We start from the raw sequence: 461373 nt of genomic DNA, 5'->3' as shown, positions 1-461373 counted from the left end.
CACCTTGACGTGCACCGGGACGCCGCCGTTCGCCTTCAGCGCACGCAGGGCGAGCAGATGCATGATGAGGCCGCCCTTGCAGTCGGCGCTGCCGCGTCCGTACCAGCGGCCGTCGCGCTCGGTCAGCTCGAACGGCGGCGTCGCCCAGGCCGCCTCGTCCAGCGGCGGCTGCACGTCGTAGTGCGCGTACAGCAGGACCGTCTTCGCGCCCTCGGGCCCGGGCAGGAAGCCGTACACCGACTGCGTACCGTCCGGGGTGTCGAGCAGTGCCACGTCCTGGAAGTCCTCGGCACGCAGCGCGTCGGCGACCCAGTTCGCGGCGCCCTCGCTCTCGCTCTTGGGATATTGGTCGAAGTCCGCCACCGACTTGAAGGCCACCAGCTCGGTGAGCTCCGCCTTCGCCCGGGGCATGAGCGAGGCGACGGTCTCGGCGACCGGATTCGACGACATGGGCACGCTCCTTGTGGGTGCGACGTTGTACTTCTGTGTACAGGTGATCGTGTGGCGCGTACGCGCGTACTGGTGTGCAGAGCGCATACGCTGCCGATCCTCCCACAGTGGCCTGCGGCGATGCCCGCCGTAGGATGCGGGGGACACGTGCGGCAGACGGCTGGACTGGGAGCAGTAGACCATCGTGAGCAGCGAGAACTCTTCGGCGGACGACGGGCAGCGGGTGTGGGACGTCGTCGTGGTCGGCGCGGGGCCCGCCGGGGCCTCGGCCGCCTATGCGGCAGCGGTCGCGGGACGTAGCGTCCTGCTGCTGGAGAAGGCGGAGCTGCCCCGTTACAAGACGTGCGGCGGCGGCATCATCGGTCCCTCGCGCGACGCGCTGCCGCCCGGCTTCGAGCTGCCGCTCCAGGACCGGGTGCACGCGGTCACGTTCTCGCTGGACGGCCGCTTCGTGCGCACCCGCCGCTCCAAGCAGATGCTGTTCGGTCTGATCAACCGGCCCGAGTTCGACCAGCAGCTCGTCGAGCAGGCCCAGAAGGCGGGCGCCGAGCTGCGCACGGGAGTAACGGTCTCGCGCGTCGAACAGCACGGGTCGGCCGTACCGGACCGGCGCACCGTCGCGGTGGTGTTGCAGGGTGGCGAGACCGTGCTGGCGCGGGCGGTCGTCGGCGCCGACGGCAGCGCCAGCCGGATAGGGGCGCACGTCGGCGTGAAGCTCGACCAGGTCGATCTCGGCCTGGAGGTGGAGATCCCGGTGCCGGAGACGGTCGCCGAGGACTGGCAGGGACGAGTTCTCATCGACTGGGGGCCCATGCCGGGCAGCTACGGGTGGGTGTTCCCGAAGGGGGACACGCTCACCGTCGGCGTGATCTCCGCGCGCGGCGAAGGCGCCGCCACCAAGCGGTACTTGGAGGACTTCATCGCCCGCCTCGGGCTCGCCGGCTTCGAACCGGCCATCTCCTCCGGCCATTTGACGCGCTGCCGCGCCGACGATTCGCCGCTGTCGCGCGGCCGGGTGCTGGTGTGCGGCGACGCGGCGGGACTGCTCGAACCCTGGACCCGTGAGGGCATCTCCTTCGCACTGCGCTCCGGACGGCTCGCGGGGGAGTGGGCGGTACGGATCGCCGAGGCGCACGACGCGGTGGACACCCGGCGCCAGGCGCTGAACTACGCCTTCGCGATCAAGGCTGGACTCGGCGTCGAGATGAGTGTCGGCAAGCGTCTGCTGACCGTCTTCGAGCGCCGGCCGGGCATGTTCCACGCGGCGATCACCAGCTTCAGGCCCGCCTGGAAGGCCTTCACGGGGATCACGCGCGGTTCGACCTCGCTCGGCGAGCTCGTCCGCACCCATCCGATGGCCGGGCGCGCCCTGACCGCGCTCGACCGATAGGGCGGACGGGCCCGTCCGCCGGGGTCACGGCTTGACCGTGATCCGGAACACCGGGTGGTCGGGGGCGATGCGTCGCAGCTCCTCGTTCGACGAGTCGGGGCCGACGCCGTTGAAGAAGACACCGACCTCGGCCTTCCAGCGCTTGAGGTAGGCACGCAGCAGCGGGGCCTTGTCGTCGTCGGCGATCTCGGTCGCGGTGAACGCGTCCACGTTCTTGCCGAGTCGCAGCTCGCCCCCTCCCGCGGCCCGCATGTTGTGCGTCCACTGGACATGGCCACGGGGGGCGACCAGGTACTGCTGCCCGTCCACGGTGAGCAGATTGACCGGGGTCGTGCGCCACTCGCCACTCTTGCGGCCGCGCACGGCCAGGACCCGGGAGCCCCAGACGCTGATGCCGCGGCGGGTCATCCAGGCGACCGCTCGGTTGAAGACGTTCACGGTGAACCAACCTGGCTTCTGGACGTGAGTGGACATGGTGACCCCCATCGATTGAGAGAGCGCCGCTCCGTTTTGTGAGCACTGCTCTCGCTTGAGAGCAGTCTGCACGAGATCGGTGATCCAAATCAAGAGCAGTGCTCTCGAATTAGTTCGGTGCTCTCGTTTGTGTGCACTGCTCTGGAAACGTGGCACACTGCCCCGCATGAGTACCGCACGAGGGGCACGGGCCCGAGCCAGGATCGAGGTCACCGCGGCCATCAAGGACGAGGCGCGCAGACAGCTCGCGGCGGAGGGTGCCGCCAAGCTCTCGCTGCGGGCCGTGGCCCGTGAGCTCGGCATGGTCTCCTCCGCGCTGTACCGCTACTTCCCCAGCCGTGACGACCTGTTGACCGCGCTCATCATCGACGCGTACGACTCCCTCGGCGAGGCCGCGGAGTCGGCGCACGCCGAAGTCGCCGACGCCGGTACCCGGGAGCGCTGGATCGCGGTGTGCGTGGCGGCGCGCCGGTGGGCGCTGGAGCATCCGCACGAGTACGCGCTGATCTACGGTTCGCCCGTGCCCGGGTACACCGCGCCGGAGACGACCATCCCGGCCGCTTCCCGTGTGGGCGTGCTCATGATCGGCATCGTCCGCGACGCGCATCAGGGGCAGGGGGTGGCCCGTCCGCCGTTGCCCACCGACCTGAAGGCCGAGGCGCAGCGGATGACCGCCGAGCTCGCCCCCGGACTTCCGCCCGAGGTGGTCACGGCGCTCGTGGCCGCGTGGGCGCAGCTCTACGGGCTGATCGGCTTCGAGCTGTTCGGGCAGTTCAACCGGGTCGTGGAGGACCGCGAAACGTTCTTCCGGCACGCGGCGGATCAACTCGCCCACGGTGTGGGACTGGTCTACCCCCGGCCGACCGGCATGACCGCGACCAACGGCGCCAACGGCAGGGGGTCGGGTTCCGGCAGGGCGAACGGCGCCTGAACGCCGGGACGGGCCTCGCCGCCCGCCGGCGTGCGCCAGCAAGCCCGGCGGTACTCCGCGGGGAGTACGCCTGATCACCTCGCCCGGCGGACGCCTCGGACGCCCTGTCCCGTCTAGCGTGGCGGTCATGGAAGAGCAGCGCACTCCCCGGTCCCCGGCGTGGGGCGGTCCACCCCCGTGGTGGCGGCACGGGCCGCCCGGGTGGAGCCGCTGGGACGACGAGGAGCGCGGTGCCCACTGGCCGTGGCGCTCCACGCTGCTGCTGACCGCCTTCGTGCTCATCGGCTCCAATTTCGCGGCCCACTCGCAGGGGGGCGACCGCGCTCACCTGGACTTCTTCGCGCGGGCACTGCTGCTGGTGGGGTCCGGCCTGCTGCTGTGGCGGCAGCGGCAGCCGGTGCTCGTGGCCTTCGGCACGGCCGCCGTCGCCATGGTCTATCTGGGCGCCGGATATCCGTACGGGCCCGTCTTCCTCCTGGTCGCCATGGGCTGCTTCAGTGCGGTCGTCGCCGGGCACCGCAGAGCCGCCTGGACTGCGGTCGGGATGTTCTGGGTCGGGCATGTGCTGGTGGGGCACTGGCTCTACCGGTGGCTGCCGCCCGCGGGGGACCAGCCCGCCTCCTGGGGGCAGGAGGGCATCATCGCCACCTGGATCGTGGCGATCGTGGCGCTGTCGGAACTGGTCCGTGTACGCCGTGAACAGTGGGCCCGCGAGCGTGCCGAGCGTGCGCAGTCCGCCAAGCGGCGCGCCGACGAGGAGCGGCTGCGGATCGCCCGCGAGCTGCACGACGTGCTGGCGCACAGCATCTCGGTCATCAACGTGCAGGCGGGCGTCGGCCTCGCGCTGCTCGACTCGGACCCCGAGCAGGCGCGCACGGCGCTCACCACCATCAAGGCGGCCAGCAAGGAGGCGCTCGGCGAGGTCCGCCAGGTGCTCGACACACTGCGTGCGCCGGGGGAGGCGCCGCGCGCGCCCGCGCCCGGACTCGACCGGCTCCCCGAACTCGTCGAACAGGCGGCGGGTGCTGGCCTGACGGTCGACATCGAGGGTGAGGTCCCGACGCTTCCGCCCGGCACCGATCTGGCGGCTTTCCGTATCGTCCAGGAGGCGCTCACCAATGTCGTCCGGCACTCGGGATCGCGGCACGCGCGCGTGCGGCTCGCATCCGCGGAGGGCGCGCTGCGGCTGCGCATCGACGACGACGGCCCCGCGACCGGCGCGGACGCGGGCGGCAGTGGCAACGGGCTCGCCGGAATGCGGGAGCGGGCCGCGGCCCTGGGTGGCACGATCGAGGCGGGCCCGCGCGACGACGGAGGCTTCCGTGTGCTGGCCGTACTGCCGTTGAGGGTCAAGGAGGACCGGTGATCCGCGTACTGCTCGCAGACGACCAGTCATTGGTCAGGGCAGGCTTCAAGGCGCTGCTCGACGCGCAGCCGGACATCGAGGTGGCCGGCGAGGCGGCCGACGGCGAGGAGGCGTTGCGCAAGGTGCGCGAACTGCGTCCCGACGTCGTGCTGATGGACATCCGGATGCCCCTGCTCGACGGCCTCGCCGCGACCCGCCGCGTCACCGACGACGCCGATCTGAAGGACGTCAAGGTGGTCATGCTCACCACCTTCGAGCTGGACGAGTACGTCTTCGAGGCGATCCGCTCCGGAGCTTCCGGGTTCCTGGTCAAGGACACCGAGCCGGAGGAACTCCTGCGCGCGGTCCGGGCGGTGGTGGAGGGCGACGCCCTGCTCTCCCCCGGGGTGACGCGCCGGCTGATCGCCGAGTTCGCGGCCCGCTCCAAGGAGCCCGCGGCCGCCGCCTCCCTCGCCGAACTCACCGAGCGGGAACGGGAGGTGATGGCCCTGGTGGGTATCGGCCTCTCGAACGACGAGATCGCCCGCCGCCTGGTCGTCAGCCCGCTCACGGCGAAGACCCATGTAAGCCGCACGATGGTCAAGCTGGGCGCCCGCGACCGGGCTCAACTGGTCGTTCTCGCCTATGAGTCGGGGTTGGTGCGGCCGGGCTGGCTGGGCTGAGCCGCGCCCGCACGTCCGAAGCGAATCAGCACGGTGGCTACCCGTAGGACGAAGAGCACGGCGGCGAGGGTGGCCCCGGCGGCGACCAGCGTCCGCACCGCGGCGCCCGACAGATCGAGGAACAGCGCCGGTCCGGTCACCACCCCGAACCCGATCGCCGCCACGAACGCCGCGCTGAACAGGGCGTATCCGATCTCGACGGTGACCGCGTCCCGCTGGGCCTGGGTGCGCCGTTTCCTGGTGCCGCTCATCCGTTCCAGGTCCCCGTCGTTCTCCATCCGTCGAGTCAAACAGGCGTGCGCCCGGCGGGGCAAGGTCCCCCGCCGGGCGCACTCTGGAGGCGTTCCCCCTAGTCGCGGACCGCGACGCGTTCCGCTTCCGCCTCCTCCTGGAGGGACTTGGCGACGACGATGGACTGCTGCGGACGCCGTGTCCGCAGGCCCGGCAGGGTGATCAGCAGACCCGCGAGGGCGATGCCGGTCACCACGATCAGGCCGGGCCGGTAGCTGTCGAGGACGGCCTGTGGCGAGGAGCCCTCGGAGGAGTTCGCGGTCACGACCGCCGTCACCACGGCCAGGAAGATCGCGCCGCCCACCTGGACCGAGGTGTTGAGCAGACCCGACACCATGCCCTGCTCGTGGTCGTCCACGCCGTTGGTGGCCTGGATGTTGAGCGAGGGGAAGACCAGCGCGCAGGCCGCGCCGATCAGCAGCATCGTCGGCAGGATGACCGCCGCGTACACGGGGTCGAGGTCGACGCGCAGGAAGAGGGCGTACCCGACGACCATCAGGGCGAAGCCCACCGCGATGAGCCGCGGGGTCCCGAACCGGTCGACCACGGCCCCCACCTTCGTGGAGGACAGCGCCACCAGCGCCCCGGCCGGCAGGAAGGCGAGCGCGGTGTGCAGGGCCGACCAGCCCAGCAGCGACTGCATGTACAGGGTCACCAGGAACTGGAATCCGACGTACGAGCCGAAGAACGCCATCGCGCCGAGCTGGGCGCGGATCTGGCTGCCGGAGCGGAGCACTCCGAGGCGGATCAGCGGGCTCGGGCTGCGCCGCTCGACGGTCACGAAGACCGTGAGCAGTACGGCGACGGCGAGGAAGGAGAGCAGAGTGCGGGCCGAGCCCCAGCCGACCTCGGGTGCCTGGACGACGGTGAAGACGAGCAGCAGCATCGAGGCGGTACCGATGATGGCGCCGGGGATGTCGTAACCGCGGTGGTCCTTCTCGCGCTCGCTGCGCGGGATGAGCTTCAGACCCGCGAGCAGCGCGATGACCGCGATGGGTGCGGGCAGCAGCATGGTCAGCCGCCAGCTCGCCTCGGTGAGCAGGCCGGACAGGACGAGGCCCATGGAGAAGCCGGTGGCCGCGCAGGTGGTGTAGATCGACAGCGCGCGGTTGCGCAGCGGGCCCTCGGCGAAGGTCGTGGTGATGATCGACAGGCCCGCGGGGGCGGTGAACGCCGCGCTCAGGCCCTTGATGAAGCGGCTGGCGATCAGCAGCGGACCGGAGTCGACGAGTCCGCCGAGCAGCGAGGCGAGCGCGAAGACGCCCAGGGCCACCAGGAAGACCTGGCGGCGGCCCAGCAGGTCGGCGGTGCGTCCGCCGAGGAGGAGGAGTCCGCCGTATCCCAGGATGTAGCCGCTGACGATCCATTGGAGCGTCGAGGTGGAGAGATCGAGTTCGGAGCCGATGGACGGCAGGGCGACGCCGACCATCGACACGTCCAGCGCGTCCAGGAACATCGCGGCGCAGAGCACCAGCAGGGTGCCCCACAGCCGGGGGGTCCAGCGTCCCTGGGACGCGGGGTGGGTGAGCGGAGAGGTCATGACCCAGAGACTACATGCGCATGCATTCAATGCAAATGCATTTAATTCCGATGCAACAAAGCCGATTCTTTGCTACGGTGCGCCCATGGCGGCGAAGAAGGCCGAGCAAGGGCTCGTGAACCAGTGGCGCGACATCCTCGCGGTGCATGCGCGCACCCTCTGCGAGCTCGACCGCGAACTGCATCGACACGGCCTCGGCGCCAGCGACTTCGAGGTTCTCGACGTACTGGCTGAGGGCACCGCGTCGGACGGCGGAGCTTCGTACCGCGTCCAGGAGATCTCCGAGCGGGTCCATCTGAGCCAGAGCGCCCTGTCGCGGCTGATCGGCCGACTGGAGAAGGACGGTCTGGTGACGCGCGGCATGTGCGCGGAGGACCGCCGGGGCGTGCGGGTGTGCCTCACGCCGAAGGGGCGCGAGCTGCACGGCGAGGTGCTGCCGGTGCAGCGCGCGGTGCTGACGCGGATGCTGGCGGGCGGCCCGGCCACCGCCTCCGAGTGAGCCCGGCCACCGCCTCCGAGTGAGGGGACCCGGCCCGCTCAGCTCCAGGTGATCCCCGACTTCTCCCGCCACAGCGTGGCGAGCGAGGCGTCACCGGTCACGCCGGGGAACGGCGTTCGGTTCCAGAGCGCCAGGTAGATCCGCGCGGCCGGTCCGGCCAGCTCGCAGTCCGCGTCGCCTCGCTCGTCCCGGCCGCTGACCGGCGGCTGCGCCGACAGCCGTACGGTCCACACCGCGTCCGTATCCGTGGCCCGCACCCGCAGGACGTGCGGCTCATCCGTGCGTACCCTGCTCCTCGAGCGGGCGTGGAACCCGCGCAGCAGTTCCTCGATCCCGTCCACCGCGAAATCCGTCGCCACAGCGGTCGGCTCCCCGCCGAGCGCCGACTCTGCGTCGACCCTGTGCACGGTCGTCTCATGGGCCTGCCGCCGCGCCCAGAACGCGAGCGGGGAGGGCGCGGGCAGAAAACTCCAGCACTCCACGTCGGGCGAGGCGCCGGCGAGGGTGTCGACGAGCCGCCGGTGGCCCTCCCGGAACCAGCCCAGGAGCTCATCACCGTCGAGATCCGGCAGGCCGCCGTCGGGGTGGTACGAGGTGTACCCCTCGGCGACGTACGCGGTGGCCCACCGGTGCACCATCCCCGTGTGCCGCACCAGATCCCGCACCTGCCAGCCCGGGCAGGTCGCCGCCTTGGCGTCGACCCCCGCCTCCTCGGCCGCCGCGGTCAGCAACTGGCCCTCCCTGTCCAGGGTTTCCACGAACTCCGCGATCTCCATGCGGAGAGTGTGCCGGATGAAGTGCGGTCCAGGGCAAGGTGTGCGATGAGCGCGTCCTGGTTCCGGCCCGGGCGCGCGCATCCGCACGCTGGAAGCCGGGAGAGCTAGTACGCCGCCCGGAGAATCCCGAGGACCTGCTCCTCGGTGGGCTGCAGAGGCGCGTTGCGGGTGACCGCGTCCGCGAGCGTGCCGGTCGTGATCGGGCGCAACATGTCGGGGCGGACGCCCAGCTCGCGCAACGGCCGCTTGATGCCGATCGTGCCGGAGATCTCGCGTACGGCCTCGATCGCGGCCCGCGGCCAGTCGCCGTCGGCGGGCGGGGCGAGCCGCAGGGCGCGGGCGGTCTGCTCGTACGCGTCCTGGGCGGCCGGGGCGCTGAACTCCAGGACCTCTTCGAGTACGGCGGCGAGGGCGACGCCGTGCGGGGTGCCGGTGTGGGCCGTGAGCGCGTGGCCCGGTCTTCGAGGCGCTCCACATGGGTGACAACGCGGTCGCGGCGCTGCTCGTCTACTCCTTCACGGCTGTGGCGGGCGTGACGACGGGCTGCCTGGTCGTGGACCGCATCGGGCGGCGCAGGCTGCTGATCCCGCCGTTCTGGATCACGGCGGGCTGCCTGGGCCTGGTGGCGGTGTGGCCGTCCTCCACGCCGGTCATCGTCGGCGGCTTCCTGTTCTTCATCTTCCTCAACGCCGCCTCCAGCGCGCGGACCGCCGTCTACCCGCTGGAGGTGTTCCCCACCTCGCTGCGCACCACAGGCGTCGGCTTCGCGAGGGCGATGAGCAGGGTGGGCGCCGCCATCGGCACCTTCCTGCTGCCGATGGGCCTGGACCGCTTCGGCGCGGAGTTCGTCCTCCTCGTCGGCGCGGGCGTGTTGGCCCTCGGCGGCCTGGTGTCACAGCTGCTGGCACCGGAGACCACTGACATGGACCTCGCCAGGGCCGCGCGCATCGCGCGCGAGGGTGCGTCCTGAGCGGTGGGCCACGTGTCCGGCGAGCGGGAACTCGGCGGCGTAACGGCGCGTGCTGTCAGCTCGCCGTTGCCCGCCGTGTCCCGTATCCGATGACGGCGGCGACCGCCGCCAGCGCCGCGACGCTGGTGAGGGCGGCGGGCAGGGAGAACCAGTCCGCCATGAACCCGATGGCGGGCGGTCCGAGGAGCATGCCGCCGTAGCCGAGGGTGGACGCGGTCGCGACGCCGCTGGGGCCGGCCAGTGCGCCGGCGCGTTCGACGGCGACCGGGAAGATGTTGGCGAGCCCGAGGCCCGTGATCGCGAAGCCGAGCAGAGCCGCCCACACCGAGGGGGCGAGGGCGCCGAGCAGCATGCCGACCGCGGCCGTGGTGCCGCCCGCCACCACGGTCCGGGTCCGCCCGAGGCGTTCCAGGAGAGTCGTTCCGCTGAGCCGGCCGACGGTCATGGCGAGGGCGAAGCACGAGTAGCCGGCGGCCGCGATGCCCGGGTGGGCGTTCAGATCCTGCTCCAGATGCAGCGCGCCCCAGTCGGCCAGGGCTCCTTCGCCGTACGCCGTGCAGAGGGCGATCAGGCCGAAGACGGTGACCAGTCCACGGGTGCGGGCGTCCAGTCGACGCGGGACAGGCTCCTCCTGCGGCATGCGATCCGGCGGGGCCGGGGGCTCGTGCCGCAGCAGGGAGCGTCCCGCGGCGGCGGTCACCAGCAGGCCGATCAGGCTGAGGCCGAGCAGATGGCGGGTCGGGGACAGGGACCCCGCGACCAGCCCGCCGAGCCCCGCGCCGATCATGCCGCCCAGGCTGAAGGCGCCGTGGAAGCTGGGCATGATCGGCCGCCGCAGTGCGGCCACCAGATCGACGGCGGCGCTGTTGAAGGCGACATTGATCCCGCCGTATGCGCTGCCGAAGATCAGCAGTACGGCGCCGAGGGCCAGTACGGAGTGCGTGAGCGGGGGCAGGGCGACACTGAGCGAGAGCAGGATGCCGCAGATCACGGTCATCTGGTGGCTGCCGTAGCGGCGGCAAAGCCGGCCGGTGAGGGTCATGGTGATCACCGCGCCGGCTGAGACGCCGAGGAGGGCGAGGCCGAGGGCGCTGGCGGAGGCGCCGGTCTGTTCCTTGATGGCGGGGATGCGGACGACCCAGCCGGCGAAGAGGAAGCCGTCGAGGGCGAAGAAGACGGTGAGGGCGATGCGGAGTCGGGTGAGGTCGCTGCGGTTGCCCGGCACGACGTTGTGCGTTCGGGATTTGTTTATTAGCGGCACAAAGTCAGGCTAGGGGGAGTGCCGGACCGAGGCAAGGCCGTTGGTGGGGGCCGAAGGTGCAGTGTGCGCGGTCGGCAGTCGGTGGGGCGCGTTCTGTATGAGGCTGTCGTCGACTAGTTGATCGGTGCCTCGGCTACCACGGAATGCACTGACCATCAACGCAAATGTGCGGTGACAGTCTCCGTGTCGATCTTGTCGATGGCTGCATCCTGAGATGACGCGACGGCGTCGTGTCTGCACGTCGAGAAGGGCCCGGAGCTCGGTAACTGCCTCTTCGTGCCTACCTTGCCGAGCCAGCGTCCGGCCGCGTGTTGACCAGGGGTCATTCGACATCCGTTCCGGGTGGACCTGGAGGTGCCCTTCGTGAAAATGGTCGGCTTCGAGTCTCTGACCCGCCCCCCGGGCCTCGCGTCAGTTGCCTCTGGTGACCTCGGACCCGCTCGGGAGCGGCAGATTGCGCAGATAGAACTGGGCGAGGTCGTCCCACATCCGACGCTCTGCGGCGGGCTCCCGCGCGACCTCGAGCTCCAGATGACGCGGCAGTTGGTGGCGGTGGAGATCGAAGACGACGGCGACCTCCTGGCCGTAGGCGGTCGCCGCCTGGAGGGACGCGCGGTACGCGCCCCAGGCCAGCGGCCAGGCCAGGAGGGTGAGGACGACCAGCGGTCCGTGGCCGCCCACGACAAGGAGGGCGACGGGCCAGACCGTGCCGAAGGCCATGGCCAGGCCGAGCAGGGTGACCGTGGAGTCGAGGGCGGTGCGCGCGGCGGCGACCCGGGCGGCGGCCTCGGCCGGGAGCAGCGGCAAGAGCCGGGGCCAGATGACCACCGCGTCGATTCCGTACCGTTCCAGCGGATAGAACTCGACGGCGCGCAGGCGGTTGCCGAGAGCCGTGGGCAGACAGCTGTCGGCCAGGCGCGACCGGGGCGGAAAGGACGTCAGGAGATGGGTGGCCAGGGCGGAGGCTCTGAGGTGGGCTGCTGCCGCGTGCAGCTCCGCCACCCGCTGCCAGTGCGCCTCTGCCGTCCGCCGGTGCCGCTCGGTACGGCGCTCGCGCAGGCTGCGCGGCAGCGCCGTCTCCGGCCAGTAGCCCTCCATGAGCCGCAGGAACGGAACGTGGAAGAGGGCCAGAAGATACGCCGCGCCCACCAGGCCGAGCAGGATCCACAGGGCCGCGAGTAGTTGTCCGGACGCGCTGTAAAGCTGCCAGGCCCTGAGCGCGTCGCCCGGTGTGCTGCCGGTGGCGGCGAGTGCGACACCGCCCGAGGCGCCCGCGGCGATGAGCACGGGAAGCAGGACGGCGAGCAGGAAGCGGGAGCCGAGGACCCGTTCGGCGCCGCCAAGTCCGACTTCGAGGAGGGTGTTCACCTGGCCGTCCGGACCATCAGGTCGCCGTGGCTGCAGCGGGGCGGGGACCCCGGGTCGTAGTAGTCGACGGCCTGCTCCTCGCCGTGTTCGGCGCAGCGGAAGAGCAGCGTGGTGAGGGACTGCCCGGGCAGTCCTGACGGTGCCCAGGCGTCGCGGTCCGGCGCGGTGTCCTCCGGCGGTGTGTCCGGCGCTGTGTCAGGGGGCTCCGGGCGGTGTTCTGCCTCGCTCATCGCCGTGCTCTCCTCTTCGGGGTTCATCACAGTCCGCCCAGGATGGTAAAGGCGCCCCAGAGGCCCGGGTGGGCGAATTTCGGGTCCGCGAGGAGCGCCAGCTGGGCGCTGCGCACCGCCGTGCCCACCTCCGTGCCAGGCCGGGCGAGTTCGCCGTAGAGGACGGAGTTGAAGGCGAGTGCGGCGTCGTCGCGTACGGGCCACGGCGGCGCGACGACAGTCTCCGCTCCGGCCGCGAGGAACGACGCGGCCAGGCCCTCGCCCTCGCCCCCGAGATGGCGGCGTTCTGCGCCGGCCCGGCAACCGCTGAGGTTCACCAGTCGGGGGGCGGCATCGGCAGTGGCGACTTCGAAGGCGAAGAGCGGCCGGTCGGCGAGCAGGATGCGGGCCATGTTCGGGTGCGTGGGATCGAAGGCCGCGTGTCCGGCGAGATGCAGCACGTCGCAGGATTCGATCGCCTTGCGCACCGCCGTGACGGTGGCCTTGTCGTCGTGGAGTGCGACGGCCGTGGGAAACGCCCCGCGTACGGCGTCGGCTTCGGTATTCAGCGTCAGGAGTTCGGGCAGGAGTTCGTACCCCGGCCGCTTGACCGTGGCTACGAGGGCACGAAGCGCGTCGCCCTCTTCGGCCGCCGCTGTTCGGCGCCGCCGTTTCGCGAATGGCGAAAGCCGTTCTCCGGCCGACCCGAGCAGTCCGAGCGACGGCAGCGACCGCACTTGGGCGCTGGCCACCAGGGGCTTCCCGCGGAAAGGGGCGGCGTGGAACGGAAAGTCGGCGAGCGGGCCCTGGGCCGTGACGAAGACGCAGGACGCGACAGTCAGGAGGTCGGCCACGGGTGCCAGGAGGGCCTGGCCGAGCCGGTGCACGGTCTTGGGTTCGCTGCGGCGTACGCATTCCTCGAGCGCGAGCGCGACCAACTCCTCCATCTGGTCGGCGGGCAGGTCGGCCTTCCGTGACACCACGGTACCGTCGGCGATCGCGAGGACGATGATCTCGTTCTCCGACGACTGCGCGTATGCCAGGGCGAGTTCGCGAGGCCCCACGGCCTGGGGGATGGCGCGCGTCAGGTCCGCCACGGTCAGAGGCGTCCGCGCCGTGCCGCTGTGCGTGCCGTGCAAGAGCGCGTCCCGCGCCTCCAGGAGGATGCGCGCGCGATCGTCGTGCACGGTCAGCATCCCGCCGTCGCCCGCCACCGCGGCCCGCGTGGCCATGCGCGCGAGTGCGTGGATCTCCTCGTCCACAGGGCGCAGCGCTTGGGGCGCGGGTCCTTCGGGACGCTGTGGTCGGCGGGTGGCCATCGCGGCGAGCATGCCGACGGCGAGGTCGGAGCGGCCGATGTACAGGGCGGCGCCGGTGGCCTTCCCGAAGAGTTCGACGCTGTTTTCCAGATAGTGGATACGCCCGGGCAGGGTGGCCGTGTCGAGGTCGGCGAAGCGGGCGTCGACTGCGCGGACGAACTCCTCGACCGCCTCCGTGTTCCGGTCCTGCAGGAGCCGGAGCTCGCCGGTGGTGACGAGGAGGTCGAACTGATCGCCGCTGCCCGCCTCTTGGCGCCAGTCGGCGAGCGCGGACTCGGCCTCGTCGAGGAACCCGATCTTCATCAGGGCCCGCACGCGCCGATAGTGCAGGGTCTGGGTGATGAAGACGTGCCCCAGAGCCGGTTGCGCGGTCGACTGGGTACCGGTGAGGCTGTGGCCGATCCGCTGCCCGGCCTCGGCGTGCAGGAGCGACTGCTCGAACAGCCCGATCGAGCCCATGACGAGAGCGAGCCGGGCGTGGGCGGCGCGCAGTCCGTGCCCGTCGCCCTCCTCCTCGAGCAGCGTGCGGCCGCGTTCGTACGCCGCCAGGGCGTCCGGACTTCTGCGGCAGCGCTCAAGGGCCCTGCCCAACTCCAGGTAGGCGCGCCCTTCGTGGCGGCGCAGCCCCTTGCCGCGGAAGGCGTCGAGGGCCGACAGGGTGAGCCGCAGATAGCGCCTGGGGTCGGCGTCGGCGCGCTGGGGATTGCCGCCGAGCGCGGCGAGCACCTGCGCCCCGAACGCCGGAGTCTCGCTGTGCCGGCCGAGGGGATCCACCGCCTCCCAGGCGGCGGCGAAGATGAGCTCGAAGGTCATGGTCGAGCCCACCCCCGAGTCCCGTATGAAGTCCGTCGGGACCAGGAGCGCCGGCTCCACCATGAAGGGCAGGGTAAGTGTCCCCTCCCCCAGGTGCACCATCGCGAACTCCTCTTTACCCTTGCCGGTGGCGAAGAATTCGTCAAAGACCGTCTGAGGCTCCTGTGGCCCGGTGTTCATCGCGCACCCCCGTGCAGTCTCAGATACTCGGCGGTCTCGTGAGCCAGCTCGGCCTGTGCGGTGGCGCCGTTCATCTTCAGGATGGCCGAGAGCGCCATCCACAGGGTCGCGTCGGTCTCCAGCCACATCACGTCGGAGAGCGCGAGTTCTCTGAGTGCGGCGAAGTCCCCTGTCTTGAAGGCCGCTTGGCGCCGGTAGCCCCGTGCCACCAGCTCTGCCTCGTCCGGCATCGTTTCGTTCACCAGGCGGTGCAGAAGTTCCTTGTGCAGGCCCGTGGGGTCGCCCGGCCAGCCTTGGAGGGCCAGGACGGCGGCCACGTGTTCGCGATGGCCCAGGGGGACGGCCCGCCGGGCAAGGTCGAGCACGCGTAGCAGGTGCTCGGCCGCCCCTGCCGGAGCGGGGGCCCGTACGACGACGGAGAATGCCAGCTCCGGCCGGTCAAGGAGGCTGTAGCAGTACGAGAGCACATGTGCGGCAAGCCCTCTCACGTGGGCTTCGGGGTCGAGCGCCATCACCTGAGCGGCCTCGGCGGCGAGTCGGTCGGGCGGCACATCGGTCACCATGCCGTACACGGCGGCCGCGGTGGCCAGGTGCGTCAGATGCTCGCGCAGGCTCTCTTCATAAGTGTGCCGGTCGATGGCGTCGTTGCCCGCGGCCCCGAACTCGGCCGCACGCAGCCAGCGCGCGCCCCGGTCCGCTTCCCGGCGCAGCAGTGCCCGGGCCTCGCCCGGTGCCAGGCGGGCGGCCTGTGCACGGACGGCGGCGGCGTCGAGACTCAGGCTCTCCTCAAGGGGCTCGCAGGGCCCGTCGGCGAGCGCCGCCGCGAGTTTCGACTCGATGACCAGAGACTCGAACTCGTAACTGCTCTCGGCACGGGTCGTGAAACCGCCCGGCTCTTCCCGCATGGATGCAGCGTACCCATGAACTCAGCTTTGAGTAGGAGGAGTTGCGACCATCTGGCGGAGCGTGGCGCGTCCGGTCGGCCTCCGAGGAGCGCAAGCCCGTCCCTTCGCAAGCCCCCCCGTGACCGTGGTCTGCGGCGTGCTGCTGTCACTGAGCGTCGCCCTGCCCCCGGCTCTCCGGCGACAACAAGCTGCGCGACCATGATCCACCAAGAAAGATCATTCTTTGCGGGCGGGCCTGACGCCGTCCAGGAGCGTCGCGATGGGTGCCGTCGCTCAGGGGCAGCCGCCAGACATCGTTGACCGCCCGTCCTGGGACGGCTGCGCCGCGGCCACATCTGCGACGGTGCCGTCAGTCCGCGAGCGCGGACCGCGCCGTTCGCCCCGGCGCCGGCGTCGTCTCACACACGCCACAGCAATGCCGGCGACGGCTGAAAGAGCGGATCAGGAGCCGCGAGCCCTCTCAAGGTCAGTGGGTCGCCGAGTGGCGTCCGGGTCGACACCGCCGCACCGCCCGACGAGCCGTCGTGCTCCGCTCCGCACAGGGACAAGTCCAGGACGCGACGAGCGCGGGTGGCAGCAGGCCGGTCTTCATGACCGGTCATCGAGGACATCGTGGGCTTTACGGGCCGCGTCGTTGTTCCAGCGGAGCTGTTCCTCGAGCTTCGTTCCGTTCTTGGCGATGAGCTGGTTCTGGATGCGTATGTCGACGGCGTGCACCGTGCGGACGTAGCCGGTCTGCCGCTTGCAGCGGGCGTCGGCGGTCGCGGTCTTCTTCTCGAGGGCGGACGGTTCGTCGGGGTCGTGCTGCGGCCCGCTCAGCCTTTCCTCGAGTTCTTGACGCCGGCGGTCGCTACCGATCTCGGCGTCCTTGGGGGTGGCGTAGTCGTAACCCGCTTTCCGCATACAGGCCGACCACGCCTTGTCCGCCTCTTTCCAGGCGGGGTCCCGCATGCCCTGCTGGAGGCTCTTGGCCTCCAGATCCAGGACCGGATCCTTCCGGTCCTGGCGATTCATCCCGTAGATCGCGCGGTCCGCTTCACCGAGACAGCCGCGCTTCGGAATGCGGTGGCCATGGACGGTCTTCGGATCGTCCCCGACGAACTCGCCGGTGAGCGCGAGGTACTGGGGGAGGGTCCACTTCTTCTCCGGGTAGCGGCGCTGATAGTCGGCCTGCACCGCGTGATACCCGTACCGCGTGGCCTGCTCGGGGTCCTGGATGCCGTAGCGGAAGTCGTCCGAGGCATACAGGACGGCCATCAGCACGCCCGTGCCGGCGGGGCGTTGGGGCCAGGCGGGTACGGGGTCGGTGTCGAGGGTTTTCAGGCTGGCGAACCCGAGGCGTGCCATGCACTCTTTGGCGAGTGTCCACCGGGCCTTGCCGACCGTGGTGCCGTCGTCGTCGGACATGTCGTACGCGGCCAACGGCAGGAACCTCGGGTCGTCCGACGAGGTGGGCCGCGCGTGGGATGTGGGAACGTCGGCCTGGTGCCCGCACGCCGTGAGGGCGAGTGCTGAGGCGAGAACAAGTAAGAGGGGGGTGGCTCTGCGCATCCGGTCAGCTCATCAGGCTCCGCGGAACTCGACTGTGGTGGAGGCCATAGTTCCGGGTCACAGCCGCGTCACGTCCGGCTCCCATCACCGAGGCGCGCCGACGGGTCAGCCCTCGGCGCGGACCGGCCGCTCGTCCCGGTCGGCCTCGCCCTGCGCCTGAGCCTGCGTGCCCTGCACCGGACGGCCTGTGCCCGGCGCAGGCCCTGCGCACGGTGACTGTCCAGCCCGCCCGCGTCTTCGGCGTCGACCGCGGCCTTGGCACTGTCGAGGAAGGCCGGCTCGTCGACCTGACCGTCGTCGACGGCGATCCGCTGATGCGAAGGGAGGGCTGTTGTGACGGCCAAGGAGTCCAGGTTTCCCGACCCAGGCAAGTGCTCCGGCCGAGGGGGACGGCGTCACGGGGTCATCAGGTCAATCGTCCGGGACTCTTGACTCGGAATGTGTCAGCCGTGATTCTCGTCGCATAACTTGCACCGGTCATGACAATCCGGGAGGGGCTGTCTTCGGACCCCGCCGGCCTGCTCGTTGACCGCGTCATCCCCGCCGACCGAGGGATGTGTAGTGACCGTGGATCGAAGCTCGTACCGCAGGCGCAAGGACGTCACTCTTGTGTCGCTGCTCATCCTCGTGCTGGCCATGGCCCTCGGCCCCACGCCGAGTTCGGCGGCCGGCAACGACTGGTGGACTCCGACCGCACGCCCCACCCCGGACTCCCAGATCGACGTCACCGGCGAGCCGTTCACGGGCACCAACGCCGAAGGAGAGGTGCGCGGCTTCGTCGACGCCCACGACCACCTCTTTGCCAACGAGGCCTTCGGCGGGCGACTCATCTGCGGCAAGACGTTCTCCGAGGCCGGGATCGCCGACGCGCTCAAGGACTGTCCCGAGCACTACCCCGACGGTTCGCTCGCGGTCTTCGACTTCATCACCAAGGGCGGTGACGGCCGACACGACCCGGTCGGCTGGCCCACGTTCAAGGACTGGCCCGCGCACGACTCGCTGACCCATCAGCAGAACTACTACGCCTGGGTGGAACGGGCCTGGCGCGGCGGCCAGCGGGTGCTCGTCAACGACCTCGTCACCAACGGTGTGATCTGCTCGGTGTACTTCTTCAAGGACCGCAGCTGCGACGAGATGACGTCGATCCGACTCCAGGCGAAGCTGACGTACGACCTGCAGGCGTACGTCGACAAGATGTACGGCGGTACGGGCAAGGGATGGTTCCGGATCGTCACTGACAGCGCGCAGGCCCGCGAGGTCATCAAGCAGGGCAAACTGGCGGTCATCCTGGGCGTCGAGACCTCCGAGCCGTTCGGCTGCAAGCAGGTCCTGGACATTGCCCAGTGCAGCAAGGCCGACATCGACGCAGGGCTGGACGAGCTGTACGCGCTGGGCGTGCGCAGCATGTTTCTGTGCCACAAGTTCGACAACGCCCTGTGCGGGGTCCGCTTCGACGAGGGTGCGCTCGGAACGGCCATCAACGTCGGGCAGTTCCTGTCGACCGGCACTTTCTGGAAGACGGAGAAGTGCACGGGCCCGCAGCACGACAACCCCATCAACGGAGCCACGGCGTCCGAGGCCGCGGAGAAACTCCCGGCGGGCGTGAAGGTCCCCTCGTACGACAGCGACGCCCAGTGCAACACCCGCGGTCTCACCGACCTCGGTGAGTACGCCGTGCGCGGCATGATGAAACGCAAGATGATGCTGGAGATCGACCATATGAGCGTCAAGGCCGTCGGCCGCGCGCTCGACATCTTCGAGGCCGAGTCGTATCCCGGCGTGATTTCCTCGCACAGCTGGATGGATCTGAACTGGACCGAGCGGGTCTACGGCCTCGGCGGCTTCGTCGCCCAGTACATGCACGGCTCGGAGGGATTCGTGGCCGAGGCTAACCGCACGAAGGCGCTGCGGGACAAGTACGACGTCGGCTACGGCTACGGCACGGACATGAACGGTGTCGGCGGCTGGCCGGGGCCCCGGGGCGCGGACGCCCCCAACAAGGTCACGTACCCCTTCCGCAGCGTCGACGGCGGCTCTGTCATCGACAGGCAGACCACCGGCGAGCGCACCTGGGACCTGAACACCGACGGAGCCGCCCACTACGGCCTCGTGCCGGACTGGATCGAGGACATCCGGCTCGTCGGCGGACAGGACGTGGTGAACGACCTCTTCCGGGGCGCCGAGTCCTACCTCGACACGTGGGGCGCGGCCGAGAAGCACCAGGCCGGAGTCAACATCGCCAAGGGCGCGGCGGTCACCGCCAGTTCGGCGGAGTGGAACCCGTTCACGAGCTACGCACCCAGCCGGGCCGTGGACGGCACACGGGACACCCGCTGGGCCAGCGACTGGAGCGACGACCAGTGGCTGCGAATCGACCTCGGCTCCACGCACCTGGTCGGGCGCGTCACGCTCGACTGGGAGCGTGCGTACGGGAAGTCGTACCGCATCGAACTTTCATCCGACGGATTGAACTGGCAGACCGCCTGGTCCACGACGTCCGGCGACGGCGGCCTGGACACGGCCCAGTTCACCGGCACACCGGCCCGCTACGTCCGTATCCACGGCCTGGAACGTGGCACCGACTGGGGATACTCGCTCTACGAAGTGGGCGTCCACAGCAGCTGAGCTGCGGCACGAGTACGAAGGACACGCAGATGGCACGGATGCCGCTGGCCGAACGGCGCCGGCAGCTGACGGAAGCGGCGATCAGGGCGATGGCCCGGGACGGCGTCGCCAAGACGACGACCCGGTCCATCGCCGCCGAGGCGAGTGTGTCCCTGAGCGTCTTCCACTACTGCTTCGATTCCAAGCAGGCCCTGGTCGAGTCCGTCATCACGACCCTCACCGACCACTCCGTGACCGTGGTGAAGGACGCACTGCGAACCAGGGCCACGCTCGAGGAGACGGTCCGGGCCGGCTTCCAGGCGTACTGGGACCACGTCCGCGCCCACCCCGACGAGCACATGCTCACCTACGAACTGACGCAATACGCCTTGCGCCAGCCGGGATTCGAGCATCTGGCCCGACGGCAGTACGAGCTGTACAGCGACGCTTACGCCGCTCTGATCGACCAGTTGACCCGGAACATGAACCTCCAACTCCGCGTGCCCGTCTCGGTGCTGGCCCGCTATCTGGCTGCCATGACCGACGGCCTGACCCTCAACTACCTCGTGCTCGGTGACGAGTCCGCCTGGACCGAAATCCTGGACACGCTCATCGCCCACATCGCCGGCCTGGTACACGACGACGTGCACCGGGCTTGGCCCATGCCTTGACGTGTGCTTGGCGAAGTGGCTACACGGGAGCGCTCCCATTGCTTCTTCCTGCACATCGGCGTTGGCCGCCTGCTCGAAGGCAACAGCAACGGCTTCAGCCGGCAGGATTCGAGCCTGCGGCACCCCTGACATAGTTAACAAAAGGGATTTTTTTCGCACGGCAGATCTGGGGTCGATACATGAGCCGGAACGAGGAGCACTCCGAAGGGGAGGGGCCATTCACAACCCGGCTGACCTGGCGCCTCGTGGATGGCGGCACTGCGGTCTGGGAGTCCCGTCCGGCGCGCAAGCGTGGCCTGGTCACCGTACGCGCCGCGGGCGAGCCGGAGTTCCGTTCCCGGCGAGCCGACAGCGTATCGGTTGGCCGCCTGCGCAGGCTGAATGACGTTGCTGCGAGTGCGTTCACCGTTGGCGGGGCCCTTTTCGCCCTCGGGGCCGGAGCCGCTCAGTTCGGCCCGGGCGACGCGACGAGCGCCTGGATCTATTTCGCCGGCGGCCTTTTCTTCAACACCGGCGGCTACGCGTCGCTGCTTCAGGCGATCAATGCTCCTCGCCGGGACAGCGAAGCCGGCTCGCGGGCGGCACGGCGCTGGAGATGGTGGAGCTACGAGCCCACCCGGATCGACTGGCTCAGTACCTTTTTGCTGTTCGCGGGAACGCTGGTGTTCGGCATCAATCTGCTGAATTCTTTCCTTCAGGGACTCTCGCTCCACCAGGTGAACAGACTCATCTGGGCCCCCGACATGGTCGGGTGCATCCTGTTTCTGATTTCGGGGCACCTTGCGCTGGTCGAGGTCTGCCATGGCCGGCCAGGCGTCCGTGCCCGCGACCTCGGCTGGTGGATCGTCGCGATCAATCAGTTCGGGTCCTTGTTCTTCCTGGGTTCGGCGCTGGCTGCCTTCACACGTCCCGCCACCGGAAGCGTTGTGAATGCCGCCATCGCCAACTGGGGCACCCTTACAGGGGCGTTGTGCTTCTCGGTCGGAGGCGTGCTCCAATTCTTCGAACGCCCCTGAGCGAGCCGCGGGACAAGATCCGGACGGCTGCCAGATGGACGGCGGCCTGGGCGAGGGATTGCGCCTCCGCGCTGCGGGGTCGAAGCGGCACGGCATCCGCCGCAGAAACCCGACGTGCGTCCACTCGGTGATTGTCGGAAGATCGCAGACATCGACCGCGTCACTGCACCGCGTCTCATCCGAATGCCGCAGCGGAAACCGCATCACCCATCTGGCCGACCTGACGTGCCGTCGGCTGCCGCACCGGGAAGCCTAGGATCCGCCACTAGAGAGAGGGGCGTCGCCTACCCCTGCCTGGCATCGGCGGGCCCACCTCATGATCGGAGGAGACGGGATGCTGCACCGCGCCGGCAGGACCTCCTGGAAGCGCTTTGCCGCCGTTCTCGTCCCGAGTGTCATGGCCGCCGCGGCCCTCGGTATCGGCATGGCGCAAGGAGCACTGGCCGCGTCGTTCTTCATCTCCGGCCAGAAGTTCCAGGTGGCCCTGGGCACTCTGGACGTCCGTGGTCTGAGCATCTACGGCATGGTGGACGTGACCAGGAAGGGCACCCTCGTGCCGGTCGTGGTCACCGGGGCCGGCCGTGCGGAGATCAGCGAGCTGTGCCAGTCCGTGGTGGTCCCGATCCCGGTCCTTGGCCCGTACACGCTGAGGGTCACCGGCGGCGAACGGAACCGGGTCGAGGCGAAGAACTTGTTCCTCGACGCGACATCCTTGTCGAGCAGACAGGCGAATTTCGACGACCTCGACATCGGTGTGGCGGCGGGAGCGGTCAGCAAGGGCCCGATCAGCCGGGAGGACAGGAACTCCCGGTTCTTCGATCCCAACGGCTTTGCTCAGCAGGCGGATTCGGCCTCCCTGAGCGACGTGCGCTTCACTACGGTCGCAGTCTCGGCCGCCACGTTCAACGTTCCGGACCTCGATGTGCGGCTCAAACAAGGCCGCCACGAGTGCTTCTGACCTATCAGCGCGGAGCACGCACCCTTCCGCGCCCGCTCGCCGCACCCTCCCGCCCGCCGCACATCATGGAAAGCCCACGTGTTCTTCGAACTCTTCGGCAGACGCCGGAACTTGCGCGTCGCTGACACCGGCGCCCGACGGGGATTCAGGACCTGGCGGGACGAACGTCCCTTCTGGGCAGGACTGTTCACCTTCGCGGCGGGCCTGCCCATCATCTACTTTCCGTACGCGCACTTGAACTTCGGCGCCATCCCACTGGCACTGTCGACCTCCGCCGGCGCGGGTTCGTTGATCATCGGGGTTCTACTCGTGGTCCTGGGCATCTCTCTGTGGTTCCACCAGCAGGTGCGCGTGTTCGCAGGGATCACGGCCATTCTGCTTGCCCTCATCTCGTTTCCCGTCGCCAATTTCGGGGGTCTCTTCATCGGGTTGATTTCCGGCCTGATCGGCGGATCCCTCGCCTGTGCCTGGGTTCCTCCGACGGTCGCCGCCGAGTCGCAGCCCGCGGTGAACCGTGCATCAACGACCCTCCCCGCTGGTGAGGACCACGGTGGCAAGTGACGACCTGACCGGTTGTGCGGCAAGCGGGCCGGAGTCCGAGCCCTGCCATCTGAGCAGTGCGGTGCAGAGCCGCTTGGCCGGCCAGCTGCTGCGGCCCCTCGCCTGCGCGCTGGCAGTGGCCGCCCTGTCCTTGGTCCTACAGCTCGCCACACCAGCGGCCTCGAGGGCGTTGCTCGCCCCTGGCGGCATCCGCACCTCCAAGGCGCCGGCAGGTGTCGGCACGCCGGTCGACCAGCTGCCGGCCCGCCCGGCGAACGTCCCCTGGGTGCTGCGCGCCGACAGACTCGTGCTCCACGGCAGTACCTTCCGCGGCGTGGTCACCGTCCGGACTGCGGCCGGGTCCAAGCGGGTGCTGAAGTTCACCGCACGGTCGATGGACTTCGGCGACCTCGACCTGACGGCGGGCCGCGGCCGCGCGGCGATGCGTCTGCGGGCCAAGCCCGCCACCACATCTACGGTCAAGGGCAAGGACGTGGTGACTCTGTACACCCAGAAGCTGTCCGGCACGCTCGTCGGACTGGGCGGGGCTGCGCTCCCGGCGGACCGCAGCGTCACCGTCACGCCCGACGCGCTGCCCCCGTGGCTCTCCCACCCCCCTGTTCCCACCCGCACAGTCACCTTCGAGAACGTGACCGTTTCACAGGTCACCCAGCTCAGCGGCGACATGTCCATCACCGGGCCGGCGCTCAGCGCCGCGGCCGGGTGACCAGCGCAAATCCGCTGCCTGCGGAATACGGAAGCGTCGAGCGACGAAGCTCAGCGCGTACGACACGGACGAGGCACACGTCCGGCTCTGCCTGGTGCTGATCCTCGCTGTCAGGCGTGCTCCGGGCACGGGTCCGCCATCGCGGTACGGATGGCCGCCGCCACCTCGGGCAGGGCCCAGTACGCCGAGTGCGTCCACAGGCCCGCACTGGCCGTGTGCGGCAACGGCACGTCCCACGGGACGGCCTCGCCGTGCAGCCGGAAGACACAGGACGCGGCGAAGGCGAGGACGTCGAGGGGCTGCCAGAGATTGGTCCAACGCCCCAGCGACGGGGGGAGCCCCACCAGGCCTTGGGGGTCGTACGGCAGAAGTTTGCCGCCACGCGGATCGCGGAGGTGGACGTAGGCGGCCTGGGAGCCGAACGTCACCAACGACGAGGTCCACAGGGGCTCCCGTGCCGTGGCCATGTCGACCGCGATGACACCGCCGAGGCTGTGCGCCACCAGCCGCACCGGCCGGTCCGCGGACCGGCCAAGGGACGGGTCCACGGCGTCGATCCGCTCCCGCACCCGGGCGTGAATGGCCGGGCGATGCCGCTGGTACACCAGCACGTCACGAGGAACCGGGTGGCGCCCGGGCCGAAGCGGGTCCGCAACGAGTGCTGCACTCGCTCGGCGACCGCCTGCATCGCCGCCCCGGCCACCTGGTCGAGGCCCCGAAGGCGCCGCCGTACCAGCGAGCCGAGCCTCGTCCGGGCCGAGCCGTCGTCACCCCGCAGTCCGGCCCAGGCGGATTCCTCGCCGGCGTCGAGGACGGCCTCAGCCAGGGCGGTCGCCGTCGCGGTCAGCAGGCCGGGCTCGCCGGTCAGCCGCAGCCGGCGGGTTTCGGCCCAGTGGTCGTCGAGGGCGTCGAGTACGTCCTGCGGATCGGGTCCCTCCGCCGCGCGCAGTCCGCCCGCGGCGGACTCGTCCCGGAGCCTGCTGCGCACCGTGTCGCGCAGCAGGGCCGGTGGTTGCCCGGGTGCGTCCGGCCCCTGCCGCACCCCTGCGGCGTCGATGGGGTCGAGCAGGGTGGCCAGGAGCGTGCGGACCACGTCGGGCGGCAGGCCCGGCAGCGGTTCGGCCGCCGTGTCGTGGTCACAACACGGTCCCGTGCGTGGGAGACGATGCCGAAACCCTTGTGCCGCGCAATAGAACCACCGTGCGCATGTCCCACTGTATGGCCGCGTCCGCGTCAGTCGCCGACGCCGCACGACGGCTCCGGTCACGTGTGCTTCAGCGCCCCATCCACAGTAGGGGCGCGCGAGTTGCCTCCGCAGCGAAGTTGACCGGAAGGGCGAGGGCAGGGTGTTGGCCGTCGGGCCGGTCGCCTGACCGGGCCTCGCAGATCGCGAACCACATCAGGATTGGCGCCGATCGCCCCCGCAAGGGGAGCTGCCGTCGGAACTGCTGTCAAGATTCCTCATCGGCACCACCGGCCAGTTGGTCCGCCAGGCAGGCGAGGTACAGAGCCATGGTGGTTCGGTGCTCACGCAGCGGGCGGCCGGTGATCTGCCCGATCTTGTTCATTCGGTAGATGACCGTGTTGCGGTGGATGTGCAGGGCTGCGGCGGCCCGGACGAGGTTGAAGCCGTTCTCGCACCAGGCGGTGATCGTGTCGCGGAGCGCCGGCCAGTCCGCCTGGGCGCGCAGGTCGGCCGTGGTGAGCTCGAGCAGGCGGCTGCGTGCGGGCTGCCCCACCGCCGCCAGGAGTTGGTGGACCCGCAGATCGGTGATGACGTGGACGGAGGAACCGCCCGTCAGCCGGGCGCCGAGGCGTCGTGGGACTGTGCACCGCGTACTACCTCGCCGAGGCGGGCCTTCCGGTCGAGGTTGTCGAGCGGCGCGGCCTGGGCTCCGGGGCGTCCCGGGGCAACGCCGGCTGGATCTGCCTCAGCCATTCGACACCGGTCCCGGCACCGGGCGTGGTGCGCTACGCGCTCGGCTCCCTGGGCCGCCCGGATTCGCCCCTGTACCTACGACCCCTGCCCGATCCCGCGTTCGTACGCTGGCTGTGGCGGTTCTGGCGCAGCAGCACACCGGCCGCCTTCCGACGCGGCTACGCGGCGATCGCCGAGCTGAACCGCACCACCTTCGAGCTCTTCGACGGCCTGCGCGCGGCCGGGGTCGAAACGACCCTGACCCGTCCCAGCATGGTGCACGCCTTCCTGTCACCGGCCGCGGCCCGTCACCACCTCGTGCTCCAACGGGAGATGGCGGACGGCCGCTACCCGATGCCAGACGAGGTCATCACGGGCGACGAGGCCCGCCTGCTGGACGACGCGCTGTCCCCGCGGGTGCGCGCGGCGTACCTGGTCGAGGGAGAGGGCGTGGTCGACCCCGAGGCGTTCGCCCGCGGGCTCGGTGAGGCACTGGCCGCATCCGGGGTGAAGATCCACGAGGATATGGAGGTCATCGGGTTCCGTGCCACCGAGGGTCGCGTCACCGCGCTGCGCACCGCACAGGGCGAGATTCCCTGTGCGGCCGCCGTCATCGCGGCGGGCATGCGCTCCGCACGCCTGCTGAGCTCGCTGGGTCAGCCGCTGCCGCTCCAGGCCGGCAAGGGCTACAGCTTCTCGGTGGCCCTGGACCCGGCGCCCCGGCACACTCTGTACTTCGGCGAACGCCGGGCCGTCGCCTCACCGATCGGCAACACCACACGGATCGGCGGCACGATGGAGCTGAGCGGCAACAACAACCGCCTCGACTGGCGCCGCGTCGTTGCCGTCGCGCTCGCCAGTCGGCACTACCTGGGCCACTGGTTCGACGACCCGGACGACCTCGTCGGCCTGATCCGCGATCCCTGGGTCGGAGGACGACCCTTCCTGCCCGACGGGCTCCCGGTCATCGACCGCGTACCGGGATACGGCAACGCCTTCGCGGCCACCGGGCACGGCATGCTCGGCGTCACTCTGGGGCCGGTCACCGGCCGCAAACTCACCGAATACGTCCGCACCGGCCGCCGCCCGGAGGCCCTTGCACCGTTCCGCTTCGACCGACAGCGTCGGTGAGCCGACCTGCGAACTGAGGCCGTCGGCCTGCACCCGGCGGATCCCAGGTAGTCGTAGCGCCGTTGATTCCTACCAGGTTGCTGTGAATTCGTGAGGCGTTTGAACACTGCCGGGCCGGTTTCCGTATGGGGCGAGGGGATTTTCATGCCAGTCGGCCACGAGGCGCAGGAGTACTTCCTTGAGACGCAGCAAGCGCAGACGCCCTACGGGCGCACGGCGCGCGACCTTTGCAGCGGTCGCGCTGATGTTGGGCGGCGGAGGGCTGGTGGCGGTGAACGTCTACGCTTCCGCGACCGAGAGCGGCTCGGGCAGCGATTCGGTCCAGCAGCCGAACCAGAGCGGGAGCGGTCAGCTTCCGGCGTCGGGAACGGTCACGATCGACTGCCCGGACGTCGGCCAGAAACTGACCAAAGTGCCCAGCGCGGCGAAGTCGCAGGTGGACGGGGAGCTGGCGACGCTCGACAAGCAGATCACCGAGGCGTACACCCGGCTGGCCGTGACGCGGCAGGCGCAGGCGAATGACGCGAACTACGTCCAGAACGCCATCCTCGGGCCGCTCAAGGACAAGCGAACCGAGGTCATCGGCCGGATCGAGGCCGATTACCAGCAGGTGGGCGGCACCGCACCGGACGCGATCGACGGCCTTGCGACCTGTACGGCGATGCCGGCCGACCCGGCGCAGAACGCCTCCGGTGGTCAGAGCGACAACGGGCAGCAGAACGACGGCCAGCAGAACGACGGCCAGCAGAACAACGGCAGTCAGGTCACCGGTGGTCCCGTCGCCTCGGATTTCGTCGACATCACGAAGGTCGCGCCGAACGTCCCGGCCAAGCCGGGCACGACCGGCGACGCCTCGACCGGTACGTTCACCACGCTGTGCGGTGTGAACGAGAACGGGAACCACAACACCGACAACGTGATCGTTGCTCCCGGCGTGGCCAACGGCGCGCACCACCTGCACGACTACGTCGGCAACCAGAAGGTCAACGCGTTCTCCAGCAACGACACTTTCCTTCAGGGCGGAACCAGCTGCCAGGACAAGAACGACCTGTCGTCCTACTACTGGCCGGTGGTTCGTGTCCAGGACGGTACGCAGGACTTCGACCAGAACGCCGACGGCGGTGGCAAAGAAGGGAACGTCGGCAAGATCCTTGTGGCGAAGCAGGCGCAGATCGAGTACGTCGGCAGCCCGACCGGCAAGGTCGTCGCGATGCCGCAGTTCCTGCGCATCATCACCGGTGACGCGAAGGCCTTCACCAACGGCCCGGGCAACGCCAACGCGCATTGGAGCTGCACCGGCTTCGAGAACAAGGTGCAGCTGACGGACAAGTACCCGATCTGCCCGCAGGGCAGCGATGTGGTGCGGACCTTCGCCTTCCAGAGCTGCTGGGACGGCCAGAACATCGACAGCGCCAACCACCGCACGCACGTAGCGTTCGCCGACGCCAACGGCAACTGCGCGGGCGGTTTCAAGGCGATCCCGCAGCTGACGATGCGTCTGGTGTACAGCGTGCCGCAGCCGGTCATCGAGAACGGCCAGGTGAAGAACGCCTACGCGGTGGACGGCTTCCCGGAGCAGCTGCACAAGCCGATCACCGACCACGACGACTTCATCAGCGTGATGACCGGGAACCTGATGAACCAGGTGGTCGACTGCATCAACTCCGGTCGTGACTGCGGCGCCGGTGCCGGTGAGCAGCCGCAGGACACGCCGTCACCATCTCCTGACGCCTCGTCCGGCGCCGGCGCCAGTGCCGACCCCGGTAACTCCGGTGGCGAGCAGTCGGCGCAACCCCCCACCACGTCGCCGGGCACGGCACCTTCGGCCGGCGGCGGCGGGGTCGGCGGCGACGAGGGTTCGACTCCCAAGGTCTCTGCCACTCCCAAGGTCTCTGCCACACCCAAGACCTACGCGACGTCCTCAGCCGCCGGGACCGATGCGGCCGTTCAGCCGCAGACCGGCTCGGACGACGAAGACAGCAGCGGGGCGGCCGTCGGCACTCAGACGCCGGCCGCCGGCGGGGACGCTCCGTCAGCCGGGTCGCAGACGGAGCCTCAGGCGGTCACGGGCGGGCTGGCCGAGACCGGCACGACCCTCTGGCCGGCCGCGGCCGGAACGGTTCTCATGATCATGGGCCTGCTGTTCCTGCTCCGTACCAGGCGACGTTTCTGACGTAGCTCCTCTCGGTGCCCAGGAGGCAGGCCGGCTGACGCCGGCGACCGGAGCCCGCCCCGTCGACGGGGCGGGCTCCGGTCGTCACGGTGGAGTGCGCGCCGCGACGACCTGGCGCAGGCGGCCCGCCGGCTCTTTGCGCGCGCCGATGCGTTTCTTGGGCAGGACACGGTACGGAAGTCCGCTTCCGTACACGTTCGCCCTCTCGGATGTCGGTGCACGGTTCGCAGGCTCTACCTGCCCCGCCCGGAGCCCCGCACAGCCTGAGGAGAACTCCATGACCCGACGTCATCTCCGCCCCGCTCGTACCGTCACGACCGCTGCCATCGCGCTCGGCGCGGTCGGCGCACTCACTGCGACGGCCGCCGCGCCCGCTTCGGCGCACGTACCCGCGCAGGCACACCCGGTGGCCCGGCACGTCCTGCTGCTGTCCATCGACGGCATGCACCAGTCCGACCTGGCCTGGTACATCGCCCGCCACCCCCACTCGGCGCTCGCCCGGCTCACCGCCGGCGGTGTCGAGTACACCCACGCGAGAACCACGATCCCCTCCGACTCGTTCCCCGGCATGGTCGGCCAGCTCACGGGCGGCAACCCGAGCACCACGGGCGTCTACTACGACGACACGTACAACTCCGCCCTCCTCCCGGCCGGCACGACGACCTGCGCCGGTGCCAAGCCGGGCGCGGAGGTCGACCTCACCGAGGACCTCGACGAGAACAGTGACTCCCTCGACGCGGGCCAGGGGCTGAGCGGCCTGCCCGGCAGCATCCTGAAGATGACCGGCAACCCCGCAAGCCTCATCGACCCGTCGAAGCTGCCCGTCGACCCGAAGACCTGCACGCCGGTCTACCCGCACGCGTACCTGAAGGTGAACACAGTCTTCAACGTGGTCCGCAAGGCCGGGCTGCGGACCGCGTGGTCCGACAAGCATGCCGCGTACGACATCCTCAACGGCCCTTCGGGCGACGGCATCCAGGACCTTTTCGCGCCCGAGATCAACAGCGCGGCCGTCGGCTACCCGGCGGGCGACGACTGGACGAAGGACAACGCGGCGACCGAGCAGTACGACGGCTACAAGGTGCAGGCTGTCCTCAACCAGATCGATGGCTACGACCACGGCCGCACTCACCAGGTCGGAACCCCCGCCGTCTTCGGCATGAACTTCCAGTCCGTCTCGACCGCCCAGAAACTGCCCGTCTCCGACGGGCTGACGGGCGGTTACCTGGCGAAGGGGGTGCCCGGCCCGCTGCTGGCGCAGAACCTCGCCTTCGTCGACCGGCAGGTCGGCGCGTTCCTCGCCGAACTGCACAAGCGGAACCTGGACGGCAGCACCACGGTCATCCTGTCCGCCAAGCACGGCCAGTCGCCCACCGACCCGAAGGCGTTGACCCGTATCGACGACGGCACCCTGCTCGACGGCCTCAACGCCGCCTGGAAGGGGGCCCACCCGGGCTCCGGTGACCTGGTCGCGCACGCCGTGGACGACGATGCCATGCTCGTCTGGCTCAGCGACCGCTCCGAGACCGCCACCGACTTCGCCAAGGCGTACCTGCTCGCGCAATCAGGCAATGGCAACGGCATCGACGGCAGCACGAAGGCCTTCACGGCGAGCGGCCTGAAGACCCTGTACGCCGGTGCGGGCGCCGCTCGGTACTTCCACGCCCGGCCGGGCGACTCCCGAGTGCCCGACCTGGTCGGCATCACCCAGTACGGCGTCGTCTACACCGGCGGCAAGGGCAAGATCGCCGAGCACGGTGGTGCCCACGCCGACGACCTCGACGTCCCGCTCGTCGTCGTCGGCGCCGCCACCCCGCACGGCGTGCGCGTCGGCGGAGCGGTGCGTACCACGCAGATCGCTCCGACCATCCTGCGGCTGCTCGGGCTCGACGCGCAGGCCCTGGACGCCGTACGCATCGAGCGAACCCAGGCGCTCCCGGTGCGCTGACACGCCCCTCGGCATCCACCTCGCGGTGCGCGATGGGTACGGCAACGGGTTCTTGGTAGCTCCGGGCCGGTCAGGAGGTCATCCGCCGCCTGACCGGTGCGGTGCCTGCCGGGTCAGCCCGCGGTCACGTCGACGTAGTCGCCAGTGGCGTTGGCGGATCCGGTCGTGCTGGTCCCGGCGAAGCTCCAGCGCCAGTAGCCGTCCACGGAGGCGGTCGCGGTGGCCGTGACCGCGCCGTCGGCACCGCTGGTCACCGTCTTCACGGTGGTGTAAGTGGTGGTGCCCGCCTTGCGGAACTGCAACTTCACGGACTGGCCGGCGTATCCGCCGTAGGTGCCGTTGTTCCAGTTGGCGCGGCTCAGGGCGCCCTTGACGGTGATGACCTCGCCCGCGGCCACCGGCTCGGGGGAGGCGTTGGCGGTGAGCTTGGCGGCACGCTTCATCCGGAAGGTGCCCGCGCTGTCCTTCTGGACGAAGTCGAAGTCGTTGGCGTCGACGGACGTCCAGACGTGCCAGGTACCGGCGTTGGAGTTGATGAGGGTCGCATTGGGGTCGATGGTGATGCTGGCGGTGCAGGTGGACGCGGTGACGCTGCCGGGGACAGGGGTGCAGGTCAGCGGAGTGTCGGAACCGGGTCCCGCGAATCCGTCGGGGTTGTCGAACGGGCCGTGGTAGAGCCATCCGTAGGCTTCTTTGATCCCCGAGTCGTCACTGGCGGTGATGCTGAGTGTGACCGTCTTCTTCTCGGTGGCGCCGACCACGACCGAGTTGCCGTTGTTGACGAGGACCTGGATGACCTGGGTGTCCCCTTGGCCGGCGTCGGCGTCGGCGGTCGTCACGGCGAGGGCGGACAGGGCCAGCGCGCCCGACAGGACAACGGCAGCAGAACGTATGAACATATGTCCTCATAGAGAAGAGTTGTCCGCCCGAAAACAGGGCAGGAGTCGAAACTGATCGAATAGTAGTGATCCGACCGTTCCCTCAACTGCCGTTTCCGTCACTTGGGCAGGCACTCGTCCCACGCATGGCACCTCCCGCGAGACCGGCGCCCGATGCTGATGCCGAGTGCCGGCGGTACGGGAAGGGAGCCTGACCGGCGTTTCACCCGCCGGGTGCCGCATGGCGCTGCGAGCGCAGCGTCTCCAGGAGGCGGAGCCAGATCTCGCTGGCCGTGGGATAGCTGGGCACGACATGCCACAGGGTGGCCAGGGGGACCCGTCCCACGATCGCCGTGGTCGCCGAGTGCACGAGTTCGGCGATGCCGGCCCCGACGAACGTCGCCCCCACCAGCACATCGCCGGCACGGTCGATCACGAGTTTGGCCCGGCCGCGGTAGTCGGCGCGCATGACGTACGTTCCGGCGAGCGCGCCGAGGTCGTACTCGACGACCTCGACATCGATCCCCGCCTCCCGCGCCTGCTGCTCGGTCGCGCCGGCGCTGCCGACCTCGGGGGTGGTGAAGACGACTTGGGGCAGTCCGATGTGTCCCGCCGCGGCGGACGGCAGGTCGGCCGAGCCGTCGGCTCGTGCCGCGATGACCTCTCCGGCGATCCGTGCCTGGTATTTGCCCATGTGGGTAAGGAGCGCGCGGCCGCACACGTCGCCGATGGCGTACAGCCAGGTGCCTGCCGCGCCCCGCACACACTGGTGGTCATCGACGCCGAGGTACCCACCGGGTGACAGGCCGACGGTTTCCAGGCCGATGTCGTCGGTGTTCGGGGTACGCCCGGTGGCCACGACGACCTCGTCGGCCGCGATGACCGTGCCGTCGTCGAGGGTCACACGCACCTCACCGCCGTGTACTTGACCCTGGCCCGTGTCACGGGCGTCGGACCGCTGCACGCGGGACATGGTGCGTCCGGTCTGCAGCCGCACACCACCGTCCCTCAGCTCCGCACCGACGAGCTCCCCCGCGAACGGTTCGTACCGGGCCAGCAGCCACTCGCCACGATGGACGATCGTCGCCTCGGCGGCTCCCAGCCCACGCAGCCAGGTTGCGGCCTCGCAGGCGACTACGCCGCCGCCCAGGACGACCACCCGACGTGGCACTTCACGCATCGTGGTCACATCACGTGAGGTCCACGCCAGCGCGTCACGCAATCCCGGGACATCCGGTACGGCCGGCGAGGAACCGGTGTCGATGACCACGGCATGCCTGGCCGTCAGCGTCCTGGTCGAACCGTCTGGCCGGCTCACCGCGACCGTCCGTTCACCGGCCAGTCGCCCATAGCCGCGCACCACGTCGATCGCGTTGTTCAGAGCCCATGTCACCTGGGAGGTGTCGTCCAGTCCGTTGATCACGCGGTCGCGCCGGGCGAGTACCTCGGCGGGGTTCAGCCGTGTCGACACTCCTGACAGGTGGGCGGCCGCATCCACCACCTCCACCGGCCGGAGCAACGCCTTGCTGGGCATGCATGCCCAGTACGAGCACTCACCGCCCAGCAGACTGTTCTCCACGAGCACCGAGGACAGGCCGGAGAACTGGCTCGCGTACTGGGCGGCGTTCTCACCCGCGGCAGCGCCGCCGAGCACGATGACGTCCCACTCCGAGCGGTCCGGGTCCACGGCTGCGATCATGAGATCCTCCCCAATCGCCCGTCCGCCGAGGCGGCGGTATGCGGAATGTGGTGAAAGCACGCGCCGCGGGGGACAGCGGCGTGCGGTGATGGGAGCGTCGGCGGATCGTGCGGCGCTGCGACCTGAGGCCAGCCTATGGGCCGCGGAGCTTTGTCGCTCGGCGGTGAGTGTCGGTGGCCTCGTTGGTGAGGTCACCGTCAGTGACCGCGCGGGGCCGCCCGATCCGTCGTGGCGCAGCTGGAACGGCGTCCGCGGGCCGGATGCCGTGCGGCGCCGTGCGGTCGGGTCCCGATCCGGGCGGACTTCCGGTGTCCCAGCGCGCGGATGAGCGGGTCCTGATCCGGGCCGACTTCCGGTGTCCCAGCGCGGGGATGGGCGTCTGCCCCGCGTGGTGCGCGGGCAGACACCCATTCGCCTTATGGGTGAGTCCTGCCAACTACCCTGATCCGCCAGGGCTTTCCATGGTGCCCACGGCGTCGGCGACGGGGAGGCGCCCGGTCCTTACGAGGCTCAGCGGCCCGGCAGTCGCGTCGTGATCTCTTGGAACACCCAGCCGTTGCCGTCCGGGTCGCTGAACGAGGCGAACGAGGCGTAGCTGCGGCGTTCCGGGTCCGGGCCGGACACCCGTCCCTCGGTCCCCGCGCGGTGGAACACTCCGCCCGCGTCGTGGAACACCTCGCTCACCTCGACGCCGCGGTCGGCGAGCTCGGCCCGGGCCGCCTCGATGTCGGAGACGACGAGGTGCAGGCCCTCGACAGATCCTGGTGCGGCCGAGGTGAGTCCGGTGCCGAAGATGACCGAGGCGGGCGAGTCGGGCGGGGTGAACTGCACGACCCTGAAGTCCTCACCCGTGGCGAAGTCGGCGTCGAGCCGCCATCCAAGTTCGGAGTAGAAGTCCTTGGCCCGGTCGACGTCGGTGACCGGTACCACCACGACCTCGAGTCTCATGTCCACCATTGATTGCTCCTGTCCTTGGTGCCGAGCGGCCTCTGTCCACGGCGTCGGCTTGCTGCTTTTGGCACCACAGCTATACCCGTGAACGGCGCCGACCCACGGTCGGCGCCGACCTGTCCGCCGACCTGTCCGCCGGGCTGCCGACGGCAATGACGACGTCTCAGATGTCCTGGCATATCCAAGAGTTAATGGGCCATTAGGACACAAGCGGTGTGAAGGGGTTGTCGAGGTGCCGATCATCTTGTCATGAACCTGCGGTCCGACGGACGGATCGCAGCCTCATGGAGGTGTGGGATGCACCGCAGACTCGCCACCGCTCTTTCCGCCTCAACCCTGGCGCTCATCACCGTCGCCGCCACCGCCACGGCCGCCGACGCCGCTCCCGCCGACAAACCCCAGGTCCTCTCGAGCTGGACCCAGACCAGCGCGTCGAGCTACAACCTCTGGGCCGCCGCCCGCGCGAACCAGGCTGCCTGGTCCACGTACGCGTTCGACTGGTCCACCGACTACTGCTCCTCCTCGCCGGACAACCCGTTCGGTTTCCCCTTCGCCATGTCCTGTGCCCGCCACGACTTCGGCTACCGCAACTACAAGGCCGCGGGCTCTTTCAACGCCAACAAGTCCCGCCTCGACAGCGCCTTCTACGAGGACCTCAAGCGCGTCTGCGCCAACTACAGCGGCGGGACCAAGTCCGCCTGCGACAGCACGGCGTGGACGTACTACCAGGCCGTGAAGGTCTTCGGCTGAGAGATCGTCGGCCGAGTGGGTGAGAGCGAAGGGCGGACCGGCCGCGCGCCCGTCGGCGGGCCGCCCCTCGCGCTCCCGTACGACTCGTCGGTATGACGCGCCCCGACCGGGTGTGCGGCGCCGCCTGGATGGCGTCCCACACCCGGTCAGGGCCCAACGGCCGACGAACACGTGAGGCCCTTCTCGGCCGGGCGGACGATGCCGGACAGATCGTGCGCGCTCACGCTGTTGCGGTCGCCGACCGAGCGGCCGAGGGCGTGGTGCGGCCACAGCCCCGCCGCCACCCGGCGGGTGCGCTCGCCCCATTCGCGGGCCGGGACACCGCTGGACTTGAAGTGGTTGAGGGCGAATCCACCGGAGTGGATCCGGAGCAGGCAGAAGCCGCCGGGATACTCCTTGGCGGCGCCGACCTCCTGCATCGTGACGTGCGGGGCCTGCGCCAGGACCGTGCGCTTGTTGCGGTGGGTGTGGCCCGCGTGGTGAAGGAAGACGCCGGGGGCCCCGGCATAGGCGTCGAGGATGGAGCGCGCCTCGCGTCGGTCGAGGCGCTGTCCGCCGGTCACGGGGAACACGGAGTCCCGCACGGTCAGCGGATGGTGGCCGAACACCAGCGTGGGCTGGTCCTTGTGTTCCTTCAACCGGGCCCGGAACCAGGAGAGTTGCTCGGCGCCCAGTCCACCGGAGTCGGCGCCGTTGCCATCCTTCTTGTAGGTGTCCAGCCCGATGATGCGCAGCCCGCCGAGGTCGCGGGCGAAGTACGCGGGACCGTCGCCGCCGAGGAACTCTTCGCGGAAGGCATCTGCGCAACTGACCACGCGGGAACCGCGGTTGTTGTGCGCGGGCCGGTCGTGGTTCCCGCGGACGACGAAGTAGTCCCGGCCATGGGCGCCGAAACCGTCCAGGATTCGCTTGGCCTCGGCCAAGTCCCGCGGCGAACCACCGGCCGAGATGTCGCCCGCGGCCAGCAGCACATCGGCGCCGCGCCGGCGGGCCTCCTCGACCAGGGCCAGGCTCATGACCTCCGGATACGGCGCGCGCCCCGGCTCCTGCGACACCCCGCGCATCAGGGGCACGCCCGCCATCAGGCCGGCGGTGGTCTCCCCGAGGTGCAGGTCATTGCAGAGCGCGATCGACAGCACGTGCCGCCCCGGAGGGGGCGGCGGTGTGGTGAAGGAGTACGGACCTCCACTCGAGCCCAGACCGTGGAGGCTGGTGCCGACGGCGTTGCCGCGGACCAGGTGCAACGGCGTGGGCGTCGCGGGCACGCCCCGCGAAAGGGCACGGTAGTAGTAGGTCTGCCCCGGCTCCAGGTCCGTGAGCTCCACGTGGTGATGCGCGGTGGGCCGGTCCTCCGCCGCGCTGCGGTTGAGCCGGGCGGGATGAGTGCCGTAGACGACCTCACCCTCCGTGGTCGCGGGGAGCATGTGGCCCAGGCCGTCCCCGGTGCCGGGCACTCCGGTGTACCAGGTGATGACGGCGTGGTCCTCGGCGAGGGTGACCAGTTCCAGATGGACGGCAGCGAGGGTGTCGGGGTGACGGCGCGGGTTCGGCGTACCGGGTCGTGCAGGGCTTCGGCAGCGGCCCGCAACAGAGCGGGAGCGAGCAGGGCACCGGAGCGGAGGATCTCGCAAGGAGCGGGTAGGGACGACAGGGCGGCGAGGGGAGCGGAGAAGCAGCAGCGCATGCCCGCCACATGCCCGCGCGCCGTTAACGGCGGCGGTGGTGCCGACGGCGGCCCCAGGTATGGAACGCGACATCTCCCTGTGGCCGCCGACCTGTCGGATGGGTCCCTGATCCCCGGCGCTCTCGTCCGCATGACGACCGGCCCAGGCCGGGCACGTGCACCATCGGGCCATCAGGTGAGGACCAGCCGTTGTGCGGAAGCGGCGCAGACCGCCTCGGCACCGCCACGGGCGGCACCTCGGCGGACGGTGTGAACGGTGCTTCGTGGGGTACTCGCGACGGACGAGGAGAACGGTGCCGACCGGCATCCCCGTGATGCGAGGGAGCGGAGGCAATGCAGTTCCGTGACCGCGGGCAGGCAGGGCGGGAGCTGGGGGAGCATCTGCGCGTCCTGCAGGAGAAGGGCACCCTTCCCGATCCAGTGGTCCTCGCCCTGCCCCGTGGCGGGGTCGCGGTCGCCCGGGAGGTCGCGCGGGCGCTGGAAGCCCCGCTGGACGTGCTCGTCGTACGCAAGATCGGGGCCCCGTTCCAGGAGGAGTACGGCATCGGAGCGATCGCGGGCGACGATCCTCCCCTCTTCGACAAGCGGGCCCTGGACCGGCTGGGGCTGAGTGAGGAATCCCTCGCGGAGGTGGTCGAACGCGAGCGCGAGGAACTGCGCCGCCGCGAGGAGCGCTACCGACAGGGCCGGCCCGCCCCACAGCTGCGCGGCCGGACCGTGATCCTCGTCGACGACGGACTGGCGACCGGTTCGACGGCACGCGCCGCGTTGCGTGCCGTACGCCGCCAGGCGCCCGAGCGCGTGATCCTGGCCGTTCCCGTCTGCTCGCCGCGAGGGGCCGACTCGATGCGGGAAGAGGCCGACGACGTGGTCTGCCTGTTCCGGCCGAGCTCGTTCATGGCTGTCGGCGAGTGGTACGAGGACTTCGCGCAGTTGACGGATGACGATGTGCTCGAGGCGCTGCACGGTGGGCGGTGAGCGGGCGAAACGGCCCGGGCGGCGGCAACGCCGGGACACCGAGAAGCGCGCGCCACAGCCACGCTTCACGGGCCGCTTCCCGGCGCGTGTGCCGTGGTACAGGGCGCCGCCGAGAGCGTGCCGTCGGGCTCCAAGGTGATGCGCACACCGTCGCTGATGCGGTCGAGGGTGGCGCGCAGCCAGGCGCGGTCCTCCTCCGGCGCTGGCTCCAGCCGCATGCGCCGGGCCCGCAGAGGCACCATGCGCAGGCCGGTCAGGCGGCCCGTGTCCGCCGCCACCGTGACGAGGTAGGCGATCCGGAGGTCGTCGCGGAACTCCTCGTAGCCGGAGATGCCCTCGTAGTCGTCGACGAAGTCGCCGCAGCCATGGAGGATCAGCCGATCGCGGTAAACCTCCAGGGGGCGGGGGTGGTGCGAGGAGTGCCCGTGGACGAGGTCGACGCCGCCGTCCACCAGGGCGTGTGCGAAGCGGATCTGCTCCCGGGGAACGCGATAGCCCCAGTTGGACCCCCAGTGCACGGACACGACCGCGATGTCGCCCGCCAGCTTCACCTGCCGCACACGCCGGACCACCGCTGCGGCCGAGCCGGCCGACAGGTCGGGAACGTAGGCGACGCCGGACAGATCGGCGCTCGCCGCCCAGCCGGGCGGGATGCCGCTGGACGGCATCCCTAGGGCGACGACCAGCACGCGGCCGCCGGTAGGGACGGGGACGGCCACGGGCGCCCACGCCTCGTCGGCGTTCCGCCCCGCGCCCGCTGTTCGCAGGCCCGCGCGGGCCAGCGAGTCCAGCGTCTCCTCCAGGCCCGCGCGGCCGAAGTCCAGGACGTGGTTGTTGGCCAGGACGCAGATGTCGGGCCGGATCACCGTGAGAGCGGGCAGGTTGGCCGGGTGCATGCGGTAGTGGACGGCCTTGCCCGGCGCGAACGCGTCACCGCGCGTCACGGCCGTCTCCAGATTCACCATCCGGACATCCGGGGCGGCCGCCTCCAGCAACCGCAGCGCGTCACCCCACGGCCAGGACGGATCGACCGGGACCGGAATCGGGCCGTTGAGGGACTCCGCCATGCGCACGTACGACCCGGCGTCCCGGACGTAGTCCTCCCGCAGGGCGGGATCACCGGGCCGCGCCAGGATCTGATCGACACCGCGTCCGAGCATCACATCACCGCAGACGAACAGCGTCACCGCGCCGCCGGTCATGCCTCCACTCTAGGAGCCGTCCCCGCACCGAGATCTCGCGTACCGGCCGACGCTGCGCCCGTCGCATCGAGGATCCGGGCGCCGGGGCGATAGGGAAGTGTCTGGTGGGGTACCCCGGACATGGGGATGCCGGGCACGGGAGGCTGCCGTGGAACTGGTCGAGGAACGTCCCCACCGCTTCCGCATCGACCCGCGGGGTCAGATGCGGGTGCCTGGGGTGGTGTTCGCGTCCCGGGCGCTGCTCAGGGACGCCGAGAAATCGTTGGAGCAGGTCGTCCATGTGGCCACGCTGCCGGGCATCGTCGCCGCGTCCTACGCCATGCCGGACATCCACTGGGGCTACGGCTTCCCGATCGGCGGGGTGGCCGCGACCGACGTGGACGACGGCGGTGTCGTCTCGCCCGGCGGAGTCGGCTTCGACATCTCCTGCGGGGTACGGCTGCTGGTCGCCGACCTGGACCGGCGGGCGCTCGCGCCGGCGCTGCACGCGGTCATGGACGGTCTGGACCGGTCGATCCCGCGTGGCGCGGGACCCGGCGGGGTGTGGCGGTCGATCGGTCCCGGACAGTTGGAGCGGATCCTCCAGGGCGGCTCCCGGTACGCCGTGGCGGAGGGGTACGGCGAGGAACGCGACCTCAGGCGGTGCGAGGACGGCGGAGCGGTCGCCGACGCCGATGTGGGCCAGGTGAGCGAGCGGGCGAGGGAGCGGGGGCTGGGGCAGGTCGGCAGCCTGGGCTCCGCCAATCACTTTCTCGAGGTGCAGCGGGTCGACGAGGTGTACGACGAGCGGGCCGCCGCCGCGTTCGGGCTCGCCGTCGGCCAGGTGTGCGTGATGATCCACTGCGGATCGCGCGGCCTCGGCCACCAGATCTGCACCGATCACGTTCGGGCGATGGACCGCGCCATGTCCCGCTATGGCATCACCGTCCCCGACCGGCAGCTGGCCTGCACCCCGGTCGAATCGCCGGAGGGGCAGGCCTACCTGGGCGCGATGGCCGCCGCGGCCAACTATGGTCGCGCCAACCGCCAGTTGCTGTCGGACGCGGCCCGCCGGGTCTTCCGCCGCGCCGCGGGCGCCCGACTCTCGCTGGTGTACGACGTGTCCCACAACCTCGCCAAGATCGAGACCCATCCGGTGGCCGGAGCGCCGCGCCTGCTGTGCGTTCACCGCAAGGGCGCCACCCGCGCGTTCCCGCCCGGGCATGCCGACCTCCCGGAGGACCTGCGCGAGGTGGGCCAGCCGGTGCTGATCCCCGGAACCATGGGCACGGCCTCGTACGTGCTGGTCGGCGTTCCCGGCGGTGACGCGTTCTTCTCCACCTGCCACGGCGCGGGCAGGGTCATGAGCCGGCACCAGGCCGCGCGTGCGACCAGCGGGAAGGAGCTGCGGGCGCGTTTGGAGGCCCAGGGCATCGCAGTGCGCCCGCGGTCGTTGCGCGGTCTGTCGGAGGAGACCCCGGAGGCGTACAAGGACGTCGGCGCGGTGGTGGCGGCGAGCGAGGGCGCCGGGCTGTGCCGAACGGTCGCCCGGCTGGTCCCGCTGGGCGTGGTGAAGGGCTGAGGCCTCGGCGCGGGCCTCCACTCCCGCGGGCACGCCCGCCCGCACCGCGCGGGCACACCCTCCCGCTCCGGTCGCACGCGTCCGCCCGAACGCCTGACTCCCATGCCTCATACGTCGCCGGACCGCATGCTCACCCGTCGCCCGACGGACGCCTCACACGTCGACGGTCACCGCGCAGGACCAGCCGTACGGGTCGGGTCCGATGCGCAGTTCGTGCCAGGAGACGCCCTTGGGCACGGCACCGATGATCTCCACATCTGCCAGGTCGGCCAACGCCAGTCGTACATCGAGACAGCCGTCGACTGTGTCCGCCTCCACGTCGACAGCCACCATGCCGGGCACCTCGAGGCGGAAGATGACCTCGTCGAGCAGCGCGGTGAGCAGGTCGTCGTCACTGACCTTCGCCAGCCGGACGTGCTGCACGGCTGTGGGCCGCGCCGTCGTCACGTCGGCGAAGCACTCCACCATCCCCAGCACCGCCTCCACCAGGCAGCGCTCCCGGCTCGCTCCCCACGCTTCGATCCGCATATCGGCCGTGTGCGGCAGCGCCCGGTGGCCGCTGCCGCCCTGGCGCCGCAGCCGGATGTCGTCGTCCGTGTCACCGACCATGCCCACCACCTCCGGCGGCCCTGAGCCGTGGTGCCTCGTGCGGACACGGGTACCCGTGAGGCGCCGAGCCATACGACGACGGGCGGCTCAGTGTCCGCTCCGCTCATGAGCGATCGATATCCAGCGTATGGGGTACGCGGTGGGAAGGAACTCCGAACAGCGGCCCCAGGACCGTACGACGCGAGGAAGAAGACGACGGTCATGATTTCCCAGTCGGTCGTGGTGCCCGTCGGCGGCGAGTCGCTCGCGGGCGATGTCATGGTGCCGGACTCGGCCCGGGCGGTGGTGCTGTTCGCGCACGGCAGCGGCAGCTCCCGGCACAGCCCCCGCAACCGGATGGTCGCCGAACACCTGCGCATTGCCGGACTCGGCACCGTGCTGATGGACCTGCTCACCGAACGCGAGGACCGCGAGGACGCCTGGACGCGGGAGCACCGCTTCGACATCCCGCTCCTCGGAAGCCGCGTGGCCGGAGTGATCGACTGGCTGGCGGGGCAGTCCGACACCGGGGGACTGCCCGTGATCCTGTTCGGCGCCAGCACCGGAGCGGCAGCGGCTCTGGTGGCCGCGGCGGAGCGGCCGGACCGGGTTCTGACCGTGGTGTCGCGAGGCGGCCGGCCGGACCTGGCGGGCGATGCCCTGCCCCGCGTAGCGGCCCCCGTCCTGCTCATCGTCGGTGGCCGGGACCGGGAGGTACTACGGCTGAACCAGGAGGCGGCCCAGCGGTTGCGGGTCCCGCACTCGCTGCGCGTGGTGCCCGGTGCCACCCACCTGTTCGAGGAGCCCGGCGCACTGGAGGAGGCCGCCGACGCGGCCAGGGAGTGGTGCGAGGACCACCTCGGGTGATCCGTGCCTACCCTGGAGGTGTGGCTCGGCCCAACGACGAGGTCGCCGCGCTGCTCCACGAATACGCGGACCTGATCTCGATCACCGGAGGAGACGCGTTCAAGGCACGTGTCTACGAGAAGGCTGCCCGGGCGATCGGCGGCCACCACGCCGATGTGTCCACACTCGACGTCAAGGGCCTCCAGCAGATCCCCGGCGTCGGTAAGTCGATCGCGGAGAAGGTCGTCGAGTACTTCCGCAGCGGCAAAGTGGCCGCGGTCGAGGAACTGCGGGCGAAAATCCCCGCAGGTGTCCGGCGCCTCACGGCCATCCCCACGCTCGGCCCGAAGAAGGCGCTGACGCTGTACGAGGAACTGGGCATCTCCTCGATCGATGAACTGGTCGATGCCATCCACGAAGAGAAGCTGCGCGATCTGAAGGGCTTCGGACCCAGGACGGAGGAGAACATCCTCCACGGCGTCGCGCTCCTGCAGGCCTCCGGAGACCGGGCCCTGCTCGACGTCGCCATGGACCTGGCCGAGGACATCGTCTCCGAACTGTCCAGGGTGACCGGTTGCCGGCGGTGCACGTACGCCGGATCGCTGCGCCGCGTCCGCGAGACGATCGGCGACATCGACATCCTCGCCGCGGCGAGCGAATCGGCACCGATCATGCGGGCGTTCACCGAGCTGCCGTACGCCACGGAGGTCATCGCGCGGGGCGAGACCAAGACGTCCATCCGTACCAGCAAGGGCCTGGCCGTCGATCTGCGTGTCGTACCGCCGGACTCCTGGGGAGCGGCCCTGCAGTACTTCACCGGCTCGAAGGCGCACAACATCCGCACCCGGGAACTGGCCGTCCACCAGGGGCTCAAGCTCTCCGAGTACGGACTGTTCGACGTCGAGAGCGGGGAGAAGATCGTTTCCGAGACTGAGGAGGCGGTGTACGCGCGGCTCGGCCTGCCGTGGATCCCGCCACCGCTGCGTGAGGACCGCGGAGAGATCGAGGCCGGGCTGCGGGGCGAGTTGCCCGACCTGGTGACGGAGGCGGACCTCCGGGGCGACCTGCACACGCACACCGACCTCACCGACGGCCTCGCCCCGCTCGAGGAGATGATCGCCGCGGCCGCCGAGCGCGGCTACGCGTACTACGCGATCACCGATCACGGACCGAACCTGTACATGCAGCGGATGACCGACGAACGGATGCTGGCCCAGCGCGAACGCGTACAGGAGCTCGACGGCACGTACGGCACACACGGCAGGAGCGGCGGCATGCGGCTGCTGCACGGCGTGGAGCTGAACATCGACCCGGACGGCCAGGTGGACTGGCCGGGGGAGTTCCTGGCCGGCTTCGACCTGTGCGTGGCCTCGGTGCACTCGCACTTCAACCAGGGGCGCGCGGAGCTGACCCGCCGCATCGTACGTGCCTGCGAGAACCCGTACGTCAACATCATCGGCCACCCGACCACCCGCATCCTCGGCAAGCGGCCGGCCATCGACGTCGACCTCGACGCGGTCTTCGCCGCCTGCGCGCGCACCGGCACGGCCCTGGAGATCAACGCCCATCCGCACCGGCTCGACCTGCGCGACGAGGACATCCTGCGGGCCAGGCGGCACGGGGTGAAGTTCGCCATCGACAGCGACGCCCACTCCGTCCTCGACCTGGCCGCCATGCGGTACGGCGTGGGGACGGCGCAGCGTGGCTGGCTGACCAAGGACGACGTGATCAACACCTGGCCCCGGACCCGGTTGTCGCGCTTCCTGCACAAGGGGCGGGCGAAGCGGCGCGCCGCGGCGTGACAGGGTTCCGGCCGCCGCCGGGCATGTCGGCGTCCGGGTGTCCAGCTCCAGGGTGGACACCCGGACCGTGAATGCCGGAAGGAGCCTTCCGGCCGACGGGCAGCCCGCTGCCGGGCGCTACCGCCTCCTTGCCCGAGGCGGTAGCGCCCGGCGAACCGCGGCCGTCAGCGCGCGCCGGTCCAGTTGTGGGCGACGTCCACCACGACACGGTCGTTCAACTGCAGTACCCGGAAGGGCAGTCGGGCTCGGACCCCGAGCCCGATCTGCGTCTCGCCCTCGAAGCTGCCCGCGAACCGAGTGTCCCTGAAGGTGCGGTACCCGGTGAGGTCCACGCCCGGCAGGGGGCGACCCGCCCGCCCGGGGTAGGTGGGTGTGCCGGTCTCGGGGTCGTAGCCGGGCGCGGCCACGCGCACCTCGAGGACGGCTCCGCCGCCGACAGGTATGAGGCGACCCGACCCGTCCTGGTAGAGATGGCCGACATACCTGACCGAGTAGCCGAGGCCGTCGCTGCCGCCGCCGGGGATGTCGAAGACCATCCGGTCGTAGCAGGCGTGTCGGCCGGTCCTGATGTCCGTCAGTGGCGCCGTCGTGGTGGAGGCGCTCGTCTTGTCGAGGCTGCCCCAACCGGTGGGGCACGCCGTGGCCTGCGCGGTGGTGAGCGAGGCGGCGTCGGCCGGTACCGCCGCCATCCCCAGCGCAGCGCCCATGAGCACCAGCGTCATCCATGTTTTTCTGATTCGTCTCACTGTGTCCCCCAAGACAGCTATGTGACTGGTATCGGCTGAGACAAGTGAGTTGGCCGAAAGGTTGCGTTATTTCTGACCGGATTGAACCTGATGCGTGTGAGCGGCACGGCTTGATCGGGCCAGGAGTGAGGAGGGGGCCTGGAGCGAGGAGGGGGCCACGGGGCCGGCAATTCCTTACGCTCGCTGAATTCACCTCCGGCGGCGCACGCCCTCATCCGCCGATCCTGCCCGGCGGCAGCGGAGAGAAGTGGGCACCGCCACCGCATCAGTGAGTTGTGCCACTACGGCATGGGCGGCCATGCGACGAAGTGACGGCCATTCCGGCAGGTGCCCGGGGCACTTCCGCAGGCCGCATGGGGGGCAGGGCATCGGCGGACCCGGGTCGTGGCTCCATAACGGGGCGTCAGATTTCCCAATTCCTCTTTGAATACCCAGGGTTACCTCTGAGTAGCGGAAAGAACTTGCTATCGTGCTACTCGTTGGTAGCAAGCTGAACGGGGGTCACGAGGAGCCGGCGTACGCATCGCTGCTGCTCCTCGGACGGGTTGGCCGGGATGGACGGCCTGGCAAGGGGGCCAGGCGTCCACGGCTTCAGCGCGCAGGCGTTACCCGGCCTTCGAACTCCAGTTTCCCTCGCCCATTGACCGAACAGGTGAGACTCGTCATATGGCTCGTTCCCTGGTCGATTTGCTGACCGCGCATGCCTCGCAACAGCCCGACCGGACCGCCTACCGCTATCTCGTCACGGGTGACTGTGACGGAGAGATCCAGGACATCTCGTACGGGCGTCTGGCAAGCCGGTCCCGAGCCGTCGCCGCCTGGCTGCAGGAGCGCGGCCTAGCCGGTTCTCGCGCCATGCTGCTGTACCCGCCCGGCCTCGAGTTCATCTGCGGCTACCTGGGCTGCCTTTCGGCCGGAGTCGTCGCCGTGCCGGGCGTGCCCCCGCAGGGGCGCTCGCAGAACCATCGCGCGCTGATCCGTATGAAGCGCCTGATAGCCGACGCGGACGCCACGGTGATCCTGGGCGGCCGTGAGGTGATCGCCGCCCTGAGCGCCATGGCGGAACATTTGCCCGAACTGGACGGCATCACCTGCGTCGCCACCGAGGACATCCCCGACGAGGCGGCCGACTCCTGGCACGAACCCGACCTCACCGCCGATTCGGTCGCCTTCCTCCAGTACACCTCCGGGTCCACCTCGGCCCCGCGCGGTGTGATGGTGACCCACGGGAACCTGCTGGACAATGAGCGGGTCATCACCGAGCGGATGGGCCACACCCCGGAAACGATCGCGGAGTACGACCACGAACTGTTCGTCAGCTGGCTGCCCGTGTACCACGACATGGGTCTCATAGGCCCCGTCCTGAACACGGTCTACCTCGGCGTGACCGCCACGCTCTTCTCACCCCTGCACTTCCTGCAGCAGCCCCAGCGCTGGCTGACCGCCCTCAGCCGCTACCGCCCGCACACCAGCGGCGGCCCCAACTTCGCGTACGAGCTGTGCCTGAAGCACGCCACGCCCGACCTCCTCGACGGGCTCGACCTGAGCCGGTGGAAGGTCGCCTTCAACGGCGCCGAACCGGTGCGGGCCGCCACCTTGCGGCGGTTCACGGAGACCTTCGGTGAGGCCGGCTTCCGCCGCGAGGCCCTCTACCCCTGCTACGGCCTCGCCGAGGCCACCCTGATGGTCACCGGCAGCTCGGTGCAGGCCCCGCCCACCCTGATCGAGGCCGCCGAGACCGGACCGCACGCCGGTGCGGCGGACGCGGCGGCGGTCAGTTCCGGGCGCCCGGGCCCCGGCACGACCGTGGTGATCGCCGACCCCGAGCGGCAGGAGGAACTGCCCGAGGGCGAGGTCGGCGAGATCTGGGTCGGCGGCGCGAGCGTCGCCAAGGGCTACTGGCGCAACGCCCTCGCCACCCGCGAGACCTTCCGGGCCACCCTCAAGGACCGCGAGGGCCGCTTCCTGCGGTCCGGCGACCTCGGATTCCTGCGTGACGGCGAACTGTTCGTCACTGGCCGTCTGAAGGACCTGATGGTCATCGACGGACGCAACCACTACCCGCAGGACCTGGAGCTGTCCGCCGAGTTGTCCCACTGGGCGCTGCGGCCCGGCTGTACCGCGGCGTTCTCTGTGGACGGCGGAGTCACCGGCGAGCAGCCCGTCGTCGTCGCCGAGACAGCCCCGGAGGCGGCGGGCGAGAGCGAGAAGATCACCGACCTGATCCGCAGCGCGATCGGCGAGGCGCACGGCCTGGCGCTGCGCGACGTGGTGCTGGTCCACCCGGGCACCATCCCCAAGACGTCCAGCGGGAAGATCCAGCGCCGCGCCTCCCGGGCGGCGTACCTCGACGGCACCCTCTCGGTGGTCGGCGCGCCCGCCACGAGATGACGTCACCCGCTGCCGTTCGGCGCGCGTCCGCGCCGACGGCAGCGCGACGGTCGTACCGGCCGTACGCCGCTTCCTCGGTCGTGCGTTGCCCGAAATGCGCCCTACGTCGCCCGAATCCGCCGTACGTCGGCCCCAACGGCCGTACACCTACCCGGCGTACCCGCCGCATCGGCCGTACGGAATCCGCCTGAGCCCGAGTTCACGAGGACACCTGTCTAGATGCCTGCGAACGAGATGCCCGCGAACGAGACCCCGAAGCAGTTCCCCGAGATGTCGGTCACGACTTCCGAGGGAGCGCGGGACTGGCTGGCGTCGGCCGTCGCCGAAGCGGCCGGGCTCGACCCGATGGCCGTCGACCCGGAGCGGCCGATCGCCGAATTCGGCCTGGGATCAAGGCAGTTGGTGACACTGGCGGCAAATCTCTCCGAGCGGATCGGACGGCCGCTGGAGCCTTCTCTCGTCTTCGACCACCCCACGATCGCAGCGATCAGCGAGGCGGTCTTCGGTGAGCGGACCGCCGGTGCGGTGGCGGCGGACCCGGCGCCGGCCGACACGCCCGTGCGGGCCGACGACGACATCGCGATCATCTCCCTGGCCTGCCGCTTCCCCGGCGGCGCCGACGACCCCGAGGCACTGTGGCGGCTGCTGGCCACGGGCGAGGACGCCATCGCCGAGGTGCCCGCGGGCCGTTGGGACACCCAAGGGCTCTACGACCCCGACCCGGAGGCCACCGGCAAGGCGTACACCCTGCGCGGCGGGTTCCTCTCCGACATCGAACGCTTCGACGCGCCCTTCTTCGGGATCTCGCCGCGCGAGGCCGCGGCCATGGACCCCCAGCAGCGGCTCCTGCTGCAGACCAGCTGGGAGACGTTCGAGCGCGCCGGGATCGTCCCTCAAGCGCTGAACGGCAGCTCCACGGGCGTCTACATCGGCCTGTACGACAGCGGGTACCTGGCCTCGGCCGGACTGGGGCAGCTCGACGGGCACGTCGGCACGGGCTCGGCGTCCAGCGTGGCCTCCGGGCGCATCGCCTACACCCTCGGCCTCCAGGGCCCGGCGGTGACCGTCGACACCGCCTGCTCCTCCTCCCTCGTCGCCCTGCACCTGGCGGCGCGGGCGCTGGCGAGCGGCGAGTGCGACCTCGCGCTGGCGGGCGGCGCGACGCTGCTCGTGACGCCGCGCGGGCACGTCGAGTTCAGCCGGCTGCGCGGGCTGTCACCGTCCGGGCGGTGCAGCCCGTTCTCGGCCGACGCGGACGGTGTGGTGTGGGCCGAGGGGTGCGGTCTGGTGCTGCTCAAACGGCTCGCGGACGCGCGCCGGGACGGCGACCGGGTCCTCGCGGTCGTCAAGGGGTCCGCGATCAACCAGGACGGGCGCAGCCAGGGCCTCAGTGCCCCCAACGGCCCCGCTCAGGAGCGGGTGTTGCGTGCCGCCCTCGACGCCGCGGGGCTCCGGCCGGACGACCTGGACTACGTCGAGGCGCACGGCACGGGCACGCGGCTCGGCGACCCCATCGAGGGGCGGGCGCTGGCAGCCGTCTTCGGACCGGGACGCCCCGCCGACCGGCCGCTCGGCGTCGGTTCCCTGAAGTCCAACATCGGTCACACACAGGCCGCGGCGGGCATCGGCGGCGTCATCAAGACGGTGCTGGCATTCGGCCACGAACTGCTCCCGGCCTCGCTGCACGCCGAGACTCCGACCGAGCACGTCGACTGGGCGGACAGCGGCCTTCGCGTGCACCGCAGCGCCCGGGCGTGGCCGCGGGACGACCACCGGGTGCGGCGGGCCGGGGTGAGCGCGTTCGGGATCAGCGGCACGAACGCGCACGTGGTGCTGGAGGAGGCGCCGGAGGACCTGGCACGGTCGGTCGCCGAGCGGCGGCCCGCCCAGCAGTTGACCGCTGGGTGGCCGAAGGCCGGGCCGAGGCGGGCCGAAGCGCGGGCGGCCGAGCCGGGGCAACTGGAACAGCAGATGGCCGAGGCGGAGCACCCCGAACAGCTGCCCGCCGAACCGCGGCGAGCCGAAGAGCGGACCGGCGAGCCGAAGCACTCCGAACGGCCCGAGACCGAACAGCCGCAGCTCGAACAGTCGCAGGTCGAACGGTCGCAGACCGAGCAGCCGCGGACCGAAGAGCCCACCGCCGGGCTGCCCGCGAAGACCCTCTTCCCGCTCTCCGCCCGCACCCTCCCCGCCCTCCGGGGACAGGCTGGCCGCCTCGCCGAAGCGCTCGCGGCACGGCCGCAGTTGCCGTTGTCAGGCGTGGCAGCGACGCTGGCCCATCACCGTACGCACTTCGAGCAGCGAGCCGTCGTCCAAGCGGCCGGCCGCGACGAATTGCTCACCGCGCTGCAGGGTCTCATCGAGGGACAGCCCGACGCCGACCTGACCGCAGGTCCCCAACAGGCCTTCCCCGCAGGCAAGTTGGCCTTCGTCTTTCCCGGTCAGGGCTCCCAGTGGACCGGCATGGCCCGGGATCTGCTCGACAGCTCCCCGGTGTTCGCGGACGAACTGGACCGCTGCGACGCCGCCCTGCGCCCGTTCACCACCTGGTCGGTGGCGGCCGTTCTGCGCGGCGACACGGGCGTCCCGTCCCTGGACCGCGTGGACGTCGTCCAGCCGGTCCTCTTCGCCGTGATGGTGTCCCTGGCCGCGGTGTGGCGGGCCCGGGGCGTACGCCCGGACGCCGTGATCGGGCACAGCCAGGGCGAGGTCGCCGCGGCCTGTGTCGCCGGGGCGCTCAGCCTCAACGACGCGGCCGCCGTGGTCGCCCTGCGCAGCCAGGCCCTGACCGAGCTGTCCGGCTCCGGCACCATGGCGGTCGTCGCCCTGCCGCACACCGAGGTCGAGGCGCGCCTCGCCGCATACGACGGCCGGGTCTCGGTCGCCGCCGTGAACAGCGGCCGGTCGACGGTGATCGCCGGTGACGTGGAGCCGTTGGAGGCCCTGCTCGCCGACCTCGACCGGCAGCAGGTGTTCGCCCGCCGCCTCGACGTCGACTACGCCTCCCACAGCGCCCAGGTCGAGCCGGTCCGCACGACGATCCTCGACGAACTGGACGGCGTCGTCACCTGCCCGGCCTCCGTCGCCTGGTATTCGACCGTCACCGGCGAGCAGGTCACCGAGGAGCTGGAAGCCGACTACTGGTACACCAACCTCCGCGCACCCGTCCGCTTCGGGCCCACCGTGGAGCGTATGACGGCCGACGGATACCGCCACTTCGTCGAACTCAGCCCCCACCCGTCCCTGCTCACCGCACTCCGCACCGTCGCCGAAGAGGCCGGCCACGACGACCTGGCAGCCGTCGGATCGCTCCGCCGCGACGAGGACGGGCCCGCCTGCCTGGACCGCGCCGCCGCCGAACTGCACGTCCACGGACGCAAGATCGACTGGCGCCGCCTGGTCGCCGACGCCGAACCGGCGGACCTGCCGACGTACGCCTGGGACCCGCAGCGCTACTGGATCGAGCCCGAGTCCGCCGTCGGCGCCTCCGGCCTCTTCGACCGTTCCGCGCACCCGCTGCTCGGCATCCAGCTGCAGTCCGCGGACGAGACCCGCTGGACCTTCCGCAACGAGTGGTCCCCGGCCACCGCCGACTGGCTGCCCGACCACACCGTCTTCGGACGGACCGTGGTGTCGGGCACCACTCTGATGGAGTTGTGCCGCGCCGCGCTGACCGCGGCCCGCCCGGACGATCCGGGTGACGTCACCGACCTGCTGCTCCTCGCGCCGCTGACCCTGCCCGAGTCCGGCACGGCCGAGGTGTCCGTCGAGGTGGTCACCGCCGGTCCAGTACCGGAGATCACCGTGCACAGCCGTCCGCGGGGAGGGGAGGCCGCGGGCTGGACCCTGCACGCCACCGCGTCGGCGGCCGAGTCCGCCCCGGTGACGGCCGGGCAGCCGCCGCGGTGGCCGGAGGCCGCCGAACCGGCCTGGAGCGAGGAGACGTACGAGCGGCTCACCGGGCTCGGCCTCGGCTACGGCCCGGCCTTCCAGGGCGTACGGTCGGCTGTCGCGACGGGCGACGGCGAACTGCTGGCCCGGCTCTCGCTGCCGGCCGTGGCCCGCGAGGCGGCCGACCCGTACCCGGTCCACCCGGCGCTGCTGGACGCCGCGCTGCACGTGACCGCGGCGTTCGACGCGTCCGACGGCCGGGTGCTGCTGCCGGTCGCGCTGGGCCGCTGCGTCCTGCCGCCCGGCGGCGCGACCGAACTCACCGCGCTCGTACGGCGGTCGGGCGGCACCGGAACGGATCTCACCCTGGACGTGACGCTGTGGGACGCGGACGGTCTCCCGGCGGGCCGACTGGAAGGCGTACGCCTGCGGGCCGCGGATCCTGGCGACCTGAACGGCGTCTCGGAGAACGGCAGGCACCTGTACGAGGTGGCGTGGACGGCCGCGCCCGAGACGCCCGCCGGGGCGCCGGGCACCGAGTGGGCCGTCGACGGCGACCGCTCGGACCCCGAGGTCGTTGCAGCCCTGCGAGGCCTTGAGGCGGCGGGGATCCAGGTGTGCGAGACGGGCACCGACGTCCTTGTACGGTTCTGGCCGTGCCCGGCACTGGACGCCGAACCAGCCGCCGCAGCACAGGAGTTGGCGGCCACGGCACTGGCCGAGCTGCAAGCCCTGATCGCGCTCCCGGAGGGCGGGGCGCCGGCCCGGACCGTTTGGGTGACCCGCGGCGCGGTCGCGGCCGGCGACCGGGACACGGTGCCCGGTCTGGCCCAGTCGGTGCTGTGGGGCCTGGCTCGCGGCGCCCGCACCGAACACCCGGACCTCGGGCTGACCCTGCTCGACCTCGACGGCACCGAGCCCGCAGGCGCTCTGCCGGCCGCCGTCGCATACACCGACGAGCCCGAACTCGCCTGCCGGGCAGGCGCGTTGCTCGTCCCGCGACTGGTGCGCGCCCGTGCCGCGGACGCGCTGCGGATCCCGGCCGGGGACCACTACGAGCTGGCCGGCCTCCCGGCGGAGCCGACACTGCGTGCGGTGGCGGCCCAGGCCGCCGTGGCCCCCGGCCAGGTGCGGATCCAGGTGCACGCGCTCGCGGTGCGCCCCAACTCGGCCTCGGTCCCCGGTGGCGAGACGCTGTGCGCCGGTGTGCTCACCGAGGTCGGCGCCGATGCCGAGGGATTCGCCCCCGGTCTGCGGGTCGTCGCCCTCGCCGAGAGCACGCCCGGCTCCGAGGCGCTCGCCGACGCGAGGCTGGTCGCGGTGCTCCCGGACGACGTTCCGTTCACCGCCGCGGCCGCCCTGCCCCTCGTCCTCACTGACACGGCGGACCGTGAACAGCTCGGTGCGGCCCTGCGCGCGGCCGCCGACGCCGGGCAGCCGCGTCCTGCGCACACCCGAACCCTTCCCGTCACGGCTGCCCGCGAGGCGATACGCCGGGGGATCGCGTCCGGCGGCCCCGTCGTCCTCGACCTGGCCGGCCGCCCCACCCCGGTGCCCACCGACGGTACGGTGCTGATCACCGGAGGTCTGGGTGCGGTGGGCCGGCACATCGCCCGGCTCCTCGTCGAACACGGCGTCCCACGGCTGCTGCTGACGTCCCGCCAGGGGCCGGGCGACCCACGTACCGCCGAGGTCACCGCGGAACTGACCGCGCTCGGCGCCGAGGTCGAGGTGGTGGCGTGCGACATCGCGGACGCGGCGGCCATGGCCGGCGTACTCGGCCGGATCGGCGACGAGTTGCCGCTGCGCGGTGTGGTGCACTGCGCCGGCATCCTGGCCGACGGGGTGGTCGCCGAGCTGACGCCCGAACGCCTCGCGCAGGTGTTGCGCCCCAAGGTCGACGGCGCCGCCCACCTGCACCGGCTCACCGCCGACACGCCGCTCGACCTCTTCCTGCTGATCTCCTCGGCCGCCGGCGTCGTCGGCAACGCGGGCCAGAGCAACTACGCCGCGGCCAACGCTTTCCTCGACCAACTGGCCCACCACCGAAGGTCCTTGGGCCTGCCCGGCGTCTCGGTCTCCTTCGGTGCCTGGGCGGGCGAGGGCCTCGCCGCCGAACGCGCCGACCTGGCGCGGATGGCCCGCCTCGGCCACCGCGCGCTCACCCCCGACCAGGGCCGCGACCTCGTCGAACTCTCCCTGCGTCGCGGCGCACCGCACCTGGTCGCCTGGGCTCTGGACCTGCCCCGCCTGCGCGACAACCCGGCCACCACCGGCGGTACTTCCGCGGCCCTGTGGCGCTCGCTGCTGCCCGCGCCCCGCACCGGCCGGGACGGCGGCGACGGACTGGCCGACCGCCTGGCCCGGCTGCCGGAGGCCGAACGCGCCGAACGCGTCCTGGCCCTCGTCCGGGAGGAGGCCTCCCGCGCCCTCGGCCTGCGCTCGGCGGAGACGGTCCGCCCCGACCAGCCGCTGCGCGAACTCGGCATGGACTCGGTGACAGCGGTCGAACTCCGCAACCGCATCGGCACCCGCATCGGCGCCAAGCTCCCCGCCACCCTGCTGTTCGACCACCCCACCCCGACCAGGCTCGCCGAATACCTGCTGGCCACCGCTCTCGCGACGGGCGGCCGTACGACCAGCCGGACCGCCCCCGACACGCAGCCGACCCGTACGGCGGTGTCCGCGTCCGACGAGCCGGTGGCCCTGGTGGCCATGGCATGCCGCCTGCCCGGAGGCGTGAGCGATCCTGACGGCCTGTGGCACCTGGTGGCCCAGGGCCGAGACGCGGTCGGTCCGTTCCCGGCGGGACGCTGGGACGTGGAGTCGCTGTACGACCCCGACCCGGAGGCCCTGGGCAAGTCGTACGCCCGGGAAGGCGGCTTCCTGGAAGACCTCGAGTCCTTCGACGCGGGCTTCTTCGGGATCACTCCGAAGGAAGCGGCAGCCATGGACCCGCAGCAGCGCTTGCTGCTGGAGACGGCGTGGGAGGTGCTGGAGCGCGCCGGGATCGTCCCCGCCGAGCTGGCGGGGAGCACCACCGGTGTCTACGTCGGCATGTTCGGCAGCGACTACCTGTCGGGCTCCCGGCTCGACCAGCTGGACGGATACGTCGGTACGGGGTCGGCGCTGAGCGTGGCCTCCGGCCGGCTGGCGTACGTGCTGGGGCTGGGCGGCCCGGCGTTGACGGTGGACACGGCGTGCTCGTCGTCGCTGGTGGCGCTGCACCTGGCGGCGCAGGCGCTGCGGTCCGGCGAGTGCGACCTGGCGCTCGCCGGTGGCGTGACGCTGATGGTCACGCCGGGGACCTTCGTGGAGTTCAGCCGTCTGCGGGGGTTGTCCCCGACCGGCCGCTGCCGCTCTTTCTCGGACGGCGCCGACGGTGCCATCTGGGCCGAGGGCGCGGGCATGGTCGTACTGAAGCGGCTGAGCGACGCGCGGCGTGACGGTGACGAGGTGCTGGCCGTGCTGCGCGGCACGGCCGTCAACCAGGACGGCCGCAGCCAGGGGCTGTCCGCGCCGAACGGTCCGGCTCAGGAGCAGGTGATCCGGCGGGCGCTGGAGCTGTCCGGGCTCGGGCCGGCCGACATCGACTACGTCGAGGCGCACGGGACGGGCACGACGCTGGGCGACCCGATCGAGGCGAACGCCCTGTCGCAGGTCTTCGGTGACTCGCGTCCGCCCGGCCGCCCGTTGTATCTGGGATCGCTGAAGTCCAACATCGGGCACGCGCAGGCCGCTTCGGGCGTGCTCGGGCTGATGAAGGTGGTGCAGTCACTGCGCCGGGAGACCCTGCCGCGCACCCTGCACGCCGACACGCCCAGTCGCCACGTCGACTGGGACGGCAGCGGGCTCCAGCTGCTGCAGGAGCCGGTCGCCTGGCCGTCGTCGCAGGAGCGCACACGGCGGGCCGGCGTGAGCGCCTTCGGGATCAGCGGAACCAACGCGCATCTGATCGTGGAGGAGGCGCCGCCGGTCGAGGCGGAGCCCGAGGGCGAACTCCCGCCCGGGAAGCGGCTCTTCGTCCTGTCCGGGCGGAGTGGGACCGCGGTCCGGGGGCAGGCCGCCCGGCTGGCCGAGCACCTGAGCGACGACCCCGCCGCCCTGCCGGACATCGCCCACTCCCTCGCGCGGCACCGCAGCCACTTCGAGCGGCGCGCCGCGATCGTGGCGGGTGACCCGAATGAACTGCGCGCCGTGCTGGACGCGTTGGCGACCGGACGGAAACCGCTGGCGCCGCAGCGCGAGGAAGGGTCGGGCAAGGTGGCCTTCGTCTTCGCCGGGCACGGCGGTCAATGGCCGGGCATGGGCCTGGAGTTGATGGCCGGCTCCGAGCCCTTCCGGGAGGAGCTGGCCCGCGTCGACGAGGCGGTTCGGCGGCACGTCGGCTGGTCGGTGCTCAACGTGCTGCGGGCGCCGGAGGAGTTCTCCCCGCTCGACCGGACCGAGTACCTGCAACCGGTGCTGTTCGCGGTCAACGCGGCGCTGGCCGCCGCCTGGCGTGCGCTCGGCATCGCCCCGGACGCCGTGGTGGGGCACAGTCTGGGCGAGATCGCCGCCGCGTACAGCGTGGGCGCCCTCACCCTGGACGAGGCCGTGACGGTGGTGACCGGGCGCGCCCAGGCGGTCGTACCGTTGGTCGGGCAGGGCGGAATGCTGGCCGTGGAGCTGCCGCGCACGGAGGTCGAGAAGCTGCTCGCCCCGTACCCGGACCGGCTGTTCGTCGCCGCGGTCAACAGCGCGAATTCCACGGCCGTTTCCGGCGAGGCCGACGCGCTGGCCGAGCTGCGGCAGCACCTGGAGGAGCGGGCGATCCCCATCCGGCGGCTCTCGACGGCGTTCGCTTCGCACACCCCGTTGATGGACCCGCTCCGCGAGGAGCTCCTCGACCGCTTCTCCGGCGTCCGGGGTACGCGGACGCCGACCCCGCTGTACTCGGCGGTGCTGGCCGAACCCGTGCCCGGCGACCGGCTGGATGCCGAGTACTGGTTCGCCAACCTCGGGCAACCCGTCCGTTTCGCGGACGCGATCCGACGGATGCTGGACGACGGATACCGCTACTTCGTGGAGCTGAGCCCGCATCCCTCGCTCATTCCGTCGATCGAGGCGGTCGCCGCCGAGGCCGGGATCGACGCGGTGGGCGTCGGCTCGCTGCGCCGGCAGCAGGACGGGCGCGACGTTCTGCTGCGCAGGCTGGGGGAGTTGTACGAGGCCGGGCACACACCCGACTGGCCGGTGGTGTTCCCGGAGGGCCGCCGGGTCGACCTTCCCACGTACGCCTTCGCTCGTGAACGCCACTGGCTCGCGCCCGCCCCGGCCACCGCGTCGGGCGCGTCGCCGCTCCTCGGCATGCACATCGAGGCGAGCGACGAGCCCGAACGGCACATCTTCCAGAGCGACATCGACCTGCGCGACAGCCGTTTCGGCTATCTCACGGACCACCGGGTCACCGGCGAGGTCTGGCTGCCCGGCGCCGCCTTCCTCGGCATGGCCCTGGAGGGCGCGTCCACGCTCCACGACGGCGGCGAAGTGCGACTGGCCGACGTCAGGTTCATCCAGCCGCTGCGGCTTGACGCGGACCGACCTGTACGGCTGCAACTCGTCCTGCGGCCCGCCGAGGACGGTTTCAGGGACTTCACGATCGCTTCGGCGGCCGCGGGGGAGCGCGGTACGCGGTGGGAGCGGCACGCCGTCGGACGGGTCGCCGTCGATGCTGTGGAACCCGTGGCCGATGCGCGGTTCGCAGCGCTGCGCGAGCAGTGCACGGAAGAGGTCGACCTGGCGGGCGTCTACGGCCGACTCGCCACCCTCGGCATCGACTACGGACCCGCCTTCCGCGGCCTCGAGGCGGGCCACCGCGCGAACTCCGCGGCGCTCGGCCGGCTGGCCGACAAACCGGCCGCCGGCCACCTGCTGCACCCCGCGGTCCTCGACGCCGCGTTCCACGTGGCGGCCCTGCCGGGCAACGCGCCCGAGGGCCGCGCGTTCGTGCCCGCCGGGGTCGGCCGGCTCCGGTTCACCGGACTGCGCACCACCCCCGCGTGGGTGACCTGCGCACTGCGGTCCGTGGAGGGCGACACGGCGACTTTGGACCTGTGGCTCTGGGACGAGAACGAACAACTGGTCCTGGAGGCGGAGGAGTTCGAACTGGCCGCGCTCTCCCCGCTGGACGGCGCGCTCTTCGAGACCGGCTGGCAGCCCCGCCCGGAGGCGCACGAGCGGCCTGCGGAGGGCAGTTGGCTGATCCTGGCGGACGAGACGGGGGTGGCCGTCGAACTCACCGAGCGTCTGGGCTCGTCGGTGCCGCATGTGATCGCTCGCAGGGGCGAGGAGTTCGGCCTGGAGGCCCCGGGCCGGTACGTCCTCGACCCGACCGATCCGCGGCACCTGGCCCGGCTCTTCGACGAGGCGTTCACGGACGGGCTGCCCGAGCGAGTGGTCCAGCTGTCCGCGCTCGACGCCCCGGCGATCGGGGATGCCCGGACGGCCGAGGAGGCGGCACGGCTGTGCTGCCTGAGCACCCTGCACCTGGTGCGGACGCTCGCCGACCGCCCGCAGGGCCGGGCTCCCCGCCTGTTCGTGGTCGCACGGGGCAGCCAGGCCGCCGGTGACAGTGCGCAGGTGACGCACCCTCAGCAGGCCCTCGCCTGGGGCTTCGGTCTCGCGGTGGCCCAGGAGTACCCGGAGCTGTCGACCACACTGATCGACCTGCCGGTCACCGACGGCGTCGACGAGCTGTGGACCCAGCTGCGGCACGCCGACGAGGAACGGCTGGTCGCGCTGCGGGAGTCGGGCCGCCTGGTGCCGCGACTGGTCCGGACCCGCCCGGACGACGGCGGGCACGCCGAGATCACCCCGGACGGCGTCCACCTGATCACCGGCGGTCTGGGCGGCCTCGGACGCGTCGTCGCCGAACGGCTGGTGCGTCGCGGCGCCCGCCGACTGGCCCTGATGAGCAGGGGTACGCCCGACGCGGACACCGCCGGGTGGATCAAGGGTCTCCAAGAGCGCGGTGTGACCGTGCACGTGGCCCGCGCCGACGTCGCCGACCGGGACGGTCTGACGGCCGCACTGGACGCTGTACGACGTGCAGCCGGGCCCATCGCCGCAGTCGTCCACGCTGCCGGCGTCCTCGACGACGCCACCGTGGCGAACCTGACGGACGAACGCGTCCTGCGCGTCCTCGCCCCCAAGGTGCTGGGCACCGCGCTGCTCACGGAGCTGATTCCGGAAGCCGGGAACCTGGTCCTCTTCGCCTCGGCGGCAGGCCTCCTCGGCTCGGCCGGGCAGAGCCCGTACTCGGCGGCGAACGCCTTCCTCGACGCCTGGGCACACCACCTCGCCCGGGCCGACCGGCGGGCGCTGAGCCTGGACTGGGGCGCCTGGGAGGGCGTTGGCATGGTCGCCGAGTCCGGCACCCGGGCCGCCGAGACCAGCCGGTCGGGACTGGTCGCGTTCTCCCCGCAGGACGGCGGCGAACTGTTCGATCGGGTGCTGACCACCTCCCGCCGCCAGCTCGCGCCCATCGCCCTGGACTGGGAGATGCTGGCGCTCGACCCGGACGCGGCGCGCACCCGTCCGATCCTGGGCGACCTCGTCGCCGTCCCGGTGGGTACGGCGGACTCCGACGGCCTCGTCAAGAAGGTGTTCGCCGCGACGACAGAGCAGGACCGCGCTGAGTGGCTCGAAGCGTACGTACGGGCCAGGGTCGGCGAGGTCTCCGGAGGTGTCGTGGACGTCTTCGCGACCTCGGCCCTGAAGGAACTGGGCCTGGACTCCCTGATGCTCGTGCGACTGCGCAACGCCTTCGCCCGCGAGCTGGGCGTGGAGCTGCCCGCCGCCGCCGTGTTCTCGGCGTCCGACATCCGCGGCCTCGCACGCACCCTGGGCGAGGCGCTCCCCGAGCGGAACACCCAAACGCAGGGGGAGGAGCAGCCCCAGGTCGCCGTCGAGGTGCCCGAGAGCGAACTGCGGCCCGCCACCCGCGATGTCGTACGGCTGCTGCGCAGCGCCCAGCCCGGCATGCCGGACGCGGCGCACGGCGTCGGCCTGGCGGTACGGCTCGTCACACCGACCACCCGAGAGTCGCTCACCGACATCCTCACCCGGCTCGCCGGACGGCACGCGGCCCTGCGCACGGCGATCGTCAACGGTGCCGAAGGCGGGCGGCAGTTGCGGGTGGAGCGGGAGCCGGCGCAGCCGGTCCTGACCTGGACGACCGCCGAGGGCGAACTCGACGCTGCCGAGGGGCTGCGTCAGCTGCTGGAGCCGCCGTTCGACCTGGCGAACCCGCCGCTGTGGCGGTTCGAGCTGCTCGACGGCGGTGCGCGGGGCCAGATCCTGGTGTTCGGCGCGCACCACGCGGTGAGCGATCTGCAGTCGCTGCTGCTGGTGGCGGGGGAGATCGACGCCGAGCTGTCCGGTACCTCGCTCGGCGGCGCCGTCACCAACCGCGACATCCATCTGCTGATCGAGGCCCAGCGGACCGGCGATACCCCCGGTGCGGGCGCGGGCGCCGGTGCCGGCGCGGCCGAGTGGCGCGAGGCCTTCCACGGCAGCGCGCGTCTCGACCTGACACTCGCCCGGCCGCGCCCGGCGGCGCGTTCCTACCGCTCCGGCAGTGTGACCGTGGCGATTCCCGACGGGCTCATGGAGCGGGTCTCGGCGGCCGCGAGCGGGCTCGCCATCACGCCCGCCGCCTTCTGCCTCGGCACCCTGACCGTGCTCCTGGCGCGGAAGCGGGAGCGGGAGCGGTTCGTGCTCGCCGTACCCGTGGACACGCGCATCCACGCCGACGCGTACGACGCGGTGGGCTTCTTCGGAGTTCCGGTGCCGTTCCCGGCCGAGGCCCGGCCCGGCGAGCGGATCGAGGAGGTGCTGCGCCGCACCGACGGTCGACTCGACCGGGTCCTCGCCAAGGGCGCCATGTTCTCGGACGTGCTGTCGACGCTGGCCGAGCAGGGGCTGTACCGCGCCAACGCGCCGCTGGTGGAGGTGTACTTCAACTACGTACGCTCCTCGGCGGGCCGTCTCACCCACCTTGAGGTGCTGCCGGCCGGGACGGGCTACACCGACCTCGACCTGATGATCACCATGACCCCGGACGCGGGCCGGATCCGCCTCGACCACAACCTCGACATCCTGGACGCGGCGACCTCCACCGAACTGGGGGAGGAGTTCCTGCGGCTGCTCGCGGAGGCGGTCGAGGATCCGACTGCGGCGGTCCGTACGACGGTCGAGGATCCGACGGTGGCGGTCCCTACGACGGTCGAGACCGCCCCGGTCGCGGCCGAAGCCTCAGCCGTCGATGAGCCCGCTGCCTCCCCGCGCGGCTCGCTGGCCCTGGCCGCCACCTTCGCCCTCGGCAACTTGCCGCCGCTCTGCGAGGCGGCGGCCGACGAGGGGGCGCAGGACGGCGGTCTGACGGTCGCGGAAGCCCCTTACCACCAGGTACTCGCCGCCCTGCGCGACCCCGCCGGCGTCTTCGCCGACCCCACCACGGCGGTGGGCGTGGTGCTGTTGCGGGCGGTGGACCTGGAACGGTTCGGCCCAGTGGACGACGCGCTGCTCGCCGAGCTGCGCACCGAGTACCCGGCGGCGCTGCGGGCCCTGTCCGAACGGACCCGCAAGCCGCTGATCGTCGGTTTCCTGCCGTCCGTACGGGAGGAGGAGCGGCTCGCGCGCTGGGAGCGGGAGATCGCCGCCGAACTGGCCGAGTCGCCCGGCATCGCGGTGCTCCGCCCCCACGACTGGACCCGCCGCCACGTCGTCGAGGAACCCTTCGACGAGCGCACCGAGCGGCTGGCGCACCTCCCCTTCACCCCGCGCTTCCAGGCGGCGGTGGCGCTGCGGCTGGCCGAGGTCGTACGAGCGGTTCGGCGGCCCGCGCCGAAGGTGATCGCGGTGGACGGCGACGAGACCCTGTGGGGCGGGGTCGCCGGGGAGATCGGACCGGAGGCGGTGGACCTGACCGGTCCGCGCGCCCTGCTGGCGCGGAGGCTGCTGCAGTGGCGTGCCGCGGGCGCGCTGCTGGCGCTGGTCAGCAACAACGACGAGGACACCGTCCGGGCCGTTCTGGATCGCCCCGAAAGCCTGCTGAAGGCGGAGCACTTCAGCGTGCTCTCCGCCACCTGGGGCCCCAAATCGGGCCGCCTGGCCGAGGCGGCGCGCACGCTCAACCTCGGTCTTGACAGCTTCCTGTTCCTGGACGACAACCCGGTCGAGATCGGGGGAGTGCGGTCGGCGTTGCCGCAGGTGCTGTCGGTGACCTGCCCGCCGACGGCCGAACTGGAGGAGTTCCTGGGCCGGTTGTGGCCGCTGGTCCCGGCGGCGGCGACGGCCGAGGACGCGCTGCGGGCGGGGTTCTACGCCCAGGAGCGGGAACGGGACGCCGTGCGCGAACAGGCCGGTTTCGAGGAGTTCCTCGCCCAGTTGGAACTGAACGTCGACATCCGGGCCCTGTCCGAGGCCGATGTCCAGCGGGCGGATCAACTCGTCCGCCGTACGAACCAGTTCACCCTCCGCGCCAGGTCGGCCGACGGCGGCGACGTCGCCCGGTGGCGGGAGCGCGGTGAGGTGTGGACGGCCGCGGCACGGGACCGCTTCGGCGACTACGGCCAGATCGGCCTGCTCGCCGTCCGCCCGGACGGCGACCAACTCGACGTACTGGCCTGGCTGATGAGCTGCCGGGCGCTCGGTCGAGGCGTCGAGGAACGCCTGTTGCAGTGGCTGGCCGACCGCGCGGACGAGCTGGGCTGCGCCAAGGTCCGGCTGACGGCGGAGCGCACCCCGCGCAACGTACCGGCTCGTCGGCTGCTCGCCGCGCTCGGCGGCGGGGACCAGGACGACGAGCGCCTGGAGAGCGTGGTCACACCGGAACACCTCCGGGCATTCCGTTCCTGGCAGCGCCAGTGACCGGCCGGGTTCGGTCGGCGGCAGCAGTGAGCGAGAGGACGAGGCACAACGTGAAGGGCTCTCATGCGTGATGTGAACGAGGACGCGTCGGCGTACGCCGACGGACAGCGGGCGACCGGCGAGTCGATCGAGCGGGGCGGCGGCGGACTCGGCGTGGACGCCCTGCTGGCAAGGGTCAGGTCGGCGGCCTCGCCCGGGCCGACGGGCCGCGGGGCGGACTCCGCCTCGCGGGAGTCGGCCGGCGTCGTCACGGACGATGCCTCGCTGGAGGCGGTCGGTGTCGTTACGGATGCTGTCTCGCTGGAGGCGGTCGGGGACTTCACGGACGCTGTCTCTCCCGTGTCGGCCGGCGACGGCGGGGACGCTGCCGTGTCCGAGCCGGCGGGCAGCGCGGCGGACTCCGCCGTGCTCGGGCGGGCCGTGACCGGTACGCACTCCGCCGGCCCCTCACCCTCCCAACCGACCGGTACCCGTGCGGACTTCACCCCACCCCGGCCGACCGGCGGCGCGCCGGATCCGGTTGACGGTGCCGCCGTGCCCCGGGACGTGGACGGCCTCGCCGCGGCCATCGCCGCCGCGGCGGGCCCCTTTCTGCCCGACGGGCACTTGTCGCCCGGCACCGACTTCTTCGACGCCGGGGGCTCCTCCGTCGGCGCCGTGGAACTGGTCGCGGAACTGGAACGTGCGCTGGGCATGGAGATCGGCCTGGACGACGTGTTCGCCGATGCCCGACCGCGCAGCCTCGCCCAGCGTTGGCTGTCGACCAGTGGGGGCACGGCCGCCCCGTCGGACACGAGTACATCGGCAGCCCCCGCGCCCGCGGCGACCCGGGCCATGGCCGAGTCGGGAACCCCGGCGCCGTACATCGTGTCGGAAATCCCGACGGTCGGGCCCCCGTCCGTCCGCGCGGCCACCGCGACCGGCACCTCGCCGGCCCCGGGCACCCTCCCCCTGTCGGCCCCGAGCACCCTCCCGATCCCGTCCCCCCGGATCCCACCCGCGGTGGCGACCACCGTCCGGCCCGGCAGCGGCGACACTCCGTACGGCACAGCCCGCCGCGAGGACCTCGACCAGGTCCTGGCCGACCTCGCCCTCGCGGACCGTCTGCCCTGGACCGCCTCGCCCGAGCCGCTGCCGCCCCGCCGGATCCTGCTGACCGGCGCCACCGGCTTCCTCGGCAGCCATATGCTCCTCGATCTGCTGCGGCACAGCGATGCCCATGTCTACTGCCTGGTCCGCGCGGCCGACGAGAAGGCGGCCGTCGCCCGGCTCGGCGAGGCGTTGAAGAGCTACCAGCTGCCGTGGTCTTCGGAGATCCGCCGCCGGGTGACCGTGCTTCCCGGCGACATCCGGCGCCCGCGCCTGGGCCTGTCCGACGACCTGTGGAACACGCTCGCCCACGAGCTGGACAGCGTCGTCGGAGTGGCGGCGGCCGTGGACTTCCTGCGCGGCTACCAGTCGCTGCGCCAGAGCAACGTCATCGGCTCGCTGACCCTCGCCGAACTCGCCGCGACGGGCCGGCCCAAGCCGCTGCACCACATCTCCTCCATCGCGGTCTTCAACGAGGTCGGCATCGGCTCTATGGGAGAGGACGACCCGCTCGCCCACGTCGATCGCCTCATAGCCGGGTACGACCAGTCGAAGTGGGCCGCCGAAGTCGCACTCCGCCGGGCCCGCGACCACGGTCTGATCGTCACGGCGATGCGCCCGGGCGGCATCGGCGGTCACACCAAGACAGGCGCCTACAACCCGCAGGACCTGAGCAGCGGCCTCATCTCGGCCTTCGGCCGCTTCCGCACCGTGCCCGCCTTCCGCTACCTGAACGCGGCCCCGGTGGACTGGGTGAGCCGGGTGGCGGTCGGCGTCATCTGCGAACCCGACGCCTGGGGCTACGACTACAACCTGACCGGTGTGCCCAACACCCTCGACGACGTCGTACGGGACATGGCGTTCGGCGGCATGCACGTACGCGTACAGGACTGGGACGAGTGGCGCACGGACACCCTGGCCCGTCTGGAGGCCGAGCCCGTGCCCGAACTCGCCTTCCTTGCCCGGGTGTTGCAGAGCCCCACCGCCCTCAAGCTGTGCGAGGCGACCCTCAAGGGCCCGGCGGCCGACGCCGACCGCACGGCCGCGCTCGTCCAGGCGCTCGGGCTCCGGCCGGCCGCCCGCTATGACGCCCAGGCCCAGCTGAAGACGTTCGAGCGGCTCGCCCAGGACGGTCTGGCCCGGCTGCCGCACAAGGACGACCAGCCCTACCTGTGGTTCTCGGAGACGACCGAGGGAGGCGTCGGCCCGGTCGGCGCCCCCGCCGACACCCCCTGCTCGATGGCGCTCACCCTCTCCATCGCGAGCATGTACCAGTTGGTGAAGGACCGCCGGGTGGACGTCAGCGGCGAGCTGATGTGCGCGGCGGTGCACCCCGAACCCCTGGTCGTGGAGCGCGGCGACGTCTGGATCCGCCCCGAGGAGGGCATCCCGCAGCAGCACGGCCTGCGGCATCAACTCCTGTACTACCGGCTGCGGTTGCGCGATGCCGACGGCGGGTTCTGGTGGCTGGAGGGCCGCAAGTACGCCCGGGCCCGCCGGGACGTGTGGCGGCAGACCCGCGCCCTGACCGTGGAGATTGGCCGCGAGGGTGAACCGGCAACCCTGGCGGGCGAGGTCGTCGTGCCCGCCGACAGCTACGTACGCGACCAGATCGACGGCATCAGGGTCGACCCGCGCCTGACCGGCCAGGAGAAGCGGGCCGCCAAGCTCACCTGGCTCGCCTGGTTCGGTCTGGAGATGGGCCGCGGCCTGCTCGGCCCCTTCACCCGGGCCGCCGCGGACCTCCTCGACCTGCGCCGCACCCCGACCCTCACGGAGCACAACCGATGATCTTCAGGACGACCACCGCTTCCCGGACCAGGCCGGCGCTCCGCAGGGTCAGGACCACCACTGCCCTGCGCCCGCTCCACCACCGCCTCGACCCGGCGGCCGTCGAGGAGATCCCCTTCCGGGCGAGCGACGGCGTCCGGCTCGGCCTCACCCGAGTCGACAGCGGCGAGACGGACCGGCCCGCCGTGCTGCTCCTGCACGGACACACCGCGTCCGCCGACATGTTCCTGCTGCCGGAGACCCGCAACCTGGTCGACGTCCTGCTCGACGACGGATACGAGCCGTGGCTGCTCGACTGGCGGGGCAGCTGCCGGCTGCCGTACAACGAAACCGGCCAGCAGTACACCTACGACGACGTCGCCCTGTACGACATCCCCGAGGCCGTCGCCCACATCCGCGGGCGCATCGGAGACCGGCCACTGTTCGTCGTCGCCCACTGCATCGGCTCCCTCGCTCTCTCGCTGAGCATGACGGCGGGGCTGGTGCCGGGCCTCGCGGGCGTGGTGTCCCAGGGAGTGTTCCTCACGCCGAAGCTCGCCGGCCGCACGTCGCTGCGGATGTCGGTGGCCGGGGAGCTGCTGAAGACCCGGATCGACCACATCCCGGTCGACTTCCGCAAGGTGGGCCTCTGGTCCAAGTACACGCCGCTGTTCGCGCTGGCCTCCCGGAAGGCGGACTGCCCCGATCCGACCTGCCAGATCCTGCACAACTCGGCGTGGGGCACGGGCGCCTCCCTGTTCGTGCACGAGCACCTGTCCGGGACCACCCACAACCGGCTCGCGGAGCTGCTGGGCCCCGCGCCGCTGTGGATCCTGCCGCATCTGCGTCGCATCGAACTGGCCCGCAGCGTGGTCCGCTGGCACGACACCGACCACCGCTACCGGGCACTGCCGCCCAACGCCCTGGACGCGGCCGCCCGCATCGACACCCCCGTCCTGCTGCTCGCGGGCAGCGAGAACGGCCTGTGGCTGGACTCCCAGAAGCTCTGCCACGAGGTACTCGCCCACCGGCAGCCCCAGTTGGACGTCGAGTACACCGAGATTCCCGGGTACGGCCACCTCGACACGTTCCTCGGCCGGGGTGCGGCCCTCGACGTATTCGGGCACATCCTCGATTTCCTCGGCAAACGACAGTGACGGCAGCCCGGGCGGGCGGCTACCGTACCCGTCAGTAACCGGACCGCACCGCAGGAGGCGCCCCATGCCGCAGCTCGAAGTCGACGGCGCAGCACTGACGTACGACGACGAGGGCCCCCGCGACGGCGACGGTGTGCCCTTGGTGTTCATCCACGGCTGGACGGCCAACCGGCACCGCTGGGACCACCAGCTGGCGCACTTCTCCCCGAAGCGCCGGGTGATACGCCTCGACCTGCGCGGACACGGCGAGAGCAGTGGGGCGGGGGTGCGCACGATCGAGGAGCTGGCGAGGGACGTTCTCGCCCTCCTCGACCACCTGAAGGTCGAGCGGTTCGTCCTGGTCGGCCACTCGATGGGCGGGATGATCTCGCAGACCATCGCCCTCTCCCATCCCGAGCGGGTGGAGCGCATGGCGCTGGTGAACTCGATCAGCCGTATGACCTACAGCCGGGGGCGGGGCCTGCTGATGGGGGTCTCCACGCTGGTGCCGTTCAAGCTGTTCGTCGCCGCCAACATCCAGCGGGCCTTCGCCCCCGGCTACCCGCGCGAGGAGATCCGGGAGTACGTGCGTGCCTCCGCGGACACTCCGCGGGAGGTGGTCATGACGCTCTACGGCGCCATGCGGGCCTTCGACGTCCTCGACCGGGTCGGCGAGATCAGTACGCCCACCCTGCTGGTGCACGGCTACCACGACATCCAGCTGCCCGTCTCGCAGATGCTGCGCATGGCGAAGGCCTACCCGGACGCCGTGGTGCGGATCGTGGACGCCGGCCACGAACTGCCGGTGGAGAAGCCGGCGGAACTGACCTCGGCACTCGACTGGTTCGTGACCGACCGGGTCTGAGGCGCCCGGCCGCCGGGCCGCTGCCGAAGCCGTCGACCCCGCCGGGGAGGGCTGCGATCCGCCCCCTGATCGAGGTCGGCGGCCGGCGTTTCCCGCCCGCCGAGTCACATGGTCCGTCCAGCGTTCCTGCCGTTCCCTCGTGCGGTCGAGCCAGTCCTGGAAGCCGACTTCGCCCCGGCACGAAATGGGCCTACAGCAACACGAACTACGTGGTGGTCGGCCTGATCGTTCAGAAGGTCACGGGCCGCCCCTCGCCGAAGAGATCGACCGGCGCGTCATCAAACGCATCGGATTGCGCCACACCTACTTTCCCGCCCCCGGCGAGGTGGCGATCCGGGAGCGCCATCCCAGGGGTTACTACCAGGGAGGCGGGGATCGACGTCCGGCCGATCCTGCGAGAGGTCGCGGAACTCTCCAGCCGGGACGACAAGTACGGCATGGGGTCGATGCGGGACATCCTCCTCCGCGCAGCGCGATGACGCGCTCTCGCAGCCATAGCGACCAGCCCGGTGGGTCCCACACCACGGTGAGGAGCCCAAGGAAGTGCAGCAGTGCACGGAGCTGTAGCAGCTGCTCGTAAGCTTCCTCACGCAGCTGGCTGAGGAACGACGCGTGTACCACGAGCAGCACTGGCCGACCCTGGACGGAGCTGACCGCCGCGAAACAGGCCTCGTCCGGGGAGGGTTCTCTCGGTTGCTGTCACTTGATGGGCCTTGCTTCGCGGCGGCGTGATCCTGCCAGTCAGCCGGCCGCAGCCGTCCCCAGCTGTTCGCGGTGCGCCCGGGCCGTGGCCATCAGCCCGTCGAGTGTGTCCCTGGTCCGCACGAGGTCGGCTATGTGCGTGGAGAGCCGCTCGCGCTCCAGCGCCATCCGCTCCAGCGCAGAGTCGGAGTTCTCCTCGCTGGGCGCGTCGACGCAGGGCAGTAGCTCGGCGATGGTGCGGCTGGACAGGCCCGCAGCGTACAACCGCTGGATGAACGCGACCCGCTCGACCTCGCTGTCCGTGTAGTGCCGCTGCCCGCTAGGACTGCGGGTGCTGGTGAGCAGCCCCTGCTCCTCGTAGTAGCGCACGGACCGGACACTGACCCCGGCCCGTGACGCCAGCTCTCCGATCCGCACAAAGCCCTCCCGGCTGCGTTCTGCGTCACAGACACTTGCCTCTGACGTCAGTGTGAGGTTTTAGCGTAGCCGTCGTGCCCGAGGCGCGGGCACGGCGGACCGCGAAGGAGTCCTGACATGACGACCCTTTTCACCAGCTACCGGCTCGGCGGCCTCACGCTGCCCAACCGGATGGTCATGGCCCCGATGACCCGGGTCCGGGCCGCCGTCGGCGGCCTGGCGACGCCGTCGATGGCGACCTACTACGCCCAGCGCGCCACGGCCGGGTTGATCGTGAGCGAGGGGGTGCAGCCGAGCGCCATCGGGCAGTCCAACCCGGGTACACCGGGACTGCACACCGACGAGCAGGTCGAGGCATGGCGCCCCGTGACCGACGCCGTCCACGCCAACGGCGGACGGATCTTCGCCCAGCTCATGCATGGCGGCCGGGTGTCACATTCCGACACCACCGGCCTGCAGCCGGTCGCGCCCTCGGCCGTCCCTGCCGTCGGCGACGTGTTCACCCCGACCGGGCTCCAGCCCGCTCCGACGCCGCGCGCGCTGGACACCGCCGAAGTGCCCGAGCACGCGCAGTCCTACGCCCGGGCCGCCCGCCGCGCCATCGACGCGGGCTTCGACGGCGTGGAACTGCACGGCGCCAACGGCTACCTGATCTCGCAGTTCCTCTCGTCCAACGCCAACGTGCGCACGGACCGCTACGGAGGCCCGATCGCCAACCGGATCAGGTTCGCCGTCGAAGCGGCCGCCGCCACCGTCGAGGCCGTCGGCGGAGCCAGGACCGGCATCCGGCTCTCACCGGGCGGAACCTTCTGGGGAGTCGAGGACACCGACGTCCGCGAGCTCTACACCGCGCTGTTGACCGAATTGGCCCCCCTCGGGCTGGCATACGTGCACCTCGAAGCCACCGCCGACGAAGAGGTGCTCGTCGCCCTGCGCCGGGCGTGGCCGGGCACCCTCGTCATGAACCCCGTGCTTCCGATGGGACCGAAGCAGACCAGCCGGGACGACGCCGACCACTGGCTCGGCCTGGGCGCCGATCTCATCAGCTTCGGCCGCGCCTTCCTCGCCAACCCCGACCTGGTCGAGCGGCTGCGGGGCGGGCTTCCGATCGCCCCCGTCGACGAGGCCACGTACTACCAGGGCGGTGACGCGGGCTACCTGACCTACTCGGCCCACCAGTACGCGGCTTGACTCCGAGCTGCGGCGAGCGAGCGAAACCAGCGCTGGCGGGAGTGCTCAGCCGTGCTCACGAGCACCCCCGCCAGCTGCCCCAGCCCGGTACGCACGAGCGTGCAACACGTCGGCCAGCACCGGTACCGAGACGTCAGAGGCGCCACCCGCACCAGCGACACAGACCTTCGAACGCGCACGATGGTCGTCGACGACTTGGGCGTTGGGAAGGCGTTGATCACCGGTGAGTTTTGGCCCCACTTGGCGGTGGTTGTGAGGCTTCCCGGGCGGATCTGACTGGCGTGGCAGGTGTGTTGCAGTGCATCGTGCGGTGGTGAATGGATCTGCCTTTGCCGAGCATGAAGACCGTTGGATCTTGGGTCTTCGGGGCCTGGATGTCACCAGGATCAGCGTCGACTATCAGCTGTCGCTTCTGCTGGGGTCGGATACCTGGGTTGTTCTGGAAGGTCCGTGCCGGCTGTCGCAGGGGCCTGCTGCAGGGGACGGTCCGCAGGAGATGCTGGATCCGGGGCAGCAGGATGTGGCCGCGGCGCTGGCCTTGTTCGGTGCCAAGGTCGTGTCGGCAGTGGCCTTCAAGGCAGGCTCGCTGCGGATGGTCTTCGACAACGGGCTGCATCTCCATTGCCGGGCCGACCCGTCGTTGGAAGCCTGGCAGGTGACAGGGCCGGGAGACTGGCGGCTTGTGTCGTTGCCGAGTGGGGATCTTGCGGTGTGGTCCGGCGCCGAGGCGGCCGGAAGGGACGAAGAACGCTGTCTGGCCCGCCGAGAAACACAGCGGACGGACAATCCGCATGTCCTGGTCACCCGCCAGACCAGGTCCGGCCAGGGACCGGCATCCACCGCCTAAGTCAGCCACGTCCTCGACGACTGCGGCTCCCCCCCCGCGTGATCCGATGCACTCGGCTCCTCGACCTGGTCAACACCATGGACCCCAAGCTCGTCGCGGTCGCCTTCGGCATGGACCCCGAAGCCACCATGATCTATCTCGCAGACCGCGTCGATGCCGGCCGTCTGCCATCAGCAGCAACAAAACCGACTGGGTGAGACGTCCGCTGACCAGCACAATGCCGTGGTGACCCTCTTCTCCTGCCCGCAATGTCATCGGACGCTGACCGGCGAACTCCGAGAAGTACCGCTGCCGCCACTGGTCACCCAGGACAAGCCCGGAGACCGCTTCCTCCCACCCCGAATGCCCCGCGGAACGTTCGCCGTCAGCACCGAGATAAGCGGGTTCGTACTTCATCCCGACGATGTCCACGGCACGACGCTGCATACCGACCCGGGGCGCCTCGCCGGATGCTGTCGACTCGACGGGCTTGACGGTCCCAACCTCGTGTGCGAGCAGTGTGGGGCCGAAGTGGCGACCCGCCAGTCCGACTGCTGGTCTCAGCAGCAGGTGATCCTCGCCCTGGACCAAATCGCCAGCAGCAGCGAGAGCTCATCCTCGAACCCGTGAAATTTCGGCGCCACCTGACACAGGTTCGCAGGAACTTGTGCGCTTTGGAGAAGGGCTCGTTGGAGGCGACGGCGACGCTGTTCTTCTCCTCACGTTCGGTCAGGACCTGGAAGAGGAACTTTCGTTGCCTGCTTTCCGGTGAATCCGTGAGCCGCGCCCTACCCGATTCCAAGGCCAGAGTCCGATCTTCGTACGCTGGGTGGCGATGCCATCCCGGGATGTAGGCGGCCATGCCGCACGATTCGATCGCCTGGTTGGGCGGAGCCTGCTACTGAAGGTCGTGCTCTTCGTTGCCGCGCTCGTTACGGCAGTCAGCACGTTGGCGACTGCCGTGGTGACGATCATTGAATGGAACAAGTCACGGGAGGACTGGAGACCAGCCGAGTACGCGAAGTTGGGCAACCTGCGGGCAGGTCAGACACTTGAGCATTTCCGAGTAGTGCTTGGCCCTCCGCTCTACCGGGAAACGGCGCGGGGCTCCGAATTCTCGTACAGCACCTTCCGGCCGAAGGCCGACTACTGGGTTGATGTCGTCAGCAACGCGGATCAGGTGAGCGTGGCGTTCGCCGTCACTTCGTGTAGCGAACGCTTTCAACCTGCCTTCCAGAACAGGAGCGTGACCGGACCCATTGTTCTGCAGCAGACCCGGTTCACCGATGTTCCTGAGAACCGGGAAGCGCAAGTCAAGGCGTATGACGGAATGACCTCGTCCAGCTATGCCTTCCTTGTCCTCAGTCTGGGCAACCCCTCCAGCTACCGATCCGTGGCTTGGGGGGTCAACGACACCTGTGCTGCGCTGGCTGGCCGGGATGAGGAACAACGGCTTCGTCCGTGGGCGGACTGGTCCGGGAGGAATCAGCCCAGGGGTGAGATCAACCGACCCTGGAGCGAGTTCAGCACCTCCGAGCGCGAGTACCTGGGGCGCGCAGCGGTCAACACATACGCAGAAACCAGCCCGTTCACGGAGATCGCCAAGGTCTATCCGCGGCAGGTCGGTGTTGACCGGATCGTGGTCCGTCCGTAGGCCAGCCAGTTGCCGGCCTGGCAGGCAGCTGCCGCCCAAACGTGCGGGTAACGCAGGCTCCGCAAGGTGCCCACCGGACCCCTGATGGCGGCTCTCGTCCGGCCTTTTCCGGTCGTTGCCGCCGGGTCAACGCTTGCCGCGGATGGCGCGGATGACTTCTGCCACAGCGTGCAGGACGGCCGCGCGGTGCTGGGAATCGGTGCCGTTTATGGCGAAACGCGCGACCAACAGGGCAGTGACGGTCAGAATTGTCACTGCGACCAGGCTGGCCACGATCGCAATGGTGAGCGGGTCCATGAGTTGTCCTCCTCCGCGGCGCTGCACCCGGGCGGTGCGGCGCCGGAGACGGGACAGATCAGAATGAGCGTCGCTTTCTGCGTGTACCGGACTGGCCGGATGGAATCCGTGAACCCGCGGGTCGAGGGAGTGCTGGGGGATGGATGGCCGGACGCGCCGGACGGACACCGGACGCTCGACCAAGGGGGAGAGGTCCATGCGGGACGGCATCCAATCGCTGGGACAAGCGGCGCTGGCTGGGGAACTTGCCAAGTCAGTGGCGTGACCTGCGGAGCATTCTTGTTGGCGCTCTTGATCGCCTGTGCCCGCGTCCTGCCGCCACGCAGAGCCCTCACTTCCAGGACCACGGTGAGCGATTGGATCAACGGAAAGACTCCGCCGAGGGACTTCGATCGGTTATGGGCCCTGGTTGGGGTGTTGCGGGAGTGGGCAGGTGCCCCGGCTGAGACAACTCGACCAGGCAGGGACGCGCGTGCGGCTGCACAGCTGCGCTGGAAGATCCTGTGGGAGCAGGCTCAGCCCAGCGCGGAGTCTGCCAACGATCCGACGCCGCAGCGTGGTGCTGGTCGTTTGGGAGCATCGGTCGCTGATGCAGATCCGGTCGGCCACCTGGAGGTACACCCCGCCATCGACGTCAGTCACCCGGTGGACGACAGCCAAGCCGGCCCGCTTCCGGCATACGTGGAGCGTGAACACGACCACAGGCTGTCCGCGGAGCCGGATCAGGCACAGCAACGCAGCCGACTGGTGGTGCTGGTTGCGGATTCCTCGACCGGCAAGACCCGGGCGCTGTGGGAGGCCATCCGTCAGTTGCCTGCGGGGTGGCGGGTGTGGCGGCCTGTCGATCGAGCCTCTCTCCTGGACGGCCTGAAGCGGCAGCGGTCCATGGCGCGCACCGCGTACTGTGGCTCAACGAACTGCAACGCTACCTGAACACCCCGCAAGCCTCTGAGCTGGGTGAGCAGGCCGCCGCTGCCCTGACTGATTTACTCCACGCCGCTGGCCGCGGGCCCGCTCTCATTGTGGGAACCCTGTGGCGCGACCCGCTGACAACCCTCAGCTCCCCTTCCGAGGGCGGCGATTCGCACCAGCGCGCCCGAGCACTGCTGCGCTCGGGCACGGTCATCCCGGTCGCGGAAGAGTTCGACGAAGCGGCGCTGGTCGACCTGCGCCGCCTGGCCGAGCACGATGCGCGCCTGGCCGAGGCCCTGGACAAAGGCGGGACACGCATCACCCAGTACCTGGCCGGCGCCCAGGAACTGCTCAAACTCTATGCCCGAGCCCCCGTTGAGGCCCTTGCTGTGTTGGACGCGGCCGCCGACGTCCGCCGCCTCGGCGTCAGCGAGCTCCTCCCGGAGGAGTTCTTGCATACCGCTGCGGCCGCTTACCTCAACCCTGATCACTGGCGTACCCAGGACGACCACTGGCGCGCCACCTGGTTCGCCCGCGCCCTCACCTATACCGGTCAGCCAAGCCATGGGATCCCCGGCCCCCTGACCCGCGAACTCCCTCTGCCTGGGGGCCCTGCACTCGCCCTGCCCGTGTATCGGCTAGCCGACTGCCTTGCTCAAGATAGGGCTAGAGCGCGACGGCAAAAGGTCCCCCCAGAGGGCTTCTGGACTGCTGCCGCAGACCATCTACACGGCCCTGAAGATCTCACTTCGCTCGGCCAGGCCGCCCGGTCTCGGCTGCGGCTGCGTCACGCCGATCTCCTCTACCGCCGTGCGGCTGATGCCGGGGACGTTCGGCCTCCAGCCCGTATCTGCGTTTCCAGGGAATCTCCGATTCCCTGGAAACTCTCAAAACCCGCCCAAATCCCGCACCCACAAAAATACCTGACATCCCCTCAATTCAAACCTCAACACTCCACATTCATACCGCTTTTCGTGCCGGAGGTGCGCAGTTTATGAATTAAGGCCGGAGGCCAAATACTCCAGCCGTAGATCGTTATGTGCCCTGGTCTTGGGGCTGTCTGTCACTGGCGGAAACTCAGGTGGCCTCAGCGCACGATCTGGGTAGAGTCGGGCAATGCCCGAGCTGAAGCGGCTGCATGCCGGCCACGCCCCGGCGGTCCTGGCCTTCGAGCTGGCGAACCGCACCTACTTCGCTGCCTCGATCTCCGACCGCGGCGACGACTTCTTCGACCAGTTCACCGACCGGTACAACGCCTCGCTGGCCGAGCAGGAGGCCGGCATCTGCGCCTTCTACGTGCTCGTCGCCGAGGACGGCTCGGTACTCGGCAGGTTCAACCTGTACGACTTGGAGGACGGCACTGCCAGACTCGGCTACCGGGTCGCGGAGCGGGTCGCCGGCCGCGGCGTGGCGACCGCGACCGTCCGGGAGCTGTGCCGGATGGCGACAGCGATGCACGGTCTGCGCACACTGCGGGCGGCCACCTCCCACGACAACGCCGCGTCCCAGAAAGTCTTGGCCAAGGCCGGGTTCGTCTCGGTTGGCCCTGCCACCCCGGCCGATCTCGGCGGCAAGTCAGGCACTTGGTACCAGCGCGACCTCCAGCCATAGACCTTGATCTTGCTCGTGGGTCGGCTGCGGGAAGGCTGCGGCCACCGCTGATCATCGGTGTGTGAAGACTAACGATCTTGCGATGGCCGCAGGTCACAGCGGGGACCCTGCTCGCTGGCAGGAAGCGTTCGAGGGCCTGATGAGCCGGATAGCCGGCCGGTTCGTCCGGGTTGAACCCCGGCGTCGGGTACGGGATCTGATGCTGGGGCTGCTGTCGGACCTGCCACGCAAAAACTGTTGGAGCATCGCCGAGTGGGCCGGAGAGGCCACCCCGAACGGCATGCAGAACCTGCTCGGCCGGGCCCGATGGGATGCCGACGCCGTGCGCGATGACGTGCGCGAGTTCGTCCTGGGGCATCTACACGACGAGGGTGCAGTGCTGGTGGTCGACGAGACCGGGGACGTGAAGAAGGGCACGCACACCGTCGGCGTCCAGCGCCAGTACACCGGCACCGCCGGGAGGATCGGAAACGCGCAAGTCGCTGTCTACCTCGTCTACGCGGGACTGCGCGGGCACGCGGCGGTGGACCGGGAGCTGTGCATACCGCACTCCTGGACGCGCGACCCAGATCGCTGCCGAGCCGCGGGCGTGGACGAGGACACCGTCTTCGCGACCAAGCCGGAGCTGGCCGCCCGCATGATCGGCCGATTTCTCGATGCCGGGCACCGCGCCGGCTGGGTCGCGGCAGACGAGGTCTACGGCGGCAACCCAAAGTTGTGCTCCGCGCTGGAAGAGCGCCAGGTCGGCTACGTGCTCGCCGTCGCCTGCTGACATGAAGCCACCACCGGCGCGGGGAAGTTCCGCGCGGATGCCCTGGCCGCGAAGGTGCCCAAGCGGGCCTGGCAGAAGCTGTCGGCCGGGGCCGGTGCCAAGGGGCACCGCTTCTACGACTGGGCGGTCATCGATCTGGCCGAACCCCGCCCCGGCAGCCGCCAGCTGCTGATCCGCCGCGACCGCACCACCGGTGAACTCGCCTACTACCGCTGCTTCTCACTCGACCCGGCGCCCCTGAACACCCTGGTCCGCGTCGCTGGATCAAGGTGGCGGGTGGAGGAGACCTTCCAGTCCGGAAAGGGCCTGGCCGGACTCGACGAGCACCAAGTCCGCCGCTACACCTCCTGGTCCCGCTGGGTCACCCTGGCCATGCTCGCTCACGCCTTCCTCGCCGTTGTCCGCGTCGACGAACACGCCCGGCGCCCCGCACCTGACGGACTTATCCCGCTCACCTGCAACGAGATCCAGCGACTGTTCATCACCTTGGTCGTCCGGCCCGTGCGCGAGGTAGCCCACCGGCTCGCCTGGTCCGCCTGGCGACGCCGCCACCAGGCCCGAGCCCAAGCCAGCCATTACCGACGACAAGCCGCGAATCAGACATGAAGATCACGATTTACGGCTGGAGTACTAATTCATAAATCCCCGATCCCCCTGTCCACCCGATCGCTGAACCACCTCGCCGACCTGATCCGCACCCACCGCCACCAGCGACGATCCCGCTGGCGCCGACTCGACCCCGGCCGGCAGGCCCTGCTCGCCCTGGCCCACCTGCGCAACGGCGACACCCTCTGGCAGCCGGATTCCAGGTCGGGGTTGCCACCGCCTGGCGCTATATCCGCGGGGCGATCACCTTGCTCGCCGCGACCGCCAACGACCTGCACCAGGCGATGACCAGGATCCAGCTGTTGGCCTACGTCATCCTCGACAGCACGCTGATCCCGATCGACCGCGTGCACGATCAGAAGCCGTACTACTCCGGAAAACACCGACGGCACGGGATAAACGTGCAGCTAATCGCGGATGCGGCCGGAAAATCTTGACCAAGCTGCGCTGCACCCCTCGCGGACGACCGCAATGGTGCAGGCCATCCTCGTTCTCCACACGTCGAAAACCCGACCTACCAAGGATGAGAAACGCTCAGCCATGCCGACCGACCCTAGTGATGAGTTTTCGCGCCCGCACCCGTCACACCTACGACGGGACACGACGAGGCGGAAGGATGACGTGATGAGTGCGGACACGCGGCTTGAGGAGCTGGGCGTGAGCGGTCTGGGCGAGAGCGGGCTGGGCGAGGTCGACGAGCCGGCGTTCTCGGGGCTGGCGGAGCGGCACCGGCGGGAGCTGCACGTGCACTGTTACCGGATGCTCGGGTCGTTCGAGGACGCCGAGGACACCGTGCAGGAAACGTTCCTCCGTGCCTGGCGGCGGCGGGAGACCTTCGAGGGGCGGTCGACGTTCCGGGCCTGGCTGTACGGGATCGCCACCAACGCCTGCCTGGATCTGCTCGCCAAGTGCCGTCCGGAGCCTGCGACCGGCGGCGAGGTGCTGTGGCTGCAGCCTTACCCGGACCGGCTGCTCGACGAGCTGCCCGCGGGCGACGCGGACGAGCCGGAGACCGTCGCCGTCGCGCGGGAGACGATCGAGCTGGCGTACCTGGTCGCAGTCCAGCACCTCGCACCGCGCCCGCGGGCCGTGCTGATCCTGCGGGACGTGCTCGGCTGGCCGGCGAAGGACGTCGCGGAGCTCCTCGGGGACTCCGTCAACTCCGTGAACAGCGCGCTGCAGCGGGCCCGCGCGGGCATGCGGGACCACCTGCCCGCCGAGCGGCAGGACTGGACCGGCGGCGAACAGGACGCCGGGACGCGCGAGCTGGTGCGCCGCTTCACCGACGCGAGCGTCGCCAAGGACGTCGACGGTCTCGCTGCCATGCTGCGGGACGACGTCCGCTGCTCGATGCCGCCCACCCCGGGCCTGTACGTCGGCCGCGACACGGTGGTGAACAACTGGGTCGAGGACGGGTTCGAGGACCTGGGGCGCCTGCGCTGCGTCCTCACATCGGTGAACCGGCAGCCCGCCCTCGCCTTCTACCTCTGGCGGGAGCAGGAGGACGCGTACCTGCCGCTGACGATTGACGTCCTGCGCATCACCGGCGGGGCGATCACCGAGATCGTCATCTTCCACGACGACCAGTTCCCGCGGCTCGGGCTGCCGGAGCGCCTGCCGGCCGACGGCACGGAGTAGTCCCGGTGTGGACGCTCGCGCTGCGCGGTGGCGCGCGTGTCGCGGTGGTCGCGGCGCAGTGGTGCGACGCGTTCGGCGTCGTCACCCACGGGCGGGTGCAGCTGGAGCTGCACGACGGCGAGCCCGGGCCGGTCCTCGGACGCGACGCCGGGTTCTGGCTCCGCGGCACCGGCGTCCGCGCCCTGCGGAACCCCGGCCGTCGCACGGCGAGGGTGCGCATCGTCACCCCCAGGACCAGGACCGTCACATGTCAGTCAACACCCCGTACGCAAGTTACCGAATGATGGAGGAACGACATGAACAGCATGAATGACACCGGGGTCGTCGCAGGCCCGGCATCGGGCCAGACCAGCCACACTCACCGACTCCGCGGGCTCGCCGGCACCGGCTTCATTGCCACGCTCGCAGCGATGGTGGCCACCACCCTCGCCGCGGCGCTTGCCCAGGCCGTTGGCGTCGACTTCGAGGTCCCCGATGGTGGCGAGACGATCCCGTTGTCCGGGTTCGCCGTGGTGACCGGCTTCTTCTCGGTCGTGGGCATCGTCATTGCCGTCGCTCTTCTTCGTTGGAGCGCTCGCCCCGCCGAGCGATTCGTGTGGACGGCAGTGTCGCTGACCGCGATCTCGTTGGTCCCGCCCCTCCTCTCCGGGGCAAACACCGCCACCACCACCGCCCTCCTCGGGCTACACCTCGTCCCTGCGACGGTGATGATCCCCACCCTGGCGCTGAGCCTCCGCACCCGGACCGATTGACGATCCCGCAACGGGACAATGCGCGGCGCAAGGGCGTGCGCGAGCGCACTAACGCCCTCTCTCGGGCCGACGTCAGGCTCAAGCCGCGCCAGGACGCGCTCGCAGCCGAGCCCTGACACCTACGCCTGAGGGAGGCTGCCACGCCGTAGCCGGCGAGGCAGGGAACGCTGTTTGTGACGTGGGAGGTTGGAAAAGGCTCACTCTTGGGCGGGCGTGCGGTGATCGACGCGTCGGGCGATCAGGCTGCTTGAGGAGAGCTCAGTAGCTCTCTCCAAGGCGGCGGCACCACGCCGAAGAACTCCAGCGCAGCCGACAGCGGAAGAGGCGATCGCAGGCGAAGGCGCGGGTGGCCGGGCACGACATTCGTGTCGTGCCCGGCCACCCATCGGTGCCGGGGCACCAGACAGTTTCCAGCCCCACCGCCGCGTCCATGGCCGGCGTGTCGCCGACACAGCCTCGAGACGGGATGCGCCGATGGGGGCAATGGGCTCAGGACGTGTGGGCGTCCGGCTTCACCGTCTGCTCCGTGGGCGGGGAGTCGCCTTCGGAGGCATCGAGTTCGTGCATCCGGCGATGGATGGCCTCACGCAGGCTCATGCCACCGGGCCCCTTGGGGGCAACGGCGGCCGATTCTGACGCTGGTCCGGCCGTGAGGCGATCGATCACCGCATGCAGGTGGTCGGCGCGGTCCTCGCTGCCCTTCTTCTCGTCTGCCACAGCGCACCTCCTTCCCGGGCGGTCCGAGTGTGCTCGTCCTACTCATTGTCGTGCTCGCCGCCTTCCCAGGCGCCTTCGATGACGGGGCCGGCCTGCAATTCGTCGATCTGGATGCGCCACGCGTCGGCGCGGGACGTGGTGGACTCCTTCGCCGCGGCGTTCAGGGTGCGGGCGGCGGCGAAGCGATCGGACTGCGGGCCGCTGGTGGCGACGCGCTTGATCGTGCCTGTGCGGGAGTCGATGGCCGAGCGCAGGCTGCCCGCGCGGGCCGTCAGACGGCCCAGGTTGCGGAAACGGGGCTGGTCGGTGTCGAACCAGATCTGCTGCCACCAGTGGTCGGTGACCGGGTCGTGCCAGCTGATGTAGCCGCCGGGCAGGATCTTCCGGGGGCCGTCCAGATTGCCGGTGAAGCTGTAGCGCACACCGGGGGCGGCGACCGGGTCGTAGAAGTGCGGGGTGAAGAAGTCCGACACCAGCAGGCCGTTGATGGTGTAGCCGTTTTCCGGCGCCTCCGACGGGTCCGCGACTTCCACCAGGAACTCCACCACGCCCTGGTCCGCTTTGGGGGACTGCCCCGCGACCAGACGACTGCCGCCGGGGTCGCCAAGCATTTCCAGCATTTCGTGGCTGGCGGTCAGCGACCAGCTGTCGCTGTACTCGATCAGTGAGAACGGCTGGCCGTTGTTGTCGAGGTGGACGCCGGCTGCTCCGGACTGCTGAATGTCATCGCGGACGATCATGGGCCAGTAGCCGACCGGAACGTCCTTGAGTCTGTCGAAGGCGTCAATGGTGGCGGGGATCTTCCAGATCGGGTCGAAGTCTCGGGTGGCCTGTTTCTGCAGTGCGGCGGCGACCCGGGTGAGCTGGGACGGGGTGATCTGGTCGGTCTCGGACACCAGGGCAATGTGGGTGACGAGCATGCCGGGCTCCTGTTCTGTCGGGACGGACACGCGATGCCGTTGCGGCGGGCGGGAAGGCGCCGGGCCAAAGCAGTGGCTGGGGCGGCTGATGGCCGTAGTCGAGGGGAAGGTCGGCACCACTCAACAGGCAAGATGGCTTGACGTCACTACCCGCTTACTGAATGTTTCGGTCGATCGCCCACGCGGAGTAGCGGCTCGGTATGCATCCGTTCGACGTCGGCCAGGTCCACGCCGCGTATGCGTCACAACCGCACGATGATCAGCGCGGTGTCGTCGGTGACGCCCCCGGGCGGGAGCAGCTCGTGGAGGACGGCGTCCGCGAGGCTCTCGGGGTCGGCGTCCTTGTGGCGGACCAGGGAAGTGGCGAGGCGGTCGAGTCCGGTGTCGATGTCCTCGCCGCGCCGTTCGATCAGGCCGTCGGTGTACAGCACGATGGTGGCGCCGTCGGTGAACGCGGTGGCGGCCTGTGGCCTCGGGATCGGGTCGGGGTGGGCGTCGAGCGGCGGGTCGGTGGCCTGGTCGAGGTACTCCACGCGACCGTCGGCGTGGACCAGCGCGGGCGGGGGGTGGCCGGCGCTGCTGTAGGTGATGGTGCGGTGGTCGAAGTCGATGAAGGTGGTGACCGCGGTGGCCGATTCGGCGCCGTCGACCACATGGGCATAGCGTCCCAGGACGTCCAGGGCCTGAGCGGGGCCTTCGGCGACTCGGGAGGCGGCGGTGAGCGCGCTGCGCAGCTGGCCCATGACGCCGGCTGCCTCCAGACCGTGTCCGACCACGTCGCCCACGGCCACGCCGATGCGGTTGCCGCCCACCAGGTCGACCAGGTCGTACCAGTCCCCACACACGTTCAGTGAGCCGACCGCGGGTCGGTAGCGTACGGCAATCCGGCGGTGTCCCAGCTGACGAGGTGCCGGCAGCATCGCCTCCTGCAGGGCCAGCGCCACCTCGCGCTCGCGGGCGTGAGACTGGCGCAGACGTTCGTTGACCTCCTGCAGTTCGCGGGCGCGCGTGTACAGGTCTGCCTCCAGCACACGGGCCCGGCTTCCGCTGGGGCCGCCGCGGGCCCGGATCAGTTCGGTGACCTCCTCGACGCGGTGCACCAGCAGCACCACTTTCCCGTCCGGGCCGTGCACGGGCGCGTTGATGGGGCTCCAGAAGCGTTGCTCCCACTGCCCGGGCTGCTCGACGGATTCGACGTCGTACCGCTGCAGGGCCATTGCGTCGCGTTCGCCGGTGGCCGCCACTCGGCGCAGCGAGGCCTCCAAGTTGCGCATGCCCGTCGCGGTGGGGTCGTTCGGGTTGTCCGGGAAGACCTCGAACAGGTAGCGGCCGATCAGCTGCTCCCGTGTACGCCCGGACATGCGCAGGAATTCCTCGTTGGCGTCCGCGTACACGAGCTGGGGCGTCAGCAGCGCCACCATGCCGGGCAGGGTCCGGAACACCGCCGCGTAGTCGATGCCCGCGTCCGTCATGGTGCCGCCACCTCGTAGCCGATTTTGCACATTTTCTCATGATTCCCGCGGCGGGAGATGGTGTCCGAGCGGCGTCGCGGGCCCACAGGCGTCCGCTTGGCGCGGTCAGGGGGGTAGGCCGATGGCGCCTGAGGAGGCGCAGGCCGCAGGCAACCCGGCGGTGAACCGAGTTGTCGCCCTACACCGTGATCGCGGTACCCGGCGGCGCGGGTGTGAACCGAGTTGTCAGCCGTCACACGGCGACAACACTCACCCCCGCCTCCTCGAACCGCCGCACCGTCTCCGGCCCCACCGCCGCGTCCGTGACCAGCGTGTCCACCGACTCCGCCGCGCAGATCCGGGCGAAGGCGCGCTGTCCCAGCTTGCTGGAGTCGGCGGCGACGATCACGCGCTCGGCGCGCTCGCACAGGAGACGGTTGATCGCGGCCTCGGCCTCGTCGTGGGCGGCCGCGCCATGCGTGGCGTCGAAGGCGACCACGCCGAGCACGGCGACGTCGATGGTGATCTGGCCCAGCACGCCGTCCGCGAGCGGACCGATGAGCTCGTACGACTGCGGGCGTGCGACCCCACCCGTCACCACGATCTTGAACTGGGGGCGCACGGCGAGCTCGTTGGCAATGTTCAGCGCGTTCGTGACGACGGTCAGCGCGGGTGAGCCGGATGCCAGATCGGGGCGTACGGCCAGGGCGCGGGCCACCTCGGTGGTCGTGGTGCCGCCGGTCAGGCCCACCGCCTCGCCCGGGGCGATCAGGTCGGCCACCGCCTTCGCGATGCGATGTTTCTCGGAGGCGTGGCGGGCGGTCTTGTAACGCAGGGGTAGTTCGTACGAGACGCCGTGGACGACCGCGCCACCCCGGGTGCGCACGAGCATCTGCTGCTCGGCGAGCTGGTCGAAGTCGCGCCGGATCGTCGCGGCCGACACCTCGAGCTGGGCCGCGGCCTCCTCGACATCCAACCGGCCCCGTTCCACCAGCAGTTCCAGCAGCACCTTCCAGCGGGCGTCGCGCGACATCCGCACACTCCATTCCTCGATCTTCCGCGACCTTAGCGCACCGCGCTCCCAGCGGAATGCTTGATTGTGTTCGAAAGTTCGCTATATCTTGCAGGAACAAGCATCAGTGGGAGGGGTACGGCATGACCCATGTCGAGAACGAGCTGAAGAGTCAGCCCGAGTGCTGGAGCCGCGCCGCCGAGCAGGCCGCCGCGCACGGAGCCGCGCTGCCCGCGGCGGGGGAGCGCGTCGCGATCGTGGGGTGCGGCACCTCGTTCTTCATGGCGCAGTCCGTGGCCGCGCTGCGCGAGCAGGCCGGACAGGGCGAGACGGACGCCTTCGCCGCGTCGGAGTTCCCGCACGGCCGCTCGTACGACCGCGTCGTCGCCCTGACCCGCTCCGGCACCACCACCGAGGTACTCGAACTCCTCGGGCACCTTCGGGGACGTACGCGTACGACCGCCATCACCGCCGACCCCGAGACCCCCGTAATGGGGTCCGCGGACGACATCGTCGTGCTCGACTTCGCCGACGAGCGGTCCGTGGTGCAGACGCGGTTCGCGACCACCGCGCTCACGCTGCTCCGGGCCCATCTCGATCTGCACACCGACGCCGTCGTGGCCGACGCACGCACCGCGCTGGAGACTCCGCTGCCCGAGGGGCTGGTCGACTGCACACAGTTCACCTTTCTCGGCCGCGGCTGGACCGTCGGGCTCGCCAACGAGGCCGGGCTCAAGATGCGTGAGGCCTCGCTCGCCTGGACCGAGGCCTACCCGGCGATGGAGTACCGGCACGGCCCCATCAGCATCACTACCCGGGGCACCGCCACCTGGATGCTTGGCGAGGCGCCCGAAGGGCTGGCGGAACAGGTGCGGGAGACCGGCGGGTTGTGGGTGGCGGGTGCTCTTGATCCGCTCGCCGAACTCGTCCGCGCCCAGCGGCTGGCGGTCGCCGTCGCCGCGGCACGCGGGCTGGACCCCGACCAGCCGCGCCACCTCACCCGCTCGGTGATCCTCAGCCCGACGGCCCACTGAACCGGCTCGACCACCCGCCGAGAAGGAGGAGTTGTGCCCCTCGCAGCAACCGGTGACCTTGTCGTCGCGGCCGCCGAGGCGCGGACCGCCGTCGCCGCGTTCAACATCATCACCCTCGAACACGTCGAGGCCGTCATCGCCGGAGCCGAGTCCGTCGACGCTCCCGTCGTTCTCCAGGTCAGCGAGAACGCGGTGAAGTTCCGCTATGGACGGCTGCTTCCGCTGGCCCGCGCCGCGACCGCTGCGGCCGAACGCGCCTCGGTGCCCGTCGCGTTGCACCTCGACCACGTCCAGAGCGACGATCTGCTGAGGCAGGCGCCCGGCGCCGGCTTCAGTTCCGTCATGTACGACGCGGCACGGCTGCCGTACCAGGAGAATCTCGCCGCCACCCGCGCCGCCGCCGACTGGGCGCACGCCCAAGGCCTGTGGATCGAAGCCGAGTTGGGAGAAGTCGGTGGCAAGGAAGGGCCGGGCGGGCAAGGGAGGTCGGCCGAGCCACCGCTCGACGCGCACGCCCCCGGCGCCCGCACCGACCCCGCCGAGGCCCGCGCCTTCGTGGCCGACTCCGGTGTGGACGCCCTGGCCGTCGCGATCGGCAGCTCGCACGCGATGACCACGCGCACCGCCACCCTCGATCACGACCTCCTCAAGCGATTGACGGCGACGCTGGGCGTGCCGCTCGTCCTGCACGGCTCCTCCGGAGTGCCCGACGACGAGCTGGCGGCGGCCGTCGCGGGCGGCATCGCAAAGGTCAACGTCGGCACCGCGCTGAACATCGCGATGACCGGCGCCATCCGGGAATTTCTCGCCGCCCACCCCGAGGCGGTGGACTCCCGGAAGTACCTCAGCGTGGGGCGGGAGGCGATGGCACGGGCGGTGGCACGGCTCATCGGCGTACTGCGGGGCTGACCTCAGGCGGCCCCGGCCCCGTCCCCGGCCCCGTCCCCGGCCCCGGCCCGGGCCCCTGTCTCGGTCTCGGTCCCTGTCTCGGTCTCGGTCTCGGTCTCGACCAGCCTCTCGAAGAAGAACTCGTGCTTGAGGAACGACACGTCGTACTCGCGCCCTGGATACGGCGGGATGAGCTGCGCCGCCTGGAACAGCCGCCAGCCGTCCTCCAGGGCATGCACGCCGGACTTGTACGGGGGTTTGTCACTGTCCCCGGTCGTGGGGGACGTACGGCCGGTGCCGTCGTAGACCGACCAGCCCACCACGTCCGAGTCCAGGGCGGAGTTGCCGAGGTAGAGAACCAGGACTTGCTGACGGATGCTCATACCGAGTCCCCCTGAGGGCGGTTGGAGACCCGGGTCACCCAGTGGTCCAGGTCGAAGGTGTCGTCCCCGGTGAGCGCGCGCCACATCAGGACGCGGTTGTAGATCTCTAGCCGGCCGGTGGCGGGCTCGTACCAGGGGAAGGTGGTGGACAGTTCCTCGGCGATCCGAGGGTCCCCGAGGTCCGAGGTGTCCCACAGCCGCCGCTGCCGCACCGTCGGATTGAAGCGGATCTTGAACATATAGCGGACCGTGTCGCTGTCGTTGCGCCGGCCGCCGTGCCACAGCCCATGGTGCAGAAACACCACGGTGCCGGCCGGGCAGACCATCCGGCTCTGCCCGCGCAGGTTCTGGTAGCGCCCGGTGTCCGACTCGTTGGTGCGCCGCAGATGACTGCCCGGCACGCTCAAGGTGCCGCCCATGTCAAGGGTGACGTCCTGCGGGTAGTACATCAACTGGACGTCGAAGGCGTCGGTGCGCACATCGATGATCGCGTCGCCGTGCAGCGGCTGCGCCCGTCCCTCGCGGGGCTCGCGAAGGTGCACGGCGTGATGGTCGACGGTGGGGTCGGGTCCGACGAGACTACTCAATGCCCCTGCCACCATCGGGAGTTCGAGGAGCCGACGGGCGAAGGAACCCTCCGGGTAGGCGTCCCGCACAGGGCTCCCGTACGGCACATCGGGCATGCCCCGGCTCAGCACCTCCATCCCCTCGGCGTTCATCTCCGGCGGCACCACGGCGTCCAGCCGCAGCGAGCCGTGGGCCACGAAGTGCGCCATCCGCGCCGAACTCAGCAGTGGGCTGCCGGTCGTGTGCTCCAACGTGTTGGTCATGCGCCCCAACGTAGGGCGGACCCGCAGGTCGACACGTTGGCCCCGCTCACCACTGCTGGTAGTTTTTCACCATGCGGGAGACCGAGCTGCACCTGGGCGAGCCACCCGCCGTCGTCAACATCGGCGTCGGCGTGCACGGCGTCGCGAGCTCCACGGACGTCTTCCGGCTGCCGGAGCTGTGGCAGCTGCACCTCTACCAGTACGACGCCGAGCTGACCGTCGACGGTACGGCGCACCTCATCCGCCCCGGCCGGGTGAGCCTCGTACCGCCCGGCACCACGGTCCGCTATCGCTACCAGGGCCGTTCCGAACACCTCTATGCCCATCTGCGCATCGCCCCGGTCGGCCCGCCCCGCACCGTCCCCGTCATGCAGGACGCGGGACCCGAACTCCCCACCCTCTCCGATCTGTTGCTCCATGCGATCGCGGCGGCTCCCGGCGCGCCCGAGCGCACTCGGGCGGAGATCTGGACCGCGCTGTGGCGCCTCGCCCATCTCACCCCGCCCGCCGTGACGAGCCCGGGCCCCCACCCAGCGGTCGGCACGGCGATCGCCCACATCGAGGCCCACCTCGCCGCCCCGCTCGCCATCCCCGACATCGCCCGCGCCGCCGGGGTCTCCCACAACCACCTCACCCGGCTCTTCCGCACCGAGACGGGCACCACGGTCGTGGCCTACATCCGCCGCCGCAGACTCGAGCGCGCCCACCACCTGCTGCGCGCCTCGACGCTCTCCATCCCGGCGGTGGCCGCCGCAGTCGGCATCCCCGACCTGCAGGCCTTCAACAAGGCGTGCCGCCGCGAACTCGGAGCCGCACCGCGCGTACTGCGCGGCGCTACTTCTTGACCGCCCTGAGAATCACGAACTTCGCGTCGCCGGCGACGAGTTCACTGTTGCCGAAGAGGCGGCGCAGCTTCAGGTGATAGCCGAGGTGACGATTGCCGATCACCCACAGCTCGCCACCCGGCCGCAGCGCGCGCCGTGCCCCCGAGAACATCCGCCAGGCCGTCGTGTCCGTCGTCGCCTGGTGCGAGTGGAACGGCGGATTGTTGAGGACGAGGTCGACGCTTGCGGCGGGGACGCCCGACAGCCCGTCATCGACACGGAACTCCGCGCTCCCCTCGGCGTTCGCCCGGTAGGTCGCCTCCGCCGAGGCCACGGCCTGGTACGACTCGTCGACGAACAACACCTCGGCCTCGGGGTTGGCCAGCGCGATCGCCGTACCGACGACCCCGTTTCCGCAGCCCAGATCCACGACCCGCTCGGCGCCGCGGCTGCGCGGAAGGTGCTGGAGGAAGAAACGGGTGCCGATGTCGAGACGGTCGGCGCAGAAGACGCCCGCGTGATTGACGACGGTGCGGCCGGAGACCGGACCGATGCCGTCGGGGAGCTGGTAGCTGTACGGCCACGGGTTGGTGTCCCGCGCGATGCCCGGGTAGGGGGTGCAGAAGATGAGCCGGGCCTTCTTCTCGGCCAGTGAGGTGCGGGTCGGCCCGAGGATGCGCTCGAAGAGCTTGAGCGTAGAGGTGTGGATCTCCTTGACCATTCCGGTGCCGACGACGACCGTCCCCTCGTGCACACCGGGCGCCACCCGGTGCAGCTGGTCCTCCAGCAGGGCGAGGCTCTTGGGCACCCGGACGAGCAGCACGTCGATACGGTCGGGAGGGGTGTCCTGCGTGGTGAGGAGGCGTACCGCCGTCTCCTCGGCACCGGCTCGCGCCAGGTTCGCCCGAGTGGCCTCGTGCGCGAGGAAGGAGTCGGTGATCTGCGTCGGCCGGTGTGCCGACAGCGCCGTGGCGAGCGCGCCCCAGCGGTCGCCGACGATCACGACCGATCCGGTCAGGGGGGTCCCGCTCTCCGCGAGGTGCCGCAGCAGATACGTGTCGGCGGCGTCCCAGGCACGCAGCTGCTCGCGCGGGTCTTCGGGGAAGCGGGCGAGCGCGTACTCGCCCCAGGGTGTGCTCATACGGTCGTTCATCGTGGCTCAAGGCTAAGCGACCCCGGGGAGGCTCGAGCACGCCCCCACGCCGCCCGCATTCTCCGGTGCCGCCCGACCGAGCCGCAGCTCAGCCTCGGTCGGGGCGGGTGCGCGAGGATGGAACCATGTCGACGGACGCGGAACTGTTCCCCCGGAGCCGGACGGAGGTCGCGCCCGACGCGGTGCATGTCCCGGACTGGCTGGACGCCGACCGCCAGCGGGAGCTCCTGGAGGCCTGCCGCGCCTGGGCCCGTCCACCGGCCGGCCTGCGCACGGTGCGCACCCCCGGCGGCGGCACGATGACGGCCCGGCAGGTCTGCCTGGGCTGGCACTGGTACCCGTACCGGTACGCCCGCACGGTCGCCGACGGCGACGGCGCCCCCGTGAAACGCTTCCCGTGGCTGGACGATCTCGGCCGACGCGCGGTCACGGACGCCCTCGGAGCCCCAGCTGCGACAGCGGCGTACGACATCGCGCTGATCAACTTCTACGACGCCGACGCCCGCATGGGCATGCACCGCGACAGCGACGAGAAGTCGGACGCGCCGGTGGTGTCCCTGAGCCTCGGCGACACCTGCGTCTTCCGGTTCGGGAACACGCAGACCCGCGCGCGGCCGTACACGGATGTCGAGCTGCGCAGCGGCGATCTCTTCGTGTTCGGCGGGGCGTCGCGGCTCGCCTATCACGGGGTGCCGCGGGTGTACGCGGGAACGGCACCGCCGGAGTTGGGGCTCACCGGCCGGCTCAATGTCACTCTGCGGGTCAGCGGCTTCCAGAGCCTGTGCGGCGAATCGGGCGCCGGCCCACCGGACGAGCGGATCATGGGAGACTCGCCCTCATGAACGGCAAGGCGGGCCCCCGGGCGACGGGGGAAGGGAACACGCGGACGCGGCTGGACCGGGGGCGCGGGGCGCTCGGACCCGCGCTGGAGCTCGTGCACACCGGGCGTGCGCCGACGCGTGCCGTGCTCACCGCCGAGCTGGGAGTCACCCGGGCGACGGCGGGCGCCGTGGCCGCGGAGCTGGAGGCGCTGGGGCTGATCCGCGTCGACGCGCGGCCCGGGGCGGCAGCGGGTTCGCAGGGGCGGCCCTCGCACCGCCTTGAGGTCGCCGAGGAGGGGCCCGTCGCGCTCGCCGCGCAGGTGCACGCCGACGGTTTCCGCGCCGCGTTGGTCGGCCTCGGCGGCCGGATCGTCGCGACCGCGCCCGGCTGCGAGACCGTCGACGCCGATCCGGCGAAGGTGCTCGGCTCGGTCGTCGAGGCCGGCGCCGAGCTGCTCCGCGAGACCGGGCGGCGCTGCGTGGGCGCCGGACTTGCCGTGCCGTCCGCCGTCGCCGAACCCGAGGGGCTCGCGCTCAACCCGCTGCACCTGGCCTGGCCCGCGGGCGCCCCCGTACGCCAGATCTTCGCCGAGCGGGTGCGCGCGGCCGGCATCCAGGGGCCCGCGTTCGCGGCCAACGACGTGAACCTCGCCGCTCTCGCCGAGCACCGCCACGGCGCGGGCCGCGGCTCCCGTGACCTGCTGTGCGTGGCCACGGGGCACCGGGGCGTCGGTGGCGCGCTCGTGCTCGACGGGCGGCTGCACACCGGCAGTTCGGGGCTCGCCCTCGAAGTCGGCCACCTCACCGTCAACCCCGAAGGTCGTCCCTGCTACTGCGGCAGCCGCGGCTGTCTCGACGTCGAGGCCGATCCGCTGGCCTTCCTCACCGCGGCGGGCCGCGACCCCGGCCCCGAGGTGTCGCTGCTCCAGCAGGCCAACGACCTGATCCGCGGTCAGTACGCCGACCCGGGCGTCCGCATGGCCACCGAGGCGCTGATCGACCGTCTGGGCCTCGGACTCGCCGGCCTCGTCAACATCCTCAACCCGGACCGGATCATCCTGGGCGGGCTGCACCGCACCCTGCTCGACGCCGACCCGGATCGGCTGCGCGCCGTCGTCGCCGACCGCAGCCTGTGGGGGCAGAGCGGCGGCGTACCGATCCTCGCCTGCACGCTGGATCACAACAGCCTTGTGGGGGCGGCCGAGTTGGCGTGGCAGCCGGTGCTCGACGACCCGCCGGCGGCGCTGGCCGAGGTCTGAGAAGTCACGGACCTGTCAGACTCCACAGCGCCGCGACGAGCGGTCGTCGCAGGTCGGTCCGGGGCACACCCCGCGCGGGACCTGATCGCCGAGATCTACGACGAGGTCGCCGACGGCACCGAGCTGCGCAGTGTGATTCTGGCCGAACGGCGGCTCGGCGCCCGCCCGATGGAGATCTCGGTGGCCTAACGCCATGCGACGGCGAAGGCGCGCCCGGGATTCTCGATGAGGATGCGGTCCACCAGCTCCTTGCCCAGGGCGACTTCGAGCCGCGGGCGCACCCGGCGGAGCAGATACGGCATCCCGGGGCCGCCGTTGACCGAGCGGGCCGCGGCGGTCGTCGTGTCGCCGCCGAGGAGCAGCCGGTGGCCGAAACCGGCGTCGGCGAGCGCGCGTACGGCGTCGGGCATGCGCCAGTCGGTGGCGTGGTGGGCGCGCGAGGGACCGTCGAAGGCGAGATGGGCGCCCGTCTCGGCGGCCTCGCGCTGCATCGTGAAGTCGGGTGAGCGGTTGAGGTGGCCCAGGACCACCCGGTGCGGTGGCACGCCCAACTCGCCGCACAGCAGGTCGAGCACGTCGAGGGCGCCCGTACCCAGCTCCAGGTGGACGGCGATCGGCGCTCCGGTGGCGTGGTGGGCCTCGGCGGCGGCGGTCATCGTCCAGCGGGCGTGCGCGTCCAGGGCATGGAAGCCGCCCGCGACCTTGATCAGTCCGGCTCGCACCCCGGACGTGCCGATCCCCGCCGTCAGCTCGGACACGAACACCTCGGCCAGCCTTCCGCGCAGCTCGGTGAGCAACTCCGGGGTGTAATGCGCCGCTTGGTGGAGTCCGGTCGCGGCGATCACGTGGACGCCGGTGTCGCGGGCGAGCGGCGGCAGGTCCGCGGCGCGCCTGCCCAGGCCGTACGGCGTCCACTGCACCACACTGGTGCCGCCCTGCGCGCGGAACGCGGCCAGTTCGGCCCGCGCGGCGGACGCGTCGCGCAGTCCCTGGCCGGGGAGTTGGGGGCTGGCGAAGAACAGGTGGTCGTGCGCGTCGCACACACCCAGCTCCTCGGGCAGGACGTCCCGGAGGACCGTACGAACCGTGTTCACCACTGCCTGCCTCGCGGCAGCCGGTCGCGTTCGGGCGCCGACATGTGCAGGACCCGGAAGACCTCACCCGAAGCCTTGGGGGAGTCGTGGTCCCAGAGGGAGAAGTGCACCAGCTCCCAGTGCCGCGGATCGACGGCGGCGGCCGTGCAGACCGCGCCGTCCAGCGCGGCCAGCCGCCGGGCCTCGCGCCCGGCCTCCTCCATCACCTCGGACAGCTCCACTCCTTCGGGAACGGGCTGCCGCAGCCGCACCGCGACCTTGGCGGGCGAGCCGGCGGCGCCGCCCTCCTCGTACGCGAGACCGGTCCAGTGCTGCACCACGGGTCGCCCGAAGTCGTTGACGAGCCCCTGGAACGCGCCGCCCCACAGGAAGGAGTTCATGCCCTCCGCCGTGTTCCACAGGTAGAACGGCGCGTACTGGTTGACCGGCGAACCGTCCACCCCGCGCTCACGCATCAGGTATGTCTTGAATCCGAGCCCGTCCCAGTCGTCGAGCAGGTGCCCGATCCGGGAGACACGCGCGCGGACGATGTTCATGTCGTAGTCGGCGGGGAAGGTGAGCTCGTACTGCATGGCGTGCATATGGATGTCCTTCCTCGGGCTTCGTCACGCTTCCGCAGGCGGAACACGTGTCGATGTGAGCAGCGCGAGCAGTCCGCGAACTCCTGTGTCGAAGGCGGCCGGTGACCCGGACGCGCGGGCCAGCACATAGCCGCCCTGGACGGTTGCGAGGATGGTCGCGGCGATCTCCTCCGCGTCGAGCGCGGGCGCGAACTCGCCCCGCTGCTTGCCCTCTTCGACGATTCCGGCGAGGCGCTCGCGCAGCCAGTCGAGCGTCTCGTCGACGGGCGCGCGCAGTTCGTCGCTCGCGATGACCTCCGGGTCCATCGTCAGCCGCCCGACGGGGCAGCCGCGCAGCACGTCACGCTCACGGCGCAGATACGCCTCGATGCGCTCGTACGGCGATCCGGGCGCGCTCAGTACGCCCTCGGCAGTAGCGCGCAGTTCCTCGGCGGTGCGGCGGATCGCGGCGAGGGCCAGATCGGGCTTGCCCTTGAAGTGGTGGTACATGCTGCCCTGCCCCGCGCCGGCGTGCTGCTGGATCGCCTTGGGGCTGGTGCCCACGTAACCGCGCTCCCACAACAGCTCGCGGGTGGACTCGATCAGTCGGTCCGGAGTGCTCATGCAGGCACTGTACATACCAGTAGGTACAGAAGTCGAGGTCCTCAGGGAGCAGCCCGGGACGCCCGGCGTACTCCCACGGAGGTACGGGAACGGCCGCTGGCCGTACGACGACTGAGACCCCCTCCCGGAGCCAATCTCGAAGCATCGCAACAGATTCCACCGAGGAGATGACTCACCATGCAGACCCTGGCGAACTGGGACGGCGGCCCCGGCCCGTGGATCCTGTTCTTCCCGCTGATCTGGGCCGCCGTCGTGATCGGCGTCGTGACGGTCCTGCGCCGCACCGGCCGGATCGGCCGCCGCGGTCCGTGGCGCGCGATGGGCGGCTTCGGCCCCGACGGCGGCCCCCGCCCGACGGGTGACTCGCCGATCGCCGTGCTCGGCCGCCGCTTCGCCTCCGGAGAGATCGACGAGGACGAGTACTGGCGCCGGCTCTCCGTCCTGGACGAGCAGTTCGGGCGTACGGGCAAGGGGGGAACGGCATGACCACCGCGACCACGACGCGTCATGCCGCGGGTGTCACCGACGCCGTCAAGGTGTACGGCAGCGGAGACACCGCCGTGAGGGCCCTGGACGGGGTGAGCGTCGGCTTTCCGGCCGGTCGCTTCACCGCGATCATGGGGCCCTCGGGCTCCGGCAAGTCCACCCTGATGCACTGCGCGGCCGGCCTGGACACGCTCACCTCCGGAGCCGCGTACATCGGCGACACCGAACTGGGCACGCTCGACGACCGCCGACTGACGCTGCTGCGCCGCGACCGCATCGGCTTTGTCTTCCAGGCGTTCAACCTGGTCCCGACGCTGACCGTCGCGGAGAACATCACGCTGCCGATGGACCTCGCCGGATCCAAGGGCTCACACGACTGGATCGACGCGCTCGTCGACGTCGTGGGCCTGCGCGACCGGCTCCACCACCGCCCCAGCGAGCTCTCCGGCGGACAGCAGCAACGCGTCGCCGTGGCGCGGGCGTTCGCCGGACAGCCCGATGTCGTCTTCGCCGACGAACCCACCGGCAATCTCGACTCCCGCTCCGGCGAGGAGGTCCTGAACCTCCTCGGCCGGGCGGTGCGCCAGATGGACCGTACGGTCGTCATGGTCACCCACGACCCGGTGGCTGCCGCGCACGCCGACGAGGTCGTCTTCCTCGCCGACGGACGCCTCGTGGACCGGATGGAATCCCCGACGGCCGAGAAGGTCCTGGACCGGATGAAGGCCTTCGACGGCAAGGGGGCGCCGAAATGAACGCCTCGGTTCGCATCAGCGTCTCCTCCCTGCGCGCCCACAAACGACGCTTCGCCGGTACGTTCCTGGCGGTGCTCCTCGGCGTCGCCTTCCTGGCCGGAACGCTGGTCATGGGCGACACGCTGCGAGCCAGCTTCGACACGATGTTCGGCAATGCGACGAAGGGCACCGACGTCGTCGTCCGCAGCGCCGACACCATCACCACGCCCGGCGAGAGCCAGGGCGTGCGCCGGCCCGTCTCCACCGACCTGTTGAAGACGATCGAGCAGACCCCCGGCGTCGCGGCCGCCGCGCCCGACATCCAGGGCGCGGGCCAGCTCGTCGGCTCCAACGGCAAGCCCATCGGCGGCCAGGGCCCGCCCACCCTCGCGGGCAACTGGATCGAGGATCCCCGGCTCAACGCGTACCGACTCGCCGAAGGCCGCGTCCCGTCGAAGTCCGGCGAGGTCGTCGTGAACAGGGGCGCCGCCAAGAAGGGCGACCTGAAGATCGGCGACACGACGACCCTGCGCACACCCGATCCCGTCAAGGTGACCATCGTGGGCCTCGCGACCTTCGGTGGCGAGGACGGCATGGCACAGGTGACGTTCACCGGAATGACGCAGGCCGACGCCGAGAAGTACCTCACCGCGAAGCCCGGCGAGGCCGCGAGCATCCGGGTGCGGGCCGGCCCCGGTGTCGGCCAGCAGCAGCTTGTCTCCGACCTGACTCCCGTCCTGCCCAAGGGAGTCGAGGCCATCACCGGCCAGGAGTCGGCACAGGAGAACACCGACATGATCTCCAGCCAGTTCCTGACCATCTTCACGACCTTCCTGCTCGTCTTCTCGGGCATTGCGCTGCTCGTCGCCACCTTCTCCATCCACAACACCTTCGCGATCGTCGTCGCCCAGCGCACCCGCGAGAACGCTCTGTTGCGCGCCCTCGGCGCCTCCCGCCGTCAGGTCACCGTCTCGACGCTCGTCGAGGCGAGCGTCGTCGCCGCGACCGCTTCGGCCGCGGGTCTCGCGGGCGGCATCGGCATCGCGGCAGGACTGCAGGCGCTCTTCCCGGCCATCGGATTCCCGTTCCCCGAGGGCAACTTGGTGATCAGCGGCCTGTCCATGCTGCTGCCGCTGGTGGTCGGCGTCGTGGTCTGCCTCGGCTCCGCGCTGGTGCCCGCCGTGCGCGCCGGACGCACCGCCCCGCTGGCCGCGCTCCGCGAGACGGCCGTCGACCAGTCCGGGGCCTCGCGCGGGCGTGCGATCGTCGGCGGCGGCCTGGCCGCACTGGCGGTCGGCATCACCCTGACCGGCGTACTGGCGAATCCGTCCTTGTGGCTCGCCGGGCTCGGCGCCGTGCTCGCCCTCGCCGCCTTCGTGGTCCTCGGCCCCGTCGCGTCCTCGACAGCCGTACGCGTCCTCGGCGGCCCTCTCGACAAGCTGCGCGGTGTCACGGGCGGGCTCGCCCGGCGCAACGCGCTGCGCAGCCCTAAGCGGACCGCCGCCACCGCGAGCGCCCTGATGATCGGCGTGGCCGTCGTCTCGCTGTTCACGGTCTTCGGCGCCTCGCTTAAGGCCACCATGGACCAGACGGTCTCCCGGTCCTTCGCGGGCGACGTCGCCGTCAGCACCCCGTCGTTCGGCGCGGGCGGCAGCGGGCTCAGCCCGAAGCTGGCCCCCGCGATCGCGCGGCAGCCGACTGTCGAGAACGCCGTCGGCCTGGGCCGCGGTGTCGCCGAAGTCGACGGCAAGGGACGGGCGTTGACCGTTACCGACCCGGTGACCCTCGGCAAGGTCTTCGACCTCGGCGACGTACAGGGCTCGCTCGACAATCTGGGCGCCGACGGCATCGCCATCACCAAGACGGAGGCCGACAAGCAGCACCTCAAGACCGGCGACACGGCCCAACTCGCCTTCACCGACGGCAAGAAGCAGAACTTCACCGTCCGCGCGGTCTACGGCCAGTCGGAACTCGCCGGCGACTACGTCATCACCCGAGCCGCCTGGGCCCCGCACCGTACCCAGGACTCCGACACGCTCGTCGCCGTCTCCTTCAAGGACGGTGTGAGCACCGCCGACGGCAAGGCCGCGGTGCAGAAGATCGCGGAACAGTACGGCAACCCGGAAGTGCAGACCCGCGACGAATACGCGCAGTCCTCGGCCGGCGGTATCGACATGATGCTGACCCTGGTCTACGCGCTGCTCGCCCTCGCCGTGCTCATCGCCCTGCTGGGTATCGCCAACACGCTCACGCTCGCGATCCACGAGCGCACTCGTGAACTCGGTCTGCTGCGGGCCGTCGGACAGACCCGGGCGCAGCTGCGCGCCATGGTCCGCTGGGAGTCGGTGCTGGTGGCCGCCTTCGGCACGGCGGGCGGGCTCGCCCTGGGCGGCTTCCTCGGCTGGGTGCTCGTCAAGGCCTCCGACGGCGCCTCGGACAGCGCCTTCGCCTTCGCGGTGCCGCCCGCGCAGCTCGTCGTGGTGGCGCTGGTGGGCCTCGCGGCCGGGGCCCTCGCGGGACTGCGCCCGGCCCGGCGGGCGGCACGCCTGGATGTGCTGCGCGCCATCGCCACCGAGTGAGCCGCAAAGGGACGTACGCCGTTCGCCCTTGAGTGGCGTGCGAGGCGGTGGTCACCGCCCGGTCAGCCGGCAACGGCGGACCGGGCGGGAGCGTGTTCCGGCCTGAGGCCGTCGCGCCCGTCGGGGGGTTGCCTGCGCGTGGTCTCGCGGGCCGTGTCGTACGGCGGGAGGGCGGGCGCCGTCACCACGGGCGTCGATGCCGGAAGCGTGAACCACACGACCTTGCCCGACTCGCCGTCGGGACGCACGCCCCAGCTCTCGCTCACCGCGGCGATCATCGCGAGGCCGCGTCCGCCGGTGGAGGTGGGGTCCACTTCCCGCACCTCGGGAAGGCGGGGGTCGTGGTCGTGCACCGAGACCGTGAGCCGGTCGAGCAGCAGCTCGATCTCCACGGTGCACATCTTGTCCGGCTGGGCGTGCCGGTGGACGTTGGTCAGCAGCTCGGTCACGCCGAGCGCGGCCCGGTCTATCAAGGGGTCCAGATGCCAGTAGCGCAACTGCGCAGAGACGATTCTGCGGACCTGGCCGATCCGCGACGGCAGGGCTTGGAGCTCCACCGTGCAATGCCTGCTTGGCTGGCTGATCACGGCTGCGACTCCCCGAATTGAGGTCCGGAAGAAGGCGGAGATCGGATCCAGCAGAGTGGCTGAGTGGAACGGCCGCCTGCTGTCGTGGCCGGCGGGCTGGTTCGCAGCGTTATCGCCGGTAAACCCAGAGTGACGTGAGACCAGCGTGACGCAGGGGGTGCGGTCCTGCAACTCGCGGCGCTTTCGCTGCTGCGGCCGCGCTTTCGCCGTTTCGCCCCCTGGCGTGGCGTATGGCTCCGGCCGACCGTGCCCCGCTGCCTGGCGTCTGGGCGTCAGCTGTTGTGTCCCGCTCGCTGCCTGGCCTATGGCTTCAGACGTTGCGCCCAGCTACCTCGCCTACCGCCTCAGGCGCCGCGCCCCGCCGCCTTGCGTACCGCCTCGATGAACCGGCGCGCCGAGGGCGGACCCGGTTTCCCGGGCGCGGGATCGTGTTCGCCGAGGGTGAGGGAGTAGCGCGTGCCGTTGACGTCCGCCAACGCCCGGTCGTCGTGGGCGAACCAGGGCTTCGACGCGCGCACCGCCTGCACCGGTGCGCTGTCGATCTCGCTGCCGTAACTGGTGAGCAATTGCAGCCTGCCGTCGCTGATCCGGACCTGGCCGGCCCGGGTGAGCGAGCGCAGCCTCTTTCCGATCCGCACGCCCGTGGCCGTGAACTCCGGCTCCGCCATGATGCCCCGCCCCCTTGTGCGCTTCGGCTGTGCTCCGTCGTGATCCCGCGTCGGGCCCTGGTCCAGTGTGCACCCGCTCCGACCGCCCGCCCGCGTGATCGCGATGTGGTCGGCACACGGGACACGTCCCGTGCGGTGCAGTCTGCCTGCAGGCGGCGAGGAGCACCAGTGCGCATGACGAGGTGGCGGTCCCGGTGGGAGCACACGCCCGGATGCGCCCCCGGCGCCTCGACGAGCCGTTCCCCAGGGCTGCCTTTGGGCCGCTCAAAGGTGTGTTTATGCAGGTGAGAAGCGTGCGGAAGGTGTTTATGATCGAGGCGTCCGACCAAGTGAACCGGCGTCGGCGTGATGCGTAAGGAGCCCCGCCGTGAGCACTCCCCAACAGACCCGGACCGGCGAAACCCTCGATGTCGACCACAGCGACGCGGAGTACCGGGCCTGGCTCAAAGAAGCCGTCCGCAAGGTCCAGGCCGACGCCAACCGCTCGGCCGACACGCATCTGCTGCGCTTCCCGCTGCCCGAGAAGTGGGGCATCGACCTGTACCTGAAGGACGAGTCGACCCACCCCACCGGCAGCCTCAAGCACCGCCTCGCCCGCTCCCTCTTCCTGTACGGGCTCTGCAATGGCTGGATCCGGCCGGGCTGCCCCGTCATCGAGGCGTCCAGCGGCTCGACGGCCGTCTCCGAGGCCTACTTCGCCAAGCTCATCGGCGTGCCCTTCATCGCGGTCATGCCGCGCACGACGAGCGCCGAGAAGTGCCGCCTGATCGAGTTCCACGGCGGGCAGTGCCACTTCGTGGACGACTCGCGCAAGATGTACGAGGAGTCCGCCGTCCTCGCGGTCGAGACCGGCGGCCACTACATGGACCAGTTCACCTACGCGGAACGGGCCACGGACTGGCGCGGAAACAACAACATCGCCGAATCCATCTTCCGCCAGCTGGAGTTGGAGCGTTTCCCGGAACCCGCGTGGATCGTCGCCACGGCCGGCACCGGCGGCACCTCGGCGACCCTCGCGCGCTACGTCCACTACATGCAGTACGACACCCGCATCTGCGTCGCCGACCCGGACAATTCCTGTTTCTTCGAGGGCTGGACCACCGGCGATCCGGACGTCACCTGTGACTGCGGCTCGCGCATCGAGGGCATCGGCCGGCCGCGCATGGAGCCGAGCTTCGTACCCGGCGCCATCGACCGGATGATGAAGGTGCCGGACGCGGCGAGCGTCGCCGCGGTACGTGCCCTGGAACAGGCCATCGGCCGCAAGGCGGGCGGCTCGACCGGCACCAGCCTGTGGAGCGCGCTGAAGATCGTCGCCGAGATGGTGGCCCAGGGGCGTACGGGAAGCGTGGTGACGCTGCTCTGCGACCCCGGGGACCGCTATCTCGACAAGTACTACTCGGACACGTGGCTGGCCGAACAGGGCCTGGACATCGCGCCGTACACGGCGGCGATCACCTCGCTGCTGGAGACCGGGGTGTGGCCGGACTAGAGCCCAAGGGCTCCAGCCCAAAGCCCAAAGGCCGAAGCCCAAAGGCCGAAGCCCAAAGGCCGAAGCCCAAAGGCCGAAGCCCAAAGGCCGAAGCCTAAGGCCCAGGGTCGAAGTCCCGGCACGGCTTCAGGCCGGCGTAGACGCCAGTCGTCGGTCCAGTGCCGTCACCGCGTCGCGGAAGGCGCGGCCCAGACCCGCACGACCGAGTTTGAGGGCCGCCCGGAAGAGGGCGGACCCGTCGGCGGCGAAGGTCCACTGCACCCGAGTGCCCGTCCCGTCGGGCGTGAGCCGCCACTCCTCGACCAGGGCCCGGGCTCCGGGCGCGTTCGTGACGTCCACCCGGTACGCGTACACCTCGGAAGCCCTGGCCACCAGGACCGTCTCCTCGAATCGCGTGCCGCCCCTGAGCCGGACCTCGCGCCCGGCGCCGTCCTGGGTCGGCCGGGCGAGCGTCACGGCCGAGAACCACTCGCTCCAGCCGGACACGTCCTCGGCGAGTGAGCGGAAGACCGCACCGGGAGGGGCGGTCACCACCCGTGCGAAGACCAGACGCAGCGGAGCGTTCCCGACGAAGTCGGTTCCCACCGGACGCAGACGGCGTGCCATGAACGAAACCCCCTTGCGGGAACGGCGTCCCGGGTGGCAGCGGGCGATGACCAGGGCGTGCCCGCACCACGGGCGGCGCGATCGGCGTCACCGGCGGCGCGGAGCAGCGTCACCATAGCTGGCGGACCGTCAGATGTCTGTACCGTCTCCGGGCTCGCCTGCCACCACCAGGCGCCTCAGGTGTTCCGAGATCTCCACGCGGGCCTCGGCCGGCAGTCCGGCGTCGGTGACCAGGGTGTCGACCTGTTCGAGCGCGGCGAACGAACTCAGGCCCACCGTGCCCCACTTGGTGTGGTCGGCGACCACGACGACACGGCGCGCGGACTGCACGAGCCGCCGGTTGGTCTCGGCCTCCGCCAGGTTCGGCGTCGACAGGCCCGCCTCCACCGATATCCCGTGCACGCCGAGGAAGAGCACATCGAAATGGAGCGCCGCGATGGCCTGATCGGCGACGGGCCCGACGAGGGAGTCGGACGGCGTACGCACCCCACCGGTCAGGACGACCGTGGCGGCACCCTGCCGCTGGCCCGAGGTGCGCTGCGCGGAGTGGAACACGTCCGCCACGCGCACCGAGTTGGTGACCACGGTCAGGTCCGGGACGTCCAGGAGCTGATGGGCCAACGCGTACGTCGTCGTACCGCCCGAGAGCGCGATCGCCGAGCCCGGAGCGACCAACTCGGCGGCGGCGCGCGCGATGTCCTCCTTGGCGGTCAGCTCCAGACCCGACTTGGCCTCGAAGCCCGGCTCGTGCGTACTCGCCTCGACCACCGGCACCGCGCCGCCGTGCACCTTCTCCACGGCGCCCTGACGGGCGAGGGCGTCGAGGTCGCGGCGGACCGTCATGTCGGAGACGCCGAGCTTCCGGGTCAGTTCATTCACGCGCACGCCACCGCGGCGGCGCACCTCGTCCAGGATCAGTGCGCGGCGCTGCTCCGCGAGGAGGTTCTGATTCTCACTCACGTCCGCTCCGGTCCCTTCGCCACTGGCTGCCCGATACTCCGTCCGAACCCACTCCCACGTGGACATTCTCCTTGTCCGAGGTCCTGAGGACGCCCCATCCTCGCACGGGTCACCGACAGTCGCGCCACCGCGCCGCACAGACACCGGGCCCCTCCCGCGACCGTCACTGTCACACGTATCGGGGAGATTCCGTGACTACGGGTGCGCACACCCCTCGGAGTGGAGATCATTGTGCCTGCACATGACACACGCCACACACGGCACGGGGGAAGTGCAGAACAGTGGAACGTGCACGGGAACATGCCTCGACGGGGGAGCTCGACAACCCCGCACAGCGGCCCGAAGGGGCCGAGACCGCCCTTGAACTCCTGGTCCACGGGGTCGGCGGGGCCACACCGGAGGAGATGCTCAACGATCCACGGACGGTCCGGATCACCGGCGACGCGACGGCGGCCGTCTTCCGGCGCGCCGACGACGCCGACGCGGAGCAGCGTCCCGACGACTACCGGGGCAAACCGGTGCGCGAGGCCTACGTGTGGTGCAACCTCACCTCCGGCAACAGCGCCCGCGCCCTGTGGCTGCTCCTGCTGCCCTTCATGGTGGTCAACCTCGCGCACTGGATGCGCCCACCCACCCGCGGCCGGAAACGGACGGTCCGCCTGTACGGCCTGCTCGTCCGCCTCGCCGGGCTCACCCTCACCGTGCTGCTGGTCGCCGCCGCCTGCGAGGTCGCCCTCGACCTGACCGCCTGGCAGTGCGCGGGCACGCGCGCGTGCGCCCAGGAGCACTCCTGGCTGGGGTTCCTCTCACGGGACGTGTCCGGCGGCTGGTGGAGTCAGCCGGGCCGGCGCCTCGCCCTGGCCTGCCTGGTGCCCGCCGCGCTGACCGGGCTCCTGTGGTACCTGTCCCACCGCACCTGGAGCGCGTACGAGTCGCAGCAGCCGATGTCCCGCAGAGCCGAGCCCGACGAGGAGACCGGCCGCACCGGGCTCGGTCGGCCCGGGTTCTGGTACGGGCGCCGGCTGGTGGCCCGGCTGCGCGCGGCGCACACGGCCGCGGGCTTTCTGACAGTCGCCGCGGCGGTCGGTACCTCCGCGGCCCACTACGACCGTGTCTCCGGCGGCCCCGCCGTACTCGACACGCTGGGACGGCTCCTGGACGCAACCCTTGTCGTGGGCACAGCCGTTGTGCTGTGGGTGGTGTGCCGCAGTGACCGCAGCGAGAACCGGTTGGACCAGGAACTGGACCAGACCCTCGTGCGCTGGCTGCCCGTGGGCTCCATCGCCCTGCTCGCCCTGACCCTGGTGTACGCCGGGTGGTCGCGCCCGGACTGGCGCTCGACGGGGCGGCTGCCCGGCGACATGACGTTCGGCGGCATCGCCCTCGTCCAGGGCCTGCTTGTCATCGTGCTCGGCGTGGTGGCCCGCATCCTGTACCGCACCCGTCCCGACACGCGCACCGCGATGCGCGGCCTCGCCGGTCCCGCCGTCGCGATGCTCGCCTGTGCGCTGGGCGGCGTGATGTCCGGCGGGGTGTCCCAGCGCGTCGCAGACTGGCTGGGCGGCACCCGGGGCTCGCTCCCGGGCCCGCCCGTCCTGCTGACCTGGCAGGCCTCCGTGATCCCCCCGCTGCTCGTCGTGCTCGCCGTCCTCGTCGGCTGGCTGGCCCGGCGCTCCTGGCAGCTGCGCAACCGGGAGATGGACACCGTGGAGCTCGATTACAAGGGAGAGCCCAAGGACACCGCCCGCACACGCCGCATCGCGAGCACGCGCGCGATGGCCGCCCTCACTGACCGGGCACCCCGCATGGTCGGCGTCATCTCGTCCGTCACACTCCTCCTGGGCGCCGGAGCCCTGGCGGGCGCCCTGACGACCGAGGAGCCCCCTGGCGAGGCCGCGCGGGGGGCGTACGCCGTCGTCCAGGGCGCCGCCGAGACCGCGCAGGCGCTCGGGTCCTGGCTGATCGGCTTCGGCTTCATACTGTTCGTCACCTGGGGCCGCCGCGCCTACAAGGACCCTGCCGCCCGTCGCACCATCGGCATCCTCTGGGACGTCGGCACGTTCTGGCCGCGCGCCGCCCACCCCTTCGCGCCACCCTGCTACGCCGAGCGCGCTGTGCCCGACCTGACCTGGCGCATGGCCACCTGGATCCGCGCCACCGGCGGACGACTCGTGCTGTCCGGGCACTCCCAGGGCAGCGTCCTTGCGGCCGCCGCGGCCTGGCAGTTGAAGCCGTCGGTACGCAAACGGATCGCGCTGCTCACGTACGGCTCACCCCTGGAGCGTCTGTACGGGCGCTGGTTCCCTGCCCACTTCGGCCCGGCCGCCCTCACCTCGCTGCACCGCGAGGTCGACTGCTGGCGCAATCTGTACCGCCTGACCGACCCCATCGGCGGACCCGTACGGCTGCCCGGCGACTGCGGCCCCCAGGTGGACCGCGAGCCCCTCAAGGATCCGCTCGCCTACGGCCGGACCGAGCGGGAGCCGCTGCCCGCGCCGATTCTCGGCCACTCCGAGTATCAGGCGGACCCGGCCTTCGCGGACGAACGCGAAATGCTGCTGGCACGACTGAGGCCGGACGTCCCGGCCCCCCGCGCACAGGACGACGACGGCGGCGTGCTCGAGAGCGGCTGACCGTCGGGCGTGCTCCAGGCCGGCGCTGTCCAGTGGTGCTCTTCAGGGCAGCTGCCCTGAGACGCGACTCAGGGCAGCTCCGGCAGGTCCTCCGCATAGAGCAGCGTGAGGTCGTCCGTGCTCGGCTCGGCCAGCTGGGCGACCCGCCCCGCGTGCCGCTCGACCATCGCCTCGAAGGTCTGCCGCGCGGTGCGGCCGTTGCCGAACGCGGGACCCTTCGGGATCGCCGTGAAGTACTTCAGCAGCGCCTCGGCCGCGCCCTGTGCCAGCCGGTACTCGTGCTCCTCGGCCTGCTGCTCCACGATCCGCAGCAGCTCCTCGGGCACGTAGTCGCTGAAGGTGATGGTCCGTGAGAAGCGCGATGCCACACCGGGGTTGACCGAAAGGAACCGCTCCATCTCGGCCGTGTAGCCCGCGACGATGACGACCACGGCCTCCCGGTGGTCCTCCATCAGCTTCACCAGCGTGTCGATGGCCTCGCGCCCGAAATCGCGTCCCGAGTCCTCCGGCGACAGCGCGTACGCCTCGTCGATGAACAGCACACCGCCGCGCGCCCGGTCGAAGGCCTCCTGGGTGCGGATCGCCGTGGAGCCGATGTGCTCGCCGACCAGGTCCACCCGGGACACCTCGACGAGATGGCCCTTCTCCAGGACGCCGAGCGAGGCGAGGATCTCGCCGTACAGCCGGGCGACCGTCGTCTTGCCGGTGCCGGGGGAGCCCGTGAAGACCAGATGGCGCCGGACGGAGGCCGCCTTGAGGCCCGCCTGCTGCCGGCGGCGGCCCACCTCGATCATGTCGGTGAGGGCCCGCACCTCGCGCTTGACGCTCTCCAGGCCCACCAGCGCGTCGAGTTCCCCGAGGACGGCCTTCGACGTGCGCGCCAGTGGCACCGGCTCCGTGGCGGCGACGAGGGGCTCCTGCTCGGTGGTGCGCTGACCGGGGATCGCACCCAGCAGGCTGGGCGACGGGCTCGACGTCTGTACGGCGGTCTCGTGCGCCGGGGAACGCAGGCCGGCGCTCTCGTCGCTCGTACAGTCCTCCACGACCGGGCCGCCGCCCGAGCCGTGCGCGCCGCCGTCGGCGAACTCGTAACCCCCGCGGGCACACCGCTCCGTACGGCACTTCTTCAGCGCCGCGCGGCAGCCGTCGATGACGTGGAAGCCGTAGCCCCCGCTGTCGTTCACCCGGCAGTTGAGGAAGCTGCCGCGGCCCCCCGCCGACACGTAGAAGCCCGCCTCGGCCGGGGAAGTGACCGTGCAGCGCTCGATGGTGGGATCGGCGCCCTTGGTGACGATCACACCGGTCTGCGTGCCGTCCACGGTGCAGCCGGACAGGGTGCCGCCGCTGCCGTGGTCACGGAACCAGGCGCCGGTCGCGGCGTCCCGGATACGGCAGTCGTCCAGCTGCGCGGTCGCGCCGTCGCTCACCGAGACTGCCGTGTTGCGCACTTGGGAGAGATCGCTGTCGACGACGTCCACGCGTGAACCGCGGTCGAGGACGAACAGGGCGTCCGGGACGTCGTGCACGCGGCACGAGTCGAGTACCGCGGTCGCGCCGTCGCTGACCCACACCGCGGGGTAGTCGCCGGTGCTGTCGAAGATCTCGCACTGGTTGGCGTCCACGCGCGTGCCCGGGTCCCAGACCGACAGACCATTGCGTCCGAACTGCCGCACGCTCGTGCGCGTCAGCGTGAGCACCGAGCGCGAGCGCAGATCGACCGCGTTCTCCGGGATGTCGTGGATACGGCAGTCGGCGAGCGTGAGCACCGCGTCGGTGTCGAGCGTGACGCCGTCGGCGGTCGTACGGTGCACATCGCAGTCGGTGAGATGAGCCGTGGCCCGCCCGGTGATCTGCACCCCGGAGCCCTTGACCTCGTACACCTCGCAGCCGACCGCCTCCAGGGACGAGCCCTCACCGGTCGCCGAAAGCCCCGCGCCGGAGGTGTGGTGCACCCGGCAGCGCTCCAGGCGCGGATGGGCGCCCCCGCGCACCGCGACGCCGGACTGACCGGCCGCGACGACCTCGCACTCCTCGAACACCCCACCGCCGCCGTCGAGTACGGCGATGCCGATGCCGGCCGGGTTGTCGACGGTGCAACGGCGCACGGTGGGTCGGGCGTCGCCGCGTACCTCGATCCCGGCCGCGGACCGCGTGACGATCCGCACGTCCAGGAGCTCCGCAGTGCCTTCCTCGATGAGCAGCGCGGGCGCCGCCGAGTCCTGGCCCTCCACGTGCAGGTCCTGGACCACGGCCGAGGCGCGCACGGTCAGCGGCACCCCGTCCACCGGCGCGATGCGCACGGAGCCGGGGGAGCCCTCGGGGCCGCGCAGCGTCACCGCGCGCTGCACCACCAGGTTCTCCCGGTAGGTGCCGGGAGCGACGGTGAGCACATCGCCGTCTGCCGCGGCCTCCAGGGCGGCGGCCAGCGATGCGTACTCTCCCGTGCGGCGCCGCCACCGCGAGGTGCCGGTGTGCGTCACCTGGACCGTGCCCTGTGCCATGGCGCTGTTGTGCCCCCACCTCGTCGTACGCGGGTCCTGCGAGGCCGTACTGAAAGCCCGTCGGGATCAAGGACAGCCTCTCACGGCGGTGCCGAACAGTTCGGCCGGTCCACCGTAGCGTGCGCGGGGACGCCGGGTTGACCGGAGCGGGAAGGCCGTCAACTGCCGGTGCCGGTCCTGCCCCAGTCGGGACCCGCCTTGTCCCAGGCCTGGTCCCAACGGGCGTACCGCCGACGGACCATGCGCCAGACGATCAGCCGCCTGCCGCCCTCGACGAGCCCCGCGGACATCAGGGCCGCGCCGAATCCGGCCAGCACGGCGTGCGTCGTCGCGGTGGCGCTGTCCAGCGGGCGGCCGACTATTCGGCCGTGCAGGTCGGTCCAGATCGTGAAGTGGTCCCCGTGGTGCGGGGACTTGAGGTCGGCTATGACCGTGCCGTGACGCGCGGTGCCGTCCGGTGCCGTCCAGTCGGCGAGGACGCGGCTGTGGGCGTCCCGTGCGGAGGAGGTCTCCGGGTCGGGATTCAGCGGGCCGCGGGACAGCTTCTTGACGACCGTGGCCGCCACCTCGTGGCGGCTCTGCCGCTGGTCCCGCACGGACTGCTGCAACGCGTCCTGGGCCGCGGTCCCGATGAGCGAGCCGATGACGGGAGCGGCGACGAGGACGAGCAGCACGGCCGCCAGGGCCAGCCAGGCCTCGACCAGATCGGTCGTGCGGCGCAGCGGATTGTGCCGCCAGCGCCAGAGTCCGCTGATAGCTCGCACCGTCCCGCACCCCCTCCCGCGTCCGTGATAACCCGCAGCGGAGCCGTCCACGCGAGAGGCCGGGGAAGAGAGAGCGAAATCACCCTTCCCCCGGACCTCTCATGAACTTCTCACGAAGGCTCAACGATCGTGCCCGGGGCCCGGGTTCCCTCCTCGCGCGCACATTCCCGCGACTCGATTTGCGCGGGCTATTCGAGGACGGTGACCGGGTCGCCGACGCGCACCGTGCCGGGGGACTCGGGCACCAGATTCTGCCCGAAGACCAACTGGCCGCCGAAGCGGCGGTGGCGCCCGAGGGTGCGCAGGGGCTCCTTGCCGCGCTCGGCGGTTGTCTGGACGGTGGTGGTCACGACGCAGCGGCCGCACATCTTGGTGACGCGGAAGGTGACCTCGCCGATGGCGATCCGGGACCAGTCGTCCTCGGCCCACGGGGCCGTGCCGGACACGACCGCGTTCGGCCGGAAACGGTTCATCGGGAGCGGACCCTCATGGGCGTGGTCGCCTTGCGCGATCAAGGAGTTGAGGGCCCCCAGCGAGGCGAGTGTGGTGACGAGCAGCGGATAGCCGTCGGCGAAGCTGACGGTCTCGCCCGGGCGCGCGAAGTCCGGGTCGACGGGCCGGCGTGTGGCGGGATCGTCCATGTGGACGAGGCGTACCTCGGCGCCCAGATAGTCGCTGCACCAGTCGTGCGCGACGGCGTCGGCGAGGACGGCTTCCACCTTGTCCCCGAAGATGTCGAGCGTGGTCGTGCCGATCGGCTCGGGCACGGGAACGCTCAGCGGCTCACGGCCCTGTGCGGACAGCCGGACGCCGCCGCCGGGCAGCAGCTCGGCGGCGGCCAGTGCCAGACGTGGCTGCTGGCGCTGCGTGACGACCTTTCCCCCGTCGTCGATCAGTACCCAGCGTCGGTCTCCGGCCAGCCCCCAGGGCTCCACGACGGCCTCCCGGGGCGACTGACCCCGGAACGCCTTGACCGGATGGACATGGATCGAGTGCAGCTCCGCGTTCCCCATGACCGCCATGGTGCCAGCAGGCACCGACAATCCGGCGCGAATTGCTCAGTAGCCCCGGTACTGCTGGTTGTTGTACGGGTCCTGGTAGGGAGCCGGAGCGGGACGGGGAGCCGCGGGGCGCATCGCCTCGTAGCCGGTCCCCATCGGACGCTGCTGCTGCGGCTGGGCGCCCGGATAACCGCGCGGTCCCGCAGCCTGCTGGGGGATGTACGGCGCGGGGGCCTGCTGCAGCGGCGCGGGCTGCTGGGCCTGCGGGTAGCCGTACGAGGGAGCCTGGTGGTGGGAGGGCCCGGCCGGCAGGGCGGGAAGTGCCGACGGGAGCGCGGGCAGATGGCTGCCCGTGTCGTACGCGGCGGGAACCCGGATCGGAGCGATCTGGGGGGTGCCCCGCTCCGCGACAAGGGAGTCGTAGATCGGGGTGTCGGGAAAGAAGGACGGCGCGGAGTAGTAACCGCCGCCATAGGTGGAGCGGGGGGAGGTCATGGCACATAAGTTAAGCCCACGATGTGCTGGTTGGGGAGACCGATAAGAGGGTTGTTTTCCGTGTCGGCAGTGACGCGGGATCCCCAATGCGAGCGAACTCGGCAAAAAAGGACGCCAAGCGGCGCTCGGATCGTGTAAAGGCCGAGTTCCTGGCGGGTTACCGGCGGTTGACCACGGATCTTCCTGTGCGGGTCATGGGAGTTCGGTGGGTCGAAGGATTAGGTTTGGCGGTAACGGAGCCGGCGGTCTGCCCGAGGTGCGGCCAGGCGCGGAGACACGTGATGGGGGCGTACATGTCAATGCCTAAGGGATCGAATGTTCCCGTGCCGACGACCGCACTGCGCGTCGAATTGGGCTGGCGTTCAGGACCGGGGGTGCCCGACGCGGATGCCTCGGCACTGTTGCTGGTGTCCGGAAAGGTCCGCTCGGACGGCGACTTCGTCTTCTACAACCAGCCGGCGCACTCCTCCGGTGCCGTGCGGCACGAGGGCAAGCGGGACGTGGGCGGTCAGGTGACTGACGCGCTGCTCGTCGACCTCGCGCGCGTGGAGCCCGCCATCGAGACCGTGGTGCTGGCCGCCTCCGCGGACGGCGGCACCTTCGGGCGGGTTCCCGGGCTGTACATCCGGGTGCTCGACGCGCAGAAGGGCACGGAGGTCGCGCGTTACGACAGCGCCGACGCGACCGTCGAGACCGCCTTCGTGCTCGGCGAGTTCTACCGGCGCCAGGGTGCCTGGAAATTCCGCGCCGTCGGGCAGGGCTACAGCAGCGGACTCGAAGGACTGGCCACGGACTACGGGATCACGGTGGACGAGCCGCAGCACGCGGCCCCGCCCGCCGCCGCACCGCCAGCGCCCGGCAGCCGTGTGCAGAGTCCGCCGCCCGTGGCTCCGCCCGTGACCATGCCACCCCCGGTCGCGCCGCCGGTCACGATGCCGCCACCCCCGATGGCTCCGCCACCCGCCCCGCCCGCGGTACCTGCCGCTCCGGTACGCCTCTCCAAGGTGACGCTCACCAAGGAGGCCCCCTCGGTCTCGCTCACCAAACAGGGCGGCACCTCCGGCACGATGCGCGTGAACCTCAACTGGCAGGTGCGCAAGCAGTTCTCCGGGTGGGGCAGCAAGCGGGGCCGGGCCGTCGCGATGCACGCGGACCTCGACCTCGACCTGTGCGCCCTGTACGAGCTGTCCGACGGCCGCAAGGGCGTCGTCCAGGCACTCGGCAACGCCTTCGGGGCGCTGCACCAGCCGCCTTACATCCATCTGGACGGGGACGACCGCACCGGCGCCGTGGCCAGTGGCGAGAACCTGTCCATCAATCTCGACCACAAACAGAGCTTCCGGCGCATCCTCATATTCGTGACCATCTACGAAGGAGCGCGTTCCTTCGCCGACCTGCACGCCACGGTCACCCTCCAACCGCTCGGCGGCGCGCCGGTCGACTTCTCTCTCGACGAGTGCACGGTGCCCTCGACCGTCTGCGCCCTCGCCCTCATCACCAACAACGGCGGCGACCTGGTCGTCCAGCGCGAGGCCCGCTACCTGGTCCCCGAGCGCGGCGTGAGCCCGCAGCGCACCGTCGACTACGCCTACGGGTGGGGCATGAACTGGACCCCCGGCAGGAAGTGATCGATCAGCTCTCGTCGAGGGCGGTGTCGGGGCGCGCGTAGGTGCGGCCCTTCCAGGCCGCGCCGCGCCCCCTGTAGTGCTGCACCGCCGAATCGACTGTCATGAGGAGGTACAAGAACGCGGTGACCGGCAACAGCGGGGCCGGCCACAGTGGCTGCCGGTAGTAGCGGAGCATCGGCAGATACGTGGCCGTCATCAGCAGCCACGCGAACCCTCCGGCGATCGCTGCCCAGACGTTCCCCACGGCAAGGCCCGCCACGAGAGTGACGGGCGGAACCAGGTACACCACGGCCAGGCCGGCGACGGTGCCGGCGAGCAGCAGCGGGTTGTGCCGCAGCTGGGCGTACGCGCTGCGCGAGACCATCCGCCACAGGTCGTGGAGCCGTGGATACGGCCGCACGCTGTCCACGCCCTCGGCGAGCCCCAGCCAGATGTGGCCGCCGCCGCGTTTGACCGCCCGGGCGAGCGCCACGTCGTCGATCACGGCGTGCCGGATCGCGTCCGGGATCCGCGCCCGCTCGGCGGCGTCGGCACGGAGCAGGACGCAGCCGCCCGCCGCGGCCGCCGTACGCGAGCCCTTCACCGCGATCCACCGGAAGGGATAGAGCTGTGCGAAGAAGTAGACGAACGCCGGCACGACGAGCCGCTCCCACACGCTCTCCACGCGCAACCGGGCCATCTGCGAGACGAGGTCGAAGTCACCGGTGCGCGCGGCCGCCACCAACTCCCGCAGGCTGTCGGCGTCATGGGCGATGTCCGCGTCCGTCAGCAGCAGATATTCGGGTCCACGCGCGCGTGCCAGGCCGATTCCGTGGCGTACGGCCCAGAGTTTGCCCGTCCAGCCCGCGGGCGGCTCCCCGGGCGAGTCGACGGTGAGCGGCAGGCCGCCGTGGGTGCGAGCGAGCTCACGGGCGAGTTCTGCGGTGCCGTCGGAGCTTCCGTCGTCGACGAGGAAGACCTCGGCCCGCCCCGGATAGTCCTGTGCGAGGAGCGACGGCAGGCTCGCGGGCAGAACAGCGGCCTCGTCCCGCGCCGGTACGACGACACAGACGGACGGCCAGTCGTCCGGATCCCGACGCGGTGGCAGCCGCACATCGGTACGCCAGAAAAAGCCCTGGCCGAGCAGCAGCCACAGCCACGCGGCCAGTGATCCCACAGCGGTCCACACAACGGCGCTCACCCGCCGCAGTCTGCCCCACCCCGGCCGGCCGTTGGGGCGGATCGTCTATGGTGACCGGGTGAAGATCGCGCTCATGGACTCCGGAATCGGACTGCTCGCTGCTGCCGCCGCGGTACGTCGACTGCGGCCCGACGCCGATCTCGTGCTCTCCTCGGACCCCGGCAGCATGCCCTGGGGCCCGCGCACGCCGGAGGACGTCACCGCACGCGCCCTCGCCGTCGCCGAGGCCGCCGCGCAGCATCGGCCGGACGCGCTGATCGTCGCCTGCAACACCGCCTCCGTGCGCGCCCTGCCGGCGCTGCGCGCCCGTCTGGAGCCGGAGGTGCCCGTGATCGGCACTGTTCCGGCGATCAAGCCGGCCGCGGCGGGCGGCGGACCCGTGGCGATCTGGGCCACACCGGCCACCACCGGCAGCCCCTATCAGCGAGGACTCATCCGCGAGTTCGCGGACGGAGTGACCGTCACCGAGGTGGCCTGCCCCGGGCTCGCCGACGCCGTGGAACACGCGGATCAGGCGGCCATCGACGCAGCGATCGCCGCGGCCGCGGAGCGCACCCCTGAGGATGTGAGGGCCGTCGTCCTGGGCTGTACCCATTACGAGCTGGTCGCCGAGCGTATCCGCGCGGCCGTGCAGCAGCCCGGCCTTCCGCCGCTCGTCCTGCATGGGTCCGCGGGTGCGGTCGCCGCTCAGGCGCTGCGCAGGATCGGCGAGCTCCCGGACCCCGAGGCTCCCGCCGCCTCCGCCGTCACGGTGCTCCTCAGCGGCCGCGAGGCCGCGCTGCCGGCGACCGCGCTGGAGTACGAGGAAGGCCGCCTCCTGTCGGCGGTCAGCGCGGCACGCCGACCGACGGTCACCGCCGGTCAGCACGCGGACGCCCTCCGTACGGCAGCCGCCCACCCGGAGGAGTAACGCTCCGCGACACAGTGCCCGCGGTGCGGAACCTGAGTAGTCTCATTGGTATGAGGGACCACCCCCACGGCGAAAGCACGCACCCGGAGATCTGGACCGGGCGTGCGACCAACCGCGTCCAATGGCTGCCCGCACTCGGCGGTGCCGCCTGTCTGGCGCTCGGTATCGAGCTGGCCGTCGACTCCGTATGGACGTCGGGCACGGCTCCGCTCGTCATGTCCGTGGTCGGATGCATCGCGGCCGGACTGCTGATCCTGTTCGGCACGCTCGCGTTCGTGCACGTCGCCGTGAAGGTCGACAAGGACTGCGTCGAGGTGCGCTGCGGCCACATCGGTCTGCCGCGCCGCCGCATTCCGCTCTCCAACGTCGTGGGTGCCGACTTCGAGCCCCGTGTCACTCCCCGCCAGTGGGGCGGCTGGGGCTACCGCTGGCGGCCCGAGAAGGGGACCGCCGTCATCGTCCGGCGCGGCGAGGGCGTGGTGCTGCGACTTGGCGACGGCCATACGTTCACGATCACGGTGGACAACGCGGAGGCGGCGGTACGGATCATCCGTGACCGTCTGCGCCCGGCCACTCCCGGCACTGTGATCTGACCCGGGTCGGCCCGCCTGGCGCACCGCGCTTCACGGCTCCAGGTGGTTGCCGCGGGGGCGCTCCATGGTGTCCATGACGTTCTCGGGGTCCTCGTCGGCCAGCGGCCGTGCCGTGGCGAGCCCCGCGAGCAGTCCCGCCCCGGCGGTCACCGTGGTGAAGCTCAGCGCGTTGCCGATCGACGCGATGGCGGCCAGCGCGGTCAGCGCCGCGCCCGCCGTCAGCGCGATCGGCGTGGGGCGCGGAGTGCGCCACAGCGCGTACAGGACCCAGCAGAACGCCGCCGCGAGCAGTGCCACGCCGATCAAGCCCTGCTCGGCTGCCTGCTGCAGGGGCGCGGAGTGGGGCTTGCCGTCGGGCATCAGTGTTTGTGCGACCGTCGGGCTGAGCTCTCCGTAGCGTCCGGGACCGACGCCCAGCGCCGGATCCTGGCGGGCCAGACGGAGCGCGTCGTGCCAGAGCAGGACCCGGTGCTGAGTCAGCTGTCCCTCCAAAGAGGCGGTCAGGCCGTCGGGCAGCGCGTCCTCGGCGATCGCCCAGGCCGTTCCGGTCACCGCCGCCGCGGTGAGCGCCAGTCCCGCGAGCCCCAGTGCGCGGTGGCGCATACGGGAGGCGGCCACCGAACACAGCAGGACCCCGGCGCAGGTGACGAACCCCGTGGTCGACCCCAGCACCGCCGCGGTCACTGTGACCCCGGCGGCCAGCAGCCGCAGCGTGAGGCGCAGCGCGGGCGGGCGGGCCGCCCAGGCCGCACAGCACGCGGCGCCGGTGGAGAGTGTCAGCAGGGCCGCCGTGGCGCCCGTGTGACCGAGCTGCAAGGTGATCTGCGGGCCGGGAGTGGCGATCGCGAGGCCGAGTCCGGCAAGCGCGCCGGCGCAGGGCGCGGCGACTGGCAGGAGCGCCCCGAATATCCGCCCCGAGGCGTATCCGGCTGCCACCGCGAGTACCGCCAGCAGTACGCCCTCGGGCCTGCCGTCGTGCGCGGCTGCCGTGATCAAGGACCAGACGGCGCAGGCCGCGAGCACGATCACGCCCGCGGCGTCCGAAGCGTTGCGTCTCTCGCCCGCGGCCGCCGAATCGGCCGTGGACGTCATCCCCGTGGACCCCACCCCGCCGCCCCCTGTGTATGACGGGCCCCGGTCGTCGTGGCCGCATCGGGCCGCACGTCAGAGGCTCGGGCACACCGTAACGGGTGATGCGCCGGTTTGTGGACATGTTGCGCAGGAACGTTGCCGCAACCGCACGCGGAGCGACCTGCCGGCAGCCATTCGCCCACCCGGGCCGACGAGACCGTGCTGTCGGCTCCAAGGTCACGCGCCGTACACTCCCCGAGTGACCGCCACCGCAACCACCGTAGACGAGCCGGACCAGCTCGAACCCCAGGCCGCACCCGCCTCGCGCGCTGCCGGACTGGCGCGGCGTCTCGTTCCGGCCGCCGCCGCGGCGCTCTCCGGAGTACTGCTGTACGTCAGCTTTCCGCCACGGACCGTGTCGTGGCTGGCCCTGCCGGCCTTCGCGGTCTTCGCATGGGTCCTGCGCGGCCGCACCTGGAAGGCGGGTCTCGGGCTCGGCTATCTGTTCGGCCTCGGGTTCCTGCTGCCGCTGCTCGTGTGGACCGGTGTCGAGGTCGGCTTCGGGCCGTGGCTGGCTCTCGTCGCTGTGGAGGCGGTGTACATAGCGCTGGTCGGTGCGGGGATCACGCTCGTCTCCCGGCTGCCCGCGTGGCCGCTGTGGGCGGCCGCGGTGTGGATCGCGGGCGAGGCGGCACGCGCGCGTGCGCCGTTCGGCGGCTTCCCCTGGGGAAAGATCGCCTTCGGACAGGCCGACGGAGTCTTCCTTCCGCTCGCCGCCGTGGGCGGCACCCCGGTGCTCGGCTTCGCGGTCGCGCTCTGCGGCTTCGGGTTGTACGAGATCGTGCGCCTGGTCGTCGAAGGCCGCCGAACGCGTGTCGTCCGGCGAGGCGCCGCCGCGGTGGCGCTGCTCAGTGTGGTCGTGCCGGTGGCGGGGGCGCTCGCGGCGCGGACGCTGGTGAGTGACAAGGCAGAGAACGGGACAGCGACCGTCGCGGTCATCCAGGGCAACGTGCCGCGTGCGGGGCTCGAGTTCAACGCCCAGCGGCGCGCGGTTCTCGACTACCACGCGCGGGAGACCGAGCGGCTGGCCGCCGAGGTCAAGGCGGGCAAGGTCGCCCAGCCGGACTTCGTGCTGTGGCCGGAGAACTCCTCCGACATCGACCCGTTCACCAACGCCGACGCGCGCGCTGTGATCGACAGTGCGGCCAGGGCGATCGGTGCCCCCATCTCGGTGGGCGGTGTCGTCGAGCGGGACGGCAAGCTCTACAACGAGCAGATCCTGTGGGACCCGGTGAAGGGGCCGACCGACACCTACGACAAGCGGCAGGTCCAGCCCTTCGGGGAGTACCTCCCGATGCGGTCGCTGCTCGGGGCGATCAACAAGAACTGGACCAGCATGGTCCGTCAGGACTTCAGCCGGGGCACCGAGCCGGGCGTGTTCACGATGGACGGCGCCAAGGTCGGCCTGGTCACCTGCTACGAGGCCGCCTTCGACTGGGCGGTGCGCTCCGAGATCACCGACGGTGCGCAGCTGATCTCCGTGCCGAGCAACAACGCGACCTTCGACCGCAGCGAGATGACCTACCAGCAGCTCGCGATGTCCCGCGTCCGCGCCGTGGAACACAGCCGCACCGTCACGGTTCCGGTGACGAGCGGCGTCAGCGCCGTGATCATGCCGGACGGGAAGATCACCCAGAAGACCGGGATGTTCGTGGCCGACTCGCTGGTCCAGAAGGTGCCGCTGCGCTCCTCCGAGACCCCTGCCACCAAGCTCGGCATCCTCCCCGAGATGGCCCTGCTGCTGGTCGCGGCGGGCGGGCTCGGCTGGGCGGTGGCGACGACGGTGCGTGGACGTCGGAACACCGGCAGGTAGGCGCGCAGGACGGGGGTTCTGGGACCGCCGGGGTAACGGAGCAGGGCCGTTAGGGTCGAGTCATGGCTACTCCTGACTTCATTCGCACGATCCGGGCCTCCGCGGGCCATCAGCTTCTCTGGCTCCCCGGCGTGAGCACGGTCGTGTTCGACGACGAGGGCAGAGTGCTGCTGGGGCAGCGCTCGGACAATGGTCGGTGGGCGCTGATCTCCGGTATCCCGGATCCTGGTGAGCAGCCCGCGGCCTGTGCGGTGCGCGAGGTGTACGAGGAGACCGCCGTACGCTGCGAAGCCGAGCGGGTCGTTCTTGTCGAAGCCGGGGAACAGGTCACGTTCGACAACGGTGACGTCTGCCAGTTCATGGACACCACGTTCCGGTGCCGGGCCGTCGGCGGCGAAGCCCGCGTCAACGACGACGAGTCGCTGCAGGTCGGTTGGTTCGACGTGGACGCTCTGCCGGAGCTGAGCGAGCACGCACTCTTCCGGATCAAACAGGCGCTGTCCGATGCACCCACATGGTTCGCACCCATGGCCAGAGGGTGAAGTGTGTGCGGTGACCACATCGGTTGGGGCGCGGGCCCTGCTTAGGGTCGAGGCATGACCGCGCCCAGCGCCCTCCCGGGCCCCAACGCCCCCGCACCAGACCTCGGCGGCCGCACCGCCCTTGTCACCGGCGCCGCAGGCGGCATCGGCCGCGCCTGCGCGCTGCGGCTCGCCGCCGCCGGCGCCAAGGTGAGAGCGGTCGACCGGGACGCCACGGGCCTGGACGCGCTGGCCGAACAGGCCCAAGGCCTGGCGGGTACCGTCGAGCCGCACGTCCTCGACCTCACCGACCTCGACGCGGCGGAGCAGGTGGCCGCGGGCACTGACGTCCTCGTGAACAATGCCGGGCTCCAGTTGGTGCGCCCTATCGAGGAGTTCCCGCCGGACGTCTTCCACACCGTGCTGACCGTGATGCTGGAGGCGCCGTTCCGGCTCATCCGCGGAGCGCTGCCCCATATGTACGGGCAGGGCTGGGGCCGTATCGTCAATGTCTCGTCGGTCCATGGGCTGCGAGCCTCGGCGTTCAAATCGGCGTATGTGGCCGCGAAACATGGCCTTGAGGGGCTCTCGAAAGCCGCCGCCCTCGAAGGCGCGCCCCATGGAGTCACCTCGAATTGTGTGAACCCCGCCTATGTGCGCACTCCACTGGTCGAGAAGCAGCTCGCCGACCAGGCGCAGGCGCACGGGATCCCCGAGGAGCGCGTCCTGGCCGAAGTGTTGCTGCAGGACAGCGCGGTCAAGCGGCTCATCGAGCCGGCGGAGGTGGCGGAGGCGGTGGCCTATCTCTGCGGTCCGCAGGCGGCCTTCATCACCGGTACGTCCCTGGTGCTGGACGGGGGCTGGACCGCGCACTGATCCGGAGCCGAACCGGAGTCTGGGCATGAGTTGTCCACAGGTCCTCCGGTGCCGGCCCGCCGATGCGTAATCCTGTGAGCATGTCCCGCGATCACGTGCAATCCGCCGAGCGCTCCGCCGACAGCGCCGAGGCGCCGTTTCTGGAACTCCTGGCCAGAGGCGCGTCCGCCGACGCGTACGAGCAGCCCGTGCTGCTCGCCCGCGCTGAGGGCCGGCCGCCCGAGCGCATCGCAGCGCTCGAACAGGCAAAGCTGCTCGCCCTGCGGGTGCGCTCGGAGATAGAGGGACGGCGCCGTCGTGAGGCCGAGCTGTCCGCGCTGTTCGAGACCGCGCACGACCTGGCAGGTCTGCGCGACCTCGACGCCGTACTGCAGGCGATCGTGCAGCGGGCCCGGTCACTGCTCGGCACGGACGTCGCGTATCTGAGTCTGAACGACGAGGCCAGGGGCGACACCTATATGCGGGTCACGGAGGGCTCGGTCGCCGCGCGCTTCCAGCAGTTGCGGCTCGGCATGGGGGAGGGGCTGGGCGGACTCGTCGCGCAGACCGCCCGCCCCTATGTCACCGACGACTACTTCAAGGACGAGCGCTTCCAGCACACCCGGACCATCGACTCGGGCGTACGGGACGAAGGGCTCGTGGCGATTCTCGGGGTGCCGCTGATGATCGGGCCCCAGGTCATCGGGGTGCTGTTCGCGGCGGACCGTCGCGCGCGGGTCTTCGAGCGGGAGCAGATCGCCCTCCTCGGCTCGTTCGCGGCGCTGGCCGCGGCGGCCATCGACACGGCGAACTGGCTCACGGAGACCCGCTCGGCCCTCGACCGGCTGGGCCGTGCCAATGAGATCATCCGGGATCGCAGCGGGGTGATCGAGCGTGCCTCGGACGTCCACGACCGGCTGGCCGAGCTCGTGCTGCGCGGCGGCGGGGTGCACGATGTGGCCGCCGCCGTCTCCGAAGTCCTCGCCGGCACCGTCGAGTTCGCCGAATCGGGCGACGCGCCGACCGCCGCGGTGGAGACATCCCGCACCGAGGGCCACGCCGTGCGACACGGTGACGACTGGGTCGCCGCGGTGGCCGCCGGAGGTGAACTGCTCGGCGCGCTGGTGGTGCGCGGGCATCCGTGCCTCGACCCTGTCGACCAGCGCACCCTGGAACGGGCCGCGATGGTCACATCGCTGCTCCTGCTCGCCAGACGCTCGGCCGCCGAGGCCGAACAACGCGTCCGCGGCGAGCTGCTGGACGACCTGCTGGAGGCCCGCGACCGCGATCCACGCCTGCTGCGTGAGCGGGCCGCCCGCCTGCACGCCGACCTCGACGGACCTCATGTGGTGCTGGCCGCCCGGCTCGACGCCGCGGCCGCGGACGCCGACCAGGAGGCAGCCGCCCGCAGACGCCTGTGGTCCGCCGCCTCCCACCTCGCCGCCACCCGGCACGGGCTGGCCGCCGCCCGCGACGGCGGCACGGTCCTGCTGCTCCCCCTCGCGCCCGGCGATACCGCGACGAACCTGGCCCGTCGTACGGCCAAGCACCTCGGCACCGCGGTGCACGAGGGGGTCACCGTCGGTGCCTCCGCGCCCCTCGAGCAGCTCGCCGCCCGCCCGGACGCCGTGGCCGCCGCGTACGCGGAGGGCCAGCGCTGCCTGGACGCCCTGCGGCTGCTCGGCCGCGCCGGAGACGGTGCGGCCGCGGAGGACTTCGGCTTCCTGGGACTGCTGCTCGCCGGGGACCGGGACATCTCCGGCTTCGTCGAGCGCACCATCGGCCGCGTCGTGGCGTACGACGAACGGCGCGGCACCGATCTGCTGCGCACCCTGGACGCGTACTTCGCGTGCGGCATGAGCCCGGCGCGCACCAAGGACGACCTGCATGTGCATGTGAACACGGTGGCGCAGCGGCTGGAGCGGGTCGGACGGCTGCTCGGGGACGACTGGCAGAGTCCGGCCCGTGCGCTGGAGATCCAACTCGCCCTGCGGCTGCACCGATTGTCCTCGGCCGCACCGCACTGACCCCCGCACGCGTCATCCGCGTACGGGGGCCATGAAGGGGCGACCAGGGGATCAGGCGGCGCGCGCGTCCACGGTCGGTGCTGCCGCCGGCCGTTCGTCGGTCGGGGACTCGACCTCCGCCAGGTCGCGGTGGCGTGTCTCCTTGGCGACTCCCACCGCGATCAGGGTCAGGACGGCCGCCGCGATCACGTACAGGGCGATCGGTGTGGAGCTGCCGTAGTCGGCGAGCAGGGCGGTCGCGATCAGGGGTGCGGGCGCGCCCGCCGCGACCGAGGCGAACTGGGCACCGATGGAGGCGCCCGAATAACGCATGCGGGTCGCGAACATCTCGGAGAAGAAGGCGGCTTGGGGCGCGTACATCGCGCCGTGCAGGACCAGACCGACGGTGATGGCGAGCACCAGATTTCCGAAGCCGCCGGTGTCGATGAGGGAGAAGAACGGGAACATCCACAGGCCGACTCCGGCGGCGCCCAGCAGATAGACGGGCCGGCGGCCGATCCGGTCCGAGAGCGCGCCCCAGGCCGGAATGACGGCGAAGTGCACGGCGGACGCGATGAGCACCGCGTTGAGCGCCGTCTGCTTCGAGACGCCGGCCGACGTGGTGGCGTACACGAGGATGAAGGCGGTGATCACGTAGTAGCTGATGTTCTCCGCCATGCGGGCGCCCATCGCGACGAGTACGTCACGCCAGTGGTGGCGCAGCACGGAGACCAGCGGCAGCTTCTCGGCCTCCGCGCCCTGCCCGTCCCGTGTGGCCGCACGGGCCTCGGCCTGCGCCAACGCCTGCTTGAACACGGGCGATTCATCGACAGAAAGACGTATCCACAAACCGACGATCACCAGGACGCCCGAGAGCAGGAACGGGATGCGCCAGCCCCAGGAGCCGAACGCGTCGTCCGACACCGTGGCCGTCAGCAGCGAGAGCACACCGGTCGCCAGGAGCTGCCCCGCGGGCGCCCCGGTCTGCGGCCAGGAGGCCCAGAACCCGCGTCGCTTGGCGTCGCCGTGCTCGGACACCAGCAGGACGGCGCCGCCCCACTCGCCGCCCAGGGCGAAACCCTGCACCAGCCGCAGCGTGGTCAGTAGCACGGGGGCGGCCACCCCGACGGTCGCGTACGTGGGGAGCAGGCCGATCGCGAACGTCGCCGCGCCCATCAGCAGCAGGCTCAGCACCAGCAGCTTCTTGCGGCCCAGCCGGTCGCCGTAGTGCCCGAAGACGAGTGCACCCAGAGGCCGGGCAGCGAACCCCACCGCGTACGTCAGGAACGACAGCAACGTGCCGACGAGCGGGTCGGATTCCGGGAAGAACAGCTTGTTGAACACGAGGGCGGCGGCCGAGCCGTAGAGGAAGAAGTCGTACCACTCGATGGTGGTGCCGATGAGGCTCGCGGCCACAATGCGCTTGAGACTGGCGGGCGTTGGGGGAGCGGTTGCTGCGGAGGCCATGTGCGCCACTTCCTCGTGGTCGGTGGGGACGGTACGTGTCGGCACACGGTAGGAAGCCACAGGTCAGGCGCACATGTAGTGGGACAACATAGTTCAGGGGCGGAGTGTGCGTGCGGCCCCCATGCCTCCGTTCTGAAGCCAGAGCCAAGGGCTTCCACGACGGAGGCAACGAGTGGTGTCTGCGATGCGTCATGCGGGGCGATTCGACGGACGTCCGCCCGCGGGTTCAGGTCTCCGGGACCGTGTCGGGCAGGCCGAGTGCGGCGGAGCAGTGGCGCCAGATGGCCGTGAGAGCCGTCTCCAGGGTGACGGTGGGGTCGCGGAGCATCAGCCGGATTCCGTAGCCGTCGCTCAGGGAGAGGAGGAGCGTACTGAGTTCGTCGATGTCGGTCGGGGTGAACTCACCGGACGCGATGCCCCGCCGCACCGCGTCGGCCACCCACTCGTGGAGTTGGGCGTACAGGTCCACCGCGAACTGCCGTGTCGTCTCGTCGCGCAGCGCTCGTAGCCACAGCTCGTGCCACAGCCGCCAGTCCTGGTGCAGTTGGGGGTCCGTCGGCAGCAGACTGCGGAGAATGCGGGCGAGGGTGACGGCGGCCGGCATGGACTCCGCGTCGCGCTCCACGTCCACGGCCGTGTTGGCGGCCGGGTCGAGCAGGCCCGGCTGCCGGACGGCCGCACCGTCCAGCTGGGCGGCGAAGTGGTGGGCCGCGCGCACACCGCCTACCTCGAACTCGCCGAAGAACACAAGGACCTGCCCGCCGCCTCCGGAGCCACACTGCGTCTGGTCGATCCCGCCACCGGGCAGACCGGCGGCAGGGCCCCGGGGTCCGGCGCCGAGGACGTCGACGTGGCGTGCCGGGCGGCCCGGGACGCCTCAAACGGCTCCACCTCGAACTCGGCGGCAACGCACCCGTGGTGGTGCACGACGACGCCGATCTCGACGACACCGTGGAGCAGTTGTCGGCGCTTGCGTTCTACAACGCGGGCCAGGACTGCACGGCCGCCACGAGGATCCTGGTCCACCACCGTGTTCACGACGCCTTTCTGGAGGCGTTCGCCCGCCGGGCAGCGCTCCAGGCGCCCGGCGGCCCCCAGGAAGCGGACGCCGACTTCGGTCCCCTCAACAGTTCCGCCCAACTCCACACCGTGCGAGGTCTGTTGGCCCGACTGCCGGCGAACGCCGAGGTCGTCACGGGGGGGAGCCGCCCTGACCCGCTCCGGATTCTTCCATCAGCCCACCGTCGTCGCCGGGGTGCGACAGGAGGACGGAGATCGTGCAGAGCGAGGTGTTCGGGCCGGTGGTGACCGTCCAGTCGTGCGCCGACGAGGCCGACGCCTTCCGCATGGCCAACGGGGTGCCGCAAGGGCTCGCCGCAAGTGTCTGGACACGTGACCACGACCGGGCGATGCGCGCGGGCCGCGCCCTGCACACGGGGATCGTGTGGGTCAACGCCCACGGGACCACGGTGTCGGAGATGCCGCACGGCGGTGTACGCCACTCCGGCCACGGCAGCGACCTCTCCCTCACCGGCCTGCTCGACTACACCCAGGTCAAGCACGCCTCGAACCCTGTCCCCATCGACATCGTCGTCCCCTACGCCCCTGCCGCCGTCACCGAACTCGGTGGGGTCCCTGAAGTGGAGGCCCGGATCCGCTACGGCGTGAGCCAGATCAACAAGGCCTTCGCCACCACCAATGTGCCGGCCAGCCTGCACGTGGTGCACTCCTACCAGACGCTGCCGTCGGGCGTGCCCAACGAGAACGCCAGCACCATCCTCAGCAAGCTCGAGAGTCCTTTGGACGCGAACCTCGGCGTCCCGGCCCGCATGAATCGGGAGCTCTACGGCGCCGACCTGGTGGCTCTGCTCGCCTCCATCCCCAGCCAGAACAGCTCCGGCTCGGCCAGTTTGCCGGTGCCCGTGACCTCGGGGACCAGTGAGAGGGCCTACTCCGTCACGAGCGTCCTGTCCGTGAAGGACTGGGACAACCTCGGACACGAGATCGGTCACAACCTGGGCATGCGGCACGACCGTCAGACGGTGACCAACAACGGTGAAACGGCGCCGGGCGCGAACGACACCAACTTCGGCTGGATCACCGGCGACAAGAAGTACCACACGCTCATGGCCTACAACACGCCCTGCCGGCCCACCTGCAAGGTCATCAACCAGTACTCCAACATCGACAACACGGTCGGCGGTCAGGCCCTCGGCGACGCGAAGAACAACAACGCCGCCATCGCGAAGCTCGCCACACCCATCGTGTCCGAATACCGCGCCTCGAAGGTGACCAACCGGCACAAGCTCAACATGTCCATCGCCCCGGAGGGCGGCGGCACCATCACGGTGAGCGAATTCGGCCCCTACGACCCCCTCACGCAGGTGACACTCACCGCCCATCCCGCTCCCGGCTTCGCGTTCGCGGGCTGGGAGGTCGACGGCGTGGAGCACACCGACACCGGCGCGGAGTACCAGATCACCATGGACGAAGACCGCAGCGTCATCGCGCGCTTCAACGAGGTGTGACCGCACGCCCCTCCCGTCCCCGACCGGCGGGTGCCGTAGAACCGGCCGTCGGCCGTGCCCAGCACGGCCGACGGCCCACACGCGGCTCCGCTTCGGCCGCTGCCACCCCCGAGACCCGAATCCCTGGAAAGTAGTCCGTCGTTTTTTTCCGGGAGACGCCATCCAATTCCGTCTTTGACGCGTATCTCCTGCGAGGGAAAATTCAGCGGGAGGAATGCAATGGCGATCTTCAGCGATCTCTTTCCTGCCAAACACCGCGACCACCGGAACGATTCGACCTCGAGGCACGACGACAACTCGATGAGGCGGCACCGCCGCCATCGTCGTGACTCCTCCGACGATCACAAGTCTGGTCACGGCGGTCACGGCGGTCACGGCCACTGAGGACTGAGCGGACCGGGGCCCGGAGGACCCGGTCCGCTCCGTCGTCCAGCCACGACGGACCCTTGCCATGGTGCGTATCCCGCGGCACGTTCTGCGGCGTCTGCTGTCGGTGGGCGAGGATGCCGATGCCGTGGTGGCGGCCGCGCCACCCGTTCCCCCGCGCGAGGTGTTCCGGCGCTTCTGGCCCTACACGCGCGGTCGCCGGCGTTGGCTGGTCCCTCTCGTCCTGTTCAGCCTGATCGGGCCCCTCGTCGACGCGGCCGAACTGTGGCTCTTCAAGGTCGTGGTGGACGACGTACTCGTCCCGCGAGATCTGAAACCCTTCCTCTGGATCGCGCCGACCTACCTGGGGCTCATCGTCGGCTCCGGCCTACTGGGGTTCGCCGACGACATGACCTCCACGTGGGTCAGCGAGCGTTTCCTGCTGGCCTTGCGCTCCGACGTGTTCCGGCACGTCCAGGGACTGTCCCTCGGATTCTTCGAACGGCGGCGGCTCGGAGACGTGCTGTCGCGTGTCACGGGTGACGTGGACGCCGTCGAGACGTTCCTGCTCTCGGGTGTCGCGGACGCGCTCTACCAGGTGATCCGGCTGGGCGTCTTCCTCGGTCTTCTCCTCTACCTCCAATGGGACCTGACGCTCCTCGCGCTCGTCATCGTGCCGCTGTTCTGGCGCGCCGCCCGCCACTTCACCCGGCTGATCAAGCAGACGTCGCGGGAACGCCGGCGTCGCAGCGGTTCGCTCAGCGCGGTCGCCGAGGAGTCGTTGGGCAACGTGGCCCTGGTCCAGGCGTACAACCGGCAGAGCTGGGAGCAGCGCCGCTTCGAGCGGGAGAGCGTCGGCAAGTTCCGCGCCGCGATGGCGTCGGCGCGGATCCGAGCCGTCTACCGACCGCTCGTCGAGATCATCGAGGTGTCCGGCGCCCTCGCCGTCATGGGGCTCGGCACCTGGAAACTGGCGCAGGGCCAGCTCACGCTGGGCGGACTTCTGGTTTTCCTGGCGCTGATCGGCAAGCTCTACAGCCCGATCCGCGACCTCTCCCGCCTCGGCAGCAGCTTCTACGCCGCGTCGGCCTCCGCGGAACGGATCATCGAGCTGCTGGACCAGCGCCCCCAGGTCGTCGAGGCCGCCGATGCCCGACGGATCGGCCGAGCGCGGGGCGACGTCGAGTTCGACGGCGTGTCCTTCCGCTATCCCGGTACGGCGCGCTGGGCGCTGTCCGGTGTGTCGTTCCACGTCGCCCCCGGCGAGACCCTGGCGCTGGTCGGGGCCAGCGGGGCCGGCAAGTCCACGGTCGCGAAGCTGCAGCTCCGTTTCTACGACCCCGAGCAGGGCGCGGTCCGTCTCGACGGGCGCGATCTGCGGGAGATGTTCCTGTCGGACGTGCGGGAGAGCGTCGCGGTCGTGCTGCAGGAGACGCTCGTATTCCACGGCACGGTGCGCGAGAACATCGCCTACGGCCGACCCGAGGCGACGGAGGCGGAGATCGTCGCGGCGGCGCGCGCCGCGGACGCCCACGAGTTCATCCAGCTGCTCCCCGAGGGTTACGACACGATGGTCGGCCAGCGCGGTCGGACGCTGTCCGGCGGCCAGCGCCAGCGCCTGGCGATAGCGCGCGCGATGATCAGGGACGCGCCCGTACTGCTCCTGGACGAACCGACCACCGGCCTCGACGTGCAGTCGGGCCGCAGGATCATGGACCCGCTGCGCCGCCTCATGGCCGGGCGGACGACCCTCGTCATCTCGCACAACCTGCTCACCGTCCGTGACGCCACCCGGATCGTGGTGCTCGACCGCGGCCGGGTCGTCGAGTCCGGTCCCCACGACGACCTGCTCGTGCAGGGCGGGACGTATGCCCGGCTCCACCGGCTGCACTCCGTGGCCGGTCCCGCGCAGGCGGGCTCCTCGTCATCGGGAACGGTGCTGTCATGACCGAACTACAGGCAGGTTCGGCCCCGCCCCTGGCACCGGGCACCCGTCCGGTTCCAGGCTACGAGATCCTGGGGCACCTGGCGCGCACGGGATGGCTGGACCTCTACGACTCGTGGAGCGAGGAACGGGCCTGTCGATGCGTCATCAAGGTGCTGCGTCCGGACCGCCGCGACGATGCGCGACTGCGTGCTCGACTGCTGCGGGAGGGCCGGTGGCTGCGGACCTTCGCCCATCCGCACCTGGTCCGCGCGTACGAGACCTTCGAGTCGCCCGAGCCGCTCGTCGTCCTGGAGACGCTGACCGGGGAGACGCTGTCCCACCTCATCGATCGGTTGCGGCGCCGGCCGGCCGCCGCCGACGTGGCACTGCTCGGTGTGCAGCTGTGTTCCGCGATCCACTACCTGCATGGTCAGGGCGTGCTGCATCTGGACCTCAAGCCGTCCAACGTCGTGGTGGACCGCGGCCATGCGAAGGTGCTCGACCTCAGCGTGGCGCGGCCGCCCGGGATCGCTCCTCCCGGGGTGGGCACGTTCTGCTACCTCTCACCGGAGCAGGCGCGTGGCGGACGGCTGTCGGCCGCGGCCGACGTGTGGGGCATCGGCATCACGTTGTACGAGGTGGCCGTCGGTGACCTCCCGTTCGACTGCGGCGAGATCGCGGATGAGCCCTACGACACGAGGGCCGCGGCGGCGGAGGACGACAGCGCGGCAGGGGGCCCGGACGACTGGTATCCGCAGCTGGAGGCACGCGCCCCGCCGGTCGCCTCGCGGCGGCGCCTGCCACCGGCTCTCGCCGCGACCATCGACGGCTGCCTGCGGGACGATCCCTCGGCCCGGCCGGCGGTCCCCGAGCTGGCCGCAGCCCTCGGCGCGATGTTTCCGGGCCGGTTGCACCGCCTTGCGCCCACCTGAGGTCCGGTACGTCGCCCTCGCGCGCCGCGCCATCTGCATCGGGGCCTGCCGGGTTATGCCACCTCGGGCTTGTCGAAGTGGGCCGTGGCAAGCACGGTGCCGTCGGGCGACGTCAGCCGTGCGCCGGAGAGCGTCGAGGGGTCGACGGGGGCCGGACCACCCCAGAAGCCATAGCCCTCATGCAAGGTGAAGGTGCCGACGCGAACCATGGTGCCGTCGCTGCGCTCCAGCATGCAGGAGATCTTGCCACTGTACGGATGGCCGGCTACGGCAAGGTTGACAGTCATGTAGATCCAGCCCGGAGATCCGGGGTGGGCATAGACGTCACCGGTCGGCCTGCCGGGGGCCTGGGCCGAGGTCAGTCCGCCCTCCAACAGGCCCGCCTCGTTCTCGGCGGACTGGGAAGAGCCGGCCGTGACCTCCTCGATCACGGTGCCGACCGTCCAGCCGCCGAACCCGACGGCGAGTACGAGCGCGGCCGCGGCCGAGGCGGCGCGCAGGCGCACCCGGCTGCCGAGGCCCATGCGGGGGATGCCGGACCCGCGGGCCTGCGGGCGCCCCTCGCGCGCCGACGCCGCCTGCGTCAGCGCCTGCGTCACCCGGGTCTCGAAGCCGACCGGCGGCTCGCTGCCCGGCAGCAACCCGATCAGCCCGTCGCCCGCGAGGGTCAGCTGCTCGATGTACTCCCGGCAGTCCGCACAGTGGTCCAGATGGGCGACCGCGCCGGCCCGCTCGCGGCCGGGCAGCACACCGAGAGCCAGCTCGGCGCCGAGCTCCCGCAGCTTCTCGCAGGTCACGTCACTGGACATCATTGCCTCGCTTCGGAGACGCGAGCGTGGTCCGCAGCTTTCCCATCGCCGTCCTGATCCGCGTCTTGGCGGTGCCCAACGGGATCTTCTCCCGGTCGGCGATCTGCTGGGCCGTCATTCCGTAGATACCTGCCATCACCAGGGCACGGCCCTGTTCACGTGGCAGCTCCGCCATGGCGGCCCGCAGCCGGGAGGACGCCTCGTCGGCCAGCGCGTGCTGCTCGGGGGTCTCGCTGACGACGCCCAGGATGGCGTCGAGGTCTTCGGGGGCCACCGGTTCCGGCCGCCGCGAGCGGACGGTGTCGATGGCCAGATTGTGGGCGATGGTCGTCAGCCAGGTCGTCACCGAACCGCGGCGCGAGTCGTACATCTGCGCATGACGCCATGCACGCTCGAACGTCTGCTGGGTGATGTCCTCGGCGAGCTGTGGATCCCCGATGACGGCGATGGCCACACCGAAGACCGTGTGCTGGAACCTTCGTACGAAGGTAACGGCGAGCTCCGGGTCACCGGTGGCCAGTCCGGACAGCAGCGCCTCGTCCGGAAGGCGGCCCACCGATAGCCGGAACCCTTGCATATCCGTATATACGGTGCGCCCGCGCCAGGAGATTGCCCGCCCTTTGCGGAAGCTCATGTTCCGATTCTTCTCGCTTCGAAGCGCGGTGCGCGATCGGACCAAGGTGCCCACGGGAGCGTCGCTCGGCGGCCTGAAGCGTGATCGCTGGCTGTGGCCTGGTCGAACACCGCGGATGGGTCGTCAGTCGGCGGTCCAGCCCGGGATCGTCAGCAGCAGCTGCTCGGCGACGCGGAACAGTGCCGCGTCATCGGGCGGCACATCGTCCTGGCGCCAGATGACGACCTCGAAGGAGCCGCCACCGTCCTTCGCGCTCCTGGCGACCAGCAGGCCGCGGGCGATGCCGCCGGGGCCGGTGTCGCCCTTGCTGCCGTTGAAGGTGAGGGCGATGGTCCGGTCCGAGTAGAGGACCGCCGGGTGCCCCAGGACCGTTTTCGTCTCCGGGGCCCTGCCCAGGTAGTCGACCGTCTGGCCGGCCGGGAGACGGTCGTAGGAGGCCGAAAGCTTCACATTCCACCCAGTACGCCTGCGACCAGCACGACCGCCGCGGCGGCCTGGGCCCCCCGCACTCGCGCCCTTCTCGGATTCGGCGAAACCGTCGGCCATGTCCCCAGGCCCGTTCGCACCGGATGCGCGCCGGGGGAGCCTAACGGGTGATCGTTTCGCGGGGAAACGGGAATCGCGCTGCCGAACCACCTGGTCCGCAGGACAGTGGCGGGCCGGAGGACAGCCGCCCGTGCCCGTCGCCGAGAGGATCGACGCCCTAGGCTGCCACCCGGCACCGGCACCGACCCCAGGAGCGCACACCGTGTTCGACCCCGCACCGGAGTACCCGTACCCCGACGGTCACCGACCGGACGAGGCGCCCGCACCGCACGCACTGCTCGAGCCCGTGCTCGGCCTCTTGGGCTCCTGGTACGGCCGGGGTCAGGGCGGGTACCCGACGCTCACCGGGGACTTCACGTACGCGCAGGAAGTGACCTTCAGCCACGACGGCCGCCCCTTCCTGCGCTACGAGGCCCGGGCCTGGCTGCTCGACGCTGATGACGCACCGCTGCGTCCGTCGGCCCGTGAGAGCGGCTGGTGGCGGCTTCAGCCCGACGGCCGCGTGGAGGCGCTGATCACTCAGCCCACCGGCATCGCGGAGATCATGGTCGGCCGTGCGAGCGACGGCACGGTCGATCTGTCCAGCCACGAGGTGGCCCTCGCCCCCACGGCCAAGAAGGTCGACGCCACACGGCGCCGCTACGCGCTGACCGACGACACGCTCACGTTCAGCCATGACCTCGAGGCGGTCGGTCAGCCGATGCAGCACCATCTTTCGGCACGGCTGCGACGCGGGGGACATACCTCATCGGGCGTGTCGTAGCCGGTCGAGCACCTGAGTCGACGGTGTCGCTTGCACGCAGGCCCGAATCTGCCGCATATCGACAGTCGCAAGCGGTGCATTCTCATGCAGCGGCGATATCGGCCCACCGGGTGAACCCGCCGCAGTGGACATGTATGCCGTGCCGAGTCGCCAGTGCGTGGACGATCTCCTCGCCGCGGCCGTGCTCGTCGGGGTCGATTCCCGCGGGCGAATGCCCGAGCGGCAGCGCAGGTCCCGCATCGGTGACTTCGATGCGCAGGGTGCCGACCCCGTCGCCGCGGACCCACGACAGTCGAAGCTTCGCCGGGGGCACGGCGTGGACGATCGCGTTGGTGACCAGCTCCGTCACCACCAGGAGTGAGTCCTCGACGATCTCCGGGCACACGTTCCAGTCGGCGAGGAGTACCCTCACCCGTCGGCGTACCACCGAGACGGCCTCGGTGACGTGTGGCAGCGGGCAGACGTGTTCGACTGCCTCCCGAAGCATCGCATTGAGCTGTACCGCCATGTGCTCTCCTCCGGTGACCGCTGTCGGCCGGATGCCGGGGCTCAGCGCGTTGCCGGGCCTCCGAGCAAGCTAGGGAGCGAAACGAGGCCGGTCAATGAATAGCGGTCGGCATTACCGAACGACTACGGTCATTCGGTGGTGAAGTTGGCTACCTGCACGTAAAGCGGACCCACCCCGGCGGTAATAGGCTCGTGTCATGGCCGGCCCAGTCCAGTCGATCGAACGGGCGGCGGCGATCCTGCGTCTGCTCGCCGGTGGGCCCCGTCGGCTCGGGCTCGGCGAGGTGGCGGCCTCGCTCGGGCTCGCGAAGGGCACCGCCCACGGCATTCTGCGCACCCTCCAGCACGTGGATTTCGTGGAGCAGGACGCGGCGACCGGAAAGTACCAGCTAGGGGCGGCCCTGCTGCACCTCGGCACCAGCTACCTCGACGTCAATGAGCTGCGGTCGCGCTCGATCAACTGGGCCGACGCACTCGCCGCCCGTAGTGGGGAAGCGGTCCGCCTGGGCACCCCCTTGGAGGGCAACGTCCTCGTCGTCCACCATGTGTTCCGGCCGGACGACACGCTGCAGACCCTGGACGTGGGTTCGTTCCTGCCACTCCACGCCTCCTCGCTCGGCAAGGTTCTGCTGGCCTTCGGGACCGCGCCCCTCGAGCCGGCCCTGGCAGCCGGGCTGGAGGCTTACACCCGGCACACCCTGGTCGTCCCGGAGCAACTCACCCGGGCGCTCGCCGAGATCCGGGAGCTCGGATGGGCCGCCGAGGTCCAGGAAATGAGCATGGGCGAAGCCGGCGTTGCCTCGCCGATCCGCGGGCACGGCGGCCTCGTGGTGGGCGCCATCAGCCTGTCCGGCCCGGTGGAGAGGATCTGCGACGGCCAGGGCCGTCCCCGGCCGAGCCTGATCACCCTGCTCCGTGAGGCCGCACGGGCGATCTCCAGAGACCTGGGAGCAGCTCGCTGGTAAACCCCCGCCTCCTCGACACATCGGAAGGCAGATCCGATCATGGTTGAACGGTATGTGATGTCCATCGACCAGGGCACCAACTCCACTCGATGCATTCTGTTCGACCACCATGGGCGGCTGGTGTCGGTCGCCCAACGAGAGCATCAGCAGCACTTCCCCCGGCCCGGCTGGGTCGAGCACGACGCCGTCGAGATCTGGCGCAATCTGCAGCGCATCGTGCCCGAGGCCCTGTCCGATGCCGGTGTCGGCGCGGGAGAGATCGCCGCCATCGGTATCGCCAACCAGCGGGAGACGACGGTGCTCTGGGACCGGCGGACGGGTACGCCGGTGGGCAGGGCGATCGTCTGGCAGGACACCCGCACCGGACCGCTCGTCGAGGACCTGAGACAGCAACCCGGAGACGAGTTCTTCCTCGAACGTTGCAGTCTGCCCCCCTCGACCTACTTCTCGGCGCCGCGGATCCGCTGGCTGTTCGACCATGTCCAGGGGCTGGATCAGCGCGCCCAGGACGGCGAGGTGCTGTTCGGCACCATGGAGAGCTGGCTGATCTGGAACCTCACCGGAGGTACGGACGGCGGCCTGCACATCACCGACGCCACCAACGCCAGTCGCACCATGCTGATGAACATCCGCACGCTCACGTGGGACGAGGAGCTTCTGGCGTTCTTCGGGGTTCCGCGCCCCATGCTGCCCGAGATCCGGTCCTCGGCCGAGGGCTACGGCGATGCCCGCTCGGTCCTCCCGGGCGTCCGTATCGCGGCCGCCCTCGGTGATCAGCAAGCCGCCCTGTTCGGCCAGACCTGTTTCTCCCCGGGCGAGGCGAAGTGCACCTACGGAACGGGCAGCTTCCTGCTGCTCAACACCGGTACCGATGTCGTGCGGTCCCGGCACGGACTCCTCACGACCGTCGCCTACAAGATCGGGGACCAGCCCCCGGTCTACGCCCTGGAAGGTTCGATAGCCGTCACCGGCTCGCTGGTCCAGTGGTTCCGTGACCGTCTGGGACTGATCAGCAGCGCCCCGGAGATCGAGACGCTCGCGCGGACGGTCGAGGACAACGGCGGTTGCTACATCGTCCCCGCGTTCTCGGGTCTCTTCGCACCCCACTGGCGCAGCGACGCACGCGGTGTCATCGTCGGCCTCACCTCGTACATCACCAAGGGACACCTGGCCCGAGCCGTCCTGGAGGCCACCGGCTGGCAGACGCGAGAGGTCGTCGACGCCATGAACGCCGACTTCTCGGTCGCCCTGAAGCAGCTCAAGGTGGACGGCGGGATGACAGCGGACAACCTGCTCATGCAGTTCGTGGCCGACGTGCTCGACGTGCCCGTGGTGCGGCCCATGGTCTCCGAGACTGTCTCCCTCGGCGCCGCCTACGCCGCGGGCCTCGCCGCCGGGTACTGGCCGGATCTGGAAGTCCTGCGCCGTAACTGGCACCGGGCCGGCCAATGGCTGCCGGACATGGACCCCGAGCGGCGTGAGTCGGAATACGACAACTGGCACCGAGCCGTCGAGCGTTCGCTGGGGTGGATCAAACCGCCGAGGTCCACCTGATTCCCGGCGGCACCCGTGGTGCCCAGTGCCTGTTGGCGCGTCGCTGGTTCGAGCTCCACCGCACGCCCGCGTACGCGTCGTGGATCACTCAGGACGAGCCGTGCTGCGGGGAGTCGCAACGGCGCTGCCGCCAACGCGCCGTCCTCTGCTCATTCGACCGGCTCACTAGGTCCTACGATCCTGGAACTGAGGGTGCTGTTTGCGACTGCGGTCGCCGTTCTTCGGGTCCAGCCGTCGGCCCCACCGCGCGGGGGGCGTGGGGGAGGCTGCCCAGAGACCGGGGGTCACCTCGTCCGATTTGAGCACGTCTTCGCCGTAGAGATCGTGCAGCCAGTTGGTCTGGTAGATGGTGTCGAGATAGCGCTCGCCGAGATCCGGGGCGACGGCCACGGCGGTGACTTCGCGGTCGTCATGCCGGGCCAGCCAGTCCATGGCGCCGCTGACCACCGTGCCGGTGGAGCCGCCGAACAGGAATCCGCGCCTGGCCAGACGATGGCAGGCACGAATGGTGTCCGCCTCCTCGACCCGGATCACCTCATCCACGTAGGACTCGTCGAGCAGTGGCGGGCGCATGCTCATCCCCAGGCCGGGGATCATCCGGCGTCCCGGGGTGCCGCCGAAGGCCACCGAGCCGACGCTGTCCAGTGCGATGATCCGTACGGGCCGGTGCCACTCCCGGAAGTAGCGCGCACAGCCCATCAGGGTCCCGGCGGTGCCGGTCCCGAGGAACAGCACGTCCAGCTTCGGGAACTGGCGGGCGATCTCCGGCGCCGTCTTGCGGAAGTGCGCCTTCCAGTTGCTCGGATTCGTGTACTGGCTGAGCCACACGTACCGGTCGTCGGAGGCGCACAGCGCGCGGACGTACTCGATCCGCGCTCCGAGGAAGCCGCCGTTGGCCTCCTGGCCCGCAATGATGTGCACCTGACTGCCCAGGGCTTCCATCATCATCCTGGTCGACAGGTTGCAGCGGGAGTCCGTCACGCACAGGAACCGGTAGCCCTTGCTCGCAGCGATCATGCTCAGAGCCACACCGAGGTTTCCGGACGAGGACTCGACCAGGATCGAATCCGGCTTCAGGAGTCCATCCCGCTCCGCGGTCTCCACCATCTCGGTCGCGGCCTTCAACTTGATCGAGCCGGCGAAGTTGAAGCCCTCACACTTCAGGAAGAGTGCCTGCCCGAAGATCGACCGAAGGTCGACATAGAGGGCCTCTTCGTTGAAATCGTGGGGAACGGATATGACGGGCACGATGGTCTCCTCTATCTGGAGCAGAGCGCTTTCGGAACGTCCGTCCGACCGTGAGCGGGCTTCTCGCTTCGGGGGCGGGAGCCCGTGTCCAACCGGGCCGGAGGAGGCCCTGCATCAGTGGCCGCTGTCTCGTCTGCTCTGACCGGCAGCGACTTGACCGGTGACTCTCCTGGGATCAGCCCTGGACAAGCCTCTTGGACTCTCGGCCGGCTCATCCGTACCGGCTCAGTTCGTGGAAGAAGTCGTCGACGACGTGCAACTCCCCGCAGCGGACAACTTCGTCGTAGACGTGTTTGCCGACCGCCAGGTCGAGCACCCCGAGGCCGAAGGGCGAGAACACCACCGGCCGGTCCGGCGGCACCGTCACCCGCCCGGCCAGCACGTCGTCCAACGTGCCGTGCAGGAAGTCCCGGTTGCCCGTGAGCTGCTCGGCCAGATGCGGCGAGGTGTTGGCCTTGAGGCAGTGCTCGATGTCATCGACGATGTTGGTCGAGGCGAGCAGGATCTCCGGCGCGAGGTCGCGCAGCGACACGTGCAGCACCAGCGGGTTGTGCGCGAACCAGGACAGGTCGCTGACATGCGGCTCACCGGCGACGGTGGCGAAGACCACCAGGTCGCTGTTTCGGATCAGCTGCTCGGCGCTGTCGTGCACGGTGATCCGGGCGGTGGCGCCCGACTGCTCCAGGTAGCACCGGAAACCTGCCGCGCTGTCGGAGGACAGGTCGTGGACGCCGATGTCGTCGAAGGACCAGCCGGTGCCTGCCAGGAAGGTGTGGATGTAGCGGGCGATCAAGCCCACTCCGAAGAACCCGACGCGCGTCGGGCGGGGCCGGTCGCGGCTGAGCCAGTCGGCCGCAGCTGCCGCCGACGCGGCCGTCCTGGTGGCGCTGATGATCGAGCTTTCCAGACAGGCGAACGGGTAGCCGGTGTCATGGTCGTTGAGGATCAGCACGGCCGATGCCCTCGGGATCCCGGCCTTCACGTTCTCCGGGAAGCTGGAGATCCACTTCAGGCCGTCCACCCGTACGTCTCCGCCGATCGAGGCGGGCAACGCGATGATCCGGGAGGACGGGCGGTCGGGGAAGCGCAGGAAGTACGACGGTGGGTTGACCGAATCACCGGCGCCGTGCACCCGGTAGGTGGCCTCGACCAACTCCACGATCTGTTTCTCGCGCCCCTGCAGTGCGCGCTGGACCTGGGCACCGGAGATCACCGCGAACGGCGGCACGGTCGGCGGCGCTGCCATCGCGGACTTCGTCGCGGCGGAATCGATGGTGGTCATCTCGCGGTCACCTCCACGGTCGGCGAGCAGTCGGCCAGACGCACCGGGTCGGCCAGGGCGACGAGCACTTCGCGCGGACCCTCGAAGGGCTCCCTGCTGTGCGCGGTGCGGACGTTGTCGACGAGCATCAGGTCGCCGGCCTGCCACGGCTCGCGTGCGGTGTTCGCCTCGTAGACGCTGTTGAGCAGCTGCACGACGTCCTCGCCGATGGGGTCGCCGTTGCCGAAGCGGGTATTGAACGGCAGCCCGTCGGAGCCGTAGACGTCCACCAGGTACTCGCGCACCTCGGGGGCCATCGTCCACTCGTTGAGGAACGCGATCTGGTTGAACCAGCAGCGTCGGCCGGTGCCCGGGTGACGCACCACGGCGCTGCGACGCTGTGTGGTGCGCAGTCCGCCGTCGGGCTGCCACTCGAACGTGATCGCGTTGGCGCGGCAGTAGCTCTCGACCGCGTCACGGTCCTCGGTGCCGAACGCCTCGGCGACGGACGCCCCGATCTCGTCGTTGTAGCTGCGGGTGAGCAGCCAGCCCTCCCGCTCGAACCGCCCGGTCAACTCGGCGGGCAGCGCGTCGAGTACGGCCGTCGCGTCGGCCACCGCGGTCGCCCCGCCGACGGTGGGCGCGCCCAGACACGCGAACATCATCAGGCCGGGGAACTCGAGCGTGTAGCTCAGTTCGTGGTGCATGCACATCGGCTGGTTCGGCGGCCATTTCGACGAGGAGTACACGCCGTCGGAGTAGGTCTGGCGGGGCGTGAAGGCCTCCTTCTCGGCCATCAGCCCGGTGGCCAGCTTCGAGAAGACGGCGCCGGTTCCGGCCGCGTCGCGCAGCCCGAGGCCGCGGACCATGATCGATCCGTGCTCGGCGACGACAGCGCGCAGCGCGTCCCGATGCTCGGCCGCCCAACTCGGCGCGCCACCGGCGGCCTCGACCCGCAGGAGCGGAGGTTTGCCGGGTATGAGTTCCACGTCGACCAGCGACGCCGTGGACAGGGACGACATCTCGATTCCTTTCCGTTGCCACTCAGGAAGAAGCGAACAATGGGGCGGCGTGCAGCACGGCCTGTGCCGCCTCGGTCGGACGGGTGCGCAGGAAGTAGTGGCCGCCATCGGCGAGTTCGTGCAGGTCGACCTGCTCGGCCAGGAGCTGCCAGTCGCGGTACCGGCGCCGGTGGTCCGCCGTGCTCGGGTCGTCGGCGGCGACGACCACGGTGACCGGCGCGGACAGCTTCAGCGCCGGTGGACTGTCCAGGGCGTCGGCGAAATAGCCGTGCGCGGACACACAGTCGTGCCGGTAGGCGGCACCGACGTGCTCGGCGTGCCGCGCATCCAGCTCACCGAGCTCGGTGTACCCGCCGTCCGCGCTCAGCTTCGCAGCGATCCCGGCATTGCTTCGCGCGGTCAGTTCCGTGATGGTCGCGCGCCGTTCGGCAGCATTGCCGAGCAACTGCGCGCCAAGAAACACCCGTTGGACATCCACTCCGCTCTCCCGCAGCTTTCCGGCCGCCTCCAGGGCCAACGCGGTGCCCGAGGAGTGGCCCCACAGCAGGACCCTGGTCAGACCACGCCGGGTGATCTCGTCGACGACCTGCTCGACCACCTGTGTCATCGGCGCGAACGGCTCGCGATCGGCGGCCACGTCATGACCCGGCAGCTCGACGGCGTAGACCGCAGGCCCGCCGCCCTGCAGTGCCCCGGCCATCGGCTGGAAGTTCACCGCGTTGCCGCCGGCGTAGGGGAAGCACACCAGGGCAGCTGCCTGCGTCCCGTCCGATGCCGACAGTTGCTGAAGCAGCCCGGAGCGCCGCGCGGACCCGCCGTCGACCGGACCGGGGCGCGGCTTGGACCTGCCGTCGACCAGCACGGCCAGGTCGGCGAGGACTGGATGGCCGGTGACGTCCTTGAGGGACACCGCACGGTCCAGGGTGATCGCCAGCTTCACTGCCGACAGCGACGTGCCGCCGCGGTCGAAGAAGTGGTCCCGCCGTCCGATCTGGCTCTGCGGGATGCCGAGCACCTTTGCCCATGCGGCCGCCAACTGCTGTTCGGTCGGCGTATGCGGCGCGCGGAAGTCGTCCTGGACGACGTCGAGTTCGCCGGCGAGCGCCCGCAAGGCCTTCCTGTCGATCTTGCTGTTGGCCGTCAGCGGCAGACTTTCCCGCCAGTGGAAGGCCGACGGGACCATGTACTCGGGCAGCGACTCACCGAGCCGGTCCGTCAGGACGTCGGCCTCGAGTGCCCGCGGGCCGGAGTAGAACGCCACCAAGTGCTTGCTCTGGTCCGCCCGTTCGGCGACCACCACCGCGCCGTCGCGCACACCGGGCACCCGCAGCAGGGTGTTCTCGATCTCGCCGATCTCGATCCGGAAGCCACGAATCTTTACCTGGGTGTCCCGGCGGCCGAGGAACTCCAACTTGCCCTCGGGCTGCCAGCGCCCGTAGTCGCCGCCCCGGTAGAGCCGGGCGCCCTGATGGTGCGGATCGGCCAGGTAGGCCTGCCGGGTGCGCTCGGGGTCGTTGATGTATCCGCGGCCGACGCAGACGCCGGAGAAGACGATCAGACCGGGGGCGCCGAGCGGCACCGGGTTCAGGTGCTCGTCGACGACGTAGACGCGCACGTTGTTGACCGCGGGACCCAGCAGTACCCGGTCTCCGGCGGGCACGCGGTCCATGACCTCGTGGTTGGTGTCGTCCGAGGTCTCGGTCAGCCCGTAGGCGTTGACCAGCTTGATCCCGGGCTGGGCGGCGAACCAGCGCTGCGTGAGCTCCTTCTTCAGCGCCTCGCCGGTGACCGACACACACCGCAGGTCCGGCAGCTCGCGGGGGTGCTGCTGCAGACAGGACACGACGACGTCCAGATAGGAGGGGACGACCTGGAGGACGGCGACGCGGCCGTCAACGACCTTGTCGACGAACCGCTGGACGTCGAGGATCACCTCCTGCTCCACCAGCAGAGTCCGTCCGCCGACCAGGAGCGCGGACACCAGTTGCCACAGTGAGATGTCGAAGCATTGGGGGGCGGTCTGGGCGACCACCTGTCCCTCGCCGATCTCCAAGTCGTCGATCTTGGCGTAGAGATGGTTGAGCATGCCCGCGTGCTCGCACATCGCGCCCTTGGGCTCTCCGGTGGAGCCCGAGGTGAAGTAGATGTAGGCGAGCTGGTCCGGCGCGACATCGGTGCCCAGATCACCATCGGCGTGATCCTCCTGGTAGGCCGCGTCGATGAACACCGTCCGGATCCCGGGCAGCGAGTCGAGCGCGTGGTCGAGGGTGGCGGTGCTGCCGGGTTCCGTCAGCACGAGGGCGCACTCGGCACGAGAGAGCGTGGTGGCGATGCGACCGGCCGGGAAATGCGGCTCGATGGGCAGGTACACGCCTCCGGCCTTGAAGACCGCCAGGACCGCGGCCAGCCAGTCCAGGTTGCGCTCGGTCACCACCGCGACCACGCCCTCGCGGCGCAGCTCTCGCGCCAGCAGCGCGCGTGCCAGCCGATTGGCGCGGGAGTTGAGCTCGCGGTAGGTCCACTGCCGCTCGCCGTGTACGGCCGCGATGGCGTCCGGCTGCTCCCTCACCCGCTGCTCGAAGAGTTCGTGCACCCGGCGATCGGGCAGCTCCCGGCGTGGTCCGGCGAGCCCTTCGAGCTGGAAGTGGAGCTCCTCGGCGGAGAGCAGGCTCTGCCGCCCGTGCGCGGCATCCGGATCGGCGGCGATCAGCGCGAGCGCGGTGACGTGATAACCGGCGATCCTGGCAGCGCAGTCGGCGTCGAGCACGTCTGTCCGGTACCGCAGTCGCAGCACGAGCCGGCCGCCGTGGTGCGAGAACCCCACCCACAGCACGCTGTCCTCGGGCAGGTCGCCCTCGACGCCGCTCGGATCGAACACGACCTCGAACGGTGGATCGGTGAGGCCCAGCTCGCGCCTGAGATCCTCGACCGGAAAATCCTTGTGCGACAGGAGTTCCGACGCGACTCGACGGGTGTTGAGCAGGAGCGCCCGCCACGAATCGGGTTCGGTCGTCAGCCGGCAGGGCAACGGCCGGTCGCCCTCGGCGGGGACGTAGCCGGACACGACCTCGCGCTCACCGGACAGCGCGGCCAGCACCTTGGCGTGCGCGGCCAGCAGCACCGAGTCGAGCGGCACCGCCAGGTCCTCCGCGAGCCGGCGCAACGGCCCTACGACGTCTTGAGGGACCATCGCCTTGTGGTCGACGACGCCCGTCACCGGATGGGGCGTCCACCGCGGTATGGCGGTGAATCCACCGGCGACGAGCTCACCGCGCCAGAACTCCCGGTCGGCTTCCACTTGCACTCCCATCGAATCCTTCCCCCACCACTCACGGTCGCCGCGGCGCTGTGGGCCGCCCTTCAGGGCGGCGCTGTAGTCGTCGCCGCTGTCTCGGCTGATCTGCGGGTCGGCCATGTTCATCAACCGGTCGGGGGTGTTGGCCGAGACGGTTGCGCCGCGTCTCCCTGGACGAGTGCGGCAGGCCGATGGGGGGCATCCCGCATCTCCGCGGCGGGGTTTCCGCCCCATCGAGCGTTCCCCGGGACTTCCTCGCCTTTCATGAGGAAGGAGTCGGAGGCGAGCACTGAGCCGTCGCCCATCGTCACGCCGTAGTGGACGTGGGCGCCGACACCAAGGGTGCAGCCGACGCCGATCGTGCTGTGGTCGGACTTGAAGGTGCCGTCCTCCTGCGAGTGGCACTGGATCTTGCTTCCCGCGTTGAGCGTGGAATCGCTTCCGATGGTGGTGAGCGTTCGCTCCGTCAAATAGCAGCCGTCATCGAACACCCTGCTGCCGAGCCGAACACCCAGCATCCGCCAGATCACGTTTTTGAAAGGGGTGCCGTTGAAGACGTTGAGGTATTCGTCAGGCACCTTCCAGAGGCGCTCGTGCCACCAGAAGTACGGGTCGTAGATGGAACACAACTGCGGTCGCAGCGCACGGAATGCCGCGATGCCGCGCTCCACGAGTACGAAGTACACGGGGGTGAACACAAGACTGAACACGAGGAAGGCGCCGATCAGTACATGCCCGAAGGAATCGTAGACATCGACGTCCGCGAGGGCGACCACCGTGATCACGAAGAAGTAAAGCCATCGCACGAGCAGGAAGAGAGCCATCGAGCGGATGTTGTAGCGGTTCTTTGCGGAGAGGTTGCGGCGAAACTCTTCGCCGTTCCGGAGATGGTCGAACCGGGAGTCGCGCTCAACCGACCGGGGAATCTCGAAGCACGGTGAGCCGAGCAGACCCACCCCCTCGCGTACCTCGCCGTCGAGAGGAATCATCACCTTTGTTGCGAGGAGACAGTTTTCGCCCGTCCTGGCCCCGGAGGGATAGGCGATGTTGTTCCCGATGAAGTTGCGTGGCCCGATCGAGGTCCGGGAAACCCGGAAGGACGTACTCGAGAATTCGGCATTGACGATGGAGAGCCCGTCGGCGACCATCGTTCCGCTGCCGACAGAAACCAGATACGGCGTCTCGTGCTGCACTTCCGTGCCGAAGTTCGACCCGGTCTGCTCGACCTGGGACAAGTCGTATCCGAGGCCGCGCAAATAGTGGACGATGTAGGAGCTGTCACCGAACAGCCATTTGAAGAACTTTATGTTGGTCATGCGCCCGATCGCCCGGTGCGTCGAGTAATGAAGCCCGTACAGCGGATAGACCTTGTCCGGCTTGACGACGACGTTCAGCAGGCGCGGAACGGTGAACAGTACAGCCAGGCCCACGAATACAAAGCCGAAGAACAGCACGAAGGACAGGATCAGCGCGTCGACGTAGAGAGCCGGCGATGTGAACCCCACCGAGCCCGGGCCCAGCCGGTTGTGCAGCGCCGGAACCAGGTTGAACAGCATGTACGCGCCCCCGACAGTCAGCGGCACGTACAGGAGGAACAGTTGAAGCACGGTGACGAGGCCGAATCCGGCCCGGCGCAGCGTGCCGCACTTGGCCGGGTCGATCGTCAGGTAGTCATGCTCCGTGGGCTGTGCCGGGGATCCGTGCCAGCGCCCGCCGTCCGGGACCGCCTGGCCGCTGTACAGCGTGGACGTGTGGCCGAGTTGCGCCCCGTCGCCCATGGAGGTGTCGATGTCGAGCACGGTCTTCTCGCCGATGAACACGTCCCGGCCAAGGGTGACCCTGCCGGTCTGGATACGGCCGGCGTGCGCCCGGTAGCAGTGGAAGAACGAGTCCTTGCGGATCACCGTGCCGGCGCCGATCGTCAACAGGTCGGGGCAGACCGGGACATGGCGGGAGAGGATCGTGACCCCCTTGCCGATCCGTGCGCCCAGGGCTCGCAGATACAGCGCGTACAGGGGATTGCCGACGAAGAAAATCATCGGGTTGGCGTGGATCAGCACCTTGACGGTCCAGAAGCGCAGATACGTAAGCCCCCAGACCGGGAACTCAGCCGATTTCCACCGGCCGACGAGGAGCCATTTGGCCACGATCGGGAAGGTGCAGAGACCGATGAAGCCGACGCCGCCGAAGACGATCGATCGCAGGTAGATGTCGATCAAATCCGAAGCGGCGGAGACCCATGTGTAGCCTCGGTCGGCAACAAATCCGGCGAGGAAGGAATATCCCAGGAAAAGCAGGAACTGCGCCGTTCCGCAGAGGACATACCGTGGCATGCTGGCCGGTGTCACCACCTCGGCCGGTGCCGGGGCCGACGACTCGTCAGGGGCGGGCGCGGCGTCCGTGAGTCCCGTCGCCAGGCTTCGGATTGTCGGGTGCCGGTAGATGTCCTTCATCGATGCCGATGGGAGGTCTGCCCGTTTCCTGACCCGTGCACAGAATTGGGCCATCACCAACGAGTTGGCGCCGAGGTCGTCGAAGAAGTGGCTGTCGACCGACACCCGCTCGACGGATATGACGTCGGCCAGCACCTCTGCGAGGTCTCTCTCGATGCCGGTCCTCGACCCGGTGTGCCTGCGTTTGTCGATCGCAGATTCATTGGGCCCGGGTGTCAGGACTTCGACGGACTTCTCCTCCATGCGCGCTCCTTGAGGAACTTTCGAGCGCCATCGGCCACTACGGTCGGCGCCCTGTACTCGCGCTTTTCGATGTCCGGAGCGAGCTATCCGGAAGTCATGAGTTCGGGATCTGTTTTCGGGTTCCAAAACCGTGTTAAGTCTCCAATGCCCACCGTCGGGCTGCCACTCGAACTCGATCGCGTTGGCCCGGCAGTGGCTCTCGACGGTGCCAGGGGCGGACCCCAGGCACAGGCAGCGGGGAGCGCTCACCGCCCGATTCACTCCTCATCCGCGATCCCGCCCCGCGGGACGGCGACTTGCTGCGCACGGGTCGCGCCCTACTGCATACGAGTGGCGTGTGCCTGAACCGGAAGGAAGCGTGTGGTGGCTGCGGAGCCCCTCGACTCGGCTCGGCCGGCACCGCCGGACCGTGCCCCGTCACCGCGCGGAGGGGCGCGCCGCGCGTGCTGGCGGCGCGCCTGCCGTAGCCGATGAGCGCACCACGTCCACATCGCTCGCCCGGACGTAGGCGAGCCGGTGGCCGAGCTGGATCTCGTAGTACTGCTCCCGGCCCTTCACCACCGGGTTGGGGGTGTCGCCGAAGGTCGACCTGTCGATGTAGGAACCGGCGAGGCGGGCCTGTGTCACGTACCGCTGCCCCGCGAGGAGGCTGTACGGGAGCGGCGACTCGGTCTGCTCCGGTACGTCGTCCGGGTAGGCGTCGTCCTCCGGGAGGGCACGCCCGAACACGGGGATCTCGCTCAAGCCGGCCTTCGGAGTCACCATCCGGCCGCTCGCACCGACGGCGGTCGGGTGCTTCTTCGGGTTTTTGAACCACGCTTTGTGGCCCTGGTACCAGATCGCCGTCCAGTCGCCGCTGCGATCGGCGACCGCGAAGGTCTGGCCGGCGGAGACCCGCGACCCCAGGTCGTTGACGTCCTCCGTGGAGTCTTCACCGTCCGGGCGCCGGCCCGGGTCCTGGATCAGCGGGGCTTTCTCGTCCGGCTCGGTGTACAGGCGGACGGCGCTGGAGCCGTGCGGCGCACACAGCACCCCACTCTTGGTGCACCCCGTGAACGGCGGCTTGTGGGTGGCGAAGTCCGGCAGCACGGTCACCATGTCGTTGTTCGATCCGGCCGTGGCACGCAGGGGCGCGCCGAGGAGGTCGAAGTAGTGCCGCCAGTCCCAGAAGGGGCCGGGGTCGTCGTGCATGTCGGGGATGGAGTCGGTGGTCGGGGACGGGACGTTGTCGTGGCCGAAGATGTGCTGCCGGTCGAGCGGGATGTCGTACTTCTTCGCCAGGTAACGCACCAGTCGGGCCGAAGCCCGGTACATCTGTTCCGAGTACCAGGTGTGCGGCTGCCTGAGGAATCCCTCGTGCTCGATGCCGATCGAGCGCGCGTTCACGAACTGGTTCCCGGAGTGCCAGGCCATGTCCTTGGTCCGGATGTGCTGGGTGATGTGACCGTCCTTGGAGCGGATCGAGTAGTGCCAGGACGCCTCCCTCGGATCCTGCACGGTCAGGAGCATGGACGCGAGCGACGCCTCGGTGTCGTGGATGACGATGTACTCGATCTTCTGGTCCCTGGGCCGGTCGGCCAGGTCGTGATTGCCATAACTGCCGTCGTCGATCTCGACGTACGGCGCGCTGAGCCAGGAGCAGTGCAGCTCCGCCGGGCACTCGACGTCCTTCGACCGCGCCGCGTCCGTCGGGGAGCTGCGGGGGCGCACGCCGGGGCTGGCGGGGAGGGTGAGGTGCTGCCCCGCGTCGGTGGTGCGGTGCGCGCCCTGCCGGATCAGTGTGAAGACGTCGTTGGCGTATGTCGCGGCCGACGCGGCGTCGTCCGTACCCGGGAACTCCGCCACCGCCTCCCACCAGTCCGCCGGGTCGGCGCTGAGCGGCTTGCCGAGCCGTCGTTGCGTCGCCGCCAGGAGCGCCGCGCCGCCGCGCACGTTGGCGGCGGCGTCCGTCCGCAGCCGCTTCACCGGGGCCCCGATCAGGCGGGCGGCCCGTCGCAGGTCCGCCGGCTCCTCGAAGCCGCTGTCCGACGGATTCGCATCGAGCGAGGACGACGGACCCGCCGCCACCGCGTCCGGCCGAGCGCTGCCGCGAGGCGGCGTCGCCGGGGCCTGGCGGGTGTCCACCAGGTGCATCGGGCCGTAGCCGCCGACGACGCTCGGGGCGCCGGAATGGGAGTCCCACCGCGACTGCAGGTAGGACACGCCCATGAGCACGCTTTGCGGCACGTGGTACTCGTCCGCGGCGGCAGTGAAAGCTTTCTGCAGGCGTTGGTCGGCTGCCACGTCGACGAAGGCCGGCGGGCCGAGCAGCAGGGGCAGCAGGAGTGCCGCCGATGCGGTCACGCACACGATTCGGCGGCACCCGCATACGGTCGCGCGGGGGGTACGGGGGACGACAGGTTTTCTCATTGCAAGGGTCTCCAACCATGCTCGTCGCAACCAGGACAAAGGAGTTGCCCTTCACGCCACCCCTCGTACGCTTCCGTGCCCGTCACGCCACGTCGCGCCAAGCGTCACCGAGGTGGACCAGCCGCACGGCACAGGCCACCCGGTCGGCGGCAGCGCGTCCGCTCCGGCGGGACCGCGGCGCACGGCCCCCTACCGTGTGTCGAACGGCCCCCTACCGTGTGCCGCGCGCCGCCACCTGCGGTGTGACGGCTCAGTCCTGGACCGGGTCCACCTGCCAGTCGGGGTGCCCCGGCATGGGTGGGGTGTGCGCCCCGTACAGCCAGGGGGTCAGAAACGGCTTCAGGTCCTGGCCGGCGACCTCGGACGCGAGCGCGGCGAACTCCCGGGTGCCGGCGGCCCGGCCCCGGTACTTCGTCACCCACGACCGCTCGATGCGGTCGAAGGTCTCCTCGCCGACTTTCTCCCTCAGGGCGTAGAGCACCAGCGCCGAGCCGTCGTACCGCATCTGCTTGAAGAGGGTCGGCTCGGTGGGTTCGGCGGGCGCTCCGGCGTCGTGGCGCCACTGGTCGTGCTGCTCGTACGCCGCTCGCATCGCCTCCTCGATGGCGGCGCCGCCGTGTGTGTCGGAGTACAGACGTTCGTAGAAGCGGGCGTGCCCCTCGCTCAGCCACAGGTCGGACCAGCGCCGGATGGCGACGCTGTCGCCGGTCCAGTGGTGGGTCAGTTCGTGTACGAGGTTGCGCTCGGCGTCGACTCGATCGCCCAGCAGGTCGGCCTTCGGCACGACGGACAGTGACTGTGTCTCCAGCGCTACGGACAGGTCGGTGTCCCCGACCAGCACCCCGTAGCGGCGAAAGGGGTACGGGCCGAGCCGCCGTTCCAGCCAGGCCAGGTGCTCGGCGGTGAGCGAGCGGTACTCCTGGGTGTCGGTGACCAGGCCGTCCGGGACCACGTCCCGGACGGGCAGCCCGCGCGGGCCGGTGCTGTCGACGAACGCGAGCTTCCCGATCGCCAGTTGGACCAGCTGCGCCGCGACCGGCTGCTCGGAGTCGTATGTCCACCGGACCCGTCCGTCGGGTCGCCGGACGCGCTCGACGAGCCGGCCGTTGGCCACTGCGGTGAGGCCGGGTGGGGTGGTGATGCGGAAGGTGACCGGCGCCCGCAGGCTCGGGTGGTCGTTCGCCGGGAAGATCATCTTGGCGCCGTTGGGCTGTGCGTAGAGCACGGTGCCGTCGGACGTGGGCACCCAGCCGTAGTCCTGGATCGCGTCGCCGCGGTGCCGTTGCTGGGTCGGGTCGGCGGTGTAGGAGATCCGCACGGTGAAGCTGCCGCCGTGGGGGATCGGCTTCGCGGGAGTGACGACGAGCTCGTCGCCGTCGCGCACGACGGTCGCCGGCACGTCGTCGACGGTGACCGTGTGCAGCGTGTTGCCCGCGAAGTCGAGGTCGAAGCGGGACAGTGCCTGCGTGGCGGTGGCGCTGATGGTGGCAGTCGCGTCGAACGGCGTCCTGGGTGCCCGCCAGTCGAAGGCGAGGGTGTAGTGGCGGACCGTGTAGCCGCCGTTGCCGTCGAGTGGCAGGAGCGGGTCGCCGATGCCCGCGGCGCCGGGGGACGGGGCCTCGCCGGGCGAGGCGACGGAGGGGCCGGGCGCGGGGGAGTGGTGGCCCCCGTGGGGGAGGCTGCCGACGATGACGGCGGCACCGGTGGTCCCGACGGCAATGGTGAGGGTGAGGGCGAGGGCCGTGCGTCGGGCGGGGAGGCCACGGCGGGGACGGCGCCTCAGGGACCTCGTGAACGACGCCTTCACCGGAGGAACCGCTGGGCGTCGCGGGATGCGATCGGTCGGCGCACGCGGCGGCCGGTCGTTTGACGGGCGGGGCTCCCGGTCGTACGGCTCACTCGGCTGCCGGCGGTCGTGATCTCCATGGCCGCACTATGCCAGCAAGAGATCATTATCATGAGGTATGTCCGCATATCGCCCGCTCGTATGGGCGAGAGGGTGGGTGCGCGGCGTCGGCCGACCCGTATCAGCGCACCGGATTTGAGCGTTCCGGTCCTCGTGGGTCAGAGCGCGCCGTTGGGCTCGGCGACGCCGGGCAGCGCCTGCTGGGTCCAGATCGTCTTGCCCGAAGGCGTGTAACGGGTGCCCCAAGCCTGTGCCAGCTGCGCGGTGATGAACAGGCCGCGTCCGCCCTCGTCGACCGTGCCGGCGTGGCGCAGGCGCGGTGCGGCCGAGCCGGCGTCCCGCACCTCGCAGGTCAGAGTGCGGTCATGGATCAGGCGGAGCTCGATCGGCGGGCTTCCGTATCTCACGGCGTTGGTGACGAGCTCGCTGACGATGAGCTCGGTGTTGAAGGCGGTCTCGTCGTCCACGCCCCACGCGGCGAGCTGGCGGCCGGTACGACGCCGGGCATCGGCCACGGCCGCGGGATCGGCGTCGAGTGGCCACGCGGCGAACTGGTCAGGGGGGAAGGACCGGGTGCGCGCGACGATCACCGCGGCATCGCCGGCGCCCAGATCTGCCGGGAGTCCGTAGACGAAGGCGTCGCAGAGCTCTTGGAGCGGACGGTCGTGGTAGTCCGGCGCCAACGACAACGGTTTTGCGGTTCCGGCGAGATACGAGGTGAGCAGCGGATCACTGGTGAACACCAGGACGCTGCCGTCCGGCACCTCGACGTCGACTGCTGCGAAGGGCGCGCCTTCCGTCGTGCCCAGCCGCGGCCCGGCCGGTGTACCGCAGCCGGTGACCGTGCGGTCGGGGCGCACGACGAGGGGGGCCAGGTGGCCGGCTGCGGCCATCGCGCACGTCCCGGTCAGGGGGTCGTGCACCGCGTATACGCAGTCGGCCGTGAGCGTTTCGCGCCGTAGCGGATCGCCGAGCGGGAGATGGGCGCGTTCGGCGGCGAGCTGGCCCGCTATGTCGTGCAGTCGGGCGAGGAGTTCGTCGGGGGTGAGGTCGAAGGCCGACAGGGAGCGTACGACGGTGCGCAGTTGCCCCATGGTCGCGGCCGCGTGCAGACCGTGTCCCGTCACGTTGCCGACGACGAGGGCGGTGCGGGCGCTGGACAGGGCGATGGTGTCGTACCAGGCGCCGGGATCGGCGCCGGTGACGGACAGGTAGGCGGTCTCCAGCGACGCGTGGGTTTCCGGGCGACGGGGCAGCAGCCGACGCTGGACCGTGGCGGCGACCGTGTGCTCCCTCGTGTAGCGCCGCGCGTTGTCGATGCACAACGCCGTGTGCGTGGCCAGCTCGACCGCGAGCTCCCGGTCGTCCTCGTCGAAGGGGTGCGAGTCTCCGGTGCGATACAGACTGACGACGCCGAGGGCCGCGTCGCGCAACGCCAACGGAACCACGAGGAGGGAACGGGCTCCCGACGAGTGGATCGCCTCAGCGCGCGGGGGATCGACGGCCAGCCACGGGTCGGTCGGATGGAGCGCGACCACGCGCGGACGCAGGTCGGCCAGGGCCTGGGTGAAGGGCGTCGGAGCCGGCAGGCGGCGCACATCCCCCACCGGATGAGCCTGCGGCGGCCGCGCACGGTCGCTGCGGAACGCGGTGCGCATCAGGGGCGTGCCCGTGGGCAGCGGGGCCAGCGGCGGGTCGTCGCCTCGGATCACGGCGTCCACCACCTCCACGATGGCGATATCGGCGAACGCGGGTACCACGCTCGCGACGAGCTCCTCGCCGGTGACGGCCGGATCCAGGGTGCGTCCCACGTGGCGGCGCACCGCGTCGAGCACCCGGGTGCGGGTGCGGGCCTGCTCCCGTTCGGTGACGTCGATCGCGGTGAGCGCCATGCCGAGCACCGATCTGCGCGGGTTCTCCAGGCGCAGCGCGCTGATCTCGAAGTGGCACTCCTGCGACGGGTTCACGATGAGACGCGCCCGGACGATGTGCTGCAGCAGAGGGACTCCGGTCTCCAGCACCTCGCGCAGCAACGTCTCCATGTCGGCGTCGTCGACGATGTCGCAGACCTCAGAGACCGGGCGCCCGATCAGGGCGTCGAAGTCAGCGCAGGGCATGGTGGGGGTGGCGGTGTTGACCCGTACCACCCGCAGATCGGTGTCCAGTAGGAGGAGCCCGATCGGTGACTGGGTGAAGAGCGCCTCCAGCATCGAGGTCGCCGTCTCGTCCGCTCGCCGGCCGGGATCGCTGTGCGCCAAGGGGACCACCTCCGAGCTCCGTCCTGCGCACCACTGCCCCATATCCCGGGCGTGCTTCCAGCGTGCTTCGGGGTCGGCGCGATCGCACCCGCAGAGCGCCGGGGCGGGAGGGCGCGTCGGCTGAGCAGGGGCCCTCCCGCAGACCCGCGGGAGGCGCACGGCGGGCGCCAATCGGCCCTCGGCTGGGGCCACTGGGTCCTGTGTGGCGCGCGTATACGCAAGAACGCTGGGATGCTGAGTGCAGGAGCGCTGCCCATGACCTGACGAACAGTGGTGGTGAGCGCCATGACTGGGCTGCAGGACAACGGTCCGGAATCGGCCACACCGCGCGCCGATCCCCAGGGCGACCCGTTTCTTCGCACGCGGTTCGCCGTACCCAAGCGCCCCGCGACGTTCCTGCGGCGCGAGCGGTTGGTCAAGCACCTCGACCAGGCTCTGCTGACCCCGTTGACCATGGTCAACGGAGCCGCGGGAGCGGGCAAGACCCTGCTGGTCGCCGACTGGGCCGCGGGGCGGGACCGGCCCGTCGCCTGGCTCACCACCGAGGCCTCGGACCAGGGGTGCGGAATTTTCTGGGCATACCTGCTCCAGGCTCTGCGCGCCTCCGGTGTGCCGCTGCCCGCCGAGGTCGGCTTCCCCGCGGACGCGAACCGCGTGGACCACACCCTGCTGGCACGGCTCGCCGCCGACCTGAGCACCCGGGACGGGCCCCAGATCGTGGTGCTCGACGAATACGACAGGGTGACCGACCCGGAGATCGCGGAGCAGCTGGAGTTCGTCCTGCACCACGCGGGACGGGGCCTGAGCCTGATCCTCGTCACCCGCACGGAACCCCTGCTGCCCCTGCACCGTTACCGGGCGGCCGGCGACATGACGGAGATCAGGAACGCGGAGCTGGCGTTCACTCCCGAGGAAGCGGCCACGCTGCTGGAACGGCACGGGCTGCGCCTTCCGGTGCAAGCCGCTCGCTCGCTCGTGGAACGCACCCGGGGATGGGCCGCCGGACTACGGCTGTGCGCCCTCGCCGCGCAGGAGAGGCCGGATCCGGAGACGTATCTGAAGGAGTTCGAGGCCGACCGCACCACGGTCGCCGACTTCCTGCTGGCGGAAGTGCTCAAGCGGCAGTCCCCCGAGACACAGGACCTGCTGCTGCGGGTCAGCGTCCTCGAGCGCTTCTGTCCGGAGCTCGCGAACGCGCTGACGGAGCGCACCGACGCCGGGGCCATCCTGGCCGGGCTGCACCGCGAGAACGCGTTCGTCGAGCACCTCGGGCATGCCTGGTACCGCCTCCACCCGCTGTTCCGGGAGATCCTCCGTGCCCATCTGCAGGTGCGGTCTCCCGGCCTGGAGCCCGAACTGCACCGGCGCGCCGCGACATGGCTGCGGCGCTCCGGATCCCTCGCGGAGACGCTCGGCCACGGTGCCGCGGCGGGCGACTGGGAGTTCACCGCAGGTGCCCTCGTCGACGACCTCGCCATCGGTCAGCTCTTCACCGGCCTGCACAGCGACGACCTGGCCGGGCTGTTCTCACGGATGGAGCCCGAGGCCACGAGCACCGCCACGGACCTCGTCCGCGCGGCCCGTGAGCTGTCCCGGTGCGACCTCGACCGGGGCCTGGCCCATCTGCGACACGCCGAACAGAGCCTGGCCGAGGAGCGGACGTCGACGGGCGACGATTCACCCGGCCTGGCAGCGGCCCGGCTGAGCTGTGCCCTGCTGGAAGCCCTGGCGGCCCGCCTGACGGGTTCGCCCGGAAGGGCGGAGAGTGCCGCGGAGGCGGCCGAGAGACTCCAGGAGGAGGTGCCCACCCACCTGCTGGACGAACATCCCGAACTCGCCGCACTCCTGCTGACCCACCTGGGCTCGACGCGGCTGTGGGCCGGGCGCTTCGAGGACGCACGTGCCGCCCTGACCACGGCGGCCGCCTGCTCCGGGGGCGCTTCGACCGCGCTTCCGCGCGAGGAGTCCCTGGGCCACCTGGCCCTGATCGACTACCTGAACGGCTGGCTCGGCAGAGCGGAGCGCAAGGCCCAGGCGGCGATGACGGAGACGGAACGGTTCAGCCTGCCGCAGGCATCCGGCTCCGGCATCGAGCTGCTGGTCCTGGCGGCCGTGGCCGTCGACCGCAACGAACTGAGGCAGGCTCAGGCCCTCCTCGACACGGCGGCCGACTCACACCACGCGATGCGGGACCCGGTGATGGTGGCGGGCCGGGCCATCGCGACCGCGCGTCTGCTGCTGGCCCGCGGCGACACGCACGCCGCGCTCGAGGCGGCGGAACCGGCCGTGGCCGCCGACGTGGTCTCCCCCTGGGCGCAGGGGCAAACGGCTCTGGTGGCCTCCGCCGCGCACCTGGCAGACGGCCGGCCGGAGACGGCAGCCGAGCTGCTGCGGGCGGTGCCCGACGACCAGCCCGCGTGTGTCGTGGGGGCAGCACGGGCCCAGCTCGCCGCGGGCAGACCCGTCGAGGCGATGGAGCTGCTCGACAGAGTGCGGCCCGAGGGCCGCATCGGCCCCGCGGTGACCGTCCGGGCCTCGCTGGTACGGGCTCAGGCCGCCGACGGGGCGGGGGACTCCGCCACCTCGCGCAGGCTCGTCGCGCAGGCCCTGCACGAGGCACGCCGTGAGCGACTGCGGCGTCCCTTCCTGGAAGCCGGACCGTGGATCCGACCTCTGCTGGGCACGGTGTCCCTGCGAGAGCTGGCCACGGGCTGGCTCACACCCGGTACGCCGTCACCCGGTGGGCTGCCCCGGCCCGAGGGCCCGCCACCGACGCCCGTGGTGGAGGAGCTGAGCGGACGCGAGCGCGATGTGCTGGAACGGCTGGCCCAGATGATGTCGACGGAGGAGATCGCCGCCGATCTGTATGTGTCGGTGAACACGGTCAAGACCCACCTCAAGAGCGTCTACCGAAAGCTTGCGGTGAACCGGCGCCACGACGCGGTGCGCCGCGCGCGCGAGCTGCGGCTCCTGCCACCGCGACCGTGAAGGGGCCGCTGAGGGCTATGGAGGGCCGGGTCCATGACGAGTGGTCGCGCCCGTCCAACTCGCCCGTGGTGGGTGAGGCGCCGGGTGACTTCTTCGGATGCGATGGTGCTGCCGGCACGGTAGGTGCCGGCCGCTGCCCGGCCGACTCCGCCGGTGTCCCGGGCCTACTCGGCGAGGTGGACACCGTGACGCACTGGCGGGCGCTGATCGTCCTGGGCACCGCCCAGTTCCTGATGGTCCTCGACACGTCCGTCATGAACGTGTCCATCAGCCAACTGGTCGAGGACTTCGACACCGAGGTCACCGCCATCCAGGCCGTCATCACGCTGTACGCGCTGGTCATGGCGGCATTCATGATCATCGGCGGCAGGCTCGGGGACATCTTCGGACGGCGTCGTCTCTTCCTGCTCGGCCTCGTCGTCTACGGCACGGGTTCGGCCCTGACCGCGGTGGCTCCCACGCTGTGGGTCCTCACGCTGGGCTGGTCGGTCATCGAAGGACTTGGTGCGGCGATGGTGCTGCCCGCCATGGCGGCCCTCGTGGCAGAGTCCTACCGCGGTCGGGACCGGGCCGTCGCCTACGGCGTCATCGGCGGACTCGCCGGGGCCGGGATCGCCGTCGGCCCGCTGCTGGGCGGCTGGGTGACGACCTACCTCACCTGGCGGCTGGTGTTCGCCGGTGAAGTCGTGGTCGTCGTGGCCGTCCTGTGCTTCCACCGGGTGATCACGGAGGCGCCCCGGACCGGTCCGCGCCCCCGGCTGGACGGGGTCGGCGCCGCACTCTCGGCGGTCGGGCTGGCGCTGGGCGTGCTCGGTGTGCTGCAGAGCAGCTCGTGGGGATGGGTGCAGCCCCGCAACCCGCCCTTCACCGTCCTGGGCTTCGCGCCGACGCTGTTCGTCGTCGGCGCCGGGGTGGCCATGCTGGCCGTCTTCGTGCACTGGGAGAGACGGCGGGACGCTCGCGGCGCCGAGCCCCTGGTGCATCTGCCCCTGCTGCACAAGCCCGCGCTGCGATCCGGGCTGATGTCGCTGCTGAGCCAGAACCTCATCCTGCTGGGACTGTTCTTCACCATCCCGCTGTACTTGCAGGTGGTTCAGGGCTTCGACGCCTTCCAGACGGGGCTGCGGCTGCTCCCGGTGTCCGTCACCATGCTCGCGGCCTCGATGGTCGCCGCCCGGCTGGGGCGGGTGGCCGGACCGCGCCGAGTGGTCCGACTGGCACTCGCGACCCTGGCCGCCGCCATCGTGTGGCTGCTGGCCACCATCGACCCGGTCATCGACGACACGCAGTTCGCCGGAGCCATGGCCCTGCTCGGCGTGGGCATGGGCCTGCTGGCCTCGCAGTTGGGCAACGTCGTCCAGTCCAGCGTGGGAGAGGAGGAACGCAGCGAGGTCGGCGGGCTGCAGTTCACCGCCCAGAACCTCGGCTCCGCGCTGGGCACCGCGCTCATCGGATCGATCCTCATCGGCGCCCTGGCCCACGCCTTCACCACGCACGTGGAGGACCACCCGAGGCTGTCGGAGGAAACCCGCCGGCAGACCGGTATCGCCCTCGAAGCCGGGATCACCTTCGTCCCCACCGAGCAGGTGCGCTCGGCGGCCGAACAAGCAGGGCTGCCGCGGTCCGAGGCCGACGTCCTCGCGGACTCGTACGCGTCGGCGCAGCTCGACGGCCTGAGGGCGGCGATCCTCGCCACCGGGGCAATCACGCTCGCCAGTTTCCTGGTCACGCCGAATCTGCCGACGCGGGCCGGCGCTCCGAGGCAACCCGGCGGCACCCCGGCCGACGCGCTGGGCTCGCCCCGCTGACTTCGAGGGAGGCCACGATGTCCGAGACCGAGCATGTCTCGGCGCGAGCGCGCACCGTCGAGAGGCGGACCCATGCCGACTACACCGGTGGCGTCTACGGATCCATGCTCGCCGCCTCGGTGGTGGTGGGCGCCGGCACCCTGGGTGCGTTCGCGCGCCTGGAGCTGGTGCTGCTGCTGTTGCTCACCGGCGTGGTGTACTGGATCGCGCATGTGCACGCTCAGCTGTTCGGGGCACGCTTGGCACAGCAGAGCCTGGATCGCCGGACCGTGCTGCATGTGTGCCGCGACGAGTGGCCGATCGTCAAGGCCGCCGTCCCGCCGGCCGCCGCCGTGGCCGTCAGCCCTCTCCTGGGCCTCGACGTACCGGGCGCTCTCTGGCTGGCGCTCATGGTCGCGGTGGCGGGCCAGGTGGGCTGGTCGGCGGCCGCGGCACGACGGTCCGGGGCCTCATGGCGCCTGGTGGTGGTCGCCGCCTCGGTGAATTTGCTGCTTGGTCTGCTGATCATCTCGTTCAAGCTCTTCCTGCAGCATTGACGCAGGTGGAGAGCGTGCCGGGCGACGTATCACCTCTAGGGGGTGAGGCCGGGCGGTGCGCCGCGGCGGAGGATCGCAGGGAAGGGGTGCAGCCCGCCGGTCCCAGGACACCCGGGGGAGAGCAGCTCATGCGCTACGAGATCCGCGTCGAAGGACACATGTCGGAGACGCTGACCAGTGCCTTCCCGGAGCTGGACCACGTGGTGATGTCCGGACAGACAATCCTGTTCGGTTCCGTCGTCGACGAGGCGCACCTGTACGGGCTGCTGGCCCGCTGTCAGTCGCTGGGACTACGGGTCCTGGAGATGCGCCAGCTGCCGGAGTGACGCTCCCGTCGCTGCGGGGGCTCCCTCAGGGGCTCTCCGCATGGATCCTGCCGGAGCGGACGGCGGCGCCCAGCGCCTCGAAGTCCCGCTCGTTCCGGTCGGCGTAGGCCTGGGCGAACCCGGTGAGCGCACGGTCGAAGCGGTCGCTCCCGCCCAGGTAGGCGGCGATGGCGACGGGGTCGCCGGAGCGCGCGTGGGCCCGCGCCAGACAGGCCCCGCACAGCTGCGCGAACAGGCGGAGCAGGCCGGGTTCCATGGTGTCCGGCCGCGCGATGCCCTTCCAGTCCCGCAGCTGGCGAACGTAGAAGTCCCGGCCCTGACCGTCGAAGCCCACGACGTGGGTCCAGCCGAGGAAGATGTCACTGGTCGTCTGGATCAGCCGCTGTCCCGCCACCACACGGCGGCCCTGGTTGTCGTAGCGGTCGCCGTCCGTGTGAGGGGCGAGGACCGACTCCTGTGCCTCCTTGGCCTGCAGTAGCAGGGGGTCGGTGTCGTCCCTGCCGAGCAGGAGCAGGATCCAGCAGCGTGTTCCGACGCTGCCGACGCCGACCACCTTCCGGGCCATGTCGACCAGGCGGTAGTGGCGCAGCAGGTGCCGGCGCTCGGACGACAGCGTCCGCGCATACCCGTCCAGGATGGTCCGGAGCTGCTTCTCCTCCTCGGAGGGGTCGGTCAGCAGATCCCGGAGGCGGGTGATGAGCGGTGGGTCCGGTGCGATCTGCCGGCCCTCGGCCGTGACCCGGGTGAGCTTCTCGAAGGCCTGGAGGTGGGTGCGCGTGCGGGCTCGCGCCGTCGCCTCGGCGGTACGGTGCCTGGCCTCCTTGCTCATCGACGAGGCCAGCAGCTCCCGCATGCGGTCGGCGTCGTCCTGCGCGTACCAGATGTCCAGGGTGCGCATGGCGGCGAACTCCCGCATCCGCTCGCGGTAGGCCTGCACGCAGGTCCGCACCGCGCCGTTCTGTTCCTCGAGCGAGAAGCCGTTGGCCCGGCCCGCGATCGCGAAGCTGGCCGCCAGACGCTTGACATCCCATTCGAACGGCCCGGCCAGGGTCTCGTCGAAGTCATTGATGTCGAAGACCAAATGACGCTCGGGCGAGGCCAATAGCCGGAAGTTGAGCAGGTGGGCATCCCCGCAGAGCTGCGCGGTCAGTCCGGTGTTCGGGAGGGGCCCGAGGTCCGAGGCTATGATCGCTGCCGCGCCTCGGTAGAAGCGGAACGGGGACTCGAGCATGCGGCCGTAGCGGATCGGTACCAACTCGGGCAGTCGCGTGGCCGATTGACGCTCAATCACCTCAATGGGGTCGGGCCGTTCCCGCTCCGCGTCGAACCGGCTGTGGTTCGAACGCGGGGCGCGCGTGCGCGCGCTCCTGCCGTGCGCCGCCCTCTCGGCCGGTGACAGGGAGGCCCTGATTGCGTTCGGCGTGGCCATGGAAACCTCCTGGACTGCCGTCCTCGTACCGAGGAGCCCTACTCCGGCGGTGGTTCCCGGCCCTGGCGCAGCAGCACCGCCCGGATCGCGTTCGAGAGCACCCGTGCGGCGACGCCCACGAGCAGCAGTCCGCCGGTCATCTGAAGCATCGTCACCACCCGACCCGTCTGGGAACGGGCGGTGATGTCGCCGAACCCGGCGGTGCTGAACGTGGTCAGCGCGAAGTACGGGGTTCGCGCGAGGGACATGGCCGTCGCCCGGAGTCCCGGGCCCGGTCGTCTGCGACAGGTCGCGCGCCCCGACCGGGTGGGCCCTGTCCGCGTAGCCGCTGGATCGTTCATCTCGTGTCTCTTCGTCCGGACCGCAGTACGCCGGGGCAGGTCTTTCCGCACCACCTCATCGCCCCGGCGGTGCGTACGGATCACCCGCCCGGGGTGACCCGGTGACCGGCGGTCGGCGGGACGCTGGCTCAGTGAGATCCCCACACACCGCCCCGTCGGCGGTCCGGGAGCGATCCGCTCGATCGCGCGAGGAGGAGCCATGACCGTGTCGCGTGATCCGGCACCGCGTACCGGACCGGAACACATGCCCGGCGGGGCGGCCCCCGGGCAGGCCGGAGACCCCGCGGAAGTGCTGGGGGAACTCGGGCGCTCGTGGACGTGGATCCTGGGTTCCGCGGTCGCCACGCTCGTGCCCGGCATCCTGGTACTGGTCTGGCCGGACGAGACCCTGCACGTCCTTGCGGTCCTCATCGGCCTGTATCTGCTCGTCATCGGAGCATTCCGGTTCGTCGCGGCCTTCGGCCGGGACGAACTCGGCCAACGGCTGCCCGGGCTGCTCCTCGCGGTGCTGTACGTCCTGGCCGGGGTGCTCTGCCTGAGGAACCCGTTGCAGACCATCGCCGCGCTCTCGTTGATCGTCGGGATCGTCTGGCTGGTGTCCGGGATCCTCGCCCTCTACGGAGCCATCGCCGCCAAGGACCTGCCCCACCGGGGCTTCGTCATCGGCGCCGCGGTGATCGCCATCCTCGCGGGGATCGTGGTACTGGCCCTGCCCACCGAGTCGGCCCGGGCGCTGACGCGGCTGCTCGGTCTGTGGCTCGTCCTGCTCGGCCTGGTCGAGGTCGTGGTCGCGTTCGCATGGCGGGCCGCACTCCGCAGGTCCGGGGTCGCGGAGCCGCAAGGCAGCGGCGGGACAACCTGAGGGACGAGCACCACCAGTGAGCCATGGTCGGGAAAACCGCTCACCCGCCTCGGGTGAGGCCGCCCGGTCCTTGCCGTGGGCACGCTGAAGACCGCACAGAACGGCTGCCGGGCCGAAGCCCGGGACGGAGGAGAGACATGAGCGCGCAGATGTACCTCGCGTACGACTATCCGCTGCTGAGCGTCTTCTGGTCCATGCTGTGGTTCTTCCTGTGGATCATGTGGTTCATCCTGCTCTTCCGCGTCATCGTCGACATCTTCCGGGACGACAAGCTGAACGGTTGGGCCAAGGCCGGCTGGCTGCTGTTCGTCATCGTCGTGCCCTTCCTGGGTGTCCTGGTCTACGTGATCGCCCGTGGCAAGAACATGGGCCAGCGGGAGGTGGCGCAGGCCCGCGCGCAGCAGGAGGCCTTCGACAGCTACGTCCGGGAGACCGCCAAGGCCGGCACCGGCGGGCCCAGCAGCGCCGACCAACTCGCCAAGCTGTCCGAGATCCGCGCTCGCGGAGACATCACGGACGAGGAGTTCCGCAGGGCGAAGGAACTGGTTCTGAGCGAATCCGGCCCGTCGCAACGCGCCGGCACCTCCACCTCCGGTGGCTGAGAGCACCGCACCAGACTGAAACGAGGCAGCACGATGACCGCGACTCACACCACGCACGCGCACCCGGCCAAGCGGCACTGGGCCGAAGGCCTGACGGCTTTCGCAGCCGTCATGCTCATGATCGCAGGCGTACTCGACCTCCTCAGGGGCGTCATGGCGATCGCTCAGGACGACGTCTTCGTCACGACACGCAACTACGTATTCGCGTTCGATCTCACCGGCTGGGGCTGGGTCCACCTCATTCTGGGCGCCGTCGCCGTGATCGTCAGTCTCGGACTCTTCCAGACGGCGATGTGGGCGCGCGTGGCCGGGGTGGTCATCGCCGGATTCATCATCATCGCCAACTTCCTCTCCCTGCCATACTCCCCGGTCTGGTCGATCGTGATGATCGCTTTCTCGGGGTTCGTCATCTGGGCCCTGTGCGTGGCCCGGGAGGACGGGTCCGCCAGGCCCGTCCAGTGAGAACGGCAGCAGCCGAAACCGCGCTGAGGGCGCCACGTGGGACGACACAGCACGGAGGCGAGCGGGCCGGGAGGCCACTCCGCGGCAGCCGTCGGTGAGGGTCGTGCCGGGTGGGCGCGGCTGGCACTGCTCGCCCTGCTGACGAGCGTCCTGGTGGCGCTCGTCGCGGCCGGTCTGCGGAGCGTGCTCTGGGCGCTGGTCGGCATCGCCGGACTGGCCCTCGCCGCCGTCGGGGTGTGGTGGACTCTCGCCCACACCGGTGTGGTGCGGGTGGCGGGAGTGGTCCTGTCCCTGACCGCGCCGGTCACGGTCCTGGCGGTGTACGCCGCGTACGACATGCTGGGGCCGGCCCTTGTGTCGCTGGCCCTGTGGGTGCTGGCCATGGCGGCTGCGCGGATCTCCGTGGCGCCGGGACAGATCCATTCCGCACGCGAGCGTGAACCCGCCGAGGCACCCCGCCATCCCTGGATCCTGATGAATCCGCACTCCGGCGGCGGCAAAGTGGGACGCTTCGATCTGGTCGACAAGGCGCGGGCGGCGGGCGCCCGTGTCGTGCTGCTCGGCGCCGGCGGGCAGGACGTGGCCGAACTGGCCCGGCAGGCCGTGGCCGACGGAGCCGACCTGCTGGCGGTGGCGGGCGGGGACGGCACCCAGGCCCTGGTGGCCGAGGTGGCGGCGCGGCACGACCTGCCCTTCCTGGTGATCCCCGCGGGCACCCGCAACCACTTCGCCCTCGACCTCGGCCTCGACCGCGACGATCCGGCAACGGGTCTGGACGCCCTGGCCGACGGCGTCGAACTCCGCGTCGACCTCGGGTTCGCCGCCGACCGGGTGTTCGTCAACAATGCCTCCTTCGGAACGTACGCGGCCGTGGTCGGCGACCCCGCCTACCGCGACGCGAAAATGCAGACGACTTTGCAGGCGCTGCCGGGACTCCTCACCGGCCCCGAAGCGCCCAGGCTGCGGATGCGGGCCGACGCCGCGCGCGCCGAAGGGCTGCAGGCGCTACTGGTCAGCAACAACCCCTATCTACGCGCCGTCGACTCGGCCCACCCGGGTCGCCGGGAGCGGCTGGACTCCGGACTGCTCGGCGTGCTGTGCGTGCGGGTCGAGAACGCCGCGCAGGCGGCGCGGATGGTGCGCGGCGCCCGTTCCGCGGGCCTCCTGCGGCTTGCCGCTCAGGAGGTGGTCGTCGAAGCGGACACGGACACCGTCCCGGCCGGCATCGACGGGGAGCACGTGCTCCTGCCGGCACCTGTGGTGTGCCGGATCGCCCCAGGGGCGCTGCGGGTCCTGCGTGCCGCGCAACCGCCCGGGTACACCCCCGAGCAGACCCGCGGCCGACTGGCAACGCGTCACGCGGCTCGCGCTGGGCCCGCTGGCTCGCGGCAGGAGACGGTCCCCGGCAGCGGCCTGACGCGCAGGCGCCGTCGCGGCACTTCGCGCCCGGCGGGACATCACCCTTCGTGGCGGAGGGGGAGGACCAGCAACGGTTTCCCCCTCTCCGGACCGTGCCCGGCGCTGGTCGTGCGGAGCAAGTCCCGGCCGGGGGCTGAGGTACTTCACCAAGCTGGGCATCGTGCCGGCCGTGGCGATCGACCAGATGCGTGCCGCGATCGAGCTGCTCGAGAACGTCAAGGCCGGGACCGACGCCTGCACCATCGCCAAGCGGCACCGGGAGTTCGTCTGCACGCACCTGGGCGTGCCCATCGGCGGGAGCTGGACGCGGTGGCGCGCATCGAGGCGTCGATGTACCCGTGGCTCATGGGATCGGGGGCGTCGTGACGGGTGCGTCGTTCGTGGCGTTGGCGCAGCGGCGGGCCAGGTGCGCGAAGGCCTTCTTGAGCTCGGCCGGGCCGACGACCTCGAAGTCGGCGTCGAACCTGCCGATGGCGGCGGCCAGACCGGGCCACGACCAGGAACCCAGGACGAGCCGGCAGCGGTTCGGGCCGAGCTCCTCGACAACTCCGTCCCGGGTGTACGCGGACACGACGGCGGCGGGCAGGCAGAGGATCACCTCGCCGCGGCAGGGCCAGTCGTCAGAGCCGTCGGAGCCCCGGAACCTGCCGGCCACGAAGGCGGCCACCTCACCTCCGGGCAGTTCACGCGGGGTGAAGCGGGGCCCTGCAGGGGTGCGCGGGGTGATCCGATCGGCACGGAAGGTGCGCCAGTCCTCGCGGTCGAGGTCCCAGGCGACGAGGTACCAGCGCCCGCCCCAGGCGACGAGGTGGTGAGGCTGTACCCGGCGTGGCGGCGTCTCGGCGTTGTCCTGACCGGCTCCCGGTGGGGACGCGGGGGAGTAGTCGAAGCGCAGCACCTCGCGGGCGTGGACGGCGGCGCCGAGCGTCATGAGCACGCTGCTGTCGACCTGCGGGTCCGGCTCGGTCGAGGGCCGCTCGACGGCGGTGACCTGAAGGGTGTCGATGCGGCGGCGCAGCCGGGCGGGCATCACCTGCCGGACCGTGGTCAGCGCGCGCACGGCGGCTTCCCCGATGCCGGCGCCGGTGGTGGTGGCGAGTTGGAGTGCGACGGCGAGGGCGACGGCCTGCTCGTCATCGAACAGCAGCGGCGGAAGTTCGGTGCCGGCATCGAGCCGGTACCCGCCGTCGGGGCCCTTGATCGCCGCGATGGGGTAGCCGAGTTCGCGCAGGCGGTCCACATCGCGGCGCACGGTGCGCGGGCTGACCTCCAGCCGCTCGGCAAGCAGCGCCCCCGGCCAGTCCCGGCGCGCCTGCAGCAGCGAGAGCAGTGACAGCAGCCGCGCTGAAGTCTTCTGCATGATCCCCATACTGCCCGAAGAAGCGGCCACAACCTGTCCGCTTCTGCTGCGACTGTGGCGACCGAGCAGGAAACGATGACTCGAAAGACAGGAAGCCGATCATGTCTGTCAACACTGTGACCCACCTGAACTTCCGGGGTGACGCCCGCGCGGCACTGGCGTTCTACCAGTCCGTGTTCGACGGGGACGCGGCCGTGGTCACGTACAAGGACGCCGGGAACGTCCAGGACCCGTCCGAGGCGGACCAGGTGATGTGGGGCCAGGTGTCCGCCGGCAACGGGTTCCGCGTGATGGCCTGCGACGTGCCCGCGCACCTGCCGTGGAACCAGGGCGAGAACGCGTTCTTCGTCTCGCTCCGCGGCGACACGGCCGAGGAGATCACCGCGTACTGGGAGAAGCTCTCCGAAGGCGCGACAGTCCTGCAGCCGCTGGGTCCCGCGCAGTGGGCGCCCCTCTACGGAATGCTGCGGGACCGGTTCGGCGTCACCTGGGCCGTGGACGTCGTCGGCGAGTACGAAGCGTCCTGACCACCAGAGCCCGGGCGGTGGTCATCCGCCGCCCGGCCGCCGCCGGACGACCGACACGCGGCTCGAAGCCAAGGACTCAGCAGTGATGATGCGCGCACGGGGCCGGACCGGAATCCAGGTCAGCCCCTACGGACTGGGCACCATGATGTTCGGCCGGGCGGACAGGCCGGACCGATGACCGTTATCGGCACCCGGGCGCTGGGCCGGGCGACGCTCGCCCGGCAGTTGCTGCTCGATCGCGCCGACGTCCCGGTCCTCGACGCCGTCGCGCACCTCGGCGGTCTGCAGGCGCAGGAACCGCAGGAACCCTTCGTCGGGCTCTGGTCGCGGCTGCGCGCGTTCGACCCGGCGGCGCTCTCGGACCTGCTGACCGGGCGGCGCGTGGTGCGGACCCACCTCATGCGCCGCACCGTCCACCTCGTCACCGCCGACGACGCGCTGGCCTGGCGGGCCCGCCACGACACCATGCTGCGCCAACGGGTGCTCGGGAACTACCGTCGCGAGCTCGACGGGGTGGACCTCGACGAGCTCGCCGCGGCGGGCCGGGCGGTGATGGCCGACGACGAGCCCCGCTCGATGACCGGGCTCGCGCGGGCGGTCGCCGAGCGCTGGCCGACGCCGGGGCCGCGGGCACTGGGTGAAATGCTTGTCGCCGCCCTCGTCCCGGTGGCGCAACTGCCGCCGCGCGGGCTCTGGCGCACGAGGGCAGGAGTGCGCAATGTCCTGCTCTCCTCATGGCTGGGCCGCGAGATCGACCCGCCCTCCCGGGACGGCACCGATCCGGTCGGCGAAGTGTTGGTACGGCGCTATCTGGCCGCGTTCGGCCCGGCCGCCTCGGCCGACCTGCGCGCCTGGTGCGGCCTCGCCGGACTGCCGGCCGCGGTCGCCGCGATACGCGAGGAGCTGGTCGGCTTCCGTGACGAGCGAGGCCGGGAACTCCTCGACCTACCCGACGCGCCGCGCCCCGACCCCGACACCCCCACCCCGGTACGGTTCCTGCCCGCCTTCGACAACGCGATCCTCGGCTACCACGACCGCAGCCGGATCATCGACGACGCCCACCGCGGCCTGTCGGTCGCCGGGGCCCGCGTCGTCCTGGTCGACGGGCGGGTCGCCGCGACCTGGACCGTCGAGTCCGGCACCGTGACGGTCACCCCACTGCGCCGCTTCTCCCGCGCCGAGCGCACCAGCGTCGCCGAGCAGGGGCGGGAACTGGCGTCGTTCCTCTCCGACCATGACAGCCGGCGCATCCGGGTCGCCGCGTCTCCCTCCTGAGCGACGCACCCGTGACCTGCTTGCGCTGAGTACGGGACCGAGTGGCGCGCTCCGGTTCACGCTGGTGAAGGGCCTGGAGGGGATCGGTGTCAGCCGGGCTTCTCGCCGGTCTCGCAGATCTGGCGGGCGATCGCGCGCAGCTTGATGTTGTGGTCCTGCGACGCCTTCTTGAGCAGCTTGAAGGCCGTGTCCTCGGTCAGTCCGTACCGCTCCATGAGGATGCCCATGGCCTCGCCGATCTCGTGACGGGTCTCCAGGGCGTGGCCGAGCTGCTGATGGGTACGGGCCGCGGAGAAGGCCACGGCCGCGTGAGAGGCGAGGATCCAGCCGGCCCGGCGAGCGGCCTCGTCGAAGGTCCGCGGCCGCCGGGAGTACAGGTTGAGCGCGCCGAGCTCGTCGTCCTCGGTGAAGAGGAGAATTCCCATCATGCTCCCCATGCCCAGTTTCCTCAGCTCGAGGGCGAAGTGGGACCAGCGCTCATTCGGCTGGTCCAAGTCCTCGATGGCATAGACCTGCTGACGGTCCGTCACGGCGTCGAAGCACGGGCCTTCGGCCAGATCCTGCTGGATCCGGTCCGCGCGGCGCACCACATCGCTCGTCGCCGCGAGGGCCTGCACCTCACCTCGTCGCACGGTGAGAATGCCGGCGTCGTCGCATCCGTTGATCAGAACCGTCGCATGATCCACGATGCGGTCCAATGTGTCCTGGACCGAGTCCTGGGCGAGCAGATCCCGCGCCATTTCCGCGAGGGCGACGGCGAATTGCTCCCAGACCTCGCCGTCCTCGTGCGACATGTGCCACCTGCTTATTCGTTGAAGCGCCCGCGCCGCTCATGCTCGGTTCCATCTTGCCACCCTCGCGTCCTCACCGCGCCGAACAGGCACCCTCGGGCGCCGTGCCCGCGCATCGCCACCCCGTGTTCTTTCATGTTCAAGCAGTGTGATCACGCACAGACGCCGCCCTCTGTCGGTGGGCTCCGGGGAGTGCTCCGGGAGGGCTCGACCGCGTTGTCAGTGGCCTCCGGAACAATGACCTTGCAGCGAGAACGTCACCGCTCCCGGCGGTACGCGATCGAACCCGTCCGTAGAAAGGCCCGCCCGCACATGACGCCCCCTCTCCACCGCCGCCGCGTGCCGCGAGCCCTGGACGGAGTCCGCTGACGATGCTCCGAGTCCTCCCACGCACACCCGCTCCACTCGGCCCCGGCGGTTCCGAGGTTCTGCGTCTCATCACCGTGCAGCGCGTTTCCGTCTGTCTCATCGTGCACGCCAACGGCCGCCGCCGGTACGGCTACTGGCAACCCTTCAGTTCCCGTGCCGGGCGGGGAGGTTGTTATGTGGCTCTGTCCACCGACGAGTGCGACGCGCTGCATGCGGCGGGGCGAATCGTGCTGGGGGACCCGGTGGTCGATCCTGCGAAGACCACGTACCCGGTGCGCCTCGCCGTGCGGGGTGCACAGGCCCCGGCAAGTGCATCCCGGCCGGCCCTCACGGCCTGAGCTCATCAGCGGCGCGGCCCGGGACCGTCGCCTGGGCAGCAGCGGGCCCGCCGCCAGAGCACGGCGGGCCCTGCACCATGGGTCATCGTGAGTGGCGGAAAATTTCCTTCATCTTTTCCTTGGCCTGGCGGGTGTCACCCTTCACCTGCTCCGCCTTGCCTTCGGCAGTCAGACGCTCGTCGCCGACAGTACGCCCGGCGGCCTCTTTGGCCCTGCCCTTGGCCTGCTCCGTCTTGGCCCGTGCCTTCTGGTTCCTGGCCACTGCGGATCACGTCCTCACTGCTTCGACTGTGCCGTCTACGACTACGACTGACCGGGAAAAACCAGTCCAAACCGACCGGTCACGATCGGTGCACGGTGCGCAAGATTCGTCACAGTCCGTGACGGTGCCGGACGGGGTTCAGGGGTTCAGGCACCAGTCCACGAGCGGGGCGATGCTGTCGTCAACCTGATGGTCATCGGTCGTGGTCACCGCGGCCGTGCAGAAGTATCTGACCTCCCCGAACTCCAGCTCCATGGCCTGGACAAGATTGTGCAGGCCCAGCTTCTCGCGCAGCCAGTCGCGGGCGCGGACGCTGTCGTGGAGGCGGTCCGGGGCCAGACCGTGCTCGGCCAGCAGGTCGGTCTTGCTGATCGCCACGGCGAGGCGGCAGTTGTGCAGCGGGGTTTTCATCGCGCGTTCGGTCTGGACCGAGGGGCTGAACACCGCCTCCGGTGAGACCGAGGAGGCGAGGGTGCGGTCCAACAGACCTTCCGGTGACGGCTCCAGCCGGGTCCATTTACAACGGCGCCGGAGGATCCCGTACGTACCGGGCCGGATGTCCTCGTGCCGGCGGCGACAGGTCTCACTCGGACACTCGTACGTCGGGTAGGGGACGCGCTGGTAGCAGTGCGGACGCAGCATCCCGGTGACGACCGGCTTACGCCCGCCTCGTCTCTCCGCGCGAGCCCCTCAGTTGTTCCAGCTCTCGTCGTACGGGTCGTGCGGAGTCGTGACCGGCCTGGCCCCGCTGACGTCGAGGAACGGGATGATGCCGCCGTTGACGGGATCCTTGGTGCGTTTGCCGGTGTAGGTGCCGGTGACCTCGAGCCAGGTGTCCGGTTGGAGAACGGGCGGAATCCGTCCGGTCAGGCCGACCTTGACGGGTTGGGCATCCGCGGCGCAGCAGTTGAGGGCCATGCGGACGAGATAGGGCGTACCGGCGCGGTCGAGGGCGACGAAGCCGGTGATCCTGATCCGCCGGTCGCCGAGGGAGCGACCGTGTCCGTAGGCCGCGCGGCCGGCGTAGTCGACGAGGCTGAGCGGGACGGGGTCGCCGGCGGGGAGGGCGGGGTAGCCGAAGGGCGCCTGCAGGGCCGTACCAGTGCGCATGGCGCTGTAGGAGCCCAGGGCGGGCGGTGCGACCAGGATCAGGGCGAGCAGGGGGAGGATGAGGAGCCAGGAGATACGCGGTTCGCGGTGGGCGTGACCGTCCCCGTCCCCGTCCTCGCTGTGCCCGCCCTGGTCGTCTCTGTGGTCAACCTCGGGTTGGCTCTGCTTGGTCGTGCGCGCCCCGCGCAACTCGTACCAGACCGTGGCGAACGCCGCGACGATCAGCACAGCCCCCGCCCCGAGCAGCAGGGGCTGCAACCCGGCCTTGACGTACCGCAGGTAGAGATCCGTGGCACCGGCGTGCAGCACCGCCGCGCCGACCAGGAAGAGCACGGCCGCCTGCGCCTGCCGGTTCACAGCAGCACCGCCCCGACCAGGACCGACATGAGAATCGCCAGGGCGAAGGTGGCGGGAGCGAACCGCAGCGCGAACCCGCGGCCGAACGTGCCGACCTGCATGGCGAACAGCTTCAGGTCGATCATCGGTCCGACGACGAGGAACGCCAGCCGGGCGGTGAGCGAGAACTGGGACAGCGACGCGACCACGAACGCGTCGGCCTCGGAGCAGATCGACAACAGCACGGCGAGAACCGCCAGGGCGAGCACCGACACCACGGGGTTGCCGGCCGCGGCGTGCAGCCAGCTTGCCGGTACGACGGCCTTGAGTGTGGCCGCGGCCATCGCGCCCACGACGAGGAAGCCGCCGGCGTGCATCACGTCGTGCCGTACGGACCCCCAGAACGCCGCCCCCTTGCCGAGGCCCTCGTGCGCCGGGCGGGCCGGTGGGCGCAGCCAGTCGGTGCGGCCGAGGCGTTGCCACAGCCAGCCCATCGCGCAGGCCACCAGCAGACTCGCCACGAACCGGGCGAGAACCATCTCCGGATCGCGCGGGAACGCCACGGCCGTGGCGGTCAGCACGATCGGATTGATGGCCGGGGCGGACAACAGGAACGCCAGCGCCGCGGCGGGCGTGACGCCCCGGCGTACCAGTGCCCCGGCCACCGGCACGGAGGCGCACTCGCAGCCGGGCAGGACCGCCCCGGCCATCCCGGCCACCGGCACCGCCAGGGCGGGCCTGCTCGGCAGCGCGCGGGCGAAGAACGACGGCGGGACGAACACCGCGATGACCGCCGACAGCAGCACCCCGAGGACGAGGAAGGGCAGCGCCTGGATCACCACCGCCACGAACACGGTCATCCAGCTCTGCATCACCGGCGCGGCCAGCGCCCGGCGGACCGGCCCCTGTGCCGCGACCACCAGGAGCAGCAGCATGGTCAGGACGAGGGGGGAGTTGATCTGCCAACCGCGCCGGCCCTGCCGGTCATTCGCGTCGCGGTGGTCAACCGGGGGCGGGGCCGCCTTGGTGATGGTCACGGGTGAGGTACCTCCGGTAGGGAAGGGCTCGGTGGCTGGTGCCCCTCGACCTTGAGTACGCCGGTTCGGGCACAGCTTCTCACCGCGTGCCCCGACCTTTGCCAGCCGGTTCCCTGTTCGTCGGCGCACCTTGAAGGTTCGCCCTCGTACCTTGAAGGTCCGGAGTGGTCGACCTACGCTCCACTGAACACGTCTGGACGGGTAGGTCGACGATGGCGGACTCACCGGACTCCCTCGACAACAGACCCGCGGGCCGCCGGCTCCAGGTGGAGACGCATGGGCTCGACGTGATCGCGGACGCCGAGCGCAAAGGCACTCCGCGGACGCTGTTCTGGCCCTGGTTCGGGGCCAATGTCTCCATCCTGGGGCTCAGTTACGGCGCCTTCGCGCTCGGCTTCGGCATCTCCTTCGGGCAGGCGCTGGCCGCCGGGGTGATCGGCATCGTCTTCTCCTTCCTCCTGTGCGGCTTCATCGCGGTGGCGGGCAAGCGCGGCTCCGCCCCGACGATGGTGCTCAGCAGGGCGGCGTACGGCGTACGAGGCAATCGGCTGCCCTCGGTGATCTCGTGGATGCTGACCGTCGGCTGGGAGACCGTGCTCACGGCGCTCGCGACCCTGGCCACCGCGACGGTCTTCGGGCGGCTCGGCTGGGGCGGCGGCACCGAGACCAAGGTGGTCGCCCTGATCCTGGTCGGCGCGCTGATCGTGGTCGGCGGAGTGATGGGCTTCGACCTGATCATGCGGCTGCAGACCGTGATCACCGTCGTCACCGGTGTACTCACGATCGTGTACATCGCGCTGGTCGCCGACCACATCCACTGGCACACCGTGAGCGCCGTACCGGCGGGCTCCGCGCAGGAGTTCATCGGCGCGCTGGTCTTCATGATGACCGGCTTCGGACTGGGTTGGGTGAACGCGGCCGCCGACTACTCGCGCTATCTGCCGCGCTCCTCCTCCAGCCGGGGCGTGATCGGCTGGACCGCCTTCGGCGCCTCGGTGGCGCCGCTGCTCCTGCTGGTCTTCGGGCTGCTTCTCGCGGGCTCCTCCGGCGACCTCAGCAAGGCCATCGCCCTTGACCCGATCGGCGCCCTGACCACCATCCTGCCCTCGTGGTTCCTGGTCCCCTTCGCCGTGGTGGCCGTGCTCGGTCTGGTCGGCGGCGCGGTCCTGGACATCTACTCGTCCGGCCTTGCGCTGCTGTCCGCCGGTCTGCGCGTACCGCGCTATCTCGCGGCGTTCGCCGACGGAGTCGTGATGATCGCGGGCTCGGTCTACATCGTCTTCCTCACCGATAACTTCCTCGGCCAGTTCATCGGCTTCCTCACCACGCTGGGCGTCCCCGTCGCCGCCTGGTGCGGGGTCATACTGGCCGACCTGGCGATGCGCCGCCGCGATTACGACGAGGGAGATCTGTTCCGTACCGGCGGCCGGTACGGCGACGTCCCGCTCCAGCCGCTGTTGCTCACCCTTGCCGCCACCGCGCTCGGCTGGGGCCTGGTCACCAACTCGGCCGCGAGCTGGCTGGAGTGGCAGGGCTATCTGCTCGACCCGTTCGGACTCGGCGGCAAGACGGGAGCCTGGGCATACGCCAACCTCGGCGTCCTGGTCGCGCTCGCCCTCGGCTTCCTCGGCACACTGGCCCTCGGCCTTGGCCGCGTGTGCGCCCAGGAGCGACAGGACGCGAGCCCGACGGCGAGCGAGGAGGTGCTGAACGCATGAGTGCTGAGCACACGCCCCCCGACCGTCCTGAGCACACGCCCCCCGACCGTACTGAGCCGACGCGCACCGAGCGCACAAGTGCCGCCACACCGCGCGGCCTGCTCAGCGTCATCGACATGCAACGCGTGTTCGCCGAACCCGACAGCCCCTGGGCGACCCCGCGTTTCGACGAAGCCGCGGCAGGCGTACGACGATTGCTGCCGGCGTTCGGCGACCGCGTCACCTTCACCCGCTTCCTCGCCCCCGAAAAGCCCGTCGGGGCCTGGCGCGCGTACTACGGCCAGTGGCCCTTCGCACTGCAGCCGCCAAAGGCCCGCGTGTGGGAGCTGACGGACGAATTCGCGGCGCGCGCGACGCACTTGGTGGACGCCACCACCTTCGGCAAGTGGACCCCCGAACTGGCCGATCGCGTCGGCGTCGAAGGACGTCTGGTCCTGGCCGGAGTCAGCACGGACTGCTGCGTGCTGTCCACGGCGCTCGCCGCCGCCGACGCCGGAGTCGAGGTGCTGGTCACGGCCGACGCCTGCGCGGGCGTCGACGACGACTCGCACGCCAAGGCCCTCCATGTGATGGACCTGTACCGACCGTTGATCCGCGTCGTAACCGTGGATGAGGTGCTCGCGGGGGATCCGTCCTGACCGTGGTCCGGCTCAAGCACCAGCAGATCGCTGAGGTGCTCGCCAAGGGGATCCGCAGCGGACACCTTCCGGAGGGGGAGCAGTTGCCGGGCGAGCACGCCCTCGCCCAGCGCTTCGGTGTCAGCCGCACCACGGCGTGGGCCGCGCTCGCCGAGCTGAACGAGGCGGGGCTGATGGCCACCCGCACGGGCAAGGGCTCGTACGTCCTTTTCGACGGCCGCCCGCTGGAAGACCGGCTCGGCTGGGCGCACGCCCTGGCCGTCCAGGGCATCGATACGCGGGTGCGGACGCTCGCCGTCGAGGAAGCCCAAGGCGAGGAGCTGACCGGTCAACTCGACCTGAACACGGCCATGTTGAGCGCCGCTCGGCCCTGGTGCGCACGGGCCCCGACGGCCGTCCGCTGGACGACCGGCTCGGCTGGGCGCATGCCCTGGCCGTCCAGGGCATCGACACGCGGGTGCGGACGCTCGCCGTCGAGGAAGCCCAAGGCGAGGAGCTGACCGGTCAACTCGACCTGAACACGGCCATGTTGAGCGCCGCTCGGCCCTGGTGCGCAGGGGCCTCGACGGCTGCCTGCTGCACCACGACGGCGCGCTCGACGCGATCCCCGGTTTGACCGGCCGGGCCATCGACCTCAACGGCGCGGGCGACGCGCACACGGGGGTCTTCATGGCCGGCCCGCGGGCTGACCCCGGCCGCCGCGCCGCGCCGACGAGTCGGCCGCGATGGCCGTCATCGCGGCCGGGCCCGCGACCGCGCCCGACACGGACGCCCTCGACGCGTTCCCGCGTCAGTCGCGGCCCGCGCCCCGATAGAGGTCCAGCTCTCCGTCCAGCTCGACCGCGAGCACGGTGGCGTACGCGTCGAGTTCCTCCGGGGCCGGCGCGTCGATCCAGGTCACGCCAGGAACCGCGTCCAGGCCGCCGGTGATGTGGTGGTCCAGTTCGGTGCCCGTGCCGAGGACGGACACCCGCCGTACCGCGTTGCGCAGTCCGCGGATCGAGATCGACTCGCGCGGTGCGTCGAAGCACATCAGGTAGAGCGTGCGCCGGTCGGCGGACAGGGTGCTGGGGCCGTAGTGGTGTCCGGCGGGCAGCCCGGCGACCGTCCCGTACACGGCGTCGGCGTGCTTCGCGATCCACGCGCCGAGTCCCTCGACGCGTTCGACCTGCTCCTCGGGGATCGTCCCGTCCTCCCGGGGGCCGACTCCGAGCAGCAGATTGCCGCCCATCCCGATCGTCTCCGTGAAGTAGCGCACGAGCTGGCGCACCGACTTGAAGTCGCGGTCCTTCGGCCGGTAGCTCCACGAGTCGTTCACGGTCAGGCACAGTTCCCAGGGGCCGTCCGGGGCCCGGAGCGGGACGCCCTGCTCGGGAGTGGCGTAGTCGCCGTAACTGAGCATGCGGGCGTTGAGGACGGTGTCCGGATTGCCCGTGCGGATCAGCTCGGCGAGTTCGCGCATCCGCCACTGCTCCTCGGTGCGCTCCCACTCGCCGTCGAACCAGAGCAGGTCCGGGCGGAAGCGGTCGACGAGTTCGCCGACCTGGCCGTCGCGGTAGGCCAGGTAGCGCTCCCAGGCCGCCGGGTCCTCCTTGCCGGGCTCGGCGTGGGAGTACGGGCTCGGAGGCTCGTCGCCGGGTTCGACGTGCCTGATGCTCGGGTAGTCGGGGTGGTTCCAGTCGGAGTGCGAGTAGTAGAGGCCGACCTTCAGTCCCCGCTCGCGCAGAGCCTCCGCGAATCCGCTGACCAGGTCACGGCCGGCCGGTGTGTGCCGGACGACGTTCAGGTCGCCGTGGGCGGTGTCCCACAGAGCGACGCCGTCGTGGTGCTTGGTGGTCAGCACCGCGTACTGGGCGCCGACACGGGCGAAGAGCTCGGCCCAGGCCTGCGGGTCGTAGTGCGACGCAGTGAAGCCGTCGAGCTGTTTCATGTATTGCTCGTGCGAGACCTCGCCCGTGTAGAAGGACCAGGACTCGGCCCAACCGTCGACGGCGTAGATGCCGTAGTGGATGAAGATGCCCAGCTTGGCATCGGTGAACCAGGGTTGCATCGGCATCCACTCAAGCTAGGCGCCGGCACTCGCTCCGCGCGTGGGCGCCGGTCACCACTACTGGTTCGTTTTCACCCTGCGCCCCGGTCGCTGTGCGATCCCCGGTAGGCGTGTGGGGCCCGGACTTCGAGGAGCCGGGACCCACCACTCTCACGTCAGATGCGGTCGGCCGCGATCAGCAGGTACTGGAAGCTGCCCTCCTTGTACGCGGTCAGCGGCCGCGACCGACTCGGCCTGCCGTCGGACGGCATCCCGCTGCTGCCCTGAATCGAACACGAGGAATGTCCCGGCTGAGGACGGGTACGCGACGGACGTTGCGCCCGGGAACGATGGTGTCCCGGGTGGCCCGTCCGCCACTACCCGGGAATCTGCCATGGACACACCCTTGAACGACCACTACCGGCCCACGGGCGCGACACCGGCTCAGGAGGCCTTGAACGCGCTCGTCGAGAACACGGAGGACATCGCCGCCCTCGACACGCTGGCCGGCAGCGACGTGCTGGTCCCCGTGCCCGACGATGCCGATGAGGAGGCCGCCGCCGACCCCACGGCCGTGGCGCTGCCCGTCCTGGACCAGCCGGGCGGCGAGCAGGTGGTGCCGGTGTTCACATCGGAGCTGGAGATGGCCGAGCTGCTCCCGTTCGTCTCCCGGTACCGCCTGGTGCCGCTCGGCGCGCTGGCCTCCCAGTGGCCTTCCGGCGACCTGTCCCTCACGATCGACGCCAGCTCGCCGCACGGTCTGACGCTCAGTTCCGAGGGCGTACGCACCCTGTTGGCCCGGCCGCAGATCTGACGGCCGCCCGTTCTCACGCGTGACGGGGATGAACGGCGCCGACGCCGCTCATCCCCCGGCGCCCCGAGGGTCCCCCGGCGCCCCGAGGGCCGCCGTGATCACAAACCAGGTGTCCGTTGCACTGAAGTCGCTCCGCAATACGAGGCCGCTGTCCGGAAACCGCAGCCGATGAGGCGCCTCGGCGGCCGACCGCCGCCCATCTGGCAATGCGATGCCCGGCCAGGGCGCGCCGCCTGTCCCTCCGGTCCCGTCCGTCGCCGTCGATGCGGGCGCTACGGAGCCACCACGTCGAGGGGACACGTCCCCGAGGCGAGCACCACCGCCTGAAGCGGAACCCCTCCGGCGTGACAATGACCCCATGAATTGGATCTCCGGCGTGGCCGGCGGACTGCTCCTGGCGCTGGTTCTCGTCAGCATCCTGCGCACCCTCGTCGTGCCCCGCGGGCTCTACTCCACGCTGGTGATCCGCTGGTGGCGCTCGCTGCGTCTCCTGCTGCGTCTCGCCGCTCCCGGCGGCAGCTACCACGAGCACGACCGCGCGCAGACCTGGCTGGCCCCGCTCATGCTGATCGGCATGCTCGCGAGCTGGCTCGGCGGCGCACTGCTCGGATTCGGACTGGTGCTGCACGCCGTGTCCACGCTGTCCTGGACCCAGTCCGTCAGGGAGGCCGGTTCCAGCCTCTTCACCCTCGGCTTCGCCAGCGGCGACCGACTGCACCTGTCCGCCGTGGACTTCCTGGCGGCGGCCACCGGACCGGTGGTGATCGCGTTGCAGATCGCATACCTGCCCACCCTGTACGCCGCCTACAACCGCCGCGAACTGGAGGTGACCCTCCTCCAGGCACGCGCCGGCGAACCCGCCTGGGGTCCGGAGATCCTCGCCCGGCAGTGGCTGGTCGACACCGAGACCGCGCTGCCCGAGCTGTACCGCGCCTGGGAGCGGCTCGCCTCGGACATCGGCGAGAGCCACTCCACGTACCCGATCCTGCTGGCGTTCCGTTCGCCGCGGCCCTACCGCAGTTGGATCGTCGGCCTGGTCGCCGTCATGGACGCGGCGGCCATGCAGCTGGCGCTCACCCCGAACAGCGCCCCGCCCGAGGCACGCCTGGTGCTGCGCGCGGGCTTCACCGCGCTGCGCGACATCGCCCGCTCACTGCGCTTCGAGTTCGACGAGGACCCCAGTCCCGAGACGCCGATCCAGCTGTCCTTCCTGGAGTTCGAGGCGGCCGTGGCGATGGTGGAGGGGGCGGGCTTCCCCGCCGAGCTGACCGCGAAGCAGGCCTGGCCGCACTTCCACGGCTGGCGGGTCAACTACGAGAGGGTCGCGTACGAGTTGTGCCGTCGTGGCGACGCGGTCCCCGCGCTGTGGACGGGTCCGCGGGACTTCGCCACCAGCCCGATCCCTCCCCAGCGGCCGAAGGACCGGCGCCCGGACGAAGGTCGTCCGGAACTGCCCCCATCCGCCGGGTAGTTCGGCCCGTCCTGGAGGGAAGATCCCCGTGAGGGTCCGATACGGAGGGGTGGGGTTCTGTTGAAAGTCGTCCTGCTGGGCACGGCCGCCGGTGGCGGCTTCCCTCAGTGGAACTGCGCCTGCGCGCTGTGCGCGGCCGCCCGCGACGGAAAGCTGCCGGCGCGGACACAGGAGTGCGTCGCCGTCAGCGGCAACTCCCGCGACTGGTGGCTGCTCAACGCCTCACCCGACATCCGTACGCAGCTGACCGGCACGCCCACGCTCGCACCCGGGCCGGGGCCCAGGGACACCCCGGTACGCGGCGTGCTCCTTACCGACGCCGAGGCCGACCATGTCATGGGGCTGACCATTCTGCGGGGCGGCGCGGGACTCAAGGTCTATGCCGCGCCTCCCGTCCTCGCCACGCTCGCCCCGCTGCGCGCCATGCTCGACCGCTACGCCCCTTGGGAGTGGACGGACAGCCTGACCGAGGGCGGGTTCGTGCTGGCCGGCGGTCTGGTCGTGACTGCGCACCCGGTCGGCTCCAAGGCTCCGAAGTACGTCTCCGGGCCCGCCGCGGACGCCCGCTGGGTGACGGCGTACCGGATCGAGGACCTGGCCACCGGGGGAGTGCTTGTCTACGCGCCCTGCCTGGGCAGTTGGACCCCCGTACTGGACGCACTGCTCACCACGGCGACCTGCGCGCTGCTCGACGGCACCTTCTACGCGGCCGACGAGATGGGCACGGCGGTGCGGGCCGCGGGTGGCCAGGCCGGGATGCCGTCCAACGGGCAGGCCGCGATGGGGCACCTTCCCGTCTCGGGCGCCCACGGCAGCCTGGCCGCGCTGGCCCGGCATCCCGGCCCGCGCCGGATCTACACCCACCTCAACAACACGAACCCGCTGCTCGATCAGGCTTCGGACGCGCGTGCGCGGGTGACCGGGAGCGGGGTCGAAGTCCTGCCGGACGGCGCGGAGTTCATGGTCTAGCGGGCGGCTCTAGCCGTTCAACGTGCGGTCCAGGACGGCGCGTTGCAGGGGGAGTACCTCGGAGTGCAGGTCGCGACCCTTGTCGGTGAGCGCGACCCATACTCCGCGGCGGTCTTCCTGGCAGACGGTGCGCTCCACCAGGCCGTCCTTCTCCAGTCGGCCGATGAGGCGGGACAGGGCGCTCTGGCTGAGATGGACCTGGCCCGCGATGTTCTGCACCCGGCAGTGCTCGCCCGACTCGGCGGCCGTGGCCGAGGCGAGGATGTCCAGGACCTCGAAGTCACTGGCTCCGAGGCCGTGCGGATGCAGCGCGCGGTCGATCCCGCACATCGTGCGCGCGTGCACCGAGAGGATCTCTCGCCACTGGTCTTCGAGGAGGGATCCGGGCGTCTTCGCTGCCATAACTGAACGGTAACAGAGATCCGGCCAGTCATTGAACGTGCAACTAGTTCGGATGTCTTCAGGGGGCTGTCGCCCGGTCGCCCTACTCGGCGGAGGGATCCTGGAGGAGCCCGATGAGGTTGCCGTCCGCGTCCTTGACCGAGGCGATGAGCCTGCCGCCGCCCACGTCCTGGACGTCCTGCAGCGACTCGGCCCCGGCGTCGAGCAGGGCCGAGAAGGTTCCCCTGATGTCGGCGACGTGCCAGTAGGGAACGGGCCCGGTCATCCCCTTGGCATGACCGTTGGGGTCCAGCCCGACATCCTGGCCCGCGTCCTTGAACCCGACGTAGTACGGCTCATCCGCGTACGGCTCCACGCCCAGCAGCGTGCTGAACAGCGCCTTTGTCTGTGCGAGGTCCTTGACGGGATAGATGATGGTCTTGAGTCCGGCGGTCATGGAGACTCCTCCGTGATGCTGCTCAGTGCGTGCGATGTTCCTGTCGCGCCGACGGCTTTCTCGTCGACGCATTCACGCTAGGGCGGGGAAGCATCGGCCGGCTTCTCGAATCCTGACCGGTCGGGAAGTGCGCCCACCGGGCGATGTCCTCGTGCTCGCGGCCGATGGCGTACTCGATCATGTCGAGGGATCCCTGAGCGGCGCAGATACGGGAGCGGAGGGCCTCGACCTCCGCGCGGAGGATGGTGGCCGGGTGGCCGGGTGGCCGGGTGGCCGGGTGGCCGCGTTGCCGGGGCGCCGACGGGCTTCGGTGCGCCCTGCCCGTGGCCGACGTGGGTGCGGCGGCGATGGTGCCGCGCTCTCCGAGGGGGCGCGACACCGGTGCCGTGTCGCCCGAGGGAAACGAACCGGAACCCGCCCCGCGGCCGGGCAGGTCCTGGATCACCCGGCCGCGGCGGGGGGCGCACCGCGGGTCCGTCAGGTCGACTCGCGCCGCACCAGCTCCGTCGGCAGGATCACCGCCGCCGGGTCCTCGCCCCCTATCTGGGCGAGCAGCACCCGCACCATCTCGGCGCTGATGCGGTCCCAGGGCTGGCGGATCGCGCTGAGGGCCGGCGTGGACGCGGTCGCGGCGGGGGAGTCGTCGAAGCCGCCGACGGCCACTGCGGCGGCACCGAGCAGCGCACCGACCTGCCGGTCTCCAGCAGCGGATGGATACACCTCGTCGTGCCCATCGCGGTGGCCAACAACCAGTGCACGATCAGCATTTACTCCGACGCCAACGCGGGAAACTGGATCAACGTCGACGACCTGACGTTCACCCCGGGCACGACCGGGCAGTCCGTCAAGGGCTCCGACATCTCCTCACTCGCCAAGAGCGAGGCCCTCGGCCGGGTCTACCGGACCAGCTCGGGCGCGACGGGCGACGCGCTCACCATCCTCAAGTCCTCCGGCATGAACTACGCCCGTCTCAAGGTGTGGGTGAACCCGGCCGACGGCTACAACAACAAGGCGCGCGTCCTGGCGATGGCCAAGCGCATCAAGGCGCAGGGCATGAAGCTCCTGGTCGACTTCCACTACTCGGACACCTGGGCCGACCCGGGCGCCCAGACCAAGCCGGCCGCCTGGGCCGGGCACTCGTACAACCAGTTGAAGACTGACGTCTACAACCACACTTACGACGTGCTGAACGCGCTGAAGGCGCAGGGCACCACGGCCGACATGGTGCAGAACGGCAACGAGATCAACGGCGGCATGCTGTGGTCCGAGGGCTCCACGGACAACTGGTCGCAGCTCGCCGGACTGCTGAACTCCGGCTACAGCGCGGCCAAGGCGGTCTCCTCGTCCACCGTCGTGGCGCTGCACCTCGCCAAGGGCGGCGACCTGACGGGCACCCGCTGGTGGTTCGACAACGCGGTCGCGATCGGTGTGGACTTCGACGCCATCGGCCTGTCGTACTACGGCTACTGGCACGGCTCGCTCTACGACTTCCAGACCACCCTGGACGACGCGGCGACCCGCTACAGCAAGCATGTCTTCGTCGCCGAGACGGCCTACCCCTTCCGTCTGGACAGCGACGACTCGCTCGTCAACCAGATCGACACGACCGGTGAGCTGGTCTCCGGCTACCCGGCCTCGACAGCTGGGCAGACCGCCTGGCTGCGGGACGTGATGAACATCGTGGAGGCCGTCCCGAACGGCCGGGGTCTCGGTGTCTTCTACTGGGAGGCCACCTGGACGGCGGTCACCGGCAACGGCTGGGATCCGACCGATGCCGCGTCGGGCAACGGCTGGGAGAACCAGGCCCTGTTCGGCTTCGACGACAAGGCGCTTCCGGCCATGTCGGTGTTCAGTCACCGCTGAGCCCCTGAGGGCCCGGCTGCCGCGACAGCCGGGCCCGGGGCCGTTCGGCCCGCTGAGCTCTACCCGTTCGGCCCCGGCCAGGGTCGCGGAAGACCGTGCGTGCCGCCCCGGGCTGCGGGACAGTAGCGGGAGACCGCCGGTTCGGAGGGGGACGAGATGCTGAAGGTTCCCGTCAGTGTGCAACGCCTGGACATACTGGAGTGGCTGCGGGACCCCGCCGCGCACTTCCCACCGCAGCGCTACGGCGACCTCGTCGAGGACGGTGTCAGCCCGGAGGCCCTCGCCGCCAAGCTCGGTGTGAGCCGCGCCGTGGCGCGCACGCATCTCGACCTGCTCACCGGGGTCGGTCTGCTGCGGGCCAAGAAGATCAGACGCCGGACCTTCTACCGACGCGACGAATGGCGGATCGCCGAGGTCGCGCACTTCTTCGAGAAGGGCTGGTAGCGGCGTGGCCCACCGGCCGCAGGAGGTACCCATGGTTCACTCGCGCGCCACCGCCCGCCCCACCCCGCTCGTAGCCAGGCGCCTCGTCCCGCTCGACGGCCGCGGCCCCGAGGACGTGGTGGCCGACTCCCGGGGCCGGGTGCTGACCGGCCTGGAGGACGGCCGCATCGTGCGCGTGGAGGGACTCGGCGATCCGGACCGCACCCGCGTCCGGGTGCTCGCGGAGACGGGCGGCAGGCCCTTGGGTCTGGAACTCCTCCCGGACGAGGGCCTGTTGGTCTGCGACGCCCGGCGTGGACTGCTGCGGATCGGGCTCGACGACGGCATCGTGCGCGTCCTCGCCGACACGGTGGCCGGTGAACCGCTGCGCTTCTGCAGCAACGTGGTCGCGCTGACGGACGGAACGCTCTACTTCACCGTCTCCAGCCGGAGTTACCCCTTGGAGCAGTGGATCGGCGACCTCGTCGAGCACACCGGAACCGGCCGCCTGCTGCGCCTCACGCCGGGGGAGAAGGAACCCGAAGTGCTCCTGGAGAGGCTGCAGTTCGCCAACGGACTCGCACCCGCGGCGGACGAGTCCTTCCTCGTTGTCGCGGAGACGGGCGAGCGGCGCCTCACCCGCTACTGGCTCGCCGGGCCGAAACAGGGCCGCGGCGAGACCTTCCTGGCCGATCTGCCCGGTCAGCCCGACAACCTCTGGCGCGCCCCCGACGGACCGATCTGGGTGGCGCTGGCCGGACCCCGCGTCGCCGCCCTGGAACTCCTCCACCGCCGAGGCCCCATGCTGCGGCACACCGCCGCCCGCCTCGCGGTGCGCGCGCCGTTCCGTCCCCCGGGCACGGCGGGGGTCATCGCGGTCGACGACGAGGGCCGTGTCCTCCATCACCTCGAACGCCGCCGCGCACGGTTCCGCATGGTCACCAGCGCCTGCGAGGCCGACGGCCGACTGGTCCTGGGGAGCATCTGGGAACGGGGGATCGCCGTGTGCGACCTGCCCGCTTCCACGGGCTGAACCGACGCGCACGGGTGGTCGTCACGGAGGGAGCCGGTCCGCCCGGCCGGTGGCCACGGGCTGAGCCGAGTGTGCGCGGCCGGGACCCCCGGCGTTACCCTGTTCACCGCCGCGATCTTGTGTCGCGGCGCGGCGGTGGGGCCCGCCGTACCCGAAACCGCGGCACGGCTGCCGCCAACGGTCCCTACTTGCGATGAGATGCGCCCCGGCGCCCGGGGCCCGGCGAGTAGGAGAAGTTCGTACATGACAGTCCCGCACCCCGAGCGGGTCGACGAATCCGACACCCCGGCCCCCTTCCGCCTGCCCACGCGGAAGGCGGCGTCCCCCTGGCACGGCCAGGGACCCGTCGTCGCGATGGTCGCGCTCGGCGGCGCCGTCGGTGCCATGGCCCGCTACGGTGCGGCGGAGCTGTGGCCGGTGCAGGCGGGCGGATTTCCCTGGGCCACGTTCTGGGTCAATGTCGTCGGCTGCGCCGTGATCGGCGCCTTCATGGTCGTCATCACCGATGTGTGGGCGGCTCACCGGCTGGTCCGGCCCTTCTTCGGCACCGGCGTGCTCGGCGGATTCACCACCTTCTCGACGTACGCCGTCGACATCCAGAAACTTCTTGACGCGGGCCACCCCGTGACCGGGCTCGGCTACCTCGCGGCGACCCTCTTCGCGGCGCTCGCGGCGGTGTGGCTCGCGGTGACGGCGGTACGCCGTGCCCTGGCATGGAGGCAGCGATGACGAGGCTGTCAGAGGAGCGCGTACGGGCCTTCCTGCCGAAGCTCGACGAACTCGTCACCGAGGGGCCGGTGATCCTCGACGACTGCGAGGTCATCCGGTACGCCGGACGGGGCGGCGCCTCCGAGGAAACCCGCCGCGACTCCCCCGACGCCGCGGAGGGGACAGCCGACGCGGCCGGAAAAGGTGAGAAGTTGTTGTGAACTGGCTGCTGGTGATCATCGGTGCCGCGGTCGGCGCGCCCCTGCGCTATCTGACCGACCGGGCGGTGCAGATGAAACACGACACGGTCTTCCCCTGGGGCACCCTCGTCGTCAATGTGACAGGCTGTCTGGTCCTGGGGCTCCTCACCGGCGCGGCCTCGGCGGGCCACGCCTCCCCGCACCTGCAGCTGCTGATCGGCACGGGCCTGTGCGGGGCGCTGACCACGTACTCGACGTTCTCGTACGAGACACTGCGGCTGACCGAGACCGGTGCGGCGTTCTACGCCGCCGCCAACGTGATCCTGAGTGTGACGGCCGGCCTGGGCGCGGCGTTCGCCGGGGTCTCGTTTGCGCAAGCTTTGTGGACCTAGGCGCCGGGCGTCCGCGCGCATAGGTAACACTGTCCCCCAGTACCGTCTACAGCACTGTCGACCAACTCCTCAGAACTGGATCCCATGAGCGTCATCAACGTCGGTCAGGCCGTCGTCCTCGGAGCCGTCGAGGGGGTGACCGAATTCCTCCCCGTCTCCTCCACCGGCCATCTCAAGATCACCGAAGGGCTGATGGGCATCCCCGTCGACGACAACGCCGTCGTCGGCTTCTCCGCGGTCATCCAGGTCGGCGCGATCGCCGCCGTGCTCGTGTACTTCTTCAAGGACATCGTGCGGATCGTCTCCGCCTGGGGGCGCGGGCTGCGCGACAAGCAGGAGCGTCAGCACCACGACTACAAGTTCGCCTGGTGGGTGATCTACGCGACCATCCCGATCGTGGTCGTGGGCCTCGCGGCGAAGCCGCTGATCGAGGGGCCGCTCGCCTCTCTGTGGGTGGTCGCGGCCTCGCTGATCGTCGGCAGCGGTGTGATGTGGGCGGCGGACCAGATGGGCCGGCACAAGCGCGGTGAGGACGACACCTCGTTCAAGGATGCGATGCTGGTCGGCAGCTCCCAGATCCTCGCCCTGCTCTTCCCGGGGTTCTCGCGCTCCGGCGCCACCATGTCCACGGCGCTCATCCTCGACCTGGACCGCGTCGCGGCCACCCGGCTGTCCTTCTTCCTCGGCATCCCCGCGCTGACCGGCGCCGGTCTGTACGAGCTGAAGGATGCCCTGGGTACGGGCGTGGGCGCCGCCCCGCTGGCCGTCGGCACCCTCGTCTCCTTCGTGGTCGCGTACGGCTCGATCGCCTGGCTGCTGAAGTTCGTCGCCAAGCACTCCTTCAACGCGTTCGTGATCTACCGGATCGTCATCGGCGTGGCGCTGTTCGGGCTGCTGACCACCGGGGTTCTCGACAGCTGAGTCGGTCCACTGATCGCGGGAACGGCCGAAGCGGTCGGCCGGGCACAGAAACCGCTGGTCACAGGGGGCGTAAAGCCGGTTTTCAGGCTTCACGCCCCCTGAATTTTTCTTTTCGCCGCCCTTGACAGCCCCCGCCGGTCACCCGGAGGATCACCTCCGTGAACCTGTCAGACAGCCAGACAGGTGGATCGGTGCCGCGGCGCGTCAGCGCCATGGAAGCGGTACTCACCCACCTCCGCGGCGCCATCGAGCGCGGCGAGTACGCCATCGGCGACAAGCTCCCCTCCGAGGCGGAGCTGTGCCGCCGACTCGAGGTCAGCCGCCCCGTGCTCCGCGAGGCGCTGCGGGCCCTGCAGGTGATGGGCCTGACCGTGTCCCGTACCGGCAAGGGCACCTTCGTGGTCGCCAACGCGGTCGAGGACCCCACCTTCGGCGACTACGCGGCGAGTGACCTGCTCGAGGTGCGCCGCCACGTCGAGATCCCCGTCGCCGGGTACGCGGCGGCGCGCCGCACCCCGGAGAACCTCGACCACCTGGCCCATCTGCTGGAGCGGATGGAGCGCGAGACCGACACCACCGCGTGGGTCGCGATGGACACGATCTTCCACATCGCCGTGGCCGAGGCGTCCCAGAACCCGGTCTTCCGCCGGGTCATCGAGGAGATCCGGGACGCGCTGGCCCGCCAGTCCGCGTTTCTGAACGAACTCGGCGGCCGCCGCGAGCAGTCCAACCGCGAGCACCGGGCGATCGTCGAGGCGCTGATCGACGGCAGTGAACACGACGCGGTGGAGGCGATGTCCCATCACCTCGACCGCGTGGAGACCACCCTCACCGACATCGTGCGCCCCGCGCACACGGACACCCCCACGGAAGGCGGACCCGAAGCGTGAGCGAGCAGTCCATCCAACAAGAGGTCCCCTCGACCGCGAAGCCGGCCGGGCACATCGACGCCGGAGATGCCGGCTACAGCAAGTCGCTGAAGTCCCGGCACGTCAACATGATCGCCATCGGCGGTGCCATCGGCACCGGCCTCTTCCTCGGCGCGGGCGGCCGCCTCGCCGACGCCGGGCCCTCCCTCTTCGTCGCGTACGCGGTCTGCGGCCTGTTCGCCTTCCTGGTCGTCCGCGCGCTCGGCGAACTCGTCTTGTACCGGCCCTCGTCCGGCGCCTTCGTGTCGTACGCCCGTGAGTTCCTGGGTGAGAAGGGCGCGTACATCGCGGGCTGGATGTACTTCCTGAACTGGGCCACCACCGGCATCGCCGACATCACCGCCGTGGCCGTCTACACCCACTACTGGGGCATGTTCTCCGACATCCCGCAGTGGGTGATCGCGCTCATCGCGCTCGCCGTCGTCCTCACGGTGAACCTGATATCCGTACGCCTGTTCGGCGAACTGGAGTTCTGGTTCGCGATCATCAAGGTCAGCGCACTCGTCGTCTTCATGCTCATCGGCATCTTCCTGCTGGTCACCCAGCACCCGGTCGACGGCCACAACCCGGGCCCGTCCCTGATCACCGACAACGGCGGCATCTTCCCCAACGGCCTGCTGCCGATGCTGCTGATCATCCAGGGCGTCGTCTTCGCCTACGCCTCCGTCGAGCTGGTCGGCGTCGCGGCGGGCGAGACCGCGAACCCCGAGAAGATCATGCCGAAGGCCATTAACTCGATCATGTGGCGTGTCGGCCTCTTCTACGTCGGCTCCGTGGTCCTCCTGTCGATGCTGCTGCCCTGGAGCAAGTACAGCGCGGACCAAAGCCCGTTCGTCACCGTGCTGTCCAACATCGGCATCCCGGCCGCGGGCGGCGTGATGAACCTCGTCGTCCTCACCGCCGCCATGTCGTCCCTCAACTCCGGCCTGTACTCCACCGGCCGCATCCTGCGCTCGATGGCGATGTCCGGCTCGGCGCCGAAATTCACCGGGGTGATGAGCCGCAGCCACGTCCCGTACGGCGGCATCCTGCTCACCAGCGGCATCTGCGTCCTCGGTGTCGGCCTCAACTTCGTGGTGCCCGCAGACGCCTTCGAGATCGTGCTCAACTTCGCGGCGATCGGCATCCTCGCCACCTGGGGCATGATCATGCTCTGTCACCTGCTGTTCTGGCGGAAGACCCAGAACGGCGAGCTGTCCAGGCCGAGTTACCGCCTGCCCGGCTCGCCATGGACCGAGATCGTCACCATCGGCTTCCTCGCCTCCGTGCTCGTGCTGATGTACGCCGACGGGGGAGCGGGCCGCACGACCGTCCTGTGCCTGCCGCTGATCGTGGCCGCGCTCGTCGCGGGCTGGTACGGAGTGCGCCGCCGGGTCGCCGGGATACGCGACGGAGCAGACGCGTGAACCCGACGATGACCTACGGCGGTCCGCTCGCCGCGGCCCCGGTGATCCGCGAACCCCTGCACGCGCCCGTCGCCCAGCTCGTACGTGGCGGCGTCATCGAAGGCGTTCACTACGGCTCGGTGGTCGTGCTGGCCGCCGACGGCACCGTGGAGCTTCAGATCGGGGACATCGAGGCCGCCTGCTACCCGCGCTCGGCTCTCAAGCCCGTCCAGGCCGTGGCCATGCTGCGGGCCGGGCTGCCGCTGGACGGCGAACTGCTCTCGCTGACCGCGGCCAGCCACTCCGGCGAGGAACGGCATCTCGCCGGGACGCGGCGGATCCTGGAGCTGGCAGGACTGCCGGAGGACCGACTGCGCAATGTCGCCGACCTGCCGTTCGACCCGGTGGTACGCGAGGCCTGGGTGCGCGACGGACGCATGCCCTCCCCGCTCGCCCAGAACTGCTCGGGCAAGCACGCGGCCATGCTGTACACGGCCCACCTCAACGGGTGGTCGCTCGACGACTACCTCGACCCGGCGCACCCGCTCCAGCAGGCCATCACGGAGATTGCCGAGGACCTCACCGGACAGGCCATCGCCCAGGTGACCGTCGACGGCTGCGGCGCGCCCCTGTTCTCCGTCTCGCTGCACGGGCTCGCCCGCGCCGCCGCCCGGATCACCACCGCCGCGCCGGGCACCCCCGAGGCGCGGGTCGCCGACGCGATGCGCGAGCACGCCGAGATGGCCTCCGGGTCCGGGCGCGACGTCGCCGCGCTGATGCGGGCCGTGCCGGGGCTGCTCGCCAAGGACGGCTTCGAAGGCGTGCAGGTCGCGGCGTTGCCGGACGGCCGGGCCGTCGCCGTGAAGATCGCCGACGGGGCCGACCGGGCGCGCGTCCCGGTGGCCGCGGCCGCCCTCGCGCGCTGCGGGGTCGACCCGGCGGCGCTCGCCGAGTTCGCGGGCGCGCCGCTTCTCGGGGGCGGCGCGGTCGTCGGGCACATCCGGCCGACCCGAGCCCTCGATCCCCTCACGCACCCCACGTACGCCTGACTCACCCCCTTCCGAAAGAAGACCCGCACCGATATGACCGCCGCAGCCCACCGCAGCGAACACGACCTGCTCGGAGACCGCGACGTCCCCGCCGACGCGTACTGGGGCATCCACACCCTGCGGGCCACGGAGAACTTCCCCATCACGGGCACCCCGATCTCCGCCTACCCGCACCTGATCGACGCCCTCGTCGCCGTCAAGGAGGCCGCCGCCCGCGCGAATGAGGAACTCGGGCTCCTCGAGCCCCGCAAGGCCGCCGCCATCGTCGAGGCCTGCCGGGAGATCCGGGACGGCAAACTGCACGACCAGTTCGTCGTCGACGTCATCCAGGGCGGCGCCGGCACCTCGACGAACATGAACGCCAATGAGGTCGTCGCCAACCGGGCGTTGGAGCTCCTCGGCCACGACAAGGGCGACTACCCGCACCTCCACCCCAACGAGGACGTCAACCTCGGCCAGTCCACCAACGACGTCTACCCGACCGCCGTCAAGGTCGCCACCGTCTTCGCGGTGCGCGGGCTGCTCAGGGCGATGGCCGTGCTCCAGGACGCGTTCGCGGCCAAGGCGGTCGAGTTCCGCGACGTACTGAAGATGGGGCGTACACAGCTCCAGGACGCGGTACCGATGACGCTGGGGCAGGAGTTCTCGGCGTTCGCGGTAATGCTGGACGAGGACCGCAGCCGGCTGGCGGAGGCCGTCGAGCTGATCCACGAGATCAACCTCGGTGCCACCGCCATCGGGACCGGGCTCAACGCCCCCGCCGGATACGCCGAGTCGGCGCGCCGCCACCTCGCGGACATCACGGGGCTGCCGCTGGTCACCGCCGCCAACCTGGTCGAGGCGACGCAGGACTGCGGTGCCTTCGTCCAGATGTCGGGTGTGCTGAAGCGGATCGCGGTCAAGCTCTCCAAGAGCTGCAACGACCTGCGGCTGCTGTCCTCCGGGCCGCGCGCGGGCCTCAACGAGATCAACCTGCCGCCGGTGCAGGCGGGTTCGAGCATCATGCCCGGCAAGGTCAACCCGGTCATCCCCGAAGTGGTCAACCAAGTCGCCTTCGAGGTAATCGGCAACGACGTCACCATCACCATGGCCGCCGAAGCCGGTCAGCTCCAGCTCAACGCCTTCGAGCCGATCATCCTGCACTCCCTGTCCGAGTCCATCACCCACCTGCGGACCGCCTGTCTGACCCTCGCCGAGCGGTGCGTCGCGGGCATCACGGCGAACACCGAGGAACTGCGTGCCGCCGTGGAGAACTCCATCGGGCTCGTGACCGCGCTCAACCCGCACATCGGGTACACGGCGGCCACCGACATCGCGAAGGAAGCCCTGGCGAGCGGGCGCGGAGTGGCCGAACTCGTCCTGGAGAAGGGGTTGTTGCCCGCCGAGCGGCTTGCCGAGCTGCTGCGGCCCGAAGTGGTCGCGGGCAGTGGTTCGGTACGTCCCTGACCGGCCGATGCGCGGCGCGACCACGTCGACGGATCGGGCGATGAGCGGCGGGACCACGTCGGCCGAGCGGCCGGTGAGCAGCGCCACCACGTTGCCCGGGCAGCCGATGGGCAGCGCGACCGGCCTGGCGGCAGAATGGTGATCATGTCCGCGTCTCCGTCGTCCTTCACCTTCCAGCCGGTCCTGGAGCGCATCGCCACCGAGATCGCGCAGGCGCCGGGGCGCGGGCGGCCCGCCGACTACATTCCGGCGCTCGCCGCCTGCGACCCGCGCCGCTTCGGCATGGCCGTCGCGGAGCTCGACGGCACGGTGTACGGCGTGGGGGACTGGCGGCAGCCGTTCTCCACGCAGTCCATCACCAAGGTCTTCACGCTCGCCCTCGACCTGGCCCGCGAGGGCGACGAACTCTGGGAGCACGTCGGCCGCGAGCCCTCCGGCAACCCCTTCAACTCCCTGGTCCAGCTGGAGTACGAAAACGGCATTCCGCGCAACCCCTTCATCAACGCGGGCGCCCTCGTCGTCACCGACCGGCTGCAGACCCGGACGGGTGACGCGGCGGGCACGCTCCTGGAGTTCCTGCGCGCCGAGAGCGGCAACCCGCGGCTCACCTTCGACAGGGACGTCGCCGCCTCCGAGGCCGCGCACGGCGACCGCAACGCCGCGCTCGGCCACTTCATGGCGTCGTACGGCAACATCGACAATCCGGTACCGGTGCTCCTCGACCAGTACTTCCGGCAATGCTCGATCGAGGCGTCCTGCGCCGACCTCGCACGCGCCACCGGCTTCCTGGCCCGGCACGGCATCCGCGCCGACGGCTCCCGGCTGCTCACCCAGAGCCAGGCCAAGCAGGTCAACGCGGTCATGCTCACCTGCGGGACGTACGACGCGGCCGGCGACTTCGCGTACCGCGTGGGCCTGCCCGGCAAGAGCGGGGTGGGTGGCGGCATCATCGCGGTGGTGCCGGGGCGTTGCACGTTGTGTGTCTGGAGCCCGGGCCTGGACGAGCGCGGCAACTCGGTGTCGGGAGTGGCGGCGCTGGACCGCTTTACGACATTGACAGGCGTGTCAGTCTTCTGAAGGGCTGAGGTACAGCGCCCCGTCACGGGCGCGGGGCTGTGACATCGTGCGGCTCCGCCGCGTGGGCGCGAACAACCCCCGCGGGCCCGCGGTCAACGAACGATCCGCAGCATTCCGGCGAACCCAGCGCAGCGACCACGCGGAGGTCACACGAAGGCCCCCGCCCAGAGGGCAATACGTCGCTCTCCGGCCACCTCGCGTTGACACGCTTTCCGAGTGTTGGCCATGGCTTTCCCCGTCGATCTCCGCCGCTGTCAGGCTCTGGGCCTGGCCGGTACCGCCTTCCTCGCGCTGGGAGGTGAAACGGCCGGGGCGCTGCCCGCGAGGGATCTCCTCGCCCCCGAGTCGGGGCGTGCCGTGCTCGGTCTGGTCGGCGTCTACTTCGGCGTCGTCCTGCTGATCGCCGCCTGGGCGCTCCTCGGCACCGTCGTACGTGGCCCCGAACCGCCGACTCCGCGCTCGCTGCTGCTCGTTCTGGCCGTGTGGGCGGCCCCGCTGCTGCTCGCGCCGCCCCTGTTCAGCCGGGACGTGTACAGCTATCTCGCGCAGGGCGCGATGGTCGACGCGCACATCGACGTCTACGCGCACGGACCGGCACAGCTGGGCGGCCCGCTCGCCGACGAGGTCGCGCCGGTGTGGCAGCAGACCACGACGCCGTACGGCCCGGTCTTCCTCGCCGTCGCCTCGGCGCTCTCCGGCCTGACGCGCGGGGAGATACCGGCAGGACTGCTCGGTATGCGCCTGGTCGCCCTGCTCGGCGTCGCCCTGATGGCGGCGGCGCTGCCCCGTCTCGCCCGGCACAGCGGCGCCGATCCGGCCGCCGCGCTGTGGCTGGGGGCGCTCAACCCCCTCGTCCTGCTCCACTTGGTGGCCGGTGCGCACAACGACGCCATCATGCTCGGCCTGCTCGGCGTCGGACTGGTGGCCGCGCGCGGGCGGTGGCATGTCCTGGGCGTCGTCCTCATCACCCTCGCCGCGCTGGTCAAGGCGCCCGCCGTGCTCGGCCTGCTGGCGGTGGTCGCGCTGCGTGGACGCCAGGGCATGGTGAAGTCCGCCCTGACCACGACCGTGGTCGCCCTCGCCACCACGGTCGCGGCGACCGCCGCGACCGGTACGGGATACGGCTGGATCGCGGCCCTGAAGACCCCTGTCTCGCCGCACAACTGGTCGCCCACCAGCGTCCTCGGCCGCGCCACCGGCGCCTTGCTCGAGAAGCTCGGCAGCGGCCTCGCACCGCTGGCCCTGCCCGTCTGGCACGCGGCCGGACTCGCGCTGACCGTGATCGTGGTCCTGTTCATATGGCTGCGCCTACGGCCCGGCCCGATCTACGCGTTGGGCCTGAGCCTGGCCGCGGTGGCCGTGTTCGGCCCGGCGATCCGGCCCTGGTACGCGCTGTGGGGACTGTTCCTCATCGCCGCGGCGGCGCCCAGCGCCTCGGTGCGTCATCGCGTCGCGGCCGCCAGCGCGGTGCTCGCGCTCGCCGTGCTGCCGAGCGGGGGACCGCCGGACGCCGAACAGGTGATTCTGGCCGTCTCCGGCGGAGTGCTCGCGCTCGTCGTGCTCTGGCAGGCCCACCAGGCGGCGCAGACACCGGTGCTCGGGCGGACGGCATGAGAGGTCTGGACGGCAAAAGAGAGCCAGACGGCAAAAGAGGACTGGATGGCGAGCGAGAGCGGGGCGGTACACAGGTGTTGATGGTCATGAGAGCGCTGAGCACCGATCGCCGGCGGCTGCTCTTCGTGCTCGGACTCGCCGCCGCCGTCGGCGTGTTCACCGCCACCGTGCCGCTGCTGCGCGACTGGTTCGACCTGCGCGTCTACTACGGGACGGTCGACGCCTGGGTCCACCACGGCGGCCGGATCTACGACTACCACGTGCCGGGGACGACGTACGGCTTCACGTATCCGCCGTTCGCGGCCCTCGGCATGCTGCCGATGGCGCTGGTCGGGCTGCGCACGGCGATCGCGGTCGAGCTGCTGCTCAACCTCGCCGCCATCGCCGCCATCGTGTGGATCCTGGTGGGGCCCGCGCTGCGCCGCTACGGCTGGTTCGGCTACGCCCTGACGGGCTGTCTGCTGGCCCTGTTCGAACCGGTCCGCGACACCTTCAGTTTCGGCCAGGTGAACCTCCTGCTGCTCGCGCTCGTGCTGAGCGACGCCTGGCTGCTGTCCACCGGACGGGGACGCCGGGCGGGCGTCGGCATCGGCCTGGCCGCGGCGGTCAAACTCACCCCCGCGCTCTTCATCGGCCTGCTGCTGCTCGCCCGCCGCTGGCGTGCCGCCGGGGTCGCCACGGCCGTCGCCGCGACGGCCACCGCCCTTGCCGCCTGGGCGGCCCCGGACGCCTCACGCTTCTACTGGACCGACGCGGTGTGGGACACGACCCGCATCGGACGTCTCGCCTATGTCTCCAACCAGTCGTTGCAGGGCGTCCTTGCCCGGCTCGTGGCACCGGACGAACCGAGCAGGGCCGCCTGGGCGACGGTCGCCGTGCTGGTCCTGTGCGTATGGGCGTGGCGGACCTCCCGCGCACTGGCCGACGAGGACTGGACGGCCGCGTTCGCCCTCACCGGGCTCGCGGCCTGTCTGGTCAGCCCGATCACCTGGGTGCACCATCTCGTCTGGCTGCTGCCGTCGTTCGCCGTGCTCCTGCACCGACGCCGGCTGCGGGTCGCGGGCGCCCTGTACGTGGTGCTGTGCAGCAGCGTGGTGTGGCTGTGGTTCGACGACGCGTCGGGTCTCGACGGATTCCTGGGCAGCAACACGTATACATGGATCACGCTGGGGCTGCTGCTGTGGCTGCCCGCCGGTCAGCCGCGTGTGGGCCGCCCGTTCTTGAGCCACAGGGCGAGGGCCACGCCGCCGGCGCCCAGCCCCGCGGCGCCCGTGATACCCGCGGCTTCGGGCCAGCCGGCTTCGTCGCTGTCCGGGAGCGCCGCGGGAGCGGGCCGGGCGGCGGAGCCGGCCGCCGGAACGCCACGCGTGTCGAGCAGCGATCCGACGGGATCTACGTGCCCGGCTGCCTTGAAGCCCCAGTCGAGCAGCGAGCGGGCCTCCTCGTAGACGGCGAACCCGCCGCCCTCCTGAGGGTTCATCACGGTGACGATGAGTGTGCGCCCGCCGCGTCGCGCGGCGGCGATGAGCGTGTTGCCCGCCTCGCTGGTGTAGCCGTTCTTGATGCCGATCAGCCCCGGGTACGGCTCCACCCCGTCGGCGCCGGACAGCAGCCGGTTGGTGTTCTCGATCTCGTACGCGCCGCCGTCGCCGGGGAACATGGCCTCGACAGTGGAGCAGTACCGCGCGAAGTCCGCGTTGCGCAGCCCGGCCCGCCCGAAGACCGCCAGGTCGTACGCCGACGAGACCTGGCCGGGTGTGTCATACCCGTCGGGCGAGACGACGTGGGTGTCGAGGGCGCCCAGTGAACGCGCCTTGGCCTGCATCCGGGTGGCCGTCGTCTTCCAGCCGCCGTTCATCGCGGCGAGCACGTGCACGGCGTCGTTGCCGGAGTTGAGGAAGACACCGCGCCACAGGTCGGCCGCGCGGTAGGTGTGGCCCTCCGTGACGCCCACCAGGCTGCTTCCGGCGCCGACGTCCGCCAGCTCCTCCTCTTTGACGGTGTGCCGGATGCCGCCGGGCAGCACCGGGAGCACCGTGAGGGCGAACAGGGTCTTCAAGGTGCTGGCGGGCGGCAGCTTGAGGTGGGCGTCGTGGGCCGCGAGCACGTCGCCGGTGCGGGCGTCGGCCACCAGCCAGGACAGCGCGGAGACGTCCTCGGGGACCTCGGGGGCCCCGGTCCGCGGCCGCACCTGTGTCCCGGGCCGGTACAACGGCGGCTGCGATGCCGTGGGCCGGGGCGCGACCGGGCCCGTTGCCGTCCGGGCGACGGCCGCACTCGGCGCGAGGGCCAGCGCGCCGACCACACAGACGGCGGAACAGGAGACGGCGGCGCGAGCGAGACGGGCGCGGGTGGCGGCGCGGGGGGTGACGGCGCGGGATGAGAATCCGATGGTCATTCCGCCAACGTAGGAACGGAGTCGCCGTACGCCGGGCTGCCAGGGCCGAGCGGCGGGATCCAGCACCCGGATGCCGCACGCGGGAGCGGTCAGGCGGCGGGCAGGGTCGGCTGGACCTGGCGGAGGAAGGTCGCGTTGTCCGGGGTGGCGCGCAGCCGCTCCAGGAGGGTTTCGAGGTTGGCCTGGCCGTCCCGCGTCTGCAGGGCGCGCCGCAGCCCACGTACGGCTGCCAACTCGGTGGAGGGCAGAAGGAGTTCCTCGCGACGGGTGCCGGACGGGGTGATGTCGACGGCCGGGAAGACGCGCCGGGCTGCCAGGGCACGGTCGAGGCGGAGCTCCATGTTGCCGGTGCTCTTAAGCTCCTCGAAGAAGTAGTCGTCGGCGCGGGAGCCGGTCTCCACCAGGGCGGTGGCGAGGATGGTGAGCGAGCCGCCCTCCTCGGCGAGGCGCGCGGCGCCGAAGAACCGCTTGGGGCCGTGCACCGCGGCCGCGTCGACGCCGCCGCTGAGGGTGCGGCCACCGGAGGCGGCCGCGTTGTTGTGCGCCCGGCACAGCCGGGTGAGGGAGTCCATCAGGATGACGACGTCCTCGCCCTGCTCGACGAGCCGCTTGGCGCGTTCGATGACGAGCTCGGCTAGCGCGATGTGCTGTTTCGGCGTCTTGTCGAAGGTCGAGGCGTACACCTCGCCCCGGACGGAGCGCCGCATGTCGGTCACTTCTTCGGGCCGCTCGTCGAGGAGCAGCACCATCAGGTGGCATTCGGGGTGGTTTCCCGCGACGGCGGCGGCGATCTGCTGCAGCAGCACCGTCTTGCCGGTCTTGGGCGGGGCGACGATCAGACCGCGCTGGCCCTTGCCCACCGGCGAGACCAGATCGACGAGGCGCCCGGCCGGACCGCTCGCCGGGTGTTCCAGGCGGAGCCGGTCGCGGGGGTGCAGTGGGGTGAGGTCGCGGAAGTGCGGGCGGCGGCGCAGCTCTTCGGGCATACGGCCGTTGATCCGCTCGACCTCGGCGAGCGCGCGGGGACCGCCGCGTACGCCTTCGACGGTGTCGCCCTTGCGCAGGCCGTAACGGCGGATCAGCGCGGGTGAGACCTGGACGTCGGTCGGTGTGGGCAGGCAGCTCTCGGCGGCGCGCAGGTACCCCTGCCCGTTGTGCGCGATGTCGAGGACACCGGAGGCCCGGGCCGGGAGTTGCTGCTGTGCAGGAGGGTGTTCGAGTGTGGTGGTCATGATGCGGGTCCTTTCAAGGACGGATTCATGAGGTCATGAGGGAGGGAAGGGGGATGTGCCGGCGGGGGAGGCGGCGTGCTCACGCCTCCGTGCGGCGGGGAGACAACACCTCGCGAACGGCGGACGGGAACAACTGCCCGCGGCCGTGCTCAAGAGGTGGTGCTGAGAAGCTGGTCCGCCGGTCGGAAAGCGACGGGCGTGTCAGCGAAATGAAGGTGAACCAGCACCGGCGCCCGAGACGGGGCGTACACAAGTGCTGACTGCACTCTACCATCCGGCGACCGGGTCTGGCTGTGATGTGCGACTCAGTGGCTCGCACGCAGACGTTGGGCGAGGGCCTCGGCTCACCGATCGAGGTCGACCGTCCACGGCCGGGGAGGCGGTGGGAATGACTCCGGACCGGAGGGAGTTGGTGCGTGTCGAGTCGCCGTCGACGAGAGAAGGTACCTCTCATGCGCGCACTGATCGTTGACCCCGCGGTCCCCGGAAAGCTGCGGCTGGGCGAGGCCCCGGACCCCGTACCCGGACCCGGTCAGGCCCTGATCGAGGTCCGGCACACCTCGCTCAACGCGGCCGAACTGTTCTTCGCGGAACGGGCCGAGCCCGGGGACGTGCTCGGCTTCGACGCGGCCGGTGTCGTCGTGGCCGCCGCGGCCGACGGCAGCGGGCCGGCGGCCGGCAGCCGGGTGGTGGGGTTCGCGGACGGCGGCGGCTTCGGCGCGCTGCGGGCCATGGACGTGGCGGACGTGGCCGTGGTGCCCGACGGGGTCGACCTGGGCGAGGCGGCCACACTGCCGGTCGCCGCCGGCACGGCCCTGCGGGCGCTGGAGCAGGCGGGACCGCTGCTCGGCCGCAGGGTGCTGGTGACCGGGGCGTCCGGTGGCGTCGGCGGATTCGCCGTGCAACTCGCGGCCATCGGAGGGGCGTACGTCGTCGCCGTCGCCGGCTCCGAGGAGAGCGCCCGGGGGTTGGCCGACCTCGGCGCGGACGACGTCGCGATCGGCCTCGCCCGGGTGACAGAGCCGGTCGATGTCGTCGTCGACACCGTGGGCGGCGACCAACTGGTCGCGGCGTACGCCCTGCTCGCCCCCGGCGGAAGCCTGCAGAGCGTCGGCTGGGCCTCCGGACAGGAGGCGCCCCTGCCCGTGGGCTCCACCCTCGGCAGCCGTGCACCGAAGGCGATCGTCTCCGTCTACAACGGCGCCGGACTCACCGACCGGCAGCCGCAGTTGCGCCGACTGCTCGACCTGGTCGCCACGGGGAAGCTGCGCGTGCCGGTCGGCTGGCGCGGGCCGTGGGACAAGATCGCGGACGCGGTGGAGGCCCTGGGGAACCGGCGGTTGCGGGGCAAGGCGGTGCTGGACGTGGGGTGAGACCGCCCCGGCGACGCGACGGGCGGTGCTTCACAGGGCGTTGACGAGGACGACGTAGACGGCGGTGCCGATGCCGACGCTCAGGATCGTGCGACTGCCGCAGGCGAGGTGGACGCCCGCCGTGACGGCGACCGCGAGCAGTGCGCACCACGTGGCGTGCGGCTCGGCGGCGATAGTGCCGTGCAGGGCGGTCACCGCGAGGACCGCGAGAATGCCCACCGGCATCCACAGCGACAGCTGCCGCACGATCGCCGAGGTGCGCAGGGTGCGCAGTGCCGCGAAGGGAACGGCGCGCAGGGCGAGGGTGATCGTGAAGACGATCGCGAGGACGGCGACGAGGTACGAAGTGCTAGGCATCGGCGGCCTCCTCGGCGGGGCGTCGGGCGGCGAGGGTGTGGCGGGCCAGCAGCAGGGCGACGAACAGGAGCATCGCGGTCAGCATGGCTACGCCCGGGGTGAGCGCGAGGGCGACGGCCGCGCTCACGCCGGCGAGCAGAACCGACGGGACCTCGCTGCGGGAGCGGAACGCGTCCAGCGTGAGCACGGTGAACAGCGCGCACAGGGCGAACTCCAGGCCCTTGATCGGTGCGGGCAGGGCCGCACCGAGGGCGACACCGACCAGGCCGCCGCCGACCCAGTAGGTCTCGCAGGCGATCTGCATCGCGAGAAGCCGGGGAGCGGAACGCTCGCGCTCGGGCAGGGAGGCGTTGACGGCGTACGCCTCGTCGATCATCGCGTAGACGGCGTACGCCTTCGCGAACGGGTTCCTGACCAGGTGGAGGGGGAACGAGAACGCATAGAACACATGCCGGAAGTTGACCACCAGGACGGTCAGCGTGACCGCTGCCAGCGGCGTGACGGTGGCCATCATGCCCACCAGCAGCAGCTCCAGAGAGCCGGCGAACGCGGACAGGGACAGTGCGGGTGCGAGCCACCACGGCAGATGCGCCTGGATGACCAGCAGGCCGAGCGCGATCCCGAGCGGGAAGATCCCCAGTCCCGCGGAGAAGGAGTCGCGCACGCCCGCGGATATTTGCCACCGCCGGGTGGCCGCGGCCGACGGGGGATCGGACATGAGGGTTGGAGTGTCTTGTTGCACCCGTCCATGGTCCCGTGAAACCCGCGCCATGTGGTTGCTAATATTGCGCATCTGGACCGTCGTGGTGCAATCTTCTTGCCATGGATGCCGCCGACCGAGCAATCATCACCGAGCTGGAACGGGACGGGCGGCTGACGAACGTCGAGCTGGCCCAGCGGGTCGGGCTCACCACCGGTCCCTGTCTGAGGCGCGTTCAGCGGCTGGAGGCCGACGGCGTCATCCGCGGCTACCGGGCCGTCATCGACCCCGCCGCCGTGGGACGCACCTTCGAGGTCCTGATCGACCTCACCCTCGACGCCCAGGACGCGGAGACCGTCGAGCGTTTCGAGGAGACTCTGGCGCAGGCGGACGAGGTCATCGAGTTGCGCCGGCTGTTCGGCAGCCCCGACTACTTCGTTCGCGTGGCCGTCGCCGACCTGGCCGCCTACGAAACCTTCCTCAGTACGCGCGTCATGACCATCCCGCGCATCAAGAACGTCACCTCGCACTTCACGATGAAGAACGTCAAACCGGCCCCGTAATCGAGGACCGGGGACGCTCGGCCGCCGCCCAGGAGGCGAGGAAGCGCAGGCCCTCGTGCGACGGTGTGCCGGGTTCTGCGGTCCAGACACATAGCTGCTGGTCGGGGTCGGTGGTGCAGGTGAGGGTGTCCCATTCGAGGGTGAACTCACCCGCGACCGGGCTGCCGGACTCGGGGCCGGTCTCCTCCACTTCCCCGGCGGGCACAACGGCAACTTCACCCATCCGAAGGGCTTCGCCGAGATGCTGCGTACGGTGTTGTGAGCGGGCAGAATCGATCGTCGTACGGCCCGACTCGGCACCTCGACAAGGAGAATCGGTGGACACCTCACCCGTCGCACCGCACCGTATGGACCCGGCCGGCGGCTGCCCGCATGCCGACAACGCGCGGCTGCTCGCACGAGGCGCCGTCGCACCGGTGGTGCTGCCCGGTGGGGTGGCGGGGATGGCGGTGCTCGGGCACGAGGCGTTGAAGGAGTTCCTCGCGCACCCCGAAGTCGCCAAGGGGGCGGAGCACTTCACTGCGCTGAGGGAGGGGCGGATAGCCGCCGGATGGCCGTTGACGACCTTCGCGACCGTACGGGGGATGACGACCGCGGACGGGGAGGACCACCGGCGGCTGCGGTCGCTGGTCAGCAAGGCGTTCACCGCACGTCGGGTGGAGCAACTGCGGTCCCGTATCGAGGAGTTGACGGCCGGATTGCTCGACGGCCTTCACCATGCGGCCGAAGACGGTGGGGGAGTCGCCGATCTGCGCCGGCACTTCGCGCTGCCGCTGCCGATGGGGGTCATCGGCGAGTTGCTCGGGGTCGACGCGGAGTACCGCGACCGGCTGCACCACTTGTCGAACCAGGTGGTCGCCACCGACATCGGCCCCGAGCAGGCGGTCGCAGCGAACCGGGAGCTGGTGGCCGTCCTCAGCGCCGTGGCCTCCGCACGTGCCGAGGAACCCGGCGACGACCTCACCAGCGCGTTGATCGCCGCCCGGGACGAGGAGGGCGACCGGCTCAGCCAGGAGGAACTCATCGGCACCCTGGTGCTGATGATCATCGCCGGGCATGAGACCACGCTGAACCTCATCACCAATGCGGTACGGGCGTTGTGCGGCCACCGGGATCAACTGGACCTGGTCACCAAGGGCGAGGCGAGCTGGACGGACGTCGTCGAGGAGACGCTGCGCTGGGACGCGCCCGTCAGCTACTTCCCATTCCGTTATCCGGTGCGGGATCTCACCCTCGACGGCACCGTGATCCCCAAGGGCACGCCGGTGCTCGCCGGTTACTCGGCCGCGGGGCGCGACCGAGCCGCGCACGGAACCGATGCCGACCGCTTCGACGTGACCCGGCCCGGAAGGCCCGGCGCCGCCCGGCACCTCTCTCTCGGGCACGGCGCTCACTACTGTCTGGGTGCCCCGCTGGCGCGCCTGGAGTCCACCATCGCGCTGGAGCGGCTGTTCACCCGCTTCCCCGACCTCGACCTCGCCGTGTCCGAGGCGGAACTCTCCCGTCACTCCAGCTTCGTGGGCAACAGCGTGCGAGCGCTCCCGGTGCGGCCGGGGGTCTCCCGCGGCTGACTCCGCGGGCTGCCGGGATCCTTCGCCGCTGACCCCGCGCATACCAGCCATACGACACCGCGATGGCCCTGAGCCGCCCCTTTTCTTGTTCTCGCCAAACGCCGCACCTACGCTTCCAGCACCGCACACCGGCGGCACTGGACAAGTGACACGGCAATCATGGGTCGACTGGCCGGAAAAATCGCTTTCATCAGCGGCACGGGAGCTGGAATAGGGCGGTCCGCGGCTCAGATATTCGCCTCGGGAGGCGCCACCGTTTCGGCAGCGACATCGACTCCGACGCCGCTGCCGAAACGGTGGAACTCGTCGAGAAGGCCGGTGGAGTCATGCGGTCCCTCGCCCCGGTGGACCTGTCCACCGAAGCGGGCGCACGGGAGTGGATCGAGGTGGGGATCGCGGCGTTCGGGGGATCGACATCCTCTACAACAACGCCTCCGCCCTGCGGAACGGGCCGTTCGAGACCATGCCCGCCGAGGACTGGTACTTCACCATCAAGAACGAGCTCGACATCCCGTACTTCTGTACGCAGGCGGCCTGGCCGCACCTGATCGCCCGCGGGGGCCGGACCCCTCGCCGTTGTCAACGCGGGCAGCGACAGCGCCAGGGCGGCGGCCCAGACCGCGCTCGGCCACGGGATGGCCCTCGGGGTGGTGATCTGCGGCTGCGCCTCACTGCTCGGCGCGGTGGTCACCCTGCTGCTGGTCCGCAAGAACACCGCCCGCGCGGCGGTCGGCGTAACAGGCGAGTCGGCGGCGGCGCAGGCGGCCGTCTAGGACGCGGGTCCACGAGAAGGGAGCCGGGGCTCGCGCCCCGGCTCCCTCGCGCGTCCCGTCGTACGCAGAAGAATCTGGAAGGGTGTCGATTCGGAGCCGCCCCGTTCGTCGGTGGGGTGTCAGGACCTCATGAGCATCTGGAGGAACCATGAAGTACATGCTGCTGGTCTGCGGCGACGACACCGCCGACGCCTCCGGCATGGCACCCGTCGAACCCTGGGTCGAGGAGTTGGGCGCCGAGCGCGGCGTACGGCTGCACGGCCACCGGCTGCGGCTCCCCGCCGAGGCGGTCACCGTGCGGGTGCGCGACGGGGAAGTGCTGCGCACCGACGGCCCGTTCGCGGAGACGAAGGAGTACGTCGCCGGGTTCGACATCCTCGAGTGCGACACCATGGAGGAGGCGATCGAGGCGGCGGCCAAGCACCCCGTGGCATCCATCGGGGCCATGGAGGTGCGCGCGTTCTGGGACGACGAGGACGCCGAGGCGGAGATCCGCCGGATCGACAACGAGCTGACCGAGGCTCTGCGCGAGCGGGACATCGACCGGCGGCTCGCCTGCTACACGGCGGACACGGAGGTGTTCCACCCCATGAGCGGTCTGGAGGAGCGCGGGATCGACGCCCTCCGCAAGGCCCAGGAGTGGTTCTTCTCCACCGTCACCGGGACCGTACGGCGCGAGGTACTCGAATTCCGTCTCCGCGTCGACGAGAGCGTCGCGTTCAGCCACGGGCTCGTCAGGATCCGCGGCACGTTCACCACGGGCGAGCCGTTGGACAGCACAGCGCGGGTGACCACCGGCTACCGTGCCGTGGGCGACCGTTGGCTGATCGCCCACGAGCACGCTTCGGTTCCGTTCGACGCCGGCCTGGAGGAGGAGCGGTCATGAAGTACGTCCTGTTCATCTGCACCCCGGTCGGCGGCGAGGAACTCAGCCCCGAGGAGATCGCCGACGACCCCCGCTTCACCTCGTACATCGAAGAGGTCCGCAGCCGCGACGTGGTGAAGGGCGGCGCCCGGCTGCGGCCGTCCACCGACGCCACCACCGTCCGCGTCCAGGGCGACGAAGTTCTGCTCAGCGACGGTCCGTTCGTGGAATCCAAGGAGTACGTCGCGGGCTTCGACATCATCGAGGTCGCCGACCTCGACGAGGCCATCGCGCTCGCGTCGCGGCATCCGGCGGTGCTGGGCGGCGGCTCGGTGGAGGTGCGGCCGGTCTGGGAGTGAACGAGAGCGAGGAGGCGGCGGGTTCGGGCGTGAACGAGAGTCCGGGAGCGCCGGTCGTCGAGGAGGCCGTCGCCGCCGCCTTCCGCGAGGAGTGGGGTCAGGTCGTCGCCACCCTGATCCGGGTGACCGGCGACTGGGACCTCGCCGAGGAATGCGCGCAGGACGCCTTCGCGCAGGCCCTGGACCGCTGGCGGCGTGAGGGTGTGCCGCGCCGTCCCGGCGCCTGGCTGACCACGACCGCACGCAACCGCGCCCTGGACGTGCTGCGCCGGGAGGCGGTGGGGGCACAGAAGCTGCGGGAGGTGGCCGTGCTGGCGCGCGACGAGGGGCCGTACGACCCGGAACACGAAGACGACAGCGGAGTCCAGGACGACCGGCTGCGGCTGATCTTCACCTGCTGCCACCCCGCGCTGCCCATCGAGGCCCGGGTGGCGCTGACCCTGCGCACCCTCGCCGGGCTGACCACGCCCGAGATCGCCCGCGCGTTTCTCGTCCCCGAGGCGACCATGGCGCAGCGCCTGGTCCGCGCCAAGCGGAAGATCCGCAACGCGGGCATCCCGTACCGCGTACCGCCCGCGCACCTCCTCCCCGAACGCACGACCGGCGTTCTCGGCGTGCTCTACCTGCTTTTCAACGAGGGGTACGCCGCCACGGCCGGCGCCGAACTGGTGCGCACGAACCTGTGCGCGGAGGCGATCCGGCTCGCCCGCGTGCTGGCCCGCCTGATGCCCGACGAGCCCGAGGCGCTGGGTCTGCTCGCGCTGCTGCTGTTGCACGACGCCCGGCGCGGCACGCGGGTCGACGCGGCGGGCGAGCTGGTGACGCTGGAGGACCAGGACCGTACGGCCTGGGACAGGGCATCGGTCGACGAGGGCGCCGCCCTGCTGGAAACCGCCTTGCGCCGCGGGCGTCCGGGGCCGTACCAGATCCAGGCAGCCATCGCCGCCTGCCACACCACCGCGGCCACCGCCGAGGACACGGACTGGACCGACATCGCGGCCCTGTACGGCGAGTTGGAGCGCTTCGTGCCCTCCGCCGTGGTGCGGCTCAACCGGGCGGTGGCCGTGGGCATGGCCGAGAGCCCGGAGGCAGGACTCGCCCTGGTGGCGGAGCTGGAACGGGAGGGCGAGCTGGAGGGCTATCACTTGCTGCCCGCCACTCGCGCGGACCTGCTGCGCCGGATGGGGCGCACGGCGGAGGCCGCGCAGGCGTATGCCGGCGCGCTGGAGCTGGTGGAGAACGACGCCGAGAGGCGCTTCCTGCGGAAACGGCTCGCGGAGTGTCGATCGGTGTAGGGGCCGTTCGTCGGTGGGGTGTAAGAACCTGAACCCGACACCGGAGGCTCCTGTGACCGCCACCGCCACCGTCCCCGTCCCCGTCCACACATCGTCCGTCACGAAGGCCCTCGCCCGGCTGCTCGGGAGCCGCAGGCAGGCGACGCCGCAGGCGTCCGGCGTCTCGGCCGTGTCCGGCGCCTTGCCCGTGTCCGGCGGCCCGGCCGCGCCGGCTCCGGTCGTGTCACGCCCGGCCGCACCGGTTCCGGACGTACCGGGTCCAGGAGCCCCGGGAGCCGAGCCGGCGCCCGGGGCTCCGGACGTCTGGCTCGCCGGCCTCCGCCTGGGGAGCTGAGCCATGACTGCCACGACCACGCCCACGGCGATGTCCGTCACCACGCCCGACCCCCGCCGCTGGCGCGCCCTCGCCCTGCTCTGCCTGGCCGGATTCATGGTCATCCTGGACTCGCAGATCGTCGTCCTCGCGCTGCCGTCCATCGCGGACGGCCTTGGCTTCTCGGCGGGCGGCGCGCAATGGGTCATGAGCGCCTATCTGCTGAGCTTCGGCGGGTTGCTGCTGCTCGGCGGCCGGGTCGCCGATCTCCTGGGCCGGCGCCGCGTCTTCATGACCGGCACGCTGTTGTTCGGAGTGTCCTCGCTGCTGTGCGGGTTCGCCTGGAGCGCGGGCGTGCTGGTGGCGGCGCGCGCCGTGCAGGGCGTCTCGGCCGCGGTCATGGCGCCCACCGCGCTGTCCCTCCTCCTCAACACCTTCGAGGAGGGTCCCGAACGGAACAAGGCCCTCGCCATCTGGTCCGGCAGCGGCGGCTTCGGCGCCACGGCCGCGTTGCTGATCGGCGGACCGCTCACCGACGTCCTCGGCTGGCAGTGGGTCTTCTTCCTGAACGCGCCGGTCGCGTTGCTCCTGCTCACCCTGAGCCCACGGCTGCTGCGGGAGAGCCGCGCCGAGGCACGCACCCGCTCATACGACCCGGCCGGGGCGCTCACCGTCACCACCGCGCTCGTGGCGTGCGTGTACGCCGTCGTCGAGGCACCCCGCGCCGGGTGGCTGTCCGCGCAGACGATCGGCCTGTTCGCCTTCGCGACCGCGCTGGCACTGCTCTTCGTCCGCGTCGAGGCACGGTCCGCGCAGCCCCTGGTGCCGCTGCGGCTGCTGCGCACGCGGTCGGTGAGCGGGGGCAACATCGTGGTGTTCCTGCTGGGCAGCTGCGCCTTCGGCATGTCGTACACGCTCTCTCAGTACGGGCAGGGCGTGCTGGGCTACTCGCCGTTGCGGTTCGGCCTCTACAACGTCGTGATGCCCGCGACGGCCGTCGTCGGCTCGTACGCGGGCCAGGCCCTGGTCACCCGAATCGGCGCACGCCCGGTCGCGGTCGGCGGTCTCGCACTGGTCGGCGCGGGCAGCCTGCTGCTGGCCGGGGTTCCCGTGGACGGCGGATTCCTCCGCGATCTGTTCCCCGGGCTGCTGATCTTCGGGCCGGGTCTGGGCGCCTGCGCTGTGGCCGGGTCCATCGCGGCGCTGACCGGTGTGGAGGAGCGGGAGTCGGGCGTGGCGTCCGGCATCAACACCGCGGCCTTCCAGATCGGGGGCGCCTTCGGGGTCGCCGTCGTCTCGTCGGTCGCCGTGTCCTACACGAGCGGCCCGGGTCTCGCAGGCCTGACCTCCGGCTATCGGGCCGCGTTCACCGCGTGTGTCGTGCTCGCCGCGGTCGGCCTGGGATGCGCGCTCGCCCTGCTGCGCAGGCCCGAACGACCGGCTCAGGACCGGCTGGTCACTACGAGTCGAGCGCGTTCGTGATCGCCTTCACCCCGCCGTGCGCCGAGTAGCCGCCGTCCACGGTGATCTCGGCGCCGTTCACGTACGACGACTCGTCCGAGAGCAGGTAGACGACGAGCGGAGCCACTTCGTCGACGCGGCCCGGGCGACTCTGAGGTGTCATCGCCAGGCGCGCCCGCACGAAGACCGGGTTGGCGGTCGCCATCAGCGGGGTCTCGATGTAGCCCGGGTGGATCACGTTCGTACGGATGCCGCGGGGCGCCAGCCCCAGGGCGGCCACCTTCGACAGGCCCCGCAGCGCCCACTAGCTCGCCGTGTACGCCACCGCGTGATGGGCGGTGAGACCGGCGAACGAGCCGACGTTCACGATCGAGGCCCCGGGGGCTATGAGCGGTGCGAGGGCCTGGACGCCCAGCATCGGGCCGGTGGTGTTCACGGCGAACGCCCGGTTCCGGTCGGCGAGTTCGACCGAGCCGAGGCGGGCGCGCATGGGGATTCCGGCGTTGTTGACCAGACCGTGCACCTCGGGCAGCGACGCCGCGAGCTCTGCCCAGTCGCCCGGGGACGACACCCAGGCGTGATCCGAAAGACAGGCCCTGGCGACGAGCCTCCGGCGTTGTATGACACACCCCCACATGTGGTGAATACGCGTCCATCTGGCGAGGTTGGAAGGCCAGGGTAGACGCGTCGCCTAACTCGCCGGGTATGAGAAGGCGAAGGTGGAGCGGATCGCGCCGGCTGCCGGGCTGAGCGTGGCTGGCATCGTTGCCCTGCGGCCCCCGACAGCCTCGCCGCAGCTCGGAGTGCCGTACCCCAGCCCGAGCCGGACGCCCCAGCCGCGACCGACGACGGCAGCGCCGAAGCCGTACCCCAACGTGCCGCACAGGCAGGAGCGGTTGCGCCCGCAATGACGGCCGCCCCCCCCGTTACCGTTTTCCTGGCTCCGCAATGGGGCCACCGGCCTTCGGGTCCGGCATGACTTCCCCCCTTGTTGTTCATGATCCGGGGGGTGGTCCTACGTTGTTGATGGGTCGGATGGGCTGCCGTACGGTCCGGAGGATCCAGTGGCCCCGGGTATGGCTTGGGGGTGGTTGCCTTCAATGGTTCCTGTGACACCTGGCCGCCCGGGGCCACACGACGACTCGACCACTGATGAGGAGCTGCGGGCCCACGGGTATCGCTGAGTAGGACCATGCTGGAGGGGTCGTCCGGATGTACGAAGCACCACCTCGAACGACCGGAGGATCCATGGCCTGGAACTGGGCGGGAACCGATATCGGCAAGGCTCACCACCACACCGTTGTCCTGAACAACGATGGCGAGGTACTGCTGTCCCGGAAGGTGATCAACGACGAGCCGGAACTGCTGAACCTCATCAGCGAGGTGCTGGCACTCGGTGAAGATGTGGTGTGGTCCGTCGACGTAGCCGACGGCATGGCTTCCCTGCTGGTCAACCTCCTGCTCAACCATGAACAGACCATTGTCTATCTGCCCGGCCTCGCGGTGAATCGGGCCTCAGCCGGCTACCGCGGCCTGGGCAAGACCGATGCGAAGGACGCCCGCGTCATCGCTGATCAGGCGCGCATGCGCCACGATCTGCACGTCCTCACCCCGGAGAGTGAGCTGACCGCCGAGCTGCGAGTGCTGACCGACCGGCGGGCCGATCTGGTCAAGGAGCGGACGCGGAAGACCAACCGTCTGCACGCGCAGGTGCTGAGCATCTTCCCGGCCCTGGAGCATGCCCTGGAACTGACGAGCATCGGGCCGCTGGTGCTGCTGTCGGGCTACCAGACGCCGGCTGCACTGCGACGTCTCGGCCGCAGGCGGCTGACGACGTGGCTTCGCAACCGCAGGACCCGCAGCGCGGAAGACCTGGCCACCACCGCTGTCGACGCCGCGGAAAGGCAACACACCCGGCTTCCCGGCGAGGCCGCGATCGCCCGCGTGGTCCGGGACCTGGCGCTGGAGTTACTCAGTCTCCACGAGAAGATCCATGAGCTGGACAAACTCATCGAGGCCCGGTTTCGCGAGCACGAGCTCGCACCGGTGATCTCCAGCATGCCTGGCATCGGCCCCCTGCTGGGCGCCGAGTTCCTCGCTGCCACCGGTGGCGACCTGACCCGGTTCCCCAGCGCAGACCGGCTCGCCGCCTTCTCAGGCGTCGCTCCAGTCCCCCGCGACTCCGGCAACGTGAACGGCAACCTGCACCGCCCCCGCCGCTACCATCGCGGCCTCCAGCGCGTCTTCTACCGCTCCGCGATGATCAGCATCCGCACCTGCCCGGAATCTCGAGCCTTCTACGACCGCAAGAGGGCCGAGAAGAAGACACACAAGCACGCCGTCCTCGCGCTCGCCCGGCGTCGCGTCAACGTCCTGGTCGCCATGATCCGTGACCGGCAGAGCTACCAATCCCCAACTCCCGTCCCTGCTACGGCTTGACAACCACATGAGGAGGTGTCACCGGGTCCGAAGGCATCGACGGACCGCTGATGAGGGGCTTGAGCACCGGCTTCACCCGAGCCGGAAGAGCTCTCCGTAACGTGGATGTGGCAGCTCGGTGCCCTGGCAGGCCGGACGAAAGCGTGATGGAGAGGCCTGCACGTGATCGACACCGGCGACATCGACGTCCTCCTCGGCCTGGACGTCGGCAAGGGCGAACACCACGCCACCGCCGTGACACCGGCTGGGAAGAAGGCGTTCGACAAGCGCCTGCCTAACACCGAGCCCAAGCTCCGCGAACTGTTCGTGAAACTCCAGGCCAAGCACGGAACCGTCCTGCTGGTCGTCGATCAGCCGGCCTCGATCGGGGCATTACCTCTGGCAGTGGCTCGGGACATGGGCTGCCCCGTCGCCTACCTGCCCGGCCTGACGATGCGGCGGATCGCCGATCTCTACCCGGGCGAGGCCAAGACCGACGCGAGGGACGCGTTCATCATCGCCGACGCGGCCCGCGCGATGCCGCACACGCTTCGGGCGATCGACGGTGAGGACGAGACGATCGCCGAGCTGGAGATGATCGTCGGCTTCGACGACGACCTGGCCGGCGAGGCCACCCGGGTCGCCAACCGGCTCCACGGCCTGCTCACCCAGATCCACCCGTCGCTAGAACGGGTCCTGGGGCCGCGGATGCAGCACCCGGCGGTCCTCACACTGCTGGAACGGTTCGGGTCACCGGCTCAGATCCGCAAAGCAGGCAGGCGTCGGCTGGTCACCTTGCTGCGGCCGAAGGCACCGCGGATGGCCGAGCGGCTGGTCGAGGAGATCTTCGCCGCCCTGGACGAGCAGTCTGTGGCGGTCCCAGGCACGGATGCGGCCGCTCTGATCGTCCCGAGCCTGGCCACCTCGCTGGCCGCCGTCCTTGACCAGCGCAAGCTGCTGGCCGGCCGGATCGAGGAACTGCTGGAGGCTCACCCTCTTTCGAAAGTCCTGACGTCGATGCCAGGAGTCGGCGTCAGGACCGGAGCCCGCATCCTGATCGAGGTCGGCGACGGCAGCACCTTTCCGACCGCCGGCCACCTCGCCGCCTACGCCGGTCTCGCCCCGGCGACCCGAAGTTCCGGGTCCTCGATCCGAGGCGAACAACCTTCCCGGAGAGGAAACAAGCAGCTCAAACGGGCCTTCTTCCTCTCCGCGTTCGCCGCCCTGAGCGACCCGGCCTCGCGGGCCTACTACGACAAGAAGATCGCCCAGGGAAAGCATCACACCCAGGCCTTGCTCTGCCTCGCGCGACGACGGGCCGACGTCCTCTTCGCGATGCTCCGCGACGGCACCTTCTACGAAGCACGCCCAGCGGCAACAGTCAGCTGACCTGCGGCTCCGCCAACAGCACCACCTGTTCGGACTCGACATCAAACCCAAGCACCGGATGGCTTCGCTCCCAGTCGCCCTCGGGCGTCATCACCACCGGCTTGCCCAGTCGACGCCCGATCGCACGAAGAAACCCACACAGCACGTCCAACCGCTCCTGCCCCTGCAACTCCCGCAGGTCCACGTCGAATCCGATTTCGTCAGCTGATTCCAACCGGAAGATCGCCAACACATCCGGCACCGGCCAGACCCGCAGATCCGCGCACTCGGCATCAGCGGGCCGCGACAACACCTCTTCAGCACGCGGCAGCGGCATGACCACACCGCCCTCGGAGTACTCACTCCGCCAGCCACTCGCCCCGATCAGATCGAGGACCGCCTGCCAGTCCTCAACCACAGTCCCCGCGATCCACACGTCCGGAAGACACCCCTCCCACTCAAGGTCGAAGAAGCCCTTCACGTCATTCCACGGCAGCTCAGACACCAAGCAATGCTGACCTCACCGGCAACACAACGCACCCCGATTTCCTTGACCGAACCCATAGGGGCACCCCCCCGCGACCCGCCGCTCCCTCGATCCTGGCCGATACTGACTTCGGCTCGTCAGGGTGAATTTCCTTGAAGTCCCTGATGGGCTTGGAGGGGTGGCTGTATCTCGTGGTGTGTGAGGTATGGGGATGGGGGCGGGCTGTCTGCTGCGGGACGACGGCGCCGGGAGACGGTACGGATGCAGGCGGCCGAGCTGTTCGAGCAGGAGATCAAGCCGGTGGAGGTGGCACGGCGGCTGCGGGTGAGCCGGAAGTCGGCTTACCAGTGGTACCAGCTGTGGCGGGACGGCGGTGTGCAGGCACTGGCCTCCCGTGGCCCGAGCGGATCGCGATGTCGTCTGTCCCCACGTTGCCTGGAGAAGCTGGCCGAGTATCTGGAGCAGGGCCCGGCCGCGCACGGCTGGGTGGAGGACCAGGTGTGGACGGCGGCGAGGGTGGCCACGCTGATCGGCAGGAAGTTCCACATTGCCTACAGCGTCTCCGGGGCGACGAGGCTGATGCACCGGCTCGGCTTCAGCCCGCAGGTGCCCGCGCGGCGGGTGGCCGAGCGCGACGAGACGGCTGTGACCGCGTGGAAGGAGGCGACCTGGGCTGAGGTAAAAGAGCCCGGGCGGCCTGCGGAGGCTACGTCTGCTTCGAGGACGAGGCGGGCTTCACCCGGCGGCCGCCCAAAGGACGCACTTGGGGCCGGCGTGGCCGCACCCCGGTTGTGACGGTCAGCGGGAGACGCTCGGGTCGCCTGTCGGTGGCTGGGTTGATCGCGATGCGGCCCGGTTCCCGGACACGGTTGTGCCACCGTCTGCGCACCCACCCCGCGGGCAAAGGCAAGCGCCGCAGCATGCGCGAGCGGGACTTCATCGCGCTGGTCGACGGTGTCCATCAGCTCGTCAAGGCGCCGATCGTGCTGGTGTGGGACCGGCTCAACACACATGTCTCCCACACCATGCGTGAGTTGGTCGCCGAGCGTGAGTGGCTGACGGTGTTCCTGCTGCCCGCGTACTCACCCGACCTCAATCCCGTCGAGGGCCTGTGGGCGCACGTCAAACGCAGCCTGTCCAATCTCGCCGTCGTCGCCCTCGATCGCCTGGAAACGCTCGTCCGCAACCGGCTCAAACGCCTCCAGTACCAGCCTGACACCCTCGACGGCTTCATAGCGGGCACCGGCCTGACCCTTGACGGCCCGACATCGCCTTGACGAGTCGGCAACTCGTGCGAGGGGTGGAGCGGCAGAGGTGGAGGACCGTCTGGTCCTTCCGGCTCGCCTGACGCGGCGGCGCGACTTACGCGCCTGTTTCGGGCGCGCGGAGACGCGCCCGCCTGGTTGCGATGCTGGTGGCGCTTACCCGAGCTGTCACGAGGGGAACCGCTCTGGGTGGAAGTCCGCCAGCATCTCGTCTCTCTTCCCGCTGAGGATCTCCGAAGCGAGGAGCCGGCCGATGACCGGCCCGAGCGTGATGCCGCTGTGGGAAACGGCCTCGTAGTAGCCCGGCACGGACGGTACCGCTCCCACCGAGGGGAATCCGTCGGCGGGGATGGGCCGGTGGGCTACCCGTGTCTGTGCGATGCGGGAGTTACCGAGTTCGGGAACGACCTGCTGCGCCGATTCATGGAGCTGCCGCGCGAGTTGCGCTGGATCTTCGCCGGTGTCGATGAGTGCGTCGATCTCGCGGCTGTGGAGGACCACCGAAGCGTCCCCGTCGGGACGGATCTCGATGTGAGGCGCGTGCATGGGCCGGCGAACAAGGACCTGAGCACACCCGATCCGGGTGACGACGCCGGGTTCCTGGCGCATCGGCAGGTGCCGTGCGAGGAGCCCGGCGACGTGGGAGGCGCTGGGGCCCGCTGCGTTCACGACGATGTCGACGTCGAGACGGCTTCCATCAGATAGAGCAACTGTCCGGATGCTCCCGTCGCCACCGGTGCCGATGTCACAGACCGCGGTGCCGGACCGGAGCTCGGCGCCGGATGCAACAGCCTGGCCGACCAGGCGGCCGACGAGATGACGTCCGTGCACCCAGGCTTCGTCGGGGTAGAACACGACTGGAACGTCGCCGGGCATCGTGAGATCAGGTTCGAGGCGTCGGCGCACCTCGGCCCCGGTGCACACCTCGACCTGGTAGTCCCAGCTAGTCAGCAGTTCGGCTGTCTCCAGGAGCTTCGCCTGCGCTGCGGGTTCGTCTGCCCAGCGCAGGTGGCCGCTGGGATACCACCATGAGTCCGGCCCGATGGTCCCGGCAAGCTCACGGTGGGCTGCCATGCCCGCGACGTTCAGGTCGAAGTAGGACTTGCGAGCGGTCTTGTTGCTGGCGTTGACCCACGAGAAAGACCAGTTGGTGACGCCTTCGCCCGGCTGGGCCGCGTCGATGAAGACCACCTTGGCGCCCTGCCGGGACAGGTTCCAGCCCACGCTGGCTCCGAGGATGCCCACTCCGATGACAGCAACACGTTCAGGCCGCTTCACGGACCCGATCCCCACGAAAGCCTCCCCAGATCATGGGCGAACTCCCGCTTCTAGTATGCAAGCACCGGTCACCGCTTGCTGATGTCCCATGTGGCTCCAGGTGATCAAGGGGAAGCCTCAGTACGCCCTCATCCCCATACCTCACACACCACGGGATACGGCCCCCCTCTGGGCCCATCAGGGAGTTCAAGGAAGTTCACCCTGACGAGCTGAAGTCAGTAACTCCGCAGGCCCGGCCCCTGCAGAGCCCGCGGCCCTGGACGCACCGCGTGCACCCTGCCGTCGATTCCCCAAGGGCCCGCGAGGGACGGTTGGTTCACGCATACGCCGAAACTGGTCTCCTAGCACCCGAACTTCACTCAGCAAGTCCGCTCCATGGTCTTCCTGGACACGGACACGGGTGTGCTGGTAGACCGCAACCAGACCCACCGCCTCGACCTGGCCGACGCGTCGGTCGCCGCGATCCTGACCGCCGTCCGGGACGCGTTCGTCCTGCTGTGGCAGGCCCTGCGCCGCCACTGGAACGACGCGGTCATCATGGGCTTCCCGTCCCAGACCGGACGCGACCTGTGGACCCGCACCATCCCCCAACGCGGCCAGCACGCCGAGGGCTTTCCCGTCCTGTCCGAGGAACTGCGCGGCCTGTTTCACGCCACCGCAGGCCAGGGCCGCAACGAACTCATCCTCCCGCCCCGCGTGCCCGAGCAGTTGCCTCAACTTGTCGAGTACGACCGCACCTTCGCCTACGCCAAGCACACCTGGATATCCCCGGTCGGCACCCCCCGCCGCATCACCGCCGCCACCTTCGCCGCCTGGTCCGAGAAGGAACAGACCCGGGCCCTGTACGGCTGCGGCCACTGGCAGGTCCGAGTCACCGTCCCCGACACCTGGAACCACGTCGGCATCCTGCCCGCCCCGGCCCCCGGCGAACGGGCCTGACACTACCCGGCCGCCCCCGGCACCACGTTCACCACCTGGGCCGGGGGCGGCCCCGAAATCCACACCGCCCTGACCAACCCCATCGGGCCGTGGAAGATCGAAATCCTCGACGGCATCCTGTGGGACGACGGCAAACCCCTCGACGACTGGGCCAAGAAACTCAAAGACACCTGGGCCAACCTCTCCGCCCAAGCCCACTTCCAGGGCGACGCCCAACAAGCCCGCGCCGCCCACCTCGCCTCCCGCGCCGTACGCTCCATCCTCCTCTACGGCATCGGCTCCTTCGCCCAGCGCCCCGCATGGTCACCGGCACCACCCCTCGCACCGCCGAACGCGACATCCCGCCGGACGCCGAAATCATCGCCTTCGACGACGCATTGATCACCTGGCAGCGCCCCACCGGCTTCAGCCGCGACCCCAACGCCCACCCCGAATGGGCCGCCGCGATCTGGTCCGGCGCCCGCGCCGCCCTGCTCACCCAACGCCACCGCGACGACAACACCTACGCAGGCGCCCTGCACACCCCACCCGGCACCGTTGTCGCCTTCCGCACCGACGCCCTCTACCTCACCGCACCTCAGAACTGGCCCCACCACCGAGGAAGCACTCCTCACCCTGCGAGACGCCGGACGCGCCGCCCTCACCCAGACCGGGGGAGCCTGATGCCACCCCGCCCCCGCCCCCGCCGCAACCGCCCAGCCAGGCAGAGCGAGTTGAACGAGGCCGCGCAACTGGCCGACTAGCTCCAGGTAGCCGGCTACTCCAAGCGGGACATCGCCCGCATCATCAACCGCGACCCCACCCTGGTCTCCCAGTTCTACACAAAGAACAAAGGCGCCGCCTTCGTCTCCGCCCTGCGCCAAGTCCTGGCCGCCGTCCAGACCGGCGGCATCACCGACCTGCCCGAACTCGCCGCCATCGCAAGCCAGCACACCACCCGCCGCACCACGGCCAGCGGCGCGAATGCCCGGGTACGCAGCAAAGCAGTCCTGATCACGCCCACCGGCTCAGGCACCGGCCGCGTCGGCGCCCAGGCCATCGCCTCCGGCTCCTCCCGGCTACGCCCCCTCATCGCCGAAGCCGCCCGCCGTGGCCTGCGCCTGGCCTTCACCGTCCGCCTCGCCAAAACCGGCTACCTGCACCCCTCCGGCAGCCGAACCGACTCACCGGGCATCCGCCGCGACGTCATCCAGCGCGCCGACCACACCGAAGAACGCTCCTACGGCTCCTCCGCCACCGGTGGCCACGACGCAGCAGACTTCGCCCGCCGCGTCGACGCGGCAGGCGGAGATGTCACCGCCGCCGTGCACCAATGGCTCGTGGAGACCGGACGCATCCGCCCCGACGCCCACATCCTTCACCTGGAAGTGCGCACCTGGCGCCCACGCTGAGCCTGCCGGCATTCGGGCGGACGGTTCGACCTGGGCCAACATAACCCGGCGCTTCAGCTCGCTCCTCGACCAGCCAGAGCTCCACCGCATCCGTTTCCCTGACCCGCGCTACCCGATGACAACCTGCTCCGTGAACGAGGCATCGACCTCGTTGTAATCAAAGAAATCGTCGGTCGGCCTACATCGGTGTCGCCAGCGGCGTCTATGGACACCCCCGGCTCCCCAACGCCGAGCCATCGATACCCCTCAACGACGAACTTAGTCCGACGGACGGCCCCGCTCACGCCCGGGGTCGGCCGCCCGCCGACACCCAGGACGGGCGTCGGCTACTCGCCCGGCGGTGGGTCGGTCGGCGATGTTCGGCCGGTTCAGACGGGTGGGCGCCGCCTTGAACCTCGTAGAGAAAATCTGAACGCACACCCCCGGACCGCTGTGTGCAACTTCGCTTGATGCTTGACGCGTTGACGTCACTTGATGCTTGACGGTTCCGTCCTCGGTTTGCTGTCTGCGACTGCTGTCGCAGAGGGGGCCGAGGCCGGTGTTAGTGGAGCTGAGCGTGGTCGAGCAGCGCTATCACGCGGTCATGGAGGTGCTGGGTGCCGGCGCGTCCAAGACGGAGGTCGCGGCCCGGTATGGGGTCTCGCGGCAGTCGGTGCACTCCTGGGTGCGCCGCTATGAACAAGGTGGTCTGGCCGCTTTGGCGGACCGGTCGCATCGCCCCAGGTCACATCCGTGGCAGATGCCTCCTGCGGTGGAGGCGGCCGTGTTGGAACTGCGACGGCTGCATCCCAGATGGGGTCAGCGCCGGTTGCGGCATGAGCTTGGGCGGCGGGGTGTTGAGCCGGTGCCGTCGGAGGCATCGGTGTATCGGATCCTGGTGCGCCACGAGTTGATCGTGCCGGTGGCCCGGCGAAGACGTCGGGAGGATTACCGCCGGTGGGAGCGTCCGGGGCCGATGCAGTTGTGGCAGCTGGATGTGATGGGCGGGATCTATCTGGCCGACGGCCGAGAGGTGAAGCTGGTGACCGGGGTGGACGACCACTCCCGGTTCTGTGTGATCGCTTCAGTGGTGGAGCGGGCGACCGGGCGGGCGGTGTGTGCGGCCTTCGTCGCCGCGCTGAGGGCCTTCGGTTGTCCGGAGGAGGTGCTGACCGACAACGGCAAGCAGTTCACCGGCCGGTTCGGCACTCCGGGCCCGTCGACGGAGGTGCTGTTCGATCGGATCTGTCGGATGAACGGCGTCAAGCATCGGCTGACCAAGCCGCGTTCACCGACGACCACGGGGAAGATCGAGCGGTTCCATCAGTCGCTGCGTCGTGAACTTCTCGACGATCACGGGGCGTTCACCGATCGGGGGGCGGCGCAGGCGGTCATCGACGGCTGGCGCGAGGACTACAACACCGTCCGTCCGCATCAGTCGCTGGACATGGCCACCCCCGTGAGCCGGTTCAGTCCGGCTGCGGCCGATGGGCTTGAGCTGAGGCTTCCGGCTCACTCGGCACTTCACCGCCCTGCTCCACCGGGCCAGGCTCCGCCGCATCCGATTCCACGATCTCCGGCACTCGGCGGCCACCCTCCTCCTGGAACAGGGCGTCGAACTCGTCGTCATCAAGGAACTCCTCGGCCACGCCCACATCGGCGTCACCGCCACCGTCTACGCCCACGTCCGACTCCGCCTCCAGCGCGACGCCATCGACCTTCTTGGCAGCGCCCTCCGCAACCCCTCCAAGATCACCGGCGAGCCCGACGACGGCGACGAACCAACCCTGTGCGCCGCGCCCGTCCGCTGACGTTGCCGTCAACTACTGCCGTCAGGCACGTCAGAAGCCCCACCGAAGGTCCTCTTCGGTGGGGCTTCTCCTTGCGGCGAGCGAGGCCCTGCACGTGAAAGGTACTCACGCGCAGAATGAACTGTACCGCAGTTACTCGACCCGCTTGAGGGACATTTCATGGTCGCCATTAGCAACCATTTCTCGCACTGCTGCGAACATTTCACGGACCCCCGGACGGCGAGTCAACACCAAATCTGGGCAGGTGAAATACGATCCGTTCAGGCATTCACCAGTCGCCTGCCATCTATCCAGAATTCGGCCCAGCTCTAGGTACGTCAAGAAGGTCACAGACCATCTTCCTTCACCAGGGAGCAGGATCCAACCATCGGCGTTCTCGACCTCGTCTGGCGCATCCTCGCCCAGCTCCACCTGGAGGGTCAGGCCCTCTTCGCTGATCTCGTACATACCTAGTTTCCGTACATATCCGTGAGGCGACTGATGACCTTGGACTCGTTCGACTTATCGGCCTTACCGACGATCTGCATACCATCGTCAGTATTCCGGAAGAAGACGCGACCGCCATTGCGGCCTCGCAGGTACGAAATGTCCGTGCCAGCAAGGGACTTATTCCCGAGACCGGGGTTCGTGTTACCGCCCCGGAACTGCATGACCAGATCGTCCATTTCCTTCTGGATTCGCTGATTCTTTCCGGCCGCTTCCGCCGCCTTCACGAGATACGGGTCGTCGTGAATAGCAGAGGTTACTCCACAAAGCCCGTTCGAGTTGTGGACAAGAACCGGCGTGGCCCCAGCGAGTACATAGTACGTGTGGAGGCCGTCGACGGTGAGGTTGTACGTGCGTGCGTGCTTTGTGAAGGGGCGGTTGCCGGTGATGATGACGGTGTGGCCGTCGTCGGTGCGCAGGGTCATGCCGGGTTTGAGGCTGCCTGCTGGTATCCAGTCGTGTTGGGAGGGGGACCAGAAGGGGTGTTCGTGTGTGGCGGTGAGTTTCTTGATGCCGTCTTTTGTGGCGACGGACAGTTCGTTGAAGTACTTGTCGCCTTCGGTCCTGATGAGGCGTGTGACCTTCCGGGGACCGGTCTTACCGGTCTCGGGGTCGGTGGCAAAGACCTTGTCGCCGAGTTTGATGTCTTCGATGTTCTTGGTGGAGCCGTCGGCCATGAGGACGTCGGTGCCGGCGAGGAAGCACTTGCAGCCGATTTTCTGCCCCGAGACGCTTCGTCCACCTCGGTGCTGGCCGGTGTATGAAGAGACGCTGTTGCTGTTCCCGAGCGTTGCGCTACTCGCCATCGCTTCCATGATGACGGCGGGATTCATCCAGTATTTGCCGCCGTGGCAGCTGGCGGGGCAGGCGCGTGCCTTGGCGACAAAGCGGGCCTGGGCCCCGACGTCGATGTTGTGGATGTCCCTGCTTGGGGCGTCGCAGTAGTAGCCGCGGGCGGAGCTGGCGCAGTCCTCCTCCATCTGGCTGCGGACGTCTGCCGCGATGGATTCGCTCTGCGGGTGGTTGGCGGGCAGATAGATGCCGGGGTAGATGATGAGGTACCACTCGTTGTCTCTGCGTACGAGTTGGTTGGAGTCGCCGTGAGCTGCGGCGGGGAGGTCTCCGGTGTATCCGGCTCCGCTGTAGTGGTCGCCTCCGACTCCGCCTGCGTGCTTGGGGGCGGTGGTCACGTACTCCTTGTCGCCGCCGTTGGAGCCGGTGCCGCCGATCGGGTAGCCGATGCCGCAGGCGTCCGCCATGCACAGGCCGGAGGGGTCGGAGTGTGAGACCGGGCTGTTGTTGGAGTAGGTGTAACCGTTCATCTGCAGCGGGTCTGCGAGGTCGATTACCGGGTCGGCGGACAGGAACCGGCCGGAGTTCTGGTCGTACTCGCGGGCTCCGAGGTGGGTCAGGCCGGTGGTGGCGTCGTCGATGCCCACGCCGAGATAGCTGCGCTTGTTGGGCCAGCTGGCCGGCTTGGCTCCGCGTATCTCGCCATACGGCTTGAAGGCCCGGCGGGTGACCGGCTGACCGGTGGACAGGTCGACGGATGTGTTCGCCGTGCCGACGTGGTCGGCGATCAGGACGCTGAGTTTGTGGCCTGTTGTCGCGCCGTTGGTGGTGGTGCGGACGACGGTGGGCGCGCCCGCCTGGCCGTAGGACCGCGAGGCTCGGGTGATCGTGCCGGTGGCGTTTGTGGTCAGTTCCGTCTCGCCCAGGTACAGGGTCGAGCCGGAGGCCGAGTTTTCCAGGATGCGGTTGCCGTCGGCGTCGTAGACGTACGTCGTCTTCTTGCCGTCGTCGGTGATCGAGTCGAGCTTGTCCTCGGACGTCCAGACGAGGTTCTGGGTGGTGTTGGACAGGTCGCGGACGGTGGTGTTGCCGCTGTCGTCGTAGGTGTAGGCGCTGCCCTTGCCGGAGGGACTGGAACTGATCGAGGTGGCAGTGTGCGGCTGTTTCGTGTACGACGGGGTCGTTCCGTTGCCGACGACGGTCTTGCCGTACCGGTAGGTGAAGGTGACGTTCTTCGTCGGATCAGCCGTGTCGTGCTCGGTCGCCGTGGCCCGGTTACCGAGCCAGTCGAAGGTGAACGACTGGCGGTAGGCCGTTGCCCCCGTCGAGACGGTCCCCGCGTCGGGCGCCGCGGCCGCAAGCGTCGACGTCAGCGAGGCGTTCGGGCTCGTCACGTCGGCCGCTTCGTCCGAGGCCTCGGCCACAGGACCTGACGAGGTCGCATATGAGGTGCGGTGACCCCATGTGGTGCCGTTCGCGGCCTTGCAGCCCGTGCCGTTTCCGTCAGGCGTGGTCTTCGACGTCCAGGCGTGCACCAGCTCGCCCATCGCGTCGTAGGTGAAGCACTGGTTGTCCCAGGTGCCGTCTGCCGGGTCGCCGAGCTGATGCGCGTTGGAGGTGATCGTGCCGGAGGTGTCGTAGGAGTAGTAGCTGTCGGTGATGCGGTGCGGGCCGGACGTCTCGCGGTCCGCCACCGTGCGCTGGAGCCGGCCGGTGTGCGGGTCGACGAAGTTGGTCGTCCAGACGCGGTTGGGCTGCGAGCCGGAGACCGTGCGCAGCGGCTCACCGTAGGGCGAGTAGGTGGCGTCAGCTGTGTACCAGGCCTGGCCGGAGGTCGACTCCGGCAGGCCGTCCCCGTTGTAGCGGGTGACAACCTTCTCGCTCGCCAGGCCGCCCGCGGCAGGCAGTGTGACCGACTGCTGCGCGCCCGTGGGCGTGTAGGTGTAGGTGTAGGAATAGGTGCCGGCCACGCCGGTGGTCATGGAGTTGGCCGGGATGACCGTCTCACTGCCGGTGGCGCGGTACTCGGTGTCGTAGCCGGTGACGCGGTTGATGTAGTCGCCGTTCGCGGTGTGCCGGATCGACGCCACCGGCTGCCCGACCGCGCCCGGCAGGGTGTCGTAGGTGTACTCCTTGACGGGGGTCGCGGTCGCGGAGCCCTGTCTCACCTTGAGGACGCGTCCCAGATCGTCGTACTCGGTGAAGGTCTCCTGCTGGCGCGCGTTCCTGACACGGTTGGGGCGGTCGGCGTCGTCGTACCAGGTGTCCGTGGTGCCGGTGTCGGGGTCGGTCGTGGACGTCACGCGGCTGCGGGCGTCGTACGTGTACGACCAGACGTTGCCCGCCGGGTCGGTGACCTTGGTCCGGTAGCCCCTCGCGTCGTACTCGTACGTCGTGGTGCGACCGGCACTGGCGGCGGAATCCGTCGTGGTGTAGTGCTTGACGGAGGTGACCCGTCCGAGGGCGTCGAACGACGTCAGTGTTGTCGGTGTCGTGGACCCCGGCGGGTTCACCCAGGTGCTGGTGTCGTTGTAGTCGGTGTACGTCGCGTACTTGTAGTCGCCGTCGTGGTAGACCGACGCGCGGACCTCGCGCTCCAGCCCGTCGTAGCGGTGCTTGGTCCAACTGGGGATCAGCGACTTCGACTTGGGGGCGAACAGCTCTGTGCTCGGCTCACCCTTGGCGAGGTAGCCGCTGGTCTCCTGGTCGACCAGGCCGTGGTCGTTGTACGTGGTGTCCGTGATGACCCGGCCGGGGCCGTGGGCCTCGGACTGGGTCTGGACCGGACGCGTCAGACCGTCGTACAGGGTGACCTGGCGGGCGTATGAGCCGTCGTCCTTGAGCGTCTTCACGGTCACCGCGGCCGGACGGTTCTCCTTGGGTGTGGCGATCGCCGTCTGGTAGGCGATTTCGACGTTCGGCGACTTGCCGCCCGAGGAGCGCGACGCGGAGAAGCCCTTCACCAGGCGGCCCAGGGCGTCGTACTCGCTGCGTGTCACGCGGCTGTTGGGGTCGGTGACGGTCTGGGGCAGGTCACGGCCGGGGTCGTAGGTGGTGGTGGTCGCCTGCCCTTTGGCATTGATGGTCTTCACCGATGTGACCGGGCCGCCTGAGTCGCCGGGGGTGTACTGCTTCTCGGTGGTTCCAAGGCCCGGCGCCGTTACCGTGCGTACCCGGCCCAGCGGGTCGTACGTTGTGGTCATTGCGGCGGCGTAGCCGGTGCCGGCACCGTTGTTCTGGGCTGTTGAGGTGACCAGGCCCTTGGTCGGGGTCGCACCGTAGGCGAGTTTGTCGTAGGTGGTCTGCTGTGCACCCTGAAGCTTGGTGGCGGGGTCCGCCGCGTCGTAGCCGGCGCACGATGTAGCCATGGTGCGCTGTTCCTTGGGCAGGCCGATCAGCCAGGCCGTGGTGTTGTGCACGTACGACGTCTTGGTGCAGGACTGGTCGGAGAGGGTCTCGCCGGTTCCGTTGGGCTTGACGACGGCTGTCTCCACCTCGATGGGCAGCCCGTACGTGTCATCGACGTTGGTGAGCGTGCGCACGGCGCGCCAGCTCGTGTCGACCTGCTGGATCTGGTCGCTCCTCTTGACACCCACACGGTGGGCCAGAAGCGGTTCCCCCGCGGTGCCGTCTTCGTTCTCGCGGGAGCGGGAGGCGGTCTGCTTGGACCAGGGGAAAGTGAGGCCCTGCTTGAGCATCTTGCCGTCGGAGTCGCGGTAGGTGATGCTCTCCGCGGTCATGCCGGCGTACTGCGGCGCGTCGTCTGCGAGCAGCGTGTAGGTGTCGGTGGAGTCCTTGACAGCGCCGCCTGCGCCCTGGAAGTAGCGGGTCACGGAGTACGACTGGGACTGCGGGACACCTTCCTCGGAACTGGATTTGGTGCCCTTGATGGCTGTGACCTGCCGGTAGCCGTGCCAGTCACTGTAGGTGCGCAGCGCGGGACGCGTGAACTCGTCGTCGCTCTTGGCCCAGGCCGTGTCCTTGTACTTGTACTTGGTGAAGACCGGTTCTCCGTGCGAGGTGACCTTGTCGGTCTCGGTGACGGAGTCGACGACGTACTTGTTGAACCAGGCCTTCGCCGGGGTTTTCTCGTCGCCGTCGGGTGACCAGCGGACCGGGTAGCAGGTGCCGTTGCTCTTGCCTTTGTCCTCGACGGGTTCGGCCGCGCAGCCGCCTGTGTACTCGATCTCGATGTCCCCGCCGTACTCGGTGGAGACTGTACCGATGCGGGGGCGGGTGAAGCCGGGGCGCTGGTCGTTCTTGCCGTTGAGTACCAGGTTCGGCAGCTGCCTGTCCTTCAGGCGGGTGCGCAGGGGAGAGTCGGCGCCGACGGTGTAGGGGGCGAAGCTGATGCCGTCCGCGGACTGCAGGGTGCCGGTTGTGTCACCGGGCGCGTATCCGGTGCGGGTGATCGAGTTGAGCCATAGGCCGGGTGAGGTGTCGTACCAGTCCTCGGGGAAGGACTGGTGAAGCGTGTACCGGTCGACGAGGCCCAGACCGGTCTGCCCGGCGCGGGCTGCCTTGCTCGTCACGGTGTCCAGGCGCATCTGCGTCCAGAAGGACGGGAATGGCGCGCACAGTTTGGAGGTGGACTTGCAGTTGAGGTTGCCGGGGGTGTCCCACCAGGGGCGGTAGGCGCCCGGGTCGTCGGTCTTGGCGAAGTTGGCGGCGTCGCAGGCCGTCTCGGACTTCAGGCATCGCTGCTTGGCCCCGAAGTCGACGGTGGCGGACGGCTTGGTGAGGTCCGAGCGCATGCCGTACTCGATGGTGGTCGGGTACGCGTTGCGGTCGTATTGCTCGGGCGACTTGAACTTCTTCTTTACCGCGTAGTAGTTCGTCTCCTGCTTCCAGTTGACGACCATCGCGTTGCCGTGCACGTCAACGACCTTGTCCAGGCCCCAGTACCAGGCCTGCTGTTTGCCGGAGCCACAACGGGAGTCGGCGAAGGCGTCGGCGTGGCAGGGCTCGCTGGGATGGTTACCGAAGACGGGGACGGTGCCAACTGAGTGGGTGTCGGCGTGACCGCCGCCGACGCTGTTCAGGCCGTAGAAGTACTGGGTGCCGTCCGTGGTGGTGACAATCCAGTACTCGCCGTTGTTGTCGTCGTTGCTTCCGCCGACCCGGTGCTCGACCCTGGTTCCGTCGTCCTGCTGGGGGCGGTAAATCTCGGTGTCTTCCTCGGGCTTGCTGCCGGTTGCGGCGTCCCGGACCAGTTCGGTGGTCCTGCCCGCCAGCGACATCACCGCGTTGTACGACACCCAGCACAGGTCGGACGTCTTGTCCTTCTTGGCCGTGTTGTTGGGAATCCCGGCGTCGAGTGCTTTGCGGTCGTCCTTGCAGGTGCGGTAGCGGCGCTCGATGTGCCCGGGGTCGTAGGACCAGCCCTCGCCGATCCACGAGGCCTGCGGCGAGGAGACCGCCGTACGGCCGTCCACGGTCTGTGAGTTGTACTCGAACGAGATCTTCGGCGCCGGCCCCGCAGGCGGGGGCGGCATCATCAGCGGATAGGACCAACTGAACGCGCCCGAGGAGCCTCCGGCCGCCCACTTGCCGTCAGAGGCGAGCGGTGTCGCCTTGAACGAGCCGCCCGCACTGCCACCGGAGTCGACCGCACCGACGACCGCTGCGCCGCCGGCGGCCGCGGGGGTCGCTGAGGCGGATGTCCGGTAGGCCGCCTGTGCCACGCCGGAGCTCTTGGCACCCGATGGCGCCGCAGAAGCCGGAGTCACTGTGTCGTCGGCTGCCGGGTCGACGGTAGCAGTGAGGGACTGCGACGCAGGGTCGTTGACCGTCTCCAGTTCCTCGTACGTCTGGCACGCCTCGTCGTCCGGCGTGTCCAGGTAGCAGTCAGGGAACTGGACGAAGCGCAGGCGTGAGGCCCAGTCGGCGCCGTAGAGGCTCTTGAACTTGGAGTAGTCCAGCTTGACGGAGACCGGGACCGAGCCAGTAGTGGGGGACTGGACCACCAGGACGGAGCCGTCTACCCCCTGGCCGACCGGCGAGGTGCGGTCCGGGATGGTGACCTGCCAGGTACCGCTCGGGGCGGGCTGGTCGGGGGCTTGGCCGAGGCTGACGGGCAGGGTGCCGACGGGCGACAGGGCGGCTGGGCTGGCGGTGGTGGAGGCTGTGCGGGCCGAAGCCGTCGTCGTGGTCGAGCCGAAGGTGACAGAGCCCGTCAGGTTGGAGGGCGGAGTCGTCGTCCCCGTGGGGGCTGTGAGCAGGTCCTGGGGGACCTCGGCCTTCAGCGTGCCGAGGTACCTGCTGAACACCTTGCCGGGCACCGGCAGGTCACGTCCGAGGTCCTCAAGATTCAGCGTCTCGCGTCCCGTCTCCGCCGTCGCCGGATCCGGAGGCAGCGCCAGCGACTGCGCGGGCAGCAGTCCCACCAGCAATGCGGCTGCCGTGACGGGCACGGCTGCGCGCGCGAGGCGGCGCTTACGGACGTGCGGAAGTCCACCGAACACGGCGAGGTCCCCCCGAACCACTTGGAGCGGGACCGGTGAAGGACCACGCATGACGATGTATCAGACAGCGAAGATTCTGTGATCACCCTGTGAGGAAACGCCAGACATGGGGAGGCTGTGTGATGATCATCACGGAACGTAACGCATTGCTACGCAACGAATAGGCCTGAATGCGGGACAACCCTTCACGGGGTGTCGGTCCGCCCTTTGGTGCCCTTTGGTGTGTGCATGAACTTCTCCCGGCATATCGTCAGGCACTTCGGGCTGGTTGGGATGGCATTGCCCCTTTTGAAAATTGACGACTCATCAACTCTCGTGCCCTATCAACGGCCCATTCCCTGCTCACGGAACACCGACCGCGGTCACGCCCGCCACATGCGCGAATTCCGCACAGGATGACGACAGCTTCTCCATAGGTCATCATCGGCAGGCCCGGCAGCGCTCTGTCACGCGCCGGTTCCATGGGGGAAGGGGAACTCGCCCGATGACGCGCAACTGGCGCCGTATGCCTGGCCGCCGGACCACTGCGGCACTACTCGCCACCGCAGTCGCCACGACCGGCATCGTCTACGCAGGGCTCCGGCTGGACAGCGACGCCAAGGGTAGCGACGCCGGACGCGACCGAACCGCGAAGACCGTCACCGAAACCGCAGCCATCAACCAGGCGGCCAGGACCGGAAAGCCTGTCGAGGTCACCTCCGCGCGCACCGCACACTCCACCACCTGGGCGCGCCCCGACGGCCTCATAATGAAGCAGCTGTACTCGTCGCCGATCCGGGCCAAGGTGGGCGGCGAGTGGAAGAAGATCGACCCGAACCTGCACCGCACCAAGGACGGCTGGGAACCGGCAGCCACCAACACCCGCATGGTGTTCTCGGCCGGCTCCGCGACACACGGTCAGCAGCGCGCGTCCCGTTCGACCACACGCCGGGTCTCCCTCCTCAAGGGTGCGGCCGCAGCCGACACCGGGACCCCGCTGGTCACCCTCCATGTCGGCGATGGCGCCTACGACATCCAGCTCACCTGGCCCGGTGCAGTCCCCACACCCATCATCGACGGCAACCGCGCCCTGTACCCGGAGATCTTCCCGGGCGGCGACCTGGTGCTCACCGCCGACGACGACGGCTTCGGGCAGCTCATCGTGCTGAAGAACCGCCAGGCGGCTTCCGACCCGCATGTGCAGCAGCTGGTCTACGGTCTGCACTCCGCCGAGCTCACCTTCCGCCTGGACCCTGCCTCCGGCATCATCAGCGCCGAAAACCCCTACGGCGAAGAGGTCGCAGTCTCGCCCACACCGCTGATGTGGGACAGCAGCGGCTCCCCGGCCGACACCGACGGCGCTGTGGGCGAAACCGCCCAGCCGACCGAGTCCGAGTCCCCGGATCCTTCGGACTCCGCCGAGCCAGACCCCAGCGACACCCCGACCGCCACAGCAGAAGACCCCGTCGAATCCGACGAGCAGAGCGACACCGACGTCGAGGCGTTGCCCTCCGCGAGCGACGGCCCCGAGCCAACGGTGTCGGAGTCCCCGCTGCCGTCCGCGCCCGCAGAGCCGACCCCGGAGCCCTCGCAGACCGGCTCAGCGGCCACGCTGAGCCTGCCCTCACTCGACGGTCCTTCTCCCGACTCGCACGGCGACCTCGTTGAGACCGACCTGTCCGCGGGACAGTGGACGATCACCCCAGGCCAGGACTTCCTGACCGACCCGGCCACCACCTACCCGGTGTTCATCGACCCGTCGGTCAAGAAGCACACCCAGAACTGGACCACCGCCTACAACCGGCACCCCAAGGCCACCTTCTACAACGGCAAGGGCTTCAACAGGGGAGGGACCCACGAGGCCCGCGTCGGCTTCGAATCCGACACCTGGGGCACCTCCCGCTCGTTCTTCAACATCTCCTTCGACAAGGACCTCAAGGGCACCAAAATCACCAGCGCGAAGCTGCGCATGCTGGAGACCTACTCCTGGTCCTGCAGCGACCGCTCGATGAGCGTGCACCTCACCAGCGAGATCAACTCGCACACCAACTGGAGAAACGCACCCAGGCTCCACGACGGCAACAAACTCGCCAGCAAGAGTTTCGCGCACGGCTGGAAGGCATCCAGATGCCGCGACGCGTACGAAGCCTTCGACGTGAAGAAGGGCGCCCAGAAGACCGCCGACGAGGGCGACGACACCATCACCTTCGGACTGCGCGCCCGCGACGAACACTCCCAGTACGCATGGAAGAAGTTCCAGGCCAACGGCGACAACGCCCCCGTCCTGGAACTGGTCTACAACCGCAAGCCCACGATCGTCTCCAACTCCCTGGACCTCGGCCCGGACGGCAAGTGCACCACCACGAAGCAATACGTACGCATGGGCTCGGGCGACCTGACCTTCACCGCCAAGGCCACGGACAAGGACAAGAACCTCAACTACCTCGACTTCGACCTCTGGCCCACCGGCCAGTGGGACACCACCGGCGACCTACTCAAATCAACCGGCAAGGTATCCGTCGGCGCTGACACCGACACGGCACTGAAAACGACGAACGGCTTCTCCACCAGCGGGCTCAAGAACGGCACCACCTACTCCTGGCGAGTACGCGCGGTCGACGACACCGGAAGTTCGTCGGCCTACTACCCGGCCAAGACACCCTGCCGCTTCGTTCTGGACACGGCCGCACCCCGGCTGCCCAAGGTCAGCTCCACCGACTTCCCCAACGCCGACGGCGATAAGAACGGCTTCGGCAGCGGCGCCGAGGACGCCATCTGGAGTACCAAGAAGTTCGGCACACCCGGCTCCTTCACCTTCCGCGCCCTCAATACGGACGTCGTGCGCTACGAGTACGGCTTCAACTCCGCCAGCTACACAGGCCAGATCACGCGCACCGCCGGCACGGCCACCAGCGTCAGCGCCACCATCACCGATGCCAAGCCCCCCACCGCCGGACCCAACGTGCTCTACGTCCGCACCGTCGACGGCGCGGGCAACCCCTCGGAGCCGACCAGGTACTTCTTCTACGTCACCCCCCGCGACCAGGCCGACGCGCCCGGCGACTTCACGGGAGACAAACTGCCCGACCTCATGGTCGTCACCGAGGGCGGCAACCTGGCCCTCTACCCCTCCCAGGCCAACAAGGACGACCTGAACAAGGGAACCGGCGACCTGGACTACTCGATGCCAGGCGCCTACCGGGCCAACCCCGAAAAGGACCCCAACGGCGACGACCTGCCGCCCTATGTCGCCGCGCCCTCAGGCCACTTCAAGGGCGCCCTCATCACCCACAACGGCGACATCACCGGCGGCGACGGCCTCCAGGACCTCGTCGTCCGCCTCGACGGCAAACTCTGGGTCTACCCTGGGGACGGCTACGGCGCCGTCAACACCGACAAACGCCAGGAGATCCTCCTGCCCGCGGGCGCACCCAGCCCCGACAACCTCACCCAGATCGTGGCAGCAGGCGACATCACCGGCGACGGACGCACCGACTTCCTCGCCACCGTCAAGAACGCAGGCGGCACCGACGACGAACTGTGGGCCCTCACCGGATACCACGGCGCCACCATCGACCAGGCCATCCGGCTGTCCGCCTCCGGCTGGAAGGACCGGGACATCGTCACCGCCCAGGACGTCTCAGGCGACGCAATCGCCGACCTCGTCTACCGCACCGACGTCACCGGGCGCCTGCTGCTGCGCAAGGGCATCGCCGCCTCCAGCGGCGGCGTCGACCTCAACTCGCTGGCATCCGCCGCCAACTCCTCCGGCGGCATCGACACCGAGTACGGCGCCTCCGGCTGGTACAGCAGCAGCGTCCCCCTCCTCATCGGAACCCCCGACGCCAACGGAGACACCATCCCCGACATCTGGGCCATCCGCTCCGACGGATCCGTACGCTTCCACCCCGGCAGCAAAACCGCCCTCACCGGCACCGGAACCGAAATCATCACCGCAAAGGACTACTGGAAGACCCGCATCACCATCGGATGAGATCCCGCCAGCACGCCGTTGGGCCCACTGCCCCCGGGCAGTGGGCCCAACGGCGTGCACGGCCGGCACCACCTTTCCTGACGGTGTGCCCCTGCGCGCCGACTGCGAAGGACGCCCCAGTGCGGCCGCGGAAGGGCCCGGGTGGCTCTGAACGACTCTCGGGCTCACGCCCGGCAACCACTGCCCGCGGGGCTGGCGGCGTGACATCACACAGAGCGGCAGCCTGGCGCTGGTGCGAGAGGCAGCCTTCCAGCGCCGACAGGTCCGGGCCGGGTCCAGACGCTCCCCGGTCGAGCCCTTGGAACGCGCGGGTGTCTGTCCGGGGCGTGCACCTGCTGTCGGTGACTGCTCCCTGAACAAGGGCAGGCCATCACGCAAGTCTCCCTGGTGAACGGGCAGTGCGATCGGAGGAGCGCACGATGGCCCTGTTCCAGTCTGACCTGATGCAGAGCTCATCGAGGCCGAGGTCGCCGAGGTCATCGGCGCCGCCCCGGGCGAGCACTCCGACCAGCGCAGGACCTGGCGCAACGGCCACCGGGCGAGACTGCTGACCACCCAGGCCGACTCCTCGTGCCGCGAGTCGACGCTCATGCCGCACCCCCGTCACCGGCCGGGCGCAGCCCGAAGAGCCGTGGCTTCCGTTTGCTCGCCCGGTGGGTGGCCAGCCTGCCCGCGGCCGTGAGCTCGTAGTAGTAGCGCTTCGGGCGACCGGGATGCTCGCCGGTCTCGGCTCTGCGGTCCGCCCATCCCGCGTGGACGAGCCGTTCGAGAACCGGATAGACCGTGCCGGAGCGGAGATCGGCCTCCTCACAGATCCGCAGCCCCCACGCCGGGTTGTCGGGCGTGGAGGCCAGCAACACCTTGAGGACCTCAAGTGTGGGGCGAGTCAGGCGAATTGATGCCATACCGCGAGTGAGGCACGCTCCGAACCATCTGTCGAAAACGACAGTTGGCTCACCGCTCGGTCCGCCGGCCGAGCTCGAAGATGCCGTACGCGAATCCCTGAGCGGTGATGGTTCCGTCCTGGAAGCGGATGCCGGTGGCCTCCACCGGGCGTGCGTCACCGGCGCCGTCGTACGCGTAACTCACCGTATTCCGCTGCGGATTGACGACTACGAGATACCGCCCGCCCCGCACGTACACGAACGGATAGCCGGTGTGCAGCACCTCCACCGAGCCGCGCGGGCCCAGTTCCGGCGTGCCGGTGCGGAGGGCGACGAGGCGGCGAACGAGATGCAGGAGGGAGGTGTCGTCGGCGCGCTGGGCAGCGACCGTCGGGCGGTCCGGGGACGGGGCGAGCGGGAGGTAGAGATGGTCGGGCGGGGCGGTGGAGAAGCCGGCGTTCGGGCTGTCGTCCCACTGCATCGGGGTGCGGGAGCCCGCGCGGTTGTAGCGGGGGCCCAGCACGCTGCCCTCCTTGTCGGGCAGGCCCGGGACATAGCGCATCCCGATCTCGTCGCCGTAGTAGATCGCCGGGAGCGTCGGCCAGGTGAGCTGGAAGGCGAAGGCGGCGGGGAGCTGATCGGCCGTGCGGGGGCCGCAGTTGAGGCGGGAGAAGTCGTGGTTGGCGGTGGGCAGGGAGACGAAGCCGCTGCCGCCGACGGCGGTCGACGCCTGGTGCCAGGCCTCGACGAAGGGGCGGGGCGAGCCCTTGCCGCTGGGGTCGAAGAAGCAGTCGAGCGGGTCCCAGGCCTCGTTGACCGTGCCCTCGGCGTTGCTCCACAGAGAGCGCAGGGCGAGGCCGTCGGTGGGGCCGCCGAACTGGAGGAAGAAGTCCGCGTGGAAGCCCGCGGGCACGGACACCTCCGGCTCGCCCCACTCCGAGAGCAGCACCGCGTCCGGATGGGCGCCGTCCAGCCAGTGGCGCAACTCCGCCCAGATCCTGGCGGTTTCCGTCTTGTCCGCGTCGTCCTTCACCAGCGACGCGGCCATGTCCACACGGAAGCCGGCCAGGCCGAGGCCCAGCCAGTGGTCCATGATCGCGCGCAGGGCCGCCCGGTTGGCGCGCGGGCCCTCGGCGTCGACCGGGCGACGCCAGGGCTCGGCCGGATTCTCGCGCGCGTAACCGAAGTTGAGAGCGGGCTGGAAAGCGAAGAAGTTGGGGAGGTACCCGCCCGGGCGGGTACCGGGGGAGGGGACGAAGCCGTCGGGGCGGCCCTCGGGCGCCCAGATGTACCGGTCGTCGGCCGGATCGTTCGCGGCGGTCCTGAACCACGGGTGCTCGTCGGAGGTGTGACCCGCCACGAGGTCCAGCAGTACGCGGATGCCGCGACGGCCCGCTTCGTCCACCAGCTTGGCGAGGTCGTCGTTCGAGCCGTAGCGGGGCGCGGCGGCGAGATAGTCGGAGACGTCGTATCCGGCGTCGCGGAACGGTGAGACGAAGCAGGGGTTGAGCCACACGGTGTTGACGCCCAGCCACGCGAGGTGGTCGAGGCGCTCGGCGATTCCGTTGAAGTCGCCGATCCCGTCGCCGTTCGAGTCGGCGAACGACTGCGGGTAGATCTGGTAGAAGACGGCGTCGGCCAGCCAGGCGGGGGCGGGACGGAACGAAGTCATGCAGGGGACCATAGATCAGCGCACACCGGGCCCGCTGCCCCTAAGCTGAAGGCGATGTTCACCCCGCAAGGTCCCACTCTCCGGGAACTGGCCGTCCAGGCCCTCTCGTCTGTCGAACGCGGCTACGACCTGCTCGCGCCGAAGTTCGACCACACGCCGTTCCGGACACCGGACGCGATCCTCGACGCGGTGGGACGGGCGCTGCGCCCCATGGGGCCGTTCGACGCAGGGCTCGATCTGTGCTGTGGCACCGGGGCCGGCATGGACGTCCTGGGCACGCTGTGCCGGGAGAGCGTCACCGGGGTCGACATCAGCGCGGGGATGCTGGCGGTGGGGCGCGGGCGCCCGAGTGGCGCCGGCCCGTCGTCCACTGCGGCACCGCCGCCCCGGCCCCGTGTCACGTGGGTACGCGGCGACGCCCGTGCCCTCCCCTTCGGTCCCGCCTTCGACCTGGTCGTGAGCTTCGGCGCCTTTGGGCATTTCCTGCCCCGCGAGCTGCCGGGCCTGTTCACCCAGGTCCGCTCCGTGCTGCGTCCTGGCGGGCGCTTCGCGTTCCCGATCATGGCTCCGCCCCGGCCGAGCTCGCCCTGGTACTGGGCCCTGCTGGGCTTCGACGCGGTGATGCGGGTGCGCAATGCCGTCTGGCGTCCGCCGTTCGTCATGTACTACCGGGCGTTCCGGCTCGCTGATGTGCGGCGGGAGCTGGCGTGGGCCGGTTTCGAGGTCGATCTCCACGCGCTGCCCGAATTCGGGTGTCGACGGGACGGGAGCCCACGGTGCCGGATGGTGGTGGCGAGGGTTCCCTCGGCCGGCCGGGGGCGGTGAGGGCCGCGGCAGGTGGGAGATCGTGTGGGCCGTCCTGCACGTCATTGCGAGCGTGCGCAGGATCTGCTCCCTGTCAGGTCCTTGTCGGCCGAGGGCCCCGTGGCAGCCGTACGGTGAAGCAGGCTCCGCCCTCGGGCCCGTGTCCCTGCGCCGTCACCGAACCGCCCATCCGCTGGGTGAGACGGTGCACGATGGCCAACCCAAGGCCGGTCCCGACCGGACGGATGCCCTGGTAGCGGGCGTGCAGCGTGCCCCGTTCGAAGGCGATCTCGGCGTCCTCGGGCGTCAGGCCGGGGCCGCCGTCGCGCACCTCGAGACGTGCTCCGCCGCCGTCCGGTGCGAGGGCCAGCACCAGCGGTGCGCCCGCGGGGGTCACGCGCAGCGCGTTCTCCGCGAGGCCGTCGATCACCTGACGGACCCGGACGCCGTCCGTGTCGACGGTCAACGGCCTGCCCGGCCGCTCTGCGCGGAACCGCACGCCATGGCGTGCGCAGCGGTCCGCCCAGACCGTGCCGGCCTTCGCCACCAGTGCGTCGAGATCGACCGGATGTGTCTCGACACGGAAGTCGTCGGCCTCCAACTGGGCGAGATCCAGCAGATCCTGCACGAACCGTTCCAAGCGTCTGGTCTCGCTCAGCAGTGTTTCGCCGACCATGGGCAGTTCCTCGGGCCCGACCACTCCGTCGGCGAGCGCCTCCGCGTAACCGAGTGTCGCGGTGAGCGGAGTGCGCAGCTCGTGCGAGACGGAGAGCAGGAACTCGCGCTGCCTGTCCTCACTGCGCGCCAGCGCCTCGTCCAGAATGTTCAACGCCCTGGTCAGGTCGGTGAGTTCGCGCGGTCCGCCGGGTGCCGCGCGCAGCCCGCGTTCGCCGTCGGCGAGCCGTCGCGCCGTGGTCGCGGCAGCGGTGACAGGGCGTGAGAGCCGTCGGGCCAGCAGCAGGCCGGCCAGCCCCGCGCCCACCAGGCCCACCGCGAACGGGAGCGGCAGCGCCCGGCGCATGCGGGTCACGCTGTCGCGTACGACCGTGTACGGCTGCGTCAGGACGACGGCGCTGCCCGCGTTCGCGGGGCGGCCCTCCACCAGGACGTGCTCACCGCCCAGATACGCGTCCGTGGAGACGGACTTGCCGTCCAGCAGGCTCGCCCGCGTTCGGGCGTCCACGGCATCGGTGGCCGGCCCGACTGTGTTGCCGTCGGGGGTGATGACCGCGATCCGTTCCCCGTTCGACCCCGCGAGCCGCTGTTCGCGGTCGAGCAGGAGCTGCGAGATGGCGGGGGTCCGGCTCAGCACCTCCGCCTGCCGCCCGAGTTGGTCGCGCTGCTGTGCCTCCGCGCCGGTGTGGATCAGGTACCAGCTGGTGATGCCCGTGAGGAGTACGGCGACCAGGGCGACCGCCGTCGTCACCACAGTGATGCTGCGCGTGACGGTGCCCGGCCGACTCCACAGGTGGCCGGCGCCGAACTGGCGGAGGCGATGGCCGAGGGCGCCGGACCGTGGTGCGCGGGGCTTCACCGCGCCGGGTCCGCCGCGCTGTAGCCGACACCGCGCACCGTCCGGATCGGGCTGGCGTCGCCGAGCTTGGCGCGCAGCTGCGCGACGTGCACGTCCACGGTCCGGCTTCCGCGGTAGTCGGCCTGCCCCCACACCTGGGCGAGCAACTGCTCCCGCGGGAAGACCCGGCCGGGATGGCGCAGCAGATGGGCGAGCAGGTCGAACTCGGTGGCCGTCAGTTCCACGGGCTGCCCGTCCGCCTCCGCCGTACGGCGCACCGGATCCACCACGACCCTGCCCAGGCGCCGGGTCGTCCCGCAGGGCGGGCCGGAGGCTCGTCGCAACACGGTCTTGACCCGGGCGACCAGTTCCCGAGGCGAGAACGGCTTCGTGATGTAGTCGTCCGCGCCGAGCTCCAGGCCGAGGATGCGATCCGCCTCGTCGTCGCGGGCCGTGACCAGCAGGACCGGCGTCCAGTCGCCGTCCTCGCGCAGCCTGCGGCACACCTCGACGCCGTCCAGACCGGGCAGCGCGATGTCCAGGACGATCGCCACGGGACGCAGCCGCCGCGCGGCCGCGAGTCCCGCCCGGCCGTCCGCTTCCACGTGCACCCCGAAGCCCTCGCGCGTCAGGTACAGCCGCTGGAGGTCGGCGATGTGCCGTTCGTCCTCGACGACCAGGACGAGGCCCTTGCTGTCCGGCATGCCACCCTCCTCGGCTTCACCGGGATGCGAATCCTTGTACCGGCGATTCGATGCTAGCCCGGCACCGCGTGCCGCGGAGACCGCGACGGCACGCCCTGACATTCCTCGAACATTCCGCTGATCCGACGCACACCTGCGGCTCACAGGATCGCGCCATGACTGTTTCCGCACCTGACACCGCGTGCCCCGTCGCGTCCGCTCCGCCGCCCGGCGCCCTGCACCGCGTCGGACGGTGGTGCGCCCGGAACGCCCGGTGGGTGATCGTGACCTGGTTGCTCGTGCTCGTCGCCGCCTTCGCCGCCGACAGGGCCTGGGGCGGCGTCTACGAGGACGAGTTCTCCCTGCCGGGAACCACCGCGCAACAAGGGGCGGACCTGCTGGAGGAACACGGCTCCGACCTGAAGGGCGTCGGCGCACAGATCGTCCTCGAGGCGGACGACGGGCTCAGCGCCCACCGGACGTCCGTCGAGGCCGCGCTGGACGAACTCGCCCGGCTGCCGGACGTGTTGACGGTCGCAGACCCGCTCACCACACCCGGTGCCGTCTCCGCGGACGGCACGATCGGCTACGCCACCGTCCGCTTCGCCGAGAACCCGGCCACCTTCGACCCGTCGTACGTGGACCGGGTCGACAAGGCGGTCGCGGACCTGCGCGACGATCACGTGAGCGTGGACTACGGCGGTCCGCTCGGTCAGCTCGCCCGCCCCGAGGCCACCCACGGACTGTCCGAGACGATCGGCCTGGTGACCGCCGTGGTCGTGCTGCTGATCGGCTTCGGCAGCATCGCGGCCGCCTGGCTGCCGCTGGTCACGGCGGTCGTCGGACTGGCCGGAGGACTGGCCGTCCTCGGCCTGGTCGCCGCGGCCGTCACCTTCGGCGCGGCCGCACCCACTCTGGCCACAATGATGGGGCTGGGTGTCGGCCTCGACTACGCGCTCTTCCTCACCACACGGCACCGCGGGTTGCTGGCCTCCGGCGTCCCGCCCGAGGAAGCGGCAGGGCGCACGCTCGCCACCAGCGGCCGTGCGGTGCTCGTCGCCGCGGCCACGGTCACCATGGCGCTGGCGGGCCTGTACGCCTCGGGTGTCTCGTTCATCGGCACCCTCGGCGCGGCCGCCGGGATCACGGTGCTGGTCGCCGCGCTCGCCTCGCTCACTCTGACACCGGCCCTGCTCGGACTCGCCGGGCGCCGCATCGACCGCTGGAACGTACGCCGGCCGGTGGCCGAACCCGGGGGCGGCGACGACACATGGCGACGCTGGGCGGCGACCGTGGGCCGCAGGCCCTGGCTCTTCCTCGTCGCGGGCCTGCTGATCCTCGGCGTACTCAGTGTCCCGGTCGCGTCGATGCGGCTCGGCCACATCGACGCGGGTGCCAGTCCGACGCACTACACCGAGCGCAGGGCGTACGACCTGATCGCGCACGGGTTCGGCGCGGGAACCAACGGCCCGCTCACCGTGGTCGTGTCGCTTGACCAAAGCACGGCGGACCGGGACGAGGTCGCCACCGACGTCCGCGCTGCCCTCTCCCGTACCGCCGACGTGGCCTCCGTTTCCGATCCCGTCCCCACCCGGGACGGTGACCTGCTCACCTCCACGGTCGTCCCCCGCCAGGGCCCGGAGGACGAGTCGACCACCGACCTGGCGCACCGTCTGGACGACCAGGTGCTGCCCGAGGCGCTCGCCGGGACCGGCGCGGACGCCTACGTCACCGGCACCACCGCGGTCCAGAACGCCTTCCGCGATGCCATGGTGAACCGGCTCCCGTGGGTCGTCGCGGTCGTCGTCGGCGCCGCGTTCCTCCTGCTGCTCTGCGTCTTCCGCAGCCTCCTCGTCGCGATCAAGGCGGCCCTGCTCAATCTGCTGTCGATCGGAGCGGCCTACGGTGTCGTGGTCGCCGTCTTCCAGTGGGGCTGGGGCGGTGCCCTGTTCGGTGTGACGGAGCCGGTGCCGGTCGAGTCGTACGTACCCATGATGATGTTCGCCATCGTCTTCGGTCTCTCGATGGACTACGAGGTCTTCCTGCTCTCACGGATCCGCGAGGCGTGGCTGGAGACCGGCGACAACCCCGCGAGCGTGGCCGGCGGGCTGGCGGCCACCGCACGCGTCATCAGCTGTGCGGCGATCGTCATGACCAGCGTGTTCCTCGCCTTCCTGCTCTCGACCAACGTCGTGATCAAGATGCTGGCGCTGGGTCTCGGCGTGAGCGTGGTCATCGACGCGACGGTGGTGCGCCTGCTCCTCGTCCCCGCCACCATGTACCTGTTCGGCAGGGCCAATTGGTGGCTGCCGCGCCCGCTCGACCGACTTCTGCCGCACCCGGACCCGGAGGCGCCCCCTGCCGCGCGGGAGCCCGGACGGCGTCCGGATCCGCACGCCGCAGAGGACCCGGAGACGTCGGCATGAGGCGCCGCACCTGGATCGCTCTGGCCACGGCCGGAGTACTCGTGGCCGTTCCCGTCGGCGGAGAGCTGCTCGCCCGCACGGTGCTCCGGGACCGCGTACGGGCCGCGGCGTCGCGAGCGCTGGGCGGCGACCTCGACATCGGTCTCGCGTCCCGCCCCGCACTCCTCCAACTCGCGGACAAGCGGCTGCCGTTCGTCGAGGTGGACAGCGCCCACGCGCGCCTCGGCCGGGTCCCCGACGCCCAGGTCCACGCGCGGCTCGACGACGTACGCCTCACCGGGGGCGATCCGCGGCGAGCCACGATGGCCGCGGCCCGTGTGACGGTGGTGATTCCTCCAGCCGCGGTGGCCGGCATGGTGGGGGACTTCGCAAGCACGCCGGTCACCGGAGTACGGACCGACCCGGGGGCGGACACCTTGACGCTGGTGATGGGGCGGGCGGGCCTCGCAAGCGTGACCCTGCGGCCGGAGATCAAGGACGGGCGGGTCGGCACGACGGTCGTCGCGGTGGAGATCATGGGCAGGACCGCGCCGGACGCGATGACCGACCGGATGCGTGACGCCGTCGAGGGACGGGCGAAGGAGCGGGACTACCCACTCGGACTCGAAGCCACCTCCGCACGCGTCGAGGGCGACGGCATCCATGTCCGCCTCGCGACGGACTCGCCCGCCACGCTGCCGCGTTCAGGTTGAGCCGGGAGGCGCTGGAGCACGCTGGAGCCAAGTCCATTTGCTTTCCAAACTTGCACAGCTATAGTGAGTCCGGTTTTCAAACTAACCGCCCCTTCTCTCCCTTCAGGACCGACCGTGCGAGAAAACGCCATGAAGGCCCCTCTACCCGACGGCACGCATGCGACGGATGAAGTCGTGGCCCGTATCGACCCCTTGTGGCGGTCATGGGAAAGCGCACGCGGCGGGCACGCCGCGTGCGTCGACTCCGGCATGGCGGCCACGGTCGACGGGCCGCAGGCCATCCCCGCCGACGTCGTCGGCCAGGTCGAGGCCGCGCTGTCCGGTGGGGTGCCCGATGGCGTCTGACCTGCGCGACACGGCGACCGAGCCGCGACTCGCCCATGGGGAGCGCCCGTTGCCGGTCCTGATAGCCGCCTGTCTGGGCCTGTTCACGGTCTTCCTGCAGACCACCCAGACCATTGGCACCCTCAGTGCCGTCCAGGACGACCTGCACATCGCCGCGGCCGACCTGGTGTGGGTGCCCAGCATGTACACGCTGGTCGTCGCCTCCTGTGTGCTGGGGGCGGGCGCGCTCGCCGACCGGTGGGGGCGCCGGCGTGTCTTCCTCGCCGGGGCCGTCGCGATGGCCGCGGGCGGAGTGGTGCTGGTCTTCGCCGGGAACCTGGTCGCCGTCCTCGCCGGACAGGCGGTCGCGGGCCTTGGCGGCGCACTCATCACGCCCAGTTCGCTCGCACTCATCACCCACGCCGTCCCCGACCCCCGGCGCCGTGCCGGAGCGATCGCGGCCTGGGCGGCCACCTCCGGACTCGGCCTCGCCATCGGCCCCGTCACCGCCGGCCTGGCCCTGCGCTGGTGGACCTGGCACACCGCGTTCTGGCTCAACCTGGTCGTCGCCGCGCTCGGTGCGGCGGTCGCCCTGCGCCATGTGGAGGAATCGCGCAACCCTGCCCAACGCCTCGACTGGGCAGGCCAGTCGACCGCCATCGGCGGACTCGCCCTGATGGTCTTCTGGCTGATCGACGGCGGCCATCACGGCTACGGCTCCGGACGGGCCCTCGCGGCCGCAGCCGCAGCGGTCGTCCTCCTCACCGCCTTCGTCGTGGTCGAACTGCGCCGTACGGCCCCCATGGTCGACCTACGTCTGATGCGCGACCCGTCCTACGGCGCCTCGCTGCTGCTCGCGGCGGCCGTCCTGTTCGGCTTCGTCGGCCTCTCCCTCCTGGAGGTGCTCTGGCTGCAGCGGGTGCGAGGGCTGACGGCATTGGAGGTGGGCGCTCAACTCCTGGCGGAATTCGGCACGTTCATCGCCGCCTCGGTGCTCGCGGGAGTGCTCGTACGGCGTCTGGGGCCGCGCACCCTGATCACCGCGGGTCTGCTGCTCGCGGCCGTCGGAGCCACGCTCTTCGCGCGCGTCGATCCCGGCACCACGTTCGGCGGATACGCTGCCGCTCTCGTGGTCTTCGGCCTCGGCTGCGGTCTCGCCAACGCGCCCTCCACCGCGCTCGCCGTCGGTCATGTGCCGCGTGGTCGCGAGGGCGAGGCGGGCGGCACGGTGAACGCCGCCCGCCAGATCGGCGCCGTGCTCGGCACCAGCGTCCTCGGCACCCTGATGACCTCGCGTTTCGACGATCTCGTCCGCCGAGTCCATGATCCACGGGTCGCCTTCACCGACGCGGTCGGCCATGCGTCGTGGGTCGTGGTGGCGGTGCTGCTGGTCGGTGCGGGCGTATCGCTGACTTCCTCGCTGTGGTCCGGGCGCGCCTCGGCCGTCGCCTCCGGGTCGGCGGAGGAGAGCTGAGTCGGGTCTGCCCCCGCACAGCGCGGGGGCAGATCTCTCTCGTTCGCGCAGGCGGAGGCGCTGACGGGGTGTTGGGACACCGCCATCACCGAAGCCGTCGACCGGGAAGGCCGACGGTGAACACCTCGCCTCCCCCTGTCCGATCGGCCCGTCCGCTCAGCCGCGGATGAAGTCGAGGAGACCGGCGTCGAAGGCCTTCTCGAACTCGCCCACCAGGCCGTGCGGAGCACCCGGGTACACCTTGAGCGTGGCGTCCTTGACGAGCTGGGCCGTCTTGAGGCCGGCGGCGATCGGCGCGATCTGGTCGTCGTCACCGTGCGCGACGGACCGGAAGCCGTTCTCGGCGACCAGCCTCGCCGGGCCGTCCCACGCGTCCGCGTCGAGTGGCCAGCCGTGGCTGAAGACGACGGGCTGCCCACTGCCCCAGTCCCTGTAGAAGATGTCGGTGCCGTCGGAGGCCGTGAACCTGCTCATGGGCGTTCCCTTTAGCCCGTGGGTGCGGAGCGGGCGCGGGAGCCGTACGGCTGGTGGCGCTCAGACGAAGCGGCGGACGAACTCCAGCGCCGTGTCGGCGACTTCCTGCCAGCCGCGGTCGATGGTCAGCGCGTGGCCGCGGTCCTTGATCTCGGTGATCTCGGTGACGCCGGGGTTGCGCTGCTGCTTCTTGTACGAGGCGTTGGCGATGGCCCACGGCACGGTGTGGTCCTTCTCGCCCGAGATGATCAGCAGCGGGCCGCGGTCCGGGTTCTCGGTGTCGACCTTGGCCTCGGTCCACGGGTTGAGGTTGGCGGTGGCCGCCTGGAAGAGCGGCGCGCCCGGTGCGGGCACCGCGAAGGTGTCGTACAGCTCCTTGGCCTCCTCCTCGCTGACCGCGTTGGCGAAGCCGTACCGGAACTGGTCGTAGGTGAGCGGGACGGCCCGGTGCCGGTTGGCCGGGTTGCCCAGGACGGGCGCGGAGGAGCGCAGGGACGAGATCGGCAGGGGCAGCACACCCCGGAACGGCGCCGGGTCGATCGCCACCGAGACAGCGGACCGCCCACGGCCGGCCAGTATCTGGGTGAGCAGCCCGCCGAAGGAGTGGCCGACCACGGCGGGCTTCTTGTCGAGGCCGCCGATGAGCCCCTCCAGGTGGTCGGCGACCTGCCCGACCGTTTTGCCGGCGAACACCTCGGGGTGGGCCTTGGCCTCTTCGACCGTGTCGGGGTCGTCGGGCCAGGACAGAGTGACCGGTGCGAAACCGGCCTGCTCGAAGTGCGCGGCCCACCGGTCCCAGCTGCTCGGCAGCAGCCACAGCCCGTGAACGAAGACGACCGGCGCGCGGCCGGTGGCGTTGGCTCGCTCGATCTGCTGTGCGTCGTTGGTTGTCATGTCTCGACGCTAGACGCGAACGGCGCCCCGGGATCCGTCAGACGAGTTTATTGCCGCACCGGACGAGGATGTGCTCGCGTCAGGGTCCCCACCGTCCCCATGCTCCCCAAAGAGTCCAGCGTGTCCCGCACCGCGGAGCCCGAGCCGATGCCCGGCTTCGGGAAGATCCGGTACCGGCGGGCGCTCACGGTCCGTGGTGAGGCAGCCTCACGGCTCCTGGGGCCCATGCCGCACCTCGCCGCCCTCAAGGCTGTTGCGGCAGCCCGCCCAGCGCCAGCGTCACCGCCGCGTCCGGCCCCAACTCGTGGCCCTCGCGCACCGCTTCGGCGAATCGGGTGTGGCCGAGGGCCGCGCGCAGCCGGCGTACGTACTCCCTGCGGAAGACGGTCGTCTCGGAGCTGCCGAGCCAGGGGAGCCCCGCCGCGTACCAAAGACGTCTGCTGACGCCGAGGAGCTGCGCGGCGAGCTCCGGCTCGCCCCGGCAGGCCTGCGTGGCCACCAGCAGGTCGGTGACCGCCGCGGCGCCGAGCCGGTCGTGCACGCGCCACTTGGCGGCCAGCGCCTCGCGCCCCGTACGCAGCGCCTCGTCCGGGCGGCCCAGACCGATGCCGGAGAGCGAGACGAAGAAGTCGCCCCAGGCCCGCATCCACAGCTCGCCCCGCTTCGCGCAGTCCGCGCGCAGCCGTTCCGCCACCACCGCGCACCGCTCGAAGGCGCCCTGGCTGGCCAGCAGATACGCCTGTACGGCGAGGGTCAGCAACTGGAAGAACTCCGCGCCTCCGCCACCCCCGGGCCACTGCGGGGCACTCCCGTACAGCACCGCCGAACGTGCCGACTCTCCGCGCACGGCCAGGCTCGCGCCGGTCAACGGCAGGGCGGGCACCGGCAGTCGGCGTTCTTCGGCGAGCCACACATACGCGGCGCTGACCGACTCCGCGGCGTCCAGGTCGTCGGGTACGACGGTGACCAGGCGGTGCGTCCAGATGGCGAGCGTGTGCTCGGGGCCCAGCTCGTGGGCCCGGCGCAGTGCCCGCTCCAGATAGCCGCGCCCCTCTTCGGCGAATCCGCAGGCGAACCAGAAGTACCAGAGTGTGCCGGCGAGTTCGAGTGCCGTCTCCGGCTCCGGCGCCGCCAGGCACTGCTCCATCGCGAGCCGCAGATTGGCGTGCTCCGCGCTGAGCCGCTCGGCCCACATCCGCTGGGCGGGGCCGAGCCACTCGGCCTCGCCCTGCCGGGCGGTCCAGCGGAAGTAGTCCCGATGCCGGCGGCGTACGGCCGCCGCCTCCCCGAGACCGTCGAGCCACTCGGCGCCGAACGAGCGAACCGTGTCGAGCATCCGGTAGCGCACGGCCGCGCCGTCGTCCTCGCGGGTCACGATCGACTTCTCGGTGAGGGAGGCGAGCAACCCGAGAATGTCCTCGGCGTCCAACGGGCCGCCGTGGCAGACGAATTCGGCCGCCTCCACGTCCCAGCCGCCCGCGAACACCGACAGGCGCGCCCACAGCAGCCGTTCCAGCGGGGTGCACAGTTCATGGCTCCAGCCGATCGCCGTACGCAGTGTCTGATGGCGGGCCAGGCGCGGCCGGGCGGGCGAGACGAGCAGGTCGAACCGGGAGTCGAGGCCCTCGAGGAGCCGGTCGAGGGGCAAGCCGCGCAGCCGCACCGCGGCCAGCTCCAGGGCCAGCGGAATCCCGTCGAGACGGGCGCAGACGGCCGCCACGCTCGCCCGGTTGGCGTCGGTCAGCGCGAACGACGGCACGGCCGCCTTCGCGCGCGCCGCGAACAGGGCCACCGCGTCGTCGCGTTCCCCGAGCGGCAGCGGTGCCACCGTCAGGAGTTGTTCGCCCGGCACACCCAGCGGCTGCCGGCTGGTGGTCAGCACACGCAACTCCGGTACCCGGGCGAGGAGTTCCAGCACCAGGTGCGCGCACTCGTCGAGCACGTGCTCACAGGTGTCGAGGAGGAGCAGCATTGGCGCCCCGGCCAGATGCTCGCAGAGCGCCTCCAGGAGCGGCAGCAGTGTCTGCTCGGTCAGCCGGGTCGCCTGGGCCACGGCGTTGGTGAGCAGATCCGGGTTCCGCAGCTCCGACAGCTCGACGAGCCACACCCCGCCGGTGAACGCCTCCCGCGCCGTATGCGCCGCCCGCAGCGCCAGCCGTGACTTGCCCACACCTCCGGGGCCGGTGAGCGTGACGAGTCGGGTGGTGCCCAACAGGCGTGATATGTCGGTGAGTTCACCCTGGCGTCCGATGAAGGCATTGGCCTCGGCGGGCAGATTGCCTGCCCGGCCGTTGCGCACTGAGGCAGCCATCGTTCCCCCTCACCGGTCGCGATGGCGGTCACCATAACCCAGGGGCTGTGTCTGAACCCCGGTCGGGCGCGAGGCGTCTTGCACGCACGCTCGCGGTGTTGCCGAAAGGCCCTAGTAGTAGCTCCTCCCCCCACTCTCGGCTCCGCTCGAGCGGGGGGGGGGGGACCCCATCGAGGACCTTCCGGCGCCTTGCGATCGCACGCACCAGACGCCGCGCGCTGATCCGACCGGGATTCAGACACAGGCCCTCACGCCGAAGCCGCGTCAGGCGTAGCGTGGAGGCGTCCCGGCACACCGAGTTGAGACCTTGGGGGGTGCGGGGGATGACAGTCGTACCGGCGCTGCGAGCCGTCGGGCAGATGCGCCCCGGGGACCATTTGCTGCTCGGCTACGACACCGACGAGCAGCGCGAGACCGTACTCGCCGCCTTCCTCCTCGACGGGCTGGCCAGCGGGCAGCGCGGGCTGGTGCTGACACCGGGAGACATTCCGGCGGTCCTGGCCCTGTCCTTCCTGGAGGCGTACGGCTGCCCCGTGGATGACGAGATCGCGGCCGGGCGGCTCGCCGTCGACCCGCATCTGGCCACGCCCGAAGGGCTCTGGGACCTGGACGAGGTGATCCGCCGCGAGGCGCGGCGCGCGGTCGCCGACGGCTTCCTCGGGCTGCGCGTCAGCATGGAGGTGCTGTGCGGCCCGACGGACAGGAGCCTCAAGACGCTGCACGACAGCGAGCTCCTCCTCGACCCCGTCTTCGCCTCCCTCCCCGTGCTCGGCGTCTGCCAGTACGACCGCCGCGTCTTCGACGAGGAGGAGCTGGTCCCGCTCGACGGACTGCACCACGGCCGGGTCGCCGCCGACCTCGTCTGGCGGGACGAGCTGCTCTCCATCACTCGCACCTTCGCACCGCCCGGCCTGGCACTGGCCGGGGAGATCGACGACACGAACGTCACCGCCGTCGCCCGCGCCCTGCACGCCGAGACGGCCCGCGCCCGCGCCCGCACCGCGAACGGCATCCGCACCCGACTCGACCTGCGCGACCTGCGATTCGTCGACGTCGGCGCGCTGCGCCTGCTGGTCTTCTCGGCGCTCGGCCTGTATGCGGCGGGCGGCACCCTGGTCCTGCACGGCGTCGCCCCGCACGTCCAGCGCGTGATGCGGGTGACCGGCTGGGACCGTGTGCCCGGCCTGCGGATCGAGCGAGGAGAGGACCCGCCATGACCCGCACCGGGTTCGTCCACCAGGCACTGTGCTACGGCTCGGACGACGAATTCCTCGAAGGAACCCTGGAGTTCGTCCGCGACGGCCTGGCCGCGGGCGACGCCGTCCTCGCCGTCGTCCGACGCCACAACATCGCGCTCCTCGAGGCGACCCTCGGCAGCCGGTCCGGGGACGTCGAGTTCGTCGACGCCGACGACTGGTACGGCTGTCCCTCCCGCACCCTGGGCCAGTACCACGCGTACTGCGCGGACCACGGTGGAGACCGCCGCGTGCGGGTCATCGGCGAACCCGTCTGGACGGGCCGCACGGAGTTCGAGGCGCGCGAGTGGATGCGCTACGAGTCGCTGCTGAACGTCGCCTTCGCGCAGTCCGGCCACTGGATCCTGTGCCCCTACGACGCGCGCACGCTCCCCGCCGACGTGGTGCGCTCAGCGACCCGCACCCACCCCGAACTCGCCCTCGGCGCCCGCACGTCAGCCCCCAGCGGACACTACGCCGACCCGGCCGACTTCTATGCCGAGTGCGACGCCGTCCGCCCGCGGGACCCGCTGTCCGACGGCCCGGACGACATCCGCTTCGCACGCGGCCGGTCGGCGGCGGTGCGCCGTGCCCTCGCCGCGTACGCCCGCCGTTCGGGGATGCCCGAGCAGCGGACGTACGACATGGTGGCGGCGGTCCACGAGGCGCTGGTCAACGCCGTGCGGTTCGGCGGCGGGGGCGGTGTGCTGCGGCTGCGCAGCGACCCCGACTATGTGATCTGCGAGGTCGCCGACAATGGCGTGCACAACTCGGCGGTCCCCGCTCGGTTCCCCGGGCATCTGCCGCCCGACGCGCGGTCCGTGAGCGGACACGGCATGTGGGTGGTACGGCAGTTGAGCGATCTCGTCGCCGAGGAACTCGGGCCCACGGGCTCCACCGTGCGCATGTACTTCCGCCGCCCGGAAGAGGTCATCCGGCCGCCGGCAGAGTGAACTCGTAGACCAGGGCGTCCTGTTGGGCGTCCACCACGAGATCGGTGATCTCCAAGGGCCGGTCGTACTGGTCGTGCACCCGCCGGGTGACCCGCACGGACTGCGGGAGCCGGGTGATCGAGTCCCGGTGGTGCAGGGTCAGCCCCGCCTTGCGCATCCAGTCGTACGCCCGGCGCAGCTGCGCCTCCGCGGTGCCGTCCGCGCGGTCGCGGTAGCGCGCCAGCTCCTCGACCTCGGTCACCGCGACCGTGGAGAAGGAGGTCACGGCCGTCCGCAGCCCGGTGCCGTCCGCGGCGGCCGACTCGTAGCGGTGGACCAGCGTCGGGCGCCGCGGGGCGAGTCCGAGCGCGTGCGCGTGTTCCGGTGGGGGAGCCTCCCAGTTCACCGTGGTCCGCCGGACGGTGCACGGTTCGGCGGTGTGCGCGCCGACGGGGAAGTCGAGGGACGGGACGTGCTCGGCGGTGGTGCCGGGCAGCGTGGCGTGGCTGCCGCGCCGGTCGGTGGAGACCAGACCGCCGCGCCGCAGCATCTGCAGCGCCTGCCGTACGGTTTCCCGGCTCACGCCGAAGCGGGTGGCCAACTCCCGTTCTCCCGGAAGTCGTTCACCGGGTGGAATGGAACCGTCGCGCAGTTCGCCGAGCAGTTGCGTGGCGATCCGCGAATACAGCGGCTCGTGGTCGGACGGATGGGTGGTGCGGGCCATGTCCGCGCCTCCTGTGTGGTGACAAGACGTAGCCGTGCGGGCTCATTGCGGCACCACATCTAGCATTGGTCTAAACCACCAGGAAAGAGCGGTCGGGCAGTTCGGCCGATTTCAGTCCGCACCCTCCCTGCGGTGCGGACACGCTCAGAGCGCGCGGTACAGGGCGTCGACGAGCGCCATCTTCCTTGGGTCGTCGGCGATGTGCGGGCCCATGCGGTTCATGACGTACCCGAGGGAGGCGCCCGCCTCCGGGTCGGCGAGACCGCAGGAGCCGCCGAAGCCGTCGTGTCCGAAAGCCCGCGGGTTGGGTCCGTACGACCCGTTGGGGCCGCTCAGCCACAGCCCGAGCCCGATCTCCGTCTCGTTCTCGAACCCCGCGCCCAGCACCAGGTCACGGCAGCTGCCCTGCCCCTCGCGCACCCGCTCGGCGGCCTCCGGCGAGAGCACCTGCCGGGAGCCGTACGCGCCTCGCCGGGCGAAGATCGCGTACAGTGCGGCGACCGCGCGGGCCGTCCCGTGGCCGTTCGCGGCCGGAATCTCGGCCGCCCGCCACTGCGGCGTGTTCGCCTCGGTCGCGCCGACGAGCGGATTGGCGAGCGCTGCCAGCGCCTCGGGCGCCAACTGGGCGAAGATCGCTGCCTGTTCACTGCTGGACGCGGCCGGCGGATGCACCAGCTCGGCCGCCCGGTCGGCCTCCTTCTCCGGCAGCCCGATGGTGAAGTCGATGCCGAGCGGCCCGGTCACCTCCCGCTCCAGGAAGGCGCCCGGCAGCAGCCCCGAGACCCGCCGCACCACCTCGCCGACCAGGTGGCCGAACGTGAGCGCGTGATAGCCGGACTGCGACCCGGGCTCCCACCAGGGCTCCTGGGCCGCGAGGCGCTCGACGGTCAGTTCCCAGTCGCAGAGCTGTGCCAGCGTGTGCGGCTCACGCAGCCCGGACAGCCCCGCCCGGTGCGACAGCAGATGCCGCACGAGGATCGACTCCTTGCCCGCCGCCGCGAACTCCGGCCAGTACGTGGCCACCGGAGCGTCGAAGTCGAGCAGCCCCCGATCGGCCAGGATGTGCGCACACAGTGAGGTCGGTCCCTTCGACGTCGACCACACGTTGACCAGCGTCTCGCGCTCCCAGGGGCGGGTGCGCGCCGCGTCGGCCCAGCCGCCCCACAGGTCCACCACGGTCTCCCCGTCGAGCGTGACGGTCACGGCCGCGCCCAGTTCGCCGCGCTCGCGGAAGTTCTCCTCGAACGCGGCGCGCACCGCCGAGAAGCGCGCATCGCAGTGGCCTTGAACATCAGGCGCGTGCTGGGACATGGGACCTCCGTCATGCGTCCGCGGATGAACCCGGAAGGGGCCGGGCCCATTGAACGTACCGACTGGTCGGACTGGAGGGAAGCCGCTGGACCCCATCTGCCGTCCGGCCCTGGAGCCGTACCCACCGTCCGCCGCCCCGTCCCCGGTCGTGCCGAGGAGGCCGGCCGACGGGCCTGCCTGGATGAGGAACAGCGAACCGTTGGGCTCCGATGCCCGTGACGGTGTGCGCAACACCTCGGCAAACGTGACCTCTTGGCCTTCCGCGCCGGAGACTCCTGTGCCCTGGGCGCGGCGCCCCCAACGGATGAGTCACGCTCCCGCGTCACGCGGGTCGCCCGCCTGAGGGCTGGACCGGCACTGTCCGATCATCGTGGGCACGGAGGCTGCGAGGGGTCGGCTCGGGTCGTCACCCAGCGCTCCTGCGGGAGACAATGGCACTCCCGGGCAGGGTGAGGTGGTGGCGATGCCCGCATGGCATCTGCGCGACTATCACGACGACGATCTTGACCAGGCCATCCAGATCTGGGACCAGAGCCGCCAGGCCGACGAGGACCGGGTGTTCCCGGTCTCCGAGGTGATGGCCGCGGCCAAGGCCGGTCAGACGGCAGTGGTCGCAGTGGTCGGCGACGAACTGGTGGGCATGGCCGTGGGGCAGGCGTACGGCAAGCGGGGGTGGATCCTCCTGGTGGCACTCGCCTCCCGCTGGCGCGAGCGCGGGATCGGCAGTGCTCTCCTCGCCGAGCTGGAGCGGCGTCTGCGGGCACAGGGCGTGCGCCACATCAGCGCACTGCTGCCCGCCCACGCCGCTGGGACGAAGGCTCTGGAGAAATCTGGCTACCGGTTCCGCGACGACCTGACCTACTACGAGAAACTCGAACCACCCGGAACCGCCGACGCCGAGCATCTCGCGGCCCTGGGCGGCCGTATGCTGCCCGAGGGGCTCTGGGGTGCGATGGCCGGCATGGAGCGGGAGAAGCAGGTCGTCGAACGCCGGGTCGTGCTCCCGCTGACCGAGCCGACGCTGGCCGACCGCTACGGTGTCGACCCGCCCAAGGCGGTCATCCTGTTCGGCCCACCCGGCACCGGAAAGACCAGTTTCGCCAAAGCAGTGGCCTCACGGCTCGGCTGGCCGTTCGTGGAACTCTTCCCCTCCCGGCTCGCGGCCGACACCAGCGAGGGGCTTGCAGTGGCCCTGCGGGAGGCCTTCGCGGACCTGGCGGAACTGGACTCGGTAGTGCTCTTCATCGACGAGGTCGAGGAGATCGCGGGCGTGCGATCCGGGAAGGCGGTCGATCCCGGGCACGGGGTGACCAACGAGTTGCTCAAACTCATCCCCGTCTTCCGCGAGCACGACGCGCGACTGCTGGCGTGCGCCACCAACTCAGTACGCTCTCTCGACGCGGCTTTCCTGCGACCGGGCCGGTTCGACTACGTCATCCCCATCGGCCCGCCGAACCCAACCGCCCGCGCGGCGATCTGGGCCCGCTATCTCAGGGCCTCCGCCCACTCAGTGGACCTCGACCAACTGGTCGAGGCCAGCAAGCTGTTCACCCCGGCCGACATCGAATTCGCGGCCCGCAAGGGCGCCCAGGCGGCATTCGAGCGCGAAGTCACGGATCGCCAGGGCCGACCGGCCACCACCGAGGACTACATGACCGCCATCGCCGACACCCGGCCAACGCTCACCGCACGGGCGATCGAGGAGTTCACCGAGGACATCGAGAAGTACAGCCGGCTCTGAGACCGACGCACGATCCCGCCGTCGTCCCGGGAGGAGGACTACGCCGCGAGCGCGCCGCTCGAGCCTCAGCCCTGCTCGATGTGCAGATGGATGGGACCTCGCAGCACGGGGCTGGGCCGGTACGGCGGCGGGTCGGCGACCAGCCTGGGCCGGTCCAGGCGACGTACCAGCTCGTTCAGCGCGATCTGGGTCTCCAGACGAGCCATCGGACCGCCGAAGCACAGGTGGATGCCGCTGCCGAACCCCAGGTGCTGGTTGTCCTGCCGATCGGGGTCGAAGCGGTCGGGCTCGTTGAAGCGGTCCGGATCCCGGCTGCCCGAAGCGAGCATGAGCATGATCTGCGAGCCCTGGGGGATGACGGTGTCGGCGACGGTGATGTCGCTGTACGCCGCCCGCCAGGGAATGATGTGCACGGGGGGCTCGTAGCGCAGCAGTTCCTCGACCAGCGGCACGACCAGGTCCGGTTCGTCGCGCAGTCGCTGCAGTACCTCCGGGTGGCGCAGCAGCGTGAGCATGCCGTTGGTGATGAGGTTGACGGTGGTCTCGTGGCCGGCGATGAGCAGCAGGTTGGCGGTGCTGATGATTTCTTCGTCGGTCATCCGCCCGTCGGGCCCGTCGTCGTTGGCCAGCCGTGTCAGCAGGTCGTCGCCGGGCCGGCCGTGGCGTTGTTCCAGCAGCCCGCCGAGGTATTGGCGCAGGTCTTTGGTGGCCTGCACGCCGTTGTCCAGTTTCTCCTTCGGGTCGGTCTTGGGGTTGTAGTCGATCGAGTCGATGATGGCGTTCACCCACACGCGGAACCGCGGTTCGTCCTCGCGTGGTACGCCGAGCAGGTGGCAGATCACGGTGACGGGGAACGGGTAGGCGAAGTCGTCGACGATGTCGATCTGCTGCTTGCCCGCGAAGTCGTCGATCAGGCTGCTGACGGTGGCGGTCAGGTCGGGTTCCATGCCGGTCACCAGCCCCGGGGTGTGCGGGGGGCCGAAGTGGCGCATCGCCAGGCGCCGCAGACGGTCGTGCTCGGGCGGGTCGAGGTTGATGAACGACGGCGTGGTGCGTTCCTCCATCCCGGGCATCGGATGCGACAGATTGCGGACGTCGGAGCTCAGGTGTGGGTCGTGCAGTACGCCGGCGAGTTCGCGATAGGTGCTGATGACGTAGCTGCCGTCCTCCTGCAGGGCCACCGGCGTCTTGCGCAGTTCGGCGTACAGCGGGTACGGATCGGCCCGGGCGGAGTAGTCGAGGATCCGAGGCAGGATGTCGGGTGTCTCGGTCGTGGTCATGTCGCTTTCCCTCCTGCTTCCGTCCTACCGGTGCTGCCGCATGGCGGTGACGCGCCGTTCGCCCGGGTCATGGCCGGTGACGACCACCGTGGCGCCCTGGGCGAGCAGAGTGGGGCCGGGGAAGTCGACGGGTACCGGTTTCGCGTCGACGGGCTGGTCGGGCGTGGGGCAGGGGGGCGGGAAGGGCGCGGCGGTCTCGATCAGCTGCCGGTAGTGGTCCAGCCACTTCGCGTTGTTGAAGCTGACCGCCGCGGTCACGCGGCCCTGGTACCCGTATGCGGCGACGAAGCGGTGGTCGGCCACGGATCCCTGGGTGACGATGACCTCGTCGGCGTAGGTCGGTACACCGACGGACTTGATGTTGACGCCGAACTGGATCGACCAGAACGTCGGGATGGACAGGTGCGGCCAGCGGTCCGCCTGGGCACTGACCATGTTGTGCGCCGCGATCTCGGCCTGCTCCACGGCGTTGGCCCAGTGTTCCAGCGAGATGAAACGGTACTCGTAGATCGGGTTCGGGGAGCGTGCCACGTCTCCGGCGACGAAGATGTCGTCGGTGACCAGGCCGTTGAGGTCGAAGGCGCGGCAGCCCGTGTCACAGGCGACTCCCCATACGCCCACCGCAAGCCCCGAGTCGCGCAGCCACTCGGTGTTGCGGATGCCCCCGAGCGCCACCACCGCCACGTCGGCGTCGACCGTGCTGCCGTCGGCGAAGTGGGCGCGGCGAAACCGCCCCTGTGCGTCGCCCTCCAGCTGGGTGACTTTGACACCGCAGCGCAGGTCGACACCGTGGGCGCGCTGCATGTCCGCCGCGACCTCACCGATCATGGCGCCGAGTCCGCCGACCAACGGGGCCGGCGCCAGCTCGGCGACGGTCACCGGGATGTCACGCTCACGGCAGATGGAGGCGATCTCGGAGCCGGTGAAGCCCGCGCCGATGACCAGTACGCGGGAGGGCCCGGCGGCGATCGCTCGCTGCAGGCCCTCGGCGTCCTCGCGCGTGCGCACCACGAACACGCCGTCCAGGGCCGCCTCGGCCTCGACAAACCAAGGCCGGGCACGTACCCCGGTGGAGATCAGCATGCGGTCGAAGGGGACCGTGCGGCCGTCGGCGAGCCGCACGTTGTTGGTCGCCAGGTCCAGCCCGGCGGCGGGCACGCCCAGCAGCCACTGCGCATCGATGTCACGACGTCGCGGCAGCGTAGTGCCCCCGGCCGGCACCCACCCGGTCAGCACCTGCTTGGACAGCGGGGGGCGGTCATAAGGCTCGCCCAGCTCGTCACCGATCATGGTCAACGACCCGGTGAACCCCTCATCGCGCAGAGCCTCCGCGGCTCGCAGTCCCGCCAGTGACGCCCCGACGATCACAACGCGGCCGTCGCGCTTGAATCCCTGCAGGGTGTCGGCACTGCTCATGACGGCGACACCCCCACCGACGCGTCCCGCTCCTCCAACTGGTCGACCAGAATGGCCTGGAGCGGGCAGGCCGCCGCGGCGCGCAGCACCTGCTCGCGCTGGGCATCGTCGGGGTTCGAGGAATACATCAGCGCTTCCTCGCCATGCATCCGGAACGCGTCCGGAGCCAGGAACGCGCACTGCGCATATCCCTGACACCGGGAAAGATCAACGACAACTCTCATCCCGACCTCCATTTCAGGGACTGCAAAGTTGCGGGCCCTGAGGCAGCACTCCTACGGCGCCCACAGCACGAGGCAAGCCTTCGAAGAAAGGGAATTGGCATTTGCTCACCCCCTGAGAATGCGAAGGGGTGTACCACGCTCGTGAAAGGTCTCCGCCGGAAGAATTGGTCATCGCGAATGAGGTCCCGGCGTCTGCAAACCGCCCGGAGAACCTGACCTTGACGTCAAAAGCCTATCCCGCGCGCATGTCGTCCGCACGCCGGGATGGGGACTTACGGGCGCCGGTCACCCCAGCAGGCCAGAGGGCCCGAAGAGGAGTAGTGCGCCTCTGAGCTGGGCGGAAGGTGCGTGCCGATGGGACCGTCCACCGCTTGTGGCCGCTGTCAGGAGGTGAGGATGGAGATGCCGTCACCGAGCAGTTTCAATCCCAGAACGAAGAACAGGACTGCCATCACAGCGATGTTGTGCTGTGCGGCCCAGTCTTTCCAGCTGCCGAGCGTGGTCTTTGCCCGATCTCCCCCGAGCAGGAAGACTCCCAGCGGGGCCAGCAGTCCGAGTGAGCCGATCAGTACGAAGACCGCCAGCGATGCGATCTGCTGCCCGACAGGAAGCCCGGCCGAAGCGATCGAGGCGCCTGCGGCGATGGTCAGCGGGGCGTTCTTGGCGTTGAGCGCGGCCAGGGCCACCGCAAGTCCGAAGACCTTCAACGGCGTGAGTCGGTCGATCGTGGCCATCCACTTCGGCAACTGCGCCTCCGAAGGATCCGTCGGGCGCCGACGCCACAGCCGAGCGCCGAAGAGGACGAGCAGCACTCCCAGGGCAAGCTTGAGGCCGCCCACCCAGGTGGCCGGTTGACTGTTGGCGGAGGAACCCCCTGGTCCGACGATCGCCAGCACCACCCCGCCCAGTACGGAGAGCCCGAGAACCCAGCCCGCGGCGAACAGTAACCCGTTGAGCCGTCCCCGAGGTGTGGCGAGTACGAGAATCATTGCGATGATCGGGAGCGGGCTGACGGCGACGGCGGCCGCGAAACCCAGGACATCACCAAGAACCTGACCCATGGCAGCCTCCAGCAGAGGATCGGAGCGATCGGACTGGGCAGGGCTTGACAGGAGTCGGCCCGGCAGCCCGTGCGGAGAGCCGCCTGACTGGCCTGGGCAGAGCACTCGGCCAAAGAACCTTCAGACCTCTCCACAGACATCGTCGACCGCGTATTGCCCAGCCGCACGACACAAGCGCCCAAGGAGTGAGCCGCGCCGCACCACCGCGCGGCGCGCTACAGCCGGGCCACCGACCTGCTCAGTTCTGTCCCTCCGGATTCCCCCAGTGCGCTCGCTGCACTAAGTCATCTCCCATGGAAGTGCGGTTACGTACGCCGGGGTGCTGTGCCAGTAGTCGCGCGTCTCCACGGCCAGACCGGCCGCGTCGAAGCGGACGAAGACGCAGCCCGCCAGCGACGACGGGTGCCCGTCCTCCTCCGCGAGGACCCGGAATTCGGCGACGGCCAGGCCGTCCTGTCCGACGATCGGTTCGGAAAATCGAACGTCGGTCGTCTGCTCGGCCGCGAAGGACCACCGTACGTAGGCGGCGAGTTCGTCCCGGCCCCGGTGCGGCTCGCGGAACGGCATGGACCGGTGGACGCAGTCGATGGCGTACAACTCCAGGATCGCGTCGACGTCGTGGGCCGCCCAGGCCCGTTCCCACACCCTGACGAAGCGCCGCGCCGCCTGAGCCGTGTCCATCGCGGGCCTCAAAGGTGGTCGGGCAGCCAGCGCAGCTGGGCCGCCTCCTGGTAGGGGCCGCCGCCCTCGTGGTCGTTGAAGTCGTACACCTCGATCTTCTTGTCCTCGTGCGCCCACGCGTTGAACGCCGCGAAGACCGTCGACGGCGGGCAGGTCTGGTCCTCCAGGGCGACCGAGAACAGGGCGGGCGCCCGGCCGCGCGCGGCGAAGTGCACTCCGTCGAAGTAGGAGAGCGTGCGCAACACCTGGTCGGTGCGGCCGCGGTGGGTCTTGAGGTAGTTGCCGATCTCCCGGTACGGGTTGCGGTCCGTGACCACCGTGGCGCGCGGAAAATCGCACAGGAACGGCACATCGGGCACGATCGCGGCCAGGTCGGGCACCAGACCGCCCACCGCGAGGGTGATGCCGCCGCCCTGGCTGCCGCCGAGGGCCGCCATGCGTGCCGCGTCGACCAGCGGATGCGAGCGGGCGGCCTCCACGGCGCGCACAGCGTCCGTGAACAGCCGCCGGTAGTAGTAGCCCTCCGGGTCCTCGATCCCGCGCGTCATGAAACCGGGGAACGCCGGCGCGCTGCCCACCGGGTCCGGGGTCTCACCGCCGCCCCAGGCGCTGCCCTGGCCGCGCGTGTCCATCACGAAGTGCGCGAAGCCCGCCGAGGCCCACAGCAGATGCGTGTGCGCAAGGCCGCGTCCGCCGCCGTACCCGATGAACTCGACGACGGTGGGCAGGGGCCCGTTCGCCCAGGCCGGGACGGTCAGCCAGCCCTTCACCGGGTGCCCGCCGAATCCGGCGAATGTGACGTCGTACACCTTGACGGTCTTGAGCGGTGTCTCGAACGCCTCGAAGCGCGCGGCGAGGTCGTGCTCGCGGGCCTCCTGGAGCGTCTTGGCCCAGAAGGCGTCGAAGTCCTCTGGCTCGGCGGACGCGCTGCGGTAGTCGCGGAGCTCGCCGAGGGGGAGGTCGAACAGGGCCATGAAGGACCACCTTTGACATCAGAGGTGCGGATGATCACACGGTACGTGTGCCGTCGGAGGTCGCCAAGCCTTGCCTTCCACCGGTGTCCGAGTCGCCCCTGCGGTGCGGGCTGCCTCGGGCGTGCCGTCCCCTGTCGGCGATTCAGGTCGTGAGGTCGTGCGCAGGGCAGCTTCACCACGTCACTGCCACATTCGACTCCCCGCTGCCACGGCCACGTTCAGCGGCTACCGTGAGAGACCGAGCGGTGACGTCTCGTCGGCTCTCACCGGGGGAGGGGCCCATGGGCAGGGACGGGCGCGGGGCCGGGGTGCCGAAGCTGCGCCTGGACGAGTTGCTGGAGGAGCTGCAGGGGCGGATCGAGGCCGTCCGCGGCACCCGCGACCGGCTGCAGAGCCTGCTGGAGGCGGTGCTGTCGGTGGGGCGCGAGCTCGACCTGGCACAGGTGCTGCGCCGTATCGTCGAGGCCGCCGTCGTCCTGGTGGACGCCGAGTACGGAGCGCTCGGCGTGATCGGACAGCGGCAGAAGCTCGCGCAGTTCATTCCCGTGGGCGTGAGCGACGAGGTGTGGACGGCGATCGGCGACCTGCCCTCCGGGCACGGTCTGCTCGGCGAACTCATCCGGAAACCGGAGCAGTTGAGGCTCGCGGAGCTGTCCGAGCATCCCGCTTCGTCCGGATTCCCGCCGCACCATCCGCCGATGCGCAGCTTTCTCGGGGCCCCGATCCGGGTGCGCGACACGGTCTTCGGCAACCTCTACCTGACCGAGAAACGCGGCGGGGGAGAGTTCGACCCCGAGGACGAGGCCGTCCTCGCCACGCTCGCCGTGGCCGCCGGTGTGGCCATCGAGAACGCCCGCCTGTACGCCGAGGTCAGGCTCAGGGAACGCTGGCTGGAGGCGAGCGCGGAGATCACCAGTGGGCTGCTGTCCGGGGTGCCCGAGCCGCAGGTCATGGAAGTCATGCTGGAGCGGGCCCGGGAGATCACCGAGGCCGACCTGGGCGTCGTCGACCTCGTGGTCGAGGGCACCGGAGACCTGCGCGGGGCGCTCGCGCTGGGGCACCAGGCCGAGAACCATCTGGGACTCGTGCTGCCCAGGGAGGGCACATTCGCCGGCGCCGCCCTGACCGCGGGCACGCTCGTGGCCACCGCCGACGTACGCAAGGACACCCGGATCACCTACGGCCCCGACCGCTGGGAGGGCCTCGGGCCCGCCGTCGCCGTGCCCATGGGCACCCGCGAGGGGCTGCGCGGTGTCCTCATGCTGGCGCGGGGCGCCGGACGGCCGCCCTTCACGGAGGTCGAGACCGCGCCGCTGCTCGGGTTCGCCGGGCAGGCCGCCCTCGCGATGGAACTGGCGGAACGGCGGCGCGACGCCGAGCAGTTGAGCCTGCTCGAAGACCGCGACCGGATCGCCCGCGACCTGCACGATTTGGCAATCCAGCGGTTGTTCGCGACCGGGATGACCCTGCAGAGCGCCCAGCGCTTCGTGCAGCATCCGCAGGCCGCCGAACGGCTCGGCCGGGCCGTCGACGACCTGGACACCACTATAAAGATCATCCGGTCGACCATCTTCGGACTGCGCGCCCACGAGACCCCCGACGCCGGTCTGCGTATCCGCGTTGTGCGCGCCCTGGAGGCGGCGGCCGGCGTGCTCGGCTTCACGCCCGCCCTGCGTATGGAGGGGCTGATCGACGTGGACGTCCCGGGCTCCATCGCGGAGGACGCCGTGGCGGTCGTCGGCGAGGCCCTCACCAATGTGGCCCGGCACGCGGCGGCCACCGCGGCGGAGGTGGCCCTCGTCGTGCGCGAGGGGCACCTCACGCTCGGCGTCGACGACAACGGCGTCGGCATGGAGACGGACGGCGGCCGCCGCAGCGGACTGCGCAACCTCGCGGAACGGGCCGAACGGCTGGGCGGGCGGCTGACCGTGACGACACGTCAGGAAGGCGGCACACGCCTGGAGTGGCGGGTACCTCTCCGGTCACGCTGAGTCAGTCCCCGCCCACGTCACCCTTCCCGCCCCGGCCGTGGCGGGAACTGTGCCGCGATCACAGCGGCCTGGATGCGCCGCTCCACCCCCAACTTGGCGAGCAGCCGCGAAATCCCGTTCTTCACCGTCTTCTCGGAGAGGTACAGCCGCTCGCCGATCTGCCGGTTGGTGAGCCCCTCGCCGATGAGGGGGAGGATCTCCCGCTCCCGCTCGGAGAGCCCGGTCAGCCGGACGTCCTCCTCCTGCTGCGCGGCGTCCTCGCCCTGAGGATCCCGGAGGGAGCTCATCAGCCGCGCGGTCGTCGCCGGATCGAGCATCGACTGCCCGGAGGCGACCGTGCGGACCGCGGACACCAGGTCCGAGCCCCTGATCTGCTTGAGCACATAGCCGGACGCGCCCGCCATGATCGCGTCCAGCAGCGCGTCGTCGTCGTCGAACGAGGTCAGCATCAGACACGCCAACCCCGGTGTCCGCGACCGCAGTTCACGGCAGACGGTGATCCCGTCGCTGTCCGGGAGCCGGACGTCGAGGATCGCCACGTCCGGCCGCAGCGCCGGTCCACGGACCAGCGCCTGTGCGCTCGTTGCGGCCTCCCCGACGACCTCCATGTCCGGCTCGGCGTCGATGAGGTCGTGCAGTCCCCGGCGGACCACCTCGTGGTCGTCGAGGAGGAACACCCTGACGGGTGCCGTAGGCGGCGCGTGCTCTGGTTCGTCCATGTCCACTGCTCCCCGGACGGTCCTCTGCTCCCCGGACGCTGGGGCCCCGGAGGCAGGGGCCCACGATCGATCGTCGCGTACTACGGCATACGTCGACAGGGCCGAATGGTCCCTTCACAGGGGTGCGCCGCTGCCGTAGGGGGAGTGCACCGCACGCCGCACCCCGTCCGCCGCGTCCACTCCGGTTCGGCGCGCGCCCCAATGACGTCGGAGCGCCATCTCCCCGTGGGCCTGGGCCGAGCGGCCCGTCCGCCCGTGGCCGCGGGCCGAACGGCCCCCGTGGGAGGCCGGTTCGCCTCTCCCGGCGGACCGCGCCCGGCTGCCAGCGTCGACAGCGAACCCCGCGCCGATTCCAGCGCCGTACGACTGAATCGCGCCCGCTGCGGAACTCGCGCACCACTCCGCGCGGCGAACGGCAGCCCTGGACCGACTGACCGCCGAACTCCCGGAAGGCAGGAGCCATGACCATCGGCACCCGCACCATCACCGTAGGCATCGACGGCTCGCGCGCCAGTCTGGACGCCGCCGACTGGGCCGCCCGCGAGGCCGGGCGCCGCCGTCTCCCCCTGCGTCTGCTGCACGCGGGGCCGGACCCGGTCGTGCCCGCGCGGATCCCGGACGTCGACATCCCGGCCGGGCGGACCCGCTCGGTGCTCGACCGTGCCGCCATCCAACTGTCGTACGCCCACCCGGCGTTGGACATCATCGCCCGCACCACCGACACCCCCGCCGTCCCGGCGCTGCTCGCGGAGGCCGCGGAGGCCGAGACCCTGGTCCTCGGCTCACGCGGGTTCGCCGGGTTCGCCGGATTCCTGATCGGCTCGGTAGCCCTCGCCGTCGCGGCCGGCGCCGAACGCCCGGTCGTCCTGGTGCGCGCGGGCGAACTCCCCGAGGACGAACGGATGCCCACCGTCGACGGCACACCACCGAGCGCCGCCCCGTACCTTCCGGTGGTCCTCGGCCTCGACCTGGACCATCCGGCGGACGATCTCATCCGCTACGCCTTCGACACGGCCGCCGTCCGCTCGGCGCCGCTGCACGTGGTGCACACCTGGACCCTGCCCCCGCTGCGCGGCTACGCGCGCGGGGTGCCCCTGCCCGGCGACACGGCCGAGCGGGAGGACGGCAAGTGGCACATGCTGACCGGCACGTTGCAGCCGTGGCGCCACAAGTTCCCCGAGACGCCCGTCTCCGAACAGGTCGTCTACGGCCACCCCGGACACCATCTGCTGAAGGCGTCCACCCGGGCCGGTCTGCTCGTCATCGGTCGCCGTTCGGGTGAGGGCCTGGGCCGCGCCGCGCACTCACTCATCCACCACGCCACGTGCCCCGTGGCCGTCGTGCCGCACAACTGACGGCGGAGACCCCGGGAAGCGCCTCAGCCGAACCGCTCGATACGAATCCGGTCCACGGGCTGCCCCGCCTCCACCAGCAACCGCGAGGCGTGCTCCGCGAAGCCGTTGGAGCCGCACACATAGGCCTCCCACCCACCGGGAGGCTGCTCGGCCAGGAGCGGCGCCACATGGGCGGCCGCCATACGCCCCACCGGCACACCGTCCGGCGCGCCGCGCGTGAACACGGGCGTGGTCTCCGCGCCGTACTCCCGCGCGTAGATGAGCTCTTCGGGGCTGCGCGCCGAGACGAGCAGCCGCAGTGGCACGTCCAGTGCCCGCGCGCGGTGGTGGCGCAGCATCGACATCAGCGGTACGACACCGGAGCCGGCGCCGATGAGCAGCGCGGGCCGGTCGCCGGGCCAGGCGAAGAAGCCGCTGAGCGGGCCGCGCACCTCGACCGTGTCGCCGGGCTCGGCGACGGTATGGAACCAGCCGGAGACCTCACCGCCCGCGACATGATCGAGCGTCAGCTCGATGTGCCCGGTGTCGTCGGGCGGCGACGCGATGGAGTAGTGGCGTTGCGCCACATATCCGTCCTCGGCGGTCAGCCGCAGCATCAGATGCTGCCCGGGCAGATGACCCATCCACTGCGGAACCGCGAACCGGAAGGTGGCGGCGTGCGGTGTCTCGGGGCGGATCTCGGTGAGCGTGGCCGTCTGCCAGGTGGCCGCCACACCATTGCTCACGGAGATCCGACCGGGCACGGCGAAGGCCGTCGGGGGCACGAAGGTCTCGGTCATCGGGGTTATGGCCGTCTCAGTCACCGGAGTAGCGCTGCTCTTCCCAGGGGTTGCCGCGTGCGTGATAGCCGTTCTGCTCCCAGAAGCCCGGCTCGTCGTGGTCGAGGATCCTCAGGCCCGCGATCCACTTGGCGCTCTTCCAGAAGTACAGGTGCGGCACGATCAGCCGCGCCGGGCCACCGTGTTCGGCCGGCAGTGGCTGCCCGTCGTACTCCCACACGATCCAGGCACGGCCGCCGGTGAGGTCGGCGAGCGGAAGGTTCGTGGTGTACCCGGTGTGCGAGTACGCCACCGCGTGGGTGGCGTTCGCGTCGGGACGCACGACGTCCAGGAACGCGTTCAGGGACACGCCGCCGAAGCGCACCCCGAACTTCGACCAGCTCGTCACGCAGTGGATGTCGCCCTCGTACGCCGAGGCGGGCAGCGCGTGCGCCTGCTCCCAGTCCCAGGTGCGCGGCTCGGCCACCAGACCGTCGATCCGGAAGGTCCAGTCGCCGGGCGCCAGGTCGGGTGTGACCTCGGCGGACAGGACGGGCCAGTCGTCGCCCGCGTCGTACTGCCCGGGCGGCAGTCCGGTGTTGTGGGCGCGCGGGCGCCCGGTGAAGCCTCGCGTGACGTTCATACGGGTGGTGCCTCCAGGCCGTCCGGGACGGCGGCCCGCGGATCGAGCGTGATGATTGCTTACGCTTTCAACCGTACGTGGTGGTTCACCGTGCTCCGGCCCGGGGCGGGACCCCGATCATTGCGGACGTATGAACTCTCCCGGAGCCGGGGAATAGCCGTGCCGCGATCTTCCTTGCCGCTGAAGCCGGTCCGGTGGCCCGTACAACCACAACCGGTGACAGTGGCCCCGCGACCGGTGACAGCGAAGGAGAGTGAGGGAGCAGATGCCCAAGGCGTACGTCTTCACGCGGTACGGCGGCCCGGAGACCGAGGCCCTGGTGGAGCAGGACCGGCCGAGCCCAGGCCCCGGCCAGATCCTCGTCGCGGTGGGCGCGGCCGGTGTGAACCCCGTCGACTGGAAGGTGCGGACGGGTTTCCGCCACCCGGGCGCCCCGGAGCCCGAGATGCCCGTCGTGTTCGGCCATGAGGTCGCGGGGGTCGTCGAGGCGGTCGGCGCCGACGTGAGCGGCTTCAGCGCGGGGGACGAGGTTTTCGGCAACCCGGTGACCGGCGGATATGCCGAGTACACGCTCCTTCCTGTCGCCGTCACCGCGCACAAGCCCGCCGAGCTGTCGTTCACGGACGCGGCGACCCTGCCCGTCGCGGCGGCCACCGCGTACGACGGAATCCGTCAGCTGGACCTTCGCTCCGGCGCGACCGTGCTGATCACAGGCGCGGGCGGCGGGGTCGGTGTGGCCGCCACGCAGATCGCGCGCGCCTTCGGGCTGCGCGTCGTCGGGGTCGCGAGCGACGGCAAGAAGGACTTCGTCGAGTCGCTCGGAGCCGTGCACGTCCCGTCGGGGCCCGACCTCGCGGAGCGGGTGCGCGCGGCGGCGCCGGACGGCGTGGACGCCGTGTTCGACCTTGTCGGGGGCGAGGTTCTGGAAGCCACCGCGACGCTGCTGACCGACCGTAAGAAGCTGATCACGAGTGCCGACCGGGAGACGGTCGCACGGCTCGGGGGCGTACCCGTCGCACGGGCCCGGACCGCCGCCGTGCTCGAAGAGGTGGCGAAGCTCGTGGTCGACGGAAAGCTGCGCCCGTTCGTGGCGCGGACGTTCCCGCTCGACCGGGCCGGTGAGGCACTGCGCACCGTCGAGGACGGTCACGCGCGCGGCAAGATCGTGATCGAGGTGTCCGCATGAGCGCGCGCTCACCGGAGCATCCAGTGCTCGGTTCGCCGCTCGGCCCGCACCCGCTGGACAATCCCGCCCTCGGTTCCCTGACCGGCCCGCACGCCCACTTCGCCGAACGCCGTGGCCGCGTCCTGCGCTACCCCGCGGACGTATCGCCGTGGCTGGCCCTGCCCGACGAGCCGGACGCCGACGACTGGACGGACCTGGCAGCCCTGGTGGGCCCGGGTGCCGAGGCCCCGCTGGCGGGCTTCAACGGGCAGACCCCGGACGGCTGGGAGGTCACCTTCAGCCTGGACGGCGTCCAGCTGGTCGACGACGGGCTCGCCGCGTCGCCGGACGCCGAGGCCGTGCGGCTCGGCCCCGCCGACGTGCCCGAGATGCTCGACCTGGTCGAGCGGACCAGACCCGGCCCCTTCCTGCCGCGCACCGTCGAGCTCGGCACCTACCTCGGAATACGCCGGAACGGCGCCCTGATCGCCATGACGGGGGAGCGGTTGCACCCGCCGGGCTGGACCGAGATCAGCGCCGTCTGCACCGACCCCCGCTTCCGCGGCGAGGGCCTGGCCACCCGGCTCATCCTGGCCGTCGCCCACGGTATCCGCGAGCGCGGCGAGACGCCCTTTCTGCACACCGCCGCGGGCAACACCAACGCCATCCGCCTCTACGAATCCCTGGGCTTCCGACTGCGCCGCACCACGCGGTTCATGGCGGCGCGTGTGCCGGAGCGCCTGGGGGACGAGCGGGTCGTGGGAGCCCGATGACGACGGGGACCCGGCCACCGCGGGCGGGAGAGCTCCTCAGCTCGCGGCTGCCTTTCTGACGGGCGGTTCGTACGCTGTGTTGTACTGCACGAGATACGCGGCGAACCGTTCCAGATCCTCTGCCGGCCAGCCCGAGAGCCGCTCCCGGAAGGCGTCACGGCGGCTCTCGGTGACCTGGGCGAGAATCCGGGTGCCCGCTTCCGTCAGATGCAGTACCTGCACCCGGTGGTCCTCGGGGTCCAGCCGCCGCTCGATGAGCCCCGCCCGTTCCAGCGCGGCCACCTGACGGCTCACGGTGGACTTGTCGAGTGCGTAGTGCGAGGCCAGGTCGGTGGCACGGCAGCCGCCGCTCTCCTCCAGATGACCGAGCAGGGTGTACGAGACCAGCGACAGCTCGGGGTGCATGCGCCCCGCCGAGGCCCTGGCCCGTCGGGCGAAGACGGTCATCTCGCGCTGAATGGTCTCGACAGCCGCGTCGGCGGCCGACGCGCCGGTGGCCGACGCGCCGGTGGCGAGCGCCGACGTGCCGGCCGTGTGCGCGAGCGTGCCGGCCGTGTCCGCCGACGCGCTGGTGGTGACAACCGTCTCATCGGACTCTTCGGGTGCCTTCACGGGGCCTCCTCCCACTCTTCTGGTTGTATAGTACAACTTGATAGAGAGTTGTATATGCCAACCAATGGAGGTCCTCCCGTGGTCACCGGCCTGCGCTCACCGGCCCTGCGCCATGTGCTCACGCACCTGGTCACGCCCCTGCTGATGTGTCTCGGCATGGGGCTGGCCTACATGGGCGCGTTCGTGACGCCGGAGCCGCATCACCTCCCCGTCGCTGTCGTCGGCGCCCGCCCCGAGGCGAAGGTCTTCGCCCAGACGGTCAAGGACAAGGCTGGGGACAGGCTCGACGTCCGCACCGTCCCGAATCGCACCGAGGCGGTGGACCTGCTCAAGTCCCGTGACATCACCGGCGCATACGTGCTGAGCGCGAAGTCGCCCGAACTGGTCGTCGCCACCGCAGCGTCCGACATGGGCGCCATGGCGGTCGAGAAGGTCTTCACGCCGGTCGCCGCCCAGCAGGGCGCGGTACTGAAGGTCACCGACGTCGCCCCGCCGGTCGACGACGACCCCACGGGCCAGGGCCTGTTCTTCCTGCTGATCGCGGTGAGCATCGGCTCGTACGCATCCGTCGCCGCGCTCGGTGCCGCGGGCGCCGGGCTGCCCCTGCGGATACGCGCGCTGCTGGCCGTCGGGGTATCCGGCGTCGTGAGCGTCATCGGCGCGGCGCTCGCTGGACCGGTCTTCCACCTCGCACACCACGACCTCACGACGGTCTGGGGGATGAGCTGGCTCTACTCCGCGGGCATCCTCTTCATCGGCGTCGGGCTCCACACCTTCCTCAAGCGGTGGACCACGCTCGCCATGATGGTGCTCTTCGTGATGCTCAACTTCACCAGCTCCGGGGGCCTGTTCCGGCCGGAGCTCCAGAACGGCTTCTTCGGCACCCTGCACGCTTTCTGGAACGGCGCCGGATTCGTCGAGGGCGTCCGCAGCCTCCTCTACTTCGACCGCGACGGCCTGTCCGGCAACGTGGGAACGCTGGTCGCCTGGCTCGTGGTCGGCCTGTTGGTCACGGCCGTCGCCGGCGCCGTCGAGCGGGCGCGTGCCCGTGGCGCCGTACGGGAAGAGGCCGTTCCCCAAGTGGAGGAAGCCGAGGAAGAGCTGGAGGAGTCGGTCGCCGTCTGACGGTTCCTGTAGGGTGGCCGTCCCGGCTGCGGACCGCCCCAGCCGAGCAGTTGTCGAGGAGGTGGGACCCATTACCGCTACGTCAGGTCGGGTGCTCTCACCTCGAGGCAATGCGGCTCACCGCCTGTAGGTGAGCGCGAGAGCGCCCTTCGGTTCGTCGAGAGGCTCTCGCTTACATGTCCCCAATTTCTGCTTCCGTCGTCGCCGCGCTCCGCTCCGCAGGCTGTGTCTTCGCCGAGGACGAGGCGGAGTTGATCCTCTCCACCGCCCGCACCCCCGACGAGGTCACCGCCATGGTGGACCGGCGTGTCGCGGGACTCCCGCTCGAACACGTCCTCGGCTGGGCCGAGTTCCACGGTCTGCGCATCGGCGTGGAACCGGGTGTTTTCGTGCCCCGCCGCCGCACCGAGTTCCTCGTCGACCAGGCCGTGGCGCTCGCGAAGGGCGCGTCCGTCGTCGTGGACCTGTGCTGCGGCTCGGGCGCGGTGGGTGCCGCCCTGGCCGCGGCCCTCGGCGGCCCCGAGCTGCACGCCGCCGACGTCGACCCGGCCGCGGTGCGCTGTGCCCGCCGCAACGTCGCGCCGTTCGGCGGACTCGTCCACGAGGGCGACCTCTTCGCCGCCCTGCCCGGCACCCTGCGCGGCCGCGTCGACGTCCTGGCCGCCAATGTGCCGTACGTTCCCACCCATGAGGTCGGCCTGCTGCCCTCGGAGGCCCGCGACCACGAACCCCTGGTCGCTCTGGACGGCGGCGCGGACGGGCTCGAGGTGGTGCGCCGGGTCGCCGCCGAGGCGCCCGGGTGGCTGGCCCCCGGTGGCTGCCTCCTCGTCGAGACGAGCGAACACCAGGCACCCCTGGCCCTCGAGGCTTTCGCCCGCAGCGGTCTGATCACCCGGCTGGAGGTCTCGGAGGAGATGTACGCCAATGTCGTGATCGGCGTCCGGCCCTAGCGTCTGTCCGGGGGATGGGGCCGGAGGGGAGTTGCGGCGCCGCTCGCCGGCCTTCCCGACGAGCCCAAGGCGCTCGCTGTCGCGGGCCGTCTGCGACCACGGCGAGATCGGGCTGACCGCGGAGTATGCGCCGCGCTCGAGGCCGGCCCCAGCGTCACGATGGTCGCCGTCCTTGGCGCGGGCCACCTGGTGTGGGTCAACCAGCCCGCACCGGTCGCCGGACTCGTCGCCCAGGTGGCCCCCGGCCGAGTGACGCTCCTCATTGTGCAACTAGTTGCACAAAGCGCGGCTCGTCGTCTACAACAGACACACGACACCGCGCACGGAGGGCCCGATGAGCCGATACCCGCATCTGCTGAACCCGCTCGACCTGGGCTTCACCACCCTGCCCAACCGCGTGCTCATGGGCTCCATGCACGTGGGCCTGGAGGAGGCCGAGCGCGGCTTCGAGCGGATGGCGGAGTTCTACGCCACCCGGGCGCGCGGCGGCGTCGGCCTCATCGTCACCGGCGGCATCGCGCCCAACGAGGCGGGACGGCCGTACGAGGGCGGTGCCAAGCTGACGACCGAGGCGGAGGCCGAGCAGCACGCGGAGATCACCGCAGCGGTGCACCGCGAGGGCGGGAAGATCGCTATGCAGATCCTGCACTTCGGGCGGTACGCCTACCACCAGGACCTGGTCGCCCCGAGTGCCCTGCAGGCACCGATCAGCCCCTTCCCGCCGCACGCGCTCAGCGACGCCGAGGTCGAGCAGACCATCGACGACTACGCTCGCGCCGCCCGCCTCGCCCGGCGGGCCGGGTACGACGGCGTGGAGATCATGGGCTCCGAGGGCTATCTGATCAACGAGTTCATCGCCGCCCAGACGAACCAGCGCGAGGACCGCTGGGGCGGCTCGTACGAGAACCGCATGCGCTTCCCCGTCGAGATCGTCCGGCGCGTACGCGAGGCGGTCGGCGAGGACTTCGTCATCATCTACCGCCTGTCGATGCTCGACCTGGTGCCGGGCGGTTCCTCGCTCGACGAGGTCGTCACGCTCGCCAAGGCCGTCGAGGCCGCCGGTGCGACGATCATCAACACCGGCATCGGCTGGCACGAGGCCCGCATTCCCACCATCGCGACCTCGGTGCCGCGCGGCGCGTACGCCTGGGTGACCAAGAAGGTCATGGGCGCCGTCTCCATCCCGCTGGTGACGACCAACCGCATCAACACCCCCGAACTGGCGGAGCAGTTGCTCGCGGACGGCCACGCCGACATGGTGTCGCTGGCTCGCCCGATGCTCGCCGACCCCGACTTCGTCGCCAAGGCGGAAGCCGGTCGCCCCGAGGCCATCAACACCTGCATCGGCTGCAACCAGGCCTGTCTCGACCACACCTTCAGCGGCAAGATCACCTCCTGCCTGGTCAACCCACGCGCCTGCCACGAGACCGAGCTCGTCCTCTCGCCGACCCGGCTGCGCAAGCGCGTTGCCGTCGTCGGCGCCGGTCCCGCCGGACTCGCCTGCGCGGTCAGCGCGGCCGAGCGCGGCCACGAGGTCACCCTCTACGACGCCGCCCACCAGATCGGCGGCCAGCTCAATGTCGCCCGCAAGGTCCCCGGCAAGCAGGAATTCGACGAGACGATCCGCTACTTCCGTACGCAGCTCGAACTGCACGGCGTGGACATCCAGTTGAACACCCGCGTCACCGCGGACGGACTGGACGGCTACGACGAGGTCGTCGTCGCGACGGGCGTCAGCCCCCGCACCCCCGAGATCCCCGGCGTCGACCACCCCAGCGTCGTGGGCTACCTCGACGTGCTGCGCGACGGGGCTCCCGTCGGCGACCGCGTCGCGATCCTCGGCGCCGGCGGCATCGGCTTCGACGTCGCCGAGTACCTCACCGACAGTGGCGACAAGGCGAGCGAGGACCCGGCGACGTACTTCCGCAACTGGGGCGTGGACATGGACTACCGGGCCCCCGGTGGCCTCGCCGAGCCCGAGCGGCCCGCGCCCCCGCGCACCGTCCACCTTCTGCAGCGCAAGACCTCCAAGGTCGGCGCCGGACTCGGCAAGACCACCGGCTGGATCCACCGCACGGAGCTCAAGCACCGGGGCGTCACCATGGTGCCGGGCGTCCAGTACGACCGGATCGACGACGCCGGGCTGCACGTCACCGTCGAGGGTCACAGCCAGGTCCTGGAGGTCGACACGATCGTGCTGTGCACCGGACAGGAGCCGCGGCGCGACCTGTTCGAGGAACTGCTCGCCGCGGGGCGCAGCGTGCACCTCATCGGCGGCGCGGACGTGGCCGCCGAACTGGACGCCAAGCGTGCCATCAAGCAGGGCACGGAGCTGGCGGCGGCGCTCTAGGAACGAGAGGCGGGAGGGCCGTGGCGGCGTCCGGCGGGCCGCGGCCGGGCGCCCGGTCTCCGGGGCGCCCCTCCCTAGGATGACCCCATGTCACTCCCGCACGCGATCCTCACCGCCCTGCTCGAGAAGCCGTCGTCGGGTCTCGAACTGACCCGGCGGTTCGACAAGTCGATCGGCTACTTCTGGTCGGCGACGCATCAGCAGATCTATCGCGAGCTGGGAAAACTGGAGTCCGAGGGCTACATTCGCGCCCTGCCCTCCGAGCAGCCGGCCCGGGGTCAGAAGAAGAGCTACGAGGTGCTGCCCGCGGGCCGCGCCGAACTCGCCCGCTGGACCGCGGCCTCCCAGGATCCGAAGCCGCTGCGCGACACGATGCTGCTGCGGCTGCGCGCCTCGGCCGTCGTCGGCACCGCGGGAGTCGAGGCCGACCTGCGCCGCCATCTCGCGCTGCACAGGCGGCAGTTGGCGGAGTACGAGGAGATCCAGGAGCGCGATTTCCCGCCGGACAAGGACGCTCCACAGGACCGCCTGCGGCACCTCGTGCTGCGTGCCGGGATCGACCTGGAGACCTTCTGGACCCAGTGGCTGACCCAGGCGCTGGAGGAGTTCGAGCGGCTCCCCGGGCCGGCGCCCGAGTAGCGGTCACCCGCACAGGCGGCCGTCCCTCCGACCGGAGTCGGGTGGACGGCTGCCGGTGTGACGGGCCCTTGATTCAGAGCCGGTTGGGCTTGGCCCGGCGGCGCAGGTACCAGGCCGCCGCCACGATGCCGGTGCCGACCAGTACCGCGCCGCCCACCAGCGTGACCGTGCCGTAGTCCTTGACGGCTCCGCCGAAACCGCCCAGGACTCCGCGCGACGGCGCGGCCGTCGTGGAGATCGTGGGGGTCCTGGGGGGCGTGGAGGTCGTGGGGGACGAGACGATGATGGACTGGGTGCCCGCCGTCGTTCCGTTCTGGCAGACCACGATGACCGTATAGGTGCCCGGGCTCACGCCCGACCAGGACGCCGACTGGCTAGTGCTGGTCCCCGTCAACGACGCTTGACGCCCTTGGGAGAAGTTCGCCTGTCCGCTGCTCAGCAAGGCGGCGTTGCCGAAGCTGCTGCCATTGCTCGGACACGCGCCGGTGGTGACCGAAACGTTGGAACCGGTGGTGCTCACGGAGATTCCGGAACCGACCGCGACGGCCGACGGGGCGGCCAGGATGAGCGGCAGCGCAGCGGCGGCGGCCACGGTCGGGCCGGAGCGGTGAAGTATCTGAGTAGTACGCATTGGACTGCCCTCCAGCGGCACGGTTGGCGGTACTTCCCATGCGCCGCCGAGGATTGGAAAGGCCCGTGCCCCCTCAGGGAGAGCCAATGCGCGACCGGCCCGGTCCGCATCCGGACGGGGACCGGGCAGGTGATGAATTCCTTCGTCCGGCCGACTGCCGAGGGCTTGTCACGGCAGTCGGCCGTCGGTCACCACGCGCGGCCCGCCTGCAGGAGTCGCTCCCGGACGAGTGCCACATGGGGGTTGTCCGAGGCGCCGGGCCGCTGGGTGAGATACCCGGTGTTGATCGGCGGGTCCTCGGGCGACAGCAGGGGCACCAGGGCGCCGGAGGCGAGCTCGTCCAGGCACAGATACCGGGGGAGCACGGTGATCCCGGCGCCGGCGGCGACCGCCGCGAGGACGCCGCGCAGATCGGGCACCGTGATCGCGGCCTGCCCGGTCAGCCGCACGCTGAAGACATGCCGCCAGTAGCGGCGGGCGATGGGCAGATCCTCGGCGTACGTCACCAGGGGCACCCCGTGCAGCGCTGCGGCACCCTCGGTCGCCACCCGGTCCGGGCCGATGCGCTTGGCCCACGCCCGCGAGGCGACGAGCACGAACTCCTCGTCCATCAGCGGCACGGACGTCAGGGTGCGCCCGCGCGGCCGGGTCGTGGCGATCACCAGGTCGAAGCGGCCGCCGCGCAGCCCCTCCAGGAGGTCGTCGGTCAGCCCGGTGCTGATCCGCAGCCGTACGCCCTGTTCCGTCAGCGGCGCAAGCGCGGGCAGCGCCTTCGCGCACAGCAGCTCGGCCGGACCCGCGACGTGGACCGGGTCCGGCGGCTGGTCGGCGCCGAAGCCGCCGCGGTCCGCGACCGCCGCGAGCGCGTCGAGCGGCGCCGCGACCTGCGCGGCCAGCTCGTCCGCCACCGACGTCGGCACCACGCCCCGCGGTCCCCGCTCGAACAGCTCCCGGCCCAGCTGCTCCTCCAGCGACCGCATCTGCGTCGTCACCGTCGGCTGGGAAAGACTCAGCAGCCGCGCGGCCGCCGTGAAGGACCCGGACCGGTGCACCGTGAGGAAGGTACGCAGCAGGGAGAGATCGAGGGGCGCTGCGGCATTGGTTTCCCTATGGGGCATGCGAGTAACTCTATGCCGTGACTATTGCCCGCTGCCCGTCGTCACCGTGCGCTCAGCCGAGAACCCGCCCCATGTGCCGTCCGGCAGCTTCGCCCTGATCCGCACCCGGTGCGCGACCCCGGCGTCCCGGCCCACGTAGAAGCTGTACGTGGACTTCCCGCGCGGCGGACTGCCGCCCCACACCAGCGAGGTCACCGGACGCCCGTCGAGATGGATCTGGTACTCCGTGATCACTCCGTCCACCTCCGGCGCGACCCACAACAGATCGATGTAGTACGCCCCGTCCGCGCGGTGGGTCGTCGAACGGAAGCCGGTCGGCGCCGTGCCCGGACCGTCGTCCGACCCCTGCGCGGTGGTGAGCCGGACGGTGTCGCTCCCGGGCGAGAGGTTGTCCGCCGTGTCGCGTGCCCGCACGGTGAAGGAGTAGCGGGTGCCGGGCCGCAGTCCGGTGACCACCGTCGCCGTCTGCGCGCCTCCGACGCTGTGGATCTTCGAGGTGCCCTGATAGATGTCGTACGAGGCCACGCCGCGGTCGTCCGTCGACTTCTCCCAGGACAGCTGGGCCGCCCTGCTCCCGACCGCCTTGCCGTGCGGTCGGCCGGGGCGGGTGGGTGCCATGTGATCGGCCGCGACCGCCGCCGGTGTGGTGGCGCGCACCTGCTTGCTGGGCGGTCCGGAGTCCCCGGCGGCGTTCCGGGCCCGCACCGTGAAGACGTAAGTGGTGGACGGTTGGAGCCGGGTGATGTCCACCATGTGCTCCGCGCCGGGCACTTCCTTGACTCTTGTGGTGCCGCGATACACCTCGTAGCGGGTGACCTCCGGATCCCCGGAAGCCAGGTTCCACATGACGTGCACGCTGGTCGCGCTGCCCGCCGCGGCGGTGACGCCCATCGGTGCCGAGGGCAGTCGTTCGCCCTGTCCGTCCTGATGCGCACCCCACCCGCAGGACGCCAGAACGAGCAGTGACCCGAACATCGAGCCGTGCAGCAGAACAAGGGCAACGCGTCGCACGGGCCTGCCTTCCCTCGACGGGATTGGTCTGTACCTATAAGACACGGCTGGCGCGGCCACATCAAGAGGGTGGGCGGCTGTTGGCCGGACCGCCGCGCGGGTACGTATGCTGAATCCTGACGCGGCGTGAACTCGCCCTTGTCTCAGGGGAGTTCACGCCCACGGCGCGGACCGCTGTCGTCGCTGATCCCGCGCCGGCGAGGGCGGTCGAGTGGCCCGAGCCGACTGTGGCTCGGGCCCTCGGCCGCACGGCGCCCACCGGAGCGCCGGCCCAGTGTCAGCGAATTCTGGGACCACCGTGACTACGGTGTGCGCGGCGGGTCGGTCGTCGCGGTGATCTACCGGGGCCGGGTCCGGTAAGCGGTCGTCGGCGACACCGGACCGCACGACGTCATCGGCGAGGCCTCGTACGCCACCGCCAAGGCGCTCGGCATCCGCCCCGACCCGTGTGGTGGCGGGACGGACTCCGGTGTCACGTACATCGTCTTCAGGGACTCCCGGGTGTCGCCCATCGAGGACCACGCGGCCGCCGTGGCGGTGGGGGAGCGGCTGGCGGCGCAGTTCGTCCGCTGAGCGGCCGCCTGGCCTGGCCTCGGGTGGTCGTCAGACCGCGGCCCAGCCGTTGTCGACGGGCAGGATCACGCCGTTGATGTTGCTCGCCGCGTCCGAGGCCAGGAACACGATGGCGGCGGCCTGCTCGTCTGCGCTCGCGACGCGGCCGACGTTGCCCATGTAGGCGAGGATGGCCGTGGGGCCCGTCGCGCCCTGCTCGACATCCGGGACCATGCCGGTCTGCGTGCCGCCCGGAGCTATGGCGTTGGCGCGGATGCCCTTGTCCCGGTAGGTCACGGCGAGGGACTTCGTGAAGCCCGCGATGCCGTGCTTCGAGGCGGTGTACGCGGCCCCGGCGGCGCTGCCGCGCAGGCTCGCCTCGGACGCGGTGTTCACTATGGCGCCCTTGCCGGCCTCCAGCATGTGCGGCAGCACCGCCCGGGTGAGCAGGAAGGGGGCGGTGAGGTTCACCCGGATGACCCGCTCCCACTCCGCGTCGCTCACGTCTCCCGCCGCGGACATGCGGTCCATGATCCCCGCGTTGTTCACCAGCACGTCCACCCCGCCGAACCGCTCCACCGCGGTCGCGGTCACCCGGTCGACGACGGCCTGCTCGCCCAGGTCGCCCGTGACGGCCACGGCGGTACCGCCGGCCGACACGATGTCCTTCACGGCGCTCTCGGCGCCGTCGGCGTTGAGGTCGGCCACGACCACGCGCGCACCCTGCGCCCCGAAGGCCAGCGCGGTGGCACGCCCGATGCCGGAGCCCGCGCCGGTGACGATGACGCTGCGGCCTGCCAGTCCAGTGGTGGTCATGACGTTCTCCCGGAGGTGTGCGTGCGAGGTGCGGCGAATCCGTCGCGCTGCACACCGTACGACTTAATGTCCTTGAGTGACATAAAGTCAGGTCGGCCTTTTCGAGATCGTTAGACTCACGGCAGTCCAGGGCAGCAGCCGCAGGCAGAACCAAGGAGTCACCAGTGCCGGACGGCGCCATCACCGAGCCCCCCGGCCGCGCGGGCGGCCGAACGGGACGGCCTCCGCTGACGGAAACGCGCAAGGAGGAGATCCGGCTGGAGATCGCGCGCGCCGCGGTGGAGCTGTTCGTCTCCCAGGGCGTGGCCGCGACCACCGGCGAGCAGATCGGACAGGCGGTCGGCGTCTCCGCGCGGACCCTGTGGCGTTACTTCCCGAGCAAGGAGAGCTGTGTCAGCCCCCTGTTCGCGGCCGGGATCGAAGCGATCGCCTCAGCACTGCGCGCATGGCGCCCCGACCAGCCGCTGGAGGACGCGCTGGATGGAGCGTCCACAACCGGCGACCGCCCGATGGCGAGGCCGCACCTGCCCAAGGTCCGCGCGCTGCTGAGGCTGACCCGCACCGAGCCGGGCCTGCGCGCGGTCTGGCTCCAGGCCCACGACGAGGCCGAGCCCGTCTTCGCCCGCGCGCTCGCCGACCGTGCCGGCCTGGCCGCCGTCGACCTGCGGTCGGAGATCCGCGCCGCCATGCTCAACGCGGCCCTGCGCGCGGCGGTCGAGCACTACGCGTGGCGCACCGACGAGGAGGAACCCGATCCCGAGGCGGCACAGGCCGAGCTGGTGGCGACCATTCGCTCGGCCCTCGCCGTGGCGGCCGAAGGGCTTTCCTGACCAGGCTCGGGACCAGTGCTCCCGGCGCTCACACCTTCCGGTACGTGTACGCCTCCACGGCCGCCGCCTCCACCGCGGCGAGGTCCGCGCCCGCCGAGGCCGTGACGACCGCGGCCACCGCGCCCTCGACGAAGGGGGCGTCCATCAGGCGGCTGTTGTCGGGGAGTTCGTCGCCCTCGGCGAGCAGCGCCTTCACGGTGAGGACCGCGCTGCCCAGGTCGGCGAGGACGGCGATTCCGGCGCCACGGTCCACGGCGGCGGCCGCGGCGGCGATCAGCTCCGCGCTCGTACCGAGACCGCCGTCCACAGTGCCGCCCGCGGGAGCGACCGGAGCCGTCGTGCCGCCGCCGGCGAGGCCCGTCGCGAGCTCGGCCACGGAGGCGGCGACGGCGGCACTGTGGGAGACCAGGACGATCCCTACGAGCTTGTCCGTGGAGTCACTCACCGGCCGCCTCCACGAGCGCCGCGATCAGGAGAGCCGAGGACGTGGCACCGGGATCCTGGTGGCCGATGCTGCGCGCGCCCAGATAGCTCGCCCGGCCCTTGCGGGCCTGCAGCGGTGTCGTCGCGACGGCGCCCTCCTCGGCGGCGGCCTTCGCGGCGCCGAACGAGTCGGCGAGCGCGTCGACCGCGGGCACCAGCGCGTCGATCATGGTCTTGTCACCGGGCGCGGCTCCGCCCAGCGCCATCACCGCGTCGACGCCCGTGCGCAGCGCGTCCGCGAACTGTGCCTCGGTGACCTCGGCGGTATCCCCGAGCGCCTTGCCGGTCCCGCGCAGCAGGGTGCCGTACAGCGGTCCCGACGCGCCGCCGACCGTGGAGACCAGTTGCCGCCCGGCGAGCATGAGGACGGCGCCGGGCGTGTCCGGCGCCTCCTTCTCGAGCGTGGCCACCACGGCGGTGAAGCCGCGCTGCAGATTGCTGCCGTGGTCGGCGTCGCCGATCGGCGAGTCCAGGGCGGTGAGCCGTTCCGCCTCGCGATCCACGGACGCGGCGGTCGCCGTCATCCAACGGCGGATGAAATCTGCGTCGAGCACGGAATCTCCTTGCGTGGTTGCATGGTGTGAGCGGTGACCGTGTGGAGCGAGCGTTGACTGCGGGGGACGAGCGTTGACTGTGCGCTATGCGCTTCGGCCGGTTGCCGATCATCGGCAGCCGACTGGCTGTTGACCGGGTTCACACGCCCCAGCGCAGGCCCGGCGTCTTCACCGGAGCGTCCCACAGCCGCAGCAGCTCCTCGTCCACCTGGCACAGCGTCACCGAGGCGCCGGCCATGTCCAGCGAGGTGACGTAGTTGCCCACGAGCGTGCGCGCCACGGGCACTCCGCGCTCGCCCAGTACCCGCTGCACCTCCGCGTTGTAGCCGTACAGCTCCAGGAGCGGGGTCGCGCCCATGCCGTTGATCAGCACCAGCACCGGATTGCGCGGGTTCATGTCCTCCAGGATCGCGTGCACCGAGAAGTCGGCGATCTCGCTCGAGGTCATCATCGCGCGTCGCTCCCGGCCGGGCTCGCCGTGGATACCGACGCCCAGTTCCAGCTCCCCGGGCGGCAGGTCGAAGGTCGGACTGCCCTTGGCCGGAGTGGTGCAGGCACTGAGCGCGACGCCGAAACTCCGGGAGTTCTCATTGACCTGCCGGGCCAGCGCCTGGACCCGCTCCAGCGGTGCGCCCTCCTCGGCGGCGGCACCCGCGATCTTCTCCACGAACAACGTCGCCCCGGTGCCGCGCCGCCCCGCCGTGTAGAGGCTGTCGGTGACGGCCACGTCGTCATTGACCAGGACCTTCGCGATCTGGATGCCCTCGTCCTCGGCGAGTTCGGCCGCCATGTCGAAGTTGAGCACGTCACCCGTGTAGTTCTTCACGATGAACAGCACGCCCGCGCCGCTGTCCACGGCGGCCGCGGCACGCACCATCTGGTCCGGCACCGGAGATGTGAACACCTCTCCGGGACAGGCCGCCGACAGCATTCCGGGACCCACGAATCCGCCGTGCAGCGGCTCGTGCCCCGAACCGCCACCGGAGACGAGGCCCACCTTTCCGGCCACCGGGGCGTCCCGCCGTACGATCACCCGGTTCTCGACATCCACGGTCAGCTCCGGATGCGCCGCCGCCATGCCCCGCAGTGCGTCCGCGACCACCGTCTCCGCCACGTTGATGAGCATCTTCATGGGAACCTCCTGGTGAGATTTTCAGCTTAGGCTCTGACCGGTATCTCTCCTGGGCAGCGCACGTACGGCTGGTTTTGGATCTTGATCGTCCGCGGCGGCCGGGAGGGGGCTCCGGCGGGGTTGGCGCCGACTCGTCGCCGCTTTCCTGACGGGTTGTCATGGATCCGGTGCTGTGCACGTGAGGGAGCCGAGTAGTCCACTCCCGGCAGTATCGGCGCTCGGGGGGCCGTGGTCACCTGCAGCGACAGTCATGGGTTCGTGAAGGTCGATGTCCGGCCTTCGCCCGGGAACCTCGACCAGGACAGAGATAGGGCGCGACCGCCGCGCGGGCTTCCTCCGCGATGTCGGCGGCGTCTCGGAGAAACACCCGCGTCAGGTGTTCGGGGTTTCGTGCGGGGTGACTCCTCGGTCGTCGCGTCGGTTCACCGGTCGCTCAGCGGTGACCGCCGCTGCCGTACGGGGCATACAGGTCCAGCAGCCGGGTGCGGGCCGAGCGGAGACGGTGGGCGAGGATGCCGCCCACCCATTCGGCGACCGCAAGGCCCAGCGCGGGGTCGTCGTGGCACATCGCCCGCACGGCCATGGCGTCGAATTCGTACGCGCGCACCGGAGTGGTCGTCTCGGCCCCCAGATGCCAGGAGTGCGGCGCGAACAGCCAGGACCAGCCGACGAGTTCGTCGGGTCCGAGGGTCTCGATGACGGCCGCCCGGCGGCCGGGCACGTGCATGTCGAGAGCGATCGTGCCGGTGCGGATGATCCAGAACCGGTCGGCGCGTCCGCCCTCCTGGAAGAGGCGGACTCCCTGGGGGAACGACACCTCGCTGGCGATAGGCATCAGCCGCTGCCGGTGCTCGGCGACCAGTGCCCGCAGCATGCCGGCGGTGGGCGGAGCGTTCATGACCGGCCTCCCGGACGGACGTATGACCTGCCGCTTCCATTGTGTGCCAGTGCTTCGACCCGAACCACGCGCCACCTGGCCCCACACCCGGTCCACCCGGCACCACAGCTGTCTTCGGCCACGGCGCACGCCTCGTCCAGCGGCGGCAGGCGTACGTCGTGCCCCGCGCCCGCGCACGTGCCGACGGCCGGCTCCGCCGACCGCGGGGACCCTGAAGGCTGCCGCCGCAGCGGCCAGTCATAGGGCCGATCGGCCCCCGCCGAGTACCTCTGGCTCCTCCAGCGCGAACACCCTGGACACGACGCTGGAATCGGACCCCCCGATTCAGGAGGTGGAGACCATGCCCCGCACCGTCGCCGTCGGCCTCGACGGCTCGCCCGAGAGCCCGGCAGCCGTCGTACCGGCCTTCGGAGCGGCCCTGGTCATCGAGGAGCCCCCCGATCCCGAGCCCGGCACAGGTCAGGTCCACATCCGTGTCGAGGTCCCGGGGCTGTGCCAGAGCGTGATCGGCTCCCTCGTGCGTACCCGGCAAAACCCCGGCGAGGTGTTCCGGCCGCACGCGGCGGGGCGCACCCGGGTGGTCTCCCTGTCCCGCCCCCTGGCCTCGGTCGACGCATCCTTCCAGGACGTCCCGCACGGCCAAGTCGACGCGTGGACCGTCTGCGAGTTCCCCGACGGAAGGTGAGGATCATGGAGCTGCCTCTGGTCGTGGGCGTCGACGGCTCCGAGCCGAGCCTGCGCGCCGTGGACTGGGCGACGGACGAGGCCGGCCTGCGCGGCCTACCGCTCCGGCTGGTGTACGCCTCGCTCTGGGAGCGATACGAGGGAACCTCGCTCGCTCAGGGATCGGACCGCCCCTCGGAACAGGTGATGGCCGAGGACATCGTCGACGCAGCCGCTCGGCGGGCACACCGTCGCGACCCGGAGGTGAAGGTCTCCACCGATGTGCTGCCCGAGGAGCCGGTCCCCGCACTGCTGCGTGAGAGCCTCAACGCCACCGCACTGGCCCTCGGTGCCCGAGGCCGCGGCGTCGTCACCGAGCTGCTGCTCGGTTCGGTCGGCCTCACCGTCGCCGCCCGTGCCTCCTGCCCGGTGATCGTGCTGCGCGGCAGCCACGACAACCAGGCGAAGTCCGGAACACGGCGGCGCATCGTGCTGGGTGTCGGCGAGGAGCCGCCGAATTCCGCGGCCGTGCGCTTCGCCTTCCAGGAGGCGGAGAAACGGCAGGTCGCTCTGGAGGCCGTACGGTCCTGGCGCCGCCCTCCGCACGAGACCAGCGGCGACCCGCTGCCGGCCGGGGAACCCGCTGGTCTCCACGAGCAGCGGGCCACGGACACCCTCGACGCCGCGCTGCGCGACGCCGCCGCGGACCACCCGTCCGTGGAGCTGCACCGGCGCACCGTCGAGGGCTCCGCCCGCAAGGCGCTGCTCGACGCCTCGGCCACAGCCGACCTGCTCGTCGTCGGGGCCGAGCGTCGCCACGGCCACTTCGGGTTCCAGCTCGGCCGGGTGGCTCACACCGTGCTGCACCACGCGGCCTGCCCGGTCGCCGTCGTACCGCAGCGGGTGCGAACGCCGTGACCGGCTCGGGGACGTGCCGCGTGATCGGGGACGCGGCGATCCGGATCGCGCGGTCGGACGCATGTGCTCGACACCGGCGCGGCCGGCCGAGCGGCGGTGCACGGCACGGTCCGCGCGAGGTGGCCGACTGGACCTGGAGCGCCTGAAGCCGGCGGATGCCTCTGCGCCCCCTGTTGCCGTGGGGGCGCAGAGGCGAGTCGTCCGAAGGGCTACGAACCGGTCGGGTCGGTCACGTCGGAGATCCTCCACCGCTGGTTGGACCCGGAGTTCGGGGTCCACATCGTGACGGCGGATCCGTCGGCGGTGGCCTGGCCGCCCACTTCGAGGAGCCCGCCGGTGGCGGCGCTGACGAGGGTCCAGGTGCCGTCGCCGGTCGTCGACATGATCCACTGGGTGGCCTGATCACGCCGACCGCTGTCCGCCTCCAGGACGGGGGCGCCGTCGCGCACGGCCAGACGCTTGCCTTCCGTGGGGTTGGTGAACACATACCGCTGCCGGTTGCCGGTGTCGCCGCTGATCCGGGTCGGCCGCCACTGCTGTCCCGTGCCGGGCGCATCGGTGCCCGCGGCCTTGATGACCAGCTTGGTGCCGTCGTCCGCCACGGTGAGCGCCTTGCCGCTCTGGACGCCGGTCAGCTGGTAGGTGTGGCCCTTCTGCAGCAGGGCGGCGTCCTTCGCCACGCCGGACACGCCCTTGACGAGGAAGGACGTCACGGACTGGGCGGGCACGGTGAAGGTGGCCTGCCGGCCGGTGACCTCGACGGGAGTCTGTCGCTCCAGCTTGCCCTCGGCGCTCGTCACCACGGGCGTCACGGTCGCGTCGCGGGCGATGCGGCCGAACTTGGACAGGTCGATCGTCACCGTACGGGCGCCGGTCGTGCTGTTGACATGGACGACCGTCGCCGCGTTGCCCGACTTGGCGACCGCGGCGGCGCTGGAGGTGTCGTCGGTCTTGATGAGCCGGTCGCCGGGCTTGATGTAGTGCGTGAAGTTGCGCGCGGTGTCGAACTTCGTGTTCGTGCGGATCGGGCAGGTGGCCAAGGTGTCCGCGGAGGTGCAGCTGAACGGGATCTGGATGCTGCCCCAGTTGCCGCCCTTGGCGGACTCCCCGCCGGGCTTCATGTTGTCGTAGTCCTCGACGGGCTGCCAGAACACCCAGGCGCGGGGCTCCAGTTCGCGCAGGTCGTCGACCATCTGCTGGGCGAGGCCCAGACCGGGCCGCATGTCGGTGAAGCTCTGGCCGTCGCCCCAGTCGCCCTCAACCTCACTCATCCACAGTGGCTTGTCCGCGGCCTTGGCCAGGTCGCGCACGCTGGTACGGCCACCGGTGCCGTAGGTGTGGACGTTCATCCGGCCCACGAGGTCGCGCACGTCCTGGGGGTAGGTGTTCCAGTTCTGCGTGAAGAGGCTGGGGTTGGTCTCGTCCATCGCGGAGATCTTCGTGCCGGTCATGGCCTTCTTCAGGGCGGGGGCCAGCGCGCGGATCACCTGCTGCTGGAGTTCCGGGCCGATGTGGGCCCCCTCCTGACGGCCGTCGACCGGCCGGCCGTCGGCTCCAAGGCGCGTACCCCAATACCCCGTGTTGGGCTCGTTGAACGGGTCGAGAGTGTCGACCTTGATTCCGTGCGCCTGCTCCAGCCGCTTGGTCGCTCCCGCCAGGTAGGCGGCGAAGTCGTCGACGGAGTCCGCCTTGAGCTGATCCTCGGTGGAGTTGAAGCCGCCGGAGACATAGCCGCTCTTGGTCATGAACCAGGGCGGCGAGTTGCTGAACGTCTCCCAGTGGTCGATGTCGTTCTTGATCCGGTCCACCCACCAGCGCTGCGTGGCGTCGGCGTCCGGGTTCCAGTCGGCCGCCTCGTCGGCGCTCCACCAGTCGGTGTCCGCACGGGTGGTGCCCGCCGGCGCCTTCCACCAGCCCTCGACCGCTCCGCCGGCACGGAGATAGTCCTTGACGTCCGGGGCGTTGCCGCCGCCGATGTTGTAGCGGGCGATGTTGAGGCCGAGGCCGTCGTCGTCGAAGAGGAGGTCGGCCAGCTTCTCGCGGATCTCGGCCGGATAGTCGCCGGTGGCGTTGGCGAACCAGACCAGGCTGGTGCCCCAGCCCTCGAAGCTCTGCTCCTTGTACGACGGGTCGGGCCGGACGGTGACGGCCGTGGCCGCCGCCGAGGTCTCGGCGTTCGCCGGGGCGGTGACCAGGGCCGCTGCGGTGGCCAGAGCGGTGACTCCGATGGTTCCCATGAGACGTCGTGTGCGGGTACGGCGTGCCAAGATGTGCTCCCAACTCGTCAGTGGACGTTTCGGTGACGAAGCCCCGTCGTCAGGTCGCGGGCTGCCGCAGCACGGCGACCTCCCTCGGGGAGAGGACGGGGGCGCCGTCGTCTCCGGCGTGGCCGATCAGGAGTTCCCCGGAGAGCCCGGTCAGCGGCACCGTCTCGTCGGTGCGGTTGACCAGGAACAGATAGCGGCTGTCGGTGCCGCGGCGCACGGTCAGCTCGACGCTGCCGCGTGCGCCGTCGGGCAGTTCACTGCGGACACCGGCGGGGGCGAGCAGCCGCGGCAGCAGGCCGGTGAGGCCGTCCACACCGAGCCGGGTGGAGACGTACGCGGCCGAACCCCCGCCCACCGCGCGGCGGGTGACGGCGGGGCGACCGGCGTACGTGCCGTCGCGGTAGTGGGACAGCACCTCCACCTCCGGGTCGGTGACGGTGATCCGGTCGGTCCACAGGGTGCCCGTGGCGGCGCCGTCCTGCCCCAGTCCCAGCTCTACCGTGTCGCCGTCGAGCAGCGGCCCGAACTCCTCGATGCGAATGCCGAGCAGCTCGCGCAGTGCTCCCGGGTAGCCGCCCAGCCAGATGTGGTCGTTCTCGTCCACGACACCGGAGAAGTACGTGGTGACCAGGTGGCCGCCGTGCTCGACGTACCGCGTGAGCTCCTTCGACAGCGCCGCGGACACCATGTGCAGCACGGGGGCGATCAGCAGTTCGTAGCGGTCGAGGTCGGCCCGGGTGGTGACGATGTCGACACGCACGCCGAGGGCAAGGAGGGCGGAGTACCAGTCGAGCGCCTCCTGGCGGTAGTCGAGGCGGGAGGTCGGGTGGGAGTCCTGTTCGCTCGCCCACCACGACTCCCAGTCGAAGACGATGCCGACCCGGGCCGGCTCGCGCTCGGTCCCCGCGACCGGAGCCAGCGTCCGCAGGGTGTGGCCGAGGCCGGTCACCGCGCGGAAGACCTCGCTGTCGGGCCCGGCGTGCGGCACCATCGCCGAGTGGTACTTCTCGGCGCCGGCCGCCGACTGGCGCCACTGGAAGAAACACACGGCGTCGGCGCCGTGCGCGACGTGCAGCAGCGAGTCACGGGCCAGGTCGCCGGGCCGCTTGGCCAGGTTGACGGGCTGCCAGTTCACGCCACTGGTGGAGTGCTCCATGAGGAACCACGGACGCCCGCCCGCGATCCCGCTGACGAGGTTGGCGGAGAAGGACAGCTCGTCCCGGTCCTGCGGGCCGGGCATGACGTAGTGGTCGTTGGAGACGAAGTCGATCTCGTCGGCCCAGTCGGCGTAGTTCATCCCCTTGGTGCCGCCCATCACCATGAAGTTCGTGGTGACCGGAACGCCGGGGGTGATCTCGCGCAGCAGGTCCCGCTCCGCGCGCAGATAATCCTTCAGCGCGTCGGAGGAGAAACGCTTGAAATCCAGCTGTTGCGTGGGATTCGGGTAGGAGGCGGCAAGCCGGGGCGGCAGGATCTGCTCCCAGTCGCTGAACCGCTGGGACCAGAACGCGGTGCCCCAGGCGTGGTTGAGGCCGTCGAGAGTGGAGTAGCGGGCGCGCAGCCAGTCGCGGAAGGCACCGGCCGCGTCGTCGGAGTAGTCGTGGATGTTGTGGCAGCCCAGCTCATTGGAGACGTGCCAGGCCACCAGCGCGGGATGGTTCGCGTACCGCTCAGCCATCTTCCGCACCAGGCGCAGCGCGTGCTCACGGAAGACGAGTGAGGTGGGCCGCCAGTGCTGCCGGCCGCCCGGCCACAGGGTCTCGCCGGAGGCTGTCACCGGAAGGATCTCCGGGTGCGCCGCGGCGAGCCACGGCGGCGGGGACGCGGTGGCGGTGGCCAGGTCGACCCCGATACCGCCCGCGTGCAGCAGGTCCATGACCTCGTCGAGCCAGGTGAAGTCCCACTCGTTCTCGGCCGGCTGGATGCGGGCCCAGGAGAAGATCCCCACGGAGACGATGGTGACTCCGGCCTCGCGCATCAGCCGTACGTCCTCCTCCCACACCTCGCGCGGCCACTGCTCGGGGTTGTAGTCGGCGCCGTATGCGAGGCGTGGGGTGGGGTCACCGTCCGGCCCGTGCTGCAACGGGGACAGGAGGGTGGAGATCATGGTGGTCCTTCCGGTGTGCTGCACGCGGCGGCGCGGGGTGCGTGGTTGTTTCCGAGCGGCTGCCGCCGAGCGCTCGCTCCTCGGCGGCAGCTTCCGGGCGGTTACTTCTGGACGGTGAAGCCCTGCTCGTTTCCGTACTTGACCGAGGCGTCCTGCCAGGACTGCAGGGCGGCGGTCAGCTTGGTTCCGGAGACATAGGCCTTGCCGACGGTGTCGTTGAAGATCGAGTTGGCGTAGACCTGGTAGGGCAGGTACGACCAGTCCGAGGCGACGTTCGCGGCCGACTCGGCGAAGATCTTGTTGGCCTTCTGCCCGCCGAAGTACGGGAACTCGGTGTTCTGGAAGGTGCTGGACTGGAGGTCCGCGGTGGTCGCCGGGAAGGCGCCCGCCTTGAGCCGGGTCTGCACGCCCTTGCCGGCGTTCGCGTACTCGGCGAAGGCGTAGGCGAGTTCCTTGTTCTTGCCCAGCGTGGGCAGTGCGAGGGAGCTGCCGCCGTTCTCCGCGCTGGCCTTGTCGCCCGCGGTCCACGCGGGCAGCGGCGCCGCGCGCCAGTCGCCGGACGCGCCCTTCACGCCGGTGGCGAAGTTGGCGGGCATCCAGGCGCCGGTGGCCAGGGTCGCGATGGTGCCGTCGCCGAGCCCCTTGTACCAGTCGTCGGTCCAGCCGGAGATGGGCGCGAGCAGCTTCTCGTCGAGGAGCTTCTGCCAGACGTCGGTGTACGTCTTGGCGCCCGCGTCGGAGAAGTTGATCGTCACCTTGGTGCCGTCGACCTTGTAGGGCCGCGAACCGGCCTGCCACAGCAGGCTGGTGGTCTCGCCCGCGTCGCCGGTGTCATTGGCGATGTATGCCTTGGGGTCGGCCTTGTGCAGGGCACGGGCCGCGGTCAGGTACTCGTCCCAGGTGGTCGGCACCTTGATCTTGTACTTGTCGAAGACCTTCTTGTTGTAGAACAGCGCCATGGGCCCGGAGTCCATGGGCAGGGCGTAGATGTTCTTGGTGCCGGCCTTCACGGCGTTCAGCGGGCCGGGGGAGTACTTGCTCGCGAGCTTGTCCGCGCCGTACGGCGTCAGGTCGTCGAGCCCCTTCGTCAGGGCGTACTGGCCCAGCGCGTAGTACTCGATCTGCGCGACGTCGGGGACGCCCTTCTTCGCCGATATGGCGTTCTGCAGGGCCTTGTACTGGTCGTTGCCGGTGCCCGCGTTGACCAAGTTGACGTGGACCGCGGGGTGTTCCTTCTCGAAGTCGGCGGCGACCTGCTTGAGCGTGGGCTCCCAGGCCCACACCGTGAGGTTGCCGCCCTTCTTCAGGGCCGCGTCGACGTCCTTCGCGGAGACCGGCTTCGAGCTGGAGCCGCTGTCGTCGGAGCCTCCGCAGGCGGTCGCCCCCAGGGCGAGCGCGGAGACCAGGGCGAGGCCGCGCAGCAGGCGGCGAGGGTTCATGTGCATGGACGTGCTTCCACTTCGTCGTGGCCGAAACCGTGCCTGATGAGGGTTGAGAACTGTGGGAGAGATGGGTTGTTGCGGGGGCTTGATGCGGGTTACTCCTTGACGCTTCCGGCGGCGAGCCCGGACTGCCAGTACTTCTGGAGCAGGAGGAACGCGGCGATCAGCGGCAGGATCGTGATCAGTGAGCCGGTGATCACCAGGTGGAAGACGGGGGTGCCGCCGGCGGTCGCGGCCTGGGCGTTCCAGCTGTTGAGGCCCAGCGTCAGCGGATACCAGTCGGGATCCTTGAGCATGATCAGCGGCAGGAAGTAGTTGTTCCAGGTGGCGACCATCGTGAACAGCGAGACGGTCACGATGCCGGGCGCCAGCAGCGGCAGGACGACCTGGAAGAAGGTGCGCAGCTCGCCCGCGCCGTCGATGCGGGCGGCCTCCATCAGCTCCGCGGGCACGGCCTCGGTGGCGAACACCCACATCAAGTAGAGGCCGAAGGGCGAGATGAGGGAGGGGATGATCACCGCCCACGGGGTGTCGGTCAGGCCCATCTTGCTGAACATCAGGAAGGTGGGTACGGCGAGGGCGGTGCCCGGCACCGCGACGGCACCGATGACGACGGCGAACACGGCGCGCTTGCCCGGGAAGTCGAACTTCGCCAGTGCGTAACCGCCCAGCACCGCGAGCAAGGTGGCACCCCCGGCCCCGAGCACCACGTACAGCACGGTGTTCAGCAGCCAGCGGGAGAAGACGCCGTCGTTGTAGGTGAACGTCTCCTTGATGTTGTCCCACAGGGCGAAGTCGCCGTTGAACCACAGCCCGAACGAATGGGCCAGCCCCTCCTGGGTCTTGGTGGCGCTGATGACCAGCCAGACCAGTGGCACGAGGGAGTAGAGCAGGATCAGACCAGTGAGCACGGTCAGCAGCACACTGCGCCGCGGGCGCCCCGGGCTGTGCCGACGCGGCTTGCGCAGCCGGGGCACGGCGCCGGAGGAGCCGGTCGAAGCAGGTGCGGGCTGGGAGAGGGTGGTGACAGAGCCGCTCATCGCTTCACGCTCCCTTGCGCATGCCGCGCAGCTGGACGACGTAGGCGATGACCATGGTGATGACGCCCATGACGATGGCGACCGTCGCGGAGTAGTTGTTCTGCTGGCCCGAGAAGGACAGCGAGTACGTGTAGTAGTTCGGGGTGTAGTCGGTGGTGATGGAGTTGGGCGCCAGCTTCTGCAGGATGCTCGGCTCGTTGAACAGCTGGAACGTGCCGATGATCGAGAAGATCGTCGCGATGACCAGGGCGCCGCGGATCGCCGGGAGCTTGATGGCGGTGATGACGCGGATCTGTCCGGCGCCGTCGATCTGCGCGGCCTCGTACAGCGAGTGCGGGATGACGCGGAGCGCGGAGTAGAAGATCAGCATGTTGTAGCCGACGAACTCCCAGGTGACGATGTTGCCGATCGACGCCAGGATCAGGTCGGGCCCGAGCGGGTTGGGCAGCGAGACGCCGAGGGCGTCGTTGATGTCGCTTACGAGGCCGAACCGGGTGCCGTACATGAAGCCCCACATGAGGGTGGCGACCACGGCGGGCACCGCGTACGGCAGGAAGATCGAGATCCGGAAGAAGTCCCTGCCGTACAGTCGCCCGCTGTCCAGCGCGAGCGCGACGAGCAGGGCGATGCCCAGCATGATCGGCACCTGCACCAGCAGGAACAGCGACACACGGGCCAGGGAGTCCCAGAACTGGTGGTCCTGGAGGGCCTGTTGGTAGTTGTCGAGGCCCACGAAGGTGGTGCCGCCGATGAGCTGGGTCCGGAAGAGGCTGAGGTAGACCGAGTACGCGATCGGAGCCAGGAAGACAAAGGCGAAGACCACCGCGAACGGGCCGATGAACCCCCACCCTGTCCAGGAACGGCGGTCCCGTTTCGCCGGAGGTCGGGTCGGGGGCCGTATCGCGGCCGCGGGCGGTTGAAGCGTCGTCATGTCGTTCCTCGCTCGTCCATCTCGGAACCGGCGTCGTACGCCGCCGCGATGTTTACGCAAACATCGAGGTCCGGAGGAGGCCTCGGGCTGTTATGTTTACGTAAACATCTGATGGCGGCATGTCTACACTGCCCCAATGTCGGCGGTCAAGGGTCGTCTGATGAAACGGCGACTCAGGTAATCGAGGGAGACGGGTGGACACAGCGGACGGTGCCTCGACGAGCAGGGATCGGGCACGCACGCGTACGGAGAAGCGGGCCGCGCGGCGCACACCGAGTGCGTCCATGGCGGATGTCGCCCGCCTGGCCGGCGTCTCCTCGCAGACGGTCTCCCGGGTGTCCAACGGTTACGCGGGCGTCAACGAGGAGACCCGGCAGCAGGTGCTCACGGCCATGAAGGAGCTGGGCTACCGGCCCAACAGCGCCGCCCGGGCCCTCAAGCGCGGCGAGTTCCGCACCATCGGCGTCATCACCTTCAACCTCTCCACCACGGGCAATATGCGCACCCTGGAGGCGATCGCCACCTCCGCGGCGCAGGAGGGTTACGCCGTCACGCTCCTGCCCGTGGCCGTCCCCACCCAGGACGAGGTGCGCGGCGCCTTCTCCCGGCTGGGCGAGCTCGCCGTCGACGCCGTCATCGTCATCATGGAAGTGCATCTGCTCGACGCGGCGACCATCTCCCTGCCGCCCCACGTCCAGGTCGTGGTCGCCGACTCGGACGCGGGCGACCGCTACACCGTGGTCGACACCGACCAGGCCGGCGGAGCCCGTGCCGCCGTACGCCACCTCCTGGACCTGGGGCATCGCACGGTCTGGCATCTGGCAGGTCCCGAGGAGTCCTTCGCGGCACAGCGCCGTGCCGACGCCTGGCGCGCCGAACTCGTCGGCGCCGGCCGCGTCCTGCCACCCGTCGTACGAGGCGACTGGTCGGCGGAGTCCGGCTACCGCGCGGGTCTGCGACTCGCCGGCGAGAAGGACTGTACGGCGGTGTTCGCCGCCAACGACCAGATGGCACTGGGGCTGTTGCGGGCCCTGCACGAGCGCGGCCGCAAGATCCCCGACGACGTCAGCGTCATCGGCTTCGACGACATCCCCGAGGCCGGCTCCTTCCTGCCTCCCCTGACCACCGTCCACCAGGACTTCGCCGAAGTGGGACGCCTGTGCGTCGAGGGAGTACTGCGACGGATGCGCCACGAGGGGGCAGAGCACGGCACCACGCTCGTCCCCACAAGACTCGTGGTCCGCGACAGCACCGCACCGGCCCCTGTTTCCGTGGGCGAGTAGAGCGGCGCCGCGCCGCGCAGGGTCGTCGCGAGCAGCATGGAGGGCACGCCGTGCTCCCCCCGCGGGCCTTGTCCGGCTTCAAGAGGCATGGACCGCCCACCTGGCCGGGGTCCGGCGACCGCCTGCGCGGCCCTGCTCGCCGCCCCCCTGACCTCACGCGCGTGCGCGGCACGCCCGTGTGACCGATCATGGAAGTTCAGCGGGTCGCAGACTCCCGGGAGCCGAGGAGGACGCCGGTGGCGCCGGATGTTCCTGCCGCGCAGCCCCTGATCTCCAGCGACGTCGAGGCGGTGCTGGCGGCGGCGGGCGGCCTCGTCGCGGGCCTGCCGCTCGGCCGTGAGTACCGAGTACTGCGCAGGATCGTGGAGGGCACGAGGGCCGGAGTGGCCGTACTCGACACCGAACTGCGCTTTCTGTACGTCAACCCGCGCATGGCCCGGGCGGACGGGCTGTCCGCCGAGGCCCACCTCGGCCGCGCCCTCACTGACGTCCTTCCGGGACTGGATCGCGCCGAGCAGGTCCTGCGCGAGGTGCTCCGAGACGGGCGGCCCCGCCAGCTGGTCGCCACCGGGTTCACCCTCGCCCCCTCGCCTCCCGCGCGCCGCGTGTGGCGGGCGACGTACCACCGACTGGAGGACGAGCACGGCAGGGTCGTCGGGCTGGTCGGCGTCGCTCTGGAGATCACCGAACCGCGCCAGTATCTGCACGAGTTGGAGCGTGCCCACCAGCGTATGGCGCTGCTGGACACCGCGGTCACGCGGATCGGCACGACCCTGGACGTCGATGCCACCTGCGGTGAGCTGGCCGACTTCGTGGTCCCGGGGCTCGCGGACGCCGCGGGCGTGGAGCTGTTCCAGCAGGATCGGCCGGGCGGGCGGCGGCAGACTCCGCCCGGCGCGATACGGCTGCGCCGGGCCGCCGTCAGTGCCGCACCGCAGCTCAGGGCCACGCTGGGGGAGATCGGCACGACGGGTGTGTATGTGGAATACGAGGCGGGGTCGCCGATCCGGCGGCGTCTGGACGCCGGCAGGTCCTGGATGCACGACCTCTCGGCGGGCGACGTGCCCGCGGGACCGTACGGCGATCGGATCGCCCGGTATCGCGCTGCCGGGGTCCACTCCGTACTCATCACACCCCTGGGCACCGAGGACCGTCTCCTCGGTACCCTCACGATGGCGCGCGTCGGCCCGTCACCCGCTTTCACACGCGAAGACGCCGTGGTGGCAAAGGAGTTGGCGACCCGCGCCGCCCGGGCCCTGGACCGGGCCTTCCGCTACGCCCGCGAGCATGCGATGGCCCTGGAGCTGCAGCGGGCCTTGCTGACCGAGCCGAGCGTCCCCCACCCGAACCTGGAGACGGCGTTCCGGTATCTGCCCGCGGACGACACCACGGTGGTAGGCGGCGACTGGTTCGACGCCCTTGCCCTGTCCCGTGACCGTAACCTCCTGGTCATCGGCGATGTCATGGGTCACGGAGTCGAGGCGGCCGTCGCCATGAGCCACTACCGGTCCATGCTGCGAGCGCTGGCCGACACCGGGCTGCGACCGGACGAGATGCTCCAGCACGCCGACCGCATGGTCGCCGACGCCGGCTTCGACCGGGTCGCCACCTGCCTGCTGGCGCTCGGCGACCCTCGCGCCAACACCGTCTCGTACGCCAACGCGGGACACCTGCCTCCCCTCCGGCTCACTCCGCAGGGACACACCGAGATCGTGCCCCTCCCAGTGGGTCCACCGCTGGGTACCGGGTTCGGCTCGTACGAGACGGTCACGCGCCCGGGTGTGCCCGGCGGGACCCTGCTGCTCTACACCGACGGCCTGGTGGAACGCCGTGACGAGGACATCGACGAGTCCCTCCGTCGCCTCACTCGCCTGCGACTCTCCCCGCGAGACAGCCTCGACAAGATCGTCGACGATGTCCTGGCCCAGCTGATGAGCGGCCCCGCAGCGGACGACGTCGCCGTGCTCGCCGCCCGCGTGCACCGTCTGACCCACCTCTGACGCACGTGGGCGAGCTACTCGGCGATCTTCTCGCGCATGAGGACCGACGGCTCCTTGGCCCGTTCCTCCCGGGCGAGCACGCAGGCCGTGAGGGTGCCGTCGAAGTCGTGGGACTTCAGCGGGCGGAACAGCTCTTCGAAGTCCCCCCGCCCTGCCCGATGAATTGATCGCGTCGTAGCCGTTCTCCATGAAGGCGTCCGGGTGGGGTTCGAGGGCGAGGCGGATGCCCTCGCGCTCGAACAGCGGCAGCAACTCGTCGAGGGAGTTCCAGAACTGGGCCTCCGAGCGCTCGGAGGCCTCGGGGCGGCCATTATGGGGGAGTGCCTCCCCGCGGGTCAGCGGTAGAGGGCGGGGCGCTCGATCAGTTCGACCTCGGTCCGACGGCTCTCCGCCTGGGCGCGGACACCCGCCTCGCAGACGGCCGCCGCGGCGTATCCGTCCCAGCTGCTGGGCCCCGTGACCTCGCCGCGCAGCGTGGCGTCGACCCAGGCCTGGACCTCGCGGTCGTAGGCGTCCACGAACCGCTCCACGAAGTCCGGGGCGATGGAACCGCCCCACCGCCCCGCAGCGTTGACGAGCATCCCGTGGGCCTCGCCGATCCGTGCCGTGCCGTTCTCGCAGACCGCCTCGGCCTGCACCTGGTAGCCGAAGCGGCAGTTGACGTAGATCTCGACGTCGACCAGGGTGCCCCCGTCGGTCTCGAAGACGACGAACTGCGGGTCGGACAGGCCCTCGGGCGCGTTGCCGGAGGGCTTCGGCTTCATCACCGTGACCGCGGTGATCTCCTGCCCCAGCAGCCACCGGGCGACGTCCATCTCGTGCACCACGGAGTCGTTGATCAGCATCTGCTCGGTGAAGTACGGCAGGACGTCGGCGTTGCGGTGCCGGTTGTGCAGCATCAGCGGCCGGCCCAGTTCGCCACTGTCCAGCAGCGTCTTGAGCTTCATGTACTCGGCGTCGTACCGCCGCATGAACCCGACCTGGACCCGCCGGTGGCCGAGCTTCTGCTCGGCCTCCATGACGCGCAGCGCGGAGGCCGCGTCCGGTGTGAGCGGCTTCTCGCACAGCACCGGCAGGTCGTGCTCGAAGGCGGTGAGCAGCGCCGCCTCGTGGGCCGGGCCGGGCGAGGCGATGATCACGGCGTCGACGTCGTCCGCGGCCATGGCGGCGGCCGGGTCGGTGTACGCGGTGCAGCCGTCGATGCCCGCGGCGAGCTGTTTGGCCCGTTCCGCGTCGAGGTCCGCGACGGCGGTCACCCGCGCCCCGCTGATGACCTCGGTGATACGGCGTACGTGGTCGGCCCCCATCCGGCCGGTGCCGATGACGGCGATGCCGAGCGTTCCGCGCTGGGTCATGGTGTTCGGTGGTCCCTTCGGGTGGTTCAGGCACCGCAGGAGCGGAGGAACTTGCGGGTGCGCACGGCGATGGGCAGCGGCTTGTCCGGCTCGCAGGGGTACATGTCCTGCTCGACGATGGCGAACAGCTCGACGCCCAGGCGCTGGGCCGCGACCAGCACCGGCTCCAACTCCGGTACGCCGGACGGGGGTTCGCACATCACGCCGCGCTGGACGGCGGGGCCGAACGGCACCTCGTTCTTGACGACGTCGGCGAGGATGTCGGGGTCGACCTGCTTGAGGTGCAGATAGCCGATCCGCTCACCGTAGGTCTCGATGAGCTTCACGCTGTCGCCGCCGCAGTAGGCGTAGTGCCCGGTGTCCAGGCAGAGGTTGACCAGCTCGGAGTCGGTCGAGTCGAGGAAGCGCTCGACGTGGTCCTCGGTGTCGATGTGGGTGTCGGCGTGCGGGTGGACGACGATGTCGAGGCCGTACGTCTCCTTGACCTCGTGGCCGAGCCGCTCCATGCCCTTGGTCAGGTGGGCCCACTGCTCGGCGGTCAGCTCCGGCGGCTCGAGGATCTCGGCGGTCTTGTCGTCCCGCCAGAAGGACGGGATGACCACCAGGTGCTTTGCGCCCATGGCCTGGGTGAGGGCGGCGACCTCACTGACGTGCTTCCAGGTGGACTCCCAGACCGAGGGTCCGCGGTGCAGCCCGGTGAAGATCGTGCCGGCCGACACCGTCAGCCGGCGCCTGTTCACCTCGTCGGTGAGCCGGGCGGGGTCGGTCGGCAGATAGCCGTACGGGCCGAGTTCGATCCAGGAGTAGCCGGCCTCGGCGACCTCGTCCAGGAACCGTTCCCAGGGCACCTGCTGCGGGTCGTCGGGGAACCAGACGCCCCAGGAGTCGGGGGCCGAGCCGACCCGGATGCGGTCGAGGGGAGTGGTCATCTCAGGAGGTCCCTTCGGAGGAGGCCGCCACGGGTGCCTGGAGGTCTTCCGCTTCGGGGAGCTCCTCGACGTCGACGCCGCGTACCTGCGCCAACTCGTGCTTGAGTGCGGCCAGTTCGGCGCCGCCGGCCATGTGGTTGGTGAGCTCTTCCAGGCTGACCTCGCTGCGGTCGGCGCTGAGCTCCATGGTGCCGAGGCGGAGCACGCTGAAGTGGTCGCCGACCATGTAGGCGTGGTGGGGGTTGTGGGTGATGAAGATGACGCCGAGGCCGCGGTCGCGGGCGGCGGCGATGTACTTCAGCACGACACCGGACTGCTTGACGCCGAGCGCGGCCGTGGGCTCGTCCAGGATCAGGATCCGCGCCCCGAAGTAGACGGCGCGGGCGATCGCCACGGACTGGCGCTGGCCACCGGAGAGCGTGCCGATCGGCTGGTCGAGGTCGTCGAGGACGATGCCCATGTTGCGCAGTTCCTCGTCGGCGGTCTGCTTCATCCTCGCGATGTCGAGGCGGCGCACGGGCCAGGGGCCCTTGGTCATCTCGGAGCCGAGGAAGAAGTTCCGCCACACCGGCATCAGCGGGACGGTCGCCAGGTCCTGGTAGACGGTGGCGATGCCCTTGTCGAGCGCCTCACGCGGTGTGCTGAAGCGCACCGGCGCGCCGTCGACGAGGAACTCGCCCTCGGTGTGCTGGTGCAGCCCCGAGATGATTTTGATGAGGGTGGACTTTCCGGCGCCGTTGTCGCCGAGCACACAGGTCACCCGGCCGGGGTGCACGGCGAGGGAGACGCCGTGCAGGGCGCGGATGTTGCCGTAGGACTTGCCCGCGTTGCGCAGCTCGACGAGGGCGGCGGTGCCGTCCTCGGGCGGGGTGTCGGCGAGGATGGCGCCCGCCGTTCCGGATCCGTTGCTGGTCATGAGTCAGTTCACCTCCGGGTCGCCGTGCGGCGGACCCACAGATTGATGAGCGTGGCGCCGAGCAGCATCACGCCGAGGAAGGCCTTGAACCAGTCGGGGTTCCAGCCGGCGTACACGATGCCCTGCTGCACCATGCCGAACATGAAGGCGCCGAAGACCGGGCCGATCGCGGAGCCGTAGCCGCCGGTCAGCAGACAGCCGCCGATCACCGCCGCGGAGATGTAGATCAGCTCCTGGCCCACGCCCTCGCCGGACTGCACGGTGTTGAACGAGAACAGCTGGTGCATGCCGACGAACCAGGCGCCGAAGCCCACGGTCATGAACAGCGAGATCTTGGTGAAGGTCACCGGCACACCGACGGCCCGTGCGGAGTCCTGGTTGCCGCCGACCGCGAAGATCCAGTTGCCGTACTTGGTGCGCAGCAGCACCCACGTGGCCAGGGCCGCGAAGATCAGCCAGTACACGATGGTGATCTTCACCTGGACGCCGCCGACGTCGAAGGACGAGGCGAAGATCTTCTTCGCCTGGTCGAAGCCGTCCATGTTGCTGATGTCGTCGGTGGCCACGTTGGTGGTGACCAGCTTGGTGACCGCGAGGTTCGCGCCCTGAAGGATCAGGAAGGTGCCGAGGGTGACCAGGAAGCTGGGCAGCCCGGTCTTGACCACCATCCAGCCGTTGAAGAAGCCGACCGCCAGCGACACGAGGAGGGCGACGATCACGCCGACCCAGACGTTCATGGTCAGCTGGTAGCTGAGCATGCTCGCGGTCAGCGCCGAAGTGATGACGGCGACGCCGGCCGACAGGTCGAACTCCCCGCCGATCATCAGCAGCGCCACGGGCAGCGCCATGATCCCGATGGTCGACGACTGGTAGAGGATGTTGGCCATCGAGCCGCCGTCGCGCACCGGCGGCGCCGAGACGAGGAAGAAGACGTACACCGCTACGGCGCCGAGGAAGACGCCCACTTCGGGCCGTGCGAGCACGCTGAACACCAGGGGGCGTTGCGCGGTCCGCCCGTCGGTCTTGCTGGGGCCGGGGGCCGGCGGTGAGGGCACCGCCGGCGCAGCCTGCTGGGTCATGCTCATCACCGGGTGCCCTTCGCGGCGAACTCGGCGACGGTCTCGACGTTGGACTTGTCGACGAAGGCCGGGCCGGTCAGGATCGGCTGCTCGCCGCCGCCGCTGTAGTTGCCGTTGTTCTTGTAGAGCCACAGGGAATCGATCGCCAGGTAGCCCTGCAGGTAGGGCTGTTGGTCGACAGCGAACTGGATGGTGCCCTTGCTGATGGCGGTCGTCAGGTCCTTGTTGAGGTCGAAGGTCGCGATCTTCGCCTTGCTGCCCGCGTCGCCCACCGACTGCACGGCGGTCAGCGCGAACGGGGCGCCGAGGGTGACGACATAGTCGATCGCGCTGTCCTGCTTGAGCTTGGCGGTGATCGTGGACTTCACGGACGGCATGTCGGTGCCGTTGACGTAGAGGGTCTCCGTCTTCCCGCTGAACGTCTTTTTCACGCCGTCGCAGCGCTGGGTGAGGCCGATGTTCCCCTGCTCCTGGATCACGCAGACGGCCTTCTTGGCGCCTTCGGAGTTCAGCTTGTTGCCGAGCGCCTCGCCCGCCACCGTCTCGTCCTGCCCGAAGAACTCCATCAGGCCGAGCTTCTTCCAGTCGCTCACACCGGAGTTGAGGCCGACCACGGGAATGCCGGCCGACTTCGCCTTGCTCACGACGTCCTTCATGGCGTCCGGCTTGGCAAGGGTGATCGCGATGCCGTCGACCTTCTGGTCGATGGCGTTCTGGACCAGGTTGGCCTGCTCGCCCGCGCTGGGGTTGGCGGAGTAGACCAGCTTGATGTTGTCCTTGGCCGCTGCGGCCTCGGCGCCCTTGCGGACGATGTCCCAGAACGTGTCGCCGGGCGACTGGTGAGTGACCAGGGCGACCGTCATGCGGGGGGTGTTGGCCTTGCCCGCGGAGGCGGCGGCACCGCCTTCCTCGGACTTCTTGCCGCCGGAGCTGCTGGAGCAGCCGGCTATGAGCAGCGCGGACGCCGCGACTGTCGCGACGAGTGGGGCGATTCTGCGAGAGCGGGGGTGAAGCGTGCGGTCCATCTTTCCAGCACCTCACTGTGCGACGGGGGAAACGGGACGGCGGGGCGCGGGGCCCGTACGGGGCCCGGACGGCAGGTCCGGGTCTTGAGCCGGTGACGTGGCTGTTTCGTTGGGACGGGATACAAGTCCCTGTTGCACCCGCCTGTCAATACTTTGTTAAGACATCATTTCCTGAGCAGGTCCGAATGTCAGTACAAAGTCTTGACAGGAGCTTGCTGTGGGTCATACACCTAAGAGGCATCGGGCGCCCCATTGCCCGCATCCCACGCATCAGGAGCGTCACGCATGCCTGAGTCCGCTGAATCCTTCGACGTCATCACCATGGGACGTATCGGCGTCGATCTCTACCCCCTGCAGACGGGTGTGCCGCTCGCGCAGGTCGAGTCCTTCGGAAAGTTCCTCGGCGGCTCGGCGGCCAATGTCGCGGTGGCCGCCGCGCGCCTGGGCCGCGCCACCGCGGTGATCACCCGCACCGGCCAGGACCCCTTCGGCACCTATCTCCACCAGGCGCTCAAGGAGTTCGGCGTCGACGACCGCTGGGTCACTCCCGTGGCCGCGTATCCCACGCCGATCACCTTCTGCGAGATCTTCCCGCCGGACGACTTCCCGCTGTACTTCTACCGGCGGCCCAAGGCACCGGATCTGGAGATCCACACCGATGAGCTGGACTTCTTCGCCATCCGAGGCGCCCGCATCTTCTGGATCACCGGCACCGGACTGAGCGAGGAGCCCAGCCGCTCGGCCACGCTCGCCGCCCTGAAGGCACGCGCCAAGTCGGGCACCACGGTCTTCGACCTCGACTGGCGCCCGATGTTCTGGAAGGACCCCGACAGCGCGCGCCCGTACTACGCCGAGGCCCTGCGCCACGCCACGGTCGCCGTCGGAAACCTCGACGAGTGCGAGATCGCCACCGGAGTACGCGAACCACGGGCCTGCGCCCAGGCCCTCCTCGACGCCGGTGTGGAACTGGCCGTCGTCAAACAGGGTCCCAAGGGAGTCCTGGCCGTCCACCGCGACGGCACCGTCGCAGAAGTCCCGCCGGTACCGGTGGAGGTCGTCAACGGCCTCGGCGCCGGAGACGCGTTCGGCGGCTCGCTCTGCCACGGTCTGCTGTCCGGCTGGGAGTTGGAGAAGACCATCCGGTACGCCAACGCGGCCGGCGCGCTCGTCGCCTCCCGCCTCGCCTGCTCCTCCGCGATGCCGACCGAGTCCGAGGTCGAGGACCTCCTCGTACGCGGCTGACCGAGTCCGAGGCCGAGGCGCCCCGCATACGCGGCCGACCGACGCCACCCCTGAACGGAGCCTGTCTTGAGCATCAGCATCCCCGACCTCGTCACGGTGCGCGCCCGGCACCCGGAGGCCATCGCCGAAGCGGCCGCCCGCCGTGTCCGCCGCCCGCTGATCGGCGACAGCGGCCGCCTGATGATCGTGGCCGCCGACCACCCCGCGCGCGGCGCCCTCGGTGTCGGCGAGCACCGCCTGGCCATGGCCAACCGCGCCGACCTCCTGGAACGCCTCTGCATCGCGCTGTCCAGGCCCGGTGTGGACGGGGTGCTGGCCACCGCCGACATCCTGGAGGACCTGCTGCTCCTGGGCGTCCTGGAGGACAAGGTCGTGATGGGCTCCATGAACCGCGGAGGGCTCGCCGGCGCCTCCTTCGAGATGGACGACCGCTTCACCGGCCACCGTGCCGAGGACATCGAGCGGCTCCGCTTCGACGCCGGAAAGCTCCTGCTGCGCATCGACTACGACGACCCCGGCTCCCTGGAGACCCTGCAGACCACGGCCCGCGCCGTCGACGACATGGCCGCCCGCCGACTGCCGCTGTTCGTCGAGCCGTTCATATCCCGCCGGGTGGAAGGCACGGTCCGCAATGACCTGAGCGCCGAAGCCGTCACCCGGTCCATCGCCATCGCCTCCGGCCTCGGTGGCACCTCCGCCTACACCTGGCTCAAGCTGCCGGTCACCAACGACCCGGACGACATGGCCGAGGTACTGGAGGCGTCCACCCTGCCCGCCGTGCTGCTCGGCGGCGAGGTCGGCAGGGACCAGGAAGGGGCGTACGAGAGATGGCGCAAGGCCCTGCGGCTGCCCACCGTCCAGGGCATGGTCGTCGGCCGGTCGCTGCTGTACCCCGCCGAGGGCAGCGTGGAGACCGCGGTGGACACCGCGGTCGGCCTGCTCTGAATCCCCGTTCAGCCTGTTCTGAACCCCTGTTCAGCCTGTTCTGAGCCCCGTACAGGAGCCACCCGATGACCACCACGCACCACCTTCCCGCGGGCAAGGCCACCACCGACGCCTACACCGTCGACGTCACCCCCGAGTCCGCCGACTGGGGCTACTCCAGCCTGCGTGTCCTCGAACTGCCGCCCGGTGGCTGGCACGCCTTCGACAGCGGCGACAGCGAGTGGATCGTGCTCCCGCTGTCGGGCGGCTGCACCGTCGCCGTCGGCGGCGACACCTTCCGGCTCGCCGGGCGCGAGAGCGTCTTCAGCGGGGTGAGCGACTTCGCGTACGTCCCCCGGGACGCCCAGGTCTCGATCGCCTCGCGCGACGGCGGGCGGTTCGCGCTCACCGGCGCCCGCTGCGCCCGTCGGCTGCCGGCCCGCTACGGACCCGCCTCCGCCGTCCCGGTCGAGCTGCGCGGCACCGGCAACTGCTCGCGCCAGGTCAACAACTTCGGTGCGGCAGCCCGCGCCGGAGGCGCTGATGGACAGGGTTTCGAGTGCGACAGGTTGATCGCCGTCGAGGTGATCACGCCTGGCGGCAACTGGTCCTCCTTCCCGCCGCACAAGCACGACGAGCACCGGCCCGGCGAGGAGTCGGAGCTGGAGGAGATCTACTACTTCGAGTTCGCCGCCCACGAGGGCACGCCCGGTTTCGGCTACCAGCGGGTCTCGCCCTCGGGCCACGGCACCAACACCGACGTGCTGGCCGAGGTGCGCGACGGCGACGTCGTCCTCATCCCGGACGGCTGGCACGGACCGTCCATGGCCGTGCCGGGACACGACATGTACTACCTCAACGTCATGGCGGGTCCCGGCGCCGACCGCGCCTGGCTGATCTGCGATCACCCCGACCACGCCTGGATCCGCGCCACCTGGCCCGAGCGGCCCGTCGACCCCCGCCTCCCCCTCTACACGGCACCGGAGAAGTCCTGATGAGCACCCCCACCCGCCGTCTGACCGTCGCCCAGGCACTGGTGCGCTTCCTGTCCGCGCAGTACAGCGAGCGCGACGGCGTACGGCACCGGCTGATCGCCGGCACCTGGGGCATCTTCGGCCACGGCAATGTGGCGGGCATCGGCCAGGCGCTGCTGGAGGCCGGCGAGGACACCATGCCCTTCCATCAGGGCCGCAACGAGCAGTCCATGGTGCACGCGGCGGTCGGCTACGCCCGCCAGCTCAACCGCCTCTCCGCCCAGGCCGTCACCACGTCCATCGGGCCCGGCGCCACCAACCTGGTCACCGGCGCGGCCCTGGCCACCGTCAACCGCCTGCCCGTACTGCTCCTGCCCGGCGACTACTTCGCGACCCGCCCGGCCGACCCGCTGCTCCAGCAGTTGGAACACCCGGTCGAGGCAGACGTCTCCGTCAACGACACCCTGCGCCCGGTCTCCCGCTACTTCGACCGGATCACCCGTCCCGAGACGCTGATCCCGTCCGCCCTCAACGCGATGCGGGTCCTGACCGACCCGGCCGAGACCGGCGCCGTCACCCTCGCCATGCCGCAGGACGTGCAGGCGGAGGCGTACGACTGGCCGGAGGAGTTCTTCGCCGAGCGCGTCTGGCACGTACGCCGGCCCGCACCCGACCCGGTCGAACTCGCCGAAGCCGTACAGGCGATCCGCGCCGCCGGACGCCCGCTGATCGTCGCCGGCGGGGGAGTGCACCACAGTGAGGCCGAGGGCGCGCTGAAGGCCCTGGTCGACGCCACCGGCATCCCCGTCGCCTCCACGCAGGCGGGCAAGGGCTCCCTGCGCTACGACCACCCCGCCGACCTCGGCGGCATCGGTCACACCGGCACCGCCGTCTGTGACGACATCGCCCGCACCGCCGACCTGATCATCGGGGTCGGCACCCGCTACACCGACTTCACCACCGCGTCCAACACGCTGTTCCAGGAGCCCGGTGTCCGGTTCGTCAACCTCAACATCACCGCCTTCGACGCCCACAAGCTCGCCGCCCGCACCCTGGTCGCGGACGCGCGGACGGGGCTTGAGGCGCTCGCAGAGGGGCTGTCCGACCACCGGGTCGACGAGGCGTACGAAGCCGAGTACCGCGCGGGCAAGGCGCGTTGGGAGGAAGTGGTCGAGACCGCCTACCGGGCCGAGGACTCCGCCGTGCCCACCCAGACCCAGCTCCTCGGCGCCCTGGACGCGGTCGTCGGCGACGACGACGTGGTCATCAACGCGGCCGGCTCGCTCCCGGGCGACCTCCACAAGCTGTGGCGGGCGCGCAGCCCGCGCCAGTACCACCTGGAATACGGCTACTCGTGCATGGGCTACGAGATCCCGGCCGGCATCGGCGTCCAGCAGGCCGCCCCCGGCACACCGGTCTGGTCGCTGGTCGGCGACGGCACGTATCTGATGATGCCCACCGAGATCGTCACCGCCGTCCAGGAGGGCCTGCCCGTCAACCTGGTGCTGATCCAGAACCACGGCTACGCCTCCATCGGCGGCCTCTCCGAGGAGACCGGCGGCGAGCGCTTCGGCACCGCCTACCGCTACCGCGCCGCCGACGGCACCTTCTCCGGGTCTCCGCTCCCGGTGGACCTCGCCGCCAACGCCGCCAGCCTCGGCATGGACGTCCTGCGCGCCAAGACCGTACGGGAACTGCGGGACGCGCTGGCCGCGGCGCGCGCCTCGGACCGGCCGACGTGCGTGTACGTCGAGACCGACCCGACGCCTACCGCCCCTCCGGCCGAGGCCTGGTGGGACGTACCCGTCGCCGAAGTGGCCTCGCGCGAAGCCGCCGTGAACGCCCGTGAACGGTACGACGGTCACGCCGCAGGGCGCCGCCGCCACCTCTGACTCCTTTGAACTTCCCGCCCACGAAAGGCCCCCGCACCATGAAGACCATCACCCACTGGATCGGCGGCAAGCCCGTCGAGTCCGCCTCCGGGCGCTTCGCTCCGGTCTACAACCCGGCCACCGGCGCCCAGGAGAAGCAGGTCGGCTTCGCCTCGGTCGACGAGGTGGACACCGCCGTCGCCACCGCGAAGGCCGCGTTCGAGAGCTGGGGGAGCGCCTCGCTCGCCAAGCGCACCGCGATCCTGTTCAAGTACCGCGAACTGCTGGACGCCCACCGCGACGAGATCGCCGAGCTGATCACCGCCGAGCACGGCAAGGTCCACTCCGACGCGCTCGGCGAGGTCGCCCGCGGCATGGAGATCGTCGAGCTGGCCTGCGGCATCTCCGAGAAGCTCAAGGGCGAGCTGTCCACGCAGGTCTCGACCCGGGTCGACGTCGCCTCGATCCGCCAGCCGCTGGGCGTCGTCGCCGGAATCACGCCGTTCAACTTCCCGGCCATGGTGCCGATGTGGATGTTCCCGCTCGCCATCGCCTGCGGCAACACCTTCGTGCTCAAGCCGAGCGAGAAGGACCCGTCGGCCTCCTTCAGGCTGGCGGAGCTGGCCTCCGAGGCCGGGCTGCCGGACGGCGTGCTGAACATCGTGCAGGGCGACAAGGTCGCCGTGGACCGCCTCCTGGAGCACCCGGACGTCGTCGCGGTCTCCTTCGTCGGCTCCACGCCCATCGCCAAGTACATCCAGCTCAAGGGCGTCGAGCACGACAAGCGCGTACAGGCCCTGGGCGGCGCCAAGAACCACATGCTCGTCCTGCCCGACGCCGACCTGGACTTCGCCGCCGACCAGGCCATCAACGCCGCGTACGGCTCAGCCGGTGAGCGGTGCATGGCGGTGTCGGTCGTGGTCGCGGTCGGCGACACCGGCGACGAGCTGGTCGGCAAGATCGCGGAGCGCGCGAAGGGGCTGAAGATCGGTCCGGGCAACGACCCCGCCTCCGAGATGGGTCCGCTCATCACCCGCGAGCACCGCGACAAGGTGGCCTCGTACGTGGCGAGCGCGGCGGCCCAGGGTGCCGAGGTCGTCGTCGACGGCACCGGCTACGCGGTCGAAGGCCACGAGGACGGCTTCTTCCTCGGCGTATCGCTGCTCGACAGGGTGCCGGTGACAGCGGACGCGTACCAGGACGAGATCTTCGGCCCGGTGCTGTGCGTGGTGCGCGCCGAAACCTACGACGACGCCATCAAGCTCATCAACGGCTCTCGTTGGGGCAACGGCACCGCGATCTTCACCCGGGACGGCGGCGCCGCCCGCCGCTTCCAGCTGGAGGTCCAGGCGGGCATGGTCGGCATCAACGTGCCGATCCCGGTGCCCGTCGGCTACCACTCCTTCGGTGGCTGGAAGGACTCCCTCTTCGGCGACCTGCACATCTACGGCAACGACGGAGTCGCCTTCTACACCCAGGGCAAGGTGATCACCACCCGCTGGCCCGACCCGGCCGACGCAGGCATCAACCTCGGCTTCCCCAGCCACTCCTGAGCCGCTTCCGGCATCAGGCGGCGGCCGGTGCGGGAACGGACCCGCAGCCTTCCGCACCGGCCGCCTTCAGGATCGAACGTCAGGACGATGCGATGGCAAGGGTTTCCCCTCACCGGACCGCCGGATCCACCCGAGCGAGCGCCGCCGCCACGCTCGCCGGCATCGACTTCGCGCTCGACCGGAGCAGCCCCGTCCCGCTCTACTACCAGCTCGCGCAACAGCTGGAGTCCGCGATCCAGCGCGACGTGCTCAGCCCCGGGAGCCTGCTCGGCAACGAGGTCGAGCTGGCGGGACGGCTCGGCCTGTCCCGCCCCACCGTCCGCCAGGCCATCCAGACCCTGGTCGACAAGGGGCTCCTGGTCCGCCGCCGCGGTGTGGGCACCCAGGTGGTGCACAGCCAGGTCAAGCGCCCACTGGAACTGAGCAGCCTCTACGACGACTTGGAGACCGCCGGACAGAGCCCCACGACCCAGGTGCTCCACAACGAGGTCGAGCCGGCCTCCCCGGAGGTCGCGGCCGCCCTGGGCATCGCCGAGGGCAGCGGCGTGCACCGCGTGGACCGACTGCGCCTCACCCATGGTCAGCCCGTCGCGGCCCTGTGCAACTACATCCCGGAGGGACTGCTGGACGTCGACACCGTCCGGCTGGAGTCGACCGGCCTGTACCGCATGATGCGCGCCGCCGGCATCACCCTGCACAGCGCCCGCCAGTCCGTGGGAGCCCGCTCCGCCACACCGGAGGAGGCCGAGCGGCTGCACGAACCCGCGGGCGCCGCGCTGCTCACCATGCGGCGCACGGCCTACGACGACACCGGCCGCGCGGTCGAGTACGGCACCCACATCTACCGCGCCTCGCGGTACGCCTTCGAGTTCCAGCTGCTCGTCCGCTCGTAAGGCGCTGGGTGCACAGTCGTGCACTTGTCCAGTCGTACGCCCGGTACCGGACCGCTCGTCACTGCTCGGCGTCGCGACGGGCCCGGCCGCGGCGGCGCAGCAGGAGCAGGCCGCCCGCGAGGGCGGCGACTCCGGTGGCGGCGGTCCAGGCGGGGAGGTCGGAGGAGCCGGTGGCAGCCAGGTCGCCGCTCTTCCCGCCGAGCGGGCTCGCTCCGGAGGAGGGGGTGGCGGCGCCCGGCTCGGTGGAGCCGGCGGTGGAGTGCGGTGCGCCGGATGCGGCGGTGGACGGTGTCGGCGACGCCGTCGCCTCGGCCGCGGTGGCCCGGGCGCGGGTGAACGCCAGGGTACCGAAGCCGAGCTGGTCGTAGCCGCCGCTGTTGGGGCCGTAGTCCCCGCCGCCGCCCTCGGGCGAGAACCGGGCCGCGATCCGCGTGAGGTACTGCGCGTTGAGTCCCCGGCGCTTGGTGTAGTGGTTGGCGATCATGGCCCAGATCGGCCGGGCCATGGCCGGGTCGACGGCCGCCGCCGCGGACGCGGTCTCCGTGCCCGACCAGATGCCGGGCGCGCCCTTCCTCCGGGTGTACGGCGTGTAGGGCACGTCCGCGCCCATGCTCCACTTGGCCACGTACTGGGCGCCCTTGAGGAAGCGGCTGTCGTCGTAGCCGTACAGGTCGATGCCCTGGTTCCAGGCCATCTCGCAGATGGTGCCCATCAGGCCTACGCCCAGCAGGGCATGGCCCTGGTCGCGGCCGGCCTCGGCCCACTCGGCGAGGCCGTCGGCGTACACGACCGGGATGGCGTTCTTGATGGAGCCCATTCCTGCGCCGTGCTTGAAGTACGCGACGGCCCGGTCGACCTTGGCGCGGTCGTCGCACAGGATGCCGATGGCGAGGACGGAGGCGATGTTCGTCAGGTCCCAGTTGGCCCAGTAGTTGGTGCTGTAGGCGCCGTTGTGGTTCGCCAGGAAGTCCTCGCTCAGCGGGTGGAAGACGTTGAGCATCATCTTCTGGAAGCGGGCCAGTTCGAAGCCGTCGTGGTCGCGGACGAGCTCGGCGGCGTTGGCGAACTGGTAGCCGTAGAGGCCCGAGGCGAGGAACCGGTCGGCGCTGCCGTCGAGTTTGGTCAGCTTGGCCGACCAGGCGTTGAGGATGTCGCGGGCGGTGTCGGCGTGCGCGGTGTCCCCGGTGATGTGCCAGCGCAGGGCGTTCTGGTAGGCGGCGTGGATGTCGTTGTAGAGCGTGACGTAGTTCTCGGGCGTGCCCGAGCCGCGGTAGACGGTCGCCTGGGGGTTGGCCGTCCAAGTGCTCTGCGCATGCCGGTTGGCCGTCAACTTGGCGAAGCCCGCCGTGTAGGGCTGCGCCTCCGCCCTCACCTTGGCCGCCATGCGGGCCAGATCGCCCCGGGTGTGCAGCATCCCGGGATGTGCGAAGCCACCGCCCGCCGCCGACGCCGGCGCCGCCGTGACGGCAGTGCCGACTCCGGCGGCGCCCGCGGCCGCGCCGGCGATCTTCAGCATGTTCCGGCGACTGATCTGTGCTGTCACTGACTTGGTTCCTTAACGGTCGGGTGCGTGGGGATGCCTACGCACAGGAGACGTCGAGGAACTCGGCCGATAACAAAAAGGTTGGGCACCACATACTGGCCCGACGAGGACATTCCTGAGCATCCTCGGCACGATCCGTGAAGCCACGCTCATGATGCTTCGGCTTCAGGGGCGCGTCAGCGGCACACCCGAACGCCTGCGCGCTCGGCGTGCAGTTCGGAACGGATGAGTTCCAGTAGGCGACCGATCCAGTTCCGGCCGCGGCCGCCGTTGTCGCCCCAGAAGTCGGAGTCGACGTGGTCGTAGACGAGCGTCGCGTCGTCCGTGGCCAGGAGAATCTCGGCCAGGGCCGGGTGCTGGGTGTACTTGGCCCGCAGCAGGCCGGCCATCACAGCCGTTCGGGCTTGCTCCCAGCCGTCGCGTCGGCGGGCGCCGACGGCCAGCTTCTGCGCGGCGAACAGGCTGTCCGCTCCGGTGATCGCGGCCCGGGCTTCGGGGTCGGCGGCCGAGAGGGTCCAGTACGCGTGGGCGACGGAGGCGTAAGTGACGCCGTCGAGGTGGATGGGTGCCGGGTAGCCGTTGCGAAGAGCTTTCGTGCCCGGATCGTCGGACGGCTCCAGCGGGTAGCTCTGATAGAGGTGGATCGCGGGGGCGACAGGAGTCGCAGGTCCATCCGCCGGGATCCGTGAGGGCCGTTCGGCGATCCACTTCGCCCGGTCCTCGAAGTAGGCCACAGCGTCGTCGTACGCCTTCTGCGTGACCGCTTCGTCCGGTCGGGCCTCCATGCGCCCGCCAGGTCCGGCGACCAGGACCCGAAGCGGCCAGTCCTTGCGGTCCATGTCGCCGAGCGCGTAGCGGCGCTGCGTCTCGGGGATGGCGAGATAGGCGGCGTGGGCATCGGCCCGCTTTTCCTCGGTCCGGTCGGCGAGGAACGCGTCAACGGCGGCCAGGCACCGCTCCGTCGAATCCGGGCGGCCGTTCAGCTGGTCGATGGTGTCGCGCACCTCGGCGAGCAGCAGCTCAGGGGTGTGCCAGATGCGCGGCTCGCTGAATTTCCAGGCGGCCAGCTCATGGCTGGACGCCATGGCGCCGTCCGGGAGTTCGGTGGCGACCCAGCCGCTGCGCAGCTTCTCCTCGAACTCCTCGAGGGTGACCAGGCCCCAGCAGTTGATGAGTCCGTCCGCGTAGATGAACAAGTCGGTCAGGAAGTAGTCGCCATTGCGGATGAAGGCGTGCCGCCAGGTTCCGGGTACGCGTATGCCGTCCGCCATGCGGTAGGTGATCCGATTGCCGATCATCGCGACATTGTGACGGACCCCTCGACCGCGTGAAGTGTATTTTCCGCCCGGGTCCGTTGCTCCGATCCGTCCGCGTCGCTCAGCTCGGTGAAACCCACGTTCCCAGCTCGGCGGAGCGTGACATGGCATCCAGCGCCGCCGCGCTGTGAACCGCGTCAACCAGCGTCGCGCCATACGGAGTGTTGTCAGCAATGGAGCGCAGGAAATGGTGCGCCTCGATGACCTTGAGGTCGTCGTAGCCCATGGCGTTCGCCGAGCCCGGCTGGAACGCGGCGTACTTGCCGTCCCCCGGGCCGACGTACACGGTGCTGACCGGCTGGTCCTGGTACGACGTACCCCGGCTGACCCCCAGTTCGCCCATCCGCCGGAAGTCCCAGAACGCCGCACCCTTCGTGCCGTGCACCTCGAAGCCGTAGTTGTTCTGCTCGCCGACGGAGACACGGCAGGCCTCCAGGACGCCCCGCGCGCCGGAGGCGAAACGCAGCAGGCAGTTGACGTAGTCCTCGTTCTCCACCGGGCCCAGCTCACCGCCCGCCGCGCGCGTGTGGCCGGCGGTCGCGCCCGTCGGGCGGGCCCGCTCCGGCAGGAAGATCGCGGTGTCCGCGGTGAGCGCCTCGATCTCACCGAGCAGGAAGCGCGCCAGATCGACGCCGTGCGAGGCCAGGTCGCCCAGGACTCCGCTGCCGCCCCGCTCCCGCTCGTAGCGCCAGGTCAGGGCGCCCTCCGGATGCGCCGCGTAGTCGCTGAACAGCCGGATGCGGACATGGGTGACGGTGCCGAGCTCGCCGGAGGCGATCAGTTCGCGGGCGGCGGCGACGGCGGGCGCGCCCCGGTAGTTGAAGCCGACCGTGCCCTGGACCCCGGCTTTGGCCACCGCGTCCGACACCGCGCGGGCGTCCTCGGCGGTCAGGCCCACCGGTTTCTCGATCCAGATGTGCTTGCCCGCCTCGGCCATGGCGGTGCCGATCTCGCGGTGCAGGAAGTTCGGCGCCGCGATGCTCACCGCCTGGACCCGGGGGTCGGCGGCGACCTCACGCCAGTCGCGGGCCGCGGTGGCGAAGCCGTACTGGCCCGCGGCCTCCTCGGCGCGGCCGGGCACCTCGTCGGCGACGGCGATCAGTTCGGGCCGCAGGGACAGCTGCGGGAAGTGGTACGGCAGGCGGGCATACGCCTGAGTGTGCACCCGTCCCATCCAGCCGAACCCCACGACGGCAACGCCGAGCGTACGCACCATGACTTCCCCTTTTGGACCGGTCCAACTACTTCTCGGCCTCACCTTGAACGCCGTTGTGGGTGGTGTCAAGGGCTTTGACAAGCTCGCCGACCATATGGAACGGTCCAGAGCATGAGAGCACCGACAATTCGCGACGTCGCCGAACGGGCCGGAGTGTCGAAGTCGCTGGTCTCCCTCGTGCTGCGCGGCTCCGACCAGGTCCGTGACGAGAAGCGACAGGCCGTGCTGGCCGCCGTCGAGGAGCTCGGCTACCGGCCCAACGCCGCCGCGCGCAGCCTCAGCGAGCGGCGCACCCGCACGGTCGGGGTGCTCCTCAACGACATGCGCAACCCCTGGTTCGTGGAGCTGCTCGGCGGCCTCAACTCCCGGCTGCACGACTCCGGTCTGCACATGCTGCTCGCCGACGGCCACCTCAACCGGCGCCTCGGCGAAGACCTCACCCGTACCTTCATGGACCTGGGGGTCGACGGGCTTATCGCCGTCGGCACGCTGCCGGTCTCCGAGGCGCTGCGTACGGCGGCCGGGCGGATTCCCACCGTTGTCGCGGGCGCCCGGGAGCCCGTGCTGCCCGGCGTGGACATCGTCGCGGGCGACGACGAGCACGGCGCGCGTCTCGCCACCGAGCACCTGATCGGCCTCGGTCACCGGCGCATCGCCCACATCGCGGGCCAGGGCATGGTCGGTGAGCTGCGCCGCCGCAGCTTCGAGGCGGTCATGCGCGAGCACGGACTGGCCGAGGCGGCGATCGTGGAGCAGGGCGACCTGACCGAGGAAGGCGGCTACCGGGCCACGGTCCGGCTGCTCAGCGCCCCGGAACGGCCCACCGCCGTCCTCGCGTTCAACGACATCGCCTGTGTGGGCGCCCTGTCGGCCGCCGAGGAACTCGGTCTCCAGGTGCCGCGCGATCTCTCCCTCGTGGGCTACGACAACACGTACCTCTCACGTCTGCGGCACTTGTGGCTCACCACCGTGGACAACGCCAGCCACGACGTCGGTCGCCGCGCCGCGCAGCGTCTGCTCGACCGGATCGACGATCCCGCCCGCCCGGGCGAGGTCGTCCTCACTGCCCCGGCCCTGGAAGTCCGCGGGACGACGGCGCCACCGCGCGGTCAGGCCGGGGCCGCTGCCGGAACGGCGGTGGCGCGGGCGGTGAGGGACACCGATTGAACTCCAACGCCTGTGCGCCGAACGGGACATGGCCGTCGCGCCGGTCAGCCACGAATTCCATCTGATCGCCGCCCACACCGACACCGTGCACCTGGTGGAGGACGGCAGGCTGGTCCGCCACGGCCGCACCGCGGAACTGATCCCGTCCTGGATCGAACCGGACCGAGTCGGACACGGTTAGATCGAGGCGGGGCCCAGCAACCCGGTCAGCAGCGCGTCCGTCGCCGGGGCGAGCAAATGCCTGCCGTCGGGCGCGGCCTCCAGGCCGACGACCAGGGCCAGGCAGATGTCGGCGGCCTCCGCGGGCTCGACGCCGGCCGGGGAGCCCGCCTCGGCGAAGAGAGCGATCAGGAGGCGGCGCAGGTCGCCGGTGAAGGTGTGGCAGATGTCGCCGAACAACCGGGCCTTCTCGTCGAGGAGTTCGGCCGTGTGCGGGGAGTCTCCGGCCAGCTCGTTCACCAGGTCCAGCTTGGCGGCCAGAACGCCCCGGACGCGCTCGGCGTGCGGGGCGCCGCGATCGGCCGCCGCCTCCCGGGCCCGGCCGAGCGCCCGCTCGTGCAGGCGTCCGGCGAGGCGGCGGAAGGTGTCGTCCTTGCTGCGGACGTACTGGTAGACCGCTGACCGGGACACGCCCATGGCGGAGGCGATGTCGTCCATCGTCGTGCGCCGTACGCCGTACCGGGTGAGGCAGTCGTAGGCGGCGTCGAGGACCTCGTCGAGCCGGTCGGCGGCCATGGGGGTCAGCCCAGCTTCTTGAGCAGCTCGGCCGCGAGCGGGGCGGAGGAGGACGGGTTCTGGCCGGTGACCAGGTTGCGGTCGACGACCACCTTGGGGGCCCACGGCTCACCCTCCTGGAAGTCGACACCCGCCTCGACCAGCCGGTCCTGGAGCAGCCACTTGGCCTTGTCGGCGAGACCCGCCTGCGTCTCCTCGGCGTTGGTGAAGGCGGAGACCCGGTAACCCGCGAAGGCGTTGCCACCGTCTTCACGGGTGGCGGCGAGCAGCGCGGCCGGGGCGTGGCACACCACGCCGAGCGGCTTACCCGAGTCGAGTGCGAGGGTGAGGAGCCGGCCGGAGTCGGCGTTGACCGCGAGGTCCTCCATGGGACCGTGGCCGCCGGGGTAAAAGACGGCCGCGTAGTCGTCCAGGTCCACGTCCTCCAGCTTGATCGGCTGCTGGAGTTCGACCATCGAGGCGAGGGCGTTCGCGACCCGGTCGGCGCTTTCCTGACCGCCGTTCACCTCGGGCGCCAGGCTGCCCCTGTCCACGGTCGGCACGACGCCGCCCGGCGTGGCGACGACGACCTCGTGGCCGGCGGCCTTGAAGGCCTCGTGCGGGGCGACGGCCTCCTCGGCCCAGAAGCCGGTCGGGTGCCGGGTGCCGTCGGCGAGCGTCCAGTAGTCGACGCCGGTCATCACGAAAAGGATCTTCGACATGGTGTGTCTCTCCGAGGGTGCGGGCCCTGACGGACCTGGGGGGAGGGGGCTTGGCCGTACGCCGTCGTGAAACTGGCGCGAGCCGTCGAACGCCCTGACGCTCCGCGCACAGATCGTCAGGGCGGCGATGTCCTCGACGGTATGCGGGCCGGACATAGGTGACCAATAGGGAAGCCGTTTGCAGGTATAGGACTTCCAATGGCTCGCCCGGGAACACTCGGGAACAGGAGAGCGACGCCCAAGGAGGGGGCGGAACTATCGCGGTACTGAGGCGCGCTGCTCCAGGATCCGCAGAGCCCGCTCGGCCCAACGGATGTTCTCCCGCTCGTAGGCGCGGCCCCCCATCAGCGTGAGATACGGGCCGACGCGCTCGGTCGCGGCCAGGTACTCGTCCTCGGTGCGCCCGTCGAGGAGCCGGGCGCGGATCCGGTCGTAGTGGGCCAGCTTGCCGCGAGCCCACTCCAGTCGCTCGGTGATCGCCGCCCGTACGGCCTCCTCGTCCCCCTCGTCGACGGCGTAGACCTTGACCATCAACTCATCGCGGATGGCCGTGGGTTTCGACGGCTCGGCGGTGAACGCGCGCAGGGTGTCGTGACCCGCCTCCGTCAGCGAGAACACCCGCTTGTTCGGCCGGCGTTCCTGTTGGACGAGCCGGGCCTCGATGAGCCCCTCGGACTCCATCCGGTCCAGCTCGCGATACAACTGCTGCGGAGTCGCCATCCAGAAGTTGGCCACCGACGCGTCGAACCCCTTGGCCAGGTCGTACCCCGATGCCTCGCCCTCCAGAAGCGCGGCCAGGACCGCGTTGCGCAATGCCATGACCCAAGGCTAGACGGCACACACCCCCGCGACTAATCTGATCCGCACCTAATCAATTAGTTGAGTATAAGAGGTGGGCGTGATGCATTCCTTCCGCAAGGCCGTGGAGGCGGGCGACTTCGGCGCGATCGAGGAGATGCTGGCCGACGACGTCGTGTTCACCAGCCCCGTCGCCTTCAAGCCCTACCCGGGCAAGGCGATCACCGCGGCCATCCTGCGCGGTGTCTCCCGCGTCTTCACCGACTTCCGGTACGTCCGTGAGATCGCCGGTGCCGACGGCAGGGACCACGCGCTGCTCTTCGAGGCGAAGGTGGGCGACAAGGAGATCAATGGCTGCGACTTCCTGCACTTCGACGAGGACGGCAGGATCGACGACTTCATGGTCATGGTCCGTCCGCTGACGGCCGCCAAGGCGCTCTCCGAGGCGATGGGGGCGCAGTTCGAGCGGATCTCGCGAGAGGTGGGGGAGGCGTCGGGCGCGTAGGCAACGCCCCTGTGGCGCTCCGGGTTTGACGCGATTCCCCCCGGCTACTCGCGCCTTGTGACATCGACGACATCTCAGCAATCCCAGCGACACCGGCAATCCGAGCGGGAGTCCATCCGGTTCCTGGAGGACCGCTTCGCCTGTGCCCAGGCCTGTACCGAGTGCGCGCGGGCGTGCGCCCTGCGCGCGAGCGTCATGGATCCGGACGGGCCGCGGGAACATGAACTCCTGCGCCGCAAGGGCGTCATGTGCGCGGAGGTGTGCGACGCGACCTGCCTCGTACTGTCCGAACAGATCCACCAGGACGAGAACGGCATCCGCGCTCAAGTGGAGTGGTGCCGCACCGTCTGCCTGGAGTGCGCGCAGGCCTTCGACGGGTACGCCGGCGCGGAGGACGGAGCGAAAGCCTGCCGCGAATGCGCCCAGGCGTGCACGGATTTCCTCGCCACCCTGCGCTGAGGAGAGTGTGCGGGGAAGTCCGGTCCCGGTCGTGGAACGCGCATCGCCATTCCCAATTTCTGAAACACGTTCTACGGTGTGCGCCGTCAGGTCGGCCTTGGGAAGCCAGGAGGCGCCGTGCATCTCGAATACACGCCGGAGCAGCAGCGGTTGCGCACCGAACTACGCGGCTACTTCGCCCGGTTGGTGCCGGACAACGCCTACGCCCGCTACGCGGACCCGGCCGCGCAGAAGCGCTTCTACCGGGAGACCATCCGCCGCCTCGGCGGCGACGGCTGGCTCGGCGTGGGCTGGCCCAAGGAGTACGGCGGGCGCGGGCTGAGCCCCATGGAGCAGTTCATCTTCTTCGACGAGGCGGCCCAGGCGGGGGTGCCGCTGCCGCTGATGGCGCTGAACACCGTGGGTCCCACGATCATGCAGTTCGGCACGGAGGAGCAGAAGGCGTACTTCCTGCCGAAGATCCTCTCCGGCGAGATCGACTTCGCGATCGGCTACAGCGAGCCCGACGCGGGCACGGACCTGGCGGCGCTCAAGACCAAGGCGGTACGGGACGGCGACGAGTACGTCGTGAACGGGCAGAAGATCTGGACGACGAACGGCGACACCGCCGACTGGGTGTGGCTCGCCGTGCGCACCGACCCGGACGCCCCGCCCCACAAGGGCATCACCATGCTCCTGGTGCCGACCTCCGACCCCGGCTACTCGTGCACGATCATCAATACCCTCGCCTCGCACGACACCACCGCCAGCTACTACGAGAACATCCGCGTCCCGGTGTCGAGGCGCGTCGGCGAGGAGAACAAGGGCTGGCGGCTGATCACCAACCAGCTCAACCACGAACGCGTCACGCTCGCCGCCCACGGCACCATGGCGATCCGCGCCCTGCACGACGTCCAGCGCTGGGCCATGGAGACCAAGCTCGCCGACGGCCGCCGCGTCATCGACCTCCCGTGGGTGCGCCGCCGCCTGGCCCAGACCCACACCAGGCTCGACGCCATGAAGCTCCTCAACTGGCAGATGGTGAACGCCGTCCAGGAAGGCACCCTCACCCCGCAGGACGCCTCCGCCGTCAAGGTGTACGGCTCCGAGGCGCGCCGCGACGCCTACGCCTGGCTGATGGAAGTCGTCGCCGCACCCGGCGTCCTGAAGGAGGGATCCGCCGGCGCGGTCCTGCACGGCGAACTGGAACGCGGCTACCGATCGGCGGTGATCTTCACATTCGGTGGCGGAAACAACGAGATCCAGCGCGAAATCATCTCGTGGATCGGTCTGGGGATGCCGCGGGTCCGGCGCTAGCCTGCTGGTGTGGAGGCCTTTCAGACGGGTGACCCGGGGCTCTTCGGGCCCTCCTCGGTGACCTGGCAGATGCACGGCGACCCGATGATGTGGGTCGCCGGGATCCGCGCGCTCTATCTCCAGGCCCTGCACCCGCGCACGGTGCGCGGAGTCATGCAGAACTCGGACTTCCGGCGCGACGCCTGGGGCCGGCTGATGCGGACCGCGAACTTCGTCGGGACGACGACGTACGGCACCGGCGAAGCCGCCGAGAAGGCGGGTGCGCGGGTGCGGAAGATCCACACGATGCTCAAGGCCACCGACCCGGACACCGGGGAGCGGTACCGGATCGACGAACCCGAGCTGCTGCTGTGGGTGCACTGCGCGGAGATCGACTCCTATCTGCACGTCCTGCGCCGGTCAGGGTTCCGTCTCACGGACGCGCAGGCCGACCGCTACATCGGTGAACACCGTGTCAGCGCCCGGCTGGTGGGCCTCGACCCCGCCGAAGTACCGGCGAATCGGGCGGAGTTGGCGGCCTACTTCGAGAAGGTGCTGCCGGAACTGGCGGCGGGGGCCGAGGCGCGGGAGGTGGACGACTTCCTGGTGCGTCCGCCGACCCACCCATTGCTCGTCCCGGCGCGCGCACTGCTGTGGCGGCGCGTGGCGCGTCTGGCGTACGCCTCTCTGCCGCCGTACGCCCACGAGTTGTACGGCAGGGCGGCCCCGCCGCCGGCCGCGGTGACTCGGCGCCTGCATGTCACGGGCACCTTGCTGCGCTGTATTCCCGCACGTCTGCGCTGGCAACTCCCGCCCAAACACATTGTGCGCGCCATGTCACGGCTCGGCCCCGGCTCGCGGCCTGCGCCATACAAAGTCGGCAGATAGGTCGCCATACTGGACGGGCCGGGGGAGGGCGCGGGGCTGAGCAGCGACGGGGGCGATCGCACGAGATGGCGGAGACCAGGCTGATCCAGAGCCGGTACCGGCTGCTCGATCTGATCGGGCGTGGCGGCATGGGCGAGGTGTGGCGGGCGCGCGACGAGTCGCTGGGCCGGCAGGTGGCGGTCAAGTGCCTCAAGCCGCTCGGCCCGCACCACGATCAGTCCTTCACCCGTGTCCTGCGGGAGAGGTTTCGGCGCGAGGCCCGGGTGGCCGCCGCCCTCCAGCACCGCGGGGTGACCGTCGTCCACGACTTCGGCGAGTCCGACGGCGTGCTGTATCTGGTGATGGAGCTGCTGGAGGGCCGGAATCTGAGCCAGCTCCTGGAGGACAACAAGCAGCATCCGTTGCCGGTCGCCGAGGTCGTCGACATCGCCGACCAGGTCGCCGCCGCGCTCGCGTACACCCATCAACAGGGCATCGTCCACCGGGACCTGAAGCCCGCGAACATCATGCGGCTCGCCGACGGCACGGTGAAGATCTGCGACTTCGGGATCGCCCGGCTCGGCCACGACATCGGCTTCACGGCACGGCTCACCGGCACCGGCATCGCGATGGGCACCCCCCACTACATGTCGCCGGAACAGATCAGCGGCGCCCATGTCGACCAGCGCAGCGACCTGTACTCCTTCGGATGTGTGCTCTACGAAATCGCCACCGGGGCACCGCCGTTCGACCTCGACGACGCCTGGGCCGTCCTCGTCGGCCACCGCGACACGCCGCCCGCACCGCCCCGCAGCCACCGGGCCGAACTCCCCGAGTACGTCGAGAAGATCATCCTGGACCTGCTCGCCAAACGGCCCGAACAGCGCCCGCAGGACGCCCGTGAACTCGGCCGCCGGATCAGCGCGGGCCGCACCACACCGGCGTACGTGCCGACCGTGGTGACCCCGGCCCTGCGGCACCCCGCCGCGGAGCAGGGTCCCTTGGCGCCCTCGGCACAGTCCCGCCCCGAACAGCCGCCGTCGCGCGAACCCCGGCTGCCGTCCTGGACCCGGGGCATGACCACCGGCCACAAGGCGACCGGCGCCGGACTGCGCACCACCCCGCCGGACGCGGCCGCGGGCCTCACCGGAGAATGGATCGCCCGCCCTGCCACGGCCCTCGCACGCGAACCCGGGCGCATCGAACGGCCCACCCCCTCACCGGAGTTGATCACCACCTTGGCGGGGCGGCACAACGCCGGTCTGAGCCTGGGACGGCTCGGCCGGTGGACCGAGGCGGGCGAGGTGCACCGCGCGGTCGCCGCCGAACGGGAACACGCCCTCGGGCCCGACCACCCCGACACCCTTGCCAGCCGCTACGAGGTCGGCTTCACGCTCAGCCGCACCGGACGCCCCGCCGAGGCGCTGCGCGAGTACGCCCATGTCGCCCAGGTCAGGGAGCGGGTGCTCGGCGCCGACCATCCCGACACGCTGGCCGCCCGCCAGGAAATGGCGTACGTGCTGGGTCAGTTGGGCCGCCATTTCGAGGCGCACCAGGCCTATACGTCCGTGCTCGGGGTCCGGGAGCGCGCGATGGGACCCGACCATCCCGACACCCTGCGCTGCCGCCACAACCTCGCCTTCAACCTGAGCAGGCTCGGGCGTCTGGAGGACTCGTACCGGATGGCGAGCGAGGTCGCCGCCGCCCGCGCCCGGGTGCTCGGTCCGACCCACCCCGACACGCTCGTCACCCGGTACGAAGTCGCGTACGCGCTGGGTCAGTTGGGGCGCTGGCCCGAGGCCCTGCACACCTACCAGGAGGTGGCCGAGGCCCGGGCGCAGGCGCTGGGTCCCGACCACCCGGACACGCTCGCCGCCCGCTACGAGGTCGGCATCAGCCTCGGCCGGCTCGGCCGCAGCGCGCAGGCGCTGGAGCTGTACCGCGACCTGATCGACGACCGCACCCGCGTGCATGGCCCCGCGCACCCCGAGACCCTGCGCGCCCGGCACGGCCTCGGAGTGAACCTCGGCCGCATGGGCCGCTGGGAAGAGGCCCTCGCCGAGTCCCGCGACGTCTGCGCCCTCCGCGAGCGCGTCCTCGGTGCCGACCACCCGGACACCCTCGTGAGCCGCCGCGAGGTCGCCGTCGGTCTCGGCTGGCTCGGCCGCTGGGCCGACGCGCTCATCGAGTACCGCCGCGTCGCCACCGCCCGCGAGCGAGTCCTCGGCGCCGACCATCCCGATGCCCTCGCCAGCCGGAATGACGAGGCCCACTGCCTGGAGCAGCTGGGGCGCGGCCAGGAGGCCGTCGAGCTGTATCGGCGGGTGGCGGCGTTACGGCAGCAGCGGGCGGCCGGGGGGCATTGAGCGGGGGATGGGCTTTGCGCCCCTCCGCCGCTGCCCGCCCCGTACCCGGGGGCTCCGCCCCCAGACCCCCGTATCGGCGTTGACGGCCTCGTCCTCGAACGCCGGACGAGCCACATATGTCCAGCCCCGTCCGGCAAGAGTCGGACCCGCCCCATACGGCCGCCCGCCGCCTGCCGCGCACCCCTGGCCGACGTAGATCATCACGTGCTACGAAGAACCATGCCTGCACACGAGGGATACGACGCCGTGATCGTCGGCGGGGGCCACAACGGACTGGTCGCCGCCGCCTACCTGGCCCGGGCCGGCCGGTCCGTGCTGGTGCTGGAGCGCCTGGGGAACACCGGGGGCGCCGCCGTGTCCACCCGCCCGTTCGCCGGGGTCGACGCGCGCCTGTCGCGCTACTCGTACCTGGTGAGCCTGCTGCCCCGGAAGATCGTCCGGGATCTGAGCCTCGACTTCCGGGTCCGCGGGCGCACTGTCTCGTCGTACACGCCCGTCGAGCGCGACGGGCGGCCCACCGGACTGCTCGTCGGCGGAGGCGAGCGGCGCACGCGTGAGGCGTTCGCCCGGCTGACCGGCTCGGACCGCGAGTACGAGGCCTGGCAGCGCTTCTACGGGATGACGGGCCGTGTCGCCCAGCGGGTGTTCCCGACGCTCACCGAGCCGCTCCCGGCGCGCGACGAGCTGCGCAGCCGCATCGACGACGAGGACGCCTGGCGGATGCTCTTCGAGGAGCCGGTCGGCGCAGCCGTGGAGGAGTACTTCGCCGACGATCTCGTACGCGGTGTCGTGCTCACCGACGCCCTCATCGGGACCTTCGCCGACGCCCACGACGCTTCGCTGCGGCAGAACCGCTGCTTCCTCTACCACGTGATCGGTGGCGGCACCGGCGCCTGGGACGTGCCGGTCGGCGGTATGGGCGCCCTCACCGAAGCGATCGCCGCGGCGGCGCGCAACGCGGGTGCCGCGATCGCCACCGGCCACGAGGTGCTGCGGATCGAGACGGACGGCGAGGCCGCCGAGGTCACCTACCGGACCGCGGACGGGGAGGGCGTCGTCGCGGCCCGGCACGTCCTCGTCAACGCCTCGCCGCAGGAGCTCGCGCACCTCACCGGCGACGAGCCGCCCGCCCCGGCCGAGGGCGCGCAGCTCAAGGTGAACATGCTGCTCAAGCGGCTGCCGAGGCTGCGTGACACCTCCGTCGACCCGCGCGAGGCCTTCTCCGGGACGTTCCACATCGCCGAGGGCTACGAGCAGTTGGCGCGGGCCCACGCCGAGGCCGCGTCCGGGGAGCTGCCCACCGCGCCGCCCTCCGAGATCTACTGCCACTCGCTCACCGACCCGAGCATCCTGGGCCAGGACCTGGTCGAGCAGGGCTACCAGACTCTCACTCTCTTCGGCCTGCACACACCCGCTCGGCTGTTCGAGCGGGACAACGACGCCGTACGGGACGAGCTGCTGAAGTCGACCCTGGCGCAGCTGGACGCCCACCTGGCCGAACCGCTCGCCGACTGCCTTGCCACCGACGCGGACGGCCGCCCGTGCATCGAAGCGAAGACCCCGCTCGACCTGGAGCGCGACCTGCGGCTGCCCCGCGGCAACATCTTCCACCGCGACCTCGCCTTCCCGTACGCGCAGGAGGGCACGGGCCGCTGGGGCGTCGAGACCCGGCACGCGAACGTGCTGCTGTGCGGGGCGGGTGCGGTACGGGGCGGCGGGGTGAGCGGGGTGCCCGGGCACAACGCGGCGATGGCGGTGCTGGAGGAAGGGGTGTGGCGGCGCTGAGGGCAGTCAGGCCGTCGCCGCCTCCGACTCCTGCGGCCGCCGCGGCTGTTCAGGGCGCTGGAAGGTGAGGACGGCGACGCCGTCCCCGACGACCTTCCTTCCCATGCCCGCGGCTGCCTTCCGGGGTGGATGTGGACGCACCTCCACCTTCGAGCCTTCAGTCGCGGGACGCCACCCAACCCACCGCCTCAATTCGCGCCGCGTCAGCGGCCCGTGCCTCGTCGAAGGCGACCAGGTCCCCGGCCTCGACCCGCAGCCCGTCGACGTACACGCCACGGCCGACGTACAGCCGATCGGTCGTGTACCGCCAGCGCAGCGCGAGCCGGGGCGACCGGGGCAGGTCCGCGGTGAGCCGGTGCCACGCTCGCCCCGACCAGCCGGTGGCCGTACCGGCCGGATGCTCCTGCGGGTCCTCGCCCGGCCGTGCCGTCGTGAACGGGACCGGCTGCCAGGTTGTCGCGTCGTCGGTCGAGGCCTCCAGGAAGAGGAGGTCCGACTGGGGTTCGGTGTCCCACCACAGTGCGCAGTCCATGCGCGCACGGCCCCCCGTGGTGTCGAGCGCGGGCAGCGTCAGAGTCGCCGTCGCCGCGCTCGCCATTCCGGAGAACCAGGAAGTACGGCCGCGCGCGGGGCGCACCGGTACGGCCCGCGCCAGGTTGTTCGCGGCGGCGACCCGGGGAGCGGAGCCGGATCGCCAACCGCGCACCGGGTGGACGGAGTTGCCGAGGATGATCAGGAAGGAGTCGGTCGTCGGGTCGAGGACGAGCGAAGTGCCGGTGAAGCCGGTGTGGCCCGCCGTGCGCGGCGTGGCCATCGCGCCCATGTACCAGTGCTGGTAGAGCTCGAAGCCGAGGCCGTGCTCGTCGCCGGGGAAGGCGGTGTTGAAGTCGGTGAACATCAGGTCCACCGTCTCCGGCTTCAGGATGCGCGCCTTGCCGTACACGCCGCCGTTCAGCAGCGTACGGCCGAGGATCGCGAGGTCCCACGCGCAGGAGAAGACGCCCGCGTGGCCCGCCACCCCGCCCAGGGAGTACGCGTTCTCGTCGTGCACCTCGCCCCACACGAGCCCGCGGTTCAGCCCCGACCAGGGCAGCCGGGCGTCCTCGGTGGCGGCGATCCTCGGCTTCCAGGAAGCGGGCGGGTTGTAGCGGGTGCGGTGCATGCCGAGCGGCTCGGTGATCTCGTCATGGAGGAGTGTGTCGAGGCTGCGGCCGGTGATCTTCTCCAGAACCAGCTGGAGCGAGATCAGATTCAGGTCCGAGTAGAGGTACTTGGTGCCCGGCGGGTTGAGCGGTGCCTCGTCCCAGATGAGCTGGAGTTTTCCCTCCCGGGTCGGCGCGTTGTAGAGCGGGATCCAGGCGCGGAACCCTGAGGTGTGGGTGAGGAGTTGGCGGATCGTGATGTCCTGCTTGCCGCCGCCGGCGAACTCCGGGAGGTACGAGGCGACCGTCGCCTCCAGCTCCAGGGCGCCGCGCTCCATTTGTTGCACGGCGAGGATCGAGGTGAACAGCTTCGAGACGGAGGCGAGGTCGTAGACGGTGTCCTCGGCGGCGGGGATCTGCTGGTCGGCCGGGAACTCGACGCCGGTGTCCGTCTTCTCGTCGTACGCCGAGTAGCGCACGGCCATGCCGATCGGCTGATGCAGCGCCACGGTGCCGCCGCGTCCGGCGAGGAGCACGGCGCCCGCGTACCAGGGGTGCTTGGGGGAGGGGCCGAGGAACGCCTCCGCGTCGATGACCAGTTGGCGCAGGTGCTCCGGCAGCAGGCCCGCTCGCTCGGGCGTACCGTGGCGCAGCGTCGGGTGACCGGCCGCGTCCGAGGCCACCGCCGGGCCTGCCGGGAAGGGCGCGATGGCCAGCGCTCCGCCCACCGCCAGTACCCTTCGGCCCCATTGACGACGGGTCAGCCCGCCGTCCGCTCTGTCCTTCGCACCTTCGGTCATCGAGGAGCCTCCCGCCGCGCCGCCTGAAAGTATCTTTCCCGGTTCGCCTTGCGGAGTGAAACTTTCCTGTCAGGCGCGGGTGTGTCAAGACTCCCTCGGTGGCTTGAAGGAATCTGACGGAGCATCAGAAAACCTCTTCCCTCGTCCGGAGGACTGCGGCATCCTGCGGCCATGCAGACGGAGCTGAGCAAGAAACTGGGAGTCGAGCACGCCATCTTCGGCTTCACGCCGTTTCCCGCCGTCGCCGCGGCCATCAGCCGCGCGGGCGGATTCGGTGTGCTCGGCGCGGTCCGCTACACCGCACCCGACGACCTCAAGCGCGACCTCGACTGGATCGAGGCGAACGTCGACGGCAGGCCCTACGGCCTGGACGTCGTGATGCCCGCCAAGAAAGTCGAGGGCGTCACGGAGGCCGATGTCGAGGCGATGATCCCCGAGGGGCACCGGCAGTACGTGAAGGACACCCTCGCGAAATACGGCGTGCGCGAGCTGGCCGAGGGCGAGGCGTCCGGGTGGCGCATCACGGGGTGGATGGAGCAGGTGGCCCGGACCCAGCTCGACGTCGCCTTCGACTATCCGATCAAGCTGCTCGCCAACGCGCTGGGCTCACCGCCCGTCGACGTGGTGGAGCGCGCCCACGGCAAGGGCGTACTGGTCGCCGCGCTCGCGGGCAGCGCCCGGCACGCGCGCAAGCACGCCGAGGCCGGCATCGACATCGTCGTCGCCCAGGGCTACGAGGCGGGCGGGCATACCGGGGAGATCGCCTCGATGGTGCTCACGCCCGAAGTCGTGGACGCCGTCGACCCGTTGCCCGTACTGGCGGCGGGTGGCATCGGCAGCGGACAGCAGGTGGCCGCCGCGCTCAGCCTGGGCGCCCAAGGTGTGTGGCTGGGCTCCATATGGCTGACCGTCACCGAGGCCGAGATGCACTCGCGTGCCGTGACCCGGAAACTGCTCGCCGCGGGGTCCGGGGACACCGTCCGCTCCCGCGCCCTGACCGGCAAGCCGGCGCGCCAGCTGCGCACCGAGTGGACCGACGCCTGGGACGACCCGAACGGACCCGGCACGCTCCCCATGCCGCTCCAGGGCCTGCTCGTCGCCGAGGCACTCTCGCGCATCCAGAAGTACGAGGTGGAGCCACTGCTCGGCACCCCCGTCGGACAGATCGTCGGCCGGATGAACAGCGAACGCAGTGTCCAGGCCGTCTTCGACGACCTGACGCGGGGCTTCGAGCTGGCCGTCGATCGCATCAACCGCATCGCGGGAAGGAGCGCCCAGTCGTGAGCACACCGCCGAACGGTTTTTGGGCCCAGGCCGCCGCCGAGCCCGGGCGCACGGCCCTCATCACACCCGGCGGAGAGGAGTGGACTGCCGGGCGGCTGCACGCCGCGGCCAACCAACTCGTCCACGGACTGCGCGCCGCGGGCCTCGAACGAGGCGACGCCTTCGCGGTCGTCCTGCCCAATGGCGTCGAGTTCTTCGTCGCCTACCTCGCCGCCTCGCAGGCGGGCCTCTACCTCGTCCCCGTCAACCACCACCTCGTCGGCCCCGAGATCGCCTGGATCGTCTCCGACTCGGGCGCCAAGGTCCTCATCGCCCACGAGCGGTTCGCGGACGCCGCCCGGCACGCCGCCGACGAGGCGAAGCTCCCGGCCACGCACCGGTATACGGTCGGTTCGGTCGAGGGCTTCCGGCCGTACGCCGAACTCCTCGACGGGCAGCCCGAGTCGGCGCCGGAGGACCGCAACCTCGGCTGGGTCATGAACTACACCTCGGGCACCACGGGACGCCCCCGCGGCATCCGGCGCCCGCTGCCCGGCAAACTCCCCGAGGAGTCGTACCTCGGCGGCTTCCTGGCCATCTTCGGCATCAAGCCCTACGACGACAATGTGCACCTGGTCTGCTCGCCGCTCTACCACACCGCCGTGCTGCAATTCGCGGGCGCGTCCCTGCACATCGGCCACCGTCTGGTGCTGATGGACAAGTGGACGCCCGAGGAGATGCTCCGTGTCATCGACGCCCACAAGTGCACGCACACCCATATGGTCCCGACCCAGTTCCACCGTCTGCTGGCGCTTCCCGACGAGGTGAAGCCGCGCTACGACGTGTCGTCCATGCGGCACGCCATCCACGGCGCCGCCCCGTGCCCGGACCATGTGAAACGAGCCATGATCGAGTGGTGGGGCCACAGCGTTGAGGAGTACTACGCGGCCAGCGAGGGCGGTGGTGCCTTCGCGACCGCCGAGGACTGGCTGAAGAAGCCCGGCACGGTCGGCAAGGCGTGGCCCATCAGCGAACTCGCCGTCTTCGACGACGACGGCAACCGGCTGCCGCCCGGTGAACTCGGCACCGTCTACATGAAGATGAGCACCGGCGGATTCTCGTACCACAAGGACGAGACCAAGACGAAGAAGAACCGCATCGGCGACTTCTTCACCGTCGGAGACCTCGGCTACCTCGACGAGGACGGCTATCTCTTCCTCCGTGACCGCAAGATCGACATGATCATCTCGGGTGGGGTCAACATCTACCCGGCCGAGATCGAGGCTGCGCTGCTCACCCACCCCGCCGTCGCCGACGCGGCAGCCTTCGGCATCCCGCACGACGACTGGGGCGAGGAGGTCAAGGCCGTCGTCGAGCCCGCCCCCGGCCAAGAGCCGGGTCCGGCCCTCGCCGCCGCCATCCTGGAGCATTGCGAGCGACAGCTCGCCGGGTACAAGCGCCCCAAGAGCGTCGACTTCATCGAGGCCATGCCGCGCGATCCGAACGGGAAGCTGTACAAGCGGCGGCTGCGGGATCCGTACTGGGAGGGCCGCACGCGGGTGGTGTGACACAGGACCCACTGCTGTGGTGCGGGTCACATTCATGACGTGTCACGCGGAGACACACTCGCCCGTCCTGATGCCGAAACGCCCCCGGGAGCCGTTCACCGGACCGCCCGGGGGCCCGACATCAGGAGATGGATTCCCATGCGTGTACTCGTCGCCGGAGCCACCGGAGTCGTCGGGCGGGCGCTCGTCCCGCTGCTCACCTCGGTCGGCCATGACGTAGTAGCCCTGTCGCGTACGCCGGGGGACGGCACTGTCGCCGCCGACGCCCTCGACCGTTCCGCCCTGCACCGGGCCGTCCGCGAGGCGGCCCCCGACGCGGTGGTCAACATGCTCACCGCCATCCCGGCCGCCATCGACCCGCGCCACCTGGCCCGCGACTTCGCCCTGACCAACCGGCTGCGCACCGAGGGCACCCGCAATCTCCACGAGGCCGCGCACGACGCCGGCGTCAAGAAGATCGTCGCCCAGGGACTCGCCTACGGCTACGACCCGGCCGGCCAGGGCGCGGCCGACGAGGACGCCCCGCTGTGGCAGCGTCCGCCGAAGCAGTTCGTGCCGGTTCTCGAAGCGCTCAAAGAGCTGGAACTGCGCACCGCCGACGCGGGCGGCACGGTCCTGCGTTTCGGGCACCTCTACGGGCCCGGAACCATCTACGCCCCCGACGGCTCCTTCGTACGGCAGGTCGGCGCGGGGAAGGTCCCGCTGGTCGGTGGCGGACACTCGGTGTTCTCCTTCACGCACACCCATGACGCGGCCACCGCGGTGATCGCCGCGCTCGACAAGCCCGCGAGCGGCCCGTTGAACATCGTCGACGACCACCCGGCGCCGCTGCGCGAGTGGCTGCCCGAGCTGGCCCGCATGCTCGGCGCCCCACAGCCCAGGAAGGCACCGGCGGCCCTCGCGCGGCTCGCGGTCGGAGGCTGGGGTGTGGCGTTCATGAACGGACTGCGCGGCGCCGACAACGCCCGCGCCGCGCTCACCCTCGACTGGCGGCCCCGGTACGCCTCCTGGCGCGAGGGGTTCGCGGCCGAGTTGAATGGCGCGACGGCCGCCCGGTGAGGCGTACAACGAGCAGGAAAGGAAAGTGAGTTGGAGACTTCCGAGACAGCGGGCGAAGCTGCGGCGACCGAGCGGTTCGAGGCGTACCGCCCACTGCTGCTCGGCCTCGCCTACCGGCTGCTCGGCAGCATGTGGGACGCGGAGGACGTCGTCCAGGACGCCTACCTCCGCTGGACGGGCACCGACCGTGCGGACATCCGCGAACCGCGCGCCTTCCTCATCACCATCGTCTCCCGGCTCGCTCTGGACCAGCTGCGCTCGGCCCGTGTGACCCGGGAGGCGTACACCGGGCCGTGGCTCCCGGAACCCGTCGCGACGGAGGCGCTCGGCCCGCTCGACACGGCCGAGCTGCGCGACACCGTGGCCTACGCGACCGTTCATCTGATGGAGCGTCTGTCACCTCCGGAGCGCGCCGTGTTCGTCCTGCGGGAGGCCTTCGAGCTGCCGTACGACGAGATCGCGCGGATCGTCGACACGACACCCGCCAACTGTCGCCAGATGCACCACCGCGCGGGCCGTCATCTCGCCTCCGGGCGCGACAAGTTCACCCTCTCCGACGCCGAACACGCCACACTGCTCACCCGCTTCCTGGAGGCCGCGCAGGGCGGCGACCTCGCCGGCCTGACCGACCTCCTGAGCGAGGACGTGGTCGCCTGGAACGACGGCGGCGGCCAGGTCAGGGCGGCGCTGCGCCCGATCGAGGGGCGCACGCACGTGATCGCGTTCATGGCCGGACTGGTCGCCCGCTATCCGTTCGGTGAGGCACGCGTCGTGGACGCGAACGGGGCGCCCGCGCTGGCGCTCACGGTCGACGGCATCGAGCAGGTCGTCACCGTCTCCGTGCACGAGGGACGAATCGACGGCGTCTACGCGGTGCTCAACCCCGACAAGCTGGGGCACATGGCGCGGTGACATATGGGGGCGCGGCGTCCGCACGTCGCGCCCCCTGTGGTCAGGGGTGGTCGCTGACCCGGATCACCCGCAGCCCCGGCGAGGACATGATGTCCTTCTCGCAGAACCGTGACCTCACCCACCGCTCGCCCGAGAACAGCCGCGTCTGGTCGCTGTAGTGCGACGAGTTCGGGTTCGACGACTGGGAGTACGTCAAGAGGGTGCGCGCCACCGGACAGCGGCCGCCGTCCCAGCCGACTGCCTGGATGTACGACGACCCGGTGGTGACCTCGGTGTATCCACCGGCCGCCGGGTTCCACTCCGGTTCGACCTTGTTCCACACGCCGAGCGATTCCGTGCCGCCCGGCACGGGGATGCGCTGCCCGCCGCGCACAACGAACTGGTTCGCGCCGAGCCGCGCGTCCAGCGCGATGCCCGCCGTACGCAACTCGGTCACCGTGTCCGCGAGGGCCGTCGTGAAGCCCGGCGCGTCGGTGTTGAGCGTGTTCGGGGTGCGGACCGGGTCCGCCGCGGAGAACGGGATCTTCCACAGCTGCGAGGACGGGACCGCGGCCGTCAGCTTCCGCCAGAACCGGTCGAAGAGCAGCGCGCCCCGGCTGTCGGTGTTCATGGAGTGGTCCCACGCCCCCAGCACACCGCAGGCCTCGGTCACGTCAACGGCCTTGCCGTCACTCTCCGTTGCGGTGCCGCCCGGCAGTGCGGCACACGCACGCGCCGCGTCGTCCGCGGCGAGATCACCCGCGGGCACCCGGTTCGCGAACTGCTGCGCCTGAAGATCCCGTACCGTCAGACGGCCCTTCGCGGCCATCGCCGTAACGTCCTCGACCGCGCCGCGCGTACGCATCGAGCGCTGCGTGCCCGTCGTGCCGAAGACCCGCTCGTACCCGGTCAGCGGCCGGTCCACATTGGCCAGCCAGGCGCTGTCGTTGGAATTCTCGGCGTACGGCGCGTCCTTGAGCACCGGCATCTTCGCCGGCCCGAAGATCCCCGGCTGTACGGCGTCCGGGTCGCTGCCCAGCGCGCAGTCCCCGCGCGAACCGTCGAGGATCGCCACACCCGCCGACGGATAGGTGACCTTGCCGAGCGGCGTCGAGCAGCGCTGCGCCAACTCGTCCGTGATGCGCGGGAGTACCTGCGACTGCGTGAACAGCGAGTGGCCGCCCGAATCGGCGGCGATCGTGTTCACCCACGGCAGCCCCTGGGTGCGCCTGAGGGCCGTGAGGACGTCGGCCGTGCTGCGGGCCTTGCTGAAGCCGAGCGCGGTGTCGGAGGCGCGGAGGTTGGCCGCGTTCGGGTCGTTCAGCGCGTACGCCGTCGTGGCGGTCCAGGGGAGCGGCAGTTGCGCGCCGAGCGAGGTGACGACCGGGCCGTACCGGGTCCACCACTGGGTGCGCGTCACCGGCGTGCCGTCCTTCACATCGACGGTGACGGTCCGCTTGGTCATGCGCTCCGGCTTGCCGTCCACCAGATACGTCGTCGGATCGGCCGGATCGAGCGTCAGCTGATGGAGGTTGAGCGTGACGCCCGTCGCGACGGTGTGGCTCCACGCCACGTGCGCGGTGTGCCCGATCGACATCGTCGCCAAGCCGAGCAGCGCACCGCCCGCCACGTTCAGTTCACCGGGGATGGTCTGCTGCATCTGCCAGAAGCGGCGGCCGCCCTGCCAGGGGTAGTGCGGATTGCCGAGCAGCAGGCCGCGGCCGTTCGCCGTCGTGGCACCGCTGAAGGCGACCGCGTTGGATCCCATGTCCGCGGTGTCGAAGAGCTCCCGTACGGCTTCGGCGGTCGTCTTGGTGTCGGGGGCGGCGGTGCTCTGCCCGTCGGGCGTCCTCGTGACCGTGGACGTCGTCGGTGGCTGTGCGGCCGTGATGCCGTCGACCCCGCGGCCCTGGCCGCCGAGCACGGCCAGCGCGAAGGTGCGCGCGGCCACGTCCACGGCGGTGACCGGCTGGACCCAGGCGGCGCCCTGGCACGCCGGGTCGGTGATCCGGTTCCGGGCGAGCCAGGCGTTGTAGCCGGCCGCCCAGCCGCGCGTCAGGTCCTTGACCTGGCGGCTCGGCCCCAGCGGCGCGGGCTCGGCCAGCAGCTTCTCCACCGTCCCCGTCTCCCGCACCCCGCGGAAGTACAGGTCGCTGGAGAGGTTCTTGGCCGCCGAGGACAGCGAGCCGTCGGGCGCCGCGTCGGGCCCGAAGAAGCGGGACCGCTCGCCGCGCACGGTCACGAAGCCGTCGGCGAGGGTGCACACCTGGTCGGCGGCCTGTGCCCAGCCGGTGCCGAAGCCGAGGTTCGCGTAGTCCTTCGCGACGATGTGCGGAATGCCGTACTCGGTGTATCGGATCACGGCCGACAGGCCGCCGTGCGAGGGATGTTCCTGACGGCCTTGTTGCTGGGCCGCGGCGGCGGGCAGCGAAGCCGCGGCGGTGAGCAGGGCCACGGCCGTGACGACGACTCGTCTCAGGCGGGTGCGCATCATGCCTCCCAACGTCATTGGGGGAAGGGGCGGTTGAGCGTACCAACGGGTATGTGCGGCGGCGGGGTTGCTGTCACGATCTCCCTGCTTCGGTTCCGACCTCTTCGAGTCCGGCGTCAAGTCGTCCCTGGCCCCTGCTTGACGTCGTCCCGACGTCGTCCCTGCGTCCTCCTTGACCTCCCCGCGCCGCGGACCGAGGATCATGTGTCATGACGCCTGGACACGGCAGCACGGTTGACGGGGTGCTGCGACGCAGCGCCCGGCGCACCCCGGCGCGCGTCGCGGTCGACTACCGCGAGCGCTCCTGGACCTACGCGGAACTCGACGAGGCCGTCTCCCGTGCCGCGAGCGTGCTGCTCGATCAGGGGCTCGCCCCCGGCGACCGGGTCGGCGGCTACGGCCACAACTCGGACGCGTATCTGATCGGCTTCCTGGCCTGCGCCCGCGCGGGACTCGTGCACGTACCGGTCAACCAGAACCTGACCGGCGACGACCTCGCGTACATCGTCGGCCAGTCCGGAAGCACGCTGGTTCTGGCCGACCCCGACCTCGCCGCTCAACTCCCCGACGGTGTACGTACGTTGCCGCTGCGCGACGCCGACGACTCCCTGCTCGCCCGGCTGGACACGGCCCCTCCGTACGACGGCGCCGAGCCGCGCGGCGACACCCTCGTGCAGTTGCTCTACACGTCGGGCACCACCGCCCTCCCGAAGGGCGCGATGATGACGCACCGCGCCCTGGTGCACGAGTACCTGAGCGCGATCACCGCCCTCGACCTGAGCGCGGGAGACCGGCCCGTGCACTCGCTGCCGCTCTACCACTCGGCACAGATGCACGTGTTCCTGCTCCCGTATCTCGCGGTCGGCGCGTCGAACGTCATCCTCGACTCGCCCGACGCCGACCGGCTGTTCGACCTGATCGAGGCCGGCCGCGCCGACAGCTTCTTCGCCCCGCCCACCGTGTGGATCGGCCTGTCGAACCGCCCCGACTTCGCGACCCGCGACCTGAACGGGCTGCGCAAGGCGTACTACGGCGCGTCGATCATGCCGGTGCCCGTCCTGGAGCGGCTGCGCGAAAGACTGCCGAAGCTGGCCTTCTACAACTGCTTCGGGCAGAGCGAGATCGGCCCCCTGGCCACGGTCCTCGGACCCGACGAGCACAAGGGGCGGATGGAGTCCTGCGGACGTCCGGTCCTCTTCGTGGACGCCCGGGTGGTCGACGAGAACGGCAAGGACGTGCCCGACGGGACGCCCGGTGAAGTCGTCTACCGCTCACCGCAGTTGTGCGAGGGCTACTGGGACAAGCCCGAGGAGACGGCCGAGGCCTTCCGCGACGGCTGGTTCCACTCAGGGGATCTCGCCGTGCGTGACGCCGACGGGTACTTCACCGTCGTCGACCGGGTGAAGGACGTCATCAACTCCGGTGGCGTACTGGTCGCTTCACGCCAGGTCGAGGACGCGCTCTACACACACGGCCAAGTCGCCGAGGTTGCCGTGATCGGCCTCCCCGACGAGCGCTGGATCGAGGCCGTCACCGCCGTCGTCGTCCCCCGCGGCGAGGTCACCGAGGCCGAACTCATCGCCCACGCCCGCGAGAAGCTCGCCGGCTTCAAGGCACCCAAGCGGGTCCTGTTCGTGGACGAACTGCCGCGCAACGCGAGCGGCAAGATCCTCAAGCGGGAGCTGCGGGACCGGTTCTCGGACTCGTCCACCGACCCGTCTTCCGGCTCCTCTGCGGACCCTGCGGCGGATACCTGAACAGCACGGTCTCGTAGGCGAGTCCGGGGCCCACTGCGAGCACGACACCCCAACTCCCGGGCTCGGAAGAGTCGGCCAGGGTGTCACGCAGGGCGTGCAGCACGGTGACGGAGGCCATGTTGCCGCAGTGGGCCAGCACATCGCGCGCGTGACGCAGCGCCGGCTCGTCGAGACCCAGTCCGAGGGCCATCGCGTCGAGCATCTTCGCGCTGCCGGCGTGGCAGACCCAGGTGGCGATGTCCGGCACCTTCAGGCCGTGCCTGGCGAGCAGAGTGTCGACCGGGCCCTTCACCGACGCCTGGACGAGGGGCGGTAGTCCGGGGTCCAGGAGGGTGCGAAAGCCGTCGTCCTCCAGATACCAGCCCGCCATGTGCTGGGTCGCGGGCACCAGGGCGCCGTGGGAGTCCACGACGATCGGTCCCTCGGGCAGGGCCTGCGCACGACGCTGCCCGGCCATGACCAGCGCCGCGCTGCCGTCGCCGAACAGTGCCCACTCCGCGAGCCGACGCATCGTCGGCGCGCCGTCGCCCGCGAGCAGGAACAACGGCTCGGCGGCGAGCCCCACCGCCAGGTCGTCCGGATGACCCTGCAGGTACTCGTGCATCCGTGCGATCAATGACACGCCGCCCACACAGCCGAGGCCGTTCATCGGTATCCGCCGCACATCCGGCCGCAGCCCCGCACGACGCAGCACTTCCACGTCCCACAGAGGGGCTCCCACCGCCAGGTAGGAGGTCGACAACAGCACATCGACGTCGTCGGGGCGTACACCCGCTCTGTTCAGCGCGGCGATGAGCACTTGACTGCCGTACTCGACGGCGGCCCGGCGCAGTGCCGCCGAGCCGTCGGCGGCGGGTCGCTGCCTGAGGCACTCTTCCAGCGGCCGTGAGAAGGAACGGTGCCGCACCCCGGAGTTGGCGGCCATCCGGTCGGCGACCCCGGGGCTCACACGGCGGTTCCCGTCCGACGGGAGGCGGGAGACGACGGTGCGCACATGCGCCGCGATCTCGCTCTGCGTGTACCGATAGGGCGGCAGCACTCCTTCGACGAGCACGAGGCGCGTGGTCGCCATAGGGGGTCCTCTCCAGCGTGTTCGCTCCACCAGGTTTCTGCTCAGCCGGCGAAGAGCCCCGCGAGCGATGCCAGGATGGCCAGCGCGGACTGCGCGATGTCGGCTCCGGAACCGGTCATGAGAGCGCGCAGCCGTTCGATGCGCCCACGGACTGCGGGGACCTCGGGCTCGGGCTGGGCCACCACGCGGGCGAGGTCGTGGACATCGCCCGCCGCCTCCTCGCGCTGAGCATCGCTCAAGTCCCGGCTGGAAAGTACCAGTTCGAGCAGCCGGGTGAGGTCGGCGGCTCCATTGGCCGATCCGTACGTGTTCTGGAAGTCCCGTACGACGATGTCCTTCGGCCGGTTGATGAACGTCGTGTTCGTCCCTTGGAAGTAGAAGTTCTCCGACACCTTGGCTCCTGACATGACGACGACACGGCTGTTGTTGATGCTGATGTCCCGCTGCTCCCGTCCGCGGACGGGGACGAGCGCTGCCTTGATCGCTTCCTCTGCCTCGCGTACCCGGTCGAATGCGGCGGCATCGGCGGCGCGCGCCGGGGAGATGAGGCCCCGCAGCACGGTGGCGGGAGACTGGGGCCGATCCTGCTCGTCGCGCGACCAGGGCGAGTACGGCCGGTACAGGTTGTGTCCGACGCCCTCGTCCGGCGTTGCGGCCTCGGCGCGCAAAGCCTGCTGGATGCCGCCGAAGAGGGCGCGGAAGTAGGCGGTGGACGTGTCCTCGATGCGGAAAACGATCTTCTCGCCCTGCTGCGACGCACCGTACCGCGCGTGGAAGAACACCAGACAGGGCAGCAGTTCGGGACCCAGCCCCAGCAGCGAGGCCATCTTGTATGCGCCCTGCGGCTCGTACGGGGCCCACTGGAGCCACCGCATCACTGACAGGGCCCGGTACAACTCGGGTTCCAGGTGTTCGCGCCAATAGCGTTTCGAGGCCCGGGAGTCGACCCTGCGCTCAAGGACGAATACGCGCGTGGAGGGCCCCGACAAGGCGTTGAGGTCGTCGAAGTGTGTGCGGACGTAGGCGGCCAGCTCCGCGTCGGCGTCCGTGTAGAGCAGGACACCCCACAGACGGGGGCCGCCGTCCGGTGCGCTGCCGTTCTCGGCCAGTTGGAGCCGGTGGATCAGTTCAGCGGTGTTCGGGGCAGGGCCCATCGAGTAGCAGGCCTCGGCGGGATGCTCGATGCGGAGGACGAGGAGATCTCCGTCCGCGAGCCCGGTCTCGTCCAGGGGTAAGTGCTCCGGCAAGTGCTCACCGGTGACGGGGTCGGTCAGTCGGACGGAGGGGAAGGTGTTGTCCAGGAACCCGGGAGGGTTGGTCAGGGCTCGGGGCGCCGGTTGCGGGCGGGCGAGGCCCAACCGCCGCGCCTCGGCCAGGGCGATGCTGGTGAAGTCGGCTACCAGCACGCGGCCGGGGGCCGAGATCTCGAAGGATCGCTCGAGCGTGCTCCGATCGAGGTCGATCCAGCGTTGGACGCCGTCGTGCGCGCCGACGGCGAACTCGCCCGTACGGAGGCGCTCGTTGAGGGTGTGCCAGTATCTCCCGCCGTAAGGGCCGTAATGGGTCGCCCAGTCCCCTTCTCTGACGTCGATCGTGAAACGCATGCCACCGGTATCCCCGCGCTTCTCCATATCCGTCAAGTGTGAGGCACGAGGCGGCGCGAGCGCGAGGTGATCTCCGAAAAGGCGCCTCGCGAGCCTCAGCGCGGACGCAGATCCACGATCCGTCTGATCTTCCCCACCGACCGTTCCAGCGACTCGGGTTCGACGATCTCGACCGTGACCGACACGCCGATGCCGTCCTTCACGGCCGCGGTGATGGCCTGTGCGGCCGCCTCACGGATCTCGGGTGTGGCGCCGGAGCGCGCTTCGGCTCGCACGGTGAGTGCGTCGAGGCGGCCCTCGCGGGTCAGACGCAGCTGGAAGTGCGGGGCGACTCCCGGTGTGCGCAGCACGATCTCCTCGATCTGCGTCGGGAAGAGATTGACGCCCCGCAGGATCACCATGTCGTCACTGCGGCCGGTGATCTTCTCCATCCGGCGGAAGACCCGCGCCGTCCCGGGTAGCAGCCGCGTCAGGTCCCGGGTCCGGTAACGGATGACGGGCATGGCCTCCTTGGTGAGCGAGGTGAAGACCAGCTCGCCCTCCTCACCGTCCGGCAGCACCTCGCCGGTGAACGGGTCGACAACCTCGGGATAGAAGTGGTCCTCCCAGATGTGCAGCCCGTCCTTCGTCTCGACGCACTCCTGGGCGACGCCCGGGCCGATCACCTCCGACAGGCCGTAGATGTCCACCGCGTCGATCGCGAACCGCTCCTCGATCTCCCGCCGCATCTCCTCGGTCCACGGCTCGGCCCCGAAGATCCCCACGCGCAGGGAGGTGCCGCGTGGGTCGACGCCCTGTCGCTCGAACTCGTCGAGCAGCGTCAGCATGTACGAGGGGGTCACCATGATGATCTCGGGCCTCAGGTCCTGGATCAGCTGGACCTGACGGGCCGTCATGCCCCCTGAGGCGGGGATCACCGTACAGCCGAGCCGTTCGGCGCCGTAGTGTGCGCCGAGCCCGCCGGTGAACAACCCATAGCCGTACGCCACATGCACTTTGTCACCCGGGCGCCCGCCCGCCGCGCGAATCGAGCGGGCCACCATGTCGGCCCACATGGACAGGTCGTTCTCCGTGTAGCCGACGACCGTGGGGCGCCCCGTCGTACCACTCGACGCGTGGATGCGCCGGATCCGGTCCTGGGGTACGGCGAACATTCCGTACGGGTAGTTCTCGCGCAGATCGCCCTTGACCGTGAACGGGAACCGCGCGAGGTCGGCGAGCGTACGGCAGTCGTCCGGGCGCACCCCCGCCTTGTCGAAGGACTCCCGGTAGAACGGCACGTTCTCGTACGCATGCCGCAGCGACGCCCGCAGCCGCTCCAGCTGGAGCTCCCGCAATCCGTCCGCGTCGAGCCGCTCTCCGGCGTCGAGCAGGCCCTTCGGGTCTGTGGAATCCACCATAGGGACTTCTCCCTCACCAACCGCACCATTACGGGCGACCGATCATTCGGTCGATCTGTTCGAGATCAGTAATTCAGGACACTCCGCCTCAGGCAAGAGGTCGACTCGATTTTCTTGGAGGAGCGGGCCGCGACTATGGCGTCGGGGACGGCGATCTCGCCGTCGGCGATGCGGCGCGTAACACGGGGGAGCGGATCGAGGTGACGCTCCACCGGAGCCTCGTCCATATGATCGCCGAGACCGATCGGCGCGCCGGGCACGCCGACATCGTCCGGGAACTCATCGACGGGGTCGCGGGACTGCGGAAGGGCGACGCCGGCATGGCACCCGGCGACTCGGCGTGGTGGGAGAGGCATCGCGACCGGCTGGAGCGGATAGCGAAGGAAGCCGGCCGAGTCGCGTAGCCCCGGACGCCTTCGACCGCTGCCCGGCCCCGCGGCGCGCTCTGCACCGCGGGGCCGGGCCGGTGGACCTCTCCGCCAAGGCCGGGCCACCGGCTAGCGCACCAGGCAGGGGCGCTTGGCGTCGAATTCCCAGCCCGGGACGAGGTACCGCATCCCGATCGCGTCGTCCCGGGCGCCCAACGCCTTCTCGCGGTAGAGCTCGTGCGCCGCGAGGAGTCGGTCCATGTCGAGCTGGAGGCCCAGGCCGGGGGCGTCGGGGACGGCGATCTCGCCGTCGGCGATGCGGGGCGGGGAGACGGTGAGCCGCTCCAGGCCCTCCTGCCAGATCCAGTGCGTGTCCAGGGCGTTGTACTCGCCGGGGGCCGCCGCTCCGCAGTGCGTGACCATGGCGAGCGAGATGTCGAAGTGGTTGTTCGAGTGGCAACCCCAGGTCAGGCCCATCGCGTTGCAGAGCTGGGCCACGCGTACCGAGCCCTGCATCGTCCAGAAGTGCGGGTCGGCCAGCGGGATGGAGACCGACTGCAGGGCCAGCGCGTGGGTCAGCTGCCGCCAGTCGGTGGCGATCATGTTGGTCGCCGTCGGGAGCCTCGTGGCGCGCCGGAACTCGGCCAGGATCTCGCGCCCGGAGTAGCCGCCCTCGGCTCCGCAGGGGTCCTCCGCGTAGGCGAGCGTGCCCACCAGGGGCGTACACAGCTCGATGGCCTCGCGCAGCGACCAGGCGCCGTTGGGGTCGAGGGTGATCCGGGCCCCGGGGAAGCGGTCCTTGAGCGCGCGGACGGCCCTGACTTCCTCGGCGCCCTCCAGGACACCGCCCTTGAGCTTGAAGTCCCGGAAGCCGTAGAGGTCGTAGGCCGCCTCGGCCTGCCGGACGATCGCCTCGGGCGACAGGGCCTCCTCGTGCCGGATCCGGTACCAGTCCACGTCCGAATCGGGTTCGCGGGCGTAGTCCAGGTCGGTGCGGTCGGGGTCGCCGACGTAGAAGAGGTAGCCCAACACCCTTACGGAGTCCCGCTGTTGACCGTCTCCCAGGAGCGCCGCAACCGGCACTTCGAGGTGCTGCCCCAGCAGGTCCAGCAGCGCCGACTCGACGGCGGTGACCGCGTGGACGGTGGTCCGCAGGTCGAAGGTCTGCGCGCCGCGTCCACCGGCGTCGCGGTCGGCGAAGCGGTCCCCGATCTCGCGCAGCACGCGCTTGTAGTCGCCCACCTTCGCGCCGACGACGAGGGACTCGGCATCCCGCAGAGTCCGGGTGATCTTCTCTCCGCCGGGGACCTCGCCGAGACCGGTACGGCCCTCGGAGTCCTTGAGGATGACGACGTTGCGGGTGAAGTAGGGGCCGTGCGCGCCGGAGAGGTTCAGCTCCATGCAGTCCCGGCCCGCGACGGGACAGACGGAGAACTCGGTGACGGTCGGCTGCTTGTTCCTGCTCGTACTCATACTCGTGTTCATGCTCATCAAAGTCCTTGTGTACGGGGGTGACGCGGGGGCGGTGATCAGAGGCTGAGGCCGTCGAGGGCCCACTCGACGGCCAGGACGCCACCCAGGCCGAGGATCGCGAGCACCGTCGTATAGGTGGTGCGGACCTTGATCGCGTCGATGACCGAGAGGTTGAAGTACTCCTTGAACAGCCAGAATCCGGGATCGTTGACGTGCGAGAAGGCGATCGAGCCGCAGGAGACGGCGAGCACCATCATCTCGGGATGTACCCCGCTGCCCGCCAGCAGCGGCAGCACCACGCCGGAGGCCGTGACCACGGCGACGGTCGCCGAGCCGAGCGCGATGCGGAGGATGACCGCGATGAGCCAGGCGAGGATGATCGGCGAGATGGACCAGTTGTCCGTGACGTCCTTGATGTAGTCGGAGATCCCGCCTTCGACGAGGACGTTCTTGAAGGCGCCCCCGGCGCCGATCACCAGGAGGATCATCGCCATCGCCTGGGCCGCCGAGGTGCAGGAGGCGCTGACGTCGGAGAGGCTCCGGCCGATCCGCGGTCCGAATGCCCAGACCGCCAGGAGCAGGGTCAGCAGCAGCGCGATCGGTGCCGAGCCGATGAAGGCGACGAAGTGCAGGAACGGTGTCTCGGCGGAGGTGGCCAGATCGGTCACCGCGGCTCCGGCGATCAGCACGACGGGGAAGAGGGCCACGCCCAGCGACCAGCCCAGGCCCGGCATCTCCTCGTCGGTGAACTCGCGCTCGCTGACCAGCCCCTTGGGGATGGCGGGGTTCATCACCTTGATGAACGGCAGGCGCGGCCACACGAGCGCGATCAGCGCACCGGCCGGGACGGCGATGAACAGGCCGTAGAACAGGGTCAGACCGATGGACGCGTGGAAGGTCGAGGCCACGGCGGTCGGGCCGGGGTGCGGCGGCAGGAAGCTGTGCATGGTGGACAGGGCGATCGACATGGGCAGCCCGACCCAGAGCAGCCGCGCCCCGGTGACCCGCACCAGGGTGAACGCGATAGGCACGATGATGATGAAGGCGACCTCGTAGAACATGGTGACGCCGATGAGCATGGACGTGACCACCATGGCCACCTGGACCCAGCGGGGGCCGAAGGCGTCCAGGAGCTTGCCGGCTATGCGCTGCGCGGCGCCGGAGTCGCCCATGACACGGCCGACCATGGCGCCGAGCCCGATGGTGAGCATCGTGTCGCCGATCTGGCCGCCGATGCCCTCCGAGAGGACGTCCGGGATCTTCTCTACCGGAATCCCGCGGACGACGCCGACGCCGACCGCCACGAGGAGGAGGGCGGCGAAGCCGTTCAGTCGCAGCTTGGTCATGAGGAGCAGCAGAATCAGAACGCTGATCCCGACTACGAGGAGAGGCATGGCAGTTCCCCTTTGAACTGTGAAGCGGGCATCCGGAGCACACGTGGCTCGCGGCCCGGGTCCCGTCCGGGCCGCGTGGGGTCACCTGCGGGGCGGTCGCAGGTGGTGAGGTGGAGGGCGTACAGCCTTCGTCCGGCGAGGCGTCATACGGCCCTCATCAGGCGCGACGTGCCGTACGGTTTTCGCCAGGCGCGAGGTGTCGTACGGCCTTCGTCAGCCGAGGCGTCGTACGGCGCCGACCAGGTTCAGGCCGTCGTCGAGGACCTTCTCCAGGTCGGCGAGGTCGGCCGGGCCGGGGTCGGTGAGCGGAGCGCGTACCGGACCGACGGGCAGGCCGCGCAGCCGGGCGGCGGCCTTGACCAGCGAGACGGCGTAGCCCGGCACCCGGTCGCGCAGCTCGACCAGCGGGACGTAGAAGTCGCGCAGGAGCTTGGTCACGGTCGCGTCGTCGCCGCTTTGCAGCGCGGCGAAGAAGGCGTCGGCGATCTCGGGCGCGAAGGCGTGGACGGCCGACGAGTAGGCGGGGACGCCGACGGTGGCGTACGCGCGGGCCTGGATCTCGGCGGTGGCGGCGCCGTTGAAGAAGAGGAAACCGTCGGGGGCGGCGAGCGTGAGGCGCTGGAGCCGGTCGAGGTCGCTGTGCCCGTCCTTGAGGCCGACGACCGTGGGGATCTCCGCGATCCGGCGCAGGCCGTCGGGGGTGAAGGCGACGGGGCCGCGCTGGTAGGCGACGAGCGGCAGTCGGGTGCCGGCAGCGATCCGGCGCAGCTGCTCGACCAGGCCGTCCTGCGGGGCCTCGACCAGATAGTGGGGCAGCACCAACGCGGCGTCCGCGCCCGCCTCTTCGGCGATCCGGGCGAATCGCAGCGACTGCGCCCAGCCGTAGCCGATACCGGCGACGACGGGCAGCCGACCGCCTGAGATCTCGACCGTGGCCTCGACGACCGCGCGGTACTCGTCCTCGTCCAGCGCGCTGAACTCGCCGGTTCCACAGGCGGGGAACACCGCACCCGGCGCGGTGGCCAACTGGGCGGTCAGGTAGGCCCGGTAGGACTCCAGGTCGAGTTCGCCGTCTTCCCGGAAGCTCGTGAGCGGGAAGGACAGCACCCCACCCGCCATGCCGTCCCGCAGCCGCTGGACCACACCCTCGACCTCCGCGCTGAACCCTGTCATGAATCTCATCCCTATATGCAGATGGCGTCTAAGTATGAGAATGGAGGCTAGGTTCGTGAACCCTGCGAGGTCAATGGGTGCGACGGCGCGGATTTACGATGGGGCCCATGCCGGAGAGCCCAGGGGTCCGTGGAGTGAAGTCGGCGGCCCGCACCGTCGCGCTGCTGGAACTGCTCGCCGACCGCGGCGACCGGCCCTCGCGCCTGGACGAACTCGCCGAGGAGCTGAGCGTGCCGCGCAGCAGCATGTACCAGCTGCTGCGGACCCTCGTCGACTGCGGCTGGGTGCGCACCGACACCACCGGCTCCCTCTACGGCATCGGGATCCGCGCGCTGCTCACGGGCACCAGCTATCTCGACAGCGACCGGTACGTAGGAATGGTCCGCCCCTACCTCGACGAGGCCTCGGACGCACTCGGGGAGACCATCCACATGGCGCGGCTCGACGGCCCGAGCGTCGTCTACCTCGCGACCCGTGAGTCCCACGAGTATTCGCGCACCATCAGCCGGGTCGGCCGCCGGATCCCGGCCCACGCCGGCGCGCTCGGCAAGGCCCTCCTCGCCGAGCGCCCCGACGACGATCTCCCGCTACCCCCCGATCCGCTGCCGGCCCTCAGCGAGAACACGCACACTGAGCGCGCCGCCCTGCTCGCCGACCTCGCCGGCGTGCGCGAGCGCGGCTACTCCATCGACCGCGAGGAAACAGTGCCCGGCATCGCGGGCTTCGGCTTCGCCCTGCGCTACGACACCCCGGCCACCGACGCCATCAGCTGCTCGGTGCCGGTGAACCGGCTCACGGGGGACCACGAGGCCCGCATCGTCTCCGTCATGCGGGAGATTCGGACGAAGATCGAAACCCTGCTGCCGCCTGCCGCGGGCGCCCCTGACTGGCGCTGACCTCGGGGGCGGCCGGGCCCCGCCGCGCCAAGCACACCCTCGATGCCGAGCGTAGTCTCGAGTACTGGCGTGGTGAAGCGGTCTCAGACTCAGCATGACGCCAGGCGCGGCCCACTCACACTTCGTGGGGTTCCAGGCACGGATCTCCACGATCTTGACTTGTGGGCGAGTACCAGGTTCACCAAGGGCCAACAGCACCGCCCTGTCCTAGCGGCGGAATGCTGCTGGCGGGCGACCCGTTCGTCGCCCCGGTCTACGCGCGCACCCCCTGTCCCGCGGCCTTAACTGCGGCGATGGCCTGTTCGTAGCTGTCTGCTTCGGTATCGATAGTCAGCCGCACGCCCGCCCCTCCGTGTACTGCCTCCGTCCTTCTCAACGACGTGCTGGCATAGCTGCGTTGATGCCGAGAGCTGGCCGACCATCGGACAGTACGACTCGGATCCTTGCGAAGGCTGGGCTATGCGCCGATAACCGAAGCCAGCGCAGCACCGATAACGATCAAGGACAGTCCGAGTATCACCACGCGGAACACCCCGTCGCTCTGGGGATCGGGCGGCTGGTTCGTGTCGTCCGCGCGGGCGCAGTCGCAGTGGCGCAGGACGGGACTGTCCATCCAGTAGGCGCCGAGCAGTTGCGCTCGAGGCCCAAAGAGCGGGTCGTCTTCCATGCCTGGGGCAACGAGAACCTTCTGGAAGACGGCACGGCAGAAACACCAAGAGAGTGCCTGATCGTTACCGGGGCGATCCCGTCAACCAACCTTGGGGCGGGCATTTTCGCATCCAATCCGGCGACGGCCTTACGAACAGTGCCTTTGCCTCCTCCGCGTCGAAAGTCAAAGTGGACGGCGGTTCGACATTTAGATCGAACCGCTCTGGAATCACTGAGTAGTCCTGACCGCCGTGAAAGGAGGTCACAGAGGTTTTCTCAACGAAATGATCTCGTGAGATGACTCGGCCCAGGGGATCCCGCGAGCCGCGATGAGTCCTGCGGCGTCCGGCGGTCGTACTGTCGAACCCGGTACCGAGGAGGACTTCTGATGCGCAGCGTGACTTTCGATGAGCGTCTCACTTGACGGCTACATCGTCGGGCCGGACGGTGGCTTCGACTGGACGGCGCCCGACGAGGAGGTCTTTCGCCGACGGCTGTACGAGACGATGCTGTACTGGGAGACCGCCGACCAGGATCCATCGCTCGACGACTCAATGCTGGAGTGGGCCGCGCTCTGGAAGCCGCTCCCGAAGCTGGTGTTCTCGACCACGCTGTCGGCGGTGCAGGGCAATGCCCGCCTGGCCTCCGGCGGCCTGGCGGAGGAGATCGAGCGGTTGCGGGCTGAGCCGGGGGAGGGCGATATCGCGATCGGCGGCGCGACTCTCGCCGCCGAGGCGGCCGCGTTGGGTCTGATCGACGAGTACCGGGCCATGGTCTACCCGGTGCTGGTTGGCGGTGGCATTCCATCATGTCCGCAACCACCAAAGGCCTCACGTTGGTCCCCTATGTCGCCGCGCTCGACGTCGCGCGCCACGTCGTGGACCACCTCTCATGCCTGCTGGCCGCACACCGGCGGCGGATCGGCACCCCGCGCGGCAGCGAGGCACTCGGCCCGTTCCGCCAGGCCGTCCTGGTCCTGCGCTGGTTCCGCGAACGCGGCTGCGTGCACTGCCTGGCGCGCGACGCATGCATCCCCCAGGCCACCGGCTACCGCTACCTCCACGAGGGCATCGACATCCGCGCCGACCAGGCCCCGGACCTGCACAAGGTCCTGAACCGGTGCCGACGCGAGGCCAGGACCCACGTCCGGGCCCGGCTTCGTCGATCGCGTGCACGAGGGCGACGTCGAGGTCCACCAGATCAGGAAGCGACCCTAACGTTGAGTCCGTAGTCCAGCTCCGCACCATCGATCAGCACCGCCTCGACCGTGCGCGTACTGGGGTCGATGTCGGCCACGATCCCCTCCCCGGCGTAGCGGGGGTAACCCGTCTCGCCTGTCTCGCCAGTCGCCTCGACGACTGCCGATCGCACAGCTGAGTCTTCCGCGGACGCACCGTCTGCGTCCTCGATGTGTTCGGGAACCAGCAAGATAGTGAAGCGCTGCGGCTCGGTAGTCATGCTTCGATATTTAAGTGCCTTTCCCACCGGCCGTGGGACAGGCGCACGGTAGGTCGCACACTGGCTTAGGCGGAACGGCTAGTCGCCGCGCGAAGGGCGACCCGGCCACGGAGAACGTGACGGTCAGCGTCCCTCGCGCGGAGCCGCCTCCGCCGCCACCGCCCGCGCCCACCGATAGTCCGCCTTCCCGCTGGGCGACCGCTGAATGGCCTCCGTGATCACGAGCTGGCGGGGGATCTTGTAGCCCGCGAGGTGGGTGCGGCAGTGGGTCTGGATGTCCTCCAGGGACGGGTGGTCCGCGCCCTCGCGGAGCTGGACGACCGCGGCGACGTGGTTGCCCCACTTCTCGTCCGGCACCCCGGCGACCAAGGCGTCGTACACGTCCGGATGCGACTTGAGCGCTTGCTCGACCTCTTCCGGATAGACCTTCTCGCCACCGGTGTTGATGCACTGGGAGCCGCGGCCGAGGACGGTGACGATGCCCTCCTCGTCGACCGTAGCCATGTCGCCGAGGAGCACCCAGCGCTCGTCGCCCTTCTGGAAGAAGGTCTCGGCGGTTTTCTTGGGGTCGTTGTAGTAGCCGAGTGGCACATGGCCGCGCTGGGCGATGCGGCCGGGCTCGCCGACGGCGACCGGCTCGTGCGTGACCGGATCCACCACCTGCGTGCGGGAGTTGACGCGCACCCGGAAGCCGCGCGCCGGGCCCGAGTCCGCCGTCGCGGTGCCGTTGAAGCCCGACTCCGACGAGCCGAAGTTGTTCAGCAGCATCACGTTCGGGACCAGTGCCTGGAACTGCTCGCGCACCGTGTCCGACATGATCGCGCCGGAGGACGACACGCTGAACATCGCGGAGCAGTCGGTGCCCTTCATGGGCCCGTTCAGCGCGTCGATCAAGGGTCGCAGCATCGCGTCGCCGACCAGCGACATGCTGGTGACCTTCTCCTTCTCGATCGTCCGCAGGACTTCCTCGGGTACGAACTTGCGGTGGACCACGATGCGTTGGCCGAAGTTGAAGCCGATGAAGGCGGTGAGCGTCGAGGTGCCGTGCATCAGCGGGGGAGTGGGGAAGAAGGTGATCCCCTCGCCACCGGCCGCGACGCGCTCGGCCAGCTCCTCCGGCTTCTTGACCGGCTCACCGGTCGGAGCGCCACCGCCGAGGCCGGAGAAGAACAGGTCCTCCTGCCGCCACATCACCCCCTTGGGCATCCCTGTTGTGCCACCGGTGTAGATGATGAACTGGTCGTCCGCCGAGCGCGGCGGGAATCCCCGCTCAGGGGATGCGGCGGCCTCGGCGTCCGTGAACTCCACCGCGTCCAGCGAGGCCGCACCGGGTGCGGGGGAGCCCACCCGTACGACATGCCGCAGTGCCGGAGCGTGCGGCAGCGCCGCCGCCACCCGGTCCGTGAACTCCGCGTCGAAGACCAGGGCCACCAGGTCCGCGTCCCGGTAGAGGTAGATCAGCTCCTCTTCCACATAGCGATAGTTCACGTTGACCGGCACGATCCGGGCCTTCAGACAGCCCAGGACGGTCTGCAGGTACTCGACGCCGTTGTACAGGTGGAGTCCGAGGTGTTCGCCGGGGCGTATGCCGCTGTCGATCAGGTGGTGCGCGACGCGGTTCGCGGCCGCGTCCAGCTGGGCGTACGTCAGCCGGCGCTCGGCACCCGTGCCGGGGTGGTCGATGTACACGAGCGCCTCGCGCCCCGGGACCACGTCGACGACCGACTCGAACAGGTCGGCAAGGTTGTACTCCACCGCTCCTCCTGATCCCGAACGTCCGTGGCTGCACTCGGCTCGACGGTCATCAGAGCAAAGCCGCACCCAACTGTGAAGGGTCCCGGCAGAAGAAATCTGACTGTCTGTCAGAAAACCCTTGTACTGGCTCCGCCCCTCCTGCAACCTGTTCTCGTTCCTGAGACGGGAGGACGGCAATGGGTGGGACGGAACACCTCACCGTGCAGCGCGAAGGCGCCACACTGGTACTCACGCTCAACAGGCCCGAAGCCAAGAACGCGCTCTCGCTGCCGATGCTGGTCGGCCTGTACGACGGCTGGGTCGAGGCCGACGAGGACGACGCGATCCGCTCGATCGTGCTCACCGGAGCGGGGGGTGCCTTCTGCGCAGGAATGGACCTCAAGGCGCTGGCCGGAAAGGGGATGGAGGGCGAGCAGTACCGGGACCGGCTCAAGGCCGACCCCGATCTGCACTGGAAGGCGATGCTGCGCCACCACCGCCCCCGAAAGCCGGTGATCGCCGCCGTCGAAGGGCACTGTGTCGCGGGCGGCACGGAGATCCTCCAGGGCACCGACATCCGGGTCGCCGGTGAGTCCGCGACCTTCGGGCTCTTCGAGGTCAAGCGCGGCCTGTTCCCGATCGGCGGTTCGACGGTCCGGCTGCAACGCCAGATCCCGCGCACCCACGCCCTCGAAATGCTGCTCACGGGTCGCCCGTACGCGGCCCGGGAGGCCGCCGACATCGGCCTGATCGGCCATGTCGTCCCCGACGGCACCGCGCTGGACAAGGCCCTCGCGATCGCCGAGCTGATCAACGCCTGCGGCCCGCTGGCGGTCGAGGCCGTGAAGGCCTCGGTGTACGAGACCGCCGAGCTGACCGAGACCGACGGGCTCGCCGCCGAGCTCAAGCGCGGCTGGCCGATCTTCGACACCGCCGATGCCAAGGAGGGCTCCCGAGCCTTCGCCGAGAAGCGCCCGCCCGTCTACCGGCGCGCCTGATCCGAAGCCCGCGCCCGGGCGCGCCCCACCCCTTACGGGCAATGGCGTGTCCGACCCTCCGAAGGAGACACCCGGGATGCCCGAAGTCCTCAAAGCCCCGCTCGTCGTCGAATTCCCCTTCACCCGCTCGCTCGGCCCCGTCCAGAGCGCCTTTCTCACCGGCCTGTGCGAACGCGTCGTCCTCGGCGTGAAGACCATGGACGGCCGCACACTGGTCCCGCCCGTCGAGTACGACCCGGTCACCGCCGATGAGATACGCGACCTGGTCGAGGTCGCCCCCACCGGCACGGTCACCACCTGGGCCTGGAACCACGAACCCCGCCGGGGTCAGCCCCTCGACACCCCCTTCGCCTGGGCGCTGGTGAAACTCGACGGCGCCGACACCGCCCTCCTGCACGCCCTCGACGCTCCAGGTCCCGGCGCCGTACGCACGGGCATGCGCGTCCGCATCCGCTGGGCCGAGGAGCGCTCCGGTGCCATCACGGACATCGCCTGCTTCGAACCGTACGAGGGCATCGCGGAACTCACGGGCCACAGCGGCCGGTTCGAGGACATGGTGACCGGCATCGTCGCCCCCGCCCGACTCGACTACGTCTACTCGCCCGGTCGCGCCCAGAGCGGCTACATCAACGCCCTCTCCGATCAGCGCACCGTCGGCGAACGCTGCCCGTCATGCCGCAAGGTGTACGTCCCGCCGAGGGGCGCCTGCCCCACCTGCGGTGTCGCCACCTCGGAGCAGGTCGAGGTGGGTCCGCGAGGCACAGTCACCACGTACTGCATCGTCAACATCAAGGCGAAGAACCTCGACATCGAAGTGCCGTACGTCTATGCGCACATCGCCCTCGACGGCGCCGACCTCGCGCTGCACGGCCGGATCGGCGGCATCCCCTACGGCGAGGTGCGCATGGGCCTGCGTGTGGAGCCGGTGTGGACGGAAGGCGGCCGCCACCCGGACCACTACCGGCCCACCGGCGAACCGGACGCGGACTACGAGATGTACAAGGAGCTGTTGTAGATGCCGCCCATCAGGGACATCGCCGTCGTTGCCTTCGCTCAGACCGACCACCGGCGCACCAGTGACGAGCTCTCCGAGGTGGAGATGCTCATCCCGGTCCTGCACGACGTCCTCGACCAGACGGGTCTGAAGACCAGCGACATCGGCTTCACGTGCTCCGGTTCCACGGACTATCTCGCGGGCCGTGCCTTCTCCTTCACGATGGCGCTCGACGGGGTGGGCGCCTGGCCGCCGATCTCCGAATCGCACGTGGAGATGGACGGCGCGTGGGCGCTGTACGAGGCATGGACGAAGCTGCTCACCGGGGAGGTCGACACCGCGCTCGTGTACGCGTACGGCAAGTCCTCGCCCGGTTCCGTGCGAGACGTCCTGACCCGGCAGCTCGACCCGTACTACGTGGCGCCCCTGTGGCCGGATTCCGTCGCGCTCGCGGCGCTTCAGGCGCAGGCGCTCATCGACGCTGGCGAGACCGACGAGCCCGCTCTTGCCTCCGTCGCGGCCCGCAGCCGTGCCTCGGCGGCCGCCAACTCCCATGCGCAGCTGCGTGGTTCGGTGGCGCAGGGCGACTACCTCGTACGTCCGCTGCGTACCGGTGACTGCCCGCCCATCGGCGACGGTGCCGCCGCCGTGATCCTCGCGGCGGGTGAGAGGGCCCGCGAGCTGTGCGAACGGCCCGCCTGGATCCGGGGCATCGACCATCGCATCGAGGCGCACGGCCTCGGCGTCCGCGACCTGACCGACTCGCCGTCCACGCGCCTGGCCGCGGAGAAGGCGGGCGTCTTCGAACGTCCCGTCGACACCGCCGAGTTGCATGCCCCCTTCACCTCCCAGGAGGTGGTCCTGCGGAAGGCGCTGGGGCTCGGAGAGAGCGTGACGGTCAACCCCTCCGGGGGTGCGCTCGCCGCCAACCCGGTGATGGCGGCCGGGCTGATCCGCATCGGTGAAGCCGCCGTGCGCATCCATCGGGGTACATCCGACCGGGCGCTCGCGCACGCCACTTCAGGCCCCTGCCTCCAACAGAACCTGGTCGCCGTACTCGAAGGGGATGCCCGATGAGCAAGGAGCCCGTGGCCGTCGTAGGCATCGGCCAGACCAAGCACGTGGCGGCCCGCCGGGACGTGTCCATCGCGGGACTGGTCCGCGAGGCTGCCCAACGCGCATTGGATGACGCCGAGTTGGCCTGGGCCGACATCGACGCCGTCGTGATCGGCAAGGCGCCCGACTTCTTCGAGGGCGTCATGATGCCGGAGCTGTATCTCGCGGACGCGCTCGGCGCGGTCGGCAAGCCGATGCTGCGGGTGCACACGGCGGGCTCCGTCGGCGGATCGACCGCCCTCGTCGCCACGAACCTCATCGCCGGACGCGTCCACGGCACCGTCCTGACCCTGGCCTACGAGAAGCAGTCCGAGTCGAACGCCATGTGGGGCCTGTCGCTGCCGATCCCCTTTCAGCAGCCGCTGCTGGCCGGGGCCGGCGGCTTCTTCGCGCCGCACGTGCGCGCGTACATGCGGCGCACCGGCGCACCCGACACGGTCGGCTCGCTCGTCGCGTACAAGGACCGCCGCAACGCGCTGAAGAACCCCTACGCGCATCTCCACGAGCACGACATCACGCTGGAGAAGGTCCAGGCCTCGCCCATGCTGTGGGACCCGATTCGCTATTCGGAGACCTGCCCGTCGTCGGACGGGGCCTGCGCGATGATCCTCACCGACCGTGCGGGGGCGGCCCGCTCGCCGCGGCCACCCGCGTGGCTGCACGGCGGCGCGATGCGCAGTGAACCCACCCTCTTCGCGGGCAAGGACTTCGTGTCGCCGCAGGCGGGCAAGGACTGCGCGGCCGACGTGTACCGGCAGGCCGGCATCGCGGACCCGCGCCGAGACATCGACGCCGTCGAGATGTACGTGCCGTTCTCCTGGTACGAGCCGATGTGGCTGGAGAACCTCGGTTTCGCGGAGGAGGGCGAGGGCTGGAAGCTCACCGAGGCCGGGGTGACGGAACTGGACGGGGACTTGCCCGTCAACATGTCGGGCGGCGTCCTCTCCACCAATCCGATCGGCGCCTCCGGCATGATCCGCTTCGCCGAAGCGGCACTTCAGGTGCGTGGGCAGGCCGGAGAACACCAGGTGGACGGGGCTCGCAGGGTGCTGGGGCACGCCTATGGCGGCGGATCCCAGTTCTTCTCCATGTGGCTGGTCGGGTCCGCGCCGCCGGCCTCCTGAAACCGTCCCCCTCACGTGGCCTGTCCGCCGCCCGAACCGATCGCTAGGCTGGCCGCGGACGACGAACCGGGAGGAGCACGGACGTGGCCGAAAGCACCATCGAGCAGCACCCGCTCAAGGGCTGGGACAAGCCGGATCTGGACCTCAGCAACGCCGAGTGGCAGTCCAGCAGCCGAGGGCGGGGAGACGTCCAGATCGCCTTTGTCGAGGGCTTCATCGCGATGCGCAACAGTGGCCGGCCCGAGAGCCCTTCCTTGATCTTCACACCCGCGGAGTGGGGCGCGTTCGTATCGGGGGCCCGAGAGGGCGAGTTCGATCTGACCTGAGCCGACAGCGGTCGGGCCGCCCCGCCTCCCGCGTACGGGGGAGGGGCGGCGGCCTCGACCTCGGGACGTGCCGCGGCAGCCCTTCCCGGCGGCGGTCGGTCGCGCGACCGTCGTGACCGTGATGGCCGCCTGCCGTGCGGGCCCTCCGCGCCGTGATGGCCGACTGCCGCGCGGGCCCTCCGCGCCGTGATGGCCGACTGCCGTGCGGACCCTCCGCGCCGTGATGGCCGACTGCCGTGCGGGCCCTCCGCGCCCTCTGCCGCCCCGCCGCCCGCACCCGCGACGAGATCCTCCGGATTTCCGGACACACGCCCCGCCGGCCCGTCCTGTGGCCGTCCTTGAGTCAGGCTGGCCCAAGGAAGATCAAGGGCGTGCCGAAGGCGAGGATTTCATGAGCACCCTGCCGGTCATCGCGGCGGTCGACGGATCGGACGACGGGCTGCGCGCCCTGAACTGGGCGCTCGCGGCTGCCAGGACGCGCCGGGCTCCGCTGCGTGTGGTGCATGTGCGGCAGTACGCGCCCTGGCGACAGCCGGACGTCCTGGTCGCCGGACCACCGGATCCGGCCGACGACCATGTGCTCGACCAGGTGCGCACCCACCTGGCGGGCCGGGCGGACCTGCCGGCGACGGAGTATGTCGCTCTGGAGGGTTCCCCGGGCGCCGTGCTGCCCGAACTCGGCTCCGCCGCCCAGCTGTTGGTGCTCGGCTCCCGGGGCCGCGGTGGCTTCGTCGGCCTGCTGCTCGGCTCCAGCGGGATGGCCGCGGCGCGCGACGCCGATTGCCCGGTGGTCGTGGTGCCGCGCCCCGGACGCGAGGTGCCCGACGCAGCCCCGGTCGAGCCGGGGCCGCGTGTCGTCGCCGGCCTCCACGTGGACAGCCCGGACGAGGCCACGCTCGCCTTCGCGTTCGAGGAGGCGGCCCTGCGCGCCGCCCGCGTCCAGGTGGTCGCCGCGTACACCTGGCCGGACCCGACGTGGGCCGTGCCCGGTGACTTCGCGCCCGCCACCCTCGACCAGGACGCGGTGGAGGGCGAGACCCGGAATCTGGCCGACGGTTTCGTCGCCCCCCACCGCGAACGACACCCCGATCTCCAAGTCGATCTCTACGTGCCACCGGGAGACGCGGCCGGCCACCTCGTCGCGGCTTCGAAAGACGCAGAACTACTGGTCGTGGGCCGCCACCGGCGCCGCCTCCTCGCACCCGCCCGCATGATCGGCTCGGTCACTCAGGCCGTACTCCTGCACGCGGCGAGCCCGGTCGCGGTGGTGCCGCCGACGGCCGCCGAAGAGTGAGTGACCTCCGCGTACGCTAATGGAAGTCGATGAACCTATCATTAGCACTATGGAGGACTCGATCAGCGGGGACGCGCGGCTCGCCCTGGACCTCGCCCTGACCATCCGGCACGACGGACACGGCGGGGTCGCCGACGATCTCGCCGACCCCGCGGGGCTGACCGCCTGGGTCCACACGCACCGTGACACGCTGCCGGGAGCCGGCCGTTTCGTCGCCGATCCGGCGACGCTGACCGCCGTTCGTGACCTCCGCGCCGCCGTCCGTGCCCTCTTCGCCCGCGCCGTACGACCGGGTGAGCCGAGCCCGGCCGACGCCGCCCGGCTGCTCCCCGTACCGCAGGCCGTGGAGCGCCTCAACGCGGTGGCCGCGCTCGCCGCGACCGTTCCCGTCCTCGTCTGGGACGACGACGCCGACCCCGTCGTACGCGAAGAGGCCCCGAGCGGGGACATTCCGCTCGCGACCGTCCTCGCCCGCGCCGCGACGGCCTTCCTCGCGAGCCCCGACCAGCGACGTCTGCGCGCCTGTCACGCGCCGCGCTGCGTGCGGTACTTCATCAAGGAGCACCCGCGCCAGGAGTGGTGCAAACCGTCGTGTGGAAACCGCGCCCGGGTCGCCCGGCACCACGAGCGGCACAAGAAGTCCGCGTAGGCCGCGAGTCGTTGTCCGACCCTTCCGGTCAGAAGTGGTCGAACGGGCACCGTCGGCTCGCTCCGGGCGTACGCTGAGGTGCCTGAAGGTCACGGTACGCACCTGCTCCCCGCGCCGGCTGCACCACCGTGGCAGGGGGTGCATCATGGGGCAGCGCAGCCTACGAAGTCGACGGACGCTCTTCGAGCGCGAGAGTGAACTCGCCGCTGCCGACGAGGCGTTGAACGAGCTCACCGGACTGCACAGGGACGGTGGCGAGCCACCCGATCGCCCACGCGGCGCGCTCCTCGCCTTCGCCGGCCGTGCCGGAATCGGCAAGACCACTCTCCTCGCCGAAGTGCGCCGCCTAGCCGCCGCCAAGGGCTGCACCGTGCTCTCCGCGCGCGGCGGCGACCAGGAGCAGCGCGTCGCCTTCCACGTCGCCCGCCAGCTCCTGCAGCCGCAGCTCGCCGGATCCCCGGAGTCCGAACTCCGGACCCAGCTGGGGAGTTGGTACGCGATCGTCGGCCCCGCGCTCGGCCTGTGCGCGCCGGCCGAGGGCGCCCCGCCCGACCAGCAGGGACTGCGCGACGGTCTCGACTGGGTGCTCACGCATCTCGCGGTGCAGCGCGCCCCGATGGTGCTCGTCCTCGACGACGCGCACTGGGCCGACCCGGAGTCGCTCAGCTGGCTCGCCGCGTTCGCGCCGCGCGCCGAGCAACTCCCGCTGCTGCTCGTCGTCGCCTACCGGCCCGACGAACTCCCCGACCACGCCGAGGCGTTCAGGAGTCTGCCGGGGCGCGCGGGCCAGCGCCCCATCGACCTCGAACCGCTCAGCGCGGCGGCCGTCGCCCGGCTCGTACGGGAGGATCTCGGCACCCAGGCCGACGACGCGTTCTGCCGTGAGTGCTGGGCGGTCACCGCGGGCAACCCCTTCGAGGCCGTCGAGCTGACCGCGAAGGTCCGCGACCGCGGACTGACCCCGACCGAGGCCGGAGCGCACCTGCTGCGCGACCTGGCGGCCGCCGTCAAGGGCAGTGGCCTGATCGCCCGTCTCGAACGCCTCGGCCCGTCCACCGTCCGTTTCGCCTGGGCCTGCGCGGTGCTCGGCACCGAGATCCATCCGGCGCTCGCCGCCGCCGTCGCGGGTCTCGGCTCCGAGGAGGCCGCCGACGCGGCGGACGCCCTGCGCGGCGCCCGTATCCTCACCGGCGCCGACATCCTCGAGTTCGTCCACCCCCTCATCGCCACCGCGGTCTACCGCGCCATACCCGGCGGTGTCCGCGTCGCGCTGCACGGCCAGGCCGCCTGGTGTGTCGTCGACGCAGGCCTCGGCCCGTCCGCCGCCGCACGCCACCTCCTGGAGACGCACCCCGACGGTGATGTCTGGATCGTCCAGCAGTTGCGCGCCGCCGCCCGCGAGACACTCCGCGCCGGAGCACCCGACGCCGCCCGTCGCTATCTGGCCCGCGCCCTGCGCGAACCGCCGCCCTTCAAGGACCGGGCCGCCGTCCTGTACGAACTGGGCTGCGCCTCCCTGCTCACCGAACCGGCGACCACGGTCAACCATCTGCGCGCCGCCCTCGAAGAACCCATCGCCGAGCCGGAATTGCGCCACAACATCGTCTACCGCCTCTCTCAGGTACTCGCCCACAGCGACCGCCTCGCCGAGGCCTCGGAGACGCTAGCCCGTGAGATCCGCGTGACCGGCGACGCCCGGGTGCGGCTGCGCATGCAGTCCGAGCAGTTCATGTGGGACGCGTTCCGCGCCGACGAACCCGACTCGCCCGCCCGCTCCCGCCGGCTGGCCCGCCTCGCCGACCGGCTCACCGGCCGCGACCTCACCGAGCGGTACGTCATCGGCCTGCGCGCCTGGGATGCCACCCTGCGCGGCGAACCCGCCCACATCGCCCTCCACCACGCCGAACGCGCCCTCGCCGGAGGCTTCGGCTGGGCCGAGGCCGACCGCGGCTTCGAGGTGCCCGTCCTGGTCGCGCTCACGTTCATGTACGCGGATCGGCCGGGGCGCACGGAGGAGCTGTTCGCCACCGGGATCGCCGACTTCGAGGCCCAGGGCTGGCACGGCGCCCACCTGTCCTTCGGGTACACCATCCTCGGTTACGTCCGCTACCGCCGCGGCCGGCTCGCCGAGGCCGAGGACTTCGTCCGCGCGGGCCTCCGGCTCGCCGAACGCGTCGGGCCCGGCACCCCCGTCCACTGGTACGCCGTCGCCACGCTCATCCAGATCCTGGTCGCCCGCGGCCGGGTCGCCGAGGCCGCGCGGACCGGCGAGGACTACGCGTTCTGCGCGCCCTTCCCGGCCGCCGTGACCTTCCCCGACGCGCAGACCGTGCACGGAGAACTGCTGCTCGCCCGCGGCCTCACCAAGGACGCCGCCGCCGAGCTGGCCGCGGCCGGCCGCCGGCTGGACCCGCGCGGCATGCGCAACCCCGCCTGGTGCCCCTGGCAGCTCCACCTCGCCCGTGCCGAGAGCCACGACGCTCCGGAGCGCGCCGTCACCACGGCACTCGAAGCGGTGAACCGCGCCCGCCAGTACGGCACCCCCTCCGCGATCGGCCAGGCACTGCGCGCCGCCGCCGATGTCGCCTCCGGCTCGGCCCGCGTCAAGTTCCTCGAAGAGTCCGTCGGGCATCTGGAGCGCTCCCCGGCCGCGTACGAGCTCGCCTGCGCCCTGGTAGCGCTCGGCACCGAACTGCGCCGCGCAGGACGCCCCAAGGAAGCCGCCGAACACCTCTACCGGGGGCTCGACGCGGCCGTCCAGTGCGCGGCCGACGGGCTCGTCGAAGAAGCCCGCGACGAGCTGGCCGCCGCCGGGCTGCGGCCGCGTCGGCTGCACAGTACCGAGACGGACACGCTGACGGCCCGCGAGCGCGCCGCCGCCGCGCTCACCGTCCGGGGCCGTGCCACGGCCGAGATCGCCGACGAGCTCCACACCGACGAGCCGACCGTCGTGCGCCTCCTGTCGGCGGTCTACCGGAAGGTGGGCACGGACCGCACGGGACTCGGCGCCGCACTGGGCGAACAAGTGGCGCGGTAGCCGGGGACCGGCGGTCACCGACACGGGGGTGCGGCCCGCTCGCGGCCGCTCGGACGGGGCGCCCCCGGGGCCCGGTTCACGCCCGTGCACGTACCATTGCGGCATGTCCTTCCTCCGCCGCCGCAGCGCCACGCCCGCCGGGCCCGACTTCGATGTTCTGGCCATGGATCCGGGCGACTGGCCGGGCAATCTCGGCGCGGGCCTGCTGCCCGCCCCCGACGGCAGCTGCCAGGGCGTCTTCCTGCGCTACGACCTGTTCGGCGGCCGCGGCCCCGCGATGATCATCGGCAATCTGCCGGAGGGTTCCCCGGCCCGTGACGTCGCCGAGGGCGAGGTCCCCTTCGAGGTGGCCCAGCTGCTGCTCGCGCTGGAGAACGACGAGGAGGTCACCGTCACCGGGACCGAGGACATGCCGGTGATGCAGGGCGACAACCTCCTGATCGTGCGCCGTCTCAAGCTCTCCGAGACCCGCATCTCGTGTGTGCAGTTCGACCGCAGCGACAATGTCCTGGTGACCATCGCCGCCTGGGACCGCCCCATCACCGACGACCTCTACGCGCTGCTGAAGCCCCTGCCCTCGGAGCTCTTCCAGCAGGGCTGAGCGTCCCGCAGAGGCCTCTTCGGGGGCCCGGAACGTCACCGCCGTCACGGGGCGGTGCGGATCCGGTCGTACAGGAGGCAGATCGCGCCCGTGTCCGTGGTGCTCGTGGAGGCCGGCGACCAGGAGGAGGTCGCGGTCGACCCGTCGGCGAACAGGCGTCCGCCGCCGCCGATGAGTTCCGGGGCACAGGGTGACGCTGAGGCGGTCCAGCTCCCCGGCGTCGAGCAGCTGCCGGATGACGCTGGTGCCCGGCGAGCACGATGATGTCGCCGCTCTCCTGCCCCGCAGCCGCTTGACGGTGGCGCCCGGGGCCGCGGCGGCGAGGCGCGCGTTGTCCCAGTCCACCTGCTTCAGCGTCCTTGCGAAGACGACCTTCTGGACCTCGTTGAGCCGACGCGCGAACGTGCGGCCGCGCGGGTCTGCGTTGTCGTCGTCGGCCACGGCGGGCCAGAACCCCGCGAAGCCCTGGTAGTTCTTGCGGCCGAGCAGCACCGTGGTGGCCGTACTCGTCACCCGCACCACGTGCGAGCGCGAGCCGTCGCTGATCGCCTGCGGCACGACGGGCGAGGCGCCCGTTCGGCCGGGACTACGGGATCAGCGTGCCCTGCCGAACGGCCGACTGTCGTCGGACTTGGTGACATCGGGCCGGGTCCGGAGGCTGAAGAGCCCCGGACCCGGCCCGCCGCACGCGGACCGGCCCCGCCATTACGACTGCGAGGGCATCACCTTCACGTCCGCGGCCCGCACGAACGCCACCCGGTGGCCGAACTGGATCTCGTAGTACATGTCCGTGCCGATCACGACCTTGTGCGGTGCCGTGTCGAAGGTCGGCGCATAGAAGTACTCGCCCGGCACCTTGTCGCCGACCGCGTACTTCTGGCCTGCGAGGAGTTTGTAGGGCAGGGGCGAGATGGACTGGACGGGCACGCCCGTCGGGTAGGCCTCCTTCTCCGGGTAGGCGCGCCCGTAGACGGGGATCTCCTTGAGATCGTCCTTGGGTGTGATGACCGAGCCCGACGCGTTCACCGCCGTCGGCTGCTTCTCCGGGTTCTTGAACCAGGCCTTCTGCCCCAGGTACCAGATCGCCGTCCAGTCACCGTCGCGGTCGGCGACCGCGTACCGCTGCCCCGTGGAGACGCGCGAGGCGACATCGTTCACGTCGATCGTCGAGGCGTCGCCCTTGGGGTACAGACCGATGTCCTTGATGAGGGGTGAGGTCTCGTCCGGCTGGGAGTAGAGCCGCACCTCGCTGGAGCCGTGCGCCGCGCAGGGCTCGCCCTTGGTGACGCAGCCCGTGTACACCGGCTGGTTCTTGTCGAAGTCGGGCAGCACGGTCACCAGCCCGCCGCCCTGCTTCGTGGTGCGGTGGAGGGGGTTCCCCAGCAGCGTGAAGTAGTGCTGCCAGTCCCAGTACGGGCCCGGGTCCGTGTGCATGCCGGGGATGGTCGACGTCGTCGGACCAGGCACGTTGTCGTGGCCGATGATGTGCTGCCGGTCCAGCGGAATGGCGTACTTCTTGGAGAGGTACTTCACCAGCCGCGCCGAGGCCTGGTACATCTCCTCGGTGTACCAAGCGTCCGGCGAGGCGAGGAAGCCTTCGTGCTCCAGCCCGATCGACTTGGCGTTGATGTACCAGTTGCCCGCGTGCCAGGCGACGTCCTTGGCCTTCACATGCTGGGCGATGTGACCGTCGGTCGAGCGCAGGGTGTAGTTCCACGACACATAGGTCGGATCCTGGACCAGCTTCAGGACGCCGTCCCAGGTGCCCTCCGTGTCATGGATGACGATGTACTTGATGCTCTGCGAGCCGGGCCGGTCGCCGAGGTCGTGGTTCCCGTAGTCGCCCTCGCCGAACTCCTCGTACGGAGCCGGAACCCACTCGCAGGCCACGCTCTCGGGACACTCCGTGCCATCGGTCGAGGCCGCGCGCAGTCCCGCCCGCCGGAGCTGTGTCGTGTCGGGGCTCACCTCGGGCTGGGCGGCGAGTGCCACCTGCTGTCCGGCGTCGGTGATTCGTTCCTCGCCCTCGTGGATCACGTCGTACACGTCGTTGGCGTATGTCGCCGCCGTCGCGCTGTCGTCCGCGCCCGAGAAGCGCGCCACCGCCCCGTACCAGTCGGCCGCGTCGTCGCTGAGCGGCTCGCCGAGGTCGTGCTGCGCGGCGGCGAGGAGCGCGGCGCCGCCCTCGACGTTCGCGGCCGCGTCCGTACGCAGCTGCTCCGCCGAGAGGCCGGTGAGCTCGGCCGCCTTCGTCAATGTCTTGAGCCGGGCGGGGAGTTCGGAGTTCTCCGGGACCTTCGCGTCGGGAAGGAGGGGCGCACGCGAGCTGTCGCCGCGGGCGTCCTCCGCGCCTTCGCTGTGGTGCGGTGCCCCGGCGATCGCCGTACGGGCGTCGGTGAGGTGCATCGGGCCGTAGCCGCCGCTGACGCTCGGGGCACCGGCGTGCGCGTCCCAGCGGGACTGCAGATAGGAGACCGCGAGAAGGACGCTCTGCGGCACGTGGTACTCGGCTGCCGCGTTGGCGAAGGCCCGCTGCAACTGTGTCGAGGAGGCTGGCGCGGCGGTGCCGGACGGGGCCGCGCCGAGCAATGGCAGGAGCAGTGCCGCGGAGGCGACGGCTCGCGCGGTTCTGCGCGTTCGTCTGTGCCCGGCGGTGGCGTTGGGGTCGGTGGCGGATCCTCGCAATGCAGCCTCCTGGGACGGTCGAGCGCGATGGGGCGTGCGGGCCGATCGTGCGTAAGTGGTACCCGCTCTCCGACGATCCGTCAATCATGCCCAGAAGCGGGCGATTTCCCATGTCAGCGGTGGGTGAAAGGGTTTTCGTGGCGCGGGTAGCCCGGCCTGCGGGGCGTCAGTGGAGTGGACCAATAACCCGAACGGGGGACGCCTGGGCACGGCTCGCGGGGCGGGGGCGCCGGACACGACGAAGGTCCGCGGTGCGCCCCTGTCCCTGGCGCAACCGCGGACCTCCGTCCCCGTCAGCGAGTGCCGACCGCCGCTCGAACGGCCCGCCGGGCCAACTGGCAGTCGTCGTGCAGCCGCCTCAGCAGCAGCCGCTGTTCCTCGCCGGACGGCGCAGCACCCGGGTGGGCCGGTCCCGGTGCCGCCGGGGTCGTGTCGTGCATCGAACGCTGCAGCGCCGTCTCGTACGTACGGATCTCCCTGGTGAGGACGAGCATCAGGTTCACCAGGAAGGCGTCGCGCGCCGCGGGCCCCGCCGACTGCGCCAGCTGGCTGATCTGTCGCCGGGCCACCGGGGCATCCCCGAGGACCGCCCACAGCGTCGCCAGGTCGTACCCCGGCAGGTACCAGCCCGCGTGCTCCCAGTCCACCAGCACTGGACCGGCCGGTGAGAGAAGGATGTTCGACAGGAGTGCGTCGCCGTGACAGAACTGGCCCATGCCCTGCCGGCCCGCCGAGTGGGCGATGCCGTGCACCAGCTTCTGCAGATCGCCCATGTCCCGGTCCGTGAGCAGACCCAGCTCATGGAATCGGGAGATCCGCTCCGCGTAGTCCAGCGGGGCGTCGAACGTCCCCGCCGCCGGCCGCCACGCGTTCAGCCGGCAGATCGCGCCCAGCGCAGCCCGGATGTCCGCGCGGGGCGGGGCCTCCGCCGGATGCCGCTGCAGAGCGGCCACCCGGCCCGGCATCCGCTCGATCACCAGCGTGCAGTTGTCCGGATCCGCCGCGATCAGCCGCGGCACCCGCACCGGCGGCCGGTGCCGCACGAACGAGCGGTATGCCGCTATTTCATGCCGGATCCGCTCGGTCCAGATGGGGGAGTGGTCCAGTAAGCACTTGGCGACGGCCGTGCTGCGCCCCGTCGTGCCGACGAGGAGCACGGAGCGTCCGCTGCGGCGCAGCACCTGGACCGGAGCGAACTCCGGGCAGATCCGGTGCACCGACGCGATCGCCGTGCGCAGCTGCGCGCCCTGGGGGCCGGACAAGTCGAGTCTCCCGCTGAGCGGTTGGGTTCCGACCCCCGGAACGCGCCGCGTCCTGCCGGCGCCGAGCACGGGGGCCGCCGCCGGGCGCGCGGGGTCGAGGTAGGGGCCGCCGCCGACCGGGCGGGGGTGCAGCGACCGGGGCGGAGCGGACACGGAGGACGATGCTGTGTACATGGGAGATACAGATCCCTTCGTGTGCCTGCAAGTTGCCGCGCTACCCGCCCCGGCCGCCCTGGTGCACCCTGGGGAATGTCCCTGGGGCAACCGGGTCGGGGTGGCGCGTTCCTACCTGACACCCGATGCCCAGTGGCACACCATCTGGCGCACCCTGGCGAACCCTGGCGAATAGTCGCTCAGCAACTGACAGGCGGTTACTGTCAAATCAGCCGAGAACCTGGGGGCTTGACGTGAACGGACAACCCAACACCCGCCTGTCGGACCTGTTCGGCCTCGCCGGCTGGTCCAAGGGCGAACTCGCGAGGATGGTCAACCGACAGGCGGCGGCCATGGGCCACCCCCAACTGGCGACCGACACCTCGCGGGTGCGGCGTTGGATCGACATGGGAGAGATCCCGCGCGATCCGGTGCCGAGGGTGCTGGCGGCTCTGTTCACCGAGCATCTCGGCCGTGTCGTGACCATCGAGGACCTCGGTCTGGTCCGGCACGGGCGCGTGGGGAAACGGCAGGGCGGCGGGAATGCGGAACATCCCGACGGAGTGCCGTGGGCGCCCGAGCGAACCGCCGCGGTCCTCACCGAATTCACGGGAATGGACCTCATGCTCAACCGACGCGGCTTGGTGGGCGCGGGTGCCGCGCTCGCCGCAGGATCCGCACTCAGCACGGCCATGCACGACTGGCTCCACACCGATCCGGCCCTCTCGGCCGACGCTCCACAATTCGACGATCCCCTGCACGCCGACCCCGCTGGGTTCGACCGCTACGAGGCCGCCCCCATCGGGTCGCAGGAGATCGAGGAACTGGAGCGCTCGGTCGAGGTGTTCCGGGCCTGGGACGCGGCCCGCGGCGGCGGGCTGCAGCGCAAGGCTGTGGTGGGCCAGCTCAACGAAGTGGGAGGCATGCTCTCCTACCGACACCCTGACCATCTGCAGCGGCGCCTGTGGGGCGTCGCCGCCAACCTCGCCGTCCTCGCGGGCTGGATGTCGCACGACGTCGGCCTGGAGCCCACGGCCCAGAAGTACTTCGTCATCGCCGCCCACGCGGCCCGAGAGGGCGGTGACCGGCCCCGCGCCGGGGAGGCGCTCTCCCGAGCGGCTCGCCAGATGGTGCATCTGGGCCGGCCCGACGACGCACTCGACCTCATGAAGCTCGCCAAGTCCGGTTCCGGCGACGAGGTGCTGCCCCGCACCAAGGCCATGCTCTACACCATCGAGGCCTGGGCACAGGCGTCCATGGGCAAGGGCCAGGCCATGCGGCGCACGCTCGGTCACGCGGAGGACCTGTTCGTCTCCGACCGGGGTGACGTACCTCCGCCCAGCTGGATGCAGTTGTTCGACGAGGCCGACATGCACGGCATGCAGGCGCTGGCCTACCGCACCCTCGCCGAACACGAGCCCGACGCGGCGGCCACCGCGCAACGCCATGCGAAGGAGGCACTGAAGCTGCGCGAATCGGGCCGGGACCGGTCGAAGATCTTCGACCACATCTCACTCGCGTCGGCCTGCTTCATCGCCGACGACCCCGAACAGGCCGACCGTTACGCGCGACTGGCACTGACGTCGATGGGGGCCAACTCCTCCCACCGCACCTGGGACCGGCTGCGCGAGATGTACCGGCTCACCGGGCAGTACTCCAGTTATCCGAAGATCCAAGACCTACGTGAGGAGATCAAACTCGCCCTTCCCAACGGCTCGTTGAAGCCCAGGGGCGGCAACAGTGCGCGGGCGTGAGCGGGCCTGTGCCGGCAATACGGGTTGGTCTCCGAACCGGGGTCGTGGCGTGACCCCGATGGACAGCGCCGTCAGGAGCCGACCCGGGCGATGAGCACGCAGGCATCGTCCTCGCGCTCGGTCTCGCCGAATTCCTCGACAATCATCCGTACACAGTCCTGGGCCGAGCGGGCTCCGTCGAAGCGCGGGGCCAGGTCGAGCAGCCTCTGGACGGCCGCCGTTCGTCCCCCGGTCTCGGCTTCTCCACCACTCTCGGCTTCGCTCGACCGGGGGGACCCCCATCGCCGCGGTACCAGTCCGTCGGTGTGCAGGAGCAGCAGGTCGCCCTTTTCGAGGCTCTCCTCGGCCTGCCCGTAGACGGCACCCGATGTCGCTCCGAGCAGTACGCCGTCGGGTGCTGCCAGTGCGCGCCCCGTCCCGTTGCGGAACAGCAGCGGGGCGGGGTGTCCTGCCTGCGCCCAGCTGAGGGTGTGGGTCTGGGGCCGGTAGCGGCAGCAGACGGCGCTGCCGAGGGCCGGTTGGACGGAGGCGTCGAGCAACTGGTTGAGCCAGGACAGGAGTTGGCCCGGCTGCGTGCCCGTCATGGCCATGCCGCGCAGGGCGCCGAGCAGCATCGCCATGCCCGAGGTCACGGCGACTCCGTGGCCAGTGAGGTCACCGACGCTCAACAGGGTGTCGCCGTCGGGCAGTTCTAGAGCGTCGTACCAGTCGCCGCCGACCAGTGCGCTGTTCGACGAGGGCAGATAGCGGGCGGCGAGATCCAGGGTCTGCGCGCCGCGCTGCGGGAACCGCAGGGAGCCACGCCACGGCGGCAGCACGGCCTCCTGCAGCTGGACTGCGAGCCGGTGCTCGGTCTGCGCGACGTGCCGCTCGCGCTGCAGCGAGTCACGGGTCTCGCTCACCGTCCGCTGGCTGCGGCGCAGTTCGCTGACGTCGCGCAGCACGGCCCACATCGAGGCGGTGCTGCCGTCGGCGTCGAGCACGGGCTCGCCCATCATGTGCACGGTCCGGACCCCGCCGTCGGGGCGCGCTACGCGGAACTCACCGTCGATGGGCTTGGCGTCGATCAGGCAGTCCGTGACCATCGCCGTCAGCATCGGCCGGTCCTCGTCGAGTACCACCGACGGCAGTTCGTCGAGCGTGAGTGGAGGAGCGGCGGGGTCGCGGCCCAGGATCTGATAGAGCTCACCGGACCAACTGGCCTCGTCCGTCAGCAGGTTCCACTCGGCGCTGCCGACCCGGCTCAGCAGCGAGCCGCGCCGGGATGCGGCCGGCACGGCTCGGGCGGCGGGGGCGGCTGCGGGTTGGACGGGCACGGGCGGCGGTCCGTCCCGCAGCTGGGCCAAGTGCTCGTCGAGGTCGTTGAGTTGGTGCATCGCCAGATTGCACAGCGCGCGCTGCCAGCGTCCCTGCGGGTCCTCGCCGTCGACGGGAGCGTCACGCCGTACGGCGTCCACATCGCCGCGCAGCCGCCGCGTCTGCGAGATGAGCGCGTCGACCGTGCCGCGCTGGGGCGGCTGAGCGGCTGAGCGGTCCGCAGAGAGATGGGAGGGCATGACGTACTCCGATGCGGGGACGGTACGACCAAGGCTGACGGAAGGACCGTTACGACTGTTGCACAGCCTGCGACGCGCTGTAAGGGATTTGGCAACACACGATACGGTGGTGCTTCTGGCATATGCCGCAGTCCTCCCGGACCGGACGAGCAGTACCGATTCGATACGCGTCCGGCGTGGTCAAGTCGTAGACGACCTAAGTGACTTGATGGTCCGGCGAGGTGCGCGGGCTCGCTGTTCATCCTCCTGTTCGAGGGGTGTTTGTGCGAAGCCTTCTCGATTACCGGATCCGGCAAACTCGCTCGGGTTCACAGTGAGCGCACGAAGTCCTTCACTTCGGCGTCGTAGAGAGAGGCCGGGTCGATGCCCATCGAGGTGAAGTTGCCCTCGATCTCCAGGCCGACCAGCCCGTGCAGATGGGCCCACAGCATCGTGGCCCGCGCGGCGACCGCCTCCGGCACGTCCTCGAATTCGTGCCGCTTCATCCACTCCCGGAACTGGGCCGCCGGGCCTTCCGGAACCGCCGTGCCCTGCTTCGCGAGGGCGCCCACCACCTCCAGTGCGACCTTCATGGCGGGCTGAGAGGCCTCGACCAGGCTCGTGGACTGTGCGTCGTAGCCCTGAAGCGGTGCCCGGAACAGGAGCCGGTAGCGGTGCGGCTCGGCCAGTGCCCAGGCGCGGTAGGCCCGGACGACCTCGGTGAGACGGGCGACCGGGTCCGTCGTGCCGGCGTCGGCAGCGCTGGAGAGGGCCGACGCCAGGTCCCCGTAGGCGTCGATGACCAGTTCGGTCAGCAGGCTGTCCCGGTTGGTGAAGTAGCGGTAGAGCGCGGGGCCTGTCATGCCCACCTGTTTGGCGATGGCGTTGAGCGACAGTGCCTCGGGGCCGCCCCCGGCCAGTTGTCGCAGTGCCGCGGTCTTGACCTCCTGCCGTACCTGCGCGCGGAAACGGTCGCGCAGGCCGGGCTCGCTCCGGCTCTCTGCCGCCATGTCATCGCCTCTTCGTCTTCTGTGGGTGGCTCTTGACTTACGGAATATAGAGGAGCAAGCTTTAGTTAGAACCTATCACGAACACAAGAATCTATAACGAAGGAGCTCTGACCGTCATGGACACGGAGACCGTGGCCGATGTGATGACCGAAGTCGTCCTCCCGGGTGTCGTGGAGCCGTCCGGCCTCGAGATCCGCGTGCGCCCCGCGCCGGAACCGGCGGCCGGTGAGGTCGTCCTGGCCCTGGAGGCCTCCGGAGTGTCGTTCGCCGAACAGCAGATGCGCCGTGGCAAGTACTACGACCAGCCGCCGTTCCCCTTCGTGCCCGGCTACGACCTGGTCGGCGTCGTGGTCCGGACCGGCGCGGGTGTGGACGCGTCACTGGTCGGCCGGCGCTTCGCCGCGCTGACGAAGGTGGGCGGCTGGGCGAGCCGGGTCGTCCTGCCCGTCACCGATCTCGTCGAGGTCCCCGGCGCGCTGGACCCCGCCGCCGCCGAGACGGTGGTCGTCAACGGCATCACGGCCTGGCAGATGCTGCACCGCATCGCCAAGGTCCGCGCCGGAGGGACCGTGCTGGTGCACGGGGCGAACGGCGGCGTGGGCTCCACCCTGGTCCAGCTGGCCACGCACGCCGGCATCCGCGTGATCGGCACCGCCTCGCCCCGGCATCACGACGCGGTGCGCGCGCTCGGCGCGACTCCCCTCGACTATCGCGCGACCGATCTGCCCGCCAAGGTACGGGAGTTGGCACCGGGCGGTGTCGACGCCGTCTTCGACCACATCGGGGGTGACGGGATCGTCGACTCCTTCGGGCTGCTGGCCCGGGGCGGCACGCTCGTGTCGTACGGCACCGCCGCCACCCGCGACGTCGCCGGATCCTCCAAGCTGCCCGTCCTCAAGCTCATCGGACGGCTGTTCCTCTGGAAGCTCCTGCCCAACGGCCGGCGTACGCACTTCTACAACATCTGGGCCGGCAAACGCCGTCCGTCCGTCTTCCACGACCGCCTGCGCACCGACCTCGGTCGCGTCTTCGCCCTGCTCGCCGACGGCTCCATCACCGCGCAGGTCGCGGCCCGCATCCCGCTCAGTGAGGCCGCGGAAGCCATGCGGCTAGCCGAGTCCGGCACCGTCACCGGCAAGGTCATCCTCGTCCCGGACCCGGACCCGGACCCGGACCCGGACCCGGCCGCGCCCGAAGCCCACTGACATCAGTTCGTTCCGAGATCCATACGCATGCCGAGCGAGCTGACCTTCGGCATCCAGGTGGGGCCATCGTCACCGATGAGTTTCCGGTGGCCCGCCGGCAGGCGCGGGGCAGCTACCACGGCGGGTTTCCCGGGGCTTTGGAGGAGACGATCGGCAACGAGGTCGCGTTCGAGGGAACCGACGCCCACCGGGTGGAGGACGGCCGGTTGGCCGAGTACTGGGCGAACGCGGACAGCCAGTTGCCGGTGCAGCAACTCGGGATACGCGAACTGCCCGGCTCCTGACGGGACACGTGCCGACGGACCGGACGCGGTCGGCAGTCGGTCATGCCGGGCTCCGGGACAGATCTCGCTCGTGCTGTGCCGTGCGGTCGCGCCGGGGGAGCAGGAGCGCCGTACTGCCAGGGGGCGAACCCGAGGCGGCCGAGCATGAGGGTGGCGAGCAGAGGCCCGTTCCGGACGGCCCGACCACGACGACGCCGGGACATGGACGCCGCACTGGGCGCGGTGAACGGCTAGAAGTCGACCGACTCGCCCGGCGGGTCATCTCGGCGCCGACGACCGGCTTTTGGAACAGTGCCGGAGGCCGGGGGAGGTTCGACCGCTGTTCACCCACGCCTCACCGCACCGGTATGGAGCTTGACGATCACCGCGTGCACGCTTGCCCGCGGTGTGCCGCAGGGGCACTCCGGTGACGAGGGCGGACGAATGACACCGATCAGCCGAAGAGGCTTTGTTGGGCTCGGCGCATCCGTTGCGGCAGGTGCCGCGATGGGCGTCGGTTCGCGTCCGGCGGCCGCCGCCGCTGCCGCAGCGACGGCGACGGCGACCGGCACGATCTCGGATGTACAGCACGTCGTGATCCTCATGCAGGAGAACCGCAGCTTCGACCACTACTTCGGCCGCCTCAAGGGCGTCCGCGGCTTCGACGACCGCAGCGGCATCACGCTCTCCGGCGGCAACTCCGTCTTCAACCAGCCCAACGGCAGCGGCAGGCAGTACCCGTGGAAGCTCAGCTCCACGCCCGCCGCGGGCGGCCAGGACGGCGAGACGCTCGCGCAGTGCAACGGCGACCTCCCGCACTCCTGGTCCTCGCAGCACTCCGCCTGGAACAAGGGACGGCTCGACAACTGGGTCTCCGGCGTCGGCAACGTCCGCACGATGGGCTACCTCGACCGCTCCGACATCCCGTTCCACTACGCGCTCGCCGACAACTACACCATCTGCGACGCCTACTTCTGCTCCACGCTCAGCGCCACCGGCCCCAACCGTACGTACCTGTGGAGCGGGAAGGCCGACAGCACCAGCTACGACGGCGGCGACGAGTCCGGACTGACCTGGCAGAACTACGCCGAGGCTCTTCAGACGGCCGGCGTGAGCTGGAAGGTCTACCAGAACGCGCAGGACAACTACGGCGACAACGGCTGCGCCTACTTCAAGAAGTTCGCCGCCGCCAAGGCGGGCGACCCGCTGTACGACCGCGGCATGGCCTCCGTGCCGAAGGTCACCGGCTCCACCCCCGACGACATCGCGGCTGCCATCAAGGCCGACGTCCTCGCGGGCACCCTGCCACAGGTCTCCTGGGTGGTCGCCAACCAGGCCTTCTCGGAGCACCCCTACGCCCCGCCCGGCGACGGCGCGCACTTCGTCGACCTGGTGTACAAGGCGCTCGCCGCCGACTCGAGCGTCTTCAACTCGACCGTGCTGTTCCTCAACTACGACGAGAACGACGGCTTCTTCGACCACGTCCCGCCCCCGGCGCCGCCCGTGGGCACGGCGGGGGAGTTCCTCAACGGCGTTCCCTACGGTCTCGGCTTCCGGGTTCCCATGCTCGTCATCTCGCCGTGGACGCGCGGCGGCTGGGTCTCCTCGGAGGTCTTCGACCACACCTCCGTGCTGCGCTTCCTGGAGACCTGGACCAGCGCCCTCGGCAAGCCCGCCGCCTGCCCCAACATCAGCGCCTGGCGCCGCAAGGTCACCGGCGACCTGACCGGCGTCTTCGACTTCGCGCACCCGGTGTACGGCGCGGCCTCGCTGCCCGCGACCAGCGTCATCGGGTACGCCACCTGCGGTCCCCTGCCCAACCCGGTGCCCACCAACAATGCGCTGCCCACCCAGGAGTCCGGCACCCGGCCGGCCCGCGGGCTGCCGTACCAGCAGGGCGGCCACCTGGACCACCTGGAGTTCGGCGCGAGCGGCAAGATTCTCGCCTGGTTCACCATGGCCAACCAGGGCACGCCCGCGAAGCGCGCCGCGCACTTCTCCATCCACCCCAACGCCTACCGCGACACCACGCCCTGGCAGTACACGGTCGACGCGGGCGGCACCGCCTCCGACTACTTCAACATCGGCTCGGGGTACGGCGACGGGAAGTACGACATCTCGATGGTCGGCCCCAACCGCTTCCTGCGCCGCTTCAAGGGCGACGCGACGAAGGCGGGCAAGTCGGCGGAGGTGAGCACCCGCTACGCGACCGAGCCCGGTACCGGGAAGACGGCCATCTACTTCAAGATGACCAACTCCTCTGCCGCCTCGGTGAAGTTCACCATCACCTCCACCCACTACCGCACTGACGGTCCCTGGACGTACACCGTCGCCGCGGGCGGTTCGACGGAGGACTTCTTCAACGCGGTGGCGTACCAGGACGGTTGGTACGACTTCACGATCACCGTCGACTCCGACTCGAGCTGGTCGCGTCGGTTCACCGGGCACATCGAGACGGGCGTGGCGAGCGTCAGCGGCTGATCCGGTACGACGGCGGCCCCGAGCGCCCGCCGTCGCGGTTCACGCGTACAGGTCCGGGTGCGGGGCGAGTTCGACGGTCACCCGGCCGCCGTTCTCCAGTGCCCGGACCCCCGCCTCGGCGACGGCGGACGCGGCATAGCCGTCCCAGACGCTGGGCCCGGTCACCCGCCCCGCCCGGGTGGCGTCCACCCATGCCTGCACCTCGCGGTCGTAGGCATCGGCGAACCGTACGAGGTAGTCCTGGGCCACCTCCTCGTGCGCGCCGACCGCCGTCGTCACCACCATCGCGTGCGCGTCCCCGATCCGCGCGCTCCCCGACTCGCAGACCGCCTCGCACCGCACCTGATAGCCGAAGCCGCAGTTGACGAAGACCTCGACGTCGACCAGAGCCCCGTCCGCGGTCTCGAACAGCGCGAATTGGGGATCGAGCAGGCCCTCGGGGGCGTTCGAGGACGGTCGCGGACGGAGCACGGACACGGCCGTGAGCTCCTGGCCGAGCAGCCAGCGCGCCGCGTCGATCTCGTGCGAGACGGAGCTGTTGACGAGCATCGCCGAGGTGAAGCCGGGCGGGGACGAGACATTGCGGTGCGTGCAGTGCAGCATCAGCGGACGGCCCAACCGCCCGCTGTCCAGCAGCGACTTGAGACGCTGGTACTCGGCGTCGTACCGGCGCATGAACCCGACCTGCGCCAGCCGCCGGCCGAGCCGCGCCTCGGCCTCCACCACGCGCAGCGCCCCGGCCGACTCCGGGACCATCGGCTTCTCGCACAGCACCGGCAGACCGCGCTCGAACGCCGCGAGCAGCGCCTCCTCGTGCGCGGGCCCGGGGGAGGCGATCAACACCGCCCGGACGCCGGGCGCGTCGAGCGCCGCCGACACCTCGGTGTGGACCGAGGCACCGTCGATGCCGGCCACGGCATCCTTGGCCCGGCCGGTGTCGGGGTCCGCCACCGCGGCGACCCTCGCACCACTTACCACCTGGTCGATTCGCCGTATGTGGTCGGCACCCATGTGTCCGGCGCCCAGGACCGCCACACCCAACAGCTCACTCACGCGCTCCGCACCTTTCCGCCGACACCTCGGTCCCCGTGTGCCGATTGTCGGCCGAAAAGATCAGTAACGCAGTACCCCGGCGATGCCTTTCGCATCCCCGAGGCTGCCGTCGGGGACGAAGCGGACCTCGGCGCCCGTGTCCAGGCAGCGCTCGACAATCTCGTCCACAATGTCCTCGCGGGCGTCCAGGTCACCGCTCTCGGCCGGGACCAGATGGTCGCCGCCGTCGTCGCGGACCGTCACGCGGTAATTCTCCTCGACCGCGAGGAGCCCGATGCGACCGTCGGAGGCGTTCTGCCAGACCTCGTCGACACCTGCGGCGAACGCCTTGCGGCCACGAGCCGTCTCCAGCTCACGGCTCACCGTGTCGATGCTCTTGCGCTCCTCGGCGGCGATCATCGGTCGGACCGCCTGCCACACGGCGTTGGGGGTGCCGTGCGCGAGACCGCCGTGCGGCACGTGGACGGCGTCCTTGGTGACGGTGCCGACCTCGTCGAGCAGCGAGAGCGCGGCCTGCTCGCCCGTGATGTACAGCGGCCGCGGTTGCTCGCGCAGGAGCGCGGCCAGGGCGGTGTCCGCGTCGCGCAGGAAGTGGCGGGTGCCCTCGTCGCGGAAGGTGCTCGGCATGTCGCCGATCTGCTCCTGGCGCTCCGCGTCGAAATTCTCGCGGTCCCTGGTCAGTGGGAAGCCACCCGATTGGTCCTCGACGACATGACCGGCGCCACCGTTCCACAGCGTGACCCGGTCGGGCGAGACCGCGAGGACCCAGAACGGGCGCTCGGAAGCCTGCGCGGCGACGAGGTTGCGGGTCAGGAAGGTGTCCGAGAGCACCACGCGCTCGGGCACGGTGCGGGCCAGTGACCAGACCTGGTGCTCACCCGGCGCCGCGAAGATCGCCAGGCCGTCCTCGGCGTGCGCCAGATCGACCTCGGCCAGGGCCCGCTCGAGCTGCTCGACGACATCAGTGCGCCGTTCGCGGGTGACCGAGGGGTCGGCCTCCAGCTGCTTCTTGGCCTCGGCCACGACATTGCGGAGCCGGACCGGATCCTGTGCGTTGTCGGGTTCGCGGCGGTGCGTCGGCGTCAGCACGGACACCGCCGGGTAGGGCCGCGGCCTGCGCAGCTCGGTGAGGGTCGCGGGGCTGAGTGCGTGCTCCATATCAGCACCATAGGACCGATTCGCCTATCAGGCATTTGGGGCAATTGATTGTTAGTGTCACTCGGGTCGCCAGAAGACGTTTTCCCGCATCGTGGTCGCCGTGCGACGACGCCTGTCTCCGCAGGACGCCCATGACGCAGGCCGACACGGAAACCCAGGCGCCGCCGGCTGCCAAGCGCTGGCCCGCCCGGCACGACGAGACGCTCCTGATGAAGGCGATCTACACCTTCCATCCGGACTTCGCGGGCTGCACCGTGTGGTGGAGTGACCCCGAACTGGACTGGGGCCAGGCCACATTCGAAGGCGGCGACATCATGCCGGTGGGCAACGGGGTCGTGCTCATGGGCATGAGCGAGCGCACCTCACGCCAGGCCATCACACAGGTCGCGGCCGCGCTGTTCCGGAACGGGGCGGCCGAGCACGTCATCATCGCGGGCATGCCGAAGCTGGGCTCCGCGATGCACCTCGACACCGTCTTCACCTTCGCCGATCGCGACCTGGTCACGCTCTACCCGACCAGCATGGACGGGGTCCACACCTTCTCCCTCCGCCCGAGGGACAAGGCACCCAGGCATCGAACTCACCGACGAAGGCTCGCGGCCCTTCACCGACGTCGTCGCCAAGGCGCTCGGCCTCTCCGAGCTGCGGGTCGTCGAGACCGGCGGCGACGTGTACGCCTCCGAGCGGCAGCAGTGGGACAGCGGCAACAACGCCGTCGCCCTGGAACCGGGCGTGGTGTTCACCTACGACCGCAACACCCAGACCAACACCCTGCTGCGGAAGGCCGGGATCGAGGTCATCACGATCGTCGGCGCCGAGCTCGGGCGGGGGCAGGGGCGGCGGCCACTGCATGACCTGCCCCATCGTGCGCGACCCCGTCGACTTCTGACCCTCAGAAGGCGTCCGCATCTGCTGCGGCCCAGTCCGTGTCCCAGGAGGCGGGCGGCTCCTGGAGCAGGACCCCGGGCGCGAGCCACTCGTAGAGCTCCGCGTACGACCGCACAGTCGTCGGGTCCGCACGCCGGAGCAGTTGGTGAGGCCCGAGCTCGCCCGGATCCCGTACCCCCATGGCGGCCATGATCCGGCTCGCGCTGCGCACGGTCGCCCGCTGGTAGCGGTGGACGCGCTCGGACTTGTCGGCCACGTCCAGGGCGCGGACCCGGCGCGGGTCCTGCGTCGTGACGCCCACGGGGCATCTGTTCGTGTGGCAGCGCCGGGCCTGGAGGCAGCCCAAGGCGAACATCATCGCGCGGGCCGCGTTCGTGTAGTCCGCGCCCTGCGCCAGCCGTTTGACGATGTCCGAACCGATGGCGACCTTGCCGCTCGCGCCGATCCGCACCCGGTCGCGCAGCCCCGTACCGACCAGCGCGTTGTGCACCGTGATCAGCCCCTCGGTGAGCGGCGTGCCGAGGCTGCCGGCGAACTCCGGCGGCGCGGCTCCGGTGCCGCCCTCCGATCCGTCGACCACGATGAAGTCGGGCGTGACACCCTCGGCGAGCATCGCCTTGCAGACCGCGAGAAACTGGCGGCGCGAGCCGACGCAGAGCTTGAAACCGGTCGGCTTTCCGCCCGCCAACTCCCGCATACGGGCGAGAAAGCGCACCATTTCACGTGGCGTCGAGAACACCTGGTGGTACGGCGGTGAGATCACCGTCCTGCCCTCCGGGACGTCGCGCTCCCGGGCGATCTCGGCGTTCACCTTGGCGCCGGGCAGCACTCCGCCGAAGCCGGCCCCCGCTCCCTGGGAAAGCTTCAGCGACACGCACTTGACCTCCGGCAGCGCGGCCTTGTCCGCGAACTCCCGTGCGTCGAAGCCCCCTTGGGGAGTGCGGCAGCCGAAGTACCCCGTGCCGATCTCCCAGATCAGATCGCCGCCGCCCCGCAAGTGGTACTCCGACAGGCCGCCCTCGCCGGTGTCCTGCGCGAAACCGCCCAGCGCCGCACCCCTGTTGAGCGCCAGGATTGCGTTCGAGGACAGCGCCCCGAAGCTCATCGCGGAGACGTTGAGCAGGGCCATGTCGTACGGCTGGGTGCAGTCGGGACCTCCGACGCGGACCACGGGCGGCTCCTGAGGCACCTCGACCGGAAGCATCGACGGTTGCAGGAACTCGTACCCGTCCTGGTACAGGTCCCGCTCGGTGCCGAACGGCTCGTCGTCCTCGACGCCCTTGGCGCGCTCGTACACGATGCCGCGCACTTCACGGTCGTATGGGCGCCCGTCGTCATTGCGCTCCACGAAGTACTGCCGCAGCTTCGGGCGCAGGGCCTCGATGAGGAAGCGGAGGTGGCCGAGCAGCGGATAGTTCCGCAGCATCGAGTGGCGGCGCTGCCCCAGGTCCCAGACGCCGAGCACGGTCAGCGCCAGCAGGAGACCCGCAGCGAACCACCACCAAGGCGAGACGGCGCGCACCAGGACCAGCGCCCCGGCGGCGCCGAGGGCGACGAGCAGCAGCGAGAGCATCCGGCGCACACCATGAGTCAAACCCATGGGGAGGAAATGGGCGAAAGAGAGCATTCCGCTCGGACTCCCCGGGATGTTTGGGGAAGTCTTTGCTCATGGCCGATTCCCGTGCGGGACGGCCGGGTGCAGGCCGAATCCGCGAGTCCGGCAGTGGCAAAGCGCGGCCAAAAAAGTGGGGGTGGCTGGGCCGATTGGATTACGGACGTGTTGACGGCTCTGTGTACATGAAACAGCCTCGTCATATAGCTGCTGAATACAACTGGTTTTGCGTAAGCGGTCGTACATCCCGGAAACCGCAGGTCGGCGCCGCGCTCCACGCGAACCGGACGCAGGAGGTAACGCATGTGCGGCATCACCGGATGGGTCTCCTTCGACCGCGACCTGCGCGCCGAGACCGGCACATTGGATGCAATGGCCGAGACGATGTCCTGCCGGGGACCCGACGACCGGGGCACCTGGGTCGACGGTCCCGCCGCCCTCGGACACCGCAGGCTCGCCATCATCGATCTGCCCGGCGGGCGCCAGCCGATGACCGCCGAGACGCCGGACGGCACGGTCGCGCTCGTCTACTCGGGGGAGACCTACAACTTCACCGAGCTGCGCCGCGAGCTGTCCGACCGCGGGCACCGCTTCTCCACCGACTCCGACACCGAGGTCGTCCTGCGCGGCTATCTCGAATGGGGCGAGCAGCTCCCCGGGCGGCTCAACGGCATGTACGCGTTCGCCGTCTGGGACGGCCGCCACGACAAACTGGTGATGATCCGCGACCGCATGGGCATCAAGCCCTTCTACTACTACCCGACGCCCGACGGTGTCCTGTTCGGTTCCGAGCCCAAGGCGATCCTGGCCAACCCGCTGGTCCGCCCCCGGGTCCGCCTCGACGGCCTGCGAGAGCTGTTCGCCCTGGTCAAGACGCCCCGGCACGCCGTGTGGGACGGCATGCACGAGGTCGAGCCCGGCACCGTCGTCACCGTCGACCGCATCGGACTGCGCCGCGATGTCTACTGGCAACTGGAGACCCGGCCGCACACCGACGACCGCGACACCTCCATCGCCACCGTCCGCTCGCTCCTCGAGGACATCGTCCGCCGCCAGCTCGTCGCCGACGTGCCGCGCTGCACCCTGCTCTCCGGAGGCCTCGACTCCTCCGCCATGACCGCACTCGCGGCCCGGCAGCTCGCCGAGCACGGCGAGAAGGTCCGCAGCTTCGCCGTCGACTTCGTCGGCCAGGCCGACCACTTCGTCGCCGACGAACTGCGCGGTACGCCCGACACGCCCTTCGTGCACGATGTGGCCCGCGCCTCCGGCACCGACCACCAGGACATCGTCCTCGACTCGCACGCCCTCGCCGATCCGGACGTACGGGCGAAGATGATCCGCGCTCGTGACCTCCCCATGGGCTTCGGCGACATGGACGCCTCGCTCTACCTGTTGTTCCGGGCCATCCGCGAGCACTCCACGGTCGCGCTCTCCGGGGAGTCGGCGGACGAGGTCTTCGGCGGCTACCTGCAGTTCTTCGACGAGGAGGCCCGCCGCGCCGACACCTTCCCCTGGCTCGTCCGCTTCGGACAGCACTTCGGCGAAGACGCCGAGGTACTGCGACCGGACGTCGCCAAGGCGCTGGATCTGGAGTCGTACATCGCCGAGGGCTACCGTACGGCCGTCGCCGGCGTCCAGCGCCTCGACGGCGAGAGCGACTTCGAGTACCGCATGCGCCGCATCTGCCACCTCCACCTCACCCGCTTCGTACGGATCCTGCTCGACCGCAAGGACCGCGCGAGCATGGCCGTCGGCCTGGAAGTCCGGGTGCCGTTCTGCGACCACCGGCTCGTCGAGTACGTCTACAACACGCCCTGGTCCCTGAAGTCCTTCGACGGCCGGGAGAAGAGCCTGCTGCGGGAGGCGACCGCGGACCTGATCCCGAAGTCCGTGTACGACAGGGTCAAGAGCCCCTATCCGTCCACTCAGGACCCCAAGTACGCGGTCGCCCTCCAGGAGCACGTCAAGGACCTGCTGGCCCGCCCCTCGCACCCGGTCTTCGACCTCGTCGACCGCGAAAGGGTCCGCCGGGCCGCACACCGCGACACCCCGCAGATCACGCAGGCGTCGCGGCGCGGCCTCGAACGGACCCTCGATCTGGCGCTCTGGATGGAGATGTACGCCCCGGAGGTGTCGCTCAGCTGAGCCCGAGCGCCTTGTCCGCGGCGGCCACGGACGGCTTCCACCACGTCGTCACCGGCTCCCACACGAGGACGGTGTCACCGGCGCCCAGCTCCTTCGCGGTGAAGGACCGTCCGGCATACGCGGGGTTCGCGGAGACCCCGATGGAGTCCACCCGGCGGGCCTCCGGGTCGGCCGGGTCGGCGATCGTCCGCACGGCCGCGTACGCCGTCCTACCCGCGCTGATGCGGTAGGGCCCGCTCTCCCCGGCGGGAGTCGGCAGGGCGGCGCCGTCGAGGTCGCCGAAGGTGACGGTGGGGATGCGGTCGACGGTGCAGGCGCGCGTGGAGCGGTTGGTGACGCTGATGTGCACGACAGTGGGGTCCGCGGACTGCTCGGCCCGCAGCTTGAGCGCCTTCTCCGCGCATTTCGCGGGCTGAGCGGCCTTCGCGGCCCCGGTGGCGGCCTGCGCGCTCTGCGGTGCGGCCGAGCCGCTCTGCGGTACGGCCAGGAGCAGCGCGGTGGCGGCGGTCGAAAGGACGAGAACGGTTCGGATGCGCATCGTTGGAGTTCCCCCTGGCGTGGTCACCTGCGGATACGGCGTGCCCGGTCGCGGCGACGCCTGCTCAGTGTGACGGCCGGGGTGCACAAGGGGTTGTAGCCGAGTTGTCCGTGTTACGCGGTTGTGGCTCTTCCCGGCCCGCGTACCCGGGTTCAGTCGTCGGATTCGGGCCCGCACGAGCTGCCGCTGTCCGGCAGGGACCCGTACAGCAGGAAGTCGTCGACCTTCTGGTGCACGCACTTGGAGGACGTGTAGCCGGTGTGCCCCTCGCCCTTGTTGTCGAGCACGACGGCCGACGAGCCGAGCCGCTTGGCGGTCTCCAGCGTCCAGCGGTACGGGGTCGCGGGGTCGCCGCGGGTGCCGACGAGCAGCATCTTCGAGGTGTGGACGTCGTGCACCTTGTCACGGATGTAGTCGGTGCCCTTGGGACGCCCGTAGCACAGCAGCACCTGGGTGAGCCGGAACTGCCCGAAGACGGGGGACGCCTCTTCGTACGAGGCGCGGAGCTTGTCGATGTCCTTGGTGACCTGCTCCGCGGTGGGCCGGTCGGGGTCGTCCGCGCAGTTGATCGCCATCAGAGCGGCGGGAAGGTTGTCGACGGGGATGTCCTGTTCGTCGACGAGGCCGCCGTCGTGTCGGGCAGCCGCGGCGGCGCCCGGGAAGGCGACGCCTCCCGACAGCTGCGAGAGTCCGCGGGTGTCGCCGTCCTGGACGAGTTGGCTGAGGGCCCGCTCGAGGGTGGGCCAGTACTCCTTGCTGTACATCGCCTGGCTGAGGGCGCCCACGAGATCCTGGCCGGAGAACTGCTGGCCGAGGCCCGTTGGGACCGGGTCCTTGTCGAGCGAGTGGACGAGCTGGACGACCTGCTGTCGCGCGCTGCGCGGATCCTGCCCGAACGGACAGTCCACGTCCTTCGTGCACCAGGTGAGGAAGTCCTCAAGGGCGGTCTGCTGTCCCTCGGCGCTCACCAGGCCCTGTTCGGACAGCGGTTCGGTGAGTGTGTCCACTCCGTCGAACACCAGCCTGCCGACCTTCTTGGGGAATTGGGACGCGTACACCGCGCCCAGCCGCGTCCCGTACGAGAAGCCGAGGTAGTTGAGCGTCTTGTCGCCGAGTGCCTGGCGCATGACGTCCAAGTCCCGGGAGGCGTTGACCGTGCCTATGTGCGGCAGTACGGGACCGGAGTGCTTGGCGCACAGCTCGGCTGCCTTCTTCACGATCTTGAGGGCGGCCTGCGGATCACTGCTGTCGGCGGTGGTGTCGACCGCTTCGGAGGCCTCGTCGGCGCCCTCGCCGCAGCTGACGGGTGAGGACCGCCCGACGCCGCGGGGGTCGAAGGTCACCACGTCGTAGCCGTTCGTCAGGCCCATGAAGTCCTTGCCCGAGAGGGCGAGCTGGCTGATCCCCGCGACTCCGGGGCCGCCGAAGTTCAGCAGCACGGAACCCCTCGACTTGCCCGTGGCCCGATAACGGGCCAGCGCCACGTCGAGCGTCCCGGCACCCGGGCGCGCGTAGTCCAGCGGGACGGTCACCTTGCCGCATTGCAGGTCCTTGGGCAACCCGTCGCCCTTGCACGCCGACCACGAGATCTTCTGGCGGTAGAAACGGGACAGATCCGGGCCGTCGGCGGCCTTCGCCACCGCGGGCACCCCGGCCGCCAGCAGGGCCAGGGTCACGGTCGCGGCTCCGGCGAACGCGCAGCGTTGGTGCACGGACAGCATGCATGCCTCCAGGGACCCCCGGCGGTGGACCGGCGATGCCCCCTCGCTCACGATAAGCGCGGGTCCGGGGCCACGCCTCTGGGCGAGCGGAACGGGCCGACGTGCCTTGCCGTGCGCGCCGCACGACGGTCCGTTCCGCTCGCACACCCCGCGTGCCAGTTCGAAAACCGCGACGCTCGATGGAGTGAAAGACCGATAAGCCATAACTCGGATGGTGCTTCCGCGTTTTACGCCATGCGGGCGAGTGCTCGCGACCATGTCTGGAAGGCAGGGAACCTATGAAACGGGTTACCCGAAATGGTTTGATCGCCGCTGCCGCCGCCTCGGGCGCGCTGGCCGTGACCATGCCGGCGCACGCCGACTCCGGGGCGGACGGCACCGCGGCAGGTTCGCCCGGGCTGATCTCCGGAAACACCATCCAGCTCCCGGTGCACGTTCCCGTGAACGTGTGCGGGAACACCGTGAACGTGGCCGGGCTGCTCAATCCGGCCGCGGGCAACAGGTGCGCCAACGAGAGCGACGGCGGTGGGGCCGGGCAGCCCGGCAGGACGCACGGCGGTGCCGTCGCGCACGGCAGCGGAAAGGATTCGCCGGGTGTGCTCTCGGGCAATGACGTACAGCTTCCGGTGCATGTGCCGGTGAATGTCAGCGGCAACTCCGTGACGGTGGGCGGTCTCGGCAACGCGGCCACCGGCAATGAGTCCACGAACACCTCCGGACCCGCCCCCAAGCCGTCCGCGCCGCCCAAGGCGCACCCGCGTCCCCAGGCGCCCCGGCACACCCCGCAGCAGCCCGTCGCCTCCCTCGCCCACACCGGCGCGGACCAGACGGTGCCCGCGATCGCCGGGAGCGCGGCCCTGCTCCTGGGCGGGGCCGTCCTGTACCGGCGGTTCCGGCCCGCCGCGGTGCGCTGATCCACGGCCCACCGAGGACGGAAGGACCCACCGGGCCGATGACCGGTGGGCCCTCCTCGGCTCCCTCACCCGGCGGCGTTCAGCAGATCGAGAGCGCTCTGCTGCCGGGCCGCGTCGATCCCGTCCAGGGGGCCTGACCAGCGCAGACCGTACTGATCGAGGGCGTTGCGGTCCCCGCCGTACGCGGCGTCGGCCTGCCTCCTCAGATACGCGGTGTACGGATGGTCGGGCAGGGCGGAATTGAGCTTGCCGAGGCCGCGCACATGGGCGCCCTTGAAGGACGGGCCGTCCGCTCCGCAGTCCCCGCTCTCGCAGGGGTCCCGCAGAATGCCGTCCGCGGTGTTGAGCGCCGACGAGGTGGTGGCCGCGTCGGCGATCTGCCGCGCCGTGGTGAGCGGCGCGTTGTCGCCGGTCGCACGGTTCAGCTCGGTGAGCGCTCCGAGGAGTACGCCCTGGTTGTACGACCACACGGTGCCGCCGTTGTTCCGACAAGTCGACAGGCTGATGCCGTCGTTCACCAGGTGCGCGGAGTTCACCATGCCCGTCGACTGGAACCAGGACCAGCCGGCCCGGGCGCGCGCGAGGTAGCCGCCGTCGCCGGGGATGTGGTTGTGCAGCGCAGCGTTGAGCTGGATGTAGAGCGAGTTGGCGATCGCGTTCTTGTACGTCCTCGCGGTGCTCCACCACACCCCGCCGCCGCACGTGGTGTCCCAGTACGCGGCCATGTGGTCGGCGTCGGCCCGGGCGGTGTCGAGGTAGCGGCTGTCGCCGGTCAGGTCGTACGCCGCCACCCAGGCGAGTCCCCACCAGCCGGTGTCGTCGATGTAGTCATTGCGGAACTGCCCGCCCTGCGCGCCCAGTTGGCGATCGTAGGTGGTGGCGACGGCGTACCGGTAGCTGCCCATGCCGGTGACCCGGATGTTGTCGATCAGGGCGGTGAGCGCGTTGGCCGAGTTCCACCAACCGGTCGTGGCGAACAGGCCGGTGGAGTTGTCGTAGAACATCATCTGGGCCGTCGCGGCGGCCGTCCGCCGCTCGCCTGCGTTCCATGTCGTACGCGCCCACGCGGTGCACGCGATGTCGCCGCGGTCGCCGGCCTTGCCGCAGGCGCGCAGGGCGCCGACACCGTGGCTGTTCCAGTCGTCGACGTTGTACATGAGGGTGCGCCAACCCCGTTGCCCCGCGGGCACGGTGGTGTCGCCGAGGCGGCTGCCCGAACTCCAGGTGCGGCCGCCGTCGAAGGAACGGTCGAGCCACACCTCGTCTCCGGGGCTGCCGTTGTCCAGCGATGCCCAGCCCATCGCGTCCGTGTCGTCGAAGTGGAGGGTGAAGGAGCGCGAGAAGAGAGTGGTGGAGACCGGGGCGCGGTCCTGCGGGGAGAGGGCGGGGTCGCGGGCGTCGCAGTACTTGTTGCAGATGGTCGCCGTGGGTGCAGCCGCGGATGGCTGGGGGAGGGCGAACCCTGCGGAGACGGCGAGGACGAGGGGTAGGGCTCTTCGCAGACAGCGCGACAAGGGAGACAACGTTGTCATCGTCGGTCGACCTCTGATCGAGAGGGGGAGTGAGAGCGCTCTCGGAAGCTAGCTGCGTGACGCGTCCGCGTCAATGTCATCGCGCAGGATGCTGTACCGCACGCCGTCGCGCCACCGCCCGTCGCGGAACACGACGCTGCGCAGCACGCCCTCGCGGGTGAATCCGGCCTTCTCCAGGGCACGTTGCTCGGCGATGTTGTCCGACTCGGTGTCGGCCTCGATGCGCATCACGAGCGTGTGGGCGAAGAGGTATCGGACCAGTTGCCGCTGCGCTTCGGTCCCCACGCCCTTGCCGCGCGCCTCCGGCAGCAGACCGATCCCCATGTTCCAGTAGTGCGTGGTCCGGCTGGAGACGATTTTCCGCCAGGCGACGAACCCCAGCCGCTGGTCGTCCCGCACGACCATCAGCTGGCCCGAGTCCTCGGTGATCAGACCGGTCTCCGCCCACTGACGCCGCCAGCGCCGGATGTCCCACCAGCCGAACCACTGGAAGGGTTCGGCTGTCCGCGGCTCAAGCAGGAACCGTTCCATGACGGGCAGGTCGTCTTCGGCCACCGGGCGCAAGGTCACGCGTTCGACGCTCATGAAGGGCAACCCTAGGCCGGACGGGCGGTGGGCGGCGCTGGAAGCGGGATCCGCTCGGGGATGCGGGAGATCCTGGCCAAATCCCCTCCCGCGCCCGGTGATCGCCGCTGCGAACGGGGTGAAGATCGGGAAGGATGCTGCGGGTGCGACCGACCACCCACCACCGCGACCCCGTTTGGAATGGAGCGCCCACATGACCTCTCCGGGACCTGAAGACCTCGTCGTCTCTCGCGCCTCGCTCGACGACTGGAAGGTGGTCGGCGGATGGGCGGCGGACGAGGGATGGAATCCCGGGCTGTCCGACAGCGCGAGCTTCTTCGCCCAGGATCCCGAGGGCTTCTTCATCGGCCGGATCGGCAAAGAACCCGTCTCGGCCGTCTCGGTGGTCAACTACGGCGCCGACTACGCCTTCCTGGGTTTCTACCTCGTACGCCCAGACCTCCGCGGCCGCGGCTACGGCATCACCACCTGGAAGACGGCCCTCGCCCACGCCGGCGGCCGCACCGTCGGCCTCGACGGGGTGGTCGCGCAGCAGGACAACTACCGCCAGTCCGGCTTCGAACTCGCCTACCGCACCGTCCGTTTCGGTGGAGTCGCCCCAATGGGGGAAGCGCCGCCGGGGGTCAGGCCCGCCGAGGAGGCGGACCTCGCGGCGATCATGGCGTACGACAGCGCCTGCTATCCCGCCGACCGCACGCGCTTCCTGGAACGGTGGCTGACCGGGCCGGGCCACCGCACCTTCGTCCGTCTCGCCGACGACGGGCACCTCACTGGCTACGCCGTGATCCGCCCGGCCCGCGACTCCCTGCGCGTCGGACCGCTGTTCGCCGACACCGCCGAGGACGCCCGGGCGCTGTTCGCCCAGCTGTCCGCCGACGCCGCCGGAAGCGAGCTCGCCATCGACGTCCCCGAGACGAACACCGCGGGCATCGCCCTTGTCGAGGAACTCGGCCTCGCCCCCTCCTTCGAAACGGCGCGTATGTACACGGGCCCGATCAGGCCGTTCGCCCAGGAACGCGTCTTCGGCGTCACGACGCTGGAGCTCGGCTAGGCGGTTCGTCGTGGGTCCGCGCCGCGGTGCGACAGGGAGACACACGCCACATTCGTCCATGTCACATCTCGTCGAGCTGTCCCGTCATAGAGACGTATCCGCCAACAACGACACAGGAGTGCACCATGGAAGCCCGGTTGAACCTCTTCGCCAGCCCGGTCGCAGCCAAGTTCGGGAAGCACATCATCTCTGCGGGCAAGGTGCTCGCGGACTCGACGCTGCCGGTCGTGACCCAGGAGCTGGTGAAGCTGCGCGCCAGTCAGATCAATGGCTGCGGTTTCTGCACCGACATGCACAGCAAGGACGCCGCGCACGCCGGGGAGACCTCGGTGCGCCTCAACCTGGTCGCGGCGTGGCGGGAGGCCACGGTGTTCACCGAGGCTGAGCGCGCTGCCCTGGAGCTGACGGAGCAGGGCACCCGCATCGCCGATGCGGCCGGTGGGGTAACGGACGAGGCCTGGGCGAACGCCGCCAAGCACTACGACGAGGAGCAGCTCGCCGCCCTGGTGTGCGCCATCGCCCTCATCAACACCTTCAACCGCCTGAATGTGATCGTTCAGCAGCCTGCGGGCGACTACCAGCCCGGCCAGTTCGGATGACTGCGGATAACTTCGGATAACGAGGGCCAGCAGGCCGGGGTCGCCGGCGCCAGTTGGCGCCGGCGGTGGCACACGCCCCGGGCCCCGCTTGCCAGGGCCCGGGGCGTTGTGCTGGTCCGCACGGCGGTCCGACTGATCCCAAGGCGTCGGCCGGGGCGGGTTCGTGTGGGTGATCGGGGGGACCGGAGGATCCGGGGCGTCACCGCGCCGGCGGGCCGGACCCCGCGGCGGAGCGCCGTGCGCGGAAGGCGTGACGGCGCCCCACGGCCACCACGGTCAGCGCGGCCGCGATCAGCGGGAGCGACGTCCAGGGGAGTGCTCCCGCGCCCGAACGCTCCAGGACGAGCCCGCCGGTGAGGGAACCGGCCGCGATGCCCGCGTTGTACACGGTGGTCTGCAGCGACGTGGCCACGTCCGCGTCGGCCGGGCCCGGCCGACGCGCCCTCCGAGGAGAGCCATGAAGATCGGTGAACTGCCGCGCCGCACCGGCGTCCCGACCCGGATGCTCCGCTATTACGAGGAGCAGGGCCTGCTCCACCCCGAGCGGGCCGACAACGGCTATCGCGCGTACGGCGATTCGGCCGTCCCGTGTGTGCGGCAGATCCGGGGGCTGCTGGACTCCGGACTCACCACCGAGATCATCCGCGCCATTCTGCCGTTCCTGTCCGACCCGGGGAAGATTCATCTCCACCCCGAGTGCCTGACCCCGGAGACCGCCGCGCTGCTGCGCGGCGAGATCGACCGCATCCAGGCCCGTATCGACTGTCTGGCCCGCAACCGGGACGCGTTGCGGGACTATCTTGCGGCGGTTCAGCCGGACCTCGTCAGCTGGCCAGCTCTCGCGCGCGTGCCGCGGCCTCGCGCACCGACCCGCGGTACAGGGGACCGTGACCCGGGAGCAGGACATCTGCCGCGAGGTCTTCGATGCGTCCGAGCGACGCGAGGGCCTCGTCGCGATCCGCGTCGAACATCGTCGGCAGCAGCTGCGGACCACGTACACGTGAGGTCGGGTGACCGCTGACCAGGGCGTCACCGGAGATCACGATTCCGGCGTCGGGCAGATGATAGACGCAGTGCCCCGCGGTGTGGCCCGGCGTGTGCACCGGAAGCGGACGGCCGGGCAGGTCGAGCGGCCCTTCCTTGGGAAACGCCTCGGGCCGGGTCATGTGGACGTCCGCGGTCCCGCCCGACCGGAGGGCGTGCACCGCCCACGGCAGCACGCCGGGACGCCACGCCTGGCGCATCACCTGCCCCACACTGACCTGCTGGAGGAACTCGCGGCGCGCGTGCGGCAGTTCCGCCTCGTGCAGGTGGACCGGGATGTCGTAGGTGGCGCTGAGGTACTCGGCGGAGCCCAGATGGTCGTTGTGCGCGTGGGTGATGAGCACGGCGCTGACGGCCTCGGGCGCGTGGCCGAGCGCTTCCAGTGACGCGAGGAGTTCCTGGCGGTCCCCGGGATACCCCGTGTCGATCAGGGTGACGGCGTCGCCGTCGGTCAGGACGACCCAGTTGGTGTTGCTGCCGTGGACCAGATGAACTCCGGCGGCCGCCTCAACGATCGCATCCTCGCGCATGACCATCCCGACGCTTGAGATCTGTTCGCGGCCGAAGGGGGCCGCGTCAGGGCGAAGGTATCGCGAGCGCCCGGGCGTGCCTCCGCCACCCTCACGGACACGGGGACCTCCGGTGGCCGAAGGTGAACGGCCCGTTCCGGCAAGGGACTTGACGCGGAACGGACAAGACCGCTCCCATATGGCGAGTCTCGTTGACTTTTGTTCGAGTCTGCGAACAAACCGCTCAAGGGAGAGCCGCATGTCCCCTATTTCGAACACGCCGTGTCTCGCGCGCCTCTTGAGACGCGCAGGCATCCAGTGCGCCGTCCTGCTGCTCGCCGTCGCCGGACTGGCCGGACTCGGACGCTCGGCCGCGCCGCTCACGGCCGAGCCCTCAGCCGTCAGCACCAACCAGATCGGCGTCACCCCCGCGCCGATGGGCTGGGCATCCTGGAACAGCTTCGCCAGCGCCATCGACTACGACACCATCAAGGCCCAGGCCGACGCCCTCGTCTCGTCCGGCATGGCCGCCGCCGGCTACAAGTACGTCAACATCGACGAGGGCTGGTGGCTCGGCACCCGCGACAGCGGCGGCAACATCACCGTGGACACCGCCAAGTGGCCCGGCGGCATGAAGGCCATCGCCGACTACATTCACAGCAAGGGTCTCAAGGCCGGGATCTACACCGACGCGGGCAAGAACGGCTGCGGCTACTACTACCCGACTCCCGAAGGAACGCCCGCCGCCCCCAACACCGGGATGGAGGGCCACAACCAGCAGGACCTGGAGACCTTCCAGAACTGGGGCTTCGACTACGTCAAGATCGACTGGTGCGGCGGGGACGCCGAGGGCCTGAACCAGGAGACGACGTACAAGGCGATCCGTGACGCCAACGCCGCCGCCACCGCCGTCACGGGACGCTCGCTCGTCCTCTCCCTGTGCGAGTGGGGCACCGGCAAGCCCTGGAACTGGGCCGCCGGCGTCGGGGCCATCTGGCGGACGAGCACCGACATCGTCTATTGGCCGAACAACCCCACGATGTCCAACATCCTGGCCAACTTCGACAAGTCCCTTCACCCCGCCGCCCAGCACACCGGCTACTACAACGACCCGGACATGCTGACCGTCGGCATGAGCGGTCTGAGCACCGCCCAGAACCGCACCCACATGGGCCTGTGGGCGATCTCCGGCGCACCTCTGCTCGCGGGCAACAACCTTGCCACCATGAGCTCGTCGACCGCCTCGATCCTCACCAACTCCGAGGTCATCGCCATCGACCAGGACACGCGCGGCCTGCAAGGCGTGAAGGTCGCCGAGGACAGCACCGGACTGCAGGTCTACAGCAAGATCCTCTCCGGCACCGGAAAACGCGCGGTCCTGCTGCTGAACCGTACGTCCGCCGCGGCCGACATCACCGCCCGCTGGCAGGACATGGGCCTGACCACAGCGTCCGCCACCGTGCGCAACGTGTGGTCGGCGTCCAACGTCGGCTCATACGCGACGAGTTACACCACCAGCGTGCCCGCAGGGGAGGCCGTCCTGCTCACCGTCTCCGGCACGGAGGGTTCCGGGACCACGTACGAGGACACGACCATGGCCACGACGCCGACGTTCACCGGCGTCACGACGGCCGGCGCGGGTACGAAACTGATCGACATCAGCTACGCCAACGGGGGCGCCGCGGTCCGTAAGGCGACCCTGCAGGTCAACGGCCAGTACACACAGACGCTCGCCTTCCCGCCCACCGGGTCGTCGACCACGTACCGCACCGTCTCCGTCCTCGCCCATCTGGCGAAGGGCTCGAACACGCTCACCTTCGCCGCGTCCGGCACCGCGCCCGACATCGACGCCGTGGCCGTCCGCGCCATCCCCGGCACCAACGGCACGGCGATCGTCGGCACGGGGTCCGGCCGCTGCCTGGACTTCTTCCAGAACACCATCACCAACAACAGCCAGGCCGAACTCTGGGACTGCGGCGGAGGCCAGAACCAGACCTTCAGCTACACCTCGCGCGGCGAACTCGTCGTCTACGGCAACAAGTGCCTCGACGCCTACAACAGCGGCACCGCCAACGGCACCCGCGTCGTTCTGTGGGACTGCAACGGCGGCACCAACCAGAGGTGGACCGTCAACTCCAACGGCACCATCACCAACAACGTCTCGGGTCTGTGCCTCGACGCGGTGAACAACGGCACCGTGAACGGCACGTCGATCGACCTGTGGTCGTGCAACGGGGGGTCGAACCAGCAATGGACCCGCAACTGAGCGCAGGCACCGGTCATTCGAGGGGCGGCATGTCCCGGAAGCGGGCGGCCAGTGCGCTGCGGGAGCGGATGCCGAGCTTGTTGTAGATGTGCGTCAGGTGGTACCGGACGGTCTTGACCGAGATGTAGAGCTCCAGCGCCGCCTGCTTGTTGGTCGCCCCCGCGGCGACAAGCTGGGCGACGGCCTGTTCCTGGGGCGTGAGGTGGGACAGGCCGGGGGAGAGGCGGGTGGTGTGCAGGCCGCCCGCCTTGAGCTCCCGGTCGCACCGTTCCACATAGGTACGGGCGCCGAGGGCGAGGTAGGTGTCGCGCGCGTTGTTCAGGACGGCGTCGGCCCTCGCGGCGCTTGCGGGCGCGGCGCAGGGTCTGGCCGTAGGCGAAGTTCACCCGGGCGCGGTCGTACGGGAGCGGCAGGTGGTCGAGCTGCGCGAGGGCCTGCTCGAAGTCCTTGCGGGCGGTGTCGATGTCGCCGCGCGCCGCGGTGAGACGTCCACGGGCCAGCCCCAGCCGGGCCATCGCCGAGCGGCGACCGCGGCGGGCGGCCAACTCCTCATAGGGAGACAGGAACGCGTCGGCCTCCTCGAGACGGCCGGTCATCACCAGGGCGTTGGCGTACACGGTGGGCCAGGGCCAGAATCCCGGTTCGTCGACGGCCTCGCGCGCGGGCAACTGGAGCACCGGCGACAGGGCTTCGATGACGCGCGCGTAGTCGCCCCGGGCCTCGGCGACCTGGGCACGGGCCAGACAGGCCGGGACCAGCATCACCTCGTAGTGGTGCGCGGACGCGGCCGCCTGGCCCAGATGGTGGTCGGCCATGGCCCAGTCACCGCGCAGGGCGTGGATCTGGGCTCCGGTCCAGTGCACCATCGGGCGGAGGAACCCCACCGATACCCCGCCTCGCGACACCGGGCTGCGGCCGGAGCTCGCCCTGTCCTGGCGACGGCCCGGTCGGCGGAACGGAAGGGCGGCTCCGCTCAGTTGGCGAGCTTCTTCGATGCGCGCAACTCCGATGCGATGGAGAGATCGCTGAGCCCCGTTCAGATCACGCACGACCGATGTGGCCCAAGGTCAACAAACCACCCTGGGTGACGAGCTCATTCCGCTACCCTCGTAGACCCAAGGCCCTGATGGGGAGGCTTAGATGGCGGGGCAGGCAAGGGCTGGAGGGGCAGGCGAGGGACGCGCGCGTGCGAGGGACCTGCGGAGCAGGCCGTTCCCCGTGCTGGCGACGGGTACGTCGGCGGAGCGGCAGGCCTCGGTGGAGTCCTTGCGAGCGTGGGCCGAGCAGGAGGCCGAGGACACCGTCGAGTGGTACCTCGAGGACAAGCGGCTCAAGCGCCAGGGTTCACGCCTCATCCGCGGCCTGATGATCGTCCTCGCCACGACCGGCACCGTGATCCCCCTGGTCGGCGCGGCCATGGAGTCCAGCGTTCAAAGCTGGGGGTACGTCTTTCTGGCGGCGGCCGCCGGCTGCAAGGGCTTCGACTACTTCTTCGGTCTCTCCACGGCCTGGATGCGCGACATCACGGCAGCACAGACGTTGCGCGCCGAGCTGAACGAGTTCCGGCTGTCGTGGTCGGCAGAACTGCTGCGGGATACGGCCGGAGAACCGGAACAGGCCGTGCTCGAACGGAGAATGAACCTTGTCGGTGCACTCGTCGGCGCGGTCCGGCGTCAGCTGGAGGCGGAAACGGCGGACTGGACTGCGGAGTTCCGAGCCGGACTCCAGCAGATCCAGGAACAGGCACCGATTCCGACGCCGAGGACAGCCCCCGCGGGCGCGGAACGCTGAACTTCCCGCTGACCATTGCGACCGCAGAACGCATACCGCTGCTCTGCTGGAACCATGAGGATCACGATGCCACGCTCCACCCGCACAGCAGACCGTGGGCGGCACGCGTTCGGCCCGTCGGCGGGTGCGGGCCCGGCGGACGGCCTTCTGGTGCGTTCCGATCCGGTGGGAGCGCGACTGCTGGAGCAGGCCCTGCGTTCTCTCGCCCAACCCGGGTCCCCGCTGCCGATGCTCAGCGGGGTCTGGCTCTGGGCCGACGAGATCGTTGTCGAACTGGCCGATTCCCCGGACCCGTTGCCTTCCGGACCGTGGCGCCGGGGCCGGACCACCCGCCAGTGGTTCCTCAGCCGCAAGGACGCGGAGTTTCACGGTGATCCGGCCGCTCCGAACGATATCTACCCCTACTCCTGCCTCGCGGCTGTGGGAGCCGGGAAGGACTTACGGCTGCTGCTGAACCTCGACGCCGTGGCAGGTACGGCCGTGGTGACCGGCCCGGAGCAATACAGGATCAGCCTGCTCGAAAAGGTCGCCGCGGAGCTGGCCACGACCCAGTGGTCCAGACGCGTACTGGTCACCTGTGTGGGCTTCCGAAACGACCTCGCGCAGCACTTCCCGGACCGGGTGCGAGCCCTGCCCGATGTCACACGGCTGATCGAGTCGGTGGAAAGCGAAGTGCGGCGCACGCAGGCCGCGTTCGGCGGCTCCGGACCCGAAGCGGTACTGACAGGCCGTGCCCCGCGCCATGTGGACCTCCTGCCCCCTCCCCACGTGATTCTGGTAGGTGCCGAGCCGTCACCCTCCGAGGCGCACCGGCTTGCCGAGCTGGCAGCCGATGGGGGAGCCATGGGCCCCCGGCTGCTGATCGGCACCGCGCGCGACGACTTTCCCGGTGCCGCCCACGAGATCGTGATCGCCCACGACGGCAGGATCTCCGCACCCCTGCTCGGCATCGACGCCGCGCCGGACAACGCTGCGCCGCGACGGGTACCGCATCCCGGCCCACCGCCGCCGACCCGCTTGGTGCGTCCGCCCTCTTGGTCCGCCGCACCCGTGGCCCAGGGGCGGAGGCGTCCGTCGATCGCGGCTTCGCACCGGCAGTTCACCGTCGTCACCCCGGGAGGTGCGGAACAGGACGTCATCCTGGAGGCCGATGATTCGGTGCCCCTCGCGGCCGTCGCCGAGCAGCTCGCCCGCCTCGGCCGGAGCCAGGAACCGCTTGACCTGTTCACGAGCGAGGGGGAGCGCCTGGCCCCGGACACGAGGCTGGCGGACGCGCCGATCCACGACGGCTGCAGAGTCTTTCTCGGCGCCCCCTTCGAGAGTGTGGCCTCGGCAGCGGAGCCCGCTCTGAGGGTGCCGGAGGCGGGCTTCGCACAGTTCCGCGATCTGTACGTCTCCTCGGCAGCCGCGGGAACGCTCGCATTCGACCGGCCTCCACCGCAGGACGTGGGCACCGGCAGTCCGGCGGGCGAGGCAATGTCCCACGAGCCCGGGCCTCTCGCCGGGCTCTTCGGGACGGGCCGCCTCTTCGGGCGCCGGGCGCGCACGTCGCCGAACGTCCGGCGCGCAGAGCCGGAGCATGCCGAGGAGGAAGGACGCTTCCCGAGTCCTGACGAACTCGTCGCCGAGGTCTTCGGACCGCGGACCCGTCTTTGGGAACGCGGCGTGAACCATCCGGATCATCTTGTTCTGCGGGTCGGCAGCAGTGGGGGCGAGCCGGTGACCGTGGCGCTGCGGCACAGCGGCAGCCTGGGCATCGTCGGAGACCTCGGCATGTCCCGTGGGCTGGCCGGCTGGCTCATGGCCCAGACGGTGCTCCTCCACCCACCGTCCGAAGTGGCCGTGCGCGTGCTCACCAATGATTCAGGTGAGGCGTGGCGTTTCGCACGCTGGCTTCCACCGGACGCGTCGGCGTTCGGGGCGCCTGGTCAGGTGCGGATCAGCCGCGACCCCGGGGCGCACGCACAACACCTCGCAGAGGCCGCTCTCATGATGCGCGAGCGACAGGCCGGGGAGGACGGTGCGTGGTCGAGCCGGGGCGGCACCAGGCTGGTGATCGTCCTGGACGACCTGTCCACGCTGGAGGCGGCCCCTTGGGCCGAGGAGGTCCTCCTCGCAGCGCCCGGTGCCGGCGTTCATGTGATCTGCCTTGCCGAGGACGAGCAGCAGCTGCCTGCCTGGTGCCCGACCCGCGTGGTGCAGACGGGCGCCCGGGCCGAGCTGAGGGAGGGTTCCAGCACGCTGGGTACGCAGTGCCGCCCCGATGGCCTGGAACCGACCCAGCTCGACGGCATGGCACGCCTGCTGGCACCGCTTCGTGATGGCTCGGCCAGGACGTCGGCCGTCTCGCCGGAGCGTCTGCTCGAACTGCTCGATCTGGATCCACCGACCCCCGAGCGGATCGTCGGCCGGTGGACCGGGACGCCGCCATCCACTGCGGCGGTTCTGGGCGGCTCCTCCGGCAGACCGTACGTGCTCGATCTGCTGGCCGATGGGCCACATGCCCTTGTCTCGGGAATGGGCGGCTCCGGGAGGGACGATCTGCTGTGCGTCTGGATGGCTTCGCTCGCCGCGGCGAATCGCCCCGACGAACTGAGTCTGCTGTTCGTGCATCACGACAGTGGAGAGTCTCTCGGCCCGCTGGCACAGCTGCCGCACACAGTGGGGGTGCACACCGGACTCGACCGGTACGCGGCGGCGCGCGGACTCGGCGCCTTCACCGCCGAGTTGAAGCGTCGTCAGGAGCTGGTCAAAGAGGCCGGGGCCAGGGACTTCGAGCAGTACACCGTGATCCGGGCGTCCGGCGCGGAGCTGCCCCTTCTGCCCCGCCTGGTGGTCGTGGTGTCCGACCTCGCCGCACTGCAGGACGAGCTGCCGGAGTTCGTGTCCGGGCTGACCGGGGTCGCCCGGCGCGGCACCGAACTCGGGGTGCACGTCGTGCTGGCCACGCGCAGCGCATCCGGTGCCGTGACGCAGGAGATCCTCGGACTCGCGCCCTTGAGGGTCGTACTACGGCTCGCCGATCCCAAGGACAGCGAGCTGTTGATCGGCACTCCGGCAGCGGCTCAACTGGTGGCATCGCAACAGGGGATCGCGTACGTCCGCAGGTCCTCACGGCCGCTGGAGCTTCTGCGGTTCGCGCGCCCCGGGGACGGACGGGCGGGAGCGGTTGGCGGTCGGACCTCCATCCGTGTCCACCGGACCGACTGGACAGGTGCCCCGGAACTGCCTGCGGCCAGGCCACCGTTGCGGACCACCGCGGGCAGCGCCGAGTTCGGCGAACTCGTCCGGGCCATGCGGGAGTCGGCGGACTCCATGGAGTTGTCCGCGCCACACCTGCCCTGGCTGCCCGAGCTTCCGCTGTCCGTCGGGCTGGAGGAAACCGCCGTACGGGAGGGCGCTCCGTTCCCCGTCCGGCATCAGGACGGGGCACGGATGCCGGTGGTCTTCGGACTGCGGGACGAACCGGACGAACAGGTGTACCGGCAGGCGACATGGGACCTGGACCGCGACGGGCATCTTCTCGCCGCCGGTGACGCGGGCAGCGGGCGCACACAGTTGCTGCTCACCCTTGCCACGGCAGTGACGGAGCAGTACAGCGCCGAGGATGTCCATCTTTACGCGATCGACTGCGGCTCTGCTCTGGGGCCGCTGGCCCATCTGCCGCACTGCGGCGCAGTCGTCACCGAGGACGAGCCCGAGAGACTTCTCCGGCTCGTCGACAAGCTCCTCAACACCGTCCGCATCCGTCAGGAGCTCTTGGCCCGGAGGGGCTTCCGGAGTCTCCATGGATACCGGCAGGAGCAGCAGCCCGAGGAGAAGCTGCCGTATCTCGTTCTGCTGCTCGACGGCTGGGAAGAATTCCGGGCCTGGGCACAGCGAACGGGTAACAACCGATGCGTGGCCGACATGCTGGCCCTGCTCGGGGACACCCGTAGCGGGGTGTGCCCCGTGGTCACCGGGGGCGAGGAAGTGCTGGCTGTGGACAGTCACTTGGCCCAGGCCAACACGTTGCTGCTGAAGCGTGCCGATCGCCGGGACTACGAACGCACGGGCCTCAGGGCCGATCGGTTGCCACAGACCCTGGGACCCGGCAGGGCGCTGTACGCACGCACCGGCGCGGAGGTACAGATCGCGTTGCCGGACCTCCCGCTGCCCGAGACCGTGACCCTGAGCCGGACGCGGAACGCGGGGGTGGCGCCGGTGCGACTCCCGTTCCGGATCCAGAACAACGCGCTGGTGGCGGACCGGTTCTCGCTGGGACCCGAGGGAATACCGGTCGGACGAGACGATGTGTTCGCCTGGTTGCAGGGCCATTTCAGCAATGGCACGTCGGCTGCCCTGCTGGGTCCCCGGAGGGCCGGCAAGTCCTGGATCATCAAGGCGCTGCAGGAGCGCATGCGGTCCGACGGCCTGGGAAACGTCCAGAAGGTGGTGACCCTGTCCAACCGCGACACGGGACGGGACGCAGGGGGAGCGCAGGACGACCTCGCCGTACAGCTCATGCCTGTTCTGGAGGGGTCCGACCGGCCCGCCGACGAGCTGCTCGCCCTGGCCGCCGAGTGCACCGGCTCGGCCCGCCTGGTTCTCCTGCTCGACGAGGTCGGCAGGCTCGCCGGCTACGACCCGGCGGCCGTGTCCTGGCTGCGGGATCTCGGCCAGGCCGGAGCATGGCTCGTGTACTGCGGCACTGACAAGGACTGGCGGGTCGCGGTGCGTCACGCTCTGAAGGCACCCGGCTCCAGTTTCGGGAACGACGTCACCCACTATCCCCTCGGCCCCCTGGCCGAGGCGGACGCCCGGACCTTTCTGGTGGGCACCGCACAGAACGAAGGGGTACACATCCCGGCGACCGCCGCCGACCGCATCCTTGCCGAGGTGGGGCCCTGGCCCTTCTATCTGCAAGCCGTCGGAGAGGCACTCGTGCGAGCGGCACGAGTGGGCAGACGACTGGCGCTCGACGATCTCGGTGCACTCAACTCCCTCATCGAAAAGGAACTCGTGGTCGGCAAGAGAGACGTCTTCCACTCGCGCTGGAACGAGATCGGTTCCGCGGGGCGCGCCGCACTGCTCGACGAACCCGGCCTCCTGCCCCGGGAACCCGCCCGGGCGCAGCGCATGGAACTGCGCGAGGTAGGGCTGCTGCTCCCCAACGGCCGCTGGCTGGAGGACAGACCCTTCTTCAACTGGATCAAGCACTGGCAAGAGGAACTGGTTGACGCGGAGGAACACCGATGAGCCACTATCGGCCCAGCAGGTCCTTCGACTCGGCCCTCGACATCAGATTCCCGGGGGAACATGTGCCTGCCTGGGCGGCTCCTCTGGTGGAGGGTCACTCGCCCAACGGTGCGGCGTGGCTGGTGGTCATGCCGCGCCGCTCGGGCAAGAGCTGGCTCGCCAGCGCGATTCATCACGCCCGGTCCGAGGGCAGCACGCGGTTGGTCGATGTCCGCAGCGCGGCCTCCGTACGGAAGTCGGGACTGGCGTGTCTGACCAGTGGCCGGGCCGCTCTGCCGCGGCTCGACGGTGTCGGCCTTGTGGTGGTGGACGAGCCGTCGATCGGTCCGGGGAGCGGACCGGCCAAGGATCCCGGCACGTTGTCGGACGGGCTGCAGCGGCTGCGGGAGGAGGGTGTCGTGCCGGTCGTCTTCGCCACACCGGCCGAGCACGCGCTGCTCGCCCCGCGTCTTGGAGCCGACTCGCCGAAGGACGTGCTGACCCCGCCGCCGCTGACAGACGAAGAGGCCCGGCGCATGGCGGGCCGGACCCCGGACTGGGCGCTCGACGTCGTGACCCGGCTGCGTGCCGAACGGCCCGGATGGCTGCTCACGCCCTTCCTGCTGGAGCTGGTCCTGCAGGTGGCCGAGTCGGAGTCCGCGCTGCGCGACGACACGGCCGAACTGGCCCGCCGGGCCTGCGAAGAGGCCGGGGTTCCCCAGCATCAGTACATCGACCAGTGGTTCCACAACGGTCTGTCCCCGGAGCACCGCGCCGATCTGCGCCGCGGGCGCTGGCGCAGTGCAGGTTTCTCCTTCGGTTCCGACGACCGGACGATGTCGATTCTGCGGCCCGTGGCCGACGATCCCGTGCTGTCCGGTCACCTTCCCGAGGTACTGCGGGTCCATCACGTGTCCGATCTGCATTTCGGCGGCGAACTGCGGTCGAACGTGGACCGCAAGGACAGGACGCAGGCGGGTGCCAAGATGGCGTGGCTCACCGGGGAGGGCACCCCGCTGGACAGTTATCTGGAGCATGTGCAGCAGATCGCCGAGCAGGGCAGGGCCCCGCATCTGGTGGTGGTCTCCGGAGATGTGGTCAACCGGCCGGAAGACGAGTACGGGGAGAGGGCCCTCGAATGGCTGCGGCGTCTGGAGGGGCTGCTGGCCGATCACCCCGATCTCCGCCCCGGCGATCCGCGTGTCGTCCTCGTCGGCGGAAACCACGACGTGTCGTGGGACAAGTGCCTCGACCCGCGGCCCGCGGCACGGCACGAGTGGTTCGCGCAGACGTTCCGCGACTATCCGCACCCCGACCTCGACAAACCGGAGCACGATGCGCGTCGGCTCTATGTGAGGTACCCGGACGCCGGCCTGCGCATCGCGCTGCTGGGCTCCGCCGAGTCCGGCGGTGAGCCGGCCAGTGACGACGACCGGGACCGGGTCGAGGGGCTGCTGACGGAACTCGAGGGATCCGAGGACGACACGGAAACCCGTCGGCTGATGGAGCAGTTGGAGCGGCACGATCCGGGCGTCGTCGCTCATCCCGTTCTGAAACGCCTCAAGAACGAGACGGGCTGCGTGAGTCTGGCCGTGCTCCACCACCCCCTCTCGCCGGTTCCCGCCGTGGAAGTGGCGCCGTACAGCGGTGTGGTGAACGCGGGCCAGGCCAAACTGGCCCTGGCCGAAGCGGGCACCTCCCTGGTCCTGCACGGTCACACGCATCTGGGGTTCCTGGCCGCGGAACGGCTGATCGACAACAGGCGGCGCTGGACCACCCGCATCGCCGGAGCGCCCGCGCTGGCAAGCGTTCACTCGAACGAGGAGAACGGCTACAACGAGGTCTTCATCGCCCGCGAGGGCGGTGGGCACACCCTGGCCGTGCGCACCGTCCGGTTCAAGAACGGCCACTGGAAGGAAGACGTCACCATCGCCTTCCGCCCGGGGGCCGCGGACGAGCGAGAGGTGGAGGAACTGTGCGCCGATTCGGTTCCCGCCGAGCCGCGGTGATTGAGGGGGACCACTCATGCGCCTCACTCTGACGGTCGCGGATGCGCTCGGCGGTGACCGCGCGGACGTGGTCCTCGACGCGGACCCCGAGTCGCCGCTCGGCGAGGTCAGTAAGGCCCTGGCGCGCCAGTTCGGCGTGGCGGGATCCGGCACCGTACCGCTCTACGTCGACGGTCTCGCCGTCGACCCCGCCACGCCCCTGGCCCGGTCGTCCCTCCGGGAGGGCGCCGTCGTCAGCTTCCACGAACCCGTCGGCCACCTGTCCCAAGAAGTCACTGGAATCGTCGAGTTGAGAGTGGCCGGCGGACCGCAGGCCGGGGCCGTGCACCGACTGGGGCTGGGCCGCGTCGACATCGGCAGAGGCCGCGCCGCCCATGTCCGCATCGACGATTCCGAGCTGCCGGCACGGGCCCTGACGCTCACCGTCCACCCGGGCGGCGCATGCACGGTGCGGGCGCACGTCGCCGAGCACAAGGTCATCCTGGACGGGGTCATGTTGAGCGACCTCGACAGGGACCGTGGCGGCGCGGCCGGTCCCGCCGAGCGGGACTGGCCCCTCGACTCACAGCTCGCCGTCGGCGGCTCCCTACTGGAGCTGGTCCGCTACACCCCGCCGGACACGGCCCTGCGCCCTTCCGAGGACAGCGGGAGCCTCGACTACGACCGTCCCCCACGGCCGCGCCCACCCGAGCGCCCCATCCGTTTCCGGATCCCGGAGCCGCCCGTCCGCTCCCGCGAGGTGCGCCCACTGCAGTGGTTGGTCGCCGCGGCGCCGCTCGTGCTCGCCGGCGTCCTGGCCGTGCTCCTCCACACCTGGCCCATCCTTCTCGCGGGGCTGCTGAGTCCGCTCACCCTGATTGCCGACCGCTACCTCGACGGGATGCCGGGCCACATCTCACATGCCCAGCAGATCAAGGAGTACGAGGCGCACAAGGAACGCATCGAGAAGCGGGTTCAGGAGGCGCTACGGACAGAGCGGATCGACAGGCGGCACGCGATGCCGTCCCCCGGCGCGGTCCTCTCCCTCGCCACGGGTCCCCGCAGCCGCCTGTGGGAACGCCGCCGCGGAGACGCGGACCACCTGCTGCTGCGGGTTGGTACGAGTCGGCTCCCCTCCGAGGTCGTCCTTGAACGCCCCCAGAAGCTCGGCACCGTGACGTGGCTGATCGAGGACGCACCGGTAGGCCTGCGGCTGCGTGACCTCGGCGTGATCGGCTTCGCCGGGCCGGGCGACTTGGCGCGGGCGCTGGGGCGTTGGGCGGTCGCACAGACCGCGGCGTTGCACAGTCCGCTCGACGTCCGCTGCTACGTCCTGACCGAGAGCGGCGGGCAGGAGTCCTGGGACTGGGTGCGCTGGCTCCCGCATGCCCGCCCTTCCGGAGGAACGGACACCAACGTGCTCATCGGCACGGACGCGGAGTCCGTCGGCGCCCGTGTCGGCGAACTCAACCGGATCCTCGACACGCGGCAGAGGGCACTCCACGAGACCGGCTCGGACACCGCTCCGACCGGTCCCGACCTCGTCGTCGTCTGGGACGGTTGGCGACGGCTGCGCTCGATGCCGGGCGTCGTAAGGCTGCTGCGGGAAGGCCCGTCCGTGGGAATCCACGCAGTGTGCCTGGACGAGGACGAGCGGTTCCTGCCCGGTGAGTGCACGGTGGTCGTCGTCGCGGAGCCACCCGGTGCCGCACCGTCCTACATCCGGTACCCCACCACCGGGGCTGAGGATGAACACGTCGACCGGGAGGCCGAGTCGACTCCGTGGCTGCGTGTCGCGCACGCCGGCGGCGTCGTCGCCGTGCACGACGCGCGGCCGGAGTTCGTCTCCGCCGCGTGGTGCATGCGCCTCGCCCGTTGTCTCGCTCCCCTGCGTGACATCAGCCGTGAGGCGGACTACGCGGGCCTGCCCACCGAGAGCCGCCTCCTTGAGGTGCTGCAACTGGAGCGGCCCACCGGTCAGGCCATCGTCGCCCGCTGGGAGTCGGGCGGGCGGTCGACGCGGGCGCTCATCGGTGAGTCCTACGACGGCCCGTTCGGTGTCGACCTCGTCCGTGACGGTCCCCACGGGCTCATCGCGGGCACGACGGGTTCCGGGAAGTCGGAGCTGCTGCAGACCATCGTCGCCTCGCTCGCGGTCGCCAACACCCCCGAGAACATGACGTTCGTGCTGGTCGACTACAAGCGCGGCTCGGCGTTGCGGGACTGCGTAAGGCTTCCGCACACCGTCGGCATGGTCACCGACCTCGACACGCATCTCGTCGAGCGGGCCCTGCACTCGTTCGGCGCCGAGTTGAAGCGGCGCGAGCACATATTCGCCGCCGCCGACGCCAAGGACATCGAGGACTACCAGGATCTGGTGCGCCGGGATCCCTCGCACGCCCCCGTGCCCCGACTCCTGATCGTCGTCGACGAGTTCGCCTCGATGGTCCGTGACCTCCCGGACTTCGTCACCGGTCTGGTCAACATCGCCCAGCGTGGCCGCTCCCTCGGCATCCATCTGCTGCTCGCCACGCAGAGGCCCAGCGGTGTCGTATCTCCGGAGATCCGGGCCAACACCAACCTGCGCATCGCGCTGCGTGTCACCGACAGCGGCGAGTCCTCGGACGTCATCGAATCCCCCGAGGCGGGAGGCATCTCCAAGGTCACGCCCGGCCGCGCCTACGCCCGACTCGGTCGCGCTTCGCTCATTCCCTTCCAGGCGGGGCGCGTCGGCGGGCGACACCCGGGTAACGCGGACGCGGCACCGACCGCGCCCTGGGCCGCTCCGCTGACCTGGCCGGACCTGGGCCGCTCCGCCCTCACCAAGCCGAACACGTACGCCGACGAGGGAGAGAGAACTGATCTGAGCGTCCTCGTCGACGCCGTGCGTGAGGCGAACGCGACGCTCGGCATCCCGCCGCAGCACAGCCCCTGGCTGCCCCCGCTCCCCGAGGTGATCCTGCTGGACGAGCTCGACCACCTCCAGGAGACCGGTCGTGCGCCCGCCGCGACTCCCGGCGCACTGCCCCCGGCTCCGTTCGGCCTTGAAGACCTCCCCGACCGGCAGGCCCGCCGCCTTGTCGCTGTCGACTTCGCGAGGTTCGGGCATCTCCTGATCGGTGGTGCCCCACGCTCGGGCCGCTCCCAGGTGCTGCGCACGATGGCTGGATCCCTCGCTCGTACCCATTCCTGCGCCGACGTCCACCTCTACGGCATCGACTGCGGTAACGGTGCCCTCAACGTGCTCTCGCACCTGCCGCACTGCGGAGCCGTCGTCACCCGCGGCCAGACCGAGCGCATCGTCCGCCTCCTCTCGCGGCTGAGGCGCGAACTCGCGCGCCGCACGGACCTGTTGGTCGCACAGGGGCACTCCGACATCGGTGAGCAGCGGGCGACCGCCAGGCCGTCGGAGCGGCTGCCCCATCTCGTCGTCCTTCTGGACCGCTGGGAGGGCTGGCTGCCGACGCTCGGAGAGTACGACCACGGAGGTCTCACCGATGAACTGCACACCCTCATGCGGGAGGGGGCGAGCGTCGGCATCCACCTGGTGATCACCGGTGACCGGCAGGTTCTCGCGGGTCGGATCGCCTCTCTCACGGAGGACAAGTACGGGCTGCGGTTGGCGGACCGCGCCGACTTCAGCATGCTTGGCATCTCCGGCCGCCAGGTCCCCGGGGAGATCCCCGCGGGGCGCGGCTTCCGCGGCGAGAGCGGTGCGGAGACCCAGTTCGCGCTGCTGTCCGAGGACACCACGGGGCAGGGGCAGGTAGCGGCGCTCTGCGGGATCGGCGAGGCGGCGGTAGTCCGCGACGCCGACGTCCCCCGCTCACTGCGTCCGTTCCGTATCGACGCCCTCCCCAGCCGTATCGGCTTCGACGAAGCGTGGCAGCTGCGTGATCCGGTGGCCTCGCATTCCGCGCTCTGGGCGTTGGCCGGTGTCGGCGGCGACGAGATCACGGGCTACGGCCCCGATCTCGCCGAAGGCGTGCCCGCGTTCATCGTCGCCGGCCCGGCGAAGTCGGGTCGCTCGACGGCCCTACTCAACCTCGCCCATTCGTATCTCGCCCAGGGCGTGCGGCTCGTCGTCGCCGCGCCGCGCCCCTCGCCCCTTCGGGAACTGGCGGGTCGGGAGCGAGTAGTTGCCGTCTTCACCGGAAACGACATCGCGCAAGCCCATTTCGATGGGGCGGTCGCGTCGGCCTCGCGCCAGGAACCCGTTGTCGTGATCGTCGACGACGGGGAGACGCTACGGAACTGCGACGCCGAAGATTCCCTGAAACGCCTGGTCCAGTACGGCAAGGACAGCGGGCTCGCGCTCGTGCTGGGGGGCGACGAGAGCGGAGTCTGCGGCGGGTTCTCCGGCTGGCAGGTCGATGCGAAGAAGGCGCGCCGTGGGCTGCTCCTGTCGCCGCAGGAGTCCTCGGCGGGAGAACTCATCGGCGTCCGGCTCAGCCGAGGCGCGGTGGGATACCAGATCCAGCCCGGCAGAGGCCTGCTGCATCTCGGCAACGGCGAACTCCTCTCGGTGACGATCCCGATGCCGTGACACCCAGGAGTGGGTCGGCCAGTACGGACCTCGCCCCGGATGGAGGAGCGCCAAGTCTCGCAAGTCTTCGGGTTACTGAGGCACCGCCGGCCATCGTCGTACACGCGTGGCGTCGCTGCACGATGTCATGTGCGCGACGTGAAGATGCTGAGTGCGTTGGCGCACACGACCGCCGCGATGCCGGTCCACTCGGTCCAGCCCAGGCTGTGGCCCAGGACGATCCATCCGACCACGGCGGCGAGGACGGGGTTGACACTCATGAAGAGGCCGAAAGTCCGCGCGGGCACACGGCGCAGGGTGAGCAGGTCGGCCAGATAGGGCACGGCGCAGGAGAGGACGCCCGCCGCGACGGCGTAGGCGCGGGCCCTCACTTCCTCGAAGGAAGCCGCATGAGCACCGCGCAGAAGGGAGGCCAGGGGATCGCGGTCGCGCTCGGCGTCAAACTCGCCGCCAGGCGGCGGCCTGTGGTGCTCACGATCGGCGACGGCGCCTTCGCCTACAACCCGGTCATCCAGTCGTACGACGCCGCCAAGGCGTACGACCTGCCGCTGCTGATCGTGATCTTCAACAACCGTGTCTACAAGTCGATGAACCTCAACCACCGCAGGTTCTATCCCGAGGGCGCGGCGGCCGACACCGGCGAGTGGCTCGGCACCGACCTGCACCGGCTGCCCCGACTCGCGCAGTTCGCCGAGCCGTTCGGCTGCACACCGAGACCGTCGACGCGCCGGACGCGCTCGCCCCCGCCCTGGAGCGTGCGCTCAAGGCCGTGGCGGAGGGCACCACCGCCGTCGTCGACGTACTCGTCACCCGCTGACCAGGAGGCACCCGCCACCATGACCGACACCCCAACGCCCGGGCCGGGCAAGGTCCTTGTGCCCGCCGAGGACTTGCGCGGCTTCGCCGCCGCCCTTCTCGAGAAGGGCGGCCTCGGCCCGGAGCACGCCCACACCAGCGCCGACGTGTTCGTCGCGTCTCATCGGCCCTGACGTGCCCGCCCACCTCGGCCCGCCCGAGGCGACCGACCGGTCCATCCGCGGCGATTGCCCGCTCGCTCAACCGGCGTCGGGCTCCTCGGCGTTGACGGACTGCCGCACATGCCGCGCGATCAGGGCGTAGACCTCGCGGGCCTTCGCGTCGTCGGTGCCGTCGTACCCGTGATCGGCCTTGGGCACGTCGTGGTACTCGACGAGGGCCCCGGCCTGCCGAAGGCGCTCGGCGTACCGCTCGCCCTCCGCCTTGAGGAGGTCGAACTCCGCCGTGATCACCAGGGCCGGGGCGATGCCCAAGAGATCAGCGGTGTCCGACGGATGGGCGGGTGACACCAGCCGGTCGGCGCGCTCGCGCGGGTCCGGAACGTACGAGGTGTCGAAGACCTCGGCCATCCACGGGCGCAGCAGCGGCTTGGCGATGGCGGCACGCTTGTCCTTGGCGCTCGTCGCGAGGTCGAGTGGCGGGTAGTGGAGGACCTGCAGCGCGATCGAAGGCCCGCCCTCCTCAAGAGCCTGACGCGCGACGGCCGCGGCGAGACCGCCTCCGGCGCTCTGACCGCCCACGGAAAGTCGGCTGCCGTCCCAGCCGTGCTCGCCGCCGTGTTCGGCGATCCACCGGACGACCTCGAATGCCTGCCGGGGTGGTGCGGGAAACGGGTGTTGCGGGGCGACGACGTAGTCCACGTTGATCACGGCGACTCCGGCCTCCGCGGCTAGGCAACGGCAGAGCGGATCGTCCATCTCCGTCTGGGACATGACGTAGCCGCCGCCGTGGAAGTTGACGTGAACCGGCGGAGGCGGACCCTCGGTGGTGGGCAGGTACACGACGGCCCGGGCGGGGGCGACGAAGGTGGGGATCTCCAACTCCCGTGCGTTGCGCGGGAATTCCGGAAGGCGACTGTGGGAAGCGGCCGCGGAGCCCCGGCCACTCGAACGCCGGTCCGCCAACAGAGCGAGGCGCTGCATCGACTTGGCGGCGAAGGAAGCCACCGCGGGCCGGGCGAGGAGGGACATACGGTTCCGTTCGTCGGGCCGTGTCGCCAATCAACAGGATTCCTGGCAATTGCGGGGTCATGCTAGCACGGGCATTCGCGGGCTCTTGGTTGGTTGCCGACGGCGATCCGTCGGGCGTCATGGCCCATTTGAAGGAGGCGCCATCATGTGACTCGGACGATCAACATGGCGAGGTCGTCGTGGTGGTTCATCGCGATTGCGGCGTCGAGGACTTGGTCAGCGGTCTCCTCGGCGCTCAGTCCGTCGTGGAGGGCTTGGGCTGCCAATGTTCCGGTTTGCTTCAGTCCGGCATCCAGGGAGAGGTCCGGCGCTTCGACCAAGCCGTCGGTGACCATGACAAGCGCGGTGCCTTTGTACAGCGTGAAGGTCTCCTGCGGGTACTCGGCGTCCGGCAGGATCCAAGCAACGCGGCTTCCGTACGCCCACCCGTGAGAGCCTCATGCGCGATGTCGGACCCGGTGGCGCCACGCGAGCCGGGGTGACGGGGCGCTGGAGGCCCCGTCACCCGGCCGTACCGCCGCCTGCCGCGCAGCGCCCCGCTAGGGCAGCAGGTTGATCTTGAATGTGGACGTCGTGTTCTTCACGTCCTGTGCGTTGTCGCTCAACTTCAGGTTGTGGAAGGTGACTTCACCGACGGCGGGACCCTGCCCGGCCTCCGGCATCTCGTTGGCCCACAGGCCGAAGCCGGACTTCGCGTCGTACGCGTCGCCGCTCTTGTGCGCCCCGGAGATCGTCACGTCCGTGAGGACGGTGTCCTTGATCGGGAACTGTGGCTGTCCTCCCACGTAGTTGGTCTGGAACATGATGCCGCTGTACGTCGGATCGACGATGTCGACGTTGTTGACGCGGATCCCCTGGAAGACCTTCGAGGCGGAGAACATCCAGATGCCGGGGAAGGTCTGCCCATTCCAGAAATGACCGCCCGAGCGGACGATCGAGATGTTCTCCAAGGTCGTCGGATCCGTGCCGAAGCCGTTCATCGGGTAGCCGAAGTCCAGCGAGCTCACGGTGATGCCGGAGTAGACGAGGGTGTCGGCGATGTGGATGTTGCGGAAGGTGTTGTCGTAGCCGCCGTAGACGGCGATGCCCGCCGCGCGCCACGTCAGGATCGACGTGAGGTTCTCGTAGACGTTGTTCTTCTCGTCGGCTCCGCCCGCGTCGATCGCGGAGAACAGCGCGAAGCTGTCGTCGCCGGTGGCCCGCGCCTCGTTGTTGACGACGTGGTTGTCCGTGCTGCCGTTGGTCATGTTGACGCCGTCGGCGAACATGTCGCGGATCCGCGAGTTCTTGATGGTGACGCTGTCGGTGTTGGCGCCCCAGTAGAGGCACACCATGTGCTCGTTCCAGATGTTGTCGATGGTGATGTCGGAGACGTTGGAGAAGTCGAACACCTTGCCCGGACCGTCGATGCGGGAGGTGTAGTTGCCGAAGTACGCGAAGTTCGCGAACGACGACTCCTTGGCCGTGGCGTCCGCCCGGAATCCGATGTCCGTGTTCTCCTGCGCCGACGGCGCGTGGAAGCGCGTGTACCAGGGCCCGGCGCCGACGACCTTGACCGCCTTGCCGTACACCTGGAACTTGCTCGACGTCTCGTAGTCTCCGGCCGGCAGATAGACACCGACGAGCTTGCCCGTCGTGTCCATGCGCACCTTGTCGAGGGCGTTCTGCACCTCCTGCTGCGTGAACCCGGCCGGGACCGCGTACGTCGCCGGGTCCGGATTGGGGAGCGCCGACACCTGCTCCAGGCTCACGAAGTCGATCGCGTACTTCGAGTCGTTGGCGGCGTCCTTCTGGAGACGGATCCTGCTGCCGGCCGAAACGGTCCGGCCGAGCATCAGATTCGCCTCGTCGTAGATGTGCCGCGGTGAGCCCGAGCCCGGCGAATTGCCCGGACCGGTCTCCGCCCCGTACAGCCAGGCGTACTTGGAGGTCAGGTCGATGGCCTTGAGGAACTGGCCGTCGATGTAGACGTTGAGCGTGGAGTTGGCGCCGCCACCGCCCGCGGAGTCCGGGATGGAGAAGCGGGTCACCAGGGTGTTGGTGTCGGCCTTGGTGGTCCATTCCACGTAGTTGCCGGTGCTGTTGAGCGTGACGGCCTTGCGGCCGGAGGCCTCGCCGGCGATGTCGCCGACGGTGCGGTTGGGTCCCACGGTCTGGGCGCCGCCTCCCAGGGTGCCGTCCTCGGCCTCGTACATGTCGTACGGCATATTGGCGCCGCGTCCGACGAACAGCGGCAGGCTGCTGGTGTTGTTGTCGCGCTTGACCGGCAGTTCGTCCGCGTCGGCCGCGATCACGGTCTTCACGGTGAACTTGCCCTTGCCGGCCGTCCAGGTGCCAAGGCTCACGGGGGAGGCGGTGGCGCCCGCGGCGATGGCGCCGTCGTAGGAGCCGGTGAGCGTCTTCACGGTCGCACCGGAGGAGTCGAGCACGCTCAGCGTGATGCCGTGGCTGCCGCTCGCGGCGGCGATCGTGCCCTGGTTCTTCAGGGTGACGGAAAAGGTGACCGCGTCGCCCTCGGCGGGCGCGCTCGGCGACCAGCCGACGGGTGAGGCAACGAGATCGGAGCTGGACACGGGCTTGATGACGAGGGACGTGGGACTGGTGTAGGAGTTGTTGCCCTCGTTCTGCTCGATGACCTTGTTGTCCGGGTCGACGACGGCGCCGACTTGGTAGGTCCCGGCGTCGCGGGCGCCGATGTCCGCGGTGACCGTCGCCGAGGCACCGGCCGCCAGGGCGCCGACGGGGGCGGTGCCCACCTTGGTGCCGCCCAGCTGGAATTGGACTTCGGTGGCGTCCGAGGCATCCGTACCCGTGTTGCGCACGGTCGCGGTCAGCTTCACGGCGTCGGACTCGACCGGGTTGTCCGGGGCCGAGGCGATGCCGGTGACCTGGAGGTCCGGGTTCGGGGCGGGCTTGCCCAGCACCTGGAACTCGGCGACCTGCCCGGCGGGCGCACCCGAGTTGGCGGTGAACACCAGCTGGACGTCCGCGACCCGGCCCGAGGCGGCGATGCGCACCGTGTTCCCGCTCGCCGGGTCGAATGTGTACTCCTTGGCGTCCACCAGATTCGTGAACGAGCCGGCCTTCTGCTCCCGGCCGAGGACCTGGATCTTCTGCGTACGAGTCGCCCAGGCGGCGTCCGGACTGAGCTTCAGGACCACGGTGTTGACATCGGCGTTGGCCCCCAGCCGTACGGTCAGACTGTTCGGATAGGACCCCGGGCCGCCCTCCCAGTAGGTGCTGGTCCTGTCGTCGTTGGCGTTCTCCGCGACGAAGGTGTACACGCTGGACGACGCAGTGATCGGCTTGCCCACGGCGAGGTTGGCATCGTCGCTCGAGGAGCCGGTGCGCGTGACGGAGTTGCTGTTCGCGGAAACATTGCCCGCCGCGTCCTTGGCGCGCACGTAGTACGTCACCGTCGCCGAGGCGGGCTGGCTGTCCGTGTACGTCGTGACGTTACCGGCGACGCTCCGGCGCAGGGTGCCGTTGGCGTACACGTCGTAGCCGGTGACCTTGACGTTGTCGGTCGACGCCTGCCAGGTGAGCTCGACCTGACCGCTGGTGGCCTCCGTGAAGGCGAGGTTGCCCGGTGCGGTCGGAGCCTGGGTGTCGCCCGAATCGCCCTGGCGGGTCACGGTGTTGCTGTTGGCCGACTGGTTGCCCGCCGCGTCCTTGGCGCGCACGTAGTACGCGACGGTCGCCGAGGCGGGCTGGGTGTCGGTGTACGTCGTGACGTCACCGCCGACCGTGGTCCTCAACTCGCCGTTGGCGTAGATGTCGTAGCCGGCGACCCCGACGTTGTCGGTGGCGGCCTTCCACGTCAATGTGATCTGCCCGGTGGCGGGTTCGGTGTAGGCCAGCTCGGTGGGGGCGCTCGGTGCCTGGGTGTCGCCCGTGGTGGGTCCGTACACCTCCAACTCCGAGAGCTGGCCCGCCGGTTGGCCGGTGTTGGCGCTCACCAGCACGCGCACGTACCGCGTGGTGGTGGCATTGAAGCCGAGGCTCTGCGACTGGTCGTTCGCCGCGTTGAAGTCGTAGGCCTTCGAAGCGGTGAGGTCGCTGAAGTCCGAACCGTTCGTGCTGCCCTGGAGCGTGAGGGTCTGGGTCCGCGCCCCCCAGTTGGCCGGCAGCCGCAGCACCACCCGGTCGACGCGCACGGAGGACCCGAGGTCGACCTGGACCCACTGCGGGAGTGCGTCGTTCTTGCTCTCCCAGTAGCTGGCCCGGTTGCCGTCGCCCGCGTTGGCGGCGACATACGTCTGGGTGTAGCTGCTCGCTGTGAACTGCTTGCCCGCGGCCAGGTTTCCGGAGGAGTCGGTCGCGCCGTGCACCGCCAGTTCGGCGAGCTGTGCGGCCGCCCAGCCGGTGTTCGCGGTGACGCTGATGCGTACGTAGCGGGTCTGAGTGGCCGGGAACGAGATCGTCACCGTGTTGCCCGCGCTCGGCGCGAAGGCGTACGACGCCGAGGACTTGATGGTGTCGAAGCTCGTGCCGTCACCGCTGCCCTGCACGGCGAGCGTCTCGTTACGGCTTTCCCACGACGGGGGGAGCTTCAGCACCACCTCGTCCACCCGGCTGGATCCGCCGAGGTCGACCTGGACCCACTGGGGGAAGTCCGCTCCCGAACTTTCCCAGTACGTACCGGAGTTGCCGTCCGTGATGTTGGCCGCGCCGTAGTCCTGTTTCGAGCTGCTCGCCGTGGCGGCCTTGCCCGCGGCGAGATCGGGACCGCCGGCCGCCGTCGCGGTGGTGGTCAGCGCCGGGAGTCCTAAGAGAGCCAGCGCGATGGTCAGCAGAGCCGCCGACAAGCGGCCTCTCCAACGATGTCTGGACATGCGTCTCCTGCCCTTGAGCGGTGTCGCGTCGATACGGAACAGGTGCGAGGGAGTGTGGGGGTACGTATTTTGCGCTTTGTTGTCGAAGAATTGCATGGTGATATTGGTCAGTCCACAACTAGCGCAGACATAGTTGCTCTCGCCGCCGTGAAGTGAGCAGCAGGCGCCCTCGCGCATGGCCGCGTTCCCGAAGCCCCGGCCGCCCCCTGTCGCCAACATGGAGAACAAAATTGTTGACAATCTTGTTGGACTAGATTTACGTTCGACAGGCACTCACTCAGGGAGGGCGCAATGCAGAAGGAAGCCCGTCCAGGCACCGGAGAGCAGGCCAAGCAGCACGCACTGGTGCAGCTGCGGCAGGCGATTCTGCGCGGCGAGATGGCACCGGCCCAGCGGCTGGTGGAGAACGAACTCGCCGAACAGTTCGGTGTCACTCGGGCCAGCGTCCGGGCGGCGCTGATCGAGCTGGAATCGGAGGGACTGGTCGAGCGGATCCGCAACCGCGGATCGCGGGTGCGGGTGGTGACGGTCGAGGAAGCGGTGGCCATCACCGAGTGCCGTATGGCCCTCGAAGGGCTGTGCGCGGCCAAGGCGGCCGTCGCGGCCAGCGATGAACAGCTGGCCGAGCTGGGCGACTTGGGCGCGGCGATGTCCAAGGCGGTCGCCGACGGCGAGCCGGTGATCTACTCCGAGCTCAATCACGAAGTGCATGCCCGGATCAGGGAGTTCTCCGGCCAGCAGGTGGCCGTTGGGCTCCTGGAGCGTCTCAACGCTCAACTGGTGCGCCACCGCTTCCAGTTGGCGCTCAGACCGGGGCGTTCTCAGCAGTCCCTGAGTGAACACCTGGCCATGATCGAAGCGATCAGGGCCAGGGACCCGCAGGCGGCCGAAGCGGCCGTCCGCGTCCACCTCGGCAGTGTGATCGACGCGCTGCGCGACTGACGTACCGCGCGGCCGGCGCGCTGTGCGACGGACCAGGCCGAGGTGGGCGCGTACCTGTCCACCAAGGAGATTTCTGCAATGACGCACGGCAAAGCGCCCGACACTCCACGATCGACACTGGTCGTCACCGCGCATGCCGGGGACTTCGTGTGGCGCGCCGGGGGAGCCGTCGCCCTGGCCGCCTCCCGGGGCGAGAAGGTCACCATCGCGTGCCTGACCTTCGGCGAGCGCGGCGAGTCCGCCAAGGCGTGGCGCGAGGGCAAGAAGCTGGAAGAGATCAAGGCCATACGCCGTGACGAGGCCGAGCGCGCCGCGGCGACCCTCGGCGCCGAGGTCCGCTTCTTCGATGCCGGCGACTACCCACTGGCCGCCACCGCCGAGCTGACCGACCGGCTCGTGGCCGTCTACCGCGAGACCCGGCCGGACGTCGTGCTGACCCACCCGACCGAGGACCCGTACAACGGAGACCACCCGGCCGCCCATCGCATGGCCCTGGAGGCCCGCGTCCTGGCCCAGGCCATCGGTTACCCCGGTCCGGGCGAGATCATCGGTGCTCCGCCGGTCTTCTACTTCGAGCCGCACCAGCCCGAGATGAGCGGCTTCAAGCCCGAGGTCCTCCTCGACATCACCGAGGTGTGGGACACCAAGCGCAAGGCCATGGAATGCCTCGGCGCCCAGCAGCACCTGTGGGACTACTACACCGACCTCGCCGTCCGCCGCGGCGTCCAGCTCAAGCGCAACGCCGGCCCCAACCTGGGCCTGGCCCACAAAACCATGGCGGAGGCGTACATGCGTCCGTACCCGCAGATCGCGAAGGAGCTGGCATGAGCGGCGTGATCGTCACCAACCCGCCGAAGGCCGACGCGAAGGACATCGAGGCGGTCGCGGCGTACGGTGTCGCCACCGTGCACGAGGCCATGGGCCGCACCGGACTGCTCGGCACCCACCTGCGCCCGAACCAGCAGGGCACGCGTGTCGTGGGCACCGCGGTCACGGTGCTCTCCTGGCCCGGCGACAACCTCATGATCCACGCCGCCGTCGAGCAGTGCGGCGAGGGCGACATCCTGGTCGTCACGACCACCTCGCCGTCCAGTGACGGCATGTTCGGCGAGTTGTTCGCCACTGCGCTCCAGCGGCGCGGTGTGCGCGGACTGATCATCAACGCGGGCATCCGGGACACCGCCGAGCTGCGCGCGATGGGCTTCCCGGCCTGGTCCGCGGCGGTCAGCCCGCAGGGCACCGTCAAGGCGACCGGCGGCTCGGTCAACGTACCGGTGGCCATCGGCGGCCAGATCGTCCGGCCCGGCGACGTGATCCTCGCCGACGACGACGGTGTGGTGTGCGTGCCCCGGGCGGGCGCCCGGCGCGCCGTCGAGGCGTCCGAGGCCCGCGAGAACAAGGAGGCCGCGGCCCGCGCCGCCTTCATCGAGGGCCAACTGGGCCTGGACCGCTACGGGTTGCGCGAGACGCTCGTGCGACTCGGCGTCACCTACCAGTCATACGAGGAGCACGTCCGGGGAGGGGCGTACGAGCCGGACGGAGCGGGGTCATGATCGGACCCGAGGAGGTGCGCTGCATGCTCATGCGCGGCGGCACCTCCAAGGGCGCCTACTTCCTGGCCGACGAGCTGCCCTCCGACGTCGCCGCGCGCGACGACCTGCTGCTGCGCGTCATGGGCAGCCCCGACCCGCGCCAGATCGACGGCCTGGGTGGGGCGCACCCCCTGACCAGCAAGGTGGCCGTGGTCTCCGCCTCGGCCGACCCCGAGGCGGACGTCGACTACCTGTTCCTCCAGGCCGCCGTCGACCGGCCCGAGGTGTCCGACCGGCAGAACTGCGGCAACATCCTGGCCGGGGTGGGTCCCTTCGCCGTCGAACGGGGACTGGTCGTGCCGGGGGAGGAGCGGACCTCCGTAAGGATCCGCATGCGCAACACCGGGGACCTCGCCGTCGCGAGCTTTCCCACCCCCGGCGGGCGCGTCGCGTACACCGGCTCCGTCGAGATCTCCGGTGTGCCTGGCACCGCCGCTCCGGTGGTGATCGAGTTCCCGCAGGGCAGCAGTCCGCTGCTGCCCACCGGCCGGGCCCGCGACCTCGTCGCCGACACACCGGTGACCTGCGTGGACAACGGCATGCCGACCGTACTGATCGCCGCCTCCTCCCTCGACGTGACCGGCTACGAGGCGCCCAAGGACCTGGAGGAGGATCTGACCCTCGCCGACCGGCTGAGGGAGATCCGCCTGGAGGCGGGGAAGCTGATGGGCCTCGGTGACGTCGAGAACACCACGGTTCCCAAGCTGACCCTGCTGGCGCCGCCCCGGCACGGTGGCGCCGTGATGACCCGCACCTTCATCCCGGTGCGCTGCCACACCTCCATCGGAGTCCTGGGCGCCGCGAGCGTCGCCGCCGGGCTGCGCGTGGAGGGCGGCGTCGGGCAGGCCGTGGCGCGCCTGCACGAGAAGGGGGACCGGCTGCGCATCGAGCACCCCACCGGATTCCTCGACATCGAAGCCGGTGTCGAGTACGGCCCCGAGCGCGCCGTTCCGGTGGCCGGACGCACTGCCGTCGTACGCACCGCCCGCAAGATCTTCGACGGCACGGTCTTCCCCCGGCCGGCCGGAGCCGCACATCACCTTTAAGGAGGCCCGTATGGCGCCGCCCCTCGGAGACATCGCCCACCTCGGGCATGTCGAACTGCTCACCCCGGACCTGGACGGCAGTGTCCGGTTCTTCACCGACTACCTCGGCCTGACCGAGAACGGTCGCTCGGGAGACTCCGTCTACCTGCGGACCTGGGACGACTACGAACACCACAGCCTGACGCTCACCGCCCACTCGACCTCGGGCATCCGCCGCACAGCCCTCCGGGCCTCCAGCGAGGAAGCCCTCCAACGACGGGTCAAGGAGATCGAGAACGGCGGCCGCCGCGGCCGCTGGGTCGAGGACGAACCAGGCCTCGGCCCGCTGTACGTCACCAGCGACCCGGACGGCCACGAACTCGCCCTGTACTGGGAGAGCGAGTGGTACCGGGCGCCGGACGAGCTGAAGCCGGCCCTGAAGAACCAGCCGCAGGCCAAGCCCGGCCACGGGGTGGGCGTGCGCCGCCTGGACCATGTCAACTACCTCGCCGCCGACGTCTCGCCCAACGGTGACTTCATGCGCGACGCACTCGGCGCCCGCCCCACCGAGCAGATCGAGCTCAACAGCGGCAAGATCGCCGCCCAGTGGCTGACCTTCAGCAACAAGTCGTACGACATCGTCTACACCGAGGACTGGACGGGCTCGAACGGGCGCCTGCACCACATCGCCTTCGCCACGGACACCCGTGAGGACATTCTGCGCGCCGCCGATCTCGCCATCGACACGGGCGTGTTCATCGAGACGGGCCCGCACAAGCACGCCATCCAGCAGACGTTCTTCCTGTACGTCTACGAGCCGGGCGGCAACCGCATCGAGCTGTGCAACCCGCTCACCCGACTGGTCCTGGCGCCCGACTGGCCGCTGGTCACCTGGACCGAGGACGAGCGGAAGAAGGGTCAGGCCTGGGGTTTGAAGACCATCGAGTCCTTCCACACCCACGGCACGCCGCCGGTCGGCTGATCCACCCTGCCCGGCGTTTCTCGGCCGAGGATCTGACGGCCGTTTCCAGCCATCGCATACGCGCGGGCGGCACCTCATCATGTGCCGCCCGCGCCCTTCTCACCTGCTTCTCAGCTCCTCGTGGCACCGTCCTCGCGGTGGCCAGATTGTTTCTAGGATTGTTGACAAAAACGTTGACACCCTTGAATCCAATCCTTAGCGTCTGGGGCGCAATCGGGTCAGCCGCACGAGCCGCGTCGACCCGCCTCACCGATCCCCCTTCCAGGGCCCACGCCTCCTGGACGAGAGGAGACAACGATGTCCTCCTCCCTCGCCCTGCCCGCTCGCGGCGGCAGACTGGCCGCGCTCGTCGTCGGCCTCTGCTGGCTGGTCGTCCTCTTCGACGGCCTCGACATGTTCATCTACGGCTCCGTGCTGCCGCACATGCTGGAGACGAAGGCGCTCGGCATCGACCCCGGCAAGGCCGGTGACGTCGGCTCGTACGCCACCTTCGGCATGCTGATAGGCGCCCTGTCCTCCGGCACCGTCAGCGACTGGGCCGGCCGCAAGAAGACCATCATCGTGTCGACCGCGGTCTTCTCCCTGGCCTCCGCCGTCTGCGCCTCCGCCTCCAGCCTCGGCGTCTTCAGCTTCGGTCGCTTCCTGGCCGGCCTCGGCCTCGGCGGCCTGCTGCCGAGCGCGATCACCCTGGTCACCGAGTACGCCCCGCGCGGCCGCGGCGCCCTGATCGTCGGCTCGCTGATGACCGCCCACCAGGCCGGAGGTATCGTCGCCGGCTTCGTGGCGCTGTGGACCGGCTACTGGCGGCTCTCCTTCTGGATCTGCGTGATCCCGCTCTTCATCGGCGTCCCGCTGGCCGCCAGGTTCGTGCCCGAGTCGATGGCCTTCCTGCAGGCCAAGGGACGGGACACGGAAGCCTTGGCGCTGGCCGACCGCTACGGCGTCGAACTGGCCGCCCGCGACAAGGAGCGCCCGGCCACCGCCGACCGGTTCAGCGCCCTCGCCGGCCTGTTCCGCGGCGGCCTGTGGGTCCAGACCATGCTCTTCTGGGTGGCCTCCTTCGGCGGCCTCCTGCTGGTCTACGGCGTCTCGCAGTGGCTGCCGTCGATGATGAAGGCCAACGGCTACAACCTCGGGTCCTCGATCGGCTTCGTCATCGTCATCAACCTCGGCGGCATCGTCGGCATGCTGATCGGCGGCCGGCTCACCGACAGGTTCGGCGGCTCACGCATCTCCGCGATCTGGTTCGGTGCCACCGCCATCGGCATCTACTCGCTCAGCATCCACATGCCGCTGGCCCTCACCTACACCGTCGTCTTCCTGACCGGCATGTTCCTCTTCAGCGCCCAGGCGATGATCTATGCCACCGTGGCCGCCCGTTCCCACGACGACAACCGCGCGACCGCGGTCGGCTGGACCTCCGGCATGGGGCGCTTCGGCGCTGTCTTCGGCCCGTGGCTCGGCGGCCAGCTGCTCGCCACCGGCTCCACCACCGCCGGCTTCACCGCCTTCGCCATAGCGGGCGTGTTCTCGCTGGTGTTCGTCAGCCTGACCGGCCTGCGCCGGGTCCAGCCGGCGGAGGCCCAGAGCAGCGTGCAGCAGGAGCTGACCGCCACCGGCTGACCGGAGGGGCGAGGGACACGCGCCCGGGCAGGGCCTCACGGGGACCCGGCCCGGGCGCGTGCGTGTATCCATCAGGTGCTGTGAGGGGGCGTCAGGCGAAGACCGACAGCAGCAGGGCCGTCCCCTCCAGGGCGCATGCACGGCTCCGGCGCTCCCGGAGACCGGCGGAAGGGGTGGCTATCCTCGAAGCCCGCCGTTCTCAGAGGAGCCATGACCGGACCCGCCAAGGCCGCACTCACCAAGAACTTGCCTCAACTGTTCATCGAGGCGAAGCGCTGGTTCGACGACGCGCTGGTGGCCAGCATGCGGGCCACGGGCGAGCAGCCGGTGAGCAGTGCCCAGGGTGCCGTCTTCGCGATGCTGGACGACGAGGGCACCTCGATCTCCGAACTCGCCCGGAGGATCGGGGTCACCCGGCAGACCGCGCACCAGGCCGTGCACGGCCTGATCGGGATGGGGCTGCTGGAACAGGTGCCGGATCCGGCCTCCGCCCGCGTCAGTCTGGTCCGCGTCACCGCCGAGGGTGCTCGTGTCCACCGTCGCGCGCAGGCCACGCTCGCCCTCATCGAACAAACCCTGGCCGAACGCATCGGCCCCGCCGCGGCCACCGCCCTGCGGCGCGCGCTCAGCGAGCCCTGGGGCGAGCCGCCTTCGGTGGAAGCGCCCTGAGTCCCGTTTGGGTGCCCCTTCCGGGAGCGGCCGGGCGACGGCCGGCGTTCACCGGCCGCGTCAACTGCCGCCCAGGAGCCGGGAAATCTCCCGGCACGTATCCCGCAGCCGCGGCAGCACCTCGTCCACGAGCCGGGCAGGAGGGAACTCCATGTCAGGCACGGCCACATTGGCCGCTGCCACCATCGCGCCGGAAGACCGCACGGGCGCCGCCACCCAGCGCAGCCGGGCCGTACGCCGGATTCTGTCAGTCAACGACAGATATCCATTGCCTCAATCACTTCAGGATGCTGGAGTGATCCCATGGATCACGTTGCGGTACTGGCCCTGTTCGATCGAGACATGCGGGAGGGAGCGCGGCCCGACGCCCCGGATGCCCGGGTCGAGCGCGTCGGCAAGGTGGTGCGCCAGGTCGGCGCCGAGCGGGGCTGGAACGGGGTGATCTGGTCGGACCTGGACGAGACCGGCGCCGACGCGGCGATCGCCGACCAGGTCCGGTACTTCTCCGATCTCGGGCGAGAGTTCGAGTGGAAGCTGTACGGGCACGACAAGCCGGAGGATCTCGGGCACCGGCTGCGGACGGCCGGTTTCACCGCCGAGCCCGAGGAGACGCTGATGGTCGCCGAACTGGGCGACCTGGCACTCGACGCCGAGCCGCCCGAGGGCGTACGGCTGCTTCCCGTCACCGACCGCGCTGGCGTCGACCTGGTGGCCGACGTCCACGAACAGGCCTTCGGCACGGACGGCACGCGCCTGCGCCACCAGCTGCTCGCCCAGCTCACCGGCGACGCGGACACGGTTGTCGCCGTCGTGGCCCTCGCCGGGGACGTACCGGTCAGCGCGGCCCGAATGGAACTCCTGCCCGGCACCCGGTTCGCCGGACTGTGGGGCGGCGGCACGGTCGAGGCCTGGCGCGGCCGCGGCATCTATCGCGCCCTCGTCGCCCACCGCGCCCGCGTCGCCGCCGAGCGCGGCTACCGCTACGTCCAGGTCGACGCCTCCAGCCAGAGCCGCCCCGTCCTCGCCCGCCTCGGCTTCGAGCCACTGACCACGACGACGCCGTACGTGTACGGGTAGTACGTAGACGGGTGGTGCCGCCGACAGCCGACGTCGACGAGTGCGGCCACGTCCTCACTGGCCGAGCAGTTCGGTCTGCCGAAGCCGATGACCGTACCGCTGTGGCTGATGCAGCCCATGTCACAGGCGCACGTGATGATGCGGACGACCCTGCGGGTGTCCGCGGCCAAGGCGGAGCGGGAGCTGGGCCGGGCCCCGGTCCATCCGTCCGGCCACGACGGACTGGCCGCGCTCAAGGCGGCCGTCTGACGCTCGGACGTGGGCCGAACGGAAGGGAGTTGGGGGCCGGTCGGCCCGCGCGGGCGAGCGGGAGAGACGGCATGCTGAAGGTGTGGACGCCAGCCGTCCCGGGGACTGCCTCCCGTCGCGCTCGACTCTCCCGCGCCGGCGCTCGGTCGAGGCGGCAGGCCCGCCGACTGCCGAGGGGGAGCCGCGTCGGCGGGCCTGTACCAGGCTCTCTGCGAATCCGGCCCGCTCAGAGATCGAGCTGGTACTCCACCGCACTGTGCGTGGGCAGATAGCCGAGCGCGTCGTTGATGCCGCGCATCGGGGCGTTGCTGTCGGCGGTGTCCGTCAGCAGCCCGCCGAGTTCGGGGTGTCGCTGACGGGCCAGCCGGATCGACTCCGCCTTCATCCAGAGGCCCAGGCCGTGGCCGCGGTGCTCGGGCAGCACGCCGGTCCCGTAGTGCTGGGCGTCACCCCGGCCGTCGCCGGGCACGACGAGTTCGGAGAAGCCCACGATCGAGCCGTCCGAGCGGTCCACCGCGGCGACCGTGTGGAGCAACTCCCCGCGCTTCGCGACGGTTTCGGCAGCGGATATCACCCGGTCCACGTCCCATACGACGGTCCCGTAGTCGGTCCCCTCCATCGGCATGTCGTCCATGGCCCGCCGCGAGTCGGCGAAGGTCCGCGCCAGCTCGGGCGGCACGGTGCCTTCCCAGTGCGTCAACTCGTAACCGGGATGCAGGCGTTCGATGATCTCGGTGATCCGCGCGGGATCCACGTCGGCGAGCGCGAGCCTCGTGTACGTCAGGGCCAGCACCCGGCAAAATCCGCGCGCCGCGAGGAACAGATCGCCGGGGGAGCCGGTCTCGGCCTGCGTGACAAGCGACCGCCGCCCCTCGTCGCGTGCCGCGGAGACGGCCGCCTCCAGGAGCGCGCTGCCCACACCCCGCCGCCGCTCGGCAGGGTGTACGGCGAGCTCCAGTTCGGCGAGATGCCGCTGCCCCTCCTTGGTGAACAACCGCAGAAAGGCGGAGCCCACGGGAGCTCCGTCGGTGCCGGAGGCCAGCCATGCCAGGCGGCGGCTCGACGGAGTGGGCTCGGAGTCGGTCAGCGGCGTGATGCGCGGCGGCAAGGTCTCTCCGTGGCGTCGGGTGTGCGGGGGCGAAGCCCGCAGAACGTAGCCGTACCGACGCGCCACCCGCAACGGAATTGAGCACGCGGCACGCAGGGCTGCCCCCTCGCCCGCGCCCACCTCCCCGTCAGCGGCGCACCTTGGCCCGGTCGAGAGCCGCGACGCCCAGGGCCGCCAGACCGATCTGGATGAGCCACTCGATCCAGTCGACGCCCTTGGTGTCGGCGACACCGAACGCAGCGGCGATCCCCGAGCCGATGAACGCGGCCACGATGCCGACGGCGATCGTCGACAGGATGCCGATGCGCTGGCGTCCGGGGACGACGAGCCTGCCCAGTACGCCGATGATGATGCCGATGAGGATGGCACTGATGATGCCTGAGATCTCCATCTCCGCCCCTCTTTGTCGGTCCCCCGCAGTTATGTATGTGCCCCCTGTACGCGGAGGCAGTCCGCTCTGCTTCGGGCGGCCCGGGACGCGGCTCCGGAGCCCTCCTGTTCAGTCGCTATTTCGTCATGTACCGTTCAATAATCTGTCGCGCGGTAGACGGCCAACTCCCGTTCTACGCGCGCAGACTTGGCGCCCGCACCGCCTCTCCCCACCCCACACGGAGGTTCGCCGGATGCTCGGATTCAGAAGATCCCGCCACAGACTCACCACGGCGCTGGCCGTGTTCGGACTGCTTGTCACGGGCGCCGCCGTCCAGGCGGCCGGCGCCGCCCCCGCCCACGCGGCGACCACGCACCGGATCCTGTTCGACAACGCCCACGCCGAGACGGCGGGCAACGCCGACTGGATCATCTCCACCAGCCAGCCCGACCCGCTCGGCCAGGACTCCTCTCCGTCCGCCGAGACCGACTGGACCGGCGCGCTCTCCTCGTGGGGCGTGGCCCTGCAGAAGACCGGCAACTACAGCCTCAAGACACTGCCCTCGGGCTCCAGCCTCACCTACGGCGGCTCCGCCGCGACAGACCTGTCGAACTTCGACGAGCTGGTGCTGCCCGAGCCCAACACGCTCTTCACCACGGCCGAGAAGACCGCGATCATGACGTTCGTCAAGAACGGCGGCGGCCTGTTCATGATCTCCGACCACACCGGCGCCGACCGCAACAACGACGGTGAGGACGCGGTCGAGATCCTGAACGACCTGATGACGAACAACAGCGTCGACAGCACCGACCCGTTCGGCTTCTCCATCGACTCGCTGAGCATCGGCTCCGACTACCCGAGTGCCATCAGCGACAGCAGCAACGCGGTCCTGCACGGCTCGTTCGGCACCGTGACGAAGAGCCTCATCGCCAGCGGTACGACGGCCACCCTCAAGCCCGCCGACAACTCGGCCGTCAAGGGCCTGCTCTACCGGACCGGCTACTCGGGCAACACCGGAGCGTTCTTCGCGACCAGCACCTTCGGCAGTGGTCGCGTCGCCTTCTGGGGAGACAGTTCGCCGATCGACGACGGCACCGGCCAGTCCGGAAACACGCTGTACGACGGCTGGAACGACACCGGCGCCACCAACGCGGCGCTCGCGCTCAACGCCACCGAATGGCTCGCCGGCGCGAGCGGCACCGGTGGTGGCGGAGGCGGTGGCGGCACCTGCACGGCCGCGCAGCTCCTCGCCAACCCCGGCTTCGAGTCCGGAAGCTCGTCCTGGACCGCGAGCAGCGGCGTGATCACGACCGACTCCGGTGAGGCCGCCCGCACCGGCTCCTACAAGGCCTGGCTGGACGGATACGGATCCGCCCACACCGACACGCTTTCCCAGTCGGTGACCATCCCGTCGGGATGCTCGGCCACCCTGAGCTTCTACCTCCACGTGGACACGGCCGAGACGACCACCAGCACGGCGTACGACACCCTCAAGGCCCAGGTCCTCAACAGCAGCGGCACCGTCCTGTCGACCCTGGCCACGTACTCCAACCTGAGCGCCGCGTCGGAGTACACGCAGCGCACCTTCAGCCTCGGCACCACCTATGCCGGGCAGACGGTCACCATCAAGTTCACCGGCACGGAAGGCTCCACGCTCCAGACGTCGTTCGTCATCGACGACACCGCGCTCAATGTGAGCTGAGCACGCAAAAGGGGCGGGCCCGGGATCCGGACCCGCCCCTTTGTCTGTCCCGCCCTATGCCGCCGGGACCGTCTTCTCCGGCGTGTTCCACCCCGACACCCGCACCCGAGGCGCGGATCCGTGCAGATCGGCCGTCCGGTACGTGGCCGTCAGAGTCGTCGACTCGCCGGGCCACAGGCTGACCTGGTTGTCGGACCACCGCACCGGCAGCACCGGCTTGCCCTTCGCGTCCACGAGGTGCGCATCGGTGAGCAGTGCCGGCGTCTTCCCGGTCCCGGTGTTCCGTACGGTGACCGTCGTCGTGGACGTGCCGTCCGGGCCGGACGAGGTCGACGCCGTCGCCGAGACCGGCGCCTGCGCCATCGAGTTGAGCCCCTTGAGGTCCGCGTAGCTCGTCGTCGGCGTGTAGTACCAGTCGGTGTTGGCCCAGTCGAGCGTGTCGGGCTTGGTCGACAGCCAGTAGACGTTGCGGCTGACCTCCTGACCCTTGGAGTCGGTGAGGATCAGGCGCGCGAGATACGTCGTCGACAGCTCGCCGACCGATGACGGCACCGTGAGCGCGGTGCTGCGCGCTCCGTCCCCGCCCACGTTCACGCCGGTCGCGGTCTTGTCGTACTTCTGCGCACCGTCGGTGTTGAAGAGCGTGACCCGGGCCGTGAGGCCGGACGCGGACGCGTGCCGGTTGTTCACCACCACGACGGAGCGGTTGTCGTACGAGTACTGGATGTGCAGCGGCTCATTGGCCTTCTTGGCGCCGAAGTAGGCACCGCCCTGGTCGAGGTAACGGTCCATCAACTGCCAGTGCAGTGACGTCCATCCGCTGTTGAACATCCAGTAGATGACACCGGTCGAGGGCTTCGAGGAGTCGGTGGCGTTGCGCCCGTACGCCTCGTACTGCGCGCGCACGTTCTCGTACTGGGCGAGCTGTGCCTTGCGCACGTAGTCCGGCAGGGCGGTCGGTGCGCCGTAGCGGCCGGTCAGGGCGGCGTCGTAGATCTTGAGGGTGTCGAAGGTCGACGACGGCGAGCGGTGGTACTGCTTGGCGCCGGGGTTCTTCCAGAGGGTGTCGAGATCGGCGGGGGACATCATCCGGCGCAGGGTGTCGAGTGTGGGGATGTCGGGGCCCGCGCTGGTCTCCGAGTTGAAGCCGGTGGCGCCGCCCTCGCGCTTGGCGTACCAGTAGTTCGGCGGGATCCAGTCGTAGGGCCCGGTCATCTTCATGCCCGAACTGCCCAACTGCGGAGAGGATTTGTCGGAGGCGGCGGCGACCACGGGGGTCGGCCAGTCGGCGGCCTTCAGCGCGTCGAGGTAGTTCTTCTCGATCGTGGCGTCCGGCGCGAAGTCGCTGCCGATGAGGAACGAGATGACGCTCGGGTGATCCCGCAGACGCGCGGCCTCGGCGGCCATCGAGGCCTTGGCGACGGGATAGTCGGCGGCGGTCCACTTGTCGCCCCGCTCGCTGCCGTTGACGTTCCCCTCCCACTTGTCGCAGCACTCCCAGCCGGGCAGCGTGAGGATGCCGTACCGGTCGGCGAGGTCGAAGAACTCGTCGGGCTCGATGTGCCCTTCCAGGCGGATGGTGTTGAGGCCCAGGTCGAGCGCGTACTTCAGCCGGTCCTCGACGTACGTCCGGTCCCAGCGCAGGAACTCGTCCGGCGACCAGCCGCCGCCCTTGATCAGCAGCCGCCGGCCGTTGATGCTGTACTGCCGGGCGCCGTCGGAGTTGAGCGGCGCCTTCACGTCGCGGATGCCGAAGTCCTCGTGCGCGGTGTCCGAGGGGGTGCCGGCGACGGAGGCGGTCAGGTCGAGGCCGTACAGGGGCTGTCCGCCCATGTCCGCGGGCCACCACACCTTCGGCGATGTCAGGTGCAGGCCGGGGGAGTCGGCCGGGGTGAAGGTGACGGTCTTCGTCTCGTGTGCGGCGAGGGCGACGGTCTTGCTGAAGGACGTCGACCCGATGGTGCCGGAGACCGTGGCCGAGACGGCGGTGCTTGTCTCATTGCGCGCCTTCGCCTTGACCGTCAGGTCCGCGGCGGCGAGCGACGGGACGTCGAGCTTGGTCACCACGTGCGCGTCGCGCAGCGCGACCGGGCCGCCGCGACGGACGAGGACGTCGCGGACGATGCCCATGTTCTCGTCGGGCGGTGGCTGCAGCCAGTCGATCCAGCCCATGGTGAGGTTCTTGTTGGGTTCGTTGGGCTGGATGCGGAAGGCGACCGTGTTGGTGCCCGCCCGCACCAGTGAGGTGATGTCGAGTTCGTGGTGCGTGTACGCGCCCGCCACATCGGCGGCCTTGGCGACCTGCTTGCCGTTGACGTAGACGTCTGCCGCTGAGATGACCCCGCTGAAGTCCAGGTAGCTGCGCTCGGAGGTGTCGGCGACCGTGAAGTCCGAGCGGTACCACCAGGGCACGTCGAAGTCGACCTTCGGGATCTTCTGCTGGTTGGTCGAGTAGAACGGGTCCGCGTACTTCCCGGTCGCGAGCAGCGCCGCGAGGACCGTGGAGCGGGAGCCCGCCGGATACCAGCCGCTCGCCGGATAGCCGGGACTCGAGACGTCCGCCGCCGGGTCGCTCACCTTGGCGGTCGACTGGATCGCGTACCCGGCGAGCGCGGTGGTGCTGCCCGGCGCGGAGGCCACCGTGGTGACGTGGGTCCGCTGCGCGGTGGCCGGTCCGGTGTCGTGGACGCCGGCCCACGCGCTCGTGGAGAGGGTGCACAGGAGGCCCAGGGCGACGGCGGCCGTGGCGAGGCGCCGTCTTGAGGCAGGGCGGTGGAACACGGTGGTCTCCTTGGGGGGTGGGGGAGCATCCGCGCTTCGACACTGCACGCTTGCAAGCTTCGACACAGCAAGTTAGGAAACTTTACTAACTTGGCCCACAAGCTAGGCGGCCGAGTGAGTCATGTCAATCACCGCCGGGAGCACGCCCCGATCGGCAGGGCGGGTGCCCTCAGGAAGCCGACCGCCGCTCGAACACCACATCACGCGCTGTCCCCAGTGCCGTAGCGACGGCCCCGAGCAGCACCGCGTCCTCACCCAGTCGGCTGGGTACGACCTTCGGACGCAGTGGCGTGAGGGTGCGCAGGGTCTCGCGTACCGGCCGCAGCAGCAGATCGACGCTGTGGCCCACCCCGCCACCCAGGACCACCAGATCGGGATCGAGCACCGCGGCCGCCGCCGCCACCGTGTGCGCGATCCGCTCGCCCTCCAACTGCACCGCCTGGACCGCGGCGGGATGTCCCTCGCGCGCCGCGTCGAAGACGGCCTTCGCGGTGAGCTGCCCGGTCATGCCGAAGTGCCGCGCCGCCTCGACGACGGCCACACCGGACACCGCGTCCTCCAGCGTCTCCGGCCTCTGCTGTCCCGGCCACGGCAGGAATCCGATCTCCCCGGCCCCGCCGTGCGCCCCGGTGAACAGCCGCCCCTCGCTGACGACGCCCATGCCGAGACCGGTGCCGATCATGATGTACGTGAACAGGCGGCTGCCCGCGCCGACTCCGTAGGTGTACTCGCCCAGGGCCGCCAGGTTGGCGTCGTTGTGCACCTCCAGCGGGATGCCCAGTTCCTCGTGCATCCGGTCGAACAGGCCCGCGCGGCCCCAACCGGGCAGATGCATCGCGTACCGCACCCGGCGCTGCTTCTCGTCGTACACGCCCGGCGTGCCCACCACCGCGTGGGCCACCTCGTCCGCCTTGACACCGGAGTTGGCGACCACCTGATGGGCCGTTGCGACCACCAGGTCGGCCATGGCACCCGAACTGCGGGCCCGGTTGCGCACGTCGGCCCGCGCGACCACCGCGCCGTCCAGATCGGCGACCGCCACGCGCAGCCAGCCGCGGCCGATATCGATGCCGAGCGCGTAGCCGGCGGCGGGGTCGGGGGCGTACAGGACCGCCACCCTGCCGCGCTCCGGCGCGTGGGTGCCGACCTCGTGGACCAGTCCCGCCTCCTCAAGGGCGGCCAGCGCGCTGGAGACCGTCGGCTTGGACAGTCCCGTCTCGCGGGCGAGTTGGGCGCGCGAGGCGGCACCGGCGGTGCGCAGCCGGTCGAGGAGCAGTCGCTCGTTGGTGCTGCGCAGCCGTCGCCGGTTCCAGGGCTGTTCCGGCTGCTCTGCGGCGTCGCTGGCGGGCATCGCACCATTCTCACGCATTCATGACACCCTCTTGACGCATCTAGTAAGGCTCCTTAACTTTATCGCCCAGTCAGCCTCGCCGGGCGATCCAAGGGGAGGGAGGCCTGGGTCCTGTCGTCACATTCGCGTCGTCCGCCCGCAGGGCGGGCCTCGCGGCGTCAGGTGCGTGCTCTCGGCGCGCCGGGCGCTGATCCTCGTACTGGATGTACTTGGGTCTGCGCCCGGTGCGGCGAGAGTGTGTGCATGGCGTCGGGAGGCAGGCGGGAATGTGACGACAGGACCCAGCGTCGGCCGGTCACCCGCCGCCCTTGTTCCGTCGGCCGCCGTTCAGGTCGGCCGTCACCTCGTACCTCTCCCCGCGTCTTCCTTCAGGAGGAGCCATGTCCGGTAGCCCGCCACCCAACGGCGGTTTCGTCCGCCGCGTCGGCCTGTTCCAGGCCACTGCGATCAACATGAGCCAGATGTGCGGCATCGGGCCGTTCGTGACGATTCCGCTCATGGTCGCCGCGTTCGGCGGCCCGCAGGCCGTCATCGGCTTCATCGCCGGTGCGCTGCTGGCCCTCGCGGACGGGCTCATCTGGGCCGAGCTGGGCGCGTCGATGCCCGGCTCCGGCGGCAGTTACGTCTATCTGCGCCAGGCCTTCCAGTACCGCACCGGGCGGCTGATGCCGTTCCTGTTCGTCTGGACCGCCATGCTCTTCATCCCGCTGATCATGTCCACCGGCGTGGTCGGCTTCGTGCAGTACCTGGGCTACCTGGCCCCCGACATGGGCAAGACCACGGGGGACCTCATCGGACTGGGCATGGTCGCCCTCGTGGTGATCCTGCTGTGGCGCGGCATCGAGCACATCGCGCGGATCACCGCCGTGATGTGGGCGGTCATGATCACCTCGGTTGTCCTGGTGATCCTCGCCGCCGCCACCGACTTCAGCGCGCACATGGCCTTCACCTATCCGGCGCACGCCTTCGAGCTGACCAGCAGCCACTTCTGGATCGGCTTCGCCGCGGGCCTGACCATCGGCATCTACGACTACCTCGGCTACAACACCACCGCGTACATGGGCGCCGAGATCAAGGAGCCGGGCCGCACGCTGCCCCGCTCCATCATCTTCTCCATCCTCGGCATCATGGCGATCTACCTGCTGCTGCAGATCGGCACGCTCGGCGTCATCGACTGGCACCGGATGACCGACCCCGGCGACATCGCCTCCACGTCCGTGGCCTCCGCGGTCCTGGAGAAGACCTGGGGCAAGGGCGCCGCCGACACGGTCACGGTCCTCATCCTCATCACCGCGTTCGCCTCGGTCTTCACCGGTCTGCTCGGCGGTTCGCGCGTCCCGTACGACGCCGCCCGTGACCGCGTCTTCTTCCGCCCGTACGCCAAGCTGCACCCCCAGCATCGCTTCCCGATGCTGGGCCTGGCCACCATGGGCGTCGTCACGGCGATCGGCTTCCTCATCGGCCGCCACACCGACCTCGCCACGCTCATCCAGCTGCTCACCACCGTCATGGTGATCGTCCAGGCACTGGCCCAGATCCTCGCTCTGTCGGTGCTGCGCAAGCGTCAACCGGAACTGCGCCGACCGTACAAGATGTGGCTCTATCCCGTGCCGAGCCTCCTCGCCCTCGCGGGCTGGCTCACCATCTACGGATACGCGGACAAGAACTCCCCGGGCCGCCACCCCATCGAATGGTCCCTGGCGTGGGTCGCCCTCGGCTGTGTCGCCTACGTCATCTGGGCGAGCCTGGAGAAGGTGTGGCCCTTCGGACCGAAGGAGATCACCGAGGAGTACCTGGCCGCTCCGACGCCGGACGCGGAACCCGCCGGGGCGTGAGGGAGGGGCGCCCGCGGTCCTGAGTGCCCGGTTCAGGACTTGGACGGCAGCCAGCCGGTGGCGGCCACGACCTCACGCGCGATGTCGATCACCGCGCGGTCGTCGGTCGCCATCCGGATCGTGTCCGCGGGCGCCCGTTCGTCCAACAACCGTGCCCTGTAGGCGCTGTTCTTCAGCTCCCGCTCCAACTCGGAGCCGATTTCCCGCCCCTTGAGCCGACCGGCGGTGGTCTCGTCCGTGGCCGTCAGCAGCACCCGTACCAGCCGTACGTCCGCTCCGATCGCCCGCTCGAACAGGCTCGCCGACTCGGCCAGCACGCTCACGGTGTTGGTGTAGACAAGACGCCGGTAGCCCAGCTCGGCGAAGTTTCCCCAGACCGCCCGGAGGTTGCGCTCGGTGATCGCGGCGCGGTGCGGGTCGCCCTCCGGTGCCGGATGCACCTGCCCCATGAAGTCGCCCTCGATCACCGCGTGAGCGACCTCCGCGGCCCGCAGCCGCGCCGAAACCTCCCAGCCCACCGTGGATTTGCCGACACCGGCGCGCCCGCCGATGAGCAGTACCTCCGTGTGAGTGCCGGAGCGCCGCGTCACAGGCGGTGCCACTCGCTCGGTGCTTCGTCGCCGTCGAGATGGCTCCAGGTCCTCAGGACGACCTCCCGGTCCTTCGCCACGCGAAGGACCGGGCCTTCGTCGGTCAGTACGAACCCGGCCGCCTTGGCGACCGCCTCGCTCGCCGCGTTCCCGTCCTCGATGCACAGCACCACGCGCCGCCCCCCGACACGACGCTTCGCGAAGTACACCGCGAGCCGCACCGCGCGGGTCGCAAGCCCCCGGCCCCGGTAGGCCGCCCCCACTCCATAGGCGAGTTCGAGGTCCCGCTCGTCCGCCGCGCTGCGGAAGAGCAGGATCTCACCCTGGGGCCGCCCGCCGTCCGTGGTGATGGCCAGCTGCACCGTCTGCCCCTCGGCGGCCTTCTGCTCGGCGGCGGCGAGGTACGCCCGCGCCGCCTCGGCGTCGAACGGCGACGGGACCGGTGTCCAGCGGTCGATCTCGGGATCGTCGTAGAGCGCGACGAGGTCCGCCACGTCGTCGGCGCACCACTCGCGCAGTTGAAGCCCCAGCCCTTCGATGTGCAGCGGCCTCGGGAAGTCGAACTTCGGTCGGCTGTCCATCAGTTGATCCTGCCGCGCGGGACGGGTGGCAGCCAAGAGGGCCCCGCGAGATACCGGCTCGGCTTACCGGCGCACCGCACCGCCGCGCGGATCTCGTCCGCCGGATCTCCGCGGTGGTACGGCCGTTCCGAGGGCTCGATGCCGTCGAGGAACTCCTGATAACGGAGCGCGTACGTGAGATGGGCAAGCGGCTCGGCGAGGGCGAGGGCGCGCGCCGGGTCGGCAGCGGGGAACCGCGCCCTCCACGCGTCGATCCAGGCGCGGGCGGCCTGCGCACGGCGCGACTCGGGGAGGAAGTGCTGCACGCGCAGTCCGTCCAGGACCGGGTTCCCCCAGTGCGCGTCTGCGAAGTCCACGACCACGGGCGAACCGCCGTCACTGCGCCAGTTTCCGGGATGGAAGTCGCCGTGCACGAGCGTGTCGGGCAGCCCGCACTCGGCGAGAAGGTCCCAGCGGTTCGTCAACTCCCTTGCGATGGAGAGCTCTTGACTGTTCAGCTCCCGCGCGACCGGTCCGGCCAGCAGCTCGCGGAGCTGGGCGGTGAGAACCTGCGCGCGCCGGTCCCGGATGTCCGACGGACGCCCCGATTCTGACGCCGCGAGCGCCACCTGCGCCGCCACGAAGCGCTCCATGACGGCGGCGACCGTATCGGACGAGGCTCCCCAGCAGTCCTCCCCGGGGATGTGCTCCATCAGCATGCGGCGCTCGCCGGAGCCGAGGAGTGTCGCGACCAGACCGGGGTCGACCCGCGCGAAGGCGCCGACGACCCCGGCCTCGTCGGCCGCGAAGTGCGGTGTCGTCTTGAGCCAGACCGTGCCCCGCGCGGTGGGCAGGCGGAAGAGCCCGGCCAGGTTCCATGTCCGGCGCTGCTCGACCGGACCGGTCACCGGCCGCCCCGCCGAGGCCAGCGTGTCGGTCGCCCAGCCGAGGAGTTCACGCAGACCGTCGGCCCGCGCCCACGGCGAGCGGAACACCTCGTGGCCGTTCAACAGGCCCTGATCGACGGGCCGTCGGTCGAGGGTGCCGGGCGCAGGCCGCTCCAACGCCTCGACGTGGTACGTCACATGACCGTCCCGTCCCCCCGCGCCGCCGTCGACATCAACGAGACGCAGGACCAGCACCGGTACGCTGAGCAGCCTCTCCAGTCGTCCGACGACCGGCTCCACCTCGGACCACCACGGGACGTCCACGGAAAAGGGGCCGGCGACACCCAAGAACTCCTCGCCCGAGGTCACCCATGCGCTCACGGTTCGGCTCACGGCGCCAGTGTGAGCGGCGACGGATGCCTCCGGCGAGCGAATATCCGGGTCGGCCGAGTGGGTTGCTCTATAGGACTGACGGCGCTACCGTCCAGTAAGTTGTTCCACGGGACAGCGGGACAGAGGCACCAGGGCACAGACGCAGGTAACACGGCACAGACACAGGACTCACTGGAACCCGCTGGGCGTGAGGAGCCGATGGGCGTGGCCGACACCGGACGAGAGACCTGGCAGACCTCCGCGTGCATCCTCTGCGAGTGCAACTGCGGAATCGAAGTCCAGCTGGACGGGCGGCGGTTGACCCGCATCCGCGGCGACAAGAAGCATCCCTCCTCGGCCGGCTACACCTGCGAGAAGGCGCTGCGCCTCGACCACTACCAGAACGGCCGCCACCGGCTCACCTCACCGCTGCGCCGCCGCGCCGACGGGACGTACGAGGAGGTCGACTGGGACACCGCGCTCGACGAGATCGCCGAACGCCTCACGGCCGTGCGCGACGAGCACGGCGGCGAGAAGATCTTCTTCTACGGTGCCGGGGGCCAGGGCAACCATCTCGGCGGCCTGCACACCAAGGCGCTCCAGGCGGCCCTCGGCAGCTCCTACTTCTCCAACGCGCTCGCCCAGGAGAAGACGGGCGAGATGTGGGTCGACGCGAAGCTCTACGGCGGCCACACCAAGGGCGACTTCGAGCACGCCGAGGTCGTCGTCTTCCTTGGCAAGAACCCCTGGCAGTCGCACAGCTTCCCGCGGGCCCGGCCGACCCTGCGCGCCCTCGCCAAGGACCCCGACCGTTCGTTGATCGTCCTCGACCCGCGGCGCAGCGAGACCGCCGCGCTGGCCGATCATCATCTCCAGGTACGGCCGGGCACGGACGCGTGGTGTCTGGCCGCCCTGCTGGCCGTCATCGTCCAAGAGGGCCTGTACGACGCCGAGTTCATCGAGGCGCACACGGCGGGGGCCGGTCCGGTGCTCGCCGCGCTGGCCGACGTACCGGTGACGGAGTACGTGGCCCGCTGCGGAGTGGACGAGGAACTGCTGCGGGCCGCGGCGCGGCGCATCGGGACGGCCGCGAGCGTCACGACGTACGAGGATCTGGGCGTGCAGCAGGCACCGCACAGCACCCTGGTGTCGTATCTGAACAAGCTGGTGTGGATCCTGACCGGGAACTTCGGGCGACCCGGCACGATGTTCCTGCACTCCGCCTTCGCCGCACTCGCCGGCGGCAGTGGGAAGTCCGGTCGTGGACGCCGCACCCCGGTCACCGGGGCGAAGATCATCTCGGGTCTGGTTCCGTGCAATTCCATCGCCGAGGAGATCCTCACCGATCACCCCGACCGGTTCCGCGCGATGTGGATCGAGAGCGCCAACCCGGCGCACTCGCTGGCCGATTCACGTGCTTTCGCTGAGGCGCTGGACGCGCTCGACCTGGTGGTCGTCGTCGATGTCGCGCTGACCGAGACCGCCCGGCGAGCCGACTATGTGCTGCCCGCGGCCAGCCAGTTCGAGAAGTGGGAGGCGACCTTCTTCAACACCGAGTTCCCGCACAACGCCTTCCAGCTCCGCCCACCCGTCCTTTCCCCGCTCCCCGGCACGCTCCCGGAACCCGAGATCTACGCCCGGCTGCTGCGCCGCCTGGGCGCCGCCGACGAGGAACTCCTGACGACCCTCACCAAGGCGGCCCACGCGTCGCGCACCGCCTTTGGCCGGGCCTTCTTCGCCGCCCTCGGGGAGGACCCGGCGCTCGTCGGCCTCGCCCCGTACCTGCTGTACGAGACGCTGGGCACCGCACTCCCGGAGGGGCGGCGCGCCACCGCACCGGTGTGGGGACTGGCCCAGCTGTGCGCGATGACGTACCCGGACGCCGTGCGGCGCGCCGGGTTCGCCGACGGGGACGCCCTCTTCGACGCGATCGTGGCGACGCCCTCCGGGGTCGTCTTCACGGTCGACGAATGGGACGACGTATGGAACTACGTGCGCCGTCCCGACCGCCGCTTCACGGTGGAGATCCCCGAACTGATCGAGAAGCTGGGGGAGCTGGGAGATCTCGCGAACCCTCTCACGAGCGAGGCGTACCCGCTGGTGCTCTCGGCGGGCGAGCGGCGCTCCTTCACCGCCAACACCATCTACCGTGACCCGGCCTGGCGCCGCCGCGACACGGAAGGCGCTCTGCGCGTCAGCCGGGCCGACGCCGACCGCCTCGGTCTGACCACCGGCTCCACGGCCCGCCTGTACACCGAACGCGGCAGCGCCGACGTGGTCGTCGAGGTGACCGACATGATGCGTGAGGGACACATCTCCCTGCCCAACGGCCTCGGAGTCGACCACCCCGATCACGGCATCGTGGGCGTCGCCCCCAACGACCTCACCTCCCTCCACCACCGCGACTGGCTGGCCGGAACGCCCTGGCACAAGCACGTTCCGGCGCGTCTGGAGGCGACCGGGGCCGCTCCGCGCGGGCGGTAGGCAAGGCCGGTCTTGCGGCGGCAGGTTCCCTCTGCATGCCGAGCAATCCCTGTCGAGCTGCTTTCAGGACGCCACCCGGAGGCCGTTCCGGCCGCCCGGGGATGCCTCGCCGTGGGTTGACATGCAAGCAATTGCCTGCATAACGTTGAGTGTGCGATCAGACAGCGACTCCGGCATGAACCAGGTCTTCAAGGCACTGGCCGACGAGACGCGAAGGAGACTGCTCGACCGGCTGCACGAGCACAACGGTCAGACGCTCGGCGAGCTGTGCGAGCACATCGACATGACACGTCAGTCGGTGACGCAGCACCTTGCCGTTCTGGAGGCCGCCAACCTCGTCAGCACCGTGCGGCGGGGGCGGGAGAAGCTGCACTACCTCAATCCCGTGCCGCTCCACGAGATCCAGGAGCGCTGGATCGACAAGTTCGAGCGCCCGCGCCTGCGCGCGCTGAGCGACCTGAAACGAAGAGCCGAGGAAGCCATGACCGACAGGCCCAATTTCGTGTACGTCATCTACATCCAGAGCACGCCCGAGAAGGTCTGGGACGCGCTCACCGACGCCGACCTGACCGCCGTGTACTGGGGCCACAGCAATGTCTCGGACTGGCAGCCGGGCTCCCGTTGGGAACACCGGCGCACGGACGGTTCGGGCATCGCCGATGTGGTCGGCACCGTCGTGGAGAGCGAGCGGCCGACCCGCCTCGTCACCACGTGGGCCTCTCCCGAGGACGAGGGGCAGGAGGACAAGTATTCCCGCGTCACCTTCGACATCCAGCCGCACGCCGACATCGTCCGGCTGACGGTGACTCACGAGGACCTGGCCGACGAGGGCGCGCTGAGTGACGTCAGCTCCGGCTGGCCGGCGGTGCTGTCCAACCTGAAGTCCGTGCTCGAGACCGGCGCCCCGTTGCCGCAGGAGCCGTGGCTGGTCCCGAGCCGCTGACGACCGGGAGTGATGCGCGGGCTCCGAGCGGGCGCGAACGGGCCGGCCCGCCCAGGGCGGACCGGCCCGCGGATTGCTTCCGCTTGTTTCCGCTTCCTTCCTGCTGTCGGGCCTACGCCCGGGGAGTGCTCTTCGTCGCTGTCATCGCGCACAACGCCCCCAGCACCACGGCCAATGCGCCGACGATGATGCTGTTGAGCGCGACTCCGGTGTCCGGGCTGGTGCCGACAATCCACGGCGAGATGATCAGCCACGTGCCCATCGCACAGATGGCCCAGCTCAGGCCGTACATCCTCTCCGGCGTGACGGTGAATCCGAGGGCCAGCAGGCCTATCGCGATGCCCATGATCAGGTTGTGGGTCGCCAGGGCTGGCTGGCTTGTCGCGTAGTGGAGTATCCACGGGGACACGGCGCAGTACAGGCCGAGCAGGAACACCGGCCCGTCCACGAGTGCCACATCGCGGCCACCGAGCATGCGGTCATACCGAGCCCGCATTTCGGATACATCGGGGTGGCTGGTGATGTCACCCCTGGGGTGCGAGACGTTGGCCATGACTCGTCTCCTTCGATCTCTTTCGACCCAGCGGCCCGACCGCGTCTGGTGCGGTATGCGGTAAGCGCCGCGTACATACATTCTGCGCTTATTTCTTCTTTATGTGTAGAGCTGCGGGGTTCGCAGAGGCGCGAGTGACGCGCTCTGCCGCTCTGCGGGGCCGGCGAGGAGACGTCCTGGGGTGATCGCCGCCTCAGGGGGAGATGAGCAGGCGGGCGATGGCGCGCCGGGCCCGCGTGGGCGCGAGCGCATCACGGTGCAGCTGGATGGACTGATTGGCCGCCAGGGCAACGCCATTGAGCTCGAAGACGAGTTGGTCCACGTCGGTGCGCTCCGGGAGCTCGCGGTTGTCGACCGCGGTGTTCAGCTCCGACGCCACGTACGCCGACCACGCGGCGAGCGCTTCGAGCACCGCGTCGCGGACCGGGCCGGGGCGGCCGTCGAACTCGCTCGCCACCGAAGTGAGGAAGCAGCCCCCGTGGCCTTCGTCCTCGGCCATGTAATCGATCCACTCGCCGAAGGCGCGCGCCAGTCGTTCGGTTCCGGGCCTGGCGCCCACGGCGCGGGCCGGCACCCGCAGCCGGAACCGCTCGACCGCGGCGTCCAGAACGGCGAGTTGCAGCCCTTCCTTGCTGCCGAAGTGACCGATCACCCCGGCCTTGCTCATCCCCAGATCGGTCGCGAGCCGACCGATGGTGAGCCCTTCGAGGCCCTCGTCGGACGCCAGCGCGAGGGCGCTCTCGATGATCCGGTCGCGGGTGGCGGCGGTGTCGGCAACGGACTTGCGCGGGCTCATGCCGCCAGTTTAACCTAACGATCGTTCGCCATTAGCTTACGATCGTTCGTTATCTAAACGCGAGCTTGAGCACAGTGCCGTGCCGATGCCGGGGCGGCATCCACAGGTGCGCGAAGGGACTCATCGTGAAGATCCACCACCTGAACTGCGGTTCCATGCGGACGATCGACACCGAGGAGGGGAGCCTGCCCGCGGTCTGTCACTGCCTGCTCGTCGAGACCGACCGTGACGGACTCGTCCTGGTCGAGAGCGGCCTCGGTACGGCCGATGTGGCCCGGCCCGAGGAGAGCCTCGGCGCGGCGTTCCTCGGCCGGGCGCAGCCCGTCCTCGACCTGGGGGAGACGGCACTGCACCAGGTCGCCGGACTCGGATTCCGGCCCGAGGACGTCCGGCACATCGTGCTCAGCCATCTCGACCTCGACCACGCGGGAGGCCTCGCCGACTTCCCCTGGGCCAAGGTCCATCTGAGCGAGGCCGAACACCGCGCGGCGATGGCGGCACCCGGCGCGCACCCCGAGGACCGCGTCCGCTACCGCCCGGCCCAGTGGGAGCACCGGCCGCACTGGGTGACGTACGCGCAGCCGCAGGGCGAGCCCTGGTACGGATTCGACGCGGTCCGCCCACTGGAGGGCCTGGACGCGGAGATCCTGCTCGTCCCGCTCGGCGGCCACACCCACGGACACAGTGCGATAGCCGTTGAGGACTCCGGCCGATGGCTCCTGCACTGCGGCGACGCCTACTACTTCCACCGCGAGATCGACCCCGACCACCCCCAGGGCCACCCCGGCATGGACATCCTCCAGCAGATCACCGAGGTGGACCGGCCGCTGCGACTCGGCAACCATGCCCGTCTGCGGGAACTGGTGCGTCTGCACGGCGACGAGATCGACGTCTTCAGCGCGCACGACCCCTGGGAACTGGCGCGGTACACGGGCGGGGGCACGGGTGCGGGAGCCGAGTGAGGGCGAGCTCTCCGCGCTGAATGAGGGCGAGTTGCCGGTGCGGCGGAAGAGGGCGACAGCTCACCTCACCGTCGGTGTCGGCGACACGGAAGCCGAGGCGCCGTCCGCAGGCGGAGTGAGCACGACGGTCGGCTCGCCCGGCTGGGGCGCCGGAGGCGTGACGTCCTGCGCGGACAGATTCGGCTTCTTGGTCTCCTGGAACAGCACCTGATCGAAGTTGACCAGCCCGGTCTTCTCCATCACCGTGATGTGGTCCAGCACGGTGTCATTGGCCTGGTCGGCGAGTTGACGTACCAGGGTGTTCTCGGTCGAGGCCCGGATCTTCGCGATGACCGGGAAGATCTGCCCGTGGGTCACCCGCAGGATGTTGGCGAGGTCGGTGTCGAACTGCTTGCCGCTGTCCGCGCTCAAGGTGGCCACGAAGCCCTGCTGTTGCGGAGACGGCTTGTTGGGCAGGGTGATGCCGAGCTGAGTGGCGACCTTGCGGCAGGTGTCGTCCAGTGCGGCGTGGCCCTTGATGAGGTGCTGACCGGCGGTTCTGACCGCCGGGGTGGTGCCCTTCTCCAGGGCCAGCTGTCCGGAGGGGTATTCCCACAGTCCGGCCGCCCGCACCTTGACGACGAAGTCGCGGTCTGCCTCGGTCAGCGGTCCCGTCGAGGTATGGGCAATCACGCGCGTCGGGGCACTGGACGTGTTCTGCAACCCGAGCACGGCGGGGTAGGCGAGCGCGGCGAGGGTCATGGTCAACGCACCGGTCACGAAGAGCGTTCCCATGTTCCGTGCAATGCGCATTGAGCCTCCTGGCGGGGCGGCGGTCCAGAGCCGGACGCTCTGGTCGGCCGCGTCATGGATCCGGTGCGGGTGGATCCGGTACGGGTGGTTCGGACGCCCACCAGTACGGCCGTACGCGCGAGAGAAATCTTTACTCCGGGTAAAATCCGTGGCTCCGCCCGCCGATGCGACCCTCGATCCGCCGCGGGGCCGATGGGTCGGACTGCCGCCGAGTTCCCCGGCCCTGCGGACGAACTCCTCATGCAGATCGTGGATGTACCGAGTCCGCCCGGCGGTGCCGCAGCATCAGCAGGACCTGTGTCGTGTCGTCAGGGAGCGGGCGGTAGGTGATCGCGCCGCGCCGCTCCAGGTCGTCGCCGATGACGCTGAAGTCGGGCAGGACCCTGGCGCCCAAGCCCTCCGCGACCATGAGCTTGCCCATGTCCGCTGCGTCCGTGGAGTACGAGAAGGTGGGGGAGCGGCCCTCCAGGGAGCCGGTGGATGTAGCGGTGCGTCAGATAGCCGGAACGCATGGCGATCAGCGGCTCGTGCTCGTCGAGGAGATCGGACGCCGACACCGCCTGCAGTGCGGCGAGGGGATTGTCCGGGCGTACGCACAACACCGGGCGCCCGCACAGCAGTTCGGTGCTCTCGAAGTCGGCGGGCAGGTCGTCGCCGCCCAGATGGTTGACCAGGCCCAGGTCGAGGCCGCCTTCCGACAGGGCCCGGTGGATCTCCGACTGCTGGGCGCCGACCACCTCGACCTGCGTCAGCGGACGCGTCGCTCGAAAGCTCTGAACCGTGGGAATGAGCAACGGCACGGTCGCCGCGTTCACGGTGCCGACGCGGATCATCCGGCTGATACGGCGCTGTTCGCCCGCGGCTCCGCGCAGCCATTCACCGTGTTCAGCACATTGAGGAGTTTCCATCCTGAATTCGCAGGTAGGAGGCCCTGGTTTGGGGCCGGGCAGGTGTGAGCCTGCTGGCTGATGGCCTTGATCACCCGGCTTGATCATCCGCCTCGGTGCAGTACCACGACGGACACACGCAGAGGAACGCTCGCTGTGGTGGGCAGTCGACGGGGGCTGTCCGGGGCTTCGCCGCGGACAGCCCCCGCGTGGTGCGAGGGCGTGCTCACTCAGTGGCAGCTGGTGGTGCCGCTGTCGCTGTAGGTCTTGCCCGCCTCGGGCACGAACTGCCAGTCGTAGCTGTTGGCGTGCAGGGTGAACTTGAGCACGCCATAGGTGTCGCTATTGCGGGCTTCGCTGTTGGGCTGGATGGTGCCGAAGCTGTAGTGGCTGGCACCGCCCATGCCGGCGACGAAGTGCCGGATGCCGCGGGTGGTGTCGAGCTGACCGCTCGGGTTCATGGGAGCGAACCGCTCGTACTGGTGGTTGTGGCCGGCGACGATCACCTCGGCGTTGTTGTCGTAGAGCGCCTGGACGAGCGGCCCGGTCGACGTGTCGGGCGCATGGTTGGCGCCCGAGGTGAACCGCGGCTTGTGCCAGTAGGCGAGGGTGCACGCCTTGGTGCTGGCGGCCAGGTCAGAACGCAGCCACTGCTCCTGCGCCGAGCCGACAGACATGCTGACCTCGGAGTTCAGCGATACGACGTGCCAGTTGCCCAGGTCGTAGGAGTAGTAGCCCCGTCCGGACGGACCGGCGTTGGCGCCGAAGTAGCCGTAGTAGCCGGTGGCACCGGGGGTGTTGTAGTCGTGGTTGCCCGGCGCCGGCTTGGTGCGCGCCTTGTGCCGACCCCATGTCGGGTCGTAGTAGGTGTTGAACTCCGTGGTCGTGCCGCTGTCGTAGACGTTGTCGCCGGCGGTGAACACCGTGCCGGGGATGCCGTCCAGCAGGTTGGCGGTCGCGGTGTCGCCCGAGCCGGAGTTGGAGATGTCACCGGCGCCGACCAGTACCGGGTCGCCCGAAGGCGGCGGGGTGGTGGGCGGCGGGGTGGTGCCCGTGGTGATCACCTGGTCCGTGCCGGCTGACGGGTCCGGCACACCTCGCCTGCTGGTACCCGATTCCGAGTCCCCGGCTGCACTGGGCTGACCCAGGTCAGCCACATCCTCTACGATCCGCTTGGACCATCAAGGCTGTCCGAGCGGAGCGACCGTTCAGGTCTGAGCATCCGCCAGGATGCCGCGACCACAAAGGCCCCCGACGGGTTGGCAGTCCGTGACGAACAACCACGGCCCGCCCAGGGCACAGAGCGATGTTCTCCTCGACCCAGGTCCGCAGAGGACCCGTCGATCACTCCATGCGCGGTCGGTACAGCCGCTTCGGGCTCGTCTGGCACGGCCCCCCCCTTGGCCGCAGTCCGAGCGGTCGCAGTCCCGGAAGGCTCGCTTCCCCCCGCGTCCGGCTTCGCCTTGGCTCCCTGTCCCCGCTCGATCATGCCCAGCGCCACCCCGACGATGACGATCACGCCGCCCGTCACCTGGGCGAGCCGGATCGACTCCCCGTTGATCACGACGGCCCCGATGACGCCGAAGACCGGGACCAGGTTGAGGATGTTGACCGCGAGGCTCGACGCCATCCTGCGCAGGCCGTAGTTGTAGAGCAGGAAGCCGCCGACCGAGCACGCCACGGCCAGGTAGACCAGCAGCGATGAGGCCATCGCGCCCGGCATCCGCCAGTCGTCGGCCTCCAGCAGGGACGCGAGCAGGAAGCCGGCCGCGCCCGCCAGGGTCTGGTAGTAGGTGACGCTCGCGGCGTCCTGGCCGGCGCTCGCGCGCTTGCCGAGCACGTTGTAGCCGGCCCAGGCCAGCCCGCCGAGCAGCAGCAGGATGTCCCCCAGCCAGCGCGAACTGCCGCCGACCTCGGCCCCGTTGCGTACGACGAGGAAGGCGCCGACGGTGGCCAGCAGCACGCCCGTCACCCTCAGCAGCGGCATCCGGGTGCGGAAGACGACCAGTTCCACCAGCATCGTCATCAGCGGGTACGTGGCCACGATTAGCGACGCGTCGGATGCCGTGGACAGGTCGACGCCGACGTTCTCCAGGATGAAGTACACGGTGATGCCGAGGAACCCGCTCAGGTAGAGCTGCCGCCGCTGCCGCGGGTCTGGCCGGGCCGGGCGGTGCCGGCTCAGCCGTACCATCACGCCCAGGAGTAACGCCGCGAGGGTGAACCTGATGACGCCGACACTGAGCGGGCCGACATCCTCCAGCACCTGCTTGGTCACCGCGTACGAACTGCTCCACAACAGCGCGGCCGCCATGACCGCACACACCGCCCACACCGTGGGTCCTCGTTCACGCATATCAAGTCGCCCCTCTCCACCACCGACCGCCGACCACACCGTGACCGAACGAACGTCAGTCAACTAGGCTGGAGGCTAACAAGATCATCGAAGGTGATGCGAAGAGTCCGAATTACCTTCGGAATCCGGCGGGGTGAGGCAAGCGTGGACGAACTAGATTCGGCGTTGGTGCGGATGCTCCAGGAGGACGGTCGGCGCACCAACCGGGACATGGCCCAGGAACTCGGTATCGCCCCGTCCACGTGTCTGGAGCGAATCCGGTCGCTGCGCAGGAGCGGCATCCTGACGGGATTTCACGCGGAGGCAGACCTCGCGGCGATCGGCCGCGGGCTGCAGGCGGTGATCGCCGTACGGGTCCGCCCGCCGACACGTGCGGTGATCGAGGCCTTCCAGACCTTCCTGGAGGGGATGCCCGAGGTCATCTCGATCTTCGTGCTCACCGGGAACGACGACTTCCTCGTGCACGTCGCGGTCCGGGACACCGACCATCTGCACGCAGTGGTCCTGGACAAGCTGACGAAGCGCCCGGAACTCGCCGACGTACGGACGTCGGTGGTCTACGGGCACATGCGCAAGAAGGTCATCGGTCCGGCGTGACACCGGCGCGGACCCCGCTCGCGGCGCGTCACCGGGCCGGTGGTGCCCTCTCCTTGGCCGCCGCGATCAGCAGGTCGTTCGCTTCGGGGCTGCCCACGGTCACCCTCAGGCCGCTGCCCGGGAAGGCCCGGACCAGCAGACCGCGCCGCTCCCACTCCTGAGCCACCGACTCCGAGGCATCGCCCGTCGTGGCGCCGTAGGTCTCGAGGAAGGACTTGTAGTTCGCGGGCAGGCGGGTTCCCAGCCGGCGCTCGACGGCCGCCCAGTCGATCTGCTCTTTGACGCCGTGTCGGTCGGCATGATCTGCGCCGGCGCCACGATTTGGGGATCAGCCTCAAGTTCGGACAGATCTGGGCAGTCGGACCTCCGTGCTCTCTCAGCTGGCGTGACCGGTCCAGGCGCGGAGCGCCCTTGGCCCGGTGCGGCACCAGCAGCATCCCGCCGGCACCAGGCGCCACCACCACCCGCTCCGGCTTTGGCCCCGCCATGCCCGACGCCTGCCTTCCGCCGTCCGTCGCCTCGGCCCACTGCCCGAAGACCACCTCGGCGGCCTCCAGCCGGGCCACCTCCGCGTCGATCCCGGCCAGCTCCTTGCGCAACAACTCGGCCCGCTCAGCCAGCTGAACCCGCCGCTCGATCGTCCACGTCAGCACGTCCACCATGCGCATCCCTTTCACCGCTGAACCTACGAAAGGCCCGCTCGCGCTGGCCGGAGAACCCGGGAAACCGCCCGCGGCGGACGATCACCTGCTAGCGATCACGCCCGAGATCAGCACGAACACCCCCACTGCTGCTCGTGCCAGCGGTCCGACCTGCAACTTCAGGATGGAAACAGCTCATTGATGATGTGCGGCAGGAGCTCCCGCCCCTCGGCGCTCATCTTCGCCCCGGACCGCTTGCGCTTCAGCAGATCGACGCCGAGTTCCCGCTCCAGATCCCGCACGGTCTTGCTCAGCGCCGACTGGGAGGGATGGAGTTCCTCCGCGGCCCGGCGCAGCGAGCCGAGCCGGGTGACCGCCACGATGTATTCCAGCTGCCCTATTCGCACCGCAGCACATTGCCGACGCGCTCGCACCGTGCTCAAGGGTTGCCCTATTACGGCTTCGTGAAATCAGGTGGTCCGGGATGCGAGACCGGTCGGCCATTCCTTGACTGCCCTGAGCGGGGGCTGCGACGATCGGCGACATGAAGATGCGACTGGACCTCACGCGGCGACGCCATGTCGACCTCGCGCGTGTCTCCAGCTCCTTCTGTTGCCGCGAAGCCTGACGATCGCGACGGTAGGGTCCCCTTCGCACGGGCCGGTCCGCCCCGGTGATTTCCTCCCGCACGGCGCAGCTCGACGCATTCCCCTGGCTGCCGCACCCATTTCACCGCCCGCATTCCCTGTGAACTTCCGGGCCTCAATTCGTCATGCCCTCGTTCCGCACACCGGGAGTTCTCCGTGTCCGCAACAGAATCCGCAGCCGGCACCGCAACAGGCACCGCCGCCGAACCCGTCCGCTTCGCCTACTGGGTGCCCAATGTCAGCGGCGGCCGTATCACCAGCAAGATCGAGCAGGAGGGCGAGTTCACCGCCGTCCGCGAACCCTGGCCGGAGCACGACGAGCACTACCGCCGCTCCGAGGAGTTCATCCGCGCCCTGCGCCAGATCCGGACCGAGGACCACACCGAACTGGCCGATGAATTCCGCCGGTTGCGTGACTTGTCCCTCAAGCCCAAGCTCCTCGACACCCCCGGGCGCCCGCACCCGGAGATCTTCCAGGGCGGCAATTCCACCGCCGCCCGTGAGGACCTCGTCCAGGACAACGACGGCTTCCGTACGGGGCTGATCGGCACCCGGGAGCAAATGGCCGAGCGGATCGTCGCCTACAAGCGGCTCGGCGTCCACCTCTTCCTGCTCGGCTTCCTGCACCACCACGAAGGGGTCGAGTACTTCGGCCGCTGTGTGCTGCCCCTCGTCCGCGAGCTGGAGGTCCAACTGCCGGACACCGAGCCCGAGTCCGTACCGGCGCACGCCTGATAGCCACCCTGGAACTCCGCTGTTCCGCTCACGAAAGAGGAATCATGGCCACCGTCCTGTCCGTCTCCGGCAGTCCCTCCGTCACCTCCCGCACTGCCAGACTCCTGCGCCATCTGGACGCCCGGCTCGTCGCACAGGGCCATGATGTGATCCCGCTCGACGTCCGCACGATCCCCGCCGAGGCCCTGCTCGGCGCCGACTTCAAGCATCCCGCCATCGTCGAGGCGACCGAACTCTTCGCGCGCGCCGACGGCGTCGTCATCGGCACCCCTGTCTACAAGGCCGCCTACTCCGGTGTGCTCAAGGCACTGCTCGACCTGCTCCCGCAGTACGCCCTGACCGGCAAGACGGTGTTGCCGCTGGTCACCGGAGGCAGTACCGCGCATGTCCTCGCTCTCGACTACGCACTGCGCCCGGTGCTCAACTCCATGGGTGCAGCGCACATAGTCCAGGGCTGGTTCACCCTTGACAAGGACATCACCACGCGGGAGGACGGCAGCGTCACCGTGGCGCCGGGCACGGCCGAGGCCCTGACCCAGGTGGTCGACCAATTCTCGGACTTTCTGGGCCGTACACCCCTGCTCGCGGCCGCGGGCTGACACCATGACCGCCAAAGTGATCGCTGACGGCATGGAGGCCCTGGCCGAAGCAGCCGCGCTCGCGGACGACTTCCGTGCCGGGGCCTCGGCACGGGACGCCGAACGCGGGCTCCCGCACGAGGAGTTGGAGCGCCTCTGCGCATCCGGGCTGCTCGCCGTGACCGTGCCCGCCGAGCACGGCGGCGCGGACGAGCGCCAGGAAACCCTCGCGGAGATCTTCCGGACCCTGGCCACGGCGGATGCCGGCCTCGACCGGATCCCGCAGAACCACTTCGTGTACGTGAACGTGGTGCGCCGTCAGGGGACCCCGGAACAACGGGAGTTCTTCTTCGGCGAAGTCCTGGCCGGGCCGCGCTTCGGCAACTCCCAGTCGGAGGCCGGCACCCAGCACATCCAGCACATCGGCCGTCACGTCCTCAGCAGCACACGGCCGCACCGCAGCGGCCTGCTGTAACCGCCTCGCTGACATACCCCCACGATCGGAGAACCCCGCCGTGTCCCTCACCTTCCACTGGTTCCTGCCCACCAACGGCGACAGCCGGCATGTGGTCGGCGGCGGCCACGGCACCCCGGCCACCGCCTCCGGCCGGGACCGGCCGCCGACCGTCGCCTATCTGAGCCAGATCGCCCGAGCCGCCGAGGACCTGGGTTTCGTCGGCGCGCTCACCCCCACGGGCGCCTGGTGCGAGGACGCCTGGCTGACCACCGCGATGGTCAGCCAGAACACCGAACGGCTCAAGTTCCTGGTCGCGTTCCGCCCCGGCTTCGTCTCGCCCACGCTCGCCGCGCAGATGGCGTCCACCTTCCAGCGGCAGACCGGTGGACGTCTTCTGCTCAATGTCGTCACCGGCGGCGAGAGCCACGAGCAGCGTGCCTACGGCGACTTCCTCGACAAGGACGCCCGATACCGCCGTACCGGCGAATTCCTGGAGATCGTGCGGGACTTGTGGGACGGCAAGACCGTCGACCTGTCCGGCGAGCACCTCCAGGTCGAGGACGCCAGACTCGCCCGGGTCCCCGACCCGATCCCCGAGGTGTACTTCGGCGGCTCCTCGCCGCTCGCCGGAGAAGTCGCCGCCCGTCACGTCGACGTCTACCTGACCTGGGGCGAACCGCCCGCCCAGGTCGCCGAGAAGATCGCCTGGATCCGGGGACTGGCGGCGAAGCAAGGGCGCGCCCTCCGGTTCGGCATCCGGCTGCACGTCATCACCCGCGACACCTCCGAACAGGCCTGGGCCGAGGCGCACAAGCTCCTCGACGGCTTCGACCCGCAGACCGTGAAGTCCGTGCAGGCGGGGCTCGCCCGCAGCGAATCGGAGGGGCAGCAGCGCATGCTCGCACTCCACGGCGGCAATCGGGACGGCCTCGAGATCCACCCCAACCTGTGGGCCGGGATCGGCTTGGTCCGCGGCGGCGCTGGCACCGCTCTCGTCGGCAGCCACGACGAGGTCGCCCAGCGCATCACCGAGTACCACCGCCTCGGCATCGAGGAGTTCGTGCTCTCCGGCTACCCGCACCTGGAGGAGGCGTACTGGTTCGGCGAGGGCGTCCTGCCGCGCCTCGCCGCCCGGGGGCTGTGGCAGCACCCGTTCGCCCAGCCCGCCGCCCCGTCCGCGCAGGTGCCGTTCGCGAGGTAGGCGGAGCGTCTCATGCACCCCCGGCGGCGAACGGTCCGCCCGTGTCGAAGGCCAGGGCGGCGAAGTGTTCGCCGATACGGTGATGTGTGGCGGCGTCCGGGTGGAGCTGGTCGGGCAGCGGCAGCTCGGCGAAGTCCGCCTTGCCGTAGAGGTCGCGGCCGTCGAGGTAGTGCAGGTTCGGGTCCTCGGCAGATCGCTGCTTCACGACGCGGGCCAGTTCGTCCCGGATGACGTTGAGCGTGAGCTTCCCGCCGGCCCGTTCTGAGGGGTCGCCGGCGGCCTTGAACTGGAGCTTGCCCTCGCTGAGGTTGCTGAAGTCCGGAATGCTCGGACCGGGGGTGTCCTCGTGGATGGGGCACAGGACGGGCGAGACAACCAGCAGCGGAGTGGTGGGATGCCCCTCGCGGACGGTGTCGAGGAACCCGTGCACCGCCGGAGTGAAGGCGCGCAGCCGCATCAGGTCCGCGTTGACCAGGTTGATGCCGATCTTGACGCTGATCAGGTCCGCAGGGGTGTCCCGCAGGGCGCGGGCGGTGAACGGGTCGAGCAGGGCGCTGCCGCCCAGACCGAGGTTGATCAGCTCCACACCGCCGCGGGAGGCGGCCAGCGCCGGCCAGGTCGTGGTGGGGCTCGCGGCGTCGGAACCGTGGCTGATCGAACTGCCGTGGTGCAGCCACACCCTGCGGCCCTGCTCCGCCGCGGCCTCGACGGGGGCGTCGGTGCGCAGGGCGACCAGCTGGGTGATCTCGTTGTGGGGGAGCCAGATCTCGACGTTCTTCCCACCCTCGGGCAGACCGGTGAAACGGACGGTGCCGACCGGGCCGGGCCGGGTTTCCATGGAGCCGGTGGTCATGTCCACCATCAGGACGTTTCCGCCGGTCGTGCCGGCCTGGGCGGTGAGTCGTCCGTCGACGAGCAGGTCGTACACGCCGTCCGGACGGGGCGGGGCGCCCTGATAGGCCATCTTGGTGCGGAGTGTGTCCAGTTCGACGGCGGTGGCCCGGGTGCGGAACACCAGCCGTACGCCGGAGGGCTGGGCCTCCGCCATGGCCAGCTGCCCGTCGGCACACTGTGCGCGGGCCCGGGCGGGCAGCCGGTGCGGCAGCACCCCGTGCTCGGTTCGCTCCACGTCCAAGGCGCCACGCAGGAGGTCCGCGGTGACGGGCGTGGTGGTCCAGTTCGCTGCCCGGGGCGTGGCGGAGGAGCTGGGGACGGCGTCGTGCTGACGGGGCATGATCTCAGCCTGTCAACCGGATACCCGATGCGCACATGCTTTTCCGCCCCCACCCTCGTGCTCGATGCCGACGGGGCCGGACGTCTCCATCCGGCACGGCATCCGACCGGACGTCCGGGGCGGGTCGCCGCCCACCAGGGCGATCGGCGCCACCATCCACCGACCCGGCACCGTCTGCCGTCGTGCGGACCGTCCGCCCGTGATCGGGGAGACACCGCCTGGCTATGGCCTGCCGTCACCTTCCCGCCTGCCCCGCGACGCGCCCTGGTCCACGAGGGACAGCGACCCGAGGTGTGCCCTGCGCACCTCGGCCGTCTGCCCCTGTACCAGCAGGAACATCCCCTCCCGGGCCAGCCGCTGCGCCGGGCTGCCCAGGTCCATCGACCGCCCGCCCCCGGCCACGACCGCCGCGGTCGTGGCCGCGCGCATCACGTCGTACGCCCGCGTCTTGGCCGCCAGCCGCTCCTCGATCCGCTCGCTCGGAACCGGGTGGTCGGCCAGCGCGTATGCCTGCCGCCTCACCTCGTCGAGGCGGGCGCGCAGCGCATGCGCGGTCTCCTGGGCGGCAGGATCGCCGTCCGGCGAGTCCAGCAGGTCGAGCGCCGACGCCGTGATGCCGAAGACGGCCGGTGAGGCGTTGGTGTTCTTCGGGCGATCGGTGGCCGCCCAGGTCTCGTACGGCGTACGCAGCGCGACCGCGTCGTCCGGCAGCCACAGGCTGTCCAGCTCCAGCGAGACCGTCCGGGAGGCGGTGAGCGCGGCGAGCCGCATCGCGGGGGAGGGACGCAGGCCCGGTTGTTCGCGCGCCTCGGTGAACGCGAACAGCGCCTCGTCGGCGTCCGTCACACCGGCGAGGAGCATCACGTCGTTCAACCCCCAGCCCGTGTACCAGGGCACCGTCCCGTCGAAGCGCCAGCCGCCGTGCTCACGCGTGACCCGGACCGGGATGCGCGGATACGCGCGCAGCTGCGCGTAGGCGACCCCGGACAGCAGCTCCCCCTTCGCGAGCGGTCCCAACAGCCGTTCCCGCACCGTGAGTTCGCTCTTGGCCAGTGTCATCACCGGTGTGTGGTGCTGGGTCTGTACGAACCAGGTCGAGCAGCACGCCCCGGCCAGGATCTCGGCGGTCTCCCGGGCCACCGCGGCCGGCGCCGCCGACCCGCCGTACTCCACCGGCGCGCTCACTCCGAGCAGCCCCGATCGCTTGACCGCCTCGATACTGCTCGCCGGCACACCCTCCTGGTCCACGCGCTCCGCCTGGGGCGCCAGCACCTCGGCAGCCAGCTGCCGGGCGCGGGTGACGAGCGGATGCGGTGGGGTGGTCATCGAAAGAATCTCCCGCTGTTGTCGTGGCGTGTGTCGATCCGGCGCTGCCGCGTTCGTGTAGTCAGTGAAGACCACCCCATGCGAGAGACCACCGAGGAGGACACCTCATGAAGTACTACCTCTTGAGCGTGATGCAGCCGCAGGGCGAACCGCCCGCGCCCGAGGTCCTGGAAGAGATCATGCACAACCTCGATGTCTTCCACGCGGAGCTGCGGGAGGCCGGTGCCTGGGTGTTCGCCGGGGGACTGCACGGGCCGGAGACGGCCACGGTGCTGCGCGCCAAGGACGGGGAGGTCCTGGTCACCGACGGCCCGTACACCGAGAGCAAGGAGTACCTGGGCGGTATCTGCCTCATCAAGGCCCCCGACCTCGACGCGGCGCTCGAATGGGGCCGCAAGGCGACCGTGGCGACCACACTTCCCATCGAGGTGCGGCCCTTCATGGGCGAAGCCTGATGACTGCCGGCATCGAGGATGTCTTCCGCGCGGAGTACGGCCGCGCGGTCGCCGTCCTCATCCGTTTCCTCGGCGACATCGACCTCGCTGAGGAAGCGGTGCAGGACGCGTTCACCACGGCGGTGCAGAAGTGGCCGGAGACGGGCATACCGCCGAGCCCTGCCGGGTGGATCATCACCACCGCCCGGAACCGGGCCATCGACCGGCTCCGCCGCGAGTCCACGCGAGAGGCCCGGCACGCCGAGGCGGCCCAGCTGTACGCACCGGACGAACCGCCCGAGGAGGGCCCCGTGCGCGACGACCGGCTCCGCCTGATCTTCACCTGCTGCCATCCCGCCCTCGCCACCCAGGCCCAGGTCGCCCTCACCCTGAGACTCCTCGGCGGTCTGACCACCCCGCAGATCGCGCGCGCCTTCCTCGTGCCCGAGCCCACCATGGCCCAGCGACTGGTGAGGGCCAAGGCCAAGATCCGTGACGCCCGCATCCCGTACCGCATCCCGCGCGACGCCGACCTCCCGGACCGCGTCAAAGGAGTGCTGGCGGTCGTCTACCTCATCTTCAACGAGGGCTACGGCGGCCGCGAGGCCCTCTGCGCCGAGGCCCTCCGCCTGGGTCGTCTGCTGGCCGAACTCATGCCGGACGAGCCCGAGGTCCTCGGCCTGTTCGCTCTGATGCTCCTCATCGAGGCCCGACGGCCCGCCCGCGCGACACCGGCCGGAGACCTGGTCCTCCTCGCCGACCAGGACCGCTCCCGGTGGGACCGCGCACTGATCGTCGAGGGCCAGTCCCTCGTACGCCGGTGCCTGCGCCTGAACCGCCCGGGTCCCTACCAGATCCAGGCCGCGATCAACGCCGTACACAGCGACGCCCCGACCGCCGCCGCCACGGACTGGGGCCAGATCCTCCAGCTGTACGACCAGCTCATGGCCCTCGCCCCCAGCCCCGTGGTGGCCCTCAACCGCGCCGTCGCGGTGGCCGAGGTCGAGGGACCGGAGCCGGCTCTCGCGCTCGTCGACGCGCTGGACCTGGACGGCTACCACGCCTTCCACGCCGTGCGAGCGGATCTGCTGCGCCGCCTGGGCCGCCGCACCGAGGCCGTGGGGGCGTACGAGGCGGCCATCGCGCTCACCGAGAGCGCGGGGGAGCGCGCCTGTCTCGAACGGTCGCGGGCCGCGCTGATACGCGACGGAGTCACACGCTGAGCGCCTCCCGTACGGACCGCTCGGCGTCCTGGCCGCCCTCCCCGGAGGAGGTGACCCGGCCGGCCTCCAGGAGGTAGTACCGCTGCGCCGCGCGCATCGCGAAGCCGACGTGCTGCTCGACCAGGAGCACCGAGAGGCCGCCGCGGGCGGCCAGTGCGAGGATCGTCTCCTCGATCTCGGCGACGACGGAGGGCTGGATGCCCTCGGTGGGCTCGTCGAGGAGGAGGATCCGAGGCTCCGTCACCAGGGCGCGGGCGATGGCGAGTTGCTGTCGCTGGCCGCCGGAGAGCAGGCCCGCGCGGCGGCTCGCCAGCGAGCGCAGCGCGGGGAACAGGTCCAGCGCCTCGGCGATCGCCTCCTTGCCCCGCCGCCGCCCGTCCGCGACCAGCTGGAGGTTCTCGGCGGTGGTGAGATGCGGGAAGGCCTGCTGGCCCTGCGGGACGTAGGCCATGCCGCGCGCCACCCGCTCATGGGGCTTGCGGCGGGTGATGTCCTCGCCGTCGAGGCGGACGGCGCCGCTCTGCGGGGTGAGCAGTCCGACGGCCGCCCGGAGCAGGGTGCTCTTCCCGGCGCCGTTGTGCCCGAGCACGGCGGCGACGCCGTCCCTCGGCACCTCGACCGAGACCCCGTGCAGGACGGTGCTGCGGTGGTAGCCGACCCGGATGTCCTGGATCTCCAGCATCATGACTGCCTCACGCCTCCTGTACGGCCGCGGGGGCCGCGGTGTCGCGTACGTCCTCGGAGGCCGCCGTGTCGTGTGCGTCCTCGGTGGCCGCGTGCCCGAGGTACACCTCCTGCACCTTCGGATCCGCCTGCACCTCGGCCACCGTCCCCTCGCTGAGGACCTTGCCCGCGTGCAGCACGCTGACGCTGCGCGCGAAGGAGCGCATGAAGTCCATGTCGTGCTCGATGACGACCACGGTCCGCTCCTGGCTGATGAGCTCCAACAGCTCGCCGGTGGCCTGCCGTTCGTCGTGGCCCATGCCCGCGACCGGCTCGTCGAGCAGCAGCAGCCGTACGTCCTGCACGAGCAGCATGCCGATCTCCAGCCACTGCTTCTGGCCGTGCGCGAGCGTCCCGGCCGGGCTGTCGGCGAGCTCCGTGAGACCCACCGTCTCCAGCGCGCGGGCGACGGACTCCGGCACGCCCTTGCGGCGCCGTAGCATCGTCAGCGCGCCCCGGCCCGCTCCCGCCGCGATGTCCAGGTTCTGAAGCACCGTCAACTCCTCGAAGACGGTGGCCGTCTGGAAGGTCCGGCCGATCCCGGAGCGGGCGATCCTGTGCACACTGCGGCCGAGGATGTCCTCGCCCCCGAAGCGCACCGACCCCTCCGCTTTCACCAGACCGGTGACGGCGTCGACCAGGGTCGTCTTGCCCGCGCCGTTCGGCCCGATGAGGAAGCGCAGATCGCCCGGCCGCACGTCGAGGTCCACGCCGTCGACGGCGGTGAAACCGTCGAAGGACACCCGGAGTCCCCGTATCTCAAGACCTGAAAGCTCAGTGCTGCCCGAAAGCTCAGTCATGCCACGTCTCCAGCGAGTGCTCGGTTCGACCTGCGCCGCCGCACGATCCCCACCAGCGAGGCGAGACCGCCCGGCAGGAAGGCCAGGGCCACGATGAACAGCAGCCCCTGGAAGTACGTCCAGGCCGCGGGGAACTCCTCTGACAGGGCCGTCTTGGCCCAGGCGACGCCGATCGCGCCGAGCACCGCGCCCACCAGGCTCGCGCGGCCGCCGACCGCGGCCCCGATCACCAGCTCGATGGACGGCACGATGCCGATCAGCGCGGGGGAGATGATGCCGACCGCGGGCACGAACAGGGCGCCCGCGAGCCCGGCCATGCCCGCCGCCACGACGTACGCGACGAGCTTCACGTTCGCCGGGTCGTACCCGAGGAAGCGCACCCGCTCCTCCGAATCCCGTACGGCGACGAGGAGTTCGCCGTAGCGGCTGTGGATGAGCTGGCGGGCCAGGGCGATCAGCAGGAGCAGGACCGCGGCGATGATGAAGTACACCATCCGCTGGTTGACCGGGTCGTCGAGGTCGTAGCCGAAGAAGCCCTGGATGTCGGTGAGTCCGTTGGTGCCACCGGTCGTGGCCTGCTGGCCGATCAGCCAGATCGCGAAGGCCGCGGCGAGCGCCTGGCTGAGGATCGCGAAGTAGGCGCCCTTGACCCGGCGCCGGAAAATGAACGATCCGAGGAGGGCGGCGACGGCCATCGGCAGCAGCACGGTCGCGGCGAGCGCGAAGGCCGGGTTCGCGAACGGCCGCCACCACCATGGCAGTTCGGTCGCCGTCCCGTACAGCTGCATGAAGTCGGGCAGGTTGCCGGGCCCGGCGTCCGCGATCTTCAGGTGCATCGCCATGGCGTAACCGCCGAGCCCGAAGAAGACGCCCTGCCCGAGCGTCAGCAACCCGCCGCGGCCCCAGGCCAGACAGATGCCGACCGCGACCATGGCCGTGCACAGGTACTTGGCGAGCAGCGCGAGCCGGAAGTCGGAGAGCGCGAGCGGCGCTACGGCGAAGAGCACGAGAGCGGCCGCGGCGAAGCCGGCCGCTGGACGCGCGGCGGCGAACCGGTCCTTGACCGAGGTGGGTTGCTTCGTCTGCGCGGCAACCGGAGTGGTGGTGGTCATACGAGGCTCCTCGTGCGCAGCGTGTACAGCCCCTGGGGCCGCCACTGGAGGAACGCGACGATGGCCACGAGGACCAGCACCTTCGCGACGCTGATGGTGGTGGAGTACTCCAGGACGGACTGCAGCACGCCCAGCGCGAAGGCGACGATCACGCTGCCCTTGAGCTGCCCGATGCCGCCGACCACGATCACCAGGAAGGCGTCGATGATGACGTTGGTGCCCATCGTGGGCCCGATCGGACCGACCAGCGTGAGCGCGACCCCGGCGACTCCGGCGAGTCCGGACCCGATGAAGAACGCGGTGCGGTCGACCCGGCCGGTGGAGATGCCGGACACCTCGGCCAGATCCCGGTTCTGCACGACGGCGCGGATGCGCCGCCCGAGCGGCGTCAGCCGGAGCGTCAGCGACAGTGCGACGACCGCCGCGATCGCCAGCCCCAGAATGAACAGACGGCTGTTGGCGAAGGTGAGCGGATCGTCGCCGCCGATGACGGTGATGTTGCCGGTGAGCGCATCGGGTGCGCGGGTCTGCACGTTCGGCGCGCCGAAGATGTCGCGTGCGAGCTGCTGGAGCATCAGTGAGACACCCCAGGTGACGAGAAGTGTGTCGAGGGGACGGAGATAAAGGCGGCGAATGAGCAGCCATTCCAGCAGCGCGCCGAGAGCGCCCGACACAAGAAATGCGACGGGCAGCGCGACGATGAGTGAAATCCCTGCGCTGGAAATGGACTTCTGAAGGACGTACGTCGTGTAGGCGCCGGCCATGATGAACTCGCCGTGGGCCATGTTGATGACATTCATCTGGCCGAAGGTGAGCGACAGGCCGAGCGCGATGAGCAGCAGAACGGCACCGATACTGACACCGGTGAACATCTGCCCGAGGATCACGGTCATGGGGCGGCTCCGGGGGAGGCGGGACGCGGGGGCCCCCGGTGTGCGAGGCCCCCGCGTGACGAGTGATCAGGAGAGGCCGGAGGCCCAGTCGTAGCCCTTCAGATAGGGGTCCGGCTTGATCGGCTTGCCGGAGTCCCAGACCTGCTTGATCAGACCGTCGGAGCCGATCCTGCCGATGCGGGCCGTCTTGTAGATGTGCTGGCTCGCGCCGTCGACGGTGACCTTGCCCTCGGGGGCGTCGAAGGTGATCCCGTCGGAGGCCGCCTTCACCTTCTCCGGGTCGAAGGACTTCGCCTTCTCGACCATCGCCTTCCACAGGTAGACCGAGGTGTACGCGGCCTCCATCGGGTCACTGGTCGGCTTGTCCTGGCCGTACTTGGCCTTGTACGCCTTCACGAACTCGGCGTTCGCCGCGCCCGGAGTGGTCTGGTAGTAGTTCCAGGCAGTCAACTGGCCCGCCAGGTACTGCGATCCGATCGACTTGACCTCCTCCTCGGCGATCGACACCGAGACGACCGGCATGGTCTTGGCGGTCAGGCCGGCGGACTTGTACTCCTTGAAGAAGGCCACGTTCGAGTCGCCGTTGAGGGTGTTGAAGACCGCGTCGGCCTTGGACGCCTTGACCTTGTTGGCGATCGTGCTGAACTCCGTGGAGCCCAGTGGCGCGTAGTCCTCGCCGAGCACCGTCATGCCGTTGGCCTTCGCGTACGCCTTGATCTCCTTGTTGGCGGTGCGCGGGAAGACGTAGTCGCTGCCGACCAGGTAGATCTTCTTCTTGCCCTGGCTCTTGAGGTAGTCGAGGGCCGGGACGATCTGCTGGTTGGTGGTCGCGCCCGTGTAGAAGATGTACGGCGACTCCTCCAGACCTTCGTACTGCACGGGGTAGAAGAGCAGCGACTTGTTCTTCTCGAAGACCGGCTTGACGGCCTTGCGGCTCGCGGAGGTCCAGCAGCCGAAGGTGGCCGCGACCCGGTCCTCCTTGATCAGCTTCTGCGCCTTCTCCGCGAAGGTCGGCCAGTCGGAGGCTCCGTCCTCGCTGATCGGCTTGATCTTCTTGCCGAGCACTCCGCCCGAGGCGTTGATCTCGTCGATGGCCAGCTTCAGTGAGTCGCGTACCGTCACCTCGCTGATCGCCATCGTGCCGGACAGTGAGTTGAGCAGGCCGACCTTGACGGTGTCGCCGCTCACGTCCGCCTGCGCGGCCTTGTCGGACGTACCGCCCGCGTCGGTCTTGGCACCGCACGCGGAGAGCGCGACGACCGCCGCGAGCGCGGCGGCACCGACCACCACACGGCGTCGGAGAATACTGGAACCGCTGGACAAAAGAACCCCCTCGGGCTGTGGAGGAGACAACCTCCTGAAGTGCGGTCCACAGCCTCAAGTCACCCTGTTTCCAGGGTGTTTCGCGATACTTTCCCGGCGGTATCTTCCCGCTCTCATGATGCCCTCGTGGGCCATTCGCGAGGCAACAAAAAATGCCCGGGGCAGAATTCTTCACCTGAATTCACAATTCGCCCAAGGCATTCTGATTACTTCCTGTGGGAAGTATCTTGGCGGGGGCGCGGCCATGTCAAGGGTGGGATCCGTGAAGATCCAGCTCGGCGACGACGTCGAAGTCGACGCCGTCCGCCCGCGCCAGATAGATCCGCTGGCGTACGTGGCTGCCACGCAGGTGCAGCAGACCGCGCGGGCCCTCGTACGACACCGTCTCGGCCGCCGCCCCGATCGACGACACATCGAGGGTCCCCGCACGGCCGATGAGCGCGGCCAGCAACAGCACACCCTCGTAACAGGATTCGCCGAGACTGCCCAGGGCCGGCGCCTCGACGCCGTACCGTGCGGCGTACTGGCCGTGGAAGTCGAGGGTGTCCCGGTTCGCGAGCGAGGCGAAGAACCCGGCGGTGCTGTAGAGGTCCACGGTGGCCGTCGGTCCGCTGGCCATCAGCATGTTCTCGTCCATCAGCGTGCTCAGCCTGAGACAGCGGGCGTCGAGCCCGGCCGCGGTGAACGCCCGGTTGAAGCGCACCGCGTCACTGCCGACGAGCAGCATGATCACGGCGTCCGCATCCGACCGCTCGATCCGGCGCAGCACCGCGTCGAAGTCGTGCGTGCCCAGCGGCAGATAGACCTCGCCCCGGACACTCCCGCCCGAGTCGCGCGCGTAGTCGTGCGCGGCCCGGGCCGTGCGGCGGGGCCACACATAGTCGTTGCCCACGACGAACCAGCGGCGCACCCCGCGCTCGTGGGCCAACAGGCCCATCGCGGGCCGCAGCTGATCGCGCGGTGTCTCGCTGGTGAGGAACACGCCCGCGGTGTGCTCGCCGCCCTCGTACAGGGCGGTGTAGACGTACGGCACCCGGTGCGCGATTCTCGGCGCCAGTGTCTGCCGCACCGAGGAGATGTGCCAGCCCGTGACGCCCTGCACGACTCCCAGGTCCACCAACGCCTCGACGTGGTCGGCGATTTCGCGCGGCGCGGTGCCGCCGTCGACGGGCAGCAGCCGCAGCTCCTTGCCGAGCACCCCGCCCGCGCGGTTGACCTCCTCCGCGGCCAGCTGCGCGCACAGCTCACAGGTGGGGCCGAAGATCCCCGCCGACCCCTGCATGGGGAAGACGAGCGCCACGCGGAGCACGGAGTCGTCTGCCGTGAACCAGTCGTGCGGAGCCGAATCGGGCCGGAACATGGCGTCATGATTTCGGGTCCGCCGGGTGAACTCCAATCTGTCTCATACCATGTACATCTCCCTGGACCGAGGAGCAGGATGCCCACCCCATCTCCGCGTCAGCCCCAGGATCTGATGCACCTCTTGACGCGGGCCGAGCGGCTGGCCGCGCGCCGGCTCCAGACCGTGCTCGACGAGGAGGGCTGCTCGCTCGACGCCTGGCGGGTGCTGGCGCTGCTCTCCGACGGCCAGGGGCATCACATGACGGCGGTCGCCGAAGCCGCCTTCCTGCCGCCCGCGACGCTGACGAAGCTCGTCGACCACCTCGTCGACCAGAACCTCGTCCACCGCCGCGTCGACCCGCTCGACCGGCGCCGCATCCTCGCGTACCTCACCCCGCGCGGCGCGACGTACTGGCGGCGCCTGGACCGCGAAGTCCGCGTGCGGTGGCCGGTGCTGAGCGACGGGGACGACGAACTGCTGCGGGCCCTGCTGGGACGCCTCGTGGGCACCCTCGACGCGGCGGGCACCGAGTCCACCCTCTGAATCAACGAGTTCACGCACGGTAGTTCTCGCGCGCACGGAATTTATTTGGGCGCGTGAAAGGTTGGCATATACATCGAGCTAAGGTTGTCTTGTACAACCAACCCCAGAGCACGTTCGCGCGGCCGCCCTGCCCGTCCGCGCCCAGACCAGCGAGGCACCGTGAACCACTCCGCCCCCGAACAGCCCGCCGACGTCGTCTCCCGGCTGCGCGCCACCTTCCGCTCCGGCCGCACCAAGCCCGTCGCCTGGCGTACGGACCAGCTGCGACGTATGCGCGAGATGCTCACCACGCGCGGCGAGGAGTTCGCCACCGCCCTCCACGCGGACCTCGGCAAGAGCTCCACCGAAGCCTTCCGCACAGAGATCGACTTCACCGTGCGCGAGATCGACCACACGCTGGAGCACCTCGACGGCTGGCTGCGCCCCGAATCCGCCCCGGTGCCGGCGCACCTCGGCGCCGACGCGACGGCCTGGACGCAGTACGACCCCCTGGGTGTCGTCCTCGTCATCGCCCCCTGGAACTATCCGCTGCAGCTCCTGCTCACCCCGATACTCGGCGCGCTGGCCGCGGGCAACGCGGTGGTCGCCAAGCCCAGCGAGCTGGCCCCCGCCACCTCCGCCGTCGTGGCCCGGCTGCTGCCGCGATACCTCGACACCGACGCGGTCGCCGTCGTCGAGGGCGGCATCCCGGAGACCACGGCCCTGCTGGCCGAGCGCTTCGACCACATCTTCTACACCGGCAACGGCATCGTCGGTCGCATCGTGATGCGCGCCGCCGCCGAGCACCTCACTCCCGTCGCCCTCGAACTGGGCGGCAAGTCCCCGGCGTTCGTCGACCGGGACGCCGACCTGACCGTCGTCGCGGACCGCCTCGCTCGCGGCAAGTTCCTCAACGCCGGGCAGACCTGCGTCGCGCCCGACTACGTCCTCACCGACTCCGAGACCGCCCGCGCGCTGGAGTCTGAGCTCGCCCGGGCCGTCGAGGCGCTCTTCGGCACCGAACCGCGGACGGCGACCGAGTACGGGAGGATCGTCAACGAACGGCACTTCGACCGTCTCGTCTCCCTGCTCGACTCCGGCCGCACCGTCGCCGGCGGCGACAGCGACCGCGCCACCAAGTACATCGCGCCGACCGTGCTCGCCGATGTCGACCCCAAGTCGCCCGTCATGCAGGAGGAGATCTTCGGCCCGATCCTCCCGATCGTGACCGTGGCGGACCTCGACGAGGCCATCGGCTTCATCAATGACCGCGACAAGCCGCTGGCCCTGTACGTCTTCACCGAGTCGGACGCCACCCGGGAGCGGATCGCCGCCGAGACCTCGTCCGGAGGCCTCGGCTTCGGACTGCCGCTCGCCCATCTGACCGTCTCCGACCTGCCGTTCGGCGGGGTCGGCGAGAGCGGCATGGGCAGCTACCACGGCCGCTACTCCATCGAGACGTTCAGCCACCGCAAGGCGGTGCTGGAGAAGCCGCTCGGCTGAACCGAGCCGAGTTGAGACGGGCGGTGGCCCGGGCGGTCTTCGGACGGACCCGGGCCACTGGTGTGTCGACCAACTGCCGCCGGGCGTCCGGCAGTTCTCTGCCAACGTTGTCAGATCTGACTGGTCTACACCCTTGACTGGTACATACCAAAGCGGTTGAGTGTGCCTCCACACCCCCCACCGCGGCCGCCCCCGACGCCGTGGCCGGCCTGGCCGGCGCGTGCGCGCAAGGCTCAGCTTCACTCGGCCCTTGTACCGGGAGCGGCCGTGCCGCGTGAAGGAGTTGACCCTGTGTCGAGGCGCCGCATCTCCGCAGTGATGGCCGCGATCGTCGTCGGAACCGCCGTACCGGCGCTGCTGCCGGCCACGAGCGCTTCCGCCGCGGCCTGCTCGAGCTACCCGAGCTGGGTGGCCGGCAGGTCCTACGTCACCGGCAACATCGTCCGGTACACCGACGGCAAGGCGTACATCGCCGAACACGACAACCCTGGTTACGACCCCACCATCAGCACCTGGTACTGGGAGCCGTACGCCTGCGACGGCGGCTCCACACCCTCGGACGGCTTCGTCGTGAGCGAGGCGCAGTTCAACCAGATGTTCCCGAACCGGAATTCCTTCTACACCTACAGCGGGCTGCGGGCGGCGATGAGCGCCTACCCGGCGTTCGCCAACACGGGCAGCGACACGATCAGGAAGCAGGAGGCCGCGGCCTTCCTCGCCAACGTCAGTCACGAGACCGGCGGCCTGGTGTACGTGGTGGAGCAGAACACCGCCAACTACCCGCACTACTGTGACTGGAGCCAGCCGTACGGCTGCCCGGCAGGCCAGTCCGCGTACTACGGCCGCGGCCCGATCCAGCTCAGCTGGAACTTCAACTACAAGGCCGCGGGCGACGCGCTCGGCATCGATCTCCTCAACAACCCCTACCTGGTGCAGAACGACGCCTCCGTGGCCTGGAAGACCGGCCTGTGGTACTGGAACACGCAGACCGGACCCGGCACGATGACCGGCCACAACGCGATGGTCAACAGCGCCGGATTCGGCCAGACGATCCGCAGCATCAACGGCTCCCTGGAATGCGACGGGAAGAACCCCGCGCAGGTGCAGAGCCGGGTGGACGCCTACCAGAGGTTCGTGCAGATCCTCGGCACGACGGCGGGCGGCAACCTGTACTGCTGACGCCCGCACCGGCACCGGCACCGGCACCGGCGGCGGCAGTGGCGTGGCAGGCTCATGACTCCCCTCAGGAAGGGGCCAGGTGACCGTGAGACCGGCACCACGTTCCCTGCTCGCCGCCACCGCCGTACTCGGCACCGCCCGCACCGCTCCCTCGCCCGCCCGGGCCGCCGAAGGCCCGGGCGCCGGCATTTACTACGTCCAGAGCGCGGCCACCTGGGCTGAACGCCTCCTGCTGATTTTCGTCGCGGCTTTACGCCGAAGCCTTGACTTGGCCAGGCCTGCCGGTTCTGCGATACGCTTGCAGAGAATCTCTGCACCCGCCGGTCCCTCCTCGGGGAGTTCGACCGCAGCGGCCAAAATTTGATTCCGTCGCTCGAGATTGTGCCGCTCCCAGCGCGCATCGTGGCCCCTCAGCATTCGATGAGTGCATCGAGTCGAATGCCCGCACGATGAGTGCATGGAGCCGAATGCCCGCAATCGAAGGATGAACGCGACCAGCGCCACGCGCTCCTTGCTCGAGCTCGACAGACGGTCGTCGCACGAGTTCGTCGTGAGGGAGATCGGTTCCCATGGACCTCAACACGATCACCGAAGTAATCCGGCGACCATCCGATCGGCCAGGCGTGGACTGGCGCGAAGGCGACGCCTGGCTGGCAGGCGGAACGTGGCTGTTCTCGGCGGAGCAGCCAAGTCTGCGTCGCCTGATCGACCTGGCGGCGTTGGGTTGGGATCCCCTCGTCTCGAGCGACGCGGGCCTCGAAATCGGCGCAACATGCACCATCCGCGACCTGTATTCCTTTGCACCGCCACGTGATTGGACCGCGGGCGCCCTGTTCGAGAGAAGCTGCGAGGCGTTCTTGTCCTCGTTCAAAGTCTGGAACTCGGCGACCGTCGGAGGCAATATCTGCATGTCCTTGCCTGCCGGTCCAATGATCACGCTGACGGTCGCGCTCGAGGCAAAGTACGAGCTGTGGGCTCCCGACGGGACCACGCGCACCGTCGACGCCATCAACTTCGTGACCGGCGACCATCGGAACATTCTTGCCCCCGGGGAAATCTTGCGGCGCATCGGCATTCCGGCGCACGCCCTGAGGAAACGCGCCGCGCACCGTCGCTTCACGCTGACCCACCTCGGCCGTTCGACGGTATTCCTCATCGGCACTCAAACGCCAGGAATGAGCGACCTGTTGCTCACCGTCACAGCCGGCACTGCGCGGCCTGTGCGCATTGCTTTCGACACCATGCCGGATGACCGAAGTCTGCAGGAGAGCATCGACGTCATTCCTGCCGACGTCTGGTTCGCCGATCCCAACGGGACCCCCGATCACCGTCGCCATCTGACAAAGCACTTCGCCGAAGAGATTCGTCGCGAACTCGTGAACGGGGGCCCGGCGTGACGTACATCGTGAACGGCAAGATCTTCGACGAGGAACCAGATCCCGGCCAGTGCCTGCGAACTTTCCTCCGCTCGCTCGGCCACTATGGCGTCAAAAAGGGCTGCGACGCAGGCGATTGCGGCGCATGCACGGTGTGGTTGGACGGAGATCCGGTACACAGCTGCATCACCCCTGCCTTCCGGGCGGACGGTCGTGAGGTGACGACGATCGAAGGCATCGGATCACCCGGCAACCTGCATCCCATGCAGCGGCAGTTCCGCGACGCCCCGGGGTTCCAATGCGGTTTCTGCACCGCAGGGATGATCATGACGTCGGCAACGTTCACCGAGGCCCAGAAAGCGGACCTGCCGCGGGCGTTGAAGGGCAACCTCTGCCGCTGCACCGGCTATCGAGGGATCGAGGATGCCGTGAAGGGCGCCGTCGGCGTAGCGACGGCCGCGCCGGGGAAAGCCGTCGGGACGAGCGTCAGTGCGCCGGCAACCGAGGACGTGGTAACCGGTCGCGCCGAGTTCACGATGGACACCCACATCGAAGGCATGCTGCATCTCAAGGTGCTGCACTCACCCCACGCGCACGCCCGGATCGTCTCGATCGACAAGACCGCCGCGCTCGCGGTTCCCGGCGTGCATCGGGTCTATACCTGGGAGGATGTGCCGCGTAAGCGTTTTACCACGGCGATCCACACCGACCATCTCGTCGATCCGGACGACACCTTCATCCTCGACAACACGGTCCGCTTCGTCGGCCAACGCGTCGTTGCCGTCCTCGCCGACACGGTCGGGGCAGCAGAAGAGGGCTGCCGAAGGGTCGTCGTGGAATACGAGGTCATGCCGGCGGTATTCGACCCCGAAGAGGCAATGGCCGAGGGGGCGCCACAACTGCACGCCACGGACGATCCATTCGCCCGCGACCCCGTCCACAACATCCTGCTCGAGATCCATTCGCACATCGGCGATGTCGACGCAGGGTTCGCGGCAGCCGACGTGATCCACGAAGGAATGTACTCGTCACCGCGCGTGCAACATGCGCATCTCGAAACCCACGGCTCGATTGCTTGGATGGAGAACGGCCGACTGAACGTCCGTACCAGTTCGCAGTCGCCGTCCATCGCGAAAGTCAAACTCGCGCATCTGTTCGCGCTGCGCCCGGACCAGCTCCGCGTGTTCTGCAAACGCGTCGGCGGCGGTTTCGGCGGCAAGCAGGAAGTGATCTCGGAGGACCTGGTGGCGCTCGCCACCCTGGACACCGGGCGACCCGTCTGCTTCGAGTACACCCGCGAGGAGGAGTTCACAACGGCTTCGCCACGGCATCCGATGACGTTGACGGTCAAGCTGGGTGCGAAGGCGGACGGAACACTCACGGCGTTCCAGGTCCGCAATGTGTCGAACACGGGCGCCTACGGCAACCACGGTGGCGAAACGCTGTTCGCGGGCGGCTCTGCCGTCATGACCTACCGCTGCCCCAACAAGAAGTACGACGCGTACTCTGTCTATACGAACACTGTTCCGAGCGGGGCGCTGCGCGGTTACGGCATGACGCAACCGGCGTTCGCCGTGGAATCGGCGATGGACGAACTGGCGCTCGCCCTGCACATCGATCCGCTCGAACTGCGACGACGCAATATCGTGCGACCGGGTGATCCGCTCGTCGCCCTGGATGACGGTCCCGACGACGTGCTGTTCACCGAGGACGGACTCGCGAAGTGCATCGATCTGGTGGATGGTGCCATGGCCCGTACTGCCGATGAGCCGTCCCCTGGACCAGATTGGCTCGTCGGGGCGGGCGTCGCGAGTTCCATGCACGAGACCGCGCCTCCGACCGAACACATCTCAGAGGCCTGGGTCACGCTCGGCGATGACCTCATCTACGAGTTGGCCGTTGGGACAGTCGAATTCGGCGAGGGTACGTCGACCGCCCATGTCCAGATCGCGGCAGGCCAGTTGGGCACGACACCGTCGCGCATTCGCCTGGTGCAGTCCGACACCGATCGCACGGGATTCGACACCGGTGCCTTTGCCAGTGCGGGTCTTTTCGTGTCGGGCAATGCGGTACTGCGAGCGGCCAACGCAGTGCGCGACCGCATCCTGGAATTTGCTGCCGTCCACACGGGGGTCCATGTTGTGATGTGCTCGATGGACGACGAGGATGTCGTCTGCGGCGACCAGCGCGTGTCGTTGGCCGAGCTCGTCGCCCTGGCCCGCGCACGCGGAATTCGATTCACCGCCGCCCGCAAGGCCTATGGCTCACCTCGAAGCGTCACCTCCAACACACAGGGGTTCCGCATCGCCGTCCATCGGGTGACGGGGGAGATCCGTATCCTCTACAGCGTCCAGGCGACCGACGCTGCCGTAGTCATCAACCCCGCGCAAGTCCGGGGGCAGGTGGAAGGTGGTGTCGCCCAGGGAATCGGCTTCACGCTGACCGAGAATTACCAGGTCGATGCGAACGGTGTCATGGTCAACCCGAACTTCCGCAACTACCGCATTCCCACCTACGCCGACATCCCCCGCACCGACCTGCTCCTGGTGAACTCGTCCGACTCCCTCGGGCCCCTGCGGTCGAAGGGGATGGCGGAATGCTGTATCAACCCGGTGGCTCCCGCGTTGGCGAATGCGCTCCACGACGCCACTGGTGTCCGCTACCGTGCCCTGCCCCTGACTCCGGAGCGGATCTACCGTCGGCTCAACGAAAAACAGTCGATGCCGACGGGCCTGAGCAAATGAACACCGAAGCACGCGAAGGCGCGGCGGCGACGGCGATCATCGCCCAGAAGGTTCTGCCCGGACTGGAGCGGGAGTACGAGACGTGGCAGGACGACGTCAACGCCGCTGCCGCCGACTATGCCGGGTACCTGGGTGTCGAGGTCTCCCCGCCGACACCCGTGCAACCCGAATGGGTCGTCGTATACCGATTCGACTCGATAGCCCATCTGCAAGCGTGGATCAACAGTGCGACCAGGCAGAGTCTTCTCGATGTCGGCAACAAATATCTTGACGGTCCCGGAACCCAGCAGGTGGTCAGCGGTGGCACACAACCGGCGGATCCGCTGGTGACCGTTGTCGTCACCCACCGCGTCCGCCCGAACCAAGTCGACAACTTTCTCGACTGGCAGCGCCACATGAGCCAGGAGGAGAGCAGGTTCGAAGGCTTTCGCGGTACCGAGATCTTCCGCCCGATCGAGGGACTTCAGGACGAATGGACCACGCTGTACCGATACGACAACGCCGAGCACCTCGATGCCTGGCTGACGTCGACCAAGCGGCAGGAACTTCTCGCTGAGGGGGAGAAGTTCAACGACTTCAAACTGCGCACGATCGACAACTCGTTCGGCAGCTGGTTCGCCTTCGAGGAGAACGGCAAGGAAGCGCCGCCGCCCTCGGAAACGAAGACCGCCATCGCGGTCTGGGTCGGCTTGTACCCGACCGTTGTGCTGCTGTCGCTCGCCCTGTCGCCGCTGAAAATGCCGCTCTGGCTCGGGCTGCTCGTGGGCAATCTGCTGTCGAGCTTCATCATGAGTTTCTTCACGATGCCCCACTACGTGAACCGGCTGCTCAAGCGGTGGCTGCGGCCGTCCCCGGAAGAATCGGCGGCGAAGGTCAACCTCTTCGGCCTCGGTACCGTCGCCGCGGTGATGGTGTTCTGGGCCGTCGTCTTCTATGCCGTTACGACCCAGATCTGGACGCTGCCCTGAACTGGCGACCTCGAGCGTTGTCGGCCCGGCCTCGGCCGTGAGCACCCTGAACACATTCACGTATCCGTAAGACCTGCAGCAAAGCGGTCTGGCCCTCGCCGTGGCCACCCTCGGCACGCTCTATCTGTCCCAGTCACCGCACGACGTCGCGCATGCCCTCGCCGGCGTCGACTACGTTCAGATGGACATCGTCGCCCTGCTTGCGGTCGGCGCCGCCGCCTTGCCAGGCATCACCGAGGCCGCATCGGTCTCCACTCCGGTCGTCGACGCCTGAACCCGCCGCCCCGCGAGCGCGAGCACCGAGGCAGTCATGGCCACCACCGCGGTGCCGTTCGCAGCAGCGGTCGTACTCCGCCTCCCCGGTCAACTCACGCAGATACCAGCGCACCGCTCGCGCCCACTGCCTGGCCTGACCGACAGGAGAGAAGTGCAACCACCCCCGCTGACCATGGAAGGGCGGCACCATCGCTGGCCGGTCAGCCATATCTCCATTCCGTGCACTTCTGGGGGAGGCATGGGGAACCAGGCTCGCGCAACGACCAACGGGCGCGGGTGCGTTGCCTCCCCCGTGGCATCTACATTTGCCGCATGACGGATGATCACGCCGCGGCTCCTCGGGGTCCCGAAAGCTTATAGATCTGCGCATACCTCGACGGAGCTGCGCATAAAGCGCGATATGAGCGGGCCCGGAGTGAGCACCCAGGACGCCTTTACCGGATCGATGTACCGGCAGTCCTGGGCACCTTGGCATTGATGCCCTTAGTGCAGGCGCTTGGCACGGCCTTGGGCACCACGGCCGGCGAGAAGTCGGCAGACGGTCTACGCACATTGGCTCGTAAGGTACTTCGGAGAGAACTCGACGCAGCAGCGTCGGATCAGCAGCACCAGCCCGGCGCCCCTTTGACCGCCGGGCTAGGCCGCATCCAATTCGACGAGGATGTCCCGCCCGAGGGGTTGCTGTTGCTCCCGACCATGGACTTCTCGGCCCTTGGCGACCTGGGCGATCACCCGCCGGTGGTTCGGTGGCTCACTGATGGGAAGTGGCATGCCGTCACCCTCCATGACGGACAAGTCATAGATGCCACATGGGAGGTTGCAGAGAGCCGTTGGCGCTCTGCCGATGCACCTGACGAGTGGGGAGAGGCACGACGTCGTGGTCTGTGAGCACCGCTTTAGGAGTGGGATCGAATCCTTGACGGGTGGTGCTCGACGCTGCTGCGTGGCGCTGTTTTGCCTGATCAGCGCCACGCGGCTTCCTGCTCGGTCCCGCTCATGACGTCCTGTGCCGGGCAGTACGCTCACGCATCGCGCACGCATGGAGGAGCGTGACCTGGGGCCTTGACCAGCTGCAAGACGTCACGGCGCAGAGCGCTCCTCGGGTACCGGAAGCGGCTGTCGGCACGGCGTCAGCCCAGCGGGTTGGTCGTGTCGCGGAGCATGGTGAGGACAGGGGCGTACATGCGCGTCTTGATGGTTCCGAGGCTGTCGCCGGCCTTGCTCGCGTGAGCCTGGGCAAGTTCGAGGGCGGCGGTGCGCAGGGCGCCCTCGTCCACGGCCTGATCGACGATTCCGGCGGCGGCGGCTTCCTGGCCGCCGAAACGACGGGCGGAGACCATGGCATGGTGGGCCGTTTGTGGGGTCAGCCGGGACTGGATGAGGGCGGACATGCCTGGGGTGAAGGGGATGTTGATGTCTGCCTCGGGCAGGCACCAGAAGCCTCGGTCGGCGCGCATGAGACGGAAGTCATGGGCCAGGGAGAACATCGCTCCGGCGGCGAACGTGTGTCCCTGCAGCGCGGCGACGCTGATCAGCGGGAGGGACAGGAACCTTGCGAACAGAGCGTGGACGGAAGTGACGTAGTCCCGGTGCTCGTCGCTGTGCGCGGCGAGCCATTCGAGATCGAGACCGTTGGAGTAGAACTTCCCGGTCGCAGCGGTCACCAGGGCGCGGGGGCCTTCCGACTTCTCCACCTCGTCCAGGGCTGCGTTGACCGAGGCGATCCAGTCGGGGTGGAAGCGGTTCTCCCCGTCACCGAGGTTGAGAACGAAGACGGCGTCCTGGCGGTCGAGCGTGGGCATCATGGCTCCTTGGAGACGTTTCGGTGAGGCAGGGCACGTTGGCCGGGTGGAGTCGGGGGTCTGGCGGGCCGCAGGCCGGGGCTGCGGGCTGTCACGTTCCGGTGAACCGGACGGGTCGGTGCTCGAAGAACTAGGTGACGCCTCTGGCGTGCGTCTCTCCGCCGCCGCAACGAATGTCAGCTGGGACGTGCTCGCCGGGCCCGGTGGTGCAGGGTGGCTGCGGCCAGCAGGCCGAGCGCGATGGTCGCACCGGCAAGGAGGATCCCGGTGAGGGCCGGCCCTCCGGGAAGTGCGGACGCGTGGATCCAGCGGATGGCGAAATTGGTGCACGCCGCTATGGGGAAGCTGAAAATCCACAGGCCCGGATGGAACGAGGGCTGGCGTAGCTCGGGGAGGAGGAAGGCGACGAGGAGGACGGTGAAGAGTAGGGTCCCGGCGAAGCCGTAGCCGACGGCGTCGAAGGCGCCCTTGTGGGCGGCGGTCCAGGCGATTCCGCCGGTCGCCGGTGGAATGGTCAGGACGGTGAGGGCCGGGCGGGCGGGCCCGGGCAGGGGGCCGCTGGTGACGAGGCTGCCGAGGATGACGGTGCCGAAGGCGAGCCAGTACAGCAGCCCCACCGCGAAGGCGGCGTCGGCGACACTGGGCAGCCTGAGCGTGGAGGCCGTGGCGCTGGCGATGAACGGTGCGGAGGAGACCGGCAGCAGGTAGCCCGGGTGCAGGACGGTCGCGCTCAGGGCACCCGTGAGCCAGTGGGCGAGCAGGCGTGCGGCGATGAGGGCGGCCGTGGTGACGAAGACGGCGTAGGCCCATCGTGGGCCTGTGATCCCCAACCGCGAGAAGTGGCCTGCGATCAGCATGCCGATGATGGGCACGTATCCAAGGGTGAAGCCCTGACCGGGATGGCGCAGGTCGTGGCGCAGGTTGCGCCATCGGGCCCCGCCATGACGCAGGTACTGGGCCAGCAGCACCAGCCAGATCAGCCCGCTGACGGCGAACAGCACATCGCTGACTCGGCGTGCCGCCGGGACGGTGGTTGCCGCCGCCTGCCAGGCTCCGCCGAGGCCGGCGGTGCCGAGGGAGACGGACAGCAGCCCGATCCGTGCGGCGCGGGTGGCGTGGCGACCGTTGACTTCGGAGGCGATGTCGGCGGCTGGACGCGCAGGCCCGCTGCCGCGCGGGGCCGTCCTGGTGTGCTCTGTCGTGGCGACCATGTCGGTCATGGGGGGAACCTCGAGGGGGATGCTAGGGGCGTGGGCCGGGACTCGCCTGCCCGGCGGCGCAGGTCGCGGCGTGGTCAGGCGGCCATGTCCAGGACGACGCGGAAGCGTGCCTTGCCCGAGAGCATCCGCTCGTAGGCGTCCATGGCGTGGGTGAAGGGCATGGTCTCGGTGGCGGGGCGGATGCCGTGGGCGAGGGTGAAGGCGAGGTTGTCCTCGTTCTGGATCGACGATCCGGTCAGGCTGCCGACGATGCGGCGGGTGCCGAAGATCAGGTCGGCCGTGGCGACCGTCAGCGGGTCGGGGGCGGCGCCGACCACGACCAGGCTGCCGCCCGGGGCCAGTCCGCGGACCAGTGGGTTCATGGACGTACCGCTGGATGCCGTGGCGACGATGAGCGATGCGCCGCCCAGGTCGGCCAGCGCCGTGCCGGGGTCGGTGCCGGTGCTGTCGATGTACTCGTGGGCGCCCAGCTCCCTTGCGAGCTTCTCCTTCTCCTGGCCGCGGGCGATGGCGGCCACCCGGTATCCGAGGCGGCGTGCGTACTGCAGGGCGAGGTGACCCAGCCCGCCGATTCCCTGCACGGCGACCAGGGCGCCCGCCCGCGTGGGGGCCTGCTGGAGCGCGGTGAAGGTGGTCAGCCCGGCACACAGCAGCGGGGCCGCCTCGACGGCCGGCATGCCGTCGGGGATGCGCACCAGGCCGCTCGCGCGGGCGTAGGTCACCTCCGCGTATCCGCCGTCGACGGTCGTGCCGGTCTGTTCCTGGTTCAGGCAGTTGACGAAGTCGCCCCGGCGGCACGGTTCGCACTGCCAGCAGTGCCCATTCAGGAAGCCGACGCCGACGCGGTCGCCGGGCCGCCAGGCGGTGACACCCGCGCCCACGGCATCGATCACACCGACGATCTCGTGGCCGGGAACGACAGGGAGTGACGGGTCGGGGCGCAGCCCCTCCACGGCCAGCACGTCGGAGTGGCAGACACCGCACGCCTCCACCCTGAGCCGGACGTGCCCGGGCTCCGGATCGACCAGCTCGCGCTCGACGAGCCGGAGCTGGTGGACGCCGGTGGCCTCGAATGCTCGGTACGCGGACATGACGCTTCTCCTCGGTGCCGCCTCTGCCGACACGGGGAGGGCCGAGGGCTTGGGGTGGGGTCTGGCTTCAATATGACCGGTCACTTTAAACTTAGTCAAGCAGGTCCGAGGGTCGAACAGTGGGCCACGTGTCGTTGTGGGCGGGCGCCGCTTCCCCCGGTGACCTGGGTTTGACCCGAGGCAAGGCGACCGGACATATTGACCCCCGAGGTGGTGGTGAGAATGGCACGCGCGTCCAAGCGCGAGGAGATCGCGCAGGCAGCCCTGGAGCAGTTCCGCACGCGGGGCTTCAATGCCACGGGCATCAGCGACATCACCTCGGCGGCGGGGGCTCCCAAGGGCTCGTTCTACAACCACTTCGCCAGCAAGGAGGAGAGCGCCCTCGAGGCATTGAGCCGCTACGCCGCCGGATTGCGGTTCGACATGCTCGACACCCCGGGACGCCCTGCGCTGGAGCGGCTTCGGGCACACTTCGAGTTCTTGGGCGCGGACACGGTCGACAGCGGCTTCGCCCGCGGATGCCTGGTGGGCAACCTCGGCGCCGAGGTGGCGGACCACTCCGCGGAGATCCGCTCCGCCGTCCAGGGCGGCTTCCAGCGGTGGGCCACGCGCATCCGGCAGGTGCTCACCGAAGCCAAGGGAGCAGGAGAGCTGAACGTCGCTCTCGATGTCGAGGACGCCGCGCTGTTCATCCTCAGCGCTTGGGAGGGCACGCTGATCGCTGCCCGAGCCGACAAGTCCTCCGCTCCCTTCGACGCCTTCTTCCACATGGTCTTCGGCGTCCTCCTACGCTGATCGCGGCCGGCCGCTGAAGACTCGTAGGCGTCGCCACCCACACCAAGTGCTGCGCCGACCTGCTGAGACAGGCGCGGGAAAGCCAGAGCGCCTCCGTGCACGACTCCTCGTCGGAGGGGCTCTATGGGTGCTGTGGGGCGAGGGCTTGCTCGGTCCAGACCGTCTTCCCGTCGTTGGTGTAGCGGATACCCCAGTTCTGCGCGAGCTGGGCGCAGATGAACAGGCCGCGGCCACCTTCGTCGACCGTTCGTGCGTGGCGCAGCCGCGGAGCGGAGATGCCGGAGTCGTGGACCTCGCAGGTGAGCTTTCGGTCGTTGATGAGGCGCAGGTGTACGGGCGGCGCGCCGTACCGCAGGGCGTTGGTGACCAGCTCGCTGACGACTTCCTGCGTGTCGTAGGCAGTGTCCTCGTCCACGCCCCAGTCGGCGAGTTGGCGCCGGGCGTGGCGCCGCGCGATGGCGGGGGCGGTGGGCTCTTCGTCCAACGGCCATGTGGCGACGCAGTCGGCGGGGAAGGGGTGGGTGCGGGCGAGGAGAAGGATGGCGTCGCCGGGAAGAGCATCGATCCGGAGCCGGTACAGGATCTCGTCGCACAGGTCCTGCAGGGGTCGGTCGATGTCGGCGAGCAAGCGTTGGAGCGGCAGCGTGCCGCTTTCGCCGCACTCAGGCCGTGCCGTCTCCAGGAGCGAGGCCGTGTAGAGGGCGAGGACGTCTCCATCGGCCAAAGTGACGGCGGTGGTGGCGTACGGGGGCCCTCCTCCGCCGCCGAGGGCACCACCGGCGGCCAGCTCGACCACTCGGGTGCTGGAACCGGGGCCGGCGACGACGGGTGGCGGGTGTCCGGCGGAGGCGATGGTGCACGTATGAGTGAACGGGTCGTAGAGCGCGCACAGGCACGTCGCGCTGAGGGGCTGGCTGCGCAGGGGGTCGCCGAGTGGCAGCGCCCTCCGCTCCCACGCGAGACGGGCCATGGTGTCGTCGAGCCGGGCGAGGAGCTCGTCGGGTTCCAGGTCCAGTCCGGCGAGCGACTGCATGGCGGTCCGCAGCTGACCCATGGTGACAGCGGTGTGGATGCCATGGCCCGCGACTTCCCCGACGACCAGGGCCGTACGGGCGCCGGGCAGGGCGCAGGCGTTGAACCAGCCCCCCGCGCCCCGGTCGTCAGCCACGTACAGGTCGGCGGTCTCGATTGCGGTCTGCGACGGAGGAGCCGGGGGCAGCAGATGGCGCTGCAGTGTCGCTGCGATGGTGTGCTCGCGGGTATAGCGGCGGGCGTTGTCGATACCTAGGGCGGTGTGCGTGGCCAGTTCCAGTGTGAGGGCGAGTTCCTTCTCGTCGAATCCGCCGGATCGCCGGGTACGGTAGAGACTCAGCAGCCCGAGCACCTTTCCGCGCAGCGTCAGCGGTGCGACGAGCAGGGCGCGTGTGCCGGATGCGCGAATCGCTTCGGCCCGCGCCGGATCGGCCGCCAGCCAGGGCGTGTCGGGGCCGAGGGCAATCGTGCGGGGCTTGAGGTCGGCCAGCGCCTGCGCGTATAGGGTCGGGAACGGCAGCGCGCGGACATCTCCCACCGGATGCGCACGGGCCTGCTGATCACCGCCGCTGTTCCCGACGGCGGCCCGACGCAGCGGCACATCCCGTCCCAGAGGGCTCAGCGGTGGTTCCTCTCCACGCACCACAGGCTCCACCACTTCCACCACGGCGATATCGGCGAACCCGGGGACCAGCGCGTCGACCAACTCCTGGCAGGTGGCCACCACCTCCAGGGTTTGTCCCACCCGCTCCCGGACGGCATACAGCGCCTGGACTCCGCGGCGTGCCTTATCCTGACCTGTCACGTCATGGGCCACGACCACCGCCCCCGGTACATCCCGCAGGGGAAGCACCGAGACGGTGAACGTGTGCTGGGGATCGTTCTTCGGGTACGTCCGCATCACGCGGTCCGCCGCCGACGTACCGTCCGCCATGGCCTGGCGCAGGATGTGCTCCAGTTCGCCGGGGGATGAAAGGGGCCACGCATCGGTGAGGGGGCGTCCTAGCATCTGCCGTGCGCTCGCGCCGGACAGGGCCTGAGCCGCCGCATTGGCCGACACGACGTGCAACTCCTCGTCCACCACGAACAGAGCCCCTGCCGTGTGGGCGGACAGCGCATCGAGTACCGCGCTCTCGATGCCGGGCACCATCCCGTCCGCAGGTGGGAGGAAGATCCCCCACGCCACCGAACCGTCGTCCCGCAGCACCGGCCGCACACGCAGGCCACCGCCGGCGGCGCCCTCTGCGACAGCACGCAGGTCGTCATGTCTGTCCCGTTCCACGGCACCACCGCCTGGAACGGGAACAGGGCTGACCAGGTCGGTTGCCGGCCGCCCGACCACGTCGCCCGCCGAGCGCCCCAACAACTCCTCCGCCCGGTGGCTCCACTGCACGACCACGCCTTGGCCGTCCACGACCATCAGCGGCGTCTCACCGGCCACGGCAACCACCTCCACCTCCCAGCTTGCCCGTCGGCCAGGGGCTGCGCCGCCGCAGATCGGCACCCAGCTGCGGTTCTGCACGAAGCGCGGTACGAGGGAGCCCTTACGACCTCCGCCAGCGGATCACGCCGAACCCCCGCGCCAACGCCGAGGACGCGGGGTTGACCGGAGGTAATAGCCGTCCCCGTCGGTTTCGACTGGGGCTTACAGGGTCCCCAGGGTCAGCGCCCAGGTGCGCGATGCCTACGACCCAGTGAACGATGAGAGGGTCGCCAGGCTGATCAGGGCCACCGGATCGCCTGGCTGCGGCTGCGGCTGCGGCTGTGTCGTCGGCATCGGACCGCCGTCGCGGACCCTCCCGGCGATGGCCCCGGAACCGGCACGACCGAGCAGGAGACCGACATGAACACGTTGCTTGCCGAGGTCCTCAATGCCCATGGTGGCCTCGACCGCTGGAACGCACTCACCGCAGTCCGCGCCACCATCGTCAGCGGTGGCGACATGTTCGCCATCAAGGGGATGCCGCAGGACCCTACCCCCCGGGAGATGACCGTCTGGCTGCACGAGCAGCACGCCTCCGTGATGCCGTTCGGCGCCCCCGACCAGAAGACCGACTTCACAGCCGACAGAGTCAGCATCGAAAAAGTCGACGGCCGCGTCGTGGCCGAACGCAACGAACCGCGGAAGTCGTTCACAGAGCACGGCCTCAACACCCCGTGGGACCCACTGGATCGCGCCTACTTCAACGGATACGCGCTGTGGACGTACCTCACCACGCCCTTCCTGCTGTCGATGCCAGGCTTCACCGTCACCGACATCGAACCGTGGCGGGAAGGAGACGAACTCTGGCGCGGCCTGCGCGCGACCTTCCCGCCCGCCATCGCCAGCCACAGCACCCAACAGGACTTCTACTTCGGCCCCGACCATCTCCTGCGCCGGCATGACTATCACGTCGACATCGCGGGCGGGTTTGCCGCGGCACAGTACGTCTACGACACCGTTGAAGCGGACGGGATCCGCCTGCCCACCAGACGCCGGGCCTACCGAAGCGATGCGGACAACCGCCCGATCGTGGAGCAGACCATGGTGTCCATCGACGTCAGCAACGCCCGGTTCACCTGATAATCGTTCAGGCGCCAAGGTCTCCCAGCCAGGGCAACGCGCTGAGGCTCGGCAGAAAGAAGTATTCGCCGCCGCGCGTGGTGACGAAGCGCTCGACGCCGTGCAGGCGGTGCCGGACGGGGTGCTGCGGGATCGTGAAGATGCCCGTGCCGTCGTTGTCGCCCGTGAGCAGATCCTTCTCCACGTCGAGGCCGGTGAAGTTGCCGTCGTTGAGCCATTGCGACTTCACGAACTCGAACTGGCGGTCGAGGTGTGCGTTGACGGCGATGAACACGATGCCGCGGTCGGCGCCGTCGTCGTCCAGGGTGCCGGCCGGCAGCGGCGGCCCGTAGCTGGTGCTCCGTCGAATCAGGCGGTGGAGGTCGACGTCACCGATGATCTCCGAGTCGCGAGGATTGGTGCGTCTTGCGTGGGCGCCATGGGGGCAGACCGTGCCATGCGGATCGGACGCGTAGAGGAAGTCGTTGTTGCGCTGCTCATCTGCCCCAAGGTCGGGATCGTCGTGCTCGGGCGCCAGGATCAAGGGGGCTCCGCTCGGCCAGCGGCCTACGATCTTGGCGGCGAGCAGCGACTCTTCCTCCGGGCTGCCGGCGTTGTCGTGGAGATACCGCCGGAAGGCGGCGACGCGTGTGTGCAGCTTCCGCCAGATCACGAACGTGCCGTTACGGCCCAGCACGTCCGGCTCCGGCATCGGCGGCAGATTCCGGTCTGGTCGGGATAGCCCAGCACGAACTCGCCCGCCTTGATGGCTGGACCGCCACCAGGCGGGTTGTCCGCGCCGCTGCCTTCCACCGCGGGGTTGCTGATGCCGTCCTTGTAGCCGAAGCTGGTGCGCCCCGAGGCCAGCTGGTAGAGGTCCTGCCGGTACACCGCTTGGAGGCCGGGAAGCTGTGTGCGCGCCTGACGCGCCCGTTCGAGGACGACGGCCAGGGACTCCTGGTCGGCGGCGACGAGGGACAGCACGATGTGCACCTGGCCGGTGCCGAAGGGCGGCTCCCAGCGTGCGGGCGCGCTCTCGCCGGTGTCGCCCAGGAACGCGGCCCGTGCCGCCATGCCCTGCCGGAACTCCTCGGGGAAGCTGTTCAGGGAGGTCTGCGGTACTTGGAGCGCTTCGAGCCCCCGGTAGGTCACTGCGACGTTGAGGAGCGCGGGCAGGGGCGGATGCCACCAGTTGGCGGCGGAGTCGACCAGTCCGGCCAGGCGTCCCATCAGCTCACGGCCGGCACCGGGATCGTCCACCCGCAGCATGATGTAGGTGCCGACGTAGGGTGACGGCCGGGTGCGCAGCACGATGCCCTGAATCTCGTCCAGTTGCAGGGGTGGGGCTTCAGCCGTCGTCATGTCGTCCTCTCGGTCAGGCGATGGCCGATTTGTACCAATTACCGGATCTATCGATGCTGTCCGACACGGCGGCTCGCGCGATCGACGAGCGCGCGGGCGCGCGGGGTCGGTCGAAGCGCGAGGTTCTGCCGCGCCAGCCGAAGGGCCCGAGAGGGATCGCCGCCGACTGCCAGCCAGAACTCCGCCGCGTGATCGGCGTACGCCTCGGGGTGGCGCGCCATCAACCTCTCGTAGCGAGCAGCGGCCCGGGCGCGCCAGAACTCTGCCTCCGCCCCCGCCTCCCGCGCGGCCAGGATGCGGGCGAGCTGGGCCGCGTACTGCGGATCGTCACTCTCCAGCGCAAGCCGGCGCAGCTGCCCGATCGCCACGGCGACCCTGCCTTCGGCGGCATCGGCCTCGGCGATGCGACCGTGCGCCGGCACGTAGGCCGGAAGTCGGCGAATCGCTGAATCCAACCAGATGCGCGCGCGTGCCAGGTCATCCTTGGACAGCCATGCCTGCGCGCACTGGAATTCGAGCACCGCAAGCGGGAAAGGACTGACCCCGCGGTAGACGCGTCTCGCTACCAGAAACCACCTCTCGGCCTCGGCCGCCTCGCCGCGCTCGGCGTGGTAGGCGCCCAGGGCAGTGAAGTCGCGCCGCTGCGACAGCGCGTGTTGATGCAGGGCGAGCGCCTCGTCGTACTGCCCGACCGCCTGATAGACGGCGGCGCGCTCCTCGTTCAAGGCTTGTCGATCGAGTCCCAGCGCAGCTGCCGCGTCGAGATCGGCCAGCGCCGCCGGATACCGGTGGAAGTGGGCCGCCGTTCTGGCGCGAGCCACCAGGGACCGGGGATCGTGCGGTGCTTGTCCGATGCGTGCTTCCGCCAGCGATGCAGCCCGCTCGACCTCGTCGATGCGACCCAGCACATGCCCGCGCAGGGCCGTCAGCTCCACCAGTTCGCCCCACTCGTCACCAACCAGGTCGCCCCGTGCGACCTGCGATGTCAGACCCTCGATGCGTGCGTCGAGGTTGGTCATGGCGATCGCGCCGGCCGTCGTGACTGGCCCGCTCGCAAGGTCTCGCCGCAGCTGGCTGCTTGAACGCGTGGCCGCGGTGGAGGTGCTCACTGGCTCGTGGTGACCGTCGGGATGGCGGCCTCGTGCTCGGGCGGGTGGGGGTTGGGCGGTGCCAGGTAGGGAAAGTCCCGTGAGGCCGGGACGGTCCCGTCGACGCCGTCACTGACACGCGGTCCGCGGCCCGCGTTGACGATCAGCGTGTACAGCGTGTCGATGATGTCGTCGTTGAGCGACCGACCACCACAGGTCTCGTGCGTCCGTCCCTCCAACAGGGCTCGCTCGATCTCGAAGTAGCTGTCCTCGGCGTACGGCTGGGCGACGTCCACGACCAGGAAGTCGGCGAGCAGCAACTCTGTCAGCGGATGCGTCCCGTCCGACCGCGTCGGCCAGTCGAGCTTGCCGTCGAGCCCGTCGAAAAAGGTCAGGTTGGCGTTGAGCCGTGCGCGATAGGCGTCCAGGTAGCTCGGGCTCAGCCGGAAGGGGTCTTCCTCGTTGTAGAGATCGCGCAGGTCCACGACTTTGTTGGCGGCGTCGACACCGTTGTCCGACAGGAGAATGTTCTTCACCTCCGGGCGGCCGAGCCGCTCAAGGCGCACAGGGTAGGGGCCGGCCGTGACGCTTTCCGCCGCGACGGCGAAGACGGTGCCCGCATCCGACCCGAGTACCTCGGCAACGTCAAGCTCTACGACGACGGACAGAACGTCGTTGCCCTCCAGGAAGTTGGTGCCCTTCGGCTGGAAGGCGAGCCGCTTGTGCGCCCGCGTCTCCACCTCCTTGAGCACGTCCATGAAGAAGGGATCCAGTCGCAACCCGGCGTAACAGCGCACGCTTTGACCGTGGCCGCCCCGCTCGTCATTCACCTGCAACGAAACGGATTCCCCGCTGGGAAGCGCGCACGTGCCCTGCTGCGTCAGCTTCCCGTGGGCGTCTGCCCCGGCCGGGGCAGAGAAAGTGCAGGTAAACGCATATTCGTCGGTGCCGACGTCGAAGAGCGAGCCGGAATCACCCGCCGGGACGGCTACGGGACGAACGCGGAACCGATAGCTGGCGGCGTCGGAGAACAGGCTCCCCGGCCGGGCATTGGGAAACACATCCATGACGAGGACGAGCCGGCCCGCCTGCGAGGGGCTGGGAAAGGCATAAAGGTCGGTGAGGTCGATGGCCGGATCGGCCACGGCCCGGGTGCCGGAAAGGTGGTCGGACATGACGATGCGACCTCCTGTGTGAGCCCGGGCCGGCGATCCGCGCGCCGTGCCGGGCCGCCTGGTGGCGCCCAGGTGTTACGGGGCTACGGCCGTAGCACCTGGGATGGGAGACAACTGCTGGGGAAAGGCCACTCCCTCGGGCGGAGCTGGGCCACTAGAGATTTTTAACGGCTGGGATTACGAAGGAGTACATCCCCTTGGAGAGGCTGCGGATGCCGCGCGGAGCCATCGCTCTGGGAAAGTCGACCGCCAAGATCGGCGGCAGGCTGCTGATCGCTGCGACCGTCGCCTTGCACGTCTACGATGTGGTGGCCGCACGAGCGGATCCAGGCGGCCTCCACGACGGTGTCAGCACGGCGGGCGGCCTCGCGGGCGCGGGTTACGGTTCCGGGTTCGGGGCAGATCTCCGGACCCGCGGTCTGCGGGATCTTGGGAGGTGTCGTCGGTGGCGTGGGCATCGTGGACGGGATCGAGGATCTGTCGTAGATGAGGACTTGGCTGGACAGGCTGTTCAGGAGAGAGCGGCCCCGCATGGTGAATGAGGACTCGGCGGCGGTCTCGTCGCCCGGCCCGGTATGGAGCGATCCGGAGATCCCGGACGAAGAGCGCGCGGTTCTGCTGGTACGCCTCATCGAAGACCCCATGGCGCGCGAGGACGAGCAAGACGACGCGGCATCGGATCTGGAGTTTCTCTCCGGTCCGTTCGTCGAGGCGGCCCTGATCCGGGCCATCCGGGCGGGGGACTTCCACAGCGACTTGGCCCAGCGCTGCGCCGAGTCCCTCGCCGGGATCTGGGCCAGGGAGGGCCACGTGGACCCCGCCTTCCTGGCGGAACTGCGCAGTCTGGCGAGGAACGAGGTCTTCGGCATCCTCGGCACCCGCGCCCCGCACCTGCTGCCCCCTGGCGACCTCTAGAAGATCTTTAACGGCTCAGGCTGCGGTGGTTGGAGGTCGAGTCCGGTTTTGGCGATGAGTCCCTCGATGAGGCGGGGTCGGTACTGCATCCGTTTCAGCCTCGTCTTCACCAGTGCGGTGAGCTGGTCGAGGCTGTGCTTGGTGAGGTTGGCCAGCGATCTCTTCAGGTGCGACCACACGCCCTCGACCGGGTTGAACTCCGGCGCGTACGGCGGCAGCTGGTAGACGGTCAGCCATAACCGGGCTGCTATCAGCCGTCGCATCATGCGGCTGACGTGCGTGTTCAAATTGTCCCAGACCAAGACAATGGGACCGCCGAGCTGCTGGTGTGCGGCATCGAGCAGGCGGGCGTAATCGGTCTCGGTGAAGCCCTTGCGCCGGCCTTTGGCGGGGCCGCGGTCCAGGTGGATGCGGTAGATGAGCCGTGGGCTGCGGCCGGCCTTCGTGCAGATCAGCGCTGCCATGGAGACCCGTTTAGTGCCCGCGGCGGTGACCCGCACCACCGGGGTGCAGCCCCGGCGGCCCCAGGTGCGGCCCTTGGGCGGCCTCAGGCCCTGACCTGCCTCGTCGCTGAGTAGGCCCGGGGCGCGGTGCCGGGATTGCTCCCGGTCCGTTTCCCCGGACCTCTCGCCGAACCCGCCGTGCCTGTTACCAGGCAACGGGCTCTCCACGGTCCCTGCCGTCAGGTGGTTGCAGGTGCCCAGGGGGTGGGGATCTTGTTGCCGCGGTAGCGATACCGGGTGACCGAAATCGCGCTGATCTTCCGCAACTCGATCCCGTCCGCGCTGATCGGCAGCCACCGCCCCGTGGGGGTGGTGAGCCGTCTGCGGACGTCCGACCAGCTCCAGTGATGCCGTGTCCTCAGCAGCCGGACGAGTCTCCACCAGACGAGGTCGTCCAGCTTGCTGAAGGTGCGCTTTGCGACGGCATGCCTGAAGTAGTTGGCCCAGCCGTGGGTGACCTGATTGAGATTGATCAGCACCACGGCAAGGTCCTGCTGCGACGTTCTGTGGGTGAGGTGGCGGATCTTCGCCTTCACCGACCGGACGGGCCGGTCGGCGATGAAGGTGTAGACGTACCACTTGTTCGTTCCGCGCTTGCGGCGCCACTGGATGTGAAACCCCAGGAAGTCGAACCCCTCGCTCAGGTGCACCACTTGGGTCTTGGCCGGTGACAGCCGCAGCCCCACCGGTGCGAGAAC

The 461373-nt window shown here is 70.2% G+C and carries 372 protein-coding genes and 29 pseudogenes (1 of these 401 only partly in view); 215 read left to right on the top strand and 186 right to left on the bottom strand.

The genetic code is table 11. The features are described 5' to 3' along the window. On the bottom strand, positions 1-450 hold the 5' end (the start) of the coding sequence (locus tag ACZ4RZ_RS06620) for a M20/M25/M40 family metallo-hydrolase (RefSeq protein ID WP_467742652.1). It extends 906 nt beyond the left edge of the window; only the first 450 of its 1356 coding nucleotides appear in the window; the start codon lies at positions 448-450; the stop codon falls past the left edge of the window. Between the two features lie 184 nt (positions 451-634). Between ACZ4RZ_RS06620 and ACZ4RZ_RS06615 the strand changes: the two genes are divergently transcribed. Beyond that, positions 635-1840: a geranylgeranyl reductase family protein gene (locus ACZ4RZ_RS06615; protein ID WP_467742650.1), complete on the top strand. Its 1206-nt coding sequence runs from the start codon at positions 635-637 to the stop codon at positions 1838-1840. A 24-nt stretch (positions 1841-1864) separates the two neighbouring features. On the opposite strand, the gene ACZ4RZ_RS06610 is transcribed toward ACZ4RZ_RS06615, so the two are convergent. Next, entirely contained in the window at positions 1865-2314 is a 450-nt protein-coding gene (locus tag ACZ4RZ_RS06610; RefSeq protein ID WP_467742648.1) for a nitroreductase family deazaflavin-dependent oxidoreductase, read from the bottom strand. A gap of 166 nt (positions 2315-2480) precedes the next feature. On the opposite strand from ACZ4RZ_RS06610, the gene ACZ4RZ_RS06605 reads away from it, so the two are divergent. From ACZ4RZ_RS06605 to ACZ4RZ_RS06595, 3 genes are all read left to right on the top strand, one after another. Continuing rightward, positions 2481-3245 (top strand): TetR/AcrR family transcriptional regulator, encoded by a 765-nt coding sequence (locus ACZ4RZ_RS06605; RefSeq protein ID WP_467742646.1) that lies wholly within the window; start codon positions 2481-2483, stop codon positions 3243-3245. Between the two features lie 127 nt (positions 3246-3372). Continuing rightward, entirely contained in the window at positions 3373-4611 is a 1239-nt protein-coding gene (locus ACZ4RZ_RS06600) for a sensor histidine kinase (protein WP_467742644.1), read from the top strand. Continuing rightward, positions 4608-5273 (top strand): response regulator, encoded by a 666-nt coding sequence (locus ACZ4RZ_RS06595; RefSeq protein WP_399088286.1) that lies wholly within the window; start codon positions 4608-4610, stop codon positions 5271-5273. Before ACZ4RZ_RS06600 ends, ACZ4RZ_RS06595 begins: the two co-directional genes overlap by 4 nt. Here the strand turns inward: ACZ4RZ_RS06595 and ACZ4RZ_RS06590 are convergent. Together ACZ4RZ_RS06590 and ACZ4RZ_RS06585 are read right to left on the bottom strand one after the other, a co-directional pair. Further along, positions 5234-5551: a DUF6332 family protein gene (locus ACZ4RZ_RS06590; RefSeq protein WP_467742642.1), complete on the bottom strand. Its 318-nt coding sequence runs from the start codon at positions 5549-5551 to the stop codon at positions 5234-5236. The two genes, ACZ4RZ_RS06595 and ACZ4RZ_RS06590, sit on opposite strands and share 40 nt — an antisense overlap. Positions 5552-5622: 71 nt before the next feature. After that, on the bottom strand, positions 5623-7104 hold the full coding sequence (locus tag ACZ4RZ_RS06585; RefSeq protein WP_467742640.1) for an MFS transporter: 1482 nt from the start codon (positions 7102-7104) through the stop codon (positions 5623-5625). Positions 7105-7189: 85 nt separating this feature from the next. Here ACZ4RZ_RS06585 and ACZ4RZ_RS06580 point away from each other — a divergent pair, with 85 nt between their 5' ends. Then, positions 7190-7603 (top strand): MarR family winged helix-turn-helix transcriptional regulator, encoded by a 414-nt coding sequence (locus ACZ4RZ_RS06580; protein WP_467742638.1) that lies wholly within the window; start codon positions 7190-7192, stop codon positions 7601-7603. A gap of 38 nt (positions 7604-7641) precedes the next feature. On the opposite strand, the gene ACZ4RZ_RS06575 is transcribed toward ACZ4RZ_RS06580, so the two are convergent. Both ACZ4RZ_RS06575 and ACZ4RZ_RS06570 read right to left on the bottom strand, forming a co-directional pair. Next, positions 7642-8379 carry a maleylpyruvate isomerase family mycothiol-dependent enzyme gene (locus ACZ4RZ_RS06575; RefSeq protein WP_467742636.1) on the bottom strand — a complete coding sequence of 246 codons (738 nt, stop codon included), beginning with the start codon at positions 8377-8379 and terminating at the stop codon, positions 7642-7644. A 104-nt stretch (positions 8380-8483) separates the two neighbouring features. Continuing rightward, positions 8484-8819 (bottom strand): annotated as a pseudogene (locus ACZ4RZ_RS06570) (NAD-dependent alcohol dehydrogenase); the annotation flags it as partial. Positions 8820-8848: 29 nt separating this feature from the next. Here ACZ4RZ_RS06570 and ACZ4RZ_RS06565 point away from each other — a divergent pair. Then, positions 8849-9349 (top strand): annotated as a pseudogene (locus ACZ4RZ_RS06565) (MFS transporter); the annotation flags it as partial. Positions 9350-9404: 55 nt separating this feature from the next. Here ACZ4RZ_RS06565 and ACZ4RZ_RS06560 read toward each other — a convergent pair. The 6 genes from ACZ4RZ_RS06560 to ACZ4RZ_RS06535 form a co-directional block, all read right to left on the bottom strand. Continuing rightward, positions 9405-10574, bottom strand: a complete 1170-nt coding sequence (locus ACZ4RZ_RS06560) for an MFS transporter (protein ID WP_467742634.1) — start codon at positions 10572-10574, stop codon at positions 9405-9407. A 447-nt stretch (positions 10575-11021) separates the two neighbouring features. Then, entirely contained in the window at positions 11022-11978 is a 957-nt protein-coding gene (locus ACZ4RZ_RS06555) for a hypothetical protein (protein WP_467742632.1), read from the bottom strand. Further along, positions 11975-12208, bottom strand: coding sequence for a hypothetical protein (locus ACZ4RZ_RS06550; RefSeq protein ID WP_467742630.1), 234 nt, complete (start codon positions 12206-12208; stop codon positions 11975-11977). The genes ACZ4RZ_RS06555 and ACZ4RZ_RS06550 overlap by 4 nt, the downstream gene beginning before the upstream one ends. Before the next feature lie 26 nt (positions 12209-12234). Continuing rightward, on the bottom strand, positions 12235-14382 hold the full coding sequence (locus ACZ4RZ_RS06545; RefSeq protein WP_467742628.1) for a CHAT domain-containing protein: 2148 nt from the start codon (positions 14380-14382) through the stop codon (positions 12235-12237). 113 nt (positions 14383-14495) lie between these two features. Next, positions 14496-15404, bottom strand: a complete 909-nt coding sequence (locus ACZ4RZ_RS06540; RefSeq protein WP_467742626.1) for a hypothetical protein — start codon at positions 15402-15404, stop codon at positions 14496-14498. Between the two features lie 588 nt (positions 15405-15992). Further along, positions 15993-16955, bottom strand: coding sequence for a hypothetical protein (locus tag ACZ4RZ_RS06535; RefSeq protein WP_467742624.1), 963 nt, complete (start codon positions 16953-16955; stop codon positions 15993-15995). 108 nt (positions 16956-17063) lie between these two features. Here ACZ4RZ_RS06535 and ACZ4RZ_RS06530 point away from each other — a divergent pair. The 7 genes and pseudogenes from ACZ4RZ_RS06530 to ACZ4RZ_RS06500 all read left to right on the top strand — a co-directional run. Continuing rightward, positions 17064-17266, top strand: a pseudogene (locus ACZ4RZ_RS06530) (amidohydrolase family protein); the annotation flags it as partial. A gap of 325 nt (positions 17267-17591) precedes the next feature. Continuing rightward, positions 17592-19580: a galactose-binding domain-containing protein gene (locus ACZ4RZ_RS06525; RefSeq protein WP_467743083.1), complete on the top strand. Its 1989-nt coding sequence runs from the start codon at positions 17592-17594 to the stop codon at positions 19578-19580. Between the two features lie 29 nt (positions 19581-19609). Further along, positions 19610-20230, top strand: a complete 621-nt coding sequence (locus ACZ4RZ_RS06520; RefSeq protein WP_467742622.1) for a TetR/AcrR family transcriptional regulator — start codon at positions 19610-19612, stop codon at positions 20228-20230. 179 nt (positions 20231-20409) lie between these two features. Beyond that, a complete protein-coding gene (locus ACZ4RZ_RS06515) occupies positions 20410-21246 on the top strand; it encodes a hypothetical protein (protein ID WP_467742620.1) in 837 nt (278 codons plus the stop codon). A 334-nt stretch (positions 21247-21580) separates the two neighbouring features. Then, complete coding sequence (locus ACZ4RZ_RS06510) at positions 21581-22204, top strand: DUF6230 family protein (RefSeq protein WP_467742618.1); 624 nt, start codon at positions 21581-21583, stop codon at positions 22202-22204. A 78-nt stretch (positions 22205-22282) separates the two neighbouring features. Then, entirely contained in the window at positions 22283-22765 is a 483-nt protein-coding gene (locus tag ACZ4RZ_RS06505) for a DUF6114 domain-containing protein (RefSeq protein ID WP_467742616.1), read from the top strand. Continuing rightward, entirely contained in the window at positions 22755-23471 is a 717-nt protein-coding gene (locus tag ACZ4RZ_RS06500; RefSeq protein ID WP_467742614.1) for a hypothetical protein, read from the top strand. Before ACZ4RZ_RS06505 ends, ACZ4RZ_RS06500 begins: the two co-directional genes overlap by 11 nt. A 110-nt stretch (positions 23472-23581) precedes the next feature. Here the strand turns inward: ACZ4RZ_RS06500 and ACZ4RZ_RS06495 are convergent, their stop codons facing one another. The 3 genes from ACZ4RZ_RS06495 to ACZ4RZ_RS06485 form a co-directional block, all read right to left on the bottom strand. Then, positions 23582-23938 carry a hypothetical protein gene (locus tag ACZ4RZ_RS06495; RefSeq protein ID WP_467742612.1) on the bottom strand — a complete coding sequence of 119 codons (357 nt, stop codon included), beginning with the start codon at positions 23936-23938 and terminating at the stop codon, positions 23582-23584. Next, positions 23896-24564, bottom strand: a complete 669-nt coding sequence (locus ACZ4RZ_RS06490; RefSeq protein WP_467742610.1) for a hypothetical protein — start codon at positions 24562-24564, stop codon at positions 23896-23898. Before ACZ4RZ_RS06490 ends, ACZ4RZ_RS06495 begins: the two co-directional genes overlap by 43 nt. A 358-nt stretch (positions 24565-24922) precedes the next feature. Further along, positions 24923-25210 carry a PucR family transcriptional regulator gene (locus ACZ4RZ_RS06485; RefSeq protein WP_467742608.1) on the bottom strand — a complete coding sequence of 96 codons (288 nt, stop codon included), beginning with the start codon at positions 25208-25210 and terminating at the stop codon, positions 24923-24925. 80 nt (positions 25211-25290) lie between these two features. On the opposite strand from ACZ4RZ_RS06485, the gene ACZ4RZ_RS06480 reads away from it, so the two are divergent. From ACZ4RZ_RS06480 to ACZ4RZ_RS06470, 3 genes are all read left to right on the top strand, one after another. After that, on the top strand, positions 25291-26520 hold the full coding sequence (locus ACZ4RZ_RS06480) for an NAD(P)/FAD-dependent oxidoreductase (protein ID WP_467742606.1): 1230 nt from the start codon (positions 25291-25293) through the stop codon (positions 26518-26520). Positions 26521-26698: 178 nt separating this feature from the next. Further along, complete coding sequence (locus ACZ4RZ_RS06475) at positions 26699-28693, top strand: DUF1996 domain-containing protein (protein ID WP_467742604.1); 1995 nt, start codon at positions 26699-26701, stop codon at positions 28691-28693. Between the two features lie 277 nt (positions 28694-28970). Beyond that, positions 28971-30641 carry an alkaline phosphatase family protein gene (locus ACZ4RZ_RS06470; RefSeq protein WP_467742602.1) on the top strand — a complete coding sequence of 557 codons (1671 nt, stop codon included), beginning with the start codon at positions 28971-28973 and terminating at the stop codon, positions 30639-30641. A 113-nt stretch (positions 30642-30754) separates the two neighbouring features. On the opposite strand, the gene ACZ4RZ_RS06465 is transcribed toward ACZ4RZ_RS06470, so the two are convergent. The 3 genes from ACZ4RZ_RS06465 to ACZ4RZ_RS06455 form a co-directional block, all read right to left on the bottom strand. Then, positions 30755-31540 (bottom strand): calcium-binding protein, encoded by a 786-nt coding sequence (locus tag ACZ4RZ_RS06465; protein ID WP_467742600.1) that lies wholly within the window; start codon positions 31538-31540, stop codon positions 30755-30757. Positions 31541-31742: 202 nt separating this feature from the next. Beyond that, positions 31743-33218 carry a dihydrolipoyl dehydrogenase family protein gene (locus ACZ4RZ_RS06460; RefSeq protein ID WP_467742598.1) on the bottom strand — a complete coding sequence of 492 codons (1476 nt, stop codon included), beginning with the start codon at positions 33216-33218 and terminating at the stop codon, positions 31743-31745. A gap of 510 nt (positions 33219-33728) precedes the next feature. After that, positions 33729-34172 (bottom strand): VOC family protein, encoded by a 444-nt coding sequence (locus tag ACZ4RZ_RS06455; protein ID WP_467743081.1) that lies wholly within the window; start codon positions 34170-34172, stop codon positions 33729-33731. Positions 34173-34466: 294 nt separating this feature from the next. Here ACZ4RZ_RS06455 and ACZ4RZ_RS06450 point away from each other — a divergent pair, with 294 nt between their 5' ends. Next, positions 34467-34919: a phospholipase gene (locus tag ACZ4RZ_RS06450; RefSeq protein ID WP_467742596.1), complete on the top strand. Its 453-nt coding sequence runs from the start codon at positions 34467-34469 to the stop codon at positions 34917-34919. A 146-nt stretch (positions 34920-35065) separates the two neighbouring features. Here ACZ4RZ_RS06450 and ACZ4RZ_RS06445 read toward each other — a convergent pair whose 3' ends face one another. Further along, on the bottom strand, positions 35066-36373 hold the full coding sequence (locus ACZ4RZ_RS06445; RefSeq protein WP_467742594.1) for a purple acid phosphatase family protein: 1308 nt from the start codon (positions 36371-36373) through the stop codon (positions 35066-35068). Positions 36374-36936: 563 nt separating this feature from the next. On the opposite strand from ACZ4RZ_RS06445, the gene ACZ4RZ_RS06440 reads away from it, so the two are divergent. Further along, a complete protein-coding gene (locus tag ACZ4RZ_RS06440) occupies positions 36937-37581 on the top strand; it encodes a phosphoribosyltransferase (protein WP_467742592.1) in 645 nt (214 codons plus the stop codon). Between the two features lie 65 nt (positions 37582-37646). Here the strand turns inward: ACZ4RZ_RS06440 and ACZ4RZ_RS06435 are convergent, their stop codons facing one another. Continuing rightward, on the bottom strand, positions 37647-38783 hold the full coding sequence (locus tag ACZ4RZ_RS06435; protein ID WP_467742590.1) for a CapA family protein: 1137 nt from the start codon (positions 38781-38783) through the stop codon (positions 37647-37649). Positions 38784-38931: 148 nt separating this feature from the next. On the opposite strand from ACZ4RZ_RS06435, the gene ACZ4RZ_RS06430 reads away from it, so the two are divergent. Then, positions 38932-40344 (top strand): RtcB family protein, encoded by a 1413-nt coding sequence (locus ACZ4RZ_RS06430; protein ID WP_467742588.1) that lies wholly within the window; start codon positions 38932-38934, stop codon positions 40342-40344. Positions 40345-40497: 153 nt separating this feature from the next. Here the strand turns inward: ACZ4RZ_RS06430 and ACZ4RZ_RS06425 are convergent, their stop codons facing one another. Further along, positions 40498-40953, bottom strand: coding sequence for an archease (locus ACZ4RZ_RS06425; RefSeq protein ID WP_467742586.1), 456 nt, complete (start codon positions 40951-40953; stop codon positions 40498-40500). A gap of 201 nt (positions 40954-41154) precedes the next feature. Here ACZ4RZ_RS06425 and ACZ4RZ_RS06420 point away from each other — a divergent pair, with 201 nt between their 5' ends. Together ACZ4RZ_RS06420 and polX are read left to right on the top strand one after the other, a co-directional pair. Continuing rightward, the gene (locus ACZ4RZ_RS06420) at positions 41155-41799 is read left to right on the top strand and encodes a dienelactone hydrolase family protein (protein ID WP_467742584.1); all 645 of its coding nucleotides are present in this window, start codon (positions 41155-41157) and stop codon (positions 41797-41799) included. Positions 41800-41819: 20 nt separating this feature from the next. Further along, positions 41820-43580 (top strand): DNA polymerase/3'-5' exonuclease PolX, encoded by a 1761-nt coding sequence (gene polX, locus ACZ4RZ_RS06415; RefSeq protein WP_467742582.1) that lies wholly within the window; start codon positions 41820-41822, stop codon positions 43578-43580. A gap of 164 nt (positions 43581-43744) precedes the next feature. On the opposite strand, the gene ACZ4RZ_RS06410 is transcribed toward polX, so the two are convergent. After that, positions 43745-44326, bottom strand: coding sequence for an AMIN-like domain-containing (lipo)protein (locus tag ACZ4RZ_RS06410; RefSeq protein ID WP_467742580.1), 582 nt, complete (start codon positions 44324-44326; stop codon positions 43745-43747). Positions 44327-44992: 666 nt separating this feature from the next. Here ACZ4RZ_RS06410 and ACZ4RZ_RS06405 point away from each other — a divergent pair. From ACZ4RZ_RS06405 to ACZ4RZ_RS06380, 6 genes and pseudogenes are all read left to right on the top strand, one after another. Further along, positions 44993-46717: a fatty acyl-AMP ligase gene (locus ACZ4RZ_RS06405; RefSeq protein WP_467742578.1), complete on the top strand. Its 1725-nt coding sequence runs from the start codon at positions 44993-44995 to the stop codon at positions 46715-46717. A gap of 219 nt (positions 46718-46936) precedes the next feature. Next, the gene (locus ACZ4RZ_RS06400) at positions 46937-61522 is read left to right on the top strand and encodes an SDR family NAD(P)-dependent oxidoreductase (protein ID WP_467742576.1); all 14586 of its coding nucleotides are present in this window, start codon (positions 46937-46939) and stop codon (positions 61520-61522) included. 63 nt (positions 61523-61585) lie between these two features. After that, positions 61586-64402 (top strand): thioester reductase domain-containing protein, encoded by a 2817-nt coding sequence (locus ACZ4RZ_RS06395; RefSeq protein ID WP_467742574.1) that lies wholly within the window; start codon positions 61586-61588, stop codon positions 64400-64402. Further along, positions 64399-65538, top strand: a complete 1140-nt coding sequence (locus ACZ4RZ_RS06390) for an alpha/beta hydrolase (RefSeq protein WP_467742572.1) — start codon at positions 64399-64401, stop codon at positions 65536-65538. Before ACZ4RZ_RS06395 ends, ACZ4RZ_RS06390 begins: the two co-directional genes overlap by 4 nt. A gap of 64 nt (positions 65539-65602) precedes the next feature. Continuing rightward, positions 65603-66382 carry an alpha/beta fold hydrolase gene (locus ACZ4RZ_RS06385; protein ID WP_467742570.1) on the top strand — a complete coding sequence of 260 codons (780 nt, stop codon included), beginning with the start codon at positions 65603-65605 and terminating at the stop codon, positions 66380-66382. Positions 66383-66555: 173 nt separating this feature from the next. Further along, a pseudogene (locus ACZ4RZ_RS06380) lies at positions 66556-66758 on the top strand (serine hydrolase); the annotation flags it as partial. 365 nt (positions 66759-67123) lie between these two features. Here ACZ4RZ_RS06380 and ACZ4RZ_RS06375 read toward each other — a convergent pair. Continuing rightward, on the bottom strand, positions 67124-67501 hold the full coding sequence (locus tag ACZ4RZ_RS06375) for a MerR family transcriptional regulator (protein WP_467742568.1): 378 nt from the start codon (positions 67499-67501) through the stop codon (positions 67124-67126). A gap of 117 nt (positions 67502-67618) precedes the next feature. Here ACZ4RZ_RS06375 and ACZ4RZ_RS06370 point away from each other — a divergent pair, with 117 nt between their 5' ends. The 5 genes from ACZ4RZ_RS06370 to ACZ4RZ_RS06350 all read left to right on the top strand — a co-directional run bounded on the left by ACZ4RZ_RS06370 (position 67619) and on the right by ACZ4RZ_RS06350 (position 71172). After that, positions 67619-68692, top strand: a complete 1074-nt coding sequence (locus tag ACZ4RZ_RS06370; protein ID WP_467742566.1) for an alkene reductase — start codon at positions 67619-67621, stop codon at positions 68690-68692. Positions 68693-68990: 298 nt separating this feature from the next. Next, a complete protein-coding gene (locus tag ACZ4RZ_RS06365) occupies positions 68991-69539 on the top strand; it encodes a DUF6188 family protein (protein WP_467742564.1) in 549 nt (182 codons plus the stop codon). Positions 69540-69577: 38 nt separating this feature from the next. Then, positions 69578-69736 carry a hypothetical protein gene (locus ACZ4RZ_RS06360; RefSeq protein ID WP_467742562.1) on the top strand — a complete coding sequence of 53 codons (159 nt, stop codon included), beginning with the start codon at positions 69578-69580 and terminating at the stop codon, positions 69734-69736. Between the two features lie 28 nt (positions 69737-69764). Further along, positions 69765-70148, top strand: a complete 384-nt coding sequence (locus tag ACZ4RZ_RS06355) for a hypothetical protein (protein WP_467743099.1) — start codon at positions 69765-69767, stop codon at positions 70146-70148. A 280-nt stretch (positions 70149-70428) separates the two neighbouring features. Further along, a complete protein-coding gene (locus tag ACZ4RZ_RS06350) occupies positions 70429-71172 on the top strand; it encodes an ETEC_3214 domain-containing protein (protein WP_467742560.1) in 744 nt (247 codons plus the stop codon). Between the two features lie 126 nt (positions 71173-71298). On the opposite strand, the gene ACZ4RZ_RS06345 is transcribed toward ACZ4RZ_RS06350, so the two are convergent. After that, a complete protein-coding gene (locus ACZ4RZ_RS06345; RefSeq protein WP_467742558.1) occupies positions 71299-71469 on the bottom strand; it encodes a hypothetical protein in 171 nt (56 codons plus the stop codon). Between the two features lie 830 nt (positions 71470-72299). Here ACZ4RZ_RS06345 and ACZ4RZ_RS06340 point away from each other — a divergent pair. The 7 genes and pseudogenes from ACZ4RZ_RS06340 (at position 72300) to ACZ4RZ_RS06310 (ending at position 77760) form a co-directional block, all read left to right on the top strand. Continuing rightward, complete coding sequence (locus ACZ4RZ_RS06340) at positions 72300-73379, top strand: hypothetical protein (protein WP_467742556.1); 1080 nt, start codon at positions 72300-72302, stop codon at positions 73377-73379. A gap of 118 nt (positions 73380-73497) precedes the next feature. Beyond that, positions 73498-73992 carry a GNAT family N-acetyltransferase gene (locus ACZ4RZ_RS06335; protein ID WP_467742554.1) on the top strand — a complete coding sequence of 165 codons (495 nt, stop codon included), beginning with the start codon at positions 73498-73500 and terminating at the stop codon, positions 73990-73992. Between the two features lie 82 nt (positions 73993-74074). Continuing rightward, positions 74075-75370 (top strand): annotated as a pseudogene (locus ACZ4RZ_RS06330) (IS701 family transposase). 27 nt (positions 75371-75397) lie between these two features. Continuing rightward, a pseudogene (locus tag ACZ4RZ_RS06325) lies at positions 75398-75801 on the top strand (transposase family protein); the annotation flags it as partial. 193 nt (positions 75802-75994) lie between these two features. Then, positions 75995-77008 (top strand): RNA polymerase subunit sigma-70, encoded by a 1014-nt coding sequence (locus ACZ4RZ_RS06320; protein ID WP_467742552.1) that lies wholly within the window; start codon positions 75995-75997, stop codon positions 77006-77008. Between the two features lie 5 nt (positions 77009-77013). Then, a complete protein-coding gene (locus tag ACZ4RZ_RS06315; protein ID WP_467742550.1) occupies positions 77014-77292 on the top strand; it encodes a hypothetical protein in 279 nt (92 codons plus the stop codon). A gap of 12 nt (positions 77293-77304) precedes the next feature. Beyond that, positions 77305-77760 carry a DUF6069 family protein gene (locus tag ACZ4RZ_RS06310; protein ID WP_467742548.1) on the top strand — a complete coding sequence of 152 codons (456 nt, stop codon included), beginning with the start codon at positions 77305-77307 and terminating at the stop codon, positions 77758-77760. Between the two features lie 489 nt (positions 77761-78249). On the opposite strand, the gene ACZ4RZ_RS06305 is transcribed toward ACZ4RZ_RS06310, so the two are convergent. The 4 genes from ACZ4RZ_RS06305 to ACZ4RZ_RS06290 form a co-directional block, all read right to left on the bottom strand. Continuing rightward, positions 78250-78477, bottom strand: coding sequence for a hypothetical protein (locus ACZ4RZ_RS06305; RefSeq protein ID WP_467742546.1), 228 nt, complete (start codon positions 78475-78477; stop codon positions 78250-78252). A gap of 38 nt (positions 78478-78515) precedes the next feature. Continuing rightward, a complete protein-coding gene (locus ACZ4RZ_RS06300) occupies positions 78516-79397 on the bottom strand; it encodes a hypothetical protein (protein ID WP_467742544.1) in 882 nt (293 codons plus the stop codon). 242 nt (positions 79398-79639) lie between these two features. After that, positions 79640-80869 carry a PP2C family protein-serine/threonine phosphatase gene (locus tag ACZ4RZ_RS06295; protein WP_467742542.1) on the bottom strand — a complete coding sequence of 410 codons (1230 nt, stop codon included), beginning with the start codon at positions 80867-80869 and terminating at the stop codon, positions 79640-79642. Between the two features lie 232 nt (positions 80870-81101). Then, on the bottom strand, positions 81102-81881 hold the full coding sequence (locus ACZ4RZ_RS06290) for a DeoR/GlpR family DNA-binding transcription regulator (protein WP_467742540.1): 780 nt from the start codon (positions 81879-81881) through the stop codon (positions 81102-81104). A gap of 122 nt (positions 81882-82003) precedes the next feature. On the opposite strand from ACZ4RZ_RS06290, the gene ACZ4RZ_RS06285 reads away from it, so the two are divergent. Further along, entirely contained in the window at positions 82004-82894 is an 891-nt protein-coding gene (locus ACZ4RZ_RS06285) for an SIS domain-containing protein (RefSeq protein WP_467742538.1), read from the top strand. Between the two features lie 33 nt (positions 82895-82927). Further along, complete coding sequence (locus ACZ4RZ_RS06280) at positions 82928-83803, top strand: class II fructose-bisphosphate aldolase (protein ID WP_467742536.1); 876 nt, start codon at positions 82928-82930, stop codon at positions 83801-83803. A 2-nt stretch (positions 83804-83805) separates the two neighbouring features. Here ACZ4RZ_RS06280 and ACZ4RZ_RS06275 read toward each other — a convergent pair whose 3' ends face one another. Further along, entirely contained in the window at positions 83806-84165 is a 360-nt protein-coding gene (locus ACZ4RZ_RS06275) for a hypothetical protein (RefSeq protein ID WP_467742535.1), read from the bottom strand. Beyond that, entirely contained in the window at positions 84162-84995 is an 834-nt protein-coding gene (locus tag ACZ4RZ_RS06270) for a phytanoyl-CoA dioxygenase family protein (RefSeq protein ID WP_467742533.1), read from the bottom strand. Before ACZ4RZ_RS06270 ends, ACZ4RZ_RS06275 begins: the two co-directional genes overlap by 4 nt. A 71-nt stretch (positions 84996-85066) precedes the next feature. On the opposite strand from ACZ4RZ_RS06270, the gene ACZ4RZ_RS06265 reads away from it, so the two are divergent. After that, on the top strand, positions 85067-85840 hold the full coding sequence (locus ACZ4RZ_RS06265; protein WP_467742531.1) for a helix-turn-helix domain-containing protein: 774 nt from the start codon (positions 85067-85069) through the stop codon (positions 85838-85840). Here the strand turns inward: ACZ4RZ_RS06265 and ACZ4RZ_RS06260 are convergent. Continuing rightward, positions 85830-86960, bottom strand: a complete 1131-nt coding sequence (locus ACZ4RZ_RS06260) for a methyltransferase (RefSeq protein ID WP_467742529.1) — start codon at positions 86958-86960, stop codon at positions 85830-85832. The two genes, ACZ4RZ_RS06265 and ACZ4RZ_RS06260, sit on opposite strands and share 11 nt — an antisense overlap. Before the next feature lie 137 nt (positions 86961-87097). Between ACZ4RZ_RS06260 and ACZ4RZ_RS06255 the strand changes: the two genes are divergently transcribed. Beyond that, complete coding sequence (locus ACZ4RZ_RS06255; protein WP_467742527.1) at positions 87098-87814, top strand: alpha-ketoglutarate-dependent dioxygenase AlkB family protein; 717 nt, start codon at positions 87098-87100, stop codon at positions 87812-87814. Next, positions 87811-89052 carry an ROK family protein gene (locus ACZ4RZ_RS06250; RefSeq protein ID WP_467742525.1) on the top strand — a complete coding sequence of 414 codons (1242 nt, stop codon included), beginning with the start codon at positions 87811-87813 and terminating at the stop codon, positions 89050-89052. Before ACZ4RZ_RS06255 ends, ACZ4RZ_RS06250 begins: the two co-directional genes overlap by 4 nt. A 185-nt stretch (positions 89053-89237) precedes the next feature. On the opposite strand, the gene ACZ4RZ_RS06245 is transcribed toward ACZ4RZ_RS06250, so the two are convergent. The 3 genes from ACZ4RZ_RS06245 to ACZ4RZ_RS06235 are packed head-to-tail and all read right to left on the bottom strand — an operon-like array spanning position 89238 to position 91330. Then, positions 89238-90146: a phosphotriesterase family protein gene (locus tag ACZ4RZ_RS06245; RefSeq protein WP_467742524.1), complete on the bottom strand. Its 909-nt coding sequence runs from the start codon at positions 90144-90146 to the stop codon at positions 89238-89240. Continuing rightward, positions 90143-90727, bottom strand: a complete 585-nt coding sequence (locus tag ACZ4RZ_RS06240) for a DUF4865 family protein (protein WP_467742522.1) — start codon at positions 90725-90727, stop codon at positions 90143-90145. The genes ACZ4RZ_RS06245 and ACZ4RZ_RS06240 overlap by 4 nt, the downstream gene beginning before the upstream one ends. A gap of 24 nt (positions 90728-90751) precedes the next feature. Then, positions 90752-91330: a TetR/AcrR family transcriptional regulator gene (locus ACZ4RZ_RS06235; RefSeq protein ID WP_467742520.1), complete on the bottom strand. Its 579-nt coding sequence runs from the start codon at positions 91328-91330 to the stop codon at positions 90752-90754. A 177-nt stretch (positions 91331-91507) separates the two neighbouring features. Between ACZ4RZ_RS06235 and ACZ4RZ_RS06230 the strand changes: the two genes are divergently transcribed. Genes ACZ4RZ_RS06230 through ACZ4RZ_RS06220 form a run of 3 tightly spaced genes read left to right on the top strand, consistent with a single transcriptional unit; the run spans position 91508 to position 95129 of the window. Further along, positions 91508-91816 carry an SHOCT domain-containing protein gene (locus ACZ4RZ_RS06230; protein ID WP_467742518.1) on the top strand — a complete coding sequence of 103 codons (309 nt, stop codon included), beginning with the start codon at positions 91508-91510 and terminating at the stop codon, positions 91814-91816. After that, positions 91813-92571 (top strand): ABC transporter ATP-binding protein, encoded by a 759-nt coding sequence (locus tag ACZ4RZ_RS06225; protein ID WP_467742517.1) that lies wholly within the window; start codon positions 91813-91815, stop codon positions 92569-92571. Before ACZ4RZ_RS06230 ends, ACZ4RZ_RS06225 begins: the two co-directional genes overlap by 4 nt. Then, complete coding sequence (locus ACZ4RZ_RS06220) at positions 92568-95129, top strand: ABC transporter permease (protein ID WP_467742515.1); 2562 nt, start codon at positions 92568-92570, stop codon at positions 95127-95129. The genes ACZ4RZ_RS06225 and ACZ4RZ_RS06220 overlap by 4 nt, the downstream gene beginning before the upstream one ends. Before the next feature lie 62 nt (positions 95130-95191). Here ACZ4RZ_RS06220 and ACZ4RZ_RS06215 read toward each other — a convergent pair whose 3' ends face one another. Next, positions 95192-95716 carry an ATP-binding protein gene (locus ACZ4RZ_RS06215; protein ID WP_467742514.1) on the bottom strand — a complete coding sequence of 175 codons (525 nt, stop codon included), beginning with the start codon at positions 95714-95716 and terminating at the stop codon, positions 95192-95194. Between the two features lie 344 nt (positions 95717-96060). Next, positions 96061-96384, bottom strand: a complete 324-nt coding sequence (locus tag ACZ4RZ_RS06210) for a hypothetical protein (RefSeq protein ID WP_467742512.1) — start codon at positions 96382-96384, stop codon at positions 96061-96063. A gap of 367 nt (positions 96385-96751) precedes the next feature. On the opposite strand from ACZ4RZ_RS06210, the gene cds1 reads away from it, so the two are divergent. Beyond that, positions 96752-97876 (top strand): L-cysteine desulfhydrase Cds1, encoded by a 1125-nt coding sequence (cds1, locus tag ACZ4RZ_RS06205; protein ID WP_467742510.1) that lies wholly within the window; start codon positions 96752-96754, stop codon positions 97874-97876. 126 nt (positions 97877-98002) lie between these two features. Here cds1 and ACZ4RZ_RS06200 read toward each other — a convergent pair whose 3' ends face one another. Both ACZ4RZ_RS06200 and ACZ4RZ_RS06195 read right to left on the bottom strand, forming a co-directional pair. After that, positions 98003-98482 carry an SRPBCC family protein gene (locus tag ACZ4RZ_RS06200; RefSeq protein WP_467742507.1) on the bottom strand — a complete coding sequence of 160 codons (480 nt, stop codon included), beginning with the start codon at positions 98480-98482 and terminating at the stop codon, positions 98003-98005. Between the two features lie 129 nt (positions 98483-98611). Continuing rightward, entirely contained in the window at positions 98612-99442 is an 831-nt protein-coding gene (locus ACZ4RZ_RS06195) for a DeoR/GlpR family DNA-binding transcription regulator (protein WP_406165655.1), read from the bottom strand. Positions 99443-99723: 281 nt separating this feature from the next. Here ACZ4RZ_RS06195 and ACZ4RZ_RS06190 point away from each other — a divergent pair, with 281 nt between their 5' ends. Continuing rightward, complete coding sequence (locus ACZ4RZ_RS06190; RefSeq protein WP_467742503.1) at positions 99724-102075, top strand: hypothetical protein; 2352 nt, start codon at positions 99724-99726, stop codon at positions 102073-102075. A gap of 68 nt (positions 102076-102143) precedes the next feature. Here ACZ4RZ_RS06190 and ACZ4RZ_RS06185 read toward each other — a convergent pair whose 3' ends face one another. The 4 genes from ACZ4RZ_RS06185 to ACZ4RZ_RS06170 form a co-directional block, all read right to left on the bottom strand. Beyond that, a complete protein-coding gene (locus tag ACZ4RZ_RS06185) occupies positions 102144-104576 on the bottom strand; it encodes a right-handed parallel beta-helix repeat-containing protein (RefSeq protein ID WP_467742501.1) in 2433 nt (810 codons plus the stop codon). A gap of 158 nt (positions 104577-104734) precedes the next feature. Continuing rightward, positions 104735-105340: an Rv1733c family protein gene (locus ACZ4RZ_RS06180; protein WP_467742499.1), complete on the bottom strand. Its 606-nt coding sequence runs from the start codon at positions 105338-105340 to the stop codon at positions 104735-104737. A gap of 188 nt (positions 105341-105528) precedes the next feature. Continuing rightward, a complete protein-coding gene (locus ACZ4RZ_RS06175) occupies positions 105529-106353 on the bottom strand; it encodes an MOSC domain-containing protein (protein WP_467742497.1) in 825 nt (274 codons plus the stop codon). Positions 106354-106398: 45 nt separating this feature from the next. Further along, positions 106399-106836 carry a DUF6643 family protein gene (locus ACZ4RZ_RS06170; protein WP_467742495.1) on the bottom strand — a complete coding sequence of 146 codons (438 nt, stop codon included), beginning with the start codon at positions 106834-106836 and terminating at the stop codon, positions 106399-106401. Positions 106837-107117: 281 nt separating this feature from the next. Here ACZ4RZ_RS06170 and ACZ4RZ_RS06165 point away from each other — a divergent pair, with 281 nt between their 5' ends. Beyond that, complete coding sequence (locus ACZ4RZ_RS06165) at positions 107118-108464, top strand: TerD family protein (protein WP_467742493.1); 1347 nt, start codon at positions 107118-107120, stop codon at positions 108462-108464. 4 nt (positions 108465-108468) lie between these two features. On the opposite strand, the gene ACZ4RZ_RS06160 is transcribed toward ACZ4RZ_RS06165, so the two are convergent. Continuing rightward, positions 108469-109644: a glycosyltransferase gene (locus tag ACZ4RZ_RS06160; RefSeq protein ID WP_467742492.1), complete on the bottom strand. Its 1176-nt coding sequence runs from the start codon at positions 109642-109644 to the stop codon at positions 108469-108471. Between the two features lie 58 nt (positions 109645-109702). Here ACZ4RZ_RS06160 and ACZ4RZ_RS06155 point away from each other — a divergent pair, with 58 nt between their 5' ends. Next, on the top strand, positions 109703-110554 hold the full coding sequence (locus ACZ4RZ_RS06155; protein WP_467742490.1) for a glutamate racemase: 852 nt from the start codon (positions 109703-109705) through the stop codon (positions 110552-110554). A 50-nt stretch (positions 110555-110604) separates the two neighbouring features. Beyond that, positions 110605-111147: a hypothetical protein gene (locus ACZ4RZ_RS06150; protein ID WP_467742488.1), complete on the top strand. Its 543-nt coding sequence runs from the start codon at positions 110605-110607 to the stop codon at positions 111145-111147. A 30-nt stretch (positions 111148-111177) separates the two neighbouring features. Here the strand turns inward: ACZ4RZ_RS06150 and ACZ4RZ_RS06145 are convergent, their stop codons facing one another. Beyond that, complete coding sequence (locus ACZ4RZ_RS06145; RefSeq protein ID WP_467742486.1) at positions 111178-112239, bottom strand: O-antigen ligase family protein; 1062 nt, start codon at positions 112237-112239, stop codon at positions 111178-111180. 238 nt (positions 112240-112477) lie between these two features. Here ACZ4RZ_RS06145 and lnt point away from each other — a divergent pair, with 238 nt between their 5' ends. The 4 genes from lnt to ACZ4RZ_RS06125 all read left to right on the top strand — a co-directional run bounded on the left by lnt (position 112478) and on the right by ACZ4RZ_RS06125 (position 117494). Then, positions 112478-114091: an apolipoprotein N-acyltransferase gene (lnt, locus tag ACZ4RZ_RS06140; protein WP_467742484.1), complete on the top strand. Its 1614-nt coding sequence runs from the start codon at positions 112478-112480 to the stop codon at positions 114089-114091. Positions 114092-114153: 62 nt separating this feature from the next. Beyond that, positions 114154-114633 carry an NUDIX hydrolase gene (locus ACZ4RZ_RS06135; protein WP_467742483.1) on the top strand — a complete coding sequence of 160 codons (480 nt, stop codon included), beginning with the start codon at positions 114154-114156 and terminating at the stop codon, positions 114631-114633. A 54-nt stretch (positions 114634-114687) separates the two neighbouring features. After that, positions 114688-115488, top strand: coding sequence for a 3-hydroxybutyrate dehydrogenase (locus tag ACZ4RZ_RS06130; protein WP_467742481.1), 801 nt, complete (start codon positions 114688-114690; stop codon positions 115486-115488). 80 nt (positions 115489-115568) lie between these two features. Continuing rightward, positions 115569-117494: a helix-turn-helix domain-containing protein gene (locus ACZ4RZ_RS06125; RefSeq protein WP_467742479.1), complete on the top strand. Its 1926-nt coding sequence runs from the start codon at positions 115569-115571 to the stop codon at positions 117492-117494. A 51-nt stretch (positions 117495-117545) separates the two neighbouring features. On the opposite strand, the gene ACZ4RZ_RS06120 is transcribed toward ACZ4RZ_RS06125, so the two are convergent. Continuing rightward, on the bottom strand, positions 117546-118940 hold the full coding sequence (locus ACZ4RZ_RS06120; protein ID WP_467742477.1) for an MFS transporter: 1395 nt from the start codon (positions 118938-118940) through the stop codon (positions 117546-117548). A 226-nt stretch (positions 118941-119166) separates the two neighbouring features. After that, a complete protein-coding gene (locus ACZ4RZ_RS06115) occupies positions 119167-119658 on the bottom strand; it encodes a TetR family transcriptional regulator C-terminal domain-containing protein (protein ID WP_467742475.1) in 492 nt (163 codons plus the stop codon). A 137-nt stretch (positions 119659-119795) separates the two neighbouring features. Here ACZ4RZ_RS06115 and ACZ4RZ_RS06110 point away from each other — a divergent pair, with 137 nt between their 5' ends. The 4 genes from ACZ4RZ_RS06110 to ACZ4RZ_RS06095 all read left to right on the top strand — a co-directional run bounded on the left by ACZ4RZ_RS06110 (position 119796) and on the right by ACZ4RZ_RS06095 (position 124693). Continuing rightward, positions 119796-120248, top strand: a complete 453-nt coding sequence (locus tag ACZ4RZ_RS06110; protein WP_467742473.1) for an aldehyde dehydrogenase family protein — start codon at positions 119796-119798, stop codon at positions 120246-120248. Then, on the top strand, positions 120218-121468 hold the full coding sequence (locus ACZ4RZ_RS06105) for an aldehyde dehydrogenase family protein (RefSeq protein WP_467742471.1): 1251 nt from the start codon (positions 120218-120220) through the stop codon (positions 121466-121468). The genes ACZ4RZ_RS06110 and ACZ4RZ_RS06105 overlap by 31 nt, the downstream gene beginning before the upstream one ends. Positions 121469-121919: 451 nt before the next feature. After that, positions 121920-123782 carry an ABC transporter ATP-binding protein gene (locus tag ACZ4RZ_RS06100; protein WP_467742469.1) on the top strand — a complete coding sequence of 621 codons (1863 nt, stop codon included), beginning with the start codon at positions 121920-121922 and terminating at the stop codon, positions 123780-123782. Beyond that, positions 123779-124693 carry a serine/threonine-protein kinase gene (locus tag ACZ4RZ_RS06095; RefSeq protein WP_467742467.1) on the top strand — a complete coding sequence of 305 codons (915 nt, stop codon included), beginning with the start codon at positions 123779-123781 and terminating at the stop codon, positions 124691-124693. The genes ACZ4RZ_RS06100 and ACZ4RZ_RS06095 overlap by 4 nt, the downstream gene beginning before the upstream one ends. 53 nt (positions 124694-124746) lie before the next feature. Here ACZ4RZ_RS06095 and ACZ4RZ_RS06090 read toward each other — a convergent pair whose 3' ends face one another. From ACZ4RZ_RS06090 to ACZ4RZ_RS06080, 3 genes are all read right to left on the bottom strand, one after another. After that, on the bottom strand, positions 124747-125505 hold the full coding sequence (locus ACZ4RZ_RS06090) for a hypothetical protein (RefSeq protein WP_467742465.1): 759 nt from the start codon (positions 125503-125505) through the stop codon (positions 124747-124749). Further along, on the bottom strand, positions 125492-126079 hold the full coding sequence (locus ACZ4RZ_RS06085; RefSeq protein ID WP_467743079.1) for an RNA polymerase sigma factor: 588 nt from the start codon (positions 126077-126079) through the stop codon (positions 125492-125494). The genes ACZ4RZ_RS06090 and ACZ4RZ_RS06085 overlap by 14 nt, the downstream gene beginning before the upstream one ends. Positions 126080-126259: 180 nt before the next feature. Beyond that, complete coding sequence (locus tag ACZ4RZ_RS06080) at positions 126260-126586, bottom strand: hypothetical protein (RefSeq protein ID WP_467742464.1); 327 nt, start codon at positions 126584-126586, stop codon at positions 126260-126262. Positions 126587-126884: 298 nt separating this feature from the next. On the opposite strand from ACZ4RZ_RS06080, the gene ACZ4RZ_RS06075 reads away from it, so the two are divergent. Beyond that, positions 126885-127445 carry a heme-binding beta-barrel domain-containing protein gene (locus ACZ4RZ_RS06075; protein ID WP_467742462.1) on the top strand — a complete coding sequence of 187 codons (561 nt, stop codon included), beginning with the start codon at positions 126885-126887 and terminating at the stop codon, positions 127443-127445. Between the two features lie 82 nt (positions 127446-127527). On the opposite strand, the gene ACZ4RZ_RS06070 is transcribed toward ACZ4RZ_RS06075, so the two are convergent. Continuing rightward, positions 127528-127953, bottom strand: a complete 426-nt coding sequence (locus ACZ4RZ_RS06070; protein ID WP_467742460.1) for an ATP-binding protein — start codon at positions 127951-127953, stop codon at positions 127528-127530. Positions 127954-128149: 196 nt separating this feature from the next. Between ACZ4RZ_RS06070 and ACZ4RZ_RS06065 the strand changes: the two genes are divergently transcribed. After that, positions 128150-128917, top strand: coding sequence for an IclR family transcriptional regulator (locus ACZ4RZ_RS06065; protein ID WP_467742458.1), 768 nt, complete (start codon positions 128150-128152; stop codon positions 128915-128917). 39 nt (positions 128918-128956) lie between these two features. Further along, positions 128957-130471: a glycerol kinase GlpK gene (gene glpK / locus ACZ4RZ_RS06060; RefSeq protein WP_467742456.1), complete on the top strand. Its 1515-nt coding sequence runs from the start codon at positions 128957-128959 to the stop codon at positions 130469-130471. 165 nt (positions 130472-130636) lie between these two features. Here glpK and sbnA read toward each other — a convergent pair whose 3' ends face one another. The 8 genes from sbnA to ACZ4RZ_RS06020 all read right to left on the bottom strand — a co-directional run bounded on the left by sbnA (position 130637) and on the right by ACZ4RZ_RS06020 (position 146575). Further along, the gene (gene sbnA, locus ACZ4RZ_RS06055) at positions 130637-131719 is read right to left on the bottom strand and encodes a 2,3-diaminopropionate biosynthesis protein SbnA (protein WP_467742454.1); all 1083 of its coding nucleotides are present in this window, start codon (positions 131717-131719) and stop codon (positions 130637-130639) included. Between the two features lie 211 nt (positions 131720-131930). Beyond that, positions 131931-133001 (bottom strand): 2,3-diaminopropionate biosynthesis protein SbnB, encoded by a 1071-nt coding sequence (sbnB, locus tag ACZ4RZ_RS06050; protein WP_467742452.1) that lies wholly within the window; start codon positions 132999-133001, stop codon positions 131931-131933. Beyond that, complete coding sequence (locus tag ACZ4RZ_RS06045) at positions 132998-134002, bottom strand: TauD/TfdA family dioxygenase (protein ID WP_467742450.1); 1005 nt, start codon at positions 134000-134002, stop codon at positions 132998-133000. Before ACZ4RZ_RS06045 ends, sbnB begins: the two co-directional genes overlap by 4 nt. Before the next feature lie 22 nt (positions 134003-134024). Beyond that, positions 134025-137312: a non-ribosomal peptide synthetase gene (locus tag ACZ4RZ_RS06040; RefSeq protein ID WP_467743077.1), complete on the bottom strand. Its 3288-nt coding sequence runs from the start codon at positions 137310-137312 to the stop codon at positions 134025-134027. 110 nt (positions 137313-137422) lie between these two features. Then, a complete protein-coding gene (locus tag ACZ4RZ_RS06035; RefSeq protein WP_467743075.1) occupies positions 137423-139993 on the bottom strand; it encodes a Pls/PosA family non-ribosomal peptide synthetase in 2571 nt (856 codons plus the stop codon). A gap of 417 nt (positions 139994-140410) precedes the next feature. Beyond that, complete coding sequence (locus tag ACZ4RZ_RS06030) at positions 140411-142336, bottom strand: N-acetylmuramoyl-L-alanine amidase (RefSeq protein ID WP_467742448.1); 1926 nt, start codon at positions 142334-142336, stop codon at positions 140411-140413. 316 nt (positions 142337-142652) lie between these two features. Continuing rightward, positions 142653-144209 (bottom strand): M1 family metallopeptidase, encoded by a 1557-nt coding sequence (locus tag ACZ4RZ_RS06025; RefSeq protein ID WP_467742446.1) that lies wholly within the window; start codon positions 144207-144209, stop codon positions 142653-142655. Between the two features lie 257 nt (positions 144210-144466). After that, a complete protein-coding gene (locus ACZ4RZ_RS06020; RefSeq protein WP_467742445.1) occupies positions 144467-146575 on the bottom strand; it encodes a SpoIIE family protein phosphatase in 2109 nt (702 codons plus the stop codon). A 276-nt stretch (positions 146576-146851) separates the two neighbouring features. Here ACZ4RZ_RS06020 and ACZ4RZ_RS06015 point away from each other — a divergent pair, with 276 nt between their 5' ends. The 4 genes from ACZ4RZ_RS06015 (at position 146852) to ACZ4RZ_RS06000 (ending at position 152224) form a co-directional block, all read left to right on the top strand. Then, positions 146852-149554 carry a helix-turn-helix transcriptional regulator gene (locus tag ACZ4RZ_RS06015; protein ID WP_467742443.1) on the top strand — a complete coding sequence of 901 codons (2703 nt, stop codon included), beginning with the start codon at positions 146852-146854 and terminating at the stop codon, positions 149552-149554. 185 nt (positions 149555-149739) lie between these two features. Continuing rightward, entirely contained in the window at positions 149740-151362 is a 1623-nt protein-coding gene (locus tag ACZ4RZ_RS06010) for an MFS transporter (RefSeq protein WP_467742441.1), read from the top strand. A 17-nt stretch (positions 151363-151379) separates the two neighbouring features. After that, a complete protein-coding gene (locus ACZ4RZ_RS06005; protein ID WP_467742439.1) occupies positions 151380-151898 on the top strand; it encodes a hypothetical protein in 519 nt (172 codons plus the stop codon). Positions 151899-152026: 128 nt separating this feature from the next. Further along, entirely contained in the window at positions 152027-152224 is a 198-nt protein-coding gene (locus ACZ4RZ_RS06000) for a hypothetical protein (protein WP_467742437.1), read from the top strand. Positions 152225-152249: 25 nt separating this feature from the next. Here the strand turns inward: ACZ4RZ_RS06000 and ACZ4RZ_RS05995 are convergent, their stop codons facing one another. Both ACZ4RZ_RS05995 and ACZ4RZ_RS05990 read right to left on the bottom strand, forming a co-directional pair. Then, positions 152250-153653, bottom strand: coding sequence for a DUF2252 domain-containing protein (locus tag ACZ4RZ_RS05995; protein WP_467742435.1), 1404 nt, complete (start codon positions 153651-153653; stop codon positions 152250-152252). A 38-nt stretch (positions 153654-153691) separates the two neighbouring features. Then, a pseudogene (locus tag ACZ4RZ_RS05990) lies at positions 153692-153880 on the bottom strand (potassium channel family protein); the annotation flags it as partial. A 313-nt stretch (positions 153881-154193) separates the two neighbouring features. Here ACZ4RZ_RS05990 and ACZ4RZ_RS05985 point away from each other — a divergent pair. From ACZ4RZ_RS05985 to ACZ4RZ_RS05970, 4 genes and pseudogenes are all read left to right on the top strand, one after another. After that, on the top strand, positions 154194-154856 hold the full coding sequence (locus ACZ4RZ_RS05985; protein ID WP_467742434.1) for an HdeD family acid-resistance protein: 663 nt from the start codon (positions 154194-154196) through the stop codon (positions 154854-154856). Between the two features lie 137 nt (positions 154857-154993). Continuing rightward, a complete protein-coding gene (locus ACZ4RZ_RS05980; RefSeq protein ID WP_467742432.1) occupies positions 154994-155458 on the top strand; it encodes an SHOCT domain-containing protein in 465 nt (154 codons plus the stop codon). A gap of 33 nt (positions 155459-155491) precedes the next feature. Continuing rightward, entirely contained in the window at positions 155492-155920 is a 429-nt protein-coding gene (locus ACZ4RZ_RS05975) for a DUF7144 family membrane protein (RefSeq protein WP_467742430.1), read from the top strand. 120 nt (positions 155921-156040) lie between these two features. Further along, a pseudogene (locus ACZ4RZ_RS05970) lies at positions 156041-157337 on the top strand (diacylglycerol/lipid kinase family protein). 345 nt (positions 157338-157682) lie between these two features. Here ACZ4RZ_RS05970 and ACZ4RZ_RS05965 read toward each other — a convergent pair. Further along, positions 157683-158699: a helix-turn-helix transcriptional regulator gene (locus ACZ4RZ_RS05965; RefSeq protein ID WP_467742428.1), complete on the bottom strand. Its 1017-nt coding sequence runs from the start codon at positions 158697-158699 to the stop codon at positions 157683-157685. 101 nt (positions 158700-158800) lie between these two features. Here ACZ4RZ_RS05965 and ACZ4RZ_RS05960 point away from each other — a divergent pair, with 101 nt between their 5' ends. Together ACZ4RZ_RS05960 and ACZ4RZ_RS05955 are read left to right on the top strand one after the other, a co-directional pair. Continuing rightward, a complete protein-coding gene (locus ACZ4RZ_RS05960; protein WP_467742426.1) occupies positions 158801-159226 on the top strand; it encodes a VOC family protein in 426 nt (141 codons plus the stop codon). Between the two features lie 174 nt (positions 159227-159400). Further along, the gene (locus ACZ4RZ_RS05955; protein WP_467742424.1) at positions 159401-160501 is read left to right on the top strand and encodes a winged helix DNA-binding domain-containing protein; all 1101 of its coding nucleotides are present in this window, start codon (positions 159401-159403) and stop codon (positions 160499-160501) included. Between the two features lie 89 nt (positions 160502-160590). Here ACZ4RZ_RS05955 and ACZ4RZ_RS05950 read toward each other — a convergent pair whose 3' ends face one another. Continuing rightward, a complete protein-coding gene (locus tag ACZ4RZ_RS05950; protein ID WP_467742422.1) occupies positions 160591-161295 on the bottom strand; it encodes a GAF and ANTAR domain-containing protein in 705 nt (234 codons plus the stop codon). 542 nt (positions 161296-161837) lie between these two features. Here ACZ4RZ_RS05950 and ACZ4RZ_RS05945 point away from each other — a divergent pair. Then, a complete protein-coding gene (locus ACZ4RZ_RS05945; protein WP_467742420.1) occupies positions 161838-161999 on the top strand; it encodes a hypothetical protein in 162 nt (53 codons plus the stop codon). Positions 162000-162081: 82 nt separating this feature from the next. On the opposite strand, the gene ACZ4RZ_RS05940 is transcribed toward ACZ4RZ_RS05945, so the two are convergent. The 4 genes from ACZ4RZ_RS05940 to ACZ4RZ_RS05925 all read right to left on the bottom strand — a co-directional run bounded on the left by ACZ4RZ_RS05940 (position 162082) and on the right by ACZ4RZ_RS05925 (position 164744). Then, complete coding sequence (locus ACZ4RZ_RS05940) at positions 162082-162261, bottom strand: CsbD family protein (RefSeq protein WP_467742419.1); 180 nt, start codon at positions 162259-162261, stop codon at positions 162082-162084. Positions 162262-162399: 138 nt separating this feature from the next. Further along, positions 162400-162744, bottom strand: coding sequence for a hypothetical protein (locus ACZ4RZ_RS05935; RefSeq protein ID WP_467742417.1), 345 nt, complete (start codon positions 162742-162744; stop codon positions 162400-162402). 207 nt (positions 162745-162951) lie between these two features. Continuing rightward, complete coding sequence (locus tag ACZ4RZ_RS05930) at positions 162952-163728, bottom strand: TIGR03943 family putative permease subunit (protein WP_467742415.1); 777 nt, start codon at positions 163726-163728, stop codon at positions 162952-162954. Beyond that, positions 163725-164744: a permease gene (locus ACZ4RZ_RS05925; RefSeq protein ID WP_467742413.1), complete on the bottom strand. Its 1020-nt coding sequence runs from the start codon at positions 164742-164744 to the stop codon at positions 163725-163727. The genes ACZ4RZ_RS05930 and ACZ4RZ_RS05925 overlap by 4 nt, the downstream gene beginning before the upstream one ends. Before the next feature lie 212 nt (positions 164745-164956). Here ACZ4RZ_RS05925 and ACZ4RZ_RS05920 point away from each other — a divergent pair, with 212 nt between their 5' ends. The 3 genes from ACZ4RZ_RS05920 to ACZ4RZ_RS05910 all read left to right on the top strand — a co-directional run bounded on the left by ACZ4RZ_RS05920 (position 164957) and on the right by ACZ4RZ_RS05910 (position 167600). Then, the gene (locus ACZ4RZ_RS05920) at positions 164957-166462 is read left to right on the top strand and encodes a purine-cytosine permease family protein (RefSeq protein WP_467742412.1); all 1506 of its coding nucleotides are present in this window, start codon (positions 164957-164959) and stop codon (positions 166460-166462) included. Between the two features lie 116 nt (positions 166463-166578). After that, complete coding sequence (locus tag ACZ4RZ_RS05915; RefSeq protein ID WP_467743073.1) at positions 166579-167100, top strand: cysteine hydrolase family protein; 522 nt, start codon at positions 166579-166581, stop codon at positions 167098-167100. Positions 167101-167102: 2 nt separating this feature from the next. Then, a complete protein-coding gene (locus ACZ4RZ_RS05910) occupies positions 167103-167600 on the top strand; it encodes a GntR family transcriptional regulator (RefSeq protein ID WP_467742410.1) in 498 nt (165 codons plus the stop codon). Between the two features lie 290 nt (positions 167601-167890). Here ACZ4RZ_RS05910 and ACZ4RZ_RS05905 read toward each other — a convergent pair whose 3' ends face one another. Then, on the bottom strand, positions 167891-169156 hold the full coding sequence (locus ACZ4RZ_RS05905; protein ID WP_467742409.1) for an alpha-L-fucosidase: 1266 nt from the start codon (positions 169154-169156) through the stop codon (positions 167891-167893). A gap of 367 nt (positions 169157-169523) precedes the next feature. On the opposite strand from ACZ4RZ_RS05905, the gene ACZ4RZ_RS05900 reads away from it, so the two are divergent. From ACZ4RZ_RS05900 to pqqB, 3 genes are all read left to right on the top strand, one after another. Next, a complete protein-coding gene (locus ACZ4RZ_RS05900) occupies positions 169524-169943 on the top strand; it encodes an SseB family protein (protein ID WP_467742408.1) in 420 nt (139 codons plus the stop codon). Positions 169944-170301: 358 nt separating this feature from the next. Next, positions 170302-171414: a hypothetical protein gene (locus ACZ4RZ_RS05895; protein WP_467742407.1), complete on the top strand. Its 1113-nt coding sequence runs from the start codon at positions 170302-170304 to the stop codon at positions 171412-171414. Positions 171415-171474: 60 nt separating this feature from the next. After that, positions 171475-172383 carry a pyrroloquinoline quinone biosynthesis protein PqqB gene (gene pqqB / locus ACZ4RZ_RS05890; RefSeq protein WP_467742405.1) on the top strand — a complete coding sequence of 303 codons (909 nt, stop codon included), beginning with the start codon at positions 171475-171477 and terminating at the stop codon, positions 172381-172383. 9 nt (positions 172384-172392) lie between these two features. Here the strand turns inward: pqqB and ACZ4RZ_RS05885 are convergent, their stop codons facing one another. The 3 genes and pseudogenes from ACZ4RZ_RS05885 to ACZ4RZ_RS05875 all read right to left on the bottom strand — a co-directional run. Beyond that, positions 172393-172785, bottom strand: a complete 393-nt coding sequence (locus ACZ4RZ_RS05885; RefSeq protein WP_467742403.1) for a MarR family winged helix-turn-helix transcriptional regulator — start codon at positions 172783-172785, stop codon at positions 172393-172395. An 82-nt stretch (positions 172786-172867) separates the two neighbouring features. Beyond that, positions 172868-173221, bottom strand: coding sequence for a VOC family protein (locus ACZ4RZ_RS05880; protein WP_467742401.1), 354 nt, complete (start codon positions 173219-173221; stop codon positions 172868-172870). 477 nt (positions 173222-173698) lie between these two features. Next, positions 173699-173884, bottom strand: a pseudogene (locus ACZ4RZ_RS05875) (substrate-binding domain-containing protein); the annotation flags it as partial. Between the two features lie 63 nt (positions 173885-173947). Here ACZ4RZ_RS05875 and ACZ4RZ_RS05870 point away from each other — a divergent pair. The 14 genes and pseudogenes from ACZ4RZ_RS05870 (at position 173948) to ACZ4RZ_RS05805 (ending at position 187709) form a co-directional block, all read left to right on the top strand. Beyond that, on the top strand, positions 173948-175084 hold the full coding sequence (locus ACZ4RZ_RS05870) for a glycoside hydrolase family 53 protein (protein WP_467742399.1): 1137 nt from the start codon (positions 173948-173950) through the stop codon (positions 175082-175084). Between the two features lie 156 nt (positions 175085-175240). Next, on the top strand, positions 175241-175528 hold the full coding sequence (locus tag ACZ4RZ_RS05865; RefSeq protein ID WP_467742397.1) for an ArsR family transcriptional regulator: 288 nt from the start codon (positions 175241-175243) through the stop codon (positions 175526-175528). A gap of 31 nt (positions 175529-175559) precedes the next feature. After that, on the top strand, positions 175560-176540 hold the full coding sequence (locus ACZ4RZ_RS05860; protein ID WP_467742395.1) for an SMP-30/gluconolactonase/LRE family protein: 981 nt from the start codon (positions 175560-175562) through the stop codon (positions 176538-176540). 243 nt (positions 176541-176783) lie between these two features. Further along, positions 176784-177269, top strand: coding sequence for a fluoride efflux transporter CrcB (gene crcB, locus ACZ4RZ_RS05855; protein WP_467742393.1), 486 nt, complete (start codon positions 176784-176786; stop codon positions 177267-177269). Between the two features lie 8 nt (positions 177270-177277). Then, positions 177278-177469: pseudogene (locus tag ACZ4RZ_RS05850) on the top strand (hypothetical protein); the annotation flags it as partial. Beyond that, positions 177466-177840, top strand: a complete 375-nt coding sequence (gene crcB / locus ACZ4RZ_RS05845) for a fluoride efflux transporter CrcB (protein WP_467742391.1) — start codon at positions 177466-177468, stop codon at positions 177838-177840. The pseudogene ACZ4RZ_RS05850 and the gene crcB (ACZ4RZ_RS05845), both read left to right, overlap by 4 nt. 84 nt (positions 177841-177924) lie before the next feature. Further along, positions 177925-178761, top strand: a complete 837-nt coding sequence (locus ACZ4RZ_RS05840) for an undecaprenyl-diphosphate phosphatase (protein ID WP_467742389.1) — start codon at positions 177925-177927, stop codon at positions 178759-178761. Positions 178762-178973: 212 nt separating this feature from the next. After that, positions 178974-179651 carry a FadR/GntR family transcriptional regulator gene (locus tag ACZ4RZ_RS05835; protein ID WP_467743071.1) on the top strand — a complete coding sequence of 226 codons (678 nt, stop codon included), beginning with the start codon at positions 178974-178976 and terminating at the stop codon, positions 179649-179651. Then, positions 179648-181096 carry an amino acid permease gene (locus tag ACZ4RZ_RS05830; protein WP_467742387.1) on the top strand — a complete coding sequence of 483 codons (1449 nt, stop codon included), beginning with the start codon at positions 179648-179650 and terminating at the stop codon, positions 181094-181096. Before ACZ4RZ_RS05835 ends, ACZ4RZ_RS05830 begins: the two co-directional genes overlap by 4 nt. 8 nt (positions 181097-181104) lie before the next feature. Next, a complete protein-coding gene (locus tag ACZ4RZ_RS05825; protein WP_467743069.1) occupies positions 181105-182124 on the top strand; it encodes an asparaginase in 1020 nt (339 codons plus the stop codon). A 33-nt stretch (positions 182125-182157) separates the two neighbouring features. Continuing rightward, complete coding sequence (aspA, locus tag ACZ4RZ_RS05820) at positions 182158-183570, top strand: aspartate ammonia-lyase (RefSeq protein WP_467742385.1); 1413 nt, start codon at positions 182158-182160, stop codon at positions 183568-183570. A 135-nt stretch (positions 183571-183705) separates the two neighbouring features. Next, positions 183706-184647 (top strand): glutaminase, encoded by a 942-nt coding sequence (locus tag ACZ4RZ_RS05815; protein WP_467742383.1) that lies wholly within the window; start codon positions 183706-183708, stop codon positions 184645-184647. A 225-nt stretch (positions 184648-184872) separates the two neighbouring features. After that, the gene (mptB, locus tag ACZ4RZ_RS05810) at positions 184873-186261 is read left to right on the top strand and encodes a polyprenol phosphomannose-dependent alpha 1,6 mannosyltransferase MptB (RefSeq protein WP_467742381.1); all 1389 of its coding nucleotides are present in this window, start codon (positions 184873-184875) and stop codon (positions 186259-186261) included. An 86-nt stretch (positions 186262-186347) separates the two neighbouring features. Further along, on the top strand, positions 186348-187709 hold the full coding sequence (locus tag ACZ4RZ_RS05805; protein ID WP_467742379.1) for a glycosyltransferase 87 family protein: 1362 nt from the start codon (positions 186348-186350) through the stop codon (positions 187707-187709). A gap of 83 nt (positions 187710-187792) precedes the next feature. Here the strand turns inward: ACZ4RZ_RS05805 and ACZ4RZ_RS05800 are convergent. Continuing rightward, a pseudogene (locus ACZ4RZ_RS05800) lies at positions 187793-188659 on the bottom strand (D-alanyl-D-alanine carboxypeptidase family protein); the annotation flags it as partial. Between the two features lie 89 nt (positions 188660-188748). Next, positions 188749-189900 (bottom strand): annotated as a pseudogene (gene rho / locus ACZ4RZ_RS05795) (transcription termination factor Rho); the annotation flags it as partial. A gap of 443 nt (positions 189901-190343) precedes the next feature. Between rho and ACZ4RZ_RS05790 the strand changes: the two are divergent. Then, entirely contained in the window at positions 190344-191264 is a 921-nt protein-coding gene (locus tag ACZ4RZ_RS05790) for a zinc-binding dehydrogenase (protein ID WP_467742377.1), read from the top strand. 30 nt (positions 191265-191294) lie between these two features. Here ACZ4RZ_RS05790 and ACZ4RZ_RS05785 read toward each other — a convergent pair whose 3' ends face one another. Further along, complete coding sequence (locus tag ACZ4RZ_RS05785; RefSeq protein ID WP_467742375.1) at positions 191295-191621, bottom strand: branched-chain amino acid transporter permease; 327 nt, start codon at positions 191619-191621, stop codon at positions 191295-191297. Beyond that, positions 191614-192339 (bottom strand): AzlC family ABC transporter permease, encoded by a 726-nt coding sequence (locus tag ACZ4RZ_RS05780; protein ID WP_467742373.1) that lies wholly within the window; start codon positions 192337-192339, stop codon positions 191614-191616. Before ACZ4RZ_RS05780 ends, ACZ4RZ_RS05785 begins: the two co-directional genes overlap by 8 nt. Before the next feature lie 104 nt (positions 192340-192443). On the opposite strand from ACZ4RZ_RS05780, the gene ACZ4RZ_RS05775 reads away from it, so the two are divergent. Then, positions 192444-192884 (top strand): Lrp/AsnC family transcriptional regulator, encoded by a 441-nt coding sequence (locus ACZ4RZ_RS05775; RefSeq protein WP_467742371.1) that lies wholly within the window; start codon positions 192444-192446, stop codon positions 192882-192884. On the opposite strand, the pseudogene ACZ4RZ_RS05770 reads toward ACZ4RZ_RS05775, so the two are convergent. Beyond that, a pseudogene (locus tag ACZ4RZ_RS05770) lies at positions 192868-193044 on the bottom strand (MmyB family transcriptional regulator); the annotation flags it as partial. The gene ACZ4RZ_RS05775 and the pseudogene ACZ4RZ_RS05770 overlap by 17 nt on opposite strands. A gap of 187 nt (positions 193045-193231) precedes the next feature. Here ACZ4RZ_RS05770 and ACZ4RZ_RS05765 point away from each other — a divergent pair. The 7 genes from ACZ4RZ_RS05765 (at position 193232) to ACZ4RZ_RS05735 (ending at position 199542) form a co-directional block, all read left to right on the top strand. Continuing rightward, positions 193232-194455, top strand: a complete 1224-nt coding sequence (locus ACZ4RZ_RS05765) for a cytochrome P450 family protein (RefSeq protein ID WP_467743067.1) — start codon at positions 193232-193234, stop codon at positions 194453-194455. 635 nt (positions 194456-195090) lie between these two features. Then, positions 195091-195228, top strand: coding sequence for a hypothetical protein (locus ACZ4RZ_RS05760; protein ID WP_467742369.1), 138 nt, complete (start codon positions 195091-195093; stop codon positions 195226-195228). A 148-nt stretch (positions 195229-195376) separates the two neighbouring features. Further along, entirely contained in the window at positions 195377-196114 is a 738-nt protein-coding gene (locus ACZ4RZ_RS05755) for a nuclear transport factor 2 family protein (protein ID WP_467742367.1), read from the top strand. Next, positions 196111-196452, top strand: a complete 342-nt coding sequence (locus ACZ4RZ_RS05750; protein ID WP_467742365.1) for a YciI family protein — start codon at positions 196111-196113, stop codon at positions 196450-196452. The genes ACZ4RZ_RS05755 and ACZ4RZ_RS05750 overlap by 4 nt, the downstream gene beginning before the upstream one ends. 29 nt (positions 196453-196481) lie before the next feature. After that, complete coding sequence (locus ACZ4RZ_RS05745; RefSeq protein WP_467743066.1) at positions 196482-197747, top strand: RNA polymerase sigma factor; 1266 nt, start codon at positions 196482-196484, stop codon at positions 197745-197747. Between the two features lie 52 nt (positions 197748-197799). After that, a complete protein-coding gene (locus ACZ4RZ_RS05740; protein ID WP_467742363.1) occupies positions 197800-198081 on the top strand; it encodes a hypothetical protein in 282 nt (93 codons plus the stop codon). Positions 198082-198084: 3 nt separating this feature from the next. Then, the gene (locus ACZ4RZ_RS05735) at positions 198085-199542 is read left to right on the top strand and encodes an MFS transporter (protein WP_467742361.1); all 1458 of its coding nucleotides are present in this window, start codon (positions 198085-198087) and stop codon (positions 199540-199542) included. On the opposite strand, the pseudogene ACZ4RZ_RS05730 reads toward ACZ4RZ_RS05735, so the two are convergent. Continuing rightward, a pseudogene (locus ACZ4RZ_RS05730) lies at positions 199520-200092 on the bottom strand (SDR family NAD(P)-dependent oxidoreductase); the annotation flags it as partial. The gene ACZ4RZ_RS05735 and the pseudogene ACZ4RZ_RS05730 overlap by 23 nt on opposite strands. A 677-nt stretch (positions 200093-200769) precedes the next feature. Here ACZ4RZ_RS05730 and ACZ4RZ_RS05725 point away from each other — a divergent pair. Both ACZ4RZ_RS05725 and ACZ4RZ_RS05720 read left to right on the top strand, forming a co-directional pair. Next, positions 200770-201960, top strand: coding sequence for an IS110 family RNA-guided transposase (locus ACZ4RZ_RS05725; RefSeq protein WP_467742360.1), 1191 nt, complete (start codon positions 200770-200772; stop codon positions 201958-201960). 162 nt (positions 201961-202122) lie between these two features. Then, a complete protein-coding gene (locus ACZ4RZ_RS05720) occupies positions 202123-203328 on the top strand; it encodes an IS110 family RNA-guided transposase (RefSeq protein WP_467742359.1) in 1206 nt (401 codons plus the stop codon). Here the strand turns inward: ACZ4RZ_RS05720 and ACZ4RZ_RS05715 are convergent. Beyond that, positions 203321-203812, bottom strand: a complete 492-nt coding sequence (locus tag ACZ4RZ_RS05715; RefSeq protein WP_467742357.1) for a hypothetical protein — start codon at positions 203810-203812, stop codon at positions 203321-203323. The two genes, ACZ4RZ_RS05720 and ACZ4RZ_RS05715, sit on opposite strands and share 8 nt — an antisense overlap. Positions 203813-203992: 180 nt before the next feature. Here ACZ4RZ_RS05715 and ACZ4RZ_RS05710 point away from each other — a divergent pair. Beyond that, positions 203993-205071, top strand: a protein-coding gene (locus ACZ4RZ_RS05710; RefSeq protein ID WP_467742355.1) for an IS630 family transposase whose coding sequence is annotated in 2 segments (ribosomal slippage) — positions 203993-204494 and positions 204494-205071 — 1080 coding nt in all. Because the reading frame shifts where the segments join, the coding sequence is not laid out codon by codon here. A 156-nt stretch (positions 205072-205227) separates the two neighbouring features. Here the strand turns inward: ACZ4RZ_RS05710 and ACZ4RZ_RS05705 are convergent. Further along, positions 205228-206337, bottom strand: a complete 1110-nt coding sequence (locus ACZ4RZ_RS05705) for an NAD(P)/FAD-dependent oxidoreductase (protein ID WP_467742353.1) — start codon at positions 206335-206337, stop codon at positions 205228-205230. Between the two features lie 375 nt (positions 206338-206712). Between ACZ4RZ_RS05705 and ACZ4RZ_RS05700 the strand changes: the two genes are divergently transcribed. From ACZ4RZ_RS05700 to ACZ4RZ_RS05680, 5 genes and pseudogenes are all read left to right on the top strand, one after another. Further along, a complete protein-coding gene (locus ACZ4RZ_RS05700; RefSeq protein ID WP_467742351.1) occupies positions 206713-207276 on the top strand; it encodes a hypothetical protein in 564 nt (187 codons plus the stop codon). 299 nt (positions 207277-207575) lie between these two features. Next, positions 207576-208019 carry a hypothetical protein gene (locus ACZ4RZ_RS05695; protein WP_467742349.1) on the top strand — a complete coding sequence of 148 codons (444 nt, stop codon included), beginning with the start codon at positions 207576-207578 and terminating at the stop codon, positions 208017-208019. A 30-nt stretch (positions 208020-208049) separates the two neighbouring features. Continuing rightward, positions 208050-208667 (top strand): helix-turn-helix domain containing protein, encoded by a 618-nt coding sequence (locus tag ACZ4RZ_RS05690; RefSeq protein ID WP_467743064.1) that lies wholly within the window; start codon positions 208050-208052, stop codon positions 208665-208667. Positions 208668-209217: 550 nt separating this feature from the next. Continuing rightward, positions 209218-210222, top strand: a pseudogene (locus ACZ4RZ_RS05685) (IS481 family transposase); the annotation flags it as partial. After that, positions 210158-210457: pseudogene (locus ACZ4RZ_RS05680) on the top strand (tyrosine-type recombinase/integrase); the annotation flags it as partial. The pseudogenes ACZ4RZ_RS05685 and ACZ4RZ_RS05680, both read left to right, overlap by 65 nt. Positions 210458-210589: 132 nt before the next feature. Here ACZ4RZ_RS05680 and ACZ4RZ_RS05675 read toward each other — a convergent pair. Beyond that, positions 210590-210904 (bottom strand): hypothetical protein, encoded by a 315-nt coding sequence (locus ACZ4RZ_RS05675; RefSeq protein ID WP_467742347.1) that lies wholly within the window; start codon positions 210902-210904, stop codon positions 210590-210592. Positions 210905-210906: 2 nt separating this feature from the next. Beyond that, positions 210907-218148 carry a polymorphic toxin-type HINT domain-containing protein gene (locus ACZ4RZ_RS05670; RefSeq protein WP_467743063.1) on the bottom strand — a complete coding sequence of 2414 codons (7242 nt, stop codon included), beginning with the start codon at positions 218146-218148 and terminating at the stop codon, positions 210907-210909. Positions 218149-218683: 535 nt separating this feature from the next. Here ACZ4RZ_RS05670 and ACZ4RZ_RS05665 point away from each other — a divergent pair. Both ACZ4RZ_RS05665 and ACZ4RZ_RS05660 read left to right on the top strand, forming a co-directional pair. After that, positions 218684-222172, top strand: coding sequence for a DNRLRE domain-containing protein (locus ACZ4RZ_RS05665; protein ID WP_467742345.1), 3489 nt, complete (start codon positions 218684-218686; stop codon positions 222170-222172). Positions 222173-222620: 448 nt separating this feature from the next. Then, positions 222621-222734, top strand: a pseudogene (locus tag ACZ4RZ_RS05660) (transposase); the annotation flags it as partial. Between the two features lie 25 nt (positions 222735-222759). Here the strand turns inward: ACZ4RZ_RS05660 and ACZ4RZ_RS05655 are convergent. Together ACZ4RZ_RS05655 and ACZ4RZ_RS05650 are read right to left on the bottom strand one after the other, a co-directional pair. Further along, a complete protein-coding gene (locus ACZ4RZ_RS05655; protein WP_467742343.1) occupies positions 222760-223077 on the bottom strand; it encodes a PadR family transcriptional regulator in 318 nt (105 codons plus the stop codon). Between the two features lie 49 nt (positions 223078-223126). Next, positions 223127-224728: an alpha-amylase family glycosyl hydrolase gene (locus ACZ4RZ_RS05650; protein WP_467742341.1), complete on the bottom strand. Its 1602-nt coding sequence runs from the start codon at positions 224726-224728 to the stop codon at positions 223127-223129. A 54-nt stretch (positions 224729-224782) separates the two neighbouring features. Here ACZ4RZ_RS05650 and ACZ4RZ_RS05645 point away from each other — a divergent pair, with 54 nt between their 5' ends. Further along, positions 224783-225553: a class I SAM-dependent methyltransferase gene (locus ACZ4RZ_RS05645; RefSeq protein WP_467742339.1), complete on the top strand. Its 771-nt coding sequence runs from the start codon at positions 224783-224785 to the stop codon at positions 225551-225553. 73 nt (positions 225554-225626) lie between these two features. Here the strand turns inward: ACZ4RZ_RS05645 and ACZ4RZ_RS05640 are convergent, their stop codons facing one another. Beyond that, positions 225627-226958, bottom strand: coding sequence for a sensor histidine kinase (locus ACZ4RZ_RS05640; protein WP_467742337.1), 1332 nt, complete (start codon positions 226956-226958; stop codon positions 225627-225629). Positions 226959-227062: 104 nt separating this feature from the next. Beyond that, the gene (locus tag ACZ4RZ_RS05635) at positions 227063-227749 is read right to left on the bottom strand and encodes a response regulator transcription factor (RefSeq protein ID WP_467742335.1); all 687 of its coding nucleotides are present in this window, start codon (positions 227747-227749) and stop codon (positions 227063-227065) included. 155 nt (positions 227750-227904) lie between these two features. On the opposite strand from ACZ4RZ_RS05635, the gene ACZ4RZ_RS05630 reads away from it, so the two are divergent. From ACZ4RZ_RS05630 to ACZ4RZ_RS05615, 4 genes are all read left to right on the top strand, one after another. Continuing rightward, positions 227905-230154 (top strand): MMPL family transporter, encoded by a 2250-nt coding sequence (locus tag ACZ4RZ_RS05630; RefSeq protein ID WP_467742333.1) that lies wholly within the window; start codon positions 227905-227907, stop codon positions 230152-230154. After that, on the top strand, positions 230151-230846 hold the full coding sequence (locus tag ACZ4RZ_RS05625) for an LmeA family phospholipid-binding protein (protein ID WP_467742331.1): 696 nt from the start codon (positions 230151-230153) through the stop codon (positions 230844-230846). Before ACZ4RZ_RS05630 ends, ACZ4RZ_RS05625 begins: the two co-directional genes overlap by 4 nt. Before the next feature lie 129 nt (positions 230847-230975). Next, positions 230976-231191: a hypothetical protein gene (locus ACZ4RZ_RS05620; RefSeq protein ID WP_467742329.1), complete on the top strand. Its 216-nt coding sequence runs from the start codon at positions 230976-230978 to the stop codon at positions 231189-231191. Next, positions 231181-232644: an MFS transporter gene (locus ACZ4RZ_RS05615; RefSeq protein WP_467742327.1), complete on the top strand. Its 1464-nt coding sequence runs from the start codon at positions 231181-231183 to the stop codon at positions 232642-232644. Before ACZ4RZ_RS05620 ends, ACZ4RZ_RS05615 begins: the two co-directional genes overlap by 11 nt. Before the next feature lie 315 nt (positions 232645-232959). Here ACZ4RZ_RS05615 and ACZ4RZ_RS05610 read toward each other — a convergent pair. The 3 genes and pseudogenes from ACZ4RZ_RS05610 to ACZ4RZ_RS05600 form a co-directional block, all read right to left on the bottom strand. Next, positions 232960-233118 (bottom strand): annotated as a pseudogene (locus ACZ4RZ_RS05610) (alpha/beta fold hydrolase); the annotation flags it as partial. 60 nt (positions 233119-233178) lie between these two features. After that, entirely contained in the window at positions 233179-234012 is an 834-nt protein-coding gene (locus tag ACZ4RZ_RS05605; RefSeq protein WP_467742325.1) for an alpha/beta hydrolase, read from the bottom strand. Positions 234013-234256: 244 nt separating this feature from the next. Further along, positions 234257-236323 (bottom strand): ATP-binding protein, encoded by a 2067-nt coding sequence (locus ACZ4RZ_RS05600; RefSeq protein WP_467742323.1) that lies wholly within the window; start codon positions 236321-236323, stop codon positions 234257-234259. Between the two features lie 323 nt (positions 236324-236646). Here ACZ4RZ_RS05600 and ACZ4RZ_RS05595 point away from each other — a divergent pair, with 323 nt between their 5' ends. Together ACZ4RZ_RS05595 and ACZ4RZ_RS05590 are read left to right on the top strand one after the other, a co-directional pair. Then, positions 236647-237540: an MEDS domain-containing protein gene (locus ACZ4RZ_RS05595; RefSeq protein WP_467742321.1), complete on the top strand. Its 894-nt coding sequence runs from the start codon at positions 236647-236649 to the stop codon at positions 237538-237540. After that, complete coding sequence (locus ACZ4RZ_RS05590; RefSeq protein WP_467742319.1) at positions 237537-238511, top strand: anti-sigma factor RsbA family regulatory protein; 975 nt, start codon at positions 237537-237539, stop codon at positions 238509-238511. Before ACZ4RZ_RS05595 ends, ACZ4RZ_RS05590 begins: the two co-directional genes overlap by 4 nt. Here the strand turns inward: ACZ4RZ_RS05590 and ACZ4RZ_RS05585 are convergent. Further along, positions 238489-239214, bottom strand: coding sequence for a GntR family transcriptional regulator (locus ACZ4RZ_RS05585; protein ID WP_467742317.1), 726 nt, complete (start codon positions 239212-239214; stop codon positions 238489-238491). The two genes, ACZ4RZ_RS05590 and ACZ4RZ_RS05585, sit on opposite strands and share 23 nt — an antisense overlap. A gap of 144 nt (positions 239215-239358) precedes the next feature. Further along, positions 239359-240525, bottom strand: coding sequence for a serine hydrolase domain-containing protein (locus ACZ4RZ_RS05580; protein ID WP_467742315.1), 1167 nt, complete (start codon positions 240523-240525; stop codon positions 239359-239361). A gap of 454 nt (positions 240526-240979) precedes the next feature. Between ACZ4RZ_RS05580 and ACZ4RZ_RS05575 the strand changes: the two genes are divergently transcribed. Next, entirely contained in the window at positions 240980-242266 is a 1287-nt protein-coding gene (locus tag ACZ4RZ_RS05575) for an ATP-binding protein (protein WP_467742313.1), read from the top strand. A gap of 65 nt (positions 242267-242331) precedes the next feature. Here ACZ4RZ_RS05575 and ACZ4RZ_RS05570 read toward each other — a convergent pair whose 3' ends face one another. The 6 genes from ACZ4RZ_RS05570 to ACZ4RZ_RS05545 all read right to left on the bottom strand — a co-directional run bounded on the left by ACZ4RZ_RS05570 (position 242332) and on the right by ACZ4RZ_RS05545 (position 247902). Next, a complete protein-coding gene (locus tag ACZ4RZ_RS05570; protein ID WP_467742311.1) occupies positions 242332-243546 on the bottom strand; it encodes a cytochrome P450 in 1215 nt (404 codons plus the stop codon). A 24-nt stretch (positions 243547-243570) separates the two neighbouring features. Beyond that, positions 243571-244962, bottom strand: a complete 1392-nt coding sequence (locus ACZ4RZ_RS05565) for an NAD(P)/FAD-dependent oxidoreductase (RefSeq protein WP_467742309.1) — start codon at positions 244960-244962, stop codon at positions 243571-243573. Continuing rightward, positions 244959-245186, bottom strand: coding sequence for a ferredoxin (locus ACZ4RZ_RS05560; RefSeq protein WP_369255584.1), 228 nt, complete (start codon positions 245184-245186; stop codon positions 244959-244961). The genes ACZ4RZ_RS05565 and ACZ4RZ_RS05560 overlap by 4 nt, the downstream gene beginning before the upstream one ends. Positions 245187-245569: 383 nt before the next feature. Further along, a complete protein-coding gene (locus ACZ4RZ_RS05555) occupies positions 245570-246247 on the bottom strand; it encodes a GAP family protein (RefSeq protein ID WP_467742306.1) in 678 nt (225 codons plus the stop codon). A 279-nt stretch (positions 246248-246526) separates the two neighbouring features. Continuing rightward, the gene (locus ACZ4RZ_RS05550) at positions 246527-246928 is read right to left on the bottom strand and encodes a nuclear transport factor 2 family protein (protein WP_467742304.1); all 402 of its coding nucleotides are present in this window, start codon (positions 246926-246928) and stop codon (positions 246527-246529) included. 8 nt (positions 246929-246936) lie between these two features. Continuing rightward, positions 246937-247902 carry an acetylxylan esterase gene (locus ACZ4RZ_RS05545; RefSeq protein WP_467742302.1) on the bottom strand — a complete coding sequence of 322 codons (966 nt, stop codon included), beginning with the start codon at positions 247900-247902 and terminating at the stop codon, positions 246937-246939. A gap of 281 nt (positions 247903-248183) precedes the next feature. Between ACZ4RZ_RS05545 and ACZ4RZ_RS05540 the strand changes: the two genes are divergently transcribed. Then, positions 248184-249893, top strand: a complete 1710-nt coding sequence (locus ACZ4RZ_RS05540) for a sensor histidine kinase (RefSeq protein ID WP_467742300.1) — start codon at positions 248184-248186, stop codon at positions 249891-249893. A gap of 17 nt (positions 249894-249910) precedes the next feature. Here the strand turns inward: ACZ4RZ_RS05540 and ACZ4RZ_RS05535 are convergent, their stop codons facing one another. Further along, positions 249911-250612, bottom strand: coding sequence for a response regulator (locus tag ACZ4RZ_RS05535; RefSeq protein WP_467742298.1), 702 nt, complete (start codon positions 250610-250612; stop codon positions 249911-249913). 461 nt (positions 250613-251073) lie between these two features. Between ACZ4RZ_RS05535 and ACZ4RZ_RS05530 the strand changes: the two genes are divergently transcribed. Continuing rightward, entirely contained in the window at positions 251074-251967 is an 894-nt protein-coding gene (locus ACZ4RZ_RS05530; RefSeq protein WP_467742296.1) for a universal stress protein, read from the top strand. A gap of 23 nt (positions 251968-251990) precedes the next feature. On the opposite strand, the gene ACZ4RZ_RS05525 is transcribed toward ACZ4RZ_RS05530, so the two are convergent. Then, on the bottom strand, positions 251991-252746 hold the full coding sequence (locus ACZ4RZ_RS05525; protein WP_467742294.1) for a ferredoxin reductase: 756 nt from the start codon (positions 252744-252746) through the stop codon (positions 251991-251993). 16 nt (positions 252747-252762) lie between these two features. Then, positions 252763-253368: a sulfite oxidase-like oxidoreductase gene (locus ACZ4RZ_RS05520; protein ID WP_467742292.1), complete on the bottom strand. Its 606-nt coding sequence runs from the start codon at positions 253366-253368 to the stop codon at positions 252763-252765. A gap of 265 nt (positions 253369-253633) precedes the next feature. Between ACZ4RZ_RS05520 and ACZ4RZ_RS05515 the strand changes: the two genes are divergently transcribed. Next, positions 253634-254554 (top strand): NADP-dependent oxidoreductase, encoded by a 921-nt coding sequence (locus ACZ4RZ_RS05515; protein ID WP_467742290.1) that lies wholly within the window; start codon positions 253634-253636, stop codon positions 254552-254554. Next, entirely contained in the window at positions 254551-255306 is a 756-nt protein-coding gene (locus tag ACZ4RZ_RS05510; protein ID WP_467742288.1) for a GNAT family N-acetyltransferase, read from the top strand. Before ACZ4RZ_RS05515 ends, ACZ4RZ_RS05510 begins: the two co-directional genes overlap by 4 nt. A gap of 36 nt (positions 255307-255342) precedes the next feature. Here ACZ4RZ_RS05510 and ACZ4RZ_RS05505 read toward each other — a convergent pair whose 3' ends face one another. After that, the gene (locus tag ACZ4RZ_RS05505) at positions 255343-255753 is read right to left on the bottom strand and encodes a MarR family winged helix-turn-helix transcriptional regulator (protein ID WP_467743061.1); all 411 of its coding nucleotides are present in this window, start codon (positions 255751-255753) and stop codon (positions 255343-255345) included. A 219-nt stretch (positions 255754-255972) separates the two neighbouring features. On the opposite strand from ACZ4RZ_RS05505, the gene ACZ4RZ_RS05500 reads away from it, so the two are divergent. The 4 genes from ACZ4RZ_RS05500 to ACZ4RZ_RS05485 all read left to right on the top strand — a co-directional run bounded on the left by ACZ4RZ_RS05500 (position 255973) and on the right by ACZ4RZ_RS05485 (position 260982). Next, on the top strand, positions 255973-257043 hold the full coding sequence (locus tag ACZ4RZ_RS05500; protein WP_467742286.1) for a hypothetical protein: 1071 nt from the start codon (positions 255973-255975) through the stop codon (positions 257041-257043). Between the two features lie 176 nt (positions 257044-257219). After that, positions 257220-257993, top strand: coding sequence for a putative protein N(5)-glutamine methyltransferase (locus tag ACZ4RZ_RS05495; protein WP_467742284.1), 774 nt, complete (start codon positions 257220-257222; stop codon positions 257991-257993). A 334-nt stretch (positions 257994-258327) separates the two neighbouring features. Continuing rightward, positions 258328-260343, top strand: coding sequence for an NADPH-dependent 2,4-dienoyl-CoA reductase (locus ACZ4RZ_RS05490; RefSeq protein ID WP_467742282.1), 2016 nt, complete (start codon positions 258328-258330; stop codon positions 260341-260343). An 87-nt stretch (positions 260344-260430) separates the two neighbouring features. Next, the gene (locus ACZ4RZ_RS05485) at positions 260431-260982 is read left to right on the top strand and encodes a PadR family transcriptional regulator (protein WP_467742280.1); all 552 of its coding nucleotides are present in this window, start codon (positions 260431-260433) and stop codon (positions 260980-260982) included. A gap of 73 nt (positions 260983-261055) precedes the next feature. Here the strand turns inward: ACZ4RZ_RS05485 and ACZ4RZ_RS05480 are convergent, their stop codons facing one another. From ACZ4RZ_RS05480 to ACZ4RZ_RS05470, 3 genes are all read right to left on the bottom strand, one after another. Continuing rightward, entirely contained in the window at positions 261056-261613 is a 558-nt protein-coding gene (locus ACZ4RZ_RS05480; protein WP_467742279.1) for a hypothetical protein, read from the bottom strand. Between the two features lie 188 nt (positions 261614-261801). Continuing rightward, positions 261802-262731 carry a LysR family transcriptional regulator gene (locus tag ACZ4RZ_RS05475; RefSeq protein ID WP_467742277.1) on the bottom strand — a complete coding sequence of 310 codons (930 nt, stop codon included), beginning with the start codon at positions 262729-262731 and terminating at the stop codon, positions 261802-261804. A gap of 21 nt (positions 262732-262752) precedes the next feature. Next, a complete protein-coding gene (locus ACZ4RZ_RS05470) occupies positions 262753-263742 on the bottom strand; it encodes a fibronectin type III domain-containing protein (RefSeq protein ID WP_467742275.1) in 990 nt (329 codons plus the stop codon). A gap of 270 nt (positions 263743-264012) precedes the next feature. Here ACZ4RZ_RS05470 and ACZ4RZ_RS05465 point away from each other — a divergent pair. After that, positions 264013-264315, top strand: a pseudogene (locus tag ACZ4RZ_RS05465) (glycoside hydrolase family 75 protein); the annotation flags it as partial. 30 nt (positions 264316-264345) lie between these two features. On the opposite strand, the gene ACZ4RZ_RS05460 reads toward ACZ4RZ_RS05465, so the two are convergent. Further along, positions 264346-265110 (bottom strand): SDR family NAD(P)-dependent oxidoreductase, encoded by a 765-nt coding sequence (locus ACZ4RZ_RS05460; RefSeq protein ID WP_467742272.1) that lies wholly within the window; start codon positions 265108-265110, stop codon positions 264346-264348. Between the two features lie 164 nt (positions 265111-265274). Between ACZ4RZ_RS05460 and ACZ4RZ_RS05455 the strand changes: the two genes are divergently transcribed. Then, positions 265275-265940: a TetR/AcrR family transcriptional regulator gene (locus tag ACZ4RZ_RS05455; RefSeq protein WP_467742270.1), complete on the top strand. Its 666-nt coding sequence runs from the start codon at positions 265275-265277 to the stop codon at positions 265938-265940. Between the two features lie 28 nt (positions 265941-265968). Here ACZ4RZ_RS05455 and ACZ4RZ_RS05450 read toward each other — a convergent pair whose 3' ends face one another. From ACZ4RZ_RS05450 to ACZ4RZ_RS05435, 4 genes are all read right to left on the bottom strand, one after another. Continuing rightward, a complete protein-coding gene (locus tag ACZ4RZ_RS05450) occupies positions 265969-266385 on the bottom strand; it encodes a PTS-dependent dihydroxyacetone kinase phosphotransferase subunit DhaM (protein WP_467742268.1) in 417 nt (138 codons plus the stop codon). After that, complete coding sequence (dhaL, locus tag ACZ4RZ_RS05445) at positions 266378-266977, bottom strand: dihydroxyacetone kinase subunit DhaL (protein ID WP_467742266.1); 600 nt, start codon at positions 266975-266977, stop codon at positions 266378-266380. Before dhaL ends, ACZ4RZ_RS05450 begins: the two co-directional genes overlap by 8 nt. A gap of 139 nt (positions 266978-267116) precedes the next feature. After that, positions 267117-268109 (bottom strand): dihydroxyacetone kinase subunit DhaK, encoded by a 993-nt coding sequence (gene dhaK / locus ACZ4RZ_RS05440; protein WP_467742264.1) that lies wholly within the window; start codon positions 268107-268109, stop codon positions 267117-267119. Positions 268110-268542: 433 nt separating this feature from the next. Beyond that, positions 268543-269007 carry a Crp/Fnr family transcriptional regulator gene (locus ACZ4RZ_RS05435; protein ID WP_467742262.1) on the bottom strand — a complete coding sequence of 155 codons (465 nt, stop codon included), beginning with the start codon at positions 269005-269007 and terminating at the stop codon, positions 268543-268545. 340 nt (positions 269008-269347) lie between these two features. Between ACZ4RZ_RS05435 and ACZ4RZ_RS05430 the strand changes: the two genes are divergently transcribed. Together ACZ4RZ_RS05430 and ACZ4RZ_RS05425 are read left to right on the top strand one after the other, a co-directional pair. Beyond that, positions 269348-269692 (top strand): hypothetical protein, encoded by a 345-nt coding sequence (locus ACZ4RZ_RS05430; protein ID WP_467742261.1) that lies wholly within the window; start codon positions 269348-269350, stop codon positions 269690-269692. A gap of 5 nt (positions 269693-269697) precedes the next feature. After that, positions 269698-270588 carry a universal stress protein gene (locus tag ACZ4RZ_RS05425; protein ID WP_467742259.1) on the top strand — a complete coding sequence of 297 codons (891 nt, stop codon included), beginning with the start codon at positions 269698-269700 and terminating at the stop codon, positions 270586-270588. Positions 270589-270797: 209 nt separating this feature from the next. Here ACZ4RZ_RS05425 and ACZ4RZ_RS05420 read toward each other — a convergent pair whose 3' ends face one another. The 5 genes from ACZ4RZ_RS05420 to ACZ4RZ_RS05400 all read right to left on the bottom strand — a co-directional run bounded on the left by ACZ4RZ_RS05420 (position 270798) and on the right by ACZ4RZ_RS05400 (position 278375). Continuing rightward, positions 270798-272855: an RICIN domain-containing protein gene (locus ACZ4RZ_RS05420; RefSeq protein ID WP_467742258.1), complete on the bottom strand. Its 2058-nt coding sequence runs from the start codon at positions 272853-272855 to the stop codon at positions 270798-270800. A gap of 49 nt (positions 272856-272904) precedes the next feature. After that, positions 272905-274962, bottom strand: coding sequence for a beta-galactosidase (locus ACZ4RZ_RS05415; protein WP_467742257.1), 2058 nt, complete (start codon positions 274960-274962; stop codon positions 272905-272907). Between the two features lie 101 nt (positions 274963-275063). Next, the gene (locus ACZ4RZ_RS05410; RefSeq protein ID WP_467742255.1) at positions 275064-276407 is read right to left on the bottom strand and encodes an ABC transporter substrate-binding protein; all 1344 of its coding nucleotides are present in this window, start codon (positions 276405-276407) and stop codon (positions 275064-275066) included. Positions 276408-276499: 92 nt separating this feature from the next. Next, positions 276500-277444 (bottom strand): carbohydrate ABC transporter permease, encoded by a 945-nt coding sequence (locus ACZ4RZ_RS05405; RefSeq protein ID WP_467742253.1) that lies wholly within the window; start codon positions 277442-277444, stop codon positions 276500-276502. 4 nt (positions 277445-277448) lie between these two features. Next, entirely contained in the window at positions 277449-278375 is a 927-nt protein-coding gene (locus ACZ4RZ_RS05400) for a carbohydrate ABC transporter permease (RefSeq protein ID WP_467742251.1), read from the bottom strand. Positions 278376-278569: 194 nt separating this feature from the next. Between ACZ4RZ_RS05400 and ACZ4RZ_RS05395 the strand changes: the two genes are divergently transcribed. Both ACZ4RZ_RS05395 and ACZ4RZ_RS05390 read left to right on the top strand, forming a co-directional pair. After that, positions 278570-279658: a LacI family DNA-binding transcriptional regulator gene (locus ACZ4RZ_RS05395; RefSeq protein WP_467742250.1), complete on the top strand. Its 1089-nt coding sequence runs from the start codon at positions 278570-278572 to the stop codon at positions 279656-279658. Between the two features lie 236 nt (positions 279659-279894). After that, the gene (locus ACZ4RZ_RS05390; RefSeq protein WP_467742248.1) at positions 279895-281658 is read left to right on the top strand and encodes a SpoIIE family protein phosphatase; all 1764 of its coding nucleotides are present in this window, start codon (positions 279895-279897) and stop codon (positions 281656-281658) included. A gap of 335 nt (positions 281659-281993) precedes the next feature. Here ACZ4RZ_RS05390 and ACZ4RZ_RS05385 read toward each other — a convergent pair whose 3' ends face one another. Genes ACZ4RZ_RS05385 through ACZ4RZ_RS05365 form a run of 5 tightly spaced genes read right to left on the bottom strand, consistent with a single transcriptional unit; the run spans position 281994 to position 286962 of the window. Next, positions 281994-283013, bottom strand: a complete 1020-nt coding sequence (locus tag ACZ4RZ_RS05385; protein ID WP_467742246.1) for a Gfo/Idh/MocA family protein — start codon at positions 283011-283013, stop codon at positions 281994-281996. Between the two features lie 26 nt (positions 283014-283039). Further along, a complete protein-coding gene (locus ACZ4RZ_RS05380) occupies positions 283040-283942 on the bottom strand; it encodes a sugar phosphate isomerase/epimerase family protein (RefSeq protein WP_467742244.1) in 903 nt (300 codons plus the stop codon). A 1-nt stretch (position 283943) separates the two neighbouring features. Further along, positions 283944-284858, bottom strand: a complete 915-nt coding sequence (locus ACZ4RZ_RS05375; protein ID WP_467742242.1) for an ATP-binding cassette domain-containing protein — start codon at positions 284856-284858, stop codon at positions 283944-283946. A gap of 8 nt (positions 284859-284866) precedes the next feature. Next, the gene (locus ACZ4RZ_RS05370) at positions 284867-285943 is read right to left on the bottom strand and encodes an ABC transporter permease (protein WP_467742240.1); all 1077 of its coding nucleotides are present in this window, start codon (positions 285941-285943) and stop codon (positions 284867-284869) included. Continuing rightward, positions 285943-286962, bottom strand: a complete 1020-nt coding sequence (locus ACZ4RZ_RS05365) for a sugar ABC transporter substrate-binding protein (protein WP_467742238.1) — start codon at positions 286960-286962, stop codon at positions 285943-285945. Before ACZ4RZ_RS05365 ends, ACZ4RZ_RS05370 begins: the two co-directional genes overlap by 1 nt. Before the next feature lie 285 nt (positions 286963-287247). Between ACZ4RZ_RS05365 and iolC the strand changes: the two genes are divergently transcribed. The 6 genes from iolC (at position 287248) to ACZ4RZ_RS05335 (ending at position 294419) form a co-directional block, all read left to right on the top strand. Further along, positions 287248-288204 (top strand): 5-dehydro-2-deoxygluconokinase, encoded by a 957-nt coding sequence (iolC, locus tag ACZ4RZ_RS05360; protein ID WP_467742236.1) that lies wholly within the window; start codon positions 287248-287250, stop codon positions 288202-288204. 66 nt (positions 288205-288270) lie between these two features. Beyond that, positions 288271-289149 (top strand): Cgl0159 family (beta/alpha)8-fold protein, encoded by an 879-nt coding sequence (locus ACZ4RZ_RS05355; protein ID WP_467742234.1) that lies wholly within the window; start codon positions 288271-288273, stop codon positions 289147-289149. Between the two features lie 65 nt (positions 289150-289214). Further along, positions 289215-290123: a 5-deoxy-glucuronate isomerase gene (gene iolB / locus ACZ4RZ_RS05350; RefSeq protein ID WP_467742232.1), complete on the top strand. Its 909-nt coding sequence runs from the start codon at positions 289215-289217 to the stop codon at positions 290121-290123. Next, positions 290123-291994, top strand: a complete 1872-nt coding sequence (gene iolD, locus ACZ4RZ_RS05345; protein ID WP_467742230.1) for a 3D-(3,5/4)-trihydroxycyclohexane-1,2-dione acylhydrolase (decyclizing) — start codon at positions 290123-290125, stop codon at positions 291992-291994. Before iolB ends, iolD begins: the two co-directional genes overlap by 1 nt. A 38-nt stretch (positions 291995-292032) precedes the next feature. After that, positions 292033-293526, top strand: coding sequence for a CoA-acylating methylmalonate-semialdehyde dehydrogenase (locus ACZ4RZ_RS05340; protein ID WP_467742229.1), 1494 nt, complete (start codon positions 292033-292035; stop codon positions 293524-293526). Positions 293527-293618: 92 nt separating this feature from the next. Beyond that, entirely contained in the window at positions 293619-294419 is an 801-nt protein-coding gene (locus ACZ4RZ_RS05335; RefSeq protein ID WP_467742227.1) for a GntR family transcriptional regulator, read from the top strand. A gap of 58 nt (positions 294420-294477) precedes the next feature. Here ACZ4RZ_RS05335 and ACZ4RZ_RS05330 read toward each other — a convergent pair whose 3' ends face one another. From ACZ4RZ_RS05330 to ACZ4RZ_RS05320, 3 genes are all read right to left on the bottom strand, one after another. Continuing rightward, complete coding sequence (locus ACZ4RZ_RS05330) at positions 294478-295935, bottom strand: alginate lyase family protein (RefSeq protein ID WP_467743060.1); 1458 nt, start codon at positions 295933-295935, stop codon at positions 294478-294480. 203 nt (positions 295936-296138) lie between these two features. Continuing rightward, the gene (locus tag ACZ4RZ_RS05325; RefSeq protein ID WP_467742225.1) at positions 296139-297260 is read right to left on the bottom strand and encodes an NADAR family protein; all 1122 of its coding nucleotides are present in this window, start codon (positions 297258-297260) and stop codon (positions 296139-296141) included. A 79-nt stretch (positions 297261-297339) separates the two neighbouring features. Beyond that, complete coding sequence (locus ACZ4RZ_RS05320; protein ID WP_467742223.1) at positions 297340-298494, bottom strand: Gfo/Idh/MocA family protein; 1155 nt, start codon at positions 298492-298494, stop codon at positions 297340-297342. A 111-nt stretch (positions 298495-298605) separates the two neighbouring features. On the opposite strand from ACZ4RZ_RS05320, the gene ACZ4RZ_RS05315 reads away from it, so the two are divergent. Together ACZ4RZ_RS05315 and ACZ4RZ_RS05310 are read left to right on the top strand one after the other, a co-directional pair. Further along, the gene (locus tag ACZ4RZ_RS05315; RefSeq protein ID WP_467742221.1) at positions 298606-299661 is read left to right on the top strand and encodes a LacI family DNA-binding transcriptional regulator; all 1056 of its coding nucleotides are present in this window, start codon (positions 298606-298608) and stop codon (positions 299659-299661) included. 28 nt (positions 299662-299689) lie between these two features. Next, on the top strand, positions 299690-299842 hold the full coding sequence (locus ACZ4RZ_RS05310; RefSeq protein WP_467742219.1) for a hypothetical protein: 153 nt from the start codon (positions 299690-299692) through the stop codon (positions 299840-299842). Here the strand turns inward: ACZ4RZ_RS05310 and ACZ4RZ_RS05305 are convergent. The 3 genes from ACZ4RZ_RS05305 to ACZ4RZ_RS05295 form a co-directional block, all read right to left on the bottom strand. Continuing rightward, complete coding sequence (locus ACZ4RZ_RS05305) at positions 299839-300396, bottom strand: TetR/AcrR family transcriptional regulator (protein ID WP_467742217.1); 558 nt, start codon at positions 300394-300396, stop codon at positions 299839-299841. The genes ACZ4RZ_RS05310 and ACZ4RZ_RS05305 overlap by 4 nt on opposite strands. 5 nt (positions 300397-300401) lie before the next feature. Next, complete coding sequence (locus ACZ4RZ_RS05300) at positions 300402-301097, bottom strand: type 1 glutamine amidotransferase domain-containing protein (protein ID WP_467742215.1); 696 nt, start codon at positions 301095-301097, stop codon at positions 300402-300404. A gap of 255 nt (positions 301098-301352) precedes the next feature. Then, complete coding sequence (locus ACZ4RZ_RS05295) at positions 301353-301916, bottom strand: PadR family transcriptional regulator (protein ID WP_467742213.1); 564 nt, start codon at positions 301914-301916, stop codon at positions 301353-301355. 82 nt (positions 301917-301998) lie between these two features. Between ACZ4RZ_RS05295 and ACZ4RZ_RS05290 the strand changes: the two genes are divergently transcribed. From ACZ4RZ_RS05290 to ACZ4RZ_RS05265, 6 genes are all read left to right on the top strand, one after another. Beyond that, positions 301999-302400 carry a nuclear transport factor 2 family protein gene (locus ACZ4RZ_RS05290; RefSeq protein WP_467742211.1) on the top strand — a complete coding sequence of 134 codons (402 nt, stop codon included), beginning with the start codon at positions 301999-302001 and terminating at the stop codon, positions 302398-302400. A 57-nt stretch (positions 302401-302457) separates the two neighbouring features. After that, a complete protein-coding gene (locus ACZ4RZ_RS05285) occupies positions 302458-302859 on the top strand; it encodes a four-helix bundle copper-binding protein (RefSeq protein ID WP_467742209.1) in 402 nt (133 codons plus the stop codon). Between the two features lie 117 nt (positions 302860-302976). Next, positions 302977-304155 (top strand): acyl-CoA dehydrogenase family protein, encoded by a 1179-nt coding sequence (locus ACZ4RZ_RS05280; protein ID WP_467742207.1) that lies wholly within the window; start codon positions 302977-302979, stop codon positions 304153-304155. A gap of 69 nt (positions 304156-304224) precedes the next feature. Continuing rightward, on the top strand, positions 304225-305022 hold the full coding sequence (locus ACZ4RZ_RS05275; protein ID WP_467743058.1) for an oxygenase MpaB family protein: 798 nt from the start codon (positions 304225-304227) through the stop codon (positions 305020-305022). A gap of 65 nt (positions 305023-305087) precedes the next feature. After that, positions 305088-307367, top strand: a complete 2280-nt coding sequence (locus tag ACZ4RZ_RS05270; RefSeq protein WP_467742205.1) for a serine/threonine-protein kinase — start codon at positions 305088-305090, stop codon at positions 307365-307367. A 219-nt stretch (positions 307368-307586) separates the two neighbouring features. Next, complete coding sequence (locus ACZ4RZ_RS05265; protein WP_467742203.1) at positions 307587-309152, top strand: phytoene desaturase family protein; 1566 nt, start codon at positions 307587-307589, stop codon at positions 309150-309152. A 157-nt stretch (positions 309153-309309) separates the two neighbouring features. Here ACZ4RZ_RS05265 and ACZ4RZ_RS05260 read toward each other — a convergent pair whose 3' ends face one another. Then, the gene (locus ACZ4RZ_RS05260) at positions 309310-311094 is read right to left on the bottom strand and encodes a serine hydrolase domain-containing protein (RefSeq protein WP_467742201.1); all 1785 of its coding nucleotides are present in this window, start codon (positions 311092-311094) and stop codon (positions 309310-309312) included. Positions 311095-311265: 171 nt separating this feature from the next. On the opposite strand from ACZ4RZ_RS05260, the gene ACZ4RZ_RS05255 reads away from it, so the two are divergent. The 4 genes from ACZ4RZ_RS05255 (at position 311266) to ACZ4RZ_RS05240 (ending at position 315896) form a co-directional block, all read left to right on the top strand. Next, a complete protein-coding gene (locus ACZ4RZ_RS05255) occupies positions 311266-312378 on the top strand; it encodes an NAD(P)H-dependent flavin oxidoreductase (protein ID WP_467742199.1) in 1113 nt (370 codons plus the stop codon). Then, positions 312375-313925 carry an acyl-CoA synthetase gene (locus ACZ4RZ_RS05250; protein ID WP_467742197.1) on the top strand — a complete coding sequence of 517 codons (1551 nt, stop codon included), beginning with the start codon at positions 312375-312377 and terminating at the stop codon, positions 313923-313925. The genes ACZ4RZ_RS05255 and ACZ4RZ_RS05250 overlap by 4 nt, the downstream gene beginning before the upstream one ends. A gap of 138 nt (positions 313926-314063) precedes the next feature. Next, entirely contained in the window at positions 314064-314984 is a 921-nt protein-coding gene (locus ACZ4RZ_RS05245; RefSeq protein ID WP_467742195.1) for an NAD-dependent epimerase/dehydratase family protein, read from the top strand. 30 nt (positions 314985-315014) lie between these two features. Further along, positions 315015-315896: an RNA polymerase sigma-70 factor gene (locus ACZ4RZ_RS05240; protein WP_467742193.1), complete on the top strand. Its 882-nt coding sequence runs from the start codon at positions 315015-315017 to the stop codon at positions 315894-315896. Between the two features lie 40 nt (positions 315897-315936). Here ACZ4RZ_RS05240 and ACZ4RZ_RS05235 read toward each other — a convergent pair whose 3' ends face one another. Then, positions 315937-318366 (bottom strand): penicillin acylase family protein, encoded by a 2430-nt coding sequence (locus ACZ4RZ_RS05235; RefSeq protein WP_467743056.1) that lies wholly within the window; start codon positions 318364-318366, stop codon positions 315937-315939. 209 nt (positions 318367-318575) lie between these two features. On the opposite strand from ACZ4RZ_RS05235, the gene ACZ4RZ_RS05230 reads away from it, so the two are divergent. Further along, the gene (locus tag ACZ4RZ_RS05230; RefSeq protein ID WP_467742192.1) at positions 318576-320123 is read left to right on the top strand and encodes an acyl-CoA synthetase; all 1548 of its coding nucleotides are present in this window, start codon (positions 318576-318578) and stop codon (positions 320121-320123) included. On the opposite strand, the gene ACZ4RZ_RS05225 is transcribed toward ACZ4RZ_RS05230, so the two are convergent. The 3 genes from ACZ4RZ_RS05225 to paaK all read right to left on the bottom strand — a co-directional run bounded on the left by ACZ4RZ_RS05225 (position 320038) and on the right by paaK (position 324199). Further along, positions 320038-321195 carry a type III polyketide synthase gene (locus tag ACZ4RZ_RS05225; RefSeq protein WP_467742190.1) on the bottom strand — a complete coding sequence of 386 codons (1158 nt, stop codon included), beginning with the start codon at positions 321193-321195 and terminating at the stop codon, positions 320038-320040. The two genes, ACZ4RZ_RS05230 and ACZ4RZ_RS05225, sit on opposite strands and share 86 nt — an antisense overlap. Before the next feature lie 41 nt (positions 321196-321236). Continuing rightward, positions 321237-322799 (bottom strand): hypothetical protein, encoded by a 1563-nt coding sequence (locus ACZ4RZ_RS05220; RefSeq protein WP_467742188.1) that lies wholly within the window; start codon positions 322797-322799, stop codon positions 321237-321239. Between the two features lie 95 nt (positions 322800-322894). Beyond that, a complete protein-coding gene (paaK, locus tag ACZ4RZ_RS05215) occupies positions 322895-324199 on the bottom strand; it encodes a phenylacetate--CoA ligase PaaK (RefSeq protein WP_467742186.1) in 1305 nt (434 codons plus the stop codon). A 191-nt stretch (positions 324200-324390) separates the two neighbouring features. On the opposite strand from paaK, the pseudogene ACZ4RZ_RS05210 reads away from it, so the two are divergent. Next, positions 324391-324603 (top strand): annotated as a pseudogene (locus tag ACZ4RZ_RS05210) (mycothiol transferase); the annotation flags it as partial. A 93-nt stretch (positions 324604-324696) separates the two neighbouring features. Here the strand turns inward: ACZ4RZ_RS05210 and ACZ4RZ_RS05205 are convergent. The 3 genes from ACZ4RZ_RS05205 to ACZ4RZ_RS05195 all read right to left on the bottom strand — a co-directional run bounded on the left by ACZ4RZ_RS05205 (position 324697) and on the right by ACZ4RZ_RS05195 (position 328607). Next, complete coding sequence (locus ACZ4RZ_RS05205) at positions 324697-326052, bottom strand: enolase C-terminal domain-like protein (RefSeq protein WP_467742184.1); 1356 nt, start codon at positions 326050-326052, stop codon at positions 324697-324699. 44 nt (positions 326053-326096) lie between these two features. Beyond that, complete coding sequence (locus ACZ4RZ_RS05200) at positions 326097-327434, bottom strand: gluconate:H+ symporter (protein ID WP_467742182.1); 1338 nt, start codon at positions 327432-327434, stop codon at positions 326097-326099. A 213-nt stretch (positions 327435-327647) separates the two neighbouring features. Next, positions 327648-328607, bottom strand: a complete 960-nt coding sequence (locus ACZ4RZ_RS05195; RefSeq protein ID WP_467742180.1) for a 5-dehydro-4-deoxyglucarate dehydratase — start codon at positions 328605-328607, stop codon at positions 327648-327650. 107 nt (positions 328608-328714) lie between these two features. Between ACZ4RZ_RS05195 and ACZ4RZ_RS05190 the strand changes: the two genes are divergently transcribed. From ACZ4RZ_RS05190 to ACZ4RZ_RS05180, 3 genes and pseudogenes are all read left to right on the top strand, one after another. Continuing rightward, positions 328715-329503: an IclR family transcriptional regulator gene (locus tag ACZ4RZ_RS05190; RefSeq protein ID WP_467742178.1), complete on the top strand. Its 789-nt coding sequence runs from the start codon at positions 328715-328717 to the stop codon at positions 329501-329503. Positions 329504-330539: 1036 nt separating this feature from the next. Further along, positions 330540-330969, top strand: a pseudogene (locus ACZ4RZ_RS05185) (dihydrofolate reductase family protein); the annotation flags it as partial. Beyond that, positions 330960-331382 (top strand): hypothetical protein, encoded by a 423-nt coding sequence (locus ACZ4RZ_RS05180; protein WP_467743098.1) that lies wholly within the window; start codon positions 330960-330962, stop codon positions 331380-331382. The pseudogene ACZ4RZ_RS05185 and the gene ACZ4RZ_RS05180, both read left to right, overlap by 10 nt. On the opposite strand, the gene ACZ4RZ_RS05175 is transcribed toward ACZ4RZ_RS05180, so the two are convergent. Together ACZ4RZ_RS05175 and ACZ4RZ_RS05170 are read right to left on the bottom strand one after the other, a co-directional pair. Beyond that, positions 331352-331609, bottom strand: a complete 258-nt coding sequence (locus tag ACZ4RZ_RS05175) for a hypothetical protein (protein ID WP_467742177.1) — start codon at positions 331607-331609, stop codon at positions 331352-331354. The genes ACZ4RZ_RS05180 and ACZ4RZ_RS05175 overlap by 31 nt on opposite strands. Positions 331610-331732: 123 nt before the next feature. Beyond that, complete coding sequence (locus tag ACZ4RZ_RS05170; protein ID WP_467742175.1) at positions 331733-333364, bottom strand: acyl-CoA synthetase; 1632 nt, start codon at positions 333362-333364, stop codon at positions 331733-331735. Positions 333365-333540: 176 nt separating this feature from the next. Here ACZ4RZ_RS05170 and ACZ4RZ_RS05165 point away from each other — a divergent pair, with 176 nt between their 5' ends. The 9 genes from ACZ4RZ_RS05165 (at position 333541) to ACZ4RZ_RS05125 (ending at position 343482) form a co-directional block, all read left to right on the top strand. Then, entirely contained in the window at positions 333541-334341 is an 801-nt protein-coding gene (locus ACZ4RZ_RS05165) for a crotonase/enoyl-CoA hydratase family protein (RefSeq protein WP_467742173.1), read from the top strand. A 76-nt stretch (positions 334342-334417) separates the two neighbouring features. Beyond that, positions 334418-335356: a Zn-ribbon domain-containing OB-fold protein gene (locus ACZ4RZ_RS05160; RefSeq protein WP_467742171.1), complete on the top strand. Its 939-nt coding sequence runs from the start codon at positions 334418-334420 to the stop codon at positions 335354-335356. Continuing rightward, positions 335357-336412: a thiolase domain-containing protein gene (locus ACZ4RZ_RS05155; protein WP_467742169.1), complete on the top strand. Its 1056-nt coding sequence runs from the start codon at positions 335357-335359 to the stop codon at positions 336410-336412. Next, positions 336409-337575: a thiolase domain-containing protein gene (locus ACZ4RZ_RS05150; protein ID WP_467742167.1), complete on the top strand. Its 1167-nt coding sequence runs from the start codon at positions 336409-336411 to the stop codon at positions 337573-337575. The genes ACZ4RZ_RS05155 and ACZ4RZ_RS05150 overlap by 4 nt, the downstream gene beginning before the upstream one ends. A gap of 83 nt (positions 337576-337658) precedes the next feature. Beyond that, complete coding sequence (locus ACZ4RZ_RS05145; protein ID WP_467742165.1) at positions 337659-337901, top strand: DUF397 domain-containing protein; 243 nt, start codon at positions 337659-337661, stop codon at positions 337899-337901. Between the two features lie 391 nt (positions 337902-338292). After that, positions 338293-339195, top strand: a complete 903-nt coding sequence (locus ACZ4RZ_RS05140) for a universal stress protein (RefSeq protein ID WP_467742163.1) — start codon at positions 338293-338295, stop codon at positions 339193-339195. Positions 339196-339244: 49 nt separating this feature from the next. Continuing rightward, on the top strand, positions 339245-339844 hold the full coding sequence (locus ACZ4RZ_RS05135) for a CGNR zinc finger domain-containing protein (RefSeq protein WP_467742161.1): 600 nt from the start codon (positions 339245-339247) through the stop codon (positions 339842-339844). A gap of 145 nt (positions 339845-339989) precedes the next feature. After that, on the top strand, positions 339990-342881 hold the full coding sequence (locus ACZ4RZ_RS05130; protein WP_467742159.1) for an ATP-binding protein: 2892 nt from the start codon (positions 339990-339992) through the stop codon (positions 342879-342881). 103 nt (positions 342882-342984) lie between these two features. After that, on the top strand, positions 342985-343482 hold the full coding sequence (locus ACZ4RZ_RS05125) for a hypothetical protein (RefSeq protein WP_467742157.1): 498 nt from the start codon (positions 342985-342987) through the stop codon (positions 343480-343482). A gap of 705 nt (positions 343483-344187) precedes the next feature. Here ACZ4RZ_RS05125 and ACZ4RZ_RS05120 read toward each other — a convergent pair. Next, positions 344188-346167: an N-acetylmuramoyl-L-alanine amidase gene (locus ACZ4RZ_RS05120; RefSeq protein WP_467742155.1), complete on the bottom strand. Its 1980-nt coding sequence runs from the start codon at positions 346165-346167 to the stop codon at positions 344188-344190. A 293-nt stretch (positions 346168-346460) separates the two neighbouring features. Beyond that, positions 346461-347603, bottom strand: a complete 1143-nt coding sequence (locus tag ACZ4RZ_RS05115; protein WP_467742153.1) for an aminoglycoside phosphotransferase family protein — start codon at positions 347601-347603, stop codon at positions 346461-346463. Between the two features lie 233 nt (positions 347604-347836). On the opposite strand from ACZ4RZ_RS05115, the gene ACZ4RZ_RS05110 reads away from it, so the two are divergent. Beyond that, the gene (locus tag ACZ4RZ_RS05110) at positions 347837-349336 is read left to right on the top strand and encodes a DNA-binding protein NsdB (protein ID WP_467742151.1); all 1500 of its coding nucleotides are present in this window, start codon (positions 347837-347839) and stop codon (positions 349334-349336) included. Between the two features lie 71 nt (positions 349337-349407). On the opposite strand, the gene ACZ4RZ_RS05105 is transcribed toward ACZ4RZ_RS05110, so the two are convergent. After that, positions 349408-350892, bottom strand: a complete 1485-nt coding sequence (locus tag ACZ4RZ_RS05105) for a PP2C family protein-serine/threonine phosphatase (protein ID WP_467742149.1) — start codon at positions 350890-350892, stop codon at positions 349408-349410. A gap of 308 nt (positions 350893-351200) precedes the next feature. Beyond that, on the bottom strand, positions 351201-351881 hold the full coding sequence (locus ACZ4RZ_RS05100; protein ID WP_467742147.1) for a TetR/AcrR family transcriptional regulator: 681 nt from the start codon (positions 351879-351881) through the stop codon (positions 351201-351203). 116 nt (positions 351882-351997) lie between these two features. Here ACZ4RZ_RS05100 and ACZ4RZ_RS05095 point away from each other — a divergent pair, with 116 nt between their 5' ends. The 3 genes from ACZ4RZ_RS05095 to ACZ4RZ_RS05085 all read left to right on the top strand — a co-directional run bounded on the left by ACZ4RZ_RS05095 (position 351998) and on the right by ACZ4RZ_RS05085 (position 355830). Next, a complete protein-coding gene (locus tag ACZ4RZ_RS05095) occupies positions 351998-353086 on the top strand; it encodes a medium chain dehydrogenase/reductase family protein (protein WP_467742145.1) in 1089 nt (362 codons plus the stop codon). An 86-nt stretch (positions 353087-353172) separates the two neighbouring features. After that, the gene (locus ACZ4RZ_RS05090; protein WP_467742143.1) at positions 353173-353370 is read left to right on the top strand and encodes a hypothetical protein; all 198 of its coding nucleotides are present in this window, start codon (positions 353173-353175) and stop codon (positions 353368-353370) included. A 423-nt stretch (positions 353371-353793) separates the two neighbouring features. Next, positions 353794-355830, top strand: coding sequence for a phosphocholine-specific phospholipase C (locus ACZ4RZ_RS05085; RefSeq protein WP_467742141.1), 2037 nt, complete (start codon positions 353794-353796; stop codon positions 355828-355830). A gap of 39 nt (positions 355831-355869) precedes the next feature. Here ACZ4RZ_RS05085 and ACZ4RZ_RS05080 read toward each other — a convergent pair whose 3' ends face one another. After that, positions 355870-356883 carry a Gfo/Idh/MocA family protein gene (locus ACZ4RZ_RS05080; protein ID WP_467742139.1) on the bottom strand — a complete coding sequence of 338 codons (1014 nt, stop codon included), beginning with the start codon at positions 356881-356883 and terminating at the stop codon, positions 355870-355872. Positions 356884-356943: 60 nt separating this feature from the next. Then, positions 356944-358041: a baeRF3 domain-containing protein gene (locus ACZ4RZ_RS05075; RefSeq protein WP_467742137.1), complete on the bottom strand. Its 1098-nt coding sequence runs from the start codon at positions 358039-358041 to the stop codon at positions 356944-356946. Between the two features lie 179 nt (positions 358042-358220). On the opposite strand from ACZ4RZ_RS05075, the pseudogene ACZ4RZ_RS05070 reads away from it, so the two are divergent. Beyond that, positions 358221-358930 (top strand): annotated as a pseudogene (locus tag ACZ4RZ_RS05070) (arginine deiminase family protein); the annotation flags it as partial. Positions 358931-358933: 3 nt separating this feature from the next. Here the strand turns inward: ACZ4RZ_RS05070 and ACZ4RZ_RS05065 are convergent. Beyond that, positions 358934-360502, bottom strand: a complete 1569-nt coding sequence (locus ACZ4RZ_RS05065) for an FMN-binding glutamate synthase family protein (protein WP_467743054.1) — start codon at positions 360500-360502, stop codon at positions 358934-358936. A 342-nt stretch (positions 360503-360844) separates the two neighbouring features. On the opposite strand from ACZ4RZ_RS05065, the gene asnB reads away from it, so the two are divergent. After that, positions 360845-362686: an asparagine synthase (glutamine-hydrolyzing) gene (gene asnB, locus ACZ4RZ_RS05060; protein ID WP_467742135.1), complete on the top strand. Its 1842-nt coding sequence runs from the start codon at positions 360845-360847 to the stop codon at positions 362684-362686. On the opposite strand, the gene ACZ4RZ_RS05055 is transcribed toward asnB, so the two are convergent. Then, complete coding sequence (locus ACZ4RZ_RS05055; protein WP_467742133.1) at positions 362679-363224, bottom strand: DUF4232 domain-containing protein; 546 nt, start codon at positions 363222-363224, stop codon at positions 362679-362681. The two genes, asnB and ACZ4RZ_RS05055, sit on opposite strands and share 8 nt — an antisense overlap. 152 nt (positions 363225-363376) lie before the next feature. Then, positions 363377-364945, bottom strand: a complete 1569-nt coding sequence (locus ACZ4RZ_RS05050; RefSeq protein ID WP_467742131.1) for an alpha/beta hydrolase — start codon at positions 364943-364945, stop codon at positions 363377-363379. A 278-nt stretch (positions 364946-365223) separates the two neighbouring features. Between ACZ4RZ_RS05050 and ACZ4RZ_RS05045 the strand changes: the two genes are divergently transcribed. Next, entirely contained in the window at positions 365224-365859 is a 636-nt protein-coding gene (locus ACZ4RZ_RS05045; protein WP_467742129.1) for a chaplin, read from the top strand. 65 nt (positions 365860-365924) lie between these two features. Here the strand turns inward: ACZ4RZ_RS05045 and ACZ4RZ_RS05040 are convergent, their stop codons facing one another. Then, entirely contained in the window at positions 365925-367391 is a 1467-nt protein-coding gene (locus ACZ4RZ_RS05040; protein WP_467742127.1) for a glycoside hydrolase family 76 protein, read from the bottom strand. Positions 367392-367439: 48 nt separating this feature from the next. Next, the gene (locus tag ACZ4RZ_RS05035; protein WP_467742125.1) at positions 367440-367976 is read right to left on the bottom strand and encodes a GNAT family N-acetyltransferase; all 537 of its coding nucleotides are present in this window, start codon (positions 367974-367976) and stop codon (positions 367440-367442) included. Positions 367977-368169: 193 nt separating this feature from the next. On the opposite strand from ACZ4RZ_RS05035, the gene ACZ4RZ_RS05030 reads away from it, so the two are divergent. Together ACZ4RZ_RS05030 and ACZ4RZ_RS05025 are read left to right on the top strand one after the other, a co-directional pair. Continuing rightward, positions 368170-369027: a GNAT family N-acetyltransferase gene (locus tag ACZ4RZ_RS05030; protein ID WP_467742123.1), complete on the top strand. Its 858-nt coding sequence runs from the start codon at positions 368170-368172 to the stop codon at positions 369025-369027. A 125-nt stretch (positions 369028-369152) separates the two neighbouring features. Beyond that, positions 369153-369626: a carboxymuconolactone decarboxylase family protein gene (locus ACZ4RZ_RS05025; protein ID WP_467742121.1), complete on the top strand. Its 474-nt coding sequence runs from the start codon at positions 369153-369155 to the stop codon at positions 369624-369626. A gap of 199 nt (positions 369627-369825) precedes the next feature. On the opposite strand, the gene ACZ4RZ_RS05020 is transcribed toward ACZ4RZ_RS05025, so the two are convergent. Then, complete coding sequence (locus tag ACZ4RZ_RS05020) at positions 369826-370038, bottom strand: hypothetical protein (protein ID WP_467742119.1); 213 nt, start codon at positions 370036-370038, stop codon at positions 369826-369828. A 45-nt stretch (positions 370039-370083) separates the two neighbouring features. Here ACZ4RZ_RS05020 and ACZ4RZ_RS05015 point away from each other — a divergent pair. Next, a pseudogene (locus ACZ4RZ_RS05015) lies at positions 370084-370446 on the top strand (MerR family transcriptional regulator); the annotation flags it as partial. A 4-nt stretch (positions 370447-370450) separates the two neighbouring features. On the opposite strand, the gene ACZ4RZ_RS05010 reads toward ACZ4RZ_RS05015, so the two are convergent. Beyond that, positions 370451-371200, bottom strand: a complete 750-nt coding sequence (locus ACZ4RZ_RS05010; RefSeq protein ID WP_467742117.1) for an MBL fold metallo-hydrolase — start codon at positions 371198-371200, stop codon at positions 370451-370453. Between the two features lie 238 nt (positions 371201-371438). On the opposite strand from ACZ4RZ_RS05010, the gene ACZ4RZ_RS05005 reads away from it, so the two are divergent. Further along, entirely contained in the window at positions 371439-373445 is a 2007-nt protein-coding gene (locus tag ACZ4RZ_RS05005; protein ID WP_467742115.1) for a ricin-type beta-trefoil lectin domain protein, read from the top strand. A 13-nt stretch (positions 373446-373458) separates the two neighbouring features. Here ACZ4RZ_RS05005 and ACZ4RZ_RS05000 read toward each other — a convergent pair whose 3' ends face one another. Further along, a complete protein-coding gene (locus tag ACZ4RZ_RS05000) occupies positions 373459-373719 on the bottom strand; it encodes a response regulator transcription factor (RefSeq protein ID WP_467742113.1) in 261 nt (86 codons plus the stop codon). An 866-nt stretch (positions 373720-374585) separates the two neighbouring features. Between ACZ4RZ_RS05000 and ACZ4RZ_RS04995 the strand changes: the two genes are divergently transcribed. Genes ACZ4RZ_RS04995 through ACZ4RZ_RS04980 form a run of 4 tightly spaced genes read left to right on the top strand, consistent with a single transcriptional unit; the run spans position 374586 to position 386987 of the window. Next, positions 374586-375236: an SLATT domain-containing protein gene (locus tag ACZ4RZ_RS04995; protein WP_467742111.1), complete on the top strand. Its 651-nt coding sequence runs from the start codon at positions 374586-374588 to the stop codon at positions 375234-375236. Positions 375237-375290: 54 nt separating this feature from the next. Further along, positions 375291-380474: an FtsK/SpoIIIE domain-containing protein gene (locus ACZ4RZ_RS04990; protein WP_467742107.1), complete on the top strand. Its 5184-nt coding sequence runs from the start codon at positions 375291-375293 to the stop codon at positions 380472-380474. Next, positions 380471-382462, top strand: coding sequence for a metallophosphoesterase family protein (locus ACZ4RZ_RS04985; RefSeq protein WP_467742105.1), 1992 nt, complete (start codon positions 380471-380473; stop codon positions 382460-382462). The genes ACZ4RZ_RS04990 and ACZ4RZ_RS04985 overlap by 4 nt, the downstream gene beginning before the upstream one ends. Positions 382463-382478: 16 nt before the next feature. Further along, positions 382479-386987: an FtsK/SpoIIIE domain-containing protein gene (locus tag ACZ4RZ_RS04980; protein ID WP_467742103.1), complete on the top strand. Its 4509-nt coding sequence runs from the start codon at positions 382479-382481 to the stop codon at positions 386985-386987. Positions 386988-387112: 125 nt separating this feature from the next. Here the strand turns inward: ACZ4RZ_RS04980 and ACZ4RZ_RS04975 are convergent. Continuing rightward, positions 387113-387352 (bottom strand): annotated as a pseudogene (locus ACZ4RZ_RS04975) (EamA family transporter); the annotation flags it as partial. 24 nt (positions 387353-387376) lie between these two features. Between ACZ4RZ_RS04975 and ACZ4RZ_RS04970 the strand changes: the two are divergent. After that, entirely contained in the window at positions 387377-387976 is a 600-nt protein-coding gene (locus ACZ4RZ_RS04970) for a thiamine pyrophosphate-dependent enzyme (RefSeq protein WP_467742101.1), read from the top strand. A 66-nt stretch (positions 387977-388042) separates the two neighbouring features. On the opposite strand, the gene ACZ4RZ_RS04965 is transcribed toward ACZ4RZ_RS04970, so the two are convergent. The 3 genes from ACZ4RZ_RS04965 to ACZ4RZ_RS04955 form a co-directional block, all read right to left on the bottom strand. Next, the gene (locus ACZ4RZ_RS04965; protein ID WP_467742099.1) at positions 388043-388993 is read right to left on the bottom strand and encodes an alpha/beta hydrolase; all 951 of its coding nucleotides are present in this window, start codon (positions 388991-388993) and stop codon (positions 388043-388045) included. Positions 388994-389136: 143 nt separating this feature from the next. Then, complete coding sequence (locus tag ACZ4RZ_RS04960; RefSeq protein WP_467743052.1) at positions 389137-389352, bottom strand: SpoIIE family protein phosphatase; 216 nt, start codon at positions 389350-389352, stop codon at positions 389137-389139. Between the two features lie 180 nt (positions 389353-389532). Then, on the bottom strand, positions 389533-393828 hold the full coding sequence (locus tag ACZ4RZ_RS04955; protein ID WP_467742097.1) for a discoidin domain-containing protein: 4296 nt from the start codon (positions 393826-393828) through the stop codon (positions 389533-389535). Positions 393829-394119: 291 nt separating this feature from the next. Here ACZ4RZ_RS04955 and ACZ4RZ_RS04950 point away from each other — a divergent pair, with 291 nt between their 5' ends. From ACZ4RZ_RS04950 to ACZ4RZ_RS04920, 7 genes are all read left to right on the top strand, one after another. After that, complete coding sequence (locus ACZ4RZ_RS04950) at positions 394120-394770, top strand: GntR family transcriptional regulator (RefSeq protein WP_467742095.1); 651 nt, start codon at positions 394120-394122, stop codon at positions 394768-394770. Between the two features lie 78 nt (positions 394771-394848). Beyond that, positions 394849-395598 (top strand): PIG-L deacetylase family protein, encoded by a 750-nt coding sequence (locus ACZ4RZ_RS04945; protein ID WP_467742093.1) that lies wholly within the window; start codon positions 394849-394851, stop codon positions 395596-395598. After that, positions 395595-396323: a 4-carboxy-4-hydroxy-2-oxoadipate aldolase/oxaloacetate decarboxylase gene (locus ACZ4RZ_RS04940; RefSeq protein ID WP_467742091.1), complete on the top strand. Its 729-nt coding sequence runs from the start codon at positions 395595-395597 to the stop codon at positions 396321-396323. The genes ACZ4RZ_RS04945 and ACZ4RZ_RS04940 overlap by 4 nt, the downstream gene beginning before the upstream one ends. Next, a complete protein-coding gene (locus tag ACZ4RZ_RS04935) occupies positions 396320-397408 on the top strand; it encodes a 4-oxalomesaconate tautomerase (RefSeq protein WP_467742089.1) in 1089 nt (362 codons plus the stop codon). The genes ACZ4RZ_RS04940 and ACZ4RZ_RS04935 overlap by 4 nt, the downstream gene beginning before the upstream one ends. 10 nt (positions 397409-397418) lie before the next feature. Beyond that, complete coding sequence (locus ACZ4RZ_RS04930) at positions 397419-398369, top strand: catechol 2,3-dioxygenase (RefSeq protein ID WP_467742087.1); 951 nt, start codon at positions 397419-397421, stop codon at positions 398367-398369. Positions 398370-398666: 297 nt separating this feature from the next. Further along, positions 398667-399992 (top strand): MFS transporter, encoded by a 1326-nt coding sequence (locus tag ACZ4RZ_RS04925; protein ID WP_467742085.1) that lies wholly within the window; start codon positions 398667-398669, stop codon positions 399990-399992. A 210-nt stretch (positions 399993-400202) separates the two neighbouring features. Further along, a complete protein-coding gene (locus tag ACZ4RZ_RS04920) occupies positions 400203-400661 on the top strand; it encodes a MarR family winged helix-turn-helix transcriptional regulator (RefSeq protein WP_467742083.1) in 459 nt (152 codons plus the stop codon). Between the two features lie 60 nt (positions 400662-400721). Here the strand turns inward: ACZ4RZ_RS04920 and ACZ4RZ_RS04915 are convergent, their stop codons facing one another. Next, positions 400722-400916: a hypothetical protein gene (locus ACZ4RZ_RS04915; protein ID WP_467742081.1), complete on the bottom strand. Its 195-nt coding sequence runs from the start codon at positions 400914-400916 to the stop codon at positions 400722-400724. Between the two features lie 48 nt (positions 400917-400964). Between ACZ4RZ_RS04915 and ACZ4RZ_RS04910 the strand changes: the two genes are divergently transcribed. Both ACZ4RZ_RS04910 and ACZ4RZ_RS04905 read left to right on the top strand, forming a co-directional pair. Beyond that, entirely contained in the window at positions 400965-401738 is a 774-nt protein-coding gene (locus tag ACZ4RZ_RS04910) for a GNAT family N-acetyltransferase (protein WP_467742079.1), read from the top strand. 87 nt (positions 401739-401825) lie between these two features. Next, positions 401826-401987: a hypothetical protein gene (locus ACZ4RZ_RS04905; protein ID WP_467742077.1), complete on the top strand. Its 162-nt coding sequence runs from the start codon at positions 401826-401828 to the stop codon at positions 401985-401987. A gap of 226 nt (positions 401988-402213) precedes the next feature. Here ACZ4RZ_RS04905 and ACZ4RZ_RS04900 read toward each other — a convergent pair whose 3' ends face one another. Next, the gene (locus ACZ4RZ_RS04900) at positions 402214-403095 is read right to left on the bottom strand and encodes a GNAT family N-acetyltransferase (RefSeq protein WP_467742075.1); all 882 of its coding nucleotides are present in this window, start codon (positions 403093-403095) and stop codon (positions 402214-402216) included. Positions 403096-403222: 127 nt separating this feature from the next. Next, positions 403223-403486: a GlsB/YeaQ/YmgE family stress response membrane protein gene (locus ACZ4RZ_RS04895; protein ID WP_467742073.1), complete on the bottom strand. Its 264-nt coding sequence runs from the start codon at positions 403484-403486 to the stop codon at positions 403223-403225. 232 nt (positions 403487-403718) lie between these two features. On the opposite strand from ACZ4RZ_RS04895, the gene ACZ4RZ_RS04890 reads away from it, so the two are divergent. Beyond that, positions 403719-405167 (top strand): hydrolase, encoded by a 1449-nt coding sequence (locus ACZ4RZ_RS04890; protein ID WP_467742071.1) that lies wholly within the window; start codon positions 403719-403721, stop codon positions 405165-405167. Positions 405168-405221: 54 nt separating this feature from the next. Here ACZ4RZ_RS04890 and ACZ4RZ_RS04885 read toward each other — a convergent pair whose 3' ends face one another. Together ACZ4RZ_RS04885 and ACZ4RZ_RS04880 are read right to left on the bottom strand one after the other, a co-directional pair. After that, the gene (locus ACZ4RZ_RS04885; protein WP_467742069.1) at positions 405222-407948 is read right to left on the bottom strand and encodes a glycoside hydrolase family 2 protein; all 2727 of its coding nucleotides are present in this window, start codon (positions 407946-407948) and stop codon (positions 405222-405224) included. 169 nt (positions 407949-408117) lie between these two features. Next, the gene (locus ACZ4RZ_RS04880) at positions 408118-409299 is read right to left on the bottom strand and encodes an ROK family transcriptional regulator (RefSeq protein WP_467742067.1); all 1182 of its coding nucleotides are present in this window, start codon (positions 409297-409299) and stop codon (positions 408118-408120) included. Positions 409300-409679: 380 nt separating this feature from the next. On the opposite strand from ACZ4RZ_RS04880, the gene ACZ4RZ_RS04875 reads away from it, so the two are divergent. Then, positions 409680-411134 carry an APC family permease gene (locus ACZ4RZ_RS04875; protein ID WP_467742065.1) on the top strand — a complete coding sequence of 485 codons (1455 nt, stop codon included), beginning with the start codon at positions 409680-409682 and terminating at the stop codon, positions 411132-411134. Between the two features lie 32 nt (positions 411135-411166). Here ACZ4RZ_RS04875 and ACZ4RZ_RS04870 read toward each other — a convergent pair whose 3' ends face one another. The 3 genes from ACZ4RZ_RS04870 to ACZ4RZ_RS04860 are packed head-to-tail and all read right to left on the bottom strand — an operon-like array spanning position 411167 to position 413564. Beyond that, positions 411167-411724 carry a nucleoside/nucleotide kinase family protein gene (locus ACZ4RZ_RS04870; RefSeq protein ID WP_467742063.1) on the bottom strand — a complete coding sequence of 186 codons (558 nt, stop codon included), beginning with the start codon at positions 411722-411724 and terminating at the stop codon, positions 411167-411169. After that, a complete protein-coding gene (locus tag ACZ4RZ_RS04865; protein WP_467742061.1) occupies positions 411721-412305 on the bottom strand; it encodes a GNAT family N-acetyltransferase in 585 nt (194 codons plus the stop codon). The genes ACZ4RZ_RS04870 and ACZ4RZ_RS04865 overlap by 4 nt, the downstream gene beginning before the upstream one ends. After that, positions 412305-413564 (bottom strand): aminoglycoside phosphotransferase family protein, encoded by a 1260-nt coding sequence (locus ACZ4RZ_RS04860; protein WP_467742059.1) that lies wholly within the window; start codon positions 413562-413564, stop codon positions 412305-412307. Before ACZ4RZ_RS04860 ends, ACZ4RZ_RS04865 begins: the two co-directional genes overlap by 1 nt. A 204-nt stretch (positions 413565-413768) precedes the next feature. Here ACZ4RZ_RS04860 and ACZ4RZ_RS04855 point away from each other — a divergent pair, with 204 nt between their 5' ends. Together ACZ4RZ_RS04855 and ACZ4RZ_RS04850 are read left to right on the top strand one after the other, a co-directional pair. After that, positions 413769-416027: a molybdopterin-dependent oxidoreductase gene (locus ACZ4RZ_RS04855; protein ID WP_467742057.1), complete on the top strand. Its 2259-nt coding sequence runs from the start codon at positions 413769-413771 to the stop codon at positions 416025-416027. Positions 416028-416202: 175 nt separating this feature from the next. Continuing rightward, complete coding sequence (locus ACZ4RZ_RS04850) at positions 416203-416970, top strand: ArsR/SmtB family transcription factor (RefSeq protein ID WP_467743051.1); 768 nt, start codon at positions 416203-416205, stop codon at positions 416968-416970. A gap of 112 nt (positions 416971-417082) precedes the next feature. Here the strand turns inward: ACZ4RZ_RS04850 and ACZ4RZ_RS04845 are convergent, their stop codons facing one another. Together ACZ4RZ_RS04845 and ACZ4RZ_RS04840 are read right to left on the bottom strand one after the other, a co-directional pair. Beyond that, positions 417083-417523, bottom strand: a complete 441-nt coding sequence (locus ACZ4RZ_RS04845) for an SPW repeat protein (RefSeq protein WP_467742055.1) — start codon at positions 417521-417523, stop codon at positions 417083-417085. 193 nt (positions 417524-417716) lie between these two features. Then, positions 417717-418319, bottom strand: coding sequence for a TetR/AcrR family transcriptional regulator (locus tag ACZ4RZ_RS04840; protein ID WP_467742053.1), 603 nt, complete (start codon positions 418317-418319; stop codon positions 417717-417719). 125 nt (positions 418320-418444) lie between these two features. Here ACZ4RZ_RS04840 and ACZ4RZ_RS04835 point away from each other — a divergent pair, with 125 nt between their 5' ends. Continuing rightward, on the top strand, positions 418445-419281 hold the full coding sequence (locus tag ACZ4RZ_RS04835; protein ID WP_467742051.1) for an MBL fold metallo-hydrolase: 837 nt from the start codon (positions 418445-418447) through the stop codon (positions 419279-419281). A 60-nt stretch (positions 419282-419341) separates the two neighbouring features. Here the strand turns inward: ACZ4RZ_RS04835 and ACZ4RZ_RS04830 are convergent, their stop codons facing one another. The 4 genes and pseudogenes from ACZ4RZ_RS04830 to ACZ4RZ_RS04815 all read right to left on the bottom strand — a co-directional run bounded on the left by ACZ4RZ_RS04830 (position 419342) and on the right by ACZ4RZ_RS04815 (position 423316). Beyond that, on the bottom strand, positions 419342-420073 hold the full coding sequence (locus ACZ4RZ_RS04830) for a DUF4142 domain-containing protein (protein ID WP_467743049.1): 732 nt from the start codon (positions 420071-420073) through the stop codon (positions 419342-419344). A gap of 195 nt (positions 420074-420268) precedes the next feature. Continuing rightward, positions 420269-420945, bottom strand: a pseudogene (locus ACZ4RZ_RS04825) (substrate-binding domain-containing protein); the annotation flags it as partial. A 245-nt stretch (positions 420946-421190) separates the two neighbouring features. Further along, positions 421191-422054 carry a metallophosphoesterase family protein gene (locus tag ACZ4RZ_RS04820; RefSeq protein WP_467742049.1) on the bottom strand — a complete coding sequence of 288 codons (864 nt, stop codon included), beginning with the start codon at positions 422052-422054 and terminating at the stop codon, positions 421191-421193. 68 nt (positions 422055-422122) lie between these two features. Beyond that, positions 422123-423316 carry a DMT family transporter gene (locus tag ACZ4RZ_RS04815; protein ID WP_467742047.1) on the bottom strand — a complete coding sequence of 398 codons (1194 nt, stop codon included), beginning with the start codon at positions 423314-423316 and terminating at the stop codon, positions 422123-422125. A 144-nt stretch (positions 423317-423460) separates the two neighbouring features. Between ACZ4RZ_RS04815 and ACZ4RZ_RS04810 the strand changes: the two genes are divergently transcribed. Further along, entirely contained in the window at positions 423461-423913 is a 453-nt protein-coding gene (locus ACZ4RZ_RS04810) for an Lrp/AsnC family transcriptional regulator (RefSeq protein ID WP_388880140.1), read from the top strand. A 28-nt stretch (positions 423914-423941) separates the two neighbouring features. Here the strand turns inward: ACZ4RZ_RS04810 and ACZ4RZ_RS04805 are convergent, their stop codons facing one another. Together ACZ4RZ_RS04805 and ACZ4RZ_RS04800 are read right to left on the bottom strand one after the other, a co-directional pair. After that, the gene (locus tag ACZ4RZ_RS04805) at positions 423942-424079 is read right to left on the bottom strand and encodes a hypothetical protein (protein ID WP_467742045.1); all 138 of its coding nucleotides are present in this window, start codon (positions 424077-424079) and stop codon (positions 423942-423944) included. Between the two features lie 666 nt (positions 424080-424745). After that, positions 424746-424961, bottom strand: a pseudogene (locus ACZ4RZ_RS04800) (LysR family transcriptional regulator); the annotation flags it as partial. Between the two features lie 137 nt (positions 424962-425098). On the opposite strand from ACZ4RZ_RS04800, the gene ACZ4RZ_RS04795 reads away from it, so the two are divergent. The 5 genes and pseudogenes from ACZ4RZ_RS04795 to ACZ4RZ_RS04775 all read left to right on the top strand — a co-directional run bounded on the left by ACZ4RZ_RS04795 (position 425099) and on the right by ACZ4RZ_RS04775 (position 428172). Next, a complete protein-coding gene (locus ACZ4RZ_RS04795) occupies positions 425099-425182 on the top strand; it encodes a putative leader peptide (protein ID WP_355794513.1) in 84 nt (27 codons plus the stop codon). A 256-nt stretch (positions 425183-425438) separates the two neighbouring features. Beyond that, a pseudogene (locus ACZ4RZ_RS04790) lies at positions 425439-425936 on the top strand (LLM class flavin-dependent oxidoreductase); the annotation flags it as partial. 44 nt (positions 425937-425980) lie between these two features. Beyond that, positions 425981-426535: an NADPH-dependent FMN reductase gene (gene ssuE, locus ACZ4RZ_RS04785; RefSeq protein WP_467742043.1), complete on the top strand. Its 555-nt coding sequence runs from the start codon at positions 425981-425983 to the stop codon at positions 426533-426535. A 4-nt stretch (positions 426536-426539) separates the two neighbouring features. After that, positions 426540-426938: pseudogene (locus ACZ4RZ_RS04780) on the top strand (acyl-CoA dehydrogenase family protein); the annotation flags it as partial. Positions 426939-427029: 91 nt separating this feature from the next. Next, positions 427030-428172: an LLM class flavin-dependent oxidoreductase gene (locus tag ACZ4RZ_RS04775; protein WP_467742041.1), complete on the top strand. Its 1143-nt coding sequence runs from the start codon at positions 427030-427032 to the stop codon at positions 428170-428172. Positions 428173-428182: 10 nt separating this feature from the next. On the opposite strand, the gene ACZ4RZ_RS04770 is transcribed toward ACZ4RZ_RS04775, so the two are convergent. Together ACZ4RZ_RS04770 and ACZ4RZ_RS04765 are read right to left on the bottom strand one after the other, a co-directional pair. Beyond that, the gene (locus tag ACZ4RZ_RS04770) at positions 428183-429406 is read right to left on the bottom strand and encodes a GDSL-type esterase/lipase family protein (protein ID WP_467742039.1); all 1224 of its coding nucleotides are present in this window, start codon (positions 429404-429406) and stop codon (positions 428183-428185) included. Positions 429407-429628: 222 nt separating this feature from the next. Beyond that, positions 429629-430732, bottom strand: coding sequence for an acyl-CoA dehydrogenase family protein (locus ACZ4RZ_RS04765; protein WP_467742037.1), 1104 nt, complete (start codon positions 430730-430732; stop codon positions 429629-429631). 107 nt (positions 430733-430839) lie between these two features. On the opposite strand from ACZ4RZ_RS04765, the gene ACZ4RZ_RS04760 reads away from it, so the two are divergent. Further along, complete coding sequence (locus ACZ4RZ_RS04760) at positions 430840-431187, top strand: YciI family protein (RefSeq protein ID WP_467742035.1); 348 nt, start codon at positions 430840-430842, stop codon at positions 431185-431187. After that, a complete protein-coding gene (locus ACZ4RZ_RS04755) occupies positions 431187-432389 on the top strand; it encodes an RNA polymerase sigma factor (protein ID WP_467742033.1) in 1203 nt (400 codons plus the stop codon). Before ACZ4RZ_RS04760 ends, ACZ4RZ_RS04755 begins: the two co-directional genes overlap by 1 nt. Here ACZ4RZ_RS04755 and urtE read toward each other — a convergent pair. The 6 genes from urtE to ACZ4RZ_RS04725 form a co-directional block, all read right to left on the bottom strand. After that, a complete protein-coding gene (urtE, locus tag ACZ4RZ_RS04750; protein WP_467743047.1) occupies positions 432379-433071 on the bottom strand; it encodes an urea ABC transporter ATP-binding subunit UrtE in 693 nt (230 codons plus the stop codon). The genes ACZ4RZ_RS04755 and urtE overlap by 11 nt on opposite strands. Positions 433072-433081: 10 nt before the next feature. Continuing rightward, complete coding sequence (gene urtD, locus ACZ4RZ_RS04745) at positions 433082-433912, bottom strand: urea ABC transporter ATP-binding protein UrtD (RefSeq protein WP_467742031.1); 831 nt, start codon at positions 433910-433912, stop codon at positions 433082-433084. After that, positions 433909-435024: an urea ABC transporter permease subunit UrtC gene (gene urtC, locus ACZ4RZ_RS04740; protein ID WP_467742029.1), complete on the bottom strand. Its 1116-nt coding sequence runs from the start codon at positions 435022-435024 to the stop codon at positions 433909-433911. Before urtC ends, urtD begins: the two co-directional genes overlap by 4 nt. Then, positions 435021-435917: an urea ABC transporter permease subunit UrtB gene (gene urtB, locus ACZ4RZ_RS04735; protein ID WP_467742028.1), complete on the bottom strand. Its 897-nt coding sequence runs from the start codon at positions 435915-435917 to the stop codon at positions 435021-435023. The genes urtC and urtB overlap by 4 nt, the downstream gene beginning before the upstream one ends. A gap of 66 nt (positions 435918-435983) precedes the next feature. Beyond that, complete coding sequence (urtA, locus tag ACZ4RZ_RS04730) at positions 435984-437207, bottom strand: urea ABC transporter substrate-binding protein (RefSeq protein WP_467742027.1); 1224 nt, start codon at positions 437205-437207, stop codon at positions 435984-435986. A gap of 280 nt (positions 437208-437487) precedes the next feature. After that, positions 437488-438600: a substrate-binding domain-containing protein gene (locus tag ACZ4RZ_RS04725; protein ID WP_467742025.1), complete on the bottom strand. Its 1113-nt coding sequence runs from the start codon at positions 438598-438600 to the stop codon at positions 437488-437490. A gap of 114 nt (positions 438601-438714) precedes the next feature. On the opposite strand from ACZ4RZ_RS04725, the gene ACZ4RZ_RS04720 reads away from it, so the two are divergent. The 7 genes from ACZ4RZ_RS04720 to ACZ4RZ_RS04690 all read left to right on the top strand — a co-directional run bounded on the left by ACZ4RZ_RS04720 (position 438715) and on the right by ACZ4RZ_RS04690 (position 447148). Further along, a complete protein-coding gene (locus ACZ4RZ_RS04720; RefSeq protein WP_467742023.1) occupies positions 438715-439125 on the top strand; it encodes a MarR family winged helix-turn-helix transcriptional regulator in 411 nt (136 codons plus the stop codon). Between the two features lie 159 nt (positions 439126-439284). Continuing rightward, positions 439285-440607 carry an aldehyde dehydrogenase family protein gene (locus ACZ4RZ_RS04715; protein ID WP_467742021.1) on the top strand — a complete coding sequence of 441 codons (1323 nt, stop codon included), beginning with the start codon at positions 439285-439287 and terminating at the stop codon, positions 440605-440607. Positions 440608-440898: 291 nt separating this feature from the next. Continuing rightward, positions 440899-441786, top strand: a complete 888-nt coding sequence (locus ACZ4RZ_RS04710) for a glycoside hydrolase family 19 protein (RefSeq protein ID WP_362520515.1) — start codon at positions 440899-440901, stop codon at positions 441784-441786. A gap of 569 nt (positions 441787-442355) precedes the next feature. Beyond that, entirely contained in the window at positions 442356-443183 is an 828-nt protein-coding gene (locus ACZ4RZ_RS04705) for an FAD binding domain-containing protein (RefSeq protein ID WP_467742019.1), read from the top strand. Next, entirely contained in the window at positions 443180-445906 is a 2727-nt protein-coding gene (locus tag ACZ4RZ_RS04700; protein ID WP_467742017.1) for a molybdopterin-dependent oxidoreductase, read from the top strand. Before ACZ4RZ_RS04705 ends, ACZ4RZ_RS04700 begins: the two co-directional genes overlap by 4 nt. After that, positions 445903-446874, top strand: a complete 972-nt coding sequence (locus ACZ4RZ_RS04695) for an antibiotic biosynthesis monooxygenase (protein WP_467742015.1) — start codon at positions 445903-445905, stop codon at positions 446872-446874. The genes ACZ4RZ_RS04700 and ACZ4RZ_RS04695 overlap by 4 nt, the downstream gene beginning before the upstream one ends. A 100-nt stretch (positions 446875-446974) precedes the next feature. After that, positions 446975-447148: a hypothetical protein gene (locus ACZ4RZ_RS04690; RefSeq protein WP_467742013.1), complete on the top strand. Its 174-nt coding sequence runs from the start codon at positions 446975-446977 to the stop codon at positions 447146-447148. 638 nt (positions 447149-447786) lie between these two features. Here the strand turns inward: ACZ4RZ_RS04690 and ACZ4RZ_RS04685 are convergent. The 4 genes from ACZ4RZ_RS04685 to ACZ4RZ_RS04670 form a co-directional block, all read right to left on the bottom strand. Further along, complete coding sequence (locus ACZ4RZ_RS04685) at positions 447787-447921, bottom strand: hypothetical protein (protein ID WP_467742011.1); 135 nt, start codon at positions 447919-447921, stop codon at positions 447787-447789. A gap of 359 nt (positions 447922-448280) precedes the next feature. Continuing rightward, entirely contained in the window at positions 448281-448952 is a 672-nt protein-coding gene (locus ACZ4RZ_RS04680) for an enoyl-CoA hydratase-related protein (protein WP_467743045.1), read from the bottom strand. Positions 448953-449128: 176 nt separating this feature from the next. After that, complete coding sequence (locus ACZ4RZ_RS04675) at positions 449129-450172, bottom strand: SLAC1 family transporter (RefSeq protein ID WP_467742009.1); 1044 nt, start codon at positions 450170-450172, stop codon at positions 449129-449131. A 74-nt stretch (positions 450173-450246) separates the two neighbouring features. After that, positions 450247-451263, bottom strand: coding sequence for an alcohol dehydrogenase catalytic domain-containing protein (locus ACZ4RZ_RS04670; RefSeq protein ID WP_467742007.1), 1017 nt, complete (start codon positions 451261-451263; stop codon positions 450247-450249). A gap of 222 nt (positions 451264-451485) precedes the next feature. Here ACZ4RZ_RS04670 and ACZ4RZ_RS04665 point away from each other — a divergent pair, with 222 nt between their 5' ends. Next, on the top strand, positions 451486-452058 hold the full coding sequence (locus ACZ4RZ_RS04665) for a TetR family transcriptional regulator C-terminal domain-containing protein (RefSeq protein WP_467742005.1): 573 nt from the start codon (positions 451486-451488) through the stop codon (positions 452056-452058). Between the two features lie 121 nt (positions 452059-452179). Here the strand turns inward: ACZ4RZ_RS04665 and ACZ4RZ_RS04660 are convergent, their stop codons facing one another. After that, positions 452180-454531: an ATP-binding SpoIIE family protein phosphatase gene (locus tag ACZ4RZ_RS04660; RefSeq protein ID WP_467742003.1), complete on the bottom strand. Its 2352-nt coding sequence runs from the start codon at positions 454529-454531 to the stop codon at positions 452180-452182. A gap of 402 nt (positions 454532-454933) precedes the next feature. Between ACZ4RZ_RS04660 and ACZ4RZ_RS04655 the strand changes: the two genes are divergently transcribed. Continuing rightward, the gene (locus ACZ4RZ_RS04655; protein WP_467742001.1) at positions 454934-455653 is read left to right on the top strand and encodes a hypothetical protein; all 720 of its coding nucleotides are present in this window, start codon (positions 454934-454936) and stop codon (positions 455651-455653) included. A 7-nt stretch (positions 455654-455660) separates the two neighbouring features. Here the strand turns inward: ACZ4RZ_RS04655 and ACZ4RZ_RS04650 are convergent, their stop codons facing one another. Genes ACZ4RZ_RS04650 through ACZ4RZ_RS04635 form a run of 4 tightly spaced genes read right to left on the bottom strand, consistent with a single transcriptional unit; the run spans position 455661 to position 459257 of the window. After that, a complete protein-coding gene (locus ACZ4RZ_RS04650) occupies positions 455661-456344 on the bottom strand; it encodes a Dyp-type peroxidase (protein ID WP_467741999.1) in 684 nt (227 codons plus the stop codon). After that, positions 456302-456994: a hypothetical protein gene (locus tag ACZ4RZ_RS04645; RefSeq protein ID WP_467741997.1), complete on the bottom strand. Its 693-nt coding sequence runs from the start codon at positions 456992-456994 to the stop codon at positions 456302-456304. The genes ACZ4RZ_RS04650 and ACZ4RZ_RS04645 overlap by 43 nt, the downstream gene beginning before the upstream one ends. 47 nt (positions 456995-457041) lie before the next feature. Next, complete coding sequence (locus ACZ4RZ_RS04640; protein ID WP_467741995.1) at positions 457042-458103, bottom strand: hypothetical protein; 1062 nt, start codon at positions 458101-458103, stop codon at positions 457042-457044. Continuing rightward, positions 458100-459257, bottom strand: a complete 1158-nt coding sequence (locus ACZ4RZ_RS04635; protein WP_467741994.1) for a DUF4331 family protein — start codon at positions 459255-459257, stop codon at positions 458100-458102. The genes ACZ4RZ_RS04640 and ACZ4RZ_RS04635 overlap by 4 nt, the downstream gene beginning before the upstream one ends. Positions 459258-459788: 531 nt before the next feature. Here ACZ4RZ_RS04635 and ACZ4RZ_RS04630 point away from each other — a divergent pair. After that, the gene (locus tag ACZ4RZ_RS04630; protein ID WP_467741992.1) at positions 459789-460172 is read left to right on the top strand and encodes a hypothetical protein; all 384 of its coding nucleotides are present in this window, start codon (positions 459789-459791) and stop codon (positions 460170-460172) included. Here the strand turns inward: ACZ4RZ_RS04630 and ACZ4RZ_RS04625 are convergent. Together ACZ4RZ_RS04625 and ACZ4RZ_RS04620 are read right to left on the bottom strand one after the other, a co-directional pair. Beyond that, positions 460169-460741 (bottom strand): annotated as a pseudogene (locus ACZ4RZ_RS04625) (transposase); the annotation flags it as partial. The gene ACZ4RZ_RS04630 and the pseudogene ACZ4RZ_RS04625 overlap by 4 nt on opposite strands. A gap of 113 nt (positions 460742-460854) precedes the next feature. Beyond that, the coding region (locus ACZ4RZ_RS04620; protein ID WP_467741990.1) for a group II intron maturase-specific domain-containing protein at positions 460855-461373 on the bottom strand (519 nt) is incomplete at its 5' end.

It is taken from the genome of Streptomyces sp. NPDC027189 (assembly GCF_055566975.1).
The sequence above is the reverse complement of the archived record's forward strand: the minus strand, read 5'-3'. Positions and strand labels throughout refer to the sequence as shown.

Coding starts and splice junctions, on each gene's coding strand:
- ACZ4RZ_RS06610 (WP_467742648.1), bottom strand. CDS start 2,314: ATGTCCACTCACGTCCAGAAGCCAGGTTGGTTCACCGTGAACGTCTTC.
- ACZ4RZ_RS06605 (WP_467742646.1), top strand. CDS start 2,481: ATGAGTACCGCACGAGGGGCACGGGCCCGAGCCAGGATCGAGGTCACC.
- ACZ4RZ_RS06600 (WP_467742644.1), top strand. CDS start 3,373: ATGGAAGAGCAGCGCACTCCCCGGTCCCCGGCGTGGGGCGGTCCACCC.
- ACZ4RZ_RS06590 (WP_467742642.1), bottom strand. CDS start 5,551: ATGGAGAACGACGGGGACCTGGAACGGATGAGCGGCACCAGGAAACGG.
- ACZ4RZ_RS06585 (WP_467742640.1), bottom strand. CDS start 7,104: ATGACCTCTCCGCTCACCCACCCCGCGTCCCAGGGACGCTGGACCCCC.
- ACZ4RZ_RS06580 (WP_467742638.1), top strand. CDS start 7,190: ATGGCGGCGAAGAAGGCCGAGCAAGGGCTCGTGAACCAGTGGCGCGAC.
- ACZ4RZ_RS06575 (WP_467742636.1), bottom strand. CDS start 8,379: ATGGAGATCGCGGAGTTCGTGGAAACCCTGGACAGGGAGGGCCAGTTG.
- ACZ4RZ_RS06550 (WP_467742630.1), bottom strand. CDS start 12,208: ATGAGCGAGGCAGAACACCGCCCGGAGCCCCCTGACACAGCGCCGGAC.
- ACZ4RZ_RS06545 (WP_467742628.1), bottom strand. CDS start 14,382: ATGGTGGAGCCGGCGCTCCTGGTCCCGACGGACTTCATACGGGACTCG.
- ACZ4RZ_RS06540 (WP_467742626.1), bottom strand. CDS start 15,404: ATGCGGGAAGAGCCGGGCGGTTTCACGACCCGTGCCGAGAGCAGTTAC.
- ACZ4RZ_RS06535 (WP_467742624.1), bottom strand. CDS start 16,955: ATGCGCAGAGCCACCCCCCTCTTACTTGTTCTCGCCTCAGCACTCGCC.
- ACZ4RZ_RS06525 (WP_467743083.1), top strand. CDS start 17,592: ATGGCCCTCGGCCCCACGCCGAGTTCGGCGGCCGGCAACGACTGGTGG.
- ACZ4RZ_RS06520 (WP_467742622.1), top strand. CDS start 19,610: ATGGCACGGATGCCGCTGGCCGAACGGCGCCGGCAGCTGACGGAAGCG.
- ACZ4RZ_RS06515 (WP_467742620.1), top strand. CDS start 20,410: ATGAGCCGGAACGAGGAGCACTCCGAAGGGGAGGGGCCATTCACAACC.
- ACZ4RZ_RS06510 (WP_467742618.1), top strand. CDS start 21,581: ATGCTGCACCGCGCCGGCAGGACCTCCTGGAAGCGCTTTGCCGCCGTT.
- ACZ4RZ_RS06495 (WP_467742612.1), bottom strand. CDS start 23,938: ATGGCCACGGCACGGGAGCCCCTGTGGACCTCGTCGTTGGTGACGTTC.
- ACZ4RZ_RS06470 (WP_467742602.1), top strand. CDS start 28,971: ATGACCCGACGTCATCTCCGCCCCGCTCGTACCGTCACGACCGCTGCC.
- ACZ4RZ_RS06465 (WP_467742600.1), bottom strand. CDS start 31,540: ATGTTCATACGTTCTGCTGCCGTTGTCCTGTCGGGCGCGCTGGCCCTG.
- ACZ4RZ_RS06460 (WP_467742598.1), bottom strand. CDS start 33,218: ATGATCGCAGCCGTGGACCCGGACCGCTCGGAGTGGGACGTCATCGTG.
- ACZ4RZ_RS06450 (WP_467742596.1), top strand. CDS start 34,467: ATGCACCGCAGACTCGCCACCGCTCTTTCCGCCTCAACCCTGGCGCTC.
- ACZ4RZ_RS06440 (WP_467742592.1), top strand. CDS start 36,937: ATGCAGTTCCGTGACCGCGGGCAGGCAGGGCGGGAGCTGGGGGAGCAT.
- ACZ4RZ_RS06435 (WP_467742590.1), bottom strand. CDS start 38,783: ATGACCGGCGGCGCGGTGACGCTGTTCGTCTGCGGTGATGTGATGCTC.
- ACZ4RZ_RS06425 (WP_467742586.1), bottom strand. CDS start 40,953: ATGGTCGGTGACACGGACGACGACATCCGGCTGCGGCGCCAGGGCGGC.
- ACZ4RZ_RS06420 (WP_467742584.1), top strand. CDS start 41,155: ATGATTTCCCAGTCGGTCGTGGTGCCCGTCGGCGGCGAGTCGCTCGCG.
- ACZ4RZ_RS06405 (WP_467742578.1), top strand. CDS start 44,993: ATGGCTCGTTCCCTGGTCGATTTGCTGACCGCGCATGCCTCGCAACAG.
- ACZ4RZ_RS06400 (WP_467742576.1), top strand. CDS start 46,937: ATGCCTGCGAACGAGATGCCCGCGAACGAGACCCCGAAGCAGTTCCCC.
- ACZ4RZ_RS06395 (WP_467742574.1), top strand. CDS start 61,586: ATGCGTGATGTGAACGAGGACGCGTCGGCGTACGCCGACGGACAGCGG.
- ACZ4RZ_RS06390 (WP_467742572.1), top strand. CDS start 64,399: ATGATCTTCAGGACGACCACCGCTTCCCGGACCAGGCCGGCGCTCCGC.
- ACZ4RZ_RS06385 (WP_467742570.1), top strand. CDS start 65,603: ATGCCGCAGCTCGAAGTCGACGGCGCAGCACTGACGTACGACGACGAG.
- ACZ4RZ_RS06370 (WP_467742566.1), top strand. CDS start 67,619: ATGACGACCCTTTTCACCAGCTACCGGCTCGGCGGCCTCACGCTGCCC.
- ACZ4RZ_RS06345 (WP_467742558.1), bottom strand. CDS start 71,469: ATGGACCCGCTCACCATTGCGATCGTGGCCAGCCTGGTCGCAGTGACA.
- ACZ4RZ_RS06335 (WP_467742554.1), top strand. CDS start 73,498: ATGCCCGAGCTGAAGCGGCTGCATGCCGGCCACGCCCCGGCGGTCCTG.
- ACZ4RZ_RS06320 (WP_467742552.1), top strand. CDS start 75,995: ATGAGTGCGGACACGCGGCTTGAGGAGCTGGGCGTGAGCGGTCTGGGC.
- ACZ4RZ_RS06310 (WP_467742548.1), top strand. CDS start 77,305: ATGAACAGCATGAATGACACCGGGGTCGTCGCAGGCCCGGCATCGGGC.
- ACZ4RZ_RS06300 (WP_467742544.1), bottom strand. CDS start 79,397: ATGCTCGTCACCCACATTGCCCTGGTGTCCGAGACCGACCAGATCACC.
- ACZ4RZ_RS06295 (WP_467742542.1), bottom strand. CDS start 80,869: ATGACGGACGCGGGCATCGACTACGCGGCGGTGTTCCGGACCCTGCCC.
- ACZ4RZ_RS06290 (WP_467742540.1), bottom strand. CDS start 81,881: ATGTCGCGCGACGCCCGCTGGAAGGTGCTGCTGGAACTGCTGGTGGAA.
- ACZ4RZ_RS06285 (WP_467742538.1), top strand. CDS start 82,004: ATGACCCATGTCGAGAACGAGCTGAAGAGTCAGCCCGAGTGCTGGAGC.
- ACZ4RZ_RS06275 (WP_467742535.1), bottom strand. CDS start 84,165: ATGAGCATCCGTCAGCAAGTCCTGGTTCTCTACCTCGGCAACTCCGCC.
- ACZ4RZ_RS06270 (WP_467742533.1), bottom strand. CDS start 84,995: ATGACCAACACGTTGGAGCACACGACCGGCAGCCCACTGCTGAGTTCG.
- ACZ4RZ_RS06265 (WP_467742531.1), top strand. CDS start 85,067: ATGCGGGAGACCGAGCTGCACCTGGGCGAGCCACCCGCCGTCGTCAAC.
- ACZ4RZ_RS06260 (WP_467742529.1), bottom strand. CDS start 86,960: ATGAGCACACCCTGGGGCGAGTACGCGCTCGCCCGCTTCCCCGAAGAC.
- ACZ4RZ_RS06255 (WP_467742527.1), top strand. CDS start 87,098: ATGTCGACGGACGCGGAACTGTTCCCCCGGAGCCGGACGGAGGTCGCG.
- ACZ4RZ_RS06250 (WP_467742525.1), top strand. CDS start 87,811: ATGAACGGCAAGGCGGGCCCCCGGGCGACGGGGGAAGGGAACACGCGG.
- ACZ4RZ_RS06240 (WP_467742522.1), bottom strand. CDS start 90,727: ATGCACGCCATGCAGTACGAGCTCACCTTCCCCGCCGACTACGACATG.
- ACZ4RZ_RS06235 (WP_467742520.1), bottom strand. CDS start 91,330: ATGAGCACTCCGGACCGACTGATCGAGTCCACCCGCGAGCTGTTGTGG.
- ACZ4RZ_RS06230 (WP_467742518.1), top strand. CDS start 91,508: ATGCAGACCCTGGCGAACTGGGACGGCGGCCCCGGCCCGTGGATCCTG.
- ACZ4RZ_RS06225 (WP_467742517.1), top strand. CDS start 91,813: ATGACCACCGCGACCACGACGCGTCATGCCGCGGGTGTCACCGACGCC.
- ACZ4RZ_RS06220 (WP_467742515.1), top strand. CDS start 92,568: ATGAACGCCTCGGTTCGCATCAGCGTCTCCTCCCTGCGCGCCCACAAA.
- ACZ4RZ_RS06210 (WP_467742512.1), bottom strand. CDS start 96,384: ATGGCGGAGCCGGAGTTCACGGCCACGGGCGTGCGGATCGGAAAGAGG.
- ACZ4RZ_RS06200 (WP_467742507.1), bottom strand. CDS start 98,482: ATGGCACGCCGTCTGCGTCCGGTGGGAACCGACTTCGTCGGGAACGCT.
- ACZ4RZ_RS06185 (WP_467742501.1), bottom strand. CDS start 104,576: ATGGCACAGGGCACGGTCCAGGTGACGCACACCGGCACCTCGCGGTGG.
- ACZ4RZ_RS06175 (WP_467742497.1), bottom strand. CDS start 106,353: ATGGGGAACGCGGAGCTGCACTCGATCCATGTCCATCCGGTCAAGGCG.
- ACZ4RZ_RS06170 (WP_467742495.1), bottom strand. CDS start 106,836: ATGACCTCCCCCCGCTCCACCTATGGCGGCGGTTACTACTCCGCGCCG.
- ACZ4RZ_RS06165 (WP_467742493.1), top strand. CDS start 107,118: ATGGGGGCGTACATGTCAATGCCTAAGGGATCGAATGTTCCCGTGCCG.
- ACZ4RZ_RS06150 (WP_467742488.1), top strand. CDS start 110,605: ATGAGGGACCACCCCCACGGCGAAAGCACGCACCCGGAGATCTGGACC.
- ACZ4RZ_RS06145 (WP_467742486.1), bottom strand. CDS start 112,239: ATGACGTCCACGGCCGATTCGGCGGCCGCGGGCGAGAGACGCAACGCT.
- ACZ4RZ_RS06135 (WP_467742483.1), top strand. CDS start 114,154: ATGGCTACTCCTGACTTCATTCGCACGATCCGGGCCTCCGCGGGCCAT.
- ACZ4RZ_RS06130 (WP_467742481.1), top strand. CDS start 114,688: ATGACCGCGCCCAGCGCCCTCCCGGGCCCCAACGCCCCCGCACCAGAC.
- ACZ4RZ_RS06125 (WP_467742479.1), top strand. CDS start 115,569: ATGTCCCGCGATCACGTGCAATCCGCCGAGCGCTCCGCCGACAGCGCC.
- ACZ4RZ_RS06120 (WP_467742477.1), bottom strand. CDS start 118,940: ATGGCCTCCGCAGCAACCGCTCCCCCAACGCCCGCCAGTCTCAAGCGC.
- ACZ4RZ_RS06100 (WP_467742469.1), top strand. CDS start 121,920: ATGGTGCGTATCCCGCGGCACGTTCTGCGGCGTCTGCTGTCGGTGGGC.
- ACZ4RZ_RS06095 (WP_467742467.1), top strand. CDS start 123,779: ATGACCGAACTACAGGCAGGTTCGGCCCCGCCCCTGGCACCGGGCACC.
- ACZ4RZ_RS06090 (WP_467742465.1), bottom strand. CDS start 125,505: ATGATGTCCAGTGACGTGACCTGCGAGAAGCTGCGGGAGCTCGGCGCC.
- ACZ4RZ_RS06085 (WP_467743079.1), bottom strand. CDS start 126,079: ATGCAAGGGTTCCGGCTATCGGTGGGCCGCCTTCCGGACGAGGCGCTG.
- ACZ4RZ_RS06070 (WP_467742460.1), bottom strand. CDS start 127,953: ATGGCGGTACAGCTCAATGCGATGCTTCGGGAGGCAGTCGAACACGTC.
- ACZ4RZ_RS06065 (WP_467742458.1), top strand. CDS start 128,150: ATGGCCGGCCCAGTCCAGTCGATCGAACGGGCGGCGGCGATCCTGCGT.
- glpK (WP_467742456.1), top strand. CDS start 128,957: ATGGTTGAACGGTATGTGATGTCCATCGACCAGGGCACCAACTCCACT.
- sbnB (WP_467742452.1), bottom strand. CDS start 133,001: ATGACCACCATCGATTCCGCCGCGACGAAGTCCGCGATGGCAGCGCCG.
- ACZ4RZ_RS06045 (WP_467742450.1), bottom strand. CDS start 134,002: ATGTCGTCCCTGTCCACGGCGTCGCTGGTCGACGTGGAACTCATACCC.
- ACZ4RZ_RS06040 (WP_467743077.1), bottom strand. CDS start 137,312: ATGGGAGTGCAAGTGGAAGCCGACCGGGAGTTCTGGCGCGGTGAGCTC.
- ACZ4RZ_RS06035 (WP_467743075.1), bottom strand. CDS start 139,993: ATGGAGGAGAAGTCCGTCGAAGTCCTGACACCCGGGCCCAATGAATCT.
- ACZ4RZ_RS06015 (WP_467742443.1), top strand. CDS start 146,852: ATGACTGGGCTGCAGGACAACGGTCCGGAATCGGCCACACCGCGCGCC.
- ACZ4RZ_RS06005 (WP_467742439.1), top strand. CDS start 151,380: ATGTCCGAGACCGAGCATGTCTCGGCGCGAGCGCGCACCGTCGAGAGG.
- ACZ4RZ_RS06000 (WP_467742437.1), top strand. CDS start 152,027: ATGCGCTACGAGATCCGCGTCGAAGGACACATGTCGGAGACGCTGACC.
- ACZ4RZ_RS05995 (WP_467742435.1), bottom strand. CDS start 153,653: ATGGCCACGCCGAACGCAATCAGGGCCTCCCTGTCACCGGCCGAGAGG.
- ACZ4RZ_RS05985 (WP_467742434.1), top strand. CDS start 154,194: ATGACCGTGTCGCGTGATCCGGCACCGCGTACCGGACCGGAACACATG.
- ACZ4RZ_RS05980 (WP_467742432.1), top strand. CDS start 154,994: ATGAGCGCGCAGATGTACCTCGCGTACGACTATCCGCTGCTGAGCGTC.
- ACZ4RZ_RS05975 (WP_467742430.1), top strand. CDS start 155,492: ATGACCGCGACTCACACCACGCACGCGCACCCGGCCAAGCGGCACTGG.
- ACZ4RZ_RS05965 (WP_467742428.1), bottom strand. CDS start 158,699: ATGCAGAAGACTTCAGCGCGGCTGCTGTCACTGCTCTCGCTGCTGCAG.
- ACZ4RZ_RS05960 (WP_467742426.1), top strand. CDS start 158,801: ATGTCTGTCAACACTGTGACCCACCTGAACTTCCGGGGTGACGCCCGC.
- ACZ4RZ_RS05955 (WP_467742424.1), top strand. CDS start 159,401: ATGACCGTTATCGGCACCCGGGCGCTGGGCCGGGCGACGCTCGCCCGG.
- ACZ4RZ_RS05950 (WP_467742422.1), bottom strand. CDS start 161,295: ATGTCGCACGAGGACGGCGAGGTCTGGGAGCAATTCGCCGTCGCCCTC.
- ACZ4RZ_RS05920 (WP_467742412.1), top strand. CDS start 164,957: ATGGCGGACTCACCGGACTCCCTCGACAACAGACCCGCGGGCCGCCGG.
- ACZ4RZ_RS05915 (WP_467743073.1), top strand. CDS start 166,579: ATGCAACGCGTGTTCGCCGAACCCGACAGCCCCTGGGCGACCCCGCGT.
- ACZ4RZ_RS05905 (WP_467742409.1), bottom strand. CDS start 169,156: ATGCCGATGCAACCCTGGTTCACCGATGCCAAGCTGGGCATCTTCATC.
- ACZ4RZ_RS05900 (WP_467742408.1), top strand. CDS start 169,524: ATGGACACACCCTTGAACGACCACTACCGGCCCACGGGCGCGACACCG.
- ACZ4RZ_RS05895 (WP_467742407.1), top strand. CDS start 170,302: ATGAATTGGATCTCCGGCGTGGCCGGCGGACTGCTCCTGGCGCTGGTT.
- ACZ4RZ_RS05885 (WP_467742403.1), bottom strand. CDS start 172,785: ATGGCAGCGAAGACGCCCGGATCCCTCCTCGAAGACCAGTGGCGAGAG.
- ACZ4RZ_RS05880 (WP_467742401.1), bottom strand. CDS start 173,221: ATGACCGCCGGACTCAAGACCATCATCTATCCCGTCAAGGACCTCGCA.
- ACZ4RZ_RS05865 (WP_467742397.1), top strand. CDS start 175,241: ATGCTGAAGGTTCCCGTCAGTGTGCAACGCCTGGACATACTGGAGTGG.
- ACZ4RZ_RS05860 (WP_467742395.1), top strand. CDS start 175,560: ATGGTTCACTCGCGCGCCACCGCCCGCCCCACCCCGCTCGTAGCCAGG.
- crcB (WP_467742393.1), top strand. CDS start 176,784: ATGACAGTCCCGCACCCCGAGCGGGTCGACGAATCCGACACCCCGGCC.
- ACZ4RZ_RS05840 (WP_467742389.1), top strand. CDS start 177,925: ATGAGCGTCATCAACGTCGGTCAGGCCGTCGTCCTCGGAGCCGTCGAG.
- ACZ4RZ_RS05835 (WP_467743071.1), top strand. CDS start 178,974: ATGGAAGCGGTACTCACCCACCTCCGCGGCGCCATCGAGCGCGGCGAG.
- ACZ4RZ_RS05825 (WP_467743069.1), top strand. CDS start 181,105: ATGACCTACGGCGGTCCGCTCGCCGCGGCCCCGGTGATCCGCGAACCC.
- aspA (WP_467742385.1), top strand. CDS start 182,158: ATGACCGCCGCAGCCCACCGCAGCGAACACGACCTGCTCGGAGACCGC.
- ACZ4RZ_RS05815 (WP_467742383.1), top strand. CDS start 183,706: ATGGTGATCATGTCCGCGTCTCCGTCGTCCTTCACCTTCCAGCCGGTC.
- mptB (WP_467742381.1), top strand. CDS start 184,873: ATGGCTTTCCCCGTCGATCTCCGCCGCTGTCAGGCTCTGGGCCTGGCC.
- ACZ4RZ_RS05805 (WP_467742379.1), top strand. CDS start 186,348: ATGAGAGCGCTGAGCACCGATCGCCGGCGGCTGCTCTTCGTGCTCGGA.
- ACZ4RZ_RS05790 (WP_467742377.1), top strand. CDS start 190,344: ATGCGCGCACTGATCGTTGACCCCGCGGTCCCCGGAAAGCTGCGGCTG.
- ACZ4RZ_RS05785 (WP_467742375.1), bottom strand. CDS start 191,621: ATGCCTAGCACTTCGTACCTCGTCGCCGTCCTCGCGATCGTCTTCACG.
- ACZ4RZ_RS05780 (WP_467742373.1), bottom strand. CDS start 192,339: ATGTCCGATCCCCCGTCGGCCGCGGCCACCCGGCGGTGGCAAATATCC.
- ACZ4RZ_RS05775 (WP_467742371.1), top strand. CDS start 192,444: ATGGATGCCGCCGACCGAGCAATCATCACCGAGCTGGAACGGGACGGG.
- ACZ4RZ_RS05765 (WP_467743067.1), top strand. CDS start 193,232: ATGGACCCGGCCGGCGGCTGCCCGCATGCCGACAACGCGCGGCTGCTC.
- ACZ4RZ_RS05760 (WP_467742369.1), top strand. CDS start 195,091: ATGGCCCTCGGGGTGGTGATCTGCGGCTGCGCCTCACTGCTCGGCGCG.
- ACZ4RZ_RS05755 (WP_467742367.1), top strand. CDS start 195,377: ATGAAGTACATGCTGCTGGTCTGCGGCGACGACACCGCCGACGCCTCC.
- ACZ4RZ_RS05750 (WP_467742365.1), top strand. CDS start 196,111: ATGAAGTACGTCCTGTTCATCTGCACCCCGGTCGGCGGCGAGGAACTC.
- ACZ4RZ_RS05735 (WP_467742361.1), top strand. CDS start 198,085: ATGACTGCCACGACCACGCCCACGGCGATGTCCGTCACCACGCCCGAC.
- ACZ4RZ_RS05725 (WP_467742360.1), top strand. CDS start 200,770: ATGGCCTGGAACTGGGCGGGAACCGATATCGGCAAGGCTCACCACCAC.
- ACZ4RZ_RS05700 (WP_467742351.1), top strand. CDS start 206,713: ATGGTCTTCCTGGACACGGACACGGGTGTGCTGGTAGACCGCAACCAG.
- ACZ4RZ_RS05695 (WP_467742349.1), top strand. CDS start 207,576: ATGGTCACCGGCACCACCCCTCGCACCGCCGAACGCGACATCCCGCCG.
- ACZ4RZ_RS05675 (WP_467742347.1), bottom strand. CDS start 210,904: ATGTACGAGATCAGCGAAGAGGGCCTGACCCTCCAGGTGGAGCTGGGC.
- ACZ4RZ_RS05665 (WP_467742345.1), top strand. CDS start 218,684: ATGACGCGCAACTGGCGCCGTATGCCTGGCCGCCGGACCACTGCGGCA.
- ACZ4RZ_RS05655 (WP_467742343.1), bottom strand. CDS start 223,077: ATGGCATCAATTCGCCTGACTCGCCCCACACTTGAGGTCCTCAAGGTG.
- ACZ4RZ_RS05650 (WP_467742341.1), bottom strand. CDS start 224,728: ATGACTTCGTTCCGTCCCGCCCCCGCCTGGCTGGCCGACGCCGTCTTC.
- ACZ4RZ_RS05645 (WP_467742339.1), top strand. CDS start 224,783: ATGTTCACCCCGCAAGGTCCCACTCTCCGGGAACTGGCCGTCCAGGCC.
- ACZ4RZ_RS05635 (WP_467742335.1), bottom strand. CDS start 227,749: ATGCCGGACAGCAAGGGCCTCGTCCTGGTCGTCGAGGACGAACGGCAC.
- ACZ4RZ_RS05630 (WP_467742333.1), top strand. CDS start 227,905: ATGACTGTTTCCGCACCTGACACCGCGTGCCCCGTCGCGTCCGCTCCG.
- ACZ4RZ_RS05625 (WP_467742331.1), top strand. CDS start 230,151: ATGAGGCGCCGCACCTGGATCGCTCTGGCCACGGCCGGAGTACTCGTG.
- ACZ4RZ_RS05620 (WP_467742329.1), top strand. CDS start 230,976: ATGAAGGCCCCTCTACCCGACGGCACGCATGCGACGGATGAAGTCGTG.
- ACZ4RZ_RS05615 (WP_467742327.1), top strand. CDS start 231,181: ATGGCGTCTGACCTGCGCGACACGGCGACCGAGCCGCGACTCGCCCAT.
- ACZ4RZ_RS05605 (WP_467742325.1), bottom strand. CDS start 234,012: ATGACAACCAACGACGCACAGCAGATCGAGCGAGCCAACGCCACCGGC.
- ACZ4RZ_RS05600 (WP_467742323.1), bottom strand. CDS start 236,323: ATGGCTGCCTCAGTGCGCAACGGCCGGGCAGGCAATCTGCCCGCCGAG.
- ACZ4RZ_RS05595 (WP_467742321.1), top strand. CDS start 236,647: ATGACAGTCGTACCGGCGCTGCGAGCCGTCGGGCAGATGCGCCCCGGG.
- ACZ4RZ_RS05590 (WP_467742319.1), top strand. CDS start 237,537: ATGACCCGCACCGGGTTCGTCCACCAGGCACTGTGCTACGGCTCGGAC.
- ACZ4RZ_RS05585 (WP_467742317.1), bottom strand. CDS start 239,214: ATGGCCCGCACCACCCATCCGTCCGACCACGAGCCGCTGTATTCGCGG.
- ACZ4RZ_RS05580 (WP_467742315.1), bottom strand. CDS start 240,525: ATGTCCCAGCACGCGCCTGATGTTCAAGGCCACTGCGATGCGCGCTTC.
- ACZ4RZ_RS05570 (WP_467742311.1), bottom strand. CDS start 243,546: ATGACCACGACCGAGACACCCGACATCCTGCCTCGGATCCTCGACTAC.
- ACZ4RZ_RS05565 (WP_467742309.1), bottom strand. CDS start 244,962: ATGAGCAGTGCCGACACCCTGCAGGGATTCAAGCGCGACGGCCGCGTT.
- ACZ4RZ_RS05560 (WP_369255584.1), bottom strand. CDS start 245,186: ATGAGAGTTGTCGTTGATCTTTCCCGGTGTCAGGGATATGCGCAGTGC.
- ACZ4RZ_RS05555 (WP_467742306.1), bottom strand. CDS start 246,247: ATGGGTCAGGTTCTTGGTGATGTCCTGGGTTTCGCGGCCGCCGTCGCC.
- ACZ4RZ_RS05550 (WP_467742304.1), bottom strand. CDS start 246,928: ATGGACACGGCTCAGGCGGCGCGGCGCTTCGTCAGGGTGTGGGAACGG.
- ACZ4RZ_RS05545 (WP_467742302.1), bottom strand. CDS start 247,902: ATGGCCCTGTTCGACCTCCCCCTCGGCGAGCTCCGCGACTACCGCAGC.
- ACZ4RZ_RS05540 (WP_467742300.1), top strand. CDS start 248,184: ATGGGCAGGGACGGGCGCGGGGCCGGGGTGCCGAAGCTGCGCCTGGAC.
- ACZ4RZ_RS05535 (WP_467742298.1), bottom strand. CDS start 250,612: ATGGACGAACCAGAGCACGCGCCGCCTACGGCACCCGTCAGGGTGTTC.
- ACZ4RZ_RS05530 (WP_467742296.1), top strand. CDS start 251,074: ATGACCATCGGCACCCGCACCATCACCGTAGGCATCGACGGCTCGCGC.
- ACZ4RZ_RS05525 (WP_467742294.1), bottom strand. CDS start 252,746: ATGACCGAGACCTTCGTGCCCCCGACGGCCTTCGCCGTGCCCGGTCGG.
- ACZ4RZ_RS05520 (WP_467742292.1), bottom strand. CDS start 253,368: ATGAACGTCACGCGAGGCTTCACCGGGCGCCCGCGCGCCCACAACACC.
- ACZ4RZ_RS05515 (WP_467742290.1), top strand. CDS start 253,634: ATGCCCAAGGCGTACGTCTTCACGCGGTACGGCGGCCCGGAGACCGAG.
- ACZ4RZ_RS05510 (WP_467742288.1), top strand. CDS start 254,551: ATGAGCGCGCGCTCACCGGAGCATCCAGTGCTCGGTTCGCCGCTCGGC.
- ACZ4RZ_RS05505 (WP_467743061.1), bottom strand. CDS start 255,753: ATGACCGTCTTCGCCCGACGGGCCAGGGCCTCGGCGGGGCGCATGCAC.
- ACZ4RZ_RS05500 (WP_467742286.1), top strand. CDS start 255,973: ATGCCAACCAATGGAGGTCCTCCCGTGGTCACCGGCCTGCGCTCACCG.
- ACZ4RZ_RS05495 (WP_467742284.1), top strand. CDS start 257,220: ATGTCCCCAATTTCTGCTTCCGTCGTCGCCGCGCTCCGCTCCGCAGGC.
- ACZ4RZ_RS05490 (WP_467742282.1), top strand. CDS start 258,328: ATGAGCCGATACCCGCATCTGCTGAACCCGCTCGACCTGGGCTTCACC.
- ACZ4RZ_RS05485 (WP_467742280.1), top strand. CDS start 260,431: ATGTCACTCCCGCACGCGATCCTCACCGCCCTGCTCGAGAAGCCGTCG.
- ACZ4RZ_RS05480 (WP_467742279.1), bottom strand. CDS start 261,613: ATGCGTACTACTCAGATACTTCACCGCTCCGGCCCGACCGTGGCCGCC.
- ACZ4RZ_RS05475 (WP_467742277.1), bottom strand. CDS start 262,731: ATGCCCCATAGGGAAACCAATGCCGCAGCGCCCCTCGATCTCTCCCTG.
- ACZ4RZ_RS05460 (WP_467742272.1), bottom strand. CDS start 265,110: ATGACCACCACTGGACTGGCAGGCCGCAGCGTCATCGTCACCGGCGCG.
- dhaK (WP_467742264.1), bottom strand. CDS start 268,109: ATGAAGATGCTCATCAACGTGGCGGAGACGGTGGTCGCGGACGCACTG.
- ACZ4RZ_RS05435 (WP_467742262.1), bottom strand. CDS start 269,007: ATGAACGCTCCGCCCACCGCCGGCATGCTGCGGGCACTGGTCGCCGAG.
- ACZ4RZ_RS05430 (WP_467742261.1), top strand. CDS start 269,348: ATGCCCCGCACCGTCGCCGTCGGCCTCGACGGCTCGCCCGAGAGCCCG.
- ACZ4RZ_RS05425 (WP_467742259.1), top strand. CDS start 269,698: ATGGAGCTGCCTCTGGTCGTGGGCGTCGACGGCTCCGAGCCGAGCCTG.
- ACZ4RZ_RS05415 (WP_467742257.1), bottom strand. CDS start 274,962: ATGATCTCCACCCTCCTGTCCCCGTTGCAGCACGGGCCGGACGGTGAC.
- ACZ4RZ_RS05410 (WP_467742255.1), bottom strand. CDS start 276,407: ATGCACATGAACCCTCGCCGCCTGCTGCGCGGCCTCGCCCTGGTCTCC.
- ACZ4RZ_RS05405 (WP_467742253.1), bottom strand. CDS start 277,444: ATGAGCGGCTCTGTCACCACCCTCTCCCAGCCCGCACCTGCTTCGACC.
- ACZ4RZ_RS05400 (WP_467742251.1), bottom strand. CDS start 278,375: ATGACGACGCTTCAACCGCCCGCGGCCGCGATACGGCCCCCGACCCGA.
- ACZ4RZ_RS05385 (WP_467742246.1), bottom strand. CDS start 283,013: ATGACCCAGCGCGGAACGCTCGGCATCGCCGTCATCGGCACCGGCCGG.
- ACZ4RZ_RS05380 (WP_467742244.1), bottom strand. CDS start 283,942: ATGACCACTCCCCTCGACCGCATCCGGGTCGGCTCGGCCCCCGACTCC.
- ACZ4RZ_RS05375 (WP_467742242.1), bottom strand. CDS start 284,858: ATGACCAGCAACGGATCCGGAACGGCGGGCGCCATCCTCGCCGACACC.
- ACZ4RZ_RS05370 (WP_467742240.1), bottom strand. CDS start 285,943: ATGAGCATGACCCAGCAGGCTGCGCCGGCGGTGCCCTCACCGCCGGCC.
- ACZ4RZ_RS05365 (WP_467742238.1), bottom strand. CDS start 286,962: ATGGACCGCACGCTTCACCCCCGCTCTCGCAGAATCGCCCCACTCGTC.
- iolC (WP_467742236.1), top strand. CDS start 287,248: ATGCCTGAGTCCGCTGAATCCTTCGACGTCATCACCATGGGACGTATC.
- iolB (WP_467742232.1), top strand. CDS start 289,215: ATGACCACCACGCACCACCTTCCCGCGGGCAAGGCCACCACCGACGCC.
- iolD (WP_467742230.1), top strand. CDS start 290,123: ATGAGCACCCCCACCCGCCGTCTGACCGTCGCCCAGGCACTGGTGCGC.
- ACZ4RZ_RS05340 (WP_467742229.1), top strand. CDS start 292,033: ATGAAGACCATCACCCACTGGATCGGCGGCAAGCCCGTCGAGTCCGCC.
- ACZ4RZ_RS05335 (WP_467742227.1), top strand. CDS start 293,619: ATGGCAAGGGTTTCCCCTCACCGGACCGCCGGATCCACCCGAGCGAGC.
- ACZ4RZ_RS05330 (WP_467743060.1), bottom strand. CDS start 295,935: ATGCTGAAGATCGCCGGCGCGGCCGCGGGCGCCGCCGGAGTCGGCACT.
- ACZ4RZ_RS05325 (WP_467742225.1), bottom strand. CDS start 297,260: ATGATCGGCAATCGGATCACCTACCGCATGGCGGACGGCATACGCGTA.
- ACZ4RZ_RS05320 (WP_467742223.1), bottom strand. CDS start 298,494: ATGGTGCGTACGCTCGGCGTTGCCGTCGTGGGGTTCGGCTGGATGGGA.
- ACZ4RZ_RS05315 (WP_467742221.1), top strand. CDS start 298,606: ATGAGAGCACCGACAATTCGCGACGTCGCCGAACGGGCCGGAGTGTCG.
- ACZ4RZ_RS05310 (WP_467742219.1), top strand. CDS start 299,690: ATGGCCGTCGCGCCGGTCAGCCACGAATTCCATCTGATCGCCGCCCAC.
- ACZ4RZ_RS05305 (WP_467742217.1), bottom strand. CDS start 300,396: ATGGCCGCCGACCGGCTCGACGAGGTCCTCGACGCCGCCTACGACTGC.
- ACZ4RZ_RS05300 (WP_467742215.1), bottom strand. CDS start 301,097: ATGTCGAAGATCCTTTTCGTGATGACCGGCGTCGACTACTGGACGCTC.
- ACZ4RZ_RS05295 (WP_467742213.1), bottom strand. CDS start 301,916: ATGGCATTGCGCAACGCGGTCCTGGCCGCGCTTCTGGAGGGCGAGGCA.
- ACZ4RZ_RS05290 (WP_467742211.1), top strand. CDS start 301,999: ATGCATTCCTTCCGCAAGGCCGTGGAGGCGGGCGACTTCGGCGCGATC.
- ACZ4RZ_RS05275 (WP_467743058.1), top strand. CDS start 304,225: ATGCACGGCGACCCGATGATGTGGGTCGCCGGGATCCGCGCGCTCTAT.
- ACZ4RZ_RS05270 (WP_467742205.1), top strand. CDS start 305,088: ATGGCGGAGACCAGGCTGATCCAGAGCCGGTACCGGCTGCTCGATCTG.
- ACZ4RZ_RS05265 (WP_467742203.1), top strand. CDS start 307,587: ATGCCTGCACACGAGGGATACGACGCCGTGATCGTCGGCGGGGGCCAC.
- ACZ4RZ_RS05260 (WP_467742201.1), bottom strand. CDS start 311,094: ATGACCGAAGGTGCGAAGGACAGAGCGGACGGCGGGCTGACCCGTCGT.
- ACZ4RZ_RS05255 (WP_467742199.1), top strand. CDS start 311,266: ATGCAGACGGAGCTGAGCAAGAAACTGGGAGTCGAGCACGCCATCTTC.
- ACZ4RZ_RS05245 (WP_467742195.1), top strand. CDS start 314,064: ATGCGTGTACTCGTCGCCGGAGCCACCGGAGTCGTCGGGCGGGCGCTC.
- ACZ4RZ_RS05235 (WP_467743056.1), bottom strand. CDS start 318,366: ATGCGCACCCGCCTGAGACGAGTCGTCGTCACGGCCGTGGCCCTGCTC.
- ACZ4RZ_RS05230 (WP_467742192.1), top strand. CDS start 318,576: ATGACGCCTGGACACGGCAGCACGGTTGACGGGGTGCTGCGACGCAGC.
- ACZ4RZ_RS05225 (WP_467742190.1), bottom strand. CDS start 321,195: ATGGCGACCACGCGCCTCGTGCTCGTCGAAGGAGTGCTGCCGCCCTAT.
- ACZ4RZ_RS05220 (WP_467742188.1), bottom strand. CDS start 322,799: ATGCGTTTCACGATCGACGTCAGAGAAGGGGACTGGGCGACCCATTAC.
- paaK (WP_467742186.1), bottom strand. CDS start 324,199: ATGGTGGATTCCACAGACCCGAAGGGCCTGCTCGACGCCGGAGAGCGG.
- ACZ4RZ_RS05205 (WP_467742184.1), bottom strand. CDS start 326,052: ATGAACACGAGTATGAGTACGAGCAGGAACAAGCAGCCGACCGTCACC.
- ACZ4RZ_RS05200 (WP_467742182.1), bottom strand. CDS start 327,434: ATGCCTCTCCTCGTAGTCGGGATCAGCGTTCTGATTCTGCTGCTCCTC.
- ACZ4RZ_RS05195 (WP_467742180.1), bottom strand. CDS start 328,607: ATGACAGGGTTCAGCGCGGAGGTCGAGGGTGTGGTCCAGCGGCTGCGG.
- ACZ4RZ_RS05190 (WP_467742178.1), top strand. CDS start 328,715: ATGCCGGAGAGCCCAGGGGTCCGTGGAGTGAAGTCGGCGGCCCGCACC.
- ACZ4RZ_RS05180 (WP_467743098.1), top strand. CDS start 330,960: ATGTCCGCAACCACCAAAGGCCTCACGTTGGTCCCCTATGTCGCCGCG.
- ACZ4RZ_RS05175 (WP_467742177.1), bottom strand. CDS start 331,609: ATGACTACCGAGCCGCAGCGCTTCACTATCTTGCTGGTTCCCGAACAC.
- ACZ4RZ_RS05165 (WP_467742173.1), top strand. CDS start 333,541: ATGGGTGGGACGGAACACCTCACCGTGCAGCGCGAAGGCGCCACACTG.
- ACZ4RZ_RS05160 (WP_467742171.1), top strand. CDS start 334,418: ATGCCCGAAGTCCTCAAAGCCCCGCTCGTCGTCGAATTCCCCTTCACC.
- ACZ4RZ_RS05155 (WP_467742169.1), top strand. CDS start 335,357: ATGCCGCCCATCAGGGACATCGCCGTCGTTGCCTTCGCTCAGACCGAC.
- ACZ4RZ_RS05150 (WP_467742167.1), top strand. CDS start 336,409: ATGAGCAAGGAGCCCGTGGCCGTCGTAGGCATCGGCCAGACCAAGCAC.
- ACZ4RZ_RS05140 (WP_467742163.1), top strand. CDS start 338,293: ATGAGCACCCTGCCGGTCATCGCGGCGGTCGACGGATCGGACGACGGG.
- ACZ4RZ_RS05135 (WP_467742161.1), top strand. CDS start 339,245: ATGGAGGACTCGATCAGCGGGGACGCGCGGCTCGCCCTGGACCTCGCC.
- ACZ4RZ_RS05130 (WP_467742159.1), top strand. CDS start 339,990: ATGGGGCAGCGCAGCCTACGAAGTCGACGGACGCTCTTCGAGCGCGAG.
- ACZ4RZ_RS05125 (WP_467742157.1), top strand. CDS start 342,985: ATGTCCTTCCTCCGCCGCCGCAGCGCCACGCCCGCCGGGCCCGACTTC.
- ACZ4RZ_RS05115 (WP_467742153.1), bottom strand. CDS start 347,603: ATGTACACAGCATCGTCCTCCGTGTCCGCTCCGCCCCGGTCGCTGCAC.
- ACZ4RZ_RS05105 (WP_467742149.1), bottom strand. CDS start 350,892: ATGCCCTCCCATCTCTCTGCGGACCGCTCAGCCGCTCAGCCGCCCCAG.
- ACZ4RZ_RS05100 (WP_467742147.1), bottom strand. CDS start 351,881: ATGGCGGCAGAGAGCCGGAGCGAGCCCGGCCTGCGCGACCGTTTCCGC.
- ACZ4RZ_RS05095 (WP_467742145.1), top strand. CDS start 351,998: ATGGACACGGAGACCGTGGCCGATGTGATGACCGAAGTCGTCCTCCCG.
- ACZ4RZ_RS05085 (WP_467742141.1), top strand. CDS start 353,794: ATGACACCGATCAGCCGAAGAGGCTTTGTTGGGCTCGGCGCATCCGTT.
- ACZ4RZ_RS05075 (WP_467742137.1), bottom strand. CDS start 358,041: ATGGAGCACGCACTCAGCCCCGCGACCCTCACCGAGCTGCGCAGGCCG.
- ACZ4RZ_RS05065 (WP_467743054.1), bottom strand. CDS start 360,502: ATGCTCTCGCTGCTGCTCGTCGCCCTCGGCGCCGCCGGGGCGCTGGTC.
- asnB (WP_467742135.1), top strand. CDS start 360,845: ATGTGCGGCATCACCGGATGGGTCTCCTTCGACCGCGACCTGCGCGCC.
- ACZ4RZ_RS05055 (WP_467742133.1), bottom strand. CDS start 363,224: ATGCGCATCCGAACCGTTCTCGTCCTTTCGACCGCCGCCACCGCGCTG.
- ACZ4RZ_RS05050 (WP_467742131.1), bottom strand. CDS start 364,945: ATGCTGTCCGTGCACCAACGCTGCGCGTTCGCCGGAGCCGCGACCGTG.
- ACZ4RZ_RS05045 (WP_467742129.1), top strand. CDS start 365,224: ATGAAACGGGTTACCCGAAATGGTTTGATCGCCGCTGCCGCCGCCTCG.
- ACZ4RZ_RS05040 (WP_467742127.1), bottom strand. CDS start 367,391: ATGACAACGTTGTCTCCCTTGTCGCGCTGTCTGCGAAGAGCCCTACCC.
- ACZ4RZ_RS05035 (WP_467742125.1), bottom strand. CDS start 367,976: ATGAGCGTCGAACGCGTGACCTTGCGCCCGGTGGCCGAAGACGACCTG.
- ACZ4RZ_RS05030 (WP_467742123.1), top strand. CDS start 368,170: ATGACCTCTCCGGGACCTGAAGACCTCGTCGTCTCTCGCGCCTCGCTC.
- ACZ4RZ_RS05025 (WP_467742121.1), top strand. CDS start 369,153: ATGGAAGCCCGGTTGAACCTCTTCGCCAGCCCGGTCGCAGCCAAGTTC.
- ACZ4RZ_RS05010 (WP_467742117.1), bottom strand. CDS start 371,200: ATGCGCGAGGATGCGATCGTTGAGGCGGCCGCCGGAGTTCATCTGGTC.
- ACZ4RZ_RS05005 (WP_467742115.1), top strand. CDS start 371,439: ATGTCCCCTATTTCGAACACGCCGTGTCTCGCGCGCCTCTTGAGACGC.
- ACZ4RZ_RS04995 (WP_467742111.1), top strand. CDS start 374,586: ATGGCGGGGCAGGCAAGGGCTGGAGGGGCAGGCGAGGGACGCGCGCGT.
- ACZ4RZ_RS04990 (WP_467742107.1), top strand. CDS start 375,291: ATGAGGATCACGATGCCACGCTCCACCCGCACAGCAGACCGTGGGCGG.
- ACZ4RZ_RS04985 (WP_467742105.1), top strand. CDS start 380,471: ATGAGCCACTATCGGCCCAGCAGGTCCTTCGACTCGGCCCTCGACATC.
- ACZ4RZ_RS04980 (WP_467742103.1), top strand. CDS start 382,479: ATGCGCCTCACTCTGACGGTCGCGGATGCGCTCGGCGGTGACCGCGCG.
- ACZ4RZ_RS04970 (WP_467742101.1), top strand. CDS start 387,377: ATGAGCACCGCGCAGAAGGGAGGCCAGGGGATCGCGGTCGCGCTCGGC.
- ACZ4RZ_RS04965 (WP_467742099.1), bottom strand. CDS start 388,993: ATGTCCCTCCTCGCCCGGCCCGCGGTGGCTTCCTTCGCCGCCAAGTCG.
- ACZ4RZ_RS04955 (WP_467742097.1), bottom strand. CDS start 393,828: ATGTCCAGACATCGTTGGAGAGGCCGCTTGTCGGCGGCTCTGCTGACC.
- ACZ4RZ_RS04950 (WP_467742095.1), top strand. CDS start 394,120: ATGCAGAAGGAAGCCCGTCCAGGCACCGGAGAGCAGGCCAAGCAGCAC.
- ACZ4RZ_RS04945 (WP_467742093.1), top strand. CDS start 394,849: ATGACGCACGGCAAAGCGCCCGACACTCCACGATCGACACTGGTCGTC.
- ACZ4RZ_RS04940 (WP_467742091.1), top strand. CDS start 395,595: ATGAGCGGCGTGATCGTCACCAACCCGCCGAAGGCCGACGCGAAGGAC.
- ACZ4RZ_RS04935 (WP_467742089.1), top strand. CDS start 396,320: ATGATCGGACCCGAGGAGGTGCGCTGCATGCTCATGCGCGGCGGCACC.
- ACZ4RZ_RS04930 (WP_467742087.1), top strand. CDS start 397,419: ATGGCGCCGCCCCTCGGAGACATCGCCCACCTCGGGCATGTCGAACTG.
- ACZ4RZ_RS04925 (WP_467742085.1), top strand. CDS start 398,667: ATGTCCTCCTCCCTCGCCCTGCCCGCTCGCGGCGGCAGACTGGCCGCG.
- ACZ4RZ_RS04920 (WP_467742083.1), top strand. CDS start 400,203: ATGACCGGACCCGCCAAGGCCGCACTCACCAAGAACTTGCCTCAACTG.
- ACZ4RZ_RS04910 (WP_467742079.1), top strand. CDS start 400,965: ATGGATCACGTTGCGGTACTGGCCCTGTTCGATCGAGACATGCGGGAG.
- ACZ4RZ_RS04905 (WP_467742077.1), top strand. CDS start 401,826: ATGACCGTACCGCTGTGGCTGATGCAGCCCATGTCACAGGCGCACGTG.
- ACZ4RZ_RS04895 (WP_467742073.1), bottom strand. CDS start 403,486: ATGGAGATCTCAGGCATCATCAGTGCCATCCTCATCGGCATCATCATC.
- ACZ4RZ_RS04890 (WP_467742071.1), top strand. CDS start 403,719: ATGCTCGGATTCAGAAGATCCCGCCACAGACTCACCACGGCGCTGGCC.
- ACZ4RZ_RS04880 (WP_467742067.1), bottom strand. CDS start 409,299: ATGCCCGCCAGCGACGCCGCAGAGCAGCCGGAACAGCCCTGGAACCGG.
- ACZ4RZ_RS04875 (WP_467742065.1), top strand. CDS start 409,680: ATGTCCGGTAGCCCGCCACCCAACGGCGGTTTCGTCCGCCGCGTCGGC.
- ACZ4RZ_RS04865 (WP_467742061.1), bottom strand. CDS start 412,305: ATGGACAGCCGACCGAAGTTCGACTTCCCGAGGCCGCTGCACATCGAA.
- ACZ4RZ_RS04850 (WP_467743051.1), top strand. CDS start 416,203: ATGAACCAGGTCTTCAAGGCACTGGCCGACGAGACGCGAAGGAGACTG.
- ACZ4RZ_RS04845 (WP_467742055.1), bottom strand. CDS start 417,523: ATGGCCAACGTCTCGCACCCCAGGGGTGACATCACCAGCCACCCCGAT.
- ACZ4RZ_RS04840 (WP_467742053.1), bottom strand. CDS start 418,319: ATGAGCCCGCGCAAGTCCGTTGCCGACACCGCCGCCACCCGCGACCGG.
- ACZ4RZ_RS04830 (WP_467743049.1), bottom strand. CDS start 420,073: ATGCGCATTGCACGGAACATGGGAACGCTCTTCGTGACCGGTGCGTTG.
- ACZ4RZ_RS04815 (WP_467742047.1), bottom strand. CDS start 423,316: ATGCGTGAACGAGGACCCACGGTGTGGGCGGTGTGTGCGGTCATGGCG.
- ACZ4RZ_RS04795 (WP_355794513.1), top strand. CDS start 425,099: ATGAAGATGCGACTGGACCTCACGCGGCGACGCCATGTCGACCTCGCG.
- ssuE (WP_467742043.1), top strand. CDS start 425,981: ATGGCCACCGTCCTGTCCGTCTCCGGCAGTCCCTCCGTCACCTCCCGC.
- ACZ4RZ_RS04770 (WP_467742039.1), bottom strand. CDS start 429,406: ATGCCCCGTCAGCACGACGCCGTCCCCAGCTCCTCCGCCACGCCCCGG.
- ACZ4RZ_RS04765 (WP_467742037.1), bottom strand. CDS start 430,732: ATGACCACCCCACCGCATCCGCTCGTCACCCGCGCCCGGCAGCTGGCT.
- ACZ4RZ_RS04760 (WP_467742035.1), top strand. CDS start 430,840: ATGAAGTACTACCTCTTGAGCGTGATGCAGCCGCAGGGCGAACCGCCC.
- ACZ4RZ_RS04755 (WP_467742033.1), top strand. CDS start 431,187: ATGACTGCCGGCATCGAGGATGTCTTCCGCGCGGAGTACGGCCGCGCG.
- urtE (WP_467743047.1), bottom strand. CDS start 433,071: ATGCTGGAGATCCAGGACATCCGGGTCGGCTACCACCGCAGCACCGTC.
- urtD (WP_467742031.1), bottom strand. CDS start 433,912: ATGACTGAGCTTTCGGGCAGCACTGAGCTTTCAGGTCTTGAGATACGG.
- urtC (WP_467742029.1), bottom strand. CDS start 435,024: ATGACCACCACCACTCCGGTTGCCGCGCAGACGAAGCAACCCACCTCG.
- urtB (WP_467742028.1), bottom strand. CDS start 435,917: ATGACCGTGATCCTCGGGCAGATGTTCACCGGTGTCAGTATCGGTGCC.
- ACZ4RZ_RS04725 (WP_467742025.1), bottom strand. CDS start 438,600: ATGTTCCGGCCCGATTCGGCTCCGCACGACTGGTTCACGGCAGACGAC.
- ACZ4RZ_RS04720 (WP_467742023.1), top strand. CDS start 438,715: ATGCACCTCTTGACGCGGGCCGAGCGGCTGGCCGCGCGCCGGCTCCAG.
- ACZ4RZ_RS04705 (WP_467742019.1), top strand. CDS start 442,356: ATGGACCTCAACACGATCACCGAAGTAATCCGGCGACCATCCGATCGG.
- ACZ4RZ_RS04695 (WP_467742015.1), top strand. CDS start 445,903: ATGAACACCGAAGCACGCGAAGGCGCGGCGGCGACGGCGATCATCGCC.
- ACZ4RZ_RS04685 (WP_467742011.1), bottom strand. CDS start 447,921: ATGCCACTTCCCATCAGTGAGCCACCGAACCACCGGCGGGTGATCGCC.
- ACZ4RZ_RS04680 (WP_467743045.1), bottom strand. CDS start 448,952: ATGCCCACGCTCGACCGCCAGGACGCCGTCTTCGTTCTCAACCTCGGT.
- ACZ4RZ_RS04675 (WP_467742009.1), bottom strand. CDS start 450,172: ATGACCGACATGGTCGCCACGACAGAGCACACCAGGACGGCCCCGCGC.
- ACZ4RZ_RS04670 (WP_467742007.1), bottom strand. CDS start 451,263: ATGTCCGCGTACCGAGCATTCGAGGCCACCGGCGTCCACCAGCTCCGG.
- ACZ4RZ_RS04665 (WP_467742005.1), top strand. CDS start 451,486: ATGGCACGCGCGTCCAAGCGCGAGGAGATCGCGCAGGCAGCCCTGGAG.
- ACZ4RZ_RS04655 (WP_467742001.1), top strand. CDS start 454,934: ATGAACACGTTGCTTGCCGAGGTCCTCAATGCCCATGGTGGCCTCGAC.
- ACZ4RZ_RS04650 (WP_467741999.1), bottom strand. CDS start 456,344: ATGCCGGAGCCGGACGTGCTGGGCCGTAACGGCACGTTCGTGATCTGG.
- ACZ4RZ_RS04645 (WP_467741997.1), bottom strand. CDS start 456,994: ATGACGACGGCTGAAGCCCCACCCCTGCAACTGGACGAGATTCAGGGC.
- ACZ4RZ_RS04635 (WP_467741994.1), bottom strand. CDS start 459,257: ATGTCCGACCACCTTTCCGGCACCCGGGCCGTGGCCGATCCGGCCATC.
- ACZ4RZ_RS04630 (WP_467741992.1), top strand. CDS start 459,789: ATGGTGAATGAGGACTCGGCGGCGGTCTCGTCGCCCGGCCCGGTATGG.